General features: G+C 42.1%; 537 protein-coding genes, 2 tRNA genes and 39 pseudogenes (2 of these 578 cut by a window edge). 381 read left to right on the plus strand and 197 right to left on the minus strand.

The genetic code is table 11. The annotated features are described in order from the left end of the window. Positions 1-7: the 5' end (the start) of a hypothetical protein gene (locus MKP07_RS18000; RefSeq protein ID WP_240848416.1), read on the minus strand. Its footprint begins 155 nt before the window's first position; only the first 7 of its 162 coding nucleotides appear in the window; the start codon lies at positions 5-7; the stop codon falls past the left edge of the window. Between the two features lie 327 nt (positions 8-334). Here MKP07_RS18000 and MKP07_RS18005 point away from each other — a divergent pair. From MKP07_RS18005 to MKP07_RS18050, 10 genes and pseudogenes are all read left to right on the plus strand, one after another. Further along, a pseudogene (locus MKP07_RS18005) lies at positions 335-1,761 on the plus strand (GH39 family glycosyl hydrolase). After that, positions 1,758-1,895, plus strand: coding sequence for a hypothetical protein (locus tag MKP07_RS18010; protein WP_240848417.1), 138 nt, complete (start codon positions 1,758-1,760; stop codon positions 1,893-1,895). The pseudogene MKP07_RS18005 and the gene MKP07_RS18010 overlap by 4 nt, the downstream one beginning before the upstream one ends. Positions 1,896-2,082: 187 nt before the next feature. After that, complete coding sequence (locus MKP07_RS18015) at positions 2,083-2,499, plus strand: glycosyl hydrolase family 28-related protein (protein WP_240848418.1); 417 nt, start codon at positions 2,083-2,085, stop codon at positions 2,497-2,499. 91 nt (positions 2,500-2,590) lie between these two features. Beyond that, entirely contained in the window at positions 2,591-3,181 is a 591-nt protein-coding gene (locus tag MKP07_RS18020) for a glycoside hydrolase family 28 protein (protein ID WP_240848419.1), read from the plus strand. Positions 3,182-3,538: 357 nt separating this feature from the next. Then, entirely contained in the window at positions 3,539-3,793 is a 255-nt protein-coding gene (locus tag MKP07_RS18025; RefSeq protein WP_240848420.1) for a glycoside hydrolase family 127 protein, read from the plus strand. A gap of 5 nt (positions 3,794-3,798) precedes the next feature. After that, a pseudogene (locus tag MKP07_RS18030) lies at positions 3,799-5,042 on the plus strand (beta-L-arabinofuranosidase domain-containing protein); the annotation flags it as partial. A 30-nt stretch (positions 5,043-5,072) separates the two neighbouring features. Beyond that, complete coding sequence (locus MKP07_RS42695; protein WP_262919806.1) at positions 5,073-5,843, plus strand: DUF6805 domain-containing protein; 771 nt, start codon at positions 5,073-5,075, stop codon at positions 5,841-5,843. 53 nt (positions 5,844-5,896) lie between these two features. After that, positions 5,897-6,295: an alpha-amylase family protein gene (locus MKP07_RS18040; RefSeq protein ID WP_240848421.1), complete on the plus strand. Its 399-nt coding sequence runs from the start codon at positions 5,897-5,899 to the stop codon at positions 6,293-6,295. Next, a complete protein-coding gene (locus MKP07_RS18045) occupies positions 6,190-7,260 on the plus strand; it encodes a glycoside hydrolase family 27 protein (RefSeq protein WP_240848422.1) in 1,071 nt (356 codons plus the stop codon). Before MKP07_RS18040 ends, MKP07_RS18045 begins: the two co-directional genes overlap by 106 nt. Positions 7,261-7,559: 299 nt before the next feature. Further along, positions 7,560-7,760 carry a CsbD family protein gene (locus tag MKP07_RS18050; RefSeq protein ID WP_240848423.1) on the plus strand — a complete coding sequence of 67 codons (201 nt, stop codon included), beginning with the start codon at positions 7,560-7,562 and terminating at the stop codon, positions 7,758-7,760. A 52-nt stretch (positions 7,761-7,812) separates the two neighbouring features. Here the strand turns inward: MKP07_RS18050 and MKP07_RS18055 are convergent, their stop codons facing one another. Continuing rightward, complete coding sequence (locus tag MKP07_RS18055; protein ID WP_240848424.1) at positions 7,813-8,289, minus strand: NUDIX hydrolase; 477 nt, start codon at positions 8,287-8,289, stop codon at positions 7,813-7,815. Between the two features lie 100 nt (positions 8,290-8,389). Between MKP07_RS18055 and MKP07_RS42700 the strand changes: the two are divergent. The 16 genes and pseudogenes from MKP07_RS42700 to MKP07_RS18125 all read left to right on the plus strand — a co-directional run. Beyond that, positions 8,390-8,514, plus strand: a pseudogene (locus MKP07_RS42700) (NUDIX hydrolase N-terminal domain-containing protein); the annotation flags it as partial. Positions 8,515-8,523: 9 nt separating this feature from the next. After that, positions 8,524-9,015, plus strand: coding sequence for an NUDIX domain-containing protein (locus MKP07_RS18060; RefSeq protein ID WP_394803666.1), 492 nt, complete (start codon positions 8,524-8,526; stop codon positions 9,013-9,015). A gap of 139 nt (positions 9,016-9,154) precedes the next feature. Further along, positions 9,155-9,463, plus strand: a complete 309-nt coding sequence (locus tag MKP07_RS18065) for a DUF6660 family protein (RefSeq protein ID WP_240848426.1) — start codon at positions 9,155-9,157, stop codon at positions 9,461-9,463. A 320-nt stretch (positions 9,464-9,783) separates the two neighbouring features. Further along, positions 9,784-10,302: an efflux RND transporter permease subunit gene (locus MKP07_RS38905; protein WP_317235852.1), complete on the plus strand. Its 519-nt coding sequence runs from the start codon at positions 9,784-9,786 to the stop codon at positions 10,300-10,302. Positions 10,303-10,307: 5 nt separating this feature from the next. Continuing rightward, positions 10,308-13,180, plus strand: a pseudogene (locus tag MKP07_RS18070) (efflux RND transporter permease subunit). After that, a complete protein-coding gene (locus tag MKP07_RS18075) occupies positions 13,129-14,061 on the plus strand; it encodes a TolC family protein (RefSeq protein WP_240848427.1) in 933 nt (310 codons plus the stop codon). Before MKP07_RS18070 ends, MKP07_RS18075 begins: the two are co-directional and overlap by 52 nt. 184 nt (positions 14,062-14,245) lie before the next feature. Beyond that, positions 14,246-14,983 carry an efflux RND transporter periplasmic adaptor subunit gene (locus MKP07_RS18080; RefSeq protein ID WP_240848428.1) on the plus strand — a complete coding sequence of 246 codons (738 nt, stop codon included), beginning with the start codon at positions 14,246-14,248 and terminating at the stop codon, positions 14,981-14,983. A gap of 8 nt (positions 14,984-14,991) precedes the next feature. Continuing rightward, positions 14,992-15,378, plus strand: a complete 387-nt coding sequence (locus MKP07_RS18085) for a hypothetical protein (RefSeq protein WP_240848429.1) — start codon at positions 14,992-14,994, stop codon at positions 15,376-15,378. A gap of 559 nt (positions 15,379-15,937) precedes the next feature. Beyond that, positions 15,938-16,681, plus strand: a complete 744-nt coding sequence (locus MKP07_RS18090) for a TonB-dependent receptor (RefSeq protein ID WP_240848430.1) — start codon at positions 15,938-15,940, stop codon at positions 16,679-16,681. A 244-nt stretch (positions 16,682-16,925) separates the two neighbouring features. Beyond that, on the plus strand, positions 16,926-18,098 hold the full coding sequence (locus tag MKP07_RS18095; protein ID WP_240848431.1) for a TonB-dependent receptor plug domain-containing protein: 1,173 nt from the start codon (positions 16,926-16,928) through the stop codon (positions 18,096-18,098). A gap of 250 nt (positions 18,099-18,348) precedes the next feature. Further along, the gene (locus tag MKP07_RS18100) at positions 18,349-18,714 is read left to right on the plus strand and encodes a hypothetical protein (RefSeq protein WP_240848432.1); all 366 of its coding nucleotides are present in this window, start codon (positions 18,349-18,351) and stop codon (positions 18,712-18,714) included. Next, the gene (locus MKP07_RS18105; RefSeq protein WP_240848433.1) at positions 18,711-19,094 is read left to right on the plus strand and encodes a hypothetical protein; all 384 of its coding nucleotides are present in this window, start codon (positions 18,711-18,713) and stop codon (positions 19,092-19,094) included. The genes MKP07_RS18100 and MKP07_RS18105 overlap by 4 nt, the downstream gene beginning before the upstream one ends. Further along, entirely contained in the window at positions 19,031-19,690 is a 660-nt protein-coding gene (locus tag MKP07_RS18110; protein WP_240848434.1) for a hypothetical protein, read from the plus strand. Before MKP07_RS18105 ends, MKP07_RS18110 begins: the two co-directional genes overlap by 64 nt. A gap of 48 nt (positions 19,691-19,738) precedes the next feature. Next, complete coding sequence (locus MKP07_RS18115; protein ID WP_240848435.1) at positions 19,739-20,647, plus strand: hypothetical protein; 909 nt, start codon at positions 19,739-19,741, stop codon at positions 20,645-20,647. Beyond that, a complete protein-coding gene (locus MKP07_RS18120) occupies positions 20,632-21,078 on the plus strand; it encodes a hypothetical protein (protein ID WP_240848436.1) in 447 nt (148 codons plus the stop codon). Before MKP07_RS18115 ends, MKP07_RS18120 begins: the two co-directional genes overlap by 16 nt. Beyond that, positions 21,057-21,464, plus strand: a complete 408-nt coding sequence (locus tag MKP07_RS18125) for a WG repeat-containing protein (protein WP_240848437.1) — start codon at positions 21,057-21,059, stop codon at positions 21,462-21,464. The genes MKP07_RS18120 and MKP07_RS18125 overlap by 22 nt, the downstream gene beginning before the upstream one ends. 27 nt (positions 21,465-21,491) lie before the next feature. On the opposite strand, the gene MKP07_RS18130 is transcribed toward MKP07_RS18125, so the two are convergent. Continuing rightward, positions 21,492-22,778 carry a glucuronyl esterase domain-containing protein gene (locus MKP07_RS18130; RefSeq protein WP_240848438.1) on the minus strand — a complete coding sequence of 429 codons (1,287 nt, stop codon included), beginning with the start codon at positions 22,776-22,778 and terminating at the stop codon, positions 21,492-21,494. Positions 22,779-23,069: 291 nt separating this feature from the next. Here MKP07_RS18130 and MKP07_RS18135 point away from each other — a divergent pair, with 291 nt between their 5' ends. The 29 genes from MKP07_RS18135 (at position 23,070) to MKP07_RS18270 (ending at position 50,679) form a co-directional block, all read left to right on the plus strand. After that, positions 23,070-23,303: a hypothetical protein gene (locus tag MKP07_RS18135; RefSeq protein ID WP_240848439.1), complete on the plus strand. Its 234-nt coding sequence runs from the start codon at positions 23,070-23,072 to the stop codon at positions 23,301-23,303. Between the two features lie 18 nt (positions 23,304-23,321). After that, a complete protein-coding gene (locus MKP07_RS18140) occupies positions 23,322-24,122 on the plus strand; it encodes a glycoside hydrolase family protein (RefSeq protein ID WP_317236047.1) in 801 nt (266 codons plus the stop codon). A gap of 531 nt (positions 24,123-24,653) precedes the next feature. Beyond that, positions 24,654-26,447, plus strand: a complete 1,794-nt coding sequence (locus tag MKP07_RS18145; protein ID WP_240848441.1) for a fasciclin domain-containing protein — start codon at positions 24,654-24,656, stop codon at positions 26,445-26,447. 38 nt (positions 26,448-26,485) lie between these two features. Further along, positions 26,486-26,899 (plus strand): fasciclin domain-containing protein, encoded by a 414-nt coding sequence (locus tag MKP07_RS18150; RefSeq protein ID WP_317236048.1) that lies wholly within the window; start codon positions 26,486-26,488, stop codon positions 26,897-26,899. Positions 26,900-26,920: 21 nt separating this feature from the next. Next, positions 26,921-30,202 carry a SusC/RagA family TonB-linked outer membrane protein gene (locus tag MKP07_RS18155; protein WP_240848442.1) on the plus strand — a complete coding sequence of 1,094 codons (3,282 nt, stop codon included), beginning with the start codon at positions 26,921-26,923 and terminating at the stop codon, positions 30,200-30,202. Positions 30,203-30,237: 35 nt separating this feature from the next. Next, positions 30,238-30,606, plus strand: a complete 369-nt coding sequence (locus tag MKP07_RS18160; RefSeq protein WP_240848443.1) for a RagB/SusD family nutrient uptake outer membrane protein — start codon at positions 30,238-30,240, stop codon at positions 30,604-30,606. Beyond that, positions 30,585-31,265 (plus strand): RagB/SusD family nutrient uptake outer membrane protein, encoded by a 681-nt coding sequence (locus tag MKP07_RS18165; protein WP_394803667.1) that lies wholly within the window; start codon positions 30,585-30,587, stop codon positions 31,263-31,265. The genes MKP07_RS18160 and MKP07_RS18165 overlap by 22 nt, the downstream gene beginning before the upstream one ends. Beyond that, positions 31,250-31,735: a RagB/SusD family nutrient uptake outer membrane protein gene (locus MKP07_RS18170; protein WP_240850931.1), complete on the plus strand. Its 486-nt coding sequence runs from the start codon at positions 31,250-31,252 to the stop codon at positions 31,733-31,735. Before MKP07_RS18165 ends, MKP07_RS18170 begins: the two co-directional genes overlap by 16 nt. A 93-nt stretch (positions 31,736-31,828) precedes the next feature. Continuing rightward, complete coding sequence (locus MKP07_RS18175) at positions 31,829-32,203, plus strand: hypothetical protein (protein WP_240848444.1); 375 nt, start codon at positions 31,829-31,831, stop codon at positions 32,201-32,203. Next, the gene (locus MKP07_RS18180) at positions 32,155-33,516 is read left to right on the plus strand and encodes a fasciclin domain-containing protein (RefSeq protein ID WP_240848445.1); all 1,362 of its coding nucleotides are present in this window, start codon (positions 32,155-32,157) and stop codon (positions 33,514-33,516) included. Before MKP07_RS18175 ends, MKP07_RS18180 begins: the two co-directional genes overlap by 49 nt. A gap of 40 nt (positions 33,517-33,556) precedes the next feature. Continuing rightward, positions 33,557-34,915: a fasciclin domain-containing protein gene (locus tag MKP07_RS18185; protein ID WP_240848446.1), complete on the plus strand. Its 1,359-nt coding sequence runs from the start codon at positions 33,557-33,559 to the stop codon at positions 34,913-34,915. Between the two features lie 22 nt (positions 34,916-34,937). Then, on the plus strand, positions 34,938-35,351 hold the full coding sequence (locus MKP07_RS18190) for a carboxypeptidase-like regulatory domain-containing protein (protein WP_240848447.1): 414 nt from the start codon (positions 34,938-34,940) through the stop codon (positions 35,349-35,351). Beyond that, positions 35,348-36,802 carry a TonB-dependent receptor plug domain-containing protein gene (locus MKP07_RS18195; protein WP_240848448.1) on the plus strand — a complete coding sequence of 485 codons (1,455 nt, stop codon included), beginning with the start codon at positions 35,348-35,350 and terminating at the stop codon, positions 36,800-36,802. The genes MKP07_RS18190 and MKP07_RS18195 overlap by 4 nt, the downstream gene beginning before the upstream one ends. After that, on the plus strand, positions 36,733-38,121 hold the full coding sequence (locus MKP07_RS18200) for a SusC/RagA family TonB-linked outer membrane protein (RefSeq protein ID WP_240848449.1): 1,389 nt from the start codon (positions 36,733-36,735) through the stop codon (positions 38,119-38,121). Before MKP07_RS18195 ends, MKP07_RS18200 begins: the two co-directional genes overlap by 70 nt. An 83-nt stretch (positions 38,122-38,204) precedes the next feature. Next, positions 38,205-39,983, plus strand: a complete 1,779-nt coding sequence (locus MKP07_RS18205) for a RagB/SusD family nutrient uptake outer membrane protein (RefSeq protein ID WP_240848450.1) — start codon at positions 38,205-38,207, stop codon at positions 39,981-39,983. A 413-nt stretch (positions 39,984-40,396) separates the two neighbouring features. Continuing rightward, positions 40,397-40,984, plus strand: a complete 588-nt coding sequence (locus MKP07_RS18210) for a hypothetical protein (RefSeq protein ID WP_240848451.1) — start codon at positions 40,397-40,399, stop codon at positions 40,982-40,984. A 278-nt stretch (positions 40,985-41,262) separates the two neighbouring features. Beyond that, on the plus strand, positions 41,263-42,465 hold the full coding sequence (locus tag MKP07_RS18215; RefSeq protein ID WP_240848452.1) for a rhamnogalacturonidase: 1,203 nt from the start codon (positions 41,263-41,265) through the stop codon (positions 42,463-42,465). Between the two features lie 10 nt (positions 42,466-42,475). Beyond that, entirely contained in the window at positions 42,476-44,374 is a 1,899-nt protein-coding gene (locus tag MKP07_RS18220; RefSeq protein WP_240848453.1) for a transthyretin-like family protein, read from the plus strand. Continuing rightward, complete coding sequence (locus MKP07_RS18225) at positions 44,371-44,862, plus strand: hypothetical protein (protein ID WP_240848454.1); 492 nt, start codon at positions 44,371-44,373, stop codon at positions 44,860-44,862. The genes MKP07_RS18220 and MKP07_RS18225 overlap by 4 nt, the downstream gene beginning before the upstream one ends. Before the next feature lie 609 nt (positions 44,863-45,471). Further along, complete coding sequence (locus MKP07_RS18230) at positions 45,472-46,509, plus strand: right-handed parallel beta-helix repeat-containing protein (RefSeq protein ID WP_394803668.1); 1,038 nt, start codon at positions 45,472-45,474, stop codon at positions 46,507-46,509. Beyond that, entirely contained in the window at positions 46,500-47,261 is a 762-nt protein-coding gene (locus tag MKP07_RS18235; RefSeq protein WP_240848456.1) for a hypothetical protein, read from the plus strand. Before MKP07_RS18230 ends, MKP07_RS18235 begins: the two co-directional genes overlap by 10 nt. Positions 47,262-47,389: 128 nt before the next feature. After that, positions 47,390-47,776, plus strand: coding sequence for a helix-turn-helix domain-containing protein (locus MKP07_RS18240; protein WP_240848457.1), 387 nt, complete (start codon positions 47,390-47,392; stop codon positions 47,774-47,776). Positions 47,777-47,808: 32 nt separating this feature from the next. Beyond that, positions 47,809-48,255: a methylated-DNA--[protein]-cysteine S-methyltransferase gene (locus MKP07_RS18245; RefSeq protein WP_240848458.1), complete on the plus strand. Its 447-nt coding sequence runs from the start codon at positions 47,809-47,811 to the stop codon at positions 48,253-48,255. After that, the gene (locus MKP07_RS18250; RefSeq protein WP_240848459.1) at positions 48,242-48,955 is read left to right on the plus strand and encodes a 2OG-Fe(II) oxygenase; all 714 of its coding nucleotides are present in this window, start codon (positions 48,242-48,244) and stop codon (positions 48,953-48,955) included. Before MKP07_RS18245 ends, MKP07_RS18250 begins: the two co-directional genes overlap by 14 nt. Before the next feature lie 3 nt (positions 48,956-48,958). Beyond that, on the plus strand, positions 48,959-49,204 hold the full coding sequence (locus tag MKP07_RS18255; RefSeq protein WP_240848460.1) for an Ada metal-binding domain-containing protein: 246 nt from the start codon (positions 48,959-48,961) through the stop codon (positions 49,202-49,204). Continuing rightward, on the plus strand, positions 49,191-49,382 hold the full coding sequence (locus MKP07_RS18260) for an alpha-ketoglutarate-dependent dioxygenase AlkB family protein (RefSeq protein WP_240848461.1): 192 nt from the start codon (positions 49,191-49,193) through the stop codon (positions 49,380-49,382). The genes MKP07_RS18255 and MKP07_RS18260 overlap by 14 nt, the downstream gene beginning before the upstream one ends. Continuing rightward, positions 49,364-49,597 (plus strand): alpha-ketoglutarate-dependent dioxygenase AlkB, encoded by a 234-nt coding sequence (locus tag MKP07_RS38910; protein ID WP_317236049.1) that lies wholly within the window; start codon positions 49,364-49,366, stop codon positions 49,595-49,597. Before MKP07_RS18260 ends, MKP07_RS38910 begins: the two co-directional genes overlap by 19 nt. A 5-nt stretch (positions 49,598-49,602) precedes the next feature. Continuing rightward, a complete protein-coding gene (locus MKP07_RS38915; RefSeq protein WP_262919357.1) occupies positions 49,603-49,752 on the plus strand; it encodes an alpha-ketoglutarate-dependent dioxygenase AlkB in 150 nt (49 codons plus the stop codon). A gap of 117 nt (positions 49,753-49,869) precedes the next feature. Continuing rightward, the gene (locus tag MKP07_RS18270; RefSeq protein WP_240848462.1) at positions 49,870-50,679 is read left to right on the plus strand and encodes an alpha/beta hydrolase; all 810 of its coding nucleotides are present in this window, start codon (positions 49,870-49,872) and stop codon (positions 50,677-50,679) included. Positions 50,680-50,742: 63 nt separating this feature from the next. On the opposite strand, the gene MKP07_RS18275 is transcribed toward MKP07_RS18270, so the two are convergent. Genes MKP07_RS18275 through MKP07_RS42705 form a run of 3 tightly spaced genes read right to left on the minus strand, consistent with a single transcriptional unit; the run spans position 50,743 to position 51,384 of the window. Further along, positions 50,743-50,928 (minus strand): nucleoside triphosphate pyrophosphohydrolase family protein, encoded by a 186-nt coding sequence (locus MKP07_RS18275; protein ID WP_240848463.1) that lies wholly within the window; start codon positions 50,926-50,928, stop codon positions 50,743-50,745. Further along, positions 50,922-51,065, minus strand: a complete 144-nt coding sequence (locus tag MKP07_RS18280; RefSeq protein ID WP_240848464.1) for a hypothetical protein — start codon at positions 51,063-51,065, stop codon at positions 50,922-50,924. Before MKP07_RS18280 ends, MKP07_RS18275 begins: the two co-directional genes overlap by 7 nt. Beyond that, positions 51,055-51,384 (minus strand): nuclear transport factor 2 family protein, encoded by a 330-nt coding sequence (locus MKP07_RS42705; protein ID WP_394803669.1) that lies wholly within the window; start codon positions 51,382-51,384, stop codon positions 51,055-51,057. Before MKP07_RS42705 ends, MKP07_RS18280 begins: the two co-directional genes overlap by 11 nt. Positions 51,385-51,696: 312 nt before the next feature. Between MKP07_RS42705 and MKP07_RS18290 the strand changes: the two genes are divergently transcribed. The 23 genes and pseudogenes from MKP07_RS18290 to MKP07_RS18395 all read left to right on the plus strand — a co-directional run bounded on the left by MKP07_RS18290 (position 51,697) and on the right by MKP07_RS18395 (position 72,488). Beyond that, positions 51,697-52,068: a VOC family protein gene (locus tag MKP07_RS18290; protein ID WP_240848466.1), complete on the plus strand. Its 372-nt coding sequence runs from the start codon at positions 51,697-51,699 to the stop codon at positions 52,066-52,068. Positions 52,069-52,361: 293 nt separating this feature from the next. Beyond that, a complete protein-coding gene (locus MKP07_RS18295) occupies positions 52,362-52,571 on the plus strand; it encodes a hypothetical protein (RefSeq protein ID WP_240848467.1) in 210 nt (69 codons plus the stop codon). A gap of 53 nt (positions 52,572-52,624) precedes the next feature. Continuing rightward, a complete protein-coding gene (locus MKP07_RS18300) occupies positions 52,625-54,670 on the plus strand; it encodes a DUF4982 domain-containing protein (protein WP_240850933.1) in 2,046 nt (681 codons plus the stop codon). A 26-nt stretch (positions 54,671-54,696) separates the two neighbouring features. Further along, positions 54,697-55,362, plus strand: a complete 666-nt coding sequence (locus tag MKP07_RS18305; RefSeq protein WP_240848468.1) for a hypothetical protein — start codon at positions 54,697-54,699, stop codon at positions 55,360-55,362. 29 nt (positions 55,363-55,391) lie between these two features. Further along, the gene (locus MKP07_RS18310; protein ID WP_240848469.1) at positions 55,392-55,817 is read left to right on the plus strand and encodes an alpha-glucuronidase family glycosyl hydrolase; all 426 of its coding nucleotides are present in this window, start codon (positions 55,392-55,394) and stop codon (positions 55,815-55,817) included. A 56-nt stretch (positions 55,818-55,873) separates the two neighbouring features. After that, entirely contained in the window at positions 55,874-57,214 is a 1,341-nt protein-coding gene (locus MKP07_RS18315) for a glycosyl hydrolase 115 family protein (protein ID WP_240848470.1), read from the plus strand. After that, positions 57,148-57,747 (plus strand): hypothetical protein, encoded by a 600-nt coding sequence (locus MKP07_RS18320; RefSeq protein ID WP_240848471.1) that lies wholly within the window; start codon positions 57,148-57,150, stop codon positions 57,745-57,747. The genes MKP07_RS18315 and MKP07_RS18320 overlap by 67 nt, the downstream gene beginning before the upstream one ends. 101 nt (positions 57,748-57,848) lie before the next feature. After that, complete coding sequence (locus MKP07_RS18325) at positions 57,849-58,511, plus strand: Gfo/Idh/MocA family protein (RefSeq protein WP_240848472.1); 663 nt, start codon at positions 57,849-57,851, stop codon at positions 58,509-58,511. An 86-nt stretch (positions 58,512-58,597) separates the two neighbouring features. Next, on the plus strand, positions 58,598-58,837 hold the full coding sequence (locus tag MKP07_RS18330; RefSeq protein WP_240848473.1) for a hypothetical protein: 240 nt from the start codon (positions 58,598-58,600) through the stop codon (positions 58,835-58,837). 35 nt (positions 58,838-58,872) lie between these two features. Continuing rightward, a complete protein-coding gene (locus MKP07_RS18335; protein ID WP_240848474.1) occupies positions 58,873-59,229 on the plus strand; it encodes a hypothetical protein in 357 nt (118 codons plus the stop codon). Then, the gene (locus tag MKP07_RS18340) at positions 59,121-60,641 is read left to right on the plus strand and encodes a glycoside hydrolase family 2 protein (protein WP_240848475.1); all 1,521 of its coding nucleotides are present in this window, start codon (positions 59,121-59,123) and stop codon (positions 60,639-60,641) included. The genes MKP07_RS18335 and MKP07_RS18340 overlap by 109 nt, the downstream gene beginning before the upstream one ends. Beyond that, positions 60,569-61,279, plus strand: coding sequence for a DUF4982 domain-containing protein (locus MKP07_RS18345; RefSeq protein WP_240848476.1), 711 nt, complete (start codon positions 60,569-60,571; stop codon positions 61,277-61,279). The genes MKP07_RS18340 and MKP07_RS18345 overlap by 73 nt, the downstream gene beginning before the upstream one ends. A gap of 495 nt (positions 61,280-61,774) precedes the next feature. After that, a complete protein-coding gene (locus MKP07_RS18350; protein ID WP_240848477.1) occupies positions 61,775-62,728 on the plus strand; it encodes a glycoside hydrolase family 95 protein in 954 nt (317 codons plus the stop codon). Beyond that, positions 62,719-64,251 carry a glycosyl hydrolase family 95 catalytic domain-containing protein gene (locus tag MKP07_RS18355; protein WP_240848478.1) on the plus strand — a complete coding sequence of 511 codons (1,533 nt, stop codon included), beginning with the start codon at positions 62,719-62,721 and terminating at the stop codon, positions 64,249-64,251. The genes MKP07_RS18350 and MKP07_RS18355 overlap by 10 nt, the downstream gene beginning before the upstream one ends. Positions 64,252-64,276: 25 nt before the next feature. Continuing rightward, positions 64,277-65,317, plus strand: coding sequence for a glycosyl hydrolase (locus MKP07_RS38920; protein WP_262919358.1), 1,041 nt, complete (start codon positions 64,277-64,279; stop codon positions 65,315-65,317). A gap of 5 nt (positions 65,318-65,322) precedes the next feature. After that, positions 65,323-66,795, plus strand: a complete 1,473-nt coding sequence (locus MKP07_RS38925; RefSeq protein WP_262919359.1) for a glycosyl hydrolase — start codon at positions 65,323-65,325, stop codon at positions 66,793-66,795. A gap of 41 nt (positions 66,796-66,836) precedes the next feature. After that, entirely contained in the window at positions 66,837-66,992 is a 156-nt protein-coding gene (locus MKP07_RS18365; protein WP_240848479.1) for a hypothetical protein, read from the plus strand. A 178-nt stretch (positions 66,993-67,170) separates the two neighbouring features. Continuing rightward, positions 67,171-68,346, plus strand: coding sequence for an alpha-L-fucosidase (locus tag MKP07_RS18370; protein WP_240848480.1), 1,176 nt, complete (start codon positions 67,171-67,173; stop codon positions 68,344-68,346). Positions 68,347-68,369: 23 nt separating this feature from the next. Further along, a complete protein-coding gene (locus MKP07_RS18375) occupies positions 68,370-68,555 on the plus strand; it encodes a hypothetical protein (protein WP_394803670.1) in 186 nt (61 codons plus the stop codon). Between the two features lies 1 nt (position 68,556). Next, complete coding sequence (locus MKP07_RS18380) at positions 68,557-69,483, plus strand: alpha/beta hydrolase (protein ID WP_240848481.1); 927 nt, start codon at positions 68,557-68,559, stop codon at positions 69,481-69,483. Positions 69,484-69,513: 30 nt separating this feature from the next. Continuing rightward, on the plus strand, positions 69,514-70,644 hold the full coding sequence (uxuA, locus tag MKP07_RS18385) for a mannonate dehydratase (protein ID WP_240848482.1): 1,131 nt from the start codon (positions 69,514-69,516) through the stop codon (positions 70,642-70,644). Positions 70,645-70,806: 162 nt separating this feature from the next. Beyond that, positions 70,807-71,453, plus strand: a pseudogene (locus tag MKP07_RS18390) (sialate O-acetylesterase). A 90-nt stretch (positions 71,454-71,543) separates the two neighbouring features. Next, positions 71,544-72,488, plus strand: coding sequence for an aldo/keto reductase (locus MKP07_RS18395; protein WP_240848483.1), 945 nt, complete (start codon positions 71,544-71,546; stop codon positions 72,486-72,488). A gap of 53 nt (positions 72,489-72,541) precedes the next feature. On the opposite strand, the pseudogene MKP07_RS42710 reads toward MKP07_RS18395, so the two are convergent. Further along, positions 72,542-74,325 (minus strand): annotated as a pseudogene (locus MKP07_RS42710) (DUF3472 domain-containing protein). A 326-nt stretch (positions 74,326-74,651) separates the two neighbouring features. On the opposite strand from MKP07_RS42710, the gene MKP07_RS18410 reads away from it, so the two are divergent. The 16 genes from MKP07_RS18410 to MKP07_RS18475 all read left to right on the plus strand — a co-directional run bounded on the left by MKP07_RS18410 (position 74,652) and on the right by MKP07_RS18475 (position 84,607). Continuing rightward, the gene (locus tag MKP07_RS18410) at positions 74,652-75,254 is read left to right on the plus strand and encodes a hypothetical protein (RefSeq protein WP_240848486.1); all 603 of its coding nucleotides are present in this window, start codon (positions 74,652-74,654) and stop codon (positions 75,252-75,254) included. After that, a complete protein-coding gene (locus MKP07_RS18415) occupies positions 75,251-75,415 on the plus strand; it encodes a hypothetical protein (protein ID WP_240848487.1) in 165 nt (54 codons plus the stop codon). Before MKP07_RS18410 ends, MKP07_RS18415 begins: the two co-directional genes overlap by 4 nt. Then, complete coding sequence (locus MKP07_RS18420; RefSeq protein ID WP_240848488.1) at positions 75,412-76,194, plus strand: alpha-L-arabinofuranosidase C-terminal domain-containing protein; 783 nt, start codon at positions 75,412-75,414, stop codon at positions 76,192-76,194. Before MKP07_RS18415 ends, MKP07_RS18420 begins: the two co-directional genes overlap by 4 nt. Positions 76,195-76,312: 118 nt before the next feature. Then, the gene (locus MKP07_RS18425) at positions 76,313-76,561 is read left to right on the plus strand and encodes a hypothetical protein (protein WP_240848489.1); all 249 of its coding nucleotides are present in this window, start codon (positions 76,313-76,315) and stop codon (positions 76,559-76,561) included. Then, the gene (locus tag MKP07_RS18430) at positions 76,558-77,367 is read left to right on the plus strand and encodes a metallophosphoesterase family protein (protein WP_317236050.1); all 810 of its coding nucleotides are present in this window, start codon (positions 76,558-76,560) and stop codon (positions 77,365-77,367) included. Before MKP07_RS18425 ends, MKP07_RS18430 begins: the two co-directional genes overlap by 4 nt. Before the next feature lie 23 nt (positions 77,368-77,390). Beyond that, a complete protein-coding gene (locus MKP07_RS18435; RefSeq protein WP_240848491.1) occupies positions 77,391-78,212 on the plus strand; it encodes an SDR family oxidoreductase in 822 nt (273 codons plus the stop codon). 35 nt (positions 78,213-78,247) lie between these two features. Next, the gene (locus MKP07_RS18440; protein ID WP_240848492.1) at positions 78,248-79,117 is read left to right on the plus strand and encodes an aldose 1-epimerase family protein; all 870 of its coding nucleotides are present in this window, start codon (positions 78,248-78,250) and stop codon (positions 79,115-79,117) included. Positions 79,118-79,254: 137 nt separating this feature from the next. After that, entirely contained in the window at positions 79,255-80,085 is an 831-nt protein-coding gene (locus tag MKP07_RS41270; RefSeq protein WP_317235853.1) for a TonB-dependent receptor, read from the plus strand. Then, positions 80,043-80,483, plus strand: coding sequence for a TonB-dependent receptor (locus tag MKP07_RS41275; RefSeq protein ID WP_317235854.1), 441 nt, complete (start codon positions 80,043-80,045; stop codon positions 80,481-80,483). The genes MKP07_RS41270 and MKP07_RS41275 overlap by 43 nt, the downstream gene beginning before the upstream one ends. 35 nt (positions 80,484-80,518) lie before the next feature. Continuing rightward, entirely contained in the window at positions 80,519-81,574 is a 1,056-nt protein-coding gene (locus MKP07_RS41280) for a TonB-dependent receptor plug domain-containing protein (protein WP_317235855.1), read from the plus strand. A 1-nt stretch (position 81,575) separates the two neighbouring features. Further along, on the plus strand, positions 81,576-82,205 hold the full coding sequence (locus tag MKP07_RS18450) for a DUF4249 family protein (RefSeq protein ID WP_240848493.1): 630 nt from the start codon (positions 81,576-81,578) through the stop codon (positions 82,203-82,205). Positions 82,206-82,422: 217 nt separating this feature from the next. After that, entirely contained in the window at positions 82,423-83,043 is a 621-nt protein-coding gene (locus MKP07_RS18455) for a DUF4249 family protein (RefSeq protein WP_240848494.1), read from the plus strand. Positions 83,044-83,069: 26 nt separating this feature from the next. Further along, complete coding sequence (locus tag MKP07_RS18460; RefSeq protein ID WP_240848495.1) at positions 83,070-83,240, plus strand: hypothetical protein; 171 nt, start codon at positions 83,070-83,072, stop codon at positions 83,238-83,240. 382 nt (positions 83,241-83,622) lie between these two features. Next, positions 83,623-83,958, plus strand: a complete 336-nt coding sequence (locus tag MKP07_RS18465) for a LacI family DNA-binding transcriptional regulator (protein WP_240848496.1) — start codon at positions 83,623-83,625, stop codon at positions 83,956-83,958. Next, entirely contained in the window at positions 83,886-84,413 is a 528-nt protein-coding gene (locus MKP07_RS18470) for a type 1 periplasmic-binding domain-containing protein (RefSeq protein WP_240850936.1), read from the plus strand. Before MKP07_RS18465 ends, MKP07_RS18470 begins: the two co-directional genes overlap by 73 nt. Beyond that, positions 84,410-84,607 carry a substrate-binding domain-containing protein gene (locus tag MKP07_RS18475; protein WP_240848497.1) on the plus strand — a complete coding sequence of 66 codons (198 nt, stop codon included), beginning with the start codon at positions 84,410-84,412 and terminating at the stop codon, positions 84,605-84,607. Before MKP07_RS18470 ends, MKP07_RS18475 begins: the two co-directional genes overlap by 4 nt. A 16-nt stretch (positions 84,608-84,623) precedes the next feature. Here MKP07_RS18475 and MKP07_RS18480 read toward each other — a convergent pair whose 3' ends face one another. From MKP07_RS18480 to MKP07_RS18500, 5 genes are read right to left on the minus strand one after another with little or no spacing between them, the layout of a single operon-like run. After that, complete coding sequence (locus MKP07_RS18480; RefSeq protein WP_240848498.1) at positions 84,624-85,400, minus strand: response regulator transcription factor; 777 nt, start codon at positions 85,398-85,400, stop codon at positions 84,624-84,626. Further along, positions 85,390-86,070, minus strand: coding sequence for a sensor histidine kinase (locus MKP07_RS18485; RefSeq protein ID WP_317236051.1), 681 nt, complete (start codon positions 86,068-86,070; stop codon positions 85,390-85,392). The genes MKP07_RS18480 and MKP07_RS18485 overlap by 11 nt, the downstream gene beginning before the upstream one ends. After that, positions 86,055-86,573 (minus strand): triple tyrosine motif-containing protein, encoded by a 519-nt coding sequence (locus tag MKP07_RS18490; protein WP_240848499.1) that lies wholly within the window; start codon positions 86,571-86,573, stop codon positions 86,055-86,057. The genes MKP07_RS18485 and MKP07_RS18490 overlap by 16 nt, the downstream gene beginning before the upstream one ends. A 53-nt stretch (positions 86,574-86,626) precedes the next feature. Next, positions 86,627-87,772, minus strand: coding sequence for a ligand-binding sensor domain-containing protein (locus MKP07_RS18495; protein WP_240848500.1), 1,146 nt, complete (start codon positions 87,770-87,772; stop codon positions 86,627-86,629). Between the two features lie 31 nt (positions 87,773-87,803). Continuing rightward, positions 87,804-88,520, minus strand: coding sequence for a ligand-binding sensor domain-containing protein (locus MKP07_RS18500; protein WP_240848501.1), 717 nt, complete (start codon positions 88,518-88,520; stop codon positions 87,804-87,806). 315 nt (positions 88,521-88,835) lie between these two features. On the opposite strand from MKP07_RS18500, the gene MKP07_RS18505 reads away from it, so the two are divergent. The 13 genes and pseudogenes from MKP07_RS18505 (at position 88,836) to MKP07_RS18560 (ending at position 104,653) form a co-directional block, all read left to right on the plus strand. Continuing rightward, a complete protein-coding gene (locus tag MKP07_RS18505) occupies positions 88,836-89,231 on the plus strand; it encodes an IPT/TIG domain-containing protein (RefSeq protein ID WP_240848502.1) in 396 nt (131 codons plus the stop codon). Continuing rightward, a complete protein-coding gene (locus MKP07_RS18510) occupies positions 89,222-89,959 on the plus strand; it encodes a hypothetical protein (RefSeq protein ID WP_240848503.1) in 738 nt (245 codons plus the stop codon). The genes MKP07_RS18505 and MKP07_RS18510 overlap by 10 nt, the downstream gene beginning before the upstream one ends. A 200-nt stretch (positions 89,960-90,159) precedes the next feature. Beyond that, positions 90,160-90,243, plus strand: coding sequence for a hypothetical protein (locus tag MKP07_RS42715; RefSeq protein ID WP_394803671.1), 84 nt, complete (start codon positions 90,160-90,162; stop codon positions 90,241-90,243). Positions 90,244-90,255: 12 nt separating this feature from the next. After that, positions 90,256-90,462: a carboxypeptidase-like regulatory domain-containing protein gene (locus MKP07_RS18515; RefSeq protein ID WP_240848504.1), complete on the plus strand. Its 207-nt coding sequence runs from the start codon at positions 90,256-90,258 to the stop codon at positions 90,460-90,462. 35 nt (positions 90,463-90,497) lie between these two features. Continuing rightward, a pseudogene (locus MKP07_RS18520) lies at positions 90,498-93,346 on the plus strand (SusC/RagA family TonB-linked outer membrane protein). Positions 93,347-93,476: 130 nt separating this feature from the next. Continuing rightward, positions 93,477-95,525, plus strand: a complete 2,049-nt coding sequence (locus tag MKP07_RS18525) for a RagB/SusD family nutrient uptake outer membrane protein (protein ID WP_240848505.1) — start codon at positions 93,477-93,479, stop codon at positions 95,523-95,525. A 60-nt stretch (positions 95,526-95,585) separates the two neighbouring features. Further along, the gene (locus MKP07_RS18530; protein ID WP_240848506.1) at positions 95,586-96,563 is read left to right on the plus strand and encodes a DUF4973 domain-containing protein; all 978 of its coding nucleotides are present in this window, start codon (positions 95,586-95,588) and stop codon (positions 96,561-96,563) included. An 88-nt stretch (positions 96,564-96,651) separates the two neighbouring features. Next, entirely contained in the window at positions 96,652-97,038 is a 387-nt protein-coding gene (locus MKP07_RS18535; RefSeq protein ID WP_240848507.1) for a DUF4488 domain-containing protein, read from the plus strand. A gap of 406 nt (positions 97,039-97,444) precedes the next feature. Then, the gene (locus tag MKP07_RS18540) at positions 97,445-98,437 is read left to right on the plus strand and encodes a DUF4964 domain-containing protein (RefSeq protein ID WP_240848508.1); all 993 of its coding nucleotides are present in this window, start codon (positions 97,445-97,447) and stop codon (positions 98,435-98,437) included. 252 nt (positions 98,438-98,689) lie between these two features. Continuing rightward, positions 98,690-99,912, plus strand: a pseudogene (locus MKP07_RS18545) (glutaminase domain-containing protein). A gap of 33 nt (positions 99,913-99,945) precedes the next feature. Next, complete coding sequence (locus tag MKP07_RS18550) at positions 99,946-100,632, plus strand: beta-L-arabinofuranosidase domain-containing protein (protein WP_240848509.1); 687 nt, start codon at positions 99,946-99,948, stop codon at positions 100,630-100,632. A 166-nt stretch (positions 100,633-100,798) separates the two neighbouring features. Next, the gene (locus MKP07_RS18555; RefSeq protein ID WP_240848510.1) at positions 100,799-102,007 is read left to right on the plus strand and encodes a glycoside hydrolase family 127 protein; all 1,209 of its coding nucleotides are present in this window, start codon (positions 100,799-100,801) and stop codon (positions 102,005-102,007) included. Positions 102,008-102,390: 383 nt separating this feature from the next. After that, positions 102,391-104,653, plus strand: a pseudogene (locus MKP07_RS18560) (GH92 family glycosyl hydrolase). A gap of 222 nt (positions 104,654-104,875) precedes the next feature. On the opposite strand, the gene MKP07_RS18565 reads toward MKP07_RS18560, so the two are convergent. Further along, positions 104,876-105,868, minus strand: a complete 993-nt coding sequence (locus MKP07_RS18565; RefSeq protein ID WP_240850940.1) for a glycoside hydrolase family 76 protein — start codon at positions 105,866-105,868, stop codon at positions 104,876-104,878. Between MKP07_RS18565 and MKP07_RS41285 the strand changes: the two genes are divergently transcribed. Continuing rightward, positions 105,782-106,012 carry a hypothetical protein gene (locus MKP07_RS41285; RefSeq protein WP_240848511.1) on the plus strand — a complete coding sequence of 77 codons (231 nt, stop codon included), beginning with the start codon at positions 105,782-105,784 and terminating at the stop codon, positions 106,010-106,012. The two genes, MKP07_RS18565 and MKP07_RS41285, sit on opposite strands and share 87 nt — an antisense overlap. On the opposite strand, the gene MKP07_RS18575 is transcribed toward MKP07_RS41285, so the two are convergent. The 8 genes and pseudogenes from MKP07_RS18575 to MKP07_RS18605 all read right to left on the minus strand — a co-directional run bounded on the left by MKP07_RS18575 (position 106,013) and on the right by MKP07_RS18605 (position 114,072). Further along, positions 106,013-107,116 carry a SusE domain-containing protein gene (locus MKP07_RS18575; RefSeq protein ID WP_262919814.1) on the minus strand — a complete coding sequence of 368 codons (1,104 nt, stop codon included), beginning with the start codon at positions 107,114-107,116 and terminating at the stop codon, positions 106,013-106,015. A 69-nt stretch (positions 107,117-107,185) separates the two neighbouring features. Next, a pseudogene (locus MKP07_RS38930) lies at positions 107,186-107,458 on the minus strand (RagB/SusD family nutrient uptake outer membrane protein); the annotation flags it as partial. A 32-nt stretch (positions 107,459-107,490) separates the two neighbouring features. Beyond that, entirely contained in the window at positions 107,491-107,889 is a 399-nt protein-coding gene (locus tag MKP07_RS38935; RefSeq protein ID WP_262919361.1) for a RagB/SusD family nutrient uptake outer membrane protein, read from the minus strand. 11 nt (positions 107,890-107,900) lie between these two features. After that, on the minus strand, positions 107,901-108,806 hold the full coding sequence (locus MKP07_RS18585; protein ID WP_240848513.1) for a RagB/SusD family nutrient uptake outer membrane protein: 906 nt from the start codon (positions 108,804-108,806) through the stop codon (positions 107,901-107,903). 12 nt (positions 108,807-108,818) lie between these two features. Further along, positions 108,819-112,145: a SusC/RagA family TonB-linked outer membrane protein gene (locus tag MKP07_RS18590; RefSeq protein WP_240848514.1), complete on the minus strand. Its 3,327-nt coding sequence runs from the start codon at positions 112,143-112,145 to the stop codon at positions 108,819-108,821. A 210-nt stretch (positions 112,146-112,355) separates the two neighbouring features. After that, the gene (locus MKP07_RS18595; RefSeq protein WP_240848515.1) at positions 112,356-112,631 is read right to left on the minus strand and encodes a FecR domain-containing protein; all 276 of its coding nucleotides are present in this window, start codon (positions 112,629-112,631) and stop codon (positions 112,356-112,358) included. A gap of 14 nt (positions 112,632-112,645) precedes the next feature. Continuing rightward, a complete protein-coding gene (locus MKP07_RS18600) occupies positions 112,646-113,425 on the minus strand; it encodes a FecR family protein (protein ID WP_240848516.1) in 780 nt (259 codons plus the stop codon). Positions 113,426-113,472: 47 nt separating this feature from the next. Continuing rightward, on the minus strand, positions 113,473-114,072 hold the full coding sequence (locus tag MKP07_RS18605) for an RNA polymerase sigma-70 factor (RefSeq protein WP_240848517.1): 600 nt from the start codon (positions 114,070-114,072) through the stop codon (positions 113,473-113,475). Positions 114,073-114,273: 201 nt separating this feature from the next. Here MKP07_RS18605 and MKP07_RS18610 point away from each other — a divergent pair, with 201 nt between their 5' ends. The 6 genes and pseudogenes from MKP07_RS18610 (at position 114,274) to MKP07_RS18630 (ending at position 121,125) form a co-directional block, all read left to right on the plus strand. Further along, a complete protein-coding gene (locus tag MKP07_RS18610) occupies positions 114,274-114,963 on the plus strand; it encodes a hypothetical protein (protein WP_240848518.1) in 690 nt (229 codons plus the stop codon). Between the two features lie 107 nt (positions 114,964-115,070). Continuing rightward, positions 115,071-115,553, plus strand: coding sequence for a glycoside hydrolase domain-containing protein (locus tag MKP07_RS38940; protein ID WP_394803672.1), 483 nt, complete (start codon positions 115,071-115,073; stop codon positions 115,551-115,553). Between the two features lie 32 nt (positions 115,554-115,585). After that, a pseudogene (locus MKP07_RS38945) lies at positions 115,586-116,420 on the plus strand (glycoside hydrolase domain-containing protein). 29 nt (positions 116,421-116,449) lie between these two features. Then, entirely contained in the window at positions 116,450-117,373 is a 924-nt protein-coding gene (locus MKP07_RS18620) for an ROK family protein (protein WP_240848519.1), read from the plus strand. A gap of 10 nt (positions 117,374-117,383) precedes the next feature. Continuing rightward, positions 117,384-118,804, plus strand: a pseudogene (locus MKP07_RS18625) (glycoside hydrolase family 125 protein). Positions 118,805-118,848: 44 nt separating this feature from the next. Then, positions 118,849-121,125, plus strand: a complete 2,277-nt coding sequence (locus tag MKP07_RS18630; protein ID WP_240848520.1) for a GH92 family glycosyl hydrolase — start codon at positions 118,849-118,851, stop codon at positions 121,123-121,125. On the opposite strand, the gene MKP07_RS38950 is transcribed toward MKP07_RS18630, so the two are convergent. The 6 genes and pseudogenes from MKP07_RS38950 to MKP07_RS18655 form a co-directional block, all read right to left on the minus strand. Next, positions 121,106-121,486: a Na+/H+ antiporter NhaA gene (locus tag MKP07_RS38950; protein WP_262919362.1), complete on the minus strand. Its 381-nt coding sequence runs from the start codon at positions 121,484-121,486 to the stop codon at positions 121,106-121,108. The two genes, MKP07_RS18630 and MKP07_RS38950, sit on opposite strands and share 20 nt — an antisense overlap. 26 nt (positions 121,487-121,512) lie before the next feature. Further along, positions 121,513-122,267: pseudogene (nhaA, locus tag MKP07_RS38955) on the minus strand (Na+/H+ antiporter NhaA). Between the two features lie 466 nt (positions 122,268-122,733). Further along, on the minus strand, positions 122,734-123,192 hold the full coding sequence (tnpA, locus tag MKP07_RS18640; protein WP_240848521.1) for an IS200/IS605 family transposase: 459 nt from the start codon (positions 123,190-123,192) through the stop codon (positions 122,734-122,736). 457 nt (positions 123,193-123,649) lie between these two features. Continuing rightward, positions 123,650-124,276 (minus strand): hypothetical protein, encoded by a 627-nt coding sequence (locus MKP07_RS18645; protein ID WP_240848522.1) that lies wholly within the window; start codon positions 124,274-124,276, stop codon positions 123,650-123,652. Next, positions 124,273-124,410, minus strand: coding sequence for a hypothetical protein (locus MKP07_RS18650; protein ID WP_240848523.1), 138 nt, complete (start codon positions 124,408-124,410; stop codon positions 124,273-124,275). Before MKP07_RS18650 ends, MKP07_RS18645 begins: the two co-directional genes overlap by 4 nt. 17 nt (positions 124,411-124,427) lie before the next feature. Continuing rightward, positions 124,428-124,832 carry a hypothetical protein gene (locus MKP07_RS18655; RefSeq protein ID WP_240848524.1) on the minus strand — a complete coding sequence of 135 codons (405 nt, stop codon included), beginning with the start codon at positions 124,830-124,832 and terminating at the stop codon, positions 124,428-124,430. 323 nt (positions 124,833-125,155) lie between these two features. Between MKP07_RS18655 and MKP07_RS18660 the strand changes: the two genes are divergently transcribed. The 14 genes and pseudogenes from MKP07_RS18660 (at position 125,156) to MKP07_RS18720 (ending at position 135,579) form a co-directional block, all read left to right on the plus strand. Beyond that, positions 125,156-125,530 (plus strand): YIP1 family protein, encoded by a 375-nt coding sequence (locus MKP07_RS18660; RefSeq protein ID WP_240848525.1) that lies wholly within the window; start codon positions 125,156-125,158, stop codon positions 125,528-125,530. A 496-nt stretch (positions 125,531-126,026) separates the two neighbouring features. Next, positions 126,027-127,135: pseudogene (locus MKP07_RS18665) on the plus strand (acyl-CoA dehydrogenase family protein). A 134-nt stretch (positions 127,136-127,269) separates the two neighbouring features. Beyond that, positions 127,270-127,752 (plus strand): shikimate kinase, encoded by a 483-nt coding sequence (locus tag MKP07_RS18670; protein WP_240848526.1) that lies wholly within the window; start codon positions 127,270-127,272, stop codon positions 127,750-127,752. An 82-nt stretch (positions 127,753-127,834) separates the two neighbouring features. Then, the gene (locus MKP07_RS38960) at positions 127,835-128,035 is read left to right on the plus strand and encodes a DUF423 domain-containing protein (RefSeq protein ID WP_262919363.1); all 201 of its coding nucleotides are present in this window, start codon (positions 127,835-127,837) and stop codon (positions 128,033-128,035) included. Continuing rightward, positions 128,032-128,217, plus strand: a complete 186-nt coding sequence (locus tag MKP07_RS38965; protein ID WP_262919364.1) for a DUF423 domain-containing protein — start codon at positions 128,032-128,034, stop codon at positions 128,215-128,217. Before MKP07_RS38960 ends, MKP07_RS38965 begins: the two co-directional genes overlap by 4 nt. Before the next feature lie 347 nt (positions 128,218-128,564). Beyond that, positions 128,565-130,922 (plus strand): FtsK/SpoIIIE family DNA translocase, encoded by a 2,358-nt coding sequence (locus MKP07_RS18680; RefSeq protein ID WP_240850942.1) that lies wholly within the window; start codon positions 128,565-128,567, stop codon positions 130,920-130,922. 138 nt (positions 130,923-131,060) lie between these two features. Then, on the plus strand, positions 131,061-131,708 hold the full coding sequence (locus MKP07_RS18685; protein WP_240848527.1) for a LolA family protein: 648 nt from the start codon (positions 131,061-131,063) through the stop codon (positions 131,706-131,708). Between the two features lie 149 nt (positions 131,709-131,857). Next, complete coding sequence (locus MKP07_RS18690; RefSeq protein WP_240848528.1) at positions 131,858-132,382, plus strand: DUF1572 family protein; 525 nt, start codon at positions 131,858-131,860, stop codon at positions 132,380-132,382. Between the two features lie 135 nt (positions 132,383-132,517). Further along, positions 132,518-132,883, plus strand: coding sequence for a GAF domain-containing protein (locus MKP07_RS18695; protein ID WP_240848529.1), 366 nt, complete (start codon positions 132,518-132,520; stop codon positions 132,881-132,883). Beyond that, positions 132,884-133,156, plus strand: a complete 273-nt coding sequence (locus MKP07_RS18700) for an acylphosphatase (protein ID WP_240848530.1) — start codon at positions 132,884-132,886, stop codon at positions 133,154-133,156. It begins immediately after the preceding gene. Between the two features lie 115 nt (positions 133,157-133,271). Continuing rightward, positions 133,272-133,595 (plus strand): DUF1080 domain-containing protein, encoded by a 324-nt coding sequence (locus tag MKP07_RS18705; RefSeq protein WP_240848531.1) that lies wholly within the window; start codon positions 133,272-133,274, stop codon positions 133,593-133,595. Positions 133,596-133,635: 40 nt separating this feature from the next. Beyond that, positions 133,636-134,004 (plus strand): 3-keto-disaccharide hydrolase, encoded by a 369-nt coding sequence (locus tag MKP07_RS18710; RefSeq protein ID WP_240848532.1) that lies wholly within the window; start codon positions 133,636-133,638, stop codon positions 134,002-134,004. A gap of 96 nt (positions 134,005-134,100) precedes the next feature. After that, positions 134,101-134,589 (plus strand): hypothetical protein, encoded by a 489-nt coding sequence (locus MKP07_RS18715; RefSeq protein ID WP_240848533.1) that lies wholly within the window; start codon positions 134,101-134,103, stop codon positions 134,587-134,589. A gap of 768 nt (positions 134,590-135,357) precedes the next feature. Then, on the plus strand, positions 135,358-135,579 hold the full coding sequence (locus MKP07_RS18720; protein WP_240848534.1) for a hypothetical protein: 222 nt from the start codon (positions 135,358-135,360) through the stop codon (positions 135,577-135,579). A 66-nt stretch (positions 135,580-135,645) separates the two neighbouring features. On the opposite strand, the pseudogene kdsA reads toward MKP07_RS18720, so the two are convergent. Beyond that, positions 135,646-136,465 (minus strand): annotated as a pseudogene (gene kdsA, locus MKP07_RS42720) (3-deoxy-8-phosphooctulonate synthase). 144 nt (positions 136,466-136,609) lie between these two features. Here kdsA and MKP07_RS18740 point away from each other — a divergent pair. The 13 genes and pseudogenes from MKP07_RS18740 (at position 136,610) to MKP07_RS18795 (ending at position 145,594) form a co-directional block, all read left to right on the plus strand. Further along, a complete protein-coding gene (locus MKP07_RS18740; protein ID WP_240848538.1) occupies positions 136,610-136,879 on the plus strand; it encodes a Rossmann-fold NAD(P)-binding domain-containing protein in 270 nt (89 codons plus the stop codon). Between the two features lie 14 nt (positions 136,880-136,893). Further along, the gene (locus MKP07_RS18745) at positions 136,894-137,556 is read left to right on the plus strand and encodes an NAD-dependent epimerase/dehydratase family protein (RefSeq protein ID WP_240848539.1); all 663 of its coding nucleotides are present in this window, start codon (positions 136,894-136,896) and stop codon (positions 137,554-137,556) included. Positions 137,557-137,986: 430 nt separating this feature from the next. Further along, positions 137,987-138,667 (plus strand): LytR/AlgR family response regulator transcription factor, encoded by a 681-nt coding sequence (locus MKP07_RS18750; RefSeq protein WP_240848540.1) that lies wholly within the window; start codon positions 137,987-137,989, stop codon positions 138,665-138,667. 169 nt (positions 138,668-138,836) lie between these two features. Then, positions 138,837-141,266 (plus strand): hypothetical protein, encoded by a 2,430-nt coding sequence (locus MKP07_RS18755; protein ID WP_240848541.1) that lies wholly within the window; start codon positions 138,837-138,839, stop codon positions 141,264-141,266. A 108-nt stretch (positions 141,267-141,374) separates the two neighbouring features. After that, positions 141,375-141,632: a hypothetical protein gene (locus MKP07_RS18760; protein WP_240848542.1), complete on the plus strand. Its 258-nt coding sequence runs from the start codon at positions 141,375-141,377 to the stop codon at positions 141,630-141,632. Positions 141,633-141,661: 29 nt separating this feature from the next. Then, positions 141,662-141,835 (plus strand): hypothetical protein, encoded by a 174-nt coding sequence (locus tag MKP07_RS42725; RefSeq protein ID WP_394803673.1) that lies wholly within the window; start codon positions 141,662-141,664, stop codon positions 141,833-141,835. A gap of 57 nt (positions 141,836-141,892) precedes the next feature. Then, on the plus strand, positions 141,893-142,375 hold the full coding sequence (locus tag MKP07_RS18765) for a hypothetical protein (RefSeq protein ID WP_240848543.1): 483 nt from the start codon (positions 141,893-141,895) through the stop codon (positions 142,373-142,375). A 92-nt stretch (positions 142,376-142,467) separates the two neighbouring features. Further along, a complete protein-coding gene (locus MKP07_RS18770) occupies positions 142,468-143,190 on the plus strand; it encodes a glycosyltransferase family 2 protein (protein WP_240848544.1) in 723 nt (240 codons plus the stop codon). Between the two features lie 5 nt (positions 143,191-143,195). Then, positions 143,196-143,551 (plus strand): annotated as a pseudogene (locus MKP07_RS18775) (DUF2304 domain-containing protein). 6 nt (positions 143,552-143,557) lie between these two features. Next, positions 143,558-144,052, plus strand: coding sequence for a hypothetical protein (locus tag MKP07_RS18780; RefSeq protein WP_240848546.1), 495 nt, complete (start codon positions 143,558-143,560; stop codon positions 144,050-144,052). Next, positions 144,037-144,867, plus strand: coding sequence for a hypothetical protein (locus tag MKP07_RS18785; RefSeq protein WP_240848547.1), 831 nt, complete (start codon positions 144,037-144,039; stop codon positions 144,865-144,867). Before MKP07_RS18780 ends, MKP07_RS18785 begins: the two co-directional genes overlap by 16 nt. Beyond that, complete coding sequence (locus MKP07_RS18790; protein ID WP_240848548.1) at positions 144,864-145,145, plus strand: hypothetical protein; 282 nt, start codon at positions 144,864-144,866, stop codon at positions 145,143-145,145. The genes MKP07_RS18785 and MKP07_RS18790 overlap by 4 nt, the downstream gene beginning before the upstream one ends. Positions 145,146-145,159: 14 nt before the next feature. Continuing rightward, positions 145,160-145,594 (plus strand): tetratricopeptide repeat protein, encoded by a 435-nt coding sequence (locus MKP07_RS18795; RefSeq protein WP_240848549.1) that lies wholly within the window; start codon positions 145,160-145,162, stop codon positions 145,592-145,594. Between the two features lie 168 nt (positions 145,595-145,762). Here MKP07_RS18795 and MKP07_RS18800 read toward each other — a convergent pair whose 3' ends face one another. The 7 genes from MKP07_RS18800 to MKP07_RS18830 all read right to left on the minus strand — a co-directional run bounded on the left by MKP07_RS18800 (position 145,763) and on the right by MKP07_RS18830 (position 149,459). Beyond that, on the minus strand, positions 145,763-146,257 hold the full coding sequence (locus MKP07_RS18800) for a class I SAM-dependent methyltransferase (protein WP_240848550.1): 495 nt from the start codon (positions 146,255-146,257) through the stop codon (positions 145,763-145,765). Between the two features lie 39 nt (positions 146,258-146,296). Continuing rightward, the gene (locus MKP07_RS18805; protein ID WP_240848551.1) at positions 146,297-146,542 is read right to left on the minus strand and encodes an acyl-CoA thioesterase; all 246 of its coding nucleotides are present in this window, start codon (positions 146,540-146,542) and stop codon (positions 146,297-146,299) included. 2 nt (positions 146,543-146,544) lie between these two features. Further along, positions 146,545-147,414 (minus strand): acyl-CoA thioesterase, encoded by an 870-nt coding sequence (locus MKP07_RS18810; protein ID WP_240848552.1) that lies wholly within the window; start codon positions 147,412-147,414, stop codon positions 146,545-146,547. Positions 147,415-147,440: 26 nt separating this feature from the next. Next, positions 147,441-147,698, minus strand: a complete 258-nt coding sequence (locus tag MKP07_RS18815) for a hypothetical protein (protein ID WP_240848553.1) — start codon at positions 147,696-147,698, stop codon at positions 147,441-147,443. A 24-nt stretch (positions 147,699-147,722) separates the two neighbouring features. Then, positions 147,723-148,268 carry an RNA polymerase sigma factor gene (locus tag MKP07_RS18820; protein ID WP_240848554.1) on the minus strand — a complete coding sequence of 182 codons (546 nt, stop codon included), beginning with the start codon at positions 148,266-148,268 and terminating at the stop codon, positions 147,723-147,725. 107 nt (positions 148,269-148,375) lie between these two features. Then, positions 148,376-148,966, minus strand: coding sequence for an RdgB/HAM1 family non-canonical purine NTP pyrophosphatase (rdgB, locus tag MKP07_RS18825; protein WP_240848555.1), 591 nt, complete (start codon positions 148,964-148,966; stop codon positions 148,376-148,378). After that, positions 148,941-149,459, minus strand: coding sequence for a hypothetical protein (locus tag MKP07_RS18830; protein ID WP_240848556.1), 519 nt, complete (start codon positions 149,457-149,459; stop codon positions 148,941-148,943). Before MKP07_RS18830 ends, rdgB begins: the two co-directional genes overlap by 26 nt. 100 nt (positions 149,460-149,559) lie before the next feature. Here MKP07_RS18830 and MKP07_RS18835 point away from each other — a divergent pair, with 100 nt between their 5' ends. The 11 genes and pseudogenes from MKP07_RS18835 (at position 149,560) to MKP07_RS18885 (ending at position 157,378) form a co-directional block, all read left to right on the plus strand. Next, entirely contained in the window at positions 149,560-150,624 is a 1,065-nt protein-coding gene (locus MKP07_RS18835) for a branched-chain amino acid aminotransferase (protein WP_240848557.1), read from the plus strand. Between the two features lie 259 nt (positions 150,625-150,883). Beyond that, a complete protein-coding gene (locus MKP07_RS18840; protein WP_240848558.1) occupies positions 150,884-151,435 on the plus strand; it encodes a hypothetical protein in 552 nt (183 codons plus the stop codon). Positions 151,436-151,730: 295 nt separating this feature from the next. Then, complete coding sequence (gene rpsL, locus MKP07_RS18845; RefSeq protein ID WP_240848559.1) at positions 151,731-152,105, plus strand: 30S ribosomal protein S12; 375 nt, start codon at positions 151,731-151,733, stop codon at positions 152,103-152,105. 94 nt (positions 152,106-152,199) lie between these two features. After that, complete coding sequence (rpsG, locus tag MKP07_RS18850) at positions 152,200-152,667, plus strand: 30S ribosomal protein S7 (RefSeq protein WP_231008431.1); 468 nt, start codon at positions 152,200-152,202, stop codon at positions 152,665-152,667. A gap of 279 nt (positions 152,668-152,946) precedes the next feature. Beyond that, on the plus strand, positions 152,947-153,141 hold the full coding sequence (locus tag MKP07_RS18855; protein WP_240848560.1) for a hypothetical protein: 195 nt from the start codon (positions 152,947-152,949) through the stop codon (positions 153,139-153,141). Between the two features lie 29 nt (positions 153,142-153,170). Next, complete coding sequence (locus tag MKP07_RS18860) at positions 153,171-153,746, plus strand: M57 family metalloprotease (protein ID WP_240848561.1); 576 nt, start codon at positions 153,171-153,173, stop codon at positions 153,744-153,746. Between the two features lie 125 nt (positions 153,747-153,871). Beyond that, entirely contained in the window at positions 153,872-154,258 is a 387-nt protein-coding gene (locus MKP07_RS18865; protein WP_240848562.1) for a hypothetical protein, read from the plus strand. Between the two features lie 152 nt (positions 154,259-154,410). Then, positions 154,411-155,156 (plus strand): annotated as a pseudogene (locus MKP07_RS18870) (S1 family serine peptidase); the annotation flags it as partial. Positions 155,157-155,240: 84 nt separating this feature from the next. Continuing rightward, positions 155,241-155,780, plus strand: a complete 540-nt coding sequence (locus MKP07_RS41290) for a hypothetical protein (RefSeq protein WP_317236052.1) — start codon at positions 155,241-155,243, stop codon at positions 155,778-155,780. A gap of 717 nt (positions 155,781-156,497) precedes the next feature. Continuing rightward, the gene (locus MKP07_RS18880; protein ID WP_240848563.1) at positions 156,498-157,052 is read left to right on the plus strand and encodes an alpha/beta hydrolase; all 555 of its coding nucleotides are present in this window, start codon (positions 156,498-156,500) and stop codon (positions 157,050-157,052) included. 17 nt (positions 157,053-157,069) lie between these two features. Then, on the plus strand, positions 157,070-157,378 hold the full coding sequence (locus MKP07_RS18885; protein WP_240848564.1) for a hypothetical protein: 309 nt from the start codon (positions 157,070-157,072) through the stop codon (positions 157,376-157,378). A gap of 21 nt (positions 157,379-157,399) precedes the next feature. Here MKP07_RS18885 and MKP07_RS18890 read toward each other — a convergent pair whose 3' ends face one another. From MKP07_RS18890 to MKP07_RS18905, 4 genes are all read right to left on the minus strand, one after another. Further along, entirely contained in the window at positions 157,400-157,741 is a 342-nt protein-coding gene (locus MKP07_RS18890; protein WP_240848565.1) for a hypothetical protein, read from the minus strand. A 134-nt stretch (positions 157,742-157,875) separates the two neighbouring features. Further along, the gene (locus tag MKP07_RS18895; RefSeq protein WP_240848566.1) at positions 157,876-158,133 is read right to left on the minus strand and encodes an acyl-CoA-binding protein; all 258 of its coding nucleotides are present in this window, start codon (positions 158,131-158,133) and stop codon (positions 157,876-157,878) included. Between the two features lie 146 nt (positions 158,134-158,279). Further along, entirely contained in the window at positions 158,280-159,218 is a 939-nt protein-coding gene (locus tag MKP07_RS18900) for an alkaline phosphatase family protein (RefSeq protein ID WP_240848567.1), read from the minus strand. Between the two features lie 5 nt (positions 159,219-159,223). After that, positions 159,224-159,910, minus strand: coding sequence for an alkaline phosphatase family protein (locus tag MKP07_RS18905; RefSeq protein ID WP_240848568.1), 687 nt, complete (start codon positions 159,908-159,910; stop codon positions 159,224-159,226). Between the two features lie 566 nt (positions 159,911-160,476). Here MKP07_RS18905 and MKP07_RS18910 point away from each other — a divergent pair. The 26 genes and pseudogenes from MKP07_RS18910 (at position 160,477) to MKP07_RS19035 (ending at position 175,557) form a co-directional block, all read left to right on the plus strand. Beyond that, positions 160,477-161,169: pseudogene (locus MKP07_RS18910) on the plus strand (alpha/beta hydrolase). Between the two features lie 235 nt (positions 161,170-161,404). After that, a pseudogene (rpsJ, locus tag MKP07_RS18915) lies at positions 161,405-161,709 on the plus strand (30S ribosomal protein S10). A gap of 336 nt (positions 161,710-162,045) precedes the next feature. Beyond that, positions 162,046-162,276, plus strand: a complete 231-nt coding sequence (locus MKP07_RS18920; RefSeq protein WP_240848569.1) for a hypothetical protein — start codon at positions 162,046-162,048, stop codon at positions 162,274-162,276. Continuing rightward, positions 162,267-162,632: pseudogene (gene rplC, locus MKP07_RS18925) on the plus strand (50S ribosomal protein L3); the annotation flags it as partial. The gene MKP07_RS18920 and the pseudogene rplC, both read left to right, overlap by 10 nt. Positions 162,633-162,665: 33 nt before the next feature. Further along, the gene (gene rplD / locus MKP07_RS18930) at positions 162,666-163,307 is read left to right on the plus strand and encodes a 50S ribosomal protein L4 (RefSeq protein ID WP_240848570.1); all 642 of its coding nucleotides are present in this window, start codon (positions 162,666-162,668) and stop codon (positions 163,305-163,307) included. Positions 163,308-163,339: 32 nt separating this feature from the next. After that, positions 163,340-163,639 (plus strand): 50S ribosomal protein L23, encoded by a 300-nt coding sequence (rplW, locus tag MKP07_RS18935; RefSeq protein WP_114790692.1) that lies wholly within the window; start codon positions 163,340-163,342, stop codon positions 163,637-163,639. Positions 163,640-163,757: 118 nt separating this feature from the next. After that, a complete protein-coding gene (gene rplB, locus MKP07_RS18940; RefSeq protein ID WP_240848571.1) occupies positions 163,758-164,597 on the plus strand; it encodes a 50S ribosomal protein L2 in 840 nt (279 codons plus the stop codon). An 80-nt stretch (positions 164,598-164,677) separates the two neighbouring features. Then, on the plus strand, positions 164,678-164,890 hold the full coding sequence (gene rpsS, locus MKP07_RS18945) for a 30S ribosomal protein S19 (RefSeq protein ID WP_449589225.1): 213 nt from the start codon (positions 164,678-164,680) through the stop codon (positions 164,888-164,890). A gap of 87 nt (positions 164,891-164,977) precedes the next feature. After that, entirely contained in the window at positions 164,978-165,409 is a 432-nt protein-coding gene (gene rplV, locus MKP07_RS18950; protein WP_240848572.1) for a 50S ribosomal protein L22, read from the plus strand. A 2-nt stretch (positions 165,410-165,411) separates the two neighbouring features. Continuing rightward, a complete protein-coding gene (gene rpsC / locus MKP07_RS18955; protein WP_240848573.1) occupies positions 165,412-166,170 on the plus strand; it encodes a 30S ribosomal protein S3 in 759 nt (252 codons plus the stop codon). A gap of 126 nt (positions 166,171-166,296) precedes the next feature. After that, positions 166,297-166,719 (plus strand): 50S ribosomal protein L16, encoded by a 423-nt coding sequence (rplP, locus tag MKP07_RS18960; protein ID WP_114790697.1) that lies wholly within the window; start codon positions 166,297-166,299, stop codon positions 166,717-166,719. A 24-nt stretch (positions 166,720-166,743) separates the two neighbouring features. After that, a complete protein-coding gene (rpmC, locus tag MKP07_RS18965; RefSeq protein ID WP_240848574.1) occupies positions 166,744-166,959 on the plus strand; it encodes a 50S ribosomal protein L29 in 216 nt (71 codons plus the stop codon). 32 nt (positions 166,960-166,991) lie between these two features. Next, positions 166,992-167,249 (plus strand): 30S ribosomal protein S17, encoded by a 258-nt coding sequence (gene rpsQ / locus MKP07_RS18970; RefSeq protein WP_240848575.1) that lies wholly within the window; start codon positions 166,992-166,994, stop codon positions 167,247-167,249. A 142-nt stretch (positions 167,250-167,391) separates the two neighbouring features. Further along, positions 167,392-167,759: pseudogene (gene rplN, locus MKP07_RS18975) on the plus strand (50S ribosomal protein L14). A gap of 109 nt (positions 167,760-167,868) precedes the next feature. Further along, the gene (gene rplX, locus MKP07_RS18980; protein ID WP_240848576.1) at positions 167,869-168,204 is read left to right on the plus strand and encodes a 50S ribosomal protein L24; all 336 of its coding nucleotides are present in this window, start codon (positions 167,869-167,871) and stop codon (positions 168,202-168,204) included. Positions 168,205-168,255: 51 nt separating this feature from the next. Continuing rightward, positions 168,256-168,831: a 50S ribosomal protein L5 gene (gene rplE, locus MKP07_RS18985; RefSeq protein ID WP_240848577.1), complete on the plus strand. Its 576-nt coding sequence runs from the start codon at positions 168,256-168,258 to the stop codon at positions 168,829-168,831. A 23-nt stretch (positions 168,832-168,854) separates the two neighbouring features. Continuing rightward, positions 168,855-169,124, plus strand: coding sequence for a 30S ribosomal protein S14 (gene rpsN, locus MKP07_RS18990; RefSeq protein WP_114790703.1), 270 nt, complete (start codon positions 168,855-168,857; stop codon positions 169,122-169,124). 103 nt (positions 169,125-169,227) lie between these two features. Continuing rightward, the gene (gene rpsH / locus MKP07_RS18995; protein ID WP_262919368.1) at positions 169,228-169,626 is read left to right on the plus strand and encodes a 30S ribosomal protein S8; all 399 of its coding nucleotides are present in this window, start codon (positions 169,228-169,230) and stop codon (positions 169,624-169,626) included. A 271-nt stretch (positions 169,627-169,897) separates the two neighbouring features. After that, positions 169,898-170,329: a 50S ribosomal protein L6 gene (gene rplF / locus MKP07_RS19000; protein ID WP_317236053.1), complete on the plus strand. Its 432-nt coding sequence runs from the start codon at positions 169,898-169,900 to the stop codon at positions 170,327-170,329. Positions 170,330-170,416: 87 nt separating this feature from the next. After that, positions 170,417-170,773, plus strand: a complete 357-nt coding sequence (gene rplR, locus MKP07_RS19005; protein WP_240848578.1) for a 50S ribosomal protein L18 — start codon at positions 170,417-170,419, stop codon at positions 170,771-170,773. Between the two features lie 27 nt (positions 170,774-170,800). Beyond that, positions 170,801-171,319, plus strand: coding sequence for a 30S ribosomal protein S5 (gene rpsE, locus MKP07_RS19010; protein ID WP_114790707.1), 519 nt, complete (start codon positions 170,801-170,803; stop codon positions 171,317-171,319). 83 nt (positions 171,320-171,402) lie between these two features. Beyond that, positions 171,403-171,582: a 50S ribosomal protein L30 gene (rpmD, locus tag MKP07_RS19015; RefSeq protein ID WP_240848579.1), complete on the plus strand. Its 180-nt coding sequence runs from the start codon at positions 171,403-171,405 to the stop codon at positions 171,580-171,582. A 124-nt stretch (positions 171,583-171,706) separates the two neighbouring features. Further along, a complete protein-coding gene (gene rplO, locus MKP07_RS19020; protein ID WP_240848580.1) occupies positions 171,707-172,156 on the plus strand; it encodes a 50S ribosomal protein L15 in 450 nt (149 codons plus the stop codon). Between the two features lie 145 nt (positions 172,157-172,301). Continuing rightward, entirely contained in the window at positions 172,302-173,642 is a 1,341-nt protein-coding gene (gene secY, locus MKP07_RS19025; RefSeq protein ID WP_240848581.1) for a preprotein translocase subunit SecY, read from the plus strand. A gap of 67 nt (positions 173,643-173,709) precedes the next feature. Beyond that, positions 173,710-174,510: a type I methionyl aminopeptidase gene (gene map, locus MKP07_RS19030; protein ID WP_240848582.1), complete on the plus strand. Its 801-nt coding sequence runs from the start codon at positions 173,710-173,712 to the stop codon at positions 174,508-174,510. Positions 174,511-174,642: 132 nt separating this feature from the next. After that, positions 174,643-175,557, plus strand: coding sequence for an aminoacetone oxidase family FAD-binding enzyme (locus MKP07_RS19035; protein WP_240848583.1), 915 nt, complete (start codon positions 174,643-174,645; stop codon positions 175,555-175,557). 264 nt (positions 175,558-175,821) lie between these two features. On the opposite strand, the gene MKP07_RS19040 is transcribed toward MKP07_RS19035, so the two are convergent. Both MKP07_RS19040 and MKP07_RS19045 read right to left on the minus strand, forming a co-directional pair. Then, a complete protein-coding gene (locus MKP07_RS19040) occupies positions 175,822-176,436 on the minus strand; it encodes a DUF1827 family protein (protein ID WP_240848584.1) in 615 nt (204 codons plus the stop codon). Positions 176,437-176,441: 5 nt separating this feature from the next. After that, entirely contained in the window at positions 176,442-177,479 is a 1,038-nt protein-coding gene (locus MKP07_RS19045; RefSeq protein ID WP_240848585.1) for an aldose epimerase family protein, read from the minus strand. 32 nt (positions 177,480-177,511) lie between these two features. Between MKP07_RS19045 and MKP07_RS19050 the strand changes: the two genes are divergently transcribed. Further along, positions 177,512-178,669: a galactokinase gene (locus tag MKP07_RS19050; RefSeq protein WP_240848586.1), complete on the plus strand. Its 1,158-nt coding sequence runs from the start codon at positions 177,512-177,514 to the stop codon at positions 178,667-178,669. Positions 178,670-178,735: 66 nt separating this feature from the next. Here the strand turns inward: MKP07_RS19050 and MKP07_RS43835 are convergent, their stop codons facing one another. After that, a complete protein-coding gene (locus MKP07_RS43835; protein WP_240848587.1) occupies positions 178,736-180,442 on the minus strand; it encodes an FAD-dependent oxidoreductase in 1,707 nt (568 codons plus the stop codon). 68 nt (positions 180,443-180,510) lie between these two features. Here MKP07_RS43835 and MKP07_RS38975 point away from each other — a divergent pair, with 68 nt between their 5' ends. The 4 genes from MKP07_RS38975 (at position 180,511) to MKP07_RS19065 (ending at position 182,788) form a co-directional block, all read left to right on the plus strand. Then, positions 180,511-180,663: an EVE domain-containing protein gene (locus MKP07_RS38975; protein WP_262919369.1), complete on the plus strand. Its 153-nt coding sequence runs from the start codon at positions 180,511-180,513 to the stop codon at positions 180,661-180,663. Positions 180,664-180,682: 19 nt separating this feature from the next. After that, positions 180,683-180,916, plus strand: coding sequence for an EVE domain-containing protein (locus tag MKP07_RS38980; protein WP_317235856.1), 234 nt, complete (start codon positions 180,683-180,685; stop codon positions 180,914-180,916). Positions 180,917-181,088: 172 nt separating this feature from the next. Then, positions 181,089-181,556 (plus strand): hypothetical protein, encoded by a 468-nt coding sequence (locus MKP07_RS38985; protein WP_317235857.1) that lies wholly within the window; start codon positions 181,089-181,091, stop codon positions 181,554-181,556. Next, on the plus strand, positions 181,553-182,788 hold the full coding sequence (locus tag MKP07_RS19065) for an aromatic amino acid hydroxylase (protein WP_262919370.1): 1,236 nt from the start codon (positions 181,553-181,555) through the stop codon (positions 182,786-182,788). Before MKP07_RS38985 ends, MKP07_RS19065 begins: the two co-directional genes overlap by 4 nt. Before the next feature lie 99 nt (positions 182,789-182,887). Here MKP07_RS19065 and MKP07_RS19070 read toward each other — a convergent pair whose 3' ends face one another. The 6 genes from MKP07_RS19070 to MKP07_RS19090 all read right to left on the minus strand — a co-directional run bounded on the left by MKP07_RS19070 (position 182,888) and on the right by MKP07_RS19090 (position 186,280). After that, positions 182,888-183,598, minus strand: a complete 711-nt coding sequence (locus MKP07_RS19070; protein WP_240848588.1) for a hypothetical protein — start codon at positions 183,596-183,598, stop codon at positions 182,888-182,890. Next, positions 183,559-183,837 (minus strand): alginate lyase family protein, encoded by a 279-nt coding sequence (locus MKP07_RS42745; protein ID WP_394803676.1) that lies wholly within the window; start codon positions 183,835-183,837, stop codon positions 183,559-183,561. Before MKP07_RS42745 ends, MKP07_RS19070 begins: the two co-directional genes overlap by 40 nt. Beyond that, positions 183,723-183,986 carry a hypothetical protein gene (locus MKP07_RS19075; protein ID WP_240848589.1) on the minus strand — a complete coding sequence of 88 codons (264 nt, stop codon included), beginning with the start codon at positions 183,984-183,986 and terminating at the stop codon, positions 183,723-183,725. The genes MKP07_RS42745 and MKP07_RS19075 overlap by 115 nt, the downstream gene beginning before the upstream one ends. Positions 183,987-184,045: 59 nt before the next feature. Continuing rightward, positions 184,046-184,672 (minus strand): CBM96 family carbohydrate-binding protein, encoded by a 627-nt coding sequence (locus MKP07_RS19080; protein WP_240848590.1) that lies wholly within the window; start codon positions 184,670-184,672, stop codon positions 184,046-184,048. Then, positions 184,621-184,872: a hypothetical protein gene (locus MKP07_RS19085; RefSeq protein WP_240848591.1), complete on the minus strand. Its 252-nt coding sequence runs from the start codon at positions 184,870-184,872 to the stop codon at positions 184,621-184,623. The genes MKP07_RS19080 and MKP07_RS19085 overlap by 52 nt, the downstream gene beginning before the upstream one ends. Before the next feature lie 544 nt (positions 184,873-185,416). Further along, positions 185,417-186,280 (minus strand): homogentisate 1,2-dioxygenase, encoded by an 864-nt coding sequence (locus MKP07_RS19090; RefSeq protein WP_240848592.1) that lies wholly within the window; start codon positions 186,278-186,280, stop codon positions 185,417-185,419. Between the two features lie 654 nt (positions 186,281-186,934). Between MKP07_RS19090 and MKP07_RS19095 the strand changes: the two genes are divergently transcribed. From MKP07_RS19095 to MKP07_RS19140, 13 genes and pseudogenes are all read left to right on the plus strand, one after another. Continuing rightward, entirely contained in the window at positions 186,935-187,789 is an 855-nt protein-coding gene (locus MKP07_RS19095) for a VOC family protein (RefSeq protein ID WP_262919373.1), read from the plus strand. A 35-nt stretch (positions 187,790-187,824) separates the two neighbouring features. Continuing rightward, complete coding sequence (locus tag MKP07_RS38990) at positions 187,825-188,064, plus strand: 4-hydroxyphenylpyruvate dioxygenase family protein (protein ID WP_394803582.1); 240 nt, start codon at positions 187,825-187,827, stop codon at positions 188,062-188,064. Between the two features lie 79 nt (positions 188,065-188,143). After that, complete coding sequence (locus tag MKP07_RS38995; RefSeq protein ID WP_262919374.1) at positions 188,144-188,800, plus strand: pyridoxal phosphate-dependent aminotransferase; 657 nt, start codon at positions 188,144-188,146, stop codon at positions 188,798-188,800. Continuing rightward, positions 188,767-189,369, plus strand: a complete 603-nt coding sequence (locus tag MKP07_RS39000; protein WP_317235858.1) for an aminotransferase class I/II-fold pyridoxal phosphate-dependent enzyme — start codon at positions 188,767-188,769, stop codon at positions 189,367-189,369. Before MKP07_RS38995 ends, MKP07_RS39000 begins: the two co-directional genes overlap by 34 nt. Positions 189,370-189,577: 208 nt before the next feature. Then, positions 189,578-190,481: pseudogene (locus tag MKP07_RS42750) on the plus strand (fumarylacetoacetate hydrolase family protein). Beyond that, positions 190,445-190,906 carry a GxxExxY protein gene (locus MKP07_RS19110; RefSeq protein WP_240848593.1) on the plus strand — a complete coding sequence of 154 codons (462 nt, stop codon included), beginning with the start codon at positions 190,445-190,447 and terminating at the stop codon, positions 190,904-190,906. The pseudogene MKP07_RS42750 and the gene MKP07_RS19110 overlap by 37 nt, the downstream one beginning before the upstream one ends. 48 nt (positions 190,907-190,954) lie before the next feature. Then, positions 190,955-191,821 (plus strand): flavin reductase family protein, encoded by an 867-nt coding sequence (locus MKP07_RS19115; RefSeq protein ID WP_240848594.1) that lies wholly within the window; start codon positions 190,955-190,957, stop codon positions 191,819-191,821. 287 nt (positions 191,822-192,108) lie between these two features. Beyond that, a complete protein-coding gene (locus MKP07_RS19120; protein WP_240848595.1) occupies positions 192,109-192,756 on the plus strand; it encodes a hypothetical protein in 648 nt (215 codons plus the stop codon). Positions 192,757-192,777: 21 nt separating this feature from the next. Next, complete coding sequence (locus MKP07_RS19125) at positions 192,778-193,572, plus strand: VWA domain-containing protein (protein WP_240848596.1); 795 nt, start codon at positions 192,778-192,780, stop codon at positions 193,570-193,572. Between the two features lie 20 nt (positions 193,573-193,592). After that, positions 193,593-194,369, plus strand: coding sequence for a YfbK domain-containing protein (locus MKP07_RS19130; protein ID WP_240848597.1), 777 nt, complete (start codon positions 193,593-193,595; stop codon positions 194,367-194,369). A 152-nt stretch (positions 194,370-194,521) separates the two neighbouring features. Next, entirely contained in the window at positions 194,522-195,112 is a 591-nt protein-coding gene (locus MKP07_RS19135; RefSeq protein ID WP_240848598.1) for a DUF4349 domain-containing protein, read from the plus strand. Next, positions 195,081-195,344: a DUF4349 domain-containing protein gene (locus MKP07_RS42755; RefSeq protein WP_394803677.1), complete on the plus strand. Its 264-nt coding sequence runs from the start codon at positions 195,081-195,083 to the stop codon at positions 195,342-195,344. Before MKP07_RS19135 ends, MKP07_RS42755 begins: the two co-directional genes overlap by 32 nt. Before the next feature lie 303 nt (positions 195,345-195,647). Next, complete coding sequence (locus MKP07_RS19140; protein WP_240848599.1) at positions 195,648-196,337, plus strand: SIR2 family NAD-dependent protein deacylase; 690 nt, start codon at positions 195,648-195,650, stop codon at positions 196,335-196,337. 62 nt (positions 196,338-196,399) lie between these two features. Here MKP07_RS19140 and MKP07_RS19145 read toward each other — a convergent pair whose 3' ends face one another. The 5 genes and pseudogenes from MKP07_RS19145 to ltaE form a co-directional block, all read right to left on the minus strand. After that, complete coding sequence (locus MKP07_RS19145) at positions 196,400-196,894, minus strand: hypothetical protein (protein WP_240848600.1); 495 nt, start codon at positions 196,892-196,894, stop codon at positions 196,400-196,402. 77 nt (positions 196,895-196,971) lie between these two features. Then, a complete protein-coding gene (locus tag MKP07_RS19150; protein WP_240848601.1) occupies positions 196,972-197,535 on the minus strand; it encodes a glucose-6-phosphate isomerase in 564 nt (187 codons plus the stop codon). Between the two features lies 1 nt (position 197,536). Next, positions 197,537-197,973: pseudogene (pgi, locus tag MKP07_RS42760) on the minus strand (glucose-6-phosphate isomerase); the annotation flags it as partial. Positions 197,974-198,028: 55 nt separating this feature from the next. Continuing rightward, the gene (locus tag MKP07_RS42765; RefSeq protein WP_394803583.1) at positions 198,029-198,538 is read right to left on the minus strand and encodes a glucose-6-phosphate isomerase; all 510 of its coding nucleotides are present in this window, start codon (positions 198,536-198,538) and stop codon (positions 198,029-198,031) included. A gap of 174 nt (positions 198,539-198,712) precedes the next feature. Further along, the gene (gene ltaE / locus MKP07_RS19160; RefSeq protein ID WP_240848602.1) at positions 198,713-199,726 is read right to left on the minus strand and encodes a low-specificity L-threonine aldolase; all 1,014 of its coding nucleotides are present in this window, start codon (positions 199,724-199,726) and stop codon (positions 198,713-198,715) included. Between the two features lie 113 nt (positions 199,727-199,839). Here ltaE and MKP07_RS19165 point away from each other — a divergent pair, with 113 nt between their 5' ends. From MKP07_RS19165 to tpiA, 6 genes are all read left to right on the plus strand, one after another. After that, entirely contained in the window at positions 199,840-200,331 is a 492-nt protein-coding gene (locus MKP07_RS19165; RefSeq protein WP_240848603.1) for a YajQ family cyclic di-GMP-binding protein, read from the plus strand. A 178-nt stretch (positions 200,332-200,509) separates the two neighbouring features. Next, complete coding sequence (locus MKP07_RS19170) at positions 200,510-200,758, plus strand: type B 50S ribosomal protein L31 (protein ID WP_240848604.1); 249 nt, start codon at positions 200,510-200,512, stop codon at positions 200,756-200,758. A gap of 107 nt (positions 200,759-200,865) precedes the next feature. Beyond that, positions 200,866-201,852, plus strand: coding sequence for a putative sugar nucleotidyl transferase (locus tag MKP07_RS19175; RefSeq protein WP_240848605.1), 987 nt, complete (start codon positions 200,866-200,868; stop codon positions 201,850-201,852). Continuing rightward, positions 201,843-202,094, plus strand: coding sequence for a hypothetical protein (locus MKP07_RS19180; protein WP_240848606.1), 252 nt, complete (start codon positions 201,843-201,845; stop codon positions 202,092-202,094). Before MKP07_RS19175 ends, MKP07_RS19180 begins: the two co-directional genes overlap by 10 nt. Positions 202,095-202,110: 16 nt before the next feature. After that, positions 202,111-202,284 (plus strand): triose-phosphate isomerase, encoded by a 174-nt coding sequence (locus MKP07_RS39015; RefSeq protein WP_262919377.1) that lies wholly within the window; start codon positions 202,111-202,113, stop codon positions 202,282-202,284. Then, positions 202,281-202,871, plus strand: coding sequence for a triose-phosphate isomerase (tpiA, locus tag MKP07_RS19185; protein ID WP_262919378.1), 591 nt, complete (start codon positions 202,281-202,283; stop codon positions 202,869-202,871). The genes MKP07_RS39015 and tpiA overlap by 4 nt, the downstream gene beginning before the upstream one ends. A 141-nt stretch (positions 202,872-203,012) precedes the next feature. On the opposite strand, the gene MKP07_RS19190 is transcribed toward tpiA, so the two are convergent. The 9 genes and pseudogenes from MKP07_RS19190 to proC all read right to left on the minus strand — a co-directional run bounded on the left by MKP07_RS19190 (position 203,013) and on the right by proC (position 211,562). Then, the gene (locus tag MKP07_RS19190) at positions 203,013-203,882 is read right to left on the minus strand and encodes a TIM barrel protein (protein ID WP_240848607.1); all 870 of its coding nucleotides are present in this window, start codon (positions 203,880-203,882) and stop codon (positions 203,013-203,015) included. Positions 203,883-203,986: 104 nt separating this feature from the next. Next, entirely contained in the window at positions 203,987-204,364 is a 378-nt protein-coding gene (locus MKP07_RS19195; RefSeq protein WP_240848608.1) for a TIM barrel protein, read from the minus strand. Between the two features lie 8 nt (positions 204,365-204,372). Next, a pseudogene (locus tag MKP07_RS19200) lies at positions 204,373-206,031 on the minus strand (MFS transporter); the annotation flags it as partial. 113 nt (positions 206,032-206,144) lie between these two features. After that, positions 206,145-206,375, minus strand: a complete 231-nt coding sequence (locus tag MKP07_RS19205) for a hypothetical protein (protein ID WP_240848609.1) — start codon at positions 206,373-206,375, stop codon at positions 206,145-206,147. Continuing rightward, positions 206,359-206,907 carry an MFS transporter gene (locus tag MKP07_RS19210; RefSeq protein ID WP_240848610.1) on the minus strand — a complete coding sequence of 183 codons (549 nt, stop codon included), beginning with the start codon at positions 206,905-206,907 and terminating at the stop codon, positions 206,359-206,361. The genes MKP07_RS19205 and MKP07_RS19210 overlap by 17 nt, the downstream gene beginning before the upstream one ends. Positions 206,908-207,019: 112 nt before the next feature. After that, on the minus strand, positions 207,020-207,418 hold the full coding sequence (locus tag MKP07_RS19215; protein WP_240848611.1) for an MFS transporter: 399 nt from the start codon (positions 207,416-207,418) through the stop codon (positions 207,020-207,022). Between the two features lie 163 nt (positions 207,419-207,581). Beyond that, the gene (locus MKP07_RS19220; RefSeq protein WP_240848612.1) at positions 207,582-209,225 is read right to left on the minus strand and encodes a CTP synthase; all 1,644 of its coding nucleotides are present in this window, start codon (positions 209,223-209,225) and stop codon (positions 207,582-207,584) included. A 196-nt stretch (positions 209,226-209,421) separates the two neighbouring features. After that, the gene (locus MKP07_RS19225; protein WP_240848613.1) at positions 209,422-210,735 is read right to left on the minus strand and encodes a hypothetical protein; all 1,314 of its coding nucleotides are present in this window, start codon (positions 210,733-210,735) and stop codon (positions 209,422-209,424) included. 32 nt (positions 210,736-210,767) lie between these two features. Then, entirely contained in the window at positions 210,768-211,562 is a 795-nt protein-coding gene (gene proC, locus MKP07_RS19230; RefSeq protein ID WP_240848614.1) for a pyrroline-5-carboxylate reductase, read from the minus strand. Positions 211,563-211,874: 312 nt separating this feature from the next. Between proC and MKP07_RS19235 the strand changes: the two genes are divergently transcribed. Together MKP07_RS19235 and MKP07_RS19240 are read left to right on the plus strand one after the other, a co-directional pair. Next, positions 211,875-213,443: a glutamine synthetase III family protein gene (locus MKP07_RS19235; RefSeq protein ID WP_240848615.1), complete on the plus strand. Its 1,569-nt coding sequence runs from the start codon at positions 211,875-211,877 to the stop codon at positions 213,441-213,443. Beyond that, positions 213,434-214,063, plus strand: coding sequence for a hypothetical protein (locus MKP07_RS19240; protein WP_240848616.1), 630 nt, complete (start codon positions 213,434-213,436; stop codon positions 214,061-214,063). The genes MKP07_RS19235 and MKP07_RS19240 overlap by 10 nt, the downstream gene beginning before the upstream one ends. Positions 214,064-214,297: 234 nt before the next feature. Here the strand turns inward: MKP07_RS19240 and MKP07_RS19245 are convergent. Further along, positions 214,298-214,381, minus strand: a tRNA-Leu gene (locus MKP07_RS19245). A gap of 195 nt (positions 214,382-214,576) precedes the next feature. On the opposite strand from MKP07_RS19245, the gene MKP07_RS19250 reads away from it, so the two are divergent. Further along, positions 214,577-215,776 carry an NAD(P)-dependent oxidoreductase gene (locus tag MKP07_RS19250; protein ID WP_240848617.1) on the plus strand — a complete coding sequence of 400 codons (1,200 nt, stop codon included), beginning with the start codon at positions 214,577-214,579 and terminating at the stop codon, positions 215,774-215,776. 36 nt (positions 215,777-215,812) lie between these two features. Here the strand turns inward: MKP07_RS19250 and MKP07_RS19255 are convergent, their stop codons facing one another. From MKP07_RS19255 to MKP07_RS39020, 3 genes are read right to left on the minus strand one after another with little or no spacing between them, the layout of a single operon-like run. Beyond that, on the minus strand, positions 215,813-216,982 hold the full coding sequence (locus MKP07_RS19255; RefSeq protein WP_240848618.1) for a type II secretion system F family protein: 1,170 nt from the start codon (positions 216,980-216,982) through the stop codon (positions 215,813-215,815). Continuing rightward, positions 216,975-217,502, minus strand: a complete 528-nt coding sequence (locus tag MKP07_RS19260) for a PulJ/GspJ family protein (RefSeq protein ID WP_240848619.1) — start codon at positions 217,500-217,502, stop codon at positions 216,975-216,977. Before MKP07_RS19260 ends, MKP07_RS19255 begins: the two co-directional genes overlap by 8 nt. A 25-nt stretch (positions 217,503-217,527) precedes the next feature. Further along, the gene (locus MKP07_RS39020) at positions 217,528-217,659 is read right to left on the minus strand and encodes a hypothetical protein (protein ID WP_262919380.1); all 132 of its coding nucleotides are present in this window, start codon (positions 217,657-217,659) and stop codon (positions 217,528-217,530) included. Between the two features lie 38 nt (positions 217,660-217,697). Between MKP07_RS39020 and MKP07_RS19265 the strand changes: the two genes are divergently transcribed. The 5 genes from MKP07_RS19265 (at position 217,698) to MKP07_RS19285 (ending at position 220,455) form a co-directional block, all read left to right on the plus strand. Further along, on the plus strand, positions 217,698-217,919 hold the full coding sequence (locus tag MKP07_RS19265) for a hypothetical protein (protein WP_240848620.1): 222 nt from the start codon (positions 217,698-217,700) through the stop codon (positions 217,917-217,919). Positions 217,920-218,256: 337 nt separating this feature from the next. Next, entirely contained in the window at positions 218,257-218,532 is a 276-nt protein-coding gene (locus MKP07_RS19270; RefSeq protein ID WP_240848621.1) for a hypothetical protein, read from the plus strand. 202 nt (positions 218,533-218,734) lie between these two features. After that, positions 218,735-219,436 carry a hypothetical protein gene (locus tag MKP07_RS19275; RefSeq protein WP_240848622.1) on the plus strand — a complete coding sequence of 234 codons (702 nt, stop codon included), beginning with the start codon at positions 218,735-218,737 and terminating at the stop codon, positions 219,434-219,436. Positions 219,437-219,455: 19 nt separating this feature from the next. Next, a complete protein-coding gene (locus tag MKP07_RS19280; RefSeq protein WP_240848623.1) occupies positions 219,456-220,004 on the plus strand; it encodes a hypothetical protein in 549 nt (182 codons plus the stop codon). Positions 220,005-220,110: 106 nt separating this feature from the next. Then, the gene (locus tag MKP07_RS19285; protein ID WP_240848624.1) at positions 220,111-220,455 is read left to right on the plus strand and encodes a hypothetical protein; all 345 of its coding nucleotides are present in this window, start codon (positions 220,111-220,113) and stop codon (positions 220,453-220,455) included. On the opposite strand, the gene MKP07_RS19290 is transcribed toward MKP07_RS19285, so the two are convergent. The 5 genes from MKP07_RS19290 to MKP07_RS19310 form a co-directional block, all read right to left on the minus strand. After that, positions 220,428-220,673, minus strand: a complete 246-nt coding sequence (locus tag MKP07_RS19290; RefSeq protein WP_240848625.1) for a hypothetical protein — start codon at positions 220,671-220,673, stop codon at positions 220,428-220,430. The genes MKP07_RS19285 and MKP07_RS19290 overlap by 28 nt on opposite strands. Further along, on the minus strand, positions 220,661-220,816 hold the full coding sequence (locus MKP07_RS19295) for a hypothetical protein (protein ID WP_240848626.1): 156 nt from the start codon (positions 220,814-220,816) through the stop codon (positions 220,661-220,663). The genes MKP07_RS19290 and MKP07_RS19295 overlap by 13 nt, the downstream gene beginning before the upstream one ends. A 14-nt stretch (positions 220,817-220,830) precedes the next feature. Continuing rightward, complete coding sequence (locus MKP07_RS19300) at positions 220,831-220,983, minus strand: hypothetical protein (RefSeq protein ID WP_240848627.1); 153 nt, start codon at positions 220,981-220,983, stop codon at positions 220,831-220,833. Positions 220,984-221,179: 196 nt separating this feature from the next. Next, complete coding sequence (locus MKP07_RS19305; RefSeq protein ID WP_240848628.1) at positions 221,180-221,632, minus strand: hypothetical protein; 453 nt, start codon at positions 221,630-221,632, stop codon at positions 221,180-221,182. Beyond that, entirely contained in the window at positions 221,629-222,213 is a 585-nt protein-coding gene (locus MKP07_RS19310; protein ID WP_240848629.1) for a toxin-antitoxin system YwqK family antitoxin, read from the minus strand. Before MKP07_RS19310 ends, MKP07_RS19305 begins: the two co-directional genes overlap by 4 nt. A gap of 348 nt (positions 222,214-222,561) precedes the next feature. Between MKP07_RS19310 and MKP07_RS19315 the strand changes: the two genes are divergently transcribed. The 18 genes from MKP07_RS19315 to MKP07_RS19400 all read left to right on the plus strand — a co-directional run bounded on the left by MKP07_RS19315 (position 222,562) and on the right by MKP07_RS19400 (position 243,827). Beyond that, positions 222,562-223,545 carry a hypothetical protein gene (locus MKP07_RS19315; protein ID WP_240848630.1) on the plus strand — a complete coding sequence of 328 codons (984 nt, stop codon included), beginning with the start codon at positions 222,562-222,564 and terminating at the stop codon, positions 223,543-223,545. Positions 223,546-223,566: 21 nt separating this feature from the next. Continuing rightward, on the plus strand, positions 223,567-224,556 hold the full coding sequence (locus MKP07_RS19320) for a tail fiber protein (protein ID WP_240848631.1): 990 nt from the start codon (positions 223,567-223,569) through the stop codon (positions 224,554-224,556). Between the two features lie 30 nt (positions 224,557-224,586). Continuing rightward, positions 224,587-225,045, plus strand: a complete 459-nt coding sequence (locus tag MKP07_RS19325) for a hypothetical protein (protein WP_240848632.1) — start codon at positions 224,587-224,589, stop codon at positions 225,043-225,045. Between the two features lie 23 nt (positions 225,046-225,068). Next, positions 225,069-225,596, plus strand: coding sequence for a hypothetical protein (locus MKP07_RS19330; protein WP_240848633.1), 528 nt, complete (start codon positions 225,069-225,071; stop codon positions 225,594-225,596). A gap of 10 nt (positions 225,597-225,606) precedes the next feature. Next, positions 225,607-226,551, plus strand: a complete 945-nt coding sequence (locus MKP07_RS19335; RefSeq protein WP_240848634.1) for a hypothetical protein — start codon at positions 225,607-225,609, stop codon at positions 226,549-226,551. 17 nt (positions 226,552-226,568) lie between these two features. Then, a complete protein-coding gene (locus MKP07_RS19340) occupies positions 226,569-227,459 on the plus strand; it encodes a hypothetical protein (RefSeq protein WP_240848635.1) in 891 nt (296 codons plus the stop codon). A 34-nt stretch (positions 227,460-227,493) separates the two neighbouring features. Continuing rightward, positions 227,494-228,432 carry a hypothetical protein gene (locus tag MKP07_RS19345; protein ID WP_240848636.1) on the plus strand — a complete coding sequence of 313 codons (939 nt, stop codon included), beginning with the start codon at positions 227,494-227,496 and terminating at the stop codon, positions 228,430-228,432. 33 nt (positions 228,433-228,465) lie between these two features. Next, entirely contained in the window at positions 228,466-228,894 is a 429-nt protein-coding gene (locus MKP07_RS19350) for a prepilin-type N-terminal cleavage/methylation domain-containing protein (RefSeq protein ID WP_240848637.1), read from the plus strand. A gap of 42 nt (positions 228,895-228,936) precedes the next feature. Then, positions 228,937-229,473: a prepilin peptidase gene (locus MKP07_RS19355; RefSeq protein ID WP_394803584.1), complete on the plus strand. Its 537-nt coding sequence runs from the start codon at positions 228,937-228,939 to the stop codon at positions 229,471-229,473. A gap of 50 nt (positions 229,474-229,523) precedes the next feature. Beyond that, the gene (locus tag MKP07_RS19360; RefSeq protein WP_240848639.1) at positions 229,524-230,837 is read left to right on the plus strand and encodes a GspE/PulE family protein; all 1,314 of its coding nucleotides are present in this window, start codon (positions 229,524-229,526) and stop codon (positions 230,835-230,837) included. A 387-nt stretch (positions 230,838-231,224) separates the two neighbouring features. After that, complete coding sequence (locus tag MKP07_RS19365; RefSeq protein ID WP_240848640.1) at positions 231,225-231,767, plus strand: OmpH family outer membrane protein; 543 nt, start codon at positions 231,225-231,227, stop codon at positions 231,765-231,767. Then, on the plus strand, positions 231,748-232,347 hold the full coding sequence (locus MKP07_RS19370) for a hypothetical protein (RefSeq protein ID WP_240848641.1): 600 nt from the start codon (positions 231,748-231,750) through the stop codon (positions 232,345-232,347). Before MKP07_RS19365 ends, MKP07_RS19370 begins: the two co-directional genes overlap by 20 nt. Before the next feature lie 72 nt (positions 232,348-232,419). Then, on the plus strand, positions 232,420-233,025 hold the full coding sequence (locus MKP07_RS19375; protein ID WP_240848642.1) for a hypothetical protein: 606 nt from the start codon (positions 232,420-232,422) through the stop codon (positions 233,023-233,025). Between the two features lie 61 nt (positions 233,026-233,086). After that, a complete protein-coding gene (locus MKP07_RS19380; RefSeq protein ID WP_240848643.1) occupies positions 233,087-234,478 on the plus strand; it encodes a hypothetical protein in 1,392 nt (463 codons plus the stop codon). 259 nt (positions 234,479-234,737) lie between these two features. Continuing rightward, the gene (locus MKP07_RS41295) at positions 234,738-238,277 is read left to right on the plus strand and encodes a DUF5977 domain-containing protein (RefSeq protein ID WP_240848644.1); all 3,540 of its coding nucleotides are present in this window, start codon (positions 234,738-234,740) and stop codon (positions 238,275-238,277) included. Positions 238,278-238,295: 18 nt separating this feature from the next. Further along, positions 238,296-238,733 carry a hypothetical protein gene (locus tag MKP07_RS19390; RefSeq protein WP_240848645.1) on the plus strand — a complete coding sequence of 146 codons (438 nt, stop codon included), beginning with the start codon at positions 238,296-238,298 and terminating at the stop codon, positions 238,731-238,733. 47 nt (positions 238,734-238,780) lie between these two features. Next, positions 238,781-243,181 (plus strand): RHS repeat domain-containing protein, encoded by a 4,401-nt coding sequence (locus MKP07_RS19395; RefSeq protein ID WP_240848646.1) that lies wholly within the window; start codon positions 238,781-238,783, stop codon positions 243,179-243,181. Between the two features lie 478 nt (positions 243,182-243,659). Then, the gene (locus tag MKP07_RS19400; RefSeq protein ID WP_240848647.1) at positions 243,660-243,827 is read left to right on the plus strand and encodes a hypothetical protein; all 168 of its coding nucleotides are present in this window, start codon (positions 243,660-243,662) and stop codon (positions 243,825-243,827) included. An 86-nt stretch (positions 243,828-243,913) separates the two neighbouring features. Here MKP07_RS19400 and MKP07_RS19405 read toward each other — a convergent pair whose 3' ends face one another. The 3 genes from MKP07_RS19405 to MKP07_RS19415 form a co-directional block, all read right to left on the minus strand. Then, on the minus strand, positions 243,914-244,186 hold the full coding sequence (locus MKP07_RS19405; protein WP_240848648.1) for a hypothetical protein: 273 nt from the start codon (positions 244,184-244,186) through the stop codon (positions 243,914-243,916). A 355-nt stretch (positions 244,187-244,541) separates the two neighbouring features. Next, positions 244,542-244,892: a hypothetical protein gene (locus MKP07_RS19410; protein ID WP_240848649.1), complete on the minus strand. Its 351-nt coding sequence runs from the start codon at positions 244,890-244,892 to the stop codon at positions 244,542-244,544. 476 nt (positions 244,893-245,368) lie between these two features. After that, on the minus strand, positions 245,369-245,656 hold the full coding sequence (locus MKP07_RS19415; protein ID WP_240848650.1) for a helix-turn-helix domain-containing protein: 288 nt from the start codon (positions 245,654-245,656) through the stop codon (positions 245,369-245,371). Between the two features lie 413 nt (positions 245,657-246,069). On the opposite strand from MKP07_RS19415, the gene MKP07_RS19420 reads away from it, so the two are divergent. The 8 genes from MKP07_RS19420 (at position 246,070) to MKP07_RS39030 (ending at position 249,974) form a co-directional block, all read left to right on the plus strand. Next, complete coding sequence (locus MKP07_RS19420) at positions 246,070-246,381, plus strand: hypothetical protein (RefSeq protein ID WP_240848651.1); 312 nt, start codon at positions 246,070-246,072, stop codon at positions 246,379-246,381. A gap of 11 nt (positions 246,382-246,392) precedes the next feature. Then, on the plus strand, positions 246,393-246,566 hold the full coding sequence (locus MKP07_RS19425; protein ID WP_240848652.1) for a hypothetical protein: 174 nt from the start codon (positions 246,393-246,395) through the stop codon (positions 246,564-246,566). Continuing rightward, positions 246,551-246,967, plus strand: coding sequence for a hypothetical protein (locus MKP07_RS19430; RefSeq protein WP_240848653.1), 417 nt, complete (start codon positions 246,551-246,553; stop codon positions 246,965-246,967). The genes MKP07_RS19425 and MKP07_RS19430 overlap by 16 nt, the downstream gene beginning before the upstream one ends. Before the next feature lie 262 nt (positions 246,968-247,229). Then, positions 247,230-247,952, plus strand: a complete 723-nt coding sequence (locus MKP07_RS19435; RefSeq protein WP_240848654.1) for a hypothetical protein — start codon at positions 247,230-247,232, stop codon at positions 247,950-247,952. 50 nt (positions 247,953-248,002) lie between these two features. Then, positions 248,003-248,776, plus strand: a complete 774-nt coding sequence (locus tag MKP07_RS19440) for a hypothetical protein (RefSeq protein ID WP_240848655.1) — start codon at positions 248,003-248,005, stop codon at positions 248,774-248,776. Next, complete coding sequence (locus MKP07_RS19445; RefSeq protein WP_240848656.1) at positions 248,764-249,012, plus strand: hypothetical protein; 249 nt, start codon at positions 248,764-248,766, stop codon at positions 249,010-249,012. The genes MKP07_RS19440 and MKP07_RS19445 overlap by 13 nt, the downstream gene beginning before the upstream one ends. A 93-nt stretch (positions 249,013-249,105) precedes the next feature. Further along, the gene (locus MKP07_RS19450) at positions 249,106-249,825 is read left to right on the plus strand and encodes a hypothetical protein (RefSeq protein ID WP_240848657.1); all 720 of its coding nucleotides are present in this window, start codon (positions 249,106-249,108) and stop codon (positions 249,823-249,825) included. Between the two features lie 26 nt (positions 249,826-249,851). Beyond that, entirely contained in the window at positions 249,852-249,974 is a 123-nt protein-coding gene (locus MKP07_RS39030; protein WP_262919381.1) for a hypothetical protein, read from the plus strand. 121 nt (positions 249,975-250,095) lie between these two features. Here the strand turns inward: MKP07_RS39030 and MKP07_RS19455 are convergent, their stop codons facing one another. From MKP07_RS19455 to MKP07_RS19480, 6 genes are all read right to left on the minus strand, one after another. Next, the gene (locus MKP07_RS19455) at positions 250,096-250,536 is read right to left on the minus strand and encodes a hypothetical protein (protein ID WP_240848658.1); all 441 of its coding nucleotides are present in this window, start codon (positions 250,534-250,536) and stop codon (positions 250,096-250,098) included. After that, positions 250,533-251,123 carry a hypothetical protein gene (locus MKP07_RS19460; RefSeq protein WP_240848659.1) on the minus strand — a complete coding sequence of 197 codons (591 nt, stop codon included), beginning with the start codon at positions 251,121-251,123 and terminating at the stop codon, positions 250,533-250,535. Before MKP07_RS19460 ends, MKP07_RS19455 begins: the two co-directional genes overlap by 4 nt. 64 nt (positions 251,124-251,187) lie before the next feature. Beyond that, positions 251,188-251,355, minus strand: coding sequence for a hypothetical protein (locus MKP07_RS19465; RefSeq protein WP_240848660.1), 168 nt, complete (start codon positions 251,353-251,355; stop codon positions 251,188-251,190). After that, positions 251,337-251,909 carry a hypothetical protein gene (locus tag MKP07_RS19470; protein WP_240848661.1) on the minus strand — a complete coding sequence of 191 codons (573 nt, stop codon included), beginning with the start codon at positions 251,907-251,909 and terminating at the stop codon, positions 251,337-251,339. Before MKP07_RS19470 ends, MKP07_RS19465 begins: the two co-directional genes overlap by 19 nt. After that, the gene (locus MKP07_RS19475; protein ID WP_240848662.1) at positions 251,854-252,369 is read right to left on the minus strand and encodes a hypothetical protein; all 516 of its coding nucleotides are present in this window, start codon (positions 252,367-252,369) and stop codon (positions 251,854-251,856) included. Before MKP07_RS19475 ends, MKP07_RS19470 begins: the two co-directional genes overlap by 56 nt. 101 nt (positions 252,370-252,470) lie before the next feature. Beyond that, on the minus strand, positions 252,471-252,662 hold the full coding sequence (locus MKP07_RS19480) for a hypothetical protein (RefSeq protein ID WP_240848663.1): 192 nt from the start codon (positions 252,660-252,662) through the stop codon (positions 252,471-252,473). Positions 252,663-253,075: 413 nt separating this feature from the next. On the opposite strand from MKP07_RS19480, the gene MKP07_RS19485 reads away from it, so the two are divergent. From MKP07_RS19485 to MKP07_RS19535, 11 genes are all read left to right on the plus strand, one after another. After that, entirely contained in the window at positions 253,076-254,212 is a 1,137-nt protein-coding gene (locus MKP07_RS19485; protein WP_240848664.1) for a hypothetical protein, read from the plus strand. 32 nt (positions 254,213-254,244) lie between these two features. Further along, positions 254,245-255,060 carry a type II secretion system protein GspD gene (locus MKP07_RS19490; protein WP_240848665.1) on the plus strand — a complete coding sequence of 272 codons (816 nt, stop codon included), beginning with the start codon at positions 254,245-254,247 and terminating at the stop codon, positions 255,058-255,060. Between the two features lie 5 nt (positions 255,061-255,065). After that, positions 255,066-256,283 carry a hypothetical protein gene (locus MKP07_RS19495; protein ID WP_240848666.1) on the plus strand — a complete coding sequence of 406 codons (1,218 nt, stop codon included), beginning with the start codon at positions 255,066-255,068 and terminating at the stop codon, positions 256,281-256,283. A 9-nt stretch (positions 256,284-256,292) separates the two neighbouring features. Further along, the gene (locus MKP07_RS19500; protein WP_240848667.1) at positions 256,293-256,457 is read left to right on the plus strand and encodes a hypothetical protein; all 165 of its coding nucleotides are present in this window, start codon (positions 256,293-256,295) and stop codon (positions 256,455-256,457) included. After that, a complete protein-coding gene (locus tag MKP07_RS19505) occupies positions 256,454-256,693 on the plus strand; it encodes a hypothetical protein (RefSeq protein ID WP_240848668.1) in 240 nt (79 codons plus the stop codon). Before MKP07_RS19500 ends, MKP07_RS19505 begins: the two co-directional genes overlap by 4 nt. Before the next feature lie 147 nt (positions 256,694-256,840). After that, complete coding sequence (locus MKP07_RS19510; protein WP_240848669.1) at positions 256,841-257,224, plus strand: hypothetical protein; 384 nt, start codon at positions 256,841-256,843, stop codon at positions 257,222-257,224. A gap of 11 nt (positions 257,225-257,235) precedes the next feature. Then, positions 257,236-257,748, plus strand: a complete 513-nt coding sequence (locus MKP07_RS19515) for a hypothetical protein (RefSeq protein WP_240848670.1) — start codon at positions 257,236-257,238, stop codon at positions 257,746-257,748. A gap of 30 nt (positions 257,749-257,778) precedes the next feature. Beyond that, a complete protein-coding gene (locus MKP07_RS19520; RefSeq protein ID WP_240848671.1) occupies positions 257,779-258,378 on the plus strand; it encodes a hypothetical protein in 600 nt (199 codons plus the stop codon). 35 nt (positions 258,379-258,413) lie between these two features. Beyond that, positions 258,414-258,710: a hypothetical protein gene (locus MKP07_RS19525; RefSeq protein ID WP_240848672.1), complete on the plus strand. Its 297-nt coding sequence runs from the start codon at positions 258,414-258,416 to the stop codon at positions 258,708-258,710. A gap of 36 nt (positions 258,711-258,746) precedes the next feature. Continuing rightward, on the plus strand, positions 258,747-259,067 hold the full coding sequence (locus MKP07_RS19530; RefSeq protein ID WP_240848673.1) for a hypothetical protein: 321 nt from the start codon (positions 258,747-258,749) through the stop codon (positions 259,065-259,067). A gap of 77 nt (positions 259,068-259,144) precedes the next feature. Then, positions 259,145-259,612, plus strand: coding sequence for a hypothetical protein (locus MKP07_RS19535; protein ID WP_240848674.1), 468 nt, complete (start codon positions 259,145-259,147; stop codon positions 259,610-259,612). 158 nt (positions 259,613-259,770) lie between these two features. Here the strand turns inward: MKP07_RS19535 and MKP07_RS19540 are convergent, their stop codons facing one another. After that, positions 259,771-259,944: a hypothetical protein gene (locus MKP07_RS19540; RefSeq protein ID WP_240848675.1), complete on the minus strand. Its 174-nt coding sequence runs from the start codon at positions 259,942-259,944 to the stop codon at positions 259,771-259,773. Here MKP07_RS19540 and MKP07_RS19545 point away from each other — a divergent pair. The 3 genes from MKP07_RS19545 (at position 259,943) to MKP07_RS19555 (ending at position 260,852) form a co-directional block, all read left to right on the plus strand. Then, positions 259,943-260,176 carry a conjugal transfer protein TraF gene (locus tag MKP07_RS19545; protein ID WP_240848676.1) on the plus strand — a complete coding sequence of 78 codons (234 nt, stop codon included), beginning with the start codon at positions 259,943-259,945 and terminating at the stop codon, positions 260,174-260,176. The two genes, MKP07_RS19540 and MKP07_RS19545, sit on opposite strands and share 2 nt — an antisense overlap. 151 nt (positions 260,177-260,327) lie before the next feature. Continuing rightward, complete coding sequence (locus tag MKP07_RS19550) at positions 260,328-260,591, plus strand: DUF2024 family protein (RefSeq protein WP_240848677.1); 264 nt, start codon at positions 260,328-260,330, stop codon at positions 260,589-260,591. Between the two features lie 12 nt (positions 260,592-260,603). Beyond that, positions 260,604-260,852 carry a hypothetical protein gene (locus MKP07_RS19555; RefSeq protein WP_240848678.1) on the plus strand — a complete coding sequence of 83 codons (249 nt, stop codon included), beginning with the start codon at positions 260,604-260,606 and terminating at the stop codon, positions 260,850-260,852. 167 nt (positions 260,853-261,019) lie between these two features. Here the strand turns inward: MKP07_RS19555 and MKP07_RS19560 are convergent, their stop codons facing one another. The 4 genes from MKP07_RS19560 to MKP07_RS19575 all read right to left on the minus strand — a co-directional run bounded on the left by MKP07_RS19560 (position 261,020) and on the right by MKP07_RS19575 (position 263,108). Next, a complete protein-coding gene (locus MKP07_RS19560; RefSeq protein WP_240848679.1) occupies positions 261,020-261,733 on the minus strand; it encodes an aminotransferase-like domain-containing protein in 714 nt (237 codons plus the stop codon). Continuing rightward, positions 261,664-262,020: an aminotransferase class I/II-fold pyridoxal phosphate-dependent enzyme gene (locus MKP07_RS19565; RefSeq protein WP_240848680.1), complete on the minus strand. Its 357-nt coding sequence runs from the start codon at positions 262,018-262,020 to the stop codon at positions 261,664-261,666. The genes MKP07_RS19560 and MKP07_RS19565 overlap by 70 nt, the downstream gene beginning before the upstream one ends. A gap of 61 nt (positions 262,021-262,081) precedes the next feature. Beyond that, the gene (locus tag MKP07_RS19570; protein WP_240848681.1) at positions 262,082-262,444 is read right to left on the minus strand and encodes a GntR family transcriptional regulator; all 363 of its coding nucleotides are present in this window, start codon (positions 262,442-262,444) and stop codon (positions 262,082-262,084) included. A 211-nt stretch (positions 262,445-262,655) separates the two neighbouring features. Continuing rightward, on the minus strand, positions 262,656-263,108 hold the full coding sequence (locus MKP07_RS19575; RefSeq protein WP_240848682.1) for a hypothetical protein: 453 nt from the start codon (positions 263,106-263,108) through the stop codon (positions 262,656-262,658). Between the two features lie 847 nt (positions 263,109-263,955). Here MKP07_RS19575 and MKP07_RS19580 point away from each other — a divergent pair. From MKP07_RS19580 to MKP07_RS19660, 19 genes and pseudogenes are all read left to right on the plus strand, one after another. Beyond that, the gene (locus tag MKP07_RS19580; RefSeq protein WP_262919824.1) at positions 263,956-264,441 is read left to right on the plus strand and encodes an RNA polymerase sigma factor; all 486 of its coding nucleotides are present in this window, start codon (positions 263,956-263,958) and stop codon (positions 264,439-264,441) included. 60 nt (positions 264,442-264,501) lie between these two features. After that, the gene (locus tag MKP07_RS19585; protein ID WP_240848684.1) at positions 264,502-265,401 is read left to right on the plus strand and encodes a FecR domain-containing protein; all 900 of its coding nucleotides are present in this window, start codon (positions 264,502-264,504) and stop codon (positions 265,399-265,401) included. After that, the gene (locus MKP07_RS19590; RefSeq protein ID WP_240850948.1) at positions 265,395-265,571 is read left to right on the plus strand and encodes a DUF4974 domain-containing protein; all 177 of its coding nucleotides are present in this window, start codon (positions 265,395-265,397) and stop codon (positions 265,569-265,571) included. Before MKP07_RS19585 ends, MKP07_RS19590 begins: the two co-directional genes overlap by 7 nt. A 128-nt stretch (positions 265,572-265,699) precedes the next feature. Continuing rightward, complete coding sequence (locus tag MKP07_RS19595; RefSeq protein ID WP_240848685.1) at positions 265,700-266,020, plus strand: STN domain-containing protein; 321 nt, start codon at positions 265,700-265,702, stop codon at positions 266,018-266,020. 71 nt (positions 266,021-266,091) lie between these two features. Then, positions 266,092-266,373, plus strand: a complete 282-nt coding sequence (locus tag MKP07_RS19600; RefSeq protein WP_317235862.1) for a carboxypeptidase-like regulatory domain-containing protein — start codon at positions 266,092-266,094, stop codon at positions 266,371-266,373. Beyond that, positions 266,367-266,567, plus strand: a complete 201-nt coding sequence (locus tag MKP07_RS19605; protein ID WP_240848687.1) for a hypothetical protein — start codon at positions 266,367-266,369, stop codon at positions 266,565-266,567. Before MKP07_RS19600 ends, MKP07_RS19605 begins: the two co-directional genes overlap by 7 nt. Beyond that, positions 266,497-269,136 carry a SusC/RagA family TonB-linked outer membrane protein gene (locus MKP07_RS19610; protein WP_240848688.1) on the plus strand — a complete coding sequence of 880 codons (2,640 nt, stop codon included), beginning with the start codon at positions 266,497-266,499 and terminating at the stop codon, positions 269,134-269,136. Before MKP07_RS19605 ends, MKP07_RS19610 begins: the two co-directional genes overlap by 71 nt. Before the next feature lie 49 nt (positions 269,137-269,185). Then, a complete protein-coding gene (locus MKP07_RS41300) occupies positions 269,186-271,075 on the plus strand; it encodes a RagB/SusD family nutrient uptake outer membrane protein (protein ID WP_240850949.1) in 1,890 nt (629 codons plus the stop codon). A 112-nt stretch (positions 271,076-271,187) separates the two neighbouring features. After that, positions 271,188-271,387: pseudogene (locus tag MKP07_RS19620) on the plus strand (DUF4959 domain-containing protein); the annotation flags it as partial. 93 nt (positions 271,388-271,480) lie between these two features. Continuing rightward, a complete protein-coding gene (locus MKP07_RS19625; protein WP_240850950.1) occupies positions 271,481-272,122 on the plus strand; it encodes a DUF5126 domain-containing protein in 642 nt (213 codons plus the stop codon). After that, positions 272,044-272,259: pseudogene (locus tag MKP07_RS42770) on the plus strand (DUF5000 domain-containing lipoprotein); the annotation flags it as partial. The gene MKP07_RS19625 and the pseudogene MKP07_RS42770, both read left to right, overlap by 79 nt. 70 nt (positions 272,260-272,329) lie before the next feature. Further along, a complete protein-coding gene (locus MKP07_RS19630) occupies positions 272,330-273,109 on the plus strand; it encodes a DUF4998 domain-containing protein (RefSeq protein WP_240848689.1) in 780 nt (259 codons plus the stop codon). Then, positions 273,081-273,437: a discoidin domain-containing protein gene (locus MKP07_RS19635; RefSeq protein WP_240848690.1), complete on the plus strand. Its 357-nt coding sequence runs from the start codon at positions 273,081-273,083 to the stop codon at positions 273,435-273,437. Before MKP07_RS19630 ends, MKP07_RS19635 begins: the two co-directional genes overlap by 29 nt. A gap of 88 nt (positions 273,438-273,525) precedes the next feature. Then, positions 273,526-274,443, plus strand: coding sequence for a hydroxypyruvate isomerase family protein (locus MKP07_RS19640; protein ID WP_240848691.1), 918 nt, complete (start codon positions 273,526-273,528; stop codon positions 274,441-274,443). Positions 274,444-274,475: 32 nt separating this feature from the next. Next, the gene (locus MKP07_RS42775; protein ID WP_394803586.1) at positions 274,476-274,994 is read left to right on the plus strand and encodes a formylglycine-generating enzyme family protein; all 519 of its coding nucleotides are present in this window, start codon (positions 274,476-274,478) and stop codon (positions 274,992-274,994) included. After that, the gene (locus MKP07_RS19645) at positions 274,877-275,413 is read left to right on the plus strand and encodes a formylglycine-generating enzyme family protein (protein ID WP_394803587.1); all 537 of its coding nucleotides are present in this window, start codon (positions 274,877-274,879) and stop codon (positions 275,411-275,413) included. Before MKP07_RS42775 ends, MKP07_RS19645 begins: the two co-directional genes overlap by 118 nt. A gap of 46 nt (positions 275,414-275,459) precedes the next feature. Then, positions 275,460-275,579, plus strand: coding sequence for a twin-arginine translocation signal domain-containing protein (locus tag MKP07_RS19650; RefSeq protein WP_240848692.1), 120 nt, complete (start codon positions 275,460-275,462; stop codon positions 275,577-275,579). 11 nt (positions 275,580-275,590) lie between these two features. Then, positions 275,591-276,571 (plus strand): Gfo/Idh/MocA family protein, encoded by a 981-nt coding sequence (locus tag MKP07_RS19655; protein WP_240850951.1) that lies wholly within the window; start codon positions 275,591-275,593, stop codon positions 276,569-276,571. After that, complete coding sequence (locus MKP07_RS19660) at positions 276,555-276,779, plus strand: hypothetical protein (protein WP_240848693.1); 225 nt, start codon at positions 276,555-276,557, stop codon at positions 276,777-276,779. Before MKP07_RS19655 ends, MKP07_RS19660 begins: the two co-directional genes overlap by 17 nt. Before the next feature lie 189 nt (positions 276,780-276,968). Here the strand turns inward: MKP07_RS19660 and MKP07_RS19665 are convergent, their stop codons facing one another. After that, the gene (locus tag MKP07_RS19665) at positions 276,969-277,340 is read right to left on the minus strand and encodes a transposase (protein ID WP_317236055.1); all 372 of its coding nucleotides are present in this window, start codon (positions 277,338-277,340) and stop codon (positions 276,969-276,971) included. A 924-nt stretch (positions 277,341-278,264) separates the two neighbouring features. Here MKP07_RS19665 and MKP07_RS19670 point away from each other — a divergent pair. The 9 genes from MKP07_RS19670 (at position 278,265) to MKP07_RS19710 (ending at position 287,044) form a co-directional block, all read left to right on the plus strand. Further along, positions 278,265-278,477: a hypothetical protein gene (locus MKP07_RS19670; protein WP_240848695.1), complete on the plus strand. Its 213-nt coding sequence runs from the start codon at positions 278,265-278,267 to the stop codon at positions 278,475-278,477. A 248-nt stretch (positions 278,478-278,725) separates the two neighbouring features. Next, entirely contained in the window at positions 278,726-281,275 is a 2,550-nt protein-coding gene (locus tag MKP07_RS19675) for a hypothetical protein (protein ID WP_240848696.1), read from the plus strand. Positions 281,276-281,325: 50 nt separating this feature from the next. After that, positions 281,326-281,751, plus strand: coding sequence for a hypothetical protein (locus MKP07_RS19680; protein ID WP_240848697.1), 426 nt, complete (start codon positions 281,326-281,328; stop codon positions 281,749-281,751). Next, a complete protein-coding gene (locus MKP07_RS19685; RefSeq protein ID WP_240848698.1) occupies positions 281,751-282,476 on the plus strand; it encodes a hypothetical protein in 726 nt (241 codons plus the stop codon). Before MKP07_RS19680 ends, MKP07_RS19685 begins: the two co-directional genes overlap by 1 nt. Positions 282,477-282,631: 155 nt before the next feature. Next, positions 282,632-283,921, plus strand: coding sequence for a DUF6443 domain-containing protein (locus MKP07_RS19690; protein WP_240848699.1), 1,290 nt, complete (start codon positions 282,632-282,634; stop codon positions 283,919-283,921). After that, positions 283,915-286,062 carry an RHS repeat domain-containing protein gene (locus MKP07_RS19695; protein ID WP_240848700.1) on the plus strand — a complete coding sequence of 716 codons (2,148 nt, stop codon included), beginning with the start codon at positions 283,915-283,917 and terminating at the stop codon, positions 286,060-286,062. Before MKP07_RS19690 ends, MKP07_RS19695 begins: the two co-directional genes overlap by 7 nt. 44 nt (positions 286,063-286,106) lie before the next feature. Beyond that, positions 286,107-286,358: a hypothetical protein gene (locus MKP07_RS19700; RefSeq protein ID WP_240848701.1), complete on the plus strand. Its 252-nt coding sequence runs from the start codon at positions 286,107-286,109 to the stop codon at positions 286,356-286,358. 10 nt (positions 286,359-286,368) lie between these two features. Next, a complete protein-coding gene (locus MKP07_RS19705; protein WP_240848702.1) occupies positions 286,369-286,737 on the plus strand; it encodes a hypothetical protein in 369 nt (122 codons plus the stop codon). Between the two features lie 61 nt (positions 286,738-286,798). Continuing rightward, a complete protein-coding gene (locus MKP07_RS19710) occupies positions 286,799-287,044 on the plus strand; it encodes a hypothetical protein (RefSeq protein ID WP_240848703.1) in 246 nt (81 codons plus the stop codon). Between the two features lie 452 nt (positions 287,045-287,496). On the opposite strand, the gene MKP07_RS19715 is transcribed toward MKP07_RS19710, so the two are convergent. Next, positions 287,497-287,748, minus strand: a complete 252-nt coding sequence (locus MKP07_RS19715) for a hypothetical protein (RefSeq protein ID WP_240848704.1) — start codon at positions 287,746-287,748, stop codon at positions 287,497-287,499. Between MKP07_RS19715 and MKP07_RS19720 the strand changes: the two genes are divergently transcribed. After that, complete coding sequence (locus MKP07_RS19720) at positions 287,747-287,959, plus strand: hypothetical protein (RefSeq protein ID WP_240848705.1); 213 nt, start codon at positions 287,747-287,749, stop codon at positions 287,957-287,959. The two genes, MKP07_RS19715 and MKP07_RS19720, sit on opposite strands and share 2 nt — an antisense overlap. A 444-nt stretch (positions 287,960-288,403) precedes the next feature. Here MKP07_RS19720 and MKP07_RS19725 read toward each other — a convergent pair whose 3' ends face one another. The 17 genes and pseudogenes from MKP07_RS19725 to MKP07_RS19805 all read right to left on the minus strand — a co-directional run bounded on the left by MKP07_RS19725 (position 288,404) and on the right by MKP07_RS19805 (position 305,497). Next, entirely contained in the window at positions 288,404-288,679 is a 276-nt protein-coding gene (locus tag MKP07_RS19725) for a GH36 C-terminal domain-containing protein (RefSeq protein WP_240850952.1), read from the minus strand. Positions 288,680-288,784: 105 nt separating this feature from the next. Then, positions 288,785-289,486, minus strand: a pseudogene (locus tag MKP07_RS19730) (glycoside hydrolase family 36 protein); the annotation flags it as partial. 13 nt (positions 289,487-289,499) lie between these two features. Further along, positions 289,500-290,453: a glycoside hydrolase family 36 N-terminal domain-containing protein gene (locus MKP07_RS19735; protein WP_240848706.1), complete on the minus strand. Its 954-nt coding sequence runs from the start codon at positions 290,451-290,453 to the stop codon at positions 289,500-289,502. 172 nt (positions 290,454-290,625) lie between these two features. Further along, on the minus strand, positions 290,626-292,962 hold the full coding sequence (locus MKP07_RS19740) for a glycoside hydrolase family 95 protein (RefSeq protein ID WP_240848707.1): 2,337 nt from the start codon (positions 292,960-292,962) through the stop codon (positions 290,626-290,628). 30 nt (positions 292,963-292,992) lie between these two features. Then, positions 292,993-293,433, minus strand: coding sequence for a hypothetical protein (locus tag MKP07_RS19745; RefSeq protein ID WP_240848708.1), 441 nt, complete (start codon positions 293,431-293,433; stop codon positions 292,993-292,995). Positions 293,434-293,480: 47 nt separating this feature from the next. Then, entirely contained in the window at positions 293,481-294,833 is a 1,353-nt protein-coding gene (locus tag MKP07_RS19750) for a sialate O-acetylesterase (protein WP_240848709.1), read from the minus strand. Positions 294,834-295,019: 186 nt separating this feature from the next. Beyond that, complete coding sequence (locus MKP07_RS19755) at positions 295,020-296,246, minus strand: DUF4998 domain-containing protein (RefSeq protein ID WP_240848710.1); 1,227 nt, start codon at positions 296,244-296,246, stop codon at positions 295,020-295,022. Then, positions 296,212-296,553, minus strand: a complete 342-nt coding sequence (locus MKP07_RS19760) for a DUF5000 domain-containing lipoprotein (RefSeq protein ID WP_240848711.1) — start codon at positions 296,551-296,553, stop codon at positions 296,212-296,214. The genes MKP07_RS19755 and MKP07_RS19760 overlap by 35 nt, the downstream gene beginning before the upstream one ends. Then, a complete protein-coding gene (locus MKP07_RS19765; RefSeq protein WP_240848712.1) occupies positions 296,457-297,467 on the minus strand; it encodes a DUF4959 domain-containing protein in 1,011 nt (336 codons plus the stop codon). The genes MKP07_RS19760 and MKP07_RS19765 overlap by 97 nt, the downstream gene beginning before the upstream one ends. Positions 297,468-297,485: 18 nt before the next feature. After that, positions 297,486-298,483 (minus strand): annotated as a pseudogene (locus MKP07_RS42780) (RagB/SusD family nutrient uptake outer membrane protein). Beyond that, positions 298,456-299,397 (minus strand): RagB/SusD family nutrient uptake outer membrane protein, encoded by a 942-nt coding sequence (locus tag MKP07_RS19780; RefSeq protein ID WP_240848714.1) that lies wholly within the window; start codon positions 299,395-299,397, stop codon positions 298,456-298,458. The pseudogene MKP07_RS42780 and the gene MKP07_RS19780 overlap by 28 nt, the downstream one beginning before the upstream one ends. 21 nt (positions 299,398-299,418) lie before the next feature. Then, positions 299,419-302,667: a SusC/RagA family TonB-linked outer membrane protein gene (locus tag MKP07_RS19785; protein WP_240848715.1), complete on the minus strand. Its 3,249-nt coding sequence runs from the start codon at positions 302,665-302,667 to the stop codon at positions 299,419-299,421. A 144-nt stretch (positions 302,668-302,811) separates the two neighbouring features. Then, positions 302,812-303,285, minus strand: coding sequence for an SLC5/6 family protein (locus tag MKP07_RS19790; RefSeq protein WP_240848716.1), 474 nt, complete (start codon positions 303,283-303,285; stop codon positions 302,812-302,814). Between the two features lie 82 nt (positions 303,286-303,367). Continuing rightward, a complete protein-coding gene (locus tag MKP07_RS39045) occupies positions 303,368-303,523 on the minus strand; it encodes a hypothetical protein (protein WP_262919384.1) in 156 nt (51 codons plus the stop codon). Between the two features lie 94 nt (positions 303,524-303,617). Next, positions 303,618-304,466, minus strand: a pseudogene (locus MKP07_RS19795) (sodium:solute symporter family transporter); the annotation flags it as partial. A 36-nt stretch (positions 304,467-304,502) separates the two neighbouring features. Further along, positions 304,503-304,988 carry an aldo-keto reductase family protein gene (locus MKP07_RS19800; protein ID WP_240848717.1) on the minus strand — a complete coding sequence of 162 codons (486 nt, stop codon included), beginning with the start codon at positions 304,986-304,988 and terminating at the stop codon, positions 304,503-304,505. Next, positions 304,988-305,497 carry a GntR family transcriptional regulator gene (locus MKP07_RS19805; protein WP_240848718.1) on the minus strand — a complete coding sequence of 170 codons (510 nt, stop codon included), beginning with the start codon at positions 305,495-305,497 and terminating at the stop codon, positions 304,988-304,990. Before MKP07_RS19805 ends, MKP07_RS19800 begins: the two co-directional genes overlap by 1 nt. Before the next feature lie 195 nt (positions 305,498-305,692). Between MKP07_RS19805 and MKP07_RS19810 the strand changes: the two genes are divergently transcribed. From MKP07_RS19810 to MKP07_RS19885, 16 genes are all read left to right on the plus strand, one after another. Further along, a complete protein-coding gene (locus tag MKP07_RS19810) occupies positions 305,693-307,900 on the plus strand; it encodes an alpha-amylase family protein (RefSeq protein ID WP_240848719.1) in 2,208 nt (735 codons plus the stop codon). A 102-nt stretch (positions 307,901-308,002) separates the two neighbouring features. Next, on the plus strand, positions 308,003-308,572 hold the full coding sequence (locus MKP07_RS19815) for an AraC family ligand binding domain-containing protein (RefSeq protein WP_240848720.1): 570 nt from the start codon (positions 308,003-308,005) through the stop codon (positions 308,570-308,572). Continuing rightward, complete coding sequence (locus MKP07_RS19820) at positions 308,545-308,838, plus strand: helix-turn-helix domain-containing protein (protein WP_240848721.1); 294 nt, start codon at positions 308,545-308,547, stop codon at positions 308,836-308,838. Before MKP07_RS19815 ends, MKP07_RS19820 begins: the two co-directional genes overlap by 28 nt. A 952-nt stretch (positions 308,839-309,790) precedes the next feature. Beyond that, complete coding sequence (locus MKP07_RS19825; RefSeq protein ID WP_240848722.1) at positions 309,791-310,081, plus strand: carboxypeptidase-like regulatory domain-containing protein; 291 nt, start codon at positions 309,791-309,793, stop codon at positions 310,079-310,081. Further along, positions 310,054-310,638 carry a TonB-dependent receptor plug domain-containing protein gene (locus MKP07_RS19830; protein ID WP_240848723.1) on the plus strand — a complete coding sequence of 195 codons (585 nt, stop codon included), beginning with the start codon at positions 310,054-310,056 and terminating at the stop codon, positions 310,636-310,638. Before MKP07_RS19825 ends, MKP07_RS19830 begins: the two co-directional genes overlap by 28 nt. Then, the gene (locus tag MKP07_RS41305; RefSeq protein ID WP_240848724.1) at positions 310,605-311,924 is read left to right on the plus strand and encodes a SusC/RagA family TonB-linked outer membrane protein; all 1,320 of its coding nucleotides are present in this window, start codon (positions 310,605-310,607) and stop codon (positions 311,922-311,924) included. Before MKP07_RS19830 ends, MKP07_RS41305 begins: the two co-directional genes overlap by 34 nt. A gap of 14 nt (positions 311,925-311,938) precedes the next feature. Continuing rightward, entirely contained in the window at positions 311,939-312,820 is an 882-nt protein-coding gene (locus tag MKP07_RS19840; protein WP_240848725.1) for a SusC/RagA family TonB-linked outer membrane protein, read from the plus strand. A 30-nt stretch (positions 312,821-312,850) separates the two neighbouring features. Then, complete coding sequence (locus MKP07_RS19845) at positions 312,851-314,230, plus strand: RagB/SusD family nutrient uptake outer membrane protein (protein WP_240848726.1); 1,380 nt, start codon at positions 312,851-312,853, stop codon at positions 314,228-314,230. Between the two features lie 41 nt (positions 314,231-314,271). Further along, positions 314,272-315,099, plus strand: coding sequence for a hypothetical protein (locus tag MKP07_RS19850; protein WP_240848727.1), 828 nt, complete (start codon positions 314,272-314,274; stop codon positions 315,097-315,099). A 29-nt stretch (positions 315,100-315,128) separates the two neighbouring features. Then, the gene (locus tag MKP07_RS19855) at positions 315,129-315,485 is read left to right on the plus strand and encodes a hypothetical protein (RefSeq protein ID WP_240848728.1); all 357 of its coding nucleotides are present in this window, start codon (positions 315,129-315,131) and stop codon (positions 315,483-315,485) included. A 135-nt stretch (positions 315,486-315,620) separates the two neighbouring features. Beyond that, positions 315,621-316,154, plus strand: coding sequence for a hypothetical protein (locus MKP07_RS19860; protein ID WP_240848729.1), 534 nt, complete (start codon positions 315,621-315,623; stop codon positions 316,152-316,154). A 79-nt stretch (positions 316,155-316,233) separates the two neighbouring features. After that, on the plus strand, positions 316,234-317,079 hold the full coding sequence (locus MKP07_RS19865) for a hypothetical protein (protein ID WP_240848730.1): 846 nt from the start codon (positions 316,234-316,236) through the stop codon (positions 317,077-317,079). Between the two features lie 18 nt (positions 317,080-317,097). Next, a complete protein-coding gene (locus tag MKP07_RS19870) occupies positions 317,098-317,730 on the plus strand; it encodes a hypothetical protein (RefSeq protein ID WP_240848731.1) in 633 nt (210 codons plus the stop codon). 143 nt (positions 317,731-317,873) lie between these two features. Continuing rightward, the gene (locus tag MKP07_RS19875; protein WP_240848732.1) at positions 317,874-318,734 is read left to right on the plus strand and encodes an MBL fold metallo-hydrolase; all 861 of its coding nucleotides are present in this window, start codon (positions 317,874-317,876) and stop codon (positions 318,732-318,734) included. Positions 318,735-318,778: 44 nt separating this feature from the next. Beyond that, positions 318,779-319,309, plus strand: coding sequence for a rhodanese-like domain-containing protein (locus MKP07_RS19880; RefSeq protein ID WP_240848733.1), 531 nt, complete (start codon positions 318,779-318,781; stop codon positions 319,307-319,309). Positions 319,310-319,368: 59 nt separating this feature from the next. Further along, a complete protein-coding gene (locus MKP07_RS19885) occupies positions 319,369-320,787 on the plus strand; it encodes a phytoene desaturase family protein (protein ID WP_240848734.1) in 1,419 nt (472 codons plus the stop codon). Positions 320,788-320,988: 201 nt separating this feature from the next. On the opposite strand, the gene nfi is transcribed toward MKP07_RS19885, so the two are convergent. The 5 genes from nfi to MKP07_RS19910 form a co-directional block, all read right to left on the minus strand. Then, the gene (gene nfi / locus MKP07_RS19890) at positions 320,989-321,741 is read right to left on the minus strand and encodes a deoxyribonuclease V (RefSeq protein ID WP_240848735.1); all 753 of its coding nucleotides are present in this window, start codon (positions 321,739-321,741) and stop codon (positions 320,989-320,991) included. 9 nt (positions 321,742-321,750) lie between these two features. Continuing rightward, a complete protein-coding gene (locus MKP07_RS19895; RefSeq protein WP_240848736.1) occupies positions 321,751-322,272 on the minus strand; it encodes a lipocalin family protein in 522 nt (173 codons plus the stop codon). Positions 322,273-322,324: 52 nt separating this feature from the next. After that, positions 322,325-322,561 (minus strand): hypothetical protein, encoded by a 237-nt coding sequence (locus MKP07_RS19900; RefSeq protein WP_240848737.1) that lies wholly within the window; start codon positions 322,559-322,561, stop codon positions 322,325-322,327. 204 nt (positions 322,562-322,765) lie between these two features. Beyond that, positions 322,766-323,062 carry a DUF5995 family protein gene (locus tag MKP07_RS19905; RefSeq protein ID WP_240848738.1) on the minus strand — a complete coding sequence of 99 codons (297 nt, stop codon included), beginning with the start codon at positions 323,060-323,062 and terminating at the stop codon, positions 322,766-322,768. Further along, a complete protein-coding gene (locus tag MKP07_RS19910) occupies positions 323,026-323,526 on the minus strand; it encodes a DUF5995 family protein (RefSeq protein WP_240848739.1) in 501 nt (166 codons plus the stop codon). The genes MKP07_RS19905 and MKP07_RS19910 overlap by 37 nt, the downstream gene beginning before the upstream one ends. Positions 323,527-323,713: 187 nt before the next feature. Between MKP07_RS19910 and MKP07_RS19915 the strand changes: the two are divergent. The 4 genes and pseudogenes from MKP07_RS19915 to MKP07_RS19930 all read left to right on the plus strand — a co-directional run bounded on the left by MKP07_RS19915 (position 323,714) and on the right by MKP07_RS19930 (position 326,304). After that, a pseudogene (locus MKP07_RS19915) lies at positions 323,714-324,222 on the plus strand (pyridoxamine 5'-phosphate oxidase family protein). Positions 324,223-324,276: 54 nt separating this feature from the next. Continuing rightward, positions 324,277-324,669, plus strand: a complete 393-nt coding sequence (locus MKP07_RS19920) for a hypothetical protein (protein WP_240848741.1) — start codon at positions 324,277-324,279, stop codon at positions 324,667-324,669. A gap of 26 nt (positions 324,670-324,695) precedes the next feature. Further along, positions 324,696-325,529 (plus strand): putative DNA modification/repair radical SAM protein, encoded by an 834-nt coding sequence (locus MKP07_RS19925; protein ID WP_240848742.1) that lies wholly within the window; start codon positions 324,696-324,698, stop codon positions 325,527-325,529. 10 nt (positions 325,530-325,539) lie between these two features. After that, positions 325,540-326,304 (plus strand): TIGR03915 family putative DNA repair protein, encoded by a 765-nt coding sequence (locus tag MKP07_RS19930; protein WP_240848743.1) that lies wholly within the window; start codon positions 325,540-325,542, stop codon positions 326,302-326,304. 9 nt (positions 326,305-326,313) lie between these two features. Here MKP07_RS19930 and MKP07_RS19935 read toward each other — a convergent pair whose 3' ends face one another. Next, positions 326,314-326,829: a DinB family protein gene (locus tag MKP07_RS19935; protein WP_240848744.1), complete on the minus strand. Its 516-nt coding sequence runs from the start codon at positions 326,827-326,829 to the stop codon at positions 326,314-326,316. 78 nt (positions 326,830-326,907) lie between these two features. Between MKP07_RS19935 and MKP07_RS19940 the strand changes: the two genes are divergently transcribed. The 23 genes and pseudogenes from MKP07_RS19940 to MKP07_RS20035 all read left to right on the plus strand — a co-directional run bounded on the left by MKP07_RS19940 (position 326,908) and on the right by MKP07_RS20035 (position 347,610). Then, positions 326,908-327,375, plus strand: coding sequence for a universal stress protein (locus tag MKP07_RS19940; RefSeq protein WP_240848745.1), 468 nt, complete (start codon positions 326,908-326,910; stop codon positions 327,373-327,375). A 136-nt stretch (positions 327,376-327,511) separates the two neighbouring features. Beyond that, positions 327,512-327,990 (plus strand): annotated as a pseudogene (locus tag MKP07_RS39055) (sulfatase-like hydrolase/transferase); the annotation flags it as partial. 100 nt (positions 327,991-328,090) lie between these two features. Then, entirely contained in the window at positions 328,091-328,327 is a 237-nt protein-coding gene (locus MKP07_RS39060; RefSeq protein WP_262919385.1) for a sulfatase-like hydrolase/transferase, read from the plus strand. Positions 328,328-328,332: 5 nt separating this feature from the next. Further along, entirely contained in the window at positions 328,333-328,863 is a 531-nt protein-coding gene (locus MKP07_RS39065) for a sulfatase/phosphatase domain-containing protein (RefSeq protein ID WP_317235863.1), read from the plus strand. A gap of 70 nt (positions 328,864-328,933) precedes the next feature. Then, complete coding sequence (gene rhaM / locus MKP07_RS19950) at positions 328,934-329,248, plus strand: L-rhamnose mutarotase (protein WP_240848746.1); 315 nt, start codon at positions 328,934-328,936, stop codon at positions 329,246-329,248. Between the two features lie 43 nt (positions 329,249-329,291). After that, on the plus strand, positions 329,292-330,647 hold the full coding sequence (locus MKP07_RS19955) for a glycoside hydrolase family 88/105 protein (protein ID WP_240848747.1): 1,356 nt from the start codon (positions 329,292-329,294) through the stop codon (positions 330,645-330,647). Positions 330,648-330,875: 228 nt separating this feature from the next. Further along, positions 330,876-331,919, plus strand: a complete 1,044-nt coding sequence (locus MKP07_RS19960) for a TonB-dependent receptor plug domain-containing protein (RefSeq protein WP_240848748.1) — start codon at positions 330,876-330,878, stop codon at positions 331,917-331,919. After that, on the plus strand, positions 331,913-334,120 hold the full coding sequence (locus MKP07_RS19965) for a SusC/RagA family TonB-linked outer membrane protein (protein WP_262919831.1): 2,208 nt from the start codon (positions 331,913-331,915) through the stop codon (positions 334,118-334,120). Before MKP07_RS19960 ends, MKP07_RS19965 begins: the two co-directional genes overlap by 7 nt. A 29-nt stretch (positions 334,121-334,149) precedes the next feature. Further along, positions 334,150-334,827, plus strand: a pseudogene (locus MKP07_RS19970) (RagB/SusD family nutrient uptake outer membrane protein); the annotation flags it as partial. A 428-nt stretch (positions 334,828-335,255) separates the two neighbouring features. Next, the gene (locus MKP07_RS19975) at positions 335,256-336,149 is read left to right on the plus strand and encodes a RagB/SusD family nutrient uptake outer membrane protein (protein WP_240850957.1); all 894 of its coding nucleotides are present in this window, start codon (positions 335,256-335,258) and stop codon (positions 336,147-336,149) included. Positions 336,150-336,407: 258 nt separating this feature from the next. Beyond that, on the plus strand, positions 336,408-337,379 hold the full coding sequence (locus MKP07_RS39070) for a glycosyl hydrolase (RefSeq protein ID WP_262919832.1): 972 nt from the start codon (positions 336,408-336,410) through the stop codon (positions 337,377-337,379). Further along, positions 337,283-338,679, plus strand: a pseudogene (locus MKP07_RS39075) (glycosyl hydrolase); the annotation flags it as partial. The gene MKP07_RS39070 and the pseudogene MKP07_RS39075, both read left to right, overlap by 97 nt. An 11-nt stretch (positions 338,680-338,690) precedes the next feature. Then, positions 338,691-339,197, plus strand: a complete 507-nt coding sequence (locus tag MKP07_RS19985; RefSeq protein ID WP_394803678.1) for a glycosylhydrolase-like jelly roll fold domain-containing protein — start codon at positions 338,691-338,693, stop codon at positions 339,195-339,197. 5 nt (positions 339,198-339,202) lie between these two features. Then, complete coding sequence (locus MKP07_RS19990; protein WP_240848750.1) at positions 339,203-340,510, plus strand: family 43 glycosylhydrolase; 1,308 nt, start codon at positions 339,203-339,205, stop codon at positions 340,508-340,510. Further along, positions 340,507-340,830, plus strand: a complete 324-nt coding sequence (locus tag MKP07_RS19995) for a hypothetical protein (RefSeq protein ID WP_240848751.1) — start codon at positions 340,507-340,509, stop codon at positions 340,828-340,830. Before MKP07_RS19990 ends, MKP07_RS19995 begins: the two co-directional genes overlap by 4 nt. Positions 340,831-340,862: 32 nt before the next feature. Continuing rightward, the gene (locus tag MKP07_RS20000; protein ID WP_240848752.1) at positions 340,863-341,870 is read left to right on the plus strand and encodes a family 43 glycosylhydrolase; all 1,008 of its coding nucleotides are present in this window, start codon (positions 340,863-340,865) and stop codon (positions 341,868-341,870) included. Beyond that, positions 341,867-342,658, plus strand: a complete 792-nt coding sequence (locus tag MKP07_RS20005) for a glycoside hydrolase family 43 protein (protein WP_240848753.1) — start codon at positions 341,867-341,869, stop codon at positions 342,656-342,658. Before MKP07_RS20000 ends, MKP07_RS20005 begins: the two co-directional genes overlap by 4 nt. Positions 342,659-342,876: 218 nt before the next feature. Continuing rightward, complete coding sequence (locus MKP07_RS20010) at positions 342,877-343,653, plus strand: rhamnogalacturonan acetylesterase (RefSeq protein ID WP_240848754.1); 777 nt, start codon at positions 342,877-342,879, stop codon at positions 343,651-343,653. A 98-nt stretch (positions 343,654-343,751) separates the two neighbouring features. Further along, positions 343,752-344,668, plus strand: a pseudogene (locus tag MKP07_RS42785) (serine hydrolase). A gap of 92 nt (positions 344,669-344,760) precedes the next feature. Further along, on the plus strand, positions 344,761-345,762 hold the full coding sequence (locus tag MKP07_RS20020; RefSeq protein ID WP_240848755.1) for a sugar-binding domain-containing protein: 1,002 nt from the start codon (positions 344,761-344,763) through the stop codon (positions 345,760-345,762). Next, on the plus strand, positions 345,747-346,862 hold the full coding sequence (locus MKP07_RS20025) for a DUF4982 domain-containing protein (RefSeq protein ID WP_240848756.1): 1,116 nt from the start codon (positions 345,747-345,749) through the stop codon (positions 346,860-346,862). Before MKP07_RS20020 ends, MKP07_RS20025 begins: the two co-directional genes overlap by 16 nt. Positions 346,863-346,885: 23 nt before the next feature. After that, positions 346,886-347,215 carry a hypothetical protein gene (locus MKP07_RS20030; RefSeq protein ID WP_240848757.1) on the plus strand — a complete coding sequence of 110 codons (330 nt, stop codon included), beginning with the start codon at positions 346,886-346,888 and terminating at the stop codon, positions 347,213-347,215. Between the two features lie 89 nt (positions 347,216-347,304). After that, the gene (locus tag MKP07_RS20035) at positions 347,305-347,610 is read left to right on the plus strand and encodes a hypothetical protein (RefSeq protein ID WP_240848758.1); all 306 of its coding nucleotides are present in this window, start codon (positions 347,305-347,307) and stop codon (positions 347,608-347,610) included. On the opposite strand, the gene MKP07_RS42790 is transcribed toward MKP07_RS20035, so the two are convergent. From MKP07_RS42790 to MKP07_RS20255, 45 genes are all read right to left on the minus strand, one after another. Continuing rightward, positions 347,604-347,864 (minus strand): ATP-binding protein, encoded by a 261-nt coding sequence (locus tag MKP07_RS42790; protein ID WP_394803679.1) that lies wholly within the window; start codon positions 347,862-347,864, stop codon positions 347,604-347,606. The genes MKP07_RS20035 and MKP07_RS42790 overlap by 7 nt on opposite strands. Beyond that, complete coding sequence (locus MKP07_RS20045; RefSeq protein ID WP_240848760.1) at positions 347,855-348,340, minus strand: sensor histidine kinase; 486 nt, start codon at positions 348,338-348,340, stop codon at positions 347,855-347,857. The genes MKP07_RS42790 and MKP07_RS20045 overlap by 10 nt, the downstream gene beginning before the upstream one ends. Beyond that, positions 348,331-349,173 carry a hypothetical protein gene (locus tag MKP07_RS20050; protein WP_240848761.1) on the minus strand — a complete coding sequence of 281 codons (843 nt, stop codon included), beginning with the start codon at positions 349,171-349,173 and terminating at the stop codon, positions 348,331-348,333. The genes MKP07_RS20045 and MKP07_RS20050 overlap by 10 nt, the downstream gene beginning before the upstream one ends. A 35-nt stretch (positions 349,174-349,208) precedes the next feature. Continuing rightward, the gene (locus tag MKP07_RS20055) at positions 349,209-349,697 is read right to left on the minus strand and encodes a hypothetical protein (RefSeq protein ID WP_240848762.1); all 489 of its coding nucleotides are present in this window, start codon (positions 349,695-349,697) and stop codon (positions 349,209-349,211) included. 44 nt (positions 349,698-349,741) lie between these two features. Continuing rightward, entirely contained in the window at positions 349,742-350,434 is a 693-nt protein-coding gene (locus MKP07_RS20060; protein ID WP_240848763.1) for a hypothetical protein, read from the minus strand. Continuing rightward, positions 350,434-350,664, minus strand: a complete 231-nt coding sequence (locus MKP07_RS20065; protein WP_240848764.1) for a LytTR family DNA-binding domain-containing protein — start codon at positions 350,662-350,664, stop codon at positions 350,434-350,436. The genes MKP07_RS20060 and MKP07_RS20065 overlap by 1 nt, the downstream gene beginning before the upstream one ends. A 17-nt stretch (positions 350,665-350,681) precedes the next feature. Next, positions 350,682-351,176: a LytR/AlgR family response regulator transcription factor gene (locus tag MKP07_RS20070; protein WP_240848765.1), complete on the minus strand. Its 495-nt coding sequence runs from the start codon at positions 351,174-351,176 to the stop codon at positions 350,682-350,684. Then, positions 351,164-351,487 carry a sensor histidine kinase gene (locus tag MKP07_RS20075; RefSeq protein ID WP_240848766.1) on the minus strand — a complete coding sequence of 108 codons (324 nt, stop codon included), beginning with the start codon at positions 351,485-351,487 and terminating at the stop codon, positions 351,164-351,166. Before MKP07_RS20075 ends, MKP07_RS20070 begins: the two co-directional genes overlap by 13 nt. Before the next feature lie 100 nt (positions 351,488-351,587). Next, the gene (locus MKP07_RS42795; RefSeq protein ID WP_394803680.1) at positions 351,588-351,812 is read right to left on the minus strand and encodes a histidine kinase; all 225 of its coding nucleotides are present in this window, start codon (positions 351,810-351,812) and stop codon (positions 351,588-351,590) included. After that, entirely contained in the window at positions 351,809-352,729 is a 921-nt protein-coding gene (locus MKP07_RS20080) for a hypothetical protein (protein WP_240848767.1), read from the minus strand. Before MKP07_RS20080 ends, MKP07_RS42795 begins: the two co-directional genes overlap by 4 nt. 324 nt (positions 352,730-353,053) lie before the next feature. Continuing rightward, positions 353,054-353,695, minus strand: coding sequence for a two-component regulator propeller domain-containing protein (locus tag MKP07_RS41320; RefSeq protein WP_240848768.1), 642 nt, complete (start codon positions 353,693-353,695; stop codon positions 353,054-353,056). A 797-nt stretch (positions 353,696-354,492) separates the two neighbouring features. Then, a complete protein-coding gene (locus MKP07_RS20090; RefSeq protein WP_240848769.1) occupies positions 354,493-354,876 on the minus strand; it encodes a hypothetical protein in 384 nt (127 codons plus the stop codon). Then, complete coding sequence (locus MKP07_RS20095) at positions 354,855-355,466, minus strand: hypothetical protein (protein ID WP_240848770.1); 612 nt, start codon at positions 355,464-355,466, stop codon at positions 354,855-354,857. The genes MKP07_RS20090 and MKP07_RS20095 overlap by 22 nt, the downstream gene beginning before the upstream one ends. Positions 355,467-355,570: 104 nt before the next feature. After that, entirely contained in the window at positions 355,571-356,038 is a 468-nt protein-coding gene (locus MKP07_RS20100; RefSeq protein ID WP_240848771.1) for a hypothetical protein, read from the minus strand. After that, the gene (locus MKP07_RS20105) at positions 355,969-356,745 is read right to left on the minus strand and encodes a glycoside hydrolase family 28 protein (RefSeq protein ID WP_240850959.1); all 777 of its coding nucleotides are present in this window, start codon (positions 356,743-356,745) and stop codon (positions 355,969-355,971) included. Before MKP07_RS20105 ends, MKP07_RS20100 begins: the two co-directional genes overlap by 70 nt. Positions 356,746-356,894: 149 nt before the next feature. After that, positions 356,895-357,209, minus strand: a complete 315-nt coding sequence (locus MKP07_RS20110) for a hypothetical protein (RefSeq protein WP_240848772.1) — start codon at positions 357,207-357,209, stop codon at positions 356,895-356,897. 129 nt (positions 357,210-357,338) lie between these two features. Then, positions 357,339-358,991 (minus strand): hypothetical protein, encoded by a 1,653-nt coding sequence (locus MKP07_RS20115; protein WP_240848773.1) that lies wholly within the window; start codon positions 358,989-358,991, stop codon positions 357,339-357,341. A 28-nt stretch (positions 358,992-359,019) separates the two neighbouring features. Further along, positions 359,020-360,033, minus strand: coding sequence for an alpha-L-rhamnosidase-related protein (locus MKP07_RS41325; protein ID WP_240848774.1), 1,014 nt, complete (start codon positions 360,031-360,033; stop codon positions 359,020-359,022). Next, complete coding sequence (locus MKP07_RS20125; protein WP_240848775.1) at positions 360,011-360,997, minus strand: DUF4450 domain-containing protein; 987 nt, start codon at positions 360,995-360,997, stop codon at positions 360,011-360,013. Before MKP07_RS20125 ends, MKP07_RS41325 begins: the two co-directional genes overlap by 23 nt. Beyond that, entirely contained in the window at positions 360,994-362,052 is a 1,059-nt protein-coding gene (locus MKP07_RS20130) for a glycoside hydrolase family protein (protein ID WP_240848776.1), read from the minus strand. The genes MKP07_RS20125 and MKP07_RS20130 overlap by 4 nt, the downstream gene beginning before the upstream one ends. A 9-nt stretch (positions 362,053-362,061) precedes the next feature. Then, positions 362,062-362,319, minus strand: coding sequence for a hypothetical protein (locus MKP07_RS20135; protein ID WP_240848777.1), 258 nt, complete (start codon positions 362,317-362,319; stop codon positions 362,062-362,064). Between the two features lie 14 nt (positions 362,320-362,333). Continuing rightward, positions 362,334-363,467: a pectate lyase family protein gene (locus tag MKP07_RS20140; protein WP_240848778.1), complete on the minus strand. Its 1,134-nt coding sequence runs from the start codon at positions 363,465-363,467 to the stop codon at positions 362,334-362,336. Between the two features lie 13 nt (positions 363,468-363,480). Further along, positions 363,481-363,993 carry a glycoside hydrolase family protein gene (locus MKP07_RS20145; protein WP_240848779.1) on the minus strand — a complete coding sequence of 171 codons (513 nt, stop codon included), beginning with the start codon at positions 363,991-363,993 and terminating at the stop codon, positions 363,481-363,483. After that, the gene (locus MKP07_RS20150; RefSeq protein WP_394803588.1) at positions 363,965-364,579 is read right to left on the minus strand and encodes a glycosyl hydrolase family 28 protein; all 615 of its coding nucleotides are present in this window, start codon (positions 364,577-364,579) and stop codon (positions 363,965-363,967) included. Before MKP07_RS20150 ends, MKP07_RS20145 begins: the two co-directional genes overlap by 29 nt. A gap of 98 nt (positions 364,580-364,677) precedes the next feature. After that, entirely contained in the window at positions 364,678-364,908 is a 231-nt protein-coding gene (locus tag MKP07_RS20155) for a hypothetical protein (protein ID WP_240848780.1), read from the minus strand. Positions 364,909-364,910: 2 nt separating this feature from the next. After that, positions 364,911-365,291: a TolB-like translocation protein gene (locus MKP07_RS20160; protein ID WP_240848781.1), complete on the minus strand. Its 381-nt coding sequence runs from the start codon at positions 365,289-365,291 to the stop codon at positions 364,911-364,913. Continuing rightward, positions 365,249-365,605, minus strand: a complete 357-nt coding sequence (locus MKP07_RS20165) for an oligogalacturonate lyase family protein (RefSeq protein WP_240848782.1) — start codon at positions 365,603-365,605, stop codon at positions 365,249-365,251. Before MKP07_RS20165 ends, MKP07_RS20160 begins: the two co-directional genes overlap by 43 nt. Before the next feature lie 20 nt (positions 365,606-365,625). Continuing rightward, the gene (locus MKP07_RS20170) at positions 365,626-366,147 is read right to left on the minus strand and encodes an oligogalacturonate lyase family protein (protein ID WP_240848783.1); all 522 of its coding nucleotides are present in this window, start codon (positions 366,145-366,147) and stop codon (positions 365,626-365,628) included. 75 nt (positions 366,148-366,222) lie between these two features. Then, positions 366,223-368,364, minus strand: a complete 2,142-nt coding sequence (locus tag MKP07_RS20175; RefSeq protein WP_240848784.1) for a hypothetical protein — start codon at positions 368,362-368,364, stop codon at positions 366,223-366,225. Between the two features lie 113 nt (positions 368,365-368,477). Next, positions 368,478-370,145, minus strand: a complete 1,668-nt coding sequence (locus tag MKP07_RS20180; RefSeq protein WP_240848785.1) for a RagB/SusD family nutrient uptake outer membrane protein — start codon at positions 370,143-370,145, stop codon at positions 368,478-368,480. Positions 370,146-370,173: 28 nt separating this feature from the next. Then, positions 370,174-372,021, minus strand: coding sequence for a SusC/RagA family TonB-linked outer membrane protein (locus MKP07_RS20185; RefSeq protein ID WP_240848786.1), 1,848 nt, complete (start codon positions 372,019-372,021; stop codon positions 370,174-370,176). Positions 372,022-372,050: 29 nt separating this feature from the next. Further along, positions 372,051-373,355: a TonB-dependent receptor plug domain-containing protein gene (locus MKP07_RS20190; RefSeq protein WP_240848787.1), complete on the minus strand. Its 1,305-nt coding sequence runs from the start codon at positions 373,353-373,355 to the stop codon at positions 372,051-372,053. A 49-nt stretch (positions 373,356-373,404) separates the two neighbouring features. Then, the gene (locus MKP07_RS20195; protein ID WP_240848788.1) at positions 373,405-373,989 is read right to left on the minus strand and encodes a hypothetical protein; all 585 of its coding nucleotides are present in this window, start codon (positions 373,987-373,989) and stop codon (positions 373,405-373,407) included. A gap of 20 nt (positions 373,990-374,009) precedes the next feature. Continuing rightward, entirely contained in the window at positions 374,010-374,939 is a 930-nt protein-coding gene (locus MKP07_RS20200; RefSeq protein WP_240848789.1) for a fasciclin domain-containing protein, read from the minus strand. A 108-nt stretch (positions 374,940-375,047) separates the two neighbouring features. Further along, positions 375,048-375,215, minus strand: coding sequence for a hypothetical protein (locus MKP07_RS20205; RefSeq protein ID WP_240848790.1), 168 nt, complete (start codon positions 375,213-375,215; stop codon positions 375,048-375,050). An 83-nt stretch (positions 375,216-375,298) separates the two neighbouring features. Continuing rightward, positions 375,299-376,447 (minus strand): fasciclin domain-containing protein, encoded by a 1,149-nt coding sequence (locus MKP07_RS20210; protein WP_240848791.1) that lies wholly within the window; start codon positions 376,445-376,447, stop codon positions 375,299-375,301. Next, positions 376,432-376,749 carry a fasciclin domain-containing protein gene (locus MKP07_RS20215; RefSeq protein WP_240848792.1) on the minus strand — a complete coding sequence of 106 codons (318 nt, stop codon included), beginning with the start codon at positions 376,747-376,749 and terminating at the stop codon, positions 376,432-376,434. The genes MKP07_RS20210 and MKP07_RS20215 overlap by 16 nt, the downstream gene beginning before the upstream one ends. An 11-nt stretch (positions 376,750-376,760) precedes the next feature. Continuing rightward, the gene (locus MKP07_RS20220; protein WP_240848793.1) at positions 376,761-377,156 is read right to left on the minus strand and encodes a RagB/SusD family nutrient uptake outer membrane protein; all 396 of its coding nucleotides are present in this window, start codon (positions 377,154-377,156) and stop codon (positions 376,761-376,763) included. Beyond that, on the minus strand, positions 377,156-377,344 hold the full coding sequence (locus MKP07_RS20225; RefSeq protein WP_240848794.1) for a hypothetical protein: 189 nt from the start codon (positions 377,342-377,344) through the stop codon (positions 377,156-377,158). The genes MKP07_RS20220 and MKP07_RS20225 overlap by 1 nt, the downstream gene beginning before the upstream one ends. Before the next feature lie 11 nt (positions 377,345-377,355). Then, positions 377,356-377,877: a RagB/SusD family nutrient uptake outer membrane protein gene (locus tag MKP07_RS20230; RefSeq protein ID WP_317236058.1), complete on the minus strand. Its 522-nt coding sequence runs from the start codon at positions 377,875-377,877 to the stop codon at positions 377,356-377,358. 105 nt (positions 377,878-377,982) lie between these two features. After that, on the minus strand, positions 377,983-378,267 hold the full coding sequence (locus MKP07_RS20235; RefSeq protein WP_240848795.1) for a hypothetical protein: 285 nt from the start codon (positions 378,265-378,267) through the stop codon (positions 377,983-377,985). 24 nt (positions 378,268-378,291) lie between these two features. Next, the gene (locus MKP07_RS20240) at positions 378,292-379,044 is read right to left on the minus strand and encodes a SusC/RagA family TonB-linked outer membrane protein (RefSeq protein WP_240848796.1); all 753 of its coding nucleotides are present in this window, start codon (positions 379,042-379,044) and stop codon (positions 378,292-378,294) included. Positions 379,045-379,234: 190 nt separating this feature from the next. Continuing rightward, entirely contained in the window at positions 379,235-379,669 is a 435-nt protein-coding gene (locus MKP07_RS20245; protein ID WP_240850965.1) for a TonB-dependent receptor domain-containing protein, read from the minus strand. After that, positions 379,636-381,561, minus strand: coding sequence for a SusC/RagA family TonB-linked outer membrane protein (locus MKP07_RS20250; RefSeq protein ID WP_240848797.1), 1,926 nt, complete (start codon positions 381,559-381,561; stop codon positions 379,636-379,638). The genes MKP07_RS20245 and MKP07_RS20250 overlap by 34 nt, the downstream gene beginning before the upstream one ends. 25 nt (positions 381,562-381,586) lie before the next feature. Further along, positions 381,587-383,770 carry a fasciclin domain-containing protein gene (locus MKP07_RS20255; protein ID WP_240848798.1) on the minus strand — a complete coding sequence of 728 codons (2,184 nt, stop codon included), beginning with the start codon at positions 383,768-383,770 and terminating at the stop codon, positions 381,587-381,589. Positions 383,771-384,342: 572 nt separating this feature from the next. Between MKP07_RS20255 and MKP07_RS20260 the strand changes: the two genes are divergently transcribed. Together MKP07_RS20260 and MKP07_RS20265 are read left to right on the plus strand one after the other, a co-directional pair. After that, positions 384,343-384,486 (plus strand): hypothetical protein, encoded by a 144-nt coding sequence (locus MKP07_RS20260; RefSeq protein ID WP_240848799.1) that lies wholly within the window; start codon positions 384,343-384,345, stop codon positions 384,484-384,486. Between the two features lie 32 nt (positions 384,487-384,518). Beyond that, positions 384,519-385,348, plus strand: a pseudogene (locus MKP07_RS20265) (glycoside hydrolase family 88/105 protein); the annotation flags it as partial. A gap of 190 nt (positions 385,349-385,538) precedes the next feature. On the opposite strand, the gene MKP07_RS20270 reads toward MKP07_RS20265, so the two are convergent. Genes MKP07_RS20270 through MKP07_RS42800 form a run of 7 tightly spaced genes read right to left on the minus strand, consistent with a single transcriptional unit; the run spans position 385,539 to position 389,441 of the window. Further along, positions 385,539-385,787: a helix-turn-helix domain-containing protein gene (locus tag MKP07_RS20270; protein ID WP_240848800.1), complete on the minus strand. Its 249-nt coding sequence runs from the start codon at positions 385,785-385,787 to the stop codon at positions 385,539-385,541. A 2-nt stretch (positions 385,788-385,789) separates the two neighbouring features. Then, positions 385,790-387,169, minus strand: coding sequence for an ATP-binding response regulator (locus tag MKP07_RS20275; protein WP_240848801.1), 1,380 nt, complete (start codon positions 387,167-387,169; stop codon positions 385,790-385,792). Next, on the minus strand, positions 387,109-387,864 hold the full coding sequence (locus MKP07_RS20280) for a triple tyrosine motif-containing protein (protein ID WP_240848802.1): 756 nt from the start codon (positions 387,862-387,864) through the stop codon (positions 387,109-387,111). The genes MKP07_RS20275 and MKP07_RS20280 overlap by 61 nt, the downstream gene beginning before the upstream one ends. Positions 387,865-387,893: 29 nt before the next feature. Beyond that, complete coding sequence (locus MKP07_RS20285; RefSeq protein WP_240848803.1) at positions 387,894-388,277, minus strand: two-component regulator propeller domain-containing protein; 384 nt, start codon at positions 388,275-388,277, stop codon at positions 387,894-387,896. 41 nt (positions 388,278-388,318) lie between these two features. Next, a complete protein-coding gene (locus MKP07_RS20290) occupies positions 388,319-388,774 on the minus strand; it encodes a ligand-binding sensor domain-containing protein (protein WP_240848804.1) in 456 nt (151 codons plus the stop codon). Beyond that, entirely contained in the window at positions 388,771-389,175 is a 405-nt protein-coding gene (locus tag MKP07_RS20295) for a two-component regulator propeller domain-containing protein (RefSeq protein WP_240848805.1), read from the minus strand. The genes MKP07_RS20290 and MKP07_RS20295 overlap by 4 nt, the downstream gene beginning before the upstream one ends. Then, positions 389,166-389,441 carry a two-component regulator propeller domain-containing protein gene (locus MKP07_RS42800; RefSeq protein WP_394803589.1) on the minus strand — a complete coding sequence of 92 codons (276 nt, stop codon included), beginning with the start codon at positions 389,439-389,441 and terminating at the stop codon, positions 389,166-389,168. Before MKP07_RS42800 ends, MKP07_RS20295 begins: the two co-directional genes overlap by 10 nt. Positions 389,442-389,901: 460 nt before the next feature. On the opposite strand from MKP07_RS42800, the gene MKP07_RS39090 reads away from it, so the two are divergent. From MKP07_RS39090 to MKP07_RS39105, 19 genes and pseudogenes are all read left to right on the plus strand, one after another. Continuing rightward, entirely contained in the window at positions 389,902-390,333 is a 432-nt protein-coding gene (locus MKP07_RS39090; protein ID WP_262919386.1) for an alpha-L-fucosidase, read from the plus strand. Positions 390,334-390,356: 23 nt separating this feature from the next. Beyond that, a complete protein-coding gene (locus MKP07_RS20300) occupies positions 390,357-391,409 on the plus strand; it encodes an alpha-L-fucosidase (RefSeq protein ID WP_317235866.1) in 1,053 nt (350 codons plus the stop codon). Between the two features lie 39 nt (positions 391,410-391,448). Then, complete coding sequence (locus MKP07_RS20305; RefSeq protein ID WP_240848806.1) at positions 391,449-392,057, plus strand: glycoside hydrolase family 16 protein; 609 nt, start codon at positions 391,449-391,451, stop codon at positions 392,055-392,057. Between the two features lie 376 nt (positions 392,058-392,433). Then, entirely contained in the window at positions 392,434-392,883 is a 450-nt protein-coding gene (locus MKP07_RS20310; protein ID WP_240848807.1) for a sugar-binding domain-containing protein, read from the plus strand. Between the two features lie 178 nt (positions 392,884-393,061). Continuing rightward, complete coding sequence (locus MKP07_RS20315) at positions 393,062-394,240, plus strand: glycoside hydrolase family 2 TIM barrel-domain containing protein (protein ID WP_240848808.1); 1,179 nt, start codon at positions 393,062-393,064, stop codon at positions 394,238-394,240. Beyond that, positions 394,212-394,502, plus strand: coding sequence for a hypothetical protein (locus MKP07_RS20320; protein WP_240848809.1), 291 nt, complete (start codon positions 394,212-394,214; stop codon positions 394,500-394,502). The genes MKP07_RS20315 and MKP07_RS20320 overlap by 29 nt, the downstream gene beginning before the upstream one ends. A gap of 151 nt (positions 394,503-394,653) precedes the next feature. Continuing rightward, a complete protein-coding gene (locus MKP07_RS20325; RefSeq protein WP_262919387.1) occupies positions 394,654-395,214 on the plus strand; it encodes a carboxypeptidase-like regulatory domain-containing protein in 561 nt (186 codons plus the stop codon). Continuing rightward, positions 395,205-395,621, plus strand: coding sequence for a TonB-dependent receptor plug domain-containing protein (locus MKP07_RS20330; RefSeq protein ID WP_262919388.1), 417 nt, complete (start codon positions 395,205-395,207; stop codon positions 395,619-395,621). Before MKP07_RS20325 ends, MKP07_RS20330 begins: the two co-directional genes overlap by 10 nt. Continuing rightward, positions 395,609-396,589: a TonB-dependent receptor gene (locus MKP07_RS20335; RefSeq protein ID WP_240848810.1), complete on the plus strand. Its 981-nt coding sequence runs from the start codon at positions 395,609-395,611 to the stop codon at positions 396,587-396,589. The genes MKP07_RS20330 and MKP07_RS20335 overlap by 13 nt, the downstream gene beginning before the upstream one ends. Beyond that, complete coding sequence (locus tag MKP07_RS20340; RefSeq protein ID WP_240848811.1) at positions 396,549-397,073, plus strand: TonB-dependent receptor domain-containing protein; 525 nt, start codon at positions 396,549-396,551, stop codon at positions 397,071-397,073. The genes MKP07_RS20335 and MKP07_RS20340 overlap by 41 nt, the downstream gene beginning before the upstream one ends. Positions 397,074-397,191: 118 nt before the next feature. Continuing rightward, on the plus strand, positions 397,192-397,911 hold the full coding sequence (locus tag MKP07_RS20345) for a SusC/RagA family TonB-linked outer membrane protein (RefSeq protein WP_240848812.1): 720 nt from the start codon (positions 397,192-397,194) through the stop codon (positions 397,909-397,911). 19 nt (positions 397,912-397,930) lie between these two features. Further along, the gene (locus MKP07_RS20350; RefSeq protein WP_240848813.1) at positions 397,931-398,428 is read left to right on the plus strand and encodes a RagB/SusD family nutrient uptake outer membrane protein; all 498 of its coding nucleotides are present in this window, start codon (positions 397,931-397,933) and stop codon (positions 398,426-398,428) included. Positions 398,429-398,460: 32 nt separating this feature from the next. Continuing rightward, on the plus strand, positions 398,461-399,699 hold the full coding sequence (locus tag MKP07_RS20355; protein ID WP_240848814.1) for a RagB/SusD family nutrient uptake outer membrane protein: 1,239 nt from the start codon (positions 398,461-398,463) through the stop codon (positions 399,697-399,699). A 33-nt stretch (positions 399,700-399,732) separates the two neighbouring features. After that, entirely contained in the window at positions 399,733-400,716 is a 984-nt protein-coding gene (locus tag MKP07_RS20360; RefSeq protein WP_240848815.1) for a DUF5017 domain-containing protein, read from the plus strand. A 300-nt stretch (positions 400,717-401,016) separates the two neighbouring features. Beyond that, a pseudogene (locus MKP07_RS20365) lies at positions 401,017-402,032 on the plus strand (alpha-L-fucosidase). Beyond that, the gene (locus tag MKP07_RS20370; RefSeq protein WP_240848816.1) at positions 402,029-402,241 is read left to right on the plus strand and encodes a hypothetical protein; all 213 of its coding nucleotides are present in this window, start codon (positions 402,029-402,031) and stop codon (positions 402,239-402,241) included. Before MKP07_RS20365 ends, MKP07_RS20370 begins: the two are co-directional and overlap by 4 nt. Before the next feature lie 17 nt (positions 402,242-402,258). Then, positions 402,259-402,666, plus strand: a complete 408-nt coding sequence (locus MKP07_RS20375) for a glycoside hydrolase family 20 zincin-like fold domain-containing protein (RefSeq protein WP_240848817.1) — start codon at positions 402,259-402,261, stop codon at positions 402,664-402,666. Continuing rightward, positions 402,632-403,120 carry a family 20 glycosylhydrolase gene (locus MKP07_RS39100; RefSeq protein ID WP_262919389.1) on the plus strand — a complete coding sequence of 163 codons (489 nt, stop codon included), beginning with the start codon at positions 402,632-402,634 and terminating at the stop codon, positions 403,118-403,120. Before MKP07_RS20375 ends, MKP07_RS39100 begins: the two co-directional genes overlap by 35 nt. Next, positions 403,117-403,731, plus strand: coding sequence for a family 20 glycosylhydrolase (locus MKP07_RS39105; RefSeq protein ID WP_262919390.1), 615 nt, complete (start codon positions 403,117-403,119; stop codon positions 403,729-403,731). The genes MKP07_RS39100 and MKP07_RS39105 overlap by 4 nt, the downstream gene beginning before the upstream one ends. A gap of 141 nt (positions 403,732-403,872) precedes the next feature. Here the strand turns inward: MKP07_RS39105 and MKP07_RS20385 are convergent, their stop codons facing one another. From MKP07_RS20385 to purL, 5 genes are all read right to left on the minus strand, one after another. After that, positions 403,873-404,670 (minus strand): META domain-containing protein, encoded by a 798-nt coding sequence (locus tag MKP07_RS20385; RefSeq protein WP_240848818.1) that lies wholly within the window; start codon positions 404,668-404,670, stop codon positions 403,873-403,875. A 33-nt stretch (positions 404,671-404,703) separates the two neighbouring features. Further along, entirely contained in the window at positions 404,704-406,131 is a 1,428-nt protein-coding gene (locus MKP07_RS20390) for a glycoside hydrolase family 3 C-terminal domain-containing protein (protein WP_240848819.1), read from the minus strand. Then, positions 406,128-406,691 (minus strand): glycoside hydrolase family 3 N-terminal domain-containing protein, encoded by a 564-nt coding sequence (locus MKP07_RS39110; protein ID WP_262919391.1) that lies wholly within the window; start codon positions 406,689-406,691, stop codon positions 406,128-406,130. The genes MKP07_RS20390 and MKP07_RS39110 overlap by 4 nt, the downstream gene beginning before the upstream one ends. Then, positions 406,678-407,313 carry a glycoside hydrolase family 3 N-terminal domain-containing protein gene (locus MKP07_RS39115; protein ID WP_262919392.1) on the minus strand — a complete coding sequence of 212 codons (636 nt, stop codon included), beginning with the start codon at positions 407,311-407,313 and terminating at the stop codon, positions 406,678-406,680. Before MKP07_RS39115 ends, MKP07_RS39110 begins: the two co-directional genes overlap by 14 nt. 164 nt (positions 407,314-407,477) lie before the next feature. After that, positions 407,478-411,167 carry a phosphoribosylformylglycinamidine synthase gene (gene purL / locus MKP07_RS20400; RefSeq protein ID WP_240848820.1) on the minus strand — a complete coding sequence of 1,230 codons (3,690 nt, stop codon included), beginning with the start codon at positions 411,165-411,167 and terminating at the stop codon, positions 407,478-407,480. A 290-nt stretch (positions 411,168-411,457) separates the two neighbouring features. Between purL and MKP07_RS20405 the strand changes: the two genes are divergently transcribed. From MKP07_RS20405 to MKP07_RS20415, 3 genes are all read left to right on the plus strand, one after another. Further along, complete coding sequence (locus MKP07_RS20405; protein WP_240848821.1) at positions 411,458-411,613, plus strand: hypothetical protein; 156 nt, start codon at positions 411,458-411,460, stop codon at positions 411,611-411,613. Positions 411,614-411,618: 5 nt separating this feature from the next. Continuing rightward, positions 411,619-411,987 (plus strand): amidohydrolase family protein, encoded by a 369-nt coding sequence (locus MKP07_RS41330; protein ID WP_240848822.1) that lies wholly within the window; start codon positions 411,619-411,621, stop codon positions 411,985-411,987. 124 nt (positions 411,988-412,111) lie between these two features. Further along, positions 412,112-412,798 carry an amidohydrolase family protein gene (locus tag MKP07_RS20415; protein WP_240848823.1) on the plus strand — a complete coding sequence of 229 codons (687 nt, stop codon included), beginning with the start codon at positions 412,112-412,114 and terminating at the stop codon, positions 412,796-412,798. 118 nt (positions 412,799-412,916) lie between these two features. Here the strand turns inward: MKP07_RS20415 and MKP07_RS20420 are convergent. The 4 genes from MKP07_RS20420 to MKP07_RS20435 form a co-directional block, all read right to left on the minus strand. Continuing rightward, positions 412,917-413,001, minus strand: a tRNA-Ser gene (locus tag MKP07_RS20420). A 118-nt stretch (positions 413,002-413,119) separates the two neighbouring features. Further along, the gene (locus MKP07_RS20425) at positions 413,120-414,589 is read right to left on the minus strand and encodes a hypothetical protein (protein WP_240848824.1); all 1,470 of its coding nucleotides are present in this window, start codon (positions 414,587-414,589) and stop codon (positions 413,120-413,122) included. Continuing rightward, positions 414,586-415,113: an RNA polymerase sigma factor gene (locus MKP07_RS20430; RefSeq protein ID WP_240848825.1), complete on the minus strand. Its 528-nt coding sequence runs from the start codon at positions 415,111-415,113 to the stop codon at positions 414,586-414,588. The genes MKP07_RS20425 and MKP07_RS20430 overlap by 4 nt, the downstream gene beginning before the upstream one ends. A gap of 251 nt (positions 415,114-415,364) precedes the next feature. After that, positions 415,365-416,054, minus strand: coding sequence for a DUF4397 domain-containing protein (locus MKP07_RS20435; RefSeq protein WP_262919840.1), 690 nt, complete (start codon positions 416,052-416,054; stop codon positions 415,365-415,367). A gap of 273 nt (positions 416,055-416,327) precedes the next feature. Between MKP07_RS20435 and dnaK the strand changes: the two genes are divergently transcribed. The 5 genes from dnaK (at position 416,328) to MKP07_RS20455 (ending at position 421,832) form a co-directional block, all read left to right on the plus strand. Then, positions 416,328-418,247: a molecular chaperone DnaK gene (dnaK, locus tag MKP07_RS20440; RefSeq protein ID WP_240848826.1), complete on the plus strand. Its 1,920-nt coding sequence runs from the start codon at positions 416,328-416,330 to the stop codon at positions 418,245-418,247. A 257-nt stretch (positions 418,248-418,504) separates the two neighbouring features. Next, positions 418,505-419,929 (plus strand): MATE family efflux transporter, encoded by a 1,425-nt coding sequence (locus MKP07_RS20445; protein WP_240848827.1) that lies wholly within the window; start codon positions 418,505-418,507, stop codon positions 419,927-419,929. A gap of 175 nt (positions 419,930-420,104) precedes the next feature. Beyond that, on the plus strand, positions 420,105-420,848 hold the full coding sequence (locus tag MKP07_RS20450; RefSeq protein WP_240848828.1) for a hypothetical protein: 744 nt from the start codon (positions 420,105-420,107) through the stop codon (positions 420,846-420,848). Between the two features lie 175 nt (positions 420,849-421,023). After that, the gene (locus MKP07_RS42805; protein WP_394803681.1) at positions 421,024-421,275 is read left to right on the plus strand and encodes a hypothetical protein; all 252 of its coding nucleotides are present in this window, start codon (positions 421,024-421,026) and stop codon (positions 421,273-421,275) included. A gap of 53 nt (positions 421,276-421,328) precedes the next feature. Further along, a complete protein-coding gene (locus tag MKP07_RS20455) occupies positions 421,329-421,832 on the plus strand; it encodes a transglutaminase-like domain-containing protein (protein ID WP_240848829.1) in 504 nt (167 codons plus the stop codon). A 118-nt stretch (positions 421,833-421,950) separates the two neighbouring features. Here the strand turns inward: MKP07_RS20455 and MKP07_RS20460 are convergent, their stop codons facing one another. Continuing rightward, positions 421,951-422,319: a peroxiredoxin family protein gene (locus MKP07_RS20460; protein ID WP_240848830.1), complete on the minus strand. Its 369-nt coding sequence runs from the start codon at positions 422,317-422,319 to the stop codon at positions 421,951-421,953. Positions 422,320-422,599: 280 nt separating this feature from the next. Between MKP07_RS20460 and MKP07_RS20465 the strand changes: the two are divergent. The 3 genes and pseudogenes from MKP07_RS20465 (at position 422,600) to MKP07_RS20475 (ending at position 424,952) form a co-directional block, all read left to right on the plus strand. Next, positions 422,600-422,925, plus strand: a pseudogene (locus MKP07_RS20465) (BlaI/MecI/CopY family transcriptional regulator). A 204-nt stretch (positions 422,926-423,129) separates the two neighbouring features. Beyond that, positions 423,130-423,327 (plus strand): hypothetical protein, encoded by a 198-nt coding sequence (locus tag MKP07_RS20470; RefSeq protein ID WP_240848831.1) that lies wholly within the window; start codon positions 423,130-423,132, stop codon positions 423,325-423,327. Next, entirely contained in the window at positions 423,324-424,952 is a 1,629-nt protein-coding gene (locus MKP07_RS20475; RefSeq protein WP_240848832.1) for a M56 family metallopeptidase, read from the plus strand. Before MKP07_RS20470 ends, MKP07_RS20475 begins: the two co-directional genes overlap by 4 nt. Positions 424,953-425,108: 156 nt before the next feature. On the opposite strand, the gene MKP07_RS20480 is transcribed toward MKP07_RS20475, so the two are convergent. From MKP07_RS20480 to MKP07_RS39125, 6 genes and pseudogenes are all read right to left on the minus strand, one after another. Then, on the minus strand, positions 425,109-425,591 hold the full coding sequence (locus MKP07_RS20480; protein ID WP_240848833.1) for a cytochrome d ubiquinol oxidase subunit II: 483 nt from the start codon (positions 425,589-425,591) through the stop codon (positions 425,109-425,111). A gap of 47 nt (positions 425,592-425,638) precedes the next feature. Beyond that, the gene (gene hpt / locus MKP07_RS20485) at positions 425,639-426,175 is read right to left on the minus strand and encodes a hypoxanthine phosphoribosyltransferase (protein ID WP_240848834.1); all 537 of its coding nucleotides are present in this window, start codon (positions 426,173-426,175) and stop codon (positions 425,639-425,641) included. Between the two features lie 9 nt (positions 426,176-426,184). After that, positions 426,185-427,180: a glucosaminidase domain-containing protein gene (locus tag MKP07_RS20490; RefSeq protein WP_240848835.1), complete on the minus strand. Its 996-nt coding sequence runs from the start codon at positions 427,178-427,180 to the stop codon at positions 426,185-426,187. A 7-nt stretch (positions 427,181-427,187) separates the two neighbouring features. Further along, positions 427,188-427,819 (minus strand): annotated as a pseudogene (locus MKP07_RS42810) (O-methyltransferase). 107 nt (positions 427,820-427,926) lie between these two features. Further along, a complete protein-coding gene (locus tag MKP07_RS20505) occupies positions 427,927-429,240 on the minus strand; it encodes a sodium:solute symporter (RefSeq protein WP_240848837.1) in 1,314 nt (437 codons plus the stop codon). Next, a complete protein-coding gene (locus tag MKP07_RS39125) occupies positions 429,231-429,365 on the minus strand; it encodes a hypothetical protein (RefSeq protein WP_262919393.1) in 135 nt (44 codons plus the stop codon). Before MKP07_RS39125 ends, MKP07_RS20505 begins: the two co-directional genes overlap by 10 nt. A gap of 138 nt (positions 429,366-429,503) precedes the next feature. On the opposite strand from MKP07_RS39125, the gene MKP07_RS20510 reads away from it, so the two are divergent. The 8 genes from MKP07_RS20510 to MKP07_RS20545 all read left to right on the plus strand — a co-directional run bounded on the left by MKP07_RS20510 (position 429,504) and on the right by MKP07_RS20545 (position 434,652). After that, positions 429,504-430,049, plus strand: coding sequence for an LOG family protein (locus MKP07_RS20510; protein ID WP_240848838.1), 546 nt, complete (start codon positions 429,504-429,506; stop codon positions 430,047-430,049). Between the two features lie 72 nt (positions 430,050-430,121). Further along, entirely contained in the window at positions 430,122-430,505 is a 384-nt protein-coding gene (locus MKP07_RS20515) for a PIG-L family deacetylase (protein ID WP_240848839.1), read from the plus strand. A 14-nt stretch (positions 430,506-430,519) separates the two neighbouring features. Then, entirely contained in the window at positions 430,520-430,675 is a 156-nt protein-coding gene (locus tag MKP07_RS20520) for a hypothetical protein (protein WP_240848840.1), read from the plus strand. A gap of 107 nt (positions 430,676-430,782) precedes the next feature. Continuing rightward, positions 430,783-431,121, plus strand: a complete 339-nt coding sequence (locus MKP07_RS20525; RefSeq protein ID WP_240848841.1) for a hypothetical protein — start codon at positions 430,783-430,785, stop codon at positions 431,119-431,121. Next, positions 431,109-431,306, plus strand: a complete 198-nt coding sequence (locus tag MKP07_RS20530) for a hypothetical protein (RefSeq protein WP_240848842.1) — start codon at positions 431,109-431,111, stop codon at positions 431,304-431,306. Before MKP07_RS20525 ends, MKP07_RS20530 begins: the two co-directional genes overlap by 13 nt. 80 nt (positions 431,307-431,386) lie before the next feature. Beyond that, entirely contained in the window at positions 431,387-432,550 is a 1,164-nt protein-coding gene (locus tag MKP07_RS20535) for a hypothetical protein (protein ID WP_240848843.1), read from the plus strand. A 625-nt stretch (positions 432,551-433,175) separates the two neighbouring features. Beyond that, positions 433,176-434,228, plus strand: a complete 1,053-nt coding sequence (locus MKP07_RS20540) for a sodium:solute symporter family transporter (protein WP_240848844.1) — start codon at positions 433,176-433,178, stop codon at positions 434,226-434,228. Then, positions 434,206-434,652 carry a sodium:solute symporter family transporter gene (locus MKP07_RS20545; protein WP_240848845.1) on the plus strand — a complete coding sequence of 149 codons (447 nt, stop codon included), beginning with the start codon at positions 434,206-434,208 and terminating at the stop codon, positions 434,650-434,652. Before MKP07_RS20540 ends, MKP07_RS20545 begins: the two co-directional genes overlap by 23 nt. A 209-nt stretch (positions 434,653-434,861) precedes the next feature. On the opposite strand, the gene MKP07_RS20550 is transcribed toward MKP07_RS20545, so the two are convergent. The 11 genes and pseudogenes from MKP07_RS20550 to MKP07_RS39135 all read right to left on the minus strand — a co-directional run bounded on the left by MKP07_RS20550 (position 434,862) and on the right by MKP07_RS39135 (position 441,939). Continuing rightward, a complete protein-coding gene (locus tag MKP07_RS20550) occupies positions 434,862-435,245 on the minus strand; it encodes a M15 family metallopeptidase (RefSeq protein WP_240848846.1) in 384 nt (127 codons plus the stop codon). Between the two features lie 481 nt (positions 435,246-435,726). After that, a pseudogene (locus tag MKP07_RS42815) lies at positions 435,727-435,783 on the minus strand (hypothetical protein); the annotation flags it as partial. Then, a complete protein-coding gene (locus tag MKP07_RS20555; protein WP_240848847.1) occupies positions 435,780-435,968 on the minus strand; it encodes a cupin domain-containing protein in 189 nt (62 codons plus the stop codon). The pseudogene MKP07_RS42815 and the gene MKP07_RS20555, both read right to left, overlap by 4 nt. Before the next feature lie 46 nt (positions 435,969-436,014). After that, positions 436,015-436,386 (minus strand): co-chaperone GroES, encoded by a 372-nt coding sequence (locus tag MKP07_RS20560; protein ID WP_240848848.1) that lies wholly within the window; start codon positions 436,384-436,386, stop codon positions 436,015-436,017. Between the two features lie 188 nt (positions 436,387-436,574). Next, positions 436,575-438,125, minus strand: coding sequence for a M56 family metallopeptidase (locus MKP07_RS20565; RefSeq protein WP_240848849.1), 1,551 nt, complete (start codon positions 438,123-438,125; stop codon positions 436,575-436,577). Positions 438,126-438,187: 62 nt separating this feature from the next. Next, positions 438,188-438,571 carry a BlaI/MecI/CopY family transcriptional regulator gene (locus MKP07_RS20570; RefSeq protein ID WP_240848850.1) on the minus strand — a complete coding sequence of 128 codons (384 nt, stop codon included), beginning with the start codon at positions 438,569-438,571 and terminating at the stop codon, positions 438,188-438,190. A 96-nt stretch (positions 438,572-438,667) separates the two neighbouring features. After that, on the minus strand, positions 438,668-439,534 hold the full coding sequence (locus MKP07_RS20575) for a transglutaminase-like domain-containing protein (protein WP_240848851.1): 867 nt from the start codon (positions 439,532-439,534) through the stop codon (positions 438,668-438,670). A gap of 70 nt (positions 439,535-439,604) precedes the next feature. Then, the gene (locus MKP07_RS20580) at positions 439,605-440,327 is read right to left on the minus strand and encodes a YebC/PmpR family DNA-binding transcriptional regulator (protein ID WP_240848852.1); all 723 of its coding nucleotides are present in this window, start codon (positions 440,325-440,327) and stop codon (positions 439,605-439,607) included. A 99-nt stretch (positions 440,328-440,426) separates the two neighbouring features. Beyond that, the gene (locus MKP07_RS20585; protein ID WP_240848853.1) at positions 440,427-440,624 is read right to left on the minus strand and encodes an amino acid permease C-terminal domain-containing protein; all 198 of its coding nucleotides are present in this window, start codon (positions 440,622-440,624) and stop codon (positions 440,427-440,429) included. Then, positions 440,579-441,415 (minus strand): amino acid permease, encoded by an 837-nt coding sequence (locus MKP07_RS39130; protein WP_262919394.1) that lies wholly within the window; start codon positions 441,413-441,415, stop codon positions 440,579-440,581. Before MKP07_RS39130 ends, MKP07_RS20585 begins: the two co-directional genes overlap by 46 nt. A 35-nt stretch (positions 441,416-441,450) precedes the next feature. Continuing rightward, positions 441,451-441,939 carry an amino acid permease gene (locus MKP07_RS39135; protein WP_262919395.1) on the minus strand — a complete coding sequence of 163 codons (489 nt, stop codon included), beginning with the start codon at positions 441,937-441,939 and terminating at the stop codon, positions 441,451-441,453. A 259-nt stretch (positions 441,940-442,198) separates the two neighbouring features. Here MKP07_RS39135 and MKP07_RS39140 point away from each other — a divergent pair, with 259 nt between their 5' ends. The 3 genes from MKP07_RS39140 to MKP07_RS20600 all read left to right on the plus strand — a co-directional run bounded on the left by MKP07_RS39140 (position 442,199) and on the right by MKP07_RS20600 (position 444,470). Then, positions 442,199-442,612 carry a cation:dicarboxylate symporter family transporter gene (locus MKP07_RS39140; protein WP_262919396.1) on the plus strand — a complete coding sequence of 138 codons (414 nt, stop codon included), beginning with the start codon at positions 442,199-442,201 and terminating at the stop codon, positions 442,610-442,612. A gap of 100 nt (positions 442,613-442,712) precedes the next feature. Next, a complete protein-coding gene (locus MKP07_RS20595) occupies positions 442,713-443,537 on the plus strand; it encodes a dicarboxylate/amino acid:cation symporter (RefSeq protein WP_394803590.1) in 825 nt (274 codons plus the stop codon). Positions 443,538-443,678: 141 nt separating this feature from the next. After that, entirely contained in the window at positions 443,679-444,470 is a 792-nt protein-coding gene (locus MKP07_RS20600) for a DedA family protein (RefSeq protein WP_240848854.1), read from the plus strand. A gap of 199 nt (positions 444,471-444,669) precedes the next feature. Here the strand turns inward: MKP07_RS20600 and MKP07_RS20605 are convergent, their stop codons facing one another. Further along, a complete protein-coding gene (locus MKP07_RS20605) occupies positions 444,670-445,656 on the minus strand; it encodes an RluA family pseudouridine synthase (RefSeq protein WP_240848855.1) in 987 nt (328 codons plus the stop codon). A 26-nt stretch (positions 445,657-445,682) separates the two neighbouring features. Here MKP07_RS20605 and MKP07_RS20610 point away from each other — a divergent pair, with 26 nt between their 5' ends. The 5 genes from MKP07_RS20610 (at position 445,683) to MKP07_RS20630 (ending at position 448,730) form a co-directional block, all read left to right on the plus strand. Continuing rightward, complete coding sequence (locus MKP07_RS20610; RefSeq protein ID WP_240848856.1) at positions 445,683-446,129, plus strand: hypothetical protein; 447 nt, start codon at positions 445,683-445,685, stop codon at positions 446,127-446,129. Further along, positions 446,122-446,439: a lipoyl(octanoyl) transferase LipB gene (gene lipB, locus MKP07_RS20615; RefSeq protein ID WP_240850970.1), complete on the plus strand. Its 318-nt coding sequence runs from the start codon at positions 446,122-446,124 to the stop codon at positions 446,437-446,439. Before MKP07_RS20610 ends, lipB begins: the two co-directional genes overlap by 8 nt. Before the next feature lie 253 nt (positions 446,440-446,692). After that, entirely contained in the window at positions 446,693-447,076 is a 384-nt protein-coding gene (locus tag MKP07_RS20620) for a hypothetical protein (RefSeq protein ID WP_240848857.1), read from the plus strand. Then, a complete protein-coding gene (locus MKP07_RS20625; RefSeq protein WP_240848858.1) occupies positions 447,049-448,020 on the plus strand; it encodes a BspA family leucine-rich repeat surface protein in 972 nt (323 codons plus the stop codon). The genes MKP07_RS20620 and MKP07_RS20625 overlap by 28 nt, the downstream gene beginning before the upstream one ends. A gap of 65 nt (positions 448,021-448,085) precedes the next feature. Further along, positions 448,086-448,730 (plus strand): hypothetical protein, encoded by a 645-nt coding sequence (locus tag MKP07_RS20630; RefSeq protein WP_240848859.1) that lies wholly within the window; start codon positions 448,086-448,088, stop codon positions 448,728-448,730. Positions 448,731-448,814: 84 nt separating this feature from the next. Here the strand turns inward: MKP07_RS20630 and MKP07_RS20635 are convergent, their stop codons facing one another. The 3 genes from MKP07_RS20635 to MKP07_RS20645 all read right to left on the minus strand — a co-directional run bounded on the left by MKP07_RS20635 (position 448,815) and on the right by MKP07_RS20645 (position 450,419). Continuing rightward, complete coding sequence (locus tag MKP07_RS20635) at positions 448,815-449,489, minus strand: hypothetical protein (RefSeq protein ID WP_240848860.1); 675 nt, start codon at positions 449,487-449,489, stop codon at positions 448,815-448,817. Between the two features lie 61 nt (positions 449,490-449,550). After that, positions 449,551-449,928, minus strand: a complete 378-nt coding sequence (locus MKP07_RS20640) for a hypothetical protein (RefSeq protein WP_240848861.1) — start codon at positions 449,926-449,928, stop codon at positions 449,551-449,553. Next, entirely contained in the window at positions 449,910-450,419 is a 510-nt protein-coding gene (locus tag MKP07_RS20645; protein ID WP_240848862.1) for a hypothetical protein, read from the minus strand. The genes MKP07_RS20640 and MKP07_RS20645 overlap by 19 nt, the downstream gene beginning before the upstream one ends. Before the next feature lie 147 nt (positions 450,420-450,566). On the opposite strand from MKP07_RS20645, the gene MKP07_RS20650 reads away from it, so the two are divergent. Continuing rightward, entirely contained in the window at positions 450,567-451,466 is a 900-nt protein-coding gene (locus tag MKP07_RS20650; protein WP_240848863.1) for a nucleotidyltransferase family protein, read from the plus strand. Positions 451,467-451,603: 137 nt separating this feature from the next. Here MKP07_RS20650 and MKP07_RS20655 read toward each other — a convergent pair whose 3' ends face one another. From MKP07_RS20655 to MKP07_RS20665, 3 genes are read right to left on the minus strand one after another with little or no spacing between them, the layout of a single operon-like run. Further along, on the minus strand, positions 451,604-452,578 hold the full coding sequence (locus MKP07_RS20655; protein WP_240848864.1) for a S1C family serine protease: 975 nt from the start codon (positions 452,576-452,578) through the stop codon (positions 451,604-451,606). After that, complete coding sequence (locus MKP07_RS20660) at positions 452,575-452,736, minus strand: hypothetical protein (RefSeq protein WP_240848865.1); 162 nt, start codon at positions 452,734-452,736, stop codon at positions 452,575-452,577. The genes MKP07_RS20655 and MKP07_RS20660 overlap by 4 nt, the downstream gene beginning before the upstream one ends. Before the next feature lie 3 nt (positions 452,737-452,739). Next, the gene (locus MKP07_RS20665; RefSeq protein WP_240848866.1) at positions 452,740-453,315 is read right to left on the minus strand and encodes an RNA polymerase sigma factor; all 576 of its coding nucleotides are present in this window, start codon (positions 453,313-453,315) and stop codon (positions 452,740-452,742) included. 125 nt (positions 453,316-453,440) lie between these two features. Between MKP07_RS20665 and MKP07_RS20670 the strand changes: the two genes are divergently transcribed. The 4 genes from MKP07_RS20670 (at position 453,441) to MKP07_RS20685 (ending at position 456,920) form a co-directional block, all read left to right on the plus strand. Continuing rightward, positions 453,441-453,608, plus strand: a complete 168-nt coding sequence (locus tag MKP07_RS20670; protein ID WP_240848867.1) for a hypothetical protein — start codon at positions 453,441-453,443, stop codon at positions 453,606-453,608. A gap of 317 nt (positions 453,609-453,925) precedes the next feature. Next, complete coding sequence (locus MKP07_RS39145; RefSeq protein WP_262919397.1) at positions 453,926-454,234, plus strand: DEAD/DEAH box helicase; 309 nt, start codon at positions 453,926-453,928, stop codon at positions 454,232-454,234. A 44-nt stretch (positions 454,235-454,278) separates the two neighbouring features. Beyond that, positions 454,279-455,589: a DEAD/DEAH box helicase gene (locus MKP07_RS41335; RefSeq protein ID WP_394803682.1), complete on the plus strand. Its 1,311-nt coding sequence runs from the start codon at positions 454,279-454,281 to the stop codon at positions 455,587-455,589. 176 nt (positions 455,590-455,765) lie between these two features. Beyond that, positions 455,766-456,920, plus strand: a complete 1,155-nt coding sequence (locus tag MKP07_RS20685; protein WP_240848868.1) for an acyl-CoA dehydrogenase family protein — start codon at positions 455,766-455,768, stop codon at positions 456,918-456,920. A gap of 21 nt (positions 456,921-456,941) precedes the next feature. On the opposite strand, the gene MKP07_RS20690 is transcribed toward MKP07_RS20685, so the two are convergent. Further along, complete coding sequence (locus MKP07_RS20690; RefSeq protein WP_240848869.1) at positions 456,942-457,373, minus strand: hotdog fold thioesterase; 432 nt, start codon at positions 457,371-457,373, stop codon at positions 456,942-456,944. 137 nt (positions 457,374-457,510) lie between these two features. Here MKP07_RS20690 and MKP07_RS20695 point away from each other — a divergent pair, with 137 nt between their 5' ends. The 6 genes from MKP07_RS20695 to MKP07_RS20720 form a co-directional block, all read left to right on the plus strand. Next, entirely contained in the window at positions 457,511-458,284 is a 774-nt protein-coding gene (locus tag MKP07_RS20695; protein WP_240848870.1) for an ABC transporter ATP-binding protein, read from the plus strand. A 51-nt stretch (positions 458,285-458,335) separates the two neighbouring features. Beyond that, positions 458,336-458,944: a hypothetical protein gene (locus MKP07_RS20700; protein ID WP_240848871.1), complete on the plus strand. Its 609-nt coding sequence runs from the start codon at positions 458,336-458,338 to the stop codon at positions 458,942-458,944. Then, positions 458,929-459,303 (plus strand): hypothetical protein, encoded by a 375-nt coding sequence (locus tag MKP07_RS20705; protein ID WP_240848872.1) that lies wholly within the window; start codon positions 458,929-458,931, stop codon positions 459,301-459,303. Before MKP07_RS20700 ends, MKP07_RS20705 begins: the two co-directional genes overlap by 16 nt. A gap of 130 nt (positions 459,304-459,433) precedes the next feature. Beyond that, positions 459,434-459,949: a hypothetical protein gene (locus MKP07_RS20710; protein WP_240848873.1), complete on the plus strand. Its 516-nt coding sequence runs from the start codon at positions 459,434-459,436 to the stop codon at positions 459,947-459,949. Between the two features lie 64 nt (positions 459,950-460,013). Continuing rightward, positions 460,014-460,658, plus strand: coding sequence for an HAD family hydrolase (locus MKP07_RS20715; protein WP_240848874.1), 645 nt, complete (start codon positions 460,014-460,016; stop codon positions 460,656-460,658). Between the two features lie 83 nt (positions 460,659-460,741). After that, positions 460,742-461,373 carry the start of a M60 family metallopeptidase gene (locus MKP07_RS20720; protein WP_240848875.1) on the plus strand. The gene runs 751 nt beyond the window's last position, so the window shows 632 of its 1,383 coding nt (coding positions 1-632); its start codon is at positions 460,742-460,744; its stop codon lies off the right edge, out of view.

Raw genomic sequence — 461,373 nt, forward strand, 5'->3', positions numbered from 1 at the left:
TTTTCATATTGTTCAGATTTAATGTTATCAAAATAACTTTAAATAGAGGCGCTGAACAATCCTTAAAACGAGGAATTCTGCACTCATTATAAATAAGGAGAAGTAAGGTACGGCAGCCGCCTCAGAAATAGCGATAGGGACAGATTGCTACCTGCTGCATGAATAAGCCACGGAATTAAAGGAGCAATACCTTTAACTTTGGAAATTCGTAAATCACCTTTATCCCATGACCAAAGTTTTTATGCTTATATGTTGCCTGGGTATTTTCAATATGGCCTATGCTCAAAACGATACAGCCTTAATACAGGTAAACCTGCAACAGGAGCAGGGAGCGATGCAACCCCTATGGGCCTGGTTCGGGTACGATGAGCCCAATTATACTTATATGAAGGACGGTAAAAAGCTGTTAAGCGAAATAGCAGCGCTGAGTCCGGTACCGGTATACGTGCGTACCCATAGCCTGATGGTAACGGGCGATGGAAAAGCTGCTTTGAAATGGGGTAGTACGAATATGTATACAGAAGATGCCGCAGGTAACCCTGTATACAACTGGACCATTGTAGATAGTATATTTGACACTTATACTAAAAGGGGCATGAAGCCATTGGCGCAAATCGGTTTTATGCCGGAGGCGCTGTCAACCAATCCACAACCTTACCGGCATTACTGGAAGCCGGGCGATAAATACAGTGATATCGTTACAGGATGGGCCTATCCTCCAAAAGACTATAATAAATGGGCGGAGCTGGTGTACCAGTGGGTGAAACATTGTGTAGACCGGTATGGTAAAAAAGAAGTAGAAAGCTGGTATTGGGAAGTATGGAATGAGGCCGATGGGTATTATTGGAAGGGTACCCGAGAAGAATTTTTAAATTGTACGATTACTCCGCAGACGCCGTTAAAAGAGCGTTGCCAACCGCTCGTATTGGAGGCCCTAACACAACAGGCGGTGCTATGAAATGGCTGGATGCCTTTATAAAGCATTGTTTATATGAAAAGAATTATGCTACAGGTAAAACCGGGGCTCCGTTAGATGCGCTCCTCTTTCACGCTAAAGGGGCTCCCAAATTAGTGAATGGTGTTGTGGTGATGAGTATCCGCAATCAACTACGCAATATTGAAGACAACTTCAGAGTAATTGCCCGGTACCCGGAATTAAAAAACCTTCCCGTAATCCTGGGAGAAAGCGATCCCGAGGGTTGTGCCGCCTGTGGCATGGCTACCGATCCGCAAAATGCTTATCGTAACGGCACTATGTATTCCAGCTATACGGCGGCGTCGTTCGCCCGTAAATATGAACTGGCGCAACGATATCGTATCAATCTGCTGGGCGCGGTAACCTGGGCCTTTGAATTTGAAGACCAGCCCTGGTTCTATGGCTTTCGCGATCTGGCTACCAATGGAGTCGATAAGCCGGTGCTTAACGTGTTCAGGATGTTTGGACTGATGAAGGGGAGACAGGTGGCGGCAGAAAGTAACCGGCAATATGCTTTACAGGAAGTGCTCGATTCCAGCATTCGCCGTACCGCTACAGATATCGGTGTACTTGCATCTAAAGATCGAAATTCGGTGGCAGTAATGATCTGGAATTATCATGATGCAGACGAAAAAGGAAACATAGCGCCTGTACGCCTTTCCGTAAACCAGCTGCTAGCTAAAAAGGTAAAACTGGTCCATTATCGTATAGATGAGACTCACAGCAATTCTTACGAACGCTGGAAAAAATGGGCTCACCCCGGCAGCCTACAGCTTCCCAGGTGAAAGACCTGGAGCAATCGGGACAGCTACAGGTTATGGGCACAGAAAACCTAACGGTGTCGGGCGACGGCAGCATTGTTACTGGTTTTGTGTTGCCAAGACAGGGAGTTTCGTTAATTAAGCTGGAATGGGAATAAAGTAGATTTTCAGGCCGAGTAGTATTGGCTGCGAGCCGTTTTGAGACAGGATGCAGCAGGATAATTTAAGCAGTAAGGCGTTTATTTTCGTAGTAGTTTCCGGGAATAATACGCACATAAAAATGCAATATGCTGTATGATGAAAAAGCCGGTTTTCCTGGCTTAGCTCGGTTTCAATATCAAAAAAATGATGAAAGTAAAAATTTCCGGCGTTCTGCTGGCGGGTATATGGCTCTTGCTATGTTCTTTCCAAAAAAGCAGCAAAGTCTTAGTAAAGGAAGTAAAGGTGTCAACACCTTTTGGACAATTAACAATATCAACACCGGATTTTAGTAAATGTGCAACGTTTAATATTGTGAAATTCGGTGCTGTACAAGGTGATAAAGACAAGACTTCCGCGGCCATTGCCAAAGCTATTGAAGCGGCACATAAGGCTGGCGGCGGAATTGTATGGGTACCCGAAGGGGAGTGGCTGACCAAAAAGATCCATCTTAAAAGCAATGTCAACCTGCGTGTCAGCAAAGGAGCCGTGTTGCTCTTTCCGAATCTCCCGAAGATTATTTGCCTGCCGTCCATTCTACCTGGGAGGGCATGGAGTGCATGAACTATTCGCCGCTTATTTATGCCTATCAATGTAAAAATGTAGCAATCAGTGGAGGAGGAGAGATCAAAGCTAAAATGGATACCTGGAAACAATGGTTCAGCCGCCCCCGGCACATATGGAAAGTATAAAAAGGCTGTATAACCTGGCGCAGGACTATACGCCGCCGGAACAACGGATGATGGTGAATGACAGTGCCCACCTGCGACCGCAATTCATCCAGTTTAATCGCTGTGAAAATGTATTGCTGGAGGGGATTACCATTACCAATAGTCCCTTCTGGACTATTCATCCTTATCTCAGCAAAAATGTGGTGATCCGTAAATTAAAAGTGTATGCGCACGGGCATAATAACGACGGAGTAGACCCCGAGATGAGCCAGAATGTATTGGTGGAAGACTGTGAGTTTGACCAGGGCGATGATGCAATTGCCATTAAATCGGGCCGGAACCCCGAGGGCTGGCGGCTTCAAACACCTTCTAAAAATATTGTTATCCGCAACTGCTTTGTAAAGAACGGGCACCAGCTGGTAGCCATTGGCAGCGAATTGTCGGGTGGTATAGAAAATGTGTACGTAGAAAACTGCCAGGTAGCCGAAACCAACAAAGAGCTGATGCATTTGCTGTTTATTAAAACCAATGAACGCATGGGCGGCTATGTTAAGAATATTTTTTTAAAGATGTAACAGCTCATCATATAAAAGAGGGTATCCTGGGTATAGACACTGATGTATTATACCAGTGGCGTAACCTGGTACCAACAAAGATCAGGAAGCTTACTCCTATCGAACAGGTTTATCTCAGCCAGGTAAAAGCGCTGTCGGGTAAATTCGTGACAAAGATCAATGGCAACCAGGAGCTGCCTGTAAAAAATATACGTTTAAAGCAAACGGATCTCGCCATTTCGTATCAGGAAAAAATACAGAATAAAAATGTATCGGATTTCGGGCTTCAATAAAGCCTGGTATAATCAGCCCGATGATAATGCTTCCTGATTTTAAAAATGTATCGTTGATGAGAAAAATTGTTTATCTCGTTGCTGTTTGTTTCTTGCCGGGAATGTTATTTGCGCAACAATCTGTTATGCATCTCTTTCCGAGAAGAGATATTCGTATAACCGGGGAGCATTTAGAAATGCGGAAGAAGTAGATACACGCTATATCCTGGCATTAAATGCCGATCGTTTGCTGGCGCCTTACCTGCGCGAGGCAGGACTTACTCCCAAAATGGCTTCCTATCCTAACTGGGAAAATACCGGGTTGGATGGTCATATCGGGGGCATTATCTGTCTGCATTAGCTTCTATGTATGCCGCTACCGGCAATCCTGCATTAAAGGAGCGGTTACAATACATGCTATCCGAATTAAAGCGTTGCCAGGATCAGTTAGGTGCGGGTTATATAGGCGGTGTTCCCGGTGGTATAGCATTATGGAAAGAAATTGGTGACGGAAAGATCAGCGCCCAAAACTTTTCTCTGAATAATCATTGGGTGCCCTGGTATAATCTCCATAAACTTTTTGCAGGCTTATACGATGCTTACCAGTACGCAGCCCTTGATGAAGCAAAAGACATGCTGCTCCGCCTGGGAAGCTGGTGGATGAATATCAGTAAAAGACTGAGTGATGAACAAATAGAATCTATGCTGCGGGCTGAGTTTGGAGGCATGAATGAAGTATTTGCACACCTCTACCGGTTAACGGGTGAAGATCGCTACCTGGCTGAAGCCAAGCGGTTCTCTCATAAAGCTATTTTGGATCCGTTGGTAAAACAGCAGGATCAGTTAAATGGACTGCACGCCAACACGCAGATCCCCAAAGTGATCGGCTATCAACAAACAGCATTGTTAACGGGTGATACGGATTTAAAGAATGCCAGCTTTTTTTCTGGAATAATGTAGTGCATGAGCGCTCGGTAGCTATTGGTGGTAATAGCACCAGGGAGATGTTTAATCCCAAAGATGATTTTTCCCGCATGTTATTGTCGAAAGAAGGACCGGAAACCTGTAATAGCTATAACATGCTAAAGTTGACCCGCTTATTGTACCAGGGAAGTCCTTCGGCGTCTTTTATTGATTTTTACGAACGGGTTACCTATAATCATATACTCAGTACCCAGCATCCGCAGAAGGGTGGTTTTGTGTATTTTACTTCTATGCGGCCCCAACACTACCGTAATTATTCGCAGTTGCAGCAAGGCTTTTGGTGCTGTGTAGGCTCTGGTCTGGAGAATCACAGCAAATACGGCGAGCTGATCTATACGCATAATGATGATGCTCTTTTTGTGAATTTGTTCATCCCATCTTCTTTAACCTGGAAGGAGCAGGGCTTGACGATTACACAAACTACACAGTTTCCTCATCAGGACTATGCTACGTTGACGATCACTGGCAAGGCAACCCGTCAATTTAAACTGGCTATCCGTCAACCCAACTGGCTGGCTGGTGCTATGACGGTTCATATCAATGGTAAAGCATACAGGAACTTTACCGTTAAAGATGGGTATCTGTATATCAACCGGCAATGGCAAAATAAAGATGTGGTTCGTTTTTCATTGCCCATGAAGTTGGCAGTAGAAGCAATGCCTGACGGCTCGCCCTGGGTGGCTTTTAAATATGGCCCGGTAGTATTGGCTTCTGCTGCTAAAAACCTGCCGGGTGATATTTATTTTGCCGATAGCTCCCGTATGGGACATATTGCTGATGGCAGCCTGATCCCTTTAGATGCTACGGAGCCTATCCGTTTTGATACAGCTGCATTGCAAAAATATATTCGCAAAAATGATAATGAATTGCAATTTACTATGGTAAACCCTGCTTCCGCAACCTCGGTTACGTTGCAGCCTTTTTATACGATACACGAGCAACGGTATACTATTTACTGGCCGCTGTTAGCTGCTGGTAAATCGCGTATTGGTGAAGCCGAGCAGCAGCTAATGCTCACAGATCGTGTAAGTGTGGATCGCATTTCATTAGGGGAGCAGCAACCCGAATCGGATCATGGATTTACCTATTCTCAAAGCGAGTCTGGCATTTGGAATAATAATAACTGGCGTAGTACACGCGATTCTATCTCTTATTCGTTAAATAATAAGAAAGGCGAGGGCAGGAGCCTGGTGATACGTTATATCGCTAATAAGGAGGGAAACGCTTTTGCTGTTTATTTTAACGGGCAGCAAATAAGTGTACCAGACATTGAATCTTCCGCAACTTTGCAGGTTAAAACGATGGTGCTGACATTGGATGCGGCATTGATGAAATCACTGGCGGACCAAAAGGTCCCGGTTACAATCAAAGCTGTTGCTGGTAAAGAAACGCCTAAGCTGGTCGAGATTCGCTTAAGCCGGGAGTAATTCCTGTTAACAAAGCTATTTTGTAATAACAACATTAAAAGATCATAAATACAATGCGTAGCAATTACTTCAAACTCATCCCGATCGTTACCGTTTTTTTATTATTACAGGGCCCACAACTGGCCTGGTCGCAAACATTCAAACAGTGGGCACAAACACCGCCGATGGGTTGGAACAGCTGGGATTGTTATGGTCCTACTGTAGAAGAGCACGAGGTTAAAGCCAATGCCGATTATATGGCTAAATACCTTAAACCTTATGGCTGGGAGTATGTGGTAGTGGACATAAGGTGGTTTGTGGAAAATGATAAAGCCGGGGCTATAATCAAACAGATCCCCGTTATATATTGGATGCGTATGGTCGTTACCTGCCTGCTGTCAATCGCTTTCCATCTGCTGCAGATGGTAAAGGTTTTAAGGCGTTGGCCGACTATGTTCATAGGAAGGGATTAAAGTTCGGTATCCATATCATGCGGGGTATTCCGAAAGAGGCCGTGGAGAAGAAACTGCCCATAAAAGGAACCAATAATATAACAGCAAACCAGGTGTACACCACCGATCTGCAATGCAAATGGCTAAAGGATAATTATACCGTACTCGCAGATAAGCCCGGTGCACAGGAATATTATAATTCAATAATGGACTTATACGCTTCCTGGGGTGTTGATTTTATAAAGATAGATGACCTGTCAAGGCCCTACCATCAGGGAGAAATTGAACTGATCCGCAAAGCTATCGATCAAACCGGCCGGCCTATTGTATTAAGCACTTCGCCTGGCGAAACCCCTATAGAAAATGCCGGGCATGTACAGGCTCATGCTAATATGTGGCGGATGGTAGATGATGTGTGGGATGTGTGGAAGGATGTTACCCATTTGCTTAAAGTGGCGCAGGGTTGGTATCCGTATATTCAGCCTGGTGGCTGGCCCGACTGTGATATGATACCGCTGGGACGCATTTCTATAAGAGGAGAACGCGGTAATGACCGTATGACACGCCTTACAAAGGATGAACAGTATAGCTTAATGACCCTGTTTACTATTTTTAAGTCACCGCTCATGTTTGGTGGAGATCTTCCCAGCAATGATCCATTTACATTATCATTGCTCACGAATAAGGAGGTGCTGAAAATGCACCGCGAAGCTACCGGTGTAAAACAGCTGTTCCAGGCTGATGGAAAAGTTGCCATAACCTCACGCCACCCCAAAACAGGTGAGGTATACCTGGCTGTTTTTAATTTAGGTGATGGTAAAGAGCCGGTTGAGCTAAAAGTGTCGCTAAGCGCATTGGGACTTGGAGGCAAAGCCAAAGTAGTCAATATGTGGACCGGTGCAAAAAATGGAATTGTTGCCGGAGAGTTCAAACAACAGTTACTGCCACACGCTTCGGGTTTGTTCAAGCTCACTGCCGTTCGGTAATATGGGTATTGAAAAAATGCCCGGTAAGAACAGGCGAACCTGTTCAAACCGGGCTAGGGCTATGAGGGCTTTTCAAAGAAATTATAATCAGCCGGAAGAAAAAACGGGATTTTTCCCGTTTTTAGTTGTTATGTACAACCAGTTGCTGAAATGCTTCGATAATAAAAAACTAAGTTGGACTCTTCGTTGTTAAAATGTTAAAAGCGGATAGCCGCGCTTTTATGGTACAGTACTTGGCTTATAGTGTTAAAGATGTACGTGCAAAGCACAGATTCATTAACCTATAAATTTTTATAACTATGAGCAAGTTTACAGACCAGGTAAAAGGAAATTGGAATGTAGTAAAAGGTAATTTAAAACAGAAATGGGCCGACCTTACAGATGATGATCTTTTATATGAAGAAGGACAGGAAGATGAGGTATTAGGCCGTATTCAAAAGAAAACCGGAGAAACTAAAGAAAACATCAACCGGTTTATTGATGACTTGAAATTCGACTAGTAGGTAGTCATTTGTTTTAAAAAATTATACCCCTCAATAGCAGGGGTATTTTTCATAGTGCCTGTTGTTGAGCTATATAAATGAGCAGCTCCTCAACAAAACCAACCTGTACCTGTGCCGGGTTAAGCTTTTGCCGGGCTTCTTCGGCAGTAAACCATTCCCAGCGATCTACCTCGGGTATGTGGAGTGTTTTACCCGATCGTGGCGGCCATTCTACATCAATAAAATTACTTGTACAATCAGCAGTTGCTATATCACTTTGAAGCGCCCATGCTTTTACCCGTTTCCCGCTTTTTAATCGTATGGCCGTTAGGGGAATAAATGTCCCATTGATCTCCTTACCGGTTTCTTCTTTAAACTCTGTTCGTGCGCGTTCCAGTTCATCTTCACCCGCTTCTATCTCACCCTTCGGGATAGACCAGGCTCCCAGGTCTTTATTTTTCCAGAATGGCCCGCCGGGATGCACCAGGAAGAAGTAATAGGTTGCTCCCTGTTTTTTATATACTAATATACCTGCGCTGGTTTTCATAAAAATGAGTGAACATTGTATATCTGTCTGTATTAAAGATACATAAACAATTGTGTAATCCTGGCGCGGGTATCCCCACGCATTTATTTAACTTACTACCATGAAACAGCCATCTCAACCTGATTGGCTCAACTGGGCCAAAGAACTACAGTTTATAGCACAGGCAGGCCTCACTTATACCGGGATCCTTTTGATGAAGAGCGTTTTGAACGAGTGCGGGAGATAGCAGCAGAAATGCTTGCGGCTACTACGGGCCTTCCTTTCCAAAAGGTAAAAGATCTTTTCTGTAATGAAGAAGGATTTCAAACACCTAAAATCGATACCAGGGCGGCAGTCTTTCAGCAGCAGAAGATATTGCTTGTAAAAGAAAGGAACGGGAAGTGGTCTTTACCTGGCGGATGGGTAGATTTATTGGAAACTATTAAGACCAATACGGAGAAAGAGGTAAAAGAAGAAGCCGGGCTTGATGTTGAGGCTACACGACTCATTGCCGTTCAGGATCGTAATCACCACAATGATCCGCCGTATGCCTACAATGTATGTAAGGTGTTTATTCTTTGTGAATTAAAAGGAGGTTATTTTATTCCCAATATTGAAACGCTTGAAAGTGGTTATTTTGGTTTGGATGAACTGCCCGAACTGGCTGCAGAAAAGAACAACCTGGAACAGGTGGCAATGTGCTTCAAAGCTTATGAAGACCCTAACTGGGTGGTGATTTTTGATTAATAACAACAATGCTTTTTATTCATGGGGGTAGGTAGTTGCCGATAAAGAGCTGATGAAAAATTTATAGTTTTTGCAACCATAGGTATATTTTTCCTGCTGAAAAAAGAGCCATGTCGTTTGTAGCATTTATTTTTGCCTGGTGAAATGGTTGTTCCTTATATTAAGCTTTTTATTTTTAGGGTTGTCCTGTGTGCCTTGCAGTGATGTTCATGGGGCTGCTGTCGAAACCTACGCAAGCCTTTCCAGTTCAGATCATGAGCAACATAGTGACAAAGAAGATGCATGTACGCCACTTTGTACCTGCTCCTGTTGCTCCTACACCTATGCCAGTTTTGCAACCGCTGTTGAAACTAACCAATCACCTGTAATCACCAATACACTAACCGGGCATACCGTTGAACCTGTAGTTGCCGGTTCCAATGCCATTTGGCAGCCTCCGAGGGCCTGATATACTCCATTCCATTATGCAGCTATGCTATTTCTATGTAGCTGATTTTTTGTCATTCTTTATACGAAGTAAATTGATGGCGGTCTGACATCCATCTGCCTGTTAACCAAATGATGCCTGCAGGTTGCCTGCAGCAGTATCCGGCGGGTATGCCAGGCATAGCTATAGCATCGTGCGTGTTTAGTATGGTTAATACAGTCATGCCGCGGCTTGTGCCATCTTGTAAATTCTAAATAACTCATGCTTGATAAAGTCATAAAGTTTAGTATCAAAAACAAACTGGTCATTGGTATGATGACCCTGCTTTTGATCATCTGGGGGTGTGGAGCGCTTCCCGGCTCCCAATAGACGCAGTGCCTGATATTACCAATAACCAGGTACAGATCATCACCGTTTGTCCTACGCTTGCCGGCCAGGAAGTGGAACAATTGGTAACCTTTCCCATAGAGCAAAGCATCGCCAATATTCCTGATATCGAAGAAACCAGGAGTATTTCCCGCTTCGGTTTATCGGTTGTAACCGTTGTATTTAAAGATAAGGTAGATATTTATTTTGCCCGCCAGCTGGTGAACGAGAAATTGAAGGAAGCAGAGCAGCGTATTCCCCAGGGTATGGGTATACCCGAGCTGGCCCCGTTAAGTACCGGTTTGGGTGAAGTGTACCAGTATATTATTCACCCCAAAAAAGGTAGCGAAAAGAAATACAATGCCAAAGACCTGCGTACGATGCAGGACTGGATCGTGGCCCGTCAGTTATATGGTACACCGGGCATAGCCGAAGTCAACAGCTTTGGGGAGAGCTTAAGCAATATGAAGTGGCGATCGATCCCTTCAGGTTGAGGGCCATGGGCGTGAGTATAACGGACATTTTTAATGCCCTTGAAACGAACAACCAGAATACCGGCGGTGCCTATATCGATAAAAAGCCCAACGCCTACTTTATACGGGGTATAGGACTGGCTACCTCTTTGGAGGATATAAAAAATATAGCCGTTAAAAACAATACCGGCGCCGTGCCCATTTTTGTAAAAGATGTGGCAGACGTGCGTTTTGGAAGCGCAGTTCGTTATGGAGCGATGACCTTTAACGGGGAAGTTGATGCAGTAGGTGGTGTGGTGATGATGCTGAAAGGGGCTAACAGTAACCATGTAGTGAAGCTCATAAAAGAGAAGATACCTACGATACAAAAATCGCTGCCAGACGATGTGATTATTGAGCCGTTCCTGGATAGAACAGACCTCGTGGGAAGAGCCATGAGCACTGTAGAAAAAACCTGGTAGAAGGAGCGCTCATTGTGATTTTTGTCTTGGTTATATTCCTGGGTAACCTGCGGGCAGGTTTGATCGTGGCGTCCGCTATTCCTTTGTCCTTGTTATTTGCATTGGCAATGATGAATTTGTTTGGGGTAAGTGCTAACCTGATGAGTTTGGGAGCTATCGATTTTGGTCTTATCGTAGACGGAGCTGTGATCATTGTAGAAGCAACGCTGCATCATCTGGGCCTCAGGAAGTCGATACAAAAACTTACGCAGCCCGAGATGGACACCGAAGTGTATGAGTCGGCTTCCAAAATAAGGACCAGTGCGGCTTTCGGGGAGATTATTATCATGATCGTTTATATCCCCATTCTTACTTTGGTGGGTGTGGAAGGCAAAATGTTTACGCCAATGGCTAAAACGGTAGCGTTTGCAATTCTGGGGGCATTTATCCTGTCGCTTACCTATATTCCCATGATGTGTGCATTGTTTCTGTCGAAAAAACCGCACAACAAAGAAACGTTTTCCGATAAAATGATGAACCGGCTGCAGAAGCTCTATCAACCTCTTCTGGCTAAAGCCTTAAAGGTAAAGTACATCATTGTTACAGCTACAACGGCCTTATTTGTAATAAGTATTGTGATTTTTAAAAATATGGGAGGAGAGTTTATTCCTCAATTACAGGAGGGTGATTTTGCCTTTCATTGCATTCTGCCACCCGGAAGCTCACTCAGCCAGAGCATTGAAACCTCTATGCAGGCATCCCGCATTATTAAGCAGTTTGATGAAGTAAAAATGGTGGTAGGTAAAACCGGTGCGGCTGAAGTGCCTACAGATCCCATGCCACCCGAGGCAACGGATATGATGGTTATCTTAAAACCTATTAAGGAATGGAAGTCGGGCAGGTCTTACAATGAGTTGGCTGATGCGATCAATGAAAAGCTGGAGACCATACCCGGGGTTTTCTTCGAAAAGAATCAACCTATACAAATGCGCTTTAATGAGCTGATGACTGGTATCAGGCAGGATGTAGCCGTTAAAATTTTCGGAGAGAATATGGATACGCTGGCTGCTTTGGCTGACAGGGCAGGGAAGGTAATACAAACCATACCCGGAGCCACCAGCCCGCAGGTAGAACGAGTAGGCGGTTTGCCGCAGATTAATGTAGAATATGACCGTACCCGGATGGCGAATTATGGTTTGAATGTGGAAGACGTCAATAATGTGGTGAGCACTGCATTTGCAGGTAAAGCTGCCGGACAGATCTTCGAAAATGAGCGGAGGTTTGACCTGGTGGTTCGGCTGGATAGTGTCTACAGGCGAGATATAGACGATGTAAATAACCTGATGTTAGCTACCCCTTCAGGCTCTCAAATACCCTTGTCACAGGTGGCCAATATTAGCTACAAACTTGGCCCGGCGCAAATCAGTAGGGAAGAAAGCAAACGGAGGATCGTGATCGGCTTTAATGTCTCTGGCAGGGATGTAGAAAGTGTGGTGGAAGATATACAGCAAAAGCTGGATGAACAGCTAAAGCTGCCTTCGGGTTATTATTTCACTTATGGCGGCCAGTTCGAAAACCTGAGAGAGGCCAGTAACCGTCTGATGATAGCCGTCCCTGTATCGCTGTTACTCATCTTTATGCTACTGTATTTTACCTTTCACTCGTTCAGACAGGCCCTGCTGATTTTTACCGCTATACCGATGAGCGCTATTGGTGGAGTATTTGCCCTGTTGCTTAGGGGAATGCCTTTTAGTATTAGTGCAGGTGTAGGTTTTATAGCCTTGTTTGGGGTGGCAGTGCTCAATGGTATTGTTTTGATCGGCACTTTTAATCAGCTGGAGAAAGAGGGACTAAACGATATTATTAAACGGGTACTGGAAGGTACCAAAGCGAGACTTCGCCCGGTACTCATGACGGCTACGGTGGCTTCGCTCGGTTTTTTGCCTATGGCTATCAGTACCGGCGCTGGAGCCGAAGTACAAAAGCCTCTGGCTACGGTGGTGATTGGGGGATTAATTACTGCTACTTTTCTTACATTATTTGTATTACCCATGCTGTATATTATATTCAATATGAAAACTGATCTTAAAAGAAAAATCACCCGGCCAGCGGTCACTATACTGCTGGCGGCATTGCTGCTTAGCGGTTTCAACGCCGCGGCACAGGTTAATCTGTCCACACCCGAGCAAGCGGTGAAGCTGGCCATAGACAATAACCAGGATATACGGGCAAAAAATCTGGATATAGCCGGAAATGAGGCATTGGTTAAATCAGCAGGTGAGATACCTAAGCTGGAGGTTAATGCGCAGTTAGGTCAATATAACAGCCTGAATTTTGACCAGGCACTACAGCTATCACAAACCATACCTTTCCCTTCCATATTCGGGGCAAAAAAGCGTTATTCGAATTGCAGGTACAGGCCAGGGAAATTCAAAAGCAAAATACCCAGCTGGAGTTAACCCGGCAGGTGCGCAGTTTTTACTACCAGGTTAAATACCTGCAACATAACCGAAAACAGTTAAAGCAACTGGATAGTCTTTTTACTGATTTTATACGTATTGCTGAGCTGCGTTATAAAACCGGTGATACCAAAAAATTGGATATTAGCAGTGCGCAGGCCCGCAAAGGCGAGATCAGTCTGCTCTACCAGCAAAATGAAGTATACCTGAAAAATGCTTATCAGTCTTTACATGAGTTGCTGAACACCCAGGAACTATTAAGCGTGCCCGAAGATGATCGCTACCAACCCATTACAATCAGCACAGTTGTAGACACATCTTTTATTTCGGGCCATCCATCTGTAAAAGCTTTGTATCAGAATGCTTCAATAGCCGAGCAGCAAAAGAAGGTAGAGCGTGCACAGGGATTGCCCGACTTTAGCCTCGGATATACCAATCAGTCTTTAACAGGCAATCAAATGGTAAATGGACAAGAGCAGTTTTTTGGTGCTGGCCGGCGCTTTAGTTTTGTGAATGTAGGCATTACCATTCCGCTGGCCTATGGTGCTACCCGTTCCAGGGTCCGGTCTTTGGACTATCAGAAGCAGGCCGCATTGGCGGAAGCCAGGCAACAAGCACTGCGGCTTAGAGCTCAATACGAGAATGCCCTGGAGCAATACCAGCAGGATATAGCACAATTCAATTATTATCAAAATACTGCTCTTCGTAATGCAGATGAAATGATTGCCGCCGCACAATTGGGTTATCGCACAGGCGATATAGGCTACGTGGAATATCTCTACACTTTACAAACGGCTACGGATATAAGATTGAATTATCTTAAAAGTGTGCAGCAGGTTAATCAATCCGTTATCCATATTTATTCACTGATCAATCAATAACAATGAGGTTTTATAAAAGAAAAATATTGTATGTATTATTAATGGGATCTATACTAGGTTCCTGCAAAGCTGTGGTAGTAAAAATGAAGATACTGCATCAAAAACGGGCCCGGCAGAATCAACAAAGGATGAAGCGCATGAAGCGGAAAGCGTAGCCGGCATTGCTTCGCTTACAGAAGAGCAAATGCGAACGGTAAATATAATTTTAGGAACTATTGAGAACAAGCAGCTAACCGCTTCCATCAAAGCCAACGGCGCCCTCAGGGTGCCCAATGATAGTAAGGGTAATGCGACTTCTCTTTACGGCGGTGTTATAACCTCGCTAAAAGTACAGGTGGGCGATTATGTAAAGAAAGGGCAGGTGGTCGCTACTATTGCAAATCCACAGTTTATACAGTTGCAGGAAGAATACCTGACCATCGATAGCCGGATCATCCTGGCGCAGCAGGAGATGGAACGTCAGCGGGAATTGAATGAGGGAAATGCCGGGGCAAAAAAGAACCTGCAGAATGCCACTGCCGAGCTCAGCACTTTAAGGACAAGGAGGGCTTCACTACGGCAGCAGATACAGTTAATGGGTATTAACCCGGCCAGTGTCAACAATGCCAATCTTAGGTCGGCATTGGTTGTAACCAGCCCCATCAGCGGAACCGTAAGCGAGGTGTTTGCAAAAATGGGCAGCTATGTAGACGTGGCCACACCGGTAATAGAAGTCATTAATAACAGTCAACTTCACCTGGATTTGCAGGTATTTGAAAAAGATCTTCCTAAAATGAAAGTAGGACAGGTAGTCCATTTTACATTGACCAATAATCCCGGCAATGAATATGATGCCAGGGTTTTCAGCATCGGTTCTTCTTTCGAAAGCGAAAGCAAAACCATCGCCGTGCATTGTGCTGTTACAGGAAATAAAAGGGGCTGATCGATGGGATGAATATTACCGGAATTGTTAGCCTGGATAATATAACCAGTGCAGCAGTTCCTGATAAAGCCATTGTGGAAGCAGATGGTAAGTTTTACATATTTATACAAACCACTAAAGAGCCCGAAACAGAAGGCCATGACGATCATAGCCATGGTCATGATGAGGGCGAACAGGAACATGGGCACAAAAATGAGCAGGAAGCCGCAGGTCATGCCGGGCAACAGCAAAGAAAAATAAACTTTGAGAAAATTGAAGTGGTAAAAGGTGTGTCTGATATGGGTTACACGGCCATAACTCCCGTAAGTACTGTGCCTCCTAATGCAAAGCTGGTGGTGAATGGTGCTTTCTTTATTAATGCTACATTAAGTAACACAGGAGGTCATGGCCATTAGGGTAGATTTTATAGCAGCAATAGAAGAGTATAGGGCTTCTTCTTTGAAGCCGTTTTAGGTTTTCTCTTACTAACAAATAAACATATGGGTTTCGCAGAAAACATTATCAGGGAGTAGATGTGGCGTATTGCCTATACAGCAGCAGGAGCGGAAATTATATCCTTCTTTTATTTAAACAGGATTGATTGACCTACATTTGCGCTGCATGAAACAATGGGTGGGTTATATCTTGCTGTTTTTTATCCTGTTTTCCAGTCTAGCGCCTTGCTCGATCTTTGATCATTGTGAGGAGGAAGCCGGTGAGCTGCAACATGCTAATGATACGGATGAGCATGATTGCAAAAACTGTTCGCCTTTTTCAGTATGCTCTTTGCAGCAGGTTTCTTTACCTGCTCACGATAATTATTGTATAACGCCCCGGCCCATCTATCTGAAAAGTACCTATAATACTTTTATCGTTTCATTGGGGAACGAATATCACGCCCGCCTGCTGCAACCGCCGCGGTGTTAGTTACATAAATGCTTCAATTATTTATCAACTAACACATCATTCTACAAAATGAAAAAACTATTTCTATCAGGCATAGTCATGCTATTGGCGTGCACTGTCTATGCCCAGCACTCATTAAATATAGCTGTAAAACATAAAGACGATGGCCATCCGCTTGGCTCTGCTACCATTACCTTAAATCCGGGCAATCGCTCGGTTATTGCAGACAGTGCCGGACTGGCCTCATTTGGCAATCTTGCGGAAGGGACTTATACGATCCGGGCGAGTTATATAGGTTTTGAAGCCGTTCAGGCCAAAGTGATTATACCAAGAGCTTCTACCGAACCATTAGAACTTTTACTGGATCATGATCATGGACATGAACACGAGGAAGAAGAAGTCATCGTGACCAGTACCCGCATCAGCCGAAGCATTGCCAATACGCCTACACGTACAGAGGTTATATCCGGTGAGGAAATGGAAGAAAAAGGCAATATGAAACCTGGTGATATCAGGATGATGCTGAATGAAAGTACGGGTATTCAAACCCAGCAAACCTCGGCTACTTCATTTAACGCAGGCATCCGTATTCAGGGCCTGGATGGTCGCTATACCCAGATATTGCGTGATGGTTATCCGCTTTATTCAGGTTTTGCAGGCAGCCTTTCTTTACTGCAGATTGCTCCGTTGGATCTGAAGCAGGTGGAAGTGATTAAAGGTTCAGCGTCTACACTGTACGGTGGCGGTGCCATCGCCGGTTTGGTAAACCTGGTTTTCAAAACACCCGGCGAAAACCGGGAGCTTAATTTTTAGCCAATGGCACAACCGGCGGAGGACTGGACCTTAGCGGCTTTTACAGCGAACGATACGGTAAAGCCGGGTTAACTGTATTTGCTTCGCGAAATAGCAACAGGGCTTTTGATCCGGCAGGTATAGGTTTAACAGCTATTCCGAAATTTGAACGATATACGATTAACCCGAGATTGTTTCTATACGGAAAAAAACTACGGCCGATATAGGGGTTACCTATATTACAGAAGATCGTACCGGCGGTAGTATGGATTACATCCAAAATGGCGGAACCGGTTTTTTTGAAAAGAATAATACCGACAGGGTCACTGCTCAGTTTGGGATTGCACATAAAACGGGTGACCATGCTACTTTACAGCTGAAGAACAGCTATAGCAGGTTTAACAGGCTGATCGCAGTTCCCGCTTACAGTTTCGATGGTTTGCAGCAATCTTCCTTTTCTGAACTTACCTGGAACCGTTCGGGCGAAAAAGCGGACTGGGTAGTAGGCGCCAACGTATGGACGGAGGCCCTGAAAGAAAACAGCCAATCGGTAAGCCTGCTACGCAGCTATGATTTTAATACCTATGGCTTGTTTATTCAAAATGCGTGGACCGTTTCTGAAGCATTTGTATTGGAAACAGGTTTGAGAGGGGACTATGTTACTGATTATGGTTTTGAGCTACTGCCCAGGTTGTCCGCCATGTTTAAGATCAGCCCAAAGCTAACAACCCGGCTGGGCGGAGGATACGGCTATAAAACGCCGACCATATTTACCGAAGAAGCAGAAAGAAGGCAATTCCAGCATTTATTACCCATCGAGATCAACCGGTCTAAAAACGAACGGTCTACCGGTGGTAATTGGGATATTAACTATAGGACGAATATCGGTGAAGTCGGTTTTAGCTTCAATCATTTATTCTTCTACACAAAGCTAAACAGGCCATTGGTACTTTCGGATGCTGGTAGTGGAAATGTACAATTGACGAACTCAACCGGTTACCTGGATACAAAGGGGATGGAAACCAACCTGCGACTGACCTATGCCGATTTTAAATTGTTCCTGGGCTATACTTATACTGATGCCAACACTTATTTCAAAGATAAAGAATGGCTGCCTTTAACCGCCAGGCACCGGCTCAATAATGTATTGATGTACGAGATCGAAGAAAAGCTAAAGCTCGGACTGGAGGCTTATTATTATAGTCCGCAAAAGTTAAATGATGGCGCACAAGGTAAATCTTACTGGATCACCGGCTTTATGGCAGAGAAGCTCTGGGAGAAATTTTCCGTATTTATCAATTTTGAAAATTTCAGTAATACCCGTCAAACCCGCTTCGATTCTATATACACAGGAACTATTGATAATCCTGTTTTCAGGGATATTTATGCACCTGTTGATGGATTCGTTGTAAATGGTGGAATTAAGATCAGGTTATAATCTATCAAAAAATACTACAAGGCTGTCACTCTATGACGAGGGGGCAGCCTTTTTAATGGGTTCCGATGATGATCTGCCGATTCTTTTCAGGCTTTTGGCTACTCTTGGTTAGCGGCGCATACAAAGCTGTTAGATTGCGAATAATAAACGGGTATTAACTAAATGTAAATCCTCTTGGGACAAACCAACAATAGTTATACTTTGTGCCGGTTAATTATTGTATCGTTTGAAACTTAAATAAAAGCTGTAAATGAAATATATAGCTGTGATGTGGTTGCTGCTTATCTCTGGTTCCAGTTTGCAGGCACAATCAGTAGCAGATCTTTCTGGCATCCGGTCGTTAAAGCAATTATCAGCATGGATAGACAGTTTGAATGCAAAAAAGAATACCGGTGACGTCAACTTTGGATATGCACAGCTCGATCAGGCTTTGTGGAATGGTATCCAGGTGCATGAAGTGAGGCTGGTAGACAATGAATTGAAAATGCAAGTGCTGGCAAAAAACTCGGGTGGTGCAAAAAAGATGATCCAGGTTTTACAGGAGCAGTATAGAGATGTTATAAAAAAGAAGCTAGTTGGTCAAAAACCACCTATTCGGCGAACACGCCCGAAGTGAGCGTTGAATTGAACGTGGAAGCTGACGAGGACAAGCCACTGACAGCCAATACCGCCGCTGAACTGAAAATAAGTTTTAAGCCTGTTTATGAAGAACCGTATCCTAATATTGGAAAAAAGATCACTCTTCAGCCCAATGGTATGTTCTATTTTTTAAGCCTGGATTATTATGAAAACAATGTTCAGGTTTATCTGAATGATATATGCGTTTACAATGGATTGGGACGTTCCAGGTACGTCAATGAGAAAGAAATTAACCTCAATCCTTTTATTTTAGGCAAAGAGCAGATCAAACTGAAAATATTGATAACCCCGGATTGGATGAAAACGGGCAACCTTACACATCTATTCAAAAACGCTCTTTTGCTACCGCCGAACTAAAGAAAGGCATTTTTAAGAATGGTATTTTTGATCTGATTGAAGCCCGCGAGGTATGTAAATTCAAAGAGTATGTAACGGACACGATCAATGATGGTGATGTTCGTTATTCTTCTTATCCGGGCACTTATCAATATGGAGGTAAGCAGCTCACTGCCGCATATGATTTTGTAGCCGATGTGAGCTATCAAACGGAGGGGTGGAGCAATGGCAAAGATTTACGGCAAGACAAGAACCTGAGACAAAAGATAACAGCACTGTACGAAAAGTTGGGAAAAATTATTGGGGCTCGCGATGCTGCTGCATTAAGCGCTATAATGTACGCTACAGGAAAGGAGAAGGCGGAGGCTGACTATAATCAGAAGACTGGGGCAACTACTGATCAATGGACATTATGGATGGATATGTTCAAAGCAACCAATGTAGTAAAAATTGAGAAAGATTTTGATGTGGAAATAAGCGGAGATGGAAAACTGATCTACGCAATACCCAAAAATCAAAAAGATATGCTACGTGCAATTGGGAAAAATACCGCTACGGGTTTTACACTCTATATGTATGAAGATAAAAACAATAACGAACTGAAATTTATACGATAGCATGAAAAAATATTTCTTTTAAGTGGATTGTTTTTTTGCTGCACAACTATGCTGTTTGCGCAGTTTGAACCTGAAAAGTATAAACACCTCTCTAATGCTGAATTTGTAGAAGAGCTAAAAAATGCGGTAGAGCAAATACAGAAAATTGAGCGCTTCAGCAGCATTTTTGATGATAAGGAAGAAAAGTTTTATGCCAAAGATGAACTGGAACCAGCGTTTAAACTGGATACAGTCCTGGCTTTGCGCGTATTGAACGAGTTTCGTAATTCACATTTTCAATTGTTTTCTGCTTTTGCCGATGGTAAAGCTACACTGCAGCTTGACGATGGCGATTTTCATGGAAGCCTTGCAGGACAGGCGTACAGCATTACAATGGTACCTAAAAAAATCTACTTTTATGATGGTACTGTCGCCGACAGTGTGGCACATATAAAAATGGATTTCTCCTTCGCTGAAGAAGTGCCTTTTTTGAAACGAATTGACAGTATTGCCTGCGTCATACACCTCGATTATACCACAAAAATGGAGAAGGTGGAGGTGAATACCTTAAAGCCTTCGGCAACCTATAAAAGCAATTTTGTAAAGCTTATTAAAGCCAATAAAAATGATCTGGAGCTTATTTATAGTAAAGACCTTGATTTTGATTTGATAGAAGGTCTCAATAGCAGTGGTAATACATTGGATAGCAAAAGTTATAGTACAACAGATATTAAAAACAGGGGATTTAAAATATTTGCAGCTATCCGTACTCCGTTGGAAAAAATCATCGTAGCGGCTGAGAAAGATACAAGCCTTGACACCCCGGTATTCCAGGAAAAGTATATTGGACTGTTGGAAAAAGAATTACTCAAGGTGCCTCAAAGCGACACGATGCTTAGGGTAGGTAAATATAAGGGGGCTGTGAAAGGCGCCAGGTTTTGTTTGCTACCGCTAAAAGTAACGTGCAGGTTCCGGTGATGATACGGGCTGCGTCCTTTAGCGATGTGCATCTGGAAACAGGAAATGCTTACAGTGCATTGCTCGATAATGAAGGGAAGGAGTTAGTACGGGTAGATAAAGGTATCACTGCCATTACCTCAGGATTTTACCAGGATGAGCAAAGATTCTTTTACCTCAACCTTCCTGGTAAAAAAATGGAACCGCTGCCTTACTATTCGTTGGAAAAACTGACAGATAACTATGTTGTCGCCAAAGAGGATGAAGATGCGGACGATATTTTGATTGATAACAAAAACCAACGCCTGGGCGAGTTCGATCATATTGAAAGTTCTGAAAAAACTGTTATTGCTTTTAAAGGAGATGATGTGCTTATTATTGCGCCCGATGAGCAGCAGGTATGGCACAGGGGTGTAGAAAAATATCGGAAATGGAAAATGGTTATGCTATGATCGGGCTGAAAGGTAAATATGGATTTATAGATGCTTATGGTAAAATTGCCATTCCCGCCGAATACGAAAGTGCTGCTCCTTTTGATGATATGGATGGTTACACAAAAGACGATTTATTATTTGCTGTAAAAAAGAACGGCAAATGGGGCTTTGTAAATATGCTGAATAAAATCGTTATTCCCTTTGAATATGACGAGGTGTTGCCCTTTTCCTACGGTGTAACGATGGCGATAAAGGACAGCAGGCGTGGCTTAATTAATACTTCCAATAAAATCATAGTGCCTTTTAACAATAGCTCCAGCTTCGGTCTTTCCAAAAATTTTGGCAAGCGGAGCTATTCGCTTAGTACCGGCAGTTACGACTACACCGGTAAGAAGGAGAAGTAGTATGTAGGAGCAGATCTCATTAGCCGGTTAAAAATGCTTTTGCATAAAGCGGATGAACACCTCATAGTCTTCTGGCAAAATAGTGTGCCCTCCCTGGTGCATATAATAGCCCAGGGCATTAAGCATCGTTGTATCTCCGGCAACTGGCATGGACGTTTTATTCAGGCCTTCCTGCTGCAGTAGGCGATACACGGGTTCTGCTGCCCGCGCAGCAAGAAACTCTCCTTTCGGATCGGAAAAATAATCTTCATTTCCTGTTTGTAATAGTAACGGGCGTGGCGCAATCAGTGAAATCAGCATATGACTATCCATAGGCAGTTCCGCTACCCGTTTAGAGAATGAGTGATAATTGGGTGCAAACTGGTAGTAGTAGCGACCGGTATCCGTAATCATTTGAATGGTTTCTCCATAATTACGACGACTCAGGGCAGCGCCACCTTCGCCCGATATACTTGCGATGATTAGCGAAAAACGCGTGTCACGGGCGCCCGTCCATAAAGCAGTTTTACCCAGGCGGGAAGCGCCATTTAGTGCAATACGTTGTTGATCTACCTGTTTGTCTGTTTCTAAATAGTCCATGATACGACTAAGACCCCAGCTCCAGGCAGATATAGCACCCCATTCATTTGCTGCAAAGTTTTGCTGTCCTGCCTGTAAGAACTGATTTCTTACACCATGGACAAGTCCTCCTTTAAAATCAGGCTCCATATCTCCATAATAAACAGTAGCATAACCAATGCCTGCGGCTATCAATTTTTCAACAGGTACTTTTTTCGCGTTGGAGTTGGTTTGAAGTATACGATGTCCTTTTTCCCAGGCCATGCCCGGTTGAAGCGAAGAGTCATCTACTGCCATAGCATTAGTTACAAAAGAAATACCCAGCAGCAGTGGCGAGGGCCTGCTGGCTTTGGCAGGCAGGTAGTAGAGTAAGAAGGCTTTTGGGCCGCTTGTGTCTTTTGAAAAATAGATCGTTACCTGTTTGCGAATAGCTTTCCCGCCGAATGCATCGGCATTAGCTTCCGTGATTTTATATGAAACCGGATGCAGTGGTTCAGGCGACTTGCCAAATTGCAGGTTTTCGAAAAGTGAAAGTACTTCGGGTCTTCTTTGGCTCATCCATTGTTGAGCTGTAGTAACTTTTTGGCCTTTACTGAATAGTAGCGGATCTGGAAGTGTGTAGCTATTAACAGAGTCTTCATGATAGTTTACATGAACCCCTGCAATGATTTGAGAAAAGTTAGGCTTTTGCTGGCTTTGTGCATCGTAAGCAACGCATAGTAAATAAAACAGGCAAAATGCTATGGTTATCTTCATCTTTAATTGTTAAGGTAAAAAATGGCGAAGCTTTTAAAAGGTAAGTGATATAATCAGGCTGTCAGCTAAAATAGTAAAAGAAACTTATATTAAGCGATAAGGCTCATTAAAGCAAGCGTTAGTTTAGTTTCGCATAAAGGAACGGCTATGCAAGCTATACGATTTGCCGCCTCTTACATGTCGATATTTGTATTCAGGATAGTTCAGGATAGTCAGATTTCTACTGGTCTTTAATTTCATTTGTTGATAAACTTTCTAACCTACGGTCGTCAAATATTCACAAAAAGCTGTATGAGAATAAAAGTGATAGGGTTTTTAGGTTGGTTGGCGATCGCCAGTTTGAGCGTAGCGGCGCAGGCGAAAAAGACTGCTGCTGCCGCTTGGGAAAAAGCGGAATACCTGATGGTGTATTTTAAAGATGACACACATAGCATTCATTTTGCAGTTAGCAAGGATGGGTATAGGTTTTCAGATGTAAATGGCGGGCGACCGGTTATTGGCGGGGATACGATTGCTGTACAATAGGGGATTCGCGACCCCTACATCATGCGTGGTGCAGACGGTTATTTTTATGTGACCATGACTGATCTGCATATTTTTGCAAAAGAAATAGGTTATCGCGATACTGAATGGGAGCGCCCGGCAGCACAATATGATTGGGGTAATAACAAGGGTTTGGTACTAATGAAAAGCAAAGATCTGTTGCATTGGACGCATACTCGGGTTAATATGGATCGACAGTTTCCCGAACTAAACATTGGTTGCGCCTGGGCTCCCGAACTCATCTATGATCAGCAGCTGCGCAAAATGATGATCTATTTTACTATGCGTTCAGGAAAAGGAAAAACCAAATTATACTATTCCTACCTGAATAAGGATTTTACCCGGCCGGAAACCAAACCTAAGATACTGTTTGAATATCCGGATACTACGCGACAGATACTGGATGCTGACATTACCCGGCTACCTGATGGCCGTTATTGTATGATGTATGTGGCACAGGAAAATCCCAGCGGTATTAAAATGGCTTTCTCCCAATACATCAACAAAGGTTACCAATACCAGCCCGACCAGGTTGATTTTGAATCCAGGTCCTGCGAGGCGCCGCATGTATACCAGCTGATTGGTAAAAACGAGTGGATATTGATGTACGATATTTTTGGCATCAAACCGCATAATTTTGGTTTTGCCCGAACCACAGATTTTAAAACCTTTACTCATCTCGGGCGATTTAATGAGGGTATAATGAAGACTGATAATTTTACTTCACCCAAACATGGTGCAGTAGTACAGCTAACGGACACGGAAATGGAACGTCTGGGACAATATTATAAGGGGCGTTAATAGTAGTCAAATAAATGGTTGCTGCTACCACTTTCTATTGCGATAAGGAAGTCTATGGCTGTTTTACAGGTTTAGGCCGAACAAGATACAACAGGATGGTTGCCTTTTTACAAGCGTTACTTTCGACTCGTACGATTGGTAAAAGAGGCTTTTTGCAGATTTTAGCAAGATTTGCCGAAATACAGGATGCAACAGGATAGTAAAAAATAAAGGCTTTTTTATTTTCGTAACAAGACGATTAAAAATAGGGAACGGTTGCAGAGAAAAACGAAGCATAACAATAGAAGTTAAACAAAACAACTGGGATTAATTTCCTGATATTTTAAAGATTGCAGGCGGTAACGTTACCCGGCAGGCTCATCAGCTATGCCTCAGTTATTGCTCGTGCCTAAAAATACAAAGATGACACGCTTGGTAACTCACTTTTTACATAGAGGAATGAATGCAGAGCGTTCCCTGCCCGTGCAGTCAAACGGGCAATCATTCCAAAAATATCAGACCGCCGGAGCGGACCAATTAAAAAATACGCGAATGAAAAACTGGATTTTTAAAGGTGCTGCTGTTTGCCTGTTAGCCTTTTTCGTAGCAGGATGTAGAAAGTCTACCTGGGACGAGTTCTATGCCAAACCAGACAATCTGGCCAAACCGATCTATACTGTTTTGAAAGAGCGTGGTAATTTCACGAATATCCTTGCGGCCATTGATAAGGCCGATTATACTCGCACTCTGGACGCAGCGGGATACTGGACATTTTTCGCTCCTGATGACGATGCATTCAAAACCTATCTGGCTGAAAAGGGTGTAAGCAGTGTTAGCCAGTTGAGTGCTGAAGAATGCCGCAATATTGTCACCTACAGCCTCGCCTACTATGCTTATAAGAAAGACCGGATAGACGATTACCAGGCTACCACCGGCTGGATCGCAGACCAGGCTTTCAGAAGGAGAACGGCTAATTACAAAGGGGTATATGAGGAAACCAGCTTTGCCGGCACCAAAATGAAAGCCATAGGGGCAAACCGTAATAATACGGGCGCGTTAAACTTTGTGGTGAATGATAATAACTATAAATACATTCCCTATTTCGCAGAGGGTTTTATGAAAGCGAAAGGCTTGAACGCTTCAGACTATAATTATTTTTATCCAAACACTGCATATACTGGTTTTAACGTGGCAAACGCGCAGGTAAAAGAAGCCGATATCAATGCAGAGAACGGGGTTATTCATATCGTAGATAAAGTCATTTCTGCGCTTCCTTCAATCGAAGAATACATAAAGAATAATTCGGATTACAGCCTTTTTAGAAACCTTTACGAAAAGTATATGGTGTCTTATGTGCTCAATCCTTCCATCACCCGTAATTACCAGGTAATGAATGGAGGGGCTGAACAAGTATTTACTAAAGTATATAACTCCTCACTGGCCTATTCTTTAAACAACGAAAGTTACCTGATTGCGCCACCTAATAATGATGCACAGCAGGGAAGCTATAGCATTTTTGCTCCGAAGAACGATGTGTTGCAGGCCTATATTGATACCGTGTTGCTGGAGCATTACAATTCACTGGATGATATGCAACCTTCTATTATCTGGGATTTTTTAAATGCCCACATGTGGCAGAATGCCGTTTGGCCCAGCCAGTTCAAAACAACCTTCAACTTCGTTGGAGAAGAAGCCCGTTTTGACCCCGCGACCAATATTATAGATAAAAAAGTATTAAGCAATGGTATTTTCTATGGTACCAATAAGGTGCAGGATGCGAATATCTTCTCCAGCGTTTACGGTAAAGCTTATCTCGATCCAAAGTATTCGATGATGACCGCCTTACTCAATTTGGAGCTACGGTCTTCCATTTCGAACATCTATAATAATTACACCATTTTCATGATTAGTAATGATATGTTTAATGCTGCAGGATACACAGCGGATCCATTGGTGAGTACTACGGTTATTGACCAGTGGCGTTTTACTCCGCCTCCCGGATCAACAGCAGCAGCTGTTACAGGTAATTCTGCCAGAGTGCGTTTGCAGCGTATCCTGAATTTACATGTAATTCCCAATAAGGTATTGTCCAGCTTAAGCGAATCGGATATCGCAATGTCTTACGGCGGAGAGTATGTTAAATACAGTAATAACTCCGTTGCTACTGCTGGAAATTTAGATTCACTTGGGATGCCTGCCGTTGTTAGCGCAGGTGAAAATGCGAAAAACGGAAGGGTCTATTATGCAAACCGTATTTTAGATTTCAGTGAGGAAACTGTTGGGCAGGATATAGAAAGACTGGGCAGTCCCACGGCGTCACCTATGAACTTTTTTGGAGGTATCTGAGCAATAGCACAGCACTCTGGAATAATGCCACCAAGCTTATTGCCGGTGTAGCCAACGGATCTTTTTATACTTTATTTATTCCTAATAATGCAGCTATACAAAAGGCGGTGAACGAAGGCTTTTTGCCTGGCACAGGAACAGCTCCCAATAAAGTGCCCAATTTTAATCCTGCAAGCGAACTGGAGCGGCAGCAGGTTGTACGCTTTATTCAGTACCATATTCTGGACAAACGCAATATTGGTGCTGATGGAGTAGAAAGTGGCGCCATGACTACGGTCTTGAAAAATAATCTCGGAGAAGCTACTACCATATTTGTGAACAACACGCGGGGTAACCTGCTCCTTTCAGATATGAACGCTCGCACTGCTAACTCGATACCCGCTAACAGCAATCTTTTGGCAAACAGGGCTACCATTCACTTAATTGACAATTACCTGCAATTCATTTATTAATCAAGACTGATTGAAATCGTTATGAGCGTACTTCTAAAAAATATAATACCCATCCTGATAATGCTGATGGCTGGCAGTTTGCAGTCGATGGCACAGGATGAAGGAGGAGCAACCCTACTTAGGGGAAAGGTTATTGATAAAGCTACTAAACAGCCTTTGGAAGGCGCTTCGGTATCGGAACAGGATAAGGAAGGGCGTATTATCAAATCAACTTCTACCGATGTGGAAGGGAATTTTGTGCTCAGGATCACCAATCCACAGGATTCGATATCCGTAACCTATATCGGTTATAAAACTTTTATGGCACCTATCAGAGGACGTACTACCCTAAATGTTCAGCTGGAAGACGATGCGAGAAGCGGAGACGAAGTAGTTGTAATCAGCCAGCGTAGAACCAGCAATGGCTTGAATGATATCAATGAGCGGGATTTGACTACCTCGGTAGGCCGTATCAATGCGGAAGCTATGGAAGAAATGGCCGCCACCTCCATCGATCAGGCCCTGCAGGGGCGTTTGTCTGGGGTGGATATTACCGCTACAAGTGGTGATCCGGGTGCTGCCATGAATATCCGCATTCGTGGTGTGTCTTCTTTGAGCTCAAATGGTAATCCGCTGATCGTATTGGATGGGATGCCTTTCGAAACAGAAATTCCCAGTGATTTTAACTTTGGAGCAGCTGATGAGCAGGGTTATGCCAGCTTATTAAATATATCTCCTGCTGATATCAAAGACATTACAGTGCTGAAGGATGCGGCTGCAACAGCGGTTTGGGGAAGCCGGGCCGCTAACGGGGTGTTGGTAATTACCACCAAGCGCGGTCGCGTGTCTAAACCGACAGTTATGTATACCATGAAAGCCAATACTTCATTCAGGCCGGCCGCTATCCCTATGCTCAATGGGGATCAGTACTCGACCTTGATCCCTGAAGCGGTGATGAATCGTTTAACGGGTTTAAGTACTTTGAATTATGTAAACAGTCAGGAGTTTAACTATGATCCTTACAGCCCCTACTGGTATTACAATTATAGTAATAATACGAATTGGGTGGATGAGATCAGCAGACAGGGCTATCTGCACGATCACACGGTAAGCTTGAGCGGTGGTGGTGAAAAAGCACGGTACTTCGCGTCTATAGGTTATCTGGGACAAACCGGTACGGTAGTGGGTAATGATCTTCAAAGAATGAATGCCCGTATTAACCTGGATTATAATGTGTCGAATAAATTGCAGATTTTTACCAGTATTGCTTATACCTATACAGACAGAAACCGAAACTATACCGCAAATGACGAAGGGGCGATACGTAATGTGGCTTATTTGAAAATGCCCAACATGAGTGTGTTTGAGTATGATGAATTTGGTAATCTTACTACCAACTATTTATCACCAGCTTCTAATATTCAGGGGCAGTATAGCCGTATTTATAACCCTTTAGCCATGGCTACACAGGCAATTTATTCTGTGCTAGGTAATAGGATAGTGCCGCGTTTTCAGTTAAAATATACTATTATAAAGGGGGTTCTTACTGCCAGTGCCGATGTACAGTTTGATATCAATAGCACTAATAACAGCAGCTTTCTGCCACAGATAGCAACGGGGCGCCCTAATACGGAAACAGTGGTAAACCGTTCTTACAATGGTGATATTGATGGTTTCGGTGTTACTACACGCACCAGTTTGAATTACACGCCTAAACTTAAAAATAGAGATCATGTAGTTATGGCATTTGCCAATTTATTCACCGGCGATTACACCAGTAACTCCCAGGAGGTAATGAAATCAAATGCATTCTCATCATTACTGGTAGATATCACTGCCGACGGGCGTACCCAAAATGCTGAATTGCAGGCAGCGTCCCGCCTAACTCAGAACAGGACGATAGGAGCTGTGGTACAGGCGCAATACGGATTTAAAGATAAATACCTGATTAATGGTAGTTTACGGGGCGATGGTAGCTCCCGCTTTGGTAGCGCCAATCGCTATGGCTTGTTTCCTGGTGTGTCCATGCGTTATAGAATTTCAGGGGAGAATTTCTTCAAAACACTGAAATTCTTAGATGATCTGAGCTTCAGGGCTAGCTATGCCCAATCGGGTAATGCACCCCGAACGGACTATAGTTTTTTTAATACTTACAACACGGTTAACTGGAGTTACCAGGGACAAAGTGGTGTTTATCCTTCTTCAATGGAATTAAGCAATCTTCGTTGGGAAACAGTAGTGGGAAGAAACCTGGGGCTTAATATTTCCTTATTTGGCGGACGTGTCCGTTCTGATATTGATGTATATTTCAATCAAACCAAAGACCTTTTTTCGAACAATTTGCGGATTGGTTCTTACACAGGTTATACGGCGATCAATATGAACGTAGGGACCATGGAAAACAGGGGATGGGAATTTGCCCTTTGGACACAGCCCTACAAAACCAAAGAGTTAGTGATAGGCTTCGACTTCAATATCTCTCAAAACGAAAATATTATCACCGAAATTTCGCCCTACTATCCAATGGAAAAAGGAAATATGAATGCGCCCGGTAATTACCTCGCGGTTTTACAAATGAACAATCCTTTCGGTTCCTTTTATGGATACAGATTCAAGGGGGTATATAAAGATAAAGAATCAACTATTGCCAGGGATGCTAACGGTAATGCTATTATAGGTCCTAATGGACAAACCGTTTATATGCGCTTTGCCTATCCAACGGTGGATTATATGTTTCAACCCGGCGATGCCATGTATGAGGATATTAACCACGACGGTAATATCGATTATAAGGATGTTGTATATCTGGGTAATAATAATCCACGATTGTATGGTGGATTTGGTCCCAATGTAAGCTGGAAAAATGGCATGTGGCGCTTATCGGCCTTCTTTAATTATCGTTATGACGTGGATGTGGTAAATGGAACTAAAATGAATACGACCCGTATGAATGGTTACGATAACCAAAGCACAGCCGTGCTGAGGCGCTGGCGTAACGAGGGTGATATTACCGATATACCACGTGCCGTACAGGGAACTTCCTACAACTGGCTGGGTAGCGATAAGTATGTCGAAGATGCATCTTTCCTGCGTTTCAGAACCATTACCCTGCGTTACACCGTTCCACCGGTTAAGTTGCGCAGAGTAGGTTTTAAATCATTGAGTGCTTATTTAACGGCTGAAAATCTATACACTTTTACCAATTACACTGGTCAGGATCCGGAAGTGAGTATGCCTGGTGGAGATGCTTTTAAAATTGTAACCGATAACTCTATGACACCTCCAAGTAAAAACTTTACCATTGGATTGGTCGCTGGGTTTTAAAGAAAAAGGAATTAATTACTTAAGAAAATAGTCAGATGAAAAAAGATATACTAATACGATTCTTGCTGGCAACATTAATAATGGTTAGTCTGGCCGGTTGTAACAAGTGGCTGGATCTGAAGCCGCGTGACGGTATTGTAGGCGATGAGTTTTGGCAAACGAAAGAGCAGGTAGATGCAGCGGTTACTGGTATATATGCTTCTATACAGGCAAGCACGGTAAATGGAGGTCGTGCCCTTACAGATTACATGTTTGTTTGGGGTGAAGCACGCGCGGATATGGTTACCATCGGTAACCGCACCAGCCCCGACGAGCAGGATATGATCAATATCAATATGACCCCAATAATGCGTTTTCCGACTGGGCAGGGTTTTACAGAACCATCAACTACTGTAATGTGGTGATCGATCTGGCGTCTGGGGTATTGCAAAAAGATAATACATTTACCCAGCAACACCTGGATCGGTCAGTGGGCCAGGCCCTTGCCTTACGAGCCTTGATGTATTTCTACCTGGTGCGCACTTTTAGAGATGTGCCTTTCAAATTAGATGCCACGGTAAGCGATGCCAAAATTACACCAATTCCTAAAACGGGTGCTGATACAATTTTGAACCAGCTGGTAGCTGATTTGAAACAGGCAGAATCTAAAGTACCCGTTACCTACGGTGGTACAGCCGCCTTCAATAAAGGCCGAGTGACCAAATATGGAGTTAACGCTATTCTTGCAGATGTTTATCTGTGGATGGATAAATACGCAGAGGCTGCTGCCGAATGCGATAAGATTATCAATGCTAACGAGTTCAGGTTGGTGCCCGGAAATCAGTTCTACAGCATTTTTCTTACCGGTGCGTCCGAAGAAACGATTTTTGAATTGCAGTATGACGAGCAGGTATTAAATCCTTTTTACAATATGCATACGCCTAATCAGAAAAGATGGGGCGGCGCTTTGCACTTGCCCGAGCAGGTATTTGGGCTCGACCTGGTAAATGCTACACCACTAATGGATTACCGGGGTGAGAATGCAGCTTACAGAGAGGGGATTTTAGCATATGGAAGTTTGTAGGCGCGGATAATAACGGAGATGATTTCAGAACCTTAGATCAGTCATTCGCACCCTGGGTTTTTTACCGCTATGCTGATGCTTTATTAATGAAGGCAGAAGCCATCAATCAGCTCAATCAGCCTTTAGAAGCTTCACGACTGGTTAAAACCATCAGGGAAAGAGCTAGAGCTTTGGATATAATGCCGATGGACAGCACGGATAAATCCGCTATGACTAATTTTATAGTTGAGGAGAGGCAGCGCGAGTTTGCATTTGAAGGTAAGCGTTGGTTTGATTTACTACGCAACGCCAAAAGAAATAATTACGAGCAACCGGCATTTTTAACAAACGCAGCTGCGCTAAGCATCGCGCCCAGTCTGCAGCAAGCGGCTTTTAATAAACTCAAAGATCCCAATAGTCATTATATGCCTATTTATTTTTATGAAATAAGCAGCAATCCATTATTGGTGCAAAATCCGTTTTACCGATAAGAATATTGAATATACACAGGAAGATTTCTAAAATTCAAAGTACCTGCTCTCCCTATTCGCAGGCATTTGATAAAACAAGAAAAACTCAGGCAGATGAAACAATATATTAGATTACTACAACTGGTGGGAATAATTGCTATAGCCGGTTTGCTGTTAACGGCTTGTAAGAAAACGCAATACGATTTAGCTACTACTGCCGATAGAAATATTACCGGCTATTTGAGCGAACGACCAGACTCTTTCTCTCTGTTTAAAGAAATCCTGGATGTGACAGGCTCGGCCGCTTATCTGGATGCTTATGGTGCTTATACGTTTTTTGCAGTAACCAATGATGGCGTTAAGCGCTGGATGGATTCAACCGGTATATCGTCCATTGCAGCGGCTGACGTGAATGTTCTAAAAACCTGGTGCGTTTTCATTTGTTGGAAGATACTATCAATACCAGCCAGTTCACAGATGGAAAGCTAAAAACGGCAACCATGTATGGACAATTTCTAATTACAGGCGTGAGTTTTGTAAATGGTGTATCATCTTTTACAGTAAACCGGCAGGCAAGAATTTTGAGTTCTAATATCAGAGTGGGGAATGGTATTATGCATATCGTTGATCGTATGCTAACGCCGGCAGCCCGCACTATTGCGCAAGAAATAGAAGCCAACCCTGATTATTCTATTTTTACCCAGGCTTTAAAGGAAACTGGTTTTTATGATCAGCTTAATAAGATTGATGCTGATACATCCAAACGCTGGAGAACAGTGATTGCCGAAAGCAATCAGGCCCTGGCTGATAGCGGTTATAACTCTTATGCTGCATTAAAAGCCAGGTATAGCCAGTTGGGTAATCCTATGAATTCAAAGGATAGCCTCAATATGTATGTAGCCTACCACATCATCAATGGTCTTTATTTCCTCGGTGATATCATCAATTTTAACGCTCAGTTGACGCTGTTGCCTGAAGAAGTGATCACTATTAAACATCAGAACCAGGAAGTAATATTGAATGAAATGGAATTTAATGGCGTGTTGGAAAAAGGAGTTACTTTACTGCGCCCTTCCAGCGATAATTCTGCAACTAATGGTGTATGGCACAGCTCCAATGGACATACCATGGCTAAGTTCAGGAAACCTCAGGCTCTTTATTGGGATGTGGCGATGTTCCCGGAACTGATGAACCAGCCGGCTTACTTTCGGCGACAGTCTTTTTATTTTCCGCGCCCAACCGCTACCGATAAACCTATAGCAAGCATCGACTGGGATTGGAAGGCTGCAAGTTCGGGTATTCAATACTTCTATGGCGGAACCGGTACCCCGGATATATTTAATGTGAACCGGGATCGGATAGCGCTAAATTTCGGCGGTCCTAATAGAGCAACATGGGCAGAATTCAAAACCCCCACCATTATTAAAGGACGATACAAAGTATGGATATGCTACATCGCACAAACTGCATCACTTACCAATGTGTTTGTAAACGGTATACCCATGTCCCGCCAGGTAGATTTTTCAGATGGAGCAGGCCGAATGCCTGCGGGTACACCGGAGGAAAGAGAGTCTATCGGATGGAAAAACTATGTAACATCCAACAGCCCCAACAGACATAATGCAAGGTTGGTGGGTATTGTAGATATTGCTACTACTGGTGTTCAAACAGTGCGTTTCGAATCAGTAAGCGGCACGGGTAATAACGCACTTCAATTGGATATGATTCACTTTATACCTGTGGATGAAAACCAAATAGTGCCCAGGTTTGCACCAGATGGATCGATGTCATACATACCGTAATAAGACCAAAATAAAGTCATTGAATTGAAAAAATAATTAGATGTATAATCAAATTAAAAACCTCTTTTTGATAGCGGGTGTTAGCCTTTTGCTACTGAATAGTTGTAAGAAATGGGAAGATCATAACGGGATTACAGATGATCATATTGCACAAAACCTGTTTGAGCGTATACAAGGCAATCCAGACCTCAGTAGTTTCGCAGGTTTGCTCGCAAAATCCGGCTATGCCGATACACTTGCATCATCAAGGGTATTTACTGTATATGCACCTAGTAATGCAGCTTTAAGTTCTGTTGCGGCATCTTTGGAAAGTGATATGGCAGCTTTAAAGCAGTTTGTGGCCAATCATATAGCTAACCAGGCCCGGTATGCACAGTCAACAGAAGGACTGCAGCGTATCCCTGTGTTGAATGGTAAATACCATAATTTGAGCGCAATAGCGATAGATGATGTGATTTTTTCGTCTAAGGATCTTGCAGCTCAAAACGGGGTGGTGCAGGTAATAGGAGCTCCATTGTTGGTACTGAATAATACATGGGCTTTTGCAGAAACAGATGCGCGTATGCCTGTATTGCAAAAAGTAGCGATGGTAGACTCTTTAGGTAGCCTTTTTCGTACCCGGGCACATAATCTGAGAGATGAGTCCAAAAACTTTACCCTTTTTGTATTGCAGGATGGCGCTTGGCAATCTGAAATTAACAGGTTTAAGCCTTTTAGTAATGTGCCAGGTAATGCCGACAGCACTATCAAAGTAGCGGGATGGCTGGTAGTTAAAGACCTGGCAGTAGATACTTTATACAAGACGGCTGCAGATATCCCTGATACAATCATTTCTCGTTCGGGTGTAAGAGTCGGCATTGATAAAAGCGCCATTGTATCCAGCGTTAAAACAAGCAATGGAGTGGTGTATATCATGAATAAACTGGAAGTGCCTTTTCGTAATAAATTCAGAGATATTATTGTAGAAGCGGAAAATTACACATCTGCCAGTGCCAACAGGTTGAGTAATACTTATATCAGGGAAAAACGCGATTCGGCTACTGGTGGCACTTTCAAGGACGTATTGGTTTATAATCATGGTCTGGCCCAATTCAACCTGCGTTATAGGCTTACGGAAGTGCCTGCTGTAAAGTACAGGGTATATTGGATGGCCTTAAACGATAATATCAATAATATGACAGCGCCTTTTACGCAAAAAATTGGAGTGGATTCTTTCAATTCACCCCTGCCTGCTTATGTTACGGTGCCCCTGAATACCTATGCGGAGCAATTGGCTGGTGAATTTACCTTAACCAATTTTCGACCCGGGTTCAACCTGTTTTTAACAGCAGCAAACAATGCTACAGCCAATACGAGTGCGATTGTGTGTAACTATATCAGACTGCAGCCGGTATTCTAACCCGTTTATAAAGACTAAAAAGATGATGATGTATAATCAAATGAAACCTGTTTTAATTGTAGCACTGGCAGCTTTGTTAGCTACAGGCTTACATGCACAAACACGCCCGGTTGCTAATGGAAATTCAGCTACCGGTACGAATGCTGCGGCGTTGGTGATAAAAGGGATAGTGAAGAGTGCAGCCAGTGGTAATGGCATCAATGGTGCGCAAGTACAGGTGAAGGGATTTTCTGCAGCTATTGCCGATACCGCAGGTAACTTTTCATTGAAGATTCCCAATACTACAGCAACCATTTTAGTAGAAGCCGATGGCTTTGATGCGAAGCTGGTACCGGTAAAATACCGGGAACAGCTTGAAATTGTACTGCAGTCCCGCACGGTAGCATCGTATCATGATGTACTCGTAACACCGACAGGTAATCAGCATAAAAAATGATGACAGCTTCCGTAGATCAGCAAAGACCTGACGGCTGGCAACAACCATTGGAAACGATAGACTCGTGGCTACAAGGTCGTGTAGCGGGTTTAAATGCTGTTCGCCGCTCAGGCTTGCCAGGTGCAGGGGCTAATTTATCTCTGAATGGGATTAACTCGCTTTATGCCACCAATAAACCATTGATAGTGGTAGATGGAATGCCATTTGAAGCTAATGAGTATGGGGAAAGTATTATTGCAAATAACTATACCAATCCATTAAGCCTGATTGATATAAAGGATATTGACAATATTACGGTGCTGAAGGATGCCACCAGTATTTACGGTGCTAAAGGTGCCAACGGCGCTATTATTATTACTACAGTAAGTGCAGAAGGGCGACAGGCAACTAAAATTGATGCAGGTATTTATGCTGGGTTCAATGCAGCACCGTCAAACCTCCCGGTGCTGGATGCGACTGGTTATAGAACCCATCTCAGCCGGATGTTGCAGAGTCGTGGCATGAGCGCCAACCAGGTTGCTGCGGAGCCCTATATGATGGATGATCCTTCGAGAGCTGATTATGCTACCTATCATAATAATACCGACTGGCAACAGAAGGTGCTGGACAATAGTATGAGCCAGAATGCCTACCTGCGTATTACAGGAGGTGATAATATTGCTACTTACGGTCTCACGGTGGGGTATATGAAAAACGCCGGAATAGTAAAAAATACCAACCTCGAACGATATAACACTCGCTTTAATGCACAGTTCAATTTTACAGAAAAATTAACCGGTATTGCTAACCTCGGTTTCACCTATAACACGCAGGATTTGAAAGACCAGGGTATCGCAGATAAAACGGCGCCTGTTTTTAATGGGCTGGTAAAAGCTCCCTTCCTTACAGATCATATACTGGCGGCCGATGGAACAGCTTCTCCAAACCTGGAAGGTGTGGATAGCCTGGGTATCGGCAACCCTAGTACAATTATTGAAAAAATTGAAGCCTACAATAAATACTACCGATTTTTCGGTTCTTTTAAATTCAAGTATGACATCAATAAGTACCTTGCTGCCAGTACATTAATCGGGCTGCAATTCGATAAAATAAGAGAGACCTACTTCATACCCAGCCTGGGCATCGTAAAAGATACTTTGTGGAACGATATCGCCAATAACCGAATGGGCTCGCAGGTAAAGCAATTGTTTTCATTATTTAATGATACCCGCCTGGATTATAACAGAACCTTTGGTTATATACATTCGATCAATGCCAGCCTGGGTGTACGATACCAGAATAACAAGGCCAACCAGGTAAACGTGTTTACAGCTAACTCTGCTACAGATGATATGGTAAGTGTACAAAATGGCCTGGCAGCGCTTCGCAGCGTGGGGGAGCCATGGGAGAATGGAACTGGCTCAACGCCTACCTGGGTGCTAACTATGGTTTTAAAGATAAGCTGTTTTTGAGCCTGAATATGGCATTAGATGGTTCCTCCCGGTTTGGAGTAAAAGCAGCTAATGGCCTTACTATTGGTGATCGCCAATTTCCTTTGTTTCCGTCGCTGGCAGCAGCCTGGCTGCTTTCTTCTGAAAAATTTATGTCGGCGTCCTCTATTGATCTGTTAAAGCTTAGGGTATCTTACGGTATTAGTGGTAACGACGATATAGGCAATTATACTTCGCGCTATATCTATATTGGACAAAATCTGTTGGGTGCTCAGGGCGCTGTTCGTAAATGGATTTCCAATCCCGAATTGCAGTGGGAAACCGTCACCAGGCTTAATGCAGGACTTGACCTGGCGTTCTGGAAAGAGCGGGTTACCTTGGGTCTAGATGTATATAGCAATCGCACTACAAATATGCTGGTGTATCAGCCTCTGCAAACTATAACTGGATTCAGCAGTACACTTAGCAATGGTGGTGAGCTAAAAAATAACGGAATAGAAGCGAGCGCGAATGTTCGCATCATCAATAAGGTGAAATTTAAGTGGGATTTTGGAGCCAATATATCTAGCTACAAAAATCAGATTGTAGCAGTACCTAACAATGCTATTTATACTGATTTTGCAGGGGCGACGATTCTTACTGCGGTTGGGCAGTCTGCCAACCAGTTTTATGGCTACAAAACCAATGGTGTTTATGCGTCTGATGCTGAAGCAACTGATGCAGGGCTGAGCAAAGAGAATAACGATGGTGCTCTCGCGGCTTTTAAAGGAGGGGATGTTCGTTTTGTTGACCAAAATGGTGACAAGGTTATTGATGATAAGGACAGAACCGTTATCGGCGATCCAAATCCTGATTTTTTCGGTGGTGTAAGCAATCGTTTTATCTGGAAAGGTTTTGAGGTAAATGCGTTATTCACCTTCTCCGTAGGAAATGAAATATATAACTATGTGCGTCATAGGCTGGAGTCGCAAAGCGGTGTGGAAAACCAGTTGCAGAGCGTTTTAAACAGTTGGAGGCTGGACGGGCAACAAACCAATATGCCCAAAGCAACATGGGGTGACCCCATGGGTAATAACCGTTTTAGCGACCGCTGGATAGAAGATGGAAGTTACCTGCGCCTGCGTTCACTCAATCTTACCTATAACCTGCCCTTAAAAGCTACAGCGGCTTTTAAAAGTATAGCAGTATCTGTAACAGGGAACAACCTGTTTACAGCAACAAAATATTTGGGTTATGATCCCGAGTTCGGCGCATCTCAGAGTCCGCTGGCGCAGGGTATTGACACTGGGCTTGATCCCCTGTTTAAAAATGTGGTACTGGGAGTAAGGATCGGATTATAAATTATGGTTCAGGTATTCTACTAAGTCTGAAAAGGCTGGCAGGAGGAAAAGAGAGGAGTCTATTAACAAGAAAAAATTGTAAAATGAAAAAATTTTTTATAAGAGCAACAGGGTTGAGCTTAGCAGCCATACTGGTGTTGACTGGTTGTAAAAAAATGTTCGATAAAATGCCAACTAATGAGCTGGATAACAGTCAGGCTTACGCCAATGTATACGATGCGGATGCGGCTGTAATGGGTGTTTACGGTAAATTTATGGGATTGGCAGACCGCTATATTATCTTGAATGAACTACGGGCTGATCTTTTAGACTATACGGTGAATGCTGATAAATGGCTGCGCCAGATCAGCAATCATTCGGCCACGGTGGAAAATCCTTATGCTGATCCGCGCCCATTTTATGAAGTAATTATTAATTGTAATGATGTGTTATTTAACTTAAATAAGATGTATGCGGAAAAGAAAATTAGTGAAGCTGATTATCGTGAGCGTTATTCGGATATTGCCTGCTTAAGGAGTTTTTTATATCTCCAATTGGGAATCCATTATGGAGATGAAGTGCGCTATGTAACCAGCCCGTTGGCAACACTGGCAGATACTAAAAATGAAGGACTATTTCCCAAGGTTAGTTTCGATGCGCTGCTGGATTCTTTGATTTCTTTTACCGAAACCATACCTTTCCGAATGCAGTATTCTACAGGTTCATCTTTAAATATTACATTGGATGGATATCCAACTTCTAAGTTCTTCATTAATAAAAAGTGTTTGTTGGCAGATTTATATCTCTGGAAAGGTAATTATAACCAGGCGGCTAACTATTATCGGGAAGTAATGGAAACCTCTACGCCAGAAGGTGAAGGAGAAAATTATTATACGCAGTATAAATTAGGATGGTACGGTACCGCAGGGTCTTTATACGTTGGCTACACGGTAACGGGTGGTAACCTGTCGCTTAATTTTGGATCTGGTTGGCGTATGATGTTTCAAACGGCCATGAATACTGATCATGGAACAAGAGAGTGGGTGTGGAGTTTGCCTTTTGACAATAAATTTGCTCCTGCTAACCCATTGATCAAATTATTCTCTCCTATTGGAGGTGATTATCTGTTAAAGCCATCGCAGCAGGTAATGGATATGTGGAATTCTCAGCCACAAAGGCCTTATACATATTCGAACGTGACTATCCGGACAGAACTGCCGTTCGATGCCAGGCGCGATTTAAGTGTGAAAAATCTAAATGGTCAAAACGTGGTAATGAAATATCTATATAAATACCTTAACTGGGAAACAAGTGCTCCTGCAAACGTTTTGGTGAAGAATGGAGACTGGTATTTGTATCGTCAAACAAATTTGCATATGCGTTTTGCCGAGGCGGCCAACCGCGACGGCTGGCATAAATTGGGGTGGGCATTTTTTAACAATGGTATTATAGGAGCATACGATACCGCGGGAAGTGGTAACAACATCACTAACTTAATGAATACGCTTGACTATCCTTATCCTTATAATTTTGATGCACGTTACAGGCAAACTGCAATACCGTTTTTTCGTGGACTTTGGTATAGAAACATTGGCGTAAGAAATAGAGCGAATCAGCCTAATTTGACGCTTACTGCCACCAATAAGGCTGATAGCCTTATACAAGTGGAAAATGGGTTGTTGCAGGAAACCGCCCTGGAGAATGCGTTTGAGGGTACTCGTTGGGCTGATTTATTGCGTATCGCACGCAGGCGTAATGATCCGTCTATCATTGCAGATAAAGTATACCAGAAATTATTAAAAGATGGAGATCCCAATGCAGGAGCCGCGCGAGCTAAACTAATGAATAAGGAAGGTTGGTATTTGCCGTTTAAGTTGGACTAGGACAGATGGTAGATGGATGTTAAGAGATGACCAAGGACGAGTAACAGATGACCAGTAACAGATGACCGGATTTAGTAGCGTATTCAGAATGCGCCAAATTGAAAATCTTTTATTGGTTCCTGTCCGCCCGTTCAGGTAAGGTATTCGTAACATACATCACGGCCATTATTAAGAGTATACGGTCTGTTATGCAAGGTTGAGTTCTCAAAAGAAAATATGAAATACCAACCGGATTCTGGGATAAAACAAGGCTGTCGCATAATGCAAGCCGTTACAATTAGAAAAATCGCTTCATATAAATTTAATTTGTGAAAACGCAATTGCCAACTGTTTTGAAACTATAGCAAAGTCCGTGTTATAGCACCGTCTTTTGCTTCCATGCTAAGTATTTAATCGCCTCTAATAAATCAATTATGAAAAAAACACTGTTTCGATTATCAGCAAGCTGCGCCATTTTATTCACTTTTATTATCTCGACCTCGTTCCTTTCTGTTTCTAAAACGAAGGCAAGAGTGGATGATACGCCTTTTTACCTGAGAATTGAGATGCGGAATGGAAGTAATAGTTTTACAGACTATGGTGATGGATTTTCAGTATACCAAACAAAAGCAGATTTATATGTTTGCGCGTATGCAGACTACGAATGCACCGTGCCATATGTAGTTTCTCAAAATTTTTATTTTGAATATCGTGAAGAAGTTGCCACAGAAAATTGGACTCCCGGTCCGCAAACCCCAACTTATACAGCTGGGTCATTTGATATAGAATTTCCTGGAGGCGAGAGTGAAATACAAGTAGACGATGACATACCCGTTTATATCAGTACCACTCTCGGTGATCCAAATTTGTCTGAGCATGTATCATACAATACAATGGTGAGATGTGCAAATACACCTTCTTCATTGAAATATGTCGGCGTGAAAACGAACGACGGCGGCATTCCTCCATACAATCCTGGTTATTATATCAAAATAAATTTACCTGATTGTAATTGTAATTAAGATGCTAATGGGGCTTTAGCTGGCGTCGTTACCTGCAACTGAGTGCAACAGGTTTACAGGAACTTAATAATGCGCCGTTGATTGCATTATCCGAGCATTCGTGGCTTATTTCTTTATCAATGTTTTATACCAAAACTAACTGCTTATTTTTGAACGACTATGATGTATAAATGTATAAAACTGGTTGTCGTATTATTAGTGGCGTTTAATGTTCAGCTAACCGCCCAGGATCTTTTCCCGATGGTACGCCCATTCCCGATTGGTTCAGGCAAAATGAATTGACTGATATTAATAAACTGGGTAAGCAGTACCGCATTACAGCTCACGGTGTAAAAACAGATAGTAACCTGGTGCAGACCCAGGCCATACAGGCGGTGATTGATAAAGCCGCTGCAGCCGGCGGCGGCGTCATCATTATTCCAAAAGGCGTTTTCTTAAGCGGCAACCTGTTTTTTAAACCTGGGACACATTTGCACCTCGAAGTGGCTGCGACCCTAAAAGCCAGTGATGATATCAGTGATTTTAAAGTGTTGACTACCCGTATTGAGGGGGAAACCTGCACCTATTTCCCGGCGCTCGTTAACGCGGATAGTGTCAACGGGTTTACCATTTCCGGGAAGGGAACGCTCAACGGAAACGGCCTGCGCTATTGGAAAGCATTCTGGTTGCGTCGTAGCTGGAATCCAAAATGCACCAATAAAGATGAAATGAGGCCGCGCCTCCTCTATATATCCAATAGCAAGGATGTACAGGTATCGGGCATACGGCTGATCAATTCACCATTCTGGACCTCCCACTATTACAAATGCGAAAACCTGAAATTGCTGAACCTTTATATCTATGCACCTGCCGCGCCTGTAAAAGCGCCTAGCTCTGATGCTATCGACTTAGATGTGTGTAAAAATGTACTGATCAAGAACTGCTATATGTCGGTGAACGATGATGCAGTAGCATTAAAAGGTGGTAAAGGCCCCCAGGCAGATAAAGATCCCAATAATGGAGGTAATTTTAATATCATTATTGAAGATAACACCTATGGTTTTTGCCATGGTGCACTGACTTTCGGTAGCGAATCCGTTCATAACCGGAATATTATTTTACGTCGTATTAAAATTGACCATGCACAAAGATTACTATGGTTGAAAATGCGCCCGGATACACCGCAGTTGTATGAGTATGTAACGGTGGAGGACATCAAAGGCAGCGTAACCAATATGGTCTATATTCAGCCCTGGACGCAGTTTTTCGATCTGAAAGGAGAGACGGATATTAAAATGTCTTATGCCAATCATATTACCATGAAGAACCTGAAATTGGATTGTGATAATGTATTTAACGTAAGCAATTCAGAACAGTATAAACTGACCCATTTCATTTTTAAAGATTGGAAAGTAAAAGCAGCTAAAAATCCGTCCATACAAAAAAATTATATCGACAACTTCACCCTGGAAAATGTAGTGGTGAACGATCAGAAATTATAAAAATTTATTGATGCTGCCATTGAGAAAAGAAAAGCTTCAGGTATTCCTGTTACTGGCACTGCTGTATGCAACAAGTGCTGTGGCACAAACGGTTGCTCCCGAAGATATCCTCGCGAGGTATGAAAAATATCCGGTGGAGAAAGTCTTCATGCACCTCGATAAGGGAGAATACCTGGCTGGTGAGCCCATACAGTTTAAGGCCTGGGTGATTTGCCGGGGTGAGCTTTCAAAAATATCTACTAATCTGTATGTGGAATTGCTGGATGTAAATAAAAAACTAATAACAGTCAGTAAAACGCCCGTAACATCCGGCGTCTCCGAGGGCTTTATAACAGTACCCGCAAAAGTTGCTGAAAATGTATATTATATAAGAGCCTATACCAACTGGATGCTGAATTTTGGCGAACAGTTCCAGTTTATTCGCCCACTGAATATTTACAATAACAGCTCAGATAAAAAACTGGCAAAATCGGTAGCCAGCTGGTCCGTTGAATTAAAACCCGAGGGCGGTAACTGGCTGAGTCATACGAATACAAAAGTTGCCGTGCGCTTAAAAGCACCAGGTGATTTACCCGACAGGGTGAGCGGTTATCTGTATGAGGGAAATGACAGTTTGAATAAGCTGGCAGCTATTCAATTTTATAATAATGAAATAGGTAGCCTCGTATTTGCCCCTTTAGCAGGTAAGGAGTATCATGTAAAGGTTGTTGATGGAAGCGGGACCAGCAAAATTATCCGGATCCCGGCCTGTGTAGATACAGGCATTGCATTAAAAGTGAACGCGACCAGTAAAATGATTGTTTACAGCCTGCAGGCCAAAGGCATTACCGATCAATTAAAAGGATATAAGATCATTGCATACAATAAGGGACAACTACTTTTCAATGGCATGATCCCTGCTGCCCTGGAAACCGTTGAAGGGAAAATACCGGTAGATAGCAAGACCGCAGGTTTGGTGCATATTGCCGTATTTGACCCAACCGGACAGTTGGCGGCTCAGCGGCTTTGTTTTGTAGATAATAACCTTATCCCGGGCATAATACCTTCGATAGCTGTTATTGCCCGGTCCGAACAAGCTAAGGGTTTAAACCGTTTTGAAATCAATGTCTCCGACACCTTAAACAGGCATACTTACCTGGCAGAAGTAACAGGAACGGGTACCCCTTTGGCCTGGCCTCAGCAAAATCTGCTTGCTGCATTTTACCTGGATGATTTGCCGCAGTTGCCGCTCCATGCCAGCCGCTACACCGATCTGCAGGAGCCTCTTCAAAAAGAAGCGCTGGATTACCTCTTAATAAGCGAAAGCCGCGGGCTCTATGACTGGTCCTGGTTACTGTCGCATCCTGTTCCGGCAGTTACCCGGTTCCCGGATAATTATATTACTTACATGGGCAAAATTACACTGGATAAAAAGCCGGTTGTCAACGAGGCTGCTACGGTGCTGTTGAGCCTGAATGATTCGGTTAATGTTGTGAGAAATATAAAAACAGATGAGAAAGGTGAATTTCTTATCAATAAGATATTTTTCCGCGATAGCGCCAAAGTCTATTTTCATATTCATAAGAAAACGCGCTATGATGATCTGTATGAAATGAGTTTGAAAGAGGTTTGGGATACCGCAGGGTATATGCTACCATTGCCGGTAAATGCTTACGGGCTCGCTGCAGGCAGGGATGATGCTACCAATGCCAGGGTTCAGGCATACGCGCAAGCCTTATCAGCTTTCGATTTGAGTGGCGATAAAGAAGCCGAAATGATGGAAGTGGTAAAAGTGCAGGCGGTGAGAAACCTTACCAAAGAATTAGAGAAGGAATTAACTACGCCCTTGTTCAGTGATCCGGGAGAAGTAGTTTTAGACTTTATCAACCAGGACCAGGATACCGGGGGCTCTTTGTTACTGGATTTTTGAATGGAAGACTACCGGGTGTGACGGTAAATCCCGGGGAGGCCCCCACCTTCAGGGGCGGCACGGTTGCCCTTTACATGGATGAGATGCCTGCCGATATTGAAATGATCAATACCATGCCTATTGATAATATTGCCCTGGTGAAATTTCTGCGCAATAGCTTTGCACTGGGCGCCACGAATGGGGTGCTGTCTATTTATACCAAAAGGGGAAGGTTGCTGGCCGAATCGCAGCCTGGCAGAAAGCCAAAGAAATTCAACTCACTAGCAGGGTATCCGGCTACCCAAAGGTTTGAAGCAGCCGATTATTCAAAATCGGAAGTTGACAAAACGATAAAGGATACCCGTAGCGTATTACTCTGGAAGCCCGGTTTCAACAGTAGCACTATGCAGCTGGATTTTTATAATAACGACCATACAACAGCAGCCACACTCACTTTTACGGGTTTGGACGCCACAGGGAAGCCCTTTTATTTACGTAAACAATTTTAACGGAAAACAGCGGATGGTTTGCTGCTTGTGCAACTAGGAGTGTCCGGTACTTTCCATCTTCATCGTCACCCCCTATCCTGGAACGGAGGGGGACAACGCAATGCTTTCCTGTGTAACAGTTCATTTCTCCCCGCTATGCCTCATTCATCGAAACAATGAAACAATGGCTTAGCATGTAACAGGATTAACAACAAAATAGTGTAAACTTTTTTCATAACGAGTCAGTTGGTGACCATTAGTTTTGTAACATGTCGAAAACGTTACATTGAACCCAGCTACAATCTTGTAACATTCCTGTGATTTTTATTGTAAGAAGTTACAAATCTTTTAGTACGGAACCTTGTAAACAAAACTCAACCGATTGCATTTTAATCCACCAACTTTTTTCAGGATACTGCGGGATGGTCAATGTTATGGCGCATTCTATTTTCGTTTTAAATGAAGTTTATAATAGACGGTTGCAGATGAATTACGGTTTGAATCATTTGAATGGCCTGTTACATGTCCGCTGCCTGCATTGCCTGCTGCCATAGCAAAACAAATTCTTAACGGTACTAAAAAACGAACGATGTTAAAAAATGCCATTTTCACTTTCCTGTTTTCCTTCTTATTTTTTCAGCCTCGGCGGCCACTTACTATGTCGCTACCAATGGTGATGATGCCAATGCAGGAACGATCGATGCACCATTTGCCAGTTTGACTAGAGCACAAAGCCTGGTCGTAGCGGGCGACATCGTCTATATCAGAGGAGGGGTGTACACGCCCACTAATGCCGAAATCATGAACAATACCAGCGATGCTGTGCGGGCCTTTGTATTTCACATGAATAAATCGGGCACGGCTGGTAATCCCATTTCTTATATAGGATATCCGGGAGAACGCCCGGTTTTTGATCTGCAAAATATAGATCCCGATGTGTTGAATAAACGTATTATTGTATTTAACGTAACCGGCAGTTACCTGCATTTTAAAAACTTTGAAATAATTGGCACACGGGTACTTAACACCACCGCCAATACTCAATCAGAATGTATCCGGGTCAACGGCGGCAACAATAATATTTTTGAACACCTGGCCATGCATGATGGAAAAGCGATTGGTTTTTACCTGGCTTCGGGCGCTAATAACCTTGTATTAAACTGTGATGCTTACAATAATTTTGACAATGTATCCGGCAATCAAAGAGGAGGTAATGTGGACGGATTTGGGGCACATGCCGACAGGTTAACCAGCACCGGCAATGTGTTCAGGGGCTGCCGTGCCTGGTATAACAGCGACGATGGTTTTGATCTTATTTCCTGCCTCACGCCTGTTACCATTGAGTTTTGCTGGGCTTTTTATAACGGCTACACGCCGGCCTCAACCGCAGGAACTTTAACAGCAACTACCCGCGCCGGAGATGGTAACGGGTTTAAAGCGGGCGGTTTTGGTATGGGAAGTTTAAGTAGCGGAGAGCAGACCCTGGATCCTGTGCCTATGCATACCGTAAAGTACAGCATTGCTTTTTATAATGGTAGCAACGGCTTTTATGCCAATCATCACCTGGGGGTATTCGATGGGAAAATAATACCGCTTCGCAAAACAGGGCCAACAACTTTAATTTCACCAATAGGTCCCAGGCATCCAAAGTGGCATCCGTGGGGGTAGATGTACCGGGTTACGGGCATATTTTCACCAATAATATTTCTTACCGTCCGGCAGGTAGCGGCGATGCCAGTAGTCCGCGGCATGTAACCATGTTAGATACTGCTAATTCAAGCCTGGCCAATAATGCTATCGGAACATCAACGAGCTTCCTGAAAATAGAAGCATTGGCCAGCAATACCAATCATTACGATTTAATATTACCCCGCAAAGCCGATGGCAGTTTACCGGATATGGATTTTTACCGCGTACGAAGCGGCAACAGTTTCTTTGTCAATAATACCGGTACTTTATTCGAAGGTCAGGCGTTGCCTGTGGATTTTGAAAACCTGGCGGCCTTTGTACGCAATGGCAGGTTGCGGGTGCGGTGGATCACCGCATCTGAATCGAATAGTCATCACTTCGAAGTAGAAGCCTCAACTGATGGAACCGGTTTTTATCCAGTGGGGCAATTGCTTACCCTGGCGCCAGAGGGCTCTTCATCTGCTTTACTTCAATACCATTTTGAAAATGATTGGCGCAGTGCTACCGCCTTAAGCGGTGTAGGCATGATCGTATTATTACTGGCACTGGATATAAGAAGAAAATATTGCTACCTGCCGATGGCTGGTGTTATTTTGTTAGTATGTTTTGCCTGCAACAAAAACGATGGACTGGCGCCACCTGCTGACCTGGAGTTATACCTCCGCATTAAACAGGTTGATCTGGATGGTAGTTTTAAGTATAGCAAAGTGGTGAAGGCTGTGGTGGAATAAAATTTGAATATAGGAAATTGATTATAGACCTTATTTAAAGGATCCGGCTACCAGGATTTAATCTTAGCATATTCCGGATTTTATAACTGTCAGCAAGTTGGGATATTTGCATTATAAAAGTCAGGAATATGGACACACAACATAATATCAATTTTAAAAGAATAGCGGAAGCTATAGACTATATTAAAGCTAATTTCAAGTCGCAACCGAATCTCGATGAAGTTGCAAAAAGTATACATGTAAGCCCTGCGCATTTTCAAAGATTGTTTACAGAATGGGCAGGCACAAGCCCTAAGAAATTCTTACAGTACATTAGCATTGAGCATGCCAAGAAAATGCTGCAACAGCAACAGGTAAGCTTATTCGATGCGGCTTTTGAAACGGGGCTATCCAGCACCAGCCGGTTGCACGATCTCTTTGTTAATATCGAAGGCATGACGCCCGCCGAATATAAAAACGGGGAAAGAACCTGCACATTTTATACAGTTTTGCGGAAAGCCCCTTTGGTCCTTTGATTGTGGCATCTACTGCAAAAGGGGTCTGTTACATGGCATTTGAAAATGATGAGGAGAAAGCATTAAAAGACCTGGTGGCAAAATTCCCCAATGCGGTATTTGAAAGAAAACTGGATCTGCTGCAGCAGAACGCCTTATTCATTTTTCAGGATGACTGGAGCAAGCTTGGCCAGGTTAAATTGCACCTGAAGGGAACGCCCTTTCAATTAAAGGTCTGGGAAAGTTTGTTGAAGATCCCCATGGGGAAACTCTCTACTTATGGCAGCCTGGCAGCCTCAATGGGTAGCCCGAATGCGTCGAGAGCTGTAGGCACGGCCATTGGAAGTAACCCAGTAGCCTTTTTGATTCCCTGTCATCGCGTCATCCAGTCAACCGGAACTTTTGGAGGCTATATGTGGGGGCCACCAGAAAAGCGGCCATCATCGGCTGGGAAGGTGCGCAAACTCAATCCGATATTGAAACATTATGAAAACAGTTGAACAAAAAATAGCAGCAACCAACTGGTCTGAGGTTACAGAAGCCATGCACAGGAGCGGTTATGCGATTATTCCAGGTCTTTTGCCGGATGAACAATGTGAAAGGTTGAAGGCCGGCTATAAACAACCAGATCTGTATCGCAAAACGGTCGTGATGGAACGATATCGTTTTGGGCTGGGCGAGTATAAATACTTCAGTTATCCGTTGCCACCGTTAATTGAGAGGATACGAACTAACTTATACCCGCATCTGGCAACTATTGCTAACACCTGGTTCGAGGTTTTAAATATAGGTCTGCAATTCCCCTTAAAGCATCAAGAGCTGCTGGAGCAATGTCATGCCAACGGACAGGAAAAAGCAACCGTCCTGATTTTGAAATATGGGGCAGGCGGATTTAATACCTTACACCAGGACCTGTATGGTGATATCTATTTTCCTATACAGGTGGTGTTGATGCTGAACGAGCCCGGGCAGGATTTTACCGGTGGTGAATTGGTATTAACCCAACAGGTGCCCAGGGCACAATCCAAAGCAATCGTTCTTCAGCCACGAAAAGGAGATGCAGTTGTATTTACTACTAACTTTAAGCCGGAGAAGGGAACAAAGGGCTACTACAGGGTAAATATGAAACATGGCGTAAGTGAAGTGAAGTCCGGGGAAAGGCATACGCTGGGTATTATTTTTCACGACGCTTTAACTTAAAGTATGATAGGGCATATAGCTATTGCAGATGATATGCTGAGGAGCCGGATCCGTAAGGGATCAATTGCCTGGGGTGGCAATCAAAAGCTGAAGATTTATGGCCTGTTAAATTGTGCTTCGGGTAAAAGAATGAAGAAAATAAACAGGGTGTTCTTTGCTTCAGAAGAGGATGCCTTGTTAAATGGTTACCGGCCTTGCGGACGCTGTATGAGTAGGGCCTACAAAAATTGGAAAGATGGATCTCTTTAATCAAACTATCGATAGCAATAAAAACTGGTTGCCATACAATGGGACCGTTAATTATTATGGCAAACTATTGTCTAAGGTACAGGCGGATCATTACCTGCATCAATTATTGGAAACCATTGAATGGCGGAACGATGAGGCCATTATTTTTGGAAAAAGATCATTACCAAAAGAAAAGTAGCCTGGTACGGTAATAAACCTTACGAATATACCTATTCCAATACGACCAAACAGGCTTTACCGTGGACAAAAGAGCTTATTGAACTAAAGGCTTTGATTGAAAAGCAGACTGGTGAAACGTTTAATTCCTGCCTGCTCAATTTGTATCATAATGGAGAAGAAGGGATGGCCTGGCATAGCGATGCAGAAACGGATCTGAAAAAGATGGTGCCATAGCATCGTTGAGCTTTGGAGCAGAAAGAAAATTTGCTTTCAAACATAAACAAACCAAAGAAAAAGTGGAGTTGGTTTTAGCACATGGCAGCCTGCTGATTATGAAAGACACTACGCAAACATTCTGGTGGCACCGGCTTCCGCCCAGTAAAAAATAACGAGCCCAAGGGTGAATCTTACATTTAGAACTATTATTGAAGAAAGACGAATACACAACGATAAACAGGTATTAAATAATTAGCGTATGTTTAATTCATTTTTAAGCTAAGAATGAAATGAAGATTGTTTATTATTGTTGGTTGTCGATATTTATCGTTCTGGCGAGTTGTGCTGATATTTTAGCTCAACAGGAACTGGTGCCGGCTCACGAAACTTTTACTATTGAATCAAAAAACGTAAAGGAGCAACGAACCATCAATGTATGGATACCACCCGGCTATTCGGCAACCACCGATTCTTTTGCCGTTTTGTATATGCCGGATGGCGGTGTTGGTGAAGATTTTCCTCATATTGCTCAAACCATTTCTGAATTAGTGGCTTCTAAGAAAATACCGCCGCTTTTGCTGGTAGGTATAGAAAACACGCAGCGGCGCAGGGATTTGTCGGGCCCTACCGAAATAAGGAAAGATAGAGAGATCGCGCCGGTAGTGGGCGGATCGGCGGCGTTTAGAATGTTTATAAAGGAAGAGCTTTTTCCTGAGATCAATAGGAGGTACCGCACCAGAAACGAAAGAACTATTATCGGGGAATCTTTAGCCGGACTATTCGTTATGGAAACCTTTTTACAGTACCCTGAAATATTTGATCGGTATATAGCTATTGATCCGTCTTTATGGTGGAACGGTCATTACCTGGTGAAAAATGCAGCGAAATACTTATTAAGAATTCCGGCGGGTAAAAAGCTTTGGTTTGCGGGCTCTCAGGCAAAGGATATATCACTTTATACCCGGCAGCTATCGGGTATACTGGAAGCCGAAAAACTACCTGGTCTTAAGTGGCAATACTCAGACGAACATAAGGAAGAGCACCATACTATCTTCAAAGCTACTAAAGAGAAGGCATTGATATGGGCATTGAATGAATAGCCGGTGCGCTGGAGTGTAGGGTTGTCAGTTGCCAGGAAGCTTTGGTGGTTTGCACTCACTACTTTATTTACCCAGCAATTGTTCGGTACTGGTTAAAAAGTTGCCAATAGCACTCCTTATATCAATGCCACTTCGTTCGGCCAATACAACCAGCCACCAGATATTTTCACCCAGCTTATATTCCAATTCTGTCTGCGAATTGGTTTTCGGCCATCTTTTCTGTTGCGCCATAATATTTCGGCCTACCAAGCCGGCATCCGTAAGGTAAGCCAGGGCATCTTCTTCAATGCTCCATTCGCTGCCGTGGTGTTGTAGTTCCAGCGCATGATATTTTTTCTCAATTCCAGCGAACGTGCAATGATCGTATTCAAATCGTTAGGTTCCATATATTAAATCTGCTTTTATGTATACAATTTTATCGTCCTCGAAAGTAAAGTCAAAGCTGCCGTTTAGCCTGCCTTCAGGAAAATCGCCGGTGAATGCTACTTCCGCGAATAGGTTTTGCGCATCTCTCAGTTGCGTGGTAACCAGGGTGGTTTGCGTATTATATCCTATAAAATAGCTGACGAAATACTCTTTAATGCCTTTATGACCGGTAAAGGTTCTGCCAACAGAAGGGTCATCCAGTACAGCTTCTTCATCAAAGTAAGAAAGGTACTTTTCGGTATCGTATTGGTTACCGGCTTTAATTAAGTTTTCAATTATTTTTTTAAAGTCATGTTAAACGGTCATAAATGCTGTTCGTTACAGCTTGTGGTGTGAATATATTTATCAATAGTTTTTCACTTTCGAAGTCGTTTTCTAAATGAAATGCCGGTATTTCTGTAAACAGGCGTACCTGGAAAAGGCCAAATAGTAATTTACCTGTTGCCCAATAAGCCGTAGTCAAACTATAATTGACGACTGTCTTATTCCTATTGAGCAGTTGTAAGATGCTATGAATCTCTTGGGGTAAATCGATGAAGTTGACTTGAAATATGGGTAAAAGTAGGGAACTTCAACCTAAATTAAATAATCATGAAGTTAACCGCCTTACGCCCCATAATATATACTCATCACCTGGAGGACACGATTCGTTTTTATATTGACCTGCTGGGATTTGTACTTGGTGGAAAAAATGACGAATGGGGCTGGGCCTCCCTCTATAAAGACCAGGTATCGATTATGTTGGCCAGGCCTAATGAACATGAAGCTTTTGAAAAGCCTGTTTTTACCGGTAGCTTTTATTTCAATACCGATGAGGTTGATGAGCTGTGGGAGTTGTTAAAAGATAAAGTGAAAGTATGCTACAGCATTGAGAACTTCAAGTGGCAAATGCGCGAATTCGGAATTTATGATAACAATGGTTACCTGTTGCAGTTTGGCCAGGATATCGCCACCCTTAAATAGGCAGTTACTAATCCCGGCATCCGTTAAATGCTGTAAAGTAAACAAAGTATTCTCTAATACGCTACCGGGAATTTTGGTACAAATCTTCGGTAGTTGCTTAATTACTCTTTATAACATGCTTTTCAACTATAATTTCAAACGATTGAAATAAGGGCCTGTTAAGGAATCATGTAAAGAAAGCGGTTAAGGCAGGTAAGAACAGGATGCAGCAGGATAATAAATAATCAAAGTCTTCTATTTTCGTTTCAGTCATTATAAAGGCAACCAATACAAAAACGATTGAAACGATTAGTATGAAAGTCTTACAACTCAATAGACGGAACCTGGAAATAATATACAGCAGCTTTTTTTATTTAATGCTGCTGTTATGGAGTGATGCTGTTGTTGCGAAGGAACCGGTACCACAACGTAAATACAACTTCAATAGTGATTGGCTGTTCAAATTAGGAGATGTCGCTGAAGCCAAAGAGGTGAGCTACAAAGCAAGCGACTGGAAAAAGTAACACTGCCTGCGGCCTGGAATGAGGACGATGCATTTAAAAAAGATATTGCTAATCTGTCAACCGGGATCGTTTGGTATCGTAAGCATTTTAAACTGCCCGCAACAGCAAAAGGGCAAAAAGTATTTATCGAGTTTGAGGGCATACGACAGGGCGGCGATTTTTATGTAAACGGAAAAGCGATCGGATTTCACGAAAACGGGGTGACAGCATTCGGTTTTGACATTACTGACCTGGTAAAATTTGATGGCCAGGAAAATATTATTGCGGCACGTATTGATAATGACTGGAATTACCGGGAAAGAGCTACCAACAGTAAATACCAGTGGGAGGATAAAAATTTCAATGCTAACTACGGAGGTATTATCCGTAATGTGTTTTTGCATATTACGCCGCGGTTATACCAAACCTTACCACTCTATTCCAATCTCAAAACAACAGGTGTTTATATTTATGCCAGTGATTTTGATATCAAAGGAAAGTCGGCAACCATTAATGCTTCTTCTGAAGTGAAAAATGAAACGCAGCAGGTGCAACAGGTCGGCTATAAAGTAGAATTGATCGATCTGGATGGAAAAATGATAAAATCTTTTACGGGTGATAAAATAGCGATACAGCCGGGTGAAACCAAAACACTAGCAGCAAGAGCTAGTGTTGCAGGCCTTAATTTCTGGAGTTGGGGATACGGGTATTTATATGAAGTGAAAACCACCTTGCTGGTAAACGATCAGCCGGTGGATGTTGTAACTACTAAAACCGGTTTTAGAAAAACTGCGTTTAAAGATGGTATGATCTATCTCAATGACCGGGTGATGATGGTGCATGGTTATGCGCAGCGCACTTCCAACGAATGGCCTGCCCTGGGTACATCCATACCTGCCTGGATGAGCGATTATAGTAATGGATTGATGGTGGAAAGCGGTGGGAACCTGGTGCGTTGGATGCATATTTCACCTTCTAAACAGGATGTGGAAAGCTGCGATAGAGTTGGGTTGATACAGGCTATGCCAGCAGGCGATGCAGAAAAAGACGTTGAAGGTACGCGATGGGAACAGCGGGTAGCGGTTATGCACGATGCTATCACATATAATCGCAATAACCCGAGTATTATTTTTTACGAATGCGGCAATGAAAGTATCAGCGAGCCACATATGGCGCAGATGAAGGCGCTGCGCGATAAATTAGATCCTTACGGAGGACGTGCTATTGGTAGCCGCGAAATGTTGGATAGTAAAGTGGCTGAGTATGGTGGCGAGATGTTATACACCAATAAAAGTGCTCATATACCCATGTGGGCTATGGAATACTCACGCGATGAGGGGTCCCGCAAATACTGGGACGAATGGACACCGCCTTTTCATAAAGACGGCGACGGACCTTTACATAACGGTCAAAGTGCTGCCACTTATAACCGGAATATGGAAAGTCATGCACTGGAAAATGTAAAGCGCTGGTACGAGTTCTGGAAAGAGCGTCCGGGTACGGGAAAGAGAGTGAGCAGCGGGGGCGTTAATATTGTGTGGTCAGAAACCAATACGCATCACCGCGGGGAAGAAAATTACAGACGCAGCGGTGAAGTAGATGCCATGCGTATAAAAAAGCAAAACTATTATGCCCATGAAGTAATGTGGGATGGATGGGTAAGCCCTGAAAGATACCGCGCGCATATTGTGGGACATTGGAACTATCGGCAAGGCGTAAAGAAAGATATCTATGTGATTTCTTCAGCTGCGAAGGTGGAACTAAAGGTAAACGGGAAATCTCTAGGTTATGGTGAGCTGAGCGATGGCTTCATCTTTACTTTTCAAAATGTAGAGTGGAAACCAGGAGTCCTCACAGCCATAGGGTACGATAAAAATAATAAAGAGGTTTGTACAAACCGGCTGGAAACCACCGGAGATCCGGTAGCGCTACGTCTTACAGAAATTAAACGTCCAACTCTCTTCCTGGCTAATGGTAACGATGTCTCGATCGTAGAAGTAGAAGTGGTTGATGCGAGAGGCAGGCGTTGTCCTACGGCTTTGGATATGATCCACTATACCCTGGAAGGACCGGCTGAATGGCGCGGGGTATGGCGATGGGGCCAGACAATTACGTATTAGCAAAGAGTTTTCCTGTAGAAGGGGGTGTGAATCGTTTTATGATCCGTTCCGCCACAACACCGGGTGCTATTACTGTAAAGGCCCAGGCAGATGGATTAAAAGCAGCCTCGATACAATTAATAACGCGTCCGGTAAAAACAGAAAATGGATTATGCACCATATTACCTGAAGCAGGGCTACCGTCTGTATTAACCCGTGGCGCGACACCTGCTACACCTTCTTACACATTAAGCCGTAAGGCATTAGGTGTTAAATCGGCTACCGCGGGAGCTAATGCTGAGAAGGCCGGACAGAGCTACGATGATAATGAATTAAGCGACTGGGTAAACGATGGTAAACTTACTACCGCATGGATTGAATATGAATTAGCAGAAGCTGCAACAGTAGATGAGATTGCGTTGAAGTTAAATAATTTCCGTTCCAGAACCTATCCTTTAATCATTACCGTGGATGGTAAAGAAGCGTTCAACGGTACTACTAAACCTACATTGGGATACTACACCATCCAATGCAAGCTGGTTAAAGGTAAAAAAATACGTATCAGGCTTGCAACCAATGCTGCCACGGGCTTTGGTTCAGGCGAAGTGGAAGTGGGGGGTAAGAAGCTGGATGATGGTGTTGCCCGTGATGACGCCAAAGCCAAAGGGGCTTTAAGCATTATTGAAGCAGAGTTTTACGAAAGGGTAAAATAAAGACACTTTAAATAAAATTTGGATTGCAGATGAAAAAGCTTTTGGCATTTTTTGTAGCCGTTGCACTTGGTACAGTTCAGTCACATGCCGATTTTGTTTTTCAGCGCAATAAAGATCTGTCTGTGTCGCTAAATGCAGCTGAAGTCCCGGTTGTACATACTGCCTTCAATATCTTAGGTAAAGATTATAAGAATGTCTTCGCCGGGAAGCTGGTAAACACGGTCAATGCAGGAATATTTATTGGAACATTGGGGAGTAATAGTGTAGCCGAAAAGCAAATTTCAGCGAAACTATTAAGTGACCTGCGTTTGCATAGTGAAGGCTTTGTGATAGAAGTTAAAAATGACCGCTTATATATAGTGGGTTCTGATAAAAGAGGTACGGCTTATGGCATATTAGAGCTATCAAGAATAATAGGTATTTCTCCTGGGAATGGTGGGCCGACTCGCCGGTGAAGAAAAAGACGTCGCTGCCTCTTAAAAATGGATTTTCAAAACTGGAATACCCGTCTGTGAAACACCGGGGTATCTTCTTTAATGATGAAGACTGGGGGCTATTACCCTGGAGTAATACCAACTTCGAGCCAGGTCTTCCCCGGGTTGGGAAAACGAAAGGCGCTATAGGTTCAAAAACCAATGCAAAAGTTTTTGAGCTCTTGCTGAGATTAAGAGCGAATACCATCTGGCCTGCCATGCATGAAGTAACCGTTCCGTTTTATTTTACCAAAGGCAATAAGGAGGTGGCTGACCAATACGGCATTATTGTAGGTACTTCCCATTGCGAACCGTTGATGAGAAACAGTGTGAATGAATGGGATATAGCGGGAAAAGGCGATTATAACTATGTGACGAACAGGGAAGCCATGCTCGCCTATTGGACAGAAAGACTAAAAGAACTAAAAGGCTCCGATAATATTTATACCATTGGCTTAAGGGGCAAGCATGATGGTATGATGCAGGGGGTGAAAACTCTGAAAGAACATAAAGCAGTATTGACACAGGTAATTAAAGATGAGAGAGAACTATTGAAAACCTATGTGAACCCAGATGTGACAAAAGTACCCCAGGTATTTATTCCTTATAAAGAAGTGTTAGATGTTTATAACGATGGAATGGAAGTGCCCGAAGATGTAACACTGATCTGGTGTGATGACAATTATGGATACCTGAAACATTTCCCGACAGAAAAAGAAAGAGCCCGAAAAGGTGGTAATGGCGTGTATTATCATATTTCTTACTGGGGACGTCCACATGACTACCTGTGGCTGGCTACCAATCATCCTGCGCAGCTGTATACCCAAATGAAGCAGGCTTATGATAAAGGCGCTAAAGACATTTGGATCTTAAATGTGGGTGATTTAAAGCCTGGTGAATATTTAACGGAATTGTTTTTAGATATGGCCTGGAATATTAATACCATAGAGAATAATATCAACGGCCTGGATCTGCATCTGCAAAATTGGTTGAGCCGAGAATTTGGATCCGTTCATGCCAAAGCATTGCTGGAAGTGATGAATGAATATTATCGTCTGGCGTATATCCGCAAGCCGGAATTTATGGGCGGTACAAGAACAGAAGAAAAAGATCCGAAGTATAAAATAGTATCGAATCTGCAGTGGAGTGAAAAGGAGATCCGCGAAAGGTTAAAAGCGTATGAAGTACTGGCAGCCAAAGTGGCGCAGCTTTCAAAAAATATACCGGCTGCACAAAAAGACAGCTGGTTTCAACTGGTAGCATATCCGGTGTTAGGTGCAGCCGCAATGAACAAAAAATATTGTATGGTCAATTGGCAAGAAATGGTAAAGCAGACTGGACTAAAAGCGATCTCGGCTATGAAGAAATTCAGCAATTAACCAGCCGTTATAATGCTTTGGGCGGTGGTAAGTGGAAAGGAATGATGGATGCCAAACCCCGCGACCTGGCCGTATTTGACAAGCTGCCCCGTACAAAAGCAGAAGCAGAACTGGTATCTTACAAGCCTCCAAAATTTCTGTGGAATGGTATAGCCTATACTTCTTATTCGGGCAACAAACCCCTGGCTCATGGCTTGGGCTATCAGCGTAGTGCGGTGTCTCTGCCTGTGGGAACAGAGTTGCACTATAGTTTTGAATGGAGTAGTACTGATTCGTTGCATATTCAGGTGGCATTAGCGCCCAATCATCCCGTTGAAGGGAAAGCCATTCGATATGCAATCCGTATCAATGATGGAACGGAGCAAATTGTAAACTATGCTACAGAAGGGCGTAGTGAAGAATGGAAAGAGAATGTATTGCGTAACCAGGCCATTCGCACTACGGTTCATGCACCTAATAAAAACGGTAAACTAAATATTTATATAAAGGCGTTGGATGAGGGTGTTGTTATAGATCAGGTAAAGGCTTGGTAGTTCTAGGGTACGTATTCGATAAATGAGTTCCTTAATTGTCTTAAATTCTTAATGTTTAACCTGTTCTTATTGGCTTACTTTGCGCAATAACTCAAAATAAAATGACACAGCAAATAAACTGGGGAATCATAGGTTGCGGCGATGTAACTGAAGTTAAAAGCGGACCGGCATTCAATAAAGTACCTAACTCTAAATTGATAGCCGTGATGCGTCGCAATGCAGAAAAAGCTGCAGATTATGCACAGCGGCATGGAGTGCCTAAATGGTACAGCAATGCTGATGAACTCATCAGTGATCCTGAAATAAATGCGGTGTATATAGCCACACCGCCTAATACGCATGCAGCCTATACAATGGCAGCCTTGCTTGCAGGTAAACCGGTGTATGTGGAGAAGCCCATGGCCATGAATGCTGCAGAAGCTCAGCAAATGTTTGACTATGCCGTAGAAAAGGATGTAAAACTCTGCGTGGCGCATTACCGTCGCATGCAGCCCATGTTCTTAAAAATAAAATCGTTGATCGATAGCGCCGCAATTGGCGAAATACGTTTTGTTCAACTGCAGCTTTTGCAGAGTCCGTCGGCCAACCTTATAGCACGTTCAGAAGAAAACTGGCGTACCAACCCGGCGCTTTCGGGTGGTGGTCTTTTTCATGATTTGGCTCCTCACCAGATCGACCTGATGTTGTATCTTTTTGGCGCCGTAAAAAATATTCCGGTATTGCCATCAATCAAACCAAGGCCTCCCAGGCAGATGACCTGGTAAATGGTTCTATACTTTTTGAAAATGAGATTTTATTTAACGGAACCTGGTGCTTTTCTGTTAATGAACCCGATGCTGCTGATATATGCATGATCTACGGATCGGAAGGGAATATTCGTTTTGGCTTTTTCGGTCATAAGGTTTACCTAACCGTCAATGGGCAAACGGAACTATTAGAGTTCGAGCCCCTACAACATGTAGAGCAGCCTATGATCGAAAGAGTAGTCAGCTATTTTCGGGGCGAGGGAGAAAATCCCTGTAATGGAGCTATTGGTGCAGAAGTTATGGGAATTATCGATGCTTTTACCGGAACAACTGCCTCCGGATAAAATAGTTTATAGAAGTTTAAAAAATACTTATGTACGTGAAATTGTTGTGGACGCTCTGCATAGCTTTGTTATGCAGCCTGCCTCTTATTGCCCAGGAAAAGAGTTCAGGGCCTCGCTTAAAGCAGCTGTTAAATTTTGACTGGAAATTTCATCTGGGTGACCTCCCCGGTGCGCAGGGGGCAACATTTAATGATGCACAATGGCAAAAGCTGGATCTTCCACACGATTTCCAGATCAATCAGCCCTGGGTAGAATCCGGGGAGGGGCCCGCGGCTTTAAAGCCATGGGTATCGGCTGGTATCGCAAAACTTTTAAAGCTGATCCTGCATGGAAAGGAAAGAAAGTGCTGGTCGATTTTGAAGGTATTATGGTTACCGGGGATGTATGGCTAAATGGTGAAAAAATAGGTGGAACGGATTATGGGTACCTTGGCTTTGAATTGGATATTAGTCAATTGCTGAAATACAATACAGATAATGTACTGGCAGTACGTGCATCCACCGGCGATAAAGGTGGTTCCCGCTGGTATACAGGTGGTGGATTATTCAGAGATGTGCATTTGATCGTTAAAAATGATATAGCTATTGCCCGTCATGGCGTGTTCGTCACTACCCCTCAAATTACGGAGCAGGCTGCCCGGGTGAAAGTGCAGGTAGAGCTGGAGGGTATCCGCAATAAAGAGTATCCACTGGAAATTCAAACAGCTATTCTTTCGCCGGAAGGTAAACAAATAGCAGTTACAAAAACCCAGACTCCCCTGCGCAATAAACTAAAAACGGTTGAAGTTACGCTGCCCGTTATGAATGTGGATCAGCCGCAGTTATGGTCATGCGAAACCCCGCATCTATATACAGCAGTGGTTACATTGATTTTGGATGGCAGGCCGGCAGATCGTGTTGCTGAAAAATTCGGTATCCGCACTATTGAGTTTGACAAGGCATTCGGCTTTAAGCTGAATGGCAAAAAAGTATTTTTAAAAGGTATTGCCAATCACCATGATCTAGGTGCGGTAGGTGCTGCTGCTCATGAAACCGCTATAGCACGTCAGATGGATCTCTTAAAAAAGTTTGGATATAATCATATCCGTACTTCCCATAATCCGTATTCTGAAGCGTTTTTAAGACTGGCTGACGAAAAAGGAATTTTGATAGTAGACGAACTCTACGATAAATGGAGCAATAAAGACTATTGGCCTGGCCGTAAACCCTGGACAGAACTATGGCCTGGCAATTTAACTGAATGGATCAAGCGTGATCGAAACCATCCTTCGGTGATACTCTGGTCTTTCGGTAATGAGCTGCAGATGAGGGAAGACCTGGCTGGCTATCCTACAGGTGATTGGGGTGTAACCACTTACCAGATGATGAATGTTTTGGCCAGGCGTTATGATCCTACCAGAAAAACGACGGTAGCTATGTTCCCTGCAAGGGCAGGTGGGGTTGGTAAAAGCGATAAGGATTTTAATACGAATATTGTTCCGCCCGAACTGGCAACGGTGACAGATGTGGCGAGTTTCAACTACCGCTGGTATAATTATGCGGATTATTTGAAACATGCACCGGATATGAATATTTACCAGAGCGAAGCCACAACCAACGAATTGCTGGCGCCCTATTTTGGAATGGATCGCGATAAGATGGTGGGCCTCGCTTATTGGGGCGCTATTGAATATTGGGGCGAGTCTAACGGCTGGCCCAAAAAGGCTGGGCTTTTTCCTTCTTTAATCATGCATTGGAGCCGCTTCCACAGGCTTACCTGGTTAAAAGTGCTTTTGAAGAGGCTCCCCTGGTTCACATCGGGGTAATGGATAGTGAAAAAGAAAATATAGAATGGAATGATATCACCGTAGGGCACCTGCCGCTTTCCGCCCACTGGAACAGGGCTGCAGGCAGCAAACAAAACCTGTTTACTTTCACCAATGCAGAAGAAGTGGAATTGTTAGTAAACGGGAAGTCGATAGGTGTTCAAAAAAATAATATAACCGATACCGCGAAACGCAATATGATTTATTGGCAGGGAGTGCCCTATCATGCAGGGAAGGTGGTTGCCATCGCCCGTACCGGTGGTAAAGAAATAGCACGTCATGAACTGGAGACTACCGGGAAAGCCGTGGCTTTAAAAATGGAGATAGAAAACAGGGACTGGAAAGCTGATGGTAAGGAACTGCAATATGTGAACGTGTACGCAGTAGACCGCAAAGGCCGGCGTGTATTTACTGCGGACAAAGGGGATGTGAGTTTTGAAGTATCCGGTGCTTCTCGTCTGATTGCCGTTGATAATGGAGATCATTTCAGTAACGAATTATTTAACGGCAATAAGAGATCGCTGCATAATGGTTTTGCAATGGGTATTTTACGATCGGCGCAAACAGCTGGTGTGGTCGGTATTAGAGCTTCTGTTCCTGGTTTAAAAAGCGCAGAATTGAAAATGACAACAAAATAATAAGCACCGTGAGTGACAGTTTTATGGTTGGGTAGTTGATATTGAAGGATAAGGTTCTATTCAATTTAGAACCCTCCGGCGGAGTAATAGATATATCTTTTAAATAGATTTCAGCGTCCACATGAAATCAGGCAATGATTAGCGTCCCTACTTGGCCGTAATTCCTACCTTAGGAAATCATACCTGGGGACATGGTCCGCGTCGTCATAAATAACGCCTTAGCCATGGTTCGTGTCCTCACGAATCATACAGCCGAATCATAATTTTCAGGATGAAGCAGGACGGTTGTTAACAGGATGGCCTTATCTTTAAGGCTTCCTCAGTAATACTATAATACGCCTGATGAAGATTGCTGCTTTACTATTGCTACTCATTGTTGGCCGAGGCCCTTGTCCTCACAAATCAAACGTGTAGCTACTGCAGGGATAAATTCTGAATATAAAATGCTTGTTATATGAGATATTTTTTACAGCCTTTTTATTATTCATCGTTTGGATGAGTCATGCTCAAAACCATCATGAAAATCTTAAACTATGGTATAATAAACCTGCTACAAGATGGGTGGAGGCGTTGCCGGTAGGCAATGGGAAAATAGGGGCGATGGTTTTTGGTGGGGTAGAAGAAGAGCTTTTGCAGCTCAACGAGAGTACGCTTTGGAGCGGTGGCCCCGTTAAAACAAATGTCAATCCGGATGCCTATTCTTACCTGGAGCAAGTGAGAACTGCTTTGCTAAAGGAAAAAGATTATGCTAAAGCATATAGGCTGACCCGTAAAATGCAGGGTCTGTATTCCCAATCTTACCTGCCTTTGGGAGATATTAAAATAAAACAGCGTTTTAGCGGAAGCATTGCAGCTACAAATTATCATCGTGAGCTCGACATTGCAAATGCGATCGCGCGCACCAGTTTTACTGTAGGCGGCGTGGATTTTGAAAGAGAGATTTTCACCTCCTCCCCAGGCAATATTATGGTGGTACGTATTGCAAGTAAGAATAAAGGTGCATTGCAATTAGATATAGCTACACAATCGCAGTTAAAATATAGGCCCTCTGTAGAAGCTAATAATGAATTGGTGATTAATGGGAAAGCCCCTGCTAATGCTTATCCCAGTTATTATAAGCCGAAAGATCGGGAGCATATTTCTTACGAAGATGTTTCTGGTTGCAATGGTATGCGTTTTCAGTATCGTATGAAAGCGGTATCGAAGGACGGCAGAGTGCTTACCGATACATCGGGCATACATATATCTAACGCAACGGAAGTCCTGCTGTATGTTTCGGCTGCTACCAGCTTTAATGGTTTTGATAAATGCCCGGATAAAGAGGGTAAGGATGAAAAAGCATTAGCTGCATCTTTCGTTAATAAGGCTTCAGTAAAGGGTTTTGCCGCTTTAAAAAAGAACATCTGGCTGATTACCAGCAATTTTTTAACAGGTTTGATATGCAGGTAAAAGATACGGTACCTGATAATCCTGCTAACCGACTGCCTTCTGATGAAAGATTAAAAGCCTATACCGTTGGGGCCTATGATCCGGGTATGGAAAGACTTTACATGCAGTTTGGCCGCTACCTGCTTATTTCATCTTCCAGGCCCGGTGGCCCGCCCGCTAATTTACAAGGTATATGGAATAAAGAATTGCGACCACCATGGAGCTCTAACTACACTATTAACATTAATACGCAGATGAACTACTGGCCTGCCGAAGTAACGGGTCTGTCGGAAATGCACTTGCCTTTACTGGAATGGATTAAGAATTTATCGGTTACGGGTACAGTTACGGCCAGGGAGTTTTATCATACCCGGGGTTGGGTGGCGCATCATAACTCCGATATCTGGGGACTGTCGAATGCAGTAGGTGATGAGGGTGCCGGTGATCCCAAATGGGCCAACTGGTATATGGGCGGCAATTGGCTGAGCCGTCATATATGGGAGCATTATTTATATACGGGTGATAAAGTCTTCCTGAAAAAATATTACCCGGTGATGAAGGCCGCTTCCGAGTTCTCGTTGGACTGGCTGGTGGAGGATGATAAGGGCTATTGGGTTACCGCGCCATCAACAACACCCGAAAATAGTTTTAAAGATGTCAATGGTAAAGGACAGTCGGTTTCGGTGGCTACCACTATGGATATGTCCATCATTCGCGACCTGTTTACTAATACAGTAGAAGCCGCAAAAATATTGGGCATAGATCAAGCATTTAGTGATACACTGACCGCAAAGCGGCAAAAGCTATCACCTTTGAAAATAGGTAGTAAGGGACAATTGTTAGAGTGGAATGAAGATTTTGAAGAAGAAGAACCACTGCACAGGCATGTATCTCATTTGTACGGCTTGCACCCCGGCAAAGAAATGACGCCTTTCGAAAATCCTCAGTGGTTTCAGGCGGCAAAGAAAACATTGCAGTTGAGAGGCGACGAAGGCACCGGCTGGAGCAAGGGGTGGAAGATCAACTGGTGGGCGAGGCTGTTGGATGGTGACCATGCTTATACACTGATCCGTGAATTATTGACCTATACAGATCCTGCCAAGTCTGGAGGAGCTGGAGGTACTTATCCTAATTTCTTTGATGCGCATCCTCCCTTTCAAATTGACGGCAACTTTGCCGGTACCGCAGGCATGGCAGAAATGTTATTGCAAAGTCACCTGGAAGAAGTGCATCTGTTACCAGCCTTACCTTCGGCCTGGAGCGAAGGCTGGGTAAAAGGCTTAAAAGCCAGGGGCGGATTTGAAATAGCGATGCAATGGAAATCGGGTAAACTGATTAACGCTAATGTTCAATCTTTGAATGGCAACGATTGTGTGCTTCGTACAGTCCGCCCAGTTACTTTAAAAGGCTTGCAGGTGAAATCGGTGCCGGATCATGGTTGGTATATCACCCGGTTTAAAACGCAAAAAATAAAAGTTATACGGTTATCACCTTGTAGCATAGACAGTGCAAATACTTATTTGAATTATAAAAAGATTGGATGAAGAAATTATTTTTTCCTGTTTAATAATGTTAGGCGCAAGCCAGTTAATGGCCCAGGTTCAATGGCCCGCTATCACGCAACAGGCCAGGCCCTGGACCCGTTGGTGGTGGATGGGGAGTGCCGTTGATAAAAACAATATCAGTAACCTGTTGCAGCAATATAGCCAGGCAGGACTCGGCGGCGTGGAAATTGTGCCTATTTATGGCGCCAAAGGTTACGAGAGCCGATATATAAAATACCTGTCACCTCAATGGATGGAGATGCTGGATCATACAGTAAGCCGTGCCAAAGCCTTAAACATGGGGGTATATATATCCGTAGGCACCGGCTGGCCTATCGGCGGTTCTCATGTAACCAAAGAAGATGCGGCGTCAAAAGCGTTGGTGCTGCAATATGACCTGAAAGCCCATACAGCATTGCAGGATTTGATTGTGGTAAATGATCCCAAGCAAAAAGACGGCGCTGTTTTAAGTGTGCTGATGGGGTATAATAGTGCAGGACAGGCCACGGATTTAACCGGTAAAGTAGACGCTGCCGGAAAATTAAATTTTAAGGCAAGCGAGGATTTAAAGTTATTTGCTTTGTTCAACGGTAAAACACGTCAGGCGGTTAAAAGGGCAGCGCCGGGTGGTGAAGGATTTACCATTGACCATTTTTCAAAAACAGCTACTGCCAATTATTTTAAAGCATTTGACGCGGCTTTTGGCCATAATTCACATGGTGTTAAAGGCTTCTTTAACGATAGCTATGAAGTATACGGAGCCAATTGGACGCCCGGGTTTTTTAGTGAATTCAGCAAACGCCGGGGATACGACCTGAAACAGTATATAAACCTCCTGTTTTCCGATGGAAAAGATGATAGTACGGCACGCATTAAATCTGATTACCGCGAAACGATGGCGGACCTGATGCGGGAGAACTTTTCAACCGTATATACCAACTGGACGCACCAGCGTAAAGCGCTTTCCATTAACCAGGCCCATGGTTCTCCAGGTAACCTGCTTGATCTCTATGGGGCTTTTGATGTACCGGAAACTGAAACCTTTGGTAGTAGCTTTTTCCTATAAAAGGCTTGAGACGTGATAGTGCTGATATCAGGAATGTGGATCCCGATCCCAATATGTTGAAATTTGCGTCATCTGCTGCCCATGCTTATGGAAAGCCATTAACCAGCTGTGAAACTTTTACCTGGTTGAGTGAACATTTTAAAACCTCCTGGAGCCAGTGTAAGCCTGAAGTAGATCAGGTCTTTCTTTCGGGCATCAATCATGTATTTTATCATGGTACAACTTATAGTCCTGCCGATGCCAAATGGCCGGGCTGGTTGTTTTATGCATCAGTAAACTTTGTTCCCAACAATAGTTTATGGCCGCATTTAAAAGGATTGAATGATTATATCGCCCACTGCCAGTCGGTACTGCAGGCTGGTATGCCAGATAATGAACTGGCCATCTACTGGCCTGTATATGATATATGGCATAATGCAAAAGGTATGGATAAACCGCTGTCCGTGCATCATGTAGATGATTGGTTGCATCCGACGGCTTTTTATAAAAACCTGGTGTCTTTGCAGAATGAAGGTTATGCGCTGGACTTCGTCTCCGATAAAATGTTGGAACAGGCTAAGGCTAACGGAACACAGTTTGGTATTGCTCCTAAGGGTGGTCAACATAAAGCATTGCTAGTCCCTGCGGCTGAGAAAATGCCCGTAGCTACTTTTAAAAATATTGTCAGACTGGCATCCGAAGGGGCTTCTGTTGTAATAGAGCAATTTCCAAAGGATGTACCGGGCTATAAAGATGTGGAGCAGCAAAGACAGGAATTGAAACGGCTGATTGATGGCTTATCGTTCTCTGAGAATAATAAGTTGAAGCTTGCTGCAGTGGACAAAGGCAAGATCATTGTTGGTAATATGCATGATGCTTTGGCTCACTTAAAAATAGACAGGGAAGCTATTGCTGATAATGGTTTGAAATTCATTCGCAGAAAACTGTCTGATGCACATTACTATTTTATTGTGAACAATACAGCTAATGATTTCGATAAAGCTATTACTCTTCAGAATAGTGCAGCAACTGTTTTGGTAATGGATCCGGTTAGCGGATTAGTAAATAAAGTAGCACATCAAAATGATAACGCCACAACGGGCTTCCGGCTACAGTTAAAATCGGGTGCATCTGTAATCATAAAACTTACGGACAAGAAAGAAGAAGCAACTGCTTATAAATATTCAGAACCCGCGGGAGAAGCAATTCAACTGCAAAATAATAAATGGACATTAAGCTTTAAAGAGGGCGGGCCCGAACTACCAGCAACACGCCAGTTGGCGGGTGTGAAACCGTGGACCGATTTTACAAACGATCCCCGCACACAGGCTTTTTCCGGAACAGGTGTGTACACCACTTCCTTTGTTCTGAAAAATAAAGCAGCAGATTACCTGCTGCAGCTGGATCAATTATATGAGTCAGCAAGGATTATTGTTAACGGCAAAGATGCCGGATTGATCTGGAGCCTGCCTTTTGAAAAAGGATCGGCCAATATTTAAAGCCAGGCAATAATACTATCAACATTGAAGTATGCAACCTGATGGCCAACCGTATCCGCAATATGGATTTAAAAGGTGAAGTATGGCGCAATTACCACGAGATCAATTTTGTAAATATCAACTATAAAGATTTCGATGCCGGTAAATGGAAAGTACTGCCGTCGGGATTAGGGGGACGGTTCAATTGGTGCCGTTGAAATAGGAGGCAGCTAGATACAGAAATGGATGTCATGGTGAGCCTGACGAACCATGTTCATGATCGAAATACTCCCATGTATTGATTGGCATCTGTACCAATTAATAATCTGAAGACTCTAAACAAAACAGGTGCATGAAAAATAATAAGCTTAAAAAATATCTCTTTCTCTGTTATGGATGGCGAGTGCCCTTACCGCCAATAGCCAGCCAAGCCCTTATCAACCAACCTGGGAATCCGTAGGCAACCATAACCCCGTACCCGAATGGATCAGGGATGCCAAGTTTGGTATTTACTGTCATTGGGGTGTATACAGCGTACCAGCTTACGATAATGAGCAATACTATTATTACATGCACCAGGATTCTTCTTATGATAAAATGGGTACCTGGCGTAGACAGGAAGCGTTATACGGGCCTTTGTCTAAGTTTGGCTACCATGACTTCATTCCCATGTTTAAAGCAGAGAAATTTGACGCGAACGAATGGGCGCAATTATTTAAAGAAAGTGGCGCCCGTTTTGCAGGAACGGTAGCCGAGCATCATGATGGCTTTTCTATGTGGGATAGCAAGTATACCCCTTTCAACGCCAAAAATATGGGACCTAAAAGGGACGTGATCGGTGAGCTGGCCACAGCTATCAAATCCCGCGATATGAAGTTCTTTGCATCCTTACATCATCCTACCAACTATACCTATCTTAAAGTAAAGCCGCACTGGGCAGCTGCCGATCCTAAGTTTAAAAAGATGTATGGCTCGCAGATGAAGCATGAAGAATGGCTGCAGATGTGGCAGGATAAGAGCAATGAAGTGGTAAATAAGTATCATCCGGATATCATGTACTTCGATATCGGTCTCGACCAGATACCGGATCCTTACAAATTAAACTATATAGCCAACTATTTTAATGAGGGGCATAAACATAACCAGGAAGTGATCATTACTTACAAGAATAAAGAGCTGCCCACCAATGTAGGTATGCTCGATCATGAAAGTCGTAACCCTGATAAAATAGAGCCAACACCCTGGCTTTGCGATTACGCAATTGGAACCGGTTATCATTATTCCTGGGGCTATGTAAAAGGCATGCAGATCAAAACCGCAAAAGACATCATTCATAAACTAATAGAAGTAGTGAGTAATAACGGGCAGATGTTATTGAATCTTTCGCCAATGGCGGATGGCAGCTTTCCGCAGGATCAGAAAGATGTGATGGCTAATGTGGGTGTTTGGCTTTGGTCTTACGGTGAATCGATCTATGGTACACGGCCTTATTCGATAGCTACAGAAACCACGGCACAGGGATATCGGGTTTATTATACAAAAAAGATAAAGCTTTATATACGATCTTTTTAGACTGGCCTCGTAATGGTGAGTACATACAGCTGAAAAAGCTGGGACTGGCAGATACTAAATCGGTAGTGAAATCCGTAACAGTATTAGGTTTAAAAGAACCTGCTAGCTGTAGCTTTACACAAACGAATGAGCAGCTATTGATCACCATACCTCATAAAACACGCACACCATCTGATATTGCTCAGGTATTAAAAGTTGAATTGGAATAAAATGAAAAGTAAACACATACTTAAGGCGTTGTTGATCCTTTTAGGGATGCAGTCAGCGATCTGCCTGCAAGCCCAGGAAAAGATAGTACTCTGGTCCGAAGGAAAAATGCCTAATAGCAAGAGACTGCAAATAAAAGACAGTATTGTAAAAGAGTATTTGTTTACCACTACTGAGCCGCGGATCTATGCGTATCCGGCGGCCAAGGAAAAAAATACAGGTTCAGCCATCCTGATTGTCCCCGGTGGTGGCTACCTGAGACTCCCTGCCGATTACTCAAAAAATGCAACTGCTTTATATTACCAGTCAAAAGGAATTAATGCTTTTGTGCTTTGTCATCGCCTGCCGGGCTCACAGGATCTGATCAATCCTGAAAAAGCACCTTTGCAGGATGCACAGAGAGCGATGCGGTTGATACATGCCAATGCTGCTAAATGGGCGATCGATACCAGCCGGATAGGGGTAGCTGGCACTTCGGCGGGTGGCCATGTGGCATCCAGCCTGGGAACGCACTTTGAAGATGTGAGTGCCATTGGAGATGAGCTGGATCACTATTCATTTCGTCCCGATTTTATGATCCTGGTTTCAGCTGTCATTTCTTTCAAAGAGGATATAGCACATAAAGGCAGCCGCGACCGTCTTATCGGGGCCGCACCGCCTGAGCGCCTCGTAGCTTTATACTCCAATGAGAACAGGGTTACGACATTTACTCCACCTACATTGCTGATCCATGGTAACGACGACCGCACCGTGTCTTCATTAAATAGTATGGTATTCTACCAGGCATTAAAAGGAGCAGGAGTCAACTCGTCCTTACATATATTTCCTTATGGAGGGCATGGCTATACGGTAAATAAAAATCCTGGCTCTGCGAATATGTGGCCCGAAATTACTTTAGAGTGGCTAAGAGAAATGAAATACATACAATAGTTATCTTAGCGGACCAAAAAAGAATTACGAATGAAATTATTTGAACAAACATGGCGCTGGTATGGCCCTAGTGATCCGGTTTCGTTATGGGACGTGAAACAGGCTGGTGCCACCGGTGTAGTAACAGCTTTGCATCATATTAAAAACGGGGAAGTATGGACAGTGGAGGAAATTCAGAAACGCAAGGCGGAAATTGAAGCCGTGGGCCTTACCTGGTCGGTGGTAGAAAGTGTACCGGTTCATGAACATATTAAAACGCAGGAAGGGGCGTATTTAAAGTATATCGATAACTATAAGCAAAGTATCCGCAACCTGGCAGCATGCGATATTCGTATTGTTACCTATAATTTTATGCCCGTATTAGACTGGACACGTACCGACCTGGCTTATACGATGCCTGATGGATCCAAAGCACTACGCTTTGAAAGAGCTGCTTTTATAGCTTTTGATGTGTTCCTGTTAAAGCGTCCCGGCGCAGAAAAAGATTATGCTGAAGTAGAGTTAAACAAGGCAAGGGTAAGACTGGAAAGCATGAGTGAAGAAGAAAAGAGCACACTTGTAGGGAATATGATCGCAGGCTTGCCTGGGGCAGAAGAAAGCTTCACCCTCGAAGAATTTCAAAAACAATTAGATCGGTATAAACGTACGGATGCAGAAAGGTTAAGAGCTAACCTGATTCATTTCCTATCAGAAGTGGCACCGGTGGCGGATGAAGTGGGCGTGAAACTGGCTATTCACCCGGATGATCCTCCTTATGCGATCCTGGGCCTGCCCCGGATCATGAGCACAGAAGCTGACTTTCAACAATTGGTAGCAGCTGTTCCTAATGCTTCTAACGGGCTGTGTTATTGTACGGGTTCTTTTGGAGTAATTGCGCAGAATGATTTGCCTGCAATGCTACACAATCTGGGTGATAGGGTTAACTTTATTCACCTGCGTTCTACTCAACGAAATGAGGACGGCGATTTCTACGAAGCAAATCACCTCGAAGGCGATGCCAATATGTATGCAGTGATGAAAGAACTCGTGCTGCTACAACAAAAACGACAAGTGTCTTTGCCGGTTCGCCCCGATCATGGCCATCAGATGGTAGATGACCTGCGCAAAAAACAAATCCGGGATATTCCTGTATTGGTCGTTTGCGTGGGTTGGCTGAGTTAAGAGGCCTGGAAATGGGCATTGCTCATTCGATATTATAGTATGAAGTGTATCCTTAACATATGTGGCGGTATCATATCTTGCCTGCTGACTATCAGTTCAGCAGCCCAATCTGAAAAGCCAGATAGTAATATCCACCTATACCTTTTGGTGGGACAATCTAATATGGCTGGGCGGGGTAAACCCGATGCGCAAAGCAGGTTGACTAATGAAAAGATCCTGATGTTGGACTCAACGAATAACTGGGTGCCGGCAACGGACCCCGTTCATTTTGATAAACCCAAAATGGCGGGGTGGGACCGGCTATTAGCTTTGCTAATGAAATGCTGGGCGAAAACAAGGATATTACTATCGGCCTGATTCCCTGTGCCTGGGGTGGATCGCCCATAAAGGTTTGGAGCCCCGGAGCTACCTATTTTAATGCGCATCCCTACGATGATGCCATACAGCGTACAAAAATAGCCATGCAAAAAGGAGTGTTGAAGGGTATCATCTGGCACCAGGGAGAAGCTGACAACGATTCGCTGAAATCTAAACAATACCTGCAGGAACTGGTATTGTTAGTACAGCGTTTTCGTAAGGGCTTCTCCAATGATAAATTGCCTTTTGTAGCAGGTGAAATCGGCTATTTTAATAAACGGAATTTTATTAATGCAGTCATCAATCGGCTACCCGGGGAGCTACCCTATGCATCTGTTGTTACTGCCAGGGACCTGGTCGATAAGGGCGATCATCTGCATTTTGATACACCATCGGCACGGGAACTGGGAAAACGATATGCGAAATCCATGAAGCTGTTACAGGCAAAATGATTTCAGTTTGTTTTGCTATAATACCTGTTTCTTTCAACCTTTTTATAGAACCAGTGTTTTTTATAAACATATCCTATAAAAATAAAATAAATGAACAAGGTTAAAATTTCGAATACCAATCTGGAGATAGCTCCGTTAAATTTTGGTGGTAATGTATTTGGCTGGACCTTAGACGAGCAGCAATCCTTTGATATACTGGATGCTTTTGTAGATAAGGGCTATAATTTTATCGACACCGCAGATACCTATGCCTGGTGGGTAAATGGTACTGGCGGACAGTCAGAAACGATCATTGGTAAATGGATAAAAGCCCGCAATAACCGCGATAAGATTGTGCTGGCAACTAAAGTAGGTTCGGAAACCAAAGAGCATGGTTACGATATCAGCAAAGCGCATATCTTAAATTCGGTTGATGAGTCTCTGCAACGTTTACAAACCGATCATATTGATTTGTATTATACCCATTTCGACGATAATAAAACCCCGGTAGAAGAAACCTTGTCGGCTTATGATGAAATAATCAAGGCGGGGAAAGTAAGGTATATAGCTGCTTCCAATCTATCTCCTGAAAGACTGGTAGCCTCTTTTGAGGCTTCAGAAAAAAATAACCTGCCCCGCTATGTAGCATTGCAGCCGCATTATAACTTGGTGGAACGGGAAAAATATGAAAAGGAATATGCGGCTCTTGTGCAACAATATAATTTGTCGGTATTCCCTTACTGGTCCCTGGCTGCAGGTTTTTTAACAGGTAAATATCGCAGCGAAGCTGATTTTAATAAAAGTGCACGAGGGGCCGGTGCTGCAAAATACCTGAACGAAAAAGGAGTAGCCGTATTAGACGCTTTAGACCAGGTTGCAGCCCGTCATAACAGTACACCAGCAACTGTTGCTTTAGCCTGGTTGTTAGCACAACCTGGTATAGCAGCGCCTATTGTAAGCGCCACTAGCAAAGACCAGTTGGAAGCTTTATTTGCGGCTCCAGAATTATCACTTTCGCAAGAAGACCTGGTTGCGTTAGATAACGCAGGTAGTTAGATATAACTTTTAGAATTAATAAAGCCCGGCAACCCGGGCTTTATTAAAACAAACTACTCAACAATAGCAGTCACGGTTGTTGAGTAGGTTGTGTTGCCATTCTGATCTACCTGTGCAATCCTGATAAATATTTTTTCTTTTTCGTCGTTGGTTAGAGCTTCAGCCGGGTTTTTGTCACAGGCCTGTATACCTGCAGTTAAGAAGAGGCTTGTAGCAAAAGCAAAATTTCTAAAATTCCTTCTTTTAAAATTTATGCCTATAAAGCCTATAACTAAAAATGCAGCGAAAGCAGGGATACCCAGTTTTCCGGCTATATCAGAAACATTGATATCAAAACTATAGTCAATAGCGGTGCTGGAATTGCCGTTAGCGGCTTTAGAGTTGATAGTTCCTATTTTTTTAAACACAGTACCGTTTACTGACGCCTCGATATCAAAAAAGTCATTGTTAGTTTCTGCCAGACTGTTCCAGTTTACCTTGAGGATATCTGCTTTAATATGGGCGTTTATAATGCCAAAGGTTACCGGAAGTGCCTGTGCTTCTGCTTCAAGACTGCTCAGGTCTACATCCGGGGTTGGCTCTTCAGGCATATGGAAGCTTGTGTTTATGTTTGGCCCATAGTCGTTAAAGAATCCATTATGTCTCATAAAGAAAGCTCCGTTTTCTATTCCTCCCTGGTAGTCCTGCCTGTTGTTACCCTTAGCTATACCATCTGGTATAAACGTGGCTGAAGTGGAGGGCGTCCACGATCCGGAAGTAGCACTTTCCTTGAACCAGAAGTTGCTATAATATGCTTTGCTGGTTAAGTAGCCGTTTTCAGGATTAAAGCCTTCCAGGAAAGACCCGGGACTTGCAACGTAGCTGTTAGTATTGGGTCTTCTGAAAGTGGCAATAAATTTCCAGGAACCTGACTCAGGTGCATAAAACCAGGCTGAATACAAAGTATTACCTGCCCCATCGGGTACAATTTTCGTTAAAAACCGTACTTATTACCCGTTATCCATTGAAAAGGAAATATGGTATTAGTGCCTTCTCCTTCACCGCTAAAACTGCCTCCGGCTACATTATCTCCGGTCTTCACTACCACCGTACCACCGTTACTCATATCTGATGGATTCCAAACTGAAAAAAGAACTCTTCTTTCCGTTTCGCTATTCACCTGTATGCCCATGTAGCCACCAGAGAAGCCATTAGACATATAGTAAGTTCCGATGGGATCATTACCTGCCGGTACCATAAGTTCGTGATACATCCATTGATAATTTCCAGACGGCTTGGCAAAACTGAGGTTAAGCGATGAACCCCGGCGCACCCAGTAGAACCCCGCGCCAGGGGTTGTAGAAGGTTCGGCAGCGTACACCGGCGCAACGGCGGTGGCATCACCCCCAATCATAATATCCATAACATCAGCAACGATACTTCCGGCCCTCGTTGTGCCCTGTATGTCAATTTTGATATAGCCCGTGTCAGTAATATTTACCGTACCGAAATAGTGATCGGTATAAGCAGTAGCCGCGGGAATGCTTTTACTGAACGATTGCCCGTTTACCGTCAAACGGATCGTATTGGTTTGAGGACCCTTGGCTCTTATTCCTACATTCAGCGTGCCAGTGTTTTTAATTTTAACATAAGTGCTGATTACAGTTGAAAGGTGAATCCAACTGGTTATGCCATAGGGCGAGTAATGATTGATTTTAGCACCCGGTTTTGATCCCGCAGTAATATAAGAATTCCCACCAGTGGGGACATTAATTAATATCCGGTCATCTGCCATAATTCTGGTAAACGACGCGATCAAAAAAGCAGCTAATAGCAGGGTGAATTTTGTTTTCTTCATAATAATTGGTAATTTTTTGAAAAAGCAAGACAGTAAACGGGTGTAACGATCGCAACTTAAAAAATGCTGACAAGCAAGCGTTAAAGTTTTTGGTTGCTTTCAACCTAACTGTTCCGATATAGCAACTAAACTAGTATAAGGTGCAAAGTGATCAGGGGGGAATTGTAAAGAAAATAGGTGGATATTGTAAACTGTCTTATAAATTCTTGATTTTTAATATATATATTATTACAAATACAAATGGAATTTGTATAAATACAGTTTTGTTATCAAAAATTTATTTATTATTTTTAATTGTACGATTAACAATTAAAAATACAATTGCCATGAAGAAAATGACGCTGGCCCTGCTGGCAACAGTTTTAGGAGCCGGAATGAATGCACAGGTAGTAACCACCACATTAAATACCGATGAAGCGCAAACTACCATTAGCAAACATATATATGGGCATTTTGCTGAGCACCTGGGTCGTTGTATTTATGATGGTTTTTGGGTAGATGAAAAAATGGATGTAAGAAAGCAGGGACGCATCAGGCTGGATGTGGTAGATGCGCTAAAGAAAATTAAAATACCTAACCTGCGTTGGCCCGGCGGATGTTTTGCAGATGAATATCATTGGCGGGATGGTATCGGTAAACCAGCCGATCGGCCGAAAATGGTAAATACTAACTGGGGCGGCGTTTCAGAAGATAATAGCTTCGGTACCCATGAGTTTTTAGAGTTATGCGGCCTCTTAAATACAGAGCCTTATGTTGCGGGTAATGTAGGCAGCGGTACCGTAGAAGAAATGGCTAAATGGGTGGAGTATCTGAACTCTCCCGCACAAAGTACCATGACCGAACTGAGAAAGCAAAACGGCCGGGAACAGCCCTGGAAAGTAACTTATTGGGGCGTTGGTAATGAGAGCTGGGGCTGCGGGGAAATATGACGCCGGAGTATTATGCCGATCTCTATAAACGATACGCTACTTACGCGCGTAATTATCCGGGAGCTCCATTGAAAAAAATTGCAAGCGGCGCCAATGCCGGTGATTACCGGTGGACGGAAGTGTTGATGAAAAATGTTCCGCGTAACCAGATGTGGGGGTGACATTACACTACTACACGCTACCTACCGGCAACTGGAACGGTAGCAAGGGCTCTGCCACAGCCTTTAATGAGCAGGAGTATTTTAAAACCATGAAGAATTGCCTGCACATGGAAGAGTTGGTGCAGAAACATTCGGCTATCATGGATAAATATGATAAAGAAAAACGTGTAGCGCTGGTGGTAGATGAATGGGGCATATGGACGGATATAGAGCCTGGCACCAATCCTGGTTTCCTGTACCAGCAAAATAGTTTAAGAGATGCGCTGATTGCCGGTACCACCTTAAATATATTTAATAATCATGCAGACCGTGTAAAGATGGCCAATCTGGCACAAACGGTGAACGTGTTGCAGTCTATTGTATTAACAAAAGGAAAGGAAATGCTGCTGACGCCTACTTACCATGTATTTGACCTGTTTATGGGGCATATGGATGCTAAGTTGATTCCTATGAGCTTTACTACACCAGATTATGTAAGCGGCGGAGAAAAGATCCCTGCCATCAACGCTTCGGCATCGCTGGACTCCAATGGCAAAATGCATATTACCCTTGTGAATATCGATGCAGCAAAAGATATAACACTGAATGTATCGCTTAAAGGTAAAAACTATAAGACGGTTAATGGAAGGATACTAACATCCAAAAGTTTTACTGATATTAATACCTTTGAAAATAAAAATAAAGTGGTTCCGGCGGCGTTTAACGGCGCTAAAATTGAAAACGAAGCGCTGAATATCAAACTTCCCCGGTTGAGTGTGGTGAGCATTACATTAGGTTAAACAGGCCCCGTAAACAAATCAAACGTTTGAAATAATAATTTCTTAACAGCAAAACCAGAAATAGATCGATTATCGTTATTATTGTTGCCGCCATTTTAATTTTTTATACCCCAACGTTATGAACAAGAAGTTTTTTCTGTTATTCTTTATAGCAGGCATTTTTAGTTGCAAAACGGCATCGGTACTCACAGATTATGGCGTAGATAAAGGCGATGAGTATGCGTCTATCGCAGTTTTACCCGATACCCAGTATTACACCGCCCTACGGTATGGCGGCAAAATGAGCATGTTTCAGAACCAGGTTGACTGGCTGATCAAAAATTACCAGAAGGAGAAAATCGCGTATAAATTCACCTGGGTGATATAACCGATCATAATGCACCGGTTGAGTGGGAGCGTGCCCGGTCGGAGATGTATCGCCTGGATGCTACCAATATTCCTTACGGTCTGGCCGTGGGTAATCATGATCAAACACCCAACGGAACAGCTTCAGCAGGCAGCGATACCACACAGTATACACGTTATTTTGGCAAAGCACATTTTGGTAACCGTCCCTGGTACGGAGGTGCATTAGGCAATAACAATAATAATGATACGCACTTTGACCTTTTTACTGCCAATGGAGATAAATACATGGTCATGTATTTCGCCTTCAATCAACCGGATTATAAGGGATATAATGAAGCCTACGAAAAGCAAATGCTTCAATGGGCTGATAGTGTGTTAAGTGCGCAGTCCGACAGGAAAGCGATACTGGTATGCCACAGCATGCTGGGTAAGCCCAAAGGCACAACCAGTGGCGATAAACCAGGCGCAGGTGATAATAGTCTGCAGAGTAATTTTACGCGCCAGGGTACGGGTATTTATGAAATGGCTAAAAATCATGGTAACGTATTTTTAATGCTGGGCGGCCATATCGCCGGCGAAGGTTATAGAAAAGATACCTATAACGGCAATACGATTAAAACCTATCTTTCCGACTATCAGTCGAGGCAAAGCGAGCCTTATGGTGGCGCTAAAGATCGTAACGGCGGTAATGGTACCATGCGATTAATGCGGCTGAATAAAACAAAGCAAACATTAAGTGTGGTGACTTTTATCCCGCAGGCAAACGGTTCAGTGATAAAAGAAACAGATGGGGACAGCCAGTTTACTGATGCCCTGTATCAATAAAATAAAAAGATCGAATACAAATTATGAGCAACAACAAATTTTCTCTTGCAGGTAAAGTAATTATAGTAACTGGCGCTACAGGTGTGCTGGGATATTCGTTTATAAAAGACCTGGCAGGTCAGGGGGCGATTGTGGGCGTATTGGGACGTAATGAAAAAGTTGCGGAAGAAAGAGTTGCTGAAATAGAGGCAGCCGGCGGACAAGCGATTGCGTTAATCGCTGATGTGGCAAACCTGGATCAGCTCGAAGCGGCATTAAAGAAAGTGCTGGATAAGTATGGAAAAGTGGATGGGTTAGTAAATGCTGCAGGCGGCAATCAGCCGGGAGCCGTAGTACAACCTGATGGGAAGATTTTCGAGCTGGATATAGATGCCTTAAAACATGTGATGGACCTGAACCTGTTTGGTACCCTGTTGCCTACACAGGTGTTTGGCAAGGCAATGGCTGAAACGGCAGAAAAAGGAAGCATCGTAAATATTTCTTCCGTAGCAGCTCATGGGGCTGTGACCAGGGTGTTAGGATACAGCCTGGCTAAAACGGCCATCGAAGCTTACACAAAATGGTTTGCAGTAGAAATGGCCAATCGTTACGGCGACAAATTAAGAATGAATGCGCTGGTGCCCGGCTTTTTCCTGGCCGAGCAAAACAGGCGATTGCTGACGAATGAAGATGGTACCTATACAGACAGGGGCGATAAAGTAATTCGTAGCACGCCCTATAAGCGTTTTGGAAATCCTGATGAGCTAACCGGTGCGCTGATCTGGTTGCTAAGTGATGAGTCTACTTTTGTAAATGGTACTTCCATTAAAGTAGATGGCGGCTTTACTGTTTTTAGTGGTGTGTAGCGTATATTTACTCCCTAACAGAAATAGTGTCTTTTATGCCAACTATAGAAAGTAATGATATAAAAGTAGAAATAGCCGCCCAGGGAGCTGAATTGCAGCGTATCACCGATAAAAGGACTGGTGTTGAATATATGTGGAATGCTGATCCTGCCTATTGGGCCAAACATTCTCCCATATTATTTCCGATAGTAGGTTCGCTTAAGGATAATACTTACCTATACGAAGGCATCCCGTATAACTTGCCCCGTCATGGGTTTGCGCGGGAAATGGAATTTCAGCTATACCAGCAGAGCGGGCATGGGCTTACTTTTAAGCTAAGCAGCAATGAAGCTACTTTGACCAGGTATCCCTTTCCATTTGAATTGTACATTGAGTATTTGGTTGCCGGGCCGGTATTGAGTGTGAGTTACCGCGTAGTGAATATCGGCGAAAAATCAATGTACTTCTCTATTGGCGGGCATCCCGCATTTAAAGTGCCCATTTTTGAAGGGGATACTTATACCGATTATACACTTGAATTTAACCAGTTTGAAAATGCCGGCAGGTGGCTATTGGATAATGGCTTGCTGGAAAACGGCACCGTGCCGCTGCTGGAAAATACGGATCAGCTGCCGCTTCGTAAGGAACTGTTCGAGGCCGATGCCATTGTGTTTAAGAAATTAAGCAGTACCAAAGTAAGACTGATACAGGAGCGCACCGGTAAAGGATTTGAATTTGACTTCAACGGCTTTCCTTATCTGGGTATATGGGCGGCTAAGGGTGCCGACTTTGTATGTATCGAGCCCTGGTGTGGCATAGCCGACAATGTCGATAGCAATCAGCAGTTGGTTGAAAAAGAAGGAATCAATGAGTTGGGCGCCGGAGGATTATTTGAGCGTACCTGGAAATTCGCTGTTATTGATTAGCTGGCCTGGTGAATTTACAGCAATTTTTGGCAGGCGTGGTAGTGTACCAAAACTGTAATACCTAATATATTTCTAAAATTTAACATCTACGCTCCTGCGTATCGTGTTTATCAATTATCTTTCAGCCTGTTTAAATAATGAAACAGGCTTTTTGTTTATTCCTTTTATTGATAGGGGTATCTGTTAGCTATGCGCAACAGAAGTTTACCCTCAGTGGTACTGTTCGTTCAGAACGAACAGGCGAAACGGTTATCAATGCCAGCGTAAGGTCCGTTAATAGTACCGATGGGGTAAGTAGTAACGAGTACGGCTTTTATTCTATTACCTTACCCGAAGGTGAATATGAAATTGAATATAGCGCTATTGGCTTCAATGCCATCGTAGAAAAGATCACCCTTAAACAGAATATTACCAGGAATATTTCTTTGCCCGATGAGATAAAGGACCTGGAAAATGTAGTGGTTTCAGCCAGCGGCAAAGGCCGGACAATTACCAGTACTCAAATGGGCGTGGAGCGGCTTACCATGAAGGAGGTGAACACCATCCCCATGCTTTTGGGAGAAAGAGATATTTTAAAAGCGATTCAGCTACTGCCAGGTATTAAACAGGCCGGAGATGGGAACAGTGGCTTTTATGTGCGAGGTGGCAGCGCCGATCAGAATCTGATCCTTTTAGATGAAGCGCAGGTATACAATGCCTCACACTTGCTGGGTTTTTTCTCTACTTTTAATTCAGATGCGGTTAAAGACATCACCGTTTATAAAGGAGGAATGCCGGCTCAGTATGGCGGACGATTATCATCTGTGCTGGATGTTAAAATGAATGAAGGAAATAATCAGAACTATGAGCTGAGTGGCGGTGTAGGGCTGATATCTGCCAAGCTCAACCTCGAAGGCCCCATTCAAAAAAATAAATCTTCTTTTTATTGTCGGGCCGCAGAACTTATGCCGATGTATTTGTGCCATTAGCTAAAGACAGCTCCATCCGGAACAATAAACTTTATTTTTACGATTACAACGCTAAGTTCAATTATAAAATAGGAGAGAAGGATAATATCTATGTATCGGGATACTTCGGGCGCGACTATTTATCACTGGATCAGCAGTTCGGTATCAATTGGGGAAATATTACCGGAACCCTGCGTTGGAACCACATCTTCAATAGTAAGCTGTTTTCTAACACCTCTTTTATCTACAGCGATTTTGATTACAATATCAATATCAATAATCCAAGCAATGACCTGGATATCTATTCCAAGATCCGCGATCTGAACTTAAAGCAGGAGTTCCAGTGGTATGCTGGTAGCAAGCACGCTGTACGTTTTGGATTTAACTCTACCTATCATAAAATACGGCCGGGGATGTAACCTCATCTGGTACAGCCAGCTTTAATAATTTTTATTTGCAGGACAGGTACTCCTGGGAGAATGCACTCTTTGCAACAGACACCTGGAAAGCAGCACCCTGGTTGAACATTACCTATGGCGCCAGGCTCACTTCTTTCGCCATCCTCGGTGAGGGCGACTTTTACGAGCTGGACGGCGATGGGAATGTTACAGATACCCTAACCTACAGCAAAGGGCAATTGGTAAAGAACTACGTTAATCTGGAGCCACGCCTGGCAGCCAGCTTTATCATTAATCCGTCATCATCATTTAAGGCCTCTTATGTACGAAATGTGCAGAACCTGCATCTGATGTCTAATTCTACTACAGGGTTTCCCACCGATAAATGGTTAGCGAGTACGAATATTATCAAACCTGAAATAGCAGACCTGGTAGCTTTAGGGTGGTATAAAAACCTGGCGGGAAATCAACTGGAATTTTCTACGGAGATCTATTACAAAAAGATGCAGAACCAGATTGATTACAGAACCGGCGCTGATGTTTTTACTAATGATGCAATTGAGTCACAGATCTTATTTGGAGTTGGGCGTGCATATGGCTGGGAAGTTTTTCTAAAAAAGAAAACAGGTAAAACTACCGGATGGATCAGTTATACTTTGGCTAAAACTGAAAGAAAAATTGAGGGGATTAATGACGGGGAATGGTATAATGCAAGGCAGGATCGTACCCATGATGTTGCCATCGTGGTGAATCATCAGCTAAGCAGGCGATGGAACCTGGCCGCCAACTGGATCTATTATACAGGCGATGCGGTTACTTATCCCAGCGGTAAATACATCATCGACAACCAGGTAGTTTTTTATTATACCAAAAGAAACGCAGACAGGATGCCGTCCTACCACCGCCTTGATCTTGGGGCCACCTGGCTGTTAAAGGATCGAAAGAAGTTTCGCTCAGAACTGGCTTTCAGCCTCTTTAATGCTTATGGGAGAGAAAATCCCTATGCCATTACTTTCAGGCAAAGCGAAGATGACGCGACAAAAACAGAAGCGGTCAAAACCTCTCTTTTCCGTTTTGTGCCATCTATATCCTATAATTTTAAATTTAAGTAAGATGTCATCATTTTGGAAATGCATAGCAATTATGGTGATCTCATCCTTTCTGCTGGCGGCTTGTGAGCGCGTTATCCAGGTAGATATTAAAGATCAGCCACTCCGGTTTGTAGTGGAAGGCGTTTTAACGGATGACAGCACATGCAGGGTTCGTTTGTCGCGAACCAGTAATTTTTATGATACGATCAATTTGGTAGGTGTCACTGGTGCGAAAATAACTATTGCTGAAGATGGTAAGACTCCTGTTGTGTTAAATGCTTCCAATAACCGGGGTGAATACCGGGCCGCGTTTACCGGAAGACCCGGAAGAACTTATCAGTTGCGTATAGAGTACACAGATGCGACAATGACTCATGTCTTTACCGCTTCATCTACTATGCCGCAAAAAGTTACATTGGATAGTTTGTATGTATCAGAGCGTGTTTTTCTGGGTAAAACAAGGATGATGGCAGCCATCCGGTTTAAAGATCCCCCTGCTCCAGGCAATGCCTATCGGTATGTACAACGTGTGGATGGTGAATTGGAGACAACCGTGTTTGTTACCAAAGACGATCTTATTAACGGACGCACAGTGGTAGATGAATTATTGATATTTAATGATGACTATACTTTAAAAAATGCGACCAGCTAAGCGTAGAGCTGCAAAGTATCGATCAGCCTAACTACTTATTTTGGTACAGTCTTAGCCAGGGTTCTCTCGGGTCTTCACAATCTGCATCTCCGGGCAATCCTGCGTCTAACATAAAAGGTGGCGCATTGGGCTATTTCAGTGCCCATGCCGTATCCGCCCGGCATATTGCGGTTTTTCCTGATTCTACCTGCAGCTATTCCCCCGAAAATTCGAGGCGATGATTCCCCTTGTTCTTCATAGGACTGCGGTTGGGAAAGTAATGTACACGGGCTGCCTGGCTATTTTTATGATGATGGCCTCCTGCGAAAAAATAATAGAACTTGAAATGCCTGATACTGAAAAGTTGTATGTGATTGAAGCAGTACTTAGCGACGCAGGATGCAGGGTTAATTTGTCTCAGACCTTAGCCTTGTCCGATTCCAATCACTACGATATAGTATCCGGGGCGCGTATTACTATAACCGAAGATGGTAAAACACCGGTTCGGCTAACCCAGGTGAACGGAGGGTATTACAGGGCCGGTATATCAGGTAAGTCTGGCGGGAGTTATGCTTTACGTGTAGAAGCAAATGGCCGTGTGTTCACCTCCACTTCTGTCGTACCGGCTAAAGTGGCGATCGATACTTTTTATGTTACAGAAAGGCTCTTCTTTGGCAGAACAAGAAAGGTGGCAACCCTGGAGTTTCAGGATCCGCCGGGCCTGGGTAATGTATATCGCTTTATACAATATGTTAATACTAAAAAGGACAACGGTATCTTTATAACCAATGACCATTTGATAGATGGACGTAAGACTGTGTATGAAATGTTGGTTTTTGAAAATGAGGAAGCACCCTGAAGGCTGGGGATCGTATAAGTGTTGAGTTGCAAACAATTACTCCGTTCATGTATCGTTACTGGTATAGCCTCGATCAGGGTGCGCTGGGACAGAGCCAGGCTGCATCGCCGTCTAATCCTTTAAACCCTTTTGAAGAAGGTGCAGTAGGTTACTTCAGCACGCATACTATCAGCACACGTTCAACCGCACTCAGGTAGTTTAATGGGGTGCGTAAGTTTTAGTTGAGTCAGGTGTAAAGCCAGATATGAGCAAAGGGACGAAAAGGTAGATATATTTTTGAGAATAGTATATTCGTTTTCCTTTACTTAACAGGGTAGTATTCTTTGCATGATTCAAAAATTGTTATCGCCCGTTTATTTCCGGGACAAAATGTAGTATATTCACTAAATAAACAAAAACGATTTTGCCTTCAATGTGCTTTTAGGTATATTTTGAGGCAATCGAACCCTTTAATAAAATTCAAATTTAAAAGAAAGGTATTATTGACAGAGTTGGAGGAGTTGTTGTATTTTCATTGCACAGAATTCAACTGCATCCTCAACTATAAGCAAATAACAGCCATATAGAGATCACCTGAATATGAAACAATTATCCATTAAAGATATTGCCCGCATCGCCGGTGTTGTACCATCTACCGTTTCTTTTGTTATTAACGGCAAAGAAAAAGAAATGCGTATCAGCGAAGAAATGGCCAAAAAGATCCGCAAGATTATCAAGGAAACGGGGTACGTGCCTAACCGGTCCGCCGCTAGTTTACGCACGGGTAAAACACATGTGATCGGGTTGATTGTTGAGGATATCTCTAATACATTTTTGCGTCGCTTGCTAAAGCTATTGAAGATATTGCTTACCAGGTTGGATACCGCCTTGTTTATTGCAGTACGGAGAATGATGATAAAAAGGGCACCGAACTAATAAGAATGCTGCACAAGCAGGTAGACGGCTTTATTGTAACGCCCAGCAGTGGTATGAAAGAAGAAATGCTGAAGTTGAAGAAAGCAAAGAAACCCGTAGTTTTATTGGATAGATACTTTACAGATGTGGATATTCCTTCTGTATTGGTAGATAATAAAAATGGGATTCACTCAGGAGTACAGCTACTGGTAGATAAAGGGTATAAAAGAATAGCTTTTATAGTAACGGCATTAGAACAGATGCAGATGCAGGACCGCCTGGATGCGTTTAAAACAAGTGCCAAAACGCACAAGCTCCTGTTTCCTGAATTGATCCTGGAGCTCCCTTTTGCAGCAGAAGAAGACGCCTATGAAGAGGGGATCAAAGAATTCCTTAGCCGCAACCAGGATGTTGACGCTATTTTTTTGCAACGAATTATCTTGCCATACAGGGCCTTAAAGTACTGCAGGATTTGAAGTGGAAAATCCCATCCCGCGTAGCGGTGCTCTCGTTTGATGATCACGAGATATTTAAACTGTATACGCCGGCCATTACATCTATCAGTCAGCCCATTGCAGCAATAGCCCGGGAGGGTATTGAAAATCTGAAGTTGCAAATGAGCGCACAAAAATACCGGCTGTTAAAGAACTGCTGCTTCCGGCAGAGCTGATCGTTCGCAAATCTGTTTAAGCAGATTTGTATGTTTTTTTGATATACTCTGATGGCGTCATTCCAAAATGTTTTTGAAAGTTCCTTCCCAGCTGGGTTACGGAGCTATAACCAACAGCATCTACTACCTCATTTAAGCGCATGTTTTTCGTGCTCAATATCTCTATCGCTTTTTTTAACCTGGTAAGATTGATGATTTCCGCCGGCGAAAGATCCGAAAGAGAATTTATTTTCCGGTACAGGCTTGTCCGGCTCATATTCATGCATTTGGCTAATAGTGGTACGTCCAGGTCCGTGTCAGCCATGTTCTCGTAAATGTGGCGCTCTAGTGTTTCCAGGAACGACTTATCTATTTCATTAGAAGCCATGCTGGTAATCTGCGCAGTTGGAGACTTAATAAAGTAAGACTTTAGCCGGTCCCGGTTCATTAAAAGGCTTTTGATCTGGGCCACCAGGAATTCCATGGAGAAAGGCTTTTCTACATATACGTCAGCACCAACATCCAATCCTTCAATTTTAGACTGCAAAGTATTTTTTGCGGTGAGTAATATAATGGGGATATGGCTGAATTCATAATTGGATTTGATCTTTTCGCAGAGCTCAAAACCATTCATTTCCGGCATCATTACATCGCTGATGACCAGGGTGACGGGATGTTCTTCCAGTAACGCCAGCGCTTCGATGCCATTTCGTGCGCAAACTATGGTATAGTCCTGCTGAAGTGTATCGGATAACATGAACAACATGTCTTCGTGGTCGTCTGCGATCAGTATGGTTTTCTTATTATGACTCATTATTAGTAGGGATGTTAATATCTACACTGCTTATTTTCAATGGGAAAGCTACAGAAAAAATATTCATATTGTTCACTACCTTGTATTCCATTTTTCCCTGGTGCAATTGAACCAGCGAATGAACCAGCGAAAGTCCGATGCCAGAGCCTCCCACACCTTTATGGTAGTGTCTTACAAAAGGCTCGAAAATATGCTCCCTCATTTCCTTGGGAACCGTTTCCCCGTCATTGGTAATATAAAACCTTACAAGGTTTAGTGTTTGATCAATTTCTAAATCTATACGAACCTGTTGCTCACAATACTTGATAGCGTTATCGATCAGGTTGCTGATGATTTTTACCAATGCTTCTTCATCAGCAGCTATGATGATGTTGCCGGAAGGAGGAGTAAAATGGAAACTGATGTTTTTTTCTGCAATAGCCGGGGAGAAGGAATGTACCAGTTTTTCGGTTACCGCAAATATATTCAGTTCAGTAAGAAACAGGTGATAATGTTCTGTTTCAATTTTTCTGAAATCAAGTAACTGGCGCGTGAGTTCCAGTAGCCGCTCTGTATTGCTGTTCATGATTTGCAGGTATTGTTGCAGGTGTGGCGCATTCGTTAGCGCAGCCGTTATCCGTTCCAGCGGAAGTTTGATAAGGGTAAGTGGTGTTTTTATTTCGTGAGTGATATTGGTAAAAAATCCATTTTGGACTGGTAGAGTTCTTTTTCTTTATTTAATGTAAACACATTCATTTTATAAAGTTGTTTCTCTTTCTGGCGTCGGGCATAATAGTTTAAGCCTGCAACAATAATCGTGATAGCAAGCATAACATAGAAGAAGTAAGCAAATGATGACTTCCAGAAAGGAGGGAGTATCTCAATCAATAGTGTCTTTTTATTAGGCATCCATTCGCCATTGTTATTGGTAGATCTGACGCTTACCTGGTATCTGCCGGGCGATAAATTGGTAAAAGTGATCTTCCGGCTATTGCCGATTGGGAACCAGGCTCCATTATTAATTTTATAGGCGTATTCAATATTGATAGGGTCTGTGTAATTAAGAGCTACATAATCGATATTAAAAGTTGACTGGTTATAAGCTAGCTGGATATAGCCTTTATTGATCAATGGAATATCATCTTTCGATCCGGCAGAAGAAGCCGCCGCTCCCAATTGTTGTAACCCGGTCATGTAGAGTAAAGGAATATATGGAGTAGGCCGGTGCTGGGCCGGATTAAATTTTATCAGGCCCTTAATACTCCCCAGGTAGATCTGGCCATCGGCGTCTTTAAATGCAGACTGGTAGTTAAACTGGTTATTAAGTAGTCCATCATATTGCCTGAAGGTTTTGATCTTTTTGAACTTTCTTCCAGCAAAGCAAGCCCGTGCGATGTGGGAATCCAGTAATTGCCGGCGTTATCTTTAATGATGCTGTAAACGATATTGCTGGGTAAGCCCTCGTCCTGGCTATAGTATCGAAAAGTATGGCTTTTTAAATCGATATTAAAAAGCCCGTCAATAGTGCATACCCAAAGGTGATCGTTCTTGTCTGGCATCAGGTACAGTATGCGGGTGCGCCCCAGTTTGTTTGCTGTGTCTGAAGAGAGCTTTAAAGATGCAGTATCTTTATTGTTGAAATAGAACAGTCCTTTATTATGTGTTCCTACCCATACAATACCCTTTTCGTCCAGGGTTATGGCCGAATAAAACGCATCAACGGGAAGGGCTGTCACAGGATGAAATCTGCCTTTTGCTACATCAAATTGAAACAAACCATGTGCGGTGCATATTAGTATCCGTCCGTCGTTCATTTGCAGTATTTTGTTGATAAAATTACTTTTCAGGTCGTAAGGCCCCGGACCAGCGCGATAATGGCACGTCACTTTTCCGCTGGGAATATCCATAATATCAAGGCCATGCTCAAAAGTTCCGACAAGTAATTGGTTACCGGTTGCCAATAGTCCGTGCACGTTAGTACTGGAAAGCCCGTTGGTAACATCTGGAATGTGACGGGTAAACATATTTTTTAAGGGATCATACATTGTAAGCCCACCATCTTCCGATCCGATCCATAACCGGCCCGAGTGGTCCCGGGTAATCTCCCGAATTGCATTGCCGCTCAAGGAGTGCGGGAGGGCTGTGGGGAAGTACTTTTCGAAGGTCAGCGCAGTATTTGCCAGGTAATTAACCCCTCCGAAATAGGAGCCGATCCATACACCTCCTTCGCGATCCTTACATAAGGCATATAGCGCATTGTCGGAAAGCGAAAATGGATTCATCGGTTCCTTATGGAGGCTCCTGTATGTTGTGTTGACGGGGTTATAGATATACAGGCCATCTTCTGTGCTTACAAAAATACTGGTGTCGGAAACCTGGAGTATGTTGCGCACGAAAACTGTCTTATCGGTATTTTTTCGTGGATCAGGTGCTTTTTTTTTGAGTAGCCAGGTTAAATTCCAATAAGCCCTCCCTCGAAGAACCGATAAGCAGGCGGTTGTTTTTGGAAAGGCAAATGGCTTCAATGCTATTTTGCAAATGAAAAGGGAGGGGATAGATGGTTGCCTGTTGATGATGTACGTAAACAATGCGGCCGTCCGCGGAACCGGCCCAGATACCGCCCCTGGGATCTGCGGTAATTACCGATACCTGAGCAATACCGGGGATGTATTTTTTCAATAGCTTCTTCTGTGCGGAATGGTAGTAGAATAGCTCATCCCTGAATATAAACCAGAGCTGTCCCTCTGTATCACTGCAAATACTTCGTACCGGTCCGTCTTCCATCGAAAACGGATGTTGAAATTGATCAAGGTCTATATTATACAAAGCAATGCCTTTTTCGGTACCCACCCATATGCGGTCTTTCTTGTCTTCGTAAAGACAGTATACCGAATTGCTTTTGAGGCTATGCTTTTTGTTTGCCTGGTGGCGGTATACCTTAAAATTATTCCCGTCAAACCGGTTCAAACCCTCCGAAGTGCCCAGCCAGATAAAGCCATGGCTGTCCTGCAAAGCTGCAATTACGGTGTTATTGGACAGGCCATCTTCCACTTCATAATGTCTGAAGTAAAATGGTTGTGCTTTTAAGCCGGCAGTGCTGTAAAGGCAGGCAAACAAAATCGGGATAAAAAATCTCATCATCAGGCAGTAATTACAATATGTTCCAAAATTGGTACAATTTGATGATATTTTGAGACAAAATGAAAAATCGTTTTTGCTATAGTAGAATATCTTTACCCCTGTTTGCCAGATGATGAATTTGATTTAAACCAGAATTGGCCATTGTGAAAGAAGCATAACAGATGCCAGCAACGATGCTTTAAAAATCTGCAAACTTTAAGATCCATAAACTGATCCAACAGCGCCTGTTTGGTAACGGGAGTGATAGGCGCGCTAAGAAGCCTGCAAAGCTGCGGGAGGATAGGTTTTAAAATTGTATTAATAAACAACTGTCATATGAAACGAAATGTCTTATTGCATTTTAAGTGCTTATGGGCGATGCTAGTTATATCTTTTATTGCGTTTGCCTGCAAAAAAGATGCTGCACCCAACGAATCTAAAGCGTACGATCCATCCGAAAAGGTGGCTGTAATGGATTTCTTCCCGAAAACCGGAGGTGGCGGACAACAATTTGTCATTTATGGAAAAAACTTTGGAAATGACAAATCCATCGTATCTGTAACGATAGGCGGTAAACGAGCCACTGTGATTAGTGTGCAGGACGAAGCCATATACTGTATTATTCCAGACAGGGCATATACAGGTGAAATAGAAGTTAAAGTTGGAACGAATGCCAATCAGCAGCTTGCCGGAGCGAGTGAAGTTTTCAATTATCAAAAAGGATGGTGGTAACTACCCTGGCCGGCAAAGAAGATGAAAGGGGGAACTACAATATAAAAGACGGAACTTTTGCCGATTGTGGTGGTTTTTTAAACCCTTCGTGGCTAACCTTCGATCCTAAGACCCCTGGTATGTTATATATGGGACAGGATGGGGGCGATGTAAGGCTGTTGAATTTTAAAGACAGTGTAGTTACAACACCAATTACAAGGGGCTTGGGTGGCTGGAATCGCATCAGGACAATTGATTTTTCGCTGGACAAAAATTATATGATTATTGCTGATGACCAGGGTGACGTGAATGGCAAATCTGCTTCTATCTTATCAAGGGCAAGCGGTTTTAAAGATCCCAAAGTCATCACATCCTATAAGCAATGTAACGGAGCATCTGTACATCCTATAAATGGTGAACTTTATTTTAACAGCTACGAAAAGGGGCAGTTTTACAGGTTTGACCTGAACAGTTATATAGCTGGTACTAATCTTGGTATTAAAGATTACCAGCTGCTGTTTTTAATCCAGGACAACGACTGGGAGTTCAATATAAATATTGCGCCAACCGGAGACTATGCTTATATCATCGTCATCAACCAGCATTATATATTAAGAACGGATTATGACTGGGGTAACAAAACTTTTACAACACCTTACGTTGTTTGCGGGCAACCGCGAACCCCGGAGTGGGTTGATGCTGTAGGCACACAGGCCAGGTTGAGAAATCCGTACCAGGGGTATTTGTAAAAAATCCAGACTATGCAGGTAAAAAAGATGAGTATGATTTTTATTTTACCGAACAGCACAATCATGATATCCGCATACTGACACCCGAAGGAAAGGTTACCACTTTTGCGGGAAGAGGCAGTTCCAGTATTAATTCTAATCCGTATGGCCTTATTAATGGCGGGCTTCGCACAGAAGCCAGGTTTGATCAACCCAAAGGTTTGGCTTATGACGCAACAAATAAGGCGTTCTATGTGGGTGATGTTGAAAATCATTGTATCCGAAAAATTTCACTAGAAAACTAAAATATTATTGCTATGAGGATATCGTTAATGAGAAAAGCGTTAGCTTTTTTCCTGCTGCTTTTTGCCACTATGGGTGCATTTTCCCAAAACAACCGAATGACAGTTTATGGAAAAATTAGAGATAAAGAAAGCGGTGAGCCTTTGTCGGGAGTAAGCGTCTCTGTAATTAACACAGCTGGATTAGGTACCTTTTCAACAAAAGAGGGGCCTACTCCATAAAAGTTGAAGTATACCACAAGCTGTTGTTTTCGTCAGTGGGCTACGACACCGTACAAGTACAGATTACTAACCAGGATACTGTCGATGTGTTGATGCAGAAGTCAAGCAATAATTCAATGGACGAAGTTGTAGTTACGGCAGTTGGTATTCAGAAGAAAAGTAACGTTACCGGAGCGATCACAACAGTTGATATGGAAGCGATTGGAAAAACATCTCCCAGTGCGAGTATCGTAAATTCCTTTGCAGGTAATGTTCCCGGCATTATGGCTATGCAAACTTCCGGTCAGCCCGGAAAAGATATTTCGAATTTTTGGATCAGAGGTATCTCTACCTTTGGTGCCAGTAATGGCGCTTTAGTGCTGATAGATGGATTTGAGAGGGATATTAACGAAGTTAGCATTGATGATATTAAGTCAATCTCGGTACTTAAAGATGCTTCTGCCACGGCGATGTATGGATCCAAAGGTGCCAATGGTGTTGTGTTGATAACCACAAAACACGGAGGTGTTGGCAAAACCAACATAAATGTCAAAGTGGAATCCTCTTATAACGCCCGCACTATAACGCCCGAATTTGTTGATGGTAACACCTATGCCAGTTTAATCAATGAAGCGCAAATAACAAGAAACCGTGCGCCCATATATAGTCCTGTGGAACTGGAACTGTTCCGTTTAGGTCTTGATCCGGATTTGTACCCAAACGTAGATTGGACGAACCAAATATTAAAGGATGGCGCCCCGACATACAATGCGAATCTCAGGCTGGATGGTGGCGGTACTACAGCCCGGTACTTTGTCTCCCTTGGCTTTTTAGACGAAAAAGGCATGTATAAAACAGACCAGTCAATAAAAAATGACTATAATACAAATGCCGATTTTAAAAGGTGGACATACCGGCTAAATACTGATGTGAATGTAACAAGAACAACTGTACTGAAATTAGGCGTATCGGGCTCCCTGAGAAAAAGGAACAGTCCTGGTTTGGGCGATAATGATATATGGGGAGAATTATTTGGATATACTCCCGTTCGCACACCAATTTTTTATTCTAATGGATATGTTCCTGCTGTAGGTACAGGTAATCAAACTAATCCTTGGGTAGCTGCTACCCAGACTGGTTTTAATGAAACCTGGGAAAATAACATTCAGACAAACCTAACGGTAAATCAGGATCTGAGCTTTATTACAAGAGGGTTGAAATTTGAAGGAAGTTATGGTTATGATACCTACAATTCAAGTACCATCGAACGCCGTAAATGGCCGGAACAATGGAGAGCGCAACGATTGAGAGATATTAACGGCAATCTGGTTTTTACCAATATTTCCGGGCCCAGGGAGCTGGCGCAGACCAGTAGTTCTGGAGGTAGCCGCAGGGATTTTATCATTGGTTTGCTGAGCTATTTCCGATCAATAAAAAATAATCATAACATAAATCTGGATGCGAGGTTCACACGTGAAGCTAATACATTTACGCAGAATTTGGGAACCGATATAAAGATGGGAATGGCAAAAAAGAACCAGGGGATTGCAGGACAGGCCGCCTATAACTGGAGAAATAAATATTACGCAAATTTCAATTTTGGTTATACCGGATCTGAAAATTTCGCAGCAGGGCATCAGTATGGTTTATTCCCCTCCGGTTCGGTTGCCTGGAATATCGGCGAAGAAAATTTTATTAAAGAAAATTGGCAGTGGGTTAATTTTTTAAAGTTCGCTACTCTTATGGTAGGGCCGGTAACGATAATTTAGGGAATAACAGGTTCCCGTATTTATATTCAATAACTGAATTTAAAGATGCTAACAACAACCCCGTTGGTGGCTACGACTGGGCAGAGTTTGGCACCAATAGAAGGTTTGGAGGATTGGGATTTTCACAGGTGGCCTCACCATTCGTGACCTGGGAAGTGGCGACTAAGCAAGATATTGGTTTGGATTTGTCGCTTTGGAAAGATGCTTTTTCATTGATTGTAGATGTCTTTCAGGATGAACGTACGGGAATTTATATGCCGAGAAACTTTTTGCCTGGCTATGTTGGCCTTACAAGTACACCCAGTGCAAATGTAGGCGCGGTTCGTTCTAAAGGTATAGACGGGAGTGTAAAAATACAGCGAAACTTTAATAGCGTTAATGTAACCCTTCGCGGTAACCTCACCTATAGTAAAAATGAGATAATGGAACGGGACGAGCAGCAAAGCGTGTATGCTTATCAGATGCAGAAAGGCTATCGGGTTAATCAAACAACCGGTTTAGTTGCCCTGGGTCTGTTTAAAGATTACGAGGAAATTCGCAATAGCCCCACGCAAACTTTTGGAGCCTATCAGCCGGGAGATATAAAGTATAAAGATGTAAATGGAGACGGTATCATTAATAATGATGACATCGTTGCCATTGGCTCTACCAGTACCCCTAATTTAATATATGGTATGGCAGCGTCTGCTAGTTGGAAAGGCTTAGATCTGGGCTTACGGTTTCAGGGGGCTGGTTCGTCCAGTTTCTTTATATATGGAAAAACAGTTTATGCATTTAGCGAAGGCGAATGGGGTAACATTCTTAAAGGCATGGTTGAGAATAGATGGATATCGGCAGATATTTCCGGAGATCCCGCAACCGAAAATCCTAACGCCCCTTATCCCAGGTTAAGTTACAATGGAAACAGTAATAACTATCGGGGCTCCACTTATTGGTTACGCGACGGGGCATATTTAAGGCTCAAAAACGTAGATATTGGCTATACACTTCCTAAAGTAATGCTTAATAAAATTCATATGAGCAGCGTTCGCTTGTATTGTATTGGCACCAATATATTAACCTGGGCGCCTTTCGATTTGTGGGATCCGGAAACTGCAGACCCTAGGGGGAAACTTATCCTTTACCCAGGTCAGTAACTGTGGGGTTAACAATCGGCTTATAGCATAAAATGTATTTTGATGAAATGAGCCAATACTCCGCTGCGTATTCAAATTGATAACTATTGGCTACTTCCATCTAACAGATAATAAATATAAAATTGTCCAGATGAAAAAAATAACAAGCATATCCATCTTTATAGTAGTGGTGACGCTATTCATTTCCTGTAAAAAATATCTTGATAATGACCAGTTTTTTAAAGATCGGTTGACCTTAGAAAAGTCATTTAACAACGAAGTGTATATTGAGGAATGGCTTGCAAACTCCTACTCATATCTGACCGGCATAAACGCGGATGTGGGAAGTAAAGGCTTCCAGCCATTTAACTTTGGTGATGATATGTATTATGGAGACAGGGATGGAGCATATGACCCACAAAATGCCAATTCCTTAGACTATAACAAATTTAGTCTTGGCAATTATAAAGAAGGCGATGTACAGTCCTGGATACCATGCTACCAGGGGATCAGAAGCGCCTCAATATTTATACAAAATATTGACCAATCAACTGCAATAAGCGCGGATAAGAAAGCAGATTATAAGGCACAGGCCCGGTTTGTACGTGCCTACTATTACTGGCTTTTGTTAAGAAAGTATGGCCCTGTTCCGATCCTCCCCGATAATGGAATAGATTATACTGAGAGTTATGCTGATTTAGCGTTACCGAGGAACTCTTATGATCAATGCGCCGAGTATATTGGAAGGGAAATGGTACTTGCGGCAAAGAACCTACCACAAAATCGTGGACAATTGGATGTGGCAAGACCCACCAAAGGCGCAGCATTGGCAACCCGTGCTAAAGTGTTTTTGTATGCAGCAAGCCCTTTGATGAATGGAGGAAAAATAAGTATGGATTACAAAACAAAATTGGTAGATGATAAAGGTAATCCGCTGCTATCGATTGTTTACGATGAGCAAAAATGGGCAAGGGCCGCCGCTGCAGCAAAAGATGTGATGCAGCTGGGCGTTTATTCCTTATTCGTTTCCCCATCTAAGTCGTCGGGTACCATTACGCACCCCGCTACAATAGCGCCACCTTACAATGCTGAGTTTTCGGATAAGCCCTGGCCGGAAGGATGGGCGAATATTGACCCGTTTGATTCTTACCGCGCCTTATTTGATGGTGAAGTGCCTGCTTCCTCAAACCCTGAGCTCATTTTCACGCGCGGGCAGAATCAATCCTCTGAAGGTATTAATGTAATGGTAGTGCACCAATTGCCTCGTATTGCTTCTGGATGGAATACACATGGTTTGACGCTAAAACAGTGTGATGCTTATTATATGAGCGATGGTTCTAATGTTCCAGGTAAAGACATACAGTATGGAAGAGGGGATGGCAGCCAGCGGGTAGGTGGCTTTGTAACAGACGATGATGTTAAAAATGGAAAATATAAGCCGCTGGCTTCTGGTGTATCCTTGCAATTTGCGAACAGGGAGCCTAGGTTCTATGCTTCAGTTGGCTATAATGGCAGTGTATGGCACCTCACTAATGAGTCGCAGGTAAACAACAGGGAGAAACAGGTTTTCTATTATCGTGGTTCGGGTAACGGTTATACTAATACGATGTTTTGGTTAAGAACCGGTATCGGGGTTATGAAATATGTAAATCCCATGGATACTTATGAAAATGGAAGCATAGCTAAAGTTGTACCTAAGTATGAGCCAGCTATTCGTTATGCCGATATATTACTGGCATATGCCGAATCATTAAATGAAATAAATGGGTCATTTAGTATACCTAGTTGGGATAGTTCAACTGTTTATTCCATATCGAAAAATATAGGCGAGATGCGTAAAGGAATAAGGCCTATTAGAATAAGAGCAGGTTTGCCCGACTATTCCGAAGCCACTTATGGAAACGTTACGCAATTGAGAGCTGCCATAAAACGTGAACGTCAAATAGAATTGTTGGGTGAGCAGGAACGTTATTATGATCTGCGCAGATGGGAAGATGCTGCCACAGAGCTGGCCCTCCCAATATATGGTTATAATACCCTTATGACTGCAAGTCAAAGAGATTTATTTCATCAGCCGGTAGCAGCTTTTGCGTTGCAAAGCACTTTTGCACCCAAAATGTATTTTTGGCCTATTGCAATTGACGAATTGAGGCGGGATAGTCGTTTGACACAAAACCCCGGCTGGCAAACTTATAAATAATCGGAACTTATTACACACTTAATAACTTCCATTCGATTACAATCAATAAAATATTTACGGATGAAAAAGATAGCTGCGTTATTATCCATTCTTTTTGTTTTCGGGTGTATTGCCTGCAATAAGGAGTGGGTTGCCGAACAATTTGAACATTATGTATCGTTTAAGGCGCCTTTAAATGAAGACAATGTCACACCTTTATATATTCGCTATAAACCAAACGGAACTGTAAATTATCAGTTACCTGTTATAGTTAGCGGCACAACAAATAATGATAAGGATTTGGTGGTTCAGGTCGGGGTAGACTCCGATACCCTCAAAGCCTTTAATGAAGCAAATTTTCAAAACAGAACAGACCTTTACTATAGGGAATTGGTAAGTCAGTATTTTAAAATGCCGGACAACGTTTCAATACCTAAGGATGTGAATACAAATAATATCACCATTGGGTTCTCCCTCAATAATATTGATTTAGCAGATAAATGGATCCTACCCTTAACAATTAAGCCTTCCAGTGAGTATACACCCAATCCGAGAAGAAATTTCTCCAAAGCTTTATTGAGAATAGTGCCGTTTAATAATTTTTCCGGGACATACAGCGGTACTGCCCTTAAAGTGTATTTGAAAGGTGAGGAAAGCGGGGCTGCTATTGTTAAAAGTGAGGTAGACGCTTATGTTGTCGATGAAAACTCAGTCTTTTTGTATGCCGGTACCGTAGATGAGAATAAGATGGATAGAAAGAACTATAAAATATATGTGCATTTTAATGAGCAGACCAGGGAGGTTACGCTTACGTCTGACAATCCTTTGATGAAATTCAAGGTAAACCAGAAGATTTATTTTTCTGTGGAAGATGTTAAAGATGCTGTTCAGCCCTATCTAGTTCATCGATACGTTACCGTTAATAATATTGATTACAACTTCACTGATTATACTTCTGCCGCCAATTCGTCCATAGATTACACGGTTCGGGGATCATTAATTATGGAAAGAAGAATCAATACGCAGATACCGGATGAGGACCAGGCAATCCAGTGGTAGCTTTACAATCACTGCTACCTAACTAAGAAATGAAAGGCTGTAAAACTAAATACCCTATTATGATACGTACTTTTTAACGAGCTTGTGTGTGTCGGTATGGTTGTGCGCTCCAGCGCAAAAGATAAAGACGGGGCCAGCTCTGTTTGAAGGAATTTGGCAGGTAACGATGCAGAGTACAGGACATGTTGCCGGGGAATTTTCCCCACCGCGAACGAATGATTTTAAGATATACGACAGACAAGGCAATTTCAGGCACATTATTTATGCTGATAGCAAATATATAGAGCTATCAAGGGGAACGATAGAACTTACCTCTGATTCTACCTATACGGAAAAACTAGAAAAACATTTGGCAGTGCCTGCCTCCATAAAAGAAGGCAGGATTATATTCAGGTTTTTGGACCCGGATACTTTTTTGATGAAGTGGCGGCTCAACGATCTGAGCGGCCAGGAAGTTTATAAAAGGGTGAAGTAGTTGGAACAACTTTTATAAATTCTTATTAGAGTTTCTGACCTTTCAACACATGATACATTTGTAGCTGCAGTTTAAAGAGTAACATAAGAAAATGGGACAAAACGAATAATTTTTGAGACAAATTGAAAAATCGTTTTTGTAAGTATGGTTTACCTTTACAACGCATATAATTCATCTGTAAAAATATAGATTATTTACAGGCCAGATGGAAATGATTGCAACGATGCTTGGATGTACATAGTGCTTGTAGTGTTGAGGTTTGAATTTTTAACAGACAATGATATCGGGCTGTTAATTGTGATGCCTCCCTTAAGTAGTTGGGTGTTTTAGCTTAGCATGTTGTTCTCATTGACCAGCTCATTAATTGCATATAAGTTTCTTTCAGATAAAATATAAAAATCTTTCAATGATTAAGTATTGTTTAAAGTCCTTAAGTGTTCTCGTTCTTATTTTTTCTTTCCTGGCAGGTAACAGCCAAAACAGAAAAGCCCCTGCTTATCCGTTGATAACCCATGATCCCTATTTCAGTATCTGGTCTGTGACCGATGATGCAACTGCATCACCTACCAAACACTGGACGGGTGCTGATCAATCGCTAACCGGCTTTGTTAAAGTGGATAACAAAGTGTATCGTTTCCTGGGAAAGGAAACCAAAGCTTATAAGGTTTTATTACCTGCGTCAGAAGATAAAACTTTTTCGGTAAAGTACACTGAAAGTAAACCGGCTGAAGACTGGCAGCAAATAGGTTATAACGAAAGTGGCTGGAAGTCGGGCGCCGCTCCATTTGGTGATGAAGCAGGGAATTTTAAAACAGCATGGCGTTCTGATGATCTTTGGGTAAGAAGAGAATTTACTATGCTTAACAATAAGGAAGAAGATGTTTACTTAAAGCTCAATCATGACGATAATGTAGCAGTTTACCTCAATGGTACTGAAATATACAATACCAGCGGATGGGTGCATAAATACATTTATATTCCCATCAAAAATGCCTCAACTATCCTGAAAGCAGGTAAAAATGTTTTGGCGATACATATCAAAAATACAGCCGGTGGCCGCCACCTGGATTTTGGATTGGTAAAAGAAGAACAGACCGTTGCTACCAAAAATGTGTTAAATGCCGTTCAGAATAATGTTGACGTTAAGGCTACACAAACTATTTATGATTTTACTTGCGGACCAGTTGATCTGAAGGTAAGCTTTGCGTCTCCATTGATATTAACGGATGTTGATCTCATGGCTCGTCCGGTGTCTTATGTAACCTTCACTGCTACATCTAAAGACGGACGTGCCAGAAATGTGGAAGTCTTATTTAACACATCAACGAATCTGGCTGTAAATACACCGGCACAGGAAGTGGCTGCAAAAAATATAGCTCGGGTGGTTTGTCTGTATTAAAAGCAGGAACCGTTGCACAGCCTATATTAGCAAAAAAGGCGACGATCTGCGTATCGACTGGGGTTATATACATGTTGCTGTGCCTTATGGTGCTAACACCAGCAGTTTATTGCAGGTTCCGATGAATTGTCTTTAAACGTATTCAATAAAGCGGCCAAAGCTCCTGTAACAGTAGATCAGAAAGGAAAGCAATTACAACTGAGTACGATACTACAATTAAATACATCTAAAACAGCCAGCTCTAAATTGTTATTGGCTTATGATGATATATGGGCGATCCAGTATTTTGGGAAAAACCTGCGTCCCTGGTGGAACAAGGATAACAATACTACAATTGATGCGCAATTGCAGGCAGCTAATGCAGATTATGCTGCTACTATCGCAAAATGCAATGCTACGGATAAAACCATTTACAATGATGCATTAAAAGCAGGTGGTGCCGATTATGCAAAGCTGTGCGAAATCAGCTACAGGCAAACCATATCTGCACATAAGCTGGTTCAAAGCCCGCAGGGAGAATTGTTGTGGCTTTCTAAAGAAAATTACAGTAATGGTTGTATCAATACCGTAGATCTTACTTACCCTTCAGCACCTTTGTTCCTGGTGTATAATCCTGATTTGGAAAAGGGAATGATGAATGGCATCTTTTACTACAGCGAAAGCGGAAAATGGAAAAAACCTTTCGCAGCACATGATCTGGGTACTTATCCTTTAGCGAACGGTCAGGTATATGGGGAAGACATGCCTGTAGAAGAGTCGGGTAATATGGTGATACTGGCAGCGGCAATCGCAAAAGCAGAAGGCAATGCAGACTATGCTAAAAAGCATTGGAAAACCTTGACTATATGGACAGATTACCTGGTTAAAGACGGTTTTGATCCTGCAAACCAATTATGCACGGATGACTTTGCAGGCCACCTGGCACGTAATTCTAACCTATCCTTAAAAGCTATTATGGGCATTGAAAGCTATGCTATGTTGGCAAAAATGTTAGGTAAGGATGATGTATACAACAAGTATCATAATATAGCAGTTGCCATGGTTCCTAAATGGATGGAGCTGGCTGCAGATGGTGATCATTATACTTTGGCATTTGAGAAAAAGGAACCTGGAGCCAGAAGTACAATGTAATTTGGGATAAAGTATTAAAGTTTAATATTTTCCCCGAAGAAGTGTTTCAGAAAGAAATGAAGTTCTATCTGGCTCACCAGAATAAATACGGGTTACCTCTGGATAGCCGTAAGACTTATACCAAAAGCGACTGGATCTTATGGACAGCATGCCTTACCGGTAGTGATAGTGACTTTCAAGCCCTGGTAAAACCTGTTTATAAATACGCGGTTGAAACGCCTACCAGAGTGCCACTAGGCGATTGGCATGAAACCACCGACGGTAAACAAGTGGGCTTCCAGGCGAGAAGTGTAATTGGCGGATATTGGATGAAAGTACTGGATATGAAATTGAATAAAAAATAGGACATCGAAAGTCATCATCTCAGAGTGCAAAGCATGAAAGCTTTTATAATTACCGGCATGATCAGTTTGGGCTTAATGTGTTGCTGTTGTATGCTACAGGCTCAACAGCAACACACCCAAAGAATGCGGGTGAAAAAGGTTACTATCAATGATCGTTTCTGGAAACCCAAAATGCAATTATGGGCGTTTAAAACGATTAATGATGTGTTTAATAAATTTGAAGGCAAGTACAAGACCGACGTTGAAGAACAAACTAAGAACAATGCTTTCCTAAATTTTGATGATGTTGCTAAAGGAAAGATAAATACGGGCAAACATGCAGGTTTTCCCTGGTTTGATGGCCTGGTGTATGAAACAATAAGAGGTGCATCGGACTATCTCAAACATATACCCGATCCTAAACTGGAATCCAGGATAGATCATTACATCGATGCTATCGAAAGGGCTCAAAATGTAAGACCGGATCATTATATCAATACCTATACGCAGCTCGTAGAACCAGGCCATGAATGGGGTGGGAATGGCGGGTTCTTACGCTGGCAGCACGATGTATATAATGCCGGAATGCTCGTAGAAGCGGGTGTGCATTATTATAAAGCTACCGGTAAAATAAAGTTGCTTTCCGTTGCTGTAAAAATGGCCAACCTGATGGCTAACACTATGGGAGCAGCTCCCAAAAAAATATTGTCCCCGCACATGCCGGTCCCGAAGAAGCCATGATGAAACTATACTGGCTTTTTAAAGCAGAGCCGGATTTAAAGAAAAAGCTGGATGCAACGGTAGCCGAAAATAATTATTACCAATTGGCAACCTTCTGGATAGAAAACCGGGGAAACCATTCCGGGTTTCCGCTATGGGCTGCCTGGGGAAATGAAGCTTCCGAAAAATGGATCAAGAGTACAAAAATCAAGCTAAGCTGGTTAATAGCAGGCCAACCTGGGGTAATTATGCGCAGGATTCGGTATCTGTGTTTCAAATGCCTACGATAGAAGGACATGCAGTAAGGGCTACCTTATTAGCTACGGGTATGGCTGCTGCGGCGAGCGAGAATAGGGATAGCAGATATTTACAGACGCTACATCGATGGTGGAATAATATGGTAGGTAAGAAAATGTTTATCACTGGCGGAGTAGGAGCCATACATTTTGACGAGAAATTTGGCGCGGACTATTATCTGCCAACGGATGCCTATCTGGAAACCTGCGCTGCGGTAGGGTCGGGTTATTTTCATAAGCGGATGTTTGATCTGACACAGGATGGGAAATACATCGATGAACTTGAAAGAGTATTGTACAATAGTTTGCTCACCGGCATTTCGCTTTCAGGAGATAACTATACGTATCAAAACCCGTTAAATGCACAGGGGCATAAAAGATGGGACTGGCATGAATGTCCCTGTTGTCCACCCATGTTTCTTAAGATTACTTCTGAGCTGCCCGACTATATTTATTCAATAGCTAATGAGCAATTGTATGTTAATTTATTTGTTGGCGGAGAGGTAAAGCTCCAATTGAATAATAATGATCATTTGTTGATCAGGCAGGAAACGGAGTATCCATGGAAAGGGAAAGTTGTTTTAACAATTGAAACTAACAGGCCCCAAAAACTTCCCGTACATATAAGAATTCCGGCTTGGGCTAAAGGAAAGGAGAACCCGTTTGATTTATATACATCTGGCGTAAAGGAAACGGTACTACTGCGCGTTAATGGCAAAATCCGTAAACTAAACGTGGATAAAGGATATGTTCTGCTAGACCAGCTATGGAAAAACGGAGATCATATTGAACTGGTATTGCCTGTTGAACCAAGGATTATTGAAGCCAATTATGCGGTAAAAGATCTGCGACAGAAAATGGCAGTCGCTTCCGGCCCTCTCGTGTATTGCCTGGAGGAAGATAATCAATCGGTGTTGAACTCCTTGCAGTTTTCTGTAGAAGGGAAGATGCAAGTACAGTTTGACGCGAACCTGCTGAATGGTGTTAATACGATATCCCTCACCGATAAAACCGGTAAACATTTCTCTGCAATCCCCTACTACACCGTGGGTAACCGGAAGGGAAAAACAGCCTACCAGGTGTGGCTGTCCACAAATTAATCAGTGTGCATTTAATCTTAATGTACCTGTCGCAGCTTCGGAAAGGGTTACAGCACTAGAGTTCCACATCTGTCTTTGCTTTCCCGGAGAACAATTTCGGTTGTAACATTTCGTAGCCGGCTGATTTGCCAGGTGATTTTCTTTATGTAGCTTTGGTAAGCTAAAACGATTTTTCGTATTATAGTTGTTACTATGCCAATGAAATTAACGAATCTGTTTAAACTTTCCAATGTCCTGTCCTTACAGGGCTCTAACGAACTGGTTCAGCAGTGTTGTTACAAATATACTTTCCCGGAGGGCTAGATATTGGTAGAAAAAAATCATTTACGAAAATTAAAAAAAGTTCAGTAGTATAATATGTCAAATATTCTAAATTATAAAGCATGATCAGGATCCAATATATAATAGCATTGTTTTGTTTAATAATATCAGCAACTTCAAAGTCGCAGGACCTGGTGAAGTATGTAAATACCTTACAGGGAACGAATTCTAGTTTCGAATTAACAAGAGGTAATACTTATCCTACTACGGCATTGCCTTTTGCCATGCATACCTGGACGCCGCAAACCGGCAAGAATGGTGATGGTTGGAAGTATCAGTATAGCAAAAAGAAAATACGTGGATTTCAACAGGCGCATCAATGTAGTTCCTGGTCCAACGACTATGCTGTTTTTTCGTTGATGCCTGTAGTGGATAATTTAAAAGTGAACGAAGATGAGCGGGCATTGGAGTTCAGGCATGAAAATGAAATAGGTAAACCTCATTATTATAAAGTACAGTTTGATAATAACATTACTACAGAAATGGCTCCCTCGGAAAGGGGGCGCATTTGCGTTTTAATTTTCCACAAGGTAGAAAGGCTTACCTGGTATTGGATGGCTATACCGGCCTAAGTGGCGTAGAGATTTTTCCTGAGCAACAAATGATCACCGGCTTTGTAAACAACGGACATGGTTTTCAGCGCGGCTGGAAGAATCATTTCGTATTGTATTTCGATCAGCCTTTTACAGCCTATGGTACCTGGGAGAATGAAAAGAATAGCGTCGAGGCAGGTAGCAAAAAAGCAGAAGGGAAGGGCAGAGGTGCTTATATTGAATTTAAACCCGGAGTAAAAGTACAGGTTAAGACAGCGTCCTCTTATATCAGTATCGAACAGGCTCAGTTAACCTTGCAAAAAGAATTAGGGGCTGATAAAAAACTGGAAGCAACTAAAGACAGGGCGGAGAAGGTCTGGAATCAGCATCTCAAAAGAATTTTAGTAGAAGGCGACTCTGAAGAAGATAAAGCTACTTTTTATTCCTGCTTTTTCAGGGCCAGTTTGTTTTCCCGCGCCTTCTATGAAATCGATAAAAACGGGAAACCTTATTATTTCAGTCCTTATGATGGTAAGGTTCACGAAGGCTATATGTTTACGGATACAGGATTCTGGGACACTTTCAGGGCGCAGTTTCCTTTAAATGTTTTAATGTATCCAACGCAGCATGGCCGCTATATGCAGGCTTTGCTCAATGCGCAGGAACAATGTGGCTGGCTGCCTTCCTGGTCTTTTCCCAACGAGCAAGGTAGCATGGTGGGCAATCATGCTATCTCCTTATTAGCAGATGCATGGGCAAAGGGCCTGCGTACTTTCGATCCGCAAAGAGCTTTGGATGCTTATTATCACGAAGCCAATAATAAAGGGCCCTGGGGACCAGCCAATGGCCGGGACGGCTTTAAAGATTACAACAGCATTGGCTATGTTCCCTACCCCGAAGTAAGAGAAGCTACGGCCAAAACGTTGGAATATGCCTACAATGATTTCTGTGGCTATGCTTTAGCCAAAGCCGTAAATAATAAAAAATACCAGGACAGTTTTGGGCAGAAGATGTTCAACTATAAAAATGTATTTGATCCGGCTACACTATTCATGCGTGCGAAAGATAGGAAAGGGAACTGGGGTAATAATTTTGATCCGGTAGAATGGGGCGGACCTTTTACTGAAGGTAATGCCTGGCATTGGGTTTGGTCAGTATTTCATGATATGAACGGTTTGATCAACCTCGTGGGTGGCGATGAAAAGTTCTGTGCTAAACTGGATTCTGTATTTACAGTTCCAAACACAGTGAATGTAGGCACTTACGGGTTTATGATCCATGAAATGACTGAGATGGTAATGGCCAATATGGGACAGTATGCACATGGCAATCAACCTATACAACACATGCCTTATTTATACAATTATGCGCGCCAACCCTGGAAATCGCAGCAGCGCACCGGGAAGTGATGAGCAAGCTGTATAATGCCACTGAGAACGGTTACCCCGGCGATGAAGACCAGGGGCAAACCTCATCCTGGTATGTACTAAGCGCGTTGGGTTTTTACAGTGTTTGTCCGGGCACCGATCAATATGTATTAGGTAGCCCCATGTTTAAAAAGATAACAATCTCTTTGGAGAATGGGAAAAAGTTTGTGATCAATGCTAAGAGCAATAACAGTCAGAATGTTTATATAACAGATGCCCGTTTGAATAATAAGGTGTATAGCAAAAACTATCTTACTTATGGTGATATTATTAAAGGTGGTGAGTTTAATCTGCAAATGAGCGCTGCCCCTAATTATAAAAGAGGGGTAAGCGATGGGGATTTACCGTTCTCTGTATCGAAGTAGTGGTGTGGCGTAGTATTGAAACTTTTGTTTATTGGACATTATCTCAGATTACTAACCGCTAAGGCACGAATACGCAAAGAAGCGCTAAGATATTATTCGTATTATACCTCGCGCCTTTGCGGTTAGATGAGTAAAATCAGAAAGAGGCCAACCGGCCTCTTTCTTGTCTCCGGATACGGTCCCGGAGTATGGTTCTTGTCAGTGTCGAAAAACTTACATCTGTTATTGAATGCCTGCTTTTTCAAATGCCGCTTTGGCTTCTATCATCATACAAGCGCTTGATTGAGCTGTGAGTTGCGCTTCACCTGCTGGCGGCGCAATCCATGAAGGACCAAATAACAGCGAGTTCTTAAAAGTGGCCTTGGTCCATACATTAGTCGCATTGTTGTTGAAGAAGTTGATGAATTTTTTCTTGTAATCTTCGTTCAACCCTGGTTCCTGTATCAGCATTAAATAGTAGCGGATAAAGATGCCTTTGAACAGAGCATTATCGCCGGTCCCTTCATCACGCAATACATTATTACCCGAATCGATACACTTGGTAATGGTGTAATTGGCACATTTCTGCGCATCGTTCAGGTAGGCGGCATCGCCGGTTATTTTATGCAGCTCTACCGCGGCACCTATAAAAGTACCGGTATTGTAAGTGAGCACTACTTTATTAATAGCACCGCTTTCTCCGTTGATATTATCATAGATACCGCCGGTAGCCCATTCGTACAAAGTATTCTTCTCCCACTCGTATATTTTAATGGCCCAGGTTTTATAGGCTTCATCCTTGGTGGTATTATACAACCTGGCGGCAAGAATAGCTGCAGGACCATTAGAGCAGGCATTTTTACTATACAACATATCCTTTCGCCATGCAATACCACCCTGGGCGAATTGCTCATTCCAGCCTTTGATGATGTCATTCCAAAGGTCTTTCGTAGCCGTCAGGTATTTCTCCTGTTTGGTTAGGTCATACATACGTAAAAATGTAAGTGCATTCCATTCCATATCATCGTAAAAGACGTTATAGTAGGTGTTGCCATTTTTACTTTTGATGCCGGTAAACCATTTGTCGAAATAGCTGTTGAATCGCGTATCATTGCTGCGGATGAAAGCATCTATCAGAACATCCATGGCATGGGCATTGGGCCAGTACTGAAAGCCATTATCTGTACCATTACTGCCATAATTGAAATAGCCTTGCTCATTCCAGAATTGGGTAATAAGGGCATTGGTCGCACTATCGGCTGCGGCGTTCCAGTTGATGTTTTCACCCTCTCCGTAAGTATATACATCCTTGAACTTCTCGCAGGAAAAAAGAAGCAGGTCAGGAGTGATATGATTAATATATTATTCCTCATCTTATAATTAGTTTACTTGTACAGAATGAGTATAAGGAGCTGTGCCCTGCATGATGATACTAATGGTTGTAGATTTGCCGTCTACTGCAGGCATAAACTTCCACTTATCGTCCCATTGGGAAACATTAGGCAACACTCTTAAATAGTAGTAGGAGGCAGGGGAAGATGCTGTAGGCGGACTATCTGTACCTGTTACAGTGCCTAACTGTGCAACTACATTGGCGCCATTAGCAACGGTTTGCATCTGGAATTTATAACGCTCATCACGTCCCCATGATTCCTGCCTGAAAGTTACTACTCCGGTGCCCCGCCAAATGCCTTTGCCCTGGTAAGGCAGGTTAAATAATACCCTGTTCTCCGGACTGAAAAAGATGCCGATTGAAGTGATCTCCGTATAGGCAATAGTGGCGGTATTGAAATCGAGGTTGATGCGATATACAGCCGTTTTTGAAGCAGTAATAGCGCCGGTTTCTGTAGCCTCTTTTAACGAGCTGCCGTTATCCGAATAGAAAATGCGTGGAGTGCCATTATTACGATCAGTAAAGTAATAGGCTTTTCCAGCTTCCAGCCTGGTATAAATTTCAAATTCACCCGCTGCATTTAATTTAAATGGCATTGCCTGCGCCAGGTTGGTACCGGTCTCAGATCCCTCTCCTGTAATAAATACTTCATCTGGTAAGTCAGCAAAACCCTGCAGTGCAGTAATAGTGAGCAAAGCCGATTGATCTGATTTAATGGTATTAATACCCCTAGATGCAACAACAGTCCATTTCACTTCACCAGTGCTACCGGAAGCAATACCCGCTAGGCCGGCGATACGGTTTAAGATCTTATGGGTGATGGTAGCTCCACTTGAAAACCCGTTATTGTCTGATACGATCTTGTACAAAGGTTTTGAAAAATCGCCGGTAGATTTGTCAAATACTACTTCATAAGACGCTGCACCACCGTCTTCTGCTTTTACCGCTTCCCATTCAAAATAAAGAGAGGCCGATGCAGAACTCAAAAGTTTAACAGACCTGTTATTTACGGAGAGTACAGCGCTTTTACTGGAGTGATATTTACATCTGTATAATTCATGTCTTCTTTTTGCAGCTAAAGAATAGCACAGCTACAAGAAAGGAACCTAGTAATTTTATAATTATATGTTTCATGTATAAAAATTTTGATATAAAGAAAGTTAGTTTCCGTATCCGGTATTATTAGGTAAGAGGTTCTTATTCTGATCAATTTCCGCCCTGGGAACCGACCATAAATAATCCCGCCCTTCATCAAATTTTCGGGTGTCTAGTACAATGTAAGCCGTATTGTTATTGGCAAATTTTGCACCGTTTACTACACCGTTCAGGTATTGTGAACCTGCTTTCCAGCGAACGATATCAAAGTATCGCAGACCTTCCAAAGCGAGTTCGCTTCTGCGTTCATTCCAGATGGTGCTGCGCATTTGAGTTTGCGGTAAGCCTGAAGGATAATCTAGCGCCGACGCTAGTGTAAAGCCGCCCTGGTACGAATGGCTTTGATGGTTTTATCCCAAACGGTAGCATTCATCTGTCCCAGCTCAAATTTAGCTTCCGCATTCATAAGTAATATGTCAGCATACCTCATTATAATGATATTTAAGCCTGAGTTTAAAGTCTGATCAGCTGCCACATCGAAATACTTTCTGATATAATAACCAGTGGAAGTAGCATTTGCTGCTGCATTTACATAAGCATCGGGTGTTCCGCTACCCGGCCTGGTCCTGATGGTTGCTATAGATCCATCCAGCTTTTGAATGGTGCTGCCATCGTAGAACACCGTTGCCGCCAGTCGCGGGTCCCTGTTGATGTAAGGATTATTATCATTGTAAGAAGGATCCTGGCTGATCGTATTACCATTCAACATGATATAGCTGTTTACAAGTCCCTGCAGCGGCGCATAAGCATTAAGGTTAGCCCCCAGAGTAAGCGGCGCAGCATTATAATACTTACCCCATGTTTTTTATTGATCAGGTAGCCATAATCGAGAATCACTTCGCTGTTATACTCGTTAGCCACGGTAAATAAACCAGGGTAGCTGGGAAATAAACTGTAGGAACCAAACTTATCCTGGTTATTGATGAGGCTATCTGTATAAGTCGCCACTTTTGCCCAATTACTTTCATAAAGATAGGCTCTTGCTTGCAGGGCACAGGCTGCAGCTTTAGTTGTCCTGGCCTTGTCTAATCCAGACAGATTATTTTTAGACGGTAGCAATTGCATAACCTCATCAAGTTCAGAATGCACGAAGGATAGTATTTCATTTTTACTGGTGCGTGGCATTGTTTTGGACTGCTCTAAGGTGATATCAGTAGTAGCAAAAGGAACAGCGCCATAAAAGTTAACCAGCCTGAAATAGATATAGGCCCTTATAAAGCGAATCTCTGCTTTTCTTTGAGCTTTTAATGCATCAGGCATATTAGGTACTCGGTCAACATTGTCCAGGTAAATATGACAGGTTTTTAAGCCTCCATAAGCATCCTTCCATTCTGTTTTAAACCGCTCCAGGGTGGGATCCGCATTGCCATTGCGGATAATCCGCTGATTGGTATTAGAGCGTCCTTCAAATACATTGTCGCTTAAAGCTTCATCATTCCACATTTTATCGGCAGAGTACATCTGGTTATAGGCCATATTGACCATCAGGTCAGCATTAGAGGCAGAAAGCCAGAAGTTCTCATCCGTATATTGATTGGTTGGATATAAATCCATTTTGTTGCAATTGCTAAAGGTAACCACCAGTGCAAACAAGGCTATTACCCATGTTATTTTTCTATTCTTCATGTTCAGTACCTTTTAAAATTGAATGTCTAAACCAAATCCATAATAACGCAGCGTAGGGTAATTACGTCCGCTATTGGCAGCACCCGACATATTGGAATTGAATTCCGATGATTCAGGATCGATCCATGACTCGCGGCTTAGCGTGATCAGGTTTTGCGCATTTACATAAATTCTTGCTTTCTGAATTCCTATTTTTTCAGTTAACAGAGCAGGCACGGTATAGCCCAGCTGTATATTTTTTAACCTGGCATAAGCTCCGTTAAACTGGAACAGATCAGATCCCCTGCCATAGTTGTTTAAACGGGAGGGAGAGCCTGTGGCAGTTAAACGTGGCCACCTTGCATCTGAATTAGTGGGGGTCCAATAATCCAGCTGGTGCTGGTAAATTGCATAAGAATAGTTTTCGTGAAAAGGCTCAACCAGTTCGCCCCTTACAAACATATCCCTGGCTCCTACGCCCTGCCAGAACATAGAAAAGTCAATTCCTTTGTAAGCTACATTGTAAGTGAGTCCGAAGTTGTAACGAGGGAAAGCATAACCCAATATGAAACGGTCCTTCGCATCAATAACGCCATCATTGTTCCTGTCCACATATTTTACATCTCCGGGTCTTAAATCAGATGAGCTTAGTCCAACCGGTAGCGCAGATGTTTCGATCTCCTGCATCGACTGGAAGTAACCGTCTGTTTTCAATCCGTAGTAAGCATTGAATGGTACGCCAATACGGGTGAGTTTGTCTATATTGTCTGATGTGCTGATCTGCTCAAAGCCTTCGAATTTGGTTACTTCATTTCTCGAGTCTCCAACATTGGCCGCTATGCTATGTGAAAAAGCCCCTGTAGTAAATGCATAACCAATATTTAACTCCCAGCCCTGGTTTTTCATTTCTCCAACATTATACGATTCAAGCTCGGTGCCGAACGTAGATGGTATCACTGGTTTAACCAGAATGTCCTTTGTAACCTTGTAGAAATAGTCAAATGAAACGTTCAGTTTGTTTCTGAAGAAGGTAGCGTCTATACCGAAATTGCTGTTATGGGTTGACTCCCATCTTAAATCCTGGTTGCCATAAACAAAACCACCACCTGCTAAGCTGGAATCGCCCACCACGTAAGAATTGGGGAACAAGCTGTAGCGCGTCATGTATAAGTAGTCGCTTATGTTTTGGTTGCCCAATACACCATAGCTGGCTCTTATTTTAAGGTCGCCAATCCTGTCTCTGTAGCTTTTCATGAAAGATTCATTCGTAAGTCTCCAAGCCAATGAACCTGAAGGGAAGAAGCCCCACCTGTTTGCTTTAGCGAATTTGGACGATCCGTCGTATCGAAAACTGAACTCAGCATAATACGTATCGTCAAAAACATAGCCTAAGCGGCCGAATAAGGAGCTCAGGCTGGTTTGCGTAGTGTTATTGCGTGTTAAATTGGATCCGTTCATGTCTACAACTGTACCTGTAGTAGGAATCCCCAAAAGCGAATCTGTGTTCCAATAAGTAGTTCTGCTATGCCGTCCGGTAAAAGATTCATTAGAACCTCCAAAAAGCCCGGTAATATTATGTTTTCCAAAAGTTTTATTATAGTCTAAAAGCAGCTGGTAATTCATTAAACTGGCTTTACGATTATAATCAGAAGTTTCTCTCCTGGGATTCATGGTTACAGAAGGTGTAACCGCATCTTCGCTGGCATAAAGCGGGAATTGCTTTCTCCAGCTAAACTGGTTGTCGGCATATACATCGGCGCCTACAATACCCCTTAACTTCAAACCGGAAAACAATTTTACATCCAGGTTCAGGTTGATATTGATATAATCGTTATTGTCTTCGATAAACCCTCCCTGTCTCAGCTCGCCCAAAGGATTTTGATCAGTAAGTGCATTATTAACCAGGTACTTGCCATTGTCGGCCTGCATCCTGTAATAATAATATGGAGGGATGCGGGTTGAGTTGATGATGGCGTTTCCTGCTGTAGTGTTCAACGAATTGGTACGGGTATACGCCATGATAGAGGTGAACTTAAAACGACCAAACTCTGTAGTAATATTCGAACGCAGGTTGTAACGCTTCAGTCCGTAGTTGCCCACAAAATTGCTGCGCTGGTTATAATATCCACCCGAAAACAAATAAGTGGTATTATCACTTCCTCCGGATACACGCATGTTATAGGTTTGCTGTAAGCCCGGTTCCAGGATCTGGTTAAAATTCCACTGCTCTTCATTCCGATGGTTGTACAGGTCCTGTATCTGATCGGGCGTGAATTCAGGGGAAGCGCCGATATTCGTTAATGCCAGGTTTTTCAAGGTCGCATTCTGATATCCCTGCACCGGGCTAAAGAGTATATGTGGATCCTGCCAGCCTAATTGACTGCTTACATTAATAGTGGGTTTCTGGTTTTTTCTACCTCGCTTGGTAGTTACTAAAATAACACCGTTGGCAGAGCGCGATCCGTAGATAGCAGCGGTTCCGGCATCTTTTAAAACTGATACGCTTTGAATATCTGTAGGATTTAAGTTGTTTAAGCTTGCGCCATCTGTAACCAGTCCGTCGATCACAATTAAAGGAGAATTATTGTTCATGGTAGATACCCCACGAATATTAATGTTCAGGTCATTGCCATTAGGGTTCATACTCCGTTGCTGTATTACCAGGCTGGGAGCAGCTCCCTGTAAAGCCTGGGTTACATTCCCCACCGGACGGTCTTCAAACTGCGATGCCTTAATCTGGTCCACAGCACCAACAGCACCTTTCCGGGTGGTAGTGCCATAACCGATCACTATTACATCTTCGAGTTGCTGGGTAGCGGCATTCAGTACGATGATGCCAAGATCGTTAGCGGTAATAGCCAGTTCGCGGGTAGTATAGCCCACCCTCGAAATAATAAGAGTTGCTGATTTGTTGGCTACATTCAAGCTAAAACTACCATCGGAACCGGTTACCGTGCCATTGCTGGTTCCTCTCTCAAGGACGCTTGCTCCTGCAATGGGGGAGCCTGTGGAATCATGAACGGTTCCGCTTACCTCAAATTGAGCTTTAACGGTTGCAGCTCGTTCCATTATGACCAACAGGTTTTTGTTGACCTTTTTATAGGTAAATCCTGTGTTGTTCAGTAGCTGGCCCATCACTTTTTCAATGGGTGCATCTTTTACATCAAGGCTTACTTTATACCGGCTTAAGGCAACGCTGTCGCTGTAAACAAACCGGTAGGAATGCTTTGCCTCAATGCTTTTGAGCACCTGGGGAAAAGACTTGTTATTAACATTCATGCTGATCAGTTCCTGGGCCGCTCCATTAAATGCTATGGACTGAAAAGACGTTAATAAAATAATAATAAGAGAACATTTCATTAGCAGCAGATATTTAATAAGACAATACCGCTCCCCCGCATGGCAAGGCGATCATTTTTTTTCATACTTTCGTTATCTATTTTAGATGATGGTTTTATTGCTGTTTCAGGCAAGTATAACTGTCGTTTCGGGCGGAAAATGTTCCAGCATTTTCTGCCTTTTTTTATGGTGGCTTCTGTTTATTTCATGTATTTTTTTAGCGTGAAGAATTTATTTATATATTTTAAGACGATTTCCATCCAGGCTGTATTTAAGGCCGGTGGCCAGCCTGAAGGACTCCATTACTTCCGTGAGACTTTCATTTTCGTAAATGCCGCTGATCTTTCTTGTTAAGATGGATGAATCCCTGATTACAACAGTTATCCCATACCAACGCTCCAGTTCGGGGAAGACCTCACTGTAGCGTGCCTGGTCAAAAGCGAGCTTGTTTTTAGTCCAGTCCGTTTCAACCATACTCGAATCCTGCACATTGGTCTTAACGGTCATAACTGAAATGTCTGCTATCGGCGGTTCATCTTTTTTACCGGCGTTACATGATCAGGATCATTGTTGGCTACTATCTTTTCATGGGGTTTTAATACCACGAGGTTGCGTTCATTTCTTTTGTTCAATGTTACTTCTACAGATCCCTCCAATAAGGTGGTTTGTGTGTTTTTCTCATTGTCATAAGCCCGCACATTAAATACCGTACCCAATACTTTGATGTTCATAGTTTTGGTATGCACAATAAAAGGATGGTTCGCATCTTTTGCTACTTCAAAAAAGGCCTCACCTTCTAGTGTTACCTCCCTAAGCTGCTTTCCGAAAGACTGGTTGTAGCTCAAACGGGTGTCGGAGTTCAGCTGCACTTTAGTTCCATCAGGTAATACCAGGCTCGATTTAGAGCCTTTTTTAGTGGTGAGAATATTTTTGGAATGATCGGCCGGGTTACTTTCAGTAAGGTGCATATAGACAGCTGTACTTCCCATAGCTAATACTAAAACAGCTGCAACGGCCCAAACTATTTTTCGAAAGCGGCCTTTGGGTTTTGCCGCGTTTTCATCTGTAATTGCTTCCTGTCCCAGCCGGGTATGTATTTTATGAAGGCGATTATTAAGCTCGGTGGAATCAAAACTATCGTGTTGATGAAAATGTCCTTTCAGGGTTTTGCCCAGTAAATCAGCTAGTTGATTGTCGTCGGCATGCTCTTTCAAATACTCATTCAACTCCCTGGCTTCAGGTAACGTTAAAATACCTGATTCCCGTTTTGTAAGAAGCTCAATAAGTCTGTTTTTGTCCATTTTTTAAGGCTATATCCTGATAAGTCGGTTTTAACAGGATCATACCCCTAAAAGGCAGAGAAAAAAATTATGCTTTTTTTTCTTAAAAGATGTTCCGTCATATCCGGCAGCATCTGTTGAATGGTAATCGTTAGCTTTTTGATCGCAATAGTCATCTGGCTTTCAACCGTTTTAACAGACAGTTGCAGTAATTGCGCTACTTCCTCATACTTAAGGCCCTCTTCTTTAATCAACCGGAAGATTAACCTGCATTTGGAAGGCAGCTGGTTGATCGCATGAGTAATATGGCTGATGTTTTCATTGCTGATATAGTCAGACTCGGGATTGGAGTAAGAGAGCTCTATATCGTCAGGGTAATCTTCGAATAAAACTGCCTGATGCTTTTTCAGCGCGCTAAGCGAAGCATATTTAACCGCTGTATAAATGTAATGCGAAGGACTTTTGATGGATACCATGGTCTTCCGGTTCAGCCAAAGCTTCACAAATACATCTTCCACTACTTCTTCTGCCAGTTGCCGGTCTTTCAGAATATTAGAGGAGAAAGAAACCAGCCCCGGAAAATAAAAATGGAACAGCTCGTCAAATGCCGTTTGGTCGTCATGCTCGGCAATCAGTAACAGCAGGTATCGTTTACGATCTTCATTCATAAATAATGAAAGTAAAGTATGACAAAAAAGCAAAATCGCTACACGGGGCTTCCCGTCTTTAAAGAATAATTTTATTTTCTTCCCATCAAATATATACCTTTATCGCAAAAACGATTTTGCTTTTTTGAATTTTTTTATAATTTGCCTCAATATTTTTTTCGATTGCTTAGAACGTATTTTTTCACCTCTCTAAAAAATGCCATGTTCGGGAACAATAGATTTATTTTTGCTTTAGCGGGCGTACTCATTACAGCCATCAGCTCTGCACAAAAAACGTCCAAACCCCTCACTGATTACGTCAATACTTTTATGGGCACCACTACGCTATGGGATAGTGCCGATCTGGGATATAAACCTACACGAAGAGCCTGGGGCGGTGAAACCTATCCTGGTGCAACACTTCCGAATTCGATGGTACAGGTAACGCCGGTAACCATGTGGCGTAGCGGATCGGGTTATCAATATGAAGATACGGTGGTCTACGCCTTTGCACATACCAGTAAAGGACATTGGAATCTTTGTTATGTGCCGATGATCGCAGTGAGCGGGGATGTACAGCCTAAAACGTATTATTCTCCTTTTAAACACACGCGTGAGTCAGCCAGTCCCGGGTATTACCAGGTATACCTGGATAAATACGATATCAATGCAGAAGTAACTTCAACCCTTCGGTGTGCTTTTCATAAATACACCTACAAGAACGGGAAAGGAAAAAAACTATTGGCCGATCTGGCCCGTTCTAACGAGAGAGTGAATGAATGGAAGATCGAAAAAAGAATGATAGTGTTTTTACCGGCAATCAAAGAACAGGGGCTGATTTTTATTTCTATGCGGTCTCTAATTATAAGATCGGGAATATTGAATCGGTTAAGGATGGAGATGCAGAGGTGAGCATTGTCAATTATATCGACAAAGAGTCGAATGATCCGTTGGAAGTGAAAGTGGGCTTTTCTTATGTGAGTGTTGAGAACGCCCGTATGAACCTGGAAGCGGAGATAATGGCCAAAAGTTTTGACCAGGTAAGGCAGGAAGCTAATCATACCTGGGAAACGTTATTATCTAAGATACAGGTATCGGGTGGTAGTGAAGATCATAAAGAAACCTTTTATTCTACCTTGTACCGTTCCTTTCTCTGGCCCATTTTATTAAGCGATGTAAACGGAGCTTTTAAGAATGCGAAGGGAGAAATTGTAAACAAAGGCTTTCGATATTTTACTGATCCCTCTTTTTGGGATGATTACCGCAACAAGCTGATTTTGCTGGGGATGATCTCTCCGGATGTAGCGGCGGATGTAATTAAATCCATTACCGACAGGGGAGAGATAAGGGGCTTTATGCCCACCTTCTTTCATGGAGACCATGCGTCTACTTTCGTTGCAGGTAGCTACCTGAGAGGGATTACAAATTTTGATGTGAAAAAATCCTATCAGCTGCTGTTGAATAACGCTTTCGTGGATGGTAAGGAGGCCGGCCGCACTTGAAGGAATATATGGAGCGTGGTTGGATATCAGAAATGGATGTAAAAGAACCGCGCTTAGAAACAGTAGCTAAAGCTGCCGTTACCAAAACGCAGGAGTATGCTTACGATGATTATGCTACCGCACTGCTGTCTAAAGCGCTGGGAGATACAAAAAACTACCAGGCCTTAATGAAGCGAACGGATAGTTACAAGCATCTTTTGATCCTGCAACACAGCTGATGCGCGGACGCCTGGCGAACGGAGAATGGATAACACCTTTTAACCCCGAGCAACCTTATTTTGAATATATGTACCGCGAGGCTAACGGCTGGCAGTCTACTTTCTTTGCACCACATAACCCTGATGCATTTGTTGCTTTATATCCCAGCAAAGCTGCTTTGGAGAAAAACTGGACTCATTGTTTACCATACCCTGGAAAGGATATGAAGCACATAATATCACCACTTTTATTGGACAATATTGTCATGGCAATCAGCCGGGCCATAGTTCGCCCTACCTGTATTATTTTGTAGGTAAGCAGGAAAAAGCACAAAAGATATTAAATCTCATAATGAGCAAGTACTATCGAATGGGACCAGAACGCTTAGCCTATTCAGGTATGGATGATGCGGGTGAAATGTCCGCCTGGTATGTGATGAACGCATTGGGATTGTATACCTATTCTCCGGCAGATCCCGAATACCTGGTGACAGTTCCCTTGTTTGATAAGATCCGGTTTGATTTGCAGGGTAAAAAGTTTACCATCACTAAACGGGGTAGCGGAGAGGGAATCAAAAAAATAACTTATGCAGGACAAAAGGTGAACGGTTACTTTATCAAACATAGCTTGCTACAACAAGGCAAAGAACTTGTTATTGAAACCAATTAATATAAAACTAACGGATAAATAAAAGATACATGAAAACTTGGGGTATTGATTTAGGAGGAACTAAAATAGAGTGTGCGGTATTGGATGCTGAAACTTTATCGGTAGTAGAGCGACAACGCATACCCACTGAAGCTGGTAAAGGGTACGGCCATATCCTTTCCCAGATCAGTAAGTTGATAGGGCAAGTAGCTCAAAATGTTGGAGAGATGCCGGCCAGGATAGGACTGGCTACGCCAGGTGTGCTGCAGCCGGAAACGCAGACTATGAAAAATTGCAATACTACCTGTATGAACGGAAGGCGCATGCTGGAAGACCTGGAGGAACTATTAAAGATACCGGTAAGATTAGCCAATGATGCTAATTGTTTTGCATTGGCAGAGGCTTTGATGGGAGCGGGTAAAGATTTTCCGGGCGCTGAGGTTGTTTGGGGTATTATAATGGGCACAGGTGTTGGCGGAGGACTGGTAGTCAATCAAAAAATCATTAACGGGCATCATGGTATTGGTGGCGAATGGGGGCATAATATATTAGAAGACGGAGGCGAACTTTGTTACTGCAATAAGCAGGGCTGTGTTGAAACGGTTATATCAGGCCCTGCATTAGAGCGTGCTTACGAAAAGCTAACTGGCACTGCATTAAAACTGAATGAGATTATAGATAGACATTTAGCCTCTTCGGATGTACATGCCAGTGAAGTAGTAGAAAGGCTATTGGAGAATTATGGAAAAGCATTATCCTCTGTAATTAATATTATTGACCCCTCTCTTATTGTAATTGGCGGCGGTGTGGGTAATATCGATTTGCTGTATACTGAGGGATACGAACGTATAAAAAATATATTTTTAACAACGGGCAACTCACCACCCCAATATGCAAACCTGTTTTGGGGGATAGCGCAGGAGTATTTGGAGCAGCCTTACTTTGGAACTAAGTATTCAATTAATAACCGATAAACAGATCTATATGAATCGCAAAACCTTTCTTCAAAATACAAGCGTGCTGGGTGCAGGCCTTGCATTGAATAAATTCTCTTTTGCACAAACCACACAGAGCTTTCCTGAGGTTCGGTGGTCAGTTTCTAAGCGGCACTTTAAAAGCGATGTGATTGAAAATGCGATCAAAGCTTTTCAATCGAAAGTGGCTAATAAGGAATTGGGATGGTTGTTTAATAACTGTTTTCCCAACACGCTTGATACAACTGTTTTTTACAGCGAGAATAAAGGCAAACCCGATACCTACGTGATAACCGGGGATATTGATGCTATGTGGTTAAGAGATAGCTCCGCCCAGGTATATCCTTATCTACAATTTGCCAAAGAGGATACGAAGTTGCATAAGCTGATAGCTGGTGTGATCAACAAACAGGTGCATTTTATTTTAAAAGACCCGTATGCCAATGCATTTTATAATGATGATGCCAAGATCAGTAAATGGAAAGAGACTGACAGGACCGATATGAAGCCGGGTATTCATGAACGTAAATGGGAAATAGATTCTTTATGTTATCCGATCCGCCTGGCATATCGTTTCTGGAAAGTAACAGGCGATACCAGTCCGTTTGATGCGGAGTGGAAACAATCGGTTATAGCAACGCTCAAAACCTTTAAAGAGCAGCAGCGTAAAGATAATTTGGGCCCGTATAAATTTGAGCGGGAAACCTCATGGGCCACCGATGGCATACCGATGGCTGGTTATGGTTATCCTGTTAAACCGAATGGTCTCATTTGCTCTATGTTTCGCCCCAGCGACGATGCTACTATTTATGCATACCTGATCCCGTCCAACTTTTTGCGGTCATCAGCCTGCGTCAGGCATCCGAGATGGTGAAGACGATATTAAAAGACAATAAACTGGCCGCAGAGCTAAATGAATTGGCGAACGAAGTAGATGCTGCGTTGAAAAAACACGCTACTACCACGCATCCTTCTTTTGGAAAGATCTATGCTTTTGAGGTCAACGGCTATGGCAGCTATAACCTGATGGATGACGCTAATGTACCTAGTTTGTTGGCCATGCCGTATCTCGGGAGTGTAGCAACTTCCGACCCGGTTTACAAGAACACCAGGAATTTTGTATGGTCAACCGAAAATCCTTTCTTCTTTAAAGGAACGCAGGCTGAAGGTATCGGTGGCCCGCATATCGGGCTCGATATGGTATGGCCAATGAGCATTATCATGAAGGCATTAACCTCGAATGACGACAAAGAAATAAAGTGGAGCATTGATACCTTGAGGAAGACACATGGTGGTACCGGTTTCATGCATGAGTCCTTCCATAAAAACGACCCTAAAAAGTTTACACGGGAATGGTTTGCCTGGGCCAATACTTTATTCGGCGAATTACTATGGAAAACTTTTAAAGAGAAACCTCATTTGCTGGGTTAAATAATGGCGCCCGATTAATGATAGTGAATATAAAAAATAAACTGATGAATTTATCCAGAAAAATAATAGCTGTAGCCTTGATTTTGTTCACAGCTGCAGTTAAAGCGCAACATCCAATCGACTATGTAAATCCTTTAATGGGTACATTGTCTAAGTTTGAGCTTTCTAACGGGAATACCTATCCGGCAATAGGAATGCCCTGGGGAATGAATCTTTGGACACCGCAAACCGGGCGCATGGGCGATGGTTGGGCCTATAAGTACCAGGATGATAAAATAACCGGTTTTAAACAAACTCATCAGCCTTCTCCCTGGATGAATGATTATGGCTATTTCGCTATCATGCCTGTAACAGGAAAAATGCGGTTTAAAGAGCAGGATCGTGCCAGCTGGTTCTCGCATAAGGCCGAAGTGGCGCAACCGCACTATTACAAAGTATACCTGGCAGATGCTGATATTACTACTGAGATCGCACCCACGGAGAGAGCTGCGCGTTTCCGTTTCACTTTTCCTCAAACGGATAGTGCCTATGTGATCATTGATGCGATTGATAGAGGCTCTTATGTAAAGATCATTCCATCAGAGAATAAGATTATTGGTTATAGTACCCGCAATAGTGGAAGTGTTCCGGAGAATTTTAAAAACTACTTCATTATCCAGTTTGATAAGAAGTTTGATTATAAAGCTACCTGGGATGAGGATAAGTTTAGCAACAAAGATGAGATGAAAAGTAAGCATGCAGGTGCGGTCATAGGTTTCAAAGGATTGAAGCGCGGCGATATAGTAAACGCCAAAATAGCATCTTCCTTTATCAGCTTTGAACAGGCTGAGTTAAATCTTAAATCGGAAATTGGTGCAAAAGATTTCGATGTTGTTAAAGCAGCCGGAGCAAAAGAATGGAATGATATTCTGGGACGTGTGAAGGTTTCAGGCGGTACAGAAGAACAAATGCGTACCTTCTATTCATGTCTCTATCGAATGGTGTTTTTCCCTTTAAAAATGTATGAGAAAGATGCAGCTGGCAAGATCGTGCATTATAGTCCATACACCGGTAAAGCCGAGCCGGGTTATAAATTTGCAGGCACTGGTTTCTGGGATACATTCAGGGCGCTTTACCCATTTCTTTATTTTGTGTATCCTACCATAGCTAAAGAAATGCAACAGGGATTGATCAGCGATTTTAAAGAAGGCGGTTGGTTGCCTGAGTGGTCCTCGCCCGGATACCGCGCGGTAATGGTAGGAAACAACTCTGCTTCAGTCGTTTCTGAAGCTTATTTAAAAGGATTGCGTGGATATGATGCAGAGACCTTGTGGCAAGCCCTGGTGCATGGAGCCAACAACGAGGGGCCTCAGGCAACCGGAAGAAGAGGCGTGGAATATTATAATCGTCTCGGGTATGTGCCCAATAATGTTAAGATAAGCGAGAATGTGGCGCGCTCACTAGAGTATGCTTACGATGATTATGCTATTTATGCTTTTGGTAAAGCATTGGGTAAGCCTGCTGTAGAAACGGATATTTACAAAAAGCGGGCGATGAACTATAAAAAGTTGTTTGATCCGCAAACCTTGTTAATGCGCCCTAAAAATGAAGATGGTAGCTTTTATAGTCCTTTCAATCCCTACTCATGGGGCGGGGCTTTTACCGAAGGTAATAGCTGGCATTATTCCTGGAGCGTATTCCAGGATATTGATGGGTTGAAGCAGTTAATGGGCGGCGATAAAATGTTTGTACGGATGTTGGATTCTGTATTTATTATGCCTCCGGATTTTGGTGATTATTCTTACTATGGTTCTGTTATCCATGAAATGAGAGAAATGCAAATTACCAATATGGGACAGTATGCACATGGCAACCAGCCCATTCAGCATCTTACTTATTTGTACAATTATGCAGGCCAACCCTGGAAGTCGCAATATTGGATAAGAGAAGTGATGGACAAGTTGTATAATGCTTCAGCTGACGGATATTGTGGTGATGAGGATAATGGACAAACCTCAGCATGGTATGTGTTCTCTGCCTTAGGTTTTTATCCGGTAACACCTGCAAGTACACAATACGTTTTAGGTACTCCTCTGTTTAAGAAAGCGGAAGTGACTTTCGAAAGCGGGAAAAAGCTGGTGGTGAATGCGCCCCAAAATAGTACAACAAACAGGTATGTACAGTCCGTTTCGGTTAATGGAAAAGCCACTACCAAAAACTACCTGGATCACTTTGAATTGTTAAAAGGCGGTACGATCAATATAGGAATGAACGCACAACCGAATAAAACAAGAGGTGTTACTAAGGCGGATTATCCTTTTTCTATGAGCACATCTGATTGATCAGGCGTTGCATTTTTTTCAGGAACACCTGAAGCAGGGTAAAGCCGAGTGCTCCGGATATCAGTGAGGCAAGCAGGATGACCAGTTTGGTATTATTGATAATCGTCGGGTCGTTAAATGCCAATAGCGCGATAAAGATGGACATAGTGAATCCAATACCTCCCAGGCATCCTGCGCCAAGGATCAGCTTCCAGTTCAGGTCTGAGGGAAGTTGGCATATTTTAAATTTCACAGCGAGAAAGGCTAAAGCGAAAATGCCCAAAGGCTTGCCGATGATTAACCCTAGGGCAATGCCCTGGCTATACGGTTGCGTAGAAAGGCTTGTGAAATCCGGGCTGATATAAATGGCAGTATTCGCCAAAGCGAATAGAGGTAGTATGATAAATGCTACCGGTTTATGCAAAAATCCTGCAGAATATAAGACGTCGATTTGGCATCGCCTTTACCAAACGGAATGGCAAAGGCCAGCAATACGCCTGTTATGGTAGCATGTACCCCTGAATGCAACATAAACCACCACATAACAGTACCGCCAATGATATAAGGAATCAGGTTTCGAACCTTTAGTCTGTTAAACAATAGTAGCAACCCCCAGGTGCCCAGAGCAATCAAAAGATTCGCCCACAATATACCTTTCGAATAAAAGAGGGCAATGACTAGTATGGCGCCGAGGTCATCAATAACAGCCAGGGCGGTCAAAAATACTTTGAGGGATAAAGGCACACGTTTGCCGAGAAGTGATAATACCGCCAGCGCAAAAGCAATATCTGTAGCCATGGGTATACCTGTTCCGGACTGAGTGACAGTTCCGTAATTGAAAAGGATATAAACCCCTGCTGGTACTAACATTCCCCTATGGCGCCAAATATCGGTAGTAATGCATTTTTGATCTTACTAAGTTCCCCGATATAAACCTCCCGTTCCAGCTCGAGGCCGATAAGTAAGAAGAAGATAGTCATCAGCCCATCGTTGATCCAATATTCGAGAGAGCCACCACCTAATTTCGTCTCCCATATATGGTGGTAACCCTCGCCCCAGGCAGAATTGGTAAGCAGGACGGAAAGAATTGTGCAGACGATCAGGATCAAACCTCCTGATTTTTCACTGTTAACGAAGTTGCTGAATAATTTAGTTATTCTCATAATTGTATGCTATCAAACGAGACGAAAATACCACATTTTGAAAACAACGCTCCGGATAGTGATTGAAATACCCGATTGAATAAGTGAATTAATGTTATTTGTCAAACAATCGTGAAAAATTTTCCCAACGAGAAGGCGAAAGTGAAGTAGTAAATTGTCCTATTTTATTTTTAATCCGGCTATTTTGTTCAAATAGTATATTCGGGAATGTTGCCTCGTGCCTGCTTTTGCTCAGTAAGAGCAATGTGTTTGTAGCACAAGGTCGTAGAACCGGCATCAGGCTCGAGAGGAGCCACGGATTTATTGGCCATAGGGGCTGCTATGTGTATGTTTCTAAGAATGGCTTGTTTAGTTTATATATTAGGATGCGGAAAAGTGCCTGTTTTTTTGCTCCGTTGGAGCAGTGTGTTTGTAGCACAATTTGCGAATTTCTATAACCGGGCTCTGTAAGAGCCTCGTGTTTCTATCAGGGCCATTCAAACAAAAAACGTTCTTCAAATGGGATAGAAAATTTTTGTAGGAAATCAAGATATTCCTCTTGGAAGGTTTTTTTCTGATGATGGAGTTCCTGGTTCTGAACGTATTTACATACACGATCAATTTGTGAATGTCCGTAGGAAAATACACCATAGCCTTCCTGCCAGTTAAAACTACCCTGTATCCATTTTTTATTTCTTATAAATTCGTTACTCTGAACCTTTATTTGTTTGACGAAATCGGATATTAAAATTGAAGGTTTGAAACCAACGAACAGGTGAATGTGGTCGGGCATGCAATGGACTGCTAACATTTTAGCATTTCGGGCTTGTACAAGAGCTGTTACATATTTGTGCAGTTCCTCTTTGTTTTTAGGATGAATGAGGTTTTGTCTGCCCTTTACCGCAAAAACAAATTGAAGGTAAATTTGGGAGAATGTGTTAGCCATAGGTGTTGTTTTACGCGGCTCTTACAGAGCCCTTACATTAAAAATAAACATTTTTCTATAAATACGAGGCGCCGATGCCGCCTTTAATGTAATAGCGTATAGCTTCTGAAAAGGTGGCTGTTTTTATCACCGATGAGTTGTCAGGTAAACTATACAAGCTTTACAAGAAGAGGCTGTTGCTTTTGTCATTCTGTAGAAGTAATGTGTTTGTTATCTCCAATCGGTAGATTATATCTAGCTTAGAGGGAGTGGCGTATTTGTGCCTGCTCTGTAAGAGCAATGTGGTTATAGAATATGGTTATAAGAAAAATAAGATTGATATCGTTACCAATTGCTTCGATATTATTTGTTAAAAGTAGTTTGTTATTGACCAACTCATGTATACTCTATTATTTATTTTTAACTGACTCGTTAACGTTGCTCAACGCTGAACAGAGATGAGTAGGCTCATGTCAGTTTACACCTTATACATCCTGTTAGCCGAGTTAATATATTCCAGCGGATCAAAGGTCTTGTCAAATGATTCCTGAAGTTCTTTCATCTTTATTTCCAGGTCTTTGATGCGGGCTCCTAACTGTGGATCTGCTTTGTATTTATCAAAGAGTTCTTTGTATTTTAACAGGTTCTGACTGATCCTGAACGTTACCTGTCCAAAACGTTGTTTTAGCGATTGTACGTCATTCATTTGTACATAAGCTTTTTGCCGCCAGTCTTTGGGATTTTTTGTTCGCTCTTCACTTACGAATTTAGCTGCTTCATCTCTCAGCCGGGTAAGGTATTGATATCTCTTTTCTGCATCATTTTCCTTTGAAAAATTGGATTGAAAATCAGCCGGTGATGTTTTAATGATCGCCAGGTTTTCCTTTAATGATTTGTCGTATTTCGTTTGCAGGTCCTGCAGCTCTGCTGTGATAGATTCCCATTCGTTTTCAATCCGGTCATTGTCATAATTAAACTGGCTGATCTTCATAGTAAGGGTTAGCATTTGTTCACTTTGTTCTTTCAGGGCTTTTTCCTTTTTGCCGATATTATCGATATAAGTGGTCATGCTCGAAAACAGCGCAGAAGTAATAGGACCCGTCACCGCGCTCCTTTGGTGAAATTGCCTGCGAAGCTTAATAAGTTACTCGTAACATTTAATACAGGGCTTTCGGCTTTTTTGTCTTTTACATAAGCTGCATATTGATTATACCATTTCGTATAGCCGTCGTAGTTCATCGGATTACCTGTTTCGCTCAACGCATTAAAAAAGATTTAGTAGAGTTGAATAGCAGCAAGGGTTTGATCTCTCGGTCCATCGATACCAGGTTTACCATTGCTGACTGGTAGTTAGCCTGGAAGAGATTCAGCTCATTTTGTTCAATCGCCTTCTGTTTTTCTTCTACCGCCTGTACGCGTTGCTGGAGTTTGTCGGCTTTGTCATTTGCATCGCGGGATTGCGAAATAGATTTATCGAGACTGGATAAACGCTGATCCAGTTTGGTAACGGTAGAGTCGAGCGTTTTATTCCGGCTGTCGAAATTATTCTGAATATCGTTCAGAACCTTATCACGCAGGTTCATCTCATGCTTCAGGCTGTCGATCTGTGCAAAACAATTTCCTGTAAATAAAAGGCTTAGAGCCAGAACTAGCTGTTTCATACGCAATACTTTTTTGATAACAAGCTTTCTGTAAGCAAATAATTCGCCAGATTTGGTTTGAAACAAGCTTTTAAGGCAATAGTGCCTCCGGGAACACCACTTTTCTAATATATTTCTATAACTCAATATTTTGCAGTATTTTACAGAAGCATAGTCCTATAAGCCAGATCAAAAGGAGTCGTTGATGGTATACTACTCCCTGCTTTAAGTGTTGGAGAGGTAAGTAGAGCATTTTTCTAAATGTATTACGAATATTCGGATATAGATTTTTCAGTTGTTTTTTATTTAATAATTAATAGTAGCTAATAATCAAAACTTGAATTATGGTATCTCTAATGGATCGCGTAAAGAATATTTTAACCAACCCTAAGGCTGAATGGGAAGTCATTAATACCGAAACGGCAACGGTTAAAGGATTGCTTACATCCTACGTGCTGCCGCTTTCCTTATTGGCGGCGGCTGCCTCATTCTTAAAGTTTTTTGTATTTTCTTCTTTGTTTGGAATTGCCTACAGTATAGCGTATACGGTTTTTGCTATTGTTGTTACGATATTGGTTTTTGTAATAGCCACCTATGTCATAGACGCCCTGGCTCCCAGTTTTAAATCGGAAAAAGATATTAATAAATCAGCTCAGCTGGTAGCCTATGCGGGTACCGCGGGTTATGTAGCCGGTCTTTTTCATTCATACCCATATTAGGTGGCTTATTGTCGCTTGCCGGTGCGGTGTATAGCATCTACCTGTTTTACCTGGGTATTGGTCCTTTAAAGAAAACCCCGAAGACCAGAAAGTAGTATATATTATTGTATACATTCTTGTGAGTTGGGCTATTTATATTGTACTTTTTAGCGTTGTAGCCGGCGCATTGTTTAGCTCGCTAATAACAGGAGCTGCGGCAGCATCCATGTTTCAATAATAGTTTGGCCTGTTATAGGTAACTAATAGACGTTCTTTTCAAAGAAGGTCTGACTGGATTAGTATGCCCCTCCCGCACTGTAAAGTATCAGGATTTCTTTAATCTGCTCATTGTTGGGCGCTTTTAAGAAGGCTGGTTATTCTTCGTGTTCGGTTGCAAGGCTTTTTCGTTTACTTTTACAATAGTGTAACTAAAACCTTTAATCATGAGCGTAAAAAAGATCTTTTTGAAAGCCCAGACTATTTTAAAGTGGATGAGTTGTTAAGCGAAGAGCAGATAATGATACGCGATGCTGTAAGGTCTTACGTTAAAAAAGATATTTCGCCCATTATTGAGGACTATGCACAACGGGCAGAATTTCCTCAGCAGATTGTAAAGCAATTAGGCGATTTAGGCTGTTTTGGTCCTACGGTACCTACGCAATACGGTGGTGGCGGTTTAGATTATATTAGTTACGGTTTAATGATGCAGGAGCTGGAAAGAGGGGATAGTGGTGTACGTTCAACAGCTTCGGTGCAGGGCTCGCTGGTGATGTTTCCTATTTATGCTTTTGGCAGCGAAGAACAGAAACAAAAATATTTACCCAAACTGGCCAGTGGTGAGTGGCTGGGCTGTTTCGGTTTAACGGAGCCTGATCATGGTAGCGATCCGGGTGGTATGTTAACCAACTTTAAAGATGATGGCGATGCGGTGATACTCAACGGCAGTAAAATGTGGATCAGCAACGCACCTTTTGCCCAGGTGGCGGTAGTATGGGCTAAGGATGAACAAGGAGAGGTATATGGGCTGATTGTTGAACGGGGAATGGAAGGTTTTAGTACCCCGACAACACACAATAAATGGAGCTTGCGGGCTTCAGCTACAGGCGAGCTGGTTTTTGATCAGGTAAGAGTACCTAAAGAAAATATACTACCAGGAGTAAAGGGCTTGAAGGGGCCTTTGAGTTGCCTGACCAAAGCAAGGTATGGTATCGCCTGGGGCGTAATTGGCGCGGCAATGGATTGTTACGACACGGCGTTGCGTTACGCCAAAGAAAGAGAGCAATTTGGTAAGCCGATTGCTGCTTTTCAGCTACAGCAAAAAAGCTGGCTGAAATGGTAACAGAAATAACCAAGGCACAATTATTAAACTGGCGACTGGGCGTTTTAATGAATGAAGGTAAGGCCACTCCGCAGCAGGTGAGTATGGCTAAACGAAATAGTTGCGAGATTGCTACCAATATCTGCCGGGATGCGCGACAGGTTTTGGGTGGTATGGGCATTACTGGCGAGTACCCGGTAATGAGACATATGATGAACCTGGAAAGTGTTATTACTTACGAAGGCACACATGATATACATTTGCTGATAACCGGTCTGGATATTACCGGTGAAAATGCGTTTAAGTGATATGGATGCCAGATGTTAGATGACAGATGCTAGATATAGCTATGTATCCAGTATCCCGCATCTGTCAATCACACTAAAAATTATAGAACAATGCGAATTTATTTAATAGGTTTTATGGGCGTAGGAAAAACGCATTGGGGCAAGCTGCTAGGGAAAAAGCTGGGTATTCCTTTTTTGACCTCGACGAATTGATTGAGAATGATGAAGGGCGGTCTATTGCAGAAATGTTCGAAGACAAGGGAGAAGAATATTTCCGTATGAAAGAGCGGGAAATATTGCATCTGGTGACTGAGAGCCATGAATCAATGGTATTGTCCTGTGGAGGCGGCGCTCCCTGCTTTTTCAATAATATCGATTATATGAATGAAAAGGGCGTAACGGTTTGGATCGATACACCTTTTGAAATACTGCTGGGCCGGCTGAGGCAGGGCAAAGACAAGCGCCCGCTTTTAAAAAGCCTTGATGATGAACAATTAAAGGCCTACATTGTTAAGAAAAACGGCGACCGGCGTATTTTTTATGAACGGGCCATAGTGCGGATTGACGATCGTGATGCCCGGGTGGATGATTTTATAAAAGCTGTTTTTGACCAAACAGCTGAAGGCAGGGAAGATTAATCACCCACCTCTGAAATGGGCTGGCTCATTTTGCCAAACGGGTACCGACATCCATTATCTAATATTCTAACATCTAACAATAATGCATAAATTGTATCTCACCTTAGGCTGTATCATGGCTGGCCTGGGTGTTGTTTTAGGAGCATTTGGCGCTCATAAGTTAAAAGAAATTGCCCCCGATTCCGTACCAACCTTCCAAACCGGCGTTCAATACCAGATGTATCATGCATTTGCCTTGTTGATTGTAGGGATTCTTTTCGAAAAATTCCCTTTAAGTCTATGAATTGGGCCGGACTATGCTTTTTAATAGGAATTCTTTTATTTTCAGGTTCATTGTATGCATTGTCGCTTTTAAAAGCAACCGGCAAAGTTGGGCTTGGAGGTATAGGAATCATCACACCTATTGGTGGTCTTTTCTTTATTATCGGCTGGGTTTGTTTTGTTATGGCCTTATTTAAAAAATAAGTTGTTTACACGGGGTAACTGCCAACTTCTACATATTTCTTGAAAGAAGCCGTCAAAGGAGTTGTTTGAACCTTCGGACAACTTTCCAACCTTCCTTATCTTTGCTTTTATGACGAATAAGAGTAAATCGAAGAGCAAAAAACAACAGGCAGGGCAAAAGATTCTGTTGCACCCTTTGTCGCAGAAAAGGAGGAAAAGATCAAGCTGAAACAACTGGCTAAAGATGAGCGTACCTGGAAAATAGTAGGTTTAACATCTTTGTTAATATCCATATTTCTGATCATCGCCTTTGTTTCTTATTTTTTACCTGGAGGCAGGATCAGGCAAGCGTATCCCGCGGTATTGAAATTCTCGGAGACGTTGATACTACGGCGAATAATCTTTTAGGTAAAACCGGGGCTATTATGGCCCACCTCTTTATTTTTAAATTATTTGGGGTAGCCTCCTTATTGGTATGCACTTTTTTCTTTGTTGTGGGCGTAAACCTGTTGTGGCGCAGACGCGTTTTTTCTATATGGCGTAACTTAAAGTATGTGACACTGGGCATGCTGGCCGTTTCTACCATCCTTGCTTTTGTTTTACGAAAAGAAGAATTTAGCTGGGGCGGCGGTGTCGGAAACGTGATCAGCGACTGGCTATTGGCTTCCCTGGGCTTTGTAGGGGCATCAGCCATACTATTACTCATAGTGGTGGCTTACCTTATCTGGCAGTTTAACCCTGTATTTGCATTCCCCAAAAAACTAATCAGGACTGCTACAGTAACTGCTGATGCTGAAACAGAAAAGGCGCCTAAGGAGGCTCTTCCGCTCGCAGAACACGATTTTGTGAAGGAAGAGGAAAAAACTCCCGTGAAGCAGAAAATTGAACCACTCGATGCCGCCACTTTAATTATTGATGAAGAGGCCGCGAAGCCCAAGCATAAGATAGGGTTGATAGAAAAAGAGGAGACTGCTGCGAAGGAAGAAGCAAAAGGATTTGAAGGAATAACCGTATTGAAACCCGAGGCAAGGATTCATTTTGATGAGCCAGAACCCGAATCCATGCCCGAACCAGAGTTAAAAAAGGAACTGGAAGTTGAGAAACCAAAAACTGCTCCCAAGCCGGTAGCTACAACAGGTGCGCTCAAGCTGGAAATAAATGATGCTCCGCTACCTAAAACCGAAGAAGAGGAGAAAGTGACGACTCCGGTAGAAACAACAAAGGCTTATGAGCCTACGCTGGATCTCAGGGATTATAAGCATCCTACATTGGACCTACTGGCCTCTTATGGTTCTGAAAAAGTAGAACATGATCCGGAAGAGCTGGAAAATAACAAAAACCAGATCATCACAACCTTACGTAACTATGATATAGAGATCCAGCGAATAAGTGCCACCATTGGTCCAACGGTAACATTATATGAAATTGTGCCTGCTGCCGGAGTTCGTATCTCACGTATCAAAAACCTGGAAGATGATATCGCGCTGAGCCTTTCAGCCTTAGGTATTCGTATTATAGCGCCTATACCAGGTCGTGGTACCATTGGTATTGAAGTGCCAAATGCCAAAAAGAGCATTGTAAGCATGAAGACTTTGCTGTCTTCAGATAAATACCAGAATAGTGCTCATTCTTTGCCCATTGCTTTAGGTAAGAAGATCGATAATGAACTGTTTATTGTTGACCTGGCAACCATGCCTCACTTACTAATGGCGGGTGCAACGGGACAGGGTAAATCGGTTGGTATTAATGCCATTCTCGTGTCTTTACTGTATAAGAAGCACCCATCGCAGCTGAAATTTGTTTTGGTGGATCCTAAGAAGGTGGAGTTGAGTATTTATAGCCATATAGAAAGTCATTTCCTGGCCAAACTGCCTAATGAAGAAGAAGCGATCATTACAGATACCAAAAAAGTAATTAATACGCTCAATGCGCTTTGTATTGAAATGGATAACCGGTACGATCTGCTGAAAGAAGCTGGTTGCCGTAACATCAAAGAGTACAATACCAAGTTTACTTCCCGGAAGTTAAATCCGGAAAAAGGACACCAGTTTCTTCCGTTTATCGTATTGGTAGTAGATGAGTTTGCTGACCTGATCATGACAGCAGGGAAGGAAGTGGAAATGCCTATTGCCCGTTTAGCGCAGCTGGCGCGTGCCGTAGGTATTCACCTTATCATCGCTACACAAAGGCCTTCGGTAAATATTATTACAGGTACTATTAAAGCCAACTTCCCGGCCCGCGTAGCCTTTAAAGTAAGCAGTAAGATCGATAGCCGGACCATCCTGGATGCTGGCGGAGCAGAACAGCTAATTGGTAAGGGAGATATGTTGATTAGCTTAAACGGGGAAATAGCCAGGTTGCAATGCGCTTTTGTAGACACTCCAGAAGTAGATAAGGTGGTAGAGTTTATCGGTTACCAGGAGGGATATCCGCAGGCCTTCCTTTTACCCGAATATGTAGATGAAAAAGAACTGGAAAGTGGGGATTTTGACCTGGGAGACAGAGATTCGCTATTTGAAGATGCGGCCAAATTGATCGTAGCTAACCAGATCGGTTCTACTTCTCTTTTACAAAGAAGGATGAAGCTGGGATACAATCGTGCCGGACGATTAATGGATCAGTTGGAAAATGCAGGTATAGTTGGTCCGAATCAGGGAAGCAAGGCCCGCGAAGTGTTGATTAAAACCGATGCAGACCTCCAGCAGCATCTCGAAATGCTGGGTTGATGGCGATAATACTGTCATCCGTAAACTGGCAACTGTTACTCTTTTGGGAATATGTTAATTAATGTTAACCACCGCACCACGGCATGAAAATTGGCGTCTTACCGTAAATAATTAAAAAAGAAATATTAAAAATTGAATATGAAGAAATTGTATATCACCGGCACTGCTCTGTTACTGTCCGTGTTCTCATTTGCTCAACAAAAAGATCCTAAAGCAAAAGCGATACTGGATGAAGTAAGCTCGAAGTTTAAAACCTATAAAACGGTAGCAGCTAATTTTGGTTACCAGATCACCAATGCCGCAGGCAAGGTGTTAACCACTAAAAATGGTACGGTTCAAATGAAAGGGAATAAATACACTATTAACCTCGGTGGTACTAAAATCATTAGCGACGGTGTTACGATATGGAATTACGATCCGGCCTCCAAAGAGGTAACGGTAAGTAGCGCCAGTGCTTCTGAAGGTACCATTACACCTCAAAAGCTTTTCACAGATTTTTACAACAAGGATTTTATGTATGTAATGGATAAAGATGGCAAAGTAGGAGGTAAAGATGTAAATAAGATCATTATGCAGCCAATCGACAAAAACAAACCATTCGCGAGAGTGTACGTGGCTGTAGATAAAGCATCAAAAAATATTGTTAGCACAACGGTGGTGGAAAAATCGGGCAATCGTTACGTGTATAATGTGAGCAATTTCAAGCCCAATACAGCTATAACAGACGCTAGTTTTACTTTTGATAAGTCAAAATATCCCGGTGTAGAAGTAGTGGATCTGAGGTAATAGAAAACAGGAAGACTTAATACTAACCATAATAAGCTCTCTAAACGAGGGCTTATTCTTTTTTCACAGTTATCAACTTATTAGTTTGCCGAATTGTTTAATTTGTGAAGATCGATAAGTGGATAGGCCAGAAACATAAACTGATAGTTATGAGCCCTGCAATTTTTCTCAAGAGTGCACTACAGCAATTTATTGATTATAAAACACTAGCAGATAAAACCTTCGCCCAACTTGGAGAGAAAGATTTTCATTTTACTCCTGGCGAAGGCAGCAATAACCTGGCTGTAATTATCAGGCACATGAACGGCAATATGGTAAGCAGATGGACCAACTTCCTAACGGAAGATGGGGAAAAAGAAGGACGTAACCGGGACAATGAATTTAACGGGCAGGAGGAATCGAAAAGTCAATTGATGGAGTTATGGGAACAAGGGTGGACTATTTTATTCAAAGCATTGGAATCATTGGAGGATGAAGATTTGGATAAAATGGTCTATATCAGAACAAAGCCGTTAACAGTAGTGGAGGCTGTTCACCGGCAGTTAACACATTATGCCTCGCATGTAGGCCAGATCGTTTATATAGGTAAAATGATCAGAGGAAATAATTGGCAAAACTTGTCAATAGCAAAAGGAGGCTCAACCCTTTTTAATGAGCAGATGAAAAAAGCTTAAATTACTTGAATAAATAAAACAAATATCCGTGGCAGAAGATTTAATGATAACTGAAGGAGGCAAAGAGGAGCAATACCAGGCACTTTTTCCGCAACTACAAGGTTTATTAGAGGGGAGGAAGATATCGTTGCAAATATGGCCAATATTGCGGCGGCTTTAAAGGAACAATTTAAGTGGTGGTGGGTTGGCTTTTACGTAGTAAAGGGCGACGAATTAGTGTTAGCGCCATTTCAGGGGCCTGTAGCCTGTACCCGCATTAAAAAGGGGCGTGGGGTATGCGGAGCAGCCTGGGAGCAGGAACGAACCTTGATCGTACCAGATGTGGAGCAGTTCCCGGGGCACATTGCCTGCAGTAGCTGGTCGAAATCAGAGATTGTAGTACCCATCATCAAAAACGACATTGTTGTTGCGGTGCTTGATGTAGATAGCGAACACCTGGATCATTTCGATCAGGTAGATCAGCAACATCTTGAAAAAATAGTGAGTCTTCTAAATTTTTAAATGAATGTTGACCCAAAAAATAATTATAACGGGGAAGGTACAGGGTGTTTTTTTCAGACAGTCAGCCAGGCAAAAACCCTTGATCTTGGTATTAAGGGCAGTGTTGAAAACCTGCCGGATGGTGACACGGTACTTATTGTAGCCACCGGACTTGAAGCGCGGTTGGCGGAACTGATTAGCTGGTGCCAGAAAGGCCCGTCTCGCGCAGAGGTGAAGAATGTAGAAATTTCAGACCTGCCTTTGCAGGAGTTTGAAAACTTTTCTATATTGTAGCATTTATTATAAACCCGATAAATTCACATGAAGTGAGTTGTCAACGATTGCTTGTCTTGATCGACAATAGTTACGGCACATTTCATGTCGCAAAAAATTAAAAGTAAAACCACACATGAAAAAATTAGCAACATCATCATTATTGCTTTTGAGTATGGCGTCTTTTGCCCAAAATAAAGACCCTCGTCTTACAGAGATCTGGCAGCCTGAACCTAAAATTGTAAGCCCCGGTAAAACCGCTGCTGATGCTCCTGCAGATGCTATCGTACTTTTTAATGGGAAAGATCTGGCAGAATGGCAAACCGATGAAGGGAAGCCCGCAAAATGGAAAGTAGAAGGAGATGCCGTTACCGTGGCGAAGGGCACAGGCATTATTAAAACAAAAAGGCCTTTGGCGACTGCCAGTTACATGTGGAGTGGCGCACGCCAGCCGAAGTAAAAGGCGAAGGGCAGGGTAGGGGCAATAGCGGTATTTTTTAATGGGATTGTATGAGTTACAGGTGTTGGATAACTTTAATAACCGCACTTACAGTAACGGACAAGCAGGCAGTATCTATAAACAAACCGCTCCTTTGGTTAATGCTTCCCGCAAGCCGGGAGAATGGCAGACTTATGACATCATTTTTACGGCTCCACGGTTTAATAAAGACAGTAGTGTTAAGTCGCAGGCAAGAATTACTGTGTTACACAATGGTGTATTGGTACAAAATAATACTTCCATCTGGGGAGCAACCCAATATATTGGTATTGCTACAAATACCTGGCACAAAGAGAAAGAACCAATCATTCTTCAGGATCACGGAGATGCTGTAAGCTTTAGAAATATCTGGATCAGAGAATTAGAATAACCACAAATAGTTATTAATTCCTAATATTTCCCCAAAAGATTTGTGGTAGGAAGACGCAGAAAAATAAAGCTTTTATCTTTGCGTCCTTAAATCAAAATGATGAAAAAAGTATACTTAATATTAGGCTTATTTATTGTGGTTGCAGCTACATCTTGTGGCAATGGTGATACTACAGAAGAGACAACTAGCGAGCAATCGCAAAATTCGGAATCGGCAACTGAAGTTGCTCCCGATAACGCCGGAAACGATGCGGCGGTGATAGAATCTTTCGCAAAAGATAAATCTGCAATCAGCACCGCTGACATAGATCCGAAGGATACAAGCTTTACTACGCGTAGCAAAACTCTCTATCTGTCAGATGAAAATGGAAAAAAACTTGCTGTTGTATATGGTTTTAAGGCAAAGCCCAATGGCATGGCGATTATTGAAGTTGAAGGTGAAAAAGCAGTTTCACTCAAACAGGTTGAAACTGCACCGGGCGCACCGTATGAATTTACAAATGGTACTATAATATTAAAAAGACTGGATAAAACTGTTCAGCTTAATGAAAACGGAGAAGTAGTTACCTATAAGGAAATTAGATAGTAAATAGACTTTGAAGTAAAAAGTATAAAAAAAGTTGTTTATTTAAAAAAGCTTCCTATCTTGTTCCTTCTCAATGAAGGAGAAGGAGCTTAGAGTAGTAAATAATTAAGTTTTTGAAGCAGCTTGAAAGAGCTGCTTTTTTGTTTTTAAAGATTTTTTGTGATACCAAACGCGGTTGTTAAGTAAGCATATATGCTCATATTTTTCTATCTGCGACTGCCTTACTTTTGTACTTGTTTGTTGAATAGAGACGTAATAATGGATCATACATTTGTAATTCCGGCGTATAAAGATTCCCCTCATTTAGAAGCATGTATTAAGGCTTTAAAGGGGCAAAAAAGCCAACACATATACTTATAGCTACATCAACACCGTCGGACTACATTCAGGCAATAGCAGACAAGTATGCTATTCCTTATTATGTATCTGAAGCCCCCGGGGAATAGGTAATGACTGGAATTTTGCAATAGAAAGCGCTTCTACACGCTATGTTACAATAGCTCACCAGGACGATATTTACGATGCTAATTATACCCGCCAGATATTAACTGCAATTGATAAAAACAGCCATAAAAAACCCTTAATTGCTTTCTGTAACTACACTGACGTAGTAAATGGAGTAGAAAGAAAAAGTTCAGTAAATGCTATAGTTAAAAATCTGCTGTTGTTTCCGTTTTGGTTCAAAAAAGCTATATCCTCGAAATTGATAAAAAAGCGGTATTATCAATAGGGGACCCCATTTGTTGTCCCTCGGTAACTATTGACCGAGTGAATACGGATAATATCCGCTTTTCGAAAGACCATAGTTGCGTGTTAGATTGGGTAGCCTGGTTACAGTTAGCGGAGAAAAGTGGTGCATTTATTTTTGTTAATAAAAAGCTGGTTAAACACCGCATTCATGTTGACTCGAAACTACTAACCAGATACAAAATGGTAAACGCCAGCAGGAAGAGCTGGAAGTTCTTTCCGGCATCTGGGGTAAAAATATAGCGCGGATCCTATCGAAATTTTACAGCAAAGGCTACAGCGACAATAATGTGTAGGAGATCTACTGATTTACAGTAGGGCCTGCCTGATTTTTACCAGTTGCTCCAAAAGGGTTTCCAATTGGTCAAGCGGTAACATATTGGCACCATCGCTCTTGGCCACAGCCGGATTTGGGTGGGTTTCTATAAAAATACCGTCTGCGCCACTAGCAATAGCAGCTTTTGCAATAGTTCCTATCAACTGAGGATTACCGCCGGTAACACCGCTGCTTTGGTTGGGTTGCTGCAAGCTGTGAGTGCAGTCCATTACAACGGGTACGCCATGTGCCCGCATCCAGGGAATGTTTCTATAATCTACTACCATATCGGTGTAGCCAAAGCTATTGCCTCTTTCGGTAAGTAATACTTGGTTATTCCCTGCATTATTAATTTTTTCTACAGCAAACTTCATGGCGGGACCGCTCAAAAACTGGCCTTTTTTACATTGATGATCTTTCCTGTTTTGGCGGCAGCTTCCAGCAAATCTGTCTGGCGGCAGAGAAATGCGGGTATTTGGAGTATGTCTGCATATTCGGCAGCCATTGCCGCTTCTTCGCGGGCGTGTATGTCAGTCACAGTGGGAACCGAGAACGTTTCACCGGCTTTTTTAGTAACTGCAGTGCCTCGCGGTCTCCGATACCTGTAAATGATCCGGCACTGGTGCGATTGGCTTTTCGGTAGGATGATTTAAAAACATAAGGGATACCCAGTTTTTTGCACATTTCGGCTACTGCACCTGCAACCTCCATAACGATAGCTTCACTTTCAATAACACAGGGCCCGGCCAGCAGGAAAAAATTATTAGGATCGTAATCCTGCTCCTTAAATAATGTTTCTAAAAACGTTTGCATACAACAAATGTATTGAAAAGTCAATAGTCAATGACTTGTAGTCGCTGTAGTTTAACCCGCAACTTATTTTTGGGGCGCGAAAACGATTGCGCATTTCTAATCGGCACATACTTTATTTTGATATGTTTGTGCACAATTTTTTTTATGGTAAAAGATAAAATTCTGGTAATTGGTTCTTCGGGACAGATAGGCGTGGAGTTAACGCTTGCGCTACGTAAAATATATGGTAATAATAATGTGATTGCCTCCGATCTAAGGGAAGAAAACGAGTTGCTGAAGGGTACCGGCCCCTATGTGAGTATTGATGTAATGAATAAAGAAATGCTGCATGTGCAGATAATAAGACAGAACATTACACAGATTTATCTATTGGCCGCCATCCTGTCTGCCACAGGCGAAAAAATCCAGGGTTAGCCTGGCATCTAAATATGCAGGGCTTACTAAATGTGTTGGATATCGCCCGCGAGGAAAATCTGAGAAAAGTATACTGGCCCTCATCTATTGCAGTATTTGGTCCTACTTCTCCGAAACAGAATTGTCCGCAACAAACTATTATTGAGCCTACAACAGTATATGGTATCAGCAAGTATGCAGGGGAGTTCTGGTGTAACTATTACAATATGAAATATGGTATAGATGTAAGGAGTCTGCGTTATCCGGGGCTTATCTCATATAAGTCTGCTCCCGGGGGTGGTACAACTGATTATGCGGTGGAGATCTTCCATGATGCCCTGGAAGAGAAGAAGTACACCAGTTTTCTAACCGAGGACACTTACCTACCCATGATGTATATGCCAGATGCTATACGGGCTACTATTGAGTTAATGGAGGCTCCCGTTGATAAAATATCCGTACGTACATCCTATAATATCTCTGCACTTAGTTTTTCACCAAAAGAAATTGCTGCGGCCATACAAAATCATATACCTGAGTTTACAATAGATTACCAACCTGATTACCGGCAGGCGATAGCTGATAGTTGGCCACAAAGCATTGATGACAGTGTAGCACAAAAAGATTGGGGGTGGAAACCTCAGTTTGATCTGGCAACTATGACGGAGGATATGCTGAAAAACCTGGTTATTAGTTGAAATAGATGTGTACAGGTGTTTGGATTAGCATATACTAACTAGAAATGCTCTTAATTTATAAAGAATAGCTGTCTGCAAAGGCAGCTTTTTTATTGAATTACTCAAAAACAAAGTTTTATATATAGTCTACTGTTTTTTAGTAATTAAAATTTGCAGGAAATTTTTATTCACCTTATATTTGCAACGCGTTAACATTTTATTGTAACCTGAGATAAACCTCGTTATTTATGCCATAAAATAAATTATGAAGGACAAACGGTAGAAGTGAGTAGCCGATAACAGATGACACCGCAACCATATTAACTGTTCGCTAATATTGAAATGAAAGCAAATCCATGGTAACCAAAGTTCAGATTATTGAAGAAAACAAGACTTCCTGGGATCTGGTTAAATATAAAATTGAGTCCTCAACGGAAAAAAACTCGATTTTTTGCCTTTCCATCCATCCGTAGAAGAGTCAATAGGAGCTCTGTTCCTGCACCGACCCAATATTCTTATATCCGATTTAAAGGCTTTACATAGTTACGACCTTGATGTTGTTGAAAAACTCCTGTTTCAAAGCATTGCAAAACCAAAAGTTATTGTGCTTGCTGCCTCTAATCAGCTGGAGGGTATTCAACGGATCGTAGAAATAGGGATCGCTGCATTGGTTATTAAGCCTTTAAATTCCGAAAATCTAGGCAGGGCCGTTCAAAGAGTGATCGGAATGATCGATACAGATAAAGATATACAGACCGACGACCATTTTATTACTTTAAAAGCTAATAGATCTTTACTGTATCTGAATCAGCAAGATATTCTTTTTATTGAATCTAATCGTAATATATGTACTGTTACGGTGAAAGATGGTAATCATAAAACTGTTAATGAAAGCATTAGCAGCATTGATCAGCGCATTTTAGCAAAAGATCTGATGCGTATAGATAAAAGTACCATTATTAATTTGTCTAAAATTGTATACCTAGGTGGAGATAAATACAATAAAGAGTGCCGATTGCGCCTGGATAATGGCAATGAAATCTCAAAGACTTTGAGCAAAATAGCCATGAGCCGGCTATACAAGATTGTGTCGAATAAGGTTAAGAATAAGGGACAAAACATCGTTTTATAGCGTTTCGTCCTTCAAAAAGCACTTTATTTCCTTTTTGTTAATTAAAGTCAAATAAAATGCTAATCTTGCCCAAAATATATTCCTGCGGTAAGCCGAAAAGCAGATGAAAGTTAGAGTAGGCATCATTTTTAACAAAAACATAATTAATCAATTAAAAAACTTAATTACTATGAGACGATCCTTCTTATCCGTTCTCGTTCTAGCCTCACTGATCGTGGGAGTAGAATCTTGTAAAAAAGGGGACACAGGTCCTGCGGGTCCTGCGGGCCCAACTGGCGCAGCTGGTGCTAATGGTGCCGCTGGTGCTGCTGGTGCTACCGGCGTTAAAGGTGCCGATGGTACTATTATTCGCACAGGTACTGGTGCTCCGACAGCAGCTACACCTGGCGCTATTAACGACTTCTATTTAGACACAAACACAGGTATCCTGTACGGTCCAAGAACTGCTACTGCTTACCCAACAACAGGTGTATCTTTAAGAGGTGCAACTGGTGCTAATGGTGCTAATGGTGCAACCGGTGCTGCTGGTGCAAACGGTGCTAATGGTGCAACTGGTGCAACTGGTGCTGCTGGCACTAACTTTATTGCTGGTCCTAACGCTCCTACAGGTGGACAAGGTAAAGATGGCGATACGTACTTCGCTACAACTACTTCTACCTTATATGGTCCTAAAGTAGCTGGTGCATGGCCTGCAACAGGAACTGCAATTGGTGTTACTGCAACTCCACGTGTATTTTTCTTAGATGTTAAACTGGATGGCGATCCAATCAACACTATCGCTACATTCCACGATACAGCTTTAACTTTAGACCCTTCAAGGTACATTCAATCTTCTCACACTCTGAATAGAGTTGATGTTGAACAAAGGATTGCTGGTTACCCAGGTTGGTCTTCTTTCAATGGTCGTGAAGTATTATTTACTGACGTAGCTTTAACTACTACTGGTCAGTACTTAATGGTTCCTACTGCTAATGCTGATTTTCTTACTGCTCCAGGTGGTGTTGAAAATGTAGTAGGTCGTACTTTTGTTTACACAAAAGATCCTAAAAACGCTAAATATGTAGCTATTATCAGAAGAGCTGGTCAATTAGCTGGTCTTACTATGACTACTAACCCATCCAATCCTCTTCCTGCTACTGCATCTCCTAATCCAGTAAACATTCCAGCTTCTGGTGTTCCTTATGCTGGTGGTGGATTAAGATATGGTAGAGCTGCTACAGCTATTACTCCTGCAAACATTGCGCAAGCAATCATTGATTTAGGTTTAACTGCTAGCGACGCTCAGCCTGTACAACAGTACACTTTCTCTCTGGATGATTACACTCGTTTGACTTCTAGTCCAACAACTCCTGGAGGTACTTCTACATACAATGCGCTTTGCTATTGGATGTATGCTGAAGCTGCTCATTCTACAGGTGCAGGTAGCCCGGATATCAACAACAAGAGCTTCGCAATCAACAGCCTGGTAGATTTCTTCCCAGTATGGATGAAAGCTGCACAAGTTAATACTGGTTCACTTTCTGACTATATTGTTAAGAAAACCTACAACTTCAATACAGGTTCTTTCTACAGGAATACTACTTTGAATGCTGCTGGTTCTGCGATGATCGATCCTTTAGCTAAAGCCTGGTCTGCTTCAAGAGCAACTGGTTCTATCGATTTCCATTTTATGTACGGAACTCCAGCTGGTCATGCCGCTGCAGGCAATATGGCTAGCCAGGGATCTATTAACCCTGCGTTAACTACGAATCCTGGTGCTACTGTATTCGTTCCTGGTGTAACTGGTTCTGTTGCTGCAAAACAATACGCTCCTGGTGCAGTTACTTTGGCTGGTCCTTATGCAACTAACCCAATGGCTTATGGTGCTCCTATCGTAGCTCCTGCAGCTTCATATCCTACTTATAATGTACAGAATTTGTACAATACCTGGATATCTTTAAATGATGATGGTGTATCTGGTAATCCTGGTGGAACTATCGGTGGCGGTAACGGAAGCGGCGCTGCTAATGACTACAACACTGTAAACGGTGCTCACGGAGATGTTTATTTCTTAACTACTCCGGCGTATGAGTACAGCACGTTTGTAGCGGTAAACGGTGGTACTTCATTCCCTGTAACTTCACCTTATGGTAACTATAATGTACCTGCTCCAACTACAACTCCTGAGTACCCTTACACAGGTATCTGGTTGCAGAATGGTGTATTACAGGTGAACTACAACGTTTACAACGGTGGTACAGGTCTACGTTTAACTGGTCCTGAAGGTACTTTAGGTGCTGGTGCTACTATTCCTTTCGGTGCAACTCCGTATTCTTACAACTGGACTGGTCCTAAAGGTTACATTGGTGCTTCTGGTGTTGCTCCTAACGCAGCTACATACTGGCCTGTTTCTGCTACAACTGGTGGAAGCTACACTGATGGTCCTTGGCCTTCAAATCAGAATACAGCTTGCGAAGGTTACTACTTCAAAGGTGTGTTTATTCCAACTAGCACTCCAAGAACAGATGATATCATCATCAAATTAAAAATTCAAACTATTCCTTCTAACAACCCAACTGATGCTCCTATTCAGTTGAAAGCTGGAAACAAGGTTAAATAATTTGATTTTTCATACAATTTGAGAGAGGCTATCTTCGGATGGCCTCTCTTTTTATTATTTTTGAAATTGAAGTAAATGTATATAAAGTATTGTCAACTGTTTTTTATCGTGTCAACCACATTTGTGATTATGCTTTCAGCTTGCTATAACAGAAATGAAGAAGACAAGCCTCTTTCAGGCATAGCTGTAGCTGTAGTGGATACCACACCAGACAAAACTCAGGAATCTGCCGTAAAAGACTCGATTCCTGTAACCAGCATCAAGTGGCTTGATTCTACCTTCAGGGATTTGGGATCTCTGAACTTTAAAGACTCCGCCCTTGTCAGCTTTCGATTTAAGAATACGGGGACAAGCCGCTTATTGTAAAGTCAGTGAATACTACCTGTGGTTGTACGGTGGCTGACACTTTGTACAAACCGGTAATGCCAGGCAAGGAGTCAAAAATTCAGGTAAGATTTTATTCCGCTACTCAGGCGGCTGCCATACACGAGAAGCATGTATATGTTATTACCAATACAATACCCTATCCTGGAACAACTCTGACATTTAAAGTTGAAGTGAAAAACTAAAGCGGTCTAACATTTTTTTAACGCCGAATGACCTATTTTTGCGTGCAAAATTTTTATATGAAACTTAGAAAACTGACATTAATTCTATTTTCCGTTTTATCTCTTGCTATTCTAGGCTGTAATAATGACGATAAGAAGAATGATACTGAAACTTATACCAGAGAAGTAAGTGATACAGCCAATGTTGCAGCCATCATGCATGGCTTTGATGCGAAGGATACTACGGTTATAGGAGCTTATCTGGAAGATAAGTCTACTATAACGATTAATGATATCGATCCAAAGGATACTACTTACTCCACCCGTTCCAAAGTATTGTATAAAGCCGGTCCTGATGGTAAGGCTTTAGCTATTGTATATGGTTATAAAACTAATGGTAAGGGTATGGCTGTAGTTCAAAAAGTAGGAGAGAAGCCCTTTACTTTGAAGGAAGGGGAAATGGAAGGTAATATTAGGAATTATTCTGATGGTACCAACAGGTTGCAAAAGGCGGATCAATTCGCGTTTTTAAATGACACTCAATACGAAGAAATAAGGTAACGAATTATAGATACAATTTTTATTAAGCGGCTAATTTTTCCAGCCGCTTTTTTTATCGAAATGGAACTGTTTTACCCCGTTAATACTTAGTTTTGCTCACCGCTATGATGAAAAGGCTTCTAATTGTAATACCCTCTTACAACGAGGAAACTGCATTGCCAAAGTTGTTAAATGAACTGAAGACCACAGTTTTTTTAAATTCCTTTACAGTTGTGCCATTGGTGGTAAATGATTGCTCAAAAGATAAAACAGAACTGGTCGCAAAACACAACGGAGGAAATGTTTTAAGCCTTGTTAATAATTTGGGTATCGGCGGTGCAGTACAGGCGGGCATTAAATATGCCAAGCGGCACGGTTTTGATTATGTATTACAGATGGATGGGGACGGGCAGCACCCTCCGGCAGAAGTAAATAAATTGCTCCAGGCTGCATTAGATACTCAGGCAGATGTAGTTATAGGTTCGAGATTTTTAAATAAACAAGGATTTCAAACCTCATTGATGCGCCGTTTCGGAATTAAATATTTTCATTGGCTTAACCGATTATTGACGCATAAGAGTATTTACGACACCACTTCAGGTTTTCGTCTTATGGGGGCGAGAGCTATTAATCTGGCGGCTTCTTATTACCCTGATGATTATCCCGAGCCTGAATCACTTATTTTCTTTTCACGTGCAGGTTTAATTATTAAAGAAGTACCGGTTATTATGCGTGAACGACAGGGAGGCAAATCTTCTATTGCTGGCTTTTCGTCGCTATATTATATGATGAAAGTTTCTTTAAGCTCCATTCTTTCCTATGTTAGAAAAATATAAACATCATGACAAAAATCCAGATAATAGCCATTGCTATTAATTTTTTCTTTTTGTTATATACCAGCCGGCTTATAGTAAAAGGTAAGTTGAGGGAGGAGTATGCGGTTATCTGGTGGATCTGTGCAGGGGTACTGTTTCTTTTTCTATATGGTCTGAGGGCCTGGGTATACTATCAGAATTTCTAGGTGTACAGGTGCCTACTAATCTTATATTTTCAGCACTTATATTTGTAATACTGATCTACCTGCTTCATTTGTCTCGTGTTAATTCAAAGCTGCAACATCAGGTAACCAGGCTTACACAGGAGCTGGCTATTTTAAATCAAAGGCTTGAAACACTGGAAGCCGAAAAACAGAATTGATAGAACATGTCTGCCAATAAAAACTTGAAGTATATAGGGTGGGTTTTGCTAGGTATTTTGATACTTGCTTACGCCAACCATTTTAATAACGGTTTTCATTTTGATGATAGTCATACTATCGTTGAAAATGTTAACATCAGAACACTGGAGAATATTCCTCGTTTTTTTACAGACGCCACCTTATTTAGTGTAAGCCAAAACCACCGCGGGCTTCGTCCTTTGGTAACCACCTCTTTAGCCATTGATTACTGGATTGCCGGCGGGCTAAATCCCTGGATGTTTCAGCTGTCAACCTTTCTCTGGCATATTGGATTGTGCGTGATGTTGTTTTTTATGTACCGGCAATTGCTGTTGAAAACGAACAGCCATAAATGGATTTCTTTTATAGCCTTATTTGGAGCAGGTTGGTTTGGCATTCATACCGTAGGCGCTGAAACACTTAATTACATCATTTCACGCTCCGATGTTTTATCTACGTTTTCATTGTGGCCTCTTTTTTAACTTATGTAGCTTATCCTGAAAAACGGAAGTACCTGCTGTACGTGTTATTGGCGATTATCGGCATCTTCGCTAAAGAAACGGTGCCTGTATTGCCGATACTCTTGTTCTTTTATATCCTCTTATTTGAAAGGCAATTGTCAATTTTTGATCTGTTTAAAAAGGATAACATAGGCAAAGTTGGACACACGATATGGATATTGTTACCCCTGGTAATAGCTATTGCGGGAGTACAGCTATATACACTTTCTAAAATGGAGGCGCAAGGTGCAGCTTATGGTATGTCTAATCCTTTGGGCTATTATTTGCTTACCCAAACTTATGTATGGTTTCATTATTTTAGATCCTTCTTTTTCCCCTATGACTTAAGCGCAGATACAGATCTGGCTGTCATCACAGATCTGTCTGATCCAAGGATATGGATTGGAGTAGCATTTGTTATAGCACTGGTGATTGTTGTTTTCAAAACCTCGCGTACAAAAGAAACCCGCCCGGTAGCTTTTGGCCTGATTTGGTTCGCGGTATCGCTACTGCCTACTTCTTTGGTTCCTTTTGCAGAAGTGATGAACGATCATAGAATGTATTTTGCTTTTGCAGGGTTAACCCTGGCGGTTGTTACTGCTTTAGGATTGTTGGTGATAAAAAAGCAGCAGTACTTTGAAAAGAAAAAGAACTACGAATACCTATTAATAGGAGCGTTTCTAATTATCGGGTTGAATGCGTATGGTGTTTATCAGCGTAACCAGGTTTGGAGAACGGAGGAGACATTGTGGAAAGATGTGACTGAAAAAGTCCTAAAAACGGAAGGGGATGGATGAACTACGGGCTATCCCTGATGGGAAAAGGAGATTTTAAAGGAGCTATTGAAGCTTACAAGCGGGCAGAAATAACCAACCCTTATTATAGCTACTTGTTTATCAATTTCGGTATTGCCTATGGATCGCTGAATGATAGCGTGCAGGCGATCAGCAATTTTGAAAAAGGAAGGGCCCTGGCTCTAATGATTACAATGGATACGTATACTATGCGCGGTATTGTTTTGAAAAACAAAAACTTCAGGAAGCAAGGCAGCTGGCAGAAAAAGCTATTGAGCTGAATCCCACCTCTTATATGCCAAGGGAAATATTAATGGGAGTTTACCAGGCGTTGAAGATGTGGCCACAGCTGGAACAATTGGCAGGCACTACATTGGCACTGCTTCCTAGTGATACCAAGGCATTACAGTATCTTGACGCCGCCCGGCAAAAGAAGCCACTTGTAATAAGCGCTACATCTGGTAATATCCCTTCGAGTGATATGTTAATTAATTTAAGTTTACAGCAATACAGCGAAGGGAAATATGAAGACTGTATAGCAACCTGTAATCTGGTGTTGCAAAATGATCCCAAGAATGCTGACGCGTACAATAATATTTGCGCAGCTTACAATATGCTGAAGGAGTGGGATAAAGCAAAAGCTGCTTGTACGAAGGCTTTGGAATTAAACCCTAAACATGCCAATGCTCCGGCCAACCTACAATGGGCTATTAAACAGAAACTCGATTAAGGGTAATGTTACGCGGAGATTTTTTATTTAAGTAGTCTGTTTGTGCTTAGTCGCCGGACTGTCCAATACTCACAAATTCGTTGTATTTGAAAAAGCGACCCGCAAATCGGGGAAAAGGGAAGGAATACTGCTTTACTGTCTTACATTGAAGAAGGTTGAAGACATTCTTTACTTTATCAAAATCCATAAACTCCACATGTGTATCATCTGATTTAAAGCCTGCTTCCTGGGGGTGATCAATATGATTTTTCCATTAGGTTTAAGTAGGTGCTGGTATTGTGCCAACAACGCTACTGTGTCTTTCTGAGTCATGTGTTCTGCTACATGTGCTAAAAGTATAGCGTCGAAAGTTTGAGGCTTGTTATAGGAGCTTTGTTCGAAGTCTATATTGGTATAAGCTTTAAGCCCCTGGGACGTGCAAATTTCCACGGAAGTAGGATTGTGATCTATTCCAATGCCATGGCCATTTAAATGCAGCAGGTTTCTACCTACACCACATCCTATATCTAACACAAATCCGGGATTAATGCTTTGGATATTCTTTTTATAAGGGTATTGTACGTTGAGCAGTTTTTTCCACCACTTAGATTGCCGGGTAATTAGCGATTGCGTGTAATTTTCCTTGTCAGTCGGGTTGCCCTTTAATATCTTATGTTTATCCATTAATTGGGTTATATAGCTCCCGAAGTTAACATAAACCGACTAGTATTGGCCTCTCAATTTTACCAATGCATTTTCTGGTAGGGCGGCAACTTTCTTCAAATTGTAATCAAAGCAAACCATTCCTGTTTTAGCGATGGCCATAGTTTGTTTTTTGTCTTCCCGTTTTTTCTCCAGCCGGTATACCAGGTCAAACCCGGCACGACTAAAATCATTAGCGCCTATCGATACTTCTATTACATCTCCATAAAAAGCTTCGGCTTTAAATTCAATGGCAACATCTGCCATGATCAGACCAACTCCTCTATATTCATTTCGCTGTAGCCGAGGGCTTTCAGAAATTGCAGCCTTGCTTCATGAATAATACTTAGTATAGCATCATTGCCAACATGTCCGCCGTAATTAACATCTGTTATACGAATAGCAATACTGGTTGAAAACGTAAAATGAGGTGGAAGCGGTACTTTGATACGGGCCATTTTCTTTTTACGCAAAAATAGGTGTAAGCATTCACGATCAGGTGAGAACCTGTTACATGTTAGGGGAGTACTGGTTTCAGCAGCATCGCCGCTGGCCATATCCAGTAAGTCGAGGAAGTTATCGGGAGAAGCAGCTGCATTACTGCTGGCCATTTCTTTTTGCCATTTAGAGATCTGGTCGTCGCAACTATGATCTTCACCGGCTATACAATCGGCCATATTACTTACCTTTTTCGACATTCTTACGATGTTACCATCCTGGGTCATTAAAATAATATAACGATTTTGCAAATCAGCGTTTCTTTCATTAGAGGCACTGTAAGCATTTCCTAACTTGGTACGTATACCCGCTAAAGCCTGTTGTTGCCGGTTTTGGGTGTTGGCTTGCTGTGGGGCACCGGCTTGAATAGCGTTTGCTACATTCGGCGTTCCCTTGGTTTTTCCACCATTACCGGCAGTGTAGTCCTTGCCGCTATTACCATCTGACAAAATAAAAAAGGCGCTGATACTTACAATGGCAATAAAGCAAGCTGCTGCTGCATATTTTAACCATCCATGATTCATAGGTACTACTAAGGCCGGCTCTTTCTTTTTATCTTCCAGTTCCTTAATAATATTCACCCAAACACTGTTGGGCGGAGTTACCTGTATATGAGAAAGCTTCTTCTCAATTATCTCCAAAGCTTTTTGATCATCTAGTTCCCGGGCTATGTTATCCCAGGCTGCTGGAGGTACAAATGCTTCAGTATTATATAGTTTTTCTGCAAGATTTTTTCCTGGCTGATAGCATCCAACTCATTAGCAATAACATTCCAGGCCATAACCGGCGGAGCTACTTCTAACGCTGTTAAACGCTCAGTTAAATTCTGATATTCTTCCAGCTTGTCCAGTTCACGGGCAATATTATTCCATGCTCCAGCGGGTGGAGTAACTTCAATATCATGTATTTTCTTGAGGTTGTTCATGGTAAAATTACTTCGATCTGTCTTCTATATGTTTTTTACTAAATCCTGCAATAGCGCTTTTGCCCTGGAAAGCTGGGATTTGCTGGTACCTTCGCTGATACCCAGCATGTCCCCGATTTCTTTGTGAGAGTATCCCTCCACCACGTACATGTTGAAAACCGTACGATAGCCGGGTGATAATTTTGTTATTAATTCCAGGATATCTTTTTCCGCCAACTCGTCCAACGCAGATACATATTTCCCTTCGATCGTGTTTTCTTCCTTTTCTGTAACCGGCTGTAAATATTTCTTTCTTCTGAAATATTCGATAGCAGTGTTTACGAAAATTCTTCGAACCCATCCTTCAAAGGAGCCGTCTCCCCTGAAACTGTCAAGTTTTTTGAAAACTTTAATAAATCCATCCTGTAAAATATCCTGTGCTTCATCAGCATTAGAGGCGTAACGTAAGCAGACTGCATACATTTTAGGAGAGAAACGCTTGTACAGCTCTTCCTGCATCCTTCGGTCGCCTTCAATGCATCCTGTAATTAAGTCGCTTTCCGGAATCGTATGGTTGCGTGTAGGTTCCAAATTCTTTAAAATATTAAAAAGTTTTTTTCAAATATAGGGAATAGTAGATAGTGAGCGTTCAACAGGAATAGTGAATAGTAAATAGCCGATAGCCCATGAACTATCGGCTATTGCGCCGGATTTTGGTTTTCTTTCAACCAGGCCGTAAGTTTTTTCAATGCTTTTGCCCGGTGACTGTATTGTTTTTTCTCCTCCATAGTCATTTCTCCAAAAGTTTGAGTAGCGCCTTCAGCTATAAAAACCGGGTCGTAGCCAAACCCTCCTGTTCCTGTACGTTCATGAGTAATGGCACCTTTGCAAATACCCTCAAACTGATGTTCGTCGCCATTCATAATCAAAGAAATAACGGTTCTGAACCGGGCATTTCTATTGGTCTGGGGCTTCATTTTGTACAGTAGTTTGTCAATATTGTCAGCAAACCCGGGTTCATTGTCGGCATAACGCGCACTTTTAACACCCGGTTCTCCCTGCAATGCCTCTACCTCCAGCCCGGTATCTTCGCTAAAGCAATCTATTCCTTTCAGGTTAAAGATCGTTCTGGATTTTTCCGTTGCATTAGCTTCCAGCGTATCATGAGGTTCGGGAATATCCTGGTGAATACCTGCCTCCTTTAAACTGATGATTTCGAAATGGCTATCCAGTGCATTACGTATTTCCTGCACTTTATGGTCATTATTCGTTGCAAAAATGAGGGTCATAAATTGAATATATTTTTAAAGCAGCCCAAAGTAAACCCTTCGCTGGTTTATCATTTTGAAGATCGTGCAAAGCGGGCGCATGCATTACAGTATAGCCAGAGAAAGATTGTACCTGGTAAGGCGGTGTTTGAAAAGGAAAACCCCAGTCCTGTACCGTTATACCAAAAAGCAAAACTACTTTTGTATTGAAATGATTTAAAACAGATGTGTGCGCAACCGTCGGATAATTATTCATATTAATAAGCGCCACGTCGTTAAGGCTTAGGTGACAAGCTTTTAATAATTGCATTAAAAACTCCAGTTGGGTGTCAGGTAAATTGGTAATATTTTCATAATTAACTGCTACCAGTATTCCCTTTTGATTGCTGCCTAATGATTTCCATTCGATCACCCGTTCCTCATCTACAGGTGCTGATGAAACTGGGGCAACGGACGTAAAAGCGCCACTATTGTTGTCTTGTCCAACAAGCGTAGAGGCATACAATTGTGTCACCAGGTAGGGGGAGATTCATTTCATTCAAACTCATACATTACACATTTAACGAGAGTGTTCGTATATTCGCAATAACAATAATAGTCAAAAATAACATTTTATGGTAGAGGCAGTTCAAATACCTGTGGAGCGGATAAAAGAAAGCAAATTAGGGCAGGTAGATTTTAGCAATTTAGGTTTTGGAAAGTATTTTTCTGATCACATGCTGGAGGCAGACTATGTTAACGGGGAGTGGACCAGCGTTAAGATCAGACCTTACCAGGATCTCGGATTCCTTCCCGCTCTATCGGTACTACATTATTCTCAAACTATTTTCGAAGGACAAAAAGCACATAAAGATGAGAATGGCAATATCCACATTTTCAGGCCTCATGAGAACTGGAAACGACTGAACCGATCTGCAGAGCGCATGGCTATGCCGCATGTGCCGGAGGAGATTTTTATAGATGGTATGAAGCAGCTGATCGAACTGGATAAAGCATTTATTCCATCGGGGTACGACGAGTCTTTGTACATACGTCCATTTCTTTTTGCTACTGAAGAAACATTGGGCGTGAAAGAATCTAATTCCTATAAATTTTTAATTATAACAGGACCAGTAGGTTCTTATTTTTCGGCGCCTGCGCGTATTTATGTAGAAGAAAAATATACCCGCGCCGCTCCTGGTGGTACCGGCGCTGCAAAAACGGGCGGTAACTACGCAGCTTCTTTGCTGTCTTCTGCGGAGGCTAGAAAGCAAGGCTATGACCAGGTATTATGGATGGACGCCGTGGAACATAAATATGTTCAGGAAGTAGGAGCGATGAACATTATGTTTGTTATTGATGGTAAGATCATTACACCTGACCTGACCGATGGTACTATTTTGAGCGGCATTACACGTATGAGTCTCCTTGGGTTATTTAAGGAAAAAGGGTATACTGTAGAAGAACGCAAAGTATCGATTGACGAGATCGTGGAAGCCTATAAAAATGGTAGCTTACAGGAAGTATTTGGTTGTGGAACAGCGGCAACTATTTCACATGTACGCGAGTTGAAGTATAAAGATTTTGTAATGGGATTTGATGTAGAAAGTATGACCATTTCTGCAGATATGAAGAAGTACCTGCTGGATTATAAAGAGAATCTCCATGGCGATCCGCATGGCTGGCTGGAAAAAGTATAATGCTCCAATATCTTATGTATAAAGGGCTTGAAGATTTGTCTTCAAGCCCTTTTTGTTACTATCCCGGAAAGAATCTTTTGATTGCAATTAATTTGTTTTTAAAGATAGGATGCTCTGAATGTTAAATAACAAATCATTGCGTTTTCATTAATTTCTCTGTAACACAGGCCGGATTATTTTTGGTGCATACTAAATGCTTATTCACCAACTATCAAATATTATGAGAACACAACCTATTTTGAATTACTTACCAACCAGTATGAAGCGTTGGCTAGCCGCCGGTCTGATCTTTTCTGCGGTCCCGTTCAAATCTGAAGCACAAACAGAGAATCGGAAAACACAACTAGGTATTTTTACAGGAATAGCAAAAGCAGACCATTTAGGTATTAGCCCGCAGTTCGGTTTTGTATATGAAAGAAAATTTACCCGACACAGTAGCCTGGAGATGGGCATGAGGTGGATGCGTTCCTATACGAAGGGTACAGGGTTTACTGAAACGTCTTCCGGAAGGGTATCCCACTATTCGCGGGAGGATTACAATTATTTCTCCATACCGGTATTATATAAATTCACTTCCTCTATTGTAAATGTTTCTGCTGGCCCTGTTTTAAACCTGATGACAGGGAAACTTGAAACCAATGAATCCTGGCGTACGCTCAAAAGCTTTGAAAAACCTTTCAATACTTTAAATGTGGGCGCTATGTTTAAAATAGGGAAAGCCATTCACTTTAAAGACCGCTTTGTGCTGGAGCCGGAAGCGGCGTTTCTAAAAGTGGCTATTTTAAGAAGCCCATTTGGGAAACCAGCGTAACACTTAAGTATAAATTATAGTAAATCAACTTTTTAGGCGAAAGTTTGATCCTGAAACGAGTAGCTTTTACAGGCACCGGGAAACTCCACCAAAACTCAGTAGCTCCTGATAATCCTGGTGTCCTGTTTTTTATTTCCTCCTGTTTTCGAGGAATTTGTTGATTCCGGCAGATTTTGTATCTTGTATAATCGAGTGTCGGTGACATTAAAATGTTGAAAGATAATTTTTACCAATTTATTTTTGTTGATTCGAATTCTTGCCTTACCTTTGCCGTCCAAAAATTAAAGGACAAGGAATGCCTACAATTAATCAATTAGTTCGTAAAGGAAGACAAATAATTAAAGCAAAGAGTAAATCAAGGGCTTTAGATCAGTGCCCTCAGCGCCGTGGCGTTTGTACTCGTGTATATACCACTACACCTAAAAAACCTAACTCAGCACTTCGTAAAGTAGCTAAGGTGCGTTTAACTAATAAAATTGAGGTAATTGCCTACATTCCGGGAGAAGGACATAACCTGCAGGAGCACTCAATCGTATTGATTCGCGGTGGTAGGGTAAAAGATCTTCCAGGTGTACGTTACCACATTGTACGCGGTAGCTTAGATACTGCGGGTGTAAAAGATCGTAAACAAAGCCGTTCTAAATACGGTACGAAAAGAGCGAAGAAATAATTCTCCAGAAGGTTGAATTATTATTTATATCAAAGAAGGCTGAGTAAAGTTTTAATTCTTGAAGAAATTCAGCCGATACTAAAAATTAAATAAAATGCGTAAAGCACAAGCCAAGAAACTCCCTTTAGCGCCAGATCCTAAGTTTAATGATAAACTGGTTACACGTTTTGTTAACAACCTTATGTGGGAAGGTAAAAAGAGCGGAGCGTTCACTATTTTTTATGATGCATTAGACAAAGTAGCCAAACAAACGAACGAAGATGGCTATGAAGTTTGGAAGAAGGCTTTATCAAACGTAACTCCTGCTGTAGAAGTACGCAGCCGTCGTATCGGTGGTGCTACTTTCCAGATTCCTTCAGAAGTTCGTCCTGATAGAAAAATATCTTTAAGCATCAAATGGTTAATTCGTTATAGCCGCGATCGTAACGGTCGTAGCATGGCTGACAAATTAGCTAACGAAATCGTAGCTGCCAGCAAAGGTGAAGGTGCTGCATTTAAAAAGAAAGAAGATACTCATCGTATGGCTGAAGCTAACAAAGCTTTCGCTCACTTCAGAGTATAATTATATTGTCATCCTGAGCTTGACGAAGGATCAACTAGTTTTTTAAAAGCCCGTTCCGAAAGGAATGGGCTTTTTTTATTGAAAATTTTGCTGGAGTATTTAAATGCACTATTTTCACGCTGCTAAATAATCTACTGAAATTTAAACTGTTTAAACCATGAAGAAAACGCTACGCAAGCCTATTGCTGCTTATGGAATTTTGTTAATTGTATTTACTCTTTTTTTGTCGGATGTAGGAAGAACGTTGACACTCATATGCGCTCAAATGAAGATATAGAGATGTTTGCAAAGAGGATAGGCGTTGATCCATCCAATGTTAAAGATTCAGGGACCTTTGTTGTTGTGGGAGGTGATATGCTTTTCGAGAAAAGACAGCTATTGACTACTCATCCAAGGCAAGTTGTTGCCAGTACAGATGATAGTGCTCCGATGTATGGTTATGGGCCTATAAGTCTTGAAAAAGAGGCGATATAAAGATATTTATTAGTAGAGAACTGGGTATAGTGGGAGAATCGGGGCCTTTGGGAATTGCCGCTAATAGATATACAGAAGCAGTAAGGCAAGCAATTGATAAGTTTAATACACTTGTGCCTAACACAACTATAAAAATGAGAGAAGTTTTTTCTCAGGCATCCTGCGATATTACTGTTCATTTAGCTGCGTTTAATACTGGGCGATCTGGCTATGCTCACTATCCTTTGAATGGAAATCCAGGGTCTGATGTTTATCTGGATCTTACGGATGAAGGAGACTATTCTACCATACCATTGGCGACGTTATTAGCTGCACATGAGCTGGGGCATGCTATAGGACTGTTTCATACAGATGAAATTCCTAATTCAAGCTTTACGGAATCTTATGGATATTATTCGGCGGGAATTTTCTATTTAAAGCGTATTCCAGGAACTCCAGATTTTGCAACAGCATCCAATCCTACTCCTGATCTCAATTCGTTTATAATAAAAAATATAAACATTGCATCTGGCGGTTGGAGTCAGAGTTTAACTAACCCTTCTGGTGTTGGATTTAGTAATGATGACATTGCTGCAATACAGTTTTTATATCCTTTTTTGAAATAAGCGGCCCCTCCACCTTGTGTAATTCATCAACCTATTCACTTCAAAATGCGCCACCTTCTGGTGCTAGCTGGATATGGTCGGTATCGAATTCAAGTATAGCTTCTATATCATATAGCGGTGCCGACATGATATTAACAAGAACGGGATATGGCTCCACCAATCTAATAGTAACCATATCATACAATGGTAGTACTATTGTTGTAACAAAACCAATAGATTTAGGCTATCCGACACCGGATATTTTTACGAATGTTGGTAGCACTGCTACATTTGGAGGGTGCTATCAATTTAATTACTTATCACAAGTGCCTGGCACAACTTATAAATGGCAGTTAAAGAAAATGCCGTCAGGACCAACACAAACAGTGTCAACCGCTGCATTTGCTGAATTGTGTTTTGAAGCTTTAGGTAGCCATAGGCTGACGCTTTCAATTTCTAACGCATGCGTTACAAATCAGGTTGTTTATACGAAAAATATTAATGTAGTAGATGATGGTGGCCCTATACATTAGGGGAAAACCTCTTGTTTGTGCAAGCTAAACTAGACTAGAGAGTCCGTTCCGAAAAGAACGGTCTCTCTTTATATTAAAAATTTTGCTGGAATTTTTGAATGCCCTATTTTCACACTGCTAAATAATCTACTGAAATTTAAACTGTTTAAACCATGAAGAAAACGCTACGCAAGCCTATCGCTGCTTATGGAATTTTGTTATTTTTATCTGTGTTGTTGATTGCTGGGTGTCAAAAAAAGGACGCATCGGTAAATGAAAAGAAGGAACAACTTAAAAAACCTGAGACAACTTCAGTTATTGGAGGAGGGGCTGTCGATATATCGGTCATACCATATCAAGCGAGACTTTTCTCATCTAGTAGCGGGGCTGCTGGAATCATCATTGGTGATAGGTGGATATTAACTGCCGCTCATGTTATTGGGAATGCTTCACCATCGGCATTTACTGTTTATGTAGGATCAAGCACTGTAAATTCGGGGGCATCGTACTCTGTAGATGCAATATACCCTCATGAAAACTTCTCTAGTGTCACGGTCGGTAATAATACATTATTGAATAATGATATTGCTCTTTTCACTTGTCTACACCTATTGTATTTGGTCCTAACGTTCAGTCCGTTCAGTATTATAATAATGGAGTTAATTTGAGTGTAAATCAAATCGGGACTGCGTCTGGTTGGGGGCAAACAACCTGGCATGGTGCTAATGGTACAGACTTTTCATCTTTGTTAAAGTCAGTAGACATTACTATAACGGATCTATCTGATCCCAGTAAAATAGTTGCGAGTAGTGCATCAGGAACCGGCACAAACGATGGTATTTGTTGGGGTGACAGCGGTGGGCCTTTTACAATTAATGATAGCCAGTTTGGAAAAGTTCTGGCAGGTATAAGTTCACGATCTGATTGCAGTTCGGGAATTTCCGAATTTACAAATGTTGCATATTACACGGGCTGGATAATGGAAAAAACGGGAATTCACTATATGTCGATATCAGGGCCATCTTCTTTTTGTAGTTCAGGAACTTATTCTGTTAGCAATTTGCCTACTGGGGCTACAGTGAGTTGGAGCGCTTCTCCATCAGTTCCACTTACATTAAATGGAAGTCAGGTAACTGTAAGTAGTAGCGGAAGTTCTGGGTATATTACTCTAACCGCAACAATAACAGTTGGAAACAGTCAATCAACTGTATTAACTAAGCAGATCATAACAAATGGAATCTATGCGCAGGGAGTTTATATATCCGGGCCACAAACAGTTGCTGCTAATGCTTCACAATATTTTTATGAGCTAACGGCGCCCACAGGAGCAAGTGTATTCAATATAGTTTGGAAAATGGCTCCAGCTTATGCTGTGAATGGATGGCAGATATTGGGAGGACAAGGGACATCAAATGTTCATATAAAAACAGGGAGCCAGTCGGCTGTACTGGAAGTACAATATACAGATATGTGTGGCGTGGTAAGGACTGAGTCGATGGCAATTGAGGTCAGTAAGAAAGTTATAGCGCCGGTTCAACCATAACTGTACTTGAGTATTGATTTATATTTCTATAAAGGAGGCTACAGTAAAGTTGGGTGTAGCCTCATTTTTATTGGGTTCGTTATCTTTCGTATCTTACTTTGGATCTTGCGACTATCCTCATCTACCTGTACAAGTCATTAGTTATATTTTCATAGTCCTTTTGCAGACCTGTTCGCTCCACGGTTAAACGATTAGGAATACTACAACCGCAACGATTTCTTTCTTTTACATGAACGAAATATAGTAGCACAGAAGGCGACGGTATGGTAAATGCAGCTTTGTGAACTGGCTTCAGAGTAATATAGAATCGTATTTGTACTTATGCCATAAACGAGCCTGATCTTTCAGTATATTTAATATAGTAGGTGAATATATTGTCTGAAATTAAACCTTGCCAATGAGTGTGATACTGCACAAGCTTGGGGTAAAACCATTAATGTAGTGGCAGGTGATAGTACACCGCCAAATCAGTGAGTCGTAGAGGTAGTTACTGCTCTTTAAAAGCCCATTCCTTTCGGAACGGGCTTTTAATATTTATATACTTACAAAAATCACTATTTATGATGATGAAAATTACCGGTTAGTAGCTATTGACTTAGAGGGCTCGGCAAGCTACTTTTTTACAAATTATATCGCTATGAAAAATTACATCATCAAAAAATACCGGTACTCTTCCTGTTTATATTATTTTTAGCGGGTTGTAAAAAGGAAGCGCAAATGAATATAGACGATAACAGGATTTACCAGCTGGAAAGGCAGGAATTGAATATTAGTTACGGTACCCATGCGTTACAGAAGATGGATATTTATTTTCCTGAAGATTTTAATACAGCTACTCCTGTAGTATTCGTTATTCATGGTGGTGGGTTTGTTGCGGGCACCAAAGAAGACTTTACGGATAGGGCAAAGCTGTTTATGTCCAGAGGGTTTGTAACCATAAATGTAAGCCATAGGCTGGTTGATGCCACCGGACTGGATCAAACACCGCCGCCGCGTATCAGCTCTGCTATTAAGGTAAAAGATGAAGTGGATGATATTGCAGCTGCAGTAGAAATGTATAAAATATTGGCTGGCGGTTTTGGTTCGGGTACCTCAAAAATGTATATGGCCGGACATAGTGCAGGGGGAACTTTGGCGATGCTTTATGTACAGGGCGAAAAGAACCTCAATAAGCAGGTGAGGGCATCCGGAAATCTGGCCGGATTGACCAATGTGACTTTGCCTGAGGAGTTGTATAATAATCCCCCAACCATGAGTACTGGCCTGCTATAAAAGAATTACTGCATCGTATGTCGGGCGCTGAACCCATAAAGCAAAACGCATTACACCTGATGGCCATCTCACCGAATTGGGTATCTTCTTTGCATGCACCCGGAATGCCTAACATAACGGTGATGTCTGATACGAACGATGATGATCTGCGGTTTGCCCCTCACTTCAGTACTATCGAAGATGCGAGACAATATGATTCACAATTAAGATCCCAAAATGTAGCCAGCGAATTGGTGATGATGAACACCGATCATGGATTTGGCAGGCACCCGGGCGATTGGGAAAAGGCAATAAAATACACTACTGACTTTTTCAGGAAGCACTAGAAAATAGGCAAGCGAAATCCGTTAGCCTTGCTGCAGTTCACCGTCGCCAACAGGTTCTAAAGTATCGGTACTTAAAAATGCAAATGGCGGGTTGATGACTAAGCATAGCGGTTTTTCGTTTCTTAATTGATCTATGATTCTGGCAAAAGTTTTCTCTGGCATAAACAGTTTGGCATATTTCAGATCTGCCTGAAAGCTATTTGCCGGCAGCGGCTGCCCGTCATACACGAAATTGATATCGGCTATTTTAGCATCGCTTTTGTTTTCGTTCAGTTTCCAAAGGGATAATTTTACCGCATAATCATTATTGCTTAATGTATTGGAGTAAGCGTATTTGCTAACCGCCTGGATGGTGTGCGCCATATTGAGGGATTTTAAGTTTGATTGAAATAAGATCAAACTTAAAGGTTTAACAAGCCTGTTGCAATAGCCAGATCAGGCGATGCCTGCAGCGGAAGATTGCATTTTTGTATTCTGAATCTTTCAATACAATAGCATTAACCTTTTAACTGCTGAACCAAAGCTATATACTCCTGCATCGCCGAGTCTTTTGTTTTCCCTTTTAAAGCTTCCCAGGCATTGAATTTAGCTTTATTAACGATATCGAAAGGATTAGAAGGCGGATCAATATTAATATCGCCAACAGAGCCCTGTTTGTATAATGAGTAGAGTTGTAACAGGATCTCGTTGGAAGGTTTTTCGCTGAGGGTTTTGCTCTCTTCAGCTGCTTTTTCAAATTGTTGTTGCAGTTCCATTCTTTTTGATTTTAGTTGAAAAATAATCAATCATCTGCGTTGTTCATCAGCTGACTCAAAATATTGCTTTCCGTCAATAATAAATGCCATCCGCGAAGATGGCATTTATTATCTTTTGGGGTATCGAGTACCCAATATTTGGCATCTTACTGCGTTACCTCAGTAATAGGTTTGCCAATAGCGCCATTAGGCATTTGAATACGTAATAAGGCTGCAACAGTTGGAGCGATATCGGTCATATACACTTCGCGATTACTTTTGCCGGGCTTAATACCCCAACCCATCCAAACCAGCGGGATATGGGTGTCATGCGGGTTCCAGGTACCATGGGTGGTTCCTGTGCCTCCGTATCCGCCTTCAAACCAGGCCGGGTAGGGGATCAGCTGTATGGCGCCGGAGCGTTTGTTGTTGTAGCCATTAATAGTCATTTCCCTGATCACTTGCGGTATGGGTTCAGCGCCTATATTTTCTACATCAATTACAAATTGCAGTTCAGGCACATCTTTCAGGAATTTTAAAGATGCTTTTTTAATTGCATCATAGTCCAGTTTTTGCTCTTTAATTACCTTCTTGTTAAAGTTGATCTGGTAGTTGGTATTAGACAGCACTATTTTCTCTGCACCGAACTGGGCCTTTAAAGCATCGTTCAGGCTCGTTGTGATCTTTTTTAGTTCTAAGAATTCTGCCGGCATTTTGTACTCTTTCATAAAGTTGATGGCATGCGCTGCACCATGATCGGCAGTTAGGAATACCAGGTAATTACCTTTTCCTAATTTTTGATCCAGGTATTTATAAAAGGCACCCAGCTCTTTATCTAAACGTAAGTAAACGTCTTCTATCTCTATAGAATTGGGGCCATACTTATGGCCTACATAGTCTGTAGAAGCGCAGTTGATCGTAAGGAAGTCTGTAACCGCTCCGCCACCCAGGTTATTGCCTTCAATAGCAGCTTTGGCAAAATCTAATGTAAGTGTATTGCCAAAGGGAGAACTGCGAATAACATCTTTGTCTGTTTTGTATACTTCTTTCAGATTGTGAGGAAACGCGGTAGTAGTTTCACCTTTGAATTTCCCTTCCCATTTCACATCGTCTACTGTACTTTGTTTATAAGTGTTGATAGGGTAGAGCGTGGTCCAGGGGTTGCAGTAAGTCTGCCCGGCTCATCTTTTGCGTTAAAATCTTTCACCCATTTCGGTAGTTCGTTCATATACCAGCTACTGGTAATAAAATCGCCATTGGCATCATCAAACCAGAAAGCTCCTGTTGGGTTATGACCTGCTGGTAAAATGGAAGCCCGGTCTTTGAGCGATACGCCTATTACTTTTGACTGAAAATTGGTAGCCAGGCGCAGCTCGTCTGTTATGGTAGTAGCGAGCAGGTTGCGCGGAGACATTTTGCCGGCGCTGGAGTTACTACCCACACCCTGAACGGTTGAGTCATCGGTACAATAAACGTTCTTTCCTGAGGCCTGGTCAATCCAGTTATTACCTGAAATACCATGAATAGCAGGTACAGAGCCGGTAAATACCGTGGTGTGACCAATGGCAGTATAGGATGGGATATAATTGATAAATGTGTTTTCACAGCTAAAACCTTCATTAAGCATACGTTTAAAGCCTCCGGTGGCTTCGTAACGATCATAATACCTGTATAGGTAGTCCCAACGCATCTGGTCTACTACTAACCCAACCACCAGTTTAGGACGTTTTATGCCATTTTGGGCAAAAGCTGTAACGGCCACACAAAGTGCAATTATTGGCAAAATAATTTTCTTCATTAATAATCAATTTGTTCAAAAATAGGAAAAGCCCATGTGATAATGCTATGTGTACTGTAAAGTTTATGTTACACAGTCACAAGCCAACAGGTTTTTCTGTAGCTTTAATTTAAAAGTTGTTAGTATTGAATTACCGATTACATTGCCTGGCTTTTCTTTTATTTGTTTGTAGCTTCTCTAAGGCGCAGGTTGCGCGGCTTACCATTGTTTTAAAATCTGTTCCTTCAACTACTACTAACAATTCGGCTATTTATATAGCCGGCAATTTTAACGGATGGAAACCAGATGACAATGATTTTAAATTGGTGAGGTTACCGCAGTATAAAGATAGTTTTGCCGTTACAATTCCTGTAAGTGTAGAATTATTGGAGTTTAAATTAACAAAAGGAAGCTGGCGAACGGTGGAATCCGACAGCAATGGAAACAATATACCCAATCGTGCCATCAGTGTTAAAAAGGATACGACAATCCAGATTTCAATAGTCGGATGGCAGGACGATTTCAAAAGGGAAAATAAAATGAGTACAGCCAGCAAAAATGTACATATTATAGATTCTTCGTTTTATATGCCTGAATTGAACCGGTATCGGCGGATATGGGTGTACCTGCCGGCAGATTACGAATCGGCGCCTGCAAAGCATTACCCGGTGCTTTACATGCAGGATGGACAAAACCTGTTTGACGAGTCAACCGCTTTTTCCGGCGAATGGGGAGTGGATGAATTTTTAGATTCTGCTAAAATAGCCTCGTGCATAGTAGTGGGCATTGATAATGGAGGTGTGAAAAAGGATGAACGAGTATAATCCTTACGATCATCCCGAGTTGGAAAAGGAGAGGGAAATGCCTATGTGGATTTCCTGGTAAAAACCTTAAAGCCTTTTATAGATCAGCGATTTCGTACTTTGAAAGAACCTCCTAACACAATTATTGCCGGAAGTTCTATGGGAGGGCTGATTTCGATGTATGCCATTTTGAAATATCCGGGTGTTTTTGGCAAAGCCGGCATTTTTTCCCCTGCTTTTTGGTTAGCAGATAAGGAGATTTTGAAAAACATCAAACTAAACGCCGGTCGATTAAAAGGCAAAGTATATTTTTATGCCGGTGGGCTGGAAGGTAAGGATATGGTGCCTGGCGTACAAAAAGTGGTAGAATTACTGCAGCAATATCCGGCTATACAGTTAAAATCCAGGATAAAAAGACCGGCAGGCATAATGAAGCAGAATGGCAGAAACAGTTTCCCATATTTTACAGGTGGGTAATAAAATAGTTTGGAGTTCAATGTCAGCTGCTGTGAGGACTCTGCGTTTTGGAAGGTGCTAATTTGATTAGAGTGATAAAAGCTACAATCTAAAAGAGCCGGAAGCGCCTCCAACAGCGACAAAGCCCCCTTTTTCAGATAAATTGGAAATTCTCCGAAAAATTGTTTTTAAAAATTAGATTATTTAAATACTTAACTGTACATTTGCACTCCCATTTCAAAAAGGGTATCTAACAATGTCGCAAAGAATCAGAATAAAATTACAGTCTTACGATCACAATTTAGTTGACAAATCAGCAGAGAAAATCGTTAAAACTGTACGAAGCACTGGCGCTGTAGTAACAGGCCCTATTCCTCTTCCTACACACCGTAAAATATTCACAGTTCTTCGCTCTCACACGTTAATAAAAAGAGCCGTGAGCAGTTTCAATTAGCTACTCACAAAAGATTGTTGGATATTTATACGTCTTCTTCACGCACAGTAGATGCGTTGTCGAAATTGGACCTGCCAAGTGGTGTAGAGGTTGAGATTAAAGCCTAACAGCTTTCGAGTCCTGGCTTAACAGGATTCAAAATAGTTCTTACAACAAACTGTCATCTCTCAACTCCGAAAGGAAAAAAGAGCTCTGATTAAAAATATTCTCAACATTAAATAGTTGAGAACCAACATAAAACAAGCCGTTCAGGGTTTGTTTACTATCAGTACTTCCCGATAAAGGAAAAGGTTGATAGTCCGAGATCTGCCCGACTGAATTATTCAGACGGGATATCGGGAGGGATCGATGGAAGCTTTCATTTTGCTTCAAGTCCCCGATAATACCCTGTTCTGCCTATTTAAATTGTAAAAAATGAAAGGTATTATCGGAAAAAATTAGGGATGACCAGCATCTACGATCCTTCAGGCAAACAAACAGCCTGCACGATTATTGAAGCAGGTCCTTGTGTTGTTACACAAGTGAAAACGAAAGACACAGACGGATACGATGCATTACAGGTATCGTATGGTGACAAAAAAGAAAGCCGCACTAACCAGGCAGAAAAAACCACTTTGCAAAAGCTAACACTGCAGCAAAAAAGTTTTCAACAGAATTTCGTGATTTCTCAATAGAAAAAGCCCTTGGCGAAACTATAGACGTTGACATTTTCTCAGAAGGAGAAAAAGTTAGCGTTGTTGGCACGTCTAAAGGTAAAGGTTTCCAGGGTGTTGTAAAACGCCACGGCTTTAGCGGGGTAGGTGAGCAGTCTCACGGCCAGCACGATCGTCAAAGAGCTCCGGGTTCACTGGGTAACTCTTCTGACGCTGCACGCGTTATGAAAGGTATGCGCATGGCAGGCCGTATGGGCGGTGACAGGATTAAAATGAAAGGGTTGAAAGTGGTTAAGATTTTTGCTGAGAAGAATTACATTCTGGTTAGCGGGTCTGTACCGGGTCATATTGGTTCTATCGTTTTAATTCAAAATTAATACAACCCAACCTTAACATATAAATTAAAGAAAATGCAAGTTGAAGTTTTAAATATACAAGGTAAGGGTACTGGTCGTTCGGTTGAATTACCTGATGATATCTTTGCAATTGAACCTAATGATCACGTTATCTACCTTGCAGTTAAACAATATTTAGCTGCACAGCGTCAGGGTACTAACAAAGTAAAAACCCGTGCTGAGGTAAAAGGTTCCAGCAAAAAATTACACAAACAAAAAGGTACCGGTGGTAGCCGTAAAGGTAATATCCGTAACCCTTTATATAAAGGTGGTGGTACTATCTTTGGTCCTAAGCCCCGCGATTACAGCTTTAAACTGAATAAGAAGGTTAAAGATCTTGCAAAGATTTCTGCCCTTTCTTATAAAGCAAAAGCAAATGCTATCGTAGTAGTGGAAGACCTGAATTTCGAAGCTCCGAAAACAAAAGCATTTACAGGTGTATTAAGTGCACTGAATGTTGGAGAGAAAAAATTAATGTTCGTTTCTGACGTATTTAACGATAATGTTGAATTGTCTTTACGTAATGTACCTTCTGTTTTAGGTGTATCGTTGAGCGACTTAAATACTTACGACATCGTTAACTCTGAAGTATTAGTACTTACTGAAAGCGCTGCAAAAGTTTTCTCTGAAGAGGAAGGTGTTGTAGCAGAAGCATAAGCATATTATCAAACGTATCAAATTAAAAGAAGATGAATCCTTCTCAAGTTTTAATAAAGCCAATTTTAACCGAAAAAGCAAATGCTCAGCAAGAAAAATTGCGTCGTTATGCTTTCAAGGTTGATAAAAGATCGAACAAGCTGGAGATTAAAAAAGCTATCGAAACTTTTTACGGTGTAAACGTAACAAGCGTAAATACAGTAGTTGCTCCTGCTAAAAATAAAACCCGTTATACAAAAGCTGGTTTTATCAAAGGTCAGAAACCTTCTTATAAAAAAGCTTACGTTACTGTAGCTGAAGGTGAAGAAATTGATCTGTACGCAAATCTGTAAATAGTTCATTCGTTGGTGGTTCATAAGTTATGAACCCTGAATAATGATCCATTAACTAAAACGAAAGGCAATCAACCGCCGCGAAGTGTTGCAATAAAAAATTGTTAGAAGAATTAAAATGGCAGTAAAGAAATTCAAACCGATGACAGCAGGTACCCGTTGGAGAATCGGGAACGCTTACGCTGAAATCACTACTAACCAGCCTGAAAAAAGCTTGTTAGAAACTAAAAAGAGCACTGGTGGTCGTAACTCTTCTGGTCATCTTACTATGAGATACAGAGGTGGTGGTCATAAGAAAAAATATCGTATCGTAGACTTTAAAAGAGATAAGCACAACATAGAAGCTACTGTAGTTTCTATTGAGTACGATCCAAACCGTACAGCTTTTATCGCTTTAGTTGAATACACAGATGGCGAAAAACGTTATATCATCGCTCCTCAGGGCTTAACTGTAGGCACAAAGGTTATTAGCGGAGATGCAGTGGCACCAGAAATTGGTAACACTTTGAAGTTAAAGAACATGCCTTTGGGTACTAACGTTCACAACATCGAGTTAAACCCAAGCCAGGGTGGTAAATTGTCTCGTAGCGCAGGTTCTTCTGCACAGCTTACGAACAAGGAAGAAAAATACGCGGTATTGAAAATGCCTTCCGGCGAATTAAGAAAAGTATTGATTAACTGTTTTGCTACAGTTGGTGTAGTAAGCAACAGCGATCATAGCCTGCAAAGCATGGGTAAAGCTGGTAGAAACAGGTGGAAAGGTATTAAACCAAGAAACCGTGGTGTTGCCATGAACCCTGTAGATCACCCAATGGGTGGTGGTGAAGGCCGTGCATCGGGAGGTCAGCCTCGCAGCCGTAACGGTCAATACTCTAGAGGTCTGAAAACAAGGACTAAAGGAAAGGGTAGCGACAAGTTGATCATTCAACGTAAAAACGGTAAGAAGCTTTCTAAATAATTAATAACTGGAAATTAGAAATTAAGATATGGCTCGTTCAATTAAAAAGGTCCTTATATAGCTACTCACTTAGAGAAAAAGTGTTAGCAATTAACGAAGGAAGCGCAAAAAAATCGGTGATTAAAACCTGGAGCCGTCGCTCTACTATTTCTCCTGATTTTGTAGGCCACACATTTGCGGTTCATAACGGAAACAAATTTATCCCGGTTTATGTAACTGAATTTATGGTAGGTCATAAGTTAGGTGAGTTTGCGCCAACACGCCAGTTCAAAGGTCACGCTGGTGGTAAATAATAATAGTAAGTAAAGAAATTATAACAAGGTATAGTTTAAAGCAGCGAGGATTTCAAAACTTTAAACTTTAAACTTTAAACTTCTAAAATGGAAGCAGTAGCAAAACTTAGAAATTATCCAACATCACCTCGTAAAATGAGGCTGCTTGCGGACCTAATACGTGGTCAGAGAGTAGATTTAGTGTTGGCTGAATTAGAACATAACCCCAAGCACTCTTCAGTGCCTTTGCGTAAGCTGGTATTGAGTGCCATCAGCAACTGGAAGCAAAAGAACGAAGGTGGCGATGAAACAGGATTAGTGGTTAAAACTATTTTTGTAGATGGTGGTAGAACTTTAAAGCGTATGCGTCCGGCACCTCAGGGTCGTGGATACCGCGTGCGTAAGCGTAGCAACCACGTTACAGTGATTGTAGACGTAAAAGGTGAAGATGCCAAAGCTTCTAAAAAGCTAAACCTGCCCGCCAGGCAGGCGGGGCTGCAACTAATAAGACAAAAGAAACTAAAAACGCATAACCAATAAACATGGGTCAAAAAGCAAATCCAATTGGTAACAGGTTAGGTATCATCCGCGGATGGGAATCTAATTGGTATGGAAGCAAAAGAGATTTCGCTTCTAAGTTAATCGAAGATAACAAGATCAGAACTTACCTGAATGCCCGTATCAACAAGGGTGGTATTTCTAAGATCGTTATCGAAAGAACTTTAGGTAAATTAATCATCACTATTCATACGTCTAAACCAGGTATCATCATCGGTAAAGGTGGTGGTGAGGTTGACAGGATCAAAGAAGAGCTGAAGAAGTTAACTGGTAACGATGATGTTCAGATTAACATTTTAGAGATCCGTCGCCCTGAGACTGATGCTATGATTGTTGGTGATACTATCGCCCGTCAGATCGAGAACCGTATCAATTTCAAACGTGCTACTAAAATGGCTATTGCTTCTGCGCTTCGCATGGGTGCTGAAGGAATCAAAGTTAAATTAAGCGGTCGTTTAAATGGTGCTGAAATTGCCCGTAGCGAAGAGTTCAAACAAGGTCGTGTTCCTTTGCACACTTTCCGTATGGATATTGATTATGCAAACGTATTTGCTCAAACCGTGTACGGTAAAATCGGTATCAAAGTATGGATTTGTAAAGGAGAGGTTTTAGCTAAAAGAGATTTGAACCCGAACATTATAGCCGGAAACGATAAAGCAGTTGGTGGAAACGAAAGAAGAGGTGGAGATCGTCGTGATGACAGAAGAGGTGACCGCCGCGGTGCAAGAGATAGAAAAAATTAATTATACCAATTAGCCAATTGCCCCGATGGCTATCGGGATGCTGATGAGCTAATGAATATAGATTTAAGAAAACAGATGTGAGATTAGCTCATTAGCAAATTATCACGTTAGCAAATTAAATAAGCAATGTTACAACCGAAGAGAACAAAGCACAGGAAAATGCAAAAAGGTCGCATGAAAGGCGACGCTAAAAGAGGTACTACTATATCTTTTGGTTCCTATGCTTTAAAAGCGTTAGACTCTCATTGGATTACTGATCGTCAGATTGAGGCAGCTCGTCAGGCACTTACCCGTAGCATGAAAAGGGAAGGTAATGTATGGATCCGCATATTTCCTGATAAACCTATTACTAACAAACCTGCAGAGGTTCGTATGGGTAAAGGTAAAGGTAACCTTGAGTATTGGGCAGCTGTAGTACAGCCAGGCCGTATCATATTCGAAGTAGATGGTGTTAGTGAAGAAGTTGCGCGCAGAGCATTACAATTGGCTTCTGGTAAATTACCGATCAAGACCAAGTTCACCATGCGCAGAGATTTAGTTACTAATTAATTCGCCATTCTCAAAAATAAAGTCATGTCAAAAAAGAAAGAATTCTTAGATAGCGTTAAGGGATTGAGTGTAGAAGACTTGAAAGTGCAATTGGAGCAATCTAAACAAAGGTTAAAGAAGCTGGAATTTGCTCACGCAATCACTCCGCTTGAGAACCCAATGTCTATTCGCGGCCTGCGCCAGGACATTGCCCGCATCCAAACTCTTATCAGCCAGAAAACAGCGGTTGAACAAGCATAAAAGTCAATACGTCAAACGACAAATTATTTAAAATGTCTGAAAGAAATTTAAGAAAAACAAGAACTGGGGTTGTTACCAGCAATAAGATGGAGAAAACCATTACTGTTGCTATTGAAAGAAAAGTAAAACACCCTATCTACGGTAAGTTTTTGAAAAAGACCACCAAGTTTCATGCGCACGATGAAAAAAATGAGTGCAGCATTGGTGATACCGTTAAAATTATGGAAACCCGTCCGCTGAGCAAATTAAAGCGTTGGAGATTGGTTGAAGTAGTAGAAAAAGTGAAGTAATTAGAATTTAGTATTGAGATATTAGTATTGAGACTTTTATCGTGAAATACACTACTAAGCTTTAGTAATATATTGTAAAGGAGATGATTTTGGATAAAGTGCTTCATCTAACATCTAAAATCTAACATCTAAAATCTAAAAAATGATACAGCAAGAAAGCAGGTTAAATGTAGCAGATAACAGCGGCGCGAAGGAAGTACTTTGTATTCGTGTATTAGGCAACAGCGGCCAGCGTTATGCAAGAATTGGCGATAAAATAGTAGTTACCGTTAAAGACGCAATGCCTGCAGCCGGTATTAAAAAGGTACAGTTGCTAAAGCAGTTATTGTACGCACTACTAATAAATTACGTCGTAAAGACGGTTCTTACATTCGTTTTGATGACAATGCAGTAGTAATACTGAATGCAGCAGACGAACCAAGAGGTACACGTATTTTTGGCCCGGTAGCCAGGGAATTGCGTGATAAAGGATACATGAAAATTGTATCACTGGCACCTGAGGTATTATAAATTAAATAGCTAGTTAGCCGGTGAGCTAATGTGCTAATGAAAGTTCGAATAAATTTTATGTGTATAATTGGCTAATCGGCTCATTATCACATTAGCAAATTAATTTAAAATGAGCAACAGATTTAAACCCAAGTACAACATTAAAAAAGGCGACCAGGTGGTTGTGATTACTGGTGCAGATAAGGATAGAACCAAACCACGCCTAGTAAAAGAAGTATTGGTTGAAGCAGGTAAAGTGCTGGTAGAAGGTGTTAATATTAAAACACGCCACACCAAGCCTTCCGCGCAAAACACAAAAGGTGGTATCGTAAAAAGCGAAGCTCCTATTAACATTAGTAATGTAATGTTATGGGATGCAAAAGCAAAAGCTCCATCTAAAGTAAGACGTGAGCGCGAAAACGGTAAAACTGCCCGTGTATTTAAAAAATCGGGAGAAAAAATTTAATCCCTGTCTGCCACTAGGCAGCATTATATCGATTAAAACAACAAAAAGATCATGAGCACAAATACATATACTCCAAGGTTGGCAACAAAATATAAAAGCGAAGTAGCGCCTGCTTTGGTTAAAAAGTTTGCTTACAAAAGTGTAATGCAGGCGCCCAAGCTTGAAAAAATTTGCGTAAACCGTGGTGTAAACGGTGCTGTTACCGATAAAAAGCTGGTAGATGTTGCAGTAGACGAACTGACAACCATCACTGGACAAAAAGCGGTAATCACTCAGTCAAAAAAGGATATCTCTAACTTTAAACTTCGTAAGGCTATGCCTATCGGTGCAAGGGTAACTTTGCGCGGTGAGAAAATGTACGAGTTTTTAGACAGGCTGATTTCTGTGGCTTTACCTCGTGTACGTGATTTTAAAGGTATCAACGAAAAATCTTTCGATGGCCGTGGTAACTATACTATGGGTGTTACTGAGCAGATCATTTTCCCTGAAATTGATATTGACAAAGTAAACAAGATCACTGGTATGGATATTACTTTCGTAACTACAGCTCAAACTGATGAAGAAGCTTACGAACTGTTGAAAGAATTAGGCATGCCTTTCAAAAATATTAAAAGAAACGCTGAGTAATTAATAAAACTGAATAATATAAAATGGCAAAAACTTCAATAAAAGCCCGTCAGCTAAAGAGAGAAAAATTAGTTGAACAATATGCGGCTAAAAGAGAAGAGTTGAAACAAGCCGGTGATTATGCCGCTTTAGATAAGCTTCCTAAGAACTCGTCTAAAGTACGTCTTAAAAACCGTTGCCAGCTTACTGGTCGTCCTAAAGGTTATGTTCGCTACTTTGGTATCTCCAGGGTTGCTTTGAGAGACATGGCTTTGAACGGGAAAATTCCAGGACTTAAAAAAGCCAGCTGGTAATTGACTTCGAATATTGAATATTGATTATTTAATATTTACCGACCAATAAATAAATATTAAATCTACAACCTGCCTGTCGGCAGACAGGTCTTAAATATAGATTATGGTAACAGATCCAATAGCAGATTTCTTAACAAGAATACGTAACGCGCAAATGGCGGGTCACCGTGTGGTTGATATTCCTGCATCTAACCTTAAAAAACGCATGACTGAGATCTTGTACAAACAAGGTTATATCCTTAAGTACAAATTTGAAGACGACAGCAAACAAGGCGTTATTAAGATTGCATTGAAATATGATGCAGATTCTAAACAGCCTGCTATCCAGAGCCTGGAAAGAGTAAGCCGTCCCGGTCTTCGTCAATACGCAAAACCTGCGGAAATTCGCAGAGTAAAAAATGGTTTGGGTGTAGCTATCCTGTCTACTTCTAAAGGAGTTATGACAGACAAAGAAGCAAAAGCTCAAAACGTAGGCGGCGAAGTTCTTTGCTACATTTACTAAGCGTAAATATAAGATGACCTGGAATGTAGAAAATGGTTTCAGGTTATCTCTAAAAATAAAATTGAGTGACAATATAAGTTCTCTATACGGAAACTGAACACGGTCAATCTACATTTTCAGATTATTAATAATAATTTTTAAAAAGAAATTATGTCACGTATAGGAAAAAAATCATCACTGTTCCGGATGGCGTAACAGTGCAGGTGAGTAGCGATAACGTAGTTACTGTAAAAGGAAAAAAGGCGAGCTGAAGCAAGCTGTTAATCCTGAAATTAAAGTAGAAGTAAAAGATGGTCAGCTTACTGTAAGCCGTCCTTCTGACCAGATCCAGCATCGTGCCCAGCATGGTTTATACCGCGCTTTATTGGCTAACCTGGTTCAGGGTGTAACTGAAGGCTTTGAAAAGAAATTGGAGTTAGTGGGTGTGGGTTATAAAGCTACCAACCAGGGAAACCTGTTGGATCTGTCTTTAGGTTATTCTCATAACATCCTGGTTGAGGTTCCGAGTGAACTGACACTGGCTACAGAGCAACTGAAAGGTCAGAATCCTATTATTACCATTACTGGTAGCGATAAGCAATTAGTAGGTGCGGTATGTGCAAAGATCCGCAGCCTGCGCAAGCCAGAGCCTTACAAAGGAAAAGGTGTTCGTTTTGTAGGTGAGATCGTAAGGAAGAAAGCTGGTAAATCGGCTGGTAAATAAATCATTTAATGTTTAAAGTTCAACGTTTTACATTGAACTTTAAACTCTAAAATATTCCTGGCAGCATCAGGAAAAAATAATAAAAAGATGTCAAACGTAAAATCATTAAGAAGACTAAAAATTCGCCACACTATTCGTAGAAAAATTAGTGGTACTGCGCAAAAGCCAAGATTGGCTATCTTTCGCAGCAACACCGATATCTATGCTCAGTTGATCGATGACAGCCAAGGTTTAACTATTGCTGCGGCTTCTTCAAAAGATAAAGATATCAAAGCTCAAAGCGGTACTAAAAGCGATAAAAGCAAATTAGTAGGTGCAGCTATTGCACGTAAGGCTGGCGAGTTGAATGTAAAAGAAGTGGTTTTTGATCGTGGTGGTTATTTGTATCATGGCCGTGTGAAAGCAGTAGCCGATGGTGCAAGAGAAGGCGGTCTTCAATTTTAATAAATACTATAATTCTAAATAGATATAATGTCAACAGTTACGTACAACAAAGTAAAAGCAAACGATCTTGAGTTAAAAGACAAGGTAGTAGCTATCAACCGTGTAGTAAAAACTACAAAAGGTGGCCGTGCTTTTAGTTTTTCAGCTTTAGTAGTAGTAGGCGATGGTAATGGTGTCGTAGGCCATGGTTTGGGTAAAGCCAAAGAGGTTCAGGAAGCTATTACAAAGGGTATTGAAGATGCCAAAAAGAACCTGATCAAAGTTCCTATTTTGAAAGGTACTATTCCTCATGACCAATGGTGCAAAGATGGTGCAGCTAAAGTAATGATCTTGCCAGCCACACCGGGTACAGGGGTAATCGCAGGAGGTTCTATGCGTGCTGTTTTGGAAGCTGCTGGCGTACATGACGTATTAGCGAAATCTTTAGGTTCTGCTAACCCTCATAACGTGGTAAAAGCTACATTTAAAGCTTTGGCTATGTTACGTGAGCCGGTAACTATCGCAAAAACACGCAACTTAGGTTTAAAGAAAGTATTTCAAGGTTAATATCGTTTAAAGTTTCAAGTTTAAAGTTCGATGTTCTGTAATAAACTTTAAACATTCAACTCTGAACGTTAAACAAAATCGAAATGAAAAAAGTAAAAATAACATTAGTAAAAAGCCCGATCGATCGCCCGGAAAGACAAAAATTAACTTTGCAGGCTTTGGGTTTAAACAAAACTAATAGCAGTAAAGAAGTTGAAGCTACTCCACAGGTGCTCGGTATGATCCGCAAGGTAGAGCATATGGTGAAAGTAGAAGAAATCTAATATTTTCCATAGTAAATGTAGAATTTGAAGTGTAAGTGTTATACATTTGCATCCTTAAAATTCTACATTTATCATTTTAAGAAGCGAGCCTCGGCTTTGAGGCGTAAGTTTAAAAAAGCAAAGAATGAAATTACATGAATTAAGACCTGCAAAAGGTTCTACTCACAAAGAAAAGAGAATTGGTCGTGGTGAAGGTAGCGGCTACGGTGGTACATCAACCAAAGGTAACAAAGGTGGTCAGAGCCGTGCTGGTTACAAAAGCAAAATGGCGCACGAAGGTGGTCAGATGCCTATTCAGCGTCGTGTTCCTAAAAGAGGATTTAAAAACCCTAATAAAATCGCTTATAAAGTATTCAACGTAGGTCAGTTTGATCATTACGCTGAAGTTTATGGTTTAACCGAATTTACTTTTGATAGCCTTTATCAAATTGGTGCAGTAGGCAAAACAGATAAGGTTAAAGTTTTGGCAACCGGTGAATTGAAAGGTAAGTTCAGCTTTAAAGTACATGCAATAAGCGAAAAAGCTAAATCTCTTATTGAGGCAGCTGGCGGAACTGTAGAGATTTTAAATTAATTCTGAAAAATATATTTGACGCACCAGTGGGGTGCGTCATTTGATTTTGACGATTGTTTAATTAAGATGCAACTTCTTCGAAGTTCCTCTTGTAGCAAGATCTCTCCGGAGATCGGTATCAATAAAAATATTCAAGAGAAATCAGGTGAAAAAATTTATACAAACATTAAAGAATATCTGGAGCATTGAAGAGTTAAGGAGTAAGATTCTTTTCACTTTATTGCTTGTAGCTGTTTACAGGTTAGGTGCTCATATCACTTTGCCTGGAATCAATCCAATTGCTTTAGAACAACTGAGCAAGTCTCAGTCTCAGAACGGCATCCTGGATCTGATCAACACTTTTGCCGGTGGTGCCTTTAATATGGCATCCATTTTTGCATTAGGTATTATGCCTTACATTACTGCGTCTATCTTTGTGCAGTTAATGACAGTGCTGGTGCCTACTTTCCAGAAAATGCAGAAAGAAGGGGAGAGCGGTCGTAAAAAGATCAACCAGTTGACCCGTTATATCACTGTATTAGTTACCATAGTTCAGGCTTTTGCTTATGTAGCTTATTTGCGTCAAACTTCAGGACCAGCTATTGTTCCTGGTTTTAATGCTGCTTATTTCACATTAACAACAGTTGTAGTTTTAACTGCAGGTACTTTGTTTGTAATGTGGTTAGGCGAGAAAATAACTGATAAAGGTTTAGGAAACGGTACTTCCCTGATCATTATGATGGGTATCCTTGCCCGTTTGCCGCAGGCATTCGCACAAGAGCTTTCCTTCCGTTCTCAGCGTACAGGTGACATCCTTATCTTTATTATCGAGATCGCGGTATACATAGCCATTAACATGGGTTGTATATTATTGATCCAGGCGGTAAGAAAGGTACCTGTTAACTATGCTAAACAAATAGTGGGTAACAGACAGTTTGGTGGTGCACGCCAGTTCTTACCTTTAAAGGTGAACAGTGCAGGTGTAATGCCGATCATCTTTGCTCAGGCTATTTTGTTTATCCCCACTTTATTTACTTTAGGTAAAAATGGCGGAGACCTGGGACGTATGTTTACAGATCACACAAGTGGCTGGTATATGCTGATCTACTCTGTTGTAGTAATTGGCTTCACTTTCCTTTACACAGCGTTGATCTTTAATCCTAAACAGATCTCGGATAACCTGAAACAAAATAATGGATTTATCCCGGGTGTAAAACCTGGCCAGCCTACTACTGATTATATCGGTAGCATTATGGATAGAATTACTTTTCCGGGCGCAGTAATGCTGGCCTTTATTGGTATTCTTCCTGGTTTAATCCAGTTATTATTCGGAATGACACAGGCCTTCTCTATGTTCTTCGGAGGTACATCGCTGTTGATTATGGTGGGTGTGGTGTTAGACACATTACAGCAAATCGAAACACAGTTAATGATGCGCCAGTACGATGGATTAATGAAAGGTGGTCGTATACAGGGCAGACAAACGAGCTCTGCTGTACAGATCTAAATAGCGCATTTAATTTATTGAAATACAAACCCGGTTTTACCGGGTTTTTTTATGAACTTTGCAGGCTATGATTATTATCAAAACGGATGAACAGGTGGAACTGATGCGCAAAAGTGCGTTAATGGTAAGCCAGACTTTGACTGAAGTTGCAAAAATTTTAAAACCGGGCATTACTACTTTGTCCCTTGATGAGTTTATAGGAAACTACATTAAAGATCATAATGGTGTTCCATCTTTTCTCAACTATCATGGATATCCGTTCAATTCCTGCATTTCTGTGAATGATGTAGTGGTACACGGCTTTCCCAATAAAGGTGAACTGAAAGATGGCGATGTTGTTTCTATAGATGTGGGCATCATCCTTAATAAATGGCATGGTGATCATGCTTATACTTTTGTAATAGGCGAGGTTGCCGAAGACGTACAGCAGCTGGTAAGGGTAACTAAAGAATCACTTTACAAGGGCATTGAGAAAGCGGTTAGCGGCAATTTTATAGGAGACCTTGCTTTTGCCATACAGGAACATACCGAGAAGAAATATGGCTATGGTGTAGTAAGGGAATTGGTAGGACATGGGTTAGGCCAAAGCATGCATGAAGATCCTCAGGTACCTAATTACGGGAAGCGGGGTAGTGGTAAGAAGCTTAAATCAGGAATGGTATTGGCCATTGAGCCGATGATCAATATGGGTAAGAAAGACGTATTCACAGAACCTGATGGCTGGACTATCCGTACTAAAGATGGCAAGCCTTCGGTGCATTTTGAACATGATGTATGTGTAAGAAAAGATAAAGCGGATATACTGTCCAATTATGCACCTATAGAGGAAGCAGAAAGGAATAACCCTAACTTGTTTGTGTGCGGTTGATATAAGGTTCATGACCCACTGGGCTGTTCAAAACCAACCATAAATCTTAAATCTCAGATCATAAATCATAAATCCTTAATAGTAATTGGTGGCGGAGCAGCCGGTTTTTTCTGCGCTGTAAATGCAGCGAGAATGAATCCTTCTTTAAAGGTTACGCTTGTAGAGCGCTCCAATAAATTATTATCAAAGGTAAAAGTAAGTGGGGGCGGTCGCTGTAATGTAACTCATGCATGTTTTGATAAAGTTGAAATGTCAAAACGTTATCCCAGGGGCGCTAATTTTGTAAAGAAACTCTTTCATAGCTTTTTTACTAATGATACAATTGCCTGGTTTAAAGAACGGGGCGTAGCATTAAAGACTGAAGCAGATGGGCGTATGTTTCCCATATCAGACTCTTCTCAAACTATTATCGATTGCCTGCTAAGAGAAGCTGATAAGTATCACGTACAGATCCGGATGCATTGCGATATTAAAAGTGTACAAAACTCCGAAGAGGGTTTCAGGCTTTTAACCGCTAATAATGAAGAACTGACAGCTTCTTATGTATGCATTGCTACCGGAGGCTTTCCCAAGGCCTCCATGTTTGACTGGTTAATGCAAACAGGGCATAGCTTTTCTACACCCGTGCCCTCCTTATTTACATTTAATCTACCCAGGCATCCGATCACTCAATTAATGGGCGTTAGTGTACCTAATGCCCTGGTAAAAATAGCAGGCAGCAAATTGCAGCAACAGGGACCGGTTCTTATCACCCACTGGGGATTAAGCGGACCTGGCGTATTAAAACTAAGCGCTTATGCGGCAAGAGAACTGGCCGAAAGGAACTGGGAGTTTGAAGCCATCATTAACTGGTTACCGGATTATAATGAGCAAACTTTAAAGGAGCAATTCCTGCATATACGCAATGAAAACGGTTCATCACTTTTGTATCATAAAAACCCATTTGGTTTACCTCAAAGGTTATGGGAGTTTTTTTGCAAGAATGTAATATTCCCGAAACCTGTCGCCGCGCAGACCTGCCTGCCAAACCTCAAAATGAGCTGGTAAAAAAGCTAACCAATTATCTTTTCTCCGTAAAAGGTAAAACCACTTTTAAAGAAGAGTTTGTGACGGCCGGAGGTATTACATTAAGTGAAATCGATTCCAATACTATGATGAGCAAAAAGCAGCCTAACCTCTTTTTGCCGGGGAAGTAATTGATGTGGATGGTATTACCGGCGGCTACAACTTTCAAAATGCCTGGAGCACGGGTTGGGTAGCTGCGAAAAGTATCAGTTAAAATTGACCAGCCAGGTAATGTTTTAAGGAAAATTATTGTCGCCCAAATACTTCAAACATAACTTGCCCCATCAACAAGGCCATCAATGTAGAGATGATGGTTAATGTTATCACAGCTGCATTCTTATAGGACTGTTTTGTAAACGCTTTAATAGTTCCATAGCATAGAAGAATAACACCAATAAGAATGATAAGGAACATTCTGCCAGACCACATCAACTGTAATCCCCACATGATTCCTGCCAATATCGTAGCCAAAATTGCTGCTGGTATTCCGGCAATAAAAGTCCGGGGTTTAAGTTTTCTGTCTTCGATATCCCTGCTTTTTTCTTCGAGTGCATTTTGTATGACGTCTTTTATCTGAGCTTCATTTAAACTGTCAGACGAAATGCTTTGGGACAGAAAATCTAAATCAAACGGAACCTTTTTTAAAGCCATTACTTCTTCTTGAATCCTTTCAATCTCTGCCGTATCGCGTAATTTTTCCTCTTTGTTTTTTAATAGAATATCAATACCACCCCTACCTTTTACAATATAAAACAAGGCCTCCTTTGCTTCCGAAGAGTAGTCTCCCAGCCTGTCATACACTTCAAGTAATTGCTCGTCCGAATAATTATTGTAATTATTAACCAACTCCTGGTAAGTCATAAGAGTTATTTACTTGCAATTTTATACACAGTCTTAGTATAGTATTGCTCTCCGGGCCTTAAAACAGTGTCAGGAAAACCTGTAATTCTGATAGCATTGGGATGCTTCTGCGTTTCATAACAAAAGCCCGAGAAGGGTTGGTACTGCGTTCCATTTTTACCCGTTATTACAGGCGCTCCTACGGCGTTGTAAAGGTGAACTAACGGTTCTGTAGTAAATACCTGTAGCTTAATATCCTGATCATCTGAGTACGCCTCGGCAGCTATATTTTCTAATGAAGGGTTATCCAGCGGAAAGCTGATGTCAATACCATTTTCCGGATTTTCTATTTTTCCGGTCTGCGTAAAACTTCTGAAATCATTCCTGGTACCGGCAACAGTTAATGTCTTTCCCGTAGTACAATAGTTGGCATCCTGTTCCAGGTAATTACTGGCATTAATTTTTAGATAGTGACTTTGAATATCTCCCTCGCCATTATTTAAATTGAAATAGCTGTGATGGGTAATATTAACCGCTGTTGGTTTGGTAGTAGTCGCTTTCAGTTCATAACTTAATTCATTCTGCTCATTCAGCCTGAATAGTATTTGCGTTGTTAATTCTCCGGGGAACCCTTCTTCTCCGTCAGCACTTATATATTGAAGCACGAGCTCATTGGCCAGTGAGGGTATCCTTTCCCATACCTTTTTATCAAATCCTTCCACACCACCATGTAACTGGAAGCCCGGACTGGTGCTATTGAGATTGTAATCGGTCCCATCAATGGTGATAGCAGCTTTATCTATACGATTTCCGTAGCGGCCGATAATAGCACCAAAATAAGGATAGTTTACCAGGTACGCTTCGCTCCAGTATTGGGCCGGATCGTCAAAGCCTAAAACAATATCATTGTAAGTGTTGTCGGATTTCTTTATTTTTATCGCCATGATGATGGCGCCATAGTTCGTTATTTGTACAATGGTTCCCGCTTCATTTTTTAAAGAATAAACAAATATGTCTTTCCCATTTGGATGTTTGCCATGCTGTTGTTCTGATATTTCAACCATACATTTATTTTACATAAAAATATAGAATTGACATGACTATCGATAACCTGAAACTTGAATTTGAAAAGAATTTTAACAAACCCGCTCAACATATTTTCTTTTGCCCCGGCCGCGTGAACCTTATTGGAGAACATATTGACTATAATGGTGGCATGGTAATGCCCTGCGCTATTACGATGGGCACCACTTTGCTGGTGGCAAAAAATGATGATAATATTTTCAGGTTCCGCGCAGTTGATTTTCCCGAAACAACAGATGTAGCCCAACAAAGCAGCTACAGCAAAACAGGTCACGAGTGGTTTAATTATCCCGTAGGAGTGATACATGAGTTTACCCAGGCGGGCATTGAGTTGAATGGATTGGATTTTCTTTTTAGTGGTAATCTGCCTATTGGTTCAGGACTTTCATCTTCTGCATCTATTGAAGTGTTAACAGCTCATGCATTAAATGAAATGTTTAGCGGAGGTATGAGTAAGGTAGAGCTGGCTTTGCTTGGTAAGCGGGTAGAGAACGATTTTATGGGGCTGAACAGCGGCATCATGGACCAGTTTGCAGTAGCCATGGGTAAAGATGCGAATGCGGTGCTGCTCAATTGTGATACACTCGATTATGAGTACCTGCCTTTTGAGATCGGTGATTATGTATTAGCCATTGTTAATACCAATAAGCCGAGGAAGCTGGTGGAGTCAAAATACAACGAGCGGTTTAATGAGTGCCGAACCGCTCTGAAACAGTTGCAGCAGGCAATACCTGTCAATCATTTATGTGAAGTAACTATTGAAGACTTTACCAAACATCGCTCGCTGATTAATGATAAAGTGGTAGAAGATCGTGCGCTTCATGTAATTTCTGAAGACCAACGGGTAAAAGAGGCCAGGACTGCTCTGGTATCAGGAGACATTCAGCGTTTTGGTGAACTGATGTATGCATCTCACGCTTCCCTGCAAAGCTTGTACGAAGTATCGGGTATAGAACTGGATACTATCGTGGATTTTTGCAAAACTTTTGATGATTGTATAGGAGCTCGTATGACCGGAGCCGGCTTTGGAGGTTGTGCTATCGCACTGGTTAAAAAAGACAGCTTTGATGAATTCAGCGGGCAATTAACAGAATACTACAATAACAAGATTGGTTATAAACCGGGTGTTTTCTCTTCTGTAATTGCAGAAGGAGTAAGAACAATTGTATAATTACTTGATCTTTTTGGTAAGGGCTGCCGCAATTGAATTCAATTCCTGCAGCCCTTTTTTATCGCATCAGCAGCTGTTATTGAACTGTGTTTGCCTTCTTAAACGGAAACCCCACCTTTTTTCCTGGCCTTTGGCCTGACCTGATATTTCAGCAAATAAAGAGTCGCTTCCGATTTTTGTATAAGTTATCTTAGTAGGAAAGTCGTGCTGTGGGTTTTCGAAAACAAGTGCTTCTGCATTTTCAGACACTAACTTAAAGCTTACGGCTTCGTTATCATTCTGTCCCCTTGTTTTAGCCACATAATATAGGCTGTTATTTCTTTGTTCCAGTTTTACTTGTTCATAAAAAACGGTGTCTTTTCCGGCTACTACAAAACTTTCTGCACTTAAAGTAGAATCATCCACTTTTTCCCATGTTTCTGTCGCATCGCCCTCTTTAGAACTATTGAACCAACTGCCCAATAGCCATTGAGTGCTATCCAATTTTTCATACAGAGGGGTTTCAACCAGGGCAGGTTTGTCTTTGGGTGCATCATTGCAGGCCGCTATACAAACGATAATAATTATTACTACAGGTAGTTGTAAGCTCATATAAAAGTTTATTTTAAAAAACAATCTTATTAGATCGCCGGTTGGCAATTCGGAGTTACTCTGATAACAGGTTATATCATTTCTGCCAGCATTTTCCCCATCATAGGAGCTAATGCCACGCCCATGCCGCTTAATCTTACACTGCAAAAAGTTCTGTCTGTTAGCTGCTTTAAAACCGGCGATTTGTCGGGGCCCATCGCCATAATACCCGCCCAGCGTTGTTGAATAACCGGCTGCTGGCCAGGCAGCACCATTTTGCTTAAAAATCTTCGAGTGCCTGTTGAATGGGCAAAGTGGTAAAAGCATCCAGCGTGTATTCTGTTTCAATAGATGTGTTACGGGCGCCCCCAGTAAGATCCGGTTATCCAGGTTTCTAAAATAGTAAAAGCCTTCATCATAATGGAATACACCATTTAGTTGTAAGCCGGGAATGGGCTCTGTCAACAGTACCTGTCCACGCGCAGGCACCACTGCTATTTCGGGCAACAGGGATTTGCTGAAGGCATTGGTACAAAATACGAGTTGCTCTGCCAATAATATTCTTTTGTCGCTTATTTGCAGAGTAATATTGCGGCTGCTTTCTACAAAGCTCTTCAACTCTGTACCAAACATCACCTGCACATCCATAGAAATTACTTTTTGCAGTAAAGCTGTAAGAAGTTTGCCTGGATGAAGCGCTCCTTCGAAACGATTTTCCAGAACATGGTTAACGTTGGCAAAACCAAAATCATTGATGCAGCTATGTTTTGGAACAAAGGTTTCGGTAGCGTTGGTGATGTTGTACAGAAAGCCATTAATATGGCTGAGCTGTTCAAGCGGAGCATCGTTTGTTAATAATTCATACCCGCCTGTATTGTGATAATCAAAATCAATATCGTTAAAATGCTGACGGATGATCTTCAACCCTTCAAAGCGCCAATTGATCAGCTGCAAAGCCTTGTCAATACCCATGGTTTCTATATCGGATAGTATTTCTGTAAGACTGCCAAAGCATGCAAAACCAGCGTTACGTGCTGATGCGCCGGCTGGCGTAGCGCCACGTTCTATAACGGTAATTTTTTTAGAGGGATATTTTTGTTTAAGATGCAGTGCTGCCCACAAGCCACTAAAGCCTGCACCTACAATTACAATATCCTGTGGGGCATAAAATGTTTCTGCTTCCCAAATGCTTAATTGTTGCAAATGATTTCTACTTTTATGAGCATAAATTTATCATTTAATATTTTTCATTCAATATTTATTATTTTATCATGGCTTATTGGTTGATCAAATCAGAACCGTTTAAATATAGCTGGGACCAGTTGGTAAAAGACAAAAAAACAGTATGGGATGGTGTTCGCAACTATTCGGCAAGAATAAATCTGAGGGCAATGAAAAAGGCGACCTCGCTTTTTTTACCATAGCAATGAAGGCGTAGAGATCGTGGGTATCGCTAAGATCGTAAAAGAAGCATTCCAGGATCCAACAACCGATGACGATCGCTGGGTGGCTGTAGAAGTAGCCCCTCATAAAAAATTAAAGAACCCGGTAACCCTTGCTCAAATAAAAGCTGAACCGGCGTTAGCTGATATGGATCTGGTTCGCCTGGGCAGACTATCTACTCAGTCGGTAAAGCCAGAAGAGTGGGAGCTGGTGCTGAAGATGGCGGGCGAATAGATAATGGCGATGGGGGAAAGTATGGTTTGCTAGCCAACCAGTCAGCAATCATCTAATTAACAAAACTTACAGTTGTTAGTTTTTGTTTAATATTGCACTTTCCTGTGCTGTATGAACAATTATAATAACGTATATAATAGACCGGTTACCCCACCATTTACGGCAATATATTGTGCCGCAACATTACCAGCATTATACACCGGTAGACCATGCGGTGTGGCGTTATGTAATGCGGCAGAACTATAATTATCTAAAAGATGTAGCTTACTATCCCTATATACCCGGTTTAAAGAAAGCAGGGCTAACTATTGAACATATCCCGGATCTGCAAACAATGAACGATCATTTGAAGCAGATAGGCTGGGGCGCTGTAACCGTAAATGGTTTTATTCCTTCGCAGGCTTTTATGGAGTTTCAGGCGTATCGGGTATTAATTATTGCAGCAGATATACGGCAAATAGAGCATATCGAGTATACGCCTGCCCCCGATATTATTCACGAGTCGGCTGGGCACGCACCTATTATTGGTGAGCCTGAATATGCCCGGTATTTACAGTTTACCGGGGAAGTAGGTACTAAAGCCATGAGCTCAAAAAAGACCATGAGCTGTTTGAAGCCATTCGTAAACTGGCCGTGTTGAAAGAGTTGGCAGGAACAGGCGAAGAGCGGATCCGGCAGGCTGAAGAAGAGTTGACACATATACAGGCTAATATGGGTGAGCCTTCGGAAATGGCTTTATTAGCGCGTCTGCATTGGTGGACTGTGGAATATGGTTTAATTGGTAACCTGGATCATTATAAAATATATGGTGCAGGACTTCTTTCTTCGATAAGTGAGAGCGTTAGTTGTATGAAGCCGGATGTAAAAAAGATTATGTATACGCTGGATGCAGTTAACTATCCTTATGATATAACGCAGCCTCAGCCGCAACTATTTATTACTCCCGATTTTGAGAACCTTATCAGGGTACTCGATAAGTTTGCTGATTCGCTTTCGTATAGGAGAGGCGGGGTTTTTGGCCTAAGAAAGGCTATCGAATGCGGGCTGCCCAGTACTGTTGTTTATAGTTCGGGGTTGCAGGTATCTGGCATATTTGTAGGAAATAGGAAGGAGGAAATACTGTCTTATATACAAACAAAAGGTGCTACAGCGTTGGCAGTTAATAACAAGGAACTGGCCGGGCATAATAAAACCTATCATAAAGCTGGTTTTGGCTCGCCTGTTGGGAAATTGAAAGATATTGACCTGCCGATAGAAGAATGTGCTATTAGCGACCTGGCAAACCTGGGTATCGAGGAGGGAAAGCAAGCTGTATTACATTTTACAAGCGGTTTGGATGTAAAAGGAAGAGTAGAAAACATTATACAGAGCAATGACAAGATCATATTGATTTGTTTTACCCATTGCGAAGTGCTCGATACCACTACCGGGCAGGTATTATTTGAGCCCTCATGGGGGAAATATGACATGGCCGTAGGAGAGAAAATTGTTTCTGTATTTTCAGGCGCTGCTGATAAGGAAGCATTCGAACAGGTGCCTCTTTTGCCAAAGGAAATGCCGGTTTCTTCTTATAGCCCCGAAAAATTGGCCTTGCATCATTTATATCAGTCAGTTCGTGATATAAGAGAAGGTAATTTACCTGTCAGCTCAGTAGGAGAGATATGGAAACAAATACAAACTTTTCATGCTGATGATTGGCTTTGCGCCCTGGAGATCTTAGAAATCCTGAAGGATCGCCATTACGACTCCGAACTTCAAAACGAAATAGTAGTATATTTAGAGCATCTTCAGGTTGTCAGTCCAGCTTTTTCTACCCTTATTAATGATGGTCTGAAAACTTTAAAGCGAATTTCAATTATGCCTCATGCATAGATATCATCAGGTTTTTTTAAGAAACAGGGGGAAGTAGCAGACTTTATAATTATGGCACGTAGAACTACGCGCCATAATTGAACTGGCCAGTTTTACATCTCAATTAATTGCTTCTACTTTTAAAGAGGAAGTTATTTCATTAAAGGAAAGTGTAGAAAGATTTATGGTATTGCTAGTGAGTACTACAGCATTTCCCAGGTAATTGTCATGTTGGTAAAGTGTTACTTTAAGACCAGGTGGAACAGCGACGCTGGATGCCTGATCGTTTATAACGCCCATAGCCTGCAAAGAAGCAAGCGTATATTGCCCGATACCTAATTCTTTATACCACCCGCTGTAACTGGTATTTCCATAAAGAGTGATCTTTGCCGGGTATGGATTTACAGGATTTCTGCTGAAAGAATTAAGATAATAAGCAAGGCCACGGCTATGGCGGGTGTTGTTTTGATACATTATCGCAAAAATATCTTCTACCTGGTTACGGGCTACTGCTAATACCTCATGCAAAGCATATGCTACACTGGAGGGACTAAGAGGCTGGCCGTAATCACTACGGTCCCTGTCAGGTTCCCATTCGGTATTGACGAATTCAAGGTGAACATTATTCTGCGGATCAACCATATAAGGTTTCATAAATAGTAACGCATCCATCAGTGATCCGCCTAAGGTTCCGTTACCTGTCCAGTTGTTCGAACGATGATATACTAAACTGTCAGCCTTGTTTCTACCTTCATAAATGTACATGGTTCGTATCAAAGGAGCTGTGAAATTCATGTCATAAGCATGATAAGCAAAAGCATCTCGTCCCAAAAATCTAAACTGGCTCCATCCGCCCGGTAATTTATATTGTGGTGTTGTAAGAATGCATTCCTTGCATAATTAGTCATTTCCTGGTTTCCTAATATATAGGCAATGTCAACAAAAAACAGGTTTTTTATTGTCTCCCAGTTATTGGTTCGAACGGAAAGCGTCTTAAAGTAGTTAAACCTGTTTGTAAGCCAGGCATCGATGAAACTTCTGCTATATGCGTCAATTTGCTGCCTGATAATAGAATAGCCTTTAAAAAATCCAGCATAGCTGTTTCATTGGGGGTATGGCTGGTAGGGTTATTAACTGCAGCCCAGCTAAGTAGGTATTGCTTTGCTTTGTTCACATAATTATAACCTGCAGTGTCCTGTTGATTCAGAAACCATTGCAATGCTAAAGCGAATACGCGACCGCCGTCTTGTATGGCATTATTTCTATTGGTAAGGCTGGTTACATCGGCGGCGGGCGCGGGGTTGCAGTAAGTGCCTGATTGGCTTTTGTGGTTACCTGTGTACTGATGAGATAGCGTGCACTTCCCGATGCGATCAAATCAAGCAAAATAGAGTCGTAAGTAATTTCGTCCATAACTATATTGGGTACATAACCAGGGGCCTCCAGTTCTGCATAGTTGAAGAGTAACTGAGGTTTATAGGTGGTATTGGTAGCTTCTTTTGATGCAAAATCCGAATAGAAACTTCCTGGTACACTGGAATTACGGGGCTGCATTATAATACGGATAGAAAGAATTTTATCGGATTGCCAGGCGGCCTGCATTACTGATTGTGGAATATTGAAATCAACCGTGCTGCCCGTAGTTTTTATGGTGCCAGGTACTTCGCCGATTTGCTGTCCATCCCTTGGCGCATTATTCCAGGTAATGCCATTTTCGGTCCACTGCTTACTTGCTGTTGCGTAGTATACCCATTTGGCATTTGCCGTATCTGGTCCGGTAACTCCACCAGTAAGCCTTAATGTGGCAGATCCCATATTAAAAGCACTAGCGGGTAAACCGCTTAAATCGAATTTTAAATACGATTCTCTTTGGTATCCAGGGCTGTCCTTTTTGCAATAAGCCATTGAGCGGTGCCATAATTGGAGAACGCATAAGCGCCGTCCTGAACATAGGCATCAGCAATGGGTGACAGCGATTGCGAAATTACCGATCTGGGTGTTGTAAGAGGCGTTCCATCTGTAAGGCTATATTTACGACAACCTGTTATTAATGTAAGGGTCATCAGGATAATGAAAGCACGGAAAGTTTTGACTTTTGGAAGCATGGCAAATAAACGTTTAGGGTTAATAAATGGAGTGGACCTGTACGAGTACTACGACAATGAGTTGTTTTCTACAATTTATGTTACAAATAGAGCCTTGGGGGTAGAAAATCTTAAAGAAAAAGAAGAAAAATATAAATTTTTGCATTGTATTGGTTTTTAATATATTGAATCGGTCTGTGGTCTTATTTTTATACCAGATCAATGCTATTAAGCGAACATTTTTCCTCCTGGCCGGAAGTATAAAATGCTTTTAGCCAACTGAAGCGCCAATCAGGATGTGCGCTAAATATGCAACAGTAATTAAGTGCGCGCTTTCAAGAATAGAAATACAGGCCATATCTATTAACACTAAGGGAACAGATAGCTCCCATGCTACTTGTAGCAAAGCTGACGATTCAAAATTAGGTAGCGGAATGTTCAGTTTTCCCTTAGCACAACGACCGTTATGAAGGGATTAATTATTCTGCCCAACTCATAACATAGTTGTCATTTTCTATATCAAGCGCTTGCTGGGTAAGCATCAGTGGGCGAAAAGTATCAACCATTACTGCCAGTTCTTTTGTTTCCCTGGCACCGATACTTTTTCAACAGCGCCGGGATGTGGTCCATGTGGGATGCCTGCGGGGTGAAGCGTGATCATACCCCTTGTTACATGCTTGCGGCTCATAAAGTCTCCGTCTACATAGTAGATCACCTCATCGCTATCAATGTTACTGTGATTGTACGGTGCAGGAACTGCCAGGGGATGATAATCGAACAGGCGCGGCACAAAAGAGCATACCACGAATGCATTGGTTTCAAAAGTTTGATGTACAGGTGGTGGCTGATGAACCCGGCCGGTAATGGGTTCAAAGTCGTGGATAGAGAAGATATACGGATAACAACAACCATCCCAGCCTACCACATCAAAAGGATGCGTTCCGTAATGTAGTCCATATAACATTCCTTTCTTCTTTGCTTTGATCATAAAATCGCCTTTTTCATCCAATGTTTTAAGATCCTGCGGAGGACGTATATCACGTTCACAATAAGGCGCATGTTCCATCAGCTGACCCAACCGGCTCATATACCGCTTGGGGTAACGCAGAGGCGTAAATGACTCTACAATAAATAAACGGTTATGCTCATCGTTAAACGATATCTGGTAAATGGTGCCACGCGGAAGAATGATGTAATCGCCAAAACTAAAAGGCAATTCGCCGTATTGTGTATGTACAGTGCCGCTGCCTTCGTGTATGAAAATAAGCTCATCAGCATCTGTATTCTTGTAATAATAGTTCTGCATGCTTTGTTGCGGAGCCGCCAATACAATATGACAGTCGTTGTTAACCAAAACCGGCACACGGCTTTGTAAAAAATCCTTTGCAGGTTTAATCTTGAATCCTTCGAAGCTTCTATGCTGTAGCATTTTTCTTCTGCTATCCTCGGACTCACATCCACCTGGGGTTCGGTCCTTATGATTTGAGTAGGAGGGTGACAATGATATAATAGTGAATAATCATCACTAAACCCTTCTGTAGAAAATAACTGCTCGCTGTATAATGAACAGTCAGGTTTTCTGAATTGTGTATGACGTTTATGGGGAATGTTGCCCAGTGTGTAATAATGCGCCATGTTCTATAATTTAGAAATGAAAAATGTAGCATGTAAAATAAAAGATCACCAGTTTTTACATGATGTGTCGAATAGGGTGACGTACCTATTACATGTTCCCGGCCATCGCGAGCGTAGCCAGAAGAAAACAGTATTTCCATTTTCTTTTATCAATCCAGTAAATAAAGTTTCTAAAGTACAGCATCGCTATAAGTACTTTTTAGAGCACTAATGATATCATTGGCAGTCTAAAATTACAGATAAAAAAATTGCATTAGTAAAATAACTATCTTTGTATTTTAAATGAGGCCAGATTATCCATATAAAATTTTTACTGACAAACGTGTGAATTACGTGTTGTTGGTTGAGGCGCTTGCTACTGATCACCAGATCTAACCTATTCTTCTATTTTGTCCCGTAGAAGGGATATTTCATTCTTTTTCTTTTTTAACGATCTTAAATACTTGTTATGTCTAATGCATTACAGTCAGCGCATGCTGTAGCTGATGTTGTTGATTTCCTGCCACTTGAGGGCACCGACTATATTGAGTTTTATGTGGGCAATGCCAAGCAGGCAGCACACTTCTATAAAACGGCGTTTGGGTTTCAATCGCTTGCTTATGCTGGTCCTGAAACAGGCATTAAAGACCGGGCTAGCTACGCTGTTCGTCAAAATAAGCTTACCCTTGTTTTTACCACCTCACTTAAGGGCGATACGGAAATAAGCGCGCATGTGGCACGTCACGGGGATGGCGTAAAGATGCTGGCCTTACGTGTGCAGGACGCTACAGATGCATGGAAACAAACGACGCAAAGAGGCGGTCATAGCTTTATGGAGCCTGTTCATTTAACAGATGGAGATGGTGAAGTTGTTGTGAGTGGTATCCATACTTATGGCGAGACCGTGCATCTTTTTATCGAAAGAAAAAATTACACCGGCGCCTTTTTGCCAGGCTATAAAAAATGGGAATCCACTTATAACCCAACAGAAACGGGTCTGTTATATGTGGATCATTGTGTGGGTAATGTAGGGTGGAATAAAATGAATGAATGGGTGAAATTTTATGAAGAAGTAATGGGTTTTCGTAATATCATTTCTTTTGATGATAGTGATATATCTACAGAGTACTCGGCATTGATGAGTAAAGTAATGAGTAGCGGTAATGGTTTTGTAAAGTTCCCTATTAATGAACCCGCAGAGGGAAAAAGAAATCCCAGATCGAAGAGTACCTGGATTTTTATAACGGAGAAGGTGTACAACACGCCGCGCTGGCAACCAATAATATTATTGAAACCGTTACAGAGCTGCAGAACCGGGGTGTAGAGTTTTTAAAGGTACCCGCATCTTATTATGATGACTTGCTGGATAGGGTAGGTGAAATTGATGAAGACCTGTTACCATTAAAGAAATTGGGGATATTGGTAGATCGTGACGAGGAAGGATACCTCCTGCAGATTTTTACAAAACCCGTTGAAGACCGGCCAACTTTGTTTTTCGAGATCATACAACGTAAAGGAGCGAAGAGCTTTGGTAAGGGTAATTTTAAAGCTTTGTTTGAAGCAATAGAAAGAGAACAGGAGGCGAGGGGGAATTTATAGTTGGTAAGTTGATTAGTTGATAGGTTAACTAGTAGAGAGGAATTTAGAATTTGACATTTAATATTTACGTTTTTCATTCATGAAACTTTCACAATTAGCAGAAACAATGCCGGCTCCGGCGCCCCTGGCAATAGGGAGTGCCATCAAGGAGCGTATAAATAAAGGCGAGCAGATTTACAATTTAACCATTGGTGATTTTTCACCTTCCCTGTTTCCAATACCTCAGTTGCTGGAAGAATCGATTATAGAAGCTTATCAAAAAAAGCAAACGAATTACCCGGCACCTGAAGGTAATGCGGACTTGAGAGAACGTCTTTCTGGCTTTATACGCCATTTCCAAAACCTTCATTATACACCTGCTGAGATATTGGTGGCATCTGGCGGCAGGCCATTGATTTTCGCAGCCTATCAAACGATAGTAGACAAAGGTGATAAAGTGATTTACCCGGTTCCATCCTGGAATAATCATTACTATGTACAGTTAAGCGGAGCCAGGGGATGTGCTCTCGAAACTTCCGTAGAGAACAATTTTATGCTAACCGCTGAAGATATCCGCCCGCATATAAAAGATGCTGTTTTATTGGCTTTATGCTCGCCTCAAAATCCTACAGGAACATGTTATACGCAGGGCCAAATGAAAGCTATATGTGATATGGTTGTTGAAGAGAATAACCGGCGCAGGGATGATGAGAAAAACTGTATGTGTTATACGATCATATTTATAACCTGCTGGTGAGAGATTCAGCACAGCATATTGATCCGGTTTCGGTATGTCCGGCAATGAAAGCATACACCATTTTTACAGATGCAGTGAGTAAGAATTTTGCCGCTACCGGCGTGCGCGTAGGCTGGGGATATGGACCCGAACGGTTGATCAATAAAATGAAAACAATTTTAAGCCATGTAGGGGCCTGGGCGCCTATGGCCGAACAAAAAGCGCTGGCCGTCTTCTTTGATAATTTGCCGGTTGTAGAAGAATACCTGCATCACTTTAAAAGAAAGATTGCCCGCCGTCTGGATGGTTTTTATGAGGGCCTGATGGAACTCAAACAAGAAGGGCTTGCTGTAGATGTAATAGCGCCGCAGTCTTCAATTTATTTAACCGTAAAAATGGATATACCCGGAAATATTTTTAACGAGTTGCTGGATGAAGGTGTTGCCGTGATACCGTTTTCAGCTTTTGGGGCGCAACAAGCAGGTAATTGGTTTAGGTTAAGTGTGGGTACTTGTAAGCTCGAAGATATTGCTCCTGTTATACAAAAGTTTAGAAAAGTGCTAATGCAAAAAACAGAAATAGTTCATTAAAATAATACTTATGAAATGTGGCGAAAGAGAATATTCATTTTCATACCCTGTTGAATGAATGTTTCTGCGGAATGATATGTGATCAAAATCAAATAAAAACACACACATGAAACTGGTATCTTTTTTATATAATGATGGTATTGAACAATGCGGGATATTGGTGGATAAACAGGTATACCCAACCAGCAGCATTGGGATGCCTGGTACTATGTCAGCATTACTGAATAACTGGGACGAGTCGTATTCGCGATTGAAGGACATTGAGAAGGATATTGTTTCAGGTAAGCAGTTTCATAGCCTTGATCTGGATAAGGTGAGTTTATTGGCGCCAGTGCCCCGCCCCAGCTCTTGCAGGGACGGCTATGCTTTCAGGCAGCACGTAGCAGCTGCGCGTCGTAACCGCAAACTACCTATGATACCCGAGTTTGATGCTTACCCCATTTTTTATTTTACCAATCATAATAGTATCCAGGGGCCGGGTGCAATTAAATGTATGCCCGATCATTTTCAGAAACTGGATTTTGAATTGGAAGTAGCTACCGTAATAGGCAAGCGTGGACGTAATATCAAAGCTACAGATGCAGATGCTTATATTGCCGGCCTGATGATCATGAATGATATGAGTGCACGTACATTACAAATGGAAGAAATGCTATTAAACCTTGGACCTGCCAAAGGGGAAGGATTTTTCGACCGTGATCGGTCCCTGGCTGGTAACCCTTGATGAACTTAAGGATTTTGAGTCAGCCCCTAAATTGAATCATGTTGGCCGCAACTGGAATTTAAAAATGACCTGTAGCGTAAACGGTGTGCAGGTGAGTGAAGGCAACCTGGGAGATATGGACTGGACCTTTGCTGAAATCATCGAAAGAGCGTCTTATGGTGTGGATGTGTATCCGGGCGATGTTATCGGGAGCGGTACTGTGGGCACCGGCTGCTTTTTGGAGCTCAATGGAACAGGAAAGCTGAATGACCCGGAGTATAAAGAACAGTGGCTGCAGGAGGGTGATGAAGTGGTAATGGAAGTAGAAGGCTTAGGCGTATTGAGCAACACTATTATTGCGGAGCAAACAGATTGGAGTATATTAGCAGTGAAGAAGGAACTGGACTAACCGCAGAGAAAGGAGAACGCGGGGCTAACGCAGAGACTATGACAAACGAAACGTTGAATAAAATTGGTGGAGTCATTCTTGATGCTTGTATTACTGTGCATCGGGAGTTAGGACCAGGTTTATTAGAGTCGGCTTACGTCATCTCGTTAGTACGTGAGCTGTATCTTAGAGAGATTAATACAAGAGTTCAGGTACCGGTAGAGATGACTTATAAGGAAACGCCTTTAGGCAAAATATATGTAATTGATATTCTGGTTGAAAACGAAATTGTCCTTGAAATAAAAGCAGTAGAAAGAATGGAGCCTGTCTTTAAAGCGCAATTAATTACCTACTTAAAGTTAACTAATAAAAAGCTTGGGTATCTTATTAATTTCAATGTTCCTTTATTAAAGGACGGATTCTTAAGGATCGTTAACAACTTTTAGCTCAGCGTAAACTCCTTGTCTCATTTCTCTGCGGTGAAATTATCAATAATGATTTTAGACTTACAACAACTCAGCACAATCGATAAGCAACACTACCTGCAGCACATTATTGCGCCGCGGCCTATTTGCTTTGCCAGCACCATCAGTAAAGCGGGTCAGGTGAACCTAAGCCCCTTTAGCTTTTTTAATTTGTTTTCTACTGATCCGGCAATAGTGGTTTTCAGCCCTTCCCGCAGGGTGAGAGATAATACCATAAAACATACTTTAGAGAATGTGCTGGAGGTTCCCGAAGTTGGTATCAATATCGTTGATTACGATATGGTGCAGCAAACCTCTCTGGCAAGTTGCGAATACAGCAAGGATATTTCTGAATTTGAGAAGGCGGGCTTTACAATGGAATCTGCCCAACTGATCAAACCACCACTGGTTAAAGAAAGCAAGGCCAAAATGGAATGCAAGGTACTTGAGGTGACATCACTCGGCGATAAAGGAGGTGCCGGGAACCTGGTGATATGTGAGGTGCTTCGCATACATTTAGATGAAAGTATTCTGGATAATAATAAGAGGGTTGATCAGCGCCGGTTAAAACATGTAGCACGCCTGGGAGGCAACTGGTATTGCAGGGTTGATGAAGCCAATCTTTTTGAAGTAGAAAAACCTAATGTGAAGCTAGGCATCGGCTTTGATGCATTGCCTGAAGCTATTCGAAACAGCACAGTACTTACTGGAAACGACCTGGGCATTCTGGCTAATGTGGAAATACTGCCACCAATACAACCTGGCTTTTCAGATATACAATTGGAGCAATTACTGGCTGATGCAGGTAACAGGCCTGTGACCATACACCAATATGCAGCTAACCTTATCGCAGCCGGAAAAATAGCAGAAGCCTGGCAGGTCTTACTAAGATCTTAAGGCAACACACCTTTTATCGCTACCTGCATTTAAACAGCAGGATGTATAGTTGTATGCCCTTGAACAATCTTTACTGTGCCAACTTCAGGGAGGTTTCCATCTCTCTTCATCTTTTACCAATCCTTAACAAATTTTAAGGATTACTATTTTTATAAAAACGGTATTAAGAAGTATCTAATAAAAAATAGATATGCCATTAGCATACTGATGTAAACTTCCGGGGTTGACATCAATATTGCTTACTGCCTGAGGTAAACCTCAACTTTTAATCATTAAAAATATACATAATGAAACGCTTATTTTTTGCAATAGCCCTATTGCCCTGGTTGCTTATTGCCTGTAATACGATCACTTTTGAAGAACCTCAACCTGCTACCAATGATATCTTAAAAGAGATTCCTCAAGACCTCACAGGTCATTATTTTGATTATGATCATTCTAAAAGTTTGTTCATTACGCCGGGCTTGATTTATACTGTTCAGTTATCAACTGATACCGTTACTATAAGTGAGTTAAAGGACCAGGAGAAATTGGATAAGGATACACTATATCAGCTAAATCAACATTACAAAGTAAACAGGATTACTGATACTTCGTTTACCGGTTACAGGTATGTTGATACGGTTTTTAACCTGGCCGATCAAGGCCAGTTGCTCAAAGCTGAGGGTGAGGATTATTACCTGAACTATAAACTAGAAGATAATATGTGGTGGGTGACCAAGCTCGCTTTCAGGGGAAATGTGATTAATCTGACCAATATTGAAACTGCAAATGAAGTGAAAATGATGGAGCATATTACCCATGTTCAGCAGGATAGCGGGAAAGGTTTACTGGTGAAACCCAATAAAGAGCAGTTTAAAAAATTCGTCAGCCAAAACGGCTTTATAAAAGGCAACACTTATTTAAGAATAGATTCCACAACCCATATACTTTAGTAACCAATTAATAAAAAATTTATGAAACGATTTATTTTTGCAATAGCAATATTGCCATGGCTGGGCTATGCCTGTAACCAATCCTATAAAAACAGAACCACTGAGGTCGCGGCAGAAACATTGGCCGACCAGGCGGCTCCTGATGAGTCACAGGCTTACTTTACAGTGCCGGAGTCGAAAGACTTTAGTGGCGAAGGTTATGCACATATCACAGAAAATAATTTTTCTACAGCGCTTGATCAGCCGCTATCAACATTTTCAGTAGACGTAGATAAAGCCGCCTACAGTAATATACGGCGCTTCCTAAATAATGGTCAGCTACCGCCGGCGGGTGCCGTTCGTATAGAAGAAATGATCAATTATTTTGACTATGACTATAGGCAACCTTCGGGAAGCGATCCCTTCAACGTAATAACAGAAGTGGCTAGCTGTCCGTGGAACGAAAAACATCAATTGGTACACATAGCGCTTAAAGGAAAAGAAATGGAGCGGCAGGAATTACCTCCCTCTAACCTGGTATTCTTAATAGATGTTTCGGGCTCTATGCAGGATGAAGACAAGCTGCCCTTGCTAAAAAAATCTTTACTACTACTCACTAAAAATCTAAGGGAAGATGATAATGTGTCTATCGTTACCTATGCGGGTAGCGCCGGATTGGCATTGCCATCAACCAGTGGTTCAGATAAAGGAGATATTGAAGATGCAATAGATGACCTGGAAGCAGGAGGCTCCACAGCAGGAGGAGAGGGGATTCTACTGGCTTACAAAGTGGCCCGCCAGCATTTTAAAAGAATGGTAATAACCGCGTTATTATAGCTACTGACGGTGATTTTAATGTGGGGGTTAGCAGTGAAGATGAGCTGGTACGCCTGATTGAAAAAGAGAGGGAAAGCGGCGTGTTTTTATCTGTGCTCGGGTTTGGTACCGGCAATTACCAGGACGGTAATATGCAGCAACTGGCAGATAAAGGGAATGGTAATCATTACTACATTGATGGATTGCAGGAGGCGAAGAAAGTTTTGGTAAATGAGATGAGCGGAACACTTTTTACTATTGCAAAAGATGTAAAAATACAAGTGGAATTTAATCCTGCTAAAGCACAGGCTTATAGGTTGATTGGATATGAAAACAGAATGTTGAATAAGGAAGATTTTAATGATGATAAAAAAGATGCTGGTGAGATAGGTGCAGGTCATACCGTAACAGCTTTATACGAAATAATTCCGATAGGCGTAAAAAGTGATTTTGTGAAACCGGTAGATCAGTTGAAATATCAAAAGACGGGGAATATAGAAAGAAATAATTCTAATGACTTATTCACCGTTAAGCTCCGATATAAGAAACCTGACGAAGAAGAAAGCCGTAAAATGACCATACCTGTTGCCGATAGTAATGGTGATTGGGGAAATGCCAGTGACAATTTCAGGATGGCTGCCGCGGTCGCCGAATTCGGTATGGTGCTCAGAAACTCTGAATACAAAAGTAAAGGGAGCTATGAGCAAGCATTGGCAATTGCTAAAACAGCGAAAGGTATTGACGAAAATGGTTATAGAGCGGAGTTTACAGGTCTTATAAAAGCGGCTGAGAAACTTAGCTCAAAGCTTAACGATTAATAACAGTTTTCTTTAGCTTTAAGAGCTGGCTAAAATACTCCCCAACAGTGTCGCAGAAATAGTATATTCAGGAAATAAAATTTAACCAATGAAACCAAATTTTTTAATGCTTCCGGTCTGCTTATGCATATTGATAAGTTGTAGCAGGGGCATTGATCAGAGCGCTGAACCCCTGGCAAGCATCTCAAACCGCTCTGCATAGCCGTAATGCCGGCGATGGCTTAGAAATGTTGTCAAAAGCGCCTTCCAAAGAGATTGCTCTTGCGGATCAGGCTAGCATCCCTATCGTGGAGCAAGGACAGCAGATCATTAGAACTGCTCATCTTGTTCATGAAGTAAAAAGCAGCCAGGTGTATAATAACTATGTACGCAACCTGCTCAGGAAACATAATGCTTATATTTTCAAAGAGGATAACAGTGTTGCGGATAACAAGGCACAGACCACAATAGTTATAAAAGTTCCGGTAGCGTTGTTTGATAGTTTGATCGGGCAACTCGTTACAAATGACGTAAAGCAACTGCAAAAGAACATCACTTCCGAAGATATTACCGGTGAGATCATTGATACGCGAGCAAGACTGGAAACCCGGAAAGCAACCCGGGATAAGTATCTCGAGTTTTTAAATAAAGCAGGTAAAATTGAAGATGTATTAAAAATACAGCAGGAAATTAACATATATCCAGGAAGATATCGAATCGGCGGAAGCCAGGCTGGCGCAGCTTTCGGGTCAGGCAAGGTATAGTACCGTTAACCTGACGTATTTTGAACCCGGTAGCGGGTATGAAAATCATAATAGCGATCCCGGGTTTTGGAGTCGTGTCGGCAGTGCTGTCAAAAACGGCGCTGCAATTTTGGGGCAGATTTTTATTGCTTTGGTAACAGTCTGGCCATTTTGGGTTGTGGGATTGGTGCTGGGCTTTGTGATCAGGAACTATAGGAGACGAAATAAGAACCTTACCAGGAAAGAGCAATAAAGTTTTATCCGTCATGCTATTAATGCCGTTTGCTTTAAGCGGCGACGATTGCTGAGTTGGGTATAATGCTCCGTAGTTCTGAATATGAAAAGAAACGCAAGTTATGATCAGGTACTGGTAATTGCTATAACATCGATAATACAGGAAGCTCTAATACTGCCACCTATATTTTACTGCGGGGGCGCAAAGGCGCAATGTGTTTAAGAACTAACAGAACATCTTTTTTGCGTCATAGCGTCTTTGCGGTTAGATTACACGGATCTGGCAGCACGAATATTTATTGAAATGCTTTAAGTTTACTGCATGAAGAAGAAGCTGGTAGTATTAACCGGTGCTGGTATCAGCGCAGAGAGCGGTATAAAAACGTTCAGGGATGGAGATGGATTGTGGGAGGGGTATGATGTTACCGAAGTGGCTTCTCCCGAGGGATGGAAAAGAAACTCTTCGCTGGTACTTGATTTTTATAATATACGTCGCAAGCAGGCATTGGAAGCTTTACCCAATACAGCTCATAAAGGGTTAGCAGAACTGGAACAATGGTTTGATGTGGAAGTAATCACCCAGAATATTGATGACCTGCATGAAAGGGGTGGTTCTTCAAAAGTAACTCATTTGCACGGGGAGATATTTAAGATGCGCAGTGCGAAATCGCTGGCTCCTTCTTTCGAAATAAAAGGCGATATCCATATAGGTGACCTCGCGCCGGACGGAGCCCAGTTAAGACCGGATATTGTTTGGTTTGGCGAAGCAGTGCCGATGATAGAAAAAGCAATAGCGATCACCCGTAAAGCGGATATATTTGTGGTAATAGGTACCTCGCTGGTGGTATATCCTGCTGCAGGCTTAATAGATACAGCTCCCTTTCACAGTAAAAAATTTGTGATCGATAAAAACATCCCCTCTGTACAACATGTATCCCATTTGATTACTATAGAGAAGCCTGCCACAGAGGGGGTGAAGGAGTTGACAGGGATACTAAAAACCATGTTGTAAACAAAATAAAGGTTCTGGCTGGGTTAAGCAACGGCATATTGTGTATTCGGATTGTTGGGCGCTCAATACTCTTTTTGATTTTCACGCTTCATATAAAAATCAACTTTGTCTTTAATACCAGGAAATGGCTTTACTGTTAGCATGTCTTTGTTCCATACTCCTGGCGTTTTAAAATCTTTTGTTTTGTTCCAGCTTTGGGGAGTGGGTGTAGACTTCCGTAGCTGATTGCGATACTTCCATGGCTCACTTTTCCAGAAATTGGGTATTTCATTTGCTGTTGTTTCTCTCCTTGCTGCATTTGGAATAGGAACAGCCGATGTATAAGGCATAATGCAGGGCATGTTGTACTGTGTTAGCCTGGCTACAGAACCATAGTGGCTGCTATACATATTGGAAGTATCCAGCAAACTTTCAGGTCCTAAAGGATTACTACTGTGCGCATTTTGTATCCGGGCTTTCTGGCCGTAAGACAATGTAACGGCAAGACAAAAAAGTAGAGAGACGATCATTTTCATATATCCGTTTCGGTCATGATGCATGGTAAGGCCGGATTGCATAAATTTTTTTATTCTTTTTGGGAAATAAAAAAGCTGGTCACCCCAGGGTAACCAGCTTTTAAAAAGACAGGCAGCTCTTACCTAAGTTTTTTGTATAAATTAATTAAATTGTTTGTGCTGCTATCATGACTATTTACCTTGTCGCTGTTTTGCAGTTCAGGCAGTATTTTATTAGCCAATTGCTTGCCCAATTCAACTCCCCACTGATCAAAGCTAAAGATGTTGAAAATGACACCCTGTACAAATATTTTGTGCTCATAAAAGGCAATCAACTGTCCTAAAGTAAACGGCGTAATCTTTTTAATCAGGAATGAATTGGTAGGCTTGTTGCCCTCAAACACTTTAAAAGGCGCCAGTTTATTGATTGCTGCTGCATCAAGACCCTGCTGCTTTAGTTCAGCTTTTACTTCTGCCAGGTTTTTCCCATTCATAAGGGCTTCAGTTTGAGCGAAGAAGTTACTGAGTAATTTCTCATGATGATCGCCTATAGGATTATGCGTTTGTGCCGGAGCAATAAAATCGCAGGGGATCGTCTCCGTACCCTGGTGTATCAGCTGGTAAAAAGCATGCTGCCCGTTGGTGCCCGGCTCTCCCAAATGATCGGCCCTGTCTGATAGGTGACTTTTTGCCGCTTCGGTCAACGCTTTTGCCATTGCTTTCCATATTGCCTTGCTGAAAATAGGCCGCAAAGCGGTGCAGGTACTGATCGTAAGGTAAAATAGCCTCTGATTGCGCTCCCAGGAAAGTAGTGTTCCAAAGTCCTGTCAAAGCCATAATTACCGGGATGTTTTTTTCAAGCTTTTTAGTGGATTTAAAATGTTCATCCGCATCATGAGCGCCCTTTAGCAGCTCTTCAAAATTGTCGTAGCCAATAGTTAAAGCTATTGATAAGCCGATAGAGCTCCACAAAGAATAGCGCCCACCAACCCAGTCCCAAAACTCAAACATATTGTTGGTGTCAATGCCAAATTTTTCCACCTCTTTGCTATTGGTGCTTAAAGCTGCAAAATGCTTAGCCACATGTTGCGGGTCTTTCGCTTTTTTAAGAACCAGTCGCGTGCCGTTAACGCATTCGTCATCGTTTCCTGCGTTGTAAAGGTTTTAGACGCGATGAGGAATAAAGTAGTTTCGGGTTTACTTTTTCAGGGTTTCTGCAATATGGGTACCATCTACATTCGACACAAAATAAGCTTCAATGCCTTTTACCGTGTAAGGTTTTAATGCTTCGGTCACCATTAGAGGTCCGAGGTCGCTGCCACCGATACCGATATTAACAATGGATTTTATTTTTTTGCCTGTATAGCCCACATGTTTGCCAGAATGAATGGCTTCGCAAAAAGCCTTCATTTTACTTTGCACGGCTCTTACTTCCGGCATCACATCTTTGCCATCGCTTTTAATGGCTTTGGGACCAAAGTTTCTCAAAGCAATATGTAGCACAGACCTGTTTTCAGTCTGGTTGATTTTGTCGCCGTTGAACATAGATTTTATCGCAGCAGGCAATTCGGTTTGCTCTGCCAGTGATAATAGTAACTGTTGGGTTTTGGTATTAATCTTGTTCTTGGAGTAGTCGAAATAAATATCGCCATGTTGTAAAGAAAAGCTGGAAGCGCGCTGGGTATCTTCAGAAAATAACTGGCGCATGTTCCCTGCTTTACTTCTTCAGCATGACTTAATAATTGCTTCCAGGCTTTTGTTTTTGTTGGATTGATTGTTGGTAGCATATCAAAAATAAAATTTACTGTTTGCTTTAAAGGCTGAAGGTAAATGATATTTAGCTAAGAGAAAAGATTAGAATGCAGCGGCTGTTTCTTTATATCAAACTTGTTGTACCGTATGGATCACCTGCTCCACCATAGCTCTTGTAATGTCCAGGTGTAACACTAACCTCACTTTGGTAGGCGCTATGGCATAGGCAAGAATAGAATGCTCCTTTAGTTTTGCCACCAGTTCTTTGGCGCTAATGCCTTTCGTTTCAAAAATGACAATATTAGTTTCAACCGGCATTACAGTCTCCACATAATCCTGCGTTTGCAATGCTTCGCCTATCATTTTCGCGTGAGCATGATCTTCGCTTAAACGCTCCATATTATGTTGCAATGCATATATACCTGCCGCCGCCAGGTAACCCGTTTGGCGCATACCACCGCCAAACAATTTTCTCACACGCCGGGCCTTTTTGATAAAGGCCGTATCTCCTAATAACAGGCTCCCTACCGGACATCCCAGGCTTTTGGATAAACAGATCGAAATGCTGTCAAATAATTCACCGTATTGCCGGGGTGTTTCATTTTTGGCCACCAGTGCATTAAACAAACGCGCTCCATCTATATGAAACGGCAACCCGTTATTTCCACAAACCTGTTTGATCCTTTTTAGTTCTTCAAAATCATAACAGCTGCCACCACCGCGGTTGCTGGTGTTTTCAACGCACACCAGGCTGGTGCGTGGCCGGTGCACATCGTCAGGTTGTATGGCTTCTTCCACTTGCAAGGCGTTGATGCGCCCCCGGTCGCCTGGTAATAATTTTACTGAAGCGCCTGAATTAGCCGCAATACCTCCGCCTTCATATTGATAAACATGGGCATCGGCATCGCAGATCACTTCATCGCCGGGTTGCGTATGGCATTTGATAGCAATCTGGTTCGTCATGGTACCGCTAGGGCAAAATAAAGCCGCTTCTTTACCGAATAATGTAGCAGCCATTTGCTCCAGTTCATTTACTGTAGGGTCTTCTCCAAAAACATCATCGCCTACAGGCGCTTTCATCATGGCTTCCAACATGGCCGGAGTTGGGCGGGTAACGGTATCTGACCTGAAATCAATGATCATGTGCTTATTGTTATGGATTCAAATTTAGTCGAATGCATTCATTTGCACGAAGTTTGTATTGTATCTTTGCTGACCGGCTGCCATTATTAATTTTTTAAAACAGGAGCAATTTTATGCCATCATTTGATTTTGTAAGTAAGGTAGATGCACAGGCGTTAGATAACGCTGTGAACGTTGTAAGTAAAGAAATAGCTAATCGCTTTGATTTTAAAGGGTCGCACCTGGTGATCGACCTGGACAAGAAGAATTACACGCTGAAGGTAGAAACTGAGGATGATATGAAAATGAAGCAGCTGATCGACGTGTTAGTGAATAGAGCGCATAAGCAGGGCATTTCGCCCGAAGCATTCGATTTGAGTAAGGAAGGAAGTATGATCGGCAAGGCCTGGAAAAAAGAGATACAGGTACGCAATGGTTTGAAACAGGAAGATGCAAAAAAGATCATTAAGCAAATTAAAGACGCTGGCTTAAAAGTACAGGCATCTATAAATGATGACCTTGTGAGGGTAACCGGTAAAAAAATAGATGATCTGCAGGAAGTAATACAGGCTTCTAAAGGTTGGGGATTAGATATACCCTTGCAGGTGGAAAATATGAGAAGCTAAGGGAGTGAGTGGTGAATAATAGGAATTAGGGAGTACTGAGAGGGGCGAAATGTTTAAATTTTCAAATCTTAAATCATAAAATTGTTGTACCTTTGCACTCCTTTGAAGCAATTCTGAGGATAATTTTATTAAATAATTTGTACGGCAAAATCCGTACAACCTTAAAAATCATACAATTATGAAACAAGGTCTCCATCCGGAAAGCTACCGTTTTGTTGTGTTTAAAGACATGAGTAACGGCGATGCTTTTTTAGGAAAGTCTACTGCAAATTCTAAAGAAACCATTAAATGGGAAGATGGTAACGATTACCCGGTAATTAAACTGGAGATATCAAGTACTTCTCACCCGTTCTTTACCGGTAAAAACATGCTGGTTGATACAGCAGGCCGTATCGATAAATTCAAAAAGAAATACGCGAAAAAATAATTGTTCCTCAGGAATTTATTTTATGGAGAACCCCGCATTGGCGGGGTTTTTTCTTGTCCTTACCCATCCAATGCTTCGCTGCAAATGCTTATCTTAGAAGCTTCAATATGAAACCTGTTATTGCATTTGCTCCAGCTCATGGCGAACCGACTTTTCTACAACCCTTTATTTTTACAAGAAAGGTGCAGGATTTCAGGATCGGCGCATTGACTATTCGTGAAAAATGGGAGCAGCTTCTCGATGCATCTTCAGTCGATTTAAAAGATAACCGGCTGTCTGAGTTTTTTTCATCAACTGCCCTGGAAGAAATTGGTAACGAAGTTGCTAAGTATATTATTGCAGCAAACCTCCTGCCCGATAATGCATTGATAGAAAAAATAAAAGCGCTGTTACCCGGTCAATCGATTGTGTCAAAGGACAATGAAATGCTGGTCGGCTATATAATGCAATTAACGGATATCAATAACCTGCAGCCGATAGCGACTTTAGAAGCAGCAGATTTTAAACTGCTTGGAGCCGTTACGCAGATCAATCTGTTGAATAAGAACGCGCTGTTGTATGACTATGAGATATTGAAACAAAAATGTGTTGCTCAGCCAATTGATCCTTCAAACGGGTTAATAGCCTCCGAAAATATTTTTATTGAAGAAGGTGCTGTTGTAAGGCATGCAATACTCAATGCGGAGGAAGGCCCGATTTTTATAGCGAAAAATGCGCAGGTAATGGAAGGCGTTTGCTTACGTGGGCCCCTCTATATTGGAGAGCGTGCTGTAGTGAAAATGGGAGCAGCCATTTATGGAGCAACGACCATTGGTCCGGGTTGTGTAATAGGTGGCGAAGTGAAAAATGCGGTATTTTTTGCCAACTCTAATAAAGGACACGATGGGTATATCGGGGATTCGGTGGTAGGAGAGTGGTGTAATTTCGGCGCAGGTACCAGTAGCAGTAATATGAAGAATAATATCGGCGATGTTAACTACCAGTTACCTGATGCTGTTATTGTGACCGGTCAGAAAAAGGAGGTGTACTTATGGGTGATTTTAGCCGCACCGCCATCAATACATCTATTAATACAGGAACGTGGGTGGGTGTAAGCTCCCATGTGTTCGGAAACGGGCTCACTCCGAAAATAATTCCTAATTTTAGCTGGGGATTCGAATCAGGATTGGGAAGTTTACCCCTGCGTTACACCGAGGATGGTATACCTAATAACGAGGAATTTATATACAAGCTGGATAAAGCTTTAAAAGATGCCGACGCCTGGATGCGGTTAAAAGGAGCCGCATTAAGTGAGGCGCAAAAAAATATATTGACAGAACTTTACAATAAACGATAAAAAACAATTTTTAAAAATGAGAAAGCAAATTGCAGCGGCAAACTGGAAAATGAACCTGACTTATACGGAAGGACAACAGTTGCTGGCTAGTATTTTAGAGAATGACCTGGGCAGCAAAGAAAACCATGAAGTAATTTTCGCAGTTCCTTTTCCTTACCTGATCATGGCGAAGGAAAAACAACTACGTTGAAAAATTATTATATAGCTGCGCAGAATTGCAGCAACAAAAAGTCAGGTGCTTACACGGGTGAGGTTTCTGTGGATATGCTGGACTCTATTCATATCAAACATTGCATCGTAGGTCATAGTGAAAGAAGAGAATACTTTGGCGAAACCAACCAGGTATTGGCAGAAAAAGTGAACCTGTTACTTGAAAAAGGAATCACACCTATATTCTGTTGCGGAGAGGCTTTGGATATCAGGGAAGCTAATACTCAAAATGCATTTGTTGAGGCACAATTAAAGGAGTCATTATTTCACCTATCTGCTGAAGATGTTCAAAAAGTGGTAATTGCCTACGAACCTATCTGGGCTATTGGCACTGGCAAAACTGCTTCTACAGAGCAGGCACAGGAAATGCATGCGCACCTTCGTTCGGTACTGGCTGCTCAATATGGTGCTGAAGTAGCTAATGAAATATCTATCCTTTATGGTGGTAGTGTAAAGGCTAATAATGCAAAAGAGATCTTTGCTTCTCCTGATGTGGATGGAGGTCTTGTGGGAGGTGCTTCATTGGTAGCTTTGGATTTCATAGAAATTATCAAAGCCTTGAAATAAAGCAGGTGTTTAAATAGTTAATATGAAGCCGGGTATTATCGCCCGGCTTTATTGATTTGGATACTTCAGACGTTTTTCACCTGATGTAAACAAAAAAGCCGCTGCTTTGTAGCAACGGCTTCTGCTGTAAAAATCGTTTTATTAAAATACCAGATTGTTCAGGTAAGCCGCCCCTTCTTTTACACAGTCCAAAGGTGCTTTCTCGTAAGCTTCCTGCTCTAAAATATAGCGTTGCATACCGAGGTCTTTCGCTTTCGCTAATATCGATTTGTAATCAATAGACCCTTTCCCCACAATACAACTTTGGTTTTCTTCGCCTTCTTTGAAGGCCACATTTTTCTTGCGGTCCTTTATATGACACAGTTTAAATCTCCAATTATATTTTTTCATCCATTCTATCGGATCCTGGCCGGCAGTAACTACCCAATACATGTCCATCTCAAAATCTACCAGTGCGGGATCTGTATTCTTCATTATAATGTCCTGCGGATACTGTGTGTCTTGCATTCTAAAGGAATAGTCGTGGTTGTGATAAGCAAACCTGATCCCGTTTTTCTGGCAGATCTCACCAGCCTTATTAAAGTCTTCGGCCGCTTTTTTATAGTCATCCAGTCTGCGCTGTTTGCCCAGCCATGGGCAGATCAGGTATTTCATACCAATAGCGCCAGCTTCTGCGGCTTTTCTTTCAAAGTCTTTTTTATAATCGCAATGGCTGCTTACAATAGTTAATCCGAGGGAATCCATATACTTTTTAAAGTCTGTATTAGACATGCCCCAGAACATCCCATTCGCGCCCTCATAGCTTTCAATTTCTTTATATCCGAATGAAGCAAGTTTTTTCAATATCCCTTTAGGATCTTTAGGTAGGTCATCGCGAAGTGAGTATAATTGTATGCCCAGGTTCTTAATGGTACCCCGGCTGCCGGTAGACTTTCCCCCGGCTCCACAGGAAGCCAGTGCCATACCCAGGGCAGCACCGCCGCTCATTTTTAAAAAATCTTTTCTATCCATTTTGCAAAGTTTAAATAAGGTTTTTTTTAATACTGATCCGCTATAAAATTAACATACATCTGTCAACCATGAACTATCATCTATGAATCACTCACTATTCTCACCTACACATCACAAATATGTACGGCCTGCTCCAGCGCTTTAAAACGTTCCTGATCCGTTTTCCCCGTTGGAATAAACTCTTGGGCCACGTGACCTTTAAAGCCTGTTTCCAGGATGGCGTTCATGATAGCAGGGTAGTAGAGCTCTTGCTTGTCATTCAGCTCATGCCTTCCCGGAACTCCTGCCGTGTGATAATGGGCGATATACTGATGATTGGCTTTAATGTTGGCGATTACGTTGCCCTCATCTACCTGCATGTGGTAAATGTCGTATAATAATTTGAAGTTTTCGCTGCCCAATCTTTTGCATAGCTCTACGCCCCAGGCTGTATGGTCGCAGAAATAATCTTTATGATCTACCTTGCTGTTCAGTAGTTCCATTACTAAAACTACTTTATGTTTTTCAGCAATAGGCAATATTTTTTCAGTCCTTCCACACAATTCTTTAAACCTGTTTCATCGTCCATGCCGCGGCGGTTACCGCTAAAGCAGATCAGGTTTTTATAACCCGCCTTTGCAACCAATGGAATACCTTCTTCGTAGTCTTTGATCAATCCTGCGTGAAACTCAGTTCCGGCAAATCCATCTACCAGACTTACTTTTCCAGGTATATAGCACATGCTACAGGTAATGCCATGCTTCTGAATAATTGGCCAGTCTTTAGGAGCCAGCAGATCAATGGCATTCAGTCCCATTTTCTTTACGGTTACGCATAATTCTTCCAAAGGAACTTTGCCGAAAGTCCACTGGCAAACGCTATGATTGATATTTCCTTTTAGCTGGTACATTGATTTTTCTTCGTTCGCGAATGTTGTTAAAGGGGAGAGGCTGGCGGCAACGGAGCCGGCAGCTAATGTTTTAAGCATGTTTCTTCTGCTAGGCATTAGTAACTGTTTTTTATCGTTTCTGAAAATTACGGCAAATAAGAAGCAAACCACTGCAGCAATTCCGGCAGGTACCAGCCAAACATGTTGCCAGAAGCTATCCGCAGTGGCCGCTGTTTTATAGTGTTCTGTTACAAAGCCCGCTACCCAAAAACCGATTAACATTCCTACACCGTAGGTAGCTAGTGTAATTAATCCCTGGGCAGAGCTTTTATATTTCTCGCCTGCTTTGGCATCTGTATAAATTTGACCTGATACAAAAAAGAAATCATAGCAAATCCCGTGTAATGCAATACCTATAATCAGCATAAAAGATAATTCTCCGGCATTGCCGTAAGCAAATAATAAATATCTTATTGCCCAGGCGAGCATACCTATTAAAATAGTATTCTTAAAGCCAAATCGTTTAAATAAGAACGGAATTAGCAAGAGGAACAATAATTCCGAACCTTGACCTATCGCCATTTTAGCTGTTGGGTTTTCGAGACCTACGGCTGTAAGAAATGGGTTTGCATTTTGGTAGTAAAATGCAAGTGGAATACATATCAATACTGATGCGATGAAAAATGTAAGAAAATTTTTATCTTTTAATAAATTTAAAGCATCTAGTCCAATTATCTGAGCAAAAGATTTATTCCCTTCTGCATTTTTTACAGGAGGCGTTTTAGGCAAGGTAAAGCTAAATACTCCTAATACCGCAGATGCGATAGCTGCCATTAGGAATGTATTTTTTAATGCGCCGGTTTCCGCATTACTGTTATCCCAATCAAGCAAACTAATTATAACACCAGCTATAATCCAACCTAATGTACCAAATACTCTAATGAATGAGAATTCTTTTTCAGGATTTTTCATTTGCCTGAAAGAAACTGAATTTACCAAAGCAAGGGTTGGCATGTATAATACCATATATACGAAAACATACGGATAAAATACAGCAACATTATCTGCATTAAACATCATATACATAAGAACTGCTCCTGCTAAATGTAAAACTCTAGAATTTTTTCTGCATTAAAAAAGCGATCGGCAATCAGGCCAATGATAAAGGGTGCAATGATTGCGCCCCATGATTGAGTGGAAAATACGTTGGCAATTTCCAACCCATTTGCTTGAAGATTGGTGCCTAAAAAAGTCCCTAAGGTTACAAACCATGCTCCCCAAATAAAGAACTGGAGAAACATCATTACGGAGAGTTGGGCTCGGGTTGTGGACTTCATAGTTTTATTTTTAATTGATCAATCTTTATGATCAGGCCAGTGGGCCTGGTTAGTTTTTTACAATGCCAGTTGTCTTCTTTTACGCATGTACAGGTTGAGGCCGATAAATGCTGCAATTAAAACAACTGGAATGATTAATGTTGTATTGATGATTTCGGGTCCTGCAGCTTTGTTGGCTTCACTTAAAGCCAGCTTCATTTCTTCAGTAGCTTCTGCCGAATTATAAATCTTAATGTCGGCGCCTTCGGGCAATTTCTCGGCAATATATTTATCATAAACCCCGCCCATAAACATCATATAAATAGATACTGCGAACATACCGCCCCCCCATCAGGTTCAATCCCACAGCCCCAGTTTTAGGAAGGTATTCAGCTACGAATCCCAACATGGTTGGCCAGAAATAACAAACACCTGCACCAAAAACCAATGCTCCCGCAAATATCATATTACCGCTGGTATTCCCTAAAAGATAAAGCCCCAGGGTAGCCAATATGGACGACATTAATAACACCCCCTGCGGTGCCAGCTTTTCAACAATGGGGCCTGCAAAGGCTCGCCCTATTACCATTACACCGGTGGATACTGTGAGTACCAGAAGTGCGTTGTCGGTGACGTTTCTCAATAATACATCAATCCACTGGCCTGTAAATAATTCGGTAATAGCCGTGCCGAACATACAGATGATCATGAATATGAAAAGCGGGTTTGCAAGCGATTTATACATTTCACCAGTAGAGATACCGTTGGCAACTCTTTCGGTAACCGGAAAATGTTGTTTGGTAAACATAAACCCGTAGATAAGCGCTGGAATAATCATCATGGCAACCTGTATCTGCCAGCCCAGAGCTATTTTGTCGAAGAAGTATACTATGAGTGTACCTAATACTATACCTCCGGGGAACCATAAATGAAAGTGATTGAGTTTGGTGGTTTTATTTTCGGGGAACAGGGCCGTAAACCAACGGGTTACATGCAGCCTCTACTGTTCCGTTTGCAATGCCAATAAGCAGTGTTGAAAAGAAAAGAGACCAGAACGGATTGTCGAATTTACCCGCGAAGATGGTGAGTACGATACCGATCAAATGAAAGATGAATGCAAACAGCAATAGCTTTTTCATTCCAACAATATCTACAATCAGACCGCCGAGAACTACCGCAAGGGGAAAACCCCAGAATGCTGTTGCGGCAATGGTGCCTAATTCGGCTTTATCTAATCCAAAATCAACTCCCAGCTTATTTAATATACCAGCCCGGATCCCGAATGAAAGGGAGGTTACGAGTAAGGCCAGGCAACTTGCTGTAAATAGTTGCGACCTGTTGATTGTCTTCATGCTTGCTTTCGTTATAGTTTGTCGGTAAAAGGAAAAACGATTTTATGGCTAAATGTAACAATTTAATCCATAACAAATATATGCGGTCTTACTTTTTATTAAGTACTTATACAACAAAAGGCTCCCGGGGAGCCTTTTGTAATAATTATACCAGAAAAATCAGTTATATCTTAGCCAGTTCTGCTTTGCGGTCTTTAGGGTTAACAGCACTGTAAGCCATTGCTGCTTTTACAAAATGCACAAAAATAGGTTGTGGGTTTTCTACCGTGCTTTTCAGCTCTGGGTGATATTGAACGCCAATAAAAAACGGGTGTGTAGGCAGCTCAATTACTTCAACTAAGCCACTGTCAGGATTTTTACCACTGGCCACCATACCTGCGTTTTCAAAAGCTTCCAGGTATTTGTTGTTGAATTCCCAACGGTGCCTGTGCCTTTCGGTAATAGTATCAGATCCATAAATGGTATGTGCAAGGCTACCTGGTTTTACAGCGCAGGTGTAAGAGCCTAATCTCATAGTACCGCCTTTTTCTGTTACCTGCTTTTGCTCTTCCATTAAAGCAATAACCGGTTCTGAAGCATTTTCATCCATTTCTGTTGAGTTGGCTTCCTTAAGGTTTAGTACATTCCGGGCAAATTCAATAGCCGCCATCTGCATGCCTAAACAGATGCCAAAGAATGGAAGCCCGTTTTCACGCGCATATTTTACTGCCGTTATTTTTCCCTCAATACCTCTTAATCCAAATCCTGGAGCTACCAACAGACCTTCCAGGCCGGCCAGTTTTTCTTCTACATTCTCATCGGTAATATATTCGCTATGTACATTTACGATCTGCACCTGGCATTCGTTCACCGCACCTGCATGTACAAAGGCTTCCAAAATAGATTTATAGGCATCCTGTAACTCAAGGTATTTACCAATCAAGCCAATACGCACAACAGTTTTCGGATACTTTAATTTATCAAGAAACGTACGCCATTTAGAAAGCTCGGGCTCAGGATATGCTGTCATGTTCATTTTCTTCAGACAGGTCAGATCCAGCTTTTCGCGCAACATGGCAAGCGGTACTTCATAAATAGTAGATTGATCGGTTGCTTCAATTACTGCTTCCTGCTTCACGTTGCAAAACAGGGCAATTTTTCTTTTTAACTCCGGCGTCAGCGGTTTTTCTGTTCTGCATACAATAATATCAGGACGTACACCTTCCTGGCTTAGCATTCTTACACTATGCTGCGTAGGTTTTGTTTTAAGTTCTTTTGCTGCTTTCAGGTAAGGGATATAAGTTAAGTGTATAACAACGGTATCTTCTTCAGGCAACTCCCATTGTAGCTGGCGGATGGCCTCAACAAAGGGTAAACTCTCAATATCACCAATCGTACCGCCAATTTCAGTTATTACAATATCGTACTCGCCGGTAGTGCCCAGCTCCATCATACGGCGCTTGATCTCGTTAGTAATATGAGGTACTACCTGTACCGTTTTCCCCAGGTAGGCACCTTCTCTTTCCTTATTAATAACGGTTTGGTAGATGCGGCCCGTTGTTACATTGTTAGCCTGGGAAGTGAAAATGTTCAAAAATCTTTCGTAGTGACCAAGATCCAGGTCTGTTTCTGCACCATCTTCTGTAACATAGCACTCTCCATGTTCATAGGGGTTAAGGGTGCCCGGATCGATATTGATATATGGATCGAACTTTTGGATAGTTACTCTAAAGCCACGAGCTTGTAGAAGTTTGGCTAAAGAGGCTGCTATAATGCCCTTACCTAAAGAAGATGTTACGCCACCCGTAACAAAAATATACTTGGCCATAAAAAGTTGTTTACACTCAATAAAATATTATCAAACAAGCATCAGAATGTACTTGCAGACAATGTTATTATAAAATTTAGTATGAAAAAAGGATCTTAAAACGACCAGCAGAAATACTCCTTTAAGGGGAACTTATGGAGGTCATGCAAAGATAGGAATTAGCAAGGATATTTTAAAATGCTTGTTGGAAATGCACCTATCTGTTAAAAGGGCGTTCGTTGATCCAGTTAAAACCTCTATTCATCAGCAGAAATTCGTCTGGGTTCTTTTTACGTAGAAATATTTGAACAGAATCTGCATCGAACCTTCCTGAAAGAGAGGTAATACCATTACTGTCGCTTCCAATTTTTAGCGTCTTTTTGGTAGAGGCAGGTTCACCAATTGGGGTTAACTCAATATAGTTTTCTTTTCCATATACAAATTTGTATTTATAGCTTTTTAGGCTGTCGGTCATAAATCGGATAGCCGCTGGCCGCTGGCTTCTTATATTGAGGTGTTTCCAGCGGGAGGAATCAGCGCTATTCGCAGGTAGTTCTTTGTTATTCACTACAAATCTTGTAACCTCATAAAATCCAAGGTAGGTGTAAGTAGGGGCATTTTCGCCATACTCCTTATTGGCCGATAAAGTATAGCTTATTTTGGGGATAAGGGTGGCTGCAATGAGCAATATTTTTGCAGTCAGCTTGGTAAACTTCATCCATTTTTTTGATAAAACGGGCGCCTTTATCGTAGGCAGCGACACTGGCTTTCCTGAGAATAAGAACAGGCACAGGCGTTTTATATCGTGGGCAAGTAAGAATGCCGTCATTACTACCAGCATGGTAGAAAGGATTTTTACGGGAACATCAAAAAAATAATTTACCGCCATTATATTGGCTGCCGTCATAAGGGTTATTATAGCACCAAAAGTCATTGTTCTTCTAAAGAGCAGTAAAAGAGCTGCACATTCAGCTATACCCATAAATATATTATAGCCCTTCGAAAATCCTAAAAAGGTCCATGCTAATCCCATTGGCGATGATTCTCCGTAAGGTTGCATAAGCCGTCCAACATGCGGGGAGGGAAATTGTAGCTTGATGATTTTTACTATTCCATAACTAAAAAGTATAAATGCCACATAAAACCGAACCAAAACGGTTAGCCAATAGTACAATTTTACGTAGCTTTTACGGTTCCGGTCTATTGCCGACCATAAAATAGTTGCTATAACGGCAATCAAAAAAATAATGAACAGAGTTACATACATATAAGTATTGTCTCCACTACCATGTCCATTTTGCTCAAATTCGTAGGGGATTTTTAGAATATGTTTGCTTACCCAGCGTACAAGTTTGTTAAACTGGTTAGCCGCAGGTGTCATAAATGATGCCAGCTCTATCGGGAAGGCAGCACCGCTGGTAAGGCTAATAAACAGAGTGAAGAAAATAAAAAAGAATCTGAATAAAATCTTTTCATACCAATGCCATGCCGCTTGCGGCTCTAACAAGTTTGTCTGGAGGTGGTTATTCATATGTCAAGTGTTAGCAGGTAGTGTTTGTGTTTCTAATCTTTCGCTATTTTTTTATAACTGGTAATAACCCCTCGTATTAATGAAGAGCTGAAGCCCCTGTGCTCCATTTCATTTAAACCTACAATCGTGCAGCCCTTAGGGGTAGTTACCTTATCTATCTCTTGCTCGGGATGCGTATTGTTAGATAGTAATAGCTCAGCAGCGCCTTTTACCGTTTGAGCGGCAATAAGGCTGGCAGTTTTGGCGTCAAAGCCTATTTCTATCCCTCCCTGTATATTAGCACGTATATAACGAAGTGCGAAAGCAGTACCACAGGCCCCGAGCACAGTAGCTGCATCCATCAGCTTGTCGTCAATAACAGCAACTTTCCCAACTGTATTAAACATTTTTGTAACGAACTGCACCTGTCTGTCCGTTGCGTTTTCGTAGCTGATGCAGGTCATGCTTTCCTGGATAGCAACAGCCGTATTGGGCATAGCGCGGAAAACGGGCAGTTGCACCTGGGCCATTTCCTTCAGATCGCTTACCGTTACACCCGTGATTACAGAAATAAGCACCTGTTTTTTGGTCAATACCGGTGCAATGGTTTTCATAACGCCTTCAACCTGGAAGGGTTTCACTGCTAATATAATTACATCGCTCACCGAAGCGGCTTTTGCATTGTCATCAGTGATCTTTACTGTTTTGGGCAGTTCACCTTTAAGTGTTGAAATGTTTCTTTTGGTGATGGTAATGTCGGCAGGATTACAAAAATCGCTTTTAATTAATCCCTGGGCTATGGCGGTACCTAAATTTCCTCCGCCGATGATGGCTATTTTTTGAGACACTGATATTTTGTTTTAAGAACTACAATAAGGTAATGGCAAAACCAGCACCTTTTTTCTAAGGGATAGCAAATCTACAAAACCATTGAAACTTTTGCTCATTTTTCCACCCCACCTAATCCATGTTATGAGTGCAGCCGGCCGATTTACAGAAAATTTAAAACCAATTGTTTGATGCATTATGAAATTAGATAATGTTATAAAAAACAAGGAAAAAATCGCAATAATTATAATTTATGTAATAATTACAAATATTTTTAATAAAAAAATCCCTTAAATCGTATATTTGCTCTCAATTAAAACAAACTTATCACGATGTCTTTAAGAATTTCTGCACTTTCGAACATTCCGGCTACAACAGATGAGTTGGGAAAAATTACGCCAAAGATTACTACCGTATTTGGCTCACATGTATTTAACCTTAAAACTGCAAGAGAGTATTTAAGCGATGATGCTTATAAAAGTATAGTTGCTTCTATCAAATCGGGGCAGAAAATTGACAGAAACGTAGCTTCTAACATCGCTAATGGCATGCGTGCCTGGGCAGAAAGTAAAGGTGTTACACACTTTACACACTGGTTCCAGCCTCTTACAGGTACTACTGCTGAAAAGCATGATTCGTTTTTTACATTGAAAAGCGATGGTACCCCTATCGAAGAATTTGATGGCGCTGCATTGATTCAGCAGGAGCCTGATGCATCTTCTTTCCCTAACGGTGGCCTGCGTGCTACTTTTGAAGCAAGAGGATATACGGGTTGGGATCCATCTTCGCCTCCTTTTATTATAGAAATTGGTCATGGCCGTACACTTTGTATCCCTACCATTTTCATTTCATACACTGGTGAGTCCTTAGATTATAAAGCCCCATTATTAAAATCTATTGATCTGTTAAACAAAGCAGCAGTAGATGTTTGTAACTTTTTTGACAGAAACGTAACCCGTGTAAATGTTACTTTAGGTTGGGAACAGGAGTACTTCGTTGTTGACGATGGTTTATTCCGTGCAAGACCTGACCTGGTAATGTGTGGCCGTACTTTATATGGACATAACTCGGCTAAGAACCAGCAGCTGGAAGACCACTATTTCGGATCTATTCCTGAAAGAGTGTATGCTTTTATGCGTGATTTTGAAAACGAGTGCTATAAATTAGGTATTCCTTTAAGAACCCGTCACAACGAGGTAGCTCCTGCTCAGTTTGAGTGCGCACCTATCTTTGAAGAGGCGAACCTGGCTGTTGACCACAACACTTTGTTGATGGACGTAATGAGCCGCATCTCTATCAGGCATGGCTTACGTGTTTTACTGCACGAAAAACCATTTGCTGGTATCAACGGTAGCGGTAAGCACAATAACTGGAGCTTATCAACCGATACAGGCGTTAACTTATTAGCTCCTGGTAAAACTCCAAAAACTAATTTGATGTTCCTTACATTCTTTGTAAATGCCATCAAAGCGGTTCACGATTATGCTGATGTATTAAGAGCTTCTATTGCTTCTGCACCGAACGATCACAGGTTGGGAGCGAATGAAGCACCTCCTGCTATTATTTCTGTATTTATTGGCGAATACCTTACTAAGGTGTTAAACGATATCAAACAGCGTGTAAGCGGTGATATGGACGAGCAGGATGAAAGCATGCTGAAACTGGATATCCATAAAAACATCCCGGATCTTTTATTAGATAATACCGATCGTAACCGTACATCTCCATTTGCATTTACAGGCAATAAGTTTGAGTTCAGAGCGGTAGGTTCTACTGCCAACTGTGCCAGCCCGATGACTGTTTTAAACACCATCATGGCGCAAACCCTGAAAAACTTTAAATCGGATGTAGATGGTCTGATTGAGAAAGGTGAGAAAAAGAGATCGCTATTATGCAGGTGATCAATGAATACATTGTTAGCAGCGAAAAAATACTGTTTGAAGGTGATGGCTATAGCGAAGCATGGGAAAAAGAAGCAGAAAAAAGAGGTCTTCCTAACCTGAAAACAACTCCTTTGGCCCTGGATGCAATGGTAAACGAAAAGAATACCAAGCTGTTTATCGAAAATGGTATCTACAGCCACTCAGAGCTGGAAGCAAGACACGAGATCGAGCTGGAAAAATACATTAAGAAAGTACAGATCGAAGGTCGTATTATGGGCGAAATGGCTACCAGCATGATCCTTCCTCCGGCAATCCGCTATCAAAACCTGTTGGCTAAAAACATTAAAGGTTTGAAAGAAGCTGGTTTAACGGAAGAAGCCTATGCGAATCAAAAGCAGATCCTGGATAAGATCTCTGAGCACATTAACAAAGCCAGTGATTTGGTTGAGAAAATGATCGAAGCGCGTAAAATAGCTAATGCTATTGAGAATACGCGTACTAAGGCTATCGCTTATGAAAGCCAGGTAAAAGCTGCTTTCTTTGATCAGATCCGCTACCACGCTGATAAATTAGAGTTGTTGGTGGATGATAAAGAATGGTACCTGCCTAAATACCGTGAGTTGTTGTTCTTACGCTAATAAGCAATTCAATGATAAGTTAAAGTCGCTGCAGCAATGCAGCGGCTTTTTTTGTTGCCAGTGAATTTTTGAGAAATGAGTTGGGTCTTAAGCCTGGTCCGCAAACCGTTATCATAAAAGAAAAATATAAGATGGTTGGTGCTAGGCAATGCTGGCTGGTTGTTATGGTTCACAGCAGCATAGGGCCGAGCTATATTTGGGGTACTAAAAAACCCCTCCGAAAGAGGGGTTGTGTGCCCAGAACAGGAATCGAACCTGCACTCCGTTGCCGAAACAAGATTTTGAGTCTAGCGCGTCTACCAATTCCGCCATCTGGGCTTCACTTCGAAACGGGGTGCAATATTACGAAATTATCATCAATAATATTGCCCACCTCAAGTATTATTTTACTTATTTATTTACAGCAGCTTTTCCTGGGTATAATAAGCCTCAGGAAAAATTTCCCTATTTTTTTTAATGTGATCATTCAAAAATCTTTAAAGTAAATTGCATAGAACCCAGCTGCAAAGTTATATGATTAAAATTGGCATCATTAAAGAAGAAAAAATACCGGCTGATAACCGCGTGGCTTTAACACCCGATCAATGTCGCTGGCTACTGTCTCATAACAAAGAATTGGAGATAGAAGTTCAGCCTTCGGCGATTCGTTGCTTCCCTGATGTTGAATACGAACGCGCAGGTGCCCGCCTTACCGAAGACCTGTCGGGTTGTTCCATCCTCCTTGGAATAAAGGAAGCGGCTATCAGCAGCTTGATTGACCATAAAACCTACCTGTTTTTTTCTCATACCAGGAAAAAGCAACCGCAGAACCAGGCCCTGTTAAAGTCAATCCTTGAAAAAAATATCACCTTAATTGATTATGAATGCCTGGAGCATGACGATGGGCAACGTATTATCGGGTTTGGTTTTTTTGCGGGCATTGTAGGCGCTCACAATGGTATTATGGCTTATGGTAAAAGAACCGGCTTGTACCATCTTGAAAGGGTTTTTAAACAAAAGAATTTTAAGGAATTAATACATAGCTATTTTGGCCTGAAACTACCTAACATAAAAGTGGTGATCACGGGCAGTGGGAGGGTTGCCCACGGATTGATAGAAGTGATGAATCTTTTAGGGTTGCATGAGGTGGAGCCCGACGAGTACCTGAGAAGACGGTTTGCCTATCCAGTGTACACCCAGTTAAAGGGGAAAGATTTATATGAGCATGAAATAACCGGTAATTATAGCCGCGAAGACTTTCATCAGCATCCGCAAAATTATCAGAGCAAGTTTTATCCATACGCTTGCCAGACAGATATTTTGCTGAACGGCGTTTACTGGGAGGAAAATATTCCCCGTTTATTTCACCCCGGCGATATTAATCATCCAGACTTTATTATTCAAACCATCGCAGATGTTTCTGATGATAAAGAAGGATCGGTGCCTGTTAATATTGGAAGTGGGACGATAGAAGATCCTGTATATGGTATTGACAGAGCAACGCTTATTAAAACATCGCCTTATGAAATGGGTTCTATTGATATAATGGCAGTGGGTAATTTGCCGAATGAGTTACCGCGCGACGCCAGTCGTTATTTCGGGGAGCAGCTGATAAAATATGTTTTAAGCGACCTGTTGCAGGGCGGAAGTAAGATCATTCAGCGGGCGACCATTGCTTCAAATGGCCAATTGGGAGACCACTACGCCTACCTGCAGGATTACGTGGAGCGTTGATCTTTACAATGATACAGACCAGATACCTGACCACTTTTATCCTATAGTATTACCCATATTAAACATAGGCAGGTACATAGCTATCAAAACAATGCCTACGACAAAGCCCAGAATAACGATAATAGCCGGTTCGATGAATTTGCTAAGTTGCGTGGTTTGGTAATCCAGCTCCTCAGAATATCGGTCCGAGAGCGTTTTGAAAAATAATTCCAGTTGGTTTACTTCTTCGCCCACCTTTACCAGAGCTACCATTTTAGGCGGAAAGATTTTTTGAGCTGCCATACTTTGATGCAAGGGCATGCCTTTCAGAATGTCGGCTTCCATTTGAGAAAGCGCGCGTTCGAGCGGATAAAATCCCATAACCTGTTTGCTCAATGATAGCCCCTGTACTAAAGGTACTTTAGCACTCAATAACAACTGCATGGTAGAAGCAAAGCGGGACAGGTATATTTTAGAGGCGATATTCTTTACCAGTGGCAATTTTTGAAGCAGCAGGTCTTTGTTTTTCTGGTACCAGGGCTTTTTGCGATTTGCTACCATAAAGACGATCAGCAGTGCTACTATTATTACAATTCTGCCAGCCCAGGCCTGTACAAATTTTGATATATCTAATACTACCTGTGTAAGATAGGGTAGGTCGCTGCCAAATCTTTTAAAAACATCGGCAAACATTGGTACTACATAGTTCATCATAAAAGAAACCGAAACGAAAGCAACACTTAAAACGATAAGTGGGTAGGTAAGCGCGCTAACGATTTGTCTTCTTTGTTTGATCTTACTTTTATAGTATACGGATAGCTGCTGCAGTACTGCAACCAACTTACCCGTTTCTTCACCGATTTCTACTGTGAAATACTCGTAGGCGGTAAAGTTCTTGTTTTCTTTTAATGCTACAGACAGGGTTGTTCCGCTTACCACTTTATCCAGAAGCTCAGTAAGGGTTGCTTTGGGTGTTTTTTTGGTTTGTTCATCTCTTATGAGCTGCAGGGCACTGCGAATGTCGAGGCCTGCCTCCATTAAGCTTCCTAACTCCAGGTAAAAAGATTCTTTGAGCTTATCGGAAAAAGGGCTGCCAAAAAGTGAAATATCTTTCGACAATAATTCTTCTATCCGTTTCATCAGGCTTTTTCGGTCTTCAGTACTGAGGCTGGTTTGCTCTTTATTACCCGGCTGTTGTAAAGCTTTTATATCAATCCTGTCACTCACTTGTTTGTAGATTTTTGTTAGCTACCGACAGCATCTCTGCTGCTGAATAATCTTTTTGAAGATAGGTAAAAAATGCTTTTTGATGATAGATGGTACGCATTTTTACAAATGTCACCAGGGACAGTGTATCCTGCATAAAACTAATACTTTCAATAGTGGCTCCCGGTTTTAAAGTGTCTATTCGATCGCCCTGCGCTCTCAGAACATAATTGCTGTCCAGGTAGATCTCTAAGGGTTGATCTGAGTTAGCTCCTCCACCGGGTGCACTAATAGTGAGTTTTTTGCGATCATCAGAAATGGTGATCAATCCGGGTCGACTAAAATCTCTTTGCAGCACCGACTTGGTGAGAAAATAATCGGTGTAGAAGCTATTCTTTTCCTCCATGTTTCGCACTTGTTTGTTAACGATCATGTAAACAGCAAAGCCTGTTGCAAAAACTATACTCATGATCAGGAGACTGATCACCATTTCGGGCAATGTAAATGCACTGAGTTTTTTATGGTAACAGGTTGGGTTCATGCGCTGCAAAAATGTGGCGGCAAATTTATTGTTTAATACTGGTTATTTTGTTCCGGGTTAGTAAAGGCGTATAAAGAGAATCGTTAGCGTAAACTGTATAGTTGATGGTGGCCAGGCTGTCGCCTGACGGGTGTGATTGTACTTCCCGGCTTAGCATCCATCCGTTTATTTCCTCCTGGCTGTATTAAATGTTTTTTGAGCTTCGGTATGATGTATATATTCATTCAATGCACCGGCTGCACTTATTTTGCCGGTAGTTGCGGAAGACTGGCCAATACTGGTGAAAAACTCAATCACAATAAAAAAAGAAGCAATAGAATCACCAGGGCTACAATTACCTCTACCAGCGAGCTGGCGGCTAAACGGTATGTTAATGGTTTTCCCGGCATAGTTCTGCGCAGCAAGGTAGTAAATTAATGCTTGCAGTTGCCCCTTTTACTAACAACAGGGTGCTTAAAAGTTTTTCGCCGCTACAGGCGTCCTTTGCGTCTTCTCTGCATACTTCGCGGTAAAAATATTACAATGCGAAAAATTTTTACGCGCCATAACAACAGGCAAGTGGTTTGCTAAATATAAAAATGTAGTACAGTTGGTTAGTAAATGAAAAATCTCCTGTATTTTTGCTCTGAAATATAACTGCTGATACTTATGAGACATCATCCTGTTAACCGAAATATCCAGGCTTCCCGTTAAAGAGGTTTCTCGTTGGTGAAAGTAGTTGTTATCTACTTCAACTAAAACCCAGTATAAACTTATGAGAAAAAGATGCCGTTTTTCAACCGCCTTGAAGATGTTTCTATTGCTGTTTATGACCTGCGTTCATTTTATGGCTAAAGCTCAAACCCTGGTGGGGCAAACCCTCGACGCAGCCCCCGGAGATGCTTTCATTTACCAATCACAATCGGCGCCACATTATGGTATTAAATGGACGAGCGATACCTGGGCCCCAGGCGCAAGCACTGCCTGGTTCAGCAGCTATGCTGGAATTAAATTTTTACAGCGGCACCAGGAAACTTTCAATAGATGCTAATGGGACAACTGAAATTCTTGCACCATTAATTATAAATCCAGCAACCCCAGCAAATAATCATATTTTATTTCGAAATAATGGTACAAGCCTGGGAATATTAGGTTCGTCAGGGAGTTTGTATGGAAACCCGGATGATTTTGTATATATATATGCTTACGGCAGCAGCAATCTTGAATTTTCTACAGGAGCCGCAAAACGCCTTGTGATAAAAAATACAGGTAATACGGGTATTGGTACCGATAATCCTTATGCAAAGCTGGATGTCGCTGGTGACATATTCATGTCATTACATAATCATTGGAATCAACATCATCCATCGGAGCAGGGAAGCTTTAAAGTTGGTATGAAAAGCGGCAATACCACTGATGGGTTTTCGGGCATGCAGGTTACAACGAAGCCATACGGCGAAGGTAATGGCAGTATACTCCAGTTTTTTACCTGGGGGTTTAATACTGCGTTTTCACGGGAAGTAATGAGAATTACGGAAGAAGGCAATGTTGCTATTGGTATCACTTCATTTCCTCCGCAATATAAACTTGCCGTGGCAGGAAAAGCTATTGTTGATGAGTTAAAGGTTAAGCCTCATGCTGCTGGCTGGCCCGATTATGTATTCAAATCGACTTATAAGCTAACTCCGCTTTCTGAGGTCGAGAAATTTATAAAAACCCATCAACATTTACCAGAAGTGCCCAGTGCTAAAGAGGTCGCAGCTAATGGTATTGAGGTAGGAGCTAACCAGGCTTTACTGTTAAAGAAAATTGAGGAGCTCACACTGCATATTATAGAGGTGAATAAAAGTGTAGAAAGCTTAAATAATCAAATGAGTGAGTTAAAACAGGAGAATAAAAAACTTAAGACCAGGGTTGTTCAACAGGAGAATATTGTTAAACGTTATATTAAATAAAGCCTAAAGAATATTTTTTATGAAAAAGATCAATGCGTCATGTATAAAACGAGTGGGTTTTGTTGTCCTTTCTTTATTATGTACAGAATTTACCCTCCATTCTCAAACCCTGGTGGGGCAAACGCTGGATGCAGTGCCTGGAAATTCGACTACCTACGACGGGCAAACACGCCCGCACTACGGGATTAGATGGACTACTGACTCATGGTTTCAAGGCGCGCCAACGGCATGGATCAGTAGCTATGGAGGTATGAAGTTTTTTACCGGTTTAAATGATTGGCTTTCTATTGATATAAATGGGAATATAAAAGCAAAAGGACAGTCGTTTGTTATTAATTCTCCAAAGGTTGGCATAGGAACAGAAACACCCCTTTCAGCTTTACATATTGAGAACAATGACCAGACTTATGTGATGATCAAGGCCACGGACTATACAATGAATCCATCGGTGTTGACAAAAAAAGGTGGTATTGTATTCAGCCAACAGTATGCAGATAAAACAGCAGGGATTAGCTTTGCTGTCCCCCGGGATATCATGTGCCTGGTATTATTTTTTCAACTAAAATAGCCTGGGATAATCCGGGAGTTGGAATGACTGAATGGCATGATAGAATGTCATACATCCGGATGGTAATGTGGGTATTGGTACTACAACCCCTGGCGAAAAACTTGCAGTGAACGGAAGAATTCTTGCCAAAGAAATTAAAGTAGTAAGTGGGGCTACTACAAGCTGGCCCGATTATGTGTTCAACCCGAACTACGAACTAACACCACTTTCCGAGTTGGAGCAATTTATTAAAACGCATCAACACCTACCAGAAGTGCCCAGCGCTAAAGAAGTTGCTGCAAATGGTATTGAAGTGGGCGCTAACCAGGCTTTACTATTAAAAAAGATCGAGGAAATAACGCTGCATCTGATTGACCTTAATAAGAAGGTAGCCGAATTGCAACAGGAAAACCAGGCATTGAAAAAAGCCGAAAGAAACGTTTGTTATGGTAGCCAGCTGATTATTTTTTGATCGCGGGCTCCTTCAAAAAATGAGAACGGGTGACCTTGTAACAGGTAGGGACTCCTGGTTATGGAAACATCTATTAAAATATTTTCCATACTCAGTGGGCCGCGCTGTTCAAAAAAGAAATCGGTGTAGATAGATCCTTCCACTTTGCCGTTCAGGTAGGCGTAGCCGCCACAATACACCAGTCCTTTAACAATAGCGCCTTGCTTTATCTTAACCACCGGGTGGATATTGGATTTTTTTCGCTTTTAAAACTCGCTACAATTCCTTCTACGGTGGCATTGTTATGTAAGGTAATGGTGCTGCCGGTATTACCCATTTCACCCTGCCGGCCCAGGCCAATCAATGCTGAGGGGTAGATCAAACGACAACCGGCATCTACCGTAATGCTATCCAGGGCCAGCGCCTGGATGCTGCCTTCAAAGCCCTCTTTAAAATGGATAAAGGGGCGATAAGCAGGATGTTCTTAAGACGGCTGCTTTTATCTACTTCAATAACAGAATCGCTTACTACAATGATTTTTCCCGACAACGCCCGGTTGTTTAAAATGCCCCAGGAGCCGGTTTGGTAGCGTTGAACGCTCTGGGTGAAGGATTGCTGCGCATCTTCTGTTAAAGGGATGCTGTTTGAAGGATTGCTAACAAGCTGTGCATATTGCTTGAAATGTTCAGCGTATGAAGCTATGATACTTGGTAATTCTTTTTGCTGGAGTCCGTGGCTCCTTCAATTAATCGTTTGCGCGAAAATCCCTTTTGCTGAAAAAGCCGCTCCGGATGCCCGATTTAGGCAGGTAAGCTTTTCCCTCTATATAAGTGTCACCAACCAGTGATAGGGGTCTGTTCTGATCACTCAGGTATAAAGTGGCATCTGCAAAAGGATAGGATGAGGCGCCGTATAAAAAGCAGAGCTCTTTTTGCCGGCCCTTATAAGAAGCTTTTATATGAGCAAGGGGATAGGCGCCCCATAGTTCTTTGGTGTAATATGCCGAGTCCGGTTGCTGGTTAAATAATAAAAAACTATCTAAACGAACCTGGTTGCTGATCTCATTATCAGCCAACAGTAAGGTCTTGATCGATTGAATATCGTTTTCTAACCGCTCATTGATCTCGTCCTTTACCTGGAAATAGCGTAGGTAATAAACTCCCAGTAATAGCAGCGAGCAGGTGACGAATAAGATCAACGAAAGGAATAGGGTAGATAGCAGAGAGGACGCCGGTAATTTTTTTCCAAAACATGCCGGTAATTATGGGTTAGGCAATGCCTGGCCTTTTTATAACGGGTTACCACAGAGCTATCGCCCTGTAAATTCACCTGGTAGCCGGTAAACAAGTCCTTGTTTTCAAAACCGCTTTTGATGGTATTGCCATTAGCGTCGTATTCTTTAATGGCATAACTGTTGTTCCAGAATCCGAAGCGCTTACGGCGAGTAGATTGGAGTACGCCGTCTGTATACCAGCTGCGCCAGAGTCCCGTTTTTTGTCCCTTCTTAAATTGCCCCTCCTCTAATAAATGCCGGTCACGGTCTACCACTTTGTAGTTACCGTGGAGTAGTTTGCCATAGTAACCTCCCTGGGTTTTATGTATGCGTCCTGATTTAAACCAATAGTAGAAAAGCCCCTGGTTAGTGCGGCGGTTATCATCAGTTACCTGGAAAATGTACGATCGGTCCGAAGAGTCGATGCGCACCCTGCCGTTGTAATACTGACCTTTTGCAGCAGTAACAACTATTGATAAAAATACAATAAGTAGCAACCTTGTCATTCATGAAGTTTAGGGTATAAAAATAGGTAAATACTTGTCAAAAAATAGTAGGAGTGAAAAATGAGATTTGCTCAGGAGTTTATCTATATTCGCATTCGGCTAACAATCCCATTAATAACCAGGCTATAAAACTTTTGAGAAGCGGCTAAACCAGGAACTTGATCAGTTTTTTAGTACAAAAAATAACTTATGAGAGAAATGTTTTTAGATGACGCTAAGCAAATCACAACGGGTATAACAGGAATATATTTTCTGGACTTCTGGCTGTAGCCGGAATATAGCTATATAATGTACTGGTTAAGGTGTTTGACCAATTAAATACTACCGTCATCATAAAAATTAACTGTTATGAATAACAAAATCAAAACGCTGTTAGTCCTTCTTATCGTGCCAGTCTTTTTAAGGGCCCAAACCCATACCGATCAAAATGGCTGGAAGACATCGGTGACTGATCCCCTTAGCGGTCAGCCAACATCGGCTAGGCGTTTCGAAGTAGCAACATTAGGTTACAATTCTCATCATTGGCAAATGGGTGGTTTGATTTTTGTTGAATTATTTAACCAATACTTTGCCACGGGTTATATGAAATATGTAGTGGAAAATGGGTATGGTCAGGGAGCCGGAGGTGGCGCTCCAGTTCTGCGTCTTTTAGAAACCTATGGTACGCAACGGGATGCCCGGGTTGTTCTTGGGGTCGCAGATAGCGTTACTGCTTTTAATGGCGTATTTCAAATAATGAAACTCCCGATATATGTAGATGTGGGCAACTATGGGAGTTATAAAGTGAAAATTACCTATCTCCAGGATAAAGTAGATGCCCTCACTGGTCAGAATCAATTAAAATTTAATGTAGCTCCGGCTGGAGATGTTGTTGGAGCTTTTACTGGTCCGGCAGCTCCTGATAATAACATCGCGGGATCAGGCAATTTAATGATATCTGGCTTAGGGGCGCATTATATCGAAAATGGCAATGTAGGTATTGGTACTAAAAATCCTACAGAACGGCTTTCTGTGAAGGGTAAGATCCGTGCGCAGGAAATTAAAGTTGAGGCCGCGAATACTGGCAACTGGCCCGACTATGTATTTACAAAAGAGTATCAACTCCCCAGTCTGGCTGATGTAGAAAAGCATATTAAAGAGAAAGGGCATTTACCCGAAGTGCCATCGGCTAAAGAGGTAGAGAAGGAAGGAATAGCTTTAGGTGCTAACCAGGCTTTATTGTTGAAAAAGATTGAGGAGCTGACCCTGTATATCCTGGAATTGAATAAAACAGTTTCGGGTCTTAAGGAGAAGGTATTGGAGCTTGAAAGCGTTCCAAAACAACAAAAGTAAATCGCACACAAATTAACTGTTATGAATAACAAAATCAAAACGCTGTTACTGGCTTTTATCGTACCAGTCTTTTTAAAGGCCCAAACCCATACTGATCAAAATGGTTGGAAGACTTCTGTTTCTAACCCTATATCAGCCAGTGCTGAACAGGCCATGCGATATGAGATCGCGACAATCGGCTATAATTCGGCGCATTGGCAGCCCGGAGGACTTATTTTCATTGAATTGTTTCACTATTCTTATGCAACGGGTTACTCTAAATATGTGCTGGAAAACGGCTATGGCCAGGGAGCTTTAAATGGTACGCCTGTTTTACGGCTGGTTGAAAACTACGGGGCTGTAGCCAATGCAAGGGTATTGCTGGGAACACCGGTTGATCTCGCAACCAGCTACATAGGACAGGTAAACAGGAAGTTGCCTGTTTATGTAGATGTAAGAAGTTACAGTACTTACAAGGTAAAGATTACGTATTTACAAGAGCGGGTAGATATTGTGGATAACCAAAATCAGCTGGGTTTTAATATTGCGCCAACCGGTACGCCGATCTCCGATTTTACCGTCTCAGGGTTGCCGGACAATGACATAGCGGGCTCAGGAAATTTAAAAATAACCGGCCCTGGCCATCATTTTATCAAAAATGGTAATGTAGGAATAGGCACCAGAAATCCGACAGACAAACTTTCGGTTAAGGGCAAAATACGCGCGCAGGAAATTAAGGTAGAAGCTGACAATGGCGCTAACTGGCCTGACTATGTTTTCAAAAAAGATTATAAGCTACCCAGCCTGGCTGATGTAGAAAAGCATATTCTCGAAAAAGGACATTTGCCCGAAGTTCCTTCAGCTGAAGAAGTTGAAAAGGAAGGTATTGCTTTGGGGGCTAACCAGGCCTTGCTTCTCAAAAAAATAGAAGAGCTAACCTTATACCTTATTGAGAAAGATAAGCAATTGAAAACACAGCAACTCGTTAATGAGGAGCTCGAAAAAGATTACAATACCTGGAAAAGATGCTAAAATTACCTTATAAATTATAACTGAACACGAATGAAAAAAATAACAGTCCTTGCATTTTTTGTATTAAATGTTTTTACGCTTTTGGGGCAGGAGTTCTCTTCTCCTACCCGTACAGAAATCAAGCATGATGCAAGTGAGCAAGCTTCGAAATCAGGTTTCTTTCAAACGGCACATCCTGCCAATTTTCCCACAGGGGCCAATGGATGGTGGCATTTATTGGATGTAAGGCATGATAACCCGCAAAATAACTATGCGATGCAATTTTCGGGTAGTTTTTTTGACCAGGAGCTATATTTCCGTAAAATAAACAATAATGCAACAGAACCCTGGCAAAAAGTATTAATGGCTAACGCCAACGGAAACCTGGGTGTTGGTGTCGTAATGCCAACTTCTAAACTTACAGTTAACGGGGAGAGAACAACAGGGCGATCGAAATTGTTGGAGGGAACTATTATGGGAGCGGCGCCAGTTATAGTTTCCCCGCTTTAAGCTTCTATTCTACCATAAACGCTGTGAGATCTGCCGTCCCTACTTCAGAGATACGATTTGTGGACCGGCCGGGAACTTTTGGTTATCCTGAAAATGTAAGGGCATCAGATATTGAGTTTTATACAGTTAAAAGTTGGGATGGAAATGTATATACACATGTTCCAAGCCTTACAATGACTATCAAATCTAACCAGGACGGAGGCTATGTTGGTATTGGAACGGCTGTTCCAAAAGAAAAGCTATCTGTAAATGGTAAAATCCGGGCACACGAAATAAAAGTGGAGCAAAACAACTGGCCAGACTATGTATTCAAACCAGCATATCAGCTAATGCCAATCAGTAAGCTGGAAGAATATATAAAGATACACAGCCATTTACCCGGTATACCCTCGGCGCATCAAGTGAAGGAAAATGGTATCGCGTTGGGAGAAAATCAGGCTGCTTTATTGAAAAAGATCGAAGAACAGGCTTTGTATATTATACAACAGGAGAAAAAGATGACTTCACTTGAGAAGCGCATAGAAAAATTGGAGAAGCTAATTAACAATTAAACAATACCGTATGAAGACCCTTTTATTTTTTACATTTTTATTGATTAAGTCCTTTTCAGGTTTTGCTCAAAGCAATGACAAATATGAAACATCGGTTACTTTTCCTGGCACTTACCAGGTAGGTGATTATGTGGAATTTGTACAGACATCGCCCATAGATGCAGGGGCTTCGGGGTATTATGAAGTGTCTATAAGCTACACCAGGAGTGGTATTGCGGCGGCGGCTACTTATATAGCTTCAGTTTCTCACGCTAACTATAATAAATGGAGAGAAGCGGGTATGGTTAACTCCAATGGTTATGTTGTTGCAGAGCAGAGAAGCTTTACCATAGACTGCAACGGGTCTTCCAGCCGGTTTCGCATAAGAGCTATTGCTACCTATGGTTATTATAACACGGAAGGTATAACCGTAAATATTAAAGTCCGTTCCATTAATTTTAATACTGGCTGGACTGCATTAAATAATGCGGGTAATGATATTTCGGTAACCCAGCTACACCCGATGACCAATGAATGGAGCTTATATACGGGCAATTTGGGCCTTGAAACATCGGCTCATATTGCGTTCCACGCAAAGAGCAATGGTAATGTTGGAATAGGCACCAGGAATCCAATGGAAAAACTATCTGTGAATGGCAAGATCCGCGCAAAAGAAATTAAAGTAGAAACAGCTGAAAATACCTGGCCAGACTATGTATTTATAAAAGAATATAAGCTGCCTACTCTTGCTGATGTCGAGAAGCATATCAAAGAAAAAGGGCATCTACCTGAAGTGCCTTCAGCTTCGGAAGTGAGTGAGCATGAGCATGGGCTGGAGCTGGGAAATAACCAGGCTTTGTTATTGAAGAAGATTGAAGAGCTGACTTTGTATATGATTGACATGAAGAAAACGGTAGATGTGTTGATTAAAGAGAATAAAGAGCAGGCCAGGCAAATAGAGCAATTGAAAAAATAAAAATCCAAAAAATGTTTATGAGAAAGCTAATTATGATAACAGCATGTTTGCTGGCTGTACTCTATGTAATGGGCCAGTCTTCCGGCTCAATTACAGTGGGTGGTGACCTCGATAAATTTTACCCTGTCACTTTTAATGATGGAGGATGGGATAATCATGTGCCTACCAAATTGATAATCGGGAGGTCGAATGTGCATGAAAATGAAACATGGAGAGGTAGTTTAATGGCAGAGTTTTCGTTTCACACTTATTCCGTAGGACACACGTCTAATTTTATAGACGTGATGATTAAGAATGATGTGTTTTCATGGACTGAAAACACCATGAAAAAATTCATAGCCGGATGGGTTGATCCCACAGACGGGCCCAGCCCAAGAGTTATTATTATTTGGCTAAGAGGAGGAGGCATTACTTATCATTATTCTTCGAATTTTACTGTAGGTCCGGTTATTTACGACGGCATTCAAAATGCCTTGCCGCTTACCGGCCATGGTTTAGGTACTTATAATTATAAAACCCAGGCAGACCGTTATGTGAATTCTCTGGGATATACCTGGGGTACTATTCATAACTTCTTAGGTAATGTGGGAATAGATGTGGCAGCCCCCACGGAGAAGCTCGAAGTGAATGGAAAGATACGCGCTAAGGAAATAAAGGTAGAAGCTAACAATGGCACTAATTGGCCCGACTATGTATTTACAAAAGAATATCAACTCCCCAGTCTGGCTGATGTAGAAAAGCATATCAAGGAGAAGGGGCATTTGCCCGAAGTGCCTTCCGCCGCGGACGTGACTAAGAATGGACTGGAATTAGGAAATAACCAGGCTTTGTTATTGAAGAAAATTGAGGAATTAACATTGCACCTCATTCAAATGGAAAAAGAAACAACGAGCAGGATAAAGAAATAGAACGTTTGAAAATAAAACTACAATCTAAATAAGTATGAAGAAGCAAATTGTAGCAGCCTTTTTATTGCTTGGTGTTATTGTGTGCCAGGCGCAGACCAGCATTTACGAGAGCAATGGTAACGTGGGGATCGGAACAAGTACCCCGTTGGCGAAACTAGATGTTTTGGGTGGGATAGATATGGCACCTTCTTACCCTATCCGATTGGTTAGAGGCGATGGAAATCATGGTCTTCGGTATAAGGCTCAGTATGACGCAACAACTACATTAGATGGTCCTTTTTTATTTGGTTTTTATGGCGGAAGTCTTGGCATAAAACAAGGAGAAATTGAACAACACTTTATCAACTGGAATTCGGTTGGTAATGTGGGCATTGGTACCGTTAATCCCGAAAATGCCGAAGGCTGGCATAAAGTGCTTGAGGTTAAGTCTGCAAACAATGCTAAGTCACTTGTTTCGAGTGAAAATGTCATCTCTGGTTTATGGTCACATGAATGGGGTTTCTACGGTGCTCCTGCCGGAGGTATTTCGGGTACTTATACCAATCATCCTTTTAGCTTTATGACCAACAAAATAAGCCGTATGACGATCACTAATGATGGTCGTGTAGGGATCGGAACCAGCGCTCCGCCATCGAATTACAAATTGGCTGTAGCCGGTAATATAATTGCGGAGCAGGTAAGGGTTCAACTTCAATCGTCCGGCTGGCCCGATTATGTTTTTAAACCAGGTTATAAGCTGATGCCGATTAAGGATATAGAAACTTTTATTGAGCAAAAAGGCCACCTCCCCGAAGTGCCATCGGCAGAACAGGTAGGTAGGGAAGGCGTGGAGCTGGGTAGTAACCAGGCTTTGCTACTCAAAAAGATTGAGGAAATGACCCTGCATCTCATTAGTATTCATAAACGGGTAGAAAGTCTGGAAGAGGAAAATCTGTTGTTAAAAAAACGCCTCGAAAAGTCTGCAGTACAATAAACAACCGTATTTTTGTTAAGTAACCTACAAGTATTGCGCACAAGATCAATTATAAAAACAAAATTCAAAACCAGGCTGGCCGGGTTTACACTAACCGAGGTATTGGTGGTGCTGATCATTATCGGTATACTGGTTTTGCTGGCCTTACCCAGTTTAATGCCGCTCATTTCCAAAGCCAAAAGCACGGAGGCTAAGCTGCAACTGCAGCACGTATATACATTGGAACGTTCGTACTTTTTTGAGAACTCCACCTATACCAACGAGTTGCCGTCTATTTCTTTCGAGCAGCAGTTATTGACTACCCAGGGCGGACAGGCAAATTATAAGATCGAGATCATTGAGGCTTCTCCCAAAGGATTCAGGGCCAGGGCTACCGCAGTAACTGATTTCGACGGAGACGGTGTTTTCAATCAATGGGAAATAGACCAGAACAAAAAACTAACCGAAACGGTACCGGACTAATCTGGAAAAGAACCGGGTTGTCCCTGCGGAAGGAACGTCCTGGTGAGCTTGACGAACCATAACTGTAATATTTTTGCGTTAATACAGCCCTTTCTTACTTTGATAACTGTAATAATCTCTATAATCTTATTGGCCATTGCTTATACCGATTTTAAAGAACGGTCTGTTCCGGTATATCTATTAGTTGCATTATTGGGTATTTGCATAATGGATACTGCTTTGCAAATAGATGTAACCACTGCTTTGTGGCAACTGGCTGTTAACACGGGCTTGATCCTACTGTTGTTAAGTACTTTGTTGGTCTACTACCGGTTCAAACAAGGCAGTTTTAAAGAAGTGATCAATCAAAAGCTGGGTATGGGAGATGTGGTATTCTGGATCGCCATTACACCTTTATTTTCTCTGTTTAATTTCATACTGTTTTTTATTGCATCTCTGCTGATTGTGCTAATAATTATGTTGATCCGGGTAGCTTATAAGAAGCCTGTAACGCTGATTCCCCTCGCTGGCTACCAGGCACTGGTGTTGGTGGCAATCATTCTTTCGAACCTGCTTTTTTCAATCATCCTTTTTCCATAGATTTACTTTCGTTTTACTCAAACCCGTAAATAGCTTAGCGCAATAACCTCATGAATATAGAAGCTACTCATCATAAACTGATCACCGCTGAACTGGCCTGGCGTTATCGTATAGCTTACCTGAAGCAGCAAAACGGAATCATTTACCTGCATGCAGCTTCGAATACCGACCCCGCTCAGTTAAAACAATACCAGGAAGAGCTGTCTTTGATAACAGGCCATCCCATAGCATTCGACCTGGTAGAAGAGGACTTGTTATTGCAAATAATGGAGCAGCAATATGCCAGGCGGGATAGTGCAGATGAGCGCTTACAGCACAACTATTATGAAGGCAATCCCGATCATTTTTTAGATGACCTGATTGCCGAAGCCAAGTTTTTAAAGAGCAGTGATATTCATATCGAAACTTATGAAACGGATTGCCGGGTGCGGATAAGGGTAGATGGTTTACTGGTGCTGCGCTACCTCATCGAGAAGAAGCTGTATCCTTCGCTGATCAATAAAATAAAGATCGCCGCCAACCTCGACATTGCCGAGAAAAGATTACCACAGGATGGGCGCATTTTCTTCAATAAGGGAGCTGATAAATTTGATATTCGTGTTTCCATTGTTCCCGCCTTGTATGGAGAAAAAGTGGTGCTCAGGTTATTAAGTAATGATGCAACGGATATTAAACTGGAGAACCTCGGCTTTTCAGAAAACGACCTGTATAATTACCTGGAAGGCTTGAAAAAGCCTTATGGTATTATACTCATCAGTGGTCCTACCGGCTCTGGTAAAACCACCACCTTGTATGCCACTTTAAAGCGGCTGAACCTCTCTACCAAAAATATTCTCACCATTGAAGATCCCATTGAGTATACCTTACAGGGTATTAACCAGGTACAGGTACGCGATAATATCGGGTTGACTTTTGCCAAGGCCTTAAGAACCTTTTTAAGGCAGGATCCGGATATTATTATGTTGGGTGAGATACGCGATGCGGAAACCGCTAATATGGCCATACGCGCGGCTTTAACGGGCCATTTGGTATTATCCACCATACATACCAATTCGGCCTGGGGCACTATTTCCCGCTTAACGGATATGGGCATTCCGTCCTTCCTTATCGCCAGTACATTGAACACTTCGGTAGCACAGCGCCTGGTGCGGTTACTATGTCCGGATTGTAAGAAACAGGTGCCTTTTGATAGCTCCCTGTTTCCGCGTAAATACACACCACCAGAAGTAGTGGAAATGCATTATATACCGGTTGGTTGTTCTCACTGTTACAACACCGGTTATCGCAAACGCAAAGCCATTTATGAAGTACTGCCGATAGACGAAGACCTGGCGGATGAAGTAAAAAAGGAAGCTCTAAAGTAGATGAGCTGCTAAAGGAAAAGGACATTCAAACCCTTGCCGGCAATGCGTTCCGGCTATTTAAAACCGGGCAGACTTCGATAGAAGAAGTGTATTCGATGTTGTTGGGGTAAATTTTGTCAAAAAATATTTTGTGAATAATATACAAACCTTAATTTTGTTAAGCGAAGAATAACCTGAATGAAATGAACTATGATAAAGACTAATTGCGTTGAACGGCTAACTATCAAAAGTGATTTTCAAATAATATTTAAGGATAGGAATAGTGAGATAAAATGCTGAACGGACCTCTGAGTTTACTATTTTGTCATTGAGAAAATAAAATTGACTGATTTTACACGCTAAAGATATTTCCGCTATGTGCGGAGTGTCAAAATTTTAAACATGCTTATGAAATGGCTGACTAAGAAGATGGTTATTGGCGTACTCGCCGTGGTTATTTTGATAATGGTTGGGTGGCTGTGTTTTCGCAGCTCTAAAATCGCCTATATCGATTCAGCAAAGTTAATGACGGGGTATAACGCCATGGTAAATGCCCGTAAGGAATACGATAGTAAGGGTAAAACCTGGCAGGCTAATATTGACTCTTTGACGAAAGATGTGCAGGGAGCTATCACCACTTATGAAAAAACAATGGCCTTAGGCACTGATAAAGAAAAACAATTGGCGAAAGACCTTATTAATACCAAACAGAGACAGTTACAGGATTACCAGGCGGCCATTCGTAAAAATGCGGGCGAAGAAGAACAACGTTTAACCCAGAATGTATTAACCACGGTGAATAGCTTTTTACAGCGATATGGCAAAAAGCATGGTTATAAAATGATACTGGTGGCAGCTAACGGAAATATTGCTTACGCAGATGCCGACCTGGATATTACAGATAAAGTAGTAGAGGAGTTAAACAAGGAGTATGCGGTACCTGCAAAATAGTATCGGAATATTGATTGTTGCTGCATTTCTTTTGTTATACAGTTGCGGTATTACTAAAAAAGGAAGTCTCAGTAAAGAGGAATTGCTGGAATATGTCAATGATCCTGATAATGGCTTAACGAAAGAGCAGGAGGCGAATGGTGTAAAAGTAAAACTATCTTTTTACCCTTCTTCTTTGCTGGTAGCCCAGGAGCAAGCGGATACTATACCCATCGAAAAGTTAAAGGCCAGGTATGGAGGGCATTATTATTTTAAGGCCAGGTTTAGTAAGGATGGCAAGGAAGCCATAAGGCAATTGGGTGACTTTGGTAAGTATAGCGAAATGGTGCAGGTGCTGGCTTTTCGTATGAACGATTATGTAAATCTTACTACCAGTAGTAAAGATACTTTGTCGATGGCAGATTATTTTTTCGATCAAACCTACGGAATGAGCGATGGTAATAACCTCATGTTAGTATTCAGCAAGGATCAAATAAAAAATGCAAATATGTTCGATATCAATATAGCGGAGTGTGGTTTTGGAACAGGGGCATTAAAATTTTCTTTAAAAAGGAAGACTTGGAACAGCTGCCTGAGTTGAGGGATAATTAATAACCGATTAAAGACCGATAAGGCTAACATAACTAACCGTTTTACTATGTTAAAAAAAACAATGCTGCGTAAGGTAATGGCATTAACCATGCTGTTGATTTTAGCTACCAATACCTTTATGCCTGGAGTGGCTTATGCACTTACAGCCGGCCCTACCTCACCTGAAACAACCAGTTTCGAGCCGGTAGATACCACGGATATGGTGAATTTGAATACAGGATCATTTACCTATAATTTGCCATTATTAGAAGTACCAGGACCAGAAGGCGGGTATCCGTTATCATTATCTTATCATGCAGGTATACAGCCAGACCTGGATGCTAGTTGGGTAGGCTTAGGCTGGACACTAAACCCTGGTGCTATCAACCGGAATGTAAATGGGACGCCGGATGACTGGAATGGTGTAGATGCAACAACCCGAGAGTATTGGAGTGGCGGACAACGGCAGATTTTTACTGTTGGGGCAAGCGTCGGCATTGCCAATACGCCGGCTACGGTTAGGGCAGGGTTAACTATAGGCACAGATACCTACCAGGGTTTTGGGATTGGCGGATATGCGGGAGTGGGATATAGTTTTGGTAGTATGAGCATATCGGCAACAATGGGAGTGTCTCCTGGGGGATCCTTATGCGAGTTTAGGCATCGGTGGCGGTGCAACTATCGATAATGGTATTTCAGGATCTGTTGGTTTAAATATATCCACCAATTTTGAGTCGGTCAATGTAGGGATGGGTGGCGGCATTGGCTGGTCGGCAGGTGCGCGTAATACACCCGGGGCCAATAAACAAAACCTGGGAGGTTCTCTTCTTGGGGCTTCCATAGAAACAGGTAGCGGGAAGCCTTCTTTTTCGGTTGGAGGCTATGAGGCCAGCATCGCCAACAGCAATAGCGGTAAAATAAGTAGCGAAAGTTCAGGCGGAACATTTGATATACCGGTATGGTATGGTGTAAATGTAACATTGGGATATCAGAAAACCAGATACTGGTCTGATGAAAAATCAACTTCAAAAACTTATGGGAGCTATATAAACCGGGTAATGCCAGCATCTGATTATTTAAATTTTAATGATGCCTATGATAATTACTCTTCCCTTGATGAAGGTGTAAATATGTATACCAATATAGAATCAAGGGAATTAAATAGTGCCAGCTATGTTGATTATGACCAATACACGGTTGTCAGCCAGGGGCTTTCCGGCTCTATCAGGCCTTATGCATTTCAGCATCATTTAATCAATCAGGCTAGGGTTTTGAAAAATGCCGGCGGCTTTCAATGGCAACTGTATTCTAACAGGAATAATGCGAATAACCACCAACCTGTTTTCAGGTTTGAAAATGACTTTTCAAATACCTATAGACAAAATTACGGAGCTCAAATACAGGACTTAAACAATCTTCCCGATCCCTATAGCCAGGTACCGGCATCATTTGACGGAACTCCTACATATGGAGATAATGACGGTAGCTATGGTTTTGGCGGAGGTAATAAACTTGCAGGATCTCAATCTATCCAGGTGGGTGCATTTATTAAGCCAAGCAGGGTGGATACTCCATCGACAAGGCCACTGTTAGGTGAAAGACCCGGCACAATCCCGGGATTTAGTATTACCAATAATTCGGGAGTTACCTATCATTATGCTTTACCTGCCTATGCGAATGAAGAAGAGTCTTTCCAGGCATGGACACGTGATAGGGATCATAATTTTAACAGGTTGACGCGTCCCAAAGCTTATGCTTACACCTGGTATTTAACGTCTATAACTGGGCCCGACTTTGTAGATCGAAATGGCAACCAGGTGGCTGATCCCAATGACTGGGGCTACTTTGTCAATTTTGAATACGGATTATGGAATGAAAATTTTATGTGGCGTAATCCTGCAGAAGGGTTTCGTCAGGATGAGGATCCTACTTTTTCAGGAGTGTCGATGGGACAAAAAGAAATTTATTATCTAAACGCCATTAAAACCCGCACCCACACTGCTTTATTTGAAAAGGAAGAAAGAATAGATGGCAAAGGAGTAAGCCCCTTGGCTAAAGAAAAAGATGGGGAGATGATCTTAGAACTTATTTATTCCCCAATGGCCTGTTTGATGAGAATTCTCAGACAACAATGCGGTTAAACCGGATCTATTTATTGAAAAATGAAGATATTGGCATCGTTAATTACAGCAGTAGTGGTTCGGGAGATAATACTTCAACCAAAAACGTTCCGGTAAATGATTCTCCACCCCGGGATCTGTAGGGCCAGGGATTCCACCTCCTGCGGATGAGTTTTGGACTTACAGAACTATCCGCGATTACAAACCACAAAGGCAAAATGTATTAGACAACAATGATCTGAGTAGCATACGGACTGATCTTGAATCAAAATCTATTCGAGTGATCGATTTCACTTATGATTATTCATTGTGTGATAATACAGCTAACAGCTTCCATAAGATAAATCCTAACTCTAAATATGGTAAGCTTACTTTAAACGCTGTTAAAACACGTGGTAAAGGTGGCGCCGATCTGCTGCCGGCAACGACATTTGGATATAACATTGGCGATGAAGAGATAAAAAGATCCTCCTATGCTTATACCATCACTCCAACGTCTTTTTCCGGTGAATCGCAATTTGAACCAGGAGACCTGATAGAAACAGATGAACCTGCTCCCCGGTTTTTGGGAGTGATCACCCAAAAAAGCGGCAATAATTATACACTCGCCAATGGTACGATCATATCCAACATCACCGCTAAAATAAGGACTACAAAAAACCCGCCTTATAACAGGTATGCCTATGATTACTGGCAGATGTATAAAAGCAATGTCAGAACCGACCTGGTTGATAAAAACGGCAACAGGTACAGGAGGTGTGACGATATCTCTTCAAAATCAACAGATGTATGGAGTTTAAGAAATATATCAGGGCCTTATGGCGAAAAAATTAAGATACAGTACGAACCGAATACTTATAGTACTAATTTGATCAATGAAAGCTTTCCATTTATTGTTACCAACATTGACCTTGGAGGAGCGCAGTGGCAAAACAACAACCTGTCTAGGGCTAACATTACGGTTGATATTGGAGGCTATAGTAATATATCCGAGATCGTCGATCAGGGTACCACCGGGGAGATGATGATGGTGCTTACCTACAGTTCGGGGTCAATAGCAGGTTTTGAAGATGTATTTAGCAGTAATTTCCAGGTAAATAGTATTGTTTCTGCCAATGTACTGGATGTATCCTTCTCCGATGTTCAAAGAGAAGGAGGCACTGATATTAGAAAGAGAAGTCATTGGGAAAGAACCTGGAAGGCATTTGGCAAAACACCTAAACAGATCCAGCAGAGTAACAATACCATTGCTTCGTCGTTTGTTACAGCCAACGTTTCTTTTTTGAGAAAAAATAAGCCATACGAATATGGTGGAGGAATAAGGGTCAAGCAAATATCAGTAAGCGATCTCCAGGCTTCACATATTACCTCTTATAACTACGCCTTGCCAGAGACTAACAGATCTTCGGGAGTTATTACTTACACACCAACAACACTGCCTACGCTATCTGAAAGTTTTGCTACCAGCAACACGTATACTAATGCCCGCACATTGTACCTGGAGCGCATGTACTATATGATGAGTGATTTGTACGGCTATTCAAGGGAAATTCCGGGGCCGGCTGTTTTCTATGAGTATGTAACGGTTGATAATAAGGTGAAAAACACTGGGGATGTAGCAGAAAAGATTAAGCCAGGAAAAACAACATACCAATTTGAAGTACCGAATGATAATATGATCTCAGCTCAAAACAAATTTGTGAATACCACCGCTACACGTATGCAGAAACTTACTACAATAAAAAAGTTTACTGCTCCGATAGGCAATCTGCTTCGTGCTATTCAGTTTGATGATAAAGGCAACAAGATTACCGAAACGGTCAACAATTATTTACATTCCGGACTGGAGCATTTATCAGACTCAACATTTTTTGCTGCCTATGATGCGAGGCTTGCCAACTTTAAATACCAGGGGTATGTGCATGAAAATTTCTTTGATTACCGGTTACAAAGAAAAGTGGATGATAATGTTATTCATGAAAATCGATATCGGCTTTCGTATTCATCCCGCGAGACCTATCCAAGTATTCCGATAGGTACTACGGTATTGAACTATGTGAACGGTACCAAAACAGTATCGGAGAATCTGGCTTTTGATTTTTATAGTGGTGCGGTAACCAGGACATTGAATATAGACGCCAATGGCAACCGGTCGATGGCGGAGCAAACGCCTGCTTACAGAATTTACCCGGAGATGGGGCTTAAAGCTATGGATCCGGGTAGAAAAAACATGCTCACGCAAACGGCTGCGGGATACGTTTATTCTGTTGACAACAGTAATAATAAAATTGGGATAATCTCGGCTTCAATTAATACCTGGAGTACTGGTGTCAATGTACTAAAACCAGATCATAGTATCATCACACAAGATGGAACGAATAGTACGAATGGTATAGTATGGCGTCCCAGGATGACCTATACCTGGGCTCCGGAAGGCAGCACGCAAAATGGAGAGACCGCTATAGGAGTATTTGTCGCTTTTGACTGGGCTAATCAGGATAATCCGGCTGCACAGAATGCGTCCTGGATCAAGTCTGGTGAAACCACTTTATATGACGTGTACTCCCACGCTCTTGAAGCTGCTGATATGAATGATCAATATGCAGCTACTAAAATGGGTTATAATCATAGCAGAGTATTAGTAACAGGAGGCCCGGCCAGGTATGCCGAGATCGCCTATAGCGGAGCGGAGGATGATGCTATTAATAATACTTTTAATGGAGATATAAGGCTGGGTAATGCTACTGTTAATATCAATCCCGATTATGCTCATACGGGTGTGAAAAGCGCCCAGCTAAGCAGCGGCACCGGTCTACAGTATGAAGTGCCCATTAGTAAGCTGGACAATACCAAGGATTACTGGGCCAGCCTCTGGATCAAATCAGCTACAGGCAATGCGGTAGCCAATGCCGGGATATTTTATAATAATGGGTCTAGTCAGGTAAATGGTGTCCTTTCCCCATCAAATGCTTCGGGGTGGCAACTGGCTACAATTCTGATACCTGCTTCTGCCATATCGGGTGCGGTTCTTACAGTAGGAGGGTATAGTAACGGAGGCGCTGTTTACCTGGATGATATACGTTTTCATCCGGTTAATGCGGGAATCAGCTCCTATGTCTATGATAACATCACCGGGGAGCTTACATATATCCTGGATAATAACAATGTATCCACCCGGTTTGAGTATGATGCGGTTGGTCGCCTGACAAAGACCTATAAAGAGACCTTACCCCAGGGGTTCAGACCCATTTCTGAAATACTTTATAACTATGGCAAGGTTATTTATCAAAGTGATGCTATTATTAACCAGCCTTTTACTAAAAACGATTGTTCGGGTACAAATGTAGTTGGCTCTGAAGTATATATTACAGTACCGCAGGGGCAATTTACCTCCATCGTTAGTAAAGCTCATGCTAATCAACAGGCATTTAATTATGCACAGGCACAGGCTAATCAGCAAGGCACCTGTAATAATGTTTATGTAATAGTGTATTTGGAAAACTCTTACCCTTATTCCGGCCAAACTTATTCTCAAACCTATGCTGATGTGGTGATTCGGGCATATAGCGATGCGGCAGGAACGATTCCCTACTATGGCCAGGTAGATCTGGTGTATAATGAAACGGAATCCAGTTATGGAGTAGATGGAGGCATGAACTGTGATGGTGGTAATTACGAAATAACCAATACCTACCCGCTGAGCTTTTCAGGAGGAGAATATTATTTAGGAACGGGCAAATTGGTTTACCAGGCAAAGTTGCATCCTATTACCTACGACACTCAATGTGAGATAAACTGGAGCTACTCAGTACAACAGTAAGTATATATATAAGATATTATGAATAAATATGCACTTTCTTTTATAATGATGTTATCAGCACTCTGGCATTTTGACCTGGAGGCGCAGAATAAAAAATTTATTGACTCCACCTATATCAAGAGGTCTGAAAATGCAAAAAATAATGTAGAGGGATTGACGGCATTACTGGGTCTTTCGAATGATCAGGCTTCAAAACTGAGGTATGTTGAAGTGGCATTTGTGGAGCGTTTAAACGGGCTTCGGGACCCTTCTATCCCTGGCCGTGCCAGATCGAATGCTTTAAAGGAATTGTACCAGCAGCATGACAAGGACATAGCAGGGATATTAACAAAGGGGCAAATGGCATTATTGGATGCACGCAATAAACAAATACAACAAAAGATCGAGCAAAGCGCCCGGAACCGTCCTAAAAAGCCGGTTCCCAGTGCACCGGTAAAACTACCCAGGAAGAATTGATAGTTACGCAGAAAATAAGGCATCTTCATTATCATAAAAATAAATTTATGCGGAATGTATTGGTAATAGCTTGTTTATTATTTTGTATTAACGGTTTTAGTCAGCAGTATAGTGATAGTACAGAGTTTGATAAAACCTGGATTGTTACGCGCATTTTGCGTGAAAATGGAACATCCAAGGCTATTAGCAAACAGTATTTCGATAAAGTAGGTAAACCTGATCAAATTCAGACAAAGGATATGGTCTCAGGAAAAGTACTGATATCTCAAACAATAAGCGATGCCTATGGACGTCCGGTGTTAAATACAATTAATGCGCCTGTTAATAATACTAATTTCGGATATAAAAACGATTTTGTAACTGACGCTACAGGCAAAAAATATGATCACACTAATTTTGATGAGGCCAAAACCAATAGTCCAGATCCCGTAGGATCCCAGCAAGGTACACTGGGTTGGTACTACAGCAGCAATAATAGCCTGGAAGATCGGGTGCCCACTTCAGCCTATCCTTACTCCCGCACCGATTTTTATAAAGATGGTACGGGCAATGCTAAAAGAAGCGCAGGTGCTGGGGAGGCTTATAAGATGGGAACTGGCAGGGATATAAGCAGCTATATTACTCCCGTACAGAATGAGCTGGAGCATTACCTTCAGATACGTAATAAGTATTTTACTCAAGCGCAGTTGGGTGCAATGCCTACGAGCCTTGCTGGTAGGGCGTTTCAGTCGGTAACCAAGGATGTAAATGGTAACGAGGTTATTACTATTACTGATCAGGATGGAAAAATCTTAATGAGCGCTATTGCGGGTGATGAACTGCTAACAGATAATCAATCAATAATCAACTATGCGGTACATCGCTATACGCTCAATGCTACCGGCTTTAATCAGGTTTTGAGTAGTCTTGATATTATTGGAACTGGTTCCTATGTCTCTGTTTTTCGCAGTACAGATAACGGGGTAACTTTTGGCGAAGAGTTTACTGGGGCAATTTCGCCATCTACGGCGGAGGTGATTAATAACTCTGGATTTTCAGGCATCTATCGCATAGAGTCTAATTTGCCTTTTACCGTAACCTGCCTTATTTCAGGTGAATCAAGGCCCAGGATTGAAAATGGCGAGTCAAGGTATGCACCTTCTGCATCTAGCTATTATTTTAAGCTATTGCAGAATTCGAGTGTATATGTAGGAACGCCTGCCGGATCTGCTTTTGGTCTTAATTATACCATTTATAATATGAGCACCGAACAGCCTGTACAGGGATTTGTTGATGGTAATGAGCTGCCAAAGGGATATTACAAGATTGTAAACAATGATAAACAACCTATTAAGATCAGGTATTTTAATTACTATTCAGATATTTCCTACACCTTCTACAACCAGCTCGGCCAGGCGGTAGCTACTATCGATCCGGAGGGTGTATCCAAACTAATTACTAACATTAATGCTTACCCCAATAAAAGCGATATTCCTTTTATCAGCACCAGTGAGTACAACCTGCGCGGGCAGCTCATTGCCGCCACCGGTGTAGATGGCGGAAGATCCGAATTTATTTACCGGCGCGATGGTAAGCTGCGTTTTTCCCAAAATGCTAAACAAGCACAATACGGCTGGTTCTCTTATACCAATTACGATCGCTGGGGCAGGGCTGTAGAAAGCGGTGAATATCATCCATCGCCTGATGAAAGTCTTAGCTTTCAAATCCTTAAAACCAATACTGCTATAAAGGAAAGTATTACAGCGGATGGCGGGCTAACTAATAGTGCCAATAAATACGACTGGACCCGTACACAGTATGATGTAGAAAATAATAGCCATGGCCAATCCGGCTATACCCAAACTTTTGTACGTGGTGGTGTAAGCACTACAGAGGGACCTAACAGCAAAACCTGGTATAGTTATGATGAGCAGGGCCGCAGCACCTGGACCATTAAAGCCATTTATGGTATGGGAGCTGGTGGCACTGCCAAATACTTTACCGAAGACTATGTGTACGATAGCGAGGGTAACATAGTAAAATCCATCTTCCAGAAAAATACCCCTGCCGAAACTTTTGTACATTATTATGAATATGATATAAATGACCGGCTCTACCAGGCTTACACCAATACGGTAGATGATCCCAATACCAAAACCTTACAGGCCCGGTATGAGTATTTTCTGCATGGCCCGGTAAAGAGGGTGGAAGTAGCCGGTAACCTGCAGGGGATTGATTATACCTATACGCTGGATGGTAAATTAAAAGCCATCAACCATAGCAAAAAAGCTATGGATCCGGGTAAGGATGGGATGACTCACATTCCGGGTAACCTCAATGCCAGTTTTTTACCCGATGCCTTTGGCGAAGTGCTGGAGTATTATGATAATGACTACATTAGTAATAGCCTTATAGGTACAGCTAGCAGCGGCGGTAGCGGTGGTAATACCGTGTTGGCAGACCTGGTGGTGAATAACCATAACGCCGGTACTACCGTATACCAGGCCACCAATAGCATTACATTTACAGATGGGTTTAACAGTAATGGTAACAGCTTTACTACCCAGTTGGGGGTGCCTGCTTCAACAGGTGGCAGCGAAGATGCTACCACGCCTGCATACAATATAAGCGTAGCCATAAATAACGCCGATGCGCCTGCACAATATGGCGGGCAAATAAGGGGCATGAGCTGGTTTAGCAAGAAGCCGCCGATGGCGGCAGTGCCAGAAACGCCCAATATGTATGCTTATAAGTATGATGATAAATACCGCTTTAATACGGCTACCTGGGGTACCATCAGCAATAATAACTTTACAGGGCAGGCAGGCGTAAACAGTGAAACCATACCGGCTAACACGGGTGGGTACGATAAGCATGGCAATATACTGGCGCTGAGTCGTACCGGCCAGGCTGGTACAGTATTGGATAATTTTAGCTACCAGTACTATCAAAGCCCCAAGCCTACCAATAAATTACAAACCATTACCCAGCAAACTACGGGGCAAACCTATGCTACTTACCAGTACGATGAGTTGGGGCAGCTAACAGGCGAAATGCCCGGCCCGGGCTATGGCAGTGCGCCGGCAAAATATATAGAGTACAATGTGGAAGGCCTGGTGACCGCTGTATTTAGTGACGCGGGTAAAACCTTACCGCTGGTACGGTATGTATATGATGAGTCGGGAGGACGCATTAAAAAGATAAGTTATAATGGTAGCGGTGCAGTTATAAAAACTACTTACTATATAGGCGGAGTTATTTATGAGCAGGACCTGGGGCAGCCGGTACCACTACAAACGGAGGTAGCCATTAATGCAGGAGGCCGTGTGGGCGTATATTTCAGGCAGGGCAATGCTTACCGTTACGAAATGCAGGACCACCTGGGTAATGTAAGGGCGGTGTTTGTAAAAACCAGCACGGGCACGGCTGATTATGTGGTGTTCCGCGACTATTACCCTTTTGGAATGGAAATTGGTGGAAGGAGTTATACTGATGCGCAAGGCTACCGGTATGGCTACCAGGGTAAGTATGCGGAGAAAGATCCGGAGACAGGCTGGAATGCTTTTGAGCTAAGGATGTATGATAGCCGGGTAGGTAGGTGGTTGACGATTGATCCGGAAGGAGAATTTTTAAGCCCCTATGTGGGTATGGGGAATAACCCGGTAAATAAAACGGATCCAACAGGAGGAAGTACTTATATTGAATATCCCGATGCGAAAGCTTATTTTAAGGCCAATCCCAACGGAAAATTCGACGGTAAAGATGGACATTGGATAACTGCTGATAGGCTGGATGGAAATTGGAGATGGTCTACAGCAAATGCTAGTAATATCCAAAATAATCGGCTGAACCAGTATGCTCCTTTTGAACAGGTTAGCGATTTCTACAAGTGGGTACAATTTGAAGCAAAATCTTCAGGGCATGACGTTAAATGGATGAAAGGAGCAATTGGGTTGGTAAGTGATTTAGCCAAGAATTTAGAAGGAGGTAGTGCTTTTGTTTCAAACGATGTCGAGGATTTATTAAAAGAGTTAAATGTGGGTATTGTAAATACAGTTTTGCCGTCGTTTAATGACTTATTATTCGGAAAATATGCGAATACTCCTCTGAAAGGTTCAAGAGCGCAATTATGGGATGAAAATCTGGTTAATTTTGAACAAACTTTTGCTCAAGGAATTTATAATAAGAGAGGCTTATTAACATTGACAACGCTTAATGCAATGGCTGGCGGTGTTTTCGTTAAAAAAGGTTGGCACAGTACTATTGGAGTGATTGGGAGGACTACACCCGCATTAAGAAAATTTGATGGAGAAATTTGGGATACACAGCTACGGATTGACATTGCGCTTTTAATGCTGTATCCGAATTCCTATAAACCGCATTGGCAAGGATTTAAAGATAAGGTAAATGCAAGTGGATTATTAAATAGTAGTTGGCAAAAATATTTTAACTCTTATAAAGTCAATTAATAGCTTAATACAAAAAAAGTGTTAAAAAGAATATGTTTTTTTGCTGTGATATGTTTTAGCATAACTTTTGTTATGGTAGAAATTGTACGCCCTGGGTCAGTTTGGTTTCTCCCTTCTATAATACTGCAGTCAATCGCTTTTTTAACATTTACTATTCTATTTTTTTCATTTAAAAGAATTAAAAATACCCTAATGCGGCTTACTGTGGCGTTCTTGTTGTCCATTATTTTCTTTTTCTTGATGCTATTAATTATTAATGGAAACATATCCACCTTTTATAAAGATTTGTTTTCAAAAGATTTTCTCTTTTTAGTTTTACCATATATTTTATCTCATATTCTACTTTTTATTTTTTCTAAGATTAGAATTAAGCCTTATTGAAGAACCTCAATCCATTATTTAATGAATTTCTGACTTTTCGCCGTTGTTGGATATGTTACGAATCGAAATCTGGATAGATTTTGATGTTGAATAGAAGATGGTAGTCCAAAGGACTCCTTTGAAGCAGGCCTACCGCATACGCTTTGCAGACGGAGCATGCAAACCACCTGAAGGTGCTGTAGTCAAAAGCCATGGTGCTGAACGTTCAGGTAAAGATGCTGTACGAACACTATCAGGTGCGTATAAAGAAGCTGAACATCATTGAACCGCTGATGAAGTGTCGAAAATACGACCTCTTAATCAACCTAAAAAAATCTTCCAGCGTTAAATGCCTTGCCACATACATTTGATTTAAAGTGTAGAGACCAATTCTATAAGGTGTGTTTTTTGAATCGACAATTTCCCGATTGTTTTCTCTGTGAAAAGGGTTTTGATGAGTTTCCTACCGTTAATCCAATAAACTAAACGGCCCAAACTACCAGTTTCCTTCGGCCGGGCATCGATGACCATCGGCGTTCCACAAAAAAACATCGGCTGAGGGAGTAATACCTGCGCCGGCCTGTTGATCAGCTTCGGCCGCGGCAAGTGGGGCTTTGCTGTTGCAATACGCACCATCGCCGGCATGGGTTTAAGGCAGGTAGTTGGTATTCCAGGCTTTGCCGGGGGTGTTGGAGCTTTGTAGCCGAAGGGTATCACCCCTGCAGCATCGGTACATGCCCATTGGTCGTAGGTAAAACAGGCGCCGACGCAGGAAACAGAGCCGGGGCTCACCTCCGCATACCGGCAGCATGGCAAAAGATCGGGACAACATCTGTCTCAGTTGCCACCACTTAGCTAACGGTAGGTGCAACTCAGGTAAACACCCCACGACCGTAGGTTTTGGCTAGGTACCCCCACCTTTTAGGTACCCCCCCCCATAAAAAGAGCTCCGGGAACGGAGCTCAACCAAAATGAGAAAAGTAACCAGTAAAAAAGCTGATTAGGCAGCCGGCGTTGCGGGAGCGGCTGCGCCGGTAAAGCGTTGGCGCAACTGTTCGTACACGGTTTTGCTTCCGGCTACACCCGTGCCTGCTGCGGCTGCAAAAATTTTGTAAATAGTAAGAGCACTGGCATAAGCCTCGCTGCCAGCCAGTAATTGGGTGTCGGCCAGTTTTTCGCCCATCTGCTGAACCAATAACACCAACTCATCCAGGGCATGAAAAAGGTCCAGGTCTGTTTTCAGATCCTGTGGCTTAATAAATCCCGGCAAAATTTCAGGATTGTTAAGCGCTGCCTGTATGGCATCTTCTGTAAATACTTTGTTGCTCACGCTGATCTTAGGCAGGCTCATTCTTTCGCCAGGGGTAAGTCCTACTAAAAAGGTAATGCCTGCTGTATACCGGCGATCGCATTTTTTACGGTTTGTGCAGCTTCGGGTGTTAGTGTGGCATTCACACGGTTAATCATGGTGTTGCTCATGGGGTCTTATTTTTATTTTTAAAAATGAATGAACAATGGTTGCGTTGTCAGCAGCTTCAATCGGTTATACATAATGCCCAGGTTAACGATCGGCTTTTTCAAATAGTTATGAGTACTAAGTTATATATTTTATTGAGTGAAAGCAAACCGATTTTATAAAGAAAAAGTTAATCTACGAGATACAGCAGATGGATACTGGAAGCCGGATACAAGATGATGGTTCGGAATTATAGATTATAGGCGATGCGTCATTAAACGTACCTCATACATCGTACATCCCCCGATTCGGCGATGTAGCTACAAATGTTAGTGCTAAGATCATGCATGTAAAGGCAGCAATCTTTTTCGTTATTTTTCCTTAAAAATCGGATCGTCAAAAAATTGGCTCAAAGAAATTCCCAATTCTTTACACAGTTTATTAATGGTGTAAATAGTGGCGCCGCGGCCCGTTTCCCATCGGCTTAATGTCTGCCTGTCCTTTTCTGTATCACTGGCAAATGCTGATTGTTTTTTACCCGAACTTTCTCTTAAGCTTTTAATGCGCCTTGCGATTTTTTCTTTTAAGGCGATATCAATATTGTCTAACGTTGGCATACACGCAAGGTGGGTACTCTTATAAAAAATAATGTCAGCCAAATGGCTGACAAATAAAATTGTTTATTATATTTGTGATGGAAATATATTTGCGAGTTACTTCATAATAATATTTGAAGCATTCGCTTTGAGTCTCGAATAGAAACCTGAGAAATTTCGAAAGCAACGAGACGATAAGTAGAATAGCTCACGACCTAGGCGTGGGCTCTCTTATCCGTTGCTGGGCTTCTCAGGGCCTCTATTCGGTAAGTTGAGCACCACGCCTTTTTGTGCGGTGCTGTTAAAACGCTTTACCATGAACACAACAACCGCACCGCAACAACAACCAACCCTTTTGTTTTTAACGAAGCCCAATGGCTCCAGGTATTATTTCTATTGGCAGATACTGCCACCTGGCTGCAACAGCTACAGGAGGGTTTAATTTGGCAATTACCGGTAAAGCAGCATAAAAGTTATTGCGTAAAAGCTGGTACCTGAGCGTTACCGTACTAGCGCATATACTGGAGCGTCATTATTATAAATTACCACGCCACCCGTTGGCCGGTAAGTTTACCATCTCGATACCCGAAATAGTCAATGCCATTAAAGAAGCCGGTCATTTAGCACCCGAGCCCATTGCGGGCAGCACCAACCTGCAAAGGGTATGGGAGGCAGGTTACCCGCTGGGGTATGATCCCGCAGGTAATACTGTTACTACACTCACCGTAATCAGCAGCGCCGCCGGGGAAATTATTACCGCTTTTCCCGGCAGGTTAGCTACACCATAAAAATGCAAGCCATGCAAAAAGCAAAACACCCATCGTTGCCCGAGCATTTGTTAAGTCAATTGGTACAAAAATATCAATTCCATCCGCATGCGCTCAACCTAAAGAAAGTAGTAAAAGACCTGTTTGACGAAAACCCGCCGCAGGAGTTGGCAATTGCGATAGACCAGTTTTGCATGGCGGTTTAACAGAGGGTTATGCCTGGCGGCAGGGTAGCCCGGCGAATGCTTTGCACTTAGGCAGAAGTATAGAATTATTAATGGAGCTAGCCTGGCTGTTGTATGAAAAGCTAGGTAATACAAAAGGGGCCAGTAAACTACCCAAACACCTACGGTTGCCTGCCGAATTATTACCCATGCCTTTAAGTGCGGCGGAGTATGGTCAACCTGCGATATTCCTGTCTTGGTTTTTTGAGTATGCACCCCTGCACCAATGGAAGCAATGGCTCAATTGTTTTATGGACAATGCTATTGGCAGCGGTTCGGTAGCGGAGGAGTTGCCCGGCCCGGAATTGCTACAGTTTAATGGGTTACTTAAAAAGCTGGTATATGCGGTTGAGCGTGTGCGGTCTGTTGCAGCATCTCAATAATAGTGAGCTTGTTTTATACTGCCACGAATACACGAATTATGTTTTCTAAAAATACACTATTAGATATAAAGCATACTTTTCTCTTGTTGACCATTTGTCTTATTGAATAATCATTCGTGTATTCGTGGCAATTTATCTTAAGGAGCTTAGTTAGCCGCCAAATTCTTTTATTAAAGATCAGGCAAATGATGCTGTATAAATCTTTTTCGGATATTTGCTCCTGCAATAATCTTACAAAAACAACGCAATCAAAACAAGACTTATGAAAAAGATGCTATTCCTTGGCCTTTATGCCGGTTTAATTCAAATGGTACATGCGCAAACCAATAGTTTACCCACCACAGGCAATGTAGGGATTGGAACAGGATCACCTGCTACGCCATTACATGTTGTTGGTAACATGACCTTAGAAGGAGGCTACGCTGGTAACGCATCTTTATATACAGGTACAGGAACCCAGGAGTTGAATAGGTATTTGCTTTTATTGAACTCTGCACAACAGCCTTCAGCTTCGGGCCTTAAGGCGGGCGGCATATTAGTTTCCGATGCTTATGATTTTGCAAGCCCTGGTAAAAACGACCTGGTGGTAAAGGGCAATGTAAGTATTGGCAGGTCATCAGTAGCTTCAGGATATCAGTTATCGGTGGCGGGTAAAGCCATTGCTACCGAAATGAAAGTGCAGCAGGTAAACAACTGGCCTGACTATGTGTTTAAACCCGCATATAGGCTGATGCCTTTACAGGAGGTAGAACAGTTTATACAATTAAAAGGCCACCTACCTGAAATAGCTCCTGCTAAACAAATAGAGAAAGAAGGCCTGGAACTGGGGGCCAATCAGGCTTTGTTGCTAAAAAAAATAGAAGAGCTAACGCTTTATATTATCGAACAAAATAAGGAATTAAAAAAGCAAAATGAAGCAATTACAGCGCTTAAAGATAAGATTGGAAAAATAGAGAAGGCCCAATACCGGCGCGGTGAGAAATAAATTGCTGCTTTACTCATTAATATTAAAAGACTTATTATAAAACAAGACTTATGAAGAAAAAACTAACGATTAGAACTGCATTGCTATATGCTGTAATTGCCTTTGTCAATATTGCACCTATTCAGGCCCAAGATGCTACTAAGTTGGTTATAGCGGATACTCGTTATAGCAATAGTGCTCCCGGCGATTACACAATGGGAATGCAAGGTGAATTTAAATATACGTCTGCTTTGGAGGCGCCGGGAAATAGTTTGTTTGGAGGATTATTGACTATCTCTCCCTGGTATGATAACTCGGGGAGTAATAAAAGACACCAGCTATTTTTTAATAATTCAGGCATGTTTTGGAGAACTGGCATTGCTGGTCAGCCTTCCTGGGAGGCCTGGCAAAAATTGTTGGTTGAAAATGCCAACGGTCGGGTGGGCATTGGTACTTTAAATGATCCTTTAGCCAGGTTAGAAGTGTATGATGGAAATGTATTGGTAAAAAACCTTCCTAATGCAACCGACAGCTCAGCCATCATGATAGCACATGCTATAAAAGATGCGGGTTATACATTTGGAACGTCCATAAGAAGCATTACGCAAAATCCCGGAGCCAATATGTATGGCTTGCAATTTTTTACACAAGAAAATTATATTACCAATCAGACCGAAAAAATGCGCATCCAGGGAAATGGCAACGTAGGGATAGGTACCACTAACCCCACCGAAAAGCTTTCGGTAAACGGCAATATAAGAGCCAGGCAAATTAAAGTGGAAACAGCTAACTGGCCTGATTATGTATTCGCTTCTAATTATAAAAAATCCCCTTGCCGGAGCTAGAGCAATTTATTATTAAAAACAAGCACCTCCCTGAAATTCCTTCTGCTGAACAAGTGGCGAAAGAAGGGATAGAATTAGGTGCCAACCAGGCTGCTTTGCTGAAGAAAATAGAGGAGTTGACGCTGTATATTATTGATCAAAATAAAGAATTGAAAAAGCAAAACGAAAAGATAAGTAAGCTGGAAGATAAAATGGCTCTAATAGAAAAGAAGCAGGCTGTTCATATAGCTCAATAACCTGTTAATGATTAGGACTTGTAAAGGAAATAGGTAGCCTTGTTTAAAGGCATTAAAGTTCGTTCAGTATTTATTATTCCCAATTTTAAAAATATGAAAAAGCAACTGTTAACAGCAATATGTGTGTTGGTAATCTCAACTATGTATGCGCAGAATTATCCCAATATTTTAAATTATGCTGGCTTTAGCACACCCGTCCATGGGGTGAAAATAAAAACCAATATGCCTTTCACCGATGGCACTCAAATGCCTACGATTTCTATTTTAGGATATAGTTATGGTAGTTCGGCCGTAATAGACCTTAAGATTGTATATTACATATATAGCGGCTATTTTGCAGTACCCACCATTTCTTCTGCCGGTGGTTATGCTCCAAAGGTTTACCTGGCCAACGAAAATGGTAAAGTTGTAATTTTTATTGATGATAAGGTCTATTATCAAAGATTTACCATTAGTGCTTTCGCTCATGGTATGAGCGAAACACTAAGTTGGTTTCAGGGCTGGACAACAGCTGATGAACCGATAAGTAATACCGCTGTACAAGTTACTGAATTGCCTTATCGAAACCGATTTGGTGATATTAATTTTATTAACGGCAAGGTGGGCATAGGAGTTGAAAATCCATCTGAGCGTTTGATGGTAAAAGGCAAAATAGTAGCCGAGGAGATAAAAGTGCAGGCACAGCCATGGCCCGATTATGTATTCGCTCCCAACTATAAAAAATGCCTTTGCCTGAGCTGGAGCGATTCATTAATAAAAACAAACACCTGCCTGAAATTCCTTCTGCACAACAGGTTGCGAAAGAGGGGATAGAGCTGGGCGCCAACCAGGCAGCGTTGTTGAAGAAGATAGAGGAATTAACCCTCTACATTATTGAGCAGGATAAAACTTTGAAAGAATATAAAAAAGAGCTGGACCAGGTAAAACAGCGGCTGGACAAGAAGGATCAAAAATTAAAATGACGGATGTCATGGTGAGCCTGACGAACCATGTTTCATATCGAAATACTGTTAATGGTTCAATACAGGCAACAAACAGGGCCGGTGAAAAGATCACTGGCCCTGTTTTATAAAAGATATTGAATTAATGCTTTTTAGCCGAATGCTTTTCCAGCTTTTCCAGTCTCGACAAAATATTATCTTTCAGCTCGTGGTTTTCTTCTTTTAAAGAAGCAGATTCGGATTTCAGGCTCTTAATTTCCTTCTCCATTTGGATCGCATATAAAGTCAGCTCTTCAATTTTCTTTAAAAGGGTAGCATCCATGGCGCCTAGTTCATAGCCTTCATTCTTTTGTATCTCATCGGCTGAAGGTACTTCGGGTAAGTGGCCTTTTTCTTTTATATGCGCTTCTACTTCAGCAAGCGAACGCAGTTGATAAGAAGGAAAGAAAACATAGTCGGCCCAGCCGGATACCTGCTGGATCTTTAATTCTTTTCCAGTTATCTTGCCAGCTACCGTAAGACGATAACCTTCAACCGGTGTCATGGTTCCGATTCCCACTTTGCCATAAGCATCAATGATCATTTGTTCCGTACCATTGTTGGTTGCAAAACGTATGTGGCCACCTGTCGTTCCATAACCCCTATAAAAACTAATACTGTTATTAGTTTCTCCGTGAAAGGAATGTTCAAGAGAGAAAGCTTTGCCGTTATAGGCAGATATTTGAGTTTCCCAGGCCCTGGTTCCCAAAAAGTACCTTCACCAGTTGCATTGCCTTCCAATTGTCTGGCGAGAGCAGTTGTTAAAGCGCCGTTATTTAAAGGTCGACCAACATCAAAAAGGGCTATTGGAATTGTGGTACCAACGCCTACTTTTCCATTATATCTATTTAATATTATATCCCCGTATTGGTCACCCGAACTTTTTATAGCATCAATCGATGCATAACCATACTGTTTCGCAGAAATTGTCATGAGCAACTGTGTGTAGTTGCCGTTACCGCCCCCTCCGGATCCAATTAATATCCCACCAGGTCCGTCCGGATCTACAGTTAGTTTGTGAAACGGAGAGGAGGTACCGATACCCACATTGCCACTGGTTGGGAATACATTTTGTCCGTAGGTTAAAGTGCAGCTACTTAATAGCAACACGGTAGTTAGCTTTCTAATCATGTTAGTTACTTTATATTGGTTAAGATGCTGAAAATCTTGTTGGTTTGGTCGCTCCATCCTCATATTATGGAAGTGGGATATTCATGGAAGATTTCTTTTCTAGATTTTTTAAGCGGTTGAGTATTTCTTCTTTTAATTTTACGTTCTCCTGCTTCAACTCTTCTATCTCTTTTTGCGCGGTTATAGCATATAAAGTCAGCTCTTCTATTTTCTTTAAAAGCGTAGCATCCATTTGGCCCAGCTCATATCCTTCGTTCTTTTGTATTTCGGTGGCAGATGGTACTTCGGGTAAGTGACCCTTCTCTTTGATATGAGCTTCAACTTCTGCCAGAGAACGTAATTGGTAGGAGGAAGAAATACATAATCGGCCCAGCCGGATACCTGCTGGATTTTCAACTCGCCTGCAATGACCTTTCCTTTTACACCCAACGCATAACCATCGGGTACAATAGTTGTGTTAATGCCCACTTTATCAGCGGCAAAATCTCCGTAAATCAGTGGGGTAGCATCACCAGAGTTTTCAATAAACAGCTTGTTGGAGAAATTGTTGGTAAAGCCGGCAGCGCTATTGCCAATAAAAACATTGCTGCTTCCTGTATTGCCAAAGCCTGTATGGTTGCCAATAAAAACATTACCCGTTCCGGTTGCTAAATGCCCTGAACGATTGCCTAAGTAAACATTACCAATGCCAGTTGTATTTGATCCCCCGGCATCATGCCCGAAGAAGCAATTACCTTCGCCGGTGGTAGTATTGCTTCCTGACGCGTATCCAAAAAGAATTGCCATTGGCTTTATTGCTGTATCCGCTAAAACTTCCGAAAAAAGCATTTTTTATATTAGTTCCCGGCCCCGTACCGTTGCTGTTTTCACCTGCCCATGCTCCGAAAAAACTGTTTTGACTGCCGTAAATCGTGTTTTTCCCCGAATTGGCTCCAAAAAAGCTATTAGATTCTCCTGTTGTGTTGGAAAACCCTGATTGAACACCTGCAAAAGTATTATAAGAACCAGAATTGCCGGTGGAAGGACCTCGGCCTGCTTCCCTCCCAAGGTAAAGGTTAAAGGAGCCTGTAGCGTAGTAACCTGTATACGGGCCCATATATACATTATGACTACCATTACCTGAATTTGTACCGGCAGCGGCTCCAACAAATGTATTGGCTGTCCCCAGGCTAAAACGTCCTGCAATAGTTCCAATAAATGTATTGTCAGGTTGATCAACCAGGCTTGAACCTGCATGATGGCCCACAAAAGTTCCATTCCAACCTGTTAAGTTAGAGCGACCAGCAGAACTTCCTACAAATGTATTGGCAAAACCACTGGTGTTCGAAAGGCCTGCCTGGTAGCCTACTAAAACGTTATTATTAGAGGTGTTGCCCGAAGTTTTTCCTGCTTCATAACCAAAATAGCTGTTGCCGGAACCTGCAGTGCGGTGCTAGCGCCGTAGTAGGTGACATCCTGAGCATTTACTGAGCTTGTATTAATAAGGCCGGTGATGGCCGTAAGCGCAACGGCTAGCAAGGGCAGTTTTCTTTGATTCATAAGTGTTGTTTTTTTTATATTGTTGTGTATATAGATAGTCCTTTAAAATAATGTTTCAATAAATAGAAACTGTGATAGAGATAGCATAAGCATTTACCGCAATTGTCCAGCTGGTATTTACATACATGTTAGCAGCCAGCCTGTTGATAAATGGGGAATGCTTGTCCTTTTACAATAAGAGATTGTATAGTTGAGCAGTGTCATTTCTTCTCATAACGGTTAACTAAACCGCCACTAAAATATTGAAAATATTTTGTTTGTATAGGTTTTATGAAGCACGATAATAATTTTACGAATTTTTAGTTCTTATCCTAAGCTTTAATCGTCGATTTTCTGCTATCTTTATCCGGTGGCTTTTAGAATTACCTCCGGTAATATCTTTGCTGCTATTGAGTTAACTGGTTAAAAGAAAAATGACAGCACTTACAACCAAGACCTTATGGAAAAAAACGCTGACCTTAGTACTACTATTGTCATGCCTGCTTATTGTTGAGGTACAGGGACAAAATACTGACCGACTTACCAATATCCGTTACCGTTTAACCAACCTGGCTTTTGATTTACCTGGTTTAAATCAGAAGATCGAAATGAATGTGGCAAACGTTTCTATTGCCGACTTTATGCGTGGACTGGCACAGTCGTATAAACTGAATATTAATATAGCGCCGGATGTAAAGCAAACCATGACCAATCATTTTTCAGGTGTTACGGTACAGGAAGTATTGCTCTTCCTGGCACAGCAATACAACCTCGATTATGATTTCCTGGGTGTGATCATTAATATACGCAACTGGCGCGATCCCCGGCTGGACCTGCCGCCACCGGTTAAGGAACTAAAAGTTACCTATAATGGTGCCGAGAAGAAAATAACCCTCGACCTGCAGAATGATACCTTATTGCAGGTAGCTAAAAAAATTACTCAGCTGAGCGATGTAAACGTGGTGGTGTTACCTAATGCTTTTAATAAACCCATAACAGCTTTTATAAAGGATATGCCGGTGGGCAGTGCCATTGAGCAAATGAGCTGGAGCAACCGGTTAAAGTTTAATAAAACTGATGAGCGTACCTATGTGCTGGAGTCGCTGGCAGATGATGAAGAAATTGTAACGAAGAATGCCGGCCGGTTGAACCCTAATTATACCATTGCCCGTACCTCTAATTCCAAAGCTGGTGCAGGCGATAAGGGTGCTCCCGGAAGGCTATCGGTAGATGCAGAACAGGTGGGTAACGAAAAGTTACTGAATATAAGCGCAGTTAATACGCCATTAAAAGACCTGGTAAGAAATATTTCTGAGCAGGCTGGTGTTGCCTATTTCGTATATGCAGAACTCAATGGCAATGTAACGGCAGAGGCCCGGAACCTTACCTATGCACAGGCTTTACAAAAAGTATTGCTGGGAACGCCGTATTCTTTTGCGAAAGAGAGTGAGGTTTATATGATAGGGGAGCGGAGTTTTGAAGGAATTAAAAGCCAGCGCCTTGTACAACTACATCATAGAAGCGTAGACTCTTTAAGCTATTTTTTACCGGATGATCTGAAAAAGATGTAAACCTTAAGGAGTTTAGCGAGCTCAATGCCTTTTTGGTAACCGGCCCTGAGCCGCAGATCAATAAAATTGAGGCCCTGATCAGGCAGGTGGATCGCAAAGTGCCCATGGTGACTATTGAAGTAATAATTATGGATGTTACCAAGGGCCGTACTACTGAAGCAGGGATAAAAGCCGGGTTAAGAGCGCCCGGAGATTCGATACCGGTGGGCGGAACCATTCTGAATGGTCTCAACTTTACCATGAGCTCGCGCAGCATTAACCGCTTTATCGACCAGATAGGTTTAAATAATGTATTTAACCTGGGTAAGGTAACGCCTGAGTTTTACGTGTCGTTAAAAGCCATTGAGCAGCTGGAAAATGTAGAAGCACGACAAACGCCTAAATTGTCTACTCTGAATGGCCATACTGCTAACCTGAGTATCGGCAGCACCCGCTATTACGCGGTGTCTACGCAAAATACACAGGGCGCTTTAAATCCGAATACCATTGTAACACAACAGTTTTACCCGGTAGAAGCAAACCTGGCATTAAATATCAGGCCTTTTGTTTCGGCCGACGAGGATGTGACTTTAAGTATGGAAATGGATATTACCAACTTTACGGCAGAAACAAGTATTAATACGCCGCCGCCTACGGCTACCAGCAAATTTAATTCCACCATCAGGGTTAAAAATGATGATATGGTATTACTGGGTGGCATTGAGCGAACCGAAAAAGGCGAGAGCTCATCGGGCATCCCCTTTTTATCCAGGATACCAGTATTAAAATGGATATTCAGCTCGCGCACCAACCGTAATACCAAAGTAGTTTCTATTGTTTTTATAAGACCCACGATCATTTATAATTAACACCGGTGATCCGCTATATCCGAAATAATATTATCACGATCCGCGAGGCTATTGGTCTCGACATCCACTTTATGGATGAAGGAAACCTGGTAATAAGCGGGGTACACCTTAAAGCGCAGAAGGGTAAGGTAGTTAAAGTAAAGGCCATTGAGCGTATCGCCAACTTTAAGGATTTACAATTGCCCAAAAATATTCCTGTGGCGGTAACCCTTAATGGTAAGGGCATATTGATGCGCACCAATAAAGGGAAAGCAACTGAAAACCTGGTGAGCAGCTGGTTCCCCGGTGTTAATCCGCAGGACTTTGTATACACACTGCATGATATGGAAGGGGAGGATAATATGGCCTATATCGCCCGCAGAACTTTTGTAGAAGATGTGATAAAGGAAGTAAATGAAGCGGGTATCAGGATCGTGTCTCTTACACTGGGTACTAACCCGCTAAACATGGTGTTGTCATTTATGTATCGTGGCCCGATCGAATTGAGCACTCCCACTTTGAAACTGGATATTAATGATAAGAAGATCATCAGTGTACAACAGGAGCGCTACCCGCATGCGGTTTATAAAGAAATTGAAATAGGCGAAATGCATTATAATACCAACCAGGTATTAGCCCTGGGCTCTGCGCTGAGTCTTTTATCAGTACCGGCAGATCGGGTGCATAGTGATATCAAAACATCGGAGATCAGCTATTTGCAGAAGGATTATGTGTATTATAAATTGTTCCAATTCACAGGCTGGGCCGTTCTGATCACTTTGCTTACCTTGTTGTTGGTTAATTTCTTTGTATTCAATCATTATTATACAAAAAATAATGAGCTGGTGCAAAGCAATTCCCTGATAGATGCGCAGCTGAATAATAGCCTGGAAGATAATGCGCAGGTAGATTCTTCCTATAATTTTTTCATGCGCTCTGGCTGGAACCGTATTACAAAGCATGGTTATTTTGCCGATCGGATCGCAGCCCTGGTACCTCCCACGGTAAGTTTAACGGGTTTGCAGGCAGCGCCTTTACAGGAGAGTGTGGGGATGAACGACTATATTTTCAGCCAGGATAAGATATGGGTATCGGGCACTTCTGCCGACCCTACCGAACTGGAAACATTTAGCCGCGCCTTAAAAAATATAAACGGCGTGCAGGGCGTTGCCATAAAGAATTATGTATACAAGGCCGAAATAGGTGCTGCTACATTTTTAATAGAAATAACAACAGGCTCTTAGAAAAAAATCATGCTGAAGTATTTTGACATATTGCAAAAGAATGATTACCGGGGTAAATGGCAGCTGCTCATGTGGTCGCTATTACCCTTGTTGTTGATCTGCTACCTGCTGGCTTTTAAAAAACATTTCGAACTATCAGTGATTTTAGTACCAACCAGCAAAAGGCACAATTGAGCAATGTAAGGAAAGACAGTGTATCTATTTACGATTCGAAATTAGCTTCAGTCAATAGCTGGAAGAAACAGTATATGTTGGATAGCAGCATAATGGATGCCCAGGTGATTGCAGCCATCAATATGAGTTGCGATGAGCTGGCCCTTCAATTTAAAGAATACAAGCCATTGGGGTTAAGCAGCCAGCATGTATGGACCCGTATGTTGAAAGTGGAGGGGCTTTTCACAGTATTTTGAAACTGGTATATGAGTTAGAACAAACCAATAAAATTTGCAGGGTTACCTCGCTTGATTTTCAAAAAAGAAAGGAAGCGGAGAAGAGCCAGACGAATTGTATTGTACTTTTTATATACAAAATGTATTAAAACAGTAGTATTAATAATAATGCGACATTACATCTTTATACCCATCATACTAATACTGGCAGTAGTGACCACGCTGCTGGGTTGTGAAGATATTTTTGAAAAAGATATCAGTAAAGAACAAGTAACGCTGGTGGGGCCTGCAGATAGCGCAGTATCCACTGATACCCTGCAGAAATTTGCCTGGGAATATGTGGGTCCGGTAGCTAATTACCAGTTACAGGTGGTAACACCTTCTTTTAATAATATTCAAACACTGGTAGCAGATACTATAACGCCCTACAACCTGGTAGAGCTTAAACTAACAAGGGGGCGGCAATACCAGTGGCGGCTAAGGGGTTTAAATGGCTCTTCAAGTACCGTTTATAGTTACCCCCGTACGTTTACGATTAAGGAAAAAGAATAAAATATACCTGATTGAAAAATAATCCCAATACAAAGTATGTGCTGATCGGCCTGGTAGTGCTGATCTGGGGATTGATTATTTATAAAATTATAGCCGGTTTATCGGGTGAGGATACGGTAGCGCCAACAGCATCGTTCAAGCCACCGGCCAAAATTAATGCAGACACTGCCTATCGTTTACTGAACAACGCCTATCCTGATCCTTTCAGCAATGAAAACATTTTTGAAGAGATTGAAGAAGATACGGTATTGTCTGCCGGTGCAGTTAACCCTGCAGCACTTGCCGGAGTGCCAGCTTATACGCCGCCACCCGTAGCGCCGCAGCCGCCGGCAATTAAATACAACGGTTATATCTATAATCCTGCCACTAAAAAGAAAACAGCCTTAATTACCTATAACGGCCGTTCGATGGTAGTAAGTGTTGCCGATATGCTGGATGAAAAAACCAAAGTGCTGAAAATTGATAACCAGGAACTGGTGGTAACGGTGAAGGGGGAAAGGTTTGTGATAGGAGTGGGTGGCTAACAAAGTAATAAATAAACACTAAAATAGCTTATGAGACGAACAATTGTAGGAGCAGTGCTCCTTGCCATGGCATCTGTAAGCCAGGCCCAATCTAATATTTATGAAGTTAACGGTAATGTGGGTATTGGCACAGCTAGCCCGGGAGCAAAATTTGATGTAAACGGAGCTGCTGTTGTGCGTGGAGATTTACTTACAGGGAGTATACTCGGAAGTGTTAGACAGGGTCCGGATATTGGTGGCACACTCATGCTTGAAAATAGCTCCAAGACCGCTAACGGTGCAGCCAGTAGGTGGAATATTTATAATATGTCTGGCAGCTACGGTAATAGTTTACAGTTTTGGGCTTATGATAATTTAGGTTGCCAGGTTGGTGGATTATGTAACAGCAGGTTCACAATAATGGATGACGGTAAAGTTGGCATTGGAACCACTTCTCCTGCTGCAAGTTTACATGTTGGTGTACGTGAAATCACAGAATTGAGCAACGAAGTCAGTATTGACCGAATTGCAATCCAACCTCCTTATCATACGGGAGGCCCCTGGTTTATTAATGTTAGGGATAAGGACGATAAGGCGTATTTGGATATGGGACAAGCAAAATTTACACTATTGATCATTCTGGCAACATAGGCATTGGTACCACCTCTCCTGGTGAAAAGCTTACGGTGAATGGCAAGGTTCATGCAAAAGAAATTAAAGTTAATAATAGTATTTGGCCCGACTATGTATTTCAATCTTCTTATAATTTGATGCCTTTAAATAAAGTAGAAGCATTTATTAAAACCAATGGTCATTTGCCTGAAGTGCCTTCAGCAAAAGAGGTAGGCGAGAAAGGTATTGAGGTAGGCGCTAACCAGGCTTTATTATTAAAGAAAATAGAGGAGCTGACCCTGCATATTATTGAATTGGAAAAGCGAATCGCAGTACAGGAAGGTAAGTCTGGTAAAAGAAGCAGGAGGTAGAACGTATTTGTATGAACACCATTAAATAATAAAATTATGACCAGGATCTTCATTTTTGTTTTTTCATTTTTGAGCAGCGTGCTTGTACATGCGCAAAACGGTTTTTATCCCAGTGTTCTAAAAATAACTTCGTTTGATGGCTCACCCGACTATTTTTACATAAACACGAATATCCCGGCTAACGATTCACCCGCCCCTCAATTGCATATTACCGGTTATAACTATGCTCACCCCACCAATAAAGCTGTAGATATAACTTTAGGCTGGTACCATTATATTGGTAGTTTTTATTGGACGCAGTACCATAGCACCCGGGATATTCCAAACCGGCCAGGGTTCGTATCGGCAAGTACATAAATGGCTCGGGCATTACCTGCATTAGAATTGAAATAGCCAATAACGGCGTATACTGGTCACATTATAATATTGGGGCAATGGATAGATCAGGCTTTCCTGATTATTATTCGGGCTGGACCTATGACGTGGGCGAAATGCCTGCCGCTACTACGGCAATCACCACGGTTCCTTTGCAGGCAGATATGGCAATACAAGGTAAACTAAGCATAGGGGATAGCGCTGTTGTACCAGATGGTTATAAGCTGGCCGTTAGGGGGAAAGTGGTAGCAGGAGAATTGAAGATCCAGGATATAGGTAGCTGGCCTGATTATGTTTTTGACAGTAGCTACCACTTAATGCCGTTACAGGAAACGGATCGGTATATCAAAACCTATAAACATTTGCCCGGCGTTCCTTCTGCCCGCAAAGTGAAGCAGGAGGGGCTTGAAGTAGGCGCTAACCAGGCTTTATTATTAAAGAAAATAGAAGAGCTGACCCTGCATATTATTGAACAAGATAAACGTATCAGGAAGCTTGAAAGCAGGCTTGAAAAAGAACCCCGGTAAACCTGGTATTACCGCGCAGCTCCTTTTTGAATATACCTCTAATGTTGAATTGTGGACCGGCTGGAAACCTTAGGTATCTTGTTGGTAGCAGCCTTGCTTTGCCTCATAGCATCAGGTTGATAACTCAATAGGCCTGCAACACCTGGCCTGATCAACGCTTAAATAAATAGCCTATCTGATTGTATTATTGAACTGGTCAACTTCTTGTTGGTAGCTTTTCCCAGGCCATTACTGGTCCAGTCCTGTAATATGGCCATGGTCCAGTATATAGTGTTAGGAGTCCCAATTAGTTTTGTATCGGCAATGAAGCCACACTTAAAATATTCAATCATGAACAAATCAATTTTTTACCATGCAGGTTGCCCTGTATGTATCAGCGCTGAACAGGAAATCGTTAATCTGATAGGAGCCAACAATGTAGAAGTAGTGCACCTGGGTGAGAAAAGGCAGCATATTGAAGCCGCTGAAACTGCCGGTGTGAAATCGGTGCCTGCATTGGTTACACCAACCGGCAATGTGCTGCACATTAATTACGGCGCGTCTATGGCGGATGTTAAAGGCTGATATTCGCCAATACAAAGGTAAAATAAGGGGTCACGACCTTGTAAGGATCCCTGAGAAATACAAAATATTAGCCGTGATGGCGGGAGCAGGCTTTTAAATGCTTGCCGAGCTTTTACTGGTTGTTCCTGCAGCGTTATCTAAAAATGATTATATGAAAATCAGTGTTTGGGATACATACGTAACAAAGAAAGATGGAGCAATCATGCATTTTGATATACTGGTTCCTGATGCCGTTAAAAGCCAGGACGAGGTTTGCAGTTTTGGAAAGAATTACCTGCGGACCAAAGGCCAGGAAAGCCAAAGCCTTACAGCCAGTGAATGTCAATTCTGTCATATAGAAGAAGCCACAGAAGAAATGACTGCTTCAATTGAGCAGCGGGGCTACCATATCATAGAAATGGAAGGTTGTAACTAAATCTTTTTAAAAATGGACATTAGAAATACACTGGCTATCAATGGTGACTTCTGCGATATATTGGTTGATTGCCAGGAGCACGGCAGTAAAATAGCCTTATTGCTGGATGAGAACGGTATTGTGCGAAAAGAAGGTTTTATCAAAGAAATGGTTTGGGATGATCCGGTTCCATTTATTGAATTAAAGGATGGAGCTAAAATAGAGCTAGCGACTATATTGGCTGTAAATGGTGTTTTCGTACCGTCTTATTCCGAGTGTTAAAAAATTAGTTGATGAAATTAAAATCATTGGCTGCCTTCTTAGGTCTGCCTGATGTAAATGACAGGAGCAGGCAGTAGGACCTGGCTATCAACATCAATATAGACGGATATGCTGCTAACTTGTTTTCTGGTGAAGTGCCAATATTAAGGGGCGTACAGCGTATGGCTTTAGTGAGCTGCAGGTAAATGAGCGGCTAATGCTTTGATGGCTTCGGTAAGGTCTTTTTCTGACAGGGAGCCGAACCCGAAGCGTAATCCATTTATTGAGCTGAGATCGCTATAGTGATCTGGCGGGAGCATTTTGATTCCTTTGGTCATCAATTCGGCTGAGATCTTTGGCCAGTTTACTTTTGCCCTTGGTTCAATCCAGAAAGCAAGTCCGCCATCAGGTAACCTGTAATATGCCTTTCCGGCGAGGTGCCTGGCCAGCAGGTCATCAACGAAATCTCTTTTAGCTTTGTAATGACTGGTGGCCTTGCGTACATGTCTCTTAATGGTTCCGTCGTTGATCAATTGTAAAACGGCTTGTTCCATAATTCCATCTCCCTGAACATCTATGATCTTACGAAGCTCACCCACCTTCTTAAGTAATTCAGGGTTGCTGCATACCAGGTAGCCTATTCGTAAAGCGGGCGCAACAATTTTACTCATCGTTCCGATATAAACATAGTTCGATAGTTCGGGGAAGCTGGATACCGGGAGCAAGGGGCGATAACCATAATGAAACTCGTTGTCATAATCGTCTTCAATAATGGTAAACCCGTATTGGTTAGACAATTGTATCAATTCTAACCGGCGCTGTAAACTTAGCGTTACGGTAGTCGGGTATTGGTGATGTGGGGTGATATAGATGGCTTTGATCTTCTTTTTCGGGCAAGGCATGCGACTACTTCATCAATCACTAAACCATCCTGGTCCACACGAATGGGAAGTAATTCGGCTCCGGCATTTTCGAAGGCTTTCCAGGCGGGCTTATACCCGGGATTTTCTACCATAACAAAGTCGCCTTTTGATAGCAGGCATTGTGCCACCAAATACATGGCCATTTGACTACCCCGGGTAATGCATATCGACTGATGATTGATCTGCATGCCTCTCTGGTGATTGAGCATGCGCACTATAGCGTTGATAAATTCGGGATCTCCCAGCTCATTACCGTATCCCATCATTTGCCAGCGGGCGTTACGGTTAAAAATCTGGCGATAAGCCCGGCTAACGGAAGTACGGGCGCTATCTTGCTATCGGGATGCCCGTCGTCGAAGCTGATCCTGTATTTTTTATGAAGTGTTTCTTTTGGAGGCTGTGCAATTTTTTTGGAGTTGACCAATCACCTGGTAAAATATCTGCAACAAAAGTTCCTTTTCGTTCTTTGGAAACGATCCACTCTTCATTCAACAGCAGGTTTAAGGCTTCTACAACAGTGTTCCTGTTTACTTTTAGCATTTCAGCCATTAGCCTGCTGCCGGGAAGCGCTTCGCCGGTTTTCAGTCTTCCGGATTGTATGTCGGATATGATAGCGTCTGCAATTTGTACATAAATTGCCTTTTCATTTTGTTGATCTAATCTGATATCTAATTGCCAGGGTCGAAGCATTGGACTATTTGTTGGAGTTGGTTTGTTGTATTTAGCTAGTCCAAAGATACAGGTATCTCGTATTTAATAGTATGTCTATTTTAACCCACTTAACCTTTGTTACTTTAAAAGACGGGCGATCCGTATTCGTTAAAGCCGTGTGCACCGCTAAAAACAAAAAAGGAGAAGATAGAAATCCCCTCCGTTGTTTTACATGAGAAAAAGATGAAGGTTATTGATCCCCTCTTTTATATTTTGAAACTACTTCAGTATCGCCCGTGCTATTGGCGTTGATATGAGTGTAGTGTTTGTTGTCTTTTAAAACGATACGGTAGTTAACGCCGTTTTTATTGCTTACTTCAGTTACGCCATGAATTTCTTTTCCCGGGAAAGCAGCCGTTACACCGGCTAATACAACAGGCGAAAGTTTGTCCTCCTTATAATAACGAATGGTCTGGATCAGGTTGCCTTTAGTATCGAAAGTAGCGCGGGTCTTTACATCATTAGTGGTAAAGAAAGCTTCTGTACTGTTTGCTGTTTCGCGCCAGGTAACATTAACCGCACTTTTAAATATAGATACGAAAGTGGCCTGGGCTTTTTCGGTTACTGTTGGTTCTACAGGTGAAGCGGCAGCACTAAATGTGATCGTTAATAAAGTAGCGGCGGAAAGAATTAAATTTTTCATTTTATTTTTTTGTTCCTGCCCTCAGGAAGGGTAGTTATTAGTAATTGTTTCACAAACATACATTGGCAACGGGCTCTGGCCCAATACCATAATGGCGAACCACATCAAAATTGCCGGTGAACAGCAGTTTTTTGAGGGCGAATACCTGCCACTTCGGCAATGTTTTGTTTATTGCAAACGCTGTGTTATTCCTTTTAATCGTCGACAGCTACCCGATTGAAAAGCTGCCTGTCTACGGAGATGGTTTTATGATTGTATTTTTTTGAACGGTACGCTACATAGCGCGATCAGATCAAATTATTGATGGTGATTATCTGAAAGCTTCGGACCGCTCAGCCTGCGAGTAGCAGATGATTTTTGTCGATGGCTGTGCTGGCCCCTGCCTCTTGCAATGATTTGTTAACGTCACCGGTTTAGGGTATGGGGAACTTGTAATGTCGGGGCTCGGTAAAATGGCATTAAGAAAATGTAAAGTATTTGTGCGACGGATATAGATAAGTTACAAGCCCGGTCTTCTATGAGCTCCTCGAATAAATTGTAATACTTTGGATTTGTTCTTGTTGGATCCTGCGCGGCTGAATTGTGTTCTGTCAGAATTTTTTGTCTGAATAATTTTAACAGGTAGTACAGGTTAGTAAGCGTGAATTCTGTAATACCGGGTTGCATCACGAAAGGGTAAAACCAAAGTATTAGATCAGTTAATTGATTTTTAAAATGAATCTGCTATTTTTGATGGTAACAACAACTTGCATTTGAAAAATCAACGATTGTACGAATTATCGCTGCGCATTGCGGAGCATGATGATGAAATGGCTTTTAAGGAGCTGTACAATTTTTTTATTTTGATCTGACTGCCTTTTCCCGTTCTATCCTCAACAACGAGCAGGATGCGGAAGATGTGGTAGTTAATGTATTTATTCGCCTGTGGCAAAACCGTAAGACCATGGGTAGCATCAAAAATATTTCAGCCTACCTTTACACTGCAGCCAAATATGCTTCCATTAATGTGCTGAAATCCAGGAAAGAGATCAATAATATTGATATTGATGACCTGGCGGATACCTTTCAATACAGTTTTACCAATCCTGAAACAGAGCTGATAGATCGAGAGAATATTAAGAGACTGGAGGATTTATTGAACAATTTGCCACCCAAATCCCGGCTGGTCTTCTACCTGGTTAAAGACAAAGGGCTTAGTTGTAAGGAGGTAAGTATTTTATTGAATACTTCCATCCGAACGGTGGAAACACAATTGTATCAAACGATAAGGAAAATTACCGCCTGGCTGGGTCGCGAAAATATCCATCTCAAAAAGCGATCAGAAAATTCTTAAAAAAAATAAAAACTGCAATACGTAGTTCTGCTATTTTTTTGTCATCTATAATACAGATAGATGACGGTTATGCAACAAGAGCGTTTTATTGAACTACTGACTAAAAAGCTTTCCGGGGAAATAACCTTGTCGGAACAAATGGAACTGTCCCGCTGGGTAGAAGCCAATCCCGATGAGGCCCGGACAGAAGCCCAATTGTCAGAATTGATCAATAACAGCAGCCTGCAGGTCCATTCGTCCAAACAGCTGGCAAAAAGAGAGCAAAACTGGGCCAGGTTACATCAGCTCATGGAGGAAGAAACAGAGCCCAGGGTGATCATACGGAAGCCGGCGAAAATAAGATGGGTTTTAAAATGGGCCGCCGCCGCTATTTTATTATTGGTGATAACGATTGGTGTTCAAACACAAATGAGTAGTAAGGAGCCAGGAGTAGATAATAGCAATATAGTCGCTACGAAAAAAGGGTCCAAATCAAGTCTGGTGTTACCAGACGGTTCAAAAGTATGGATCAATAGTGATAGTAAGATTTCATATGGAGATGGATTTGGTAAAACGCACCGTACACTTACTTTAACAGGGGAAGCCTACTTTGATGTGGTTAAAGACCCTGAACGTCCCTTTATTATTCATACTTCAGAGCTCGACGTAAAAGTATTGGGGACTGCTTTTAACGTTCGGTCTTATCCTGATGAGGGTAGCTCAACAACAACCCTTGTGAGAGGCTCCTTACAGGTGAAGCTCAATAAGCATGAGCAACAGGTGTATGTGCTAAAGCCCGATGAGAAATTGATTGTTAGTAAAGAGCCGTTGCAGTCTTCGAAATACATGAGTAAACAAACGGATGATGATATTATTAAGCTTAAAATTGTAAAAACCGATTCTATCCCCCTGAAGCCCAGTGGACCAACAATAACCTGGTTTTCGAGAATAAAAGACTCGATGAAATTGCGCAGATCCTAGCCCGATGGTATGGAGTAAGTGTGGTTATAAACGGGTCCGACAAAATGAAGGCAGAAAAGTATAATGGCTTTTACGATAATCAAAGTATTCAGAATGTGCTGGAAGCATTGAAAGCCTCTGCCGGTTTTCAATACAAAATCGAGAATAATACTGTTTTAATAGAACCTTAAATCAATTGCCTATGGTCAGATAAAAAAATATGCCATAAAAGTATCAAGGAAGCGGCCAGGCTCCCTTGATCATAAAACGAAAATTAACTTCTGTAAATCGATTGCTTTTCATTTTATCCTCTAAAAGTATGAAAAAAACGAACTGCTATGCTTATCGCTGTGCATTTAAATTTCTCCTGTTAATGAAGTTGTCCATTGTTCTTATTCTCTTCACCTATACATCACTATGGGCTAGTGATGTATCCGGGCAACGCATTAATCTGGACTTAAAAGAAGCACCTATTGAAAAAGTGCTGGAAGCTATCCGGGAACAAGGCAGGTATTCGTTTGTGTATCAGTCGCAAATATTTCCCAGGGATCTTAAAATTAATATACGTACAAAGAACGCTTCCATAGATTCTGTTATGGACAAGCTTCTGTTGAATACGCCCTTGTATTATAAAAAATAGACAGGAATCTGTTTGTTATTCTTACCAGAAATATTCCCCCACCGGTTGTTGATGTCAGACGGCCACCTATTGTGGTTCAGGGATCCATTAAAGATCGTGCCGGGGGTATGCTCCAAAATGTATCAGTTTACGTAAAAGGCACGCAGAACGGTACTTTGACCAATGAGAAGGGTGAGTTTACTCTTAATGCCAATTTGTACGACAGCCTTGAAGTATCTTCCGTAGGCTATAAAACCCAATATGTTTTTATTGCTGATAGTCGTCCGCTTATTATTGTGCTGGATGGAGAAGATGGCAGTATGAATGAAGTCGCTGTTGTGGCATTTTCCAAGCAGAAAAAGCCAGTATGGTAGCGTCCATCACGTCGATCAAACCATCAGAACTGAGGATGCCCAGCAGCAACCTTACCAATTCATTAGCCGGTAGATTGACAGGTATGGTAGCCTATCAGCGAAGTGGGGAGCCGGGCCAGGATAATGCCGCCTTTTTATCCGGGGTATTACATCCTTTGGAGCTTCCGCAAAAAAGACCCGCTGATCCTGATTGATGGAATTGAATTAAGCGCCAACGATCTGGCTCGTTTAAATCCTGATGATATTGCCAGCTTTAGCATCATGAAAGATGCGATGGCAACTGCATTGTACGGAGCAAGAGGTGCCAACGGCGTGATACTGGTAACTACCAAAGAAGGAAAGGAGGGGAAAATGAATTTTGATCTTCGGTTTGAAAACTCGTTTTCGTCACCTACTCAAAGATTGGAAACTGCTGATCCGGTTACGTTTATGCGAATGCATAACGAAGCCGTTAAAACCCGTGATCCAAACGGGCAAACGCTTTACACCGATGAGCAGATAACATTTACGGAAATGGGACTGCACCGGGATATTTATCCGGCAACCAACTGGGAAGAAGCGATGTTTAAAAGAATGGCGATTAATAATCGCTTAAACCTAAGCTTCACCGGCGGTGGTTCTGTTGCCCGGTACTATGTAGCCGGTAGTGTAACCCGTGACCGGGGCAACCTTAAGGTGGATAATAAAAATGATTTTAATTCGAATATCGATCTCTATAAATATTCTATTCGCTCCAACGTTAATATCAACCTCACCAAGACCACTGAAATGTCTACACGTTTTGTAGCCAACTTCGATGATTACACGGGGCCAATAGATGGTGGTTCTGCCATGTACCGCAAGGTGATGCAGGCCAATCCTGTCCGCTTTAAGCCTTTTTATGAACCAGATTCCAGTTTCGCTTATGCCAAGCATACCCTCTTTGGTAATTTTGAAACCGGTAACTATCTGAACCCTTATGCGGAAGCCATGAGAGGTTACAGGGATTATAGCCGCAGTAATATGCTTACTACTGTAGAGCTAAAGCAAAACCTCGATGCGATTGCAAAAGGGTTGATGGCGCGCGCCTTAGTTAATTTTGATCGCAGATCCGAGTATAGTATTTCCCGTGCCTATGTACCTTTTTACTACCGGGTATCTTCATTCGATCTGGCTAATGATTCTTACAAGCTGGTTCGTTTAAATCCTACAACCGGCAGGGAAACATTAGATTATGATGCAAATAATACCAGCCGTACAGTAGCGAACTCATTCTACTTTGAAGGCGCTACCCAGTACAATAACAATTTTGGTAAAAACAGCATCAGTGGCTTATTGGTTTTTACAGCACGTCAGTTTAAACAGGGCGCGCCGTCTTCTATTCAACTGTCACTACCTACCAGGAATTTAAGTTTCTCTGGTCGCTTCTCTTACGACTTCGATACACGTTACCTGGCCGAGTTTGCTTACGGGTATAACGCTTCTGAGCGATTTGCACAAAATAACCGGTGGGGTTTCTTCCCTTCATTTGGTGCTGGTTGGGTTATTTCGAATGAGCCGTTCTTTGAACCACTCTCAGATGTTTTCAGGATGTTGAAACTAAGAGGCTCTTATGGTATTGCGGGTAACGAAGCCATCGGTAGCGCTTCTGAAAGATTCTTTTATTTATCGGAGGTTAACTTAAATGCACCACATAATGTAAACTGGGGTGTAAATATGAATGAGAATCCGGGCGGGATTGACGTAAGCCGTTATGCAAACGACCAGGTAGGATGGGAGCGGTCTTATAAAACCAACCTGGCATTGGAGTTTAACATGAGAAATGGATTTTCCTCTATCATCGAAATCTACAAGGAGCGTAGAAAAAATATCCTTCAGGATCGCATCATGCCTGCAACAGCGGGTATCCTGCCTGCCGTAAAAGCGAATGTAGGCGAAGCCGAGGGGAGAGGTATTGATATTGAGCTGAATTACGATAAAACTATTGGCAAAGACCTGAAGTTAACCGGCCGGGGTACTTTTACCTATACCACCAGTAAGGTTATTAAATGGGAAGAACCCGACTATGGCAATAACTATTGGTTGTCGAGGATAGGTACTAACCTGGGGCAAACCTGGGGGCTGGTTGCGGAGCGCCTGTTTATTGACTCTGCCGAAGTGAAGAACTCTCCGCGACAGGAGTTTGGTGCATATTCGGGCGGCGATATCAAGTATAAAGATATTAATGGTGACGGTAAGATTGATAACCTTGATTTTGTGCCTATCGGGCATCCTGTAACGCCCGAGATTATTTATGGTTTTGGATTATCAGTGAGTTATAAGCGCTTCGATTTTAATTTCTTCTTCCAGGGCTTGGCCCGTGAGTCGTTCTGGTTGAACCAGGATAATGTGACACCATTTATTGATGGTGATGGTGGCGACGGAAGAGTGGGGCAGAACGCCGTACTTCAGGCCATTGCCAGCGATTACTGGTCTGAAAGCAATCGGAATTCTTATGCATTCTGGCCCAGGCTTGCCAATTATAATATCGACAACAACCGGCAAACCAGTACCTGGTTTATGCAGAACGGAAGTTTTTTAAGACTTAAGTCTGTCGATGTAGGATATAGTTTCCCCTCATCCATGCTGAAGCGTTTTAAGGTATCGGACTTCCGTATATATTTCAGCGGCTCCAACCTCCTGCATTGGAGTGCTTTCAAGCTATGGGACCCTGAGATGGCGGGATCGGGATTTGACTATCCACTTCAAAGAGTATTTAACGTAGGCTTTAACATCGGCTTATAAAAACAGGTGCCATGAAGAAAAAATCTATACTATAATCATTATAATTTTTATAGCTACAGGACTAGGCTCCTGTGGTAAATACCTCGACATTGTTCCAGACAATATCCCAACGGTTGATAACGCTTTTTCCGACAGGTACAATGCGATAAAGTTTTTAGCTACCTGTTATTGGGGTATACCTAAGTCTGCAGGCTGGAACGAGAATCCCGGCATATTCGGTGCTATGGAAATGATCTTCAACAGGGATCACCGCACCACTGCCGGTATGCGCCTGGGACTATCAGAGAACAGCGCCGCGCTGGCATTAGTTAATTATTGGAGTAACAATTCCAATTACGTACGGTCTTTGTATGCCGGTATGCGCGACTGTAATACTTTCCTGGAGCGCATTGATGGCGTGCAGGATGTGAACCAGTACGAAAAACAACGAATGAAGGCAGAGGTAAAACTCATCAAAGCCTATCTGAACTTTTACCTGATACAATACTACGGGCCCATGACACCGCTCCGCGAAAATACACCGGTGAATGAAAGTACGGCCGGGGTAAGGACAGAAAGAGAAAAGGTGGATGATTGCTTTACATATGTAGTAGGACTGATAGATGAAGTGATTAATTCAGCTGCTTTACCTCTCAATATTGAGAACCGGAATGCTGAGCTGGGGCGTTTTACAGCATCGGTAGCGCACATGCTCAAAGCGAAAGTATTGGTGTTTTGGGCTAGTCCGCTCTTCAACGGCAATCGAGATTACAGCGGTTTTGTAAATCATGAAAAAGAACCGTTTTTCAACCAGCAGTATAACGCAGCGAGGTGGGATAGTGCAGCTAGTGCATGTAAGCGTGCGATTGATGTGTGTGCACAGGCGGGTATTCGTTTGTACAAGAGATCAGACTACCAGGCTGTAAATGCCCGGCAGATGTCGGACACTACACTGCTGATCAACACGCTTAGAAGTGCGGTTACGCAAAGATGGAATCCTGAAGTGGTATGGGGGAATTCATCCTATCCCGCAGATTGGATCTTTCAGCTGATCTCATTACCGAGACTGGAACCTGCAACTTCTACACCTTCCAGCATGAGCGGTACTTTAAGTGTACCGTTATCTACTGTAGAACTATTTTATTCTAATAACGGTGTACCGATTAATGAAGATATTTCTTATCCATACGGAAGCCGGTATAGTATCCGGGTAGGAGATGCTGCCCATAATCTTTTGATAGCTTCAGGAGAGAAAACGGCTGCACTCAACTTCGATCGGGAAACACGTTTTTATTCCACACTAGGTTTTGACAGGGGAAGATGGTATGGTAACTTCTACCGCACATCCACAGAAAGCGAAACACCTTATCCTAAAAACCGGTTTGGGGAGTACTCGTCCGTATTTAATCCGGGAGAGTACAATGCCACCGGGTACTGGGCCAAGAAGCTGGTGTCTATGAACACCACCTGGCGTGATGCGAATAGCGTATCGGAAGAAACCTATCCTTATCCTGATATGCGTTTTGCAGACCTGCTGCTGCTTTGCGCTGAGGCGCTCAATGAGTCGAAATCGGCCCCCGACCAGGAAGTGTACCTGTACATTGATTCGGTAAGGTCCAGGGCAGGTTTAAAAGGGGTGGTTGAAAGCTGGGCCAGTCATTCTAATCAGCCCTCCAAACCGCTTACCAAAGAAGGTATGCGCCAGATCATACAGCAGGAGCGGAAAATAGAGCTGGCATGCGAAGGCAGTTATTATTGGGACAGCCATCGCTGGAAGACTGCCTTAACCGAGCAAAACCGGCCGATAATGGGATGGAATATTAACGGAAGAGAAGCGGAAGAGTATTACACGCTGGTAAGTGTTTATGTGCAACAGTTTACCTACCGCGATTATTTCGCGCCCATCCCGCAGTCAGAAATGATCAAAAATCCTTTATTAATTCAAAATCCGGGCTGGTAGCCTTTAAAATATTGCGTATGAAATACTCATGTTTATTAATGTTCGGGTTACTGTTGATAGGGGCTGTACTAAAAAGGTAAATGAGCCGATATCGAAGAGTTTGGGTAAACCCATGCAGGTTACTGAAGTTAAAGTAGAGAACCAGGCCGGTGGCGCCCTCATCAGTTATCGCATACCTAATCAGCAGGACGTTATTAGTGTAAAAGCCACTTATACTTTGGAAACCGGGAAAAAATGGAGGCGATGGCTTCTATTTATGAGAACAAAATAACGGTGGCTGGCTTTAATGATGAGAAGGCTCATGAAGTGATGCTTTATACAGTTAACCGTGCACAGGAATTATCAGACCCTGTTAGTTGTACCATTCAGCCATTAGAATCACCGTTGAGCCTGGTGTCAAAGACCATGTTTATACAGGGCGATTTTGGTGGTGCCAGGTATAGCTGGGCCAATGAATTTAAATCGCCGCTTACCTTCGAGTTCTTTACCCCAGATTCTTTGGGTAGGATGGCGCTGGTGCGGATCGTTAATTCACAGCTGTTAGAAGGTTTGCAGTCATTAAGAGGTTATAAACCACAGCCCAGGGCATTTGGCGTGGTGGTGAAAGATAACTACGGCAACCGTTCAGATACCATATTTCCTACCGGCAGGTTGATCACGCCGTTGTATGAAGAAAAACTTGCTAAAAGCCGTATGAGGGTCATGAGGCTCGCCAATGACCAGAACTTTACCAATTTCGAGGGGTCAGATCAAAAGATGATCGATGATGACAGAACCTCTTTCGGTCACTCTCCATCTTCATCGCTTCCTGCTCCTTTTACGATCGATCTGGGCGTGTTAGCTAAAGTGAGCCGGTTGGTGATCTTTCAGCGTCAGTTCAGCAGCAGCTATTATAACTGGGGTAACCCCGTGCTTTTGACTTATATGTACGAGCCACGGCTCCTTCGCAAAGCGGCGACTGGTCAGAGTGGACCAAGATTAAGGAAACTGAGATTGTTAAGCCCTCGGGTTCCTCAAGCACTGTTACTGATGATGATCTCAGGGTAGCTGAAGCCGGCCACGAGTTTACATTCGACCTGTCTCAGGAACCGGTGCGTTATATCCGAATAGTCGTAAAATCTACCTGGGGTAGTACCACGTTTACGCACCCGGCTGAAATTGATGTTTTTGGCGAACCCAAGTAGTATCTCTTCAGACCTGGTCAGCGTTGAATGGAGACATTGTACTTAAATATTCATAAGACAAAAAATAGTCATGAAATACCTGATTTATATATTTATTATCGGCTGCGTATTGACGGGCGCAGCATCCTGTGACAAGTTTACCGATGTTCACAAGGAGTTTATAAAAGATGGGGAAACCGTCTATGCCGTTAAACCCGATTCGGTAGCTTTTGTGTCGGGTAAGCAGCGGTTGAAGATGCGGCTCTGGATGGTTAACGGGATTAATGTAAAAGAAGTAGTGGTTAGCTGGAACAGCGGAGCAGATTCGCTGGTAGTGCCGGTTAGCTTTAAAGCAGGCAGAGACAGCATGGAAGTATTGCTGACAGGCCTGGAAGAAAAATCCTACGCCTTTAACATCTACTCTATCGATAATTTTAAGAACCGGTCATTGATTTACACACAGTTTGGTGCAGCTTACGGCTCCTTATATGCGTCTACGCTGGTCAATCGCCGTGTTCGCCAGGTGTCGCTTACGGAAGCTGCTGCGGTTATCGAATGGTTTGCCGGAGGAGAGGGGATGATTGTAAATGAAATTAAATACATTTCAAAATTTTCAGGCCTTGATACGGTGCTTAGGTACCGGGAAGTTCCTTCTCGACTTCGTTTAATGCCAAGGCCGGGTCTGCTTTCCAGTATCGTTCGTTATTTATTCCCCAGGCGGCGTCTATCGATACTTTTTATACCAACTGGGATAACGGCCAATTACCGGAAACGTATTTATTTGACCGTTCGCTCTGGAAGGTTTTGGCCGTGTCTGATGAAAGAGCGGCGATGGGGGAGGTATGAATACTTTGATAGATGGCAACCTTGATTCTTACTGGCATTCACAATACGATCCGCACGCGCCATTGCCCCATTGGGCAGTTATAGACATGGCTTCCGAGAAGAATATCAGCTATTTTGAAGTGTATCGCCGTAAAGGTAATGGCGATGCTAAAACAGCGCAGTTATTTGTAGGCAATAGTGCCGATCCTGCCGGTACCTGGACGCTCGCGGGCGAAGGTGTTTTCACATCGGGAGATAAGCTTACGGTTACCAATAGTAACCAGGCAAAAGGTCGATATCTTAAATTGGTGTTGCCAGATAGCTATCGTGCGCCATTTACGGCTATCGCGGAAATCTATGTTTTCGGCAAATAATTGCCATCATACTTAATAGTCTAATCAATAGGTATACTGCTCGTTTTGCGCACGGCAAAATGAGTAGTATGCTCTTTAAAATTACGATATGCAACGACGATCCTTTCTTAGAAATAGCCTGCTTTCAACCGGGGCACTGGCTATAACATCTGCTGTATCTGCAAAAAATCAGGTAAACCCTTCTGCTAAATTTAAACTCGACTATGCCCCGCACGACGGTATGTTTTCTACCAGTGCAGGAGGTGATTTTATCGACCAGATCAAATACATGCACGACCTGGGTTTCAGGTCTATTGAAGATAATGGAATGACCGGGAGATCAACCGAGCAGCAAACAAAAATTGGTGAAACCCTTGCCAGGCTGGGTATGCGCATGGGGGTATTTGTAGTACCCAAAGGCGGTAATGGCGCTAATACCCTGGCTGCTAAAAATAGTCGCCATGTTGATATATTCCTGGAAGGCTGCAGGAAATCTGTAGAGGTAGCCAAACGCTGTAATGCCAAATGGGTAACGGTGGTTCCGGGAGATTTTGAAAAACATCTGCCCATTGCTATACAAACGGCCAATGTAATTGAAGCGTTACGCCGCGGAGCGGAGATATTTGAACCCCACGGAATAGTGATGGTACTCGAGCCTTTAAGCGATTCGCCGGACCTGTTCTTACGAACGTCTACACAAACGTATGAGATCTGCAAAGCAGTGGATAGTCCCAGTTGTAAGATCTTGTTTGATGCCTATCACCTGCAAAAAAATGAGGGCAACCTGATTACGAACCTGGAGCTATGCTGGGACGAAATACCTTATATCCAGGTGGGAGATAACCCAGGTAGAAGGGAGCCAACTACCGGTGAGATCAATTATAAAAATGTTTTCAAATTTCTATACGATAAGGGATATAAGGGAATAGTGGGCATGGAGCATGGAACATCCCTGCAGGGTAAACAGGGCGAACAACGCCTGGTACAGGCCTACCGTGAAGTAGATGATTTTCCGGTGTCCAAATAAAATGAATAATAATCTATTAAGAACAGAGATCAATGATACGATATGAATTTTTTACGGTTGGTTTGTCTTTGCTTTGTTTAAGTGCCTTAGCACAGCAAACGGCTTTTGAAAAATACCAACAAAAAATTCCCGGTTCTGCAGTTCAGTTTGAAATGGTTCCTGTAAAAGCAGGCAGCTTTTTGATGGGGAGTGGCAAGGCCGCAGATGAAAAGCCACACCAGGTTAGCCTCAGTGCTTTTTGGATGGGTGCGCGCGAAGTGACACATGATGAGTTCGCTTTATACCTGAACGATGAGACCTATGCCGAGAACAGCACAGTAGATGCCATAACACGCCCTTCGCGTCCTTATATAGAAATGACATTAGGAATGGGCAAGGAGGGCGGATTCCCGGCTAATAGTATGAAGCAGCATGGAGCTTTGATGTATTGCAAATGGCTATACGAAAAACAGGAGTATTTTACCGTTTGCCCACAGAGGCTGAATGGGAGTATGCCTGCAAAGCGGGTACTCAAACAACTTACTTTTTCGGAAACGACAGTGCCCGGCTGAAAGATTATGCCTGGTATGGCGCCAACAGCGATCAAAAGTATCATCAAACAGGTTTGAAGAAGCCCAATCCATGGGGCTTCTATGATATGCTGGGCAATGTGCAGGAATGGGTATTAGATCAATATGCAGCTGATACCTATAACACAAGAGGCAAGACCAGCCAGGATCCCGTGGTGATACCCACTACCCGGCATCCGCTGGTCGTAAGGGGTGGTCATTACAGCGACCCGGCAAAGTCCCTTCGAAGCTCTAAAAGAACATCTTCGGATCTTGTATGGAACCGACGGGATCCGCAAATTCCTAAAAGTAAGTGGTGGAATGCCGATGCTCCCTTTGTGGGCTTCCGTTTAGTGAGGCCACTGGTGCAACCACCCAAAGAGAATATTGACAAATTTTTTGAAACCTACCTGGGTCTTTAAATCACCATTCTAAATATTATTATCACAATCAATTAAATAAACAACGATGGACAATACAACTTCACGCAGAAAATTTGTACAGCAAACAGGTTTGCTTGCCGGCGGTTTAGTGGCTGCTCCGCTTTTAAGCAACGCCAACTTTTTTCAGGCGCTGCCGGTGTTATAAAGATTGCTTTAATAGGCTGTGGTGGCCGTGGTACCGGTGCAGCGCTTCAGGCATTAAGTACCAGCCAGAATGTGCAGCTGGTGGCTATGGCAGATGCTTTTAAAGATCGCCTGGATGATTGTTATAAATCCATAACCGGCAACCTGGCTGAATCGGGTATCAATGCCAGCAAAGTAAATGTGCCTGAAGAGAGAAAGTTTACCGGCTTTAATGCTTATGAAAAGGCAATCGCTTTGGCCGATGTGGTGTTATTGACAACGCCTCCCGGTTTTAGACCAATCCACTTTGAAGCGGCTGTAAAGCAGGGAAAACACGTGTTTATGGAGAAGCCCGTTGCTACCGATCCCGCTGGTATCAAGAAAGTGTTGGATATGGCCCAGGTAGCCAAACAAAAGAAGCTAAATGTGGTGGTAGGATTGCAAAGGAGATATCAAAACTCTTACCGGGCGCTGTATAAAAATAAAGACCTCATTGGTGATATTACTTCGGCGCAGGCCTGGTGGAACAATGATGGCGTTTGGGTAAAAGAACGCCAACCCAATCAAACAGAAATGGAATACCAGATGCGTAACTGGTATTATTTTAACTGGCTTTGTGGTGACCATATTGTAGAGCAGCATGTGCATAATATAGATGTGGTGAATTGGTTTAAGAATGCTTACCCGGTTAAAGCGCAGGGACTGGGAGGACGCCAGGTACGTACGGATAAAAAGTATGGAGAAATATATGATCACCATTTCGTAGAGTTTCATTATGCTGATGGCAGTATTTTAAATAGTCAATGCCGCCATATTCCACGTACCATGAGTAAGGTTGATGAACTGCTTATTGGAACGAAGGGTAAGATTTACGGGGATGCAGCTGTGATCAAAGATCATAAAGGAAATACTCTTTTCGCGTTTGATAAAAAAGGCGAAAACAATCCTTACCAGGCAGAACATGACGAGCTGTTTGCAGCCGTTGCTAAGGGAGAATATGTTCTGGGATGCTGAATATGGTGCTAAAAGCACGCTTACCGGTATTATTGGTCGTATGGCAACTTATAGCGGAGAAGTGATCGATTTTGAAAAAGCACTGAATAGCGGTATCGACCTGATGCCGAAGAACTATAGCTTTGATGCCGATCCGCTGATCATGCCCGATGCCAATGGTATGTATGCGATCGCCACACCAGGCAGAACAAGATATAACGTTTCCTGATTATTACTGATAAGCTAAAAAGAGCTGTCTCAAAAGCATTTGAGGCGGTTTTTCCATTTTGTGTCTATTAGGCTGTGAGATTTTTCAAATTTTCTTTTTTAATGGCTGAGATAAGGTTTATAAGACAACCAATGCCTTTTATGCGGCTTGTTTTGTTGTTTTTGAGCGATATTGGGCTTTTGTGAGTTTTTACAGGTTGTGTGCCAGCGCTATCAGCCCCGTTTCTATCAATACTTTTTCCATTCCTTTTAGCATAAAGCGCCTAAAGCCCTTGTTATCCTTGATATTGGCAAATACAGGTTCTACATCTGCACAGCGGTTCTTTCGCCTGGCGATTCCTTCGGGACTTCGCAACCGTTCAGCTGCCTGCTGTTTTAAGGTTCGTAGCCGATGATTCACTTCTACTACCCGGTTACCTTTTTGCCCGTGACACATTCCACGTAAAGGACAGTCATTGCAGTCAGCTGCCCGGTAGCGGGTGATCGTTTGTTCATAACCGCTTCTGTTGGTTGTTTTATAAGTGCCCGCTTTACGCATGTGCTGGCCCATAGGACATAGGATATAATCCTGATCGCTATTACAGTAAAGCTGTTATGCTTGCTTTGTTGCTCTTTATCAAAGTAATTGTATTTTGCAAAAGCCGGCAGTATCGGGTGGATCAGACGTTGGCGCGGAGGCTGTTTTGATTTAATAATAGAACTCTGGAATGACTTTTATGGTAGAAACCGATGGCTTCTCGTTTGGCGCTGAGGAATGTTTCGGATAAAGTTACATTGTTCGAAGAAGTGGCGGCAGAAGAGCAGAGGATAGAAACAATAGGGATATCAAAAAGTGATCAGGATGTCAATTTGAGTCATCGATTCGCCTTCTATGACATGACAGGAAGGGAAGTGTAAAGCAGTGGACAATGCGATTTTTTGTAATCATCTCCTAAAACATTTGAAAACTGTTACAGCATTATATGTCAGCCATTTTTTACAATTTACGATAGTATCTGGTATCGCTCGCCCGTAATTCTAAATTGTATCATAGTTATGTTGTGAAAGAGTTCTTTTCATAAAAAGTAACAGCCTCACAAGGTAGATAGGTGAGTTGAAATCTCGGCTTTATTGACCCATAATAAGGTAAGTGTAGCGGGATTTCATAACACATAACCTTCAATACCTTTACACTAATTTTTTTGTAACATCTCATAAAAATTTTTTCTTTAAGAAATGTGTCGTATATTTAGTCGTCGCATAACTTTTATGAATTTAAAGCTAGCTTAAACTATAGCGAAACCTGTTCTGAATCATATGCTCCAATTACCTAGGTACGTGTAACTTTTATGAAAACCTACAAGGTTAGCGTTGAAGGAATAGTTTGTGATCGATGTTTGTGTTGTACAATATTCTTGCCTGGGGCAAGATTCTTATTCTGACATCATGTTAGTTTAAAAGTAGCGAAGCTTATTGACCTCTATAACTCTAACTAAAGACACATACCATGAAGATCATTTTTTGCTGCCTGCTTGTTCTATATCAGGTAACGGGTTTGGGACAAAAAAATATCACTGGCACAGAACAATGTAAAATGGCTGCCCGGCAATCCTACCAGTATCTTATAAAGAAATTGAATATTACTGAAGCAGCTCAAAAGGACTCCATAAAAAGCATACAGGAAGATTTTTTTGCTCTTCAGCAAAGCTCGATGCAGTAGCTGTTAATTCTAAATCAAGATTAGCTGGCATGAAAGGCTTGTTACAATTGAGAGAGCAACGGTTGAAAAGATTGCTGACTACTGAGCAATATAAATTAGCTACCAGACAGTAGTCTAATTAACGTAGATAGTAAAGTATTAATTGTTGCTAACCGGCGACTAATTACTGTCTGCCTATGTCTTTTAACGAACAATTGCAAATAAATTATAACCATGAAATATTTCTTTTTACCTGCTGCCTGTTATCGATGCTATCGTACCCAATCTTTGCTCAGAGACCTAATGTTACCCCTGTTACGCCCACTTCAGCATCGCTATTTAAGTCTCTGGACTTCTCAATGAGCATGACAAGTGGCGTTCCTAATATATCTATTCCACTTTATTCAATTGATGTAGGAGGTCTTGAAATACCTATAGATTTATCTTATCAGGCTGGCGGTATAAAAATTAATGAACGTTCCGGCCGGTATGGCCTCGGCTGGTCGTTAAGCTGTGATCTGCAAATTACCAGGAGTATTAACGGTATTGATGACTTTGGTCCGGGAGGATATTTTAATAACAACCTGATTACCGGTTTCCTTGGTTATACTTATCCTGGATATCCTTTGCCACCACACGATAATACAACGGCCGGCCATTTAAATGCGTACAAGATCGGAACCGGGCAGGTAGACGGGCAGCCCGACAGGTTTGCTTACAAATTGGCTAATAAATCAGGCGCATTTTACTTTCTTAAAAATGGCCCCTCCTATCGCATCGTTCCTGTGCCTTTCAGCAACATAAAGATCGTATTTGATAACGGTCAGTTTGTTATAACAGATACAGATGGCACTACATATTATTATGGTCAGCAGGGTGCCGTAGATGAATCATACCTTACCACTATGGGTAAAGAAATAAGTAAGGGAAATGTGGTTACATGGAAATGCCTGCGTATAACAGCCCCAAATGGTGCCGACGATGTGTATTTTACCTATGAAACTGAAGACCCGCAACAAGTAATTTCGTATAGCGATCGTTTTGATTTGTTTACTAATGATGATCCTTGCCAGGTACGGCCGTATTATACCGCGATATCGCCTGATGTAACGGTGCATACAACCTTACCTGCACTGTTAAATAATATTCCTTTCTATAAACTGTCTACTCCCAAATACAGGTCAGTGACGGCTGGTACTGCTTTGAACAGCAAGGATTCGTTTCATATATTGTATTGGAATGGAATGAATGTGCTCAGCAAAAAAGCGCTGGTAGATCAGGATAATTCATCTGTAACGATGAGTGGTCTTGTAAAAGGCCTGTCTATTAAGGATATTACATTTCGTGGAGGAAAGGTCGCATTCTCTGGTACATCTGAAAAGCTTAGCAGTTTAAGTATTTACGATGAAACGCAAACATTGGTTCGGTCGGTAGGATTATATCACTCTCATGTTGATGAAGATAATGTAAGAACCAATTATCTGGACTCTGTGCATATAGGCCTGGGCAGTAATGTAGAAAAGTATGCCTTTTTATATAACAGTAAAATGAGTTTTGGTGGCCATTTGAAAGGTAACGACAGCTGGGGGTACCGCAATAATAATACGGTCAATGCAATATGGGGACATAATCAAAATACCATTCCTTTTACGTTGACCCAGAGAGATCGTTTTTATTATGACACAGATCCCTTTTCGGGGTGTACCCAATTTTACCCGGATGTAGAGTTTGGTTTTGGTAACGATGACTATATGGTAGATTACCCTGATGAGCAGGCAATGTTACAGGGCGTTTTAAAGAGAATCATCTATCCGACAGGAGGCTTTGTGGATTTTGCTTTTGAAGCCAATAAATACCTGGAAACCTTTAACGGTAACCTGCATGCTTCTGACCTTCCGTTGTTGGGCGGCGGTCTGCGTGTAAAAAGCATCAGTTACTTTAACCCCGAAAATACGGTGCCCGAAACACAGCGTATCTTTAAATACGGGGAGCTCGAAGATGGAACCGGTATCGCAAAGCTAAAACCAAAATTTGTAGAAGAACCTTATAAATATTATTTCGCCCCGGAAAAAGAAAAATCATCCGTATACTATTTAAGGGCACCGTTCACGGATCCAATTTTATATCCTCTAGGTTGTCTTAACCGTAATTGCCTGGAGGTTATTACAATTGAGGATAAAACGACTTTCCATCCGTCTTCTTCTCTCAACTATTGGTCAGCAGACGGGCCGCCGGTATATTACACAGCCGTAACAGAATATAAACATGATTATGGCAGGCAATCGGGCAAAACCGTCCATAAGTTTTTTTCACCGGATGATTTTTATGTTGGGGGACCTCAGGCGCATTTTATGACCGAAAGAGTTATTGAAGGTACCAATATACCAAGACTTAAGGCTGAGGGACTTTATGGTGCTGAAAAAATGGTTGAGCAGTATAGTTACAACCTGTCAACTAAAAAATACTTGCTGAAAAACAGGAAAAGTTTTACCTATACACCGTACGTTCAAAATGAGCAGGTAAGAGTCGTTTACGCATACCAAAAAGTAGCTTACCAGGTGGTGGAAGGGAATTATTCAGGCGGCGAACAGGAGTTGTATAACCACGCACTAGGTTTTGCGGGCAGTTCAGCACCCTCTGAAGAATTTACCAGTGGAGACTATGGGGTTCCTGTTTTGAAGTTGCTGCTTCAAACAGAAAAGGAAGAGGTATTGGACGAAATCTCTAACCTGACCATTGAAAAAGAGTATGAATATGCCAGTTTACCGTATATATCGCCAACGACAATAACCACGAAAAATAGTAAGGGGCTTTTGTAAAAACAAACTACAAATATCCGTACAATTACTCTGATCCTGTTCATCAGGGCATGGTTGCCAAAAATATTATTGCTCCGCTGATTGAAGAAACCACATCGATCAATGAAAATGGAGCGGGTTACCAGGAGCAGGAGAAGACATTTGCTGAGTACCAATATTTCAGCACCGGCTTTGGCTTTTATGCGCTGGCAGCTGTAAAAAAATCGGTAAAAGGTGCGCCCTATGAAGTAGAAACAACTATTGACCAGTACGATCAGTACGCTAATATTTTACAAAAGACCAGTGAGGGAGGTGACCGGGTGGCTTACCTGTGGGGTTATAATGGCCGGTATTTGGTGGCCGAAGTACAGGGGCTGCTTATTCGGACATACCGGTTGCATACCAATCCCATACTTCTATTTATAACCCTCCTGACGACGCGACGCTTTCTGGCGTTACCGGTAACCTGCGAGCGCATTTTGCCACAGATGAGGTAATGGTAAACACTTATACTTATAAGCGACTGGTAGGTATGACGAGGAGTATTGATTTTGCGGGTAGGACCAGCTTCTATGATTACGATGGTTTTGGCAGGCTGAAGGATATTAAAGATGATGGCGGTGCCGTTGTAAAGCATTTTGATTATAAGTATGCTGATTTCCTTTACCACCGGATTTTTAACAATTTTTATGTGAATATGCCAGTAATGCGATCGCATAATATGATTGTTGGCGGCACAGTGGAAGTATACAATACGCAGATAGAAGGCGGCCAGTATCATGGCAATATCCTGAATAGCGCTGACGATGCGGCCCGCGCTGCGGTAAATGGTATGGCAGTGAACCAAACCGTTACCCCGGGACCCGCGACGGCTGGCCTGACCAGGATATCTTTTAGTGGAATGTATATGCCATTTTTACCTAACCCCAGTCTGGTAGAGGTAGATCTTATACAGGATGGTCATGTAGTTTATACAGTGGAATTGCCTTATAATAATTATTACTCTAATCCGATAGCTGAATTTACCCTGCATATCCCCGAAGGAATTTATAGGGTAAGCGTAAGGCCTGTAAACAATTTGTTTAACTACAATTACAGTCTCTTTATTGATTACAGGAGGTATGATCTTGATAACAGTAGCTTCGAGTATTTCAAAACCGGCGATTTTCTGAATTTCGAAGCCGGTAAGTCTTATTCCATATCGGCGATGTTTAATTCATAGGGGCAAATGAAAAATTCTGCTGGTGCGTCGTGATTTTTATAAGAAATCGAGGTTCGATAATCAGAGCCCGTTAACGCTGTCTAAAATCTATGCCACAAAGAGCAGGGTATACTTAGCCGATCGAAGCCAGCCCTGAAACACATAAAAGTAAACAAATGAAAAGCAATAAAGTCTCTACAATACTGCATTGCATATGCCTGCTACTGGCTCCTGTAACGGCAATTTTTGCCCAGGCGCCTGGCAATCTTCCTGTGTACAGCAGTAATACCCCTGTAAACTACACACGAAGCTGGACGGCTACGGTACCCGTCACCAACCCTGTTACACTGGCAACCGGGAACATGCTTCAGGCCAAAGAGGTTACCCAATATATCGATGGACTGGGCAGGCCTCTGCAATCCGTAATTAAAAAGGGCTCGCTGGCAACCACAGATGCTGCTAATAGCAGTGGCAGCGATACCGCCGCTGCGGCAGACCTGGTGACCCCGGTATTGTACGATGCTTACGGGCGGGAGGCTTATACCTTCCTGCCTTTTGTAGCTAATACTGCCGGTGGTAACAGCTCAGTAAGGGACGGCCTGTTTAAAACCAATCCTTATGCGCAACAGGACCAGTTTGCAGCCGCGCAATACAACAGTCAGTGGACAGACGCAGGCTACGCCTATTCCCAGACAATGTTTGAAGCCTCCCCGTTAAATCGTGTGCTGGAGCAGTTTGCTCCAGGGGCCAATTGGGCCGGTACAGCTACCCAAAGCAGCGAAGCCAGCCGCCATAGTATAAAATCAAAATACTGGATTAATACCGTAGCCGACGATGTGAAGGTGTGGCATATTACTGATGGCAGTTTGGGCGTACCTATCGCCAGTAGCTACACCGTCGCCGGCACGTATGTTCAGGGCGAATTGATTAAGACGGCTACTGTGGATGAGCAAGGAAAACAGGTGATCGAGTTTAAAGATAAGCAGGGCCAGTTGGTACTAAAGAAAGTACAGCTTTCAGCTGCGGCAGACGATGGGAGCGGTAGCGGTCACACAGGATGGATATGCACATACTATCTCTACGATAACCTCGGCAATTTAAGATGCGTGGTACAGCCGGAAGGCGTGAGGACTTTATCGCAAAACAGCTGGAGCTTTACGTCGACGATGCTTGCCGAGCAATGTTTTCGATATGAATACGATGAGCGCAACCGGATGGTAATTAAGAAAGTGCCCGGCACCGCTGAGGTGGTTATGGTATATGATGTAAGGAACCGCCTGGTGATGACCCAGGATGGAAACCTGCGCGGTCAGAACCTGTGGAACTATACTCTTTACGATAACCTGAACCGGGCGGTCAAAACCGGCATTTTTCAGATGCCAATGGGCCGACCAGCCACTGGGCAACAGCGCGTAGCAAAAGTGGCAATAATGCCGCTATCCAATACCCTGAACCGGGGATGCTGACCGGGGTTAGTCCGCTTACCGAAACTTTTTACGATAGCTACAGTTGGATTACCGAAAGAGGGATTACGGCTATAGACGCCGACTATAGCAATTTGCACGACAGTTATTTTTATAATAGTAACGTTGGTGATAATAGCGGTTTCCCATACCAGCAACAGAACATAAAAGATAGCCGCACCAAGGGAATGATAACGGGTACACGCACTAATGTGCTGGGCACTACCACTTATATTACCACCCTTACCATTTACGACGACCAGGCCCGCCCTATACAGGTTAAAACTGTTAACGCAACAGCTGGTGTGGATATTACTACCACCCAGTACAGCTGGAGTGGCCAGCCGCTTACGGTAGTAAGCAGGCAGGAGAAAGCAGATGCAGGCGCTATACCTATTACAAGGGTTAACAGGTACACTTACGACGCATTGGGCCGGGTTACGCAAATCACTCAAAATACGATCGAACATAATAGCAGTATCCAAAGTGGCGACATTGTGCTGGCCCAAAACCAATACGATGCATTAGGGCAACTGGCCACCAAAAAGCTGGGCATAAACAATGGCACACCTATAGAAAGCCAGCATTATGATTATAACATCCGTGGCTGGCTACTCGGCGTCAACCGCGGCTATTTAAATGGCAGTTCAACAGGCCATAATTTCGGATTTGATCTGGCCTACGACAAACAGGATAATCTTAGCGGCACCACAAATTATGCCAGGGCCCTTTATAATGGCAATATTGCCGGTATGAGCTGGAAGGGTAAAACTGGCTTAGCGGAGTTAAGGCGATACGACTATGATTACGACGCTGCCAACCGCCTGTTAAAAGGAGATTTCACCGACTTTACCAGCCCCGGCAATAGCACTGGCTACGACATCAAAATGGGCGATGGAGTGACGGCTTCGAGTGCTTACGATCTGAATGGTAATATATTAAAAATGTGGCAGCGGGGACTGGTAAGCGGTACTGGCCAGGTAATCGATGATTTGACCTATGTGTACCAGGGGAGTAGTAATAAACTGGCCCGTGTTACGGATGCAGCAGCGGCTACTACCGGCCTGGGTGATTTTAACAATGGCAGCAACGGAGATGATGATTATGCCTATGATGTTAATGGCAACCTCACGCTGGACAAGAACAAAAATATTAGCAGCATTATATACAATATCCTGAACCTTCCTGAAGTCATAACCGTAACAGGTAAGGGCACAATTGCTTATCTTTACGACGCCTCGGGCGTAAAATTGAGTAAAATAGTGAACGAACCCGGTGTGGGGCAAACTACCACTCAATACCTGGGAGGCTTGATCTTTGAAAACAATGTATTGCAGCATGTATCCACTGCAGAAGGTCGAGCGAGATTAGAATCCGGTGCCTGGAAGTATGATTACTTTTTAAAGGATTATTTAGGTGATGTGCGGATGATGTTGGCAGATAACGGAGCGGTGTTGGAGGAGATGCATTATTACCCGTTTGGACTGACGCAAAGAGGAATATCAACAAGCAATCCAACGTATAGCTTACAGAATAAGTATAAGTTTAACGGAGGTAACGAATTACAGACCGGCGAGTTCAGCGGAGACGTTGGGTTGGAGTTGTATGATGCTGTTAATAGATTGTATGATCCACAATTGGGAAGATTTTGGCAGGTCGATGAGTTTGGGGAAGCTAATGAGGAATGGACCACTTTTAATTTTGCAATCAACAATCCTATTAGTTTTAACGATCCTTTTGGTTTGAAAGAAGGCCCGAAACATGTTAAAGAATTAGAAAACGTCATGGTATTAGGAGTTAGTGGAGGTTTATGGGGTAAGACAAACTTTTATTACCAGGCGCTAAGAAACGGTGTTAATATTGATATGATCAGCAATAATTCGATGCGGAAAAGTATGCAGAATATCCGGCGGATTGTTAATGATAGAGAGCGTAGGAATATAGCGACAAGAGAATCTGATGAGATTGTTTTGGAGATTGCTGTAACTTTTGCTCCGGTAAGCCAATTGCTAAAACTTCGATATTTGCGATATGCAGCACGACTTTTTAATTTTAAACGAGGTAAGGTTGTTGTCAAAGTCGCGGAAGAAACAGTTGAACATATTGATGAGGTTGCAGTTGTCGCTAAGGAGGAATACAGCTAACCAAAAAGATTTTTGGGCATACATTTACTACTCACGGAGATGATATGACAAACTTTTTGATTAATAGAGCAAAAGGTTCTGGTATGGCACAAGGTCAATTCTTGAATAATCAAAAAGCAGCTCAATTTATTTTAGACAACATTAGTAAAACAGCAAATGGAGCTGTGAATATTCCTATTCCAAAAGGTTTTCCTGCGAGAGTTATTATGCCAGATGGAACATTTAAAGCAGCTACTCATATACGACTTGTTCCTGGTGGGGGTGGTGTTAAAACAGCTTATCCATTAATCCTTTAATTTCTGCCTTATGATACTTAAAAAAGAAATAATCGAACAGCTTAGTAAGGAGTTATTATTGCCTTATACAGGTACGGAACAGGATTGGGGTATAGAAATGGCAGATTCTAACAGGATTGATGAATTTATTAAGTTCTATAAGGAAAGTAATTTGTATGATGATAAGAAAATAGCAGTAATGTCTCTTATACTTTCTTCTTATGATGATTTACTAAATGAGAATAATTTGGAAATTGATGATAGATGGAACGAAATCAAATCAATATTAAAATATGAAAAGATAATTTTTGTTGACTTGATAGACTATTGGTTGTTGAGTAATGAAGTAGAAAAAGGCAATCTTTTCCGAATAACACCTCTTATGAGAAATCTAAAATAGAATGAAGTTGTTTATTAGAGTATTGCAGTTTGTTTGAGCTGCATTTGTCACTAATGTAAAAGTGGCAAGTGCAGCCATTGTATTTCCAAATACACAGGAAGCAATAGAATACTCTTCGTTTATCCCAGAAGCAACAAAAGTAGTTTTCAAAGCTGTCGAAAATAAAAATGGTCTTTTATACCTCGACAAAATTGTAACTACTTCTGAACATAGTATAGTTCAAATAGTATTTTTCAACGCTAGTGAAATTGACAACGTAATTAAAGAAATAGAAAGGCTAAAAATGTGGATGGGAAGGAATGGATGATCAGTGCCTAGTAGCTGTTGATGTTCCTGCCCCAATAAACTATACTACAATTAAGAAGTATCTAAACTTACAACCATCTAATGAGGTTGTAGATTACAAAGAAGCTTGCTTATCTGACACTCATAGAAAGCTTATTACCTCTCCTACAAATAACCAATAATGCGAAATTACAATAATACTTTTTTGCCTTAGTTGGGTGTGTTACGAATCGAAATCGGGATAGATTTTGAATGCTGAATACAAGATGATAGTCCAAAGGACTTCTTTGGAGGAGGTCGATCGCATACGCTGTGCATACGGAGTATGCAAACCACCTGAAGGTGCTGTAGTTAAAAGCAATCGTGAACGTTCAGGTAAAGATACTGTGTCGAAAATTCCACCTCTTAATTAACCCCAAAAATCTTCCAGCCTAAAATCCTCGCCACACATTTTATGTAGTGTAGAGCTCAATTCTATAAGGCGTATTTTTTGAATCGACAATCACCTGATTGTTTTTTCTGGAAAAGGGTTTTGATGAGTTTCCAGTCGTTGCTCAAATAGGCTAAACAGCTCAACCCACCAGTTTCCTTCGGCCAAGCATCAATTACCATCGGCGTTCCGCGGAAAACCATCGGTTGAGGGAGTAATACCTGCGCCGGCCTGTTGATCAGCTTCGGCTGTGGGATGTGGAGCTTTGCTGTTGCAATACGCACCATCGCCGGCATGGGTTTTAGGCAGGTAGTTGGGGTGCCAGGCTTTGCCGGGGAGTATAAAAGCTTTGTAGCCGAAGGGTATCAACCCTGCAGCATTGGTACACACCCATTGGCTGCAGGTAAAACAGATGCCTGCGAAGGAAACAGAGCCGGGGTTCACCTCCGCATACCGGCAGCGAAGCAAAAGATCGGGACGACCTCTATCTCATTTGCAACCACTTAGCTTACGGTAGGTACAACGCAGGTAAATACCCCGCGAGCGTAGGCGTAGGCTGGGTACCCCCACCTTTTAGGTACCCCCCCCCCATAAAAAAAGCCCCGCAAGCGGAGCTCTCAACAAATAATAAAAACATAAAAGGGGAGAAAAACGGGTCAGGCAGCCGGCGTTTCGGGTGTTCTGACTTGCTTAAGTTTAACTTGTATTTGAAAAAGCTGTTATACGCCATATACTGCATCAGGCTTGCTGCCACTTATTGAAACTGGCTGAACGACCAGTGCAATTGGTGAAAAACACCAACTGCGGCATGAACTTCTATCTCAAAAAAGCTGGTATACGTGGTGTACTGTATGAGGCTTGCAGCACCTGATTGAAACAGGCAGAACGACACCAGTGAAGTGGTGAAAAACACCAACTGCGGTATGAAAGAAAAGAATTTTAAAGTGAAATTTATCCGGCCTTCTCAATCCTCAACACCACACTGGTTCTTTGCGCATTCACTACCGGGTTAAAGCCAATAGTCATTAAAAATTCACCACTGTAAGTTTTTGATTCATCTATAGCCGTTTTAGTTCCCGGGTATAAACAAGTTTCGGTGATCTTGTATTTTGCCGCCGGGTTAAGACCTTTGAGGCGAACAGGATAAATACTTCCTGAACCATACCGGTTATTCACCAGGTAATTGAAAATAACACCTTTCGATTTATCCTCGTTAATATAGGCCATCGATGCTATATCGCCTTCTGTAGGGTTAGCTAACCGGTACTGATTACCAAACCATACAATATCTTTAAAAGTATTGTACTGTTTGATTGCATCCTGGCAATATTGAAGATCTTTTTCGCTTAAATGTTTTACAACGATATCAAAACCAAGTTTGCCCATCATGGCTACATCTGTTCTGAATTTAATGGGTTGCTTACCCCAGTCGGTTACGTGGTTGGCGCTCGTAATGGCAGGGTAGAAGTAAGAATACTCCCATTGCATAAATATCCGTTCCAGCGGATCGGTGTTGTCGCTAGGCCAGAACTCCGTGAAGTATTCCAGTGCGCCGTAATCTACACGACCGCCACCACCAGAGCAAAGCATCATGGGTACTGTAGGATATTTGCTTCTGATCCGCTTTAGTACATTGTATAATCCACGCATGTACTCAATATAAAAATGCGATTGGTTTTTAAGATAAGCCGAGTGGGCATTGTAAATAACGGCATTGCAATCCCATTTAATATAAGCCAGTTCCCCGTTTTGTGTGAACAGGTCATCTACTACTTGAAATACAAAGTTCTGTACCTTGGGATTACTGAGGTCCAGTACCAGTTGATTCCTGAAATAATGTTCTGCCCGTTGCGGTTGCTTTACTACCCAATCTGGATGCTGCTCATACAATTCGCTTTTAGGATTGACCATTTCGGGCTCAATCCAGATGCCGAATTTTACCTGGTTGTTGGCTGCTTCTTTTACCAGCGTGCCGATACCATTAGGTAGTTTTTTCTTATTAGGCTCCCAATCCCCTAACCCGGCCACATCACCGTTCCTGGGATATTTATTCGCGAACCAGCCGTCGTCTAAAAGAAATAAATCTACACCTAGTTTCTTTTGTGTCTTTTATGAGCTCCTTTAGCTTGGTTTCGTCAAAATCGAAATAAGTGGCTTCCCAGTTATTTAATAAAGTAAGCCTGTCTTTTTTACCATCCAGCACTTTGTAATGGCGTGCCCAATCCTGTAGCTTACGGCTGGCGCTTCCCTTGCCCTCGTGAGATAACGTATATAAGAATCCCGGAGTTACAAAATCTTCGTTGGGTTTTAAAGTGTAAGCAGAAGCATAGTTATTGATGCCCGATATAATACGCAGGTTATTCTGGTAGTCCAGTTCCAGGTCGGTTTTGAAGTTGCCGCTATATTCCAGCGCCCCATATAAAACCGTGCCTTCGTCCTCAGTTGCTGCCTGATCCAGCGATACCATAAACACCGAAGGCTGAAATAAATTGGCCCTGGTGCCCAGTTTGCTGTCCAGCGTTTTAATGCCATGGGTGAGCTTGGAGGTTTCACTCTGCATTTCTTTAGCCCAATCGCCATGATACTGGGTAAGCCAAAAGCTTTTGCCTTTTATATGGAGATTGGCCGATGCATATTTATGCAGGGTTACATTCGATTTCTCGGCATGCCTGATCACGGCCCATTGTTCAACAACATCCTGTTTGAAGTATGACTTATAAAATAAGGTTACCTGGAAATTGTAAACCGGATCTTTCAATATAATGGACAGCTGGCTGACACCATTACCTAGGTCTTTTTGCTCGTGCTGTACATAGCGAAGATCGAGCGAATTGTTACCATCGGCATGCGTTACAGTAATGGCAGGCTCCAGTAAATTCCGGGAACCGGAAGCGGTATAGGCTGCATCGGCTACTTCCGTATAGTCAGCCGTTTGCCGGTATGCATTTGTAATTAAAGCATACTCATTAATACTGTTAAGTTTTTTTCCATAGTATAACATGGAAAGTTTTTTTGCTGGTCCACTTTCAATACCATAGCATTCTCTGCTGTTGTTACCGGAATGATCTGTTCCTGTGCCAATGCGGCATTGATACTACACATACTATTACTGTCCACAAACCTTTCAAAGCAAATCTCATATCCTGTTTTTTATAAATAGTGTATTAAGTAAATTATCGTGCAATAGTGGTTGCATTAATTATCTGCCCGTTTACTTTTAGTTTTACCTGTTGCTTAACAGGCGCATAAAGTTTATAGTTGGTTACTTTTCCGTTAACCCATTGCATATCGATGGTGATATTATTCTGGGCCTTAATACCTTTTATAGACCCCTGCTTTTTCCAGATCTCAGGAATGGAAGGCAATAGTTCGATATAGCCGTCATGACTTTGCAGCAACATTTCCAGTATACCGGCACTTCCTCCAAAGTTACCGTCAATCTGGAAGGGAGGTCCTGCTGAAAGCAGGTTCGGATAAACACCGCCACCGGCGCCATAATTGATGTCTGTTTTTAAAGTTGGGCGTAAAACTTCTTTCAACAATTTAAAGGCTCTTTCTCCATCATGTAAACGCGCCCAAAACAGTTGCTTGTGGGTAATTGCCCAGCTCGGTCCATCATCGCCTCTAACTTCTAAAGTTTTTTTGGCTGCTTCCATCAGTTGAGGTGTTTTATTGGCAGTGATCGAAGAGCCGGGATAAAGTCCCCATAAATGAGAAATATGGCGGTGCTGCGGATCTGCCTCTTTATACTCCTCCAGCCATTCCATAATTCTTCCATCGCTGGCAATACGTCCGGCCGGCGGGATCTGTTTTAGCTTTTGGGTAAGGTCAGCTCTGAATGCTGCATCAACATTCAGGATCTTCGATGCTTCAATCACATTGTTAAAAAGCTCCCGGGTGATCTGGTTATCGATAGTAGGTCCCATGCAAACATTAACATGTTTACCGTTCAATACAAAAGTATTTTCGGGTGATACCGAAGGCGCCGTAACCAGCCATTTGGTTTTAGGGTCCGTAACCAATGCATCCCGGTAAAAAAGTGCTGAGCCTTTTAAAACCGGGTAAATATCTTTTAAGTATTTTTTGTCTTTTGTATAAGCATAATGAGCCCAAAGATTTTCACATAGCCATCCCGAACCGGAATTGGCAATACCCCAGGAAGCGCTCTCCCCGGGTTCTGTAAAGCCCCAAACATTGGTGATTACATGAGCAATCCATCCGTTGGCATTGTAATAAGCTTTGGCAGTGCGCTCCCCATTCTTCACCAGGCCTTTTACCAGCTCGGCAAGGGGTAGGTTCAGCTCCGATAAGTTGGCTGCCTCCAGGTGCCAGTGATTCATTTCCACATTAATATCTAAATGATAATCGCCGTTCCAGGGTGTATTGACCTGGTTGGCCCAAAGCCCCTGCAGGTTGGGAGGTAACAGCCCTACACGGGTGCTGCTGATGCTAAGATACCGTCCGTATTGCAAAAACAGAACGGGCAAGGCGTTGTCGCTCTGCGGATTCTTATAGAAAAGATCTAATCTTTTATCAGTAGATAAGCTACTGTTCTCACCGGCACCCAGGCTTAGAGAGAAACGGTTAAAAAGTTTTCGAAAATTCTGGGTATGAATCGTTTTTTCTGACAGATAGTTTTTACTCATGGCAGTTTGCAATAACTGCCGGGTTTTACTTTCAAATCCGGGGTTTTTGAAATCAGTACCCATAGATACGTAGATGTAAGCTGTAGTAGCATTGGCTACCGATACCTCTTTATCGCTTGTGTTAACCGATCCACCGCCCGACAGCTTCACCGAAGCCAGCGCCATATATTGCATGCCTTTGCCATCGGTACCATTATCCAATTGTCCATATATACCAACAATCTGATCTTTTACTTTTACGTTGAATCGTTCAGGTCTTGATAAACTGAATGAAAAGTTTAGGGCGCCGGGTTTACTGCTGGTTAGTTTGATAATGCCCACATCTGTTCCAAAGCTGGTGATATATTCTCTTGTATAAGTTACGCCACCCGTTTTGAAGCTTGTTGTAGCCAGGGCCTGGTCCAATTGCAAGGACCGGTAATAATCAGTTGTGCTTGTGTTAGATTGATTATAATGATAATTGATTGTGAGGTTTCCCAACACCTGGAAACAACCCCATTGTTTACCACCCGATCCGGGTCCTTTACAAATAAAATGTTTATTGATCAGGTCCTGTGCATCGTCGTTTTTACCGGCTGCCAGCATTTTCCTGATTTCAGGTAGGTATTGATTGGCTTCGTAATTATTGGCATCCTGTTCTGATCCAGACCAAAGCGTTATATCATTCAATACAATATTTTCTTTGGCGATACCACCATCGGGCATCATACCTAAACGGCCATTACCAAGAGGCAGGGTCTCTTCCCATACGGCCGCCGGCCGGTCATACCACAACTTCAGGCCTTTATTGGTTTGGGCGAAACTATTGTTGCTAGCGATAAAAAATGCTACAATGAAAACACTGGTTCTTGTTATATATTTCATCAATATACTGTTTGAACATTTATGAGGTTACTAAAATTTCTTCCAGCCAGCCGTGGTCAATGGCCAGTTATCTGTACGGAAGGGAGATGCCGGCAGGTTTTGCTTATTATATAAACTTGCATCGGGATTGTCTGCCCAGGCATAACGCACCGCCACCGGGTATTTCATCGAGGGGCTGCTCACTATTACTTTATCGCCGGTTATTGTTGCTTCGGCCCAAACAAATTGCTGATCGGCTCCGGCAATTGCAAAGCCCCTTAACTTTCCATTTTTTGCAACCAGGCCACCACCTGTATGCTTAAAGCTGAGTATGATCTTGTCGCCATCTGTTTTTGCAGAAGTGAACACAGGCCCTGATGCAACTATATTTTTGCCGTAAGTAATTTTTTCAGCTGCTAAAGCAAGCCGTATACCTACATCCTGCTTGTTGCGGGGGTGTATATCATTGGCTTCGCCGATATCGATTGCCAATGCTTCACCTGTATTAGGAATAGAAAGTGTTTGGTGCTGCGCAGCTCTTAGCTCGGCCCAGGCACTGGCTGCGGGTTCTTTTTTCGCTCCAGGTAATTAGCCAGCTGCACCCATATAAAGGGGAAATTATACCCCCATGCTTTTCGCCAATCAGCTATCATAGCAGGAAATAATTGCTGGTAGCGTACTGCTTCATTTACATTTGCTTCTCCCTGGTACCATATAGCGCCCTTTATTTTAAGATCTGTAACCGGGCTGATCATGGCATTGAATAATTGTGAAGGAAAGGCATTAGGTCCTGTCTCAATCAAATTATACTGTTTAGAGATAACGGAAGGCTTATAATACCAGGCTCCTGAAACCGGGATCTTTTCGTTACCCATACTTATAAAAAGATCTTCAGGTTTCCCTAACATACCGCCCTGTGCAGCTCCGTCAATCATTTTTATGGTGATGGTGTTTTTGCCTTGTTTCAATACAGACGCGCTGATGGGGTATACCCGGTTTTTGTTCCATATATTGTCGCTGCCCACCAGTATGCCATTAATATAGGTTGAGTCTGCATCATCAATAGCACCCAGGTGCAAAAGAATATTCTGATCGGAGGGAACTGCGTCCAGCTCAAAACTTTTCCTGAACCAGATAATGCCATCTGTATTGCCAATTTCAGACGCCTCCCATGTGGAAGGCATTTGTATGGTATTCCAGCCCTCTGTTTGATCATTCTTATACCAGGCCTCTTTGCTGCCCGGATCCGTTTCCAGGGCCAGGTTGTATGCTTTTCTTCTTTCATCCTGTTCTGCAAAAGTTTGCTTCATTTTTACCGGGTCGAGATGACTGTAGCCCTCAAAGGCAGAAATTGCCGGCCAGCTGGTCCATGCCTGTATATTAGTGCCTCCCCAATTAGTGCTGATCAGCCCCACAGGAATTTTCGTATCCTGGTTGATCTTTCTGCCAAAGAAATAAGCAACCGCAGAAAAGGAAGGGATATTGGCTGAACTGCATTCCAGCCATTGTCCGCCGGCCACATCTTTTTGAGGCACAAAGCTGGTGGCTTTTTCTACAGTAAATAACCGGATTTTGGGATAATTGGCTGCCGCAATTTCCTGTTCGGCGTTATTTACCTTAGACCAGCCGGATACTGGCATTTCCATATTGGATTGCCCGCTGCAGATCCATACATCGCCGATTAATATATTTTGCAAAACTTTCTTGTCGTCCGAACTTGTTATGGTAAGATCATAGGGGCCGCCCCAGCGCATGGGTTTTAAAATGATCTTCCAATCTCCGTTCGAGTTAGAAGAGGCAGATACCTGCTGCCCGTTAATGCTCACTTTTATAGGCTCATTATTGCCTGCCTTACCCCATATTGTCAGGGGTTGATCGCGTTGCAAAACCATATGGCTGGTAAAGATTTTAGGCAGCCATATTTCAGCGTGCAAGGCAGACGACAGTAGAATTAAAAATAAAACGGTACTAAAGGTTCTTTGCATGTATCCGGTTAGTTAAAGGGTAAATGTTTTATTGTGCATAATCATTCCAAAAGGTAACCTGAGTAATATTACTATACTGGCTGTCTCCGCTGGCTACTTTTTTATCCTGATCCTTATATAACGTACTGGTGGCGGATTGCTCTTCAACGTGGTTTTATACGGGGCTATTCCATTATCTGTTCTTTGTACATCTGCCAAAAGAGTCCATCCGCTTGCAGCCATTTGCGTTGCCCAATTCGAATTGTTTCCTTCGAGAGAAGGTACAGTTAAACTGTTACTTCCCCAAATTTCATAATCCACAGGATTGTGACAGCAATCCCTTCCGATCATTTCCATAGCATTTAACTTGTTATAAACAGCACCCATATCGAAACTGATAGGGTAGGGCAGTGATTTATTACCATTGCTATGAAAACAGTTTTGCCATCCCTGTGGCGATGTTGCGCCATCCCAAATTTGCCTTAGTGAAGTCTCATAAGAGCCATCCCAGGATTGGCCATCTCCGTACAACGATAGCTCTTTAAATAAACTTTTATCGGCGGCTATCACTGTTGCAACAGGAATGGTATCTATAAAATTAGTAGCAAAAGTATCAATTGCTATACTATTAGGTGCATAGTATGATTGATAGGTAACCCGTGAACCGATCTTATAGTCAGGAATAATGATACTATTATCTCCGGCTTTGATATAAGCATCTTTTTCTGTTCCGGATAAGCTGGTGTAGCGAATTCGGGTTGTAATATTTACGGTGTCAGGTACCAGGAAATTGATCTTTAAACGGGATATATTCCCATTATCAAATCCGGTAGGACTGGCGTCCAACGGGCGGTTATAAAGGTTGTTTTGATAAGTAGATCCATATACCCGTGCATTTGAAATTTCTGTTGGTATAGACCTGTTACCTTTCTCGTCGTAAGAGTATACAAAGAATGAATAAGTATACTCCTGGAGGTTAGCTATGATGGTTTGTATGGTGTCTGTGGGGCGATGTGTGTTGGCCGGAACTATCAGAGAATCGGAGCCATTGTTCCAGAATACTACATACTTGCTGATACTCTGGTCGGGGCTTGGGTTCCAGCCTAAAACGACTCTTTTGTTTCCTGGTCTTGCAAAAGCGTTGGTGATTTTGCCGGGATATTTTATCTCAGTATTGTTTAAAAAAGATTTAAAGTCGTCAGGATCGGTGCTGCAGGCTGCAAAACTTAATAGTAATATTGCTACGGCCCAGCCGGTATATATTTTTGTTTGTTCATGACAATAAAATTTGTAGTCAATCAATGCGTTACCTGGGATCTCCCCAAAATGACAGTTCGGCAATATTGAAAAAATTGTTAGTTAGGGATACATTCTGTAAACACTGGAGTCTTATATAACGCACTTTAGGTAAGTCCAGCGAAAAGTCATAACTGAACCCGGCATTCCAGAACTGCAGATCCGCATCGGTATATTGCGGATTGGGTAAACCGGACGGTTTATCTTTTAACCTGAAGTAACCGAGATTGATCCAGCCATTGGCAGTTGCTTGTCCTACTGCAGGCAGGTTATCTGCATTGGGTAAGGTCTCGTCGGTTGGCGTAGAAGTTCTACCCCATAATACCCAGGTGAGGGGGCTCCTGCCTGCCATAGCCAGTTGCCGCTTCCGTCAATACCCCTGTTCCAAATGGTATATCGACTTAGCTTGGCGCTTTGCCCTATGTCGAAGGTAATGGTGGCCGGCCAAACCAAAGGTTGAATGGGTTGCTCCGTATGATAACCGGGTGAGCCGGTATTGCCGTTCCACAGGTTAGACATTACCCAGCCAAATCCTGTTCTTGCATCTGAAGGCAAACGGTATTCACTGAAGCGGGATTTGTCTATCAACGTTTCATAAATAGGCTTTATAGTAGAGAAAACAGTGTCGGAAATATTTCCCCACTGATCTGTTACATAAATACCAAACTGCTTGGGAATGGTGTCGTATCCGCGCAGGCTATAACTAATAGAGTCAGAATTGGTATAGTTCTGATTTACAATCTCCAGTTGCCTGGTAGTCGCATCCTGTGCAATGGTTATAATACCGATGTTGGCTTTGAGTTTGTTTACCACGTCTATTTTTACGCCTCCGAAATCATTTCTCATCGATACGGTGGGTAATGCCAATAAATAGGGTGGGGTATCAGGACGTACCGTAACAACGATGGAATCTGAGGATACATTAGCCCGGCTTACGGTTCTCAATACCACCTGGTACTCTTTACTTTCGGCAAAGCCACTCACCGTAATGCTATCAGAGTAGTAAGATGATTTGGTTTGCCGGCTTGCCGTATTATTGATCTTATAGTTGGCCTGTACGTACAGTATATTGTCAGATTTGGGTAAAGTGTAAGTGATATACGCGCCACCGTTAAAATTTACCACTTTTACATTAGATACCGGATCTGGCTTTGTTGTGTCGCCCGATACTGTATCATTATAATCGCTTACTTTTTGGCAGGCAACAAGTGTAAACAGTATCCCGAGGAAAAGGATGAGTAGTTTGCTATTGTTTGTAGTGAACATGGATATGAATTTTAACTGTTACCAATAAGGAGTTTGTACAAGATTAGGGTTGACCAGCATATCATAATCCTGTATAGGGAATAAGTAATCTCTTAGCCCAAAGGAAGGCTGATATACAGTTGAAAGCTGATAGTAGCCATTAACGGTTTTATTAAAAACGCTCCATCCCTGGAAGGGAGTAGATAATACGGCCTGTAGTTCCTTCCATCTGCGTAAGTCCCATCCTGCCTGTCCTTCAAAAGCAAGCTCAATTCTTCTTTCCTGGTGAATGATCTGGCGAAGCCCGTCTTTTGTATTAGGTTTTCCGGGTGTTCTTGAATATTTACTCCAGGCATTTACTACGCCTTCCAATCCGGCCTTTGCTCTTATCTGGTCAATGAGTGTGTAAACCTCGCTAGAAGGTCCATTTGCTTCATTTAAACATTCTGCATATAAAAGATAAAGACCTGATAATCTCATAAAAGTCCAGGGATATTGAAACCATACCGAGTTTTGTCCCGGAACGGATAAGTAAGAAACCAGTTTTTGGGCCAGTATCCCGTAGCATTATACCGGAGTCTGTCAGGTGGAGCGGCAAAACCATCTACGGCATTTACATAGTTCGAAACCCGGTCATCAGTAGTACCGGAGCCAAACCAGTTGGCGCCATCAAAAGAAACACTGGCATAATACCGGGGCTCTCTAAAAAAATTACCCTTTGCGGTGGTATATCCTTTCCTTATATAGTAAAAATGCTGGTCATCTCCAGTCTGCGTTTTATACCGGTTAGGAAAATCCCAGTTCTTGTCTTCATTAATAGGAACTCCATTATTTGTATAAAAGATCTCACTTTCTGCAATAGGTACCGAAAAGTTAGAGTAAACAGCAAATACATTAGCCGCAGCTTCGGACGTTACTCTCGGCATAGCCATGTATTGCCAGCCAAAATAAGGGTTTAAGGTCCATACCTGCTCCGAGTTCCAGCCGTCAACAAATGCACCCTGAAGCGTTAACAATTTTCGGGTAGTATCAGACATGCGTACAATATTGCCAACTGTACGTAACTGGTAGAAGCTATTGCCGGCAGCCTGTGCTGCATCGATAGCTGCTTTACAGGCAGCTGCCGCCCGCTGCCATTTAGCGGGGTCTGTTGCTGTTGGGAAAAGATTAGTTCCGTCTTTCTTTTGAACCCTGCATAATCAGGATTGCCGTTAAACAAGGGGCTGGCTTGGGTGGTTAATACTTCTGCTTTGACGGCCATTGCTATAGCCGATGTAACCCTGCCCGCTTCGGCTGCCGCATTCTGAATAGCCGGTGGCAAACCAGCCGCCGCTTCATCCAGTAAGTTCACCACATAATTAAAACAGGAGTCTAAAGGTTGTTGCTCCTGCCTCACCTCCTGGGTAGTGGCATTAATGGCAATCGCTTTATCTGCAATAGGAATGGCACCATACATCCTGATCAGCCAGTAGTGGTAGTAGGCCTTTAAAAATTTTGCCTCAGCTACCCAGCGTGTTTTCTGAAAAGTTTGTATGTCCAGCGGCACATTAATGTTGTCTATAAAAGTGTTACACATCCGGATGGATTCGTACAGTTTTAATCCCATGTTGTAACCATCCCAGTAGTTTAGAACCGGATTAGCACTGTTTTGTAAACCGCGCATAAGGTTAAAGCCTACATCGCCGCCTGCGCCGCCTAATGTGGTTTGGTCCTGCATATTTACAGGAAATAATACTTCCCCTGAGGATGTAAATCCTGCATTGCGCCTAATGTCTGCCAACTGCTGCAAATTGGAATAGCAACCAAATAGATAAGCTTCTGTTTCATTGGCATTAGAAAATGAACTGCTCAGTGTGGCTACATTATCGGGAATCACATCGAGATACTTACCACAGGACGGTGCTGATAGCAGGAATATAGCAATCGTGATATAACTTAAAAGGACTTTCATTGTGTATTCTTTAAGTAGAAATTAGAAGTTGAGTTTAAGCCCAAGGTTGTATACCTTCTGGATAGGATAGGCAAAGCCGTTGCCCGCCTGCTCTACATCCCATAGTTTAAATTTGCTGAAGGTAATAAGGTTTAGTCCGCTGAAGTAGAGCCTCACATCATCCATGAAAACTTTTTTGGACCAGTTACGTGGCATGGTGACACCGGCTTCCAAAGACTTTAATCTCAGGAAAGTGCCATCTCTGAGCCACCAGGTACTTTGTTGCTGGTTATTAGGAATGTCTATTACAGACAACCTGGGCCATAAGGCATACAGGTTTTGGTTCTCTTCAGACCAATGATTATCTGCGTATGCCTGTAGTATTTGTGCATTGTTGGCGAAAGGAGCGGTACCAAAGCGTCCGCTTCCAAAATCTGTAGCGGAGGACGGGTCTATGAAGAATGATGATCTGGCCGACCCCTGGAAGAATGCACTGATGTCAAACATTTTATATCCAATCGAAAATCCAAATCCATAAATAACCTGCGGTGTAGAAGGTAACCCGATAGGTACCTGGTCGTCCTGGTTGATAATACCGTCTCCGTTAATGTCGCGGTATTTAATATCACCGCCCATAGGAAGTGTATTGCCAAATTGCTGTATAGGAGAGTTGGCAGCTTCTTTGTCATCTACAAAAAGACGCTCAGCAATGTATCCAAAGGGTTGACCAATGGGCTGCCCCGAGTAAAAACGATAATTGTACCTGTATTCGGGCTCTTCCCAGTGTCCAACTTTATTGGAGGTCCAGGTTAAATTGCCCAACACAGAAGCCCATAAATCTTTACTGATCGTTTGTTTGTAGTTGACGTTTAAATCAATACCTTTTGAAGAAGCTGTTCCGAGGTTTGATTGGAGGTTGTTGTTGGCTGAGCCCTCAATACCAACTGTAATGGGTATATATCCTCTCCTGATAAGGATATCATACCGGTTTTCCTGGTATACTTCCGCTACTATATTCAGCTTGTCAAAGAAGGTGATCTCGGCGGCTAAATTTGATTTTTTTGATTTTTCCCAGGTTACATCAGGATTAGGATATGCGTAAATTGCGGTACCATTTTTTCCGATAGAGTTATTGGTTCCAAAGACGGCGCCCGGGCCGCCATTAGGCTGTACGCTGGATAGGTAAAAGAATCTTTGACTCCCTATATTGTCGTTACCCACCATTCCGTAGCTACCGCGCAGCTTCAGCCTGGTTATTACTTTAGAAATATTTTCACTCCAGAACTTTTCATTTGATACAACCCAGCCGGCGCCTACTGTTGGGAAGAAACCCCAGCGATGATCTGCCGCAAAGCGCTCTGACCCATTATATCCAAAGTTGAACTCAAAGAAATACTTATTACTATACGAGTAGCCTGCCCTTCCTGAAAATCCTAAGTTTCTGAAAGGTAATGAATAGAGTAATGAAGGGGCGTTCGTTAACGGATCATTGGCGTTGGGATTGATGGTTTGTTGCCTGGTACCAACGAGGGAGGCAGTTACATTATGATCTTCGAAACGTTTGTCGTAGTCTAATCTACCCTGCATATACAAATAGGTATTTACACTTTTACCACCCGGGTTGAAATTCAGAAATTCCTGAGCCTGTCCTGGCTGGTTATTAAGCCAGTTTAGTGCATAACTGCCGGTTTGCAGATCGTATCGTTGAAGCGAATAGTAGAAGGGCAGGTAATTGCGACTTACATCTGAATAAGCGTACCGGTTGGTGCTGAACAAACCCGAGAAAACGAGACCCGGGGTTATAAAACTTAATTTTTGGTTGAGCTCAAACTGGGCGGACATGCGAGATTCGTTAAAGCTCTTGTATCCATACATTAATGAAGCATACGGATTGTTTTGCAGGCTTCCAGTGTTAGTTATATTGTTGCCAAAAAGGATATGCCTGGTATTACGGTTAGCACTATCAGGTAAATAGTAAGCTGGAAAATCAACCGGGTTGGCATGTAATACCTGGGAATAAAGATCTGTGGCAAAAGAAGAACCCTGGTTAGAAATAGGACCTATGTAATCGTTAAAATTACCCCATAACCTAACGTTTACATCCGTAGTATTGGTGATTTTCAGACCCGTATTGGCCCTGAGCTGGTAATTCTCAAATTTCATTCCTGAGTTGAAATTATTGACAGGATTTACTTTTAGTATACCGTTATCGTTTGAATAGGACCCGGCTATATAGTATTTCGCATTGGTATTTCCGCCACTTACACTAAAATTCGCCCTCTGTGTGGTTGTTCTGTCTTTAAACAGTTCATCCATCCAGTCTACAGCAGGATATACATAGGGATTTGCTCCACCTGCTCCGTTAAGAGTATTCTGAGTGCCCTGTATCTTATTTTGATCATACCGGGGTGTTGCCAGGGGATTTCTCGTGATCAGTGCTTCGTTGTATAGCTTCATATAACTGATAGGGTCGGCCAACTCTAAACTTTTTGTAGGCATGGAGTACGCTGTTTCAACACGCAGGTCCACTTTTGCCTTACCCATTTTACCATCTTTTGTAGTAACCAAAATAACGCCATTGGCGCCTCTGGCACCATACAGCGCTGCGGCGCTCGCATCCTTTAAAATAGAGAAGCTGGCAATATCATCCACCTGCAAACGTGCGAGGTCATTCGCTGATAGTTCTATATTATCTACCAGTATAAGCGGGCTCGCACTATATCCCAAAGTGGTTACGCCGCGGATAAAAAAGTTAGAATTGTCGAGCCCCGGCTGGCCTCCCCGCTGAAAAGAGATAACACCGGCTATTTTCCCCGCCATTGCATTCGTTAAGTTACTTGCAGGTATTTTCAATTCTCCCGGCTGTATGGTGGTCACTGACCCAACCACTGCTTCTTTTCTTTCTTTTCGTCCGAAAGCAGTAACTACTACTTCATCACCCGCCTGGAATACCGTTTGAGTCATGAGGATGTCTATACTCTTGGTGTCTACTGTAACATAGGCCGTTTCATCCGAAAACCCAACGTAGGAAAAGCGCAAAGAGTCGCCGTCATTTACGTCCAGTACAAAACGTCCGTTTTTGTCGGTTGCTGTTCCAACCTTTTGTTTGTTTGAGATGATAATATTAACGCCGTCCATCATTTTTCCCGAACTATCTCTTACGGTTCCAATGATCGGTCTGGTTTGCGCCTGGGCCAGGCAGCAGGCTAAAAGCAAAGCTACCAGCATCCAGGTACGGCATAGAAAGGAGTTTCGTTTCCCTCCCGAAATACAAGGCAATCGGTTATTCATTTTAAGCAATTATTAAAAAAGTGAGTCAAGCAAATCAGTAAAAAGCAATCTGTACTATACTATACTATACCAAAATTAATATTTAATTTTTTACAAACAAATTTTTTTGGATTTATCTACATTTCAATCAGGATGGCTAAATTATCATGAACCTGCGGCTGGTACAATAGACATTTTTATGAAAAGAATGTACAATTCTCTGTGCGCTTCGCAATGCTTATTTTGCAATACCCAGGGGCGAAAAAGAAAGAACATTCCGGTCATTAAAGCAATCAGCAAAAAATAGTAGATATACCGCTGCTTCCAGGGAGTAAGATTCACTTTGGCGTGATTCTCTATGACAAAGGGGTGTTCGCGGGGCATCCATCGGCCTATTAACAACATAAGCAGGCTGGTTACTATAAATAGTATCGCCAGTATATGAAGATAATGAAGGCCGGTATCAACGAACAGCTGGGTAGCGATATAAGTAGATACGAAGAAGATCAGTCCTGCTTTAGCCGCTATGGCCGGCACTTTACGGGTTATCAAACCTACCAGCATAATGGTGAATACCGGTACACTAAAATAGCTGGCTACCTTTTGCAGGTAGCTGTAAAAGCCACCGCTAAAAAACATGATATAGGAGAGAAGATAATAGCAGTTAATGTAATCCCTAACTGGATGAGTCTTCCTCTTTGCACCAGTTTTTTGTCGTTAATTACATAGTTTCTTTTTCCAGCCAGGGTTTATAAAGATTCATCGTAAATAACGTGCCGATACTGTTCAGGCCAGCGTTGAAAGTGCTTAAGGCTCCGCCAAACACAATTGCCGCAATAAGACCTGTAATGAGTGGAGGTAACGTGCCTGTAACCATTTTGGGAAAAACCTGCGTGGTGTTTTTCCAAACCAGGGTATAGCTGTAAGGCTATGAGTCCCGGTACATTTAAAAGGATTGGTGCAAATAGTTTTCCAACACAGGCCAGGGAAATACCTTTTTGGCTTTCTGCCAGGTTACGCGCCGCCAGCGACTGCTGAACAATATATTGCTCCATGCCCCAGTAATAGATATTAATGATGAGCATGCCTGTGAATAGTGTGCCAAAGGGTATCGGCGTTCCAGGTTTTCCTATGGCGTTCAGATGCTCCCGGTTATTGCCCAGAAGCTTGTCAACACCAACGGTCAGACTCCCGTCTCCTAAAAACTTTAATCCAACCCAGGTGATCAGTATGCCGCCTGCTACCATGCTGATCCCTTGTACTATATCATTAATAGTAATAGCTTTTAGTCCACCTAGTATGGCGTACAGGCAACCCGTTACACCAATAAAAGCTACCAGCAACCTGATAGTAGTGAAATAGTCGAGGCCCAATAAAGTGTCTAGCTGAAAAATACCATTCATAGCTACAGCACATCCATAGAGCACCGCTGGAACCAGGTTGATCGCATAGCTTAAAAGAAAGATAATGGATACCAGCCGCTGTGTTTGTTTGTCAAACCTGATTCCCAGGAAATCGGGAGTAGTCATCGCTCCGATTCGGAGATACACCGGCATTAAAAACTCCGACACCAGTATCATCGCCAATATAGAGCTCATGCCCCAGCACATAACCGTCATATTGGTAGTGTACACAAATTCGTTTTCGCCTACGAACTGGTTGGCGCTCATATTGGTTAAAAAGAGTGAGCAGCCCACCATCCAGAAATTAAGGCTTCTGCTTCCCAGGTAATGACCAACGGTCGTTTTGCTTTGCTTCCGGGTAGTATATACCGAAACTGCTGCAGCAATTACCAGTAAGAGGAAAAAGCTGATAAACATAGTTAGAGTTTATAAATTAAAGAGAACCTCGCCTGATCAGAACCGTGGGAATTGTTTCCTGTATTTTTTGCGATGAAGAATAAACTCCGCTGCTCTTTCCGCCATCGTTTCAAAACTGGTAGAATAGGTGGTAATACCGTCAAATATGATCTCTTTTACAATTTCATCATTATGCGATAATATACCAAGATCCTTCCCAAGTTTTAGCTTTTTATGCTTGGCGTCCTTTAACATCATCCATAGCTCTGCATTATTGATAGTGAAATATACATAGCCGGCTTCAATGGACCCTGGAATATATTCGGGCAGTATAGCGTGCCTGACTTTAAAATCTTTTACAAATTGTTGAAATGCCTGGAGGATTTCTTCAGGTGTATCTGAATTGGGCCGATGATAATACAGCATTTTTTTAAAACTCTTGATAGCGGGGGCCAGCTGGGCAAATGCAGCATACGATGAATGATAAAACTCCTGGGTGACATGAGAAACATCATTAGCCAGGGGCAAATGCCGGTCAATCATCAGGAATTTATCCTTAGGTAAAGAGTTGAGGATGGCTCCTGATTTTTATGTGGAATGGGCGCTACCACATACATATTATACTTGCCACGTACCCGGTCAATAATGCTTTCGAAAACGTCGATATTATTGTGATGGAAAAAGATATCAATATGCGTTTGTTTACCCAGGCGATTTCTGAAGGTTTTATAAAATACTTCCTGGAAACTATCGAAAGCGAAGATGATCAATGCAATTCTGAGCTGGCTGCGGGTATTTTCCTTCGCCAGAAAAAAGCCTATCCTGTTTTTGGATTCTACTATGCCACGGCTGATCAGCTCCTTATAAGCTTTGGCAATGGTTTCGCGGGCAAATCCTAACTCAGTAATTAAATTGTTGACAGAAGGAAGCATATCTCCTTTAGAAATGGCCTTGTTATCTACGGCATTTAGAAATCCCTGAACGAATTGTTCATGTTTGGATAGCCCGGAAATATGCTCCATTTCCCTGATATGATCGTATACGGTTTGCATGGCAATTGTTATTATAGCAACAGTACATTACTATGCTGCTCTTTTTCAAAATTATACTATACTATTCTATTAGTATAATTTTTTTATTTTGCAGATAATTATCCAGCGAAAGCGGACGATTGTCTATCCGATTTAATGAGCTTTTACTCATTTTTGAGAATGCCTGGCTCAGGGCATGCTTGCAAAATAAATGATATGAAAAAAACAAATAAATGGCTGTTGCTTAGTTTATTGCTGCTGGTTATCCAGGATAGGGTATCTGCACAAACTTTCCGGAATTTCAAAGATAGTATGGTGATCCAATCGCCTTTTTACCGGGTAGTGATTGATAAGAAAGAAGGTAAGAGTAGCTATTTTTTTCAAGACGGCAGCTTTCTGAAGCACGCAACGGCGATGATAAAGGAACCTGGAGGGCAAATGTTTAGCAGTGATCAGTTTACACAGCATGAAATTAAGGTGCAATCGATCAATGATGCCATAGGAAGGGGACAGCGGATAAATATAGTGCACCAAAAGCCGGGCATAGGGCTAAAGCTGGTGCAGTCTGTTGCTGTTTATACGGCACAGCCGTTTTTTGTGGTAGGGCTTACAGCTACCAGTTTAAAGAATGAGGTGTTGACTGTAAACTACATGAGCCCCTTGGTGATGACAAAACTACATGGTGGAGCGGGCTTTGTAAAGGGAAACGAGCCCCGGGTACTGGATATGCCCTTTGATAATGACAACTGGACCAAAGTATTGACGGCTAAATGGAAGCCGGAAACGGTTCGGGGTGTGGGTTACAGCTTTTCTTCTTTATATGATGCAGAACAGCTTTCGGGGTTGGTGGTTGGCGCTGTTACCCATGATTTCTGGAAGACGGGTATACAGTATATATTATCTGCTCAAAAAAACCGGCTTGATTCATTTATTGTTTATGGCGGTACCGCTACACCCGATAATAGTTCATTGCCGGCTGAATATGGTGGTAACGACGGTACTCATGATATGGTAGCACATGGTTCGATGGTGGGCAAGACAGTTGTAGGTCCGGAGATTTTTGTTTGTGGTTTAAAGAACCGCACAGCAGCTTTTGAAGCTTACGGGAAAGTGAACCAAAAGCTAAACGTCTCGTTAAAATGGAGTTCGAACGCTCCATTTTATTGGAATAGCTTTGGTGTGGAAGGCGTTTTGGGATATGAAAAGCGGATGATGCCTGATGGGGTACTGGCGATATCAGACTATATCGCTTCTTTAAAGCATTTTTCCGCTAACAAAAAAGTGTACATGAGCATCGACTCTTATGATCAGGGTATTTACAATAAAGATGTGTTGAAGTCAATCAGGGAGCATTGTATACAAAATAACCAGGAGCTGGGTTTTTATTTTATTCCGTTTGCAGTATGGACCTGGAAATCTTCTGTAGAAAAAGACAAACTGCAGTATACCGATGACTATATACGCGATGTGACATTGAAAGACAACAACGGCAAAACGATTGTATACAAGGATGGAGAATTTGGTGCATTTCCGCTTGATCCCACTCACCCGGCAACCCGTAAACGTATCATAGGCGAATTAGAAAAGGCGAAAGCCATTGGTGCACGATTTTTAAAGATCGATTTCCTTACAGCAGGTGCACTAGAATCGACCAGCCGGTATGACCCGAACACGCGCTCAGGATTGCAGGCTTACAATCAAGGAATGAGTATGTTAAAGAAATTGATCGATTCGATACTCGGACCGGACGTATTTATTACACAGGCTATATCACCCACTTTCCCCAGTCAGTATACTCATATTCGTTTTCTCTCTACTGATGTTTATTCGCATTTAAGAAATGACCAGAAAGGTTTTCCGCATTATGGTAGTACAGCCGCTTCCATGATCAGCTCTTCGCATTTGGGATGGATGCAGGGAAGCTTATGGCCCTTTACCAATATGGATGTATCGGTAATGAAACAGTTTCAAAAGAATAATGCAATCAGTGAACAGGATGTAAAAGTGCGTTTGATCACAATGGCTGTTATGGGTAGTGCCTTAGGCGATGGTTCTGATTTCAGGGATAGTATAACAAGAGCGAGGGCATCTCTGTTTTTAGATAACCCTGCTCTTTGCCTTTATTTTGAGCAACCCCGGGCATTTCAACCACTTAAAGTGGCTGACGGGTTAAGCGAAGATCAGCAATTGAGCTTTTACCTGCCAGGCGATACCATTAGCGCCGCCATCATAAACTTTGATACTACCCGATCTTTTGAATATGTCTTCCTGCAGGAAAAACTAAAATGGAAAAATAGATCCTATATTATCAGGGATTTTTTGACGAACGAAGAGCTGGGCGTCATTCAACCGGGGGCAGCCTCGTTTCGTTTGACAACCGGAGCCAGAGATGCGTGTTGGGTGAAATTGGTAGAGAATAACTAATAAAGTATTTTAGTACATCTTTCATCTTACAATTATGCCTGGAAAAAGTCAAACTGATATTGTTAAAAAAAGGATGGATTCAAAGGGCAGAAAGCAATTGTTTTGCCTCGCCAGGTGATCCGGGTTTGCCAGGATCAGCAGTTGTTGTCTAACCTGTATGTAACAGATATTGGTTATTATCCAAGGGCAGCCTTTCATTTCCGTGAGCGGGAGCATGGTTGCAGCCAGCATATCCTGATCTATTGTACAGGAGGTAAAGGATGGGCTATCATTGCAGGTAATAAACTAACTATTAAAGAGGGGGAGTACCTGGTGATACCTGCTGATGTGAAACATCGGTACGGGGCTGATGAAGACCAGCCCTGGTCTATTTACTGGGCACATTTTAATGGAGTATCTTCCGGTAATTTCATAGAACTGCTGTTAAAGAATTGTATTCATCATGTGGGCAGCGCTATTTACAATGAAAAACGAACCATACTTTTTGACGATATCTACCGCACGTTGGAGTCGGGGTATAGTGTAGATCACCTGTTTTACCTGAATATGATGTTTTCAAGTTACCTGGGTACTTTCTGTTTCCCGCAATTTCTAAATCCGCCCTACCAGGAGGAAAAAGCAAGATTGATATCGTTGTTGAATACATGCAGGAGCATATTATGGAAACGGTAGCATTAAAAGATCTAGCCTCACTGATACACATGTCTTCCTCTCATTTCTCGGCTATGTTCAAAAATAAAACGGGTCATTCTCCATTAGAATATTTTAATCATTTAAAAATTCAAAGGGCGTGTCAGTACCTGGAGTTTACCGACATGCCCGTAAAAGAACTTTGTTATACATTGGGCCTGGAAGATCCGTTCTATTTTTCACGTTTGTTTAGTAAGTACATGGGAGAGTCGCCACTACACTACCGTAAACGGAAAAGATTTTTATAAAGCGGCAACTTCCGGCTGAGTAGCGTGTATAAAAGCTCCCAGGTGACAGGGGGCCTGCACTTTTACCTGATTGAAATACTTCAGTGCTTCCGCTGAATGATCAAGACCTAAATGTCCCAATGCCGCCAGTTAATGACAAGCTTATTTTTGATATCCAGGTCGTCATAAAAGATCGTCAGATCGGGCAACGACACCGGGAAAAATCAATACGGATGGTATCATTTTCGTAATCTCTTGCATAGTTAATCAACTTCTGAAATTTTGCCCGGCTTCAGCGGTCCTGTCCGGCTTTTCTAATGCCAGTCCCCGGTAAAATATCTTGCCTGGTTGGTTGAATTTGTGTTGATGGTCGATAGCAATTGAGATCCTTATTATGTAAATATGATAAGAAAACTGTACAGCTACATGGATTGTGCACCGAAAAACATAGACATTTTTTATGATCGTGTTAAAGAGGTGTGTTAATCATTTGTAATGAGGCCCCGGAGTGCTTTTCAGAACAATAATTGTAAAAGCCTCATTTAAAATTTGGTAGAAACAAAAAGTTTAATATTTTTGTCTACTAAAATAATAGACTATTTGCTGTTAACCACCAGCAGCAAGAATCTAAACTAAAAAAAATGAACCAGTCAGGAAACTATGTGTGGTACACAACAGGCCGTCTTTTTCTCTATAAGATGGCTGCAAATTCATTAGAGTCGTCAGTTACTTCATCTTCTTTATGCTGTTGTTGTAGCTAACTGTTTCTCGTTATTTCCATCATCATCACTTTAAGGTAAGGCTATCCTAAGCAGTGTTCTTCGTTGATTGGGTTTGTAAAACTCAATAACGATGAATATTCAGTAGGATTTTTTTGCAATAGCCTTACTATAAGTAATTCATTAAAACGTGCATCAGTTGCCGGTGGGATTGCTATGTCTATAGCCAACCGGGCAACCAACTATTCAAAAAAATGAGCAATCAAACAAACATTTCTTCTTATGGTATACTATTTTGTGTACTATTTCTTTTCGTTACCCCTTTATTAAGGGCACAAAATCCACCTACCGTTAATTCTATACTGGAAGGTACCGTAGCAGATGAAATTACGAATCAGCCTTTAGAGGGCGCTAATATTGCTATTGAAGGTGTGACCAACCAAACTACCACTAACGCCAGGGGGCAGTTTGAACTACGTACCGGGCAAAAATTTCCTTATAATATCATTATAACTTTGTGGGTTATGAAAAGAAAATTGTTTTAGCCAATGGTTCGCCTATACATGTAAAACTCACCCCGGCCAAAAGCCAGCTGGATGATGTAGTGGTGGTGGGATATGGTACCCAGCGCCGGTCAGATGTGGTAGGGTCTATTGCCAAAATCAATGCAGGTGAAGTAAATAAAATACCCGTAGCCAGCTTTGACGCGCAGATACAGGGTAAGGCGGCAGGCTTGCAGGTAATTACCAACTCGGGTGTTCCCGGTGAAAGTATTTTCCTGCGCCTGAGGGGAACTACTTCCATTAATTCAAGCAGCGATCCTTTATATATTATAGACGGGGTGTTCTTAAATAACACCAGTTTGCAAACTACCAACCTGGGAGGTAGGAGCAGTTCTCCCTTAGCGGATATTAACCCTGCGGATATTGAGTCGATAGAGTTGCTGAAGGATGCTTCGGCAACGGCTATCTATGGTTCCCGTGGTGCTAACGGCGTAGTGATCGTAACAACCAAAAAGGAAGTTACGCAAGCAAAACCAAGGTTGATATTAATGTTTCCAATGGCTGGGTGGAGGCAGATAAGTCGGTATTGCCCGACCTGATATCCGGACCGGAAGCAGCAACGCTGGTAAATGAGTATTGGGTGAATTCTGGTCAGGCAGCTCAAAGCCCCTTCAGGCCTGTTTCGCAGGGTGGCCTGGGCGCACCTGAAGATCAGCAGACCTATGATCGTTTAGCTTTTTTATTAAGAAAAGGATATATACAGGATTATAATATCGGTATCCAGGGAGGAAGCAACAACTCAAGGTATTACCTGGGTGCAGGTTATACCGACCAGGATGCCTTCTTTAAAGTGATTGGTTTTAACCGGGCCAGCATCAAGTTTAATTTTGATCAGCAGTTATCGAAAAAGGTGAAGATAGGTCTTACCAACAGTATTTCCCGAAGCTACCGGAACCAGGCCCGTTTGGGCGACGGTCCTCAAGGGCGATTATGGGGATCGGCTATAACCGGCTCTACTTATAGTTCAACGCATGATGCATCAGGGGCACTAATTGGTTTGGAAAATACTTATTCATTGGTTGATAATTATGATGTGAACACCGTCAGCCTTCGCTATGTGGGAAGCGCATTTGCCGAATTTAATATACTGGAAGGATTGAAGTTTAAATCGAGCATCAGCACTGATTATAATTTGTATGATGAATATCAATACTGGAATAGTGCAACTTCTATAGGATCTGCGGTTAATGGAAAGGCTATTGAATCGGTAACGCAAAATAATGCCTGGATCAATGAGCAGGTATTAACTTATAACAGGAAATTTGATGCACACAATATTACGGTGTTGTTGGGGAATACCTTACAGAGCAATACGTTGAAATATACTTACGCGGAAGGCAATGGTTTTGCTAACTCCAACTACAAACTCATTTCTTCCGCCGCTTCAACACTGGCAAGTGATCGCTGGACCAAACACTCTATTGCTTCTTATTTTGGTCGTATCGGTTATTCCTTTGAAGATAAATATTTTGCTGAGGCAAGCTTCAGGTCAGATGCGTCTTCCAAATTTGGTAAGAACAACCGCAGAGGGTATTTCCCGGCAATCGGTGCCTCCTGGAGGTTAAAGAAAGAAAACTTCCTGCTTGATGTATCCTGGATCAGCGATCTGAAGCTGAGAGCTTCTTATGGCATTACGGGTAACCAGGCAGGAATTGATGATTTTGCGGCCAGGGGTTTGTGGTCGGGTGGAAGTCCTTATGCGGATGTGTCGGGTACTCCTTTGGCAGGCATTGGCCCACTGCAGTTGGGTAATGATGACCTGCGCTGGGAAAAAACGGCACAAACCAGCCTTGGTTTAGATGCCTCTTTTTCAAAGACCGCCTGAATATTACTTTTGATGTGTATAATAAATACACTTCAGACCTGCTGTTGCAAAGACCCGTTCCCGCTTCCTCAGGATTTTCAGTTTACTGGGCTAACGTAGGAGAAGTGAGCAACAAGGGTTATGAGCTAACGATCAATTCAACTAATATCAGGAACCAAAATTTTAACTGGACAACCAGCTTTAATATTTCGGGTAACCGGAACAGGATTGAGAAATTACCTACCCAGATCACGCAGTACACCAGGGATTGGGTGATATTAAAAGAAGGTTACTCTCTAAATTCTTTCTGGTTATATGAGCAATTGTATGTGGATCCGGCAACCGGTAATCCTGTATTTAATGGTCAGGATGAAAATGGTGTGGTTACCGCTGAAGACAGAAAAATACTACATAATTTCTATCCTAAGTTCTATGGCGGTTTAACCAATACGGTACGATTTAAGCAGTTTGATCTGGGAGCGCTCTTTTCGTTTCAGTATGGAAGCTACGCACTCAACCTGCAACGTTTTTTCCTGGAGCGTAACCCCGGCACCGGTGCCAATGCAACATTGTTGAAAAGATGGCAGAAACCCGGTGATTTAACAGACGTGCCCAGATTGACATCTGCCGGATACAATTATACTTTGGATCAGAATAGCCGTTACCTGGAAGATGCTTCGTTCCTAAGACTAAGGCAATTGTCGCTTGGATATAGCCTGCCTGAATCTCTTGTTGACAGGATAAGGCTCAATAATGTCCGTTTATATGTTGTAGCATCTAATTTATTTATCCTGACTAAATATACCGGTGATCCTGAAACGAGTGTTACCTCTAATCCTAACGCACAGGGTCTTGGCGGCTTTGGTACGCCTCCGCAGCCCCGCAGTTTCCAGTTTGGCATCAACGTAACCTTCTAGCTTTTTCTTATTACAAAACAGTTTATTGATATGCAACATAAAAAATATTCGCTCTATTCTTTCCTCCTGCTCAGTATTGTTTCTGGTTTCCTCGCTTCCTGCAAAAAGTTCCTGGATGTTGAGCCCAAGACCGCTACCTCAGACCAGGTTACCATTGTAGACGAAGCTTCTGCCAGAACTGCGGTGAGAGGTATTTATAATCAATTAGAGTCAAACGATTATTATGGATATAATTTCCCTTTGTTAGGAAACCTGTCTGGTGATAACGTGCAGTATACCGGGAGCCAGGCCGTAAATAAAACATTAACTACACATACGGTGAGAGCAGATTTAGGTCCACTGGCTAGTGTTTGGACGAGTATTTACAACACTATTAACAGGGCCAATAATGTAATCGACAAAGTACCTTCTTTAAACACCACTACTACGTTCACAGAAGCGGTGAGAAACCAGCTTACGGGTGAAGCTTATTTTCTCCGTGCGTTGGCTTATTTTGACCTGGTAAGAACCTGGGGTGGTGTGCAGCTGATTCTTAAACCTACACAAGCAGCCGGTAGTATTACCAATGTAGCCAGGAGCTCAGCTCAGGATAGCTACGCCCAGATATTAAAAGACCTGGAGGCAGCTGAGACCCTGTTGCCAGGAACTACTAACCGCATACGGGCTACTAAAAAAACAGTATGGGCCTTAAGAGCCCGCTATCATTTATACCTGAAGGAATGGGCTGCCGCTATCGATTATGCGGGCAGGTTGATTGGTGATACAGAAAACTATGGTCTGTTGACGCCTTACAGCACTTTCTTTGCCAACAACGCATCTAATACCCGCGAGTCTATTTTTGAGCTTTATTATAATACCACTGTTACCAATACCCAAGCTTACAACTGGCAGCCTTCATCAAGAGGTGGTATTGGTTGGGTACGACCTTCGGATGCATTTGCAACTGTACTGAGTAATGCGGCTACAGTGGGCGACAGAACGCAATTGCTGATCAACGTTCCGGCAAATGGCATTGCTACCTGGTATGGAAATCTGTATTACAGAACCAACGGGACCGACCCTGCTTATATTATTCGCCTGGCAGAATTATACCTGATCAGGGCTGAGGCAAGGGCTAGTTTGCCCACTCCGGATATAACGGGATCCAGGGAAGATCTCAATAAGATCAGGAACAGGGCTAACCTGGGTTCACTGTCGTTGAATACTGCGCCCGAATTATTAACCGCTATAGAAAATGAAAACCGCTATGAGTTTGCATTTGAAAATCATCGTTGGTACGACCTGGTGAGAACAGGAAGGGCACAGGCTGTTTTAGGTATTACCGATGCAACCAAATTGTTGCTTCCTATTCCTTATTCCCAAATATTGGTAGATGGCAGTTTAACCCAGAACCCGGGATATGGAAACTAATAGCAGCAATGATTTTTATTACCTGATCAATAATCTGTCTTATGTCTCAACCCATATTTAATAAGCCCTGGACAAAAGGAGCGCTAGTTGCTTTCAGGCTGGTTTTTATTTTCCTGCTTGTTTTGTCAATACCCTTTGACCGGCTTTTATTTGAGTCCGTTAAAAATGCACCTTTTAGTTTTGAAACTGCTTTTCAACTGTTTACTTACAACACGTCTTTTGTTGCCGAAAGCCAGAGTGTCAATCATCCTTTCGACGGATACTGGAATTGGTTGATCGCACTGATTATTGCTGTTGCGGGCACCATAGTTTGGAGTATAGCGGACAAGAAGACTATGGAGTATAACCGCCTTTATTATTTCCTGAGAGTTTTTGTTAGGGTGAGATTGGCGCTGGCGGTTATTACCACCGGGATCATTAAGTTGTTGCCGCTGCAATTGCCGCGGCCTTCTTTAAGTGACTATCATACGGAATACGGTGATTTTCTTAGCTGGAAAATCTATTATCTCAGTACGTCTATTACGTTTGCAGGATACGTACCAGCTATAGGGCTGCTGGAGTTGCTGGGCGGTATTCTTTTGCTGTTCAGGAAAACGGCTGCTATAGGTTCAGGCTTATTGATCGCTGTACTGTCTAATGTCGTGATCTCAAATTTTGTATTTGATATCGGCGAACAAGTGTATAGCTCTTTGTTGCTCTTGCTGGCTGTTTTTATTTTCTCCTACGATTTCCCCAGGTTTTATTCGCTCTTGTTTTTAAGAGTTAAAACAACACCTGATCCATATTGGGCTAATAGCTCCGCTGTACGTGCAACGGCTAAGAAAGCGTTGAGAGCTGCTTTTGTAGTGGTATTTGTTTTTTTGGCATAGGGGCTTATCGTTCCTACTCCAGTTCGCAGTTGCCTTATTCTCCCCAAGCCGGTATAAAAGGCACCAGGGGTTATTACAACGTGTCATCTTTTGTTTATAATAAAGACACGCTGCCTTATTCCCTGGTAGATCCGGTTCGCTGGCAAAATGTAGTATTTGAGTCCTGGAATACGATCAGCATTAAAAATAATGAGCCGGTTATAATAGACAGTACAAGACCACGACTGCTTTGGCACCCTGATTCTTTAAAGAATTTTGACAAGATAGGTAATGCCGGCCGGCATTTTTACAGGTATACCTATTCGCCAGGCGGCAATAACCGATACCATTTACAGCTATTTGAAAAAGTACGAACACTAAAAAGTACGACCTGGATATCCGGATAGCTGATAGTGTTATTTATGCACGCGGCGCAGATAATAAAGGTGATTCTTTACATATAGCCCTGGCGCGGTATTCAAAGACCTATCTTTTAGACGCAGGACGACGAAAACCTATCAGGATTTATTAAATAAAATATTATGAGCACAGCTACACAAACATTGTCTCATTCAGCAGTTGATCAACTATGGAGCCGCTCTGAAAAATTTACTTTCAGGATAGCGTTTATCTTCTTCATCTTACTCATTGTTCCTTTAGAACCCGAATGGTACACTAAATTGTTTTCAGATTTTTCTTTCTATAAATTGCTAGGTTCGCTTGCCGGTTCCAGGCCCGGACTGATAGAAATAAAATCTGAGAGCGGCCGGTGGGGAATTGCCTCCTATACCACCTGGGGCATTCTATTGCTGGCATCGATAATTGGCGGCGTCTTATGGACATTTTTCGTTCGCAAGCGTACCGTCGCGGATTATAACAAACTATATTATTGGTTACGCGTATTGGTTCGTTACCGTATCGCCATAGGGTTAATTGCTTTTGGATTGATAAAATTCTACCCCATGCAAATGCCTTATCCCTCGGTAAGTAACCTGCATACTGAGTTTGGCGATTATGCACCCTTTAAACTATACTGGCAATCTGTTGGACTGTCTTTAGAATACCAGATCTTTTAGGGATACTGGAGATAGCAATAGGAACGTTGCTTTTTTCAGAGCCACCACTGCAATTGGAGCCATCCTTACTGCCGGCGTGTTGTACAATATAGCACATGCAAATCTGGGTTATGATGGAGGTGTGCATGTATACAGCTCTTATTTTGTATTGCTTTCATTGTTTCTGTTGGTTCAATATATTCCAGGTATCTGGAAGTTGTTTATAAAAGGAGAGACCGTAGTGCCACAGCATTATATACCCCGGTACAAAACAACCCGCGGTAAGACGTTCTATATAACAGCCAAAGCCATTTTTATTTTTCTTTTCCTTTTTGTATACAGTTATTACCGGTACGATATGCATTATAATAAGGGGCGTTTGAAAGAACCTATTTTACCGGGACTAAAGAACTCAGAAGGGTTTTATAATATAAAGAGTTTTGTTTTAAATGGGGATAGCCTGCATTATTCACCTACAGATTCTGTTAGATGGCATAGTGCAGCGTTTGAGCGTTATTCTACATTGTCTTATAAAGTGTTTAAACCATTTGATATCCGAACCGGTAATGGTGTTCCGGACGGAACTGACCTGTTTAAGGAGTATGAGCTGACGGGAAGAGCCGGTGGGCGTGTTTACCTGTATTATGAGATCGATTCTGTAGAGCGCAACCTTTACCTGGTAGATAAGAATCAAAAATTCAGTAAACAAACACTAAAAAAATATGCCGACAAAGATTTCCTGGGGTTAAAGGACTTGTATAAAACAGATGCCAGGGATACATTGGGGATTTTGAGATGGCATTATGTACAAACAGACAATGAAACGATCCAGTTGTCTGGCATTGATCAATATAAGGATACTATTCATGTAGAGTTAACACGTATCCCACAGCTACATGCACCAGGTAAATACTGGTACACGGAAAATAAAAAATATCATTATTAAATTATAAATAGAATACAAATGCGAATAGCTTATTCCATCTTCTTCTTGATTTTCATGCTTTTTTATGGAGCAATACATGCTACTCCAACAAAAATTGTTATAAGAGTAAAAGCAAAGGATGCCAAATTTATCGGCACAGGTATTGGCGGCGCTGCTGTAATAGTTAGAGATAACCTGTCGGGATTGGTTTTGTCCCGTGGCGTTACATCAGGCGGTTCAGGAGATACCAAAAGACTCATGCAAACACCCGTGGTGAGATATCAGCCTCAAACGGACAGCGCTACAGCAAAATATATAGCGACCGTCGACATCGATGAGCCTACACTGGTAGATATCGAGGTGCAGGCCCCTTTAAGCCGGAGGGGAGCGTCTATTAAAGGTTCTACTCAGTTATTGATAATACCAGGTAAGGATATTTTGGGCGATGGCATTATCATTGAATTACCTGGTTTGATTCTTGATATTTTAAGCCCGTACACCCATCAATCTTTAACCAAAGAAAGTTTTAGTAAAGGCGGATTTGTTTTCAGGGTAAATTTGGTAATGCTTTGCGGTTGTCCTATTGCTAAGGATGGCGTATGGGATGCGAATGATTTTGAAGTAAAAGCATACTTAAAAAAGACGGGAAACGGGTTGGCGATTATGAACTAAATAAGATTGATGTCGTTAATATATATGAGGGGAAAATTCCTGCGCTGGAAAAAGGTAGTTATGAATTAACTGTACATGCTTTCCAGGGAAAAGGCTATAACGCAGGGGTAGATCGAATTAATTTCACGGTTCAATAATAGTTCATGAACAGACGGAGATTTTTAAAGAATGGCGCATCAATAGCTGGTATCGGGATTCTGGCACCTCGTCTAATGGTAGATAAAACAGCAGGTATGTATCATATAGAGCAATTTACCGATGAAGGTTTGTCGCAGTTTACTTATGCGATCCTGTTCGATCAGAAGATCGTATTGGTTGATCCCTCACGCGACCCTCAGCCTTTTTATGATTATGCAGATCGAAATAATGCCAGTATTATAGCCATTATAGAAACACACCCGCATGCAGATTTTGTAAGCAGTCATGCCGAGATATATCGAAAGCTAAAGACGCGCATCTATACGAGTGATAAGTTGCATGCGAAATATCCGCATTATCCGGTAAAGGATGGAGATGTAATCACATTGAATAATTATCTCCTGTTAAAAATATTAGATACCCCGGGCCACTCTCCGGATAGCATTTCTATTGTATTACAGGAAAATAATATAGATAAAGCGGTGTTTACGGGTGATGCCTTGCTGTTTGGTGATGTGGGCAGACCCGATTTAAGGGAATATGGTTCGAACGAAAATGAGCAGAGGGCAAGCTTGGCAAAAGCCATGTATGCTACTATAAAAAATAAGTATACACCGCTTGCTGATTCGGTGGCCGTATATCCGGCGCATGGCGCTGGTTCTCTTTGCGGCAATGCTACCCGTAATGTTAAGTCGAGCACAATAGGATACGAGAAGAAAAACAATCATGCGTTTCACCACGCTGACGAAGCGGGTTTTGTTGCAGCAATCTTAAAGGATCTGCCTTTTATACCCAAATACTTTCCCTACGATGTAGAATTGAATAGGGAGGGGGCTGCAGATATACAACCGGGTATTAAAAAGTAAAGCTCCTGGAGGAAAATTATCAACCCGATTCCCAGGCATTAGTAGTGGATATCAGGCCTAAAACTTATTTACAGGAGTCTTATTATCCTCGCGCGATCTATGTGCCGGAGGGTGCAAAGTTTGAAACATGGTTAGGCACCGTTATTGCTCCGGGGGACCAGTTTTACCTGGTGGGGCAAGACCAGGAGGCATTGAGCACTGCTATTAAAAAGCTTGCGAAAATTGGCTATGAAACCAATATTAATGGTGGCTTTGTTTATACAGTGAAAAATCAATACCCGGTATTTTTAAATAGCAAGCCTTTTTCATTAAATGATCAGGATCAGTATACCATTATTGATGTGCGTAACAAAAAAGAGTATGATGAGGATCCGATCATAGCATCTTCTGTCAATATTCCGTTGCCAGAATTAAGCAAGAGATTTTCTGATATCCCGAAAGATAAGCCTATTGTAGTGCATTGTGCTTCGGGTTATCGGTCTTCCATTGCAACCAGTATTTTAAGGAAGCAATATCCTCAGCTATCTATACTGGATTTAGGAGAAGAAGTGACCCGTATTAAAAAACAAAACTAAAATATCTTACAGGTTATTTTTACTGACGAGATGTTTAGTTATCTGAATCAGGTTAATTCATGCCAGTTAAATACGATGCTATAGTAGTAGGTTCTGGTCCCAATGGACTGGCGGCTGCAATTGTGCTGCAGCAGCAGGGGCATTCAGTGTTGTTGATCGAAGGAAAAGAACAACTGGGCGGCGGTTTACGCACCGGTGAGTTGACTTTGCCCGGGTTTCATCATGATATATGTTCGGCAATTCATCCCATGGCCATTCATTCACCATTTCTTTCATCACTTCCTTTAGCAGATTTCGGATTAGAATATATTCATCCTGCTATTGCAGCAGCACATCCTTTTGATGGAGGAGATGCTGCCTTTGTTACTAATTCAATTGGGGACACGGCCAGGGCTTTGGGCAGGGATGGGCAAGTGTATCTCGACCTGATTGGGCCGGTGGTAGAAGACTGGCCTTTTATCATAGATAATATACTCGCTCCTTTACGTTTTCCCCGCCATCCATTCAAACTGGCTAAGTTTGGATTGAAAGCCTTGCAATCTGCCTCCGCTATAGCCGAAAAGTTTTCAACTAAAGAAGGAAAGGGATTATGGGCAGGTATGGCAGCTCACTCCATTCAGCCACTTACTAATGCCAGTACTGCGGCAATAGGTTTGGTACTTTCAGCTGCCGCGCATATCAAAGGCTGGCCGATGGCTAAAGGTGGTTCGCAGTCTGTGGCTAACGCAATGGGTGGCTATTTTAAACACCTGGGAGGAACTGTTCAAACAGGTCAGTGGGTACGGTCGGTGGACGAATTGCCGGAAGCGCGCGCTATCGTATTAGATGTAACACCAGTACAGTTATTACAAATAGCAGGATATCGATTTGGATCCTTTTATAAGTCGCAGCTACAGCGGTACCGCTATGGTATGGGCGTGTTTAAGGTAGATTGGGCATTGAGGGGCCCCATACCTTTCACATCTGAACAATGTAGACAAGCAGCAACTGTTCATTTAGGCGGAACATTTGAAGAAATTGCTTTTTCAGAAAGCAGCGCTTCCTCTGGAAAAAGTATAGATAAGCCATTTGTGCTTTTGGCCCAGCAAAGCTTATTTGATGTTTCCAGAGCTCCTGACGGGCAACATACCGCCTGGGGATATTGCCATGTTCCGAATGGTTCGGTGGCGGATATGACTGATATCATAGAATCGCAGGTAGAACGTTTTGCGCCGGGATTTAAGAAACTGATCCTAGGCCGGCATACTATGAGCGCTCAACAAATGGAGACCTATAATCCTAATTATATAGGAGGGGATATTAACGGTGGTATTATTGATCTTCGGCAGTTATATACACGTCCTACTTTAAGCCTTACGCCTTACCGTACATCCGATAAGCAAATATATATCTGCTCATCATCAACACCACCCGGAGGAGGGGTTCATGGCATGTGTGGTTATCATGCAGCCCAAACTATATTAAAGGATCTGTTTTAGTAAAACAACGGAGTATATGGCAGCGATATAAAAAAAGAGGGGCAAACGTCCTGCCTGGAAAAGCACCGTAGCCCACTCTAGCCCTCTAAACCAATGTAAAAATAGTGTGCTGCTATTGATTATTAAATTGGTTTTCGATGAATGAGCTGTTTTATGAGTTCAGTGCCTGCTTTTTTTAGATAAGTAGTTTTACATCAGTGATTACCTGGTGCAACAACCCTTAAATAGCATTGAGCGTACCAGATTTTTTTTAAAAGAGTGGTGGAATATGGTTTTCCTTATGCAGTATTCTTTTTCGTTAACCAGTAAGTGTGCCAGCCGGGTAGGCTCGGGAATCCGGTGTTTGCGGGTGCAGTGCTTAATAATGGTAACGCTTTGAGCAATACTGATTTTATGGCCTGGAGAAACAAATACAGGTTTACATTTTAATTTAGTGCGAAGTACGGTCCCGATACGTTCATCCTTATGATATAAGGCACTTTCAGCGAAAGGCAGATCTGCTGGTTCTGTATAAGTGCCCGTTAGACGGGTTTTCGCACATCCGATGGAAGGAGTATCGGTGAGCAATCCAAAATGGGTGGCAATGCCAAGCCGCCTTTCATGTGCGATACCTTGTCCGTCAAGCACCATTACATCCGGCTTTCGGGCCAGCGTATTCCATGCTTTTAAAAGTGCAGGAATTTCTCTGAATGCTAATAATCCTGATATATACGGGAACCGTGTAGTGGCCACTATCGAAACACTATCTACTGGTATCATCTCGGGATATTTCAATACAATGATGCCCGCATAAATGGTTTCTTCAAATTTGTTAAAAGAAATATCTGCCCCGCCTATGAAATGAATCGGAGCATCAAGCGCAGTAATATTAATTTGCGCCCTTAGTTGCTTTTGGAGCGCTATGGCCTGCGATGGTGTTAATTGATCATACTGATCCGGATTAATGGAATCCATAATTTTTCATTACTGCTGCTGTGTCCATAAAAGATTGGAAACATCAAAACCTGCATTCCGGGCAATGGCCAGGTATTTGTTTTTGATGCTGTCGGGCATCGTTTTATCTCTTGATAATAACCATAGGTAGTCCCTGTTCTTTCCGCAAACCAAAGCATATTGATAGTTGTCATCAATGGCGATAACATTGTAACCCGCATAAAAAGGGCCGAAAAAGGAAACTTTCAACATAGCAATATCCTCGTCTGTTACAAATTTTGCTTTACCGATGGATTGTTTTTGCTTATACTTTTGGGTATCATATCCCGAATTTTTTACCCGTATGGTGCCATCATTATTCGTACTGTATTCTGCTGTTACCCGGCTCATATTTTTCTCAAATCGAAAATCAAACCGGGCTATTTCATACCATTTGCCCAAATAGCGTTCTTTTTGAAAATTGGTAATGGCTTTAATCCCTCGGGGAATAGTTCTGCATCCTGCAAGGTATGCCGCCGCTCCGGCAACAACCAGTATCCGGCCCCAATCCATAAATATTGCTTTTTCATACACTATCAATTAATAATGCTGTGTATTACAATATTTAAGCCGAAACTTTCAGGCAAATTCTTTTAGGCGAAAAACCAGAATTAATAACAGTTTTTAAGGCTTTCTTTTTATCCTTTTTTATAGAATTGAGCGCTTCCTGCCTTGCTTCAAATTTTTCGGATGGAGAAAGATCGGGATTCCGGTTTATTTTATCAAAAAGCTTTTCCAGCTTTGTTTTTAGCATTTCAAGATAGTTCGAGTGTCCGCCTGCATGAACATTTAATAGCATCATTGGGTTAATTTTTCTTAAAGATGATTGAAATAATTAACAGGGCAAATACATGTAATCGCAGAGAAATAAGTGCGCGGAGTGTGTGCTGAGGTGCGTTATCGGTTAAAAACAGATTCGGTGATTTACTTTGTGTTGTTTCGGTTTCTCTGGTTCTTCGCGGTGAATACCCTGGCTGTGGTGAACTCAAAACTCCAATTTTACCTTTTACATTACAACAGACTCAATCAACCCTATGGTTCTTGCCGGTACATCAAATTCTGTTTTCCTGATCAGTTTTAAAAGATAAATGGCCCAGGGGCCTGGCTGCTCAATTTTCTTTCCCAATTTCAATACCAGGTTGTCCATTGCGGCAATATGCTGTTCCTGCTGAATGGGTGTCATATTAGCCAGTAGCTGGGCGTTGCTCCACGATGTGGCCCTTGCTTTGTCAATACTAAAATTTAAAACGGCTTCATGTCTTCCATTTATAATGCGGGCGATAAAACGCATAGGCGCGCCCATACCTGCGACAGGCATTCCTGCACATCATCTATAAGGGTGGCAATAATATTATTAATGGTATTAAAATCTTTTTCAAGTGCATAAATTGTATCGCCGGGAGCAATAGCAGCAGCAGCAATAGCCAGGTCCAGGTTAATATGTGTATTGATCCCTAAAAGTAAATGTTGCAGTACAATATTGTTAGGGTTGGTGCTGCTGTTAAAAGTATATTGCCAGGATTGTGTACAGGGTTTTTGTGCCACGAAGCATTTCCAGGCATCCGTATATCTCGCAGCAAAATGAATATCCAGTTGTTCCATCCGTTTAGCATCCTCAAAAATTCCTTTTGTAATGCCTTCTTTTACAGCTTGTGTCATTCGTAAATAAAGTGCGGCAAAATATCCTGCCCGGAGGTTGTTTTTTTTACAGTGATCTACTATATACTGAAGATCAGTAATTACGGCGTTAATATCTGGATAGGGCATAGTGCAGAATTGGTTGTTTAAAGATACGGGAAGTTGAAAAATAATAAAAACTAAAAATAATAGCAGGTATTTTACTAAATAATTTAGTTTTAGTTTGTATTTTTATATTGTGATTAGAGAAATAGAGCCGAAGAAACTGATTTGGCGCGCTTTCTGTATAGGATAGGCAATTAAACTTCTAAACTTTATGTCTACTGAAAATCTAACACAGCAGGAAGCCGCCCAAAAGCTCAAAGAACTCTCTGAAAAAGCACGTATTTGTATGTTTTGTACGCAGTTAGATGAACTGCCTTTAGCCGCACGTCCTATGACATTGCAGGAGTGTGATGAAGAAGGGAATCTTTGGTTTATAAGCAGTGCCGATAGTAATAAAAATTTTGAAATAGGAGATGATAAAAGTGTTCAGCTATTCTTCATGAATAATAGCGATCACGAATACCTGTCCATTTTTGGTGAAGCCTTTATTTACACAGACAGGGAAACAATAGAAGAAAAATGGTCGCCTCTGGCAAAAGCCTGGTTTGAAGAAGGAAAGATGATCCAAATGTAACTATTATAAGGGTAGCACCGGGGGACACTTATTACTGGGATACAAAAGCCGGTAAGCTGGTAACCTTAGCCAGTTTTGCCTGGGCTGCGGTAACAGGAAAAACAACGGATAACAGCGATGGCGTAGAAGGTAAATTGAACGTATAGTTGTTCCGGACTATCGTTCATGAATTACTTCACGCTTTAATTGGAGGAATAATTATGAACGATAGAATACGGGAGAAGTTAAGCATATTAGCCGATGCAGCAAAGTATGATGTAAGTTGCAGCAGCAGTGGTAGCAAGCGTAAAAATGATGGCGATATCGGCAATGCATCTAATGGCATTTGTCATACTTATACAGAAGATGGGCGTTGCGTGTCATTATTAAAGATTCTGCTAACCAATCACTGTATTTATGACTGTGCTTTTTGTGTGTCGAGGAAAAGCAACGATGTGAAAAGGGCTGCTTTTACGGTAGATGAAGTAGTGCAGCTAACCATGAATTTTTACCGGCGTAATTATATAGAAGGATTGTTCCTGAGCTCAGGTATTTTTAAGAATGCAGATTATACCATGGAGCGCCTTTTGCGCATTGTAAAAAACTTCGAGTAGAAGAAAAATATAATGGGTATATTCATTTGAAGACTATTCCTAAGGCAAGTGAAGAGTTGATCAAAGAAGCAGGTCTTTATGTAGACCGGATGAGCATTAACCTGGAAATGCCTACAGAAGAAGGTTTGAAGTTGGTAGCACCCGATAAAAGTCACCAGGATGTTCAGAAGCCCTTAAATTTTGTACAGAACCAGATAGCTCAATTCAGGGATGATAAAAAACTGATCAAAAGAGTGCCTCAATTTGTACCAGCAGGTCAAAGTACACAGATGGTGGTAGGCGCTACAGCTGAATCTGATATGCAGATCATGCAGACAGCCGACGATTATTATAAAAATTTTTCGCTCAAAAGGGTTTACTATAGTGGCTTTATCCCAATTCCCAATACAGCGGCTCTCTTGCCACAAATAGGAACGCCACCGCCGCTGCTGCGTGAAAACCGTTTGTATCAAACAGATTGGTTAATGCGTTTTTACGGATTTGAAGTGCGGGAACTATTAAATGTAGCGCATCCCAACTTAGAAACGGATATCGACCCTAAGTTAAGTTGGGCATTGCGTAATTTGCATCTTTTTCCTGTTGATATTAATACAGCTGATTATCGCCTCATTGTCAGAGTTCCCGGTATTGGAAGACAGAGTGCGAGACATATTATAAGCGCCCGTAAGTTTGGTAAGCTGCATGTGCATCAGCTTCAAAAAATAGGTATTGCCTATAACCGGGCTCAATACTTTATTTACTGCGCCGATTCTTACACAAGCCTGCGTCAGCTGCAAGCCCACGAAATAAAATCACTTATCCTTAATGGCGGGCATAGTAAGTACAAGGGATTGCATAATGCACAATTGCAATTATTTTAAAGCAAGCTATATGGATTATCTTTTTGATGCGAGTTTTAAAGGACTGTTGACCGCAGTATTTGATTGTTTCGAAAGAAAGGACTTTAACGCAAGGCTGTATGTATCTGCCAGCCACCAAAACTCTGTTTTCGGTATCATACACCATGTGAATACCAATGATGATTGTGCCAGGAGAGTTTGGAACGGTCTTATGAAGCGGTTACCTGCTATTGAAGCAAGAAAGATATATGTAGCGTATTTGTCTGAGATACCTGAAGTGTATAATAAATTATTCGGGTTAATGGTAGATGTATTTCGCAAGAGTGGTGAGGTGATGGGTAATTACGGTGATGGTGATATTCTCTTTATCACCCAGACTGCTAAAAAGGTAGAGCGTGAAAAGCACAGGATGAAGGCTTTCATACGTTTTCAGAAGAGTAAAGATCAGTTATATTTTGCTACCATGGAACCCGACTTTAATGTGTTGCCATTGATAACCCGGTTTTTTAAAGATAGATATGCAGATCAGCAGTGGCTGATCTACGATAATAAGCGCAGGTATGGTGCTTATTATGATAAACAGAATCTTAGCGAAATTGAATTAAATGTATTAGACATTTCATCTGGTGTAGTACCTGCAGACGCCGTTACCTTAGATGAACAGGAGGCTTTATATGCAGCGTTATGGCAGGATTATTTTAAAAGCACCAATATTGCCTCCAGGAAAAATACCCGATTGCATGTACGGCATGTGCCTAAAAGGTATTGGAAGTATCTTACTGAAAAGCAGATTTAATCTAATAAATCAGAAAGGCGATTGATATTTCAAAACCTTTACGGTAACCATCAGTTGTCCGATATGCCGCATGGTATGTTCGGCTGCATGCGTGCAAAGTCCTATAATTGTTGAGGGCAAAGCCGCTCTTCCAACGGAGCGTTGATGAGTAAGAATGCCCGGTGAAAAATGCTTTAAACGATTTAATGTCGCTTGAATCTGTTGTTGGCATTGGTGTTCAAGAGCTGAAACGGACAGGTCGGGAGCTTCTGTTTCCTGCTTCAGATATTCCAATTGGGCCTCAGTCAGTTTATTACCTTCAGCGTAAGTAAGCAGGCGGTCCAGTACGCCGGCAATATGCAATAAATGAAATCCGGGAGAAGCACAACCCGCTGGTTTGCTCCACAACAAATTATCAGGGAAGTTTTGCATAATAATTGCAAGTTCTTCACCGGCCTGTAGCATTGCATGGGCAACCGGCTGAAGGAGCGGTGTGATTCCATCAATAGTTTCCCCTCTTAACCAAACTTCTTTATCTTGTTTCAAAGTAGTAGCTTTATACAGGACTAAAGTAAGCCGAATTTCAAAATCTACCATAGTTTATGGTATTTTAAAATACTGAGTATGAAAAATATTATTACAGCTTTGGATTTGCAGGGGCAAACTGAGTTAATTGTAAATAAGGCCGTAGAAATGGCTGATAAGTTTGGAGCAAGCTTGCACCTGGTTCATGTGGTAGCTCCCGTAGGTACTTATATTGCTACGAACCTGGTAGACCCATTGGCTGGGATGGAAACTGCGCTGCTTCCTAATGAACTTGATTTAATAGAAACGCATAAAAATATCGCCAATGAAAAATTGGATAAAATTGAAGTTCAGCTAAAATCAGGAGAGGTGATCAGAAAAGTTCTTTTTGGCCTGGTGGAGGATGAAGTAGTTAATTATGCCACGGAAGCTGGCGCTGATATGATCGTAATCGGAACTCATCAGCATAGTGGTTTGTCGAGATTGCTGAACGGTGAAACTTCGGTGAGAATATTACATGAGGCTCAAATACCTATATTAGTAATCCCCACTGTTGAACATAAATAATTTATTACATGAGATGGAGATGGCTACTGATATTGCCTGTTTTTGTGACAGGGAGTTTTAAAGAATTGCATGCGCAGCAAAAAAGCCCAATATCATTTTGATACTGGCAGATGACTTGGGTGTGGGCGACCTCGGAGTGTATGGACAACAAAAGATACGCACTCCCAACCTCGATCGCCTGGCCCGCGAGGGAATGCATTTTAACCAGTTTTATACAGGCACTTCGGTGTGTGCTCCTTCCCGTTCCTCCTTAATGACCGGGCAACATACCGGGCATACGCCGATCCGTGGTAATAAAGCTACGAAACCAGAAGGTCAGTGGCCATTACCCCAAGGTACAGTTACGATAGCCGGGCTTTTGAAAAAGCAGGATATACAACCGGTGATTTTGGAAAATGGGGATTAGGTTTTGTGGGGACCAGTGGCGATCCTAATAAGCAAGGCTTTGATGAATTTTATGGTTACAATTGCCAGTCGCTGGCGCATGATTACTTCCCTGAGCATTTGTGGCATAATAACACCAAAGTATCTTTGCCCAATAGCAATGCGCAACAAACTGTTTACGCCGCACAGCTTATTCATGAAAAGGCTCAACAATTTATTCAAAAAAATAGCCAGCAACCATTTTTTCTTTTTCTCTCTTATACGCTTCCCCATGCAGCTTTACAATTGCCCGCTAATGATTCTTTACTGGCATATTATATAAAAGCCTTTGATGAAAAGCCGGTTGCTATCGCAGCAGGATGGGAGGAAAGGCTACCAGCCTCAGGCTTATCCGCACGCCGCTTATGCAGCCATGGTAAGCCGGTTAGATCAATATGTTGGAGATGTCAGGAAGCAGGTTGAAGCTTTGAGCATTGCCGACAATACTTTAATACTTTTTGCCAGTGACAACGGGCCTCACAAAGAAGGGGGAATGATCCTGTGTTCTTCAATAGCAGTGCTGGATTAAAAGGCGTGAAACGTGATCTTTACGAGGGAGGTGTTCGAACTCCCTTTATTGCGTGGTGGCCGGGTACTATAAAAGCGGGTCGTCAGTCTGATTTTGCGGGAGCATTCTGGGACCTGCTACCCACTTTTGCGGATCTGGCAGATGTTAAGGTTACGTCGCCAACGGATGGAATATCTATTGTTCCCGAGCTGAAGGGGCGCCAGCAGAAGAAGCATGATTATTTATATTGGGAATTCCATGAGCAAGGGGGCAAGCAGGCCGTTCGTATGGGAAAGTGGAAGGGTATACGTTTGAATGCTATGACCCATTCTGATGGACCTGTAGCATTGTATGATCTGAAGTCAGATCCGGCAGAGCAGCACGATATAGCAGCCGCCCACCCAGAAATTGCAGCCCGTATTGCGGCCATTATGAAGAAAGAACACATTGAAAACGAAGACTTTCCTTTTTTAAGAATACTTCGAAGTAATAGTGAGCGGTTGTTTCAGGATAGTTCAGGATGCGCTGTTGAGCAGGAAGTTTTATTTTGTTATTGATTAAGTAACGACTGCGATAAATGCCAAATACATTATTCGCGCTTCCTTTATTGAACAGAAAACCAATTGTATGCAACGCATTGCTTTTAAAATGAAATTGCTTCCCGGATTTGAAACGGAGTACCAAAGACGTCATGATGAAATATGGCCGGAGTTAAGCCAGCTTTTACATGAGACCGGAGTGAGTGATTATGCGATATTCCTGGATCCACAAACCCTTGACTTACTGGGTGTATTAAAACTGGAGGAAGGTAAAACGATGGATGGATTGCCTTCGCATGCAGTTATGCAAAGGTGGTGGGCTTATATGGCCGATATTATGGAGACGCATCCCAACAACGCACCCTTGTCGATTCCTCTGAAAGAGGTGTTTTATATGCCTTAGCGTTTTTTAAATTTTTCCATACTTAAACCAAAAATGAATAATAATGGCCGGTCAAATTAAAATAACCCTTTTGGCGGGATGGCTGATGTCTACGGCAGTCTCCGTATCTGCCCAATACGTGAGCGGTAAAGGCAATGATGCTACAATGCCGCTGCACCTGATGAAACCGGATTATGATATACCTTATGGCGAAGCGACTCCTGAGAAAGTGAAGGTGGTTTTAGATCGTGTTTATAACTACCTCAATGCTGTAACACCAGCCAGCCTGGCGGATAAACAGACTGAAGGCCTGGTTGAGTTGTCAAAAGCCGGTGAAAATGCTATTTTAAAAAAGGGGGATTTCAGGCTCACCAGCTACGAATGGGGCGTAACTTATACCGGCATGCTGGAGGCTTCGGCGGCCACCGGGGATAAGCGGTATGCGCAGTATTCTGTTAACCGGATTAATTTTTTAGGCGATGTGGTAAAACATTATAAAGGCTTACAGGTGAAACAGGCGGATATGGCCACTCCGGTCAGATCAGTTTTGCAACCTCATGCCCTGGATGATGCCGGCTCCTTATGTGCGGCTATGATTAAAGCTATGCAGGCAGGTGCTAGGGCTGAAGTAGTAAGACCTATGGTGGATAATTTCATTAACTATATCATGACCAGGGAGTTCCGGCTAAGCGATGGTACTTTGGCTCGCAATCGGCCCCTGCCTAATACGCTTTGGTTGGATGATCTTTATATGAGCCTCCCGGCACTGGCTCAAATGGGGAAATTGACGGGTGATAATAAATACTTTGATGAAGCAGTAAAGCAATACCAATTGTTTGCAGGCCGCATGTTTAATAAAGACAATAATTTATACATGCATGGTTGGGTGCAGGGTATGGACCCGCATCCCCAGTTTCACTGGGCGCGTGCTAATGGCTGGGCTATTATGACAAAGATTGAATTATTAGATGCTTTGCCCGATTCGCACCCGGGAAAAAAACAGGTTCTGGAAATGTTGAAAAAACATGCTGCAGGTCTGGCTGTTTTGCAGGACAAGAAAGGCTTCTGGCATCAGCTTCTGAATAAAAACGATTCATACCTCGAAACATCAGCTACAGCTATCTATGCCTATTGTATAGCGCGTGCCATCAATAAGGGATGGTTGGATGCAAAGGCTTACGGACCCATGGTGATACTGGCATGGAATGCTGTAGCAACCAAGGTTACAGGCGACGGACAGGTGGAAGGGACCTGTGTGGGAACTGGTATGGGCTTTGATCCGGCATTTTATTATTACAGACCTGTAAATAATTTTGCAGCTCATGGTTATGGTCCGGTATTACTGGCTGGCGCTGAAGTTTACCGGATGTTGAAACAGCACCCGTTCGAAATAAACGATAGTGCTGTACAAATGAAGTAACCGGTAATTCTCAACAGTATATATTTTTCAGTGCGCTATTGAAGGCGCGCTTTTTTATGCCTCGTAATTCGGGTAAAACAGGTGGCGAAATATTTTCAAAAAGTTTTGTATGCAAATGAGTTAGTTGTGACTTGGAGCAGGATGGTTCAGGACAGTTGAACTTTTTTATTGATTACATTGTATAGTACTTCTAACGATTATTTAATTTAAACCAAACAAAACAGTCATATGAAAAGAAGCAAGTATTCTTGTTGCTTATTGCTGTGCGCAATATTTTTCTGGCTAAGTCCTCTTGTATTACTGGCCCAGCAAACAACGAAAATTACAGGTACAGTATTAGACGAAAATGCCAAACCTGTGGTAGGGGCTTCGGTGCAGGTAAAAGGAGGAACCCTTACAGTCGCTACGGGATCGGAGGGCGAGTTTACCATTGACGTAGCCATGAACAGTGTCTTGGTTATTTCCAGCGTAGGTTACGAAACACAGGAAGTAACTGTAAATCAGCCGCAGTTGAATGTGGTGCTCCGGCAGAAGGCGGCAGAAATGGACCAGGTGGTAGTGGTAGGCTATGGAACCCGTAAGAAAAGTGATGTTACAGGCGCTATTGCCTCAGTGGGTGGAGATGACCTGCGTAGTGTACCGGTTACCAATCTTACACAAGCTTTGCAAGGCCGGGTAAGCGGGGTGGTATCAACGCCGAATAGCTTTAGGCCCGGTTCCGGAAGTACCATCCGCATTCGGGGTAACCGGTCCCTTAATGCCAGTAATGAGCCGCTGTACGTAGTTGATGGATTCCCTGTAACCTACACCATCGATGATATGAACCCTGCCGATATTGAATCAATAGATATTTTGAAAGACGCGTCGGCAACCGCTGTCTATGGTGTACGCGGCGCTAATGGTGTGGTGCAGATCACTACCAAAAAAGGTAAGGCAGGTAAAGTAAATGTAACCTATATGGGGAGTAAATCGGTTGACCAGATCATCAGGCAATCACCCATATATGACGGCCCCGGCATAGCTGATGCCTGGAGACAGGCTTTTTTGCTGACCGGCAATATACCGCCAACAGGGGTACTGCCTCCGCTACCAATCCATTGTACTATTACCCTACAGCTGCTAATGATATTGCCTTGTTCTGGACGCGTTTTGGCAGCATTGAACAATGGAACTCAGTTAAAGATGCCTATACCTGGGATGTCTATGATCCGGCCAATAATGTCTTCAGAGCACGTAAACGCCCGACAACAGATGCGGAAAAAGCATTGTTAAGAGGATTAGGTATCACCTCTCAACTGGATAGTATTGATATGTACGATCCTTCAAAAGTAAAAAGCTTCGATTGGCAGAATGAAGTAGGTTTAAGAAATGGCGCTACCGATAATCACAGTATTTCGGTAACAGGAGGAAGTGATAAGATCAGGTCTTCGCTGAACGCTGGTTATTTTAAACAAACGGGTATTGAGTATGCCCAGGATTATACGCGTTATTCCATCGGTAATTCGGTAGATTTCAAACCCACCAAATTCCTGAATTTTGGTACCTCTATTAATTTTATACATAGTATTACGAATACCAGTACCAGCTCTTATGGCAATGCGAATGGAATGATACCGCTGGTTACACCCTATGACAGTGCGGGAAATTTTGTGCTGTTCCCCAATAGAGATCAGCAAATTGTAAGCGCTATTAATGACCGTAACACGGTGATGGATCAAACCAAGGCCAACCGGGTTTTTGGTAATGTATATGCCGAAGTTACTTTATTCAAGGGGCTTAAGTACAGGACGATGTTCGGTGCTGATATTCGCAATTCAAACAGGGGGACGTTCAATGGTGCGCAGTCTTCCATCAGGTTGGGAAGCCCGGCTAATGCATCCAGAACAGATGTTCGCAGTTCATCCTGGGTATATGATAATATTTTAACCTATAATACAACTATCAAATCAGATCACTCCATTAATGTTACCTTGTTACATGAAATGCAAAGCCTGAACAGGACCGACACGGCTACCATGAGCGCTAATAATCTGATTTTTGAATCTCAGAAATGGTACTCATTGCAAAAGAACACAGATGCCACAGTTACCGGTAGCGGTAATTTCGCCGAAGCTAAATATTTGTCTTACATGGCAAGGGTAGAGTATGGTTTCAGGAGCAAGTATTTGTTAACGTTAAGCAACCGTTACGATAACTCTTCCGTATTTGCAGTTAACAGTACCGGTGCCTGGTTCCCGTCGGCTTCATTGGCCTGGCAGTTGGATAGAGAAGGATTTTTCGCATCACAGAATATATTCGATTATGCAAAGCTGAGACTGGGTATTGGTACCGTGGGTAATGCGTCTATAGCTCCTTATCGCACCGGGGGACCATTGGCATCTACCAGTTATAGCTGGGGTAATGGTACACCTGCCATCGGCGCAGCGCCTGCTACTTTTGCCGTTCCAACGCTTACATGGGAGAAAACCACTACTGCCAACTTCGGTATAGAATTTGGCATTTTGAACAATAGGGTTACCGGTACCATTGATTTGTATAATACTAACACGGTTAACCAACTGCAGGATAAATCGATACCGGCCGCGAATGGAGTAGGCTATCTGTCGGTGAATCTGGGTAAAGTAAACAACAGGGGTATTGAAGTAGCATTAAGTACCAGGAATATAGATAAGGCTGATTTTAAATGGAGTACCGATTTTATGTTCACGAGGAACATCGAAAAACTGGTAGACATTGATGGTTCGGGTAACAGTAACTTTGCTAATCTTTGGATATTAAATCAACCTTTGCAGGTTTACTGGAGCTATAAAAAAGAAGGCATTTTTCAATACAGCGATACCGCCAGCGGAGGTATTTTGTCTTCATTGTACTGGATCAAAAACGGCAAAACCAATACGGCATTTTTACCGGGTAAAATAAAGATCCTCGACGCTAACGGTGATTCCACTTTTAGTAATGCAGATAAGGTAGTGTTGGGCTCTCATAACCCTGATTTTATAGCTAGTATCAATAATACATTTTCTTACAAAGATTTTGAGCTCAACTTTCTTACTTACTTCAGGGTAGGTGGATTGTACCGTGTACCCAGGCCGGGTTTGGTAGGTCGCTACCAATCTAACCGCGTTGATTACTGGACCCCCTCTAACCCCTCTAACGATTACCAGCAACCCACTCAAACCAGTGATATTCCCCTTTATTGGGAGGCACTTACTTACAGGAAAGCTACTTTTATACGGGTAAGGAATATTACACTTACTTATCGATTGCCCAAAACACTTACTTCTAAAATGCATGCTAATAATCTTGCCCTGTATGTAACAGCGGTTAATCCCTTCCTGATACATAACGGAGATAAGGATTATGATCCCGAAACAGTTCCCTACAGGGAGTTTCCTGGAAATACCACCAGCCAGGTAGGACCGAACTCCTATAGTTTCAAAAGTTATGTGGTAGGTGTAAGAGTTGATCTGTAAGTTTTTTATAAAGGCTAAAAAGTAATACAATGAAGAATCTAATACTATATATAAAATGCACCGTTATTATTCTTTTATTAACGGGGGTAATATCTTGCAACAAGTTTATAAAGGAAGAGTTGGTAAGCACGCTGACAGAAGATTATTATAAAACAGATGCAGGTCTGGAAGACCTTGTAAAGTCAGCCTACGCTCCCTTGCAGTGGAAGTTTACCGGTGAGCAGTCTTACGCCATGTCCAATTTTGGAACAGACGAATTTCGTGAGGGGGATCAGTTTAATAATGTGAGGTATAATGATTATGATGCGAATCTCAACGCCAATGATCTTTTTGTTGACGGATTATGGGCTAATAATTATGCGGGTATACGTCGCTGTAATCAGGGTATAGAGCTCATTTCGGTTTACGATAATCCGGCGTCTACTACTTTGGGTACGCAGGCTAAAAAAGATCTAAGGATAGCCGAGCTGAAAGGATTGAGGGCATTCTACTATTTTCATTTGTTACAACAGTTAGGAGGCGTTCCGCTTGTACTAACAGTTCCAAAGGAAGCACAGTACGAGTTTCCACGGGCCAGCGAAGCTGATGTGTATGCTCAAATAATTACTGATCTAAGGGCGGCAAGTGCCGTGCCTAGCCTTCCCTGGCGTTACACAACCGCAGATCGTGGACGCATTACAAAAGCAATGGTAAATCATTATCTGGCCAAAGTGTACCTGACCCGGGGAAGTGCGGTTACGGAGCAGCGGGGACAAAAAGCCACCGATATGGATAGCGCTATTTATTATGCGAACGATGTAATATTAAACAGCGGCCACGTTTTAGAAGCTGATTTCGGCAATCTGTTTAATGCGGCATATCCTGATGGCACAATAGCTCCTCTCGGCCAGGTAGGTGCTGCACCTCTTAGCAGCAAGGCAAAAATAGAAGCCAATAATGCGAGTAATGAAATTATTTTTGCGGCGCAGTTCAGCTCCAATTTATTGCTGGTAGGTAGCGGTGCTAATAATCAAACCCATCTTTTTTATCCGTCGCAGTACGATGCGGGGGTAACCGGCATGGTTAGAGATTTTTTAACGGCCGGCCTTTCAGAAGGCTACGCCCAACAGATTATACCATCGATATTTTTGACAAGATCAATGATTCCAGGTTTTTTAAAACCTTCCAGACCGTTTATTACCGCAATGCTGCCATACCTGCACAAAGCGCATCTCCTGCACTGTATTGGACAGCGGCAAATGCACCGGCTCCAGGGCTGGTTAATTTACCCAAGGTTATGCTGGGTGATACCGCCGGCATATACATTGTAAATCCGCCCAATCTGCCGCTATTGACCTCTCAGATTTCGGCTATGCGTTATTACGCGGTGTTTGCAAGAAATAAACAAACTACAGCGGGTGGTGCCATCACCACTGATTTTAATAACAATAAGTATCTTACTATGTGGAAGTTTTCTGATCCGATCCGCTTAACGAACACTAACAACGAGGCCAAGGGAATCCGGAACGGTACTTACGCAAGGTTGGCAGAAACCTACCTGATCATAGCAGAAGCCTACGGCAGAAAAGGGGATTATACCAATGCCTTAATTTACGTAAACAGGCTTCGCCAGCGGGCTGCCTATAAAGCCAATGAAGCACGTAGTCCGCAGATATGGCAATACATGGGTGGCCCTAACAATTTAGCCAACACAGAAGCTGGTAATACGGCCACTACTACATTGTTTACCACCAATGCGCCCAGCGAGCTGTATCCTTCAACCGTAACATCAAGTACTGACCGGTTTATTCATTTTATGTTGAATGAAAGAACCCGCGAGTTATGCGGAGAATTTTTCAGATGGGAGGACCTGGTACGTACCGAAACGCTGTTTGATAGAACCAAACTGTATAATGCGGATATTAGTCCTTCATTTGCCACCTTCCATAAACGCAGGCCGATCCCTTACCTGCAAATGGTAGCCCAGCAAATTGGCGGACAACCGATGTCGCCAGATCAGATGAAAAATTATCAGAACCCCGGATACTAACCCATTAAATAGTACGAATGAAAATGTCGCTTTAAAATAGCGGCATTTTTTTTGCTTTATCCACAGGATAGTTCAGGATTGCTGTTCGTTGCAGAACCTTAATTTTACGAGGACGCTTATCGTAAATTGATAAAGAATGATTGCTTTGGGTTCGCGGCGACAGGGATACAACAGCCATTTTCAAAATGCTAAAAAGTATTTATGATTTTTAAAGGGAAAGATTTTCGGCATTTGCTATATAGCACTGTTTTGATATTGATGATTTTCGGCGAAGTAAAAGCCCAGCTTGCCTGGCCCGTTATTCGTCAACAACATAAGCCCTGGACCCGCTGGTGGTGGGAAGGGAGCGCTGTAAATGAGAAAGGGCTTAGCTGGAACCTGGATCAATATCAAAAAGCAGGCCTGGGTGGAGTAGAAATAACACCTATCTATGGGATTTATGGTGAAGAAAAAAACTTCGTGGATTTTCTCTCTCCCAGGTGGATGCAGTTGTTTTCCCATACTTTAAAGGAAAGTAGGCGTTTGGGTCTTGGTGTAGACCTGGCCAATGGCACAGGCTGGCCTTTTGGAGGTCCCTGGGTGAAAGATGAGGACGCCAGCAAAGCCATTTATCATAAAGTATATACAGTAGAAGGAGCTGGTCAGTTAACCGAACCAGTGAGTTTTGAACGGGAGGGTTTTGTGCGTACCGCCAACGGTAAAAAACTGGCGATAGGGTCTGTTCAAAATCCGGTAACCCAAAATAAAAATTTGCAGGAGCTGGCCCTGGACCAGGTACAGTTTGCGGGGAAATTGCCGTTGGTGACTTTGATGGCTTACAATCAGCATTCGAAATCTTTAGATCTTACCAGTAAGGTTTCAGCTGATGGCAGACTCCAGTGGAAGGCTCCCTCCGGATCGGGCAAATGGACTTTGTATGCTTTATTTGAGGGCCTTCATGGTAAAATGGTAGAAAGAGCGGCTCCCGGTGGAGAAGGATATGCTATAGATCATTTTTCAAAGAGGGCCGCCCAAAACTATTTCAAAAATTTTGACGAAGCTTTTAAAGGATATGATATCAGTTATCTTCGCTCTTTTTTAATGACTCCTACGAGGTGGATGATGCACGCGGAGAGGCCAACTGGACACCTGAATTTTTCGATGAGTTTTATAAACGTAAAAGCTATGATCTGCGTACAGAACTACCTGCGTTGCTTAGTAAATCAAACGATGAGAGAAGCGCAAGAGTAGTTTATGATTACCGGTCGGTGATCGATGAGCTTTTACTGGAAAACTTTACCCGGGAATGGAAAAAATGGGCAGGCAATAAAGGCAAAATGCTGCGCAATCAAAGTCATGGTTCTCCGGCTAATACATTAGATCTATATGGTGTTGTGGATATACCTGAAACAGAGGGTAACGATGTGCTCCGGTTTAAATTTGCTACTTCGGCGGCAAATGTTATGGGAAAGCCTCTGGTATCTTCCGAATCGGCTACCTGGCTCAATGAACATTTTTTATCTTCCTGGGGTGATGTAAAAAAGGCATTGGATCTTTTTTCCTGGGAGGTGTAAATCACATATTCTATCACGGAACCGAATACTCTCCGCAAGAAGCCAAATGGCCAGGCTGGTTGTTTTATGCTGCTGTTCATTTTCAACCGGAAAATCCGCAATGGAAACATTTTCATGCCCTAAACCAATACGTAGCCAGGGTGCAATCCTTCCTGCAAAGCGGTCGGCCAGATAATGACCTATTACTTTATTATCCCATTGCAGACCGGTATGCGCAACCAGGCAATACACTCTTGCAGCATTTTGATGGGATGGAAAAGAATTTTGTAAACACCGATTTCGAGCATGTTTCAAAAGAAATGATTGAAAAGGGATATAGTTTTGATTTCTTCTCAGACAGGCAGCTACAACAATTCAAATTTCAGAACAACAATGTGGTCACCGGGGGCAACCAATTTAAGGCTATTTTGCTGCCAGCTATAGATCGGATCCAAGAAACATCGATGGCTGCAATACTCCGCCTTGTAAAGGAAGGTGCAACTTTGTTAGTGCACCGGCAGCTGCCTCAAAATGTACCCGGACTTTATAAATCGGAAGAAAGAACCGCCACATTAAAAGCATTACTATCTGCTTTACATTTTGATCAGGTGCAAACTGTACGAGCGGCTAAATTGGGGCGGGGACGGGTATATTTAAGTGATGATCTTAGTGAACTAGCCCGCTTGGCAAAAGCAAGACAGGAAAAGCCTTCCGCTGATTCTGTTTATATGTTACGCCGCAAAAACAAAGAGGGCCATTTTTATTTTGTAAATAATCGTAGCAACCGCTCATTAGAAGAGTGGATAAAGCTGTCGGATAAAGCTACTACGGCTGCTTTATTCGATCCTGCTAGTGAGGCAAAAGGAATGGCGCGGATCAGGCCAGGTAGAGATGGCAGTGTTGAAGTAAGGGTACAACTGGAGCCGCATGCATCGATAATTATTGAATCTTATCAGTCAAAAAAACAGGTGCAGTATTCCCTTATAGAGATATTGTAGGCCAGGCTCAGATTTTAAAAGGTCAATGGAAGCTGGAGTTTCTTAGCGGAGGACCTGCTTTGCCTTCTTCAACGGTGATGAATGAGTTAGGCTCCTGGACCAATCTTGACAATGATGCGGTTAGAAATTTTTCCGGGTTGGCAAAGTATACCATTCAGTTTAATAAACCATCGGGTGAAGCCGCCAGTTATCTATTAAACCTGGGTAAGGTAAATGAAACGGCAGAAGTGCTGCTTAATGGCAAATGGATAGCTACTTTAATAGGCCCGTCTTATACAACGCTGATACCTGCTACTGCATTACAATCAACCAATAAACTGGAAATAGTGGTGGCCAATTTAATGGCTAATCGCATTGCTTATATGGATCGTAATAGTATGGCCTGGAAGATATTTTACAATACTAACATGCCAGCCAGGAAAGCAGAGAACTTGAAAGATGGTTTATTCAGCGCGGCACATTGGAAACCGCTTCCCTCCGGACTTTCAGGTCCTGTAAGTTTAACACCCTTAAAATAAATAGATTGCTACCATTAAAACTGATACGATTATTGAATCCTACAGCCGTTAGAATGTTGTTGTTCGCTGGCTTGTATTTTGGGAACGGTGCAGTTAGCCTTGCGCAGATGCAGCCTATTAAGAATGATACATTTTGGAATACCAAAGAGGGGCAACCGATTTACAGTCAGGGTGGTGGCATCTTCAGGTTTAAAGATCCCGCTACAAAGATTGAAAAATACTATTGGTATGGCGTGCATTATAAAGAGGCAGATCAATACCGGCGGGATCCTTCGGTAACCTTACCCAATGCTACTTTTGAGGCGGTGACCTGTTACTCATCAACTGATTTGGTGAATTGGAAGGCTGAAGGCAATGTGGTAACGCGGGAAGATCTGGAAAAGACGAACAAAGTTACCTGGGTAGGCCGTTTAGGTGTAGCATACGTGCAAGAGTTGAAGCAGTACGCCATGTTTGTTCAGTTTGGCAACCAGGTATTGGTGGCGCTTGCTGATAAACCTGCGGGCACCTTTAGCTGGCACCAGTTGATTGACATGAAGCCGATCATAGGTACACCCAATACTGGCGATCAGACCGTTTTTACAGATCCTGACACCGGTACATCTTACCTGGTTTATTCTTATGGGAGGGGCCGCAACCGTATCTATATATCTGAAATTGGCGTAAAGAATGGTAAAGTAGGTTTACTGGATTGTAAGGAAATATTTAAGGGCGCCAGCCGTGAAGGGAATTGTATGTTTAAATACCACGGTAAATACTATATGGCTGCCTCGAATATTTATGGCTGGGATGCTTCATACGCTTACCACCTGGTGGCTGATGATATACGTGGGCCTTATTTGCCGGTAAATTATATGCAGGTAATAGAAGGCAGTGAGCGGGATTACGCACATGTGACCCAAACCGGCTTTTTTGTTAACGTAAAAGGTAGCCAAACAGAAACGGTATTATACTGTGGTGATCGCTGGGCCAATTTTGCAGGAAATGGATTGGGATACAATCAGTGGTTCCCTCTGTCTTTTAAAAACGGGGTTCCTTATTTTAATTCTTTAAGTTCCTGGAACCTGGATGTATTGACAGGTTCGTGGCAAGTGGCGGCAGATAATAACTATGTATCGAATGGGAGTTTTGAGGCAGACCGCAACCGTATCCCAAGTCATGTAAAGCCAGTGCAGACTGAATTGCTGGGTTGGACAACAGAAGTGCTGCAAGGTAATAAAGTGTCTTTAGATAGCAGTAGTTCGCCGGTTTTGAATTACTTCAATAAGCAAGCCGACAGAAGAGTAGTGACCGGAGAAAAAGCCTTTACATGAGCGACAAGATTCCATTTAAACGGACGGTGTCGCAGGTGATCAGTTCAACACCTTATGTTGCGCTGAAGGATGGGTTATACACGCTCACCGCTATGATCAGGTGTAGCCCGGGAACAGCCAAAATTAAAATGTATGCGCAAAGCAAGCATGCACACCCGGCTTTGAATTATATTACTGCCGATGAGAGTTGGAAAAAGATCCGGATCGAGAAGATCAAAGTAACCGGAGGGCAGGTAGAGATAGGATTTATAGGGGAGGGTGCTGCTCATGGTTTTTGCATCGTTGATGATGTAACCTTAATAATGAATACAGGTTTATGATATGCGGGAAAAAACAAATAACTGATTTCAGGTTGAAAAGAACGGGGACCTTACTGGTTTTGCTACTGGTAGTGTATACCGCTGCATTAGCGCAAAAGAATACTGCTGCGCCCAAACCTTTATATGATGACCCTATATATCACGGCGCTGCCGACCCGGTTATTATTTATAACAGGCAAAAGCAAAGCTGGTGGATGTTTTACACCAACCGGCGCGCTTCCATAAAAGATTCAACTGTACAATGGGTACATGGAACGCGGATTGGCATTGCCACAAGTAAAGACGGGAAAACATGGCATTACCTGGACACTGCGAATATAAATTACCGGCCCGATCCCGGATATACCCATTGGGCACCCGAAATTATTGAGCATAAAGGCACCTGGCATATGTACCTTACTTATGTTCCGGGTACCTTTAGCGACTGGTCGCATCCGCGGGTAATCGTACATCTTACCAGCACTGATTTGAAAAACTGGGATTATCAATCAGTATTAAAGCTGGTAAATGAAAAAGTTATCGATGCGTGCGTTTACAAAGTCAGTGATTTTCTTTGGCGTATGTGGTATAATAATGAAAAAGACGGCAAAAGCATTTATTATGCTGATAGCAAAGATCTGTTTCATTGGGAAGATAAGGGAAAGGCAATTGCCGCAAGAGGGGAAGGGCCGAAGGTCTTTTATTGGAAAAACCAGTATTTTATGATCATTGACGCCTGGAAAGGAATGGAAGTCTTTTCCTCCAACGATCTGTTGAACTGGAAAAAACAGGCTTCGCGTATATTAGAGCATCCGGGAAGGGGTAAAGATGACCAGGCTATAGGGGGACATTGCGATGTGGTGGTAAATGGTGATAAAGCCTATGTATATTATTTCACGCATCCTGGCCGGAGAAAAGATCTGCCGGCAGAAAAAGGAAGCTTTGATGATAAGAGAAGTGTGATACAGGTAGCAGCATTAAAATACAGGAACGGAGAAGTGACCTGCGACAGAGATGAACCGGTTATTGTTCAATTAAAACCTTTAAAAACTAAGAAGTGAAAATAAAAATAATGAAGATAAAGCTCTTATTGCTGTGGAGTGTGATGGCACTGGTAGGCAGGCTAAATGCTCAGTCGCCCGTATATATGTTTAGCTATTTTAAAAATAACGGGCAAGATGGTTTACACCTGGCTTATAGCAAGGATGGTTATAAATGGGAGGCTTTGAATAAAGATGAATCCTTCTTGAAACCAACGGCAGGTAAAGATAAGCTGATGCGTGATCCTTGCATCATAAGGGGAGCTGACGGTTTGTTTCATATGGTATGGACGGTTAGTTGGAATGAGAAGGGGATCGGTTATGCCTCGTCAAAAGACCTGGTGAACTGGAGCGAACAACGGTATATACCTCTAATGGAAGATGTGAATGCTTTAAACTGCTGGGCGCCGGAGATCAGTTACGATGAAAAGAAAAAACAGTACATGATCTACTGGGCAACAACCATACCTGGTAAGTATCCCCAAACAGACTCTTCGGGCGACGGCAAATATAATCACCGGATGTATTATGTTTTTACAAAAGATTTTAAAACGTTTACCAAAGCAGAAGTTTTATACGATAAGGGATTTACAGTAATCGATGCCACTATTCAGCAGAACAAGGGCCAGTATATCATGTTTCTGAAAGATGAAACCAAACTACCCGTAGCAGAAAAGAATATTAAAATAGCAACCAGTAAAAATATTCATAAAAAGTTATTCTACGCCCTCTGTACCCATCACGGGCAACTATTGGGCAGAAGGACCAACCGTATTGATAAAAGGGAAAGAGTGGATTGTATATTTTGATAAGTATAGAGACCACCGGTATGGAGCGGTTTCTTCAACCGATTTGAAAAACTGGAAAGATATATCTGACCAGGTAAGCATGCCCAAAGGACTCCGGCATGGGACTGTTTTTACAATTACTCAAAAAGAGTTTGATAGCTGGTTTAAGAACAATCGGTAATCCGTTATAAAGATTATCTATAGCGTTATTATTAAAATTTATAAAATACAAAACGAGAATGAAAAAGTTAATTTATATACTGTTAGGCTGTTCCCTGGTATCGCTCTCTTTCGTAGCGTTCAGAGAGAAACCGGTATTGTATATTATTGGAGACTCAACCGTGAAAAACGGTAGTGGTAAAGGTAGTGATGCCCTTTGGGGATGGGGTAGTTTGATTGATAGCTATTTTGATTCGACTCGTATCAGTATTGAAAATAGGGCAATTGGAGGCAGGAGCAGTAGGACCTTTATTACAGAAGGCAGGTGGGATACTATTTTAAAAACCTTAAAAAAAGGAGATTATGTCTTGATGCAGTTTGGACACAACGACGCTGGTCCTTTGGATGATACATCAAGGGCTAGAGGTACCATTAAAGGTATCGGCACTGAGAGCAAGGATATTTATAATCCTATCAGGAAGATCAACGAAACGGTTTATACCTACGGGCATTATATGCGCCGGTACATTCGCGAAGCCAAAGAAAAAGGCGCTGTTCCTATAGTATGTTCACCGGTTCCAAGAAATAACTTCAAGGATGGTAAAACAAAACGTGGCGACCAGGATTATGGGCTTTGGTCTAAGCAGGTAGCAGCTGAAGAACATGCTTTGTTTATTGATCTGAATGCACTGATTGCTGATGCTTACGATACAATGGGAGCTGATGAGGTTGACAAATTTTTCCCGAAGGATCATACACACCCCAATAAGGAGGGCTCCACATTAAATGCAGCCAAAGTAGTTGAGGGCATTAAGGCATTAAATGATAGTGATCTTAAAAAGTACTTAAAACAGTAAGGCCGCAATGCTGATGATCCCAGTTAGGATTAATTTGAAGAAGGTGAATCTATGCAGACTTTGCCTGTTGTTCTCTTAGATGATCACAGCTATCTTTGATGGAACTTAATAGCTTATTTTATGAGAATAACTTTCTTACTCGTATTTGTGTGTATTTTTCGGCTGCAGTATGCCAAAAAGTGGATAAAAAGCTGGATGCCTTGATCAGAAAAGAAGTCGCCGGTTTTAATGGAGAAATTGGTGTTTATGTGCATCACCTGAAAAGGAATAAAGAAGTAGCTATTAATGCAGATACTGTTTTCCCAACCGCAAGTATTGTAAAAGTGCCGATTTTAGCAGGAGTGTTTGATAAAATATCAAAAGGAGCATTAAAGCTATCGCAGGAGTTTGTTTACGACACTTCCCGTCTTTACGGCGGTTCTGGACTGATGCAGTTTTATAAGGATAGTGCTACAACCGACCTGTCTACTATGATCTCATTGATGCTGACTTATAGCGATAATATTACTTCGATTTGGTTGCAGCAATTGAGCGGAGGCGGTATCGCTATTAATAAAGTGATGGATGACCTGGGATTAAAAAATACTAAAGTGAACTCCCGCACCGAGGGGCGTCTTGATATCTGGAAGAAGTATGGCTGGGGGCAGACAACTCCCGGGAAATGTCAAAGCTGTTTCAACTGATCCGGGATGGAAAAGTGATTGATGCCCGTTATTCGGACAAGATGTACAGATACCTGAAAAATCAGTTTTACAATGGAAGATCCCTATCCCAGTTTCCTTCAACGGTCAATGCGATCTCCAAAACCGGATCGGTGAATGAGGCGCGTGGGGAAGTGGTATTAGTTAATGCACCTGGCGGGGATATTGTTTTTTGTGTGCTCACGAAAAATAATAAGGATCAAAGCTGGACAAATTCCAACGAGGCTGAAGTGCTTACGAGAAAGATAGCTGCTTTGATCTGGAACCATTATGAACCTAAACACGCGTTTAAAAGCTATTCCCCTATAGATTGAGTTAAACCGGCGACGGGGTTAGAGCAGCGTTCAGATCTGACCGCACTTTTGTGCGTTATTAAAATGTTTATAGTATTAAATTTAGTGTGTTTATGAAATGTATCAGGACCTTGTTCTTGGCGTTGTTTTGTATACCTGTTTTAGTAAGTAACGGGCAGGTTCGGTCTGTACAGGTTCTTACTGAGGGATGGAAGTTCTCCCGCTTGAAGCAGGATGGGATTTTGGGCCTCTCATTTAATGACAAAAACTGGCAAACGGTATCTGTACCACACGACTGGGCTATATATGGTCCCTTTGATAAAGAGATTGATAAGCAGGTAGTAGCCATAGAACAGAACGGAGAAAAAGTGGCAACCGAGAAAACAGGCCGTACCGGCTCACTGCCGTATATAGGCGAAGGCTGGTATAGGAAGGAATTTGAGTTGCCGGATTTTAATGCTGGTAAGAAGGTTATCCTGCTATTTGAAGGCGCTATGAGCGAACCGCAGGTGTATATTAATGGAACTAAGGTAGGTGAATGGAATTACGGTTATAGTTATTTTTATTTTGATATAACCAACCAGGTGCGACCCGGGTATAAAAACCTACTTTCTGTTCACTTGAACAATAAAGGCGAATCCTCACGTTGGTATCCGGGCGCGGGTTTGTACAGGAAAGTTTCTGTCATCGTTAAAAATGAAGAAAGCATTGATCAATGGGGTACCTATATTACCACGCCTTCAGTGACAGCCGGTGAGGCAAAGGTTAAAATCAAAACCAGGGCATCGGCTCCCAATAGTTTTTTGGTAACTGATATTATAGATGATCAGGGGAAACGCGTAGCCAGCGACACGATCCGGAAAAATTTTAATAATGAGTTTGAGCAGGATATTGCTGTTATGCAGCCTCGTTTTTGGAGCCCCGAAACACCTGTGCTATACCGAGCCATATCGAGGTTATATACAGGCAACGAGCTGAAAGATGAAGTAAGTACTGTTTTTGGTATCCGCACCATCAGCTATACTGCGGATAAAGGTTTCCAGTTAAATGGAGTTACAAGAAAGTTTAAGGGGTTTGTCTGCATCACGATCTCGGGCCTTTGGGAGCGGCAGTAAATAAGGCTGCGCTCAGGAGACAACTTCAGATCTTAAAGGATATGGGCTGTGATGCGATACGAAGCTCGCATAATATGCCGTCTCTGGAACAGCTCGAACTTTGCGATGAAATGGGCTTCATGTTCCTGGCCGAAAGCTTTGATGAGTGGGCCCGCCCCAAAGTAAAGAATGGTTACCATCTTTATTTTGAAAAGGACATGGAGCAGGATGTGGCGAACCTGGTGCAGGCAACGCGCAATCATCCAAGTATTGTTATGTGGAGTGCCGGCAATGAAGTTCCTGATCAGTATGGGTTTGAAGGTGCTAAAAGAGCTAAACGTATACAGGATATTTTTCACAGGGAAGATCCTACACGACCGGTAACAGTGGGTATGGATCAGGTGCAGAATGCTATGAAGTTTGGATTTGGTGCAGTGTTGGATATTCCCGGCTTAAACTACCGGCTTAAATTATATGAAGAGGCTTATAGAACCTTTCCCCAGGGTTTCTTATTAGGTTCGGAAACAGCGTCTACGGTGAGTTCGCGGGGAGTGTATAAGTTCCCGGTTATAAAAGCAGCTCAGAAGCAATATGAGGATCATCAGTCCTCTTCCTACGACCTGGAATATTGTAGCTGGTCGAACCTGCCTGATGATGATTTTGTAATGCAGGACGATAAGCCATGGGTGATCGGAGAGTTTGTATGGACTGGTTTTGATTATTTGGGAGAGCCTACACCTTATGATGATAAGTGGCCTGCACGTAGTTCCTATTTCGGTATCAACGATTTGGCCGGTCTGCCCAAAGATCGATATTATCTATACCGTAGCCGCTGGAACACCCAGTCTCCTACATTGCATATATTACCCCATTGGAACTGGTCTGCAGGAAATCCTTCTGAGAAGGGCAGAGAGGGGGAAGTGACGCCGGTATTTGTATATACCAGTTACGATAGCGCTGAATTGTTTTTGAATGGTAAGAGCATGGGTATTCAAAGGAAGCATAGCGCTACACCACAAAACCGCTACCGGTTAATGTGGAATGATATAAAGTATGAACCGGGAACCATAAAAGTGGTGGCATTCAGTAAAGACGGAAAGCGGCTGCAGAGCATACAATAGCTACCGCAGCAAAGCCACATCATTTGAAGCTGGAGGCTGACAGAACAAATATAAAGGCAGATGGAGAGGATATTAGCTTTGTCACCGTTTCGATAGTTGATAAAAACGGGAATCTTTGCCCGGTTTCGGATCAGTCGCTTCAGTTTTCAGTAAAAGGCAATGGTGTTTTTAAAGCCGCTTGCAATGGAGACGCCACATCCTTAGAACCTTTTCATTTACCCACAATGAAAACTTTCGGAGGCAAGCTGGTAGTATTGGTGCAGGCTCTGAAAACAGCTGGAGCCATTGAATTAATGGTGAACGGTAAAGGCTTAAAGGGTGGACAACTTTCTTTAAAAACAGTTAATTTATAATGAACGATCGCCCTCTAGTATATAGTAAGCAATAAAGCGGGTTATATTTGTTTTGTTAGTATTTTAGTTGATCCCTTAATCTGGTAGTTATGTTCAGGAAAATCATTTCTTTTGTTTTTATTGCTATGTTTTTATCGATAGCCGGCTACTCACAGAATTTCAGCAAAACCATGAGTCAGCAAAAAGCTACAATTAAAGCAGCCTATAAAAAACATAAAATAACGCAGAAGGAATACAATAAATTGATGGACGAACAGCAGGTGATTTATAATACTATCGAAAAATATAAGGGCGATGGCTATCTTTCCTCTGATGAAAAGAATAAAATAGCTTCAAAACAGCAACGCGCCGCGAATCGCATTCGGAAATACCAGACTAATAACGAGCGTTATTGATTGGAGCTCCATAAGGAGCTTGTTTGAGGGAGTATTAATATAAATGTTGTTCCAATACCGTTCAAACCCGGCTTATGCGTAAGTGATGCTATTACACCATCTTTCTTTTGTAAGGTTTGTACGCGCTTTTGCAGGATGTACAAGGCATGACCTTCTTTTAAAATATCTCCTGTAATACCCGAACCATTATCGCTTATTTGTATTTGAATACAGTCTTTACCCGATATTATTTCCGGAGTTATGTTTACTGTGATCTCTCCTGGGCACCCATATTTTTCACCCCGTGTTCAATTGCGTTCTCAATAATAGGTTGCAACATCATTGCGGGAATTGATGTGTTTTCGGGGTCAATGGCGGGGTGAATATTAAGGTCGAAAGAGAAAGGAGGGGAAAATCGAATTTGTTGAATAGCAACATATTTTTTAAGAAACTCCAACTCCTTTTTCAAACTGGTTTCCATTTGATCAGAATTTTTAAGAATATCACGCATCAGGCTGCTGAAGCGATCCAGGTATTCCAGCGATTCTATTTTCTCATTCTTGAGGATATGTGATTGCAAGGGAGTTAGCGCATTAAATATAAAATGTGGGTTGAGTTGAGTGAAGAATGCCTGGGACTGCAGTTGCAGCGTTGCATACTTTTCCTTTAACCTTTTTTCTTTTTCTTTGACAATATAACGGGTTGTTACTCTTATAGTCAACCAAAGTATAGCGAGTATACTTATTGCCAACAGTAACCTGGCCCATACGGTCTGATACCAAAGGGGGTGATGTTGAGTGTATAGCTTAAGGTTTTGTCTATATTATTTTTGTCACTGGAAACATATACTTTTATCTTATAATTCCCCGGCTCAGGTGTACTAACGAAAAAGGCGTTATTGATGACCTGGCTACGTTCTGTAACTACATTTCCGTCTTTTTCTACCTGGTATGAAATCGAATAATTGTTAGACGAAAAATCAAGTAATTCAAGCAACATTTTTATTTGCTTCGCTTTAGTGTATTTCGTCTCGAAAATCTGCTTTGTATAACGCGCATTCCGGTCATCCAGCTTTTCAGGGTATAAATAAGCTTTAAATGATTTTTTCTCCCTGATGAAAACAAGCCGTTCATCTAAAACATAAATACCCTTATTTGTAGCCAACCAAACAGTGTCGTTTTCTACATCAAAGTGATGTATCAGTATGTCCTTGCCCAATAATTGAGTATTGAGGATATTCGTGATTTTACAGGTTTTTTGATCTATATAGACTAGGCCGCCCTTCGTAAGTAATTTGTAATATTTGTCACCATAATACTCAACTTGAATGCATTGATTATCTGGGAGTCCTGCTTTATCATCGATGTGAAAATATTGATCTCCCCGCTTAATGAAAAGGCCATTATCTGTACACGCAAGAATGTCTTTATTATAAACTCTTACTTTAGTGATACGATCTTTGATTTTTGTTGGTTGATCATTAAGATATAATCCATCGGCCCCACCTTTTGCAAACAGAGAATCGGATATAGGAAATATACTACTGAATTTTCTAGGTTCTCTGTGTCCCCAGGCAAAATTCAATGTTTTTGAGAATTTGATGTAAGCACCCGGAGCAGTTAAATAAATACCATCCTCGTAAAAAAATGATCTTTAAAATGGAATTGCAATGCCAAATCTAAGTTTTGAGGTAGTGCTTGTTTATAAATACTCCTGGTTCCAAATATAAGGATCTTCTTTTTATAGCTGCAAAACAACGCAACAGGATTGAAATTAATGGTAGTATCTCCTACCCATCTTTTATAAAAAGACCCATTTTTAAGCTGATCTACTATTAATTGATTATACCCTATATCTAAGTTCTTGTCTTTATATCTTAAATACCATATATCTTCTGTATGAAGTTGTTGGTTATAGGAAAACTTTTGTATTTGCTTTCCAGCTCTGGGTAATATAAATACACCATTGTTTAATGTCGAAACCCAGATATTGCCCCTGCTATCTTTTAGTATATCGCCTACTTCAACTTTGGGTAATATGGTTTGAGGGACGTTGTTTTTAGAATTGTTACTATAATTGTTGTACCTGATTAACCCACCTGATTGCAAAAAGCCAACATATAAATTGTCCCCTTCCTTTAAATAAGAAGATACTATCTGTAATTTTTTATTTTCTTTACCGGCAGAAAAAAGACTTTTAATTTATTATTGTATATATCATATATTTCGTTTTTTGCATATATTTTGTCTTTCCAGAATTTTTTCCATCCGTCGTTCAATCTTAAGTCTATCTGAGCCAGATCTTTATGTAGAAGGTACCTTAAAAAATACACGTTGGTGCTTATCAACGCCAGTTTATTATTTCGCTCAGCATCTATAATTATAAAAGCACCTTCGGCTTTTGATAGATACAGTAGATTGTCAACAGTATTCATTATCATAAAAGGAGTTGCTTCATTGGTAACGGATTTGGGTAGCGGTATCTCTTTTACAACTAATGTTAACATATCTATTGCATATAGTTGGCCTGCATAGGAGCTGGCGTAGACTATATTCTTATACCTGCAAAAATTTACTATTTCCTGTTCGCTCCCCGGTATCTTTATAGACTCGAATGTTTTACCGTTAAAAACCAAAATACCCTTGTTGCTCATCAGCCAGATGAAGCCGTAAGGGTCTTCAAGCAACCGATATACTGTATTGGTTCCAAGTACAGTCGCATCGTATTGATAATAGTTAGGCTTAAATGATCCTTGTGCAATGGAAAGCTGCCAGGCTGCCAGCAGGAACATCCCACTAAGAAGGAGATGGCGTAAATGATTGTATAATAGCTCAGCTTGATGCATTATATCAGTTCGAGTCTTTCTTTCAGCAAATCAAAATAGGTACAGGGTATGGATTGTCCGTTTGCAAAGAGAACTTCGCTGCCCTTATTGCTTCTGTCAATTGATTTGATATGCGCAAGGTTTGCAATAAAAGATTTATGAATACGGAGAAATGTTTTTACTGAAATTAAATCATCTTCTAACTGCTTCAACAGTTTAGAAGTGACAATTTCGCCACCATTGATCAGCACCAGGCGGACATAATTTCCTAGTGCCTGAATATATAACAGATCTTCTGAGTTGACAATTTCAGCCCCCGTTCTGGTGCTGATATAAAGCCGCTTACTGTTTCTTTTTCCACAGCGATTGCATTCTTCAGGTCTTCGATCTCGGATCTGATCCATCCAGCGCCTTTGCGCGTTACTTTTTCTACTGCTTTTTGCAATCTGAGCCCGGATACTGGTTTTAGCAAATAATCAGTGGCTGCATAGTCAAAAGCTCTTAGCGAATGTTGCTCGGATGCTGTGACAAAAATAACAGCAGTGGATTTATTCACCAAAACGTCCAAAAGGTCAAATCCTGTTTCTTTACCAAGGCTTACATCTAAAAAAACAATATCGGGAGTTGTTGTTTGTAGTACATCTAACCCCGCTTTGTATGAATCGAGCATATATGTAACACGAACCTCTGGACAAAAGATGGCCAACAGGCCCTTTAAACTTTCTCTTGCTGTTGCCTCATCATCAATAATTATGGCGTCCATAAATTTTTTGTTTTAGATAATACCAATTTAAATATAGTACCAATACCGTCTTCACCGAGATGATGTTTGAGGAAAGCTACCACACTTTCCTTTTTCTCTAAGGTTTGCATCCTCTTTTGCAAAATGTATAATGCATGACCTTCTTTTAGAACATCCTGAGTGACACCGGCGCCATTATCTGTTATTTTTATTTGAATACCTTCTTTACCGCTAATGATTATTGTACTAATATCAACTTTAATCATGCCCTGGGCTCCTTTATTTTTTACACCGTGCTCAATCGCATTTTCGATGATGGGTTGTAGCATCATGGCCGGTATATGCGTATTATCCTGCTCGATTTCGGGATCAATATTGAGCTTAAAGACAAACGAGGGAGTAAACCGTGTTTGTTGAATGCCGACATATTTTTTATAAACTCCAGCTCTTTTTTAGACTGGTTTCTGTTTGATCTGAGTTTTTTAAAATATCGCGCATCAAGCTGCTAAAACTATCAAGGTATTCCAGCGATTCTATTTTTTCATTCTTTAAGATATGGGATTGCAAAGGGGTTAATGCATTGAAAATAAAATGAGGGTTCAGTTGGGTGAAAAATGCTTGAGACTGTAATTGAAGTACGGCGTATTGCTCTTTCAGCCGTTTTTCTTTTTATTTATAATATAACGTATCACTAGTCTAACGATAAACCACAAAATGACTATTGTAGTAACGATGAAGATGACCCTTGCTAATAAGGTTTGGTACCAAAGAGGGGTTATGTTAAGCAAATAGGTGATGGTTTTGTCGATATGAAGCTCGTCAGTGCCAACAAATAGTGTAATGGTGTAATTGCCTGGCCCGTTTGTATTAACGAAGAATGATTGATCAGTAGCTGGCTTCAGTCCTGTTGTTATTTTTCCGTCTTTTTCTACCTTGTAAGCTATGTAGTATGGTTTGGGTGAAAAATCAAGCACATCTATAATCATTTTGACCAGGTTTTCTTTATCATATTGCAGTTTTGATGAGTGTTGTGTATACCGCTCAATGCGATTAGATAATTGTTCCGGATATAAATAAGCTGTAGTGTTATTCTTCTTTTTATGTAGAAGTAGTTTTTCATCTATAACGAAAATGCCTTTGTTGGTAGCCAGCCAAACAGAATCCTTCTCTACATCAAAATGGTGTATAATCACATCGCGCCCCAGTAATTGCGCATCGATTGTGCCTGCAATCTTGCAGGTTCCTGTATCAATGTAAGCGAGTCCTTTTTGGGTTAATAGTTTATAGAACTTATCACCTGAGTAGTCAATTTGCACACATTGATTGCCAGGCAGACCTCGTTTTTCATTTATATGAAAATACTTTTCTTCTCTTTTAATATAAAGACCGTTATCGGTACATGCCAGAATGTCTTTGTTATAAGCTCTTACCTTGGTAACCCGTTCTGTAATGCGGGTTGGATTGTCATTTAGATACAAGCCGGTGGTACTTCCTTTTACATAACCAGCCCCTGGAAATGCAAATATTGTATTGAACTTTATATCAATAGAACTTGTGCACACGGGAGTCACCAAAAAAGCATCAAGCTTCTTTGTAAACTTTTAAGGACACCGGGATTAGTTGCGTAAATTTCATCGTTCTGTATATATATGTCTTTATAAGGCGTTTGTTTCTTATTAAGTTTATTGCCAATAATACGAGTGCTCCTGCTGCCAAAAAGTATAGCACTATTATGGTGATTATAGAATAGGTTTACCGGATTAAAAGTTGTCTTGGTATCTGCTGCCCATCGTTTATGGAACTGCTTATTCTTGAATTGGTCAACTATCAGTTGTCTATATCCTATATCAAGTGTGTTGCTTTTATATTTTATATACCAGGTATCCTCAGAATAGAGTTTAGACGGAGTGGATAATCTTCGTATTTTTTTTGTTCACTAAAAAAAGAAATACCCCATGGTGTAGTGTCGAAACCCAGATATTTCCTCTTGAGTCTTTTAGTATGTCTCCAACTTCTACATCAGGCAGTAAGGTTTCTGCCGGGTTCATAACTGAACGAGCGTTATAACTATTATACTTTACTAATCCTCCGGATTCCAGGAAACCAACATACAACTCTGAGCCATCCTCCAGATAAGATGATACCGTTTTTAGTTTTTCGTTCTCCCTCCCGGTTGTGTAGAAAATGTCTAGTTTTTTATTGTGAACTCTGTAGATATTTCCCCTTATAAAAAGCTTATCATTTAAAACTTTCACCCATATTCCTAGATGACGGAAATCGGGTGTGGACAAATCTCCGTGTATTAAGTATCTAAAAGAATAGTCACTATTGCTGATTAATATGGGTTTATTATTTTTCTTTAGATCCAGAATTATAAAGGCACCCTGGGCTCTTGATAAATATAATTTTTCATCAATCACATTCATGATTACAAATACTGTCGCTTCACTAGCTGCCGGTTTGGGTAAAGCTATTTCCAGAACCGATAGCGTGAACATGTCAATTTCATACAATTTTCCTGCGTAAGAGCTCGCATACACCTTATTTTTATACCTGCATATATTAACGATCTCCTGGTCGCTACCCGGGATTTTAACAGTTTCAAAAAATTTGCCGTTAAAAATTAAAATGCCTTTGTCACTGACTAACCAAATAAAGCCGTAAGGATCTTCCAGTAACCGGTATATCGTATTTGTGCCAAGTACGGATGCATCGTATTGATAATAGTTGGGTTTAAATGACCATTGCCCAAATGTTTTTAATAGCGTACAGCAGCATAGGCATCCTATAAGAACAAAGAGTCTAAAAAATATAATCCGCCAGATGAATACATAGTCATTCAGTCAACATCGATTAGCACTTAGCAATCATGTCTAATTTTCACCGTTGAGTGAATTAGCAATATAATGCATAGTTTTTATAAAGAGTAATAATTAGATTTTTTTTGAATAACCTTGTCAGTCAAACAGGCTACTTCACGAAATAAAATGCTTGTTTTACACAATTGGTTGAAAAAATGCGCCGGATCATTCTATTTTGCAGCAGATTTTGGTTTTAACAAGATTACTAATTATACTCAAGCTGAGGATCAAGTTCCTCTTAAACCAGAACTAACTGCTTATAAAATCATCTAACATACCCTGTTAGATGATTTATTTAAAGCATGATCTATGCTGACACCAGAACTGTTATGCATCTCATCGTTAAAACATGGATGTCCGGCCGTTGCTAATAAATGGAATATGAATGTTTTGGATAGGGTATTTTTAATAGAACCAGACAGTTGGTTTGCTAAGTTACTGTTGTCGCAGGGGGTAGTGTCTTTTGGCGGCTAAAATTACTTCCATGCTATGGTGCACTTACCTATGGCGTAGAAATTTTTGCCGTTCACTTTGGTCATTGCCGTATAAACTACGGTATAAGTACCATCGTTTTCGGGTATGGCACAGAGGGGAGTCCGGGTGTAATGATCGCCGGGTTCTGCCCATGTTTTCCCTTTCGATTGTATTTTAATCCTCGTTTCTTTTCCCCAATTGATGCCATCGGGTGAAAGGCTGTAACCAATTTCCTGGTCGCCAAAGGAGTCAAATATCATTAGGTAAGAGCTGTCTTTTAATTGATATACAATCTCGTTTTCCATAAATACTCCTGCAACCTGTATTGGGTTAAAGCCTTCCGGCATCCTTTTCCAGGGACCATTTAGTTTTTGGGCGAAGGCCATTCCTGTTGGCCAACCACCTTTGGGTGTGTGATAATGCCCGTCATACATCGCATACCAGGTATTACCGGCTTTATACGGGAAAAAGAGGCCACGGCTTGCTGGCCTTCCCAAGCCTGTGATTCGACATCGGGTTCGAGCATAATACCCATATCAGCGTAAGGTCCGGCAATGCCATTTTTTCCTTTTACTACCGACATTGCCCGCCATATTCTTCCCTGGTAATCGTTACCGGTAATTTCTCCTTTTGTACTGTCTCCTCCACGATAAGCTACATAAAATATATTCCAGGCATTTTCTTCTTCGTTAAATATTACCGAATTAACCCATACTTCCGCTCGAGGATTTGTATGGGTTCTGCCGGGAATACTGGGTACAATGGTTGCCTGCCGTTTCCAGTTTACAGCATCATTGCTGGTCCAGTGAGCAATGCGCAGGTCACGGTGTGGTCTCTCAAACATCTCGTTAACGAACATATGATAAACATTGTCCAGCTTAACTACCTGCCCGGTTTCGAAACCAGATCGATTATTGGTGATCAGCACATCGGGGTGTGAGGCTCCGATAACCGGACCATTGTGTTCCGAGACCATTTTTAAGGTTTTACCTTTTGCATCCTGTGCAAGGGCCGGGAGGGGACAAAGGATAGAATTAAGATAACATATAAACAGGATAAGCAATTGTTCTTCATGCTATGTTATTTAGAAGGAGATGGATTTGAATTGGTTTTTTGCCAGGTATTTTTGCTCCAACCTGTCGGCTGTGAGGGAGAACTGTTTTTGAACCGGATTTTTCCAGACAAAGGCCCCTCAACTTTTACCTGCAGGGTGTTGGAAGGACTCTTGATTGTTAACTTGTTGAACAATATGTTACGACAATCTAAGAGGTCTACAAGAGGTTGCTGAACAGAGAGCAGGGCATTGCTAATGGTTAAACCGTCTATATCCGTCGCTGTAATTAGGTTTTCTGTATTAGATCGTATGTTTCGTATTGCAACATTGGCCAACGGACTTTCGGGTATAGCTGTTGCTTTTATAAACTGTGTAGTATTTTCTATAATGATATTTTCGGCTTTAATATTTCTAAATACCGGTGTTAGCGCGTCTTTAGCGCGTGGCGGATAGCGTGAAGCTGCGGTTCCAACATGGGTGGCGCTCCCCAGCATGTCCCATTCAAAAGCGTAGCGGGACCCACTGATCCTGATTCTTTCATAGAATAGGTTCTCTCCGCCACCACCACGGGGTCTGCGTGTGTTTTAAACCGGATAGCTGACCGCGCTTTTTCGAACACGCAATCATGAACATATAAGTTGCGGATCATGGATGCTGTTTCACTGCCACAGGTAATACCGCCATGGCCCTCCAGCACCAACCCGTTTCTCACCACTACATTTTCGGTGGGCTTGTTTACCCGTAAACCGTCATACCCGCGACCTGCTTTGATGGTAAACGCATCATCGCCAGTGCTCATGGTACAATATTCTATTAATACATTTTTCGAAGATTCTATGTCGATGCCATCGCCCCTGGGAATACCTACCGAATGAACAGTGATACCTCTTATGATAACGCTGTCGCAGTAAACCGGTACAACATTCCAGAAAGCGGTATTCTCCAGCGATATGCCCTCAATTAATACATTGCTACAATTAATAGGGGAGATGAACATAGGAGGAAAGATAAAGTCGCCGTTATGACCTTCGTATACACGTTGTGCAACTGGTGTTGTATGGGCTACTACATTTTCAATCACGTCCTTGGTCATGATCTGCTTACGTACCGACCCTCCTTTGGCAGGTCCTATCAATTTTCCTTTTCCTGTTATAGCTATGTTGCGCTGACCGTTGGCATAAAGGCAGGCCCCCAGGGACATCACTTCAATACCTTCATTCCGGGTAAATACAGCAGGCCGGTAATCTTCTACTTCACCACTAAAATAGAGCTCGGCGCCCTCTGCGATTTCCAGGTTGATATTGCTTAAAAGAGTAATGCGCCCCGTATGCCATTTGCCTTTTGGAATAATTACTTTTCCACCCCTTGATCGCTTAACTGCTGTATGGTTTGTTGAATGATAGCTGTTACTTTAGAGCCTTCCTTTGCTCCGTTTTCAGTAATGCTAATACTACGTGATGGAAAAACAGGCCTTTTTAACTGTGGCATTTTAAAAGGAGCTTTAATAGGTGCAATATCTTTCGGAAGCGCCGCTGCACCCACCTGTTCTCTTAAAGGAATGCTGTCGTTTCTCAGATTTGATACTGCATTTACACTGGCATTTACAGATACCATTGGCAGCAGCAGAACTACCAAACCTAATAACCTATATAAACCAGGAATCATATCTTTTTATTTGACTAAGTTGGAAAGATACGGATGTATTCTACTTATTCAAACGTTTTTTCATGCCCGATTCTTTCCGGATTTCTTTCCTATATTCCCTGCGCTGAACCTTTTTTTAATTGCCTGTTTTTAATCGGGGCGTTGAAGTGTGAGGCTCATTAAACCGATAACCACTTCGTTCGTTAATGTTTTTAAAGTAAGCGTACTTAATGTTTTTTCTTTATTGAGGGGAATATCAAGCAGCGTGCCTGCGCCTCCGTCAATGCCCATATTGGTAAACCCTTTAATGGAACTGTAATGGCCATAATTTCTGGTTAGTTCTCCGGTTTTAAAGATCAACCGGTAAGGCTTAGGCCCGCTTTTAAAGGCAAAGCCGTCATCCATATAATCCTGTTCTATCGGCCACCAGTTCACCGGGTTAACCAGCTCCAGCGAGTCTTTGGAGCCATCTGTGTATTGAATATGAATAACGCCGTTGGCCATCTGGCTTTGCTGATGATTGGTAGTTCCCGCCATTAGTAAATAGGCATGTGAGGCGGAGCCGCTCAGGGAAACTTGCAGAGAGTCGGGGAAATTATCCCACCTGGAAGTGTAAGCAATGTTTTTATTGGTGCCTATTGTAAACGGAATTCGACCCAGGCTAAGCTGCTCTTTGTTTTTAATACCATCATCACTGATCTCCGGTTGTATTAATGGGTAACACCAGTTGCCAATGCCCTGCCAGGGGATCTGTAAAGTGGTGCCTGCAGCACGAGGCGAGAGGTATTGATGCTTAAAAGTGTTGACAACGTTATCATTCAGAATACCTGTGATATTGATTGCTTCATACTTTCCTGCACCTTTTACTTCCCAGTTGACAAAGTTGCTAATACTGGTCGAGCCATCTTCCCATTGAATAATGACTTTATTCGTTCCGGTTACAAGTAATGATTCTTTGATGGTGTAGTTTATTGTATTGCCTGAACCAACAGCAATAGCATCGGCATGACCATTGATCAGCATACGGCCTTTTTTATTGGAAGGACTGTGATTAACAATTTTTAATTGTGTCTTCGAACCTGATAGTGTTGATTTTATTGCTACTGCGGGGGCCACATTTATAATGACGGGTTGGATCCATACTGCCTGCCCTTGTTTTAGTGAAATCGATAAAGTATGGTTGCCGGTAGAAGCTCCAGCCAGCGTTAATGTCCGAGCTTTTCGCTCCATCGTTTTAAAGGCATTAGCTTCATCAGTAACAGATTGTATTTCCGCATTTGTGTAATGGAGCTGAAGTGGCGCTCCTTCAATCGCGTTATAATTATAAAGCGATTGCTCAATTAACTCGCCTTCCCATTCTACTTTGACGTTATATGTACCAGAAGGCGGGGCCGCTATTTCAATGGCCGGACAATGCAAAGCATTTGGAACCCGGTTGAAGGAAGCTTTTTTGCCATTTACCCAAACGTTTTTGATTCCATCTCTTCGTGCTGGTATCCTCAAATGGAGTCGCATCAATGTACTATATGACTGGCTTATATTATAACTGGATATATTGCCTTCTTCTTTGAAGTTGAAGGAGATATTGGGTAGGGAAAGTTCGGCGAATTTCCAATGAGATGGAAATCCCGGTTGTATATTCAATTGGTTGTTCAATGCATCGGGTACAATACCAAACAAACCTTCAGTAAGAGTTCGGGCAGCAACACCGATCGGATCTGCAAAGTCGCGGTAAAGCTCGCCTCTTACAGCATCATAAAAGGAAAGTTGCTGAAAACCACCTGGACTGGAGCTTAGGTACATGCTTTCAACAATACTATTTTTCCAGAGATTAAATGCGTTGTCGTTTTCGTGGGATTTCCAGTAGGCCCAGTGCGGTATGCAGGTTTTCTGCCAGCGCTACATTATTAATGCTCCAGGTATAAGGTTGCCAGTTGGTAGTAGCCAGTAAGAACATGTTGTTAAACGGAAGGTCTTTTGCTTTTACCGGTATATGCGGTATAGTCTTATCAATGTAACGCAACATTTGAAATTGCTGCTCTGCTGTAGCTGTCCCCTCATCAATAGCGTGGTAAATGGTCCAAAGTCCCGGAGTTGTATGAAGAAGCTGTAATCCTTGCAGATCTTTATATTCTGCAAATACCCCCTTGTCTTTTGCCCAAAGCTTTTGATTCATGGCAGCCAGGATCTTATCGGCTTCCTTTTGATAAGGTGCCGGATCTTCATTCAATAATTGGGCAAGCTTTGCAGCCACTTTATTAGCCCGGTAGTTGTAAGCAGAAGAATGGGTTACTCCACCACCGCTGTATTGCAGCGCATCGCTGGCCCATATACAAGCATAAGCATCATATAAACCATCACCATCCGCATCATAGTTTCTTTTCTCCCATTGCAGGTGCAGTTGTAAAGCAGTCCATATTTTCTTTACATAATTAAGGTCGCCTGTATATTGTAAATGGGTCAATAACTGGTCCATAAAAACCAGGTTCATATCATAGTGGTGGGGACGTATATCACCATTAGGATTACGGCAGATATATCCATTGCTAAACATAGCGGTTCCCATTTTTTCCAGTTGACGAGCAAAATGAAGGGCTGTGTCAGGTGTTACGGGGCCGGGCGCTATTTGGGTAACCTGTGATTTCAGGTAGCTATCGAAGTGAAGCCTGGCACGGTCATGCCAACCCAAAGCGTCTGCTGCATAAGCGCCCCGCCAGGCCGGAAGCCTCATGCGCCAGGCGATAGCGCCGTGCATATAGCTGGGTTCTTCCCAAATAGCATCGGCTGCAATCGCTAATGCACTACCCAGCGGATTAATATAATCATCTGGCGTATTTAGCTTCACTCTTTCCGATATTTTTTACGGGCAGCTTCGGCGCGGGCAAATAATACCGGTGTTTCATTGTAATTCCTTTTTTATCCTGGCTTTCAACAACCCAGTAATAAATATTGTTAGATGACGCTTTAACGGAAGCTGTTATTAATGGACTTTTGGAACGTGTGTCGGAAGCCATCAATGTAGCTGGATTTTCCTGACGGTTCGCATCAGCTGCTCTTAAAACAGCCTGTACGGGAAACAAGCCGCTTATTAGTTTAGGTTTGTCTTTAGCAGCTGTATCAAATTGTTTTTTGCCGTATTGGATCTCGTATCGCTCATCTTCGCTTAAAGGCTTAGTAAAACCATAATACAGCCGGAAGCTATTTTTTTGGACCTGGTATTGATTGTCCTTGCAATAAGCAGGTTGCAGGTAGAAAGATGATTCCGGATCTGCACCTATATCACCATCACGGCTGAACTTTTTACCGGTAGCACCACCATAAGCAAGCATTAGCGATAGTCCTGCCGGGGTATTATTTGACTTGGTTTGTATAATCATGCCATCTGCATCTGCCAACGCCAATACTGTCACAGTAAGTGTACCATTATTCAATAAGGGGTCTTTGATCTCGTAGATCATTGAACCTGGCCGGTAAATAGTTTTTATATGAGTGGCTTCGGTAATCCATTTGCTTTTACCGTTTATCATAAAGCCGATCTTACAATTGCCACCCATGCCAGGCATGTACATGGCAAACTCAGGCAGGTCGCCGGCCTCCACCCGAAACCCCGTATTGGTACCATACAATGCCCGGTTAAATTTCTTGGTACCACTATGTAAAACAAAATCTTTCCCTTCAGGCTTATAATGAAGTGTTCTTTCTTTGTTATGCCATGGCGCTGTGGGAGTTTGTGCTGGAAGGGTGTTGATACAATAAGTCAATAGTATCCCTGCAAGTAATGATAGTCTATATGGTAGTCTTAAACTCATGAATCAATTTTAAATATAAACGAGGAGGCTGTCATAAATTGACCACCCTGGCTGGCTGTAAATAAATAGGAGGGCTTGCCATCTTCGAGCAATAGTTGTGGACGCTCGAACCGGCCATAACGGGATAGGTGAGAAGGCGCAGGAGGTTGATTAATATACTTATCAGCTTCATAAAAAGCTATCTCAGGCTTGCTCCATTTTTTTCCATTGCGGGTATTCATAATAATACCATATTGATGGTTGTAGTAGCCCATATCCCTTGCCAGCATGTGAAAGCGGTTATTTTCATGCCATACAAAAGCGTCTTCCAACTGTGCGTTATTGCCTCTTGCTGAAAAATCAATAACCGGATTACCGGTATATTTTTGATAGGGACCTTCGGGTCGATCAGCAATGGCTAAACCATATTTCCGGTTACCTCTCACAGAGCCACTGGCCGATTCATAATCCTTGGTGTTCCAGGATTTATAATATAAAAGATATTGCTGGTTGTGATGAATGACAGAGGGATTGGTAGTGCAATGATCGTCCCAGCTACCCGCTTCGCCAGGTTGTAGTATGGGTGCATCCATTCGTTGCCAGGGTCCATATAAAGAATCAGACACTGCCAGACCAACCCGTTTGGTATTGGTTTTGCCATTGCCATTACCCATATAATAGAGGTAGTATTTTCCATTGAATGAAGTGATAAAAGGATTATGGCAGGTAGTGGCATCCCAGTGGCCCGGCCGTGGTTGCAATACAGTTCCCGTAACACTAAACTTTGATTCGGGATTATCCGCTACTGCATGAGCGATCTCACAACCATTGATCCAACCGCTCATTTTCTTTTTGGCATCCCATCTCGAAAAGAACACATGAATTTTACCATCGGGTCCTTTGATGGGTGTATTGCACCAAACGTAGTATCCCTCCAATTCCAAAGCTCTACCCACCGGCTTCAATTTTTTGGCAAAGTCGCTAACCGGTGGATTAGGATCCAGGAATCGGCCGGGAAGTATAGAAATACCCAAGCCCGTTAAACTACTTTGCTGTATGAAAGCTCTTCGTTTCATTATTGTCGTTTAATGTTGTGGCATTACTGTAGTCAGCCCGTTGATATAGACTTCGATATTGTAATAACCCGGATGAGTGCTACTCATCTTTAGCGCATCTGAAGAATTGTTAGGATTTAGTCCCATTTTCTTTTCTGCTTCGTCCGGAATACCGTCCTGGTCGCTATCTTTTAACGGTTTTGACCTTTCAAATTCACCCAGTCCGCCATTTGCTAATAGCAGATCGCTTTCTTTAAAAACAAGATTACCTTTTTTACCTTTTGACAAAACTTCTGATAATATCAGATTATCAACCTCATCTCTCGAAGGAAGAACAGCTCCGGCCTGCTGAATAACCTGCCCGAATGCTTCAGCTGCGCTAACTTCTTTTTTCTGAAAGGATAGGCAAACGCTTCTTTTGCAAAATTGGAATCGTTAAGGCCCGGATATCCTTTACTATCCCTGGATAGTACTAAACCATTTAAGCTCCCGTCTTTATTGCTGTCATAATAGTTCCCCGCTGCATAAAGATAAAAGGTTCCGGTTCCTCTTGATAATGGAGATTCCCTGGGTGGTGTGGCAGGGCCGGCTACAAAATAATTATTAATAATATTTACTTTAGATACGCCTGCTGAACCTCCCATAATATAGCCATCGCCTGAAACGGAGTGCCCGTAGTTGTTCCCCGCATTGCCCCAGTTATATACTACATTATTTACAAATTCGTTATAGCCTTTAACCTTAGGATTGCGCGTTTTATTACTGGCATATAAGCTTTTTAAGATGCTTACATGCCCATTCATGGTTTGAATCAATCCACCAGCGGAATGGTTATGGATATTTAGTCCCTGGCTTATGATACAATGCTGAAGCGTGATGCTATCGGGCTCAAAGCCCCTGCGGTCCCAGTTGATAGAAAATACTTCATCCTGTCCCCATGAAAAGGATACATGGTCAAAGATAATATGCTTGCCGTTGGCAATACCTGATGCATCGTCATTGCGGGTAGCTCCTGCGTCAGCGCCCAGCCTGATCCGTATATAGCGGATTATTGAATGGTCGGCACCGGTAAATGAAACCTTTCTGCCGTATAGCGTTATACCTTTACCAGGAGCAGTTTGTCCAGCTACCGTAGTATAAGGCGCCACCGTTATATTAGATTGGAGCTTTATTATTCCAGTAACAGCAAAAACAACAAATCTTCCAGGCTTACTTACGGCATCCCTGAAAGAACCCACGCCATTATCGTTTAAGTTAGTAACAATATATATAGATGGGCTGTTGTTACCTCTGGCGCCCTGAGCAAACTGGCCAAAGCCTTCGGCACCGGGAAATGCTTTTACCATATCAATGTTATTTATTTTATCACTGATCCGGGCACTTCCCGTTACACCCAGGAGCAAATGAACAGATAATAATACGATTATAAGTTTCATAACAGGCAAACAATTATTTAGTCAGGGGGATGTTCATATTCTCGGATTTTTCGACAGCCAATGATTCACCATCACTACCTTTTATGGATACATTGCTAAACTTCCAGTCTTTGGCATTGCTGATAGTACCTGCCTTTGCACCGGTTATGTCAATATCGGTGAAGTTGAAATTAGTTGCCGGAGATTGAGAGATTCCGTTACAATAAACGATATGGTTGGTAATGCCGGTAGCCTTTATATTAGAAACGTATATATTTCTGAAAACGGGAATACCCTTTGAAGATGGATCTACCTTTTGTAATAACGTTTTCCAGTGCTGTGGAACTGAATCATAATTATATCCCGCAGGAAGAAGCGAATTGCTGTATGCAGGATTCCAGTTCATGGTAAAATGAAAGGCATTGCGCACACTATCCATTTTGATATTATGCAGGTAAATATTTTCTACCGTACCACCGCGGGTAGTGGTAGATTTAATATGGAATCCTTGCCCGGTTTTAAAAGCCTGCAGATCGTAAGCTAACACATTTCTTATACCGCCCGATGTTTCGCTGCCAAGGGTCAACAAGCCACCGCCTTTGCGGGCAATATTTACGGATCACTACGTACTCTGTTGAGCGGTTTACCCGTAGCCCATCCCAGTCGCGCCCGGCTTTTAAACAAAAGTCATCGTCATTACAATCAATATCACAGTTCTCAATCAATACCCAGCTGGAGGAGTCTACATCAATGCCGTCTGTGCTGGGGCCGTGGCCATCTTCGTTGTTCCTGATCACTATGCCATCTACTGTTAACCGGGTAGAGTAGAGTAATTGAACCGTCCAGAAGCCTGCATTTTTAAAAGTAATACCTTTCAAAGTGATATCTGATGCGTTTTGTGTGAGAAAGGTTCGCACCCTTTTGGCATCGTAATCTACGATCCATCTTAATCCTTTGGGTTCATATTCTTTTCTCATCGCCCAGTATTTGTCCCAGCAAAACTTACCGCGGGCATTCACTATTCCCTTCCCGGTAACTGCCACATTGGATGCGTCAATGATGTTGATCAGTGCAGCAGGCCATTTCATCTCTATCCCAGCGATACGGGTGTCTATCTCAGGGTAGTCCTCCAAATTTTGAGAGCCTAACAAGAGTACTCCCTGGTCTATTCTTAAGTGTACATTGGACTTCAGAAAGATAGAACCGGTTACGTAAATTCCAGGCTTAAATGCTACAATGCCGCCTCCGGCTTTCGCACAGGCATCAATGGTTTTCTGAATAGCGCTGGTATTGATCGTGACGGTATCCGATTTCGCCCCGAAACTATTAACGTAAAATATTTTTTGCTAACCGGGAATTTCTTCGCACCTACTTCTTTAGCCCAGGGCAGATCGGGTAGTTGAGCCCGGGTATTGAGACTTCCCAGGAACATCAGTAAAAGAATAGTGCAATATTTAGTCATACTTATTTTTTAGAAGATTTAATTTCTACTGCATAGATATTTTCCTTTCCTTCAAAATTGGCTCGGAAAATGATCCATTTCTGGTCAGGAGAAAAGTGAACATTAGGCTCCAAACGGTATTGATGGTGTTTCATATTCACCAGCTTTTCCGATCGAAAGCGATTGCCTTCAGGTTTGAAATAGTAGATCCATTGCCCGTCTGGTGCTTTGGCTACGGCACCCGGATCTCCGCCGTCTCCTGCGAAAAACTTATTATCGGCGGAGCTGGTATAATGTACCGACCACTCATTTCTTTGCAGTTCATATTTTGTGGATTTGCCTGTGGCCAGTTCTACGCCAGCTACGAAAAGGTGGCTCCGCGTGGCTGTTGCAGGTCGAACCATATATAGCGCCCATCCTTACTTAACCATTCGTGCCCTGCAATCTCCATCGGCATGGTGCGCTTATGAATGAGCTTTGTTTCTCTACTGTTTACATCAATCGTCCATATCCTGTCCACTTTGTGCCAGGGGCCTTCATGGCAAAACATCAAAAGGGAAGGCTCTGTGGGAGAGAACTGTATATGATTCAACCAGGCACTATCCGTGAATATTTTGTTGAGCTTTCCTGTATTGATGTCAATGGTAAATAATGTTCGCGGCAGCTTAGCTTCATAGATGAGGTTGAAGTAGCTGCTCTTACCCGGATTTTGTTTCAATATTTCCTTTTCTGTATCACTTACTTTAGCTCCTGCCAGCAAGGTTCCATTTGCATTAACGGTAGTGATGCGGCTTTAAAATCATCAGGAAATGTATAAACCAGTCTTGTCTTTTTTGTTGAAAGGTTCACCGCAAATACGCTGTCTTTTACCTGGTAAAATGCTTCATTTCGCTGAGTAGAAACGATCTCTCCGGTAATAGGCGATGATTGATTCGTTAATCGCTCTGATTGCAGGGTTTTAAGATCCAGTATATACAGTTGGCGATCTCTGGCGTTACTGTTATAAGTTTCTTGTTTTGCAGCGGCATCTACAGTTTTTTCAGTACTGTAGAAAACCATTTTATTTCCTGTAAAAGGATTGTTATGGAAATAAAAGCTCAGGTTACTACGTTCGTTATTGGTTAACCGGACTATTTTATGATGGGTGTCCGCATCAATCCATTTGTTGGGCATACCGGGACCTGTGGATAGTACTGGCTGTGCATTTAGTGTAGCACCAGTTGCAACGGATAATAAGAGGCAAAATATTTTTTTCACCATGGCAGGATGTTTAAAGTAATGAAGAGTACGGTAAAGTAGACAGATCAGGGTACCGAACCGTCATGGTTCGTCCTGTTAAGGCATTTTCTGTAATCCTTCAAATTTTACTTTCCATTTGCCATCCTTAGGAATTCCCGGCAAAGTGCCTGTTGCCTGGTCGTAACCGGCACACATCATCGCAATAGCTGTTAGTAAACCTCCGTTGCCAGGTAAATATATGGTTAATCGGCCTTCCTGGTAATTATGGCCATTAGGTAAATAGGTATTGGTCTGGATGTCCATTAACAAAGCCTGTATAGCTTTTTCCGAATCACCTAGTCTTGTTGCGGTCATAGCTGTCATGGGGAAGTCCCAGCCCCAGGTCTCATGCCAGCTCCAGTTGGTCCATATCCAGTTAAAAGTATTCTGCATTAACCCAGTATTAAGCATGGGCGTTTGAGGCATCATACCCAGTGCGCCAAAAACAGAAGGATGATCAGTTTTATATTCTGGATTAGTGTAAGAGTCGGTTCCACTTTCAGTAAACAGGTATTTATTATCCTGAACAGGCAGAGGTGATAATCTTTTTACCACATCATCCCACTTGGAGTTTCTGGGTAATCCTAATCTTTCTCTCCACTGCTGTGCTATATTCAGCGCCCAATGCCAGTATACCAGCTCGTAGGTTGGATTAAAAGTTTCTTCTGCTTTAAAACGTTCCTGTGCCGGTATTAATCCTTTACCCAGCACATATTTTTGTTTAACGGAATCGAAGCGTGCAAAAGAAGCCATGAAGTCGGCAGTGCCAAATACCAGGTCCTTGTATTTATTCAATATGGATTTGTCTTTTTGTGCACGGTACAATAATTCTGTGAAATAGATAAAATGAGGTTGTTGCCAGATCAGGAAAGAGCCTATGGACGACGGAACTTCACGCCCTTTATTATCTGTCATCTTCTGCCAGCGAATACCCTCGTAACCCTGTCTTTTAGCAATGCCTTTGGCTATATCCTGTACTTTGAAATACCAATCCACGCTTTTTTGCATCAGCCCCGGACGGCCCCATAAAGCAAAATGCACCCCATGCCACCAATGCATTTCGAGGTGAGGTTTTCCATACCAGCTATTATAAGTAAGCCCCGTTTCCTGCGGCGGGTAGTCATCGGCACATTGTATGCGGGTTAAGTATTGCGATAAAATGATCCTGCGCTCCAGTTCAAAAGCTCTTTTGTCAATACTCCCCGAAAAGTCAATAGCACCACCACTTTTCCAGAATTGTTGCCAACCCTGTGTACTGCTTTGTTGTGTAGCAATGAAAGAGGGTAGAGTAGGCTGCACCTGTGGGCTAAATGAACAACTGTATTCGAAGCTACTGCTACCGCCTGATGTAAGTGTGAAATAATGTGCTTGCTTCTCTTTAAAAACAGCTTTGCCGGTCCATTGCGATTGCACATAATAGCTGGTAGTATCCAGTATATGCTTGATCGTAGCAGTATTGGCTGCGTTATTGGTTAAGGTAGATTGATGCTTGTCGGCAGCTTCCCAATGATTACCCCTGTCGCCCCAGTCTCCGCTAGGGTAGGGCAATCTTACCCTTATCGCAATGCGTCCGTTTTGCAGTAGAGGGGATATTACTTTTACGGCAATAGCATCTTTGCTATGATGTCCATAAGTGGTGACCTGTACCGGAACGCCCTCTATAGAAAAGCTGCTATTTACACTGCCATTCCACATATTAAGTGACTGCCGGATATTTTTAATGTCGGCCAATGTGGCTAAGGAACCGTCTTTTTTGGTGATATCGAAACCTATATTGGCCAGGTGAAGCCTGTGCTCATTGATACGGAAATAATCGGCCGTTTTTTTGCTGATCTCCGGCCCCTGGTTATTTTGTACTGAGTAGGTTACATCGCGCCCGTTGAGGTGATAGGTTTTTAAAGCATCATCCTGTTTGTATTGCTGCGTATTGGGAAAAGCATGCCACCCCCAGGCGCTCTGTGTGCCGAGGGGAACGCCGTTGGCATAATCATCCGGGAAAGATTGCAGGCCGGTCACATCCACAGTAAAAGCAAAAGAGCCGTTACCTACCGAAAGAGAAGCCAGTGTATCGGCTTTATTAAGGCGAACGGTATGGCGCTCTACCAGTTGTTGCCGGTTAATACCGGCGGTTTTCTGCGCTTGTATTGTAGTGCTAAATAATGTTACTGCTAAAAGAAGGGTACTGCGAAACTTCATCATAATCTTTTGTTTAGTGCGAATTATTGATTCGCTTTTTCAATAGTGACCTTTTTCTTAAAGCAGCGAGTTTTGGTTGATTCAGCTTTTAATGCTGATTAGTATAATAGAATGAATTACCATTTGAAAGGTAAGTACCAGTTTTCTTTATTCATCAGTTTGGCTCTTACCGTTGCTGCCGATGGATCATTTTGCTTTCTCAGTTTGTCGTAAATTTTATCAGCCAGGAAAGCCGGTTCGTTTCTGCGCAAGGCAATACGTAAAAGATCTGACCAGCGTCTTCCTTCAAATGCCAGTTCTAGGCCCGCCTCATCTACGATCATGTTTTCAATAGCAATAGTACTGTCGGTCGTAATAGGAACGGTATACAAGTTGGCCCGTCCTCTCAAACCATTGTTTAAATACCAGTCTGCTGCCACCTGCGGATTATCGCTTTTACGTGCGTCAAATAAATAAGGGCCACCCTCGTTGGTAATTCTGTTACCCAGTGTAGGTTGAATACCCTGGTTGACCAGGGCGTTGGCAATAGCCCTGTGACCATCCCGGTTAGCCGCTTCGGCAAAAGCGAGGTGTAGTGCCGCTGCACGGTATAAAAACCATTTTTCGGTATTGGCATTATATCCATATTTGGACACCTGTGGTTCGCTACCCACCATGGTATAGCTAAACTTCGGACCGCGGGCATCATAAGGAAAATTGTTTTTTTGAACCTGTTTATTCCAGTTGTCAACTGCCTGTTGAGAAGGTTTGAGCAGGAAGTTAGTCGCAAACAGTTTGGTAAAAGGATTCATCGGCTGGAACAGGCTATTGTAGGGGAGATACCATACCCATTCGTATCCGAAAAGGCGATCTTCTGCGCGGGCAAATATCGAACGCCAGCCCTGGCTGTTATTGTTGATCAGTGAGTATTCATCCAATTCATTGTACCTGATATAGCCAACAGCTAAGTCGTTATTATCACCTTTGGAAGCACCTGTTATACGATAAGTAAAGAAATCTCCGGTTCCACCCGTTTCCATAACCTGCTTCAATACTGTAGCTGCTTTGTTATAGTCGTTGTTTTTTCCTCTCCATAAATACAATTCACCCAGCATTACTTTTTTGTTGATGAAGAATTTGGCTGTACTATAGCCGTCCACGGTAGTAACCAGATCGGTGCCCGCTGCATAAGGATCCATATAGGGTAATGATTCCTGCAGGCTGATCAATGAGTCTAATAATGCGCTGAATGCAATTGGTTTGGCCGCATCTGATTGCATTAAGGTTTCCAGCGAGGTAACAGAAGGGATATGATTAGAGATATAGGGTACATTTCCAAAATGAATACCCAGCTGCAGGTATACCCAGGCTCTTAAAGAAGCCACATCGGCATAGCGCATATTATATTGCGTTTGGTTCAGCGTTTTTTGAGCCAGCATCTGGTTGAAATTGTATAGCAGGTCGTTGCAATTCAGTATAACATCGTAATAGGGTTTAGGATTGGCATACGGGTTACCTGTTTTAACATCGTGCCTGTTTAATTGGATCAGGTTTTCGTTGGCGTTGGTAGTGGTGGTTAGCAAATCAGCCCTTAGCTCATTTAGTACCACATAATTCTCCGCCAGCGTCAGAAAACGTCCGTACAACCCAATAATAGCGGCATCTGCATCGTACACATTACGATACATATTCTTTTCCTCCAGTACGCCTGGTGCATCTACATCTATCAACTTTTTGCAGGATGCCAACAAGGCGGTGCAAAGGGCAAAAGCAGTTAATAATTGTATAGTGCTAAGTTTTTTCATCTTTCGTTTTTTTGAATCTATTCTTCTATTACAAACCAAATCTTACACCCAGTTGCATGTATTTGTACTGAGGTTCCAGGAAAGTGTCTACTCCCTGCCCATAAATACCGGATGCCGCACTAAACTCGGGATCATAACCCAGGTATTTGCTGAATGTGATCAGGTTATTGCCGGTTGCATAGATATGTATGTATTTTAAAGCAGTAGGCTTGATAGGCACTTTATAGGAAAGGGAAACCGTTTTTAATCTCAGGTAAGATGCATCTTCGATCCACCTGTCGGAAAACCTGCTGTTCCCCATCGGGTCACCCCAGGTAGCTTTCGGCATGTCTGTTTGTTGACCATCGGTTCTCCAGCGGCGCATTACAGCTTCTGTCTGGTTGGCATAGCCACTTTGAGATTCCAATTGCCTGCGTGCATAGTTATAAGCATCTCCACCTACGCTAAACGTAGCTAATGCATCAAGTGTCCAGTTCCCATAAGTGAGTTTGGTATTAATACCCCCGAAGAAATCAGGGTTAGGGTTTCCAATTACCTGCATATCGTTTTCATCAATAATCTTGTCCCCGTTGTCGCTGAAGATTACGTCACCACCACGGAAAGCAGTGGAAGAACCATCCGCATTTTTGGTCCTCAGGCCACTAGCCGCAGCGGCTGCATCAGTGCTGAAAACGCCATTGGTTTTATATCCATAAAATACATTAGGTGCATTGCCCACACTAGTAATTGTATTGCCACCTGCATAGCTGGTAATAAAGCTGCCCGCTGGTAATTCGGTTACACTGGTTTTATAGGCTGCGATATTAAAACCCAGTTGCCATTTAAATTTATTTTGGTTGATTAGCAAACCGGTAATGGCGGTTTCCCAACCATTGGTTTTCATTGCACCGCTGTTTTTTATGATGTATTCCTGACCTGTAATTGCTGGTCCGGGCTCGTATACGATCATATTGCTGGTCTTGTTGCTGTATACATCGGCAGTTATTTGTAAGCGTTCATTAAACAATGCAAGGTCCAGGCCCAGGTTTAATTTGGATACCTGCTCCCATTGTAACCGCTCGTCAGCAATACCACCGCGTACCAGGCCTGCTACACCTAACAGGTTCTGCGATACATAATAGCTGCGGGCTGTATAGTTGCCAATATCATCGTTGCCGGTAATGCCGTAAGATACCCTTAATTTGGCCAGATTGATGGCAGGTGCTGCTGCCATAAAGTTTTCTGATGAAATGAGCCAGGCTGCGCCTACGGATGGGAAAACGCCAAACCTGCGACCGCCGATTTCAATACCCGCATCTTCAATTTTATGACCGAAACGGGAAGAAGCATCCAACGCATTAGCCATCGTAATAAAATATTTATCGGCCATATTGTAATCGGCATTAACGTACATATTCAACCAGGTTGCCGATCCCAGGCTTCCGCCTATTTGCCGGAGCGTATTTAAGCCATAGCCCACGCCGGTAAGCTGGTCGGTAGCCGAGTTAAAGCCCAAACCGTAATCCTGCTCGCCGTTTGTTTTGTTATAACGTACACCTGCTTTAACATTCAGCTGGTTACGTTTATTAAAAGCTTTATAGTAACTGATCCTGGTATCATTAAAAGTATTGAAGGCCTTAATTACCTGTGCCCCCGATCTGTTCCGCGCTAAAGTGCCGTTAAACAAAGTGTCCGGCGCTATTCCTCTTTCAGGAATAAAAAAGTTTTCCCTGTTTTTCTGGCTGGTAATAGCAATAGTCGTTCCCAACGTAAGGCTATTAGATAGCTGATAGTTAAAGGTAACGCCGCCCACAAACCTGTAGCTGGTATTATTGCTGGTCATGCTCTGTATGATAGCAGCAGGGTTACTGAAACCAAGGGTATCTCTGCTGGCCAACAGGGGAGATTCCAGTCCGTTATCGGCAATTACATGCGTAGGTAAAAAGGCGCTTTTACCAGCGATGTATAAATAGGATTGGTGGTAGGGTTGATGCCCTGGTTCTTGAGATCGTTGCTGCTTCTGAAATACCCTATATTCGCGGAGGCTGTTAATCGTTTACTCAGGTTCAGATCGGCATTAAACCTCATATTATAGCGGTTCAGGCCGGTTTCTTCCAGTGGAGATTGGCTATTAAGATAACCTATGGATAATCCGTACTTAGCAATATTATCACCACCGGTAATTTTCAGATACGCATTTTGTGTATATCGTTGACTAAAGACCTGATCTTGCCAATCGGTATTGGAATGATATCTATAGTATTCCGGATTAGTTACGTCATCATTCATGTACGGCAGCTGCTGGATTTCTGAAGCAGATAAACCTTTTGACTGCAACATCTCCGACAAGTAGCTTCTGTAGTTACCCGCACCCATAACCGGGATGGCTGAAGGAGCAAAAGATACACCTCCATACACAGCCGCATCTATTTTTGTAGCTTCTTCCCGGGCTCTTGCAGTAGTAACAATGATGACCCCATTGGATGCTTTAGCGCCATATAAAGAAGAACCATCTTTTAATACTGTAATATCATCAATGTCTTTCAGGTCGATAAAAGAAAGAGGGTTATTGTAGTATCCTGAAATCAGGGAGTTGCCATAAGAGCCGTTATCGTAATACACACCATCCACAATAATCATGGGTTGGTTAGAAGCAAAAAGCGAGTTATAGCCTCTTAGAAAAAGGTCAGCGCCAATACCCGGTGTTCCTGACCGGCGAATGGACTGTAATCCTGCTACACGCCCTTGCAAATATGCATCAGGTGTTTCGGGAACGTTGGCCCAGGCGCCATCCGTTTTAACAGTAGTTGCTGCGTTGGCAATTTTACTGCGCAACATAGTTCCCTGGGGAAGCGTTATTTCTTCGTAAAAAGAAGAAAAGCCGGTTTTCGACAATTCTATCGTAAGGTCCTTGCTGTTTTTTAAAGCAATCTCTTTTGCCTGGTAGCCATCAGCAGTTATTAATAAAGTGATATCATTCCAGGGAGCATCAATAGTAAACTTCCCGGAAGTATCGCTTATGGCTGCAGCAAATTCTTTATAAGTAATGTTGGCACCCACCACAGGTTTGCCGGTAACTGCATCTCTGATCGTTCCGGAAACCGGGTTAGTCATTTTTGCAACAGCGGCCGGAACACGCTGGGGTGTTTGTTCCTGCGCATAAGCCGTAGTGCATAAAACCGGGAAGCACATTACCGGCAGTATCTTCACTATATTAAATAATCTTCGCATAATCTGTTATAAGTGATAATAGTCGTAAATATTAGCCAATCAGTTTTCTTTAAAACACCGGTTCAAATCTTAAGTAATTCACCGTAAGATTAAACGGACGGCCGGTTGCTGTTGCAGGTGCCACTACCCTGATATACCTGGTAGCCGGGTTAAGCGTATAGGCCATGCCGTTAGGACTGCTTGCCGGGTAGGATAATAACCAGTTATATTCGTCATTGGTAAATTCTCCCAGGTAAAACTCTGTATAAGTGTTCGCCGTTACGTTAACGGAATTTTCAAACCTGAGCGCCAGCGTATCTGCCTGCCTGTTGAATATCCGGACAGTATGGCTAAGCGTTGAGTCCGTGCCGTAAGTTCCATCTGCCTGGGGAGAGACTACTTTATCGTTTAACGACATCAGGTATACTTTGTATTTGGTGGTATAGAGCTGATTCGTATAATAAGACACGTACCTGTTTGCGCCGCTGCTTCCCATATTCAGGTATATATCTTTAAAATTTGTACCGGTAAGCGGGTTCATTCTGTCCCGATAGAAAATAGTAGCTGAATTCGGAACTGAAAAATTATAAGGCGTTTCTCCCTCCACATATACCACCGGTATCTTTTCCTGTATTGCAATGCCAGATGTATTCATTACGTAAGCAATACCATTGCTCAGCTTTTTACGGAAACAATAGAAGAGCGATTCATCGCGATCTTTACACCGAATTTGGATTCAAGAACGGCAGGTAAATTAGCTTCGGTATACAATCCTCTCACTGCAAAATCTTTTACCGCCGCCCAGGAAGTGTTGGCGTTTGCTGTATCGATATTCGCGCCATTAAAATAGGGACGTAACCTTGTTTTTTCTGCATTAAAAGCATCATTGGTAAGCAATATATAGGTAAAAAGACTGTCTTCGTTGGCTACATCCAACACTTTTGTTTTAAACGTATTGATGGTAACAATACCTGTACCTGGTTTATAAACCGGTTCGCCGGTAGCGGGATTAATACTGTCTAATTCAGCAAGATTGGGGTCCTGTCCTATATAATTCAGCGTGGATATATAATTGTTTTGCGTGAAGCTGCTCCGGCTATCTAATATATATTCCCATATGCTTTGCAAAGGAGTGATAGCTTTGTCAATTTTGTGCAGCACTCCGTTGCTTACATAAATGTCACTTTCTGTAATATTCGCCTCGTCAAATTTCTTAGCTATAAAAAATACTTTCTTACCATTTAACAAGGGTACCCTCAACGAGTCAACGGCGTCACGGGTAAAGTAGGCATTCGTAGATATATGGTTTTGCAGAAACGCTTTCAATTGTGCGGGGTTTGATGTAACCGAACCGGGAAGAGATGCCAATGCATCATTACCCGGGGCAAAAACAGTTATGTTTTTGGAGGATTTCAGGAGGCTGTCCAGCCCGGTTTGTTCCACATAGTTGGCAAAGCTGCTTAACTGGGGATCTTTTTTGATATGCTCCATTAATGTTTCAGATAGCTGCTGCTCCGGAAGGGCTATATGATCTTCCCATTTTTTGCAGGCCTCCATCGTTACAAGAAAAGTGAAACTAGCTACCAGAAACGAAAATCTTTTCATCTATTTTTTTTAATATTCGGCTATAATTACTCCTGCCTGAAGCAAAAGAGTTATAAAAGCGGTTCCGGTTTATTGAAACCGCTTTTTATTCATCTGTATTATTAAGGCTTAGTAAACGATCTTACCATCCGGGTCAAAACGAGGACTGGTTTGGCTTGGCCAGTCAATAGGTATAAAATGTACCATATCGAAATTACAGTCAGCGTTCTGGCCCGACAGTAGTTCAAATTTGATCTTATGACGACCAGTAGAAGTAACATCCACAATACCCAGCATACGGCCTACGGTTGAACCAGATGGTGAAGTGCCTGCCCACCATTTCCAGCCAAGCGCTGCCAGGTTGGCTTCGTCTTTCGCAGCTACCGAAGAGATTTTTTATGGAACTCAATCAATGCGCTTGTAAGCGGTGCTCCATTAAACGAAGCCTGAACCGCACTCACTGTGCTGTTTTGCGTGAAGTAGCAGAACCAAACCTTGTATTTTCCTTTAACTAACAAAGGCGTAGTAAACTCGATCCAGTTATTGCCCGAGCAGGTACCTGTGTTTTCGGTGTTACTGGAAGAGCGACCCATACCCATTTGCCAGTAATCTTTCAAATAACCACCCGATGCCACACGATATTTCAGGCAGCTTTTTTCCCATTTCAGGTCTTTGAAAGTATTGCCATCACCAAAGTCAAACAAATAGGTTTTTTTACCATAGATGGCACTCAACCTTGTTAATTCTGGCTGTGTGGAGCAAAGATCCCAATACACAGCAAATGGTTTTCTCTCTTTAATGGCAATGCCTCCCATCGCGTGATGCAAAACACCATTGGTGGCGCTTCTATCACTGGTCGCAATATTCAGTTCCACACCAGGCTCATGTACCAGTCCATTAATTGTGGTATAGCTATCATCATTGATCAGTACTTTATTATTGATGAACTTGTTGGTCAATACTTCAAGAGGCGCTAATGTTTCGTGAGAAGTAGCGGTTACAATATCTGCCAGGAACTTAATATCCGGCAGGATATGATAGGCCACATATAGATACAGCCCGTCAGTAGGAGAAGTGGGATTGCCCGATTTGGAATACTTTGTTTTAAGCGCTGTGAAATTATTGATGCCTGAGTCCAGGTAGGTTTGGTTTTTCTCCGCAATAACAGTATACCATAAAGTATCGCCATTAGCTACAGCCTGTGTGTTCAGTTTGTTAAAAAGGCCTGTTGCTTTTAAAGCTTCTGTAAAAATGGAGTATTCCGGATCTTGCTCCAGTAATTTTGCCAATGTCAGTTCCGTAGGCTCTAAAACATTGTCGATAACATGAATAATGCCGTTACCCAGTTCAATATTTTGTTGTAGTACTTTGCCCTGGCGGTTCACTATATAGGAGGATATACCATCTACATTAGATACGCTGGTGATCAGGTACTGACCGTAATCTGTAATAGAGGGTAGCTTTCCATCATTGAAGTTATAGGTATACACTTTTTCTCCCAACAAGTGAAATTTCAAAACATCCTGCAATTGTTCTTTTGTAAAAGATTCAATAGAGGCAATGTTTTTTCACGCATGTATTTATCTATTGCCTCGTTCGTAGGCGCAAAAAACGTATAGGTTCCATACGTGTTAAAAGCGGTGGTATATCCGGCTTTGTCGATCAGTGTTACCAGCTTGGTAAAACGCGACAATGAATCATTTTGCAGGTATTGCAAAATGTTAGGATCGTTGGAAGTGGCTTCCTGCAACTGAGCTTTCTGGCAACTGCTTAAAAACAGGCTTGAAGCCGCTGCAAGCATTACAATAAGTAAGTAGGCAAACTTTTTCATCCTCTTTAATTTTATTGTTTATAAAATGGATTTTGAATCAACTGCTTATTGGTTTGCAGTTCATAAAAATATATTGGGAAGTAGTGACTGTTGTGATCGAGCATTTTTGCCTGCGCTGTTCTTACAGAGCTGGCTGGTACAATGCCAGCAACCATCTCCTGTAAGTACGCAATATTTGCGTAGTTGTTTTTCTTTACATAGCGTAACACATCATACCAACGTTTTCCTTCAAAAGCAAACTCCCTGGAGCGCTCCTGTAAAATATAGAGCGATAGCTCGTCTTTGTTAGTAATATCCGGGTTGTTATTAGTTGCATCCGGGGCGGAAGCCCTGTTGCGTACCTGGTTCACCAGTTCCAGCGCTTCAGCACCGCGACCATCCATCTGCGCCAAAGCTTCTGCTTTCATCAGTAGTATATCGGCGTAGCGATAAAAAACCAATGTGTATAAGAGTCGGCTAGTGCAATCATATCTTCATTATTAGTACCGATGTATTTCCAGATGGCATTATCCTCAGCTCTTACAGATGCACCATTGGAACGGATATCTGGTGCTTGTGTGAACAGATTTAGCTCAGTAGTAAAAATCTGATCCATTACCCTGTTTGCTATATATACCGCCGGGTGGCCGGAAGCGCATGCATGGTATAGAACGGGTTGAGTTTTTGCTGGCTGAATTGTATTTCAAAGATACTCTCATTTGAGTTGCCGGTTCTGTACAAAATGTTATACCAGGCTGCACTTGAGGCAATCAGGCCAAACCTGCGGGAGCTGATCACCTTGTCGCAAGCTGTAATGGCTGCAGGGTAATTCTCCATCCATAAGGCCACATCAGCCTGAATCGTATTTACCGTATAGCGGGTGATACGGCCTTTGTCCCGGACATCGCCATAAGTGGTTACGGCGTTGGGCTCTGCCTCGGCAAGGTCCTTTACAATTTGTGTTAATACTTCCTGTTGTGTGCTTTTAGCCAGTTGAACTATGTCTTCATCGCTCGATGTGGATTTTATTTTCAGCGGCACATCTCCAAAACTTCTTACCAGGTAAAAATACATCAGGGCTCTCAGCGTTTTAGCTTCTGCCAGGTATCCGTTCAGGGCTTCCTGGGTGAAGGTCTGATCTTTTGTAATACGGAGGGAGCGAAATCGATTACTGTATTACAGTAGTTGATTATATTATAGATTGGTCTCCAGTCTATAATAGTATTGTTAGGTTGAGTGCTTATATTAAAGATCTCATTCTCTTCTGCTCGGGTACCTAATGAAGGGGTAACCATGTCCGCTCTTATTTCTCCCCATACAAAAAGTTTCGGCAGGTCCTCTCGTAGAGGCACTGGTACCACCGTCCATCAATGACGCGTAGCAGCCAATTACGGCGGCATGCACCTGCTCCTTGGTTTGCCAGTAATTTTCCCTGATGATACCATCTGGCGGTATCAGGTCAAATTTTTTGGCGCAGGAGGAGAGGCCCGCAGTAAAGAATACACTTAAAATAAACAGATATATAGAACTTTTCATCATTTCGTTTTTCTTAGTGTTTATACATTAAAATGAAGCCGTTAAACCAAGGGTGAACATTTTCACCGGTGGGGTCATGGAATTATCGGTAGCCACGCGGAAGGGATCTGATCCCCTCATGGATACCTCTGGATCCTGGCCGGTATACTTTGTCAAGGTCAGGAGGTTCTCACCCGTTACATAAGCGCTCAGGTTTTTCAGTCCCATTTTGGTGAGCAATGTTTTGTCGAAATTGTAACGAAGGGTTACGGTTCTGAATCTTAAAAACGAACCATCCTCTACATACCTGGAAGACCCAAGCCAGTTATAACCTGATTGATATAATGCACGCGGTATATCTGTAACATCACCTTCCTTACGCCATCTTCTTTGAACTGCTGTACTTTGATTATCGTAACCAAACATATTGGTGGTAGACATTTCTGTTCCGTTGATGATCTCATAACCTGTACGGAAGTTAAAGAAGGTAGATAAACGCAGCTTGTTCTTATAGCCGAGGTTGATACCAAATCCGCCAAATACTTTAGGGTTGCTATTGCCCAGGTAAACGATATCGCGGTAGTCGATGGTACCATCTTTATTAACGTCTTCATACATCGCATCTCCCGGCTGAAATACATAGTCTACAACAGGGTAGTTAAAACGCATATATACCTGTTCGCCATTCGGACGTACGATTACATTGCCGGCTCCATCGCGGGCCAAAGTAGCCTCTCTGTCTTTATAAACACCCAGGTACTTGTAACCGTAGAATGAGCCAAATGGATTATTAATCTGCATATAGGTAATATTTGACCATTGGCAGCGCTATTCCCTTTCTCTAAAGGATAGTATTCTGATATTTCGCGGATCATATTCTGGGCGGAGGATATGTTGAAATTAAAATCTACCTGCCATGTTTTGCTTACATAGGGCTTGGTATTTAAGTTAAGCTCCCAACCCTGGTTATCCATGGTACCTACGTTCATGTTTACGGCGTTATAACCATTAATAGAAGAGATTTGAAGACCGTTGAAAAAAGATCGATCGTCCTATTTCGGTATACCTCCATATCTAAGGATACACGGTTTTTAAACATAGCCAGTGTAAGCCCCAGGTTAGTTCCTACAACGGTTTCCCATTTTAATTTTTTCAGTTCCATGTTGGCAGGGTAAACACCTGACTCACCCATAAAGTCCCAGTCGAAAGTCTCGTAAACATTGTAAAACGTATAGTCAGATTTAGGGGCATTACCGCTACGCCCGTAACTAAAGCGGAAGCTGAGATCGTCAATTTGTTTAACATTCTCCAGGAACTTTTCACCTGATACTCTCCACCTGGCTGATAGCGTAGGGAATAGGCCATAGCGCTCAGATCTGGCAAGTCTGGAGGTTACATCCCCCTCAAGCCAGCATTGATGATGTATCGATCCATGAAGGCATACACGCCATTCACCAAAACGTTGGCATTGGCAGTTTTATTGGTGCGTGCAGATAAATTAGAGTTGGCGCCATTTACACGGGAGGGGATAGAGGGGTCCTGCAATTCGGATGATGGCGTATTGGACGTTTGTGCTTGATATGATACGCTGCTTCCATCGTAGGTCATCATATTCACTAAACCTGTAAAATTATGATTCTTGTTTTCGAATTGGGGCGTCCATACGAGTGATGACTTGGTCTGCACATTAAAATTGTCATTGTCTCCGTCGTAGGCCAGGTTTACATTGGTATTGGTCCAGGGTAAACCCGTAGCAGTTTGTGGCAGGAAGCTTTTGCTTTTAGTACTGCTCATATCAAACTGAACATCTACCGTAGCTACAAGCGTACGCGGTATGATTGAATAGCGCATAAAGAATTTAGGAATGATTCTTTCCTGTAAAACTTTGTTAATAGCAGTATTGGACATAGCCAATGGATTATAAGTGCTGCTGTAGGCCCCCTGGATATTTGAGAACGGTGAAAAGTAGTTAGGTGTAAGATTACCATATTCATCATATTCATAAATACTCATATTAGGCATCTTTTTATAAGCCACACTTCTGATGTTATTGCTTCCTGTTTCCAGATAGTTTCTATTATTATCGGTGGTGGCATAAGATACATCGGTTCTGATATTAATCCTGTCCGATACATCGTAGTCAAGATTGATACGCGCGGTAAGCCTTTTCAGGTAAGTGCCAACTGTAACACCATCCTGGTTTAAATATCCTACCGAAGTGAAGTATTTTGCTTTTGAACCACCACCAGTCATGGACAGGTTATGATCCATAACAGAACCGGTTTGCGTTATTTCATCAATCCAGTTAGTATTCTGGCTGTAGTTGTAAAAATAATACGGATCGTTAGGGTCAAACTTAAACTCGTTTACGGTCTGCGTGTTTAAGGGTATGCCATTGCGGTTCATGAATGCTTCGGGGATCAGCGAAGTGTATTGTGAGCCGGTTAGCATGGGAATAGCCGCTGGTCTCGGAGACATTGTTCCCTTGAACGTGTAGGTTAGTGACGGTTTTCCGCGAACACCTCTTTTGGTGTTAATTACTAATACTCCACTTGCTGCTTTGGAGCCCCAGATAGCGGTAGCCGCTGCATCCTTTAAAATGGTAATGTCTTTAATGTCGGTTGGAGCAATATTCAACAGGTTGGCATATCCCTGGTCATCGGCAGTTCCGAAGTTGAAATCGGTGGGTATCTCTGTTTCAAAAGGCATACCATCTACTACGATCAAAGGAGTGGTAGATGAGTTGATAGACGATGTCCCCCTGATACGTATTTGCATACCTGCTCCGGGGTCGCCCGAGTTCGCTGCAATGTCAACGCCCGCCATACGGCCCTGTAAAGCCTGGTCGATAGAAGTAGCCTGCATTTCTTCGAGGTCTTTGGCGTTAATTTTTGATGTAGCCAATGTATTGTAGCGTTCTGGTATGGGCAGCATTCCGTTATCTGTTCTGGCAGAAGAAACTACAATCACTTCCTCCATGTCATTGCTGGATTCTTCCAGCGTGATATTGAAAACCCGCCTGGTATTAATGGCCATGTCTTCACGGCTTTTGTAACCAATGGCTGAGAACGTAAGGCGATGCTTTACATCACTTACTTTAATGGCAAAATTTCCATCAATATCAGTTGAGGTACCTCTTATCGTACGTTTATCGTTATCAGTTTCAGAAACGGATACACCTGAAACAGGAGCTCCCTGCTTATCAATCACTTTACCGGTAAGTACAATAGCATCCTGTGCGCGGGCTTTTCCACTAACAACCACTAAGAACAGCGTAGCGCAAAGCACAAAAATATTTTTCATGTCGAATCTTCTCATGGCAAATGTTGTATCTGGTTCTTTATTAGTCGTTGTATTTTAGATAATTGTCTATCAGGTGAATAATGCTTCGGTTAGAAAGATTATTACTCTGCGCTATGATTACGTTAGCGGTTCTTCCAAAAGCATCTACTATCGAAAGAGCGTTGGTTGAATTATTGATCTGTAGTCTTAACGCAGTTCCCAGGTTATTTTTCAAGGCAGTTTCGAAACTTCCGGGGAAAATAACATCATCCGGAACAGCTGTGTGGGAAGCCAGAAAATGGTATTGTAAAAACTTTCTTACTCTGTCTATATCTGCCGGTGTTGTCGGGTTAAATGTGGGAGCGCCCGTTGCAATAGTTCCCGGTAAAACACCATCTTTTACAGCCTGCATAATGGCGGCATTGGTAGGCACAAAAATGGTACTGAAGCCTGTAAGCCCGATGATCTGGTTGGTTGCAGCAGTGTAGGCCAGCGTATTGTTTAGCAATAACTGCCAGAAATAGTTGAACTGCGATGAAGTAGAAGCTCCCAGTTTATTCAGGTGAAAACCGATACCGTTTTCTGAATAGCGCAGCAGGCGGTTTACAAAATATACCTTGCCGTTAGATGCCGTTTTAACACTGTCTATACGGGCTACCTGGCTCGAATCTTCCAAACCTGCTGTCACTACATTGAAGTTATTATATTTTATATAATCGCCTTCTCCATCAGCGTCTCCGGTTTTTACAATTCCGCTACCCGAAAAATCGTCAGACATATTCTTATAGGATCCAAAGAATACCGTGCTGCGTATGATGCGTTCCAGCCTGTCAGGAACACCATTGGTGCTTCCGTTATACAGGAACTGGCTTTGATTTACATTATAAGTGAATCCGGCATCCAGGAAGGCCTGGTCGGGAATAAGCATGATGTTTACTGGCACATTCGATTTGGCTATCAGCAATCTTAACCCAATGGTATTAAACAGCCTGGTCATAAAAGTGTACCGGGGGTTAAGATAAGCCTCACTGAATACAGTGCTGAATACATCTGCTTCAGATACTTTATTAGTTCCGTAAACAATACCGTTGCTTAATATTTTGCGATCGAATATATTGGCTATCGGATCAAAGCGTGCCGGTTCTGCAAAACTGTTTCTTGAAGTAGCAAATTTAGAAGGCCAAACCACGGTAGGAAACAGGTGCGCATTTAAAAAGTCTACAATAATGCCGATGGGCATTTCGTCAAAACTGGGATAGTACCGGCAAAGCGTATTTTTTACATAGCTATCAACCGCCTGGTTATTGGGAATAAACATGGTCCAGCAGTCTTTTTGTCCGTCATTATCGCCCAGCTTCATAAAGTTTTCATTGTTGGGCGCATAAGAAAGCAGGTGGGAGTACACTTTTACATATACCTGGTCGTTCTTACCTGATATAACCTGGTAGCGACGCGTTGCGTCAGCATTGTAAATAAAGGAAACAATATTGTTGGTGTACAGCCTGTTCAGTATAGCCCTGAAGCTGCTGAATTCAGGACGGGTGCGTATGTATTCGTCAATGCTGGAAAGAGGTGAGATAACTTTGTCCAGCTCGTGAATAACCCCGTTCTCTGCGGCAATATTAGCGGTCACTACTTTGGCTTCTAAAACGTTGAAGCCGCTGTACTGGCTGTTAGGATAGAAGTAATTATAATCCGTCGAAGTGAGCGCCGAGGAAGCCATAAAGGCATCGGTAAAATAAGTAACATACTTGTTATTATAATCTGCAGAAATATAGTTGCCTGTAAGTGAGGAGGCTAAATTATTCCGGTTTGCAGCAATGGCGGTAATGGGCCCGCTAGCCGATGTGTCTTTATAAAAGCCTGTGTAATAGGCAGTCCTTCTTCTGAATGCAATATTGGGCGTCCAACCTATATTGTTTTCAGAAGCCTGGTAGTCATCCAGCCGGTCTTGCTCAAAGGCATTATAAACCAGCATATATTGCACCATAGCTCTTGCCGTGGTTTCATCAATAGCATCAATGCCATTAATGCCCTTGTCAGTAAAGTAAGCAGAAAAGGCTGCATCGTTGGGCGCGAAGAAGGTCCAGTAACCGGCTCCCGATTCAAGCGTTTCTTTATAGCCGCTTTTGTCAATGAGCTTCAGCAACGAACTGAAATTGCCTTTCTCCTGCAAACGTCCATATATAGGAGACTCCAGGTTGTCTGGTCTCCCGTAAAAAGCATCCCACTCTTTTTTCGGCAACTTACAAGTGCGAGAATAAGCAGCATCGATAGTGACAATACGCGCATCGTTCTTATATTATTTTCAGATCAAATAAATTTTTAAAAAACGTATTTAACAGTAGGTGTCGGCTAACCAGGCGAAAAAAAGACCGTTACAAATCTCTTTGCAAAATGCATTACCCTGATCCCGGAAATTGTCTACAATAAAATACTCAATCGTTTACAAGCAGGCAAGCGTCAACTCTCAGTTACAATTATCATGCTTTGTGCTGCGAATATATCCCGCCCAATTGCTACCACTGTCCTGAGCCATCCTGCTTTCTTTCATATTTTTATGCAATCGATTGCGAAATTGTAATTAATACAATTCTTATTCATTATGAATATCTTAGCTGGCAGGATGCCACAGGATGCCTGCGTTTGGGATTTGCTTTAATATTGACCCTGTAACGGTTCAAATAAATTTGCCATGAGATCTAAAATTTTCCTTGCTTTTACAGCTATTATTATCACCGGGAGTTCTGCTTTCGCGCAAAAGCTTCCATCAAAAAAAATGTACTTCAAACGCTTCGGCTTACCAATGAGTATTTCATGACTAAGTGGCCCGATCCGGGCAAAAGCATTATCACCAATAAAGAAAGGCCCAGTAATATATGGACAAGGGCCGTGTATTATGAAGGTCTGATGGCTTTAAATACCATCGATCCGCAAAAAAGTACTATGACTATGCAGTAGATTGGGGTGAAAAGCACAAATGGGGATTAAACGGTGGTACCGCTACCAAAAATGCCGACAACCATTGTTGCGGCCAAACATATGTTGATCTGTACCTCATCGATAAAAAAGAAGAGCGTGTAAGGGATATTAAAACGAGTATAGATAACGTTATTGCCAGCGGCAAAAATGATGACTGGAGTTGGATTGATGCGATACAAATGGGTATGCCGTTATTTACCAAATTAGGTAACTTGTATAACGATACTAAGTACTTCGATAAGATGTATGATATGTATGCCTATACAAAAAATACTCATGGCGATAAAGGACTTTATAACCGGCAAGATCATCTGTGGTGGAGAGATAAGGATTTTGATCCGCCGTATAAAGAACCCAATGGTGAAGATTGCTACTGGAGCCGCGGTAATGGTTGGGTAGTAATGGCCTTGGTGCGTGTACTGGAAGAATTACCAAAGTCAGATCCTCATTATGCAGAGTACCTGCAAGACTTTAAAGATATGAGCGCTGCACTTATCAAGATACAACGTCCGGATGGTTTATGGACAGCCAGCCTCCACGATCCGAATCATTATGGTGGTAAAGAAATTACGGGAACCGCCTGCTTTACCTATGGATTTGCCTGGGGGTAAGAAAGGGCATCCTGGATAAAAAAACGTATCAGCCCGTACTAACCAAAGCCTGGAATGCAATGGTAAAAGATGCGGTACATAAGAATGGGTTTTTAGGGTATGTACAGGGAACAGGTAAAGAACCCAAAGATGGCCAGCCAGTAACGTATACCAGCACACCTGATTTTGAAGATTACGGTTTGGGCTGTTTTTTATTGGCAGGGACTGAGGTATATAAGTTGACCAAGTGATTGCAGGAACGAGTTGGTAATATATCAAAAACGATATTTATATTTTTCATCAGAAAGCCGGTAATATAAATGCCGGCTTCTTTTTATAAAATATCTTTCATAAAACGGGCTGATATAACAGTACTTTTAAAATGCACCATACGCCTGTCGCTACAGCAAGGTCCATTGGTTCGAAAGGCGAGAGCAGTGCTTATAAAAAATTAAATAGCAGGGTCGGAAGGTCTTTTGTAATCTTTGGGAGCAACTCCAAAGTGTTTTTGAATTCCTTACTGAAGTATTTATGATCTTTATAGCCTATCGAATCTGAAATGTCCTGCAGCGAAAATTTTCCTTGTGTTATTAATTCAGCGGCTTTCTGCAATTTTCTTGTTTTGATAAATTCGTTTACGGTGAGCCCGGTTAATGCAAAAAGTTTTTTGTAAAGTATGGGTGGGCTCATTCCTATTTTTTTGATAAAACAGCTACACCAAAACCGTCTTTGTCCATTTGCTCTTCAGTTATTTTGATAATTTCATCTAAAAATTCCTGGTCAATTGCTGCCAGTTGATTGCCGGCAGCATGAGAGGGGGCTGATACGTTTTGTTCTGCAGGTAGTTCGCTCAGCGTCGATAACACGATTTGCTTTTGCTGTTCTTTTAATAGTAAAAGATTATTTACATTAAGTTGCAAAACACGTTTACTGAAAGGTTTGGTAAGATAAAGGTTGGCTCCCTGTTCCAAACCGCTTATCTGGTCTGTTTGCGTGTTTTTGGCCGTAAGCAGGATGACAGGTATATGACTCGTTCTCTTATCGGTTTTGATCTGGCGGCAGAACGCATAACCGTCCATTAAAGGCATCATCACATCACTGATAATAATATCAGGAATTTCCTGCCGTGCTATTTGGAGGCCCTCATCTCCATTAACTGCCTCGAGTACTACATATTCAGCTTTAAAGGTATTACATACCAGTTTCCGTAATTCCGTATTGTCCTCAACTACAAGAATGGTGTATAACAGATCAGCATTGCCCGGCTGATTTGTTGGGTCAATAGTGTTAAATCCTGCTGTAGGTAAGGGTTCGTCCGGCTCTGTTGTCTGTTCCATATTCATTACAACATGAGGTAGAGCCTGCAAGTGCGCGGCGCCTTTCAATAGCGATACTTCAAAAATGGTTTCACCGCGATTGCCCAGTTCTGATCTGGTCGATTGCACCGATATATGCCCTTTATGTAAATCAACAATGCTTTTAGATAAAGCAAGCCCTATGCCATAGCCAGTGTTTTGTTTTTCATGTTCACCTACCTGGTAATAATTATTGAAAATATTATTTAAAAATTCAGCTGGTATGCCGGGGCCGTTGTCTGTGACGCGGGTAATTACCTCCTTATTATTTTCTTCTATCTCTATATCGATCCTGCTATCCGGCGGTGCATATTTTAACGCATTATTGATCAGGTTAAAAAATACTTTTGATAATTGATTTTTATCGAAATAGGCGGGGATATCGTCGCCATTATAAACTATATTGATGGTGGTGTTTTGCATTTGCGCCATATCCTGAAATGTAGCAACGATCTCTTCCAAAAGCTGCGGAAGCGAATGTAATGCAGGATATAATCTCAGGTTGCCACTTTCAACTCTTCTAAAATCCATTAGTTCGTTTACCAGCAGTTGCAATCTTTCTGCATTGTGTTTGATTAACCCGATATATCCGGATTGCTTCGGCAGATCATGGTGCTCTTCTTCGGCGAGTTGTTCAAGAGGAAGGGTTATGAGCGTTAATTGTGTTCTGATCTCGTGCGAAATATTAGTGAAAAAGTTGAGCTTATTTTGATGCAACGCTTCTTCTTTTTTATAACCGCCCTTAAAAACAAATAGCGTGTAAACAGAAAGATTAGTGCAATAGCCAGCAGTATATACAATACATAGGCCCACCAGCGTTGCCAGAACGGAGGTCTGATTTTTAATGTCAGACTAATAGGAGTACCCCATACTCCGTCATTATTGGCTCCTTTTACTTTAAGCACATAGTTACCTGGTGGTACATTGGTAAAAGAGGCAGCAGGTTGGTCGGTATATATCCAGCTGCGATTATAGCCTTCCAGAATGTATTGGTAGCTGTTTTTGCCCGGTCGAATATAGTTAAGCAAGGCGTAGGTAATGGTAAACACATTTTGATCGTAATTTAAAACGATTTCTTTAGCATTGATGATGTTTTCCGGGATGATATGCTTATCTGTTGTGCTTACATTACTGCTGCTGTCCGACAATCTGAGGCCGGTAAAATAAATAGGCGCAATAGCCTTATTGAAGCTGATGGCGGCAGGATCGAATGCTGTTATACCTTTGATTCCTCCGAAGAGCAGCTCGCCATTTGCAAGCTTTAATCCGGAACCGGTATTGAAATTGTCATTAGCCAGACCGTCGTTTTTGGCAAATAGCCGGTAGCTCATATTGGTGGTGTTCAATTGGCATAGTCCTTTGTCCAGGCTTAGCCAGAGTGAGCTTACGTCGTTACCTGGCAACAAACACATAATATTCTTATTGCGGAGGTTTTGCCGGCTTAAAACGATCTCAACATTTTTTCCTGCCTGTTGTAACGAGCCAATCCAGTGTTGCTTATGGCAAACCAAATGCCGCCGTCCGGCGATTCACAAATATTATTGGCTACATAGTAATTAAATTTTGTTAATACTCTGTTCGTATCATACAAATAGGTGCCAGCCGTTGTGCTTAACCAAATACGATTGTGGCTATCTTTGAAAAGATATTTTATCTGGGCTTTTTTCAAACTATCAAGCTCGGGTAAAACAGCAGGCAGCAGTTGAACACCGGTACGGTTGAAAATATAAAGCCCCATATTGGTGCCCACCCAAAGCCTGTTTTGAGCGTCCTCGATTATCGATGGTATTTCAGCCGCAGTAGATTGGGTAATTTTGTTGATCAAGCTAAAACGCGTGAAATTGTTTTGTTTAGGGTTATATAAGTTTAGCCGCCCCCATGAGTCCCGATCCAGATATTCCCATCTTTATCTTTTAAAACTGTTTTGATATTGTTACTGCCAATAGTTCTTGTGTTGCGGGGATCATTGAGGAATTGATTCGTTCCGCCGGTTGCCATACTAATTTTAAATAAACCTCCGTCTTCGGTACCTACCCACAAATTACCGGCATTGTCTTGTTCCAGGCCGCTCGTTACATAATTAAACAGGTAGTCGGGCGCTTTTATTTGGTTGATAAGTGAATAGAAGGGCGTGCTGTAATTGCTTAACTGGTTAACGCCACCAAAATAAGTACCAATCCACATACTTCCTCTGTTGTCCTGGTAAATGCTATATACTGAGTTTTGGCTGATACTGCCATTTACTTTGGCGTCATGAAGGTAACGGATGATTTGTTTGGTAAAAGGATTGTAAACGACGAGGCCCTTTTGGGTGGCGATCAAAAAATATTTTTATCATCAACGAATATTTTTCTTACATGTTCATCTTCGGCCAGGGCTGCCAAAGGCGAAAAGCTGGCATCGCCCGGGTTAAACCTGCATAACCCGTTGTGATGCGTGCCTATCCATATAAATCCTTCTTTATCTTCCGTAATACTGGTTATGTAATCTCCCGGCAGTGTTCCCGGGCCGTTTCCATTTTTAAAATGTTGAACTTTACTGCCTGCTTGCCTGAACGGTACCTTGTTAAGACCTTGCGATGTGCCAATCCATAAATTGTGATGACGGTCTTCATACATCGTTTTTATTTCATTTCCCGTCAGTGAACCGGATAAAGGATGTTTTTTTACCAGATTGGTACCAGGATCCAGATAATAAAGTCCCCGGTTGGTTCCTATAAGCATCCTGTTGTCACTAGTTTGAAAAATGACATCGACCTGACCGGAAGCATCTGTACCAGGCAGTTTTGAAAAAGAGTGTCAAACCCGTCCTTAAATTCATTATATCGGTTCAGGCCATTAGTAGTACCTGCCCACAATTGCCCGCTTTTGTCGGTAAACAATGATAATATATAGTTATCTGAAATGCTGTTCGGCTCTTTATTGCGCAGGTAGGTCAAAAACCGGCGACCATCGTACCGATTAAGCCCATAAGGCGTGGCCAGCCACAAAAACCTTTACGATCCTGGGTAATAGAAAGAACTGCATTGTGTGAAAGCCCGTTTTCAGTATTTAATGAATTGAATATTCTTTCCTGACAATAAGCCTGATTGAAAGCCATGCCGAGAAAGCAGCAGACCCAAAGGCAGTTTTGAATGATTTCTTTTTCACTTTATTCTTTAAATGGGCTTATACTGTATAACTAAGCAGCCGAATTGTGTAAGATTATTTTTTTAAATAATTGAATATCAGTATTTTGGCAATGGCTTTAAGATATTCTCCTTTTTATTTAAAATATTCTCCACACTTCGTAACTAAAATTAGCACATTTGAACTAAAGCTGTATTTATTTATGAGAATACATGGCTTTAAGCAGGAGGGGATGGAGTTTTGTAACACCCCAATCCCGGCTGAAGTACAATTATTTCACAACCTGAATCGCGGGCTTATTTTAAAAGATGATTAATTCGTATGAATAAAAAACTGTTTTTAGTACTTGCTACGGTATATATACTATACGCTGCTGCGGCAAATGCACAAAATTTTGTACCCATTCTTCCAACGGACACAAGGGAAGATATTATCAAAAAAGCAGCGCAGGTAAAACCATCCGCGCGCCAGTTGCGTTGGCAGCAATTAGAGCTAACTGCTTTCTTCCACTTCGGTATTAATACTTTTAGTAATCTTGAATGGGGTACAGGAAAAGAGCCTGCTTCTTTATTTAACCCTGTAAAACTAGATGCAATGCAGTGGGTGAAGACAATGAAAGAAGCAGGTTTTCGCCAGGTCATTCTTACGGCTAAACATCATGATGGATTTTGCCTGTGGCCCACAGCAACCACTACCTATTCTATTGCTCAGTCACCCTACAAGCAAGGTAAAGGTGATATAGTTAAAAAGTAGCGGCAGCTTGTAAAAAATACCAGGTGGGATTTGGGGTATACCTATCTCCCTGGGATCGAAACGCCCCAGTATATGGGGACTCTGTAAAGTATAATGATTTTTTTACAGCACAGCTCACCGAATTGCTTACCCGGTACGGAACAATTGATGAACTTTGGTTTGACGGAGCCAATGGAGAAGGGCCCAATGGTAAAAAGCAATGGTACGATTTTAACCGCTGGTATCAACTTATTCGCAAGCTTCAGCCTGCTGCAGTAATTGCTGTTATGGGTCCTGATGTTAGATGGGTGGGTACTGAAACAGGTATAGGGCGTTTAACGGAATGGAGCGTTCTACCGCTCAATGCCGCATCACAAAAGGAGCTAGCCGAAAATTCGCAGCAAGAGGTAAATGTGAAACCTGCTATTACCGGCTCCTTTAAAGATTCGGTACGTGGCTCGCGTGAACAGCTTTATAGCTCCAGGGGACTGGTATGGTATCCTGCCGAAACAGATGTCAGCATCCGGCCGGGATGGTTTTATCACCCGGCAGAAAATAGTAAGGTGAAGTCTCCCGAAAATTTGATGCATATTTATCTTACCTCGGTAGGTCGAAATGGTGTGCTCTTATTAAATGTACCTCCGGATACTGAAGGCCTCATCAATGCCGCTGATGTTAAAGCATTGGAAGGGTGGAAACAACTATTTGATAATACTTTTACGAAAAACCTTTTACAGAATGCCCGTTTTCAAAATAAGAAAGGAGCGAGCGTAGCAGGATTTACAGACGGTAAATTATCTACCTATGTTACCACCCAACAGGTAACTGCCTTGCTACCTGCGCAGATATCGTTTAATCTTATCAAGTTACAGGAAAATATTGCACTGGGTCAGCATATCGAGCAATTTACGGTTGAGGCCTGGATCGACGGTAGTTGGCAAACTATTGCAGAAGGAACAACCGTTGGTTACAAGCGATTATTAAAATTGAATAAGACAATTACAACGAATAAGATCCGGTTTAGCATTCCTGCTACAAGGGCAACACCGCTATTGCGGAACTTGGGTTATACACCGCCGCATTTGATTAATACATAACTACTATTCTGGGAAATTAAATCGAATGAAAAATAAGAAGTGCTTGCTATTATTGCTGGTGTTGATAGGTCAGATGCCGGTGATGGGCCAAAAAAATGGAAGCTTAAATGGGCCGACGAATTTAACTACAGCGGCCTGCCGGATTCTACGAAATGGGGATATGAGTCGGGTCTTGTTCGTAATAAAGAACCTCAGTATTACACCGTAAAAAGACAGGAAAACTGCCGCGTTGAAAATGGTAGCCTGGTAATAGAAGCCCGTAAGGAACCTTATGAAGGTGCTGCTTACACATCAGCCAGCCTTACTACCTTAGGTAAAAGGTCTTTTCGTTACGGACGTATAGAAGTGAGGGCCAAAGTGCCCAAAGGACTGGGTAGCTGGCCAGCTATTTGGATGCTCGGTACCAACAGGGGGCCTGTAAAATGGCCTCATTGCGGAGAAATCGATATTATGGAGTTCGTGGGCAAGGATTCGTCACTGGTGTATGGCACTTTACATTATTCTGATAAGGAACAAAAATACCAGATGAAAGGCGCTAAGCCTGCAATGGGCGCTCCTTATAATGATTACCATCTTTATGCCATAGAACGTACAGCCGACGTTATCTCATTTTTTATGATGACAAAAAATATTTTGCTGTTAATATAGCCGGTCTTGACGCATCTGCCCGTGCTATATTCCAGAAGGATTTCTATTTATTGCTCAATCTCGCATTAGGACGCGAAGGCAACCTGGGCGGAAAGCTAAACCCCGACATATTGCCTCTGAGGTACTATATAGACTATGTACGCATGTATGAATAATAATACTTTCTGGCCCTGGTATCGGCACAGCGGCTCTTCATGAAATTGCTTTATGAAATAAAATATAATCTCCAATATAAAACAGGAAAAAGATCATAGTCGTTCAATAAAAACCAGAACGAACGCAAGCTGCCAAAAATAAGCGATAATACTTTTATTGCAAAGTAATTGCGATCCTGGAAAGATGTGCTCTTACTCCTTTATTTTTAATCCTTGAATGTATGAGAAACTATCTATTGCTTGTATTTTTTATTTGCTTTTTTACGACGGCTTTTGCACAGTCCCACCGGCAATGGCTATCTTTAAATGAAGGCTGGGATTTTTATTGGGCCTATGATATGCGTCCTAACATTCCTAAAGAAAAAGTAAACCTGCCGCATACCTGGAATGCACAGGAGGCACTCGAAGAAAAAACGCGTTATACGCGCGACGCAGCTTTTTACGAAAAGAAAATTCAGTTGCCCGCTACTACGCAACAACAACGGTACTTCCTATATTTCGAAGGAGCCAATTCGTTTGCGCAGGTGTTTGTAAATAAAAAACTGGCGGGCGAGCATAAAGGGGATACACTGCTTTTTGCCTGGAAATTACGGCTTTGGTACAGGCAGGGAAAGAAAACCAGCTACAGGTGTGGGTGTCGAATGCCATGCGTCCGGATATTTTGCCACTAACTGGTGACTTTAATATTTACGGAGGTCTGCACCGGTCCGTACATTTACTAATAACCGGTGATAACTGTATTAGTCCTCTTGATTATGCATCGCCCGGCATTTATCTTACTCCAAAACTGGTAACAAAACAAGCGGCAACGGTTGATATTGCTACCCGGCTATCTGTAAAAAAACCGGCGTGCCACTTACCGTAAGAAGTATATTGTATGATGCCAGCAAGAAAACAATCGGAATGGTGGAGTCGGCCGTCAAAAACGGAGATACCAGTGTTAATGCAGTATTAACTATACAAAACCCAAGGCTGTGGAATAGCCGGCAGGATCCGTATCTATACAAAATAGTAACCCAATTGAGGGAGCAGGGAAAAGTAGTGGATGAAGTAGAACAACCGCTGGGTTTGAGATACTACCGGGTGAGCTCCGATTCTGGTTTGTTTTTGAATGGCCGTTATCTCGATTTGTATGGCTTCGGCTTACATGAGGACGTTGCGGGGAAGGGTTCTGCAATGAGCCGCGGAGATTTTAAAAAAGATATAGACCTGGTATTGGAAACAGGTGCTAATGCTCTTCGTTTTACCCATTACCCGCATTCAGGCGAAATGTACCGCCTGGCAGATAGCAGCGGCATTATTTTATGGTCAGAAATCCCGTTAGTAGGTCCGGGAGGTTATACCGGTACAGGTTATATGGCGAGCGCCTCTTTGCAGCACCAGGCTCGCCAACTTATGATAGAAATGATCCGTCAAAACTATAATCATCCTTCTGTTTTTTTCTGGGGCCTGTTTAACGAATTGAAGTTGGATTATGATAATCCAATCCCTTTTCTTGAAGAATTAAATGCTCTGGCAAAAAATGAAGATCCATCAAGGCTTACAACCTGTGCCAGCTTTCTCGATAATGATCAGTTTAACCATGTGAGCGATCTTATTGCCTGGAATAAATACTATGGCTGGTATGGCGGTAAATTTTCAGATATAGGGCCATGGGCTGATAAACTACATCATCAGTTTCCCCGCAAACCAATAGCAATAAGCGAATATGGCGCTGGCGCGGCATTACCCAACATGCCGATTCATTACTGGCACCTGTTCCTACCGGAGAGTTTCACCCTGAAGAATGGCAGACCGCTTTTCATGAAGCACATTGGAAAGAGATGGCAAAAAGGCCTTATCTCTGGGGTAAGTACATCTGGGTGTTGGCTGATTTTGGATCTTCTATACGCACAGAAGGGGAGCGCGATGGCATTAATGATAAGGGATTGGTTACCTACGACAGGATCACTAAAAAAGATGCTTTTTTTATTACAAAGCCAACTGGAATTTTTCACCAATGATACATATTACTCAAAAGAGATTTGAACAACGTGCTAATAGCTTAACAGATATCAAAGTTTTTTCTAATCTCCCCGAGTTGGTGTTAATGATAAACGGGAAGTATGTAGCAACTGTAAAGCCCGATGCATTTAAAACCGCTGTTTTTAGCAGAGTAGAATTGCAGTCAGGTAATAATAAGATTAAAGTAACCGGTTCGGGGTCTTACAAAAATTTTAAGGATGAGTGCAGTTGGCTGGTCGAAGGTCATGGCTTCATAATACGCCCGCTAACCCAAAATAGTTTGTAGGTTGTTGACAATTAGAGTATTGTGAATTGTTAAAGATTTTCTCCCTCATTTTTTATGATTTTCCTTGACTTACTTCGGTAAAGAGTTCAAATTTGGGAATATATACGGTTAAGCGGCTGTCATCAATTATTTTACAAAACAAATTCAAAGTATGAGAATGTTTTCTTTTAAAGAAAAATGCCCATTTTTTTATCTCTCAATATTATTTTTAATAACAGGAGGGCATTTATTTGCCCAAAACCAGCAGGTGAGTGGGTTGGTAACCGACTCATCGGGCACACCGATTGCTGGTGTATCAGTAACCATCGAAGGAAGTAATCTGAGCACTCAAACCAATGCCTCAGGGAAATACACTATAAACACATCCCCCAATACCATATTGATATTTTCATTTATTGGATATGATACTGAAGAACGTAAGATAACGGGTAGTGTTTTAAACATAGCCCTGCGCAGGGCCGCTGCCGGATCGTTAGATGATGTAGTGGTTATTGGATATGGAGCAGTGAAACGTAAAGATCTTACCACAGCTGTTGGATCGGTAAATATGCCGGATCTGCAGAAGGCACCGGTGCGTTCCTTTGATGAAGCATTGGCCGGCAGGGTAGCCGGTGTACAGGTGAGCTCCCAAGACGGCCAACCCGGGGCCGGTATTAATATACTGGTAAGGGGGCCGGATCTATTAATCTTGACGCGTCGCCCTTGTATGTAATAGATGGCTTTCCTATGTATGCCTCTAATTTTAACACGAATCAGTTAGATCCAAATAACATTGAGTCGATCGAAGTTTTAAAAGACGCCGCTGCTACAACTATATATGGTGCCAGCGGTGCCAATGGTGTTATACTAATTACCACCAAAAGAGGTAAAGTGGCCCCTCCTTCTATTTCTGTTACTACCTGGTATGGTGTGCAGAATAATATAGGGAAAATGGATATGCTTAATACAGAAGAATGGGCCAAGTTGCAAATAGATAATAAGCTAACCGCAGCCACTTACACTAATCCTAACTTATATCCCCCGATTATTACAGCAGTAGTTATGCCATCTCTAATAACCCCTTGCACCTTTATAACTATTATAAGGATAGCACGACTGCTTTCGATATGGGTGACCTGATTTACCGTTCAGCCAATTCGTATAATGTTTCTCTTGATATAACCGGCGGAAACGATAAAACCAAGTATTCCATATCAGGAAACTATAATAGCCAGGAGGGTACTATTATTAACTCGGATTATAAGCGGTATCTTGGTAAATTGACCCTTGATCAGGTTATGAGTGATAAGTTTAAGGTGGGACTTTCGGTATCTTATATTTATGCTATACAAGGCGGTATTTCTACTTACACCGGTTTTAACGGCTCTAATACGGCCAGTCTGATGTATAGTATTTTGGGTTATAAGCCTTTTCTGGAGCCAGCTAACCTGGATGCTGCTACCGATGATTTAACGGACCCGACCATTACCAGTCAATTCAACTATTTCTTCAATCCCTATATCAACCAAAAGCATTTATATCGCAAAAACCATAGCACTACCTTGCTTGCGAACGGTTATGCTGAGTATGCTATCAACAGTCATTTAAAGCTAAGGTCAACCGTGGGAGTTAATTACCTAAGCTATAAGAGTCTTGCTTTTAACGATTCTCTTACCGTTTATGGGAGCAGGCTTACGACCATAGGTGCAGCCGGTCCTAACGGCTCTGTTAACCAGGGTAGTCAACCCACCTGGGTAAACGAAAATGTATTAACGTATATCAATACTTTTAATAAGAATCATAATCTTACAGCTCTGGTTGGCCAAAGCCAGTCGGGATTTAGAGCTGTTAATTATGGTTACTCGGGTCTGGGAGTTACAAATCCCGGATTAGGTATTTATGGTTTATCGCAAACCAATAGTGGTACGGTAAATCCAATCGGTACCAGCGCTGTTGAGTGGACAAAAGCATCTTTTTTGGCAGATTTATGTATAATTATAAGTCAAGGTATTATCTCTCAGGTACTTTACGGCGCGATGGCTCCTCGAGATTTGCAGCGGGCAACAGATGGGGACTTTTCCTGCTTTAAGCGCGAAATGGAGTGTTAGTTCGGAATCTTTCTGGAAAAAGATCAAGCCTGTTGTTTCTAATGCCGGCATACGTTTTAGTTATGGAGCTACCGGTAATGATAATACAGCGGCCATCAGCAATTATCCCTTCCTAACATTAATACAAACCGGTATCGCGCCCAACGGTGGCCTTACTATTATTAATGGAACTACTAACGGTGTATCTCAAATCACCGGTGCATTTGTGCCTGTTGCCGGCAATCCCGATCTGGTATGGGAATCACAAAAAACATATAACGCAGGTTTGGATCTGGGCTTTTTAAAAAACAGGATTACTGTTACCATAGAAGCCTACGTGAAAACAAGTGATGGCTTGTTATTTAATGCACCTATTCCAACTTCTACAGGATTTAAAACCTTACTGCAAAACATAGGAAAATACAAAACAAAGGACTGGAATATACGCTTAATACGATTAATGTTCAACATAAAGATTTTAAATGGACATCCAGTTTCAACATAAGTTTCAACGCCAACAAAGTATTGGAACTTGCAAATAATACAGACGCGCTGGTATTAGGTGTTCCCTGGGGTAACGCGGCATCGAATGCTTATATTTTAAAAAAGGCCAGGCGCTGGGTTTGATGTACGGTTACCTGTGGGAGGGGAATTATCAGTATAGTGATTTTATAAAAAATAGTGCAGGTCAGTTTATTTTAAGAGATGACGTGCCTACCAACCAAACTACCAGAAGTAACAGTCCAACAAGCGCTCCACAGCCCGGCGATATTAAGTTTAAAGATATCAATGGGGATGGCGTCATGAATAGTACCGACCTGACCGTTATTGGAAGAGGGTTGCCGGTACACTATGGCGGATTTGGTAATAATATAAATTATAAAAATTTTGACTTGAATATTTTCTTTCAGTGGAGTTATGGCAGTGATATTCAAAATGCCAACCGTATGGTATTTGAAAATCCGGGCACAACCAATCTGAATCAGTTTGCATCTGTTACGAATAGGTGGACACCGCATAATCAAAATAACGAACTCTTCCGGGCAGGACAAGGCGCGCCACAAGGGCCTGCTGTGCTGTCATCAAGAACAGTGGAGGATGGGTCTTATCTAAGATTGAAGACAGCGCAACTGGGATATAATTTACCAAAAGAGCTATTAAAGAGATCTGGCATAAAGCAATTGCGTGTTTATGCTTCTGCTCAAAATTTAATTACGTGGACTAAATACAAGGGGTATGATCCCGAAGTTGCTACTTTTTATTCCCAGGTCACGCCGGGGTTTGACTGGGCAGCTTATCCACGTGCCCGAACTGTAACCATTGGTGCTAATATAACTCTTTAATACTATTTAAATTTTTGATATGAACCGTATATTTTATTTGCTTATAGCAGGAGCAGTTTTTTTCTGCAGCTCCTGCGAAAAGTTCCTTGATAAAGCAGCGCTTGATAAAATCACCAATGATAATTACTACCAGGATGCCAGCCAGCTGAACGCAGCGGTAAACGGTATTTATAACCGGGTGCTTATTAGCGGATATGGACAAAATGGCCCTGCTGGCCAGGCACAAACCTTAAACGGACATTTCACTTATAGTGATGAAGCTATACAACTTAACGCTGCTTTAAATGTAAATAATTATGCCAGCTATATTTTTGATAATTCTAATGTAGCTGTGGAGAATCTGTGGCAGGGCATGTACCAGGCTATTTATCATGCAAACAGTTTAATCGCAAATGTCGATAAAAACCCCGCTATTGATGCTTCAGCCCGTAGCTATGCTTTGGGCCAGGCCCTGTTTTTAAGAGGCTATGCTTTTTATGTGCTTGCAAGCCATTTTGGAGGCGTGCCACTTAGGTAGAAACCAATATGATTTCCACCAGCAATTTGCCCTTGGCAAGAGCATCTTTGGCCGATACATACGGGCAGGCTGTATCGGATATCAGGTTATCTATCCCCATGTTAAAGACGGCAGGGGCTACTAATACACCTAGTTTGGTTTCGCGTACAGCTGCGCAGGGTGTTTTGGCCAGGGTATTTTTAACAATGGCAGGCCCTGGAACCGGTGACCCTGCTACCACCATTAGCCTGAATGATCCCAGGTATTATGATAGCACTATTTATTATGCACAGCAGGTAGTTAACTCCAATGAACACAGTCTGTATACAGCGAAGCAGGGAATGACCTTTCCTGACAGTAGCTTCGCTTATATTTTCATCAATGAATCCAGGCAAATAACCAATATCAAAGAATGTATATGGGAAGCTACATTTTCGGGTAATGATGTAGCCTCTCAATACCCTGTAACCTTACAGGGAGCGACCGGTATTTTTGCCGGCCCGCCCTGTAATGCAACCAGCCCTACAGATTATGGTATTATAGGCACCTGCTTTAATGCGGTAAATGTTCCCAAAGGAGTTTATGACTTATTTGGTAACGGTGATTTGCGACGTGACTGGACAATATGCCCCTACTACTATACCACTGTAAAAGCTGGCGTTACTCCAACCCAACCTTCAGATTATAACAGATCCAATTACCCTACTCAACCACATGAATACTATGTTCGTCCGCAGGGAAAATGGAGAAGAGAGTTTGAAACTATTGTACCCAAAAGCAGGTTCTCTTCCCCGGAGTCTTTTCCTATACTGCGTTTCAGCGACGTTTTGTTAATGCTGGCAGAAGCCGAGCTGATGTCACCTACTGGCAATAGATCAGATGCACTGGAAAAAGTAAACATGGTTAGGAGACGAGGTTATGGCTTCCCGGTAAACACCGGCAATGCTTTGTCGGATCTTACGGCACTTACCCTAAACGATATTGTAGATGAACGCACCCGCGAGCTGGCTTTTGAAGGACATCGCTGGGTTGATCTGCGCCGGTGGGGTATATACGACACTAAAATGCGTGCGCTTCAGGCGCGCATGGAAGCTGATGGTGTCAATACTGCCAACGGATCGCATGGTAATGGTAACCAGTTTTATGGCGGTATGACTAACAGAACCATGAATTTTCGATCGGGTTATCAATATATAGTTAATGCTAATAGTTCCGACAAATTTGCATTATTGCCAATACCCCTTACAGAAACATCGACCAATCAACTTATTGTACAAAATCCCGGATGGTAGTCAACGGTGTTGATACTAAAAAATTAAATAATTATGCGTATTTACTACTCACTAATAGTAAGCTTGCTGCTGGTGGCCGGATTATGGGCCTGCAAGCGGGAGATAGCACTTTCTCCGTCAGATTTCCAGGTTACAACCGACAGCGCTTCCTATACCCGTGGCGGACTTACAACTTTCAAATTTACCGGCAATCCCGATAATATTACTTTTTACTCAGGCAGCTGGGGCATGCGATACCAGTATGCCAACCGGTTCATCGATACCAGCGGTACAGCTATACTTACTTTTTCTACCGCGGTTAACACAGCCGGTAGCAGCGGAGAATTATCGCTATGGTACTCTACAGACTACACCAACGATACGTCCAGGTTGGGTGCTGCTTCCTGGACAAATGTGAATTCCATTGCTCCCATTCAATGGGCCACTACCGCTACAGCTACCTCATCGGGCGCTATCGATTTAACCCGGTTAAAATCTGCAGGTAAGCCTATTTACCTGGCTTTTAAATACACGGCTTCGGCTGGAGCTACGCAAAGAAAATGGACCATAACACCATTAACCCTTATACATAAGCCCGTTAACGACACTACTTATACAATTTTAAACCTGGCAGGGGTTAATCCTGTATATGCAGCAGGCGCTCCCCAGCTGGTGAGCAGCCCGGGCTGGGTAGCGGTAAACAAAAGCAGGAACCCCACGGCTGCAGAACGTTGGACACCTGCGGCATCTACCAACGCTACTACCAACTTTGTAATAGGAGGTACCACTAATACGGCTATCGCTGTAGACACAGAGCAATGGTTAATTGCCGGTCCGATAAATCTTTCCCAGGTGCTACATGATGTGCCCACTGCTATTGTAAAAACAATGAGTAGTGTAGCCGCTGCCGACCTGGCGCCGGCATATGCTTTCAGATATACCCTGCCCGGAACGTATAAGGCGGTATTTGTGGGAAGCAGCCAGAATCCGGATAAGGGCGAAACCACCGTTCGGTCGGTTACGATAATAGTGAAATAAAAGGTCCTTATAAAGGATCTCTCAATGATAACAAACATCTTACTCGGAACAGAGCATATGATGCAAACACGCCATTACACCATTCTTAATAGTAATAATCATAGAACACAACAAAATATTCAATGAAAAAAGTTTCTTTCTCTTTTTTCAAATGGCCTGCAGGGCGATAGCTACTGTGATAATTATTTTTTTTATATGCAGTCCAAAGCACAGGAACTGCTTCCAACACCATCCTGGGCAAAAGAAGCACCCGAACAAAAAGCAAAACGTTTAAAGTGGTGGACACATGATCGTTTAGGAATGTTTATTCATTGGGGTTTATACGCAGTTCCGGCCCGCCATGAATGGGTACAGTTTAGAGAAAAAATAACCCCGCAGGATTACCGTAAGTATTTTGATCAATTTAATCCCGATTTATACGATCCTGTTGAGTGGGCCAAAGAAGCCAAAGCCGCAGGTATGAAATATGTTGTATTAACCACCAAACACCATGAAGGATTTTGTATGTGGAATACCAAATACACCGACTATAAGGTAACCAATACACCCTACGGGAAAGATATTTTAAAATCTTTTGTAGATGCTTTCAGGGAACAGGGCATACGTATTGGATTGTATTACTCTCTTATCGATTGGCATCATCCGGATTTTATATATGACAACCAGCATCCTGCTACTCCTGTGAAACCCGAAGAAAGAGCTGCCGCTAACCAGGCGCGTGATATGAAAAAGTACCAGGAGTATATGAAAAAGCAGGTAACCGAACTGCTTACTCAATACGGTCGGGTAGATGAATTGTTTTTTGATTTTTCCTACCAGGGAAAAGGACATAATGAATGGGATTCAGAAGGACTTTTAAAACTGGTACGTAAACTACAGCCCGACATCATTGTAAACGACAGGCTTGATTTGAATAACACCGACTGGGGGTGGGACTACAAAACACCAGAGCAGTTTATGCCAAAAGAATGGGTAAAAGTAAACGGTGCGAAAGTGCCCTGGGAAACCTGCCAGACTTTTTCCGGATCCTGGGGTATTACAGAGATGAATATTCCTGGAAGAGTTCTTTACAACTTATAGTAATGCTGATAGAAACGGTGGGCAAAGGAGGCAACCTTTTGCTGAATGTAGGCCCTACTGCACGTGGAAATTTTGATGAACGGGCCAGCGAGCGGCTGGATAAAATAGGGCAGTGGATGAAATTCAATAGTCCCTCAATTTATGGCTGTACAGCGGCACCTGACATGTTTAAAAACCTGAAAACTGCCTGCTTACCTATAATGCCGATAAAAAGCGGCTCTATATACATGTATTGAACTGGCCCTTTAAAACACTTACACTTGAGGGATACAAAAATAAGTTTAAATATGCCAGACTTTTAAGAGATGGTTCTGAACTTAAATTCTCGACGGTAACCAAAGCCGCCGGCCATACTACAGAAACTGCCGGGGAAAATGATGTGATGCTGCAAATGCCCGTACAGGCTCCCGGCGATGAGGTGCCGGTCATTGAAATGATTCTGTAACCACATAAATTACTTACATGCGATTGTTATTTTTTCTGAGCCTGTTTTTAATTGTCATATTTTATGACACACGGAGCCAGGGTTTATGTCCTGTCATTCCGCAACCGGTTCATGCAAATCAATATGCGGGCAATTTTTTATTAAGTGAAAACACGGCGTTGGTGCTAGACGATGCTGTTTTGCAACCCGTAGCCTGGTATTTAAAAAGGCAACTGCTATCGCAGAACCATTGTGCCCTTGCCATCCGAAATAATGCTGGTACAGGTCTCATTAAACTTTCAATCAGTAAAAAGGGACGAAAAGATGAAGCATATGATCTTATGATGAATAGCAAGCAGGTGCATATTTCCGGCGAAACTGAGAAAGGTGTTTTTACGGAGTTGTTTCTTTTTGCAATTAGTATATCATGGAGAAAAATTAAATAGTACAGTTGCCATTCCTTGCTGGAATATTAAGGATGTTCCTTTATACGAGTGGAGGGGCCTCATGTTGGATGAATCGCGTCATTTTTTTGGTATGGATAAAGTAAAGTCTCTTTTAGACTGGATGGCTTATTACAAGCTCAACCGCTTTCATTGGCACCTTACGGATGAGCCTGCATGGCGACTGGAAGTTAAACAATACCCTTTGCTCACGCTTGTGGGAGGAATTGGTACATATACCAACCCTGGCGCTCCTTCGCAATTTTACACGCAAAAACAGGTTGCTGAAATTATACGATATGCTGCCGAAAGAAATATTGTAGTGCTACCTGAGATAGACATGCCTGGCCATGCCACGGCAGCCAACAGGGCTTATCCCCAATTTAGTGGCGGTGGCATGAAAAACATCCGGAATTTACCTTTCACCCCGGCAAGCAGACCACGTATAGTTATTTGACGCATATCCTTAAAGAAGTGAACGCACTTTTTCCATCTAAAATGATACACCTGGGCGGTGACGAAGTGAGTTTTGGTAACGATAAATGGATGGCCGATAAAGAAGTGCAAACATTGATACAACAACAGGGAATTAAAGATGTATTAGGTGTGGAGCGTTATTTTATGCGTCGCATAGCTGACTCTGTATTTAAAATGGATGCCAAAGTGCTGGCCTGGGATGAAGTGGTGGATATGGGTCTTCCGCAGGATCAAACTATTGTTTTTTGGTGGCGGCATGATAAACCCGGACAACTATCCAGGTCTTTAAATAAAGGCTACCCAACCGTAATTTGCCCGAGAGTGCCCTTTTATTTCGATTTTGTGCAGGATAGCACACATACTATGGGGCGTAAGTGGGATGGCGTTTATAATCCTTTAAAAGATGTTTACGGATTCGATATAAATAAATGGCCGGGTATTACTTCGAAAAATAAAAAAATGGTACTGGGTATTCAGGCGAATGTATGGACAGAAACCATGACAAACAATTATAGACTTGACTATATGATCTATCCCAGAATTGCCGCTCTTGCCGAAACAGCCTGGTCTTCGGAAGAGCAAAAATTATGATACTTTTTCAAGTAAGTTAAAAAAGCATTTTCCTTTATATGAATCATCCGGAATTAATTTCTATAATCCTTTTAGTATTGTTGGTATTGCAGTTTAAAAGCGCTTATCCGCTATCAGGAGATACTGAAATACTGGGCAAACTTATTTTCTTTGCAGCCGCATTACTGCAATATCTCCCATGATGAGATTTAATGTATTGCCCGAAACGCTGAATTGACTAATGCTTTGCAGTGTTTTAAAGAAAGTACTTTCTCCTGCCCCCGGGCAAGCCATCCTGGTACTGGCTGGCATACCAAATCTTATTTTACTGCCGTCTATTTTAATTGAAGAGCGGAAGCTATTGCAACTGCTGTTGCCTGTAGCTACAGTATCTGGCAGGTTAAAGGTGATAGTCGGTTTTTTATCGGGATACAATCCTTCAAATGCAATACGTGGCCCGGAAATATAATCCACTTCCCAGGTGCCGTTTAGCTGACTGGCAATATTGTTGTCTACTACCTGAAACCGTGCCAACGGAGCCATGCGGGCTTTGTTTAAAGAAAGAACATTGTTGTTGACCGTAAAGTTATCTGCTTTACCAAAAACTTCTTTTAACTGGTTTTCTACCATCATATTTTCGCAGGCCATCATAGTAGACATGCCCTGGCTAAACGTTATCCGGCCTTTATCGGTAACAGTATAAGTACCTCCCAGTCCATTACATCCGCCGGACGCAGTATATCTTTTATTCGTATCATTAAACTCAATAAACGGTTCTTTGTCGTTAATACGATCAGCAACAGGTTGGCCGTTCAATTCAATAAGCTTCCACTTTTTTCCGGTGATAGAAGTTGCTGTCATAGTGGATGCGGTTTCATTGGACTGTGTTGCTTTTTTTGTATTACCGCAGGCATTACATAAAAAAGCTAAGCCCAGGATAATATAGTAAGGCTGTTTCATGGATAAAAATTTTGCTGCAAATTTACGATTGTTTTATAAAATCGTTATTTCTGTAGCTACGAGGTCTTTATTTTTAGAACTACCTCCGATCATGATGTCAAACTTGCCTGCATGCGCCTCAACGGAGCGGGTTTTTTCATTCCACCATTCCAGCTCTTTGGCCCTCAGGTCAAAAGTAACTGTTTGTGTTTGTCCGGAATTTAAGCTGATCCTTTTGACGGAGCGCAAGGTTTTTACAGGGCCGTTCTTATCGTTTTTCTTGCGGATATATAGCTGAACCACTTCCTCACCATCAACCTTGCTGGTATTGGTTACAGGAATTGATATTTTTAATGAGCTTCCGGCCTTCACCACTTTTTTGCTGGCCGCCGGTTGGCCGTATTTAAAGCTGCTATAACTCAGTCCGTAACCAAATGGAAAGAGTGGTTCCTGTTCCATGTACCGGTAGGTTCTGTTTACCATATCGTAGTTTTCAAAATCCGGTAATTGTGTAGTGTCTTTATAAAAAGTTACAGGAAGGCGGCCCGATGGATTGTAACGACCCAATAGCACGTCTGCCACCGCTGTACCGCCGGCTTGTCCCGGATACCAGGCTTGCAGGATAGCTTCACAATTAGCTACCTCCGGAACCAGTCCTACAGGCGATCCGGAGCAATTTACCAGTATTACTTTTTTACCTGCCTTTTTTAAAGCCGCAATCAATGTTCTTTGTACTGCCGGTAGTTCTATGTCTGTACGATCGCCCTTTTTGAATCCGGGCAGGTTAACACCCATTTCTTCTCCTTCCAGCGATGGCGAAATGCCTCCTACAAAAATAACGATATCAGCATCGGCTACTTTTGCAACAGCTTTATCAGTATCGGCTGTTTCTCTGAAACCTATATCAAAATTGAGCTGGGCATCGCCACTTCCATGTGCAAAGTCGATTTGCAGGGTATAGGGTTGGTCTTTTTCAACGTGCATGGCATGCACTACCTTCCGGCTACCATGTCCTGTTTTGGCTGTCTTTACTTCCTTGCCATCCACCAATAAGCTCATAATCCCATTTACATAAAACTCTAAAGCCACTTCTCCAGACTTTTGAGGTGTGAACTCAGTGGTATACCGGGCTGTAAAATCTGTTAATTCCACACCCGGGGCAAAGACCGTAGCACCGGAAGTGCAAAAAGCAAAAGGAGTGGACACATGGGCGGTGACAGCCGGATCGCCCTTCCTTTCTTTATTGTTCCAGTATTGAGCGGTAAAGCCTTTGGCCTTTCCCGAGGAGCATTGAGAAAAAACGCTTTGAAACAGGATATTGTCTACTAAACCACAACCTTGCTCGTATATTAACCGTTCGGTGGCAGTTAACGCTGTACGCAGACCTTCCAGGATGGTTACTGTTCTGGAAGGTGTACCATTGTAATTACCCCATTGCATCACCGAATCATTAGCATTGGGGCCCATTACAGCTACTTTCAATCCTCCTTTTTTAGTGGTAAAATATGGTTCCTGTTTTGCAACAGCGTCATTGACTTCCTGGCCATATCCAGGGCAATATCATTGTGCGCTTTAGAAGCTACTACATCATAGGAGATTTTGTTCCAGGACACGAGGGTAGGGTCGTCCATTTCGCCCAGCCTGAACCGGGCCAATAATAACCTTCTTACAGAAACATCAATGTCAGTTTCTTTGATTTGTCCTTTTTGAACTGCTTCAACCAGGGCCTTATAGCTGGAACCACAATCAAGGTCGGTGCCTTTTAAAACAGCATCAGCCGAAGCGCTACTTGCGTCTTTGTGGGTTTCATGCGTATTGGGTTTGTAGAAGTCAGCAATCGCACCACAATCGGCTATTACAACTCCTTTAAAACCCCATTTATTTCTTAGGATATCTATCAATAACTGATCACTTCCACAGCAGGGCTTACCTTCAAAACGATTGTAGGCACACATTACTTCCTGTACATCGGCTTCTTTTACGAGCGCTTCAAAAGCAGGGAGGTAGGTTTCGAGCAGATCACGATATTTATATTTTTGCATCAAAGCTATGCCGGTTCCATTCAGGGCCGGAGTGTACGGCAAAATGCTTGGCGCAGGCGTGTAGCTTATCATATTTATTTCCTTTTGGTCCTTGCAAACCTTTTACCGCTGCAACACAAAGCAAGCTGGTCAAATAAGGGTCTTCGCCATAAGTCTCTATACCACGGCCCCAGCGGGGATCTCTGAATATATTGATGGTAGGCGTCCACATGGTTAGTCCCTGGTAGCGGGCATAACTACCCTGGGATGAATAATAGTAATGTTTCGCCCTGGCTTCGTCCGACACAGCATTAAAAACCCGCGATACAGCCTCTGCATCAAAAGTAGCGGCCATACCAATCGGCTGTGGGAAAACAGTTGCTAATCCTGTTCGTGCAACACCATGCAGCGCCTCATTCCACCAGTTGTAGGTTTTAATACCTAAGCGCTCCACTGGCTTCGACGTATCCTGCATCAGCATCACTTTTTCTTCAAGAGTCAACCTTTTCACCAGGTCTTCTGTCCGTTGTTCAAAACTTAATGCGGCATTCTGGTAGGGAAGTGGTGGTTGTGAAAATGCATTATTGCAACAGGTAAAAAGGGCAAAACTGGCAAGAAAGCTGGCAAATTTTTTATAAGGCATATCATTGAATTGATAAAATGAAATCGATTACAATTATACAGAATAAATGTAAATTCAATGGATTGTTTTTAGGTTACTGAAGAATGGGGTGCGTTTTTTTGTGTAAATACAATAAAAAACCTCTTTCAAAATTGATGAAAGAGGTTTTAAATCTATATTTTTACTTATTGATGCTGGTCTTCGATCCACTGGCGGGCATTTACAAATGCTTCAATCCAGGGACTTACTTCGTCTTGCCTGTCAGCAGGGTAGTGTGCCCAGTTCCATTGAAATATGGATCGCTCAATATGGGGCATGGTAACCAGGTGTCTGCCAGTTACATCACACATCATGGCAGTATTATAATCTGAGCCATTAGGATTGTGCGGATACTGATCGTAAGCATATTTAGCCACAATGTCGTATTGGCTTTCTGTCCCCGGAAGGTTGAATTTGCCTTCTCCATGGGAGATCCATACACCTAATGTAGCGCCGGCCAGCGATTTCAACATCACTGATTTATTTTCCTGCACTTTTACCGAAACAAAGTTCGATTCGTGCTTACCCGAATTATTGTGAAGCATTTTTCCATGCTCCGTGTGATCGGGATTGATTAGCTCCAGTTCCATGAATAACTGGCAGCCGTTACAAATACCAACAGATAAAGTATCCGGACGAGCAAAGAACTGATCCAATGCCGTCTTGGCTTTTTCGTTATACAGGAAAGCGCCTGCCCAGCCTTTTGCCGAACCCAATACATCGGAGTTGGAGAATCCACCTACAGCGCCAATAAATTGTATGTCTTCCAGTGTTTCACGACCGCTGATAAGATCGGTCATATGCACATCCCTTACATCAAATCCTGCGAGGAACATAGCGTTGGCCATTTCACGCTCTGAGTTAGAGCCTTTTTCGCGAAGAATGGCTGCTTTTGGACGAGGTTTAGAAGAATCAATAACCGGCTTTTTCCCATCAAATTGAGCAGGGAACTGATATTGCAGTGGCTGGTTTTTATAGTTATTGTATCGCTCCTGTGCTGTTCCGTTTTTAGATTGTTTCTGGTCTAAAAGAAACGAGGTTTTATACCATGTGTCGCGATTTTCAGCGACATTAAAGCTAAAGCTGTCTGTATTGTTTTTAACAGTAACAGTGGTGTCTTCTACAACGGTTCCTATTTTAACAGCTTCAATTCCAGCTGCAGCAAATAGTGCCTCCAGGTTTTCGTCGTTTTGAGCCTGTAACACCAAAGCAATATTTTCATTAAACAAAGCTTTCACTGTATCCGCTTCATTCAATCCACTTAAATCAAAATTAGCAGCCAGGTTTACATCAGCAAAGCACATTTCCAGTAAAGTGGTAATCAAACCACCCGAACCGATATCGTGTCCCGCTGCAATAAGGCCTTTGTTAATAGCATCCTGTATCGTATCAAAAGCTTTTGCAAAATAAGCTGCATCTTTAATACTGGCTACTTTGTTACCGATCTTATTAATGATTTGTGCAAAAGAAGATCCACCTAGCTGTAATGCATCTTTTGTTAAATTAATATAATAAACCGAACCTGCATTCTTTTTCAGTACGGGTTCTACCACTTTATTGATATCAGTGCAGTTACCCGCGGCAGATATAATAACGGTACCGGGAGCAATTACGTTCCCATCCGGGTATTTCTGTTTCATCGATAAAGAATCTTTACCGGTAGGAATATTAATGCCTAAAGCAATCGCAAAATCGGAGCAGGCTTTAACAGCTTCGTATAATCTGGCATCTTCTCCTTCATTATTACAGGCCCACATCCAGTTAGCCGAAAGTGAAATGCCTTTCAAACCATTTTTGATAGGCGCAAATACAATATTAGACAAAGCTTCACCAATGGCGTTCCTTGAACCTGCAGCCGGATCTACCAGGGCTGTTAACGGCGAATGGCCAACGGTAGTGGCAATACCTTCTGTTGATTTATAATCCAATGCCATTACACCTACATTATTTAAGGTAAGTTGTAGTGGTCCGGCACATTGCTGTTTGGCTACACGGCCACCTACGCAACGGTCTACTTTATTGGTTAACCAGTCTTTACTGGCAACAGCTTCCAGTTGTAATACCTGTTCTAAATAAACCGGTACATTTTTAATATCATAAGACAGCTCCTCGTAATTACGATTGATCTTACTGTCCTTCATAATGGTTTTAGGAGAAGAACCAAAGAAGTCTTCCAGTGCATAATCCATTGGCTTTTCTCCTTTGGATTTAGATTGGAAAGTAAAGCGATGGTCACCCGTAACGTCACCCACTGTATACATAGGCGCACGCTCACGGTCGGCTACTTTCTGTAGTATTTCGATATCTTTTTCACCGATAACGAGGCCCATTCTTTCCTGTGATTCATTACCAATGATTTCTTTAGCCGAAAGGGTGGGGTCTCCAACGGGCAGTTTGTCCAGGTCGATCAATCCACCTTTTTCTTCTACTAATTCAGACAGGCAGTTTAAATGCCCGCCAGCGCCATGATCGTGTATAGAAACAATCGGGTTGTGGTCCGATTCTACCAGTCCGCGGATAGCATTGGCCGCCCGTTTTTGCATTTCGGGATTAGAACGTTGGATGGCATTTAGCTCGATACCCGAACCAAAAGCTCCTGTATCAGCTGATGATACAGCAGCGCCGCCCATACCGATACGATAGTTTTCACCACCCAGAATGACGATTTTATCGCCTTCTTTTGGGGTATATTTTTTAGCTTGCTCCAATTTGCCATAACCTACACCGCCTGCCTGCATGATTACTTTGTCGTACCCCAGCTTTCTACTCGTTCCACTGAGTTTGTCGAAGTGCTCATGTTCAAAAGTTAATACGGAGCCTGTAATTAAAGGCTGGCCAAATTTGTTACCAAAATCGGAGGCCCCGTTAGATGCTTTAATCAGGATGTCCATAGGTGTTTGGTACAACCATTGGCGTGCTTCCATAGCTTTCTCCCAGGGCCGGTCTTCCAATAAACGCGAATAAGCGGTCATATAAATAGCAGTACCCGCCAGTGGTAACGAACCCTGTCCGCCCGCAAGGCGATCACGTATCTCACCACCCGAACCTGTCGCGGCTCCCGCAAAGGGTTCAACTGTAGTAGGAAAGTTATGGGTTTCAGCTTTTAAGGATAAAACCGATTCAAATTCTTTTTCTTCGTAATAATCGGGCTTGTCGGCCGATTTAGGTGCAAATTGCGTTACCATGGGCCCTTTTACAAATGCCACATTGTCTTTATAGGCCGAAACGATATCGTTAGGATGAGTTTCCGAAGTTTTTTTGATCAGTTTGAACAGCGAGGTCGGCATTTCTTCGCCATCAATCACAAAAGTTCCATTGAATATTTTGTGCCGGCAATGTTCTGAGTTAGCCTGCGAAAAAGCAAAAACTTCAGAATCGGTAAGTTTGCGACCGATTTTCTCTGAAAGCTGGTTCAAATACTCCACTTCTTCCGCACTTAGCGCCAATCCCTCCGATTTATTGTAGGCGTTAATATCATCAATCTCTAATATCGGTTCAGGCGCAATCTGTATTGTATACATTTCCTGTGTTAAAGCCGCATATTTCTGTGAGATCATTGGGTCGAACTCGTTAAAGTCTGCGGGTACAGGTTGAAACTCTTCTATGCGGATAATCCCTGTAACACCCATATTCTGTGTAATTTCCACCGCATTGGTACTCCAGGGAGTGATCATTGCTGCACGGGGACCTACATAGTAGTGATTAAGCGTAGCAGTTTCTAGTTTTTGGGCATTACCAAAAAGCCAGTTTAGCTTTAAAACATCTTCCTGTGATAACTCATTTTGTGTTTGAACACCGTAAACAATATGTTTAGGATTTTGAAAGAAATGGATCATTATAATTGAGTGCGTTTGAACTTCGTGGAAATTGAGTGGCAAAATTAGCCAAACTTATACTCATATACAAGTTTGAGGATAGTGATATTGAGGATAAGTTTAATGCAGCCGGCTCTATTTATCGCATTTATTCAGGAAAGTGTTAAACGAAATCTTAGGCCGCTGGTTTTTTCTACTTTATATGATTGTTGTGGTTGGGGATTGATAGCAGTTGACATTTTCTGTCAGATTCACAAATAGTAGGGGTAGTAACACAATCCGATGAGTAGTTTTGCAGTAAATGTTCACTAATGCATCAATCAGAAATATCGCGTAAAGAATTTTTAAAGAAATCAGGATTAGGTTTGGCAGGAATGGCAGTGCTGCCTGGATTGTCAAAGGGCACTGGTCTTATAGACGGGCAAGGATTAAAAAAAGTGAAAATATGGCAAGGGCATATACTTTAAAAAATGTGAAGCTTGAAACAGGGTTTGAGTATGAAGGCGATGAAGTTGTTCATACAAAGACTGATTTGTTTTCAGTTAATATTGATGATGGCAAGATCAGGGAGATTTTACCCAATACCCCCGGCAACAACAATGCTATTGATGCCAAAGGTTTGTTGATGTTACCTGCGTTTAAAGACATGCATATCCACCTTGATAAAACGTTTTATGGAGGTTCCTGGCAGGCTACCAGGCGAAGAACGGGCGGAGTAAAAGGGATGATTGCGCTGGAACAGGAAATTTGCCTGAGATGCTCAAAACCTCTACGCACCGCGCCGTGGAGCTCATCAAATTGCTTCAATCGAAAGGGTCTTCTTTTGCAAGAAGTCATGTAAATATTGAGCCGACCTCAAAACTGCAGTCGTTAAAGAATCTTGAAAAAGCATTGGCGCAAAAGAAAGATGGCTTCCAGGCTGAGCTGGTGGCCTTTCCTCAACATGGTGTTTTTATACAGATAGTGTGCCTTACCTCAAAGATGCTGCTCAAATGGACATTGACTTTATCGGGGGCCTGGATCCCTATACGATTGATGGTGCTATTGAAAGAACAATTGACTTTACCGTTCAGCTGGCACTAGATCATAATAAAGGCATAGATATTCATTTACATGAATCAGGGCAGTCTGGCTTAGATACAGTAAACTATCTTATAAAAAAGGTCAATGAAAATCCGGTTCTAAGCAAAAAGACTTTCATTAGCCATTGTTTTGTTTTAGGAAAACTGGAAAAGACAAAACAGGAAGAGATCGCTGAGCAACTCGGTGCCGCTGGTATCGGTATTGTTTCTACAATACCTTTCGGCAGCCTTATTATGCCGATCCCCGTTTTATATAAGCATAATGTTACAGTGCTGACCGGTAATGACAGCATCATTGATCATTGGAATACCTGGGGTAGTGGAAGCGTTTTGCAAAAAGCAAATCTTATGGCGCAGCTTTACGGATATTCTACTGAATTCTTATTGTCAAGGAGTTTGAAGCTGGCAACAGCCAATATCCTTCCGCTGGATGATAAAGGAGTACAGCAATGGCCCAAAGCAGGTGATACAGCTGACCTGGTATTGATCAACGCAAGCTGTTCGGCGGAAGCTGTATCAAGAGTTTCACCGGTGCAATCACTCATCAGCCAGGGAAATATTGTTTATTGAAATGTACCTGATTTTTAACTTTTCCGCGAGAGAATGCTTTCAATGGTATTTAAAAGAAAAAGCCTGCAATTCAAAAGAATTGCAGGCTTTTTCTTTATCAAACGTCTCCGCTTTTCAGCGGAGAGAGAGAGGATTCGAACCCCGGACCTGTTACAGTCAACGGTTTTCAAGACCGCCGCATTCGACCACTCTGCCATCTCTCCGGGCGCAAAATTAGGGGTGTGGTCTCAAATAGCAAAATACATTTTAAATAATTGCTAACTTTTTTAATAAAAAAGACCTGCTGGCTGAGGGCAGGTCTGATCATCATAAGGACGTAATTTATAAATCAACTTTTAACCGGATACCGGTACCCATATATTTTAGATTTTCCTGTGTTACATTTCTCATAGGAACCTTCAGGAAAGGCTCTAATGCCACTCCCGTTCTGCCAGATATCTTTTGGCGGTATCCCATCGATATATTGTAAAACCCAAGGAAAGGCGTATTTTCTGTTGGGGCCTGCATGGGTTGCCTGGTGGTGTTCTGCTCTGTGAACATAACAGATTTATCTTCTTTAAGAGCTCCTCTGTTTGTTTCTACCGACACTTTTATATTTCGATTGTCAACATAGGTATATTTCTTATTATCGTTAATTACAACAAGACCAGATATACCTGCCGAAGCGTATAACTTTTTACTGATATTGTAATTGACCTCAACCGGAATGTCAATACCTGACAAAAATCCATCAATTTGCTGTAAGGAAGTAGTTTGCTGACCGGCTACTACATTATAAGATGATGTAAGCAACCCTTTTGAATCCAGTGAAGAAGATGCACCGGCAGCGCCAGTGGCTCCGGCTGCTCCGGTAGCCCCACCCGCGCCAATCGGTCCGTTAGGACCACTAATTCCATTAACCGGAGCTGAAGCGATGTTACCAGCAGGTCCGGCACCATAATTCCTGGAGGCCGAAAGTTTGTTATAAGCAATACCTGAACTGATTTGTATCTTATCATTGATCACATACCCAACAGATACGCCATAGCCCATGTCTATGCCGAGGTCGCCAAATAATGGTGATACATAAAGACTCGGCTGCCATTTTTTATTTTTGTCTTTGGCAGGTTTTTCAGTTAAAACAGGTTTATTTATAGCGATGTGTTTAGGCTCTTCTTTATTAACCGGTGGTGTATGAGCAATTTGCGGTGTGCTTGGTTCCACCCGGTTTTTCCAGAAATTTATTTCGGGTTTTGGAGTGGCAGGTGTTGCAGTACCAGGCGCTGCAGGTATTATTATTGGTTGGGGCGCTGAAACAATGAGTTGTGATACGGGACCAATGTTTGATTTTGCCAATGCAATTGCCGACGGAACACCAGGCTTATAGGTGTATAAAGGAGCTGCCTTACTATTTGCATTGCCAGCAACAAGGTTGGTACTTTTATTATTATTATTATTGTCGATCGTTTCGTTTCGCTCTTCAGGGCTATTAGCCGGCTCTGTTCTAATTGAAGGAGTAGCCTGGGTAATATTAGTGGAAGAATCAATGGGCTGCAAAGCCACGCTTTTTCCATTTGGTGAAGGATTGCCGCCAGGATCAGATGCATTAAAAACACGGGCGAGAAGAAATACAGCAGTTATAACCGCCGCTGCGGCCATAGCCCATTTCCACATGCTTACTGCTCCCTTTTTAACAGGGGCGGTAGCAGGCAGCGCTTTAAAACGCTCCCAGGCGCCTTCCTCATAAGGCTCCTCGTGCTCGCGCATGACGCTTTTAATGTGATCAAAAATATCGTCGTTAGACTCAATCATGTTTTAAAATTTTCACTATACAGGGATTTTAGTTTGTTTTTGGCCCTGGATAGATAGGAACGGCTTACATTTTCAGGAATGGCGAGAAGCCCGGAAATTTCCTGGTGTGAAAACCCTTCTATTTCATATAAATTAAAAATTGCCTGTTGTGTTTTGGGCAACTCATTCAATAGTTTTAATATATCCTTTGCTTCAGTACTTTGCACCTGCGCTTCTGCAATCGGGGCAAAAGGAATATCTGAAATATCATCCTTGGCAAAATCTATTTTTTTCTTTCTTAAAAAATCAATAGCCGTACGCGATGCAATTTTGGCAATCCAGGCCTTGAAAGAAAGAGAAATATCGCCACTTTGTCCCAGAGCATTAAAAGAAGAAATATTATTGAAGATCTTTATGAAACTATCATTTACTAATTCTTCAGCAAAATGATAGTCACTGACATAACGGATCACCACGCCTTTCAGGTAGCCATAAAAGCCCTTATAAAGCGCCTCTCTTTTTGATGCCCGCGATTGTTTTGGCATCCTTTTAATATATCTTCCAATTCATCCCCGCTTATCGCCAATGTCTGTTTTTTTACAGCTTACTTACTTCTTGATCAAAATATTACCCCCAAAGGGTAGAATTGTTCACAAATGACTCCCGGTCTGCGTTATATTTCTAACAGTATACTCGTTTATTTACTTATCCTAAAAAATCAGCCTATCCCGGTATGTGGGATTTGGGCTGATTTATTTTATTAAAGGTACGGATCAATCAAAAATCAGTCATGCAATTAATGCGCGAACCAATCCAAAGTTATTTTTGTGCCAGCTGCCGGATTGCCGTTTACATATCCTCCGCTCCATATCGTATAAAAATTTGAGTTTACTTTAGACAACGTAAAAGGTTCAGAAGTAGCCAGCAATGTACTCTGCCCTGTTGCTCTTAATTCAAACTCAATATTGACAGTAGTTTTATAACTAAAAAACACCCCTGCTTTTTTATAAGTGATATTGGTAGCCACTGGTACCGGGTTACCTTTTACATAGAGGTCTAAAGCGGGCGCATCCGGGCTCATGTTTGCAAAACGTACACGAACGGAGTCCGGCCCTGCCGCAATGGCGCTATCACGAATTAAAACAGCATCCATTTTTGACGCAGTGTCTGTAATGAACACGGTATATGATTTAGGAGCTTCAAAAACCAGGTCTTTTGCAAAAAGAGGTGTTACGGTGGATGTCCAGGCGCCATATACTCTGAAATTTCGGGTGCCGGGCTTTACGGGCAGGTAATCAATCCTGTCGGTATAATTAAAAACAGTTACACCTAATCTGCTGTTATCGAAGGCGATATCAAGGGCTGGTACGCCGGCAGACGCATGAACTATGCCTACACTGGCGGGAGGAGCGCCATCGTAGTTAGGGTTTGAGTCGGACTTTTTGCAGGATACAAAAGCTAGAGTGGCAAAAGCTACAATAGCCAGTTTCCAGGGCTAATATTTAAAAAATTATAATTCATTTCGAATAAATCTTGTTTAAAATAGGGGGATTAAAAATCGGTAACCAGCTGATTAAATGTTATAACGTCAATTGGGCATTAAACGCAACAGCGTTATCAAAAAACTTTTTTAAACCTAAACCGCACAATAATAGGGGGACTGTCATTTTTGCATGTTTTTAGCTTCGGCACAATCATTGAAAATGAACAGTTGCCGCAGAAACGGCAGAATTATAAAAAACAAGAAAACATAAATATTATGGGTAAAATTATTGGAATCGATTTGGGAACTACCAATAGTTGCGTTGCGGTAATGGAAGGTAACGAGCCGGTGGTTATTGCAAATGATGAAGGTCGCCGTACTACACCATCAGTTGTAGCGTTTTTGAAAAATGGCGAGCGTAAAGTGGGTGATCCAGCAAAACGTCAGGCAATTACCAACCCGCAGAATACCATTATGTCAGCAAAGCGTTTTATGGGCCGCAGGTATGATGAAGTGGGCGAGGAAATCAGCCATTGGGCGTACAAAGTAGCTAAAGGAGATAATAATACTGTTAGAATAGATATTGACGGACGTTTATATACACCGCAGGAAATTTCTGCTATGACATTGCAGAAAATGAAAAAAACTGCAGAAGATTACCTGGGACAGGAAGTGACAGAGGCGGTTATTACCGTGCCGGCTTACTTCAATGATGCGCAGCGCCAGGCAACTAAAGAGGCTGGTGAAATTGCAGGATTAAATGTTCGCCGTATTGTAAATGAGCCTACTGCTGCGGCTTTGGCTTACGGATTGGATAAAGGTGGTAAAGACCACAAAATTGCTGTATTTGACCTGGGTGGAGGTACTTTCGATATTTCTGTGCTGGAGCTGGGTGATGGTGTTTTTGAAGTGAAATCGACCAATGGTGATACTCACCTGGGTGGAGATGACTTTGATAAAGTGATCATGGACTGGTTGGCAGATGAATTTAAAGCAGAGGAAGCGATAGACCTTCGTAAAGACCCAATGGCTTTACAGCGTTTAAAAGAAGCTGCTGAAAAAGCTAAGATCGAGCTTTCCAGTTCTTCAGAAACAGAAATAAACCTGCCTTATATAACGGCGGTAGATGGTGTACCTAAGCACCTTGTGAAAAAATTAAGCCGCGCTAAGTTTGAGCAACTGGCAGATGATTTGTTTACCCGTTGCTTGAAACCATGTGAAGCTGCTTTAAAAGACGCTGGTATGGATGCGAGCGAAATTGAAGAAGTGATCCTGGTGGGTGGTAGTACCCGTATCCCTAAAGTACAGGAAATTGTAGAAAAATTCTTCGGCAAAAAACCTAACAGGGGTGTGAATCCGGATGAAGTAGTGGCTATTGGTGCTGCTATCCAGGGTGCTGTATTAACCGGTGAAGTAAAAGATGTATTATTATTGGATGTTACGCCACTGTCAGTGGGTATTGAAACATTAGGCGGTGTAATGACAACATTAATTCCTGCTAATACCACTATTCCTACTAAGAAGTCGGAAGTGTTCTCTACGGCGTCCGACAATCAGCCAGGTGTACAAATTCACGTGGTACAGGGTGAGCGTTCTATGGCGAAGGATAATAAGAGCCTGGGTATGTTTAATCTGGATGGTATTCCGCCAGCTCCACGTGGCGTTCCCCAGATCGAAGTAATGTTTGATATTGATGCCAACGGTATTATGCACGTTACCGCAAAAGATAAAGGTACCGGTAAAGAACAGAAAATACATATTGAAGCGGGAAGCGGTTTGAGCAAGGAAGAAGTAGAGAAAATGAAAGCCGAAGCGAAGGCTAATGAAGCGACTGATAAGGTAGAAAGAGAGAAGATTGATAAATTGAACCAGGCAGACAGCTTAATTTTCCAGACTGAAAAGCAGTTGAAGGAATATGGTGATAAAGTTCCTGCTGATAAAAAAGCGGCTATTGAAAGTGCAGCTGGAAAATTAAAAGAGGCACATAAGCAACAGGATATCGCAGGTATAGATGCGTCTATGACTGAACTGAATAATGCCTGGACTGCAGCCAGCGAAGATATCTACAAATCTGGCCAGGCTGGTCCTGATGCAGGAGCGCAACAAGCTCAGGCTGATCCCGGTCAACAAGGCGGTCAAGCGGGTAGTGCAGCTGCTGACGATGTAACGGATGTACCTTACGAAGAAGTAAAATAAGCTTAACAGCATATTGAATTTTAAGCTGTCTCAATTTTGAGACAGCTTTTTTATGCCATTTCATTAGTGGCAATTTTTATTTTTACAGACTTTAGTATTCATTCCTATCTTTGCGGCACAAAAATTTCGAATTATGAAAGTATTCATTGCCGGAATCCTCGTACGAATCTAATTGTACTACCGGTTTTATTTTTATCATTATCAGGTATTGAGCAACTACCTCAATACTGTATTACTTTCATTCATAATTTTTACAAATGACGACGATACAAAAGAGTCCTGGAAAGGCAACTCTGTTTCTGCAATTACTAAAAGAATCGCTGCAGGGAAAAGAAATTGATTATACAACAGTCAGTATTCGTAAGGCCGTAATCATGCTGGCTATTCCGATGATGCTGGAAATGATGATGGAATCGGTTTTTGCATTGGTGGACCTGTATTTTGTGGGCCATTTAAAAGAAAGCAGTATAGCCATTCAAACAGTTGGATTAACTGAATCGGTTTTGACCGTTATTTATTCTGTTGCTATTGGTATGAGTATGGCTGCTACTGCCATTGTAGCCCGGCGCATAGGCGAGAAAAATACCGAGGGAGCTGCTCATAGTGCTGCCCAGGTGCTGATTGTAGCGTTTTTAGTAAACATGGTGCTAAGTGTAGCCGGAATTATTTACGCCAAAGATATTTTGATGGCGATGGGAGCAACGGAAGAGGCTGCGGAGCATGGTAAAATGTTTACCAAAATAATGATGGGAAGCAGTATCGCTATTATGTTGTTATTCCTGATCAATGGTATTTTCAGAGGAGCAGGTAATGCGGCCATAGCCATGAAGAGCTTATGGGTGGCCAATATTTGCAATGTGATTTTATGTCCCGTTTTAATTAATGGGCTAGGTCCAATCCCAGCAATGGGGTTAACAGGCGCCGCCATAGCAACAGCTACCGGGAGAAGTATTGGAGTACTGTATCAATGCTATCATTTGTTTTGGGGCAAGGGCCTGATGCGTTTAGCCACCAGGCATTTTAAAGTAGATGTAGAAGTCATCAGATCCTTGGTGAAGATAGCTACCCCGGGTATCTTTCAGTTTGTTATTGCATCATGTAGCTGGATCGTTTTGGCAAGATTAGTAGCCGTTACCGGCGGCGAGGATGGGAGCGCAGGATACCAGACTGCCCTGCGTTTGATGATGTTTTTTATGCTGCCCGTCTGGGGATTGAGTGGTGCTGCTTCAACCTTAGTTGGACAAAACCTCGGTGCTAATGCACCAGACCGGGCTGAACAAAGTGTGATGCGAACGGTGAAGTATAATGTAATATTTATGCTGACAGTATCTCTTATCTTCTTTTTACTGGGCGATTGGTTGGTAGGCTTTTTCAGCGAGGTTGAAAGTGTACGCAAAATAGCAAAGAATGCTATGTATATTATGGCCAGCGGATTTGTTTTCTATGGAGTGGGTATGGTGATGATCAACGCTTTTAACGGGTCGGGCGATACCTGGACACCAACAAAAGTTAACTTTTTCGGTTTCTGGCTGTTCCAGATACCGGTAGCTTATTTACTGGCAAAGCATTTTGAATTGGGAGCTACCGGAGTATTTATTGCGATACCTGTAGCGGAGACTGCGATAACGATCGTTTCGTTTATCCTGTTTAAAAGAGGTAAGTGGAAATTAAAGAAAGTGTAAAAGATCATTCTCATTTGGCTTTCAACCCCGGCAGGCTTCATAGGCTGGCCGGGGTTATTGCTAAAGTCATGTATTGTTACAGCTAAAAGATATAGCGCCTCTTTGAACAGACGGATAGAGGGACATGGTTGAAGAGCCCATAAAAATCAGTACATTTAGCTTTTTTGAAAAGGCTATGACTTATTGCTTAGGAATTAAATTGAAAGATGGACTGGTAGGTATTTCGGATACCCGTATTTCTGCCGGTACGAATGTTACTACCCGGAAAAAAGTATCGGTACACGAGGATGGCAGCAGCTCGCTTTTTATAATGACCAGTGGTTTAAGATCGGTAAGAGATAAGGCGATTACGTATTTCCAGGAGCTGGTGGCCGACGGCATTCCTTATAATAAATTATTTGAAGCAGTGAATGCTTTTGGTGAGCAGATCAAAAGAGTAGCACGGGAAGATGAGGCAGAGCTGGCAGCTTCAGGCTACAAATTCAACCTCAACGCGATTGTTGGCGGACAGTTAAAAGATGATAAAGAGCATAAGCTTTTTTTATTGTATAGTGAAGGTAACTGGATAGAGATGGCCATGGGCTCCCAGTATGCTATTATCGGCAACAGTGGCCAGGGGAAAGCCATTTTGAACCGGGTGCTGGACGAGAACACTACTATTAAGCAGGCGCTGAAAGCTGGTTTTTTGTCTTTTGATTCTACAAGGGTTAGTTCTAATGATGTGGATTTTCCGATAGATGTGGTTATCTACGAAAAAGATCAGTTCAATATTATAGAGAACCGGTACGAGTATGATGAGCTGAAACCTGTAGCCGATGCATGGGCTCAAAAACTACACGAAGCACTGGATGAAGTGCCGGATGCATGGATGGAAAAGGCTTTCGAACAAAACGGGTCTGAAGAATCTTCTATCCAATAGCATTATTGAGCAATGGTTAGGTTGGCTATTCGCAAGGGCTAACTAATAAACATGCACTGTACTGGTGAATGGTGTGCGGTAAACATTATTCTCTAAACAAAAAATAAACAGCCCACCGGGCTCAACAACTATTAACAATATACTGTATGAAGTTTAAGATTTCAAGCGGGTTGTCATATCGTGTAAAAACAAACACGACTTTTTCTTCAATATCCAGGCAGCTCAAACAAAGTCTCAGGCGATTACAGAAGAACAGATCATAACTAAACCGGCAAAGCTGAAAGTGGAGCAGTTTGACCTCGGTATCAGAAAAGCCAGGTTTATCCGTGTGCAGGTTCCTAAAACTGATTATTTCGAAATAAACTATACCGCAACAGCCGAGCTGAAACTAAAACCGGTACGTTTGAAAAAGAGGAACTTCAGTTAGGAAAGATCCCGCCGGATGCTATATCGTACCTCTTTCCCAGCCGCTACTGCCAGGTGGATCGTTTATACAAGTTTGCCGAAATGGAATTCGGAGCTATAAAAACAACTTACGGAAAAGTGCAGGCTATCAGCAACTGGATATATAAACATGTGCATTACGTAAGTGGAAGCACTAATGCCAGCACCTCATCTATAGAAACGATTACGCAAAGAGAAGGAGTGTGCCGCGATTTTGCTCACATGGGTATTGCTTTATGCAGAGCGTTATCCATACCAGCACGCTATTTCGCCTGTTATGCGTATCAATTAAATCCTCCTGATTTCCACGCCTGCTTTGAAGCTTATATTGATGGAAAGTGGATGCTCTTTGATGCCACACGCATGGTTCCCCGGCATGGTCTTATAAAAATAGCCCATGGTTATGATGCCGCCGATACTTCCTTTGCCAATATTTATGGAGAAGCAGATGCATTAAATGTAGTGGTAAGCTGCGAAGCCCTCGATAAGCGCGGTTTTGAAAAACAAGCGGATAGGCTGAAAGAAATTAGTTATGAGTGAGAGAGGAGCTGGAATGGTGGGTAGCTGAAAAATGAATGGTCAATAGTTGATTAATTATATAATAAAAACGGGTAGCATGAAAATGTCTACCCGTAATATTTTGTAATTACAGTAAGGGTTACCGGCCGAAAGCCTTCAAAATGCCGGGTATACCCAGTCCGCCCTCGAATGTTGAAATGAGCTTTTTATTTTTATCGTAAAAAGCCAGGTAGGGGAGATTTTTCATTTCGTAATAGGGAGGCATTACATAAGCTATATCCCGGCCCACAGTAATCCCGTAATTAGCCAGCTTATACTTAGCGGCAAAATTTTTCATGTCTTTGAATGGCTGCGTGGTAGCCATTACTATTTGTATGCCTTTAAACTTCTCTATGTTTTTGATTATTTGTTCTGTTTCGTGCTGGCAATGATCGCAATCCGGGCTAAAGAAAATCAATAACAAGGGTTTGTCCTTTTGCAATTTTGCCTTTAGGTTCCATTTGGTCACACTATCTGTTAATAATAATACAGAGGAGGTGGTGTTTTTGTTTCAGATACAAAGGGGTTTCCTGCGCAGAAGCCGAACAAAACATTGCTATTGAAAGCATTAACATAACCAGGTACTTCATAATACAAAAGATTTTTAAGCTGATAAAGGTAGTACATTGATGCAAACCGGAGCTAATTGGATGCACAGGCATATATTTTTTGGATATTCTACGAACTTGTCGTAGCTTAGTGTGAAAATCGTAAAAATGATAAAGCTTACACCCCAGGAAGAACAGTTGATGATTGCCATTTGGAAAGTAGGCGAGGGACATGTAAAAGCCTATATGGAGCACATGTCTAATCCGGGTCCTTATACAACAGTGGCATCCACTATTAAGAATTTAGAAAAAAAGAATACATATCGGGACGCCTTTTTGGTAATACGTATGTATATAAACCCCTGGTTTCTGAAGATGAATATAAAAAGCGTTTTATGGGGCATGTTGTAAAAGATTATTTCAGTAATTCTTATAAGGAGCTGGTTAATTTTTTTGTGGATCAGAAAAAGCTCTCTGCCCAGGAGTTGAAGGAAATTGTGAAGATGATCGAAGGCGGAAAAAAATAGTTGTAAGGATTGCCTTTTTTAAAGTAAAATTAAATAGCAAGCTATGCCATTATTGATCGATTATATCCTCAAATTAAATATCTGCCTGGCGGTAGTGTATCTTTTTACCAGCTGTTCCTGCGCAAGCTTACCTTCTATAACTGGAACCGTTGGTACCTGCTGGGTTATACCGTTCTAAGCTTTATTATTCCGCTGATAGATATCATGCCTTCTTTAGAAAAACGTGCGCTACAACAAAACCTGATGGTGCAGTGGATACCTGCGATCAGTTTTGCAACACCCGGTGAGCGTAATTTTTTTGAAACGCTTACTTATTGGGATTGGGCAGTTGCTATACTAATATTGGGGTCCCTGGTATTGCTGGCAAGATTCCTGGTTCGTTTTTACTCTTTCAAAAAATGAAAGCCAAGGCCCAATTGATATCGGGGCAGGATACCATGATCTACCAGCTGGATGAACCCATTACGCCATTTTCTTTTGGCAATGCTATATTTATTAATACCGAAATGCACAGCGGTGAAGAACTTGAGGAAATTATACGCCATGAATTTGTGCACGTAAAGCAGCGACATACAATAGATATTATGTGGTGCGAAATGCTTTGCATGTTAAATTGGTTTAATCCTTTTGTATGGTTGTTGCGCCATAATGTGAAGCAAAACCTGGAATTTATTGCAGATAATAAAGTATTACAGAGTGGGTTGGATCGCAAAGAGTACCAATATTTATTATTAAAAGTGATGGGCAACCGGCAATTTGCTTTCACCAATCACTTTAATTTTTCATCGTTAAAAAAGCGTATCGTTATGATGAATTCCATTAAAAGTGCCAAAGTGCAGCTGATTAAATTTATGTTTTTATTGCCGGTAGTTGCAGTGCTATTGCTGAGCTTCAGAAAGGAGATGAAAGCATACCAGGAACAGGCAGCCGTAGAAGCCGCAGATAACAACCAGGCTGAACTCGAAAATATTGCCTTTGCCGGCAGCAATGAGAATGATGTGACGTTTGTGAAGGATACAGTACCTGCTGTGACAGCGGAGAAAACTCCGGCGATAAAAATCCGAAATCATATCAGCTTATCGAATCCGGAAAAAAAGCCATTGATAATAGTGGATGGAGATCGGAAAGATAAGAATTATGATCTGGATGTAATAAGTCCGAATGATATTGAAAGTATTAATGTACTGAAAGATGCGTCGGCGATTGCTCAATTTGGGGAAGGCGCTGAGAACGGTGTGATAAGTATCACTACCAAGGGAAATACGGCTAAATCACCTGTAATTAAATTAAGAGGAGTACAGGCTGGTGAGAATCCTTTGTATGTGGTAGACGGGCTACGGTTAGAAGGTAGAGTACTGGAAAATATTAATCCTAACGATATAGAAAGTATTACTGTATTAAAAGAGGCTTCTGCTACAGCCATTTATGGGGAAGGTGCAGAAAATGGGGTAGTGATAGTGACCACAAAAAAGCACAAGACGAATGACCTGGTGCTGACTTCTGAATCGGGAAAGGTAAAGGTAAGTAACGGGAAGTCTGAGATACTTTCTGATAAAATAACCCTGACAGAAAGCGGCACACAGTTTCATGCCGATGAGATACAATTAAGGAAGGCCAGCGACTACAAAGTAAACAGTCGGGATGAAATAGCAGTAGGTGGTTATAGCCCTAAAGTAGCTATCAGCTCATCGTTGAAAGGCAAGGTTGCCGGTGTGCAAATTCAGCCGGCAAAACGTACATCCAACCTGGAAGAGGTTGTCGTAGTTGGATATGGTACTAAAACCGCTGGTAGTTCATCTGTGGAAGGCAAAGCGGTAGGTGCGCGTGTTGCTCCTTCCAGTAGAAGTTCATCCCGCCTGGAGGCTGTAACGGTTGAGGGGTATCCAACGCAGCGTTTTAAGGGTGAGATAAATTACAGTAAGTTCGATAGCAAACAGGCACAAGCCAATGTGCTGGCCAATCCTCCTCAAAATGCTTATTATGTATTGAATGGAGAGTCTGTTTCCGTAAAAAATAAGAAACCTTGATCAGGCAAGCATAAAATCTTTTGATGTACTAAAAGGCGAAAACGCTAAAAAATATTACGGCTCCAAAGCCAGGGAAGGAGCGATTGTTATAACAACTAATTAGCATCCAATACTGACAGGTAAGCAATGCGTGGTCACTGGCCGCGCATTGTTGTATTACAGAATGGTTTCTGTGTCGTTTATCGTTATCGCTTTCTTTTCTGTAAATGCAAAAAACAGGCTGATAATACAGAATCCAATCCAGTATAAGTAAACGCCTACATGAAAACGCTCACCCAGCCAACGATGCGCCAGATCTGTTCTGAAATTCCTGAAGGTAAAGTATAAACCAGCCAGGAATACCAGGAAGCTTATGATCAGCACAACTTTCCTTTTAAGTCCGCTCAAAGAACGATCTATAAAATACAGTATTACACCCACCATTAACATTAGCGCCAGGCAAACCAATGATGACTGCCACCAGCTTTGAAAAAATGAAAATTGCTTATAGAAGAAGCTGATGCCTATTTTACCCAATAGTGAAACCCGGCGGTTAAATTGCCTGAAAGTAATGACAGGCATACCAGAATAAAAAATAATAAAAGATAATTGCGCTTCATGCTGCAATTTACAATTATTGTGTGTGTTTAGAGAATCCAACTTACAGTCATTCCTTGTATAACCGCGGCTCTAAACAGGGAGTTCTATTAGTCTGCTAATTGGTAGATCTCTTTATAATTTCTGCCAAGGCCATCATAATCCAGCCCATAACCCACCACAAATTTGTTAGGGATGACAAAACCGGTGTAGTCAATCGGTACTTCATGCGTTGTCATCTCGGCTTTATGCAGGAGGGTAACTATTTTTAGAGAGGCTGGTTGCTGATGTTGCAACTGGGGCAGAAAATGATGGAGGGTTTTTCCCGTGTCGATAATATCTTCGAGTATTACTACATGCCGGTTATGGAGGTCGGTATCCAAACCAATAGCGGTAGTAACACTGCCGGAAGAATTTAAACCTTTGTAAGAGGCCAGTTTAATAAAACTTACTTCGCTGTCAACAGTAAGGTGTTTAAATATATCGGCGGCAAACATGAACGAGCCATTCAGTATTGCGATAAAAACTACATTCTTACCCTCAAAGTCTTTATTGATGTAGGAAGCAAGTTCCTTAATACGGCTTTGGAGTTGCTCTTCACCTAAGTAAGTAGTAAATGTTTTATCGTGAACCTTTATGGTATGCATAATACGCCATTAATTTTTTGCGAGGGAAGCAGAGTCGTCTCTTAATTTCAATTTAGCACCGATGGCGGGGCTATCGTATTTACCGAGGTTATTTAATTTGAGTAAAGACTCAAGACGAATACCTTCTGCCTGTGCAATATCATAGATGTTTTCACCTGCTAATACTTCGTGATAGGCTTTCTCGCAAACTGTTCTTTTTAACTGCAGGAACACCAGTGTTGTTTTTTGCACTTTTTCGGCAATGAAGCCGAAATCGTTCATAGCATGCAGCCTGTCTACCGTGATATTGTATTTGTTGGCAATTTCAGTTAATGAAGCACCTGCGTTCAACACTACTACTTTGGTATTATTGATCAGGAATTCTCCTTCCGGGTACATGTTTTTTACAGGCTGAGCGGGCGCTTTGGTTACAGCCACTGCGTGGGTTGGAGTTGCGATGCCCTGAGTTTTTGCGATATAGGTTTTTACATCCTCGTTCCACTCGGCTTTTCCTAAACCCATTAATGTGTATTCAGCCAAATTGTATCGCTCAATGATACCGATCAGTAATTGAGGATATTTTGGGTTAGTTGCATAACCCGCTTTCTTTAAACCATAAGCCCAGCCGGAATAATCGGTAGGGTCCAGTTCAAATAACCCTGCATAACGGGAGCGTCCTTTTAAAAAATCCGAATGATCTTTATAAGACTGACCAGCGTCTTCATACTTCATAAAGCGCTCTTGTGGTCTGTCGTCGTCATGCAAAACGTAAGGACCTTCATATCCTTGTTTGCATTTAATGCCAAAATGATTGTTGGATTTTATCACCAGCGGGCTTTGGCCCGACATCGTTTCCAATACACCCTGGGCTAGTTTTACTGCAGCCGGAACGCCCGTGCGCTGCATTTCAGTAACAGCAATACCGCAGTAGGTTTTGATATATTGAAGCGTTGTTTCGTTGGTTTGTGCTTTGGTAAAGAGGAAAACGCACAGGAACAGAACTGTGCCGAAAAGTTTTTTAATCATTACTAAACTAAGTTTTTCGTATTAAATAAAGCCCGTCCCTGATGGTAAGTACCACCTTTTCAATGTCCGTTCTTTGGTTAATAAACTGATTGAACTCCTTAATAGCTTTGGCGCTTTTGCCTTTGGCATTTTCTTTCAATGCCTCGCCATGGAAAAAAATATTATCGGCTAAGATAAAACCATTTTTCTTAACCTGTGGAAAAACCAGCTCAAAATAATTGATGTAGCCTGGTTTATCAGCGTCAATAAAAACTAGGTCCCATTTTTCATTTAATAACGGTATGATTTCCAGTGCATTACCTGTATGCAGTTGTATGTTGTTCTTATGAGCCGATTTTTGAAAAAATTCTGGGCAATAGCAGCTGTGGGCTCCCTGAATTCAATAGTATGCAATATTCCATCCGGTTGTAAGCCGGCTGCCAGGCAAAGCGCGCTATAGCCGGTAAAAGTTCCTATTTCTAAAATACGCTCGGGCCTGATCATCTGGCTGACCATTTTCAGCAGTTGTCCCTGTACATGGCCACTGAGCATGTGCGGCTCCGCGTGATTTTGCAGGGTAAAACTGCTCACTTCCGATAAGAGTGCATCTTCGGGAGTCGTATGCTGGTCAGAAAACTGATTGAGTTGCTCAAAGTCCATAATCTTACAATTAGGCAAATAACAAGAGCCGCGGTAACAAACTGTTATCTGTCATCTGCTTTCTGTCAATTTTTAATGCACGCTGTCCTGTTCCAGTTCAGCCGCACTTACTTTTTAGAAATAACGAATAAGCCTATAAAAGTAAAGAATGCATTCAGTATAATCAGTTCTAAACCGATCTTGAAGTTGCCGAAAATAGCTTCCTGGTTTTCATCGATCAGGAAACAAAGAATGGGCGCAATAAAACATACAAAAGGCACCAATTTGTCATTGGGACGGCGCTTTACAAAAATGCCAAAGGCGAATAATCCTAATAATGGACCGTAAGTATATCCCGCCAGGCGCAGGATGATATCAATCATGCTTTTGCTGTCTATAGCTTTAAAAATTAATACCAGCAATAAAAAGGCTGCTGCTACAAGCAGGTGAACCGTTTGCCTGAATCGCTTTTTAGCCTTGTCATCCATATCGGAGCGCCTGTTAAGGCCAGCAATATCAATACAAAATGAGGAGGTGAGCGCTGTCATGGCGCCATCTGCACTGGGGAAAAGGGCCGATATGAGGGCAACGATAAAAATAATAGAAATAGCGGGTGGCATATGCTGTACCGCTACCGTTGGGAACAGGGCATCTCCCGAAGCCGCGATGTTTTCCTGTGCTGCAAATAAATGAAGCAGGCCGCCCAGGTACAGGAACAGTCCAATTACCACTACCATAATAAAGGCAAGAGATACCATGTTTTTCTGCGAATCTTTGAGCCTGTTTACGGAAATACTTTTCTGCATCATTTCCTGGTCAATACCCGTCATACTTAGTGTTATAAATGCGCCTGCCAGTATTTGTTTAATAAAATAGGATTTTGAATCGACATCGGTATTAAAGATCTTCGAGAGGTTGGCACTATGCATAGCATCCAGGCTTTCTGTAATGTTCAGGTTCATATGCTGTAGCAGGTAAATCGTACAAATGATCAAGCCCGCCAGCATGCCAGTAGTTTGCAGGGTGTCCGTCCACACAATTGTTTTTACACCTCCTTCGAAAGTGTATAAAATGATCATGAAAAGAATGATAAGCGTAGATACCCAGAAAGGAATACCAAAGCTGTCCAGAATAGTAGCCTGTAAAATATTCACCACCAGGTAGAGTCTTGCAGTAGCACCTACCAGGCGACTGATAATAAAAAACCATGCTCCGGTCTTATAAGAAAGCATACCCATCCTGGTTTTCAGGTAACCATAAATTGACGTGAGCTTGAGGCGATAATAAAGTGGTAATAGTATAAAAGCGATGGATAGGTAGCCGATCATATAACCAATAACAATCTGCATATAGCCAAACTGGCTGCCGCCCACAGCACCCGGCACACTCACAAAAGTTACACCACTTAAAGAAGTACCGATCATACCAAAAGCTACCAGCATCCAGTTACTACTCCGGTTACCAATAAAAAAGACTCATTATTACTGTTTTTACTGGTTTTCCAGGCAACCAAAAGCAGTAAGAGGAAATAAGCAATTACGATGGAAAATAAAAAACCTGCAGACATATTATTATTTTTTATGAATGATTTTGCTTTGGCAATATAATTTTTGAAGATATGGAAATTTCTTTTGTGATTTGTATTATAGTTGCCGCCTAAAGCGGCTTCAGAAAATTTGAATCCTTCAAAAGAAAACTTTTTTATATGTCAATCAGGTCGCTGGCCGTTTTTTGCGGCTCCAAAGATGGAAGAGATAAGTTATTTACAGCAGAAGCACAAAGGCTGGGCAACTGGATGGCTTCGAGAAGCATGAGACTGGTGTACGGCGGAGGTAATGTTGGTTTAATGGGCGCTGTTGCCAATGCTGTAATGGAAAACGGCGGATCTGTAGTGGGGGTGATCCCGGAAATACTGAATGCCAGGGAGCGTTCGCATAAAACCATTACCGAATTACTGGTAGTAGGAGATATGCATATCCGCAAACGAAAAATGTACGAGCTCTGCGATGCTGCAATTATCTTACCCGGTGGTTATGGTACTTTGGATGAACTGTTCGAGATGATCACCTGGAATAATCTTTCCATTCACGATAAGAGTATTTATATTATTAACCTTAATGGTTTTTATGATCACCTGCTGGCTCATATCGAAACCATGCTGCATAATGGTTTTTTGTATGAGAATCCGATGCACCGGATAACGGTAGTGCCTAATGTTGCAGAATTGGTATTGCAGCCGGAATTTAGCTAATACTATATAATACAGGCTTTTCCTGTTCGGCCTTTTCCGCTATTTTCGTAGGATGAAGAATCGGATTGTCAGTTGTATATTTTTGTTTTTTGTATGGGCGCTATGGCCCAGTCTGGTACCGGCTCGCAGATCGTACAGCGTATTCAGAAGTTAAAAGTGCTGGGATCTGTGTTATATGTTGCCGCACACCCCGATGATGAAAATACCCGTTTGATCACTTACCTGGCAAATGATCGCTTATATAGAACCGGCTATTTGTCGCTAACACGCGGTGATGGCGGGCAAAACCTGATTGGTGACGAACAGGGTATTGAACTGGGATTGATCCGCACACAGGAGTTGCTGGCCGCCCGTCGTATAGATGGTGGAGAGCAGTTCTTTTCAGAGCTTTTGATTTTGGATTTTCTAAAAATCCCGAGGAAACATTTAAGAAATGGAACCGGGAAAAGGTATTGAGTGATGTGGTTTGGATGATACGTAAATTTCAACCAGATGTGATCATTACACGCTTTCCTGTTACAGGAGAAGGGGGCATGGCCATCATACGGCCAGCGCCATCCTGGCCAATGAAGCATTTACAGCAGCCGCTGATCCCAATCAGTTTAAAGACCAGTTACAGTATGTAAAACCCTGGCAGGCTAAAAGGATATTATGGAATACCTTCAATTTTGGTGGAAATAATACAACCGATCCCTCGCAATTTAATATCAATGTAGGTGGATATAATAGCTTGTTGGGAAAGAGTTACGGCGAAATAGCTGCCGAAAGCCGCAGCCAGCATAAGTCGCAGGGCTTTGGTTCGGCTGCTACAAGAGGCGACAGTTATGAGTACTTTAAAACAACCGGTGGCGATGCGCCTAAGAATGATCTTTTCGATGGTGTAAATATCAGCTGGAACCGGGTTGGAAAAAACGGGCAGGCCATAGAAAAAATGATAGCCGCCATTGAATCTAAATTTGATATCACAGCGCCCGAAAAATCAGTTACTCAATTGGTGGCTTTATATAAATTGCTGGGACAGTCGGGTACTCATTATTGGATTGAAAAAAGAAAGCAGAAGTGCAACAGCTGATTGCACTTTGTAGCGGTTTGTTTATGGATGCCTACAGCAACCAGCCATTTGCCGTCCAAACGGAATCTGTTATTATCAATACTGTTTTAAATAGCCGGTTGGGCGCTGATGCAACGGCTAAAAGCATTGCTATTGCAGGTATTACCAACAATATCAATAAATCTCTTGAAAAAATAAGAACCTGAGCTTTGATACAAAAGTTGATGTATCACTGCAAAAAGAAATAACGCAGCCCTACTGGCTGAATGATAAAAAAGAAGAAGGCTTGTTTTATGTAGCCGACCAGCAAATGATTGGACTGCCTGATGTTGCTCCGGCCTACCTTGCGACATTTACCATTAATATAGGTGGACAGGATTTTGTGTTTGAGCAACCCGTACGTTATAAATATACCGATCCGGTAAAAGGAGAAATATACCAGCCGCTGATCGTCATTCCTCCGGCTACTATTACTGCGTCTCCCAACCTGGTAGTATTCAGACCTGATAATAAACAACAGCGGATACAGACACAGTTACATGCGTTTTCGGGTATTAGCGGTAATATTACCGCCGGATTAACGGGTATTGATTATTCAGGAGTGCAAAACGGCGCTCAGTCTTTAGAAAAAGGAAGGACTGCTTTTTATAATTTTGATGTAACGGAGAAACATGAGCCCGAAGAGATTTACACCTTGACCCCTTATGCCAATAAGAAAACCGATAAAGATACAGTGGGCTATCACCTGGCTTTAAGAAGTATCGATTACGATCATATACCGGCGGTCCGCTATTTTTATCCCGACTTTATTACTGCCTTAAATATCGATTTAAAAACAGTGGGTAAAAAAATAGGTTATATACCTGGTGCAGGTGATAAAGTGGCGGTTATATTGGAGCGGATGGGTTATGATGTAACCATATTGGATAAAACAACTTTGCCGGTAAGCAACCTCAGTGGTTTTGATGCCATCATAACAGGGGTTCGTGCGTATAATACCAATGAGTGGATGAACGAGTTTTATGATGAGCTCATGAATTATGTAAAAGAAGGAGGGAACCTGATTGTGCAGTATAATACCAGTAATAATCTTGGAACCGTTAAATCAAAAATAGGACCTTACGATTTTAATATCACAAGGAACAGGATTACTGATGAACAGGCAAAAGTAAGTATGATCGACCCTGCCCATAAGGCATTTAATTATCCCAATAAAATAACCGGTAAAGATTTTGAACATTGGGTGCAGGAACGAAGTATTTACCATGCCGGTGGTTGGGATAATCATTTCAAACCATTGTTGTCGATGGCTGATCCCGGCGAACGGGCAGACGAAGGAAGCCTGATCACTGCTACTTATGGTAAGGGGACTTTTACCTATACAGGTCTGGTTTTTTCAGAGAGCTTCCGGCTGCTGTGCCTGGCGCAATGCGCTTACTGGCCAATTTGATTGCGTTGAATAAGTAGGGATAGGTTGATAGGTTGAAGAGTTGATTGGTTGATAGGTTGAAGAGTTGATTGGTTGACAGGGTGAAGGTGATTGTTGGAATAAGTGGTCAGATTAGTATAATGTTAATCATGCATTGCAACCGTGAAGCGGTGACATTATAATGGCGTTGACGATGTGTAACAACCGCGAAGCGGTGATATTATTATATAGATGGCGTTGAGGATATGCAAAAACCGCAAAGCGGTGACATTATCTACACGCCGCATATAATGGTTTGAATAGTAGGAGGGCGCCGGTTCGGTTGGGTAATCAGAATTTTAAAACGATGGAAAAGAAAAAACCTTTAATAGATATCAGGCGTGGGGAAATGGCTTTTATTATTGCCATTGTACTCGGGTTAGTGATTGGTACACTGATCAAAAAGTAAGGTTTGGGTTAATGCTGGGCCTGGTAATAGGTTTGGGTATTGTTTTTATGAACTCATTGCGAAGGAAACGATAAAAGCTATGGAAGAACTTGATAAAAAACCACCTTTATTTAAGTTCTGGTCCACCTGGTATGTTTTAGTTGTTGTGATACTGTTTTTGTTGATTTTGTTTTTCTATTATTTAACTAAAAAGTATTCATGAAAACACTGGACTGGATAGTACTTGCCTGCACATTGCTGCTGATTATTTTGTATGGCGTATTCAGAAGCAAGGGTAGTAAAGACCTGGAAGGCTATTTTCTGTCTAACAGGAGCATGCCCTGGTATATTATCCTGTTAAGTATAATGGGTACACAGGCAAGTGCTGTAACCTTCCTCGCTGCTCCGGGGCAGGCCTATACAGATGGGATGCGTTTTGTTCAGTATTATTTGGGTTTGCCACTTGCTGCAATAGTCATCTGTATTTCCTTTGCACCGGTTTTCAGCAGGTTGAAAGTATATACGGCTTATGAATACCTGGAGAACCGGTTTGATGCAAAAACAAGAACTTTTACGTCGCTGCTTTTCCTATTGCAGCGGGGCTTGTCAACGGGGATCAGCATCTTTGCACCCTCTCTTATTTTATCGGTTATTTTTGGCTGGAATATTTACCTTACCAACCTGGTAATGGGAGGGTTGCTGATCATTTATACCGTTACCGGTGGTGCCAAAGCTGTTGCGTACACACAGCAGCTACAGTTTTTTATTATTATGGTAGCCCTGTTTTTGGCGGGTTATTATATGGTGCACAAGCTGCCCGAGGGCATGGGATTTACCGATGCGATTACCATAGGAGGTAAGCTGGGTAAATTCAATATTATCACTACAGGCTTCGAAAATGGCAAGTTTAATTGGGGAGACAGGTATAATATTTTCAGCGGTATTATTGGAGGTTTCTTTTTAGCGCTTTCCTATTTTGGTACAGATCAGTCTCAGGTAGGACGATACCTGACTGCTAAAAATTTAAAAGAAAGTAAAACCGGTTTGTTGATGAACGGCATTGTTAAAGTACCCATGCAATTTGGTATTCTATTGCTGGGTGTTTTGGTATTTGCTTTTTACCAGTTTCATAAAGCACCGGCTTTTTTAATGATTACGAGCTCAAACGCCTCGAAAATTCTGTTCACAAAACCAGGCTTGCCGAGCTGCAGACAACGCTTCATCACATTGATGAAAAAAAGCAGCCTTATTGGGGCAGTATCAACAGAATAGTGGTAATGATCAATATTTTGAAGAGATGTCTTACTTGCAGGATAGTATGATGGTAGTGAGAAATGATATCAAACTGTTGGTGAAGGAGAACGGCGGCAGCGATAACGATACTAATTATATCTTTTTAAAATTTGTAATTGATTACCTGCCGAAGGGATTGGTGGGGCTTATTATTGCCGTTATTTTTCTCGCAAGTTGGGGCAGTATTGCCGCAGCGGTCAATTCCCTTGCGTCGAGTACTGTTATAGATATACACAAGAAGTATTTTACAAAAGCCAGGCGGGATGATTATGCTTATTCACAGATCTATACGGTAGTCTGGAGCTTATTTTGTATTGGGGTAGCTATGTTTGTATCCAACTGGACGAGCAGCCTTATAGAAGTTGTGAATATCCTTGGCTCTCTTTTTATGGAACCATACTAGGTGTTTTCCTCGTTGCTTTTTATGCAAAGAAGGTAAAGGGGACCGCGGTTTTTGTTGCGGCTATAATAACCGAAGTCGCAATTATTGCCCTCTTTGTGCTGAACGAATATGACAAAATAAGCCTGGGTTTTCTATGGCTCAATATGATTGGCGCACTACTGGTATATGTACTGGCAATTCTGTTGCAGGCAACCATTTACCGCAAAAGCTTATCTGAGAGATAGTTTTCTGAAAGGAATATCCAGTACATCAAATCTTATATTGCTTTGGTAAGTATAATGCCACCATTCTGTGGAGAGTGCCGTAAATCCGTATTTAGCCATAACGGTTTTTAATTTCTGCCGGTTATGTAGTATCGGTTCTGGCAGTTGTTTAAAACTATGATGTGCTGTATCTGAAAAATTATCAAAGCCGGTGCCCATGTCCAATTCTTCACCGGTGTTTAGCTGGATAAGGGTTAGGTCAATAGCAGTGCCACGATTATGGTTGCTGCCTTTTGCCGGGTTGGCTACATAGCGCTCATCCTTTACCAGGTCCCAGAATTTTCTTGTAACAGAATAAGGACGATATGCATCGAATACTTTGAGTCCCAATCCTTCTTTTTCAAGGCCTCCTGCACTTTTAGCAATGAGTCGGCTGCGGGTTGGCGAAGAAAGGTAGTAGTAGTTCCAGCGGGGTACATATATCGTTGCATAAAATTATGCTCACTGGCATATCGTAGGTCGTAGACAATTGAAGGGATCCTGCTCTTTATTTCGATCATTTCCTGGAAGGGAAATTGCTTTACTTCCTTTTTATATTTATTGACAGAACGTTCAACGGACAAGGAGTTCGTTTGCGCATCTATTAATGATGCGTTTATTGCTCCGATAAAGAAGATGAGACTTAGGGTGCATTTCAATAAAACCGTTCTCATGTATCTTATTCAGTTGTCTGCCCGTCAAAATCTTCCTCATTTTCTTCTGCTTCTTTTTTAGTAGCGCGTACAATGCCGTCTTTATGATGTGGTGGAGCATAGATGGTGTACATCTTTAAAGAACTGGAGCCCGTATTAATTACATTGTGTTTAGCTCCCGAAGGGATGATAATAACATCTCCATCTGCAACGGTGTACTTGTTTCCATCAATTATACACTCCCCGTACCTTGTTCAAAGCGAAAAAACTGGTCGTTGCTATCATGTATTTCTTCGCCAATTTCTTCTCCGGGCAATAAGCTCATTAACACTAATTGCATGTGTGAAGCCGTGTACAATACTTTTCTGAAATGGTCATTCTCTAAAGTGAGCTGCTGAATATTTGCGTTAAATCCTTTCATAAATATATTTTTACAATGGTGGTTAATGATGGAGAGAAGTCTTATTTTACAAATCTTCTTCCCGTTCGAGCATGAGTATGGCGCTTTGTGGTACGATGAAATACTTATCACTTTCGTACATGATTTCTGTAGCACCGCTTAAAAGAAATATAGCCAGATCACCTTCTTTTGCCTGTAGCGGAACATATTTTACCTGGTCTTCATCGGTTTTCCATGGCTCTTCATCCACCGCTACGGGTATTGCATAACCGGGTCCGGTTTTAATCACATAACCTTGTTGTACTTTTTCCTTCTCCTGCACGCCAGGTGGCAGGTATAAACCACTGGCAGTACGTTCATCCGGCTTTTGCGGCTTTATCAGTATCCTGTCACCAATAACAATTAATTTCTTAAATCTGTTTTCTGCTGTAATACGCATAGTTTTATGTTCTCTTCAACAAAAATAAAAATTTAAGCTATGAGAGAAGAAATAAATGTTGAGAAACAACATCGGCTACTAAAGTCAACGCAAGAGTAATGAATATCGGGATTCAGATAACTACAATTCCACCACTTTCCGGCTTCTTACGCTGTCTATCTTTTGAATAGCAATCCTGTATTGTTTAATCAGGTCTGTAACAGCGGTAATTTCTTTTTCTGGCAAGACGAATCCTGCTCCAGCTGTTGTTTATATCCGTAAAGTGCCTGGGTTACATTTTTGTATTCTTTGTAAATGCTATCTACTTTAATATCAGCAATAGCCAGTGCCAGCTTCTTAGTAGTTTTCTCCCAGTTAATGTCTTTATAACGCAACCGTAATACATCGGCCTGTTTTTGCCAATTGGCGGTTTTTATTTTTTGGCTGTACGCGTCTTTAAGCGCCTGCTTTTCCTGTTGGGTAACAGTCTCTGCAAGCGAATTGTCTATGGCATTCCAACTAAGTTCAACAACAATTTTTTGAGTGGCTTTTAATGCGTCCTGTACGTCTTTCTCCTCTTTTTCTTCCAATACAGGCATCACCGTTTCAAAATGACTTACAAAAGTAGCCCTGCTACTTACTACATCTACACAATCTTCTGTTTTCACCACCTCTGTTTTAGGCTTGGGAGAAGGATTGCTTTTATCGCAGGTTTCTGTGATCGTAGTTTTTTCTTCAGGGGTAATTTCAGGAGTTGGATCTGGATGTATCATTTCAGTAGCTGGCTGTTCGAGGTTGGAGGCAAATTGAAAGCCTGCAGCAGGTTGTGCTGTCCATGCTATATTGATACCGGCCGTTTGGGTAGATCCATGCTTGTTTAGCAGGGAACATAACATCATGCTTACGATCAAAGTGCATAGAAAAGAGATGCTTTTTACAGAAGGGTATCTTCTTTTACCCGCACCTAACAGGAACTCCACTCTCTCAAGCAAGGGCGATCTTTTACCCGAAATAGGAACTGCTAGCTTGTTAGGCGTTGCAGTATTTTGCCTGGCCAGTAAAAGTAGCGTTTTAGCATACATGCAACTATCATATTCAAATCGCATTACCCAGTTATCAGCAGATTTTTCGCGTTCGAGGTTTTGCATTTTGGCCAGTAACCTTATAAACGGGTTAAAGTATAGAATCGTTAGTATTACCTGCGTGATCAGGTTTTGCAGGTAGTCATTTCTCCGTATATGAGCCAGCTCATGTAAAATAATTGCCTGGGCCTGCTCCATACTTAACTGGTTCAACATAGCAACCGGCAGCAATATTACAGGCTTTAGAAAACCAACCGTTAAAGGAGATGAAATCAGATTGGAGGTGAATATGCTAACCTTCCTTTTGATATTTAAGTATTGGGATGCATCCAGCAGAAATATTTTTAAAGGTCCCGGAACTTTCCCAAGTCCCTGTCTTCTTAAACGATAAATGCTTTGCGTACCCAACAACAACTTAATTAATGGTACCATTAAAAGGATCATGTAAAGAGTGGCGGCATACACCATCACAGATTGGAAACTATTGATATTACCGATCCATTTAACAATCCCCAACCCCAAAGAGGGATTAGATAAGGACAGGAAAAAAGTGGCAACAAAGGCGCTAAACCCTGTAAGAAGCGCTGCAAAACCAATATTACTTAATTGCTCCGATGGCAAACGTTTGTAAAACGCGTGTAGCTTAAAACCAGCAGCCATATCAGGCCGCTTTGCCATATGCTGTTGATAACAGCGTTTCCTAAAGCAGTTAGTACCGATTGCAAGCTTTCGTTCATGGTTTATTTCTTCTTTAAGTTGTCGATCAAAGACTGTATCTGGTCTAACTCTTCCTCAGTAACCTGCTGGCTACCCAAAGCCTGCATTACAAGTTGAGTTGATGACCCTCCAAAGAGGTTGCCTATAAACTTATTCAATAGAAATTTCTGGGTATTTTCCTTATCCGTCGCAGCCTGGTAAATATGGGTTCGGGCCGAGTCGTCTCTATCCACCAATCCCTTATCATTCATAATCTGCATGAGTTTAAGGGTAGTAGTATAACCGATATCTTTTCCGATCACCAATTCTTCATGCACTTCTCTTACGGTAGCTTTTCCTTTTTGCCAAAGCACCTGTAAGATCTCCAGTTCACTTTCCGTTGGTTTCAATGTTTTAACGTCTGCCATACACCAAATTTTAAGCAATTTACGATTTCTTTCGTATAATTAACAAGCCTTTAAAATTTTCTGATTTTTTTTAACAATTCGGCTTAGCAGAGAAAGTTAGTCTCTGAGAATAGTAATCAGTTCTTCAATTTCTTTCAGCATATAAAATTTTTCATCCGTTTCGTAACACTTGCCCAGGTCTTCAAGGAGTTTGGCTACTACCTGTTTATTGTTTTGTGGTTTGAAATAGTCGGGTACAACAGGTACTGCAATTTTACTAAAGTAATTATACAGATCGTTATGAGTAAATACCTGTCCTAAGGTCGGATCTATAAAAAATTCTATGTTCAGGTGCAACTTTTCGGCCTCCTTCTCAGTTTTCGACTTAAAGTAAGCCAATACGAACTGGTTGGGAATGGGTAGTAACCTGATGGGAACATCCAATAGCTCGGTAAGTAAAAGGTAAAGTACACCATTGCCACTTTGATTTCCTTTTTTAGACTCGATGATATTCGAGATCAGGAATTCATTGGGTATGCGTTCTTCTCCAAGTGTTCCTTTTAGTCCGAAGTAATTATACAGGATGCTGGTAATAACGTTTACCTGTTCTAAAGGGGTAAGGTAATTGTTTAATTCGATCCAGATATTGCGCCTGAGGCGTTCGATATCCTGTATCACTTTTCCGGTATGAAGATCGGGGTAGAGGAGTTTGGCTACTAATAAAGCGCCGGGTATCAGATCGTGGTGAGGGGCGTTACTCCAGGCTATAAAATCATTCTTAAGATTGATGAAGTGGAGCCGGTGTATCAGCAGTTCAATACGCTCCTGAACACTATTGTCGATGGTGTTTTCCCAAAGGTTTTCGAGACTTGCTATAATGGGCGTTCCGTAAGAAATAATGCGATTACTTACCGCTTCAAATACTTCGGTATCCGGGTCTTCTATCAGGGTAAGTAATGCTTCAACTTCTTTCTCGTTCTCCATTGAAACAAATATAGCAAATTAGTCGATAGACCATAGCCGATGGTCCATAGTCTATCGACTATCACGATTTTTATCCCATATTATGGAAAACTTTCTGAACGTCTTCATCCTGCTCCAGGCGTTCGATAAGTTTGCTTATTTCTTCTGCTTGTTCATCATTCACCGGCACTGTTGTGCCCGGTATCCATTCCAGTTCAGCGCTTATAGGTGTTATGTTTTTTTCTTCGAGTGCTTTTTGCATGTTGCCGAAATCAGTGAAAGCTACCCTTAAAACAATCACTTCTTTGCCGTCATCGGTGGTGCTTTCTCCTAACTCTTCCAAGCCAAAATCTATCAGTTCCAATTCAAGGTCGTCTGTATTTAAACCTTCTGGATTTAGTTTGAAAACCCCCATTTTATTAAACTGAAAAGCCACACTGCCGCTATTTCCCATAGCACCGCCGCCTTTATTAAAATGAGATTTTACATTAGCTACGGTGCGTACGTGATTGTCTGTTGCAGTTTCCACCAGCAAAGCCACGCCATGTGGGGCATAACCTTCATACAAGATTTCATCGTAGTTTACCAGTTCTTTACCTTGAGCCCGTTTAATAGCTGCTTCCACACGGTCTTTAGGCATCCCCACACTTCGCGCATTCTGAAAACAACGGCGTAATGCTGCATTTTGTGAGGGATCTGGTCCCCCTGCTTTTACAGCTATAATGATTTCTTTACCTATACGGGTAAAGTTCTTAGCCATTTTATCATACCTGGCAAACATCGAGGCCTTACGAACTTCAAATATCCTTCCCATAAAAATATAAATTGTGGCTGCAAATCTAAGCAAGCCTTAATAAAAAACCGCCTCTTTTTTAAGGAGGCGGTTGATATCAAAAAAATCAGAATACTTTAATTAGTGTAATCCATCACCTGGCGGATCTTTAGGAATTACCACCTGTCCTTTGGACAGTTTGCTGTGTTTAACGCTGTAGCCGAAGTAAATAATAAAACCAATAGCTAACCAGCCTCCTAAACGGGCCCAGTTTTCCCAACCCAAACCCAGGATCATTGCCAGGCAGGAAATGATTCCCAAAATAGGAAACAGAGGCACAAAAGGCGTTTTAAACTGGCGTTTGAGATTGGGTTCTTTTTTCTCAAAATGATCACAGCTGCGCAAACCAGTATGAACGCAAATAAGGTTCCAATGCTGGTCATATGTCCAACTACATCGCCTGGTACAAATGCAGCAAAAAGTCCTACCAGTAACAGAATAATAAGATTGCCTTTATAAGGCGTCTGGAATTTTGGATGGAGCTTACTAAAAGAAGCAGGTAGCAACCCGTCTTTACTCATAGAGTAAAACACCCGGCTCTGACCCAACAGCATTACGAGTATCACCGATGTAAACCCGGCAAGAATGGCAATGGTTACAGCATCGGCCAGCCATTTATAGCCCGGCATAAAGTTTTGAATAGCGGCTACTACAGAAGCTTCTCCGCCCTGGCTAGGGTCTCTGAAGAAAGAAACCGGCGCGAGCCCGGTTAAAACATGACCAAATAATAAATATAGTGCGGTACAAATAGCCAAAGAGCCTAAAATACCAATTGGTAAAGCTCTTTTGGGGTTTTTGGTTTCCTGCGCAGCAGTACTTACTGCATCAAAACCAATGAAGGCGAAGAATACGGTTCCCGCAGCTCCTAAAATACCCATAATCCCACCAAAGCTATGCGTTACTCCCTGATGGTCTACATATTTTTCGGGTGGCGGTATGTAAGGCGAATGATTAGCCGGATTAATAAATTTCCATCCTAATATAATGATGAGTACTACGATAGTTACCTTCACAATTACGATCAATGCATTTACGAAAGAGGACTCTGAAGTGCCTTTTATAAGGAGCATACTCATTAAAGTAACTATAAACAAAGCAGGGATATTCATAATACCTCTAACGCCATCAGTTGATACCTGAAAGGGGAGTGGCACCATTCATATGCTATGGGTTTCCAATGCAGGATGTTTACCAGGAGATTGTTCAGGTACTCGCTCCAGGCTATACCCACAGCGGCACCCACTGCATATTCCAATACGAGGTCCCAGCCAATAATCCAGGCTAGCATTTCACCCATAGTAGCATAAGTAAAAGTGTAGGCGCTACCTGAAATTGGGATAGAAGAAGATAATTCAGCATAACAAAGACCGGCAAAGGCACAGCCAATAGCCGCCAGGATAAAACCAAATGTTACCGATGGTCCGGCATTTTGAGCAGCAGCAGCGGCGGTACGTACAAAAAGCCCGGCTCCAATGATGGCGCCAATACCTAATGCTACGAGCCCTCCTGCCGTGAGCGTTCGTTTCAAACCCTTTTCAGAGTCTGCGGCCTCCGCTAATAAAATGCTAAGCGGTTTCTTTGTAAATAATCCCATAAGTGTCTACTTTGAGTGGTATATTATTTTTTGATCAATTGTTTTAACAGAGGAAAAATAAGGAATAATCGTATATGCCTTAACAAAACTTTTGGAAGTTACGTCAATTATTCTCTATTTTACCAAGTTTTAGGGATTAATAAATTGATTTTAAGCCTGCCTTATACTATATGATGAAAACAAAAAAGCCGGATTAATTGCGTTAATAGCATTTACTATTGTAGCTGTAATACATTTATTTAGCTTCGAGGTTAGTCCTTTGCCTGATCAACTTCTTTTTGCATCCAGGTGGGGCCTGGTAGTTGTATTGCTCCTTTTTGCTTTTTTGAAAAAATCGCTGACTACCTGGATCCTGGTAAGTATTTTATTCGGCGTAATACTGGGAAGCGATTTCCCGGGCGTGGCACTCTCATTTCAACCCTTAAGCCAGGGTTTTATCAAACTGATCAAAACGATTGTGGGGCCTATTCTTTTTGCTACACTGGTATATGGTATAGCAGGGCATTCTGATCTGAAGCAGGTGGGGAGGATGGCCTGGAAATCTCTGTTATATTTCTATACAGCTACTACTATTGCTTTGTTTATTGGATTGGCTGCCATCAATATTACCAAAGCGGGGGTGGGTATTGACGCATCAAAATACCGCATCATGATCTGCCTAAAACTTCAGTAGTAAAAGAGGCAGATGCTGCAGCACTTAAAAATATTCCCGAAGGAGATCGTTGGATTTATAAGACGACTTCTTTTTTCAGGGATATTTTCCTGAAAACATTGTGAAGTCTATTTATGAAAACCAGGTACTGCAGATCGTAATATTCTCTGTTATATTTGGAATTGGCCTGGCAAAACTTCCCGAGGGAAAGAAAAAGCCGATTGTAGACTTTATGGAAAGCCTGTCAGAAACCATGTTTAAGTACACCCACCTGATCATGTATTTTGCTCCTATAGGAGTGGGTGCTGCCATGGCCTATACCGTAGGTCACATGGGAATAGATATTTTAAAATACCTCTTCATGCTGCTGATTACATTGTATGCAGCCCTGATCGCTTTTATTTTGCTGGTATTACTGCCCGTTGCATTATACCTCAAAATTCCTATTAAGAAATTTATCCAGGCCATAAAGGAGCCGGTTTCGATTGCTTTTGCCACTACCAGTTCAGACGCTGCTTTGCCGGCAGTAATGCGTAATATGGAGCGGTTTGGCGTTCCCAGAAAAATTGTATCATTTGTGGTTCCCACCGGGTATAGCTTTAACCTCGACGGTACCACGCTTTATCTATCCCTGGCTTCTATTTTTGTGGCCCAGGCCGCAGGTATGGACCTGTCTTTTGGTCAGCAACTATTAATTGCGCTAACGCTTATGATCACCAGTAAGGGAGTTGCTGCCATTCCGCGCGCGTCATTAATTATATTGATCGCCACCGCAGAACAGTTCGGACTGCCCATCGTTATCATCGCGGCTATTTTAGGTATCGATGAGCTGATGGATATGGGCCGAACCTCTGTAAATGTCATTGGCAATTGTCTGGCCTCCGTAGTAGTAGCTAAATGGGAAGGCGAGTTTGATGACTCAAAAGCCATTACTTATAAAGATTAGCAAATATTTATTTAGCGCTTGAACTTTTTTTTAGCACTTTTGTTGAATCGCTAGCAAATGATAGCCCGTATCTTTGGCGGGTTTAGCATGACTGCCTTGATAGTAAAGCACATAAACGAAAACGAACGATAAAATTAAATCATGATTGAATTATTGAGCACGGCATTTCAGTGGACGGATTTGTTGCAACCAACCTGGTATATAGAGAATGGTGGATTGTGGTTAATATTGTTTGTTGTTTTTGCAGAAACAGGTTTATTCGCAGGCTTTTTTCTGCCCGGAGATACCTTATTATTTATAGCTGGTATTTTCGCGCATAAAATGGAAAAGGCTGGCGAATTGGTGCCGGGCCTCGCTAACCAGTTTATGCAGGTAATTGGTTTAGGACATATACATAATGAGTGGGTAGATCTGTTTGTACTATTTGGTTTAATAGCTTTAGCCGGTATTTTAGGTAATATGGTAGGTTACTGGACGGGACGAAAAGTAGGACCTTCGATGTACACCTGGAAAGAAAACTTTTTCTTTAAAAGACGTTATCTGGAGCAAGCGCACGATTTTTATGAGAAGAACGGAGGTTTTGCTATTGTAGTAGCACGTTTTCTGCCTTTTATCAGAACTTTTGCACCCATTATTGCGGGGATTGTGAAAATGGAACGAGCCAAATTTACCTTCTATAATGTGCTGGGTTGCTGCTTATGGGTATTCAGTTTGATTTTCGCCGGCCACTTCCTGCAGAAATGGCTGATGAGTCATTATAATTTCGACCTTACGGCACATCTGGAAATCATCATTATCGGTATTGTTGTTATTACTACTTTCCCGGTTATTATGAAGCTGGTTAAAGGTGGAAAGAAGAGCAAGGAAAAGCTGATGCAGGAAGCAAAGGAAGAGCGTATGGATAATACCGTTGAAGAGCAACAAAAGGACTAAATCTTGCTGCGATTTTAATACTACTAATCAAATAATATAAAAAAGCCATGTATACTTATCGGTATCATGGCTTTTTTAATGAGGTAACGGTGTTTGCCTTAACGACATCGGACGTCCATACTTACTACCCTTTATTCAGTAGGGCGATAAGCAGTGGTATATCTACGCCACTTTTCTATTACTTCCTCAATGTCTTTTGCTAGATCCGATTCAAAAAAACGCGCTCGCCCGTTGCGGGATGTGTAAATCCTAATGTTTTGGCGTGCAGCGCCTGCCTGGGGCAGATGTTGAAGCAATTATCTACAAACTGTTTATATTTCGCATAAACGGTACCCTTTATGATTCTATCGCCGCCATAAAAATCATCATTAAAAAGCGGATGCCCCAGGTGTTTCATATGTACCCGTATCTGGTGAGTGCGGCCGGTTTCCAGTATACATTCTACCAGTGTAACATATCCGAATCTTTCCAGCACTTTATAATGGGTAATAGCCTCCTTACCATGATCGCCGTCCGGGTAGGCCTCAAATTGCTTTCTGAAACGCAGGTTGCGGCCTACATGTGCTACAATAGTGCCCTCGTCCTCGGCCACATCGCCCCATACTAGTGCCATATATTTCCGGTCAACAGTGTGGTCAAAAAACTGCTTTGCCAGGTTACGCATAGCCAGCTCGGTTTTTGCCAATACCAAAAGGCCGGTCGTATTTTTATCTATCCGGTGTACCATGCCAAAACGCGGAAGTTTTTCGGTATCGGCAAAAGCATTTTGCTGCTGAAGATGCCATGCCATCGCATTTAATAAGGTGTGGTTAGGGTTGCCACTTCCCGGGTGTACCACCATGCCCGCTGCTTTATTTACAACAATAATATCGTCATCTTCGTAGAAAATATTGAGTGGGATATCCTCAGGCAAAATCTCGTTCTCGTCTGGTGCCGTATCTGTAAAAACAACAATTTCCTGGTTGCCTTTTACTTTAAAATTAGGTTTTATCTCGCTGCCATTTACCAGTACCATTTTGTTGTGAATAGCCTGCTGTATTTTATTACGGGTAGCGCCTTCAATACGGTTCATCAGGAACTTATCTATACGGTAAGCTTCCTGGCCCGGATCGGTTTTGAATACAAATTTTTGATAGAGCTCATCGCTCGTATCCTGCTGTTCGGTATATATTTCTTCCTCGTTCATTGCGTGCAAAGGTAAACTAATGTGTTTTGAACAGATTGTGTTTATTTTTGTTGCTTCTAAAGATAAGCGGGCTCGATGTAAAACAGCTCATTGTTACTTTTTTCATATTTAAAACTATCGAAAACCAGGTGAAACAACAGGTGCAGTTCAGCGATTTGGGTAATATGCGTTATAAGGATGCATGGGACTACCAGGAGAATATTTTACAGGAAAATGTGTTGGTCAAAACGCGTTTGCGTGAACTGCAGGATAGTGGAGAAATGGGGCAGCCTGATGAAAACCTCCAAACCAGGCACGCTTTACTCTTTGTAGAACATCCTCCTGTATTCACCCTCGGAAAGAGTGGTGATATGGGCAATGTATTGATGAGCGAGGAGCACCTTGCCAAGCTTGGTATAGATTTTTTAAGATCAACAGGGGGGAGACATTACCTTTCACGGCCCTGGACAATTAGTAGGCTATCCCATTTTTGACCTTGAGAAATTCTATACAGATATTGGTAAATACCTGCGCAATATTGAGGAAGTGATGATATTAACTATGGAGGAATATGGTTTGAAAGGCGAACGCTCCGCAGGAGAGACCGGTGTTTGGCTGGATCCTGACAAAAAGGGGCGCGAACGTAAAATTTGTGCCATTGGGGTACGAACCAGCCGCTGGATCACTATGCACGGTTTTGCTTTAAATGTAAATACCGATCTGAATTATTTTAATATGATCGTACCCTGCGGTATACAGGAAAACAAGTTACCTCTCTGCAAAAAGAACTCGGTCGTGCCTTAGATATGGATGAAGTGAAAGAGAAAGTAAAGAGAAATTTTGAAAAAGTGTTTGAGATAGAAGTGGTGAATGGGTAGCATAATATGCCGGGATTAAAATGCATGGCATACCTATGTATAATAACTTCAAGCCAGGCTAGCTTAACTACGCAAATAATAAATTCAATTTATCGTTGGCAAATGTTCACCATTTTACAACGATTTGTTCGCTGCTATATTCGTTTAATACTAACAAAACTGATTAAATGAGCATGTTTATGATGAAAAATTATCCTCTTGTATTTAGAAGGATTTTTATACTTTGTTTCTTTTTATTGGGGGCCGCTCAATTATTGGGACAAAATGAATTTATTACTGTATGGAATACCAATAATGGCGATAATCATAACACCATTGTTTTTCCGGGAACTGGCGATAATTATAATCTCTTAGTTTCTCCGGTGGCGCCAACATTAGGAACACCTTTTACTATAACGGGTAATGGTGTTACTGTTGTTAATGTACCTGTGGCAGGTATCTGGAGACTTGCTGCATCTCCCGGCGCGGGAAATTTTACAAATTTTAATTTTGTTTCCGACACTACTGATCGCCTTAAGATTATCACCCTCGAACAATGGGGAGTATCGTATGGAGTGATTTGATTAACGCATTTAGGCAATGTAAGAACCTGAATGTACTAGCAACGGATGTGCCCAACCTTAGCAGTATAACCAACCTGACTGGCATGTTCGATCAATGTACCGAATTAGTGGGTAATAATAATTTTAATAACTGGGATGTATCAAATGTTGTAAACATGACTAATATGTTTCACACTTGCTCTTCTTTTAACCAGGATATCGGAAACTGGAACACGTCGAAGGTTACTATAATGACTGGCATGTTTGCTAACGCTACCAGTTTCAACCGGGATATTGGAAACTGGAATACTTCTAACGTAAATATTATGGCTGGGATGTTCAGTAATGCTGTTAGCTTTGATCAGCCCATAGGGTTGTGGAATACCGGTAATGTAACAAATATGAATTTTATGTTTGCTGGGGCAAAGGCATTTAACCAGAATATTAATAATTGGAATACTGCAGTAGTAACTACAATGGCAAATATGTTTAGCGTAGCTACTAACTTTAATCAACCTCTCAATAATTGGAATACTGGAAATGTGACACAAATGAGCAGAATGTTTTCGTCTGCTGATGCTTTCAACCAACCTTTAAACGATTGGAATACAGGCAAGGTTTTAAATATGAGATGGATGTTTGCAAACGCCGGTTCTTTTAATCAACCGCTTAATAATTGGAATACCGGAAATGTAACCAGCATGGATTTTATGTTTGTAAATGCGCATAACTTTAATCAACCGTTAAATAATTGGAATACAGGCAAAGTTACTACTATGGCATCTATGTTCACAGGTGCGGTTTCTTTTAACCAGCCTATAAATAGCTGGAATACAGAAGAGGTTACTACTTTGGATTATATGTTTTCGGGAGCTTGGTCTTTTAATCAACCTTTAAATAACTGGGATACAAAAAAGTTACCACCATGCGAGGTGTGTTTAGCCGAGGCTTTAATCAAAATTTAGGAAGTTGGAATTTATCGGCATTAAGTACAGCGGAAAGCATGTTGAGTGCGTCAGGAATGGATTGTGTGAATTATACTGCGACGCTGGATGGTTGGGGCGCTAATCCTGCCACACCTGATAATATTTTGTTGGGAGCCAGTTCACGCATATACTCCAGTGTTACGGGTAATGGTAGAAGCTCTTTAATAGCAAAAGGCTGGACTATTACTGATAGCGCTCCCGATGGAGGTGTTTGCGCTGCCTCAGCCTTACCTGTTGTTTTTAGCAGTATTAGCGCTGTTATCAAAGACAGCAGGTTGGTTGTAAATTGGGCAACTTTGAGCGAAACGAATAATGATCATTTCGATGTAGAGATTTCTAACGATGGCTTCGATTTTATCAGTATAGGTAGTTTGGTTTCTAAAGCAAAAGACGGTAATTCTGAAACCATAATTGAGTACACTTTTTCAAAAACGATACATAATGTTAGCCTTTTAGGATCGTCTGCATTTGTTTTAGGACTTGCTTTCCTTGTTGTCGGCAGGAAAAATAAGATATTGTTAATGGTGTTTGGTGTAGCAGGTTTTGTAGGTATAAATGCAGGATGCAACAAACAGAACTATATTAAAACCAATTCTAGCAACAATGTGTATGTGCGCGTTGCACAGATCGATAAGGACGGCCTAAAGACTTATGGTAGAGTAATAAAGGCGAGGATGGATGAGGAATGAATAAAATAAAAGCCAAAGAATCCCAGACAGAGCATTTTGTATTCACTTGTCAACCTATAAACCTGTTGACTTTTCAACTACTAACTAAAAATCCTTCGGCAGAAAAACTTTATTCTTCTCTAACAGCTTATCATCGGCATATAATTCAAAATTGATATAGCCTGCAGAAGTGAAATAAGAACGGTCCAGTTTAAAACGTTTTTCTTTAATATTATTGAGCTCAAAAAGCGGCTGACCAGCTTCTCCGAAAAACTTTAAATCATATTTTCTTTTATCCAGCGGCAACTCTACCCGCACATAACGGTCTGGTGAAGTGAAAATGTAAGTAGATTGTACAAATCCTGAAGGAATAAAGTTGGGATTCAGATTGACTTCTGTATTCGATTTATTGCCGCTATTATATGCATCAGCAAGGCCCGAAGTATCCACAGTAGGCCGTTTCGATTTGGTTGAAATATATTTCCCTCCTTCAAACATTACAAAAATGCGATAAAACATATTGTCATTGGGAGCGGTAGCATCAGAAAAACCGTTTTGCTGCAGGCTCGGATCTGGAAGGGTTCCTATAGTTTTGAAATAATTTAGGGTATCGGTAGAACGTTGAATGCTTATTTGTTTAACGCCCTGGTAATTATGGGTCCAGGCTACCACAACCCTGTTGGTTCCTACCTTGTAAACCGAAAAGTCGGGAAGTTGCTCCTGTGCATAAATGCCCGAAATAATAAAGCCTGACAGTAAAAACAATAAAATCTTCTTCATGATAGAGCCATTAACTACTTAACTAACAAAGATAAGCGAGTGCGCATAACAGATCAGAAAATTAACGTTCCTTTTCGTAAAGAAAGATTACCCTGCAAGCCCCCGAATGAACAAGCAATAACCGGGAACCGGTTTTAAAGTAATTGTTTTGAATTAACTCATGTACACCATAAAATAGCTTTCCGGTATACACAAAGTCGGTAGGGATCCCGGTTGCTGAAAATAGCTCATTCATAAAGTTGATCAATTCGGGTTTTTGCTTGGCGTAGCCTCCAAAATGATAATCATGGTTAATAATAACCGGCTGATCTTTATTTTCAAGGAGATGTTGCACTTCGCTTTCCAGCATAGAATGGTTTTTCAGTGCACTCAGACCCAGCACACTGGCTTGATCTGATTTACTGTTAATCAGGCCTGCCATCATAGTGCCGGTTCCCACGGCGCAAACGATATGATCAAAAGCGTTTTTTCATAAGGAATGGTAGCTGCGCCACGCGCTCCTGTGTTGCTATAACCGCCTTCGGGTATTATGTAATAATCATCTCCTGAAAAAGCAGCAGGAATAATCTTGTTTTGATAATCTGCTCTGGAAACAAAATGCAACTGCATACCGTATTCTTGCGCATTCAAAAGGGTATGGGAGTAGGAGTTAGGCGTTTCACCCCGTATGATGCCTATACAAGGGATGGCATTTGCCGCGCAGGCTGCAGCCGTTGCCGCAATATGATTGGAAAAGGCCCCTCCAAATGTTACAATGGCTTTGTAGTTGCCATCAATAACTTTTCGAAGGTGGTATTTAAGCTTAAACCATTTGTTGCCGCTAATTACCGGGTGTATTGTATCCAGCCTTAATACCTGTACACTTACCCCATTCTGAGACAGAAAAGGTACGGGTTCTGTTGTGATTAAATCTTCGTCAATAATATCCATTACAATGATACCTGTTGGCTAAATTACCTTATTTTTGAGACCATTCATTTTCGCAAAAGTATTACCGGATAAGATTCGGCAGCGAAAAAAAACAGCAGGCCTTGCTTGCTGCCACTAAATGATAAAAGAAAATATAAAAATTTACGAATGAAACCAACATTAGTGATTTTGGCCGCAGGAATGGCCTCTCGTTACGGAAGTATGAAACAGGTGGAGGCTTTTGGTCCGAGTGGCGAAACGATAATGGATTATTCGATAGCAGATGCTGTAAAAGCTGGATTCGGGAAGATTGTATTTCTGATCCGTGAGCAGTTTGTAGAAAACTTCAGGAATCTTTTTGCTTCTAAACTTGATGGAAAAGTAGACTATGAATTTGCTTTCCAGGAATTGGATATGTACCTGGATGGTGTAGAAATCCCGGCAGAACGTACCAAGCCCTGGGGTACCGGGCATGCAGTACTGTGTACTGCAAAAGTAGTAACCACTCCTTTTGCAGTAATTAACGCAGATGACTTTTATGGTTTTGATGCGTTTAAAAAAGCGGCTGAGTTTTTAACTACTGAGTGCAATGAAAAAACATACGCGGTAATCAGCTACCCGCTGATGAATACCTTATCTGAACACGGTACTGTAAATCGTGGCGTGTGTGGACTGGACGAAAAAGGCAACCTGGCAAGTGTAGTAGAACGCATCGGTATTGGTTTACAGGGTGATGTAGTGAAGGTAGACGACGGTTTGCAGCCCGATGAATTATCAAAAGACACGGTAGTTTCTATGAATTTCTGGTGCTTTCATCCTTCGGTATATGATTTGTATGAAAAAGATTTCAAAGCTTTTATTAAGGAAAGTATTGCTGTTCCTAAGTCTGAGTTCCTGATCCCTGCTGTGGTAGATAATTTTATTAAAGAAGGCGGGGAAGTAAAAGTGGTGACTACATCAGCTCAGTGGTTTGGCGTAACTTATAAAGAAGATGCTCCGGCAGTTCAGAAACAACTAAACGACCTGATTGAGCAAGGCGCCTACAGCACTAATCTCTGGGGTGCATAATAAAATAGATTTGTTTGTAACGCTTTATAGCGCGTGGTTTAAGCCACGCGCTTTTTTATGCATTCGTTGGCCTTGTTGCATAAAAAAGCGCTACCCTGCAGGTAACGCCTATCCGGTTTTGGCTTTGTTTAATCGCCTCAATTCACTTTCACCATATATATGTATTCTTCTATTTTCTTTACCTGTTGAGGACTTTTCAGTCCACTAAGTGAGCTTTTGGTGCTCAGCTTTATATTTTTTATCGTAGAATCAATATCGTCTCTCTTTCTCGCATCACTCAGGGCATTAAAGATATTACGGGTCTGAATAGCAAATGCCACACCTTCCGCATCTTTTTGTTTGGCATTTAAGATACCAATTATTTCACCATTGCTATTTAATACAGGACTGCCGCTATTACCTCTTTCTGCTTTTATATCAATCTGGCAGCTCAATGTATCACCATTATAGCCTGTTTTCGAGCTTAGGTAACCTTGTCCGTAAACCAGTTCCTCATCTTTAGGATAACCTAAGGTAAATATAGGCTCAGCCAGGTCGGTTGCTTTTTTGGTAAAACCATAAGGCGTACCTGGTAAAGCTTTAAAATCAGGGTCGTTTATTTTTAAGATAGCAATATCTGTTGCCGGGTTAAGGTATACTACTTTTGCCAGGAACTCTTTACCCGCTGTATTTTGTACTGCTATATTTTTTGCTTCTTTTATTACGTGGTAGTTGGTAACCAGGTAGCCTTTCCCGTCTATGATAAAGCCGGTACCACTATTGGTGTAAGGTATTTCTGGAGTAACGGTTGCAGTGTTGCCCTGCTTAAGTGTGTTGATTTCTTTGTCCTGCAGCCGCGATTTTACCTGGAGCGTATTAATATTCTTTTTAAGAATTTCCAGCTGGTCTTTAGGTGCTTTGGGAGTAACGGAGCCTACAATCCCGTTTACCATTAAAGCGGTAATGCCTGCAATGGAAGCAGCAATGGCTGCCGTTTTCTTAAACTTATGAAACAGGTATACAACCTTGCCTCCTTTAGGTTTAGCAGCATTTATTTTGCCCTGGGCCGAAAGATCATTGTGCACTTCATTCAGTGAAAGCTGAAATTTCTGCCACTGGTTGAAGCGGTTCATTTTTGTAAAAACAACGTATGCTCCACCACCATTTGATCTACCTCACTATCCGCCTTACGCAGGTTTTCAAAATGAAGCCGTTCGTCAGGGTTCATATTACCCATTATGTACCGCTCAACGGCATCTAAAAGGGTTATATTATTATTCTGGTCATTCATCACTTAATCAGGTTTTTTTATATTGAGAAAAGAATATTTTTTCAAGCGCATCAGGCATTTGTATTTTTGGGTCTTTGCATTTTCTGCATTCGTGTACCCAAAATTTTCTGCTATTTCCTGCATGCTGTTGTTTTTAAAATAAAACGCCTCCAGCAGGCTTTTACAGGGTTCTCCTAATGTGCTGATGGCGGCATGCATCATTTCAAATTCAGCATCTTTCTGTTCGTGCTCCACTACTTCGCCATCCACAGCTATCTGAGTTTCGTTGGTATCATCAAAATCGGTCGTATGCCTGTTGCTCTGGTTCAGTTTTTTTAGCCAAAGCCTCCTGGCAACCGAGTAGAGGTAGGTCCTTATCTGGCAATTCAATTCAAAACTACCCGACCTGGCCTTGTCATACAAAACCATCATTGCCTCCTGGAAAATATCTTTGGCATCGTCTATGGTTCCGTTGTTGTTGATTACCAGGGCCTGAACCAGATTGTAGTTCTGCCCATAGATCATTTCAACCGATCTTTTGTCGTTACGAGCTAATCCCTTCAATAAAATTATTTCCTGTTCTAATGTAGAATCTTTCAACCTGTGATAATTTAATACGAATTTTTAAAAATAGTAACCCTTTCGCAGTCAGAAAAAAATTTTTATTTATGGGTTACCTTTTTCCCTTTGGGTATTAACTATTTTAACAGCAAACCTTAAATTTTATGAAAAAGTTATTTATTTTATTCGCAATCAGTTCTTTAGGATTTGTAGCATGTAATAATGCGGCAGAAGGCGAAGGTGGTTCAGACTCTACTAATGTTAGTGCTGACACCAGTTCGGTTGATCCAACTTTGGGTAACCTCCGGTTAATCCAACCGATACTATGGTAAACCTGGATACAACTTCTGCAGCAGCTGACACGTCTGCAATTAAATTATAATTTTTATTCGGCAAGCAATATAGAGGAGCCATTCCGCTACGGCGGAGTGGTTTTTTTATACCCTTAAGGAATGCTGGCCGGTAAGTAATGGGGCCCGCGATTTTGTTATGTTTCCTTAAGGTAATAGTGACGACCCCGGATTTGGAAAGTATTTTTGGCATAGCTGCAAATGCAGCTGAAAACAAAGGCTTCGGCAATGGGTAACACGGGGCATATATTTTCAAAAATTGCCAAATGATTTGTTTTTGTTACCTTTGCACTCTTTTTATGACAACATTTGAATCATTAGGGATTGAGGCTGGGCTGCTTCAATCTCTGGAAACTATCGGTTTCGTAACTCCCACACCCATTCAGGAACAAGCCATTCCCGTTTTATTACAAGGTACCAAAGATTTTATAGGTTTAGCACAAACCGGTACCGGTAAAACAGCAGCATTTGGTTTACCCTTATTGCAATTAATTAGTAAAGAACAACGTACGCCGCAAGCTTTGGTCATTTGCCCAACGCGCGAGCTATGTCTGCAAATTGCTAAAGACTTAGGCAACTTCAAAGGGAAAAAAGTCCTGTTGGTGTAACTGCCGTTTATGGTGGTGCCTCTATCTCTGATCAGATCAGGGAAATCAAACGGGGAACCAACATCATTGTAGCTACCCCTGGTCGTTTGATTGACTTAATCGAACGCAAAGCCATTAATTTAGAAGGTATTAACTATGTAGTATTAGATGAGGCAGATGAAATGCTGAATATGGGCTTTAAGGATGATATTGAATTCATTCTAAAGGAAACCATTAACCGGGATAGCATCTGGCTGTTTAGTGCAACTATGCCACCGGCAATCAGGCAGGTAAGCAAGCGATATATGGACAATCCCCATGAGATTACCGTAGGTAAAGTGAATTCAGGGAATGCCAATATTGATCACCAGTATTATTCTACACAACACGTAAACAGGTACGAAACCTTAAAGCGTATTATAGATTTCAATCCGGGTATTTACGGTATTGTTTTCACCAGAACCAAGGCTGATGCGCAAAATGTAACAGAGAGCCTTATCCGTGAAGGATATGATATTGAAGCCTTGCATGGCGATTTAACGCAGGCGCAGCGTGATAAAGTAATGGCGCGTTTCCGTGAAAAGTCAATTCAATTGCTGATAGCTACAGACGTAGCAGCAAGGGGTATTGATGTAAAGGAAATAACACACGTTATTAATTATGAATTACCAGATGATACAGAAGTTTATACGCACCGAAGCGGCAGAACGGGCCGTGCTGGTAAGAGCGGGGTTTCGGTTTCATTGGTTACACCAAGAGAACTCTATCGTTTACGCCAGATTGAAAAGCTGGTAAATACGAAGTTTCATAAAATGGATATTCCAAGTGGTAAAGATGTTTGCCGCAAACAGTTCTTCCATTTTATCGATAAAATGCTGCAGGCTGATATCAGCAATGGTGAGTACGCTACTTATCTTCCTATTCTGCAGGAGAAATTTGCAGATGTAGATAAAGAAGAAATTATGCAACGTGTAGCTGCATTGGAATTCGACCGATTTTTAAAATACTATGAGAACTCAGCTGATTTGAACATCCGTGATTCGGGTAAAGCTGGCAGGGAAGGGAGAAGTGCTGAGAGAAGTAGTGGCAGGGAAGGCCGCAGCTCCAGGAGCAGCAATGGTAACTATCAGCGTTTATTTGTAAACCTTGGTACGAAAGATGGTTTTTATAAAGCAAGCTTTTTACAGTTTATTCTGGACATGAGCGGATTGAGTAAAGATGTGCTCGGTAAGATAGACATGAAGGATATGAATAGCTGGGTAGAGATCGATCCATCTGCAGGTAATAAAATGATCAAAGCACTGGACGGTAAAAATTATCGAGGCAGAAAAATTCGCATGAACGACGCCGAACAAGGCGGCGGACGCAGAAGATAATTTACCTCTTCTAATAAATTATTAAATCGCTCCCCGGAGCGATTTTTTTGTTTTTAGTGTATCCGTTCGCCGTTTTTTTATCTTATATATCGTTCATGGAGTTGCTTTCTATCAACTTTTAATAGACAGGTTATTGTATTTGTATAAAAGAATTACATTTATATAAACGTAGCTATATGAATTTTGAACTGACCGAAGAGCAACTAATGATACAGAAAGCAGCCCGGGATTTCGCTCAAAATGAGTGTTTACCGGGTGTGATCGAACGCGATGAGCAACAAAAATTCCCCTTAGAACAAATATCCAAACTGGCCGACCTTGGATTTCTGGGTATGATGGTAGATGAGCAATATGGCGGAGCTGGTATGGACACGATCAGCTATGTGCTGGCTATGGAAGAGATATCGAAAGTGGATGCCAGCGTAAGCGTGTGCATGAGTGTTAACAATAGCCTGGTTTGCTACGGGCTGCAGGCTTTCGGATCTGAAGAACAAAAGAAGAAGTACCTGACACCGCTAGCGCAAGGGAAAAAGGACGGCGCATTGTATATAGGCGCTTTTATGTTGAGTGAGCCGGAAGCGGGCAGTGATGCTACCTCACAGCGAACCACCGCTGAAGATAAAGGCGATTATTATTTACTGAATGGCACTAAAAACTGGATCACAAATGGAGGAACAGCATCTGTTTACCTCGTAATGGCACAAACAGACATTTCGAAAGGATCGAAAGGTATTAATACATTAATTGTAGAGAAGAACTGGCCGGGAGTTACGGTAGCTGCGAAAGAAAATAAGCTGGGAATAAGAGGTAGCGACACGCACACAGTTATGTTTACTGATGTAAAAGTGCCCAAAGAAAACCGGATCGGAGCGGATGGTTTTGGTTTTTCATTCGCAATGAAAACATTGGCAGGAGGCCGTATTGGCATTGCTTCCCAGGCATTGGGTATTGCCAGTGGCGCTTATGAACTGGCTAAAGAATATGCTAAAACAAGAAAAGCTTTTGGTACCGAAATTATGAACCACCAGGCCATTGCTTTTAAGCTGGCCGATATGCACATGAAAATTGAAGCAGCCAGGCTGTTATGTTTGAAAGCCGCCTGGGAAAAAGACCAACATCAGGACTATACCATCAGTTCTTCCATGGCCAAGCTCTATGCCTCTGAGACCGCTATGTGGACTGCGATTGAAGCCGTGCAGGTACATGGCGGATACGGTTATGTAAAAGAATATCATGTAGAACGATTGATGCGTGATGCCAAGATCACACAGATCTATGAGGGTACCAGCGAGGTACAAAGAATCGTCATAAGCAGGGGTATATTAAAATAAAACCTGGCTTTAGTACACCGGTCATTTAAACTTTCTTCTTTCAATTACAGCAACGGTAAGTCTGCTGATACAGATCAGCTGTTGACTGTCATTATACAGCTTAATATCCCACACATGGCTGCTTTTACCCAGGTGGAGCGGACTGCAAACTGCACGCGCATACCCTGATAAAACCGGTCTTAAATGGTTGGCATTTATTTCCATACCCACTACCATAAACTTTTCGCGGTCTACCACCAGGCTGCTGGCGTAAGAACCCACCGTTTCTGCAAGCACCACCGATGCCCCTCCATGTAGAATGCCATAAGGCTGCCTGGTTTTGTCGCTTACCGGCATAGTGGCTTCCAGCGAATTTTCGGTAATAGCCGTGAATCTTATACCCAGGTGGGTATTCATATTGTCGTTGGTTATTTCGTTCAACCTTGCCAGGTCATATTCTTTAGTCCAGATCATACTATTTTTTAGGGATATAAATGTAAGCCGATACAATGAATCGCAGGCAAGAAGTACAAGTCCTGTTAAAAAACAGGTTCTTCAACAATTATCTGGGTATAAATAGTTGTAATATTGAGACTTTAAAGAGCTGTAATATGAGTGTGATCGAAATAACCGACCTCAAAAAGCAATATGCGGGCAATTATGTGTTAAAGGGTATCAATCTGCAGGTAGAGCCGGGAATGATATTAGGCTATATTGGTCCGAATGGCGCCGGTAAAAGTACTACGATCAAAATTATTACTGGCATCATAGATGAGTTTGAAGGTGACGTAAAAGTGTTAGGGATGGATGTGCGTAATGAGTCGCTGGAAGTGAAACGGCGAATTGGCTATATACCGGAACTGGCGGCGCTTTACGATGTGCTAACCCCGGTAGAATACTTAAAATTTACCGGCAAGCTTTATGGTTTAAGCGATGAGGTCTTTGCAGCTAAGGGATGGGAGTTGTTAAAGCTTTTCGATTTGGCTGATAAAGCTGAAGCCCGCATGAATACCTATAGCAAGGGTATGAAGCAAAAGGTACTGCTGATAAGCGGCCTGATGCATAACCCCGAAATTATTTTCCTGGATGAGCCCTTAAGCGGTTTAGATGCTAATGCGGTAATACTGGTGAAAGAGATGTTACAGCAGCTCAAGCAATCTGGTAAAACTATTTTCTATTCATCGCATATTATGGACGTAGTGGAAAAGATCAGCGACCGGATTATTTTAATTGATAAGGGCCAGATCATTGCAGATGGTACTATTGATACATTGAGGCAACAGGCACAGCAAGGCTCGCTGGAAAGTATATTCAAATCGCTGACTGCTACCGATTCGGTAACTACCAATACTGCCAAAGAAATTATTGACGTACTAAACAGCTAACTATTACATGGATACTTTTTCCTCCGGTTGTTTTTCGGCTTAATAAAGTCGTTGCCCTTATCTGGTGTAAACCTGGAACAGGTGCACATGATCGCCTCTACAAAGCTGACCATGGACAGGCGACGCAAACCGGCTACCTGGAAGCGGAGCCAGCAGAAGGAGCCTTCAAACGCCATGTTGTACTCCATGATGGTTTATGCATTAATGGGGTTGTTTGTGGGATTGATGATTTTTTTGGTACCAGATTTTATGCTTGCAATGATCATTCTGCATACCTACCTTTTGTTTATGCTGATCATGATCCTCATAACCGACTTCAGCAACGTACTCTTAGATACTTCAGACTCGCAGATCATACTTCCTAAACCTGTTACCAGCCGTACATTGCTGGTAGCCCGTACGCTGCATATTATTGTATACCTGGGTCAATTGATACTGGCTATTATTATATGCCCGTTAATTTTTTCAACCATAAGGTATGGTATCCCGGTAGGCGTTACGCTCTTGCTGACTACTATACTCACTACTGCCATCGGCATTTTTGTTACTTATATTTTATACGGACTGGTATTGCGTTATACCAGCGAACAGAAAGTAAAAGATATTATTGGCTACTTCCAGGTATTTATGACGGTGTTTTTGCGGTGGCCTACCAGGTAATACCTCGTTTGATCAACCTGAGTGAAACTGCATTTAGTTTCGAATTGCATTGGTACTCGTATCTTCTACCACCGGTGTGGATGGCCAGTTTGTTAGATTCGGTACAGACAGGCACTATTGACGGCGCACGAATAGGCATGATCGTTTGCGCAATTGGGATGCCTTTACTCTCCGGGTTTATCATAGCCAGGTATTTGGCTCCTTATTTCTCCAGGTTTATGTCTGCGCCTGCTGAGGGTAGTGCTATTGCTTCAACAAAAAAGCAGCAAATAGCAAATCAAGGCTTTCAGAAAAACTGGCGCAGCTGTTGTGCCGGTCTCCGTATGAAAATGCCTCGTTTTCCCTGGTTTGGAAAATAACAGGTCGCGATAAGAATTTTAAAATGCAGTTTTATCCCAGCCTGGCTTATATTCCTGTGTTTATTTTTATTATCCTTTTCAGAAACTTTAAGGATATAGGGAGAAGCTGGCTGATTTACCCAACGGAAACATGTTTTTATGGTTGCTATACCTGGGGATGTTTTCGGTTACATTGAGCCTTTCTTTGATCAGTTATTATGAGAATTATACGGCTTCCTGGGTGTACCAGACAGCGCCCGTTAGTAAACCAGGAGCATTGATTAATGGTGCAGTAAAGGCATTGCTGGCCAAATTTTTTATACCGGTCTATTTGGTAATGAGCACGGTTACCTTCGCTATATGGGGTTATAAAACACTGGATGATATTTTGTTGGTGGGGTTTAATAGTATCCTTATTTTTTACATCAGTGCTTTAATGTCTACACATTATCTACCGTTTTCGCAGCAGCCCAATGCCAAACAGCAGGGCGGTAAATTTTTAATGGTGTTACTGCGTATATTTCTGATCGGTATTTTAGTGGCTTTACATTGGCTGGCCTTAAAAATAAGCTGGCTGGTAATGGCATTGGTACCCCTTTCTGTAGCCGGTTGTTGGTGGATGAATCACCAAGTACAGCAACTCCCCTGGAGAAAAATTGTTGTATAGTTCGGGATAAGTGCTATCCTAAGCGCTTGTTTAATCTTTTCATTTTTTAGTTTAATAAAATTTTATGCGTCAATACAAAGCCTTCTTATTTGATTTGAATGGTACGATGATTAATGATATGGAATATCACATCAAAGCTTGGTATAGGATCCTCAATGAACTGGGTGCTGAAATATCTCTGGAAAAAACCAAAGAAGAATGCTATGGTAAGAACCATGAATTGTTAGATCGTGTTTTTCCCGGCAGGTTTTCTATTGAAGATAAAAATAAAATGAGCATAGAAAAGGAAAGACAGTACCAGGAGGAATTTCGACCACATTTACAGTTGCTTGCTGGATTACCCGGAGTGTTGGAACATTATCACAGCAAAGGTATTAAGATGGCGATCGGGTCTGCCGCTATTATGTTTAATATCGACTTCGTATTAGATGGGTTGGGAATTCGTCATTACTTCCAGGCCATCGTGAGTGCCGATGATGTAGCCAATAGCAAACCCGACCCTGAAACTTATTTAAAATGTGCCGATCTGTTGCAGGTTCCCGCTTCCGATTGTTTGGTATTTGAAGATGCGCCTAAAGGTGTAGAGGCTGCGGCTAATGCCGGTATGGATTGTTTTGTTTTGACTACCATGCATCAGAAAGAAGAGTTCATACAATCGAACATAATAGGCTTTGCTCCCGATTTTATAAACTTTGATATAGCAGTCTGATTACATCTCAAACGAAACTTGCTCAATCGTTTGCACAGGCTTATCATTTTTCAATAGATTATCTTTCAACAAATCATTGAATCATGAAGAGATTTTTAGCCCTGTTAACTGCTGTTATTGGCTTTGCTGGTTTTTTATCTGCTCAGTCTGCCGTTGAGCTGGCTGCCGTGTACAAAGACCTTGCTGTTTTTGAAACACCTATGGCTTTATCCCTTAAAAAGGGCGTGAAAAAGTCTGCAATCGACCAACTGCAAAATAGCCAGTTAAGGGAAGCAGCTCTGGCATTATGGAACAAATCTTACAAAACGGATTATAGATCGGCCGCATACAAAGCCTGGTTAACACCAACAACACTGGGTCAGCAATTAATGATCGGCGACGGGTATAGCAAATACGAGGGGGTGACCGGGATTTACCTGCCGGAAGGAAAACATACCATCCTGGTAGATGGCATTGCCGACGGCAAAGAAGTAGGACTGTTAGTGCCTGACTGGAACCGCAGAGCTCCGGAAGGTATGAAGCCTGATAAAGACCCGGCAGGATGGGGTATTCATAAGCAGCGGTTTGTTTTACGCAACGGAGTAAACATTATACAGGTTAAAAATAAAGGAGGGTTAGCCTATATCGACTACTACTCTGAAGAGCCGGAAAAAGAAAAGCCAGTACAGGCGCATTTTGTAGCGGGTAAAGTAAATGGCTATTTTGATGTAAGTAA

It is taken from the genome of Paraniabella hibiscisoli, from assembly GCF_022512515.1.
Classification (GTDB): Bacteria; Bacteroidota; Bacteroidia; order Chitinophagales; family Chitinophagaceae; genus Niabella; species Niabella hibiscisoli.

Coding starts and splice junctions, on each gene's coding strand:
- MKP07_RS18015 (WP_240848418.1), top strand. CDS start 2,083: ATGATGAAAGTAAAAATTTCCGGCGTTCTGCTGGCGGGTATATGGCTC.
- MKP07_RS18020 (WP_240848419.1), top strand. CDS start 2,591: ATGGTTCAGCCGCCCCCGGCACATATGGAAAGTATAAAAAGGCTGTAT.
- MKP07_RS42695 (WP_262919806.1), top strand. CDS start 5,073: ATGCCTGACGGCTCGCCCTGGGTGGCTTTTAAATATGGCCCGGTAGTA.
- MKP07_RS18040 (WP_240848421.1), top strand. CDS start 5,897: ATGCGTAGCAATTACTTCAAACTCATCCCGATCGTTACCGTTTTTTTA.
- MKP07_RS18050 (WP_240848423.1), top strand. CDS start 7,560: ATGAGCAAGTTTACAGACCAGGTAAAAGGAAATTGGAATGTAGTAAAA.
- MKP07_RS18055 (WP_240848424.1), bottom strand. CDS start 8,289: ATGAAAACCAGCGCAGGTATATTAGTATATAAAAAACAGGGAGCAACC.
- MKP07_RS18060 (WP_394803666.1), top strand. CDS start 8,524: ATGCTTGCGGCTACTACGGGCCTTCCTTTCCAAAAGGTAAAAGATCTT.
- MKP07_RS18080 (WP_240848428.1), top strand. CDS start 14,246: ATGCGAACGGTAAATATAATTTTAGGAACTATTGAGAACAAGCAGCTA.
- MKP07_RS18085 (WP_240848429.1), top strand. CDS start 14,992: ATGAATATTACCGGAATTGTTAGCCTGGATAATATAACCAGTGCAGCA.
- MKP07_RS18090 (WP_240848430.1), top strand. CDS start 15,938: ATGAAAAAACTATTTCTATCAGGCATAGTCATGCTATTGGCGTGCACT.
- MKP07_RS18095 (WP_240848431.1), top strand. CDS start 16,926: ATGGATTACATCCAAAATGGCGGAACCGGTTTTTTTGAAAAGAATAAT.
- MKP07_RS18100 (WP_240848432.1), top strand. CDS start 18,349: ATGAAATATATAGCTGTGATGTGGTTGCTGCTTATCTCTGGTTCCAGT.
- MKP07_RS18115 (WP_240848435.1), top strand. CDS start 19,739: ATGCTGTTTGCGCAGTTTGAACCTGAAAAGTATAAACACCTCTCTAAT.
- MKP07_RS18125 (WP_240848437.1), top strand. CDS start 21,057: ATGGAAAATGGTTATGCTATGATCGGGCTGAAAGGTAAATATGGATTT.
- MKP07_RS18130 (WP_240848438.1), bottom strand. CDS start 22,778: ATGAAGATAACCATAGCATTTTGCCTGTTTTATTTACTATGCGTTGCT.
- MKP07_RS18135 (WP_240848439.1), top strand. CDS start 23,070: ATGAGAATAAAAGTGATAGGGTTTTTAGGTTGGTTGGCGATCGCCAGT.
- MKP07_RS18145 (WP_240848441.1), top strand. CDS start 24,654: ATGAAAAACTGGATTTTTAAAGGTGCTGCTGTTTGCCTGTTAGCCTTT.
- MKP07_RS18155 (WP_240848442.1), top strand. CDS start 26,921: ATGAGCGTACTTCTAAAAAATATAATACCCATCCTGATAATGCTGATG.
- MKP07_RS18160 (WP_240848443.1), top strand. CDS start 30,238: ATGAAAAAAGATATACTAATACGATTCTTGCTGGCAACATTAATAATG.
- MKP07_RS18175 (WP_240848444.1), top strand. CDS start 31,829: ATGAAACAATATATTAGATTACTACAACTGGTGGGAATAATTGCTATA.
- MKP07_RS18185 (WP_240848446.1), top strand. CDS start 33,557: ATGTATAATCAAATTAAAAACCTCTTTTTGATAGCGGGTGTTAGCCTT.
- MKP07_RS18190 (WP_240848447.1), top strand. CDS start 34,938: ATGATGATGTATAATCAAATGAAACCTGTTTTAATTGTAGCACTGGCA.
- MKP07_RS18195 (WP_240848448.1), top strand. CDS start 35,348: ATGATGACAGCTTCCGTAGATCAGCAAAGACCTGACGGCTGGCAACAA.
- MKP07_RS18200 (WP_240848449.1), top strand. CDS start 36,733: ATGGGAGAATGGAACTGGCTCAACGCCTACCTGGGTGCTAACTATGGT.
- MKP07_RS18205 (WP_240848450.1), top strand. CDS start 38,205: ATGAAAAAATTTTTTATAAGAGCAACAGGGTTGAGCTTAGCAGCCATA.
- MKP07_RS18210 (WP_240848451.1), top strand. CDS start 40,397: ATGAAAAAAACACTGTTTCGATTATCAGCAAGCTGCGCCATTTTATTC.
- MKP07_RS18220 (WP_240848453.1), top strand. CDS start 42,476: ATGCTGCCATTGAGAAAAGAAAAGCTTCAGGTATTCCTGTTACTGGCA.
- MKP07_RS18240 (WP_240848457.1), top strand. CDS start 47,390: ATGGACACACAACATAATATCAATTTTAAAAGAATAGCGGAAGCTATA.
- MKP07_RS18245 (WP_240848458.1), top strand. CDS start 47,809: ATGGCATTTGAAAATGATGAGGAGAAAGCATTAAAAGACCTGGTGGCA.
- MKP07_RS18250 (WP_240848459.1), top strand. CDS start 48,242: ATGAAAACAGTTGAACAAAAAATAGCAGCAACCAACTGGTCTGAGGTT.
- MKP07_RS18255 (WP_240848460.1), top strand. CDS start 48,959: ATGATAGGGCATATAGCTATTGCAGATGATATGCTGAGGAGCCGGATC.
- MKP07_RS18260 (WP_240848461.1), top strand. CDS start 49,191: ATGGATCTCTTTAATCAAACTATCGATAGCAATAAAAACTGGTTGCCA.
- MKP07_RS18270 (WP_240848462.1), top strand. CDS start 49,870: ATGAAGATTGTTTATTATTGTTGGTTGTCGATATTTATCGTTCTGGCG.
- MKP07_RS18280 (WP_240848464.1), bottom strand. CDS start 51,065: ATGGAACCTAACGATTTGAATACGATCATTGCACGTTCGCTGGAATTG.
- MKP07_RS18290 (WP_240848466.1), top strand. CDS start 51,697: ATGAAGTTAACCGCCTTACGCCCCATAATATATACTCATCACCTGGAG.
- MKP07_RS18295 (WP_240848467.1), top strand. CDS start 52,362: ATGAAAGTCTTACAACTCAATAGACGGAACCTGGAAATAATATACAGC.
- MKP07_RS18310 (WP_240848469.1), top strand. CDS start 55,392: ATGAAAAAGCTTTTGGCATTTTTTGTAGCCGTTGCACTTGGTACAGTT.
- MKP07_RS18325 (WP_240848472.1), top strand. CDS start 57,849: ATGACACAGCAAATAAACTGGGGAATCATAGGTTGCGGCGATGTAACT.
- MKP07_RS18330 (WP_240848473.1), top strand. CDS start 58,598: ATGATCTACGGATCGGAAGGGAATATTCGTTTTGGCTTTTTCGGTCAT.
- MKP07_RS18340 (WP_240848475.1), top strand. CDS start 59,121: ATGGGTATCGGCTGGTATCGCAAAACTTTTAAAGCTGATCCTGCATGG.
- MKP07_RS18350 (WP_240848477.1), top strand. CDS start 61,775: ATGAGTCATGCTCAAAACCATCATGAAAATCTTAAACTATGGTATAAT.
- MKP07_RS18355 (WP_240848478.1), top strand. CDS start 62,719: ATGCAGGTAAAAGATACGGTACCTGATAATCCTGCTAACCGACTGCCT.
- MKP07_RS38920 (WP_262919358.1), top strand. CDS start 64,277: ATGTTAGGCGCAAGCCAGTTAATGGCCCAGGTTCAATGGCCCGCTATC.
- MKP07_RS18365 (WP_240848479.1), top strand. CDS start 66,837: ATGGCCAACCGTATCCGCAATATGGATTTAAAAGGTGAAGTATGGCGC.
- MKP07_RS18370 (WP_240848480.1), top strand. CDS start 67,171: ATGGCGAGTGCCCTTACCGCCAATAGCCAGCCAAGCCCTTATCAACCA.
- MKP07_RS18380 (WP_240848481.1), top strand. CDS start 68,557: ATGAAAAGTAAACACATACTTAAGGCGTTGTTGATCCTTTTAGGGATG.
- uxuA (WP_240848482.1), top strand. CDS start 69,514: ATGAAATTATTTGAACAAACATGGCGCTGGTATGGCCCTAGTGATCCG.
- MKP07_RS18395 (WP_240848483.1), top strand. CDS start 71,544: ATGAACAAGGTTAAAATTTCGAATACCAATCTGGAGATAGCTCCGTTA.
- MKP07_RS18410 (WP_240848486.1), top strand. CDS start 74,652: ATGAAGAAAATGACGCTGGCCCTGCTGGCAACAGTTTTAGGAGCCGGA.
- MKP07_RS18415 (WP_240848487.1), top strand. CDS start 75,251: ATGACGCCGGAGTATTATGCCGATCTCTATAAACGATACGCTACTTAC.
- MKP07_RS18425 (WP_240848489.1), top strand. CDS start 76,313: ATGAACAAGAAGTTTTTTCTGTTATTCTTTATAGCAGGCATTTTTAGT.
- MKP07_RS18435 (WP_240848491.1), top strand. CDS start 77,391: ATGAGCAACAACAAATTTTCTCTTGCAGGTAAAGTAATTATAGTAACT.
- MKP07_RS18440 (WP_240848492.1), top strand. CDS start 78,248: ATGCCAACTATAGAAAGTAATGATATAAAAGTAGAAATAGCCGCCCAG.
- MKP07_RS41270 (WP_317235853.1), top strand. CDS start 79,255: ATGAAACAGGCTTTTTGTTTATTCCTTTTATTGATAGGGGTATCTGTT.
- MKP07_RS18450 (WP_240848493.1), top strand. CDS start 81,576: ATGTCATCATTTTGGAAATGCATAGCAATTATGGTGATCTCATCCTTT.
- MKP07_RS18455 (WP_240848494.1), top strand. CDS start 82,423: ATGATTCCCCTTGTTCTTCATAGGACTGCGGTTGGGAAAGTAATGTAC.
- MKP07_RS18465 (WP_240848496.1), top strand. CDS start 83,623: ATGAAACAATTATCCATTAAAGATATTGCCCGCATCGCCGGTGTTGTA.
- MKP07_RS18480 (WP_240848498.1), bottom strand. CDS start 85,400: ATGAGTCATAATAAGAAAACCATACTGATCGCAGACGACCACGAAGAC.
- MKP07_RS18490 (WP_240848499.1), bottom strand. CDS start 86,573: ATGACCGGGTTACAACAATTGGGAGCGGCGGCTTCTTCTGCCGGATCG.
- MKP07_RS18500 (WP_240848501.1), bottom strand. CDS start 88,520: ATGATGAGATTTTTTATCCCGATTTTGTTTGCCTGCCTTTACAGCACT.
- MKP07_RS18505 (WP_240848502.1), top strand. CDS start 88,836: ATGAAACGAAATGTCTTATTGCATTTTAAGTGCTTATGGGCGATGCTA.
- MKP07_RS18510 (WP_240848503.1), top strand. CDS start 89,222: ATGGTGGTAACTACCCTGGCCGGCAAAGAAGATGAAAGGGGGAACTAC.
- MKP07_RS18515 (WP_240848504.1), top strand. CDS start 90,256: ATGAGGATATCGTTAATGAGAAAAGCGTTAGCTTTTTTCCTGCTGCTT.
- MKP07_RS18525 (WP_240848505.1), top strand. CDS start 93,477: ATGAAAAAAATAACAAGCATATCCATCTTTATAGTAGTGGTGACGCTA.
- MKP07_RS18530 (WP_240848506.1), top strand. CDS start 95,586: ATGAAAAAGATAGCTGCGTTATTATCCATTCTTTTTGTTTTCGGGTGT.
- MKP07_RS18540 (WP_240848508.1), top strand. CDS start 97,445: ATGATTAAGTATTGTTTAAAGTCCTTAAGTGTTCTCGTTCTTATTTTT.
- MKP07_RS18550 (WP_240848509.1), top strand. CDS start 99,946: ATGAAAGCTTTTATAATTACCGGCATGATCAGTTTGGGCTTAATGTGT.
- MKP07_RS18555 (WP_240848510.1), top strand. CDS start 100,799: ATGGATCAAGAGTACAAAAATCAAGCTAAGCTGGTTAATAGCAGGCCA.
- MKP07_RS41285 (WP_240848511.1), top strand. CDS start 105,782: ATGGGCATTGGGCCAGTACTGAAAGCCATTATCTGTACCATTACTGCC.
- MKP07_RS38935 (WP_262919361.1), bottom strand. CDS start 107,889: ATGTTGAATGGTAATACGATCAGCCAGGATCCTTCTTACAATGATAAT.
- MKP07_RS18585 (WP_240848513.1), bottom strand. CDS start 108,806: ATGAAGAATAGAAAAATAACATGGGTAATAGCCTTGTTTGCACTGGTG.
- MKP07_RS18590 (WP_240848514.1), bottom strand. CDS start 112,145: ATGAAATGTTCTCTTATTATTATTTTATTAACGTCTTTTCAGTCCATA.
- MKP07_RS18595 (WP_240848515.1), bottom strand. CDS start 112,631: ATGACCGTTAAGACCAATGTGCAGGATTCGAGTATGGTTGAAACGGAC.
- MKP07_RS18600 (WP_240848516.1), bottom strand. CDS start 113,425: ATGGACAAAAACAGACTTATTGAGCTTCTTACAAAACGGGAATCAGGT.
- MKP07_RS18605 (WP_240848517.1), bottom strand. CDS start 114,072: ATGAATGAAGATCGTAAACGATACCTGCTGTTACTGATTGCCGAGCAT.
- MKP07_RS18610 (WP_240848518.1), top strand. CDS start 114,274: ATGTTCGGGAACAATAGATTTATTTTTGCTTTAGCGGGCGTACTCATT.
- MKP07_RS38940 (WP_394803672.1), top strand. CDS start 115,071: ATGGCCAAAAGTTTTGACCAGGTAAGGCAGGAAGCTAATCATACCTGG.
- MKP07_RS18620 (WP_240848519.1), top strand. CDS start 116,450: ATGAAAACTTGGGGTATTGATTTAGGAGGAACTAAAATAGAGTGTGCG.
- MKP07_RS18630 (WP_240848520.1), top strand. CDS start 118,849: ATGAATTTATCCAGAAAAATAATAGCTGTAGCCTTGATTTTGTTCACA.
- tnpA (WP_240848521.1), bottom strand. CDS start 123,192: ATGGCTAACACATTCTCCCAAATTTACCTTCAATTTGTTTTTGCGGTA.
- MKP07_RS18650 (WP_240848523.1), bottom strand. CDS start 124,410: ATGAACTACGACGGCTATACGAAATGGTATAATCAATATGCAGCTTAT.
- MKP07_RS18655 (WP_240848524.1), bottom strand. CDS start 124,832: ATGAAACAGCTAGTTCTGGCTCTAAGCCTTTTATTTACAGGAAATTGT.
- MKP07_RS18660 (WP_240848525.1), top strand. CDS start 125,156: ATGGTATCTCTAATGGATCGCGTAAAGAATATTTTAACCAACCCTAAG.
- MKP07_RS38960 (WP_262919363.1), top strand. CDS start 127,835: ATGCATAAATTGTATCTCACCTTAGGCTGTATCATGGCTGGCCTGGGT.
- MKP07_RS38965 (WP_262919364.1), top strand. CDS start 128,032: ATGAATTGGGCCGGACTATGCTTTTTAATAGGAATTCTTTTATTTTCA.
- MKP07_RS18685 (WP_240848527.1), top strand. CDS start 131,061: ATGAAGAAATTGTATATCACCGGCACTGCTCTGTTACTGTCCGTGTTC.
- MKP07_RS18690 (WP_240848528.1), top strand. CDS start 131,858: ATGAGCCCTGCAATTTTTCTCAAGAGTGCACTACAGCAATTTATTGAT.
- MKP07_RS18695 (WP_240848529.1), top strand. CDS start 132,518: ATGGCCAATATTGCGGCGGCTTTAAAGGAACAATTTAAGTGGTGGTGG.
- MKP07_RS18700 (WP_240848530.1), top strand. CDS start 132,884: ATGAATGTTGACCCAAAAAATAATTATAACGGGGAAGGTACAGGGTGT.
- MKP07_RS18705 (WP_240848531.1), top strand. CDS start 133,272: ATGAAAAAATTAGCAACATCATCATTATTGCTTTTGAGTATGGCGTCT.
- MKP07_RS18710 (WP_240848532.1), top strand. CDS start 133,636: ATGGGATTGTATGAGTTACAGGTGTTGGATAACTTTAATAACCGCACT.
- MKP07_RS18715 (WP_240848533.1), top strand. CDS start 134,101: ATGATGAAAAAAGTATACTTAATATTAGGCTTATTTATTGTGGTTGCA.
- MKP07_RS18740 (WP_240848538.1), top strand. CDS start 136,610: ATGGTAAAAGATAAAATTCTGGTAATTGGTTCTTCGGGACAGATAGGC.
- MKP07_RS18745 (WP_240848539.1), top strand. CDS start 136,894: ATGCAGGGCTTACTAAATGTGTTGGATATCGCCCGCGAGGAAAATCTG.
- MKP07_RS18755 (WP_240848541.1), top strand. CDS start 138,837: ATGAGACGATCCTTCTTATCCGTTCTCGTTCTAGCCTCACTGATCGTG.
- MKP07_RS18765 (WP_240848543.1), top strand. CDS start 141,893: ATGAAACTTAGAAAACTGACATTAATTCTATTTTCCGTTTTATCTCTT.
- MKP07_RS18780 (WP_240848546.1), top strand. CDS start 143,558: ATGTCTGCCAATAAAAACTTGAAGTATATAGGGTGGGTTTTGCTAGGT.
- MKP07_RS18790 (WP_240848548.1), top strand. CDS start 144,864: ATGAACTACGGGCTATCCCTGATGGGAAAAGGAGATTTTAAAGGAGCT.
- MKP07_RS18795 (WP_240848549.1), top strand. CDS start 145,160: ATGCCAAGGGAAATATTAATGGGAGTTTACCAGGCGTTGAAGATGTGG.
- MKP07_RS18800 (WP_240848550.1), bottom strand. CDS start 146,257: ATGGATAAACATAAGATATTAAAGGGCAACCCGACTGACAAGGAAAAT.
- MKP07_RS18805 (WP_240848551.1), bottom strand. CDS start 146,542: ATGGCAGATGTTGCCATTGAATTTAAAGCCGAAGCTTTTTATGGAGAT.
- MKP07_RS18815 (WP_240848553.1), bottom strand. CDS start 147,698: ATGAACAACCTCAAGAAAATACATGATATTGAAGTTACTCCACCCGCT.
- rdgB (WP_240848555.1), bottom strand. CDS start 148,966: ATGACCCTCATTTTTGCAACGAATAATGACCATAAAGTGCAGGAAATA.
- MKP07_RS18835 (WP_240848557.1), top strand. CDS start 149,560: ATGGTAGAGGCAGTTCAAATACCTGTGGAGCGGATAAAAGAAAGCAAA.
- MKP07_RS18840 (WP_240848558.1), top strand. CDS start 150,884: ATGAAGCGTTGGCTAGCCGCCGGTCTGATCTTTTCTGCGGTCCCGTTC.
- rpsL (WP_240848559.1), top strand. CDS start 151,731: ATGCCTACAATTAATCAATTAGTTCGTAAAGGAAGACAAATAATTAAA.
- rpsG (WP_231008431.1), top strand. CDS start 152,200: ATGCGTAAAGCACAAGCCAAGAAACTCCCTTTAGCGCCAGATCCTAAG.
- MKP07_RS18855 (WP_240848560.1), top strand. CDS start 152,947: ATGTTTGCAAAGAGGATAGGCGTTGATCCATCCAATGTTAAAGATTCA.
- MKP07_RS18865 (WP_240848562.1), top strand. CDS start 153,872: ATGATATTAACAAGAACGGGATATGGCTCCACCAATCTAATAGTAACC.
- MKP07_RS41290 (WP_317236052.1), top strand. CDS start 155,241: ATGTCGATATCAGGGCCATCTTCTTTTTGTAGTTCAGGAACTTATTCT.
- MKP07_RS18880 (WP_240848563.1), top strand. CDS start 156,498: ATGAATATAGACGATAACAGGATTTACCAGCTGGAAAGGCAGGAATTG.
- MKP07_RS18885 (WP_240848564.1), top strand. CDS start 157,070: ATGTCGGGCGCTGAACCCATAAAGCAAAACGCATTACACCTGATGGCC.
- MKP07_RS18890 (WP_240848565.1), bottom strand. CDS start 157,741: ATGGCGCACACCATCCAGGCGGTTAGCAAATACGCTTACTCCAATACA.
- MKP07_RS18895 (WP_240848566.1), bottom strand. CDS start 158,133: ATGGAACTGCAACAACAATTTGAAAAAGCAGCTGAAGAGAGCAAAACC.
- MKP07_RS18905 (WP_240848568.1), bottom strand. CDS start 159,910: ATGAAGAAAATTATTTTGCCAATAATTGCACTTTGTGTGGCCGTTACA.
- MKP07_RS18920 (WP_240848569.1), top strand. CDS start 162,046: ATGACCAGCATCTACGATCCTTCAGGCAAACAAACAGCCTGCACGATT.
- rplD (WP_240848570.1), top strand. CDS start 162,666: ATGCAAGTTGAAGTTTTAAATATACAAGGTAAGGGTACTGGTCGTTCG.
- rplW (WP_114790692.1), top strand. CDS start 163,340: ATGAATCCTTCTCAAGTTTTAATAAAGCCAATTTTAACCGAAAAAGCA.
- rplB (WP_240848571.1), top strand. CDS start 163,758: ATGGCAGTAAAGAAATTCAAACCGATGACAGCAGGTACCCGTTGGAGA.
- rplV (WP_240848572.1), top strand. CDS start 164,978: ATGGAAGCAGTAGCAAAACTTAGAAATTATCCAACATCACCTCGTAAA.
- rpsC (WP_240848573.1), top strand. CDS start 165,412: ATGGGTCAAAAAGCAAATCCAATTGGTAACAGGTTAGGTATCATCCGC.
- rplP (WP_114790697.1), top strand. CDS start 166,297: ATGTTACAACCGAAGAGAACAAAGCACAGGAAAATGCAAAAAGGTCGC.
- rpmC (WP_240848574.1), top strand. CDS start 166,744: ATGTCAAAAAAGAAAGAATTCTTAGATAGCGTTAAGGGATTGAGTGTA.
- rpsQ (WP_240848575.1), top strand. CDS start 166,992: ATGTCTGAAAGAAATTTAAGAAAAACAAGAACTGGGGTTGTTACCAGC.
- rplX (WP_240848576.1), top strand. CDS start 167,869: ATGAGCAACAGATTTAAACCCAAGTACAACATTAAAAAAGGCGACCAG.
- rplE (WP_240848577.1), top strand. CDS start 168,256: ATGAGCACAAATACATATACTCCAAGGTTGGCAACAAAATATAAAAGC.
- rpsN (WP_114790703.1), top strand. CDS start 168,855: ATGGCAAAAACTTCAATAAAAGCCCGTCAGCTAAAGAGAGAAAAATTA.
- rpsH (WP_262919368.1), top strand. CDS start 169,228: ATGGTAACAGATCCAATAGCAGATTTCTTAACAAGAATACGTAACGCG.
- rplR (WP_240848578.1), top strand. CDS start 170,417: ATGTCAAACGTAAAATCATTAAGAAGACTAAAAATTCGCCACACTATT.
- rpsE (WP_114790707.1), top strand. CDS start 170,801: ATGTCAACAGTTACGTACAACAAAGTAAAAGCAAACGATCTTGAGTTA.
- rpmD (WP_240848579.1), top strand. CDS start 171,403: ATGAAAAAAGTAAAAATAACATTAGTAAAAAGCCCGATCGATCGCCCG.
- rplO (WP_240848580.1), top strand. CDS start 171,707: ATGAAATTACATGAATTAAGACCTGCAAAAGGTTCTACTCACAAAGAA.
- map (WP_240848582.1), top strand. CDS start 173,710: ATGATTATTATCAAAACGGATGAACAGGTGGAACTGATGCGCAAAAGT.
- MKP07_RS19035 (WP_240848583.1), top strand. CDS start 174,643: ATGAATCCTTCTTTAAAGGTTACGCTTGTAGAGCGCTCCAATAAATTA.
- MKP07_RS19040 (WP_240848584.1), bottom strand. CDS start 176,436: ATGACTTACCAGGAGTTGGTTAATAATTACAATAATTATTCGGACGAG.
- MKP07_RS19045 (WP_240848585.1), bottom strand. CDS start 177,479: ATGGTTGAAATATCAGAACAACAGCATGGCAAACATCCAAATGGGAAA.
- MKP07_RS19050 (WP_240848586.1), top strand. CDS start 177,512: ATGACTATCGATAACCTGAAACTTGAATTTGAAAAGAATTTTAACAAA.
- MKP07_RS38975 (WP_262919369.1), top strand. CDS start 180,511: ATGGCTTATTGGTTGATCAAATCAGAACCGTTTAAATATAGCTGGGAC.
- MKP07_RS19080 (WP_240848590.1), bottom strand. CDS start 184,672: ATGGCTTATTGCAAAAAGGACAGCCCTGGATACCAAAGAGAATCGTAT.
- MKP07_RS19085 (WP_240848591.1), bottom strand. CDS start 184,872: ATGCTTCCAAAAGTCAAAACTTTCCGTGCTTTCATTATCCTGATGACC.
- MKP07_RS19090 (WP_240848592.1), bottom strand. CDS start 186,280: ATGCTACAGCATAGAAGCTTCGAAGGATTCAAGATTAAACCTGCAAAG.
- MKP07_RS19095 (WP_262919373.1), top strand. CDS start 186,935: ATGTCTAATGCATTACAGTCAGCGCATGCTGTAGCTGATGTTGTTGAT.
- MKP07_RS38995 (WP_262919374.1), top strand. CDS start 188,144: ATGAAACTTTCACAATTAGCAGAAACAATGCCGGCTCCGGCGCCCCTG.
- MKP07_RS19115 (WP_240848594.1), top strand. CDS start 190,955: ATGATTTTAGACTTACAACAACTCAGCACAATCGATAAGCAACACTAC.
- MKP07_RS19120 (WP_240848595.1), top strand. CDS start 192,109: ATGAAACGCTTATTTTTTGCAATAGCCCTATTGCCCTGGTTGCTTATT.
- MKP07_RS19125 (WP_240848596.1), top strand. CDS start 192,778: ATGAAACGATTTATTTTTGCAATAGCAATATTGCCATGGCTGGGCTAT.
- MKP07_RS19140 (WP_240848599.1), top strand. CDS start 195,648: ATGAAGAAGAAGCTGGTAGTATTAACCGGTGCTGGTATCAGCGCAGAG.
- MKP07_RS19145 (WP_240848600.1), bottom strand. CDS start 196,894: ATGCAATCCGGCCTTACCATGCATCATGACCGAAACGGATATATGAAA.
- MKP07_RS42765 (WP_394803583.1), bottom strand. CDS start 198,538: ATGCGCCAGTTATTTTCTGAAGATACCCAGCGCGCTTCCAGCTTTTCT.
- ltaE (WP_240848602.1), bottom strand. CDS start 199,726: ATGATCATTGATTTCAGGTCAGATACCGTTACCCGCCCAACTCCGGCC.
- MKP07_RS19165 (WP_240848603.1), top strand. CDS start 199,840: ATGCCATCATTTGATTTTGTAAGTAAGGTAGATGCACAGGCGTTAGAT.
- MKP07_RS19170 (WP_240848604.1), top strand. CDS start 200,510: ATGAAACAAGGTCTCCATCCGGAAAGCTACCGTTTTGTTGTGTTTAAA.
- MKP07_RS19175 (WP_240848605.1), top strand. CDS start 200,866: ATGAAACCTGTTATTGCATTTGCTCCAGCTCATGGCGAACCGACTTTT.
- MKP07_RS39015 (WP_262919377.1), top strand. CDS start 202,111: ATGAGAAAGCAAATTGCAGCGGCAAACTGGAAAATGAACCTGACTTAT.
- MKP07_RS19190 (WP_240848607.1), bottom strand. CDS start 203,882: ATGGATAGAAAAGATTTTTTAAAAATGAGCGGCGGTGCTGCCCTGGGT.
- MKP07_RS19195 (WP_240848608.1), bottom strand. CDS start 204,364: ATGGAACTACTGAACAGCAAGGTAGATCATAAAGATTATTTCTGCGAC.
- MKP07_RS19205 (WP_240848609.1), bottom strand. CDS start 206,375: ATGGGCGGGGTTTATGATAAATATATTGCCGAGAAATTGCCCGAAGGC.
- MKP07_RS19210 (WP_240848610.1), bottom strand. CDS start 206,907: ATGATGATTATTCCAGCGCTTATCTACGGGTTTATGTTTACCAAACAA.
- MKP07_RS19215 (WP_240848611.1), bottom strand. CDS start 207,418: ATGAAGACAATCAACAGGTCGCAACTATTTACAGCAAGTTGCCTGGCC.
- MKP07_RS19220 (WP_240848612.1), bottom strand. CDS start 209,225: ATGGCCAAGTATATTTTTGTTACGGGTGGCGTAACATCTTCTTTAGGT.
- MKP07_RS19225 (WP_240848613.1), bottom strand. CDS start 210,735: ATGAATAACCACCTCCAGACAAACTTGTTAGAGCCGCAAGCGGCATGG.
- MKP07_RS19235 (WP_240848615.1), top strand. CDS start 211,875: ATGTCTTTAAGAATTTCTGCACTTTCGAACATTCCGGCTACAACAGAT.
- MKP07_RS19240 (WP_240848616.1), top strand. CDS start 213,434: ATGCAGGTGATCAATGAATACATTGTTAGCAGCGAAAAAATACTGTTT.
- MKP07_RS19250 (WP_240848617.1), top strand. CDS start 214,577: ATGATTAAAATTGGCATCATTAAAGAAGAAAAAATACCGGCTGATAAC.
- MKP07_RS19260 (WP_240848619.1), bottom strand. CDS start 217,502: ATGAACCCAACCTGTTACCATAAAAAACTCAGTGCATTTACATTGCCC.
- MKP07_RS39020 (WP_262919380.1), bottom strand. CDS start 217,659: ATGCTAAGCCGGGAAGTACAATCACACCCGTCAGGCGACAGCCTGGCC.
- MKP07_RS19270 (WP_240848621.1), top strand. CDS start 218,257: ATGAGAAAAAGATGCCGTTTTTCAACCGCCTTGAAGATGTTTCTATTG.
- MKP07_RS19280 (WP_240848623.1), top strand. CDS start 219,456: ATGAAAAAGATCAATGCGTCATGTATAAAACGAGTGGGTTTTGTTGTC.
- MKP07_RS19310 (WP_240848629.1), bottom strand. CDS start 222,213: ATGACAAGGTTGCTACTTATTGTATTTTTATCAATAGTTGTTACTGCT.
- MKP07_RS19315 (WP_240848630.1), top strand. CDS start 222,562: ATGAATAACAAAATCAAAACGCTGTTAGTCCTTCTTATCGTGCCAGTC.
- MKP07_RS19320 (WP_240848631.1), top strand. CDS start 223,567: ATGAATAACAAAATCAAAACGCTGTTACTGGCTTTTATCGTACCAGTC.
- MKP07_RS19325 (WP_240848632.1), top strand. CDS start 224,587: ATGAAAAAAATAACAGTCCTTGCATTTTTTGTATTAAATGTTTTTACG.
- MKP07_RS19335 (WP_240848634.1), top strand. CDS start 225,607: ATGAAGACCCTTTTATTTTTTACATTTTTATTGATTAAGTCCTTTTCA.
- MKP07_RS19340 (WP_240848635.1), top strand. CDS start 226,569: ATGAGAAAGCTAATTATGATAACAGCATGTTTGCTGGCTGTACTCTAT.
- MKP07_RS19345 (WP_240848636.1), top strand. CDS start 227,494: ATGAAGAAGCAAATTGTAGCAGCCTTTTTATTGCTTGGTGTTATTGTG.
- MKP07_RS19360 (WP_240848639.1), top strand. CDS start 229,524: ATGAATATAGAAGCTACTCATCATAAACTGATCACCGCTGAACTGGCC.
- MKP07_RS19365 (WP_240848640.1), top strand. CDS start 231,225: ATGAAATGGCTGACTAAGAAGATGGTTATTGGCGTACTCGCCGTGGTT.
- MKP07_RS19370 (WP_240848641.1), top strand. CDS start 231,748: ATGCGGTACCTGCAAAATAGTATCGGAATATTGATTGTTGCTGCATTT.
- MKP07_RS19375 (WP_240848642.1), top strand. CDS start 232,420: ATGCTGCGTAAGGTAATGGCATTAACCATGCTGTTGATTTTAGCTACC.
- MKP07_RS19380 (WP_240848643.1), top strand. CDS start 233,087: ATGGGTGGCGGCATTGGCTGGTCGGCAGGTGCGCGTAATACACCCGGG.
- MKP07_RS19390 (WP_240848645.1), top strand. CDS start 238,296: ATGAATAAATATGCACTTTCTTTTATAATGATGTTATCAGCACTCTGG.
- MKP07_RS19395 (WP_240848646.1), top strand. CDS start 238,781: ATGCGGAATGTATTGGTAATAGCTTGTTTATTATTTTGTATTAACGGT.
- MKP07_RS19400 (WP_240848647.1), top strand. CDS start 243,660: ATGGTAGTCCAAAGGACTCCTTTGAAGCAGGCCTACCGCATACGCTTT.
- MKP07_RS19405 (WP_240848648.1), bottom strand. CDS start 244,186: ATGCCGGCGATGGTGCGTATTGCAACAGCAAAGCCCCACTTGCCGCGG.
- MKP07_RS19410 (WP_240848649.1), bottom strand. CDS start 244,892: ATGAGCCTGCCTAAGATCAGCGTGAGCAACAAAGTATTTACAGAAGAT.
- MKP07_RS19425 (WP_240848652.1), top strand. CDS start 246,393: ATGCAAAAAGCAAAACACCCATCGTTGCCCGAGCATTTGTTAAGTCAA.
- MKP07_RS19435 (WP_240848654.1), top strand. CDS start 247,230: ATGAAAAAGATGCTATTCCTTGGCCTTTATGCCGGTTTAATTCAAATG.
- MKP07_RS19440 (WP_240848655.1), top strand. CDS start 248,003: ATGAAGAAAAAACTAACGATTAGAACTGCATTGCTATATGCTGTAATT.
- MKP07_RS19450 (WP_240848657.1), top strand. CDS start 249,106: ATGAAAAAGCAACTGTTAACAGCAATATGTGTGTTGGTAATCTCAACT.
- MKP07_RS19455 (WP_240848658.1), bottom strand. CDS start 250,536: ATGATCATTGATGCTTATGGCAAAGTGGGAATCGGAACCATGACACCG.
- MKP07_RS19460 (WP_240848659.1), bottom strand. CDS start 251,123: ATGATTAGAAAGCTAACTACCGTGTTGCTATTAAGTAGCTGCACTTTA.
- MKP07_RS19465 (WP_240848660.1), bottom strand. CDS start 251,355: ATGGATGCTACGCTTTTAAAGAAAATAGAAGAGCTGACTTTATATGCT.
- MKP07_RS19470 (WP_240848661.1), bottom strand. CDS start 251,909: ATGGCAATTCTTTTTGGATACGCGTCAGGAAGCAATACTACCACCGGC.
- MKP07_RS19480 (WP_240848663.1), bottom strand. CDS start 252,662: ATGAATCAAAGAAAACTGCCCTTGCTAGCCGTTGCGCTTACGGCCATC.
- MKP07_RS19485 (WP_240848664.1), top strand. CDS start 253,076: ATGACAGCACTTACAACCAAGACCTTATGGAAAAAAACGCTGACCTTA.
- MKP07_RS19500 (WP_240848667.1), top strand. CDS start 256,293: ATGCTGAAGTATTTTGACATATTGCAAAAGAATGATTACCGGGGTAAA.
- MKP07_RS19510 (WP_240848669.1), top strand. CDS start 256,841: ATGCGACATTACATCTTTATACCCATCATACTAATACTGGCAGTAGTG.
- MKP07_RS19520 (WP_240848671.1), top strand. CDS start 257,779: ATGAGACGAACAATTGTAGGAGCAGTGCTCCTTGCCATGGCATCTGTA.
- MKP07_RS19530 (WP_240848673.1), top strand. CDS start 258,747: ATGACCAGGATCTTCATTTTTGTTTTTTCATTTTTGAGCAGCGTGCTT.
- MKP07_RS19535 (WP_240848674.1), top strand. CDS start 259,145: ATGGATAGATCAGGCTTTCCTGATTATTATTCGGGCTGGACCTATGAC.
- MKP07_RS19545 (WP_240848676.1), top strand. CDS start 259,943: ATGAACAAATCAATTTTTTACCATGCAGGTTGCCCTGTATGTATCAGC.
- MKP07_RS19540 (WP_240848675.1), bottom strand. CDS start 259,944: ATGATTGAATATTTTAAGTGTGGCTTCATTGCCGATACAAAACTAATT.
- MKP07_RS19550 (WP_240848677.1), top strand. CDS start 260,328: ATGAAAATCAGTGTTTGGGATACATACGTAACAAAGAAAGATGGAGCA.
- MKP07_RS19555 (WP_240848678.1), top strand. CDS start 260,604: ATGGACATTAGAAATACACTGGCTATCAATGGTGACTTCTGCGATATA.
- MKP07_RS19560 (WP_240848679.1), bottom strand. CDS start 261,733: ATGCCTTGCCCGAAAAAGAAGATCAAAGCCATCTATATCACCCCACAT.
- MKP07_RS19565 (WP_240848680.1), bottom strand. CDS start 262,020: ATGATGGGATACGGTAATGAGCTGGGAGATCCCGAATTTATCAACGCT.
- MKP07_RS19570 (WP_240848681.1), bottom strand. CDS start 262,444: ATGCTTCGACCCTGGCAATTAGATATCAGATTAGATCAACAAAATGAA.
- MKP07_RS19575 (WP_240848682.1), bottom strand. CDS start 263,108: ATGAAAAATTTAATTCTTTCCGCCGCTACTTTATTAACGATCACATTT.
- MKP07_RS19585 (WP_240848684.1), top strand. CDS start 264,502: ATGACGGTTATGCAACAAGAGCGTTTTATTGAACTACTGACTAAAAAG.
- MKP07_RS19595 (WP_240848685.1), top strand. CDS start 265,700: ATGAAAAAAACGAACTGCTATGCTTATCGCTGTGCATTTAAATTTCTC.
- MKP07_RS19605 (WP_240848687.1), top strand. CDS start 266,367: ATGGTAGCGTCCATCACGTCGATCAAACCATCAGAACTGAGGATGCCC.
- MKP07_RS19610 (WP_240848688.1), top strand. CDS start 266,497: ATGCCGCCTTTTTATCCGGGGTATTACATCCTTTGGAGCTTCCGCAAA.
- MKP07_RS19625 (WP_240850950.1), top strand. CDS start 271,481: ATGTTTATACAGGGCGATTTTGGTGGTGCCAGGTATAGCTGGGCCAAT.
- MKP07_RS19630 (WP_240848689.1), top strand. CDS start 272,330: ATGAAATACCTGATTTATATATTTATTATCGGCTGCGTATTGACGGGC.
- MKP07_RS19635 (WP_240848690.1), top strand. CDS start 273,081: ATGAATACTTTGATAGATGGCAACCTTGATTCTTACTGGCATTCACAA.
- MKP07_RS19640 (WP_240848691.1), top strand. CDS start 273,526: ATGCAACGACGATCCTTTCTTAGAAATAGCCTGCTTTCAACCGGGGCA.
- MKP07_RS42775 (WP_394803586.1), top strand. CDS start 274,476: ATGATACGATATGAATTTTTTACGGTTGGTTTGTCTTTGCTTTGTTTA.
- MKP07_RS19645 (WP_394803587.1), top strand. CDS start 274,877: ATGGCTATACGAAAAACAGGAGTATTTTACCGTTTGCCCACAGAGGCT.
- MKP07_RS19650 (WP_240848692.1), top strand. CDS start 275,460: ATGGACAATACAACTTCACGCAGAAAATTTGTACAGCAAACAGGTTTG.
- MKP07_RS19660 (WP_240848693.1), top strand. CDS start 276,555: ATGTTCTGGGATGCTGAATATGGTGCTAAAAGCACGCTTACCGGTATT.
- MKP07_RS19670 (WP_240848695.1), top strand. CDS start 278,265: ATGAAGATCATTTTTTGCTGCCTGCTTGTTCTATATCAGGTAACGGGT.
- MKP07_RS19675 (WP_240848696.1), top strand. CDS start 278,726: ATGCTATCGTACCCAATCTTTGCTCAGAGACCTAATGTTACCCCTGTT.
- MKP07_RS19680 (WP_240848697.1), top strand. CDS start 281,326: ATGGTTGCCAAAAATATTATTGCTCCGCTGATTGAAGAAACCACATCG.
- MKP07_RS19685 (WP_240848698.1), top strand. CDS start 281,751: ATGGTAAACACTTATACTTATAAGCGACTGGTAGGTATGACGAGGAGT.
- MKP07_RS19690 (WP_240848699.1), top strand. CDS start 282,632: ATGAAAAGCAATAAAGTCTCTACAATACTGCATTGCATATGCCTGCTA.
- MKP07_RS19695 (WP_240848700.1), top strand. CDS start 283,915: ATGCTGACCGGGGTTAGTCCGCTTACCGAAACTTTTTACGATAGCTAC.
- MKP07_RS19700 (WP_240848701.1), top strand. CDS start 286,107: ATGACAAACTTTTTGATTAATAGAGCAAAAGGTTCTGGTATGGCACAA.
- MKP07_RS19705 (WP_240848702.1), top strand. CDS start 286,369: ATGATACTTAAAAAAGAAATAATCGAACAGCTTAGTAAGGAGTTATTA.
- MKP07_RS19720 (WP_240848705.1), top strand. CDS start 287,747: ATGGGTTTTAGGCAGGTAGTTGGGGTGCCAGGCTTTGCCGGGGAGTAT.
- MKP07_RS19715 (WP_240848704.1), bottom strand. CDS start 287,748: ATGCCGGCGATGGTGCGTATTGCAACAGCAAAGCTCCACATCCCACAG.
- MKP07_RS19725 (WP_240850952.1), bottom strand. CDS start 288,679: ATGGCCTATATTAACGAGGATAAATCGAAAGGTGTTATTTTCAATTAC.
- MKP07_RS19735 (WP_240848706.1), bottom strand. CDS start 290,453: ATGTTATACTATGGAAAAAAACTTAACAGTATTAATGAGTATGCTTTA.
- MKP07_RS19740 (WP_240848707.1), bottom strand. CDS start 292,962: ATGAAATATATAACAAGAACCAGTGTTTTCATTGTAGCATTTTTTATC.
- MKP07_RS19750 (WP_240848709.1), bottom strand. CDS start 294,833: ATGGTTTTGCAACGCGATCAACCCCTGACAATATGGGGTAAGGCAGGC.
- MKP07_RS19760 (WP_240848711.1), bottom strand. CDS start 296,553: ATGGCAGGCAGGAGCCCCCTCACCTGGGTATTATGGGGTAGAACTTCT.
- MKP07_RS19765 (WP_240848712.1), bottom strand. CDS start 297,467: ATGTTCACTACAAACAATAGCAAACTACTCATCCTTTTCCTCGGGATA.
- MKP07_RS19780 (WP_240848714.1), bottom strand. CDS start 299,397: ATGAAAGTCCTTTTAAGTTATATCACGATTGCTATATTCCTGCTATCA.
- MKP07_RS19785 (WP_240848715.1), bottom strand. CDS start 302,667: ATGAATAACCGATTGCCTTGTATTTCGGGAGGGAAACGAAACTCCTTT.
- MKP07_RS19790 (WP_240848716.1), bottom strand. CDS start 303,285: ATGTTTTTTAGCGGTGGCTTTTACAGCTACCTGCAAAAGGTAGCCAGC.
- MKP07_RS39045 (WP_262919384.1), bottom strand. CDS start 303,523: ATGGTTACAGGCACGTTACCTCCACTCATTACAGGTCTTATTGCGGCA.
- MKP07_RS19800 (WP_240848717.1), bottom strand. CDS start 304,988: ATGATTGACCGGCATTTGCCCCTGGCTAATGATGTTTCTCATGTCACC.
- MKP07_RS19805 (WP_240848718.1), bottom strand. CDS start 305,497: ATGCAAACCGTATACGATCATATCAGGGAAATGGAGCATATTTCCGGG.
- MKP07_RS19810 (WP_240848719.1), top strand. CDS start 305,693: ATGAAAAAAACAAATAAATGGCTGTTGCTTAGTTTATTGCTGCTGGTT.
- MKP07_RS19820 (WP_240848721.1), top strand. CDS start 308,545: ATGCAGGAGCATATTATGGAAACGGTAGCATTAAAAGATCTAGCCTCA.
- MKP07_RS19825 (WP_240848722.1), top strand. CDS start 309,791: ATGAGCAATCAAACAAACATTTCTTCTTATGGTATACTATTTTGTGTA.
- MKP07_RS19845 (WP_240848726.1), top strand. CDS start 312,851: ATGCAACATAAAAAATATTCGCTCTATTCTTTCCTCCTGCTCAGTATT.
- MKP07_RS19850 (WP_240848727.1), top strand. CDS start 314,272: ATGTCTCAACCCATATTTAATAAGCCCTGGACAAAAGGAGCGCTAGTT.
- MKP07_RS19860 (WP_240848729.1), top strand. CDS start 315,621: ATGAGCACAGCTACACAAACATTGTCTCATTCAGCAGTTGATCAACTA.
- MKP07_RS19870 (WP_240848731.1), top strand. CDS start 317,098: ATGCGAATAGCTTATTCCATCTTCTTCTTGATTTTCATGCTTTTTTAT.
- MKP07_RS19875 (WP_240848732.1), top strand. CDS start 317,874: ATGAACAGACGGAGATTTTTAAAGAATGGCGCATCAATAGCTGGTATC.
- MKP07_RS19885 (WP_240848734.1), top strand. CDS start 319,369: ATGCCAGTTAAATACGATGCTATAGTAGTAGGTTCTGGTCCCAATGGA.
- nfi (WP_240848735.1), bottom strand. CDS start 321,741: ATGGATTCCATTAATCCGGATCAGTATGATCAATTAACACCATCGCAG.
- MKP07_RS19895 (WP_240848736.1), bottom strand. CDS start 322,272: ATGGATTGGGGCCGGATACTGGTTGTTGCCGGAGCGGCGGCATACCTT.
- MKP07_RS19900 (WP_240848737.1), bottom strand. CDS start 322,561: ATGATGCTATTAAATGTTCATGCAGGCGGACACTCGAACTATCTTGAA.
- MKP07_RS19905 (WP_240848738.1), bottom strand. CDS start 323,062: ATGGGCGCGCCTATGCGTTTTATCGCCCGCATTATAAATGGAAGACAT.
- MKP07_RS19910 (WP_240848739.1), bottom strand. CDS start 323,526: ATGCCCTATCCAGATATTAACGCCGTAATTACTGATCTTCAGTATATA.
- MKP07_RS19920 (WP_240848741.1), top strand. CDS start 324,277: ATGAACGATAGAATACGGGAGAAGTTAAGCATATTAGCCGATGCAGCA.
- MKP07_RS19930 (WP_240848743.1), top strand. CDS start 325,540: ATGGATTATCTTTTTGATGCGAGTTTTAAAGGACTGTTGACCGCAGTA.
- MKP07_RS19940 (WP_240848745.1), top strand. CDS start 326,908: ATGAAAAATATTATTACAGCTTTGGATTTGCAGGGGCAAACTGAGTTA.
- MKP07_RS39060 (WP_262919385.1), top strand. CDS start 328,091: ATGAAAAGCCGGTTGCTATCGCAGCAGGATGGGAGGAAAGGCTACCAG.
- rhaM (WP_240848746.1), top strand. CDS start 328,934: ATGCAACGCATTGCTTTTAAAATGAAATTGCTTCCCGGATTTGAAACG.
- MKP07_RS19955 (WP_240848747.1), top strand. CDS start 329,292: ATGGCCGGTCAAATTAAAATAACCCTTTTGGCGGGATGGCTGATGTCT.
- MKP07_RS19960 (WP_240848748.1), top strand. CDS start 330,876: ATGAAAAGAAGCAAGTATTCTTGTTGCTTATTGCTGTGCGCAATATTT.
- MKP07_RS39070 (WP_262919832.1), top strand. CDS start 336,408: ATGATTTTCGGCGAAGTAAAAGCCCAGCTTGCCTGGCCCGTTATTCGT.
- MKP07_RS19995 (WP_240848751.1), top strand. CDS start 340,507: ATGAGCGACAAGATTCCATTTAAACGGACGGTGTCGCAGGTGATCAGT.
- MKP07_RS20010 (WP_240848754.1), top strand. CDS start 342,877: ATGAAAAAGTTAATTTATATACTGTTAGGCTGTTCCCTGGTATCGCTC.
- MKP07_RS20020 (WP_240848755.1), top strand. CDS start 344,761: ATGAAATGTATCAGGACCTTGTTCTTGGCGTTGTTTTGTATACCTGTT.
- MKP07_RS20035 (WP_240848758.1), top strand. CDS start 347,305: ATGTTCAGGAAAATCATTTCTTTTGTTTTTATTGCTATGTTTTTATCG.
- MKP07_RS20060 (WP_240848763.1), bottom strand. CDS start 350,434: ATGCATCAAGCTGAGCTATTATACAATCATTTACGCCATCTCCTTCTT.
- MKP07_RS20070 (WP_240848765.1), bottom strand. CDS start 351,176: ATGGACGCCATAATTATTGATGATGAGGCAACAGCAAGAGAAAGTTTA.
- MKP07_RS20075 (WP_240848766.1), bottom strand. CDS start 351,487: ATGATGCTACAACCCATCATCGAAAATGCGATTGAGCACGGTGTAAAA.
- MKP07_RS20090 (WP_240848769.1), bottom strand. CDS start 354,876: ATGGCCTTCGCCCAAAAACTAAATGGTCCCTGGAAAAGGATGCCGGAA.
- MKP07_RS20095 (WP_240848770.1), bottom strand. CDS start 355,466: ATGGTCTCGGAACACAATGGTCCGGTTATCGGAGCCTCACACCCCGAT.
- MKP07_RS20100 (WP_240848771.1), bottom strand. CDS start 356,038: ATGCTGGGGAGCGCCACCCATGTTGGAACCGCAGCTTCACGCTATCCG.
- MKP07_RS20105 (WP_240850959.1), bottom strand. CDS start 356,745: ATGTCCCTGGGGGCCTGCCTTTATGCCAACGGTCAGCGCAACATAGCT.
- MKP07_RS20110 (WP_240848772.1), bottom strand. CDS start 357,209: ATGATTCCTGGTTTATATAGGTTATTAGGTTTGGTAGTTCTGCTGCTG.
- MKP07_RS20115 (WP_240848773.1), bottom strand. CDS start 358,991: ATGTACCTAAGCTCCAGTCCAGGTGGTTTTCAGCAACTTTCCTTTTAT.
- MKP07_RS20125 (WP_240848775.1), bottom strand. CDS start 360,997: ATGAGTTTAAGACTACCATATAGACTATCATTACTTGCAGGGATACTA.
- MKP07_RS20130 (WP_240848776.1), bottom strand. CDS start 362,052: ATGAAACGAAGAGCTTTCATACAGCAAAGTAGTTTAACGGGCTTGGGT.
- MKP07_RS20140 (WP_240848778.1), bottom strand. CDS start 363,467: ATGAAACTTATAATCGTATTATTATCTGTTCATTTGCTCCTGGGTGTA.
- MKP07_RS20155 (WP_240848780.1), bottom strand. CDS start 364,908: ATGACTAAATATTGCACTATTCTTTTACTGATGTTCCTGGGAAGTCTC.
- MKP07_RS20160 (WP_240848781.1), bottom strand. CDS start 365,291: ATGGTTCGACCTGCAACAGCCACGCGGAGCCACCTTTTCGTAGCTGGC.
- MKP07_RS20170 (WP_240848783.1), bottom strand. CDS start 366,147: ATGGTGAAAAAAATATTTTGCCTCTTATTATCCGTTGCAACTGGTGCT.
- MKP07_RS20175 (WP_240848784.1), bottom strand. CDS start 368,364: ATGATGAAGTTTCGCAGTACCCTTCTTTTAGCAGTAACATTATTTAGC.
- MKP07_RS20180 (WP_240848785.1), bottom strand. CDS start 370,145: ATGAAAAAACTTAGCACTATACAATTATTAACTGCTTTTGCCCTTTGC.
- MKP07_RS20190 (WP_240848787.1), bottom strand. CDS start 373,355: ATGCGAAGATTATTTAATATAGTGAAGATACTGCCGGTAATGTGCTTC.
- MKP07_RS20195 (WP_240848788.1), bottom strand. CDS start 373,989: ATGAATACATCTGGCATTGCAATACAGGAAAAGATACCGGTGGTATAT.
- MKP07_RS20200 (WP_240848789.1), bottom strand. CDS start 374,939: ATGAAAAGATTTTCGTTTCTGGTAGCTAGTTTCACTTTTCTTGTAACG.
- MKP07_RS20205 (WP_240848790.1), bottom strand. CDS start 375,215: ATGCTGGGTATTGTGGATGTTACTTCTACTGGTCGTCATAAGATCAAA.
- MKP07_RS20215 (WP_240848792.1), bottom strand. CDS start 376,749: ATGAAAAAGTTTGCCTACTTACTTATTGTAATGCTTGCAGCGGCTTCA.
- MKP07_RS20220 (WP_240848793.1), bottom strand. CDS start 377,156: ATGAAAGCAGAAGCTTTGGCGCAGATGGATGGTCGCGGTGCTGAAGCG.
- MKP07_RS20225 (WP_240848794.1), bottom strand. CDS start 377,344: ATGGATCAGATTTTTACTACTGAGCTAAATCTGTTCACACAAGCACCA.
- MKP07_RS20235 (WP_240848795.1), bottom strand. CDS start 378,267: ATGATGAAAAGTTCTATATATCTGTTTATTTTAAGTGTATTCTTTACT.
- MKP07_RS20240 (WP_240848796.1), bottom strand. CDS start 379,044: ATGCAGATTAATAATCCATTTGGCTCATTCTACGGTTACAAGTACCTG.
- MKP07_RS20250 (WP_240848797.1), bottom strand. CDS start 381,561: ATGAGAAGATTCGACATGAAAAATATTTTTGTGCTTTGCGCTACGCTG.
- MKP07_RS20260 (WP_240848799.1), top strand. CDS start 384,343: ATGACTAAGTGGCCCGATCCGGGCAAAAGCATTATCACCAATAAAGAA.
- MKP07_RS20270 (WP_240848800.1), bottom strand. CDS start 385,787: ATGAGCCCACCCATACTTTACAAAAAACTTTTTGCATTAACCGGGCTC.
- MKP07_RS20280 (WP_240848802.1), bottom strand. CDS start 387,864: ATGTGTTTGTTGCCAGGTAACGACGTAAGCTCACTCTGGCTAAGCCTG.
- MKP07_RS20295 (WP_240848805.1), bottom strand. CDS start 389,175: ATGCTTATAGGAACCAACCGGGGACTTTATTATCTGGATCCTGGTACC.
- MKP07_RS39090 (WP_262919386.1), top strand. CDS start 389,902: ATGAATAAAAAACTGTTTTTAGTACTTGCTACGGTATATATACTATAC.
- MKP07_RS20310 (WP_240848807.1), top strand. CDS start 392,434: ATGAGAAACTATCTATTGCTTGTATTTTTTATTTGCTTTTTTACGACG.
- MKP07_RS20320 (WP_240848809.1), top strand. CDS start 394,212: ATGATACATATTACTCAAAAGAGATTTGAACAACGTGCTAATAGCTTA.
- MKP07_RS20325 (WP_262919387.1), top strand. CDS start 394,654: ATGAGAATGTTTTCTTTTAAAGAAAAATGCCCATTTTTTTATCTCTCA.
- MKP07_RS20335 (WP_240848810.1), top strand. CDS start 395,609: ATGGGTGACCTGATTTACCGTTCAGCCAATTCGTATAATGTTTCTCTT.
- MKP07_RS20340 (WP_240848811.1), top strand. CDS start 396,549: ATGGGGACTTTTCCTGCTTTAAGCGCGAAATGGAGTGTTAGTTCGGAA.
- MKP07_RS20350 (WP_240848813.1), top strand. CDS start 397,931: ATGAACCGTATATTTTATTTGCTTATAGCAGGAGCAGTTTTTTTCTGC.
- MKP07_RS20360 (WP_240848815.1), top strand. CDS start 399,733: ATGCGTATTTACTACTCACTAATAGTAAGCTTGCTGCTGGTGGCCGGA.
- MKP07_RS20375 (WP_240848817.1), top strand. CDS start 402,259: ATGCGATTGTTATTTTTTCTGAGCCTGTTTTTAATTGTCATATTTTAT.
- MKP07_RS20385 (WP_240848818.1), bottom strand. CDS start 404,670: ATGAAACAGCCTTACTATATTATCCTGGGCTTAGCTTTTTTATGTAAT.
- MKP07_RS39110 (WP_262919391.1), bottom strand. CDS start 406,691: ATGCAAAAATATAAATATCGTGATCTGCTCGAAACCTACCTCCCTGCT.
- MKP07_RS39115 (WP_262919392.1), bottom strand. CDS start 407,313: ATGCCTTATAAAAAATTTGCCAGCTTTCTTGCCAGTTTTGCCCTTTTT.
- purL (WP_240848820.1), bottom strand. CDS start 411,167: ATGATCCATTTCTTTCAAAATCCTAAACATATTGTTTACGGTGTTCAA.
- MKP07_RS20405 (WP_240848821.1), top strand. CDS start 411,458: ATGCATCAATCAGAAATATCGCGTAAAGAATTTTTAAAGAAATCAGGA.
- MKP07_RS20425 (WP_240848824.1), bottom strand. CDS start 414,589: ATGATTGAGTCTAACGACGATATTTTTGATCACATTAAAAGCGTCATG.
- MKP07_RS20430 (WP_240848825.1), bottom strand. CDS start 415,113: ATGCCAAAACAATCGCGGGCATCAAAAAGAGAGGCGCTTTATAAGGGC.
- dnaK (WP_240848826.1), top strand. CDS start 416,328: ATGGGTAAAATTATTGGAATCGATTTGGGAACTACCAATAGTTGCGTT.
- MKP07_RS20445 (WP_240848827.1), top strand. CDS start 418,505: ATGACGACGATACAAAAGAGTCCTGGAAAGGCAACTCTGTTTCTGCAA.
- MKP07_RS20450 (WP_240848828.1), top strand. CDS start 420,105: ATGACTTATTGCTTAGGAATTAAATTGAAAGATGGACTGGTAGGTATT.
- MKP07_RS20470 (WP_240848831.1), top strand. CDS start 423,130: ATGCCTTCTTTAGAAAAACGTGCGCTACAACAAAACCTGATGGTGCAG.
- MKP07_RS20475 (WP_240848832.1), top strand. CDS start 423,324: ATGAAAGCCAAGGCCCAATTGATATCGGGGCAGGATACCATGATCTAC.
- hpt (WP_240848834.1), bottom strand. CDS start 426,175: ATGCATACCATAAAGGTTCACGATAAAACATTTACTACTTACTTAGGT.
- MKP07_RS20490 (WP_240848835.1), bottom strand. CDS start 427,180: ATGATTAAAAAACTTTTCGGCACAGTTCTGTTCCTGTGCGTTTTCCTC.
- MKP07_RS20505 (WP_240848837.1), bottom strand. CDS start 429,240: ATGCTGGTAGCTTTTGGTATGATCGGTACTTCTTTAAGTGGTGTAACT.
- MKP07_RS39125 (WP_262919393.1), bottom strand. CDS start 429,365: ATGTCTGCAGGTTTTTTATTTTCCATCGTAATTGCTTATTTCCTCTTA.
- MKP07_RS20510 (WP_240848838.1), top strand. CDS start 429,504: ATGTCAATCAGGTCGCTGGCCGTTTTTTGCGGCTCCAAAGATGGAAGA.
- MKP07_RS20520 (WP_240848840.1), top strand. CDS start 430,520: ATGATACGTAAATTTCAACCAGATGTGATCATTACACGCTTTCCTGTT.
- MKP07_RS20540 (WP_240848844.1), top strand. CDS start 433,176: ATGAAAACACTGGACTGGATAGTACTTGCCTGCACATTGCTGCTGATT.
- MKP07_RS20555 (WP_240848847.1), bottom strand. CDS start 435,968: ATGAAAGGATTTAACGCAAATATTCAGCAGCTCACTTTAGAGAATGAC.
- MKP07_RS20560 (WP_240848848.1), bottom strand. CDS start 436,386: ATGCGTATTACAGCAGAAAACAGATTTAAGAAATTAATTGTTATTGGT.
- MKP07_RS20565 (WP_240848849.1), bottom strand. CDS start 438,125: ATGGCAAAGCGGCCTGATATGGCTGCTGGTTTTAAGCTACACGCGTTT.
- MKP07_RS20570 (WP_240848850.1), bottom strand. CDS start 438,571: ATGGCAGACGTTAAAACATTGAAACCAACGGAAAGTGAACTGGAGATC.
- MKP07_RS20575 (WP_240848851.1), bottom strand. CDS start 439,534: ATGGAGAACGAGAAAGAAGTTGAAGCATTACTTACCCTGATAGAAGAC.
- MKP07_RS20580 (WP_240848852.1), bottom strand. CDS start 440,327: ATGGGAAGGATATTTGAAGTTCGTAAGGCCTCGATGTTTGCCAGGTAT.
- MKP07_RS39130 (WP_262919394.1), bottom strand. CDS start 441,415: ATGCTCCTTATAAAAGGCACTTCAGAGTCCTCTTTCGTAAATGCATTG.
- MKP07_RS39135 (WP_262919395.1), bottom strand. CDS start 441,939: ATGGGATTATTTACAAAGAAACCGCTTAGCATTTTATTAGCGGAGGCC.
- MKP07_RS20600 (WP_240848854.1), top strand. CDS start 443,679: ATGATTGAATTATTGAGCACGGCATTTCAGTGGACGGATTTGTTGCAA.
- MKP07_RS20605 (WP_240848855.1), bottom strand. CDS start 445,656: ATGAACGAGGAAGAAATATATACCGAACAGCAGGATACGAGCGATGAG.
- MKP07_RS20620 (WP_240848857.1), top strand. CDS start 446,693: ATGATGAAAAATTATCCTCTTGTATTTAGAAGGATTTTTATACTTTGT.
- MKP07_RS20625 (WP_240848858.1), top strand. CDS start 447,049: ATGGGGAGTATCGTATGGAGTGATTTGATTAACGCATTTAGGCAATGT.
- MKP07_RS20635 (WP_240848860.1), bottom strand. CDS start 449,489: ATGAAGAAGATTTTATTGTTTTTACTGTCAGGCTTTATTATTTCGGGC.
- MKP07_RS20645 (WP_240848862.1), bottom strand. CDS start 450,419: ATGGATATTATTGACGAAGATTTAATCACAACAGAACCCGTACCTTTT.
- MKP07_RS20650 (WP_240848863.1), top strand. CDS start 450,567: ATGAAACCAACATTAGTGATTTTGGCCGCAGGAATGGCCTCTCGTTAC.
- MKP07_RS20655 (WP_240848864.1), bottom strand. CDS start 452,578: ATGAACCGCTTCAACCAGTGGCAGAAATTTCAGCTTTCACTGAATGAA.
- MKP07_RS20660 (WP_240848865.1), bottom strand. CDS start 452,736: ATGAATGACCAGAATAATAATATAACCCTTTTAGATGCCGTTGAGCGG.
- MKP07_RS20670 (WP_240848867.1), top strand. CDS start 453,441: ATGAAAAAGTTATTTATTTTATTCGCAATCAGTTCTTTAGGATTTGTA.
- MKP07_RS39145 (WP_262919397.1), top strand. CDS start 453,926: ATGACAACATTTGAATCATTAGGGATTGAGGCTGGGCTGCTTCAATCT.
- MKP07_RS20685 (WP_240848868.1), top strand. CDS start 455,766: ATGAATTTTGAACTGACCGAAGAGCAACTAATGATACAGAAAGCAGCC.
- MKP07_RS20690 (WP_240848869.1), bottom strand. CDS start 457,373: ATGATCTGGACTAAAGAATATGACCTGGCAAGGTTGAACGAAATAACC.
- MKP07_RS20695 (WP_240848870.1), top strand. CDS start 457,511: ATGAGTGTGATCGAAATAACCGACCTCAAAAAGCAATATGCGGGCAAT.
- MKP07_RS20710 (WP_240848873.1), top strand. CDS start 459,434: ATGTTTTTATGGTTGCTATACCTGGGGATGTTTTCGGTTACATTGAGC.
- MKP07_RS20715 (WP_240848874.1), top strand. CDS start 460,014: ATGCGTCAATACAAAGCCTTCTTATTTGATTTGAATGGTACGATGATT.